This is a genomic window from Pseudomonas pohangensis, assembly GCF_900105995.1.
GTDB lineage: Bacteria > Pseudomonadota > Gammaproteobacteria > Pseudomonadales > Pseudomonadaceae > Aquipseudomonas > Aquipseudomonas pohangensis.
Window position 1 is genome coordinate 1,706,363 of record NZ_LT629785.1, and the last position, 453,888, is coordinate 2,160,250.

The following is a 453,888-nucleotide window of genomic DNA, read 5'->3' on the forward strand; positions in this document are numbered from 1 at the left end:
CTCGGCAATCTGTTGCGCATCCTGCATCGAGTGCCCACCCACCCAGCAGGAGAAGATATTCTGCGTGGAGACTTGCCCGGCGCGGCCAATTTCCGCGGCCACCTCGCTGCTGGAAGCGAAAGGTGACGGTGAATAGACCGTCATCAGGGCATTGGTGTTGGGGTCGGCAAGGATCACCGCGAGAACCTCTGCCCATTGCGCAACGCTGATGGCTGGCGGCAGCTCAACCGGGTTGTTCAGGGGGATGCGGCTTTGCAACACCTCGGCCAGCTTCAGCAGGGTTGCACTATCCAGACTGGCCAGCCTGCCACCGTGGTCTCTGAGGATATCGGCCGTGATGCTGCCCAGGCCGTAGCCGTTGGCCAGTATGGTCAGACCATCGCCGTCCATCGGCCGTAGCCGCGCCATGGCCTGCGCCGCTTCAAAAGCCTCACCCAGGGTTCCCACCTCGACCCAGCCGGCGCGGCTCAATGCTGCTGCGTAAACATCGTCCAGACAAAACGGCAATTTGCTGTTGCGGCCAGTGCCGGCCTGCTTGCTGCGAATTGCAACCACTGGCTTGTTGCGCGCGCTGGCTCTGGCTGCAGACATGAACTTGCGGCCAGCCGCAACGTTGTCGAACTGCACCAGAATCCGCTCGGTATCGGGGTCTTCGGCAAACCAGTCGAGTACGTCGGCCAGATCGATATCCGCACTCTCGCCCAGGTGCAGCACCGCTGAAAAACCGATGCCCTTACTCGTGGCGTGATCGACAATCGCACTGGCAATCGCGGTGGACTGGGTGATCAGGGCGATTTTCCCCGGCTGGATGGCAACCGGAGCAACGCTGGCATTCAGCCCGATGCCGGGTATCAACAGCCCGCCACTACCGGGCCCGACTATGCGCAAGGTGTGCAGGCGTGCGGTCTCGAGGATAGTCTTGAGCAGTAGCTGTGACTCCTCTGCGGTCAACCGGTCGCGGATCGACGGCGCAATAATCACCGCACGCGTGCCCAGCTCACCCAGCTGGCTGATGATATCGGCCACCAGATCCAGTCGCGCGCAGATCACCGCCAGATCGGGAACAGTCGGCATCTTGTCCAGACGCACCCGCGGCCCGATCTTGAAGCGTGAACGCTTTTTCGCCATAACCTGCATCAGCGTTCCTTCGAATGGGCTGACGTGCAGATTGCGTTGCAGAACCTCGGCGTAATGCCCCGGGAACTCGCTGTCGATAATGGTGGCCACTGACCGGGGACGAAACAGGTAGTCAAGATTGCGGATGGTCATTGTCAATGTCCGGCTCAGGCTGACGCTGTCTCAACAGTAACCTGCGCTGATGACAAAGCAAGTTTTACCAGCGGCCAGACAACAAGATTGTCAGGTTGCAGGTGCGAGACTGCTGCCCAGCGACTTTCTCTTGGTCGGCAAAGCCTGATGCGCTACGAAACCTCACAGAAAACAGCGGTATCAAGTTGATTTATATCAGTCAGACCGGTTATAAAAATGCTAGCGTCACCTCGCAAGCAGATGGATCTGTTTACTACAGTCTTTTCACATCTGCTGATGAACAATCAGTACTACCTTTCCAGGCCCCCGGAGTAACCCGTCACATGAAAATTTCGCGCAAGTTCTTCACTGGTGCCGTTCTGAGCAGCCTTGTGCTGGCCGGATGTACATCACAAATTACCGAAAAAGATCAGTACTCCGGCTTTCTGCCGAACTATGACGGTCTGGTTGAGGTAACCACCCCAAGTGGCGACAAGGCTCTGCGCTGGGTGGCCCCGGGGTTCAATCCCAATGCTTACAACACCGTGGTATTCAACGAACTGCAAATGTATCCGGCGCCCAAACCTGATGAGCGGGTAAACATGCAAACCCTGGATCAATTGCAGACCTTCACTACTACCAGCGTCAAGAACACCCTGGCGCAGAAGTACACCGTGGTAGCCAACGAGCAGTCTGTCCCGGCAGGTGGTAAGGCACTGATTCTGCACGCTGCCATTACCGGCGTAACCGCCGCCAATGAAGGCATGAAGTGGTATGAAGTGATTCCAATTGCCGCCGTGGTAGGCGCAACCTCGGCCGCAACCGGCCATCGCGACCAGAATACCGAGCTGTATATTGAAGCCGATCTGGTCGATGCCAAAAGCGGTCTGCCCGTGGTGAAAACCGTGCGCAAGGTCTTCGGCAAGACACTGGAGAATGACAGCCAGGCGATCACTGCCGATGACTTCAAGGAAGCCATCAAGCATGTCACCAACGACATGCAGGCCCTGCTCAAGTAAGCGTCAGCCGGCTGCTAGCCTGCAGTGCCGCAATGGCCTGCAGGCACGCCCGGAACACTTTCCAGGACTAGTTCCGTTTCCCCAGCAACCACCCTGCCCTGGCACTTCAAGCCCCAAAGCATTCCTGTTGACTGGTTCAACTTCCTGTACCCTCGCCAGCCATGACCGGATTCTTCCGGCAGCTGACTTTCCACTGTGACATTATTCAGACAACCGCCACCTTGTCCGGCGTTGTAACTGGACCCGTGCAAGCCAGCCTTGCCCGCTACAATCGATGCGCCTGTTGCCTGAGAAAGTGATCGTGTGCAGCCACTACGAAGCCCCTACCCCGTCCAGGCTGAAACTCAGCTTCGGCGTTGAGTTGCATGAGCCGTTCCAGTCGGATCTCTGGCCTGGCCATACGGGGGCTTTCATTCGTCGCCCGGCTGATGCCGAACAGGGGCAAGTGGAAGCGCTACCCGGCATTTTCGGACTGCTACCGTTCTGGGCCAAAGACCGCAAGCTCTCACGACATACCTACAACGCTCGCTCGGAAACCGTGGCCGAAAAGCCCTCGTTTCGCGATGCCTGGAAGCGCGGCAGACACTGCATCATTCCCGCCAGCGCAATCTACGAACCGGACTGGCGGAGCGGCAAAGCCGTCCCCGTGCGCATAAGCCGCGCCGACGGTGACGTGATGGGTATAGCCGGGCTCTGGGAAAGCTGGCAAGACGCTACTGGTCAAATTGTCCACAGTTATACGATGCTCACACTCAATGCCGATGCGCATCCCCTGATGCGCAACTTTCATCGTCCGGATGACGAGAAGCGCATGGTGGTCATACTGCCAAAGGGGCTTTATCCGGACTGGCTCAATGCCTCCCCGGCCAACAGTCGGCAATTCATCAGACAGTTCCCGGCTGAACATCTGCGGATCGGCTGATCAACAGCAAACAGATCCGGATCAGAAAATCTCCACTGACCTGACCACCCTCGCCGGGTTTGCGCACCTGCTTGGGGTATTCCGGCAGCCAGCGCGTTATTGCATCAGGCCACAGGACGAATCTGGCTGGAGCACAGGCACGCCAAGTCCTGCATCTGCAGTCCCTAGGCAAAAGACCGATGCAGCAGTAGACTGAAAAGATAAGAATCAAGGCAGGAATGCAGAGTGTCGAAATTCAGAAGCATCAGCAAGGTAGCCAGCTTGCAGCTGGTACTGATGCTAGGCTGGATACTCATATATCAAACTGCCAGGTTGCTGGAATACAGCCCCCATGCAAGTCTGTGGTATCCACCGGCAGCGTTGAGTTTTGCTGCCATGACGCTGTTAGGCGCACGGGCATTTCCGGCGATATTTCTGGCGAGCCTGCTGACCAGTTTCATACATTATCAGCAGTACGGTGCAGCCGAAGCCGTTCCCTATTTTGCCGTTACATTACCTTCTCTTGCCCATGCCGGCAGTTATTTGCTTGGCGCCCTGTTGCTGCGCATATTAATCAGAACCGGGCAAGTCAATTACTCCGCGATGCTTGTCGCCTATTTGCTGCTGGCTGCTGCGGCTGCATTTCTGGCAGCCTTTTCCGGTTCTTGGTCATTACAGTACGAAGGGGTACTGGACAACGCCCAGCGTCAGTCTATCTGGCTGGGCTGGTGGATTGGTGATCTGGTTGCGATCCTTTCATTGAGTCCGTTTATTGTCTTGCTTATCGATAAGCTGACGGCAAATAACCTTGCAACACACTTGCCCTGGTTATTGAGGCACGGCAATGGTCCCCTGCCGGATTACTTGCTCAAGCTCTTCGTCTGTCTGATGCTGCTCATCGTGAGCATGCTGATTGCCCATCAGGTGCAAGCGCAGGAAATTACCTTTCTGATCCTCTCGCTAAGTCTGCCGACCATGTGGCTGGTCTACACCGAATCGGTCTGGCGCAGCTTCTGTGGACTGGCCATTATCAGCCTGACCATTGCCATGCTGATGGCGCAGCTGGATCTGGAGGCTTTTGCGGTGATTTACCAGTTCACTATTGCAATGATCTCCGTCTCGATGCTGTTTGGCACCGTGGTGCCTGTATTGCAGAGCACCAATCAACAGTTGCTGCATAGTCTGCATACCGATCCGTTGACCGGCGTGTTAAGCAGGCAAGGATTTTTCGAACAGGCGGAAATGTTGCTGGCCTGGGCCGCGCAGCATAAAGACAAAATCTGTCTGGCGGTGATTGATCTGGACCATTTCAAACAGGTCAATGATGTTCTTGGCCATCAGGCTGGCGACAGGGTCTTACAGGAAGTCTGTCAGACATTAAGCAAGCAATTACGCCAGCAGGATCTGATTGGCCGTTTCGGTGGCGACGAGTTGATGTTGTTATTACCGGATACCGCAGAAAATGAAGCCATGCAGCTTTGCGAAAGATTACGCAATAGTATTGAACAGCTGCAGATTCAGGTATTACAGCGGCATGTCACGGTAACTGTTGGTGTATGCGAACATCACCCTGATGAAAATTTCAGTCAGTTATTTCTCCGCGCTGATAAAACCTTGTTGAACGCGAAAAAACTTGGGCGCAACAGAGTAGAGCTTGATATTAATTCTGCAGTTGTTGGCAGCTGAAAGCAGCTCAAACATTGTGTAGAACAAGCAGACAAGTGCCGGGCAGATCAGATAACCCTTCAACTGCACACTCTCAACGCAAAGCCGCAAGGCGGCCTGCGATACAGTCCGGATAACCTGAAGTAATCCTGAAGTGGCGGACCTGTCCAGACAACCCAGCTGGCCCGTGCACGGCGCAGGTCAATCGCGCGCTCTATCAGCAAATCGGCGGGTGTATGCGGGCAGTGAAGAGCGGTCTCGTCTTCCTCGCGAAAGCGCTTGAGCCATTTGCAGGCGGTTCGCACGCTCACCCCGACAGCCTGAGCGGCCTCCTCGACTCTCAAGCCATGTTGAATGTGCCGAACCAAAAGGGCTCGACCGAGTGAGGTAAGACGGGCATGTTTATGCCAGTTCATTCGGGGCTCCCCGAAGGCTTGGTGGGGCGCACTTCCAGAATTCCGGGAAAGCCCCGGATGAACAACCTATTGAGAGATCACAGTTAGTTGTGCCGGGTCGCATCGGCTTCGATGATCCTGGCGTCGGCTTGTTGCCAGACGTCGTACTGCGCATGCATCTCGCTGGCAGTGTGGGCCACTCCACTGGCTTGCCCGCTTTTACGCGCCAATACCTGCACATTGAACACCTGCTGCCTGAGCAACTCATCGACACAGACACTGCCGGCCACACCAGTGGCGCCAAATACGGTTACGGTCTTGCGCATGATTTTGCTTCTGATTTTTGTGGGTGATGTTTCAGTTGCTGGTTAGCTAACCCCGAGTGGGCGCAGGCTGGGCGTAGGGTGGGCGTAGGGTGGGCTTCAGCCCACCACAACTCCGCTGCAATTGTCTTGGTGGGCTGAAGCCCACCCTGCGAATTCAGCTAATCAGCTGATCATGTGGGCGCGCAGCAGGCGGACAAACAGTATGGCGAACAGCAAATCACCGAGGCTCAACAGCGCCACCAACAGGCCGGCATGGCCACAGGCGAAATAGCCGATAACCAGCGCTACCACACCCAACTTGCCGAGCGCGCCCATGGCAATAAACGGCCAGAAGCGCTGCAAGTCGTAACCGCCCAGCGCATAGCCCAGGCCAAAACAGGTCACCAGCCAGGCCACCAGATCCACATACATCAACTGGCTGGCATCGCTGATTTGTAGCCCCACCAATGCTGGCGCCTGATGAACAAACAGCAACACCAGTAGGCCAGCTAGCAGATTGAAGGCTGCCGCGAGATACAGCAGCTTTTTGCTGGCCGGATCTGCCGCCGCCATCTTCCAGGATGAATTGAACATCGTTAAACCACCTTGTGAGCCATTCAAACAGGTTCCCATCTACGCGAGCCGAGGGCGACGCGCCCACAGACAACTCTGCCGGCCGCCTTGCCCGCCTATCCATTCAGGTAGCCGTAGCGCCACCATCCGTGACCAGTTCGGCACCGGTTACCCAGCCGGCTGGCTTGCGAATAATCCATATTCATCCCCTGTTAATTAGGCAGTGCGCTGCAATAACCCAGCGCGTTGAAGGTACGGATCAATTGGCGATGGTCGAAACCGGTGGCTGCCGACTGGAAGCCGGCGCGCTTGAGCTGGCCGTCGAGAATCAGCCTGGCGCACTCGGCCTGGATTTCACCGGTGAACATGTAGGGCGCCGACAGGTTCATCGCGTAGGTGGTGGTTTTCACGCGGCCCTGACCGGAAACCACGATGACGCTGCGCTGCACGTCCGGATGATCCTTGGGCGGCTCACCAGTGTTGATCTGGTCGCCGATGGCGTTGGTCAGCGCTTCCCTGCCGGCCTGGTCGAGGCCGGCAGACTGGGCATTGAACGCCTGGATCGCCTGCATTACACCATCAATCAGATGCTCGCCCATGGCCGTCAGCACCTTGCAGTTGCGCACCCGGCCTTTCAGCCATACCGGCTCGCAAGCACCGCCCCAAGGCAGAGCCAGGGTCTTGGCCGCACGGTATGGCACGAACACTTCGTAGGCCTTGTCGTTGGGCCAGGATTTGAACTCGTTCTGCTCGATGTAGTACTGCGTGGAGTCGTTGCAGACCATGCGCAGGAAGGACTTGGTGGATGCCTCCGAAGGCAGGCCGTTGTCGATCTGGTAGAGGATATCCAGCGAGTCGATTTCCGGGTCTTCCAGTACCACTTCGGCTGCCAGCGCACCGGCGGCCCACATGTAGGACGTCGCGGGGGCCAGCAACAGGCCCTTGCCTGCGAAGGCCTGGCCGAACTTCTCGGCAATCGCCAGGGTCCAGTCCTGCTCACCGGTAGTGTCCATGTAGTGGCAGCCGGCATTCAGTGCGGCTTCAACCACCGGCCAGGCTACCTGCATGAACGGGCCGACCACGTTGATGACAATTTTGCACTGCTGGAACACCGGGGTCAGCGCTGCCACGCTGTTGTCCACGGCAACGATCTGCGCATCCAGTTTCCAGGCATTCTCACCCAGGCGCTCACGCACGATCTGCAGACCTTTCTCCAGCTTGTCCTGGTTGCGCCCGGCGAAGTAGAACGGAATCTGCCGTTGCGCCAGCGATTCGGCAATCAGTTTGCCGGTGTAACCGTTGCCACCGAAGATGATGACGTCGCGTTGTTGAGCCATGGTGCGTCTCCTGCAAAATTGGATCAGGGCCCGGAGCGCCTGCCGGCAAACCTCAGAGCAGTTCCGGATTGATCAGGTCGCTGCCACCCTTGATCGCCAGCATTTCGTTGGCGCCATCGGCAATCAGCATTGCGCGGGCGTCGCGAAACAGCTTCTCCATCGGGTATTCCCTGGTCAGGCCGTTGCCACCGAACATCTGCAAGGCGTCGGAGGCAACCTCGAAGGCAGTCTGCGTAGCGGTAACCTTGGCCGAGGTCGAGCCGAGCAAAGATGGGTAAGCCGCGGTGGCGTTGTAATCCATCACCCGGCGTACCAGTGCCCGCGCCGCCTCGACCTTGCGAAACATCTCGAACAGACGGAAGCGCACATGCTGGTGGCGGATCAGCGGTTGCCCGCCCTGCTTGCGCTCATGGGCATAGGCCAGAGCGTGTTCGTAGGCGGCGCGCGCCATGCCCACCGCCATCATGCCAACATGCGGATTGGCTTCGCAGAGCATGCGGTAGGCCAGGTCCTGATACTGATCGGGGCCGGCCAGCAGATTGGCCAGCGGCACTTCGACATTGTCGAAATACAGCTCGCCCTGGTTCATGCCACGCACGCCGAGCTTGTCCAGCGGCTTGCCGCGGCTCACACCTGGCAGATCCAGCGGCACGATTACCGCCACGCCAGGACGGGTGTTGCCCTGCTCGTCGGCGTAATGACAGAACAGCGCGCAGACTTCAGCCGTCATGGCGCCGGAAACCCAGGCCGCCTTCTGTCCATTGATGATGACCTTGTCACCGACAATCCGCGCCAGGCAGTTTGGCCGGCCGTAGGGCATGCCCGGCGCAGCAACCGCGGCGCTGGGGTCAACCATGTCACTGCCGTGATCCGGTTCGGTGATGCCCCAGCAACCGCGCTTGCCTTCGCAGAATTCGGCCATCGCCAGATTGCCGGCGAGCAGCGAATACATCACCGGGAAGTAGTTGACCAGAATCGAACCAGCCAGCCCGCCATCGCCCCAGGCCAACTCCTCGGTAGCCAGGCCGAACAGCTTGACGCGTTCCAGCGGAGGAAGCTCGGCGAGCGCGGTGAGGTTGAGACCGAGGCCTTCAGCTTTCTGCAGCACATCCCAGAGAACCGAGTCCGGCGCGATGGCCTGCTCGGGGCTCAGTTGATCCAGAGTCACACCAGCTTCACGCATGACGCTCTGGGCAAAATGATGGACGTTGTCCTGAATCATCTGCTCCATTTCGTTGAGGGGCGCTTCAAGGCCGCTGAGCGGCAGTTGCTGGTAGTCCATGGTGTTCTCCGGTGGATTGGTGATGTCATCACTTTGCCAACCAACCGGTAGCAATACAGCCTGTCAAAAGTTAGGTTTTTTGCAGAATCCGCAAGGGTCAAAACACCATCCTGCCGGTCGTCGCTGCACAGTGTTGGTGGCTGATCCCTGGCAGCCGGCAACAAAAAACGCTGCACAGCTAAAGTGCTGTGCAGCGTTGCTTTTACCTGAGCTGCCGGGTTAAACGCAGCGATCAGGACGCCGTCAGCCCACCGTCTACCAGCATGTCCGCGCCAGTGATGTAACTGGCTTCATCGGAGGCCAGGAACAGCACCATATTGGCGATCTCCCGCGGCTGGGCCAGACGCCCCATCGGCGTGCGCGAGATGACCTTGTTATAGAAGGCTTCGGCATGCTCCTTGGGCAGCTTGCTCAAGGCATTGACCACCAGCGGGGTCTCGACAAAACCGGGACACACGCAGTTGATGCGGATGCCGTAGCCTTCGCGCGCGCAGTGCACCGCAGCGGATTTGGACAGGATGCGCACCGCGCCCTTGCTGGCGTTGTAGGCAAATGCCAGTGGCTCACCGAGAAAACCCTCGATGGAAGCCAGATTGATGATCGAACCACCCTTGCCCTGCATCGCTGCTATGCCCAGCTGCGTGCCATGGAACACGCCATCGACGTTGATCGCCTGGGTGCGCCGCCACTCGTCGGCGGTGCAGGTTTCGATACTGCCGGTCAGGCCGATACCGGCGTTATTCACCAGCACATCCAGTGCGCTGCCAAAGGCTACTGTGGCCTGGATGGCCGCTTCCCACTGTTCGCGACTGGTCACGTCGTGCTGGATAAAGCTGACCTGCAAACCCGCCTCACGCAATTGCGCTGCAGCAGCCTGCCCCTGCTCGGCACTGATATCACTGAGCATGACCTGGCCACCTTCTTCGGCCAGACGTCGTGCGGTTTCCAGCCCGATGCCGTTGGCGGCGCCGGTAACCAGACAGGATTTATTCTGCAAACGCTTCATGGATTGTTCCTCTTGTCCGTAATAGGCCGTGCCGCAACGTTATCGGAGAACGGCTGCACGGGATATGCGAGTGTGGACTTTGCAGACTGACGAGTGATTAGGCAGCCTGTCAAAAGTCAGGTTTTCCCAACCGCTTGCCGCATCCTTCAACCGCCCGGGGCTTCGTTGCGCCGGTACGATGCGCTAACCTGCCGTCTGGTGCAATTCATCTGTTCAGCGCCATTACCCAAGGATTTGACCTCTTGCCCGCTTCCAGCCGCTCGCCGCAACTCGACAGCAAGTTTGTCCCGCAGGTCAGTGCGCGCAAGCCTTTGCCACGCCCCCGCCTGGCATTGCCGGCAGCGCTGCTGGAAGGCCCGTGCCGGGTAGTCAGCGTGGTGGCACCCGCCGGCTATGGCAAAACCACCTTGTTGGCTGACTGGTATTCCCACTGCCCTGTCGACCGTCGGGCATGGCTGAACCTGACGGATACCGACGACGAACCCGCACGCCTGTTGCGTCTGCTGATCGGGGCCATCCAGACCGCACAACCCGGCCTTGGCCAGCAGGCGCTGACCCTGCTCGACGGGCAGTCACAGGCCAATCCGATGAGCGTGCTGGAGTTGCTGGTTAGCGACCTGCAACAACTGGCTGAGGTGTTGCTGCTGTTTATCGACGACGTGCATCTGCTCGGCGATGCGCAAAGCCTGCAGATTCTTGACTGGCTGCTGCAATACGCGCCGCAACAGTTGCGCCTGATCATTGGTAGCCGGCATACGCCGCCAGTAACGCTGGCCACGTTGCGCCTGCACGGACAACTGGCCGAACTGGACCAGAACCAGTTGGCCCTGACCGCCGACGAAGCAGCGGCCCTGTGCAGTCAGCGTATCAAAACACCGCTATCGGAACTGGCTCTGAGCCGGCTGATGGAAAAGACCGAAGGCTGGCCAGCTGCGGTCGAACTGCTGGCGTTGGCCTTGCAGGATGCCAGCGACCCGGCACTATTACTGGATGACTTCTGGGGCTCGGAGCGCGCCGTGGTCGATTACCTCGGCGAGGTGGTGTTTGGCCGCTTGAGCCAGACACAGCGGGAACTGCTCTATCAATTCGCCCAGTTCGATCTGTTCTGTGCCGCGCTGTTGTGCGAGGCCAGTGGCGACCCGCAGGCCGGCGAGCTGATGGTCGAACTCAATCAGCGTCAGCTGTTTCTGCTGGCCATGGATCGCAGCGGTACCTGGTTCCGCTTTCATCATCTGGTACAGGACTACCTGCGCAGCAATCCACCCGCTGGCCAGGCTGGCCATGAGGCTCGCACTCTCAAGGCCGGCGCCACCTGGCTGTACGCCCAGGGCCTGATCGATGAAGCCATTGAGTGCAGCATTCGCGCCCGCGACTGGGAGCAGGCCTGCAACTGGCTGGCAGAATCGGTGGAAGACTCGGCGCAGCGTCAGGGCACCACCAGTACCCTGTTGCGCTGGGCCAAGATGATTCCGCGGCAATGGCTTGATCGCTATCCGCTGATACGCATCAGTGTGGGCTTTTCGCTGGTGCTCTCCTCCCGCCGCAATGAAGCCGAAGCCGAACTGTATGACATCGAGCAGTGCATCGATGCCTGGGCGCTGTGTAATCCCGACAAGCCCGATGCCACGCGGCAATTTCGCTGTGCCCTGGAGTTGCAACGACTGTTTCTGCTGGGGGTCAATGATGCCGGCAGCAAACTGCTGCAGCCGGTCAGGCAGTGGCTGGAACACTGGCCGGACGCACGCCTGCGTTATCTGGGCGATGTCTTCAATCTGGCCGCCTACGCCTGCAAGTCCAACGGCGACATTGCCGAAGGTCTGGCTTATGCCGAGCACGGCCGGGGTATCCAGCGCCGCGATCGCGGCAACTACGGGTTGTCGTGGAATCTCCTGCTGGATGCCTTGTTGCACCTCAAGGCCGGCAACCTGCATGCCGCACGCAACTCCAGCCAGCAAGGACTGCAACTGCTCCGCGAGCATCTCAATGGCTTCCCCGAACATGCTGCATTCCAGCATGTGATCCAGGCCGCCATCGCCTATGAGTTTGACCAGCTCGATAGCGCCGAGCAGCTACTGGAGATCGGCACCGAAGCCATAGACGCACTGGGCATCGCGGATATCCTGATCCTCACTTACCTGACCCGCGCGCGCCTGCAATGCTGCCGTGGCAATCTCGACGCAGGTCTGCAGGCCCTGCGCCTGGGCCGTCAGACCGCTCGCAAACAGAATCTGGAGCGCGTCAGCGTGACGCTGGCAGCGGAAGAATGCATCTGGTTGCTGCGCCGTGGCGAGCACAGCGCGGCACTCACGCTGGCTCACCAGTTCGGCTTTGATCTGGCGATTTTCCCGCAGCACAATCTGGCTGCCGACAAGGCCTCCCGCGTCGGCCCGCGCCTGCTGCTCGACCAGGCCCCGGAAATGGCTGTGGCGCAGTTGAGCTCGCCGCTGCTACGCAGCAAGGAAAAGGGCTTCCAGCTGCGCCGCACCGAACTGCTGGTGTTGCAGGCGGCGGCGCTGCTGCGCTGCGGCAGGGATCAGGAAGCACTGGCGGCCTGGGGACAGGCCATCACCGCCTGCAACGAATTTGGCTACCGCCGCGTCCTGCTCAATGACCTGGCATTGATTGAACCCATCCGCAAAGCTGCCAGAAGCACAGGCAATCTGGCCGAACCTGACTGGCTGGCTGCCGCCGACAGTCAGGAGCACGACGACCAGCGGGTTGCCGAAGCCCTGACCAGAAAGGAGTTGCGGATTCTCACGCTGCTCGAATCGGGCCTGTCCAATCGCGAACTCGCCGAGTCGATCTTCATTTCCGAAGGCACCCTGAAATGGCACCTGCACAACATCTACCGCAAGCTGGAGTGCAAGAGCCGCACCAGCGCGCTTTCGGCGGCGCGCAGGAACGGGTTGTTGAAACGGGCTTGATCGTCGGGCGACTGCTGTGGAAGCGGCGACATATGTGGGAGTGGCGACTCGCCGCGATATGGCCAACCCCAGCCCAACCATCAAAAGCAAAAGCTCGCGCCAGGTCGGCGCTCCCACTAAACACAATACCTACCTGAAATACCGAACCCGCAGGAGCAGCGAGATCTGTAGGAGCGGCGACTCGCCGCGATATGGCCAGCGTCAACCCCAACCATCAAAAGCAAAAGCTCGCGCCGGGTCGGCGCTTCCACTAAACACAATACCTGCCTGTAGTAATCCGTCTTAAGCAAGCGTGGTGGCCAGGGCTATTCTCCTGCTACAGGGTTGTGTTTCGGGCGTACTTGGCACTATGGTACGGAAAGCTTTATTGCAGAGAATAATAATGATCGACTGCCCACGCGTAACCCGGTCGGCGCCGGCAAAGTCCCTCGGCTTACTACTGCTGTGCCTGTTGCCCGTTACCCTGCTGGCCGACCCGGCAGCCGTTCCCACCCAGCGCCAACTCGAACTGTTCAGCAGCAATTGCGTGCAATGCCATGCACGACCGGGCATCGGTGCGCCGCTGATGGGCAATGCCGGCGACTGGAAAAGCCGGCAGGCCCAGGGCGAAGAGGTCATGCTGGTGAACGTGGTCGAAGGTATTCGCGGCATGCCGCCACTGGGTTACTGCAGCGCCTGCAACGAAGATGATTTCCGCGTACTGATCCGCCTGCTGCTGCCGGCGACGGAGCAACAACCATGAGCGCTCCCGATCTCACACGGCGCCGGTTGATCAAGGTGGGGGCCGCCGGTGCCATGCTCGGTATGCTGCCCGGCTGTTCCCCGCACGGCGGCGACATACCGCAGGCGCAAAGCCCGTTGCCGTTCAAGCCGGGCCAGCCGGTGCCGTGGATCAACTGGGCCGGCAATCAGGCCTGTCAGCCACTGCAACGCTTTGCCCCGGACTCCGAAGCCGCCGTGGTCGATGCCCTGCGCCAGTCCAAAGGCATCATCCGCGCTGTCGGCGCCGGGCACTCGTTCAGCCCGCTGGTGCCGACCGACGACAGCCTGATCAGCACCGACCTGCTGGCCGGGCTGATCAGCCATGACCCGGCCACCCTGCAAGCCGAAGTCTGGGCCGGCACCCGCGTGCAGCAACTCGGCCCGCTGCTGGCCGGCATCGGTCAGGCGCTGCCGAATCAGCCGGATCTGGACTACCTGTCCATGGGCGGCGCGCTGGCCACTTCGGTACATGCCACCGGGCCGCGCTTCGGGCCGATGACCGACTACGTCACCGGGCTGACCCTGGCCACGCCGACCGGCGAACTGATCGAATGCAGCGCCAGCCAGCAGCCGGAAATCTTCCAGGCCGCACGCACCTCGGTCGGCGCGCTGGGGCTGATCACCCGCATGCGCTTACAGAATCAGGCGGCCTTTGATCTGGTCGAGGTCAATCGCTTCGAAAACACCGAAGACGTGCTGGATGACATCGACAACCGCATGGCCATGCACCGCAACTTCGAGATATTGCCGCTGCTGCATTCACCACTGTGCCTGAGTGTGGCTACCGATCTGGCCGGTCCGGACGATGTGCCCAGTGGCGAAGATGATCCGCAGGCGGTGAATACCCTGCGCGCTGCCTACGAAGCCGTCGGCTGGCTGCCCGGCATTGGCTCGGCCACCTACGCCAGACTGCTCGACATGCTCAGTCTGGCCATGGGCGACAGTGCCAGCAGCGTGCGCGTGGGGCCGTCCTACCGGATATTCCCGCACGTGCGCATAGTGCGTTTCCGCGAGATGGAATACACCGTGCCGGTCGAGGCCGGTCCGGCCTGCCTGCGCGAAATCCTCAGCACCGTGCGCAAGAAGAACCTGCCGGTGTGTTTCCCGCTGGAGTACCGCTACGTCAAGGGCAGCGATGTCTGGCTGTCGATGTTTCAGGGCATGGGTGAGCGCGGCGGTTGCTCGATCTCGGTACACCAGTACGGCGATATCGATTACCGGCCCTACTTCGCCGAGATCGAACCGATCTTCTGGAAATACCAGGGCCGACCACACTGGGGCAAGCTGCATACACTGGACGCCAAACGCCTGGCTGCGCTGTATCCGGCGCACTGGCAGGACTTCCAGGAAGTGCGCCGCAGCCTCGATCCGCAAGGCCGCATGCTCAACCCACACCTGCGCCATATTCTTGGAGTCTGACCATGGTTTCACGACGTTCATTTTTACTTGGCGGCGCTGCCCTGGCCACCACTGCAGTGATCGCCAGACCGGACGACCAGGGCGGCCAGTATGACGCCTACTTTGCCCGGCTGAACCAGACCCTGCGCGATAACGGCATCGACCATCCGGTGTTGCTGATCGACCTCGACCGACTGGATCGCAACATCGACCGCGTGGTCAAGTCGGCCGCTATCGCACCGGCCAAAACCTACCGTGTGGTGGTCAAGTCGGTGCCCAGCCCGGCGCTGGTTGACTACATCGCCGAGCGCGCCAATACCCGGGCGCTGATGTGCTTTCACCGGCCGTTTATCGAGGCCATGGCCGCCCTGCGCCCGCAGTCCGACATCCTGCTCGGCAAGCCGATGCCAATCAGCGCCGCGCGCCACTTCTACGCCAACCATCAAGGTCCGTTCGACCCGGCTACGCAGCTGCAGTGGCTGATCGATACTGAGGCGCGGCTGGCCCAGTACCTGGCGCTGGCCAGGGAACTGGGCATCAGACTGCGCATCAATCTGGAAATTGACGTTGGCCTGCGCCGTGGCGGTTTTGGCAGCCCCGAGGCGTTGCAGGGCGTGCTGACCACCATCAGTGCGCACCCCGAGCATCTGCAGTTTGCCGGTTTCATGGGCTACGACGCGCACCTGATGGGTTTGCCGGGCTTTCTCGCCAAGCGCGAACTGCCACAGGTCAAGGCGCGCTACGCCGCCTGCAAGGACTATCTGCAGCAGCGGTTTCCGCAACTGCTGAACGACAAGCTGTGCTTCAACGGCGCCGGCAGTCCAACCTTCCGCTATTACGATGGCGACCCGCTGATCAACGATATTTCCGCCGGTTCCTGCCTGATGAAACCGACCCACTATGACCTGCCGATTCTCGAGGATTTCGAGCCCAGCGCCTTCATCGCCTCGCCGGTACTCAAGCGCCTGCAAGGCGGGCGTGTGCCGGCGCTGGGCTGGGCCGCGCCGCTGATTCGCGCCTGGGACCCGAACCAGGCGCAGATCTACTTCGCCTACAGCGGCAACTGGCTGGCCGAAACCGATTCGCCACCTGGTCTGCAACCCAACGGCATGTACATCAGCTCCAACCAGCAGGGCTACAACGCTTCGGACTCGGTCACCATCGGCGTCGACGACTTCATCTTCCTCCGGCCGACCCAGAGCGAGGCGGTATTGCTGCAGTTCGGTGATCTGGTCGCCGTGCGTGGTGACCAGATCGTTGCACGCTGGCCGGTGCTGCCGGCCAGCACCTGAGTGATTTTTCTGGCCAGGCCAGTGCACAGCCATTTGACAAGGCGATCGTGATGAATGCTGCAGCACCCAAGCCCATCAGGGGCATCACGCTGATCATCGGGCTACTGGCCCTTTTGTCCGTGGGCATCGCGGCCTACTGGACCTCGTTCTTTCTCGATGGTGCCGTACAGGCCTCGCAGGAGCAGTGGTATCTGGTCTTTCAGCGCACCTTTCCGGTTCCCGACGGAGCGGTCGCGCTCTGTGCCGCGATCAGCGCCATTGGCCTCTACCGGCGCCGGCAATGGGCCGTGGCCTGGGGCCTGCTCGCCGCTGGCGGGTTGCTGTTTCTCGGCCTGATCGACACTTCGTTCAATCTGCAGAACAACATCTATGCCAGGGCCAGCGGTCAGGTGGGCGCGGAGATCGTCATCAATGTCTTCTGCCTGAGCCTGGCACCGATACTGGCGCTGTTCCTGTGGCGCAACCGCAACCATCTGGAGAGTTAAGACAGCATGATCAAGGCCCTGCTGCTCGGCACAGCCCTCGGTGTGATTGCCGAGATCATCGCTTACAGCGCCAACCTGTGGAAATACCACAAGACGGTCAGCCCGCTGATCAACAGCCTGTGCATGTTCGGCCTGATCATGGGCTCGGTGTCGCTATTGCAACCCGCAATCGGGCCGGGCGCCGTGTTCCTGATTGGCTTTGTAATTGGCTATGCCTACGAGTGGGCCAACTTCCTGCTACTGGACTGGTGGGTGTTTCCCGATGAGCGCCTGCTGATCTTTCGTGGCCGGCAGGCCTGCGCCCTCGCGCTGGCGGTCACCTGGGGTCTGGTGCCAGTGATCGTGGCGCAGCTATCCAGCCGGTTGCCTATCTGAGCGGGCTGGCTGCCCCACAAGCAGGAGTACCTTGCCGTGAACACTGACGACAGCCGCACACGCTTCCTCGACATCAGCCCCTACGTCAGCGTGCCCGGCGACCTGCAGCCGGAACTGCAAGGCGACATCCTCGCCGATGTGGTGATTGTCGGTGGCGGCTTCACCGGCCTGTCCACCGCACTGGCGCTGCACAAGGCCGGGGTGTCGGCGGTGATTCTGGAGCGACACTTCTGCGGCTATGGTGCCAGCGGGCGCAATGCCGGTCATCTGACCCCGACCATCTGCAAGGACTTGCCCACCGCGGTGATGCTGTTCGGCAATGAGACGGCCGGCAAGCTGGCCAGCTTCGCCGACCACTGTGTGGAAAGCGCCGAGCAGCTGATGCTCGAGTACGGCATCGACTGCGATTACCAGCAGAGCGGCAACATCATGGCAGTGGTGCACCCTTCCCAGGAGGCACGCCTGCGCAAGGCAGCGGCTGCGGCCATGGCGGTCGGCGCGCGTATGCATTTTGTCGAGCCCGGCGAGATGCGCGAACGCGGCCTGCCCAGGGCGTTTCTCTGCGGCGCCATGGAAGAAGCCGGCGGCACCCTGCACCCCGGCAAATTCATCCTGGGTCTGCGCCAGGCCGCTCTGGCCAGGGGCATCCGCATCTATGAACAGACCTGCGTCACCAGCGTCAGCCAGGACAAACCGCTGCGTGTACTGACCAGCAACGGCTCGGTCAGCGCCGACAAGCTGCTGATGGCCAGCAACGCCTATACCCCGGAGATCGGTCGGCCCGGCGAGCGCATCGTGCCACTCTACGTCACCCTGTTCGAGACCGAACCGCTGAGCGACGAGCAATTGGCCGCCATCGGTGGCTGGAACGGTCGCGAGGGCATCTACACCGCCCACGAAAGCATGGAGAGTTACCGCCTGACCGCGCAGCGCACCATCATCGGCGGCTCGAAGAACGTGCAGTACTTCTACGACTGCCAGCCGCACCACCACGGCGGTGAAGCCGATGCCAGCAAGATGAGTGTGATCAATGCGTTTCGCCAGTGCTTCCCGGCCCTCTCACAGCTGCGTATCGCCCATTCCTGGGCCGGCTGGATCGGCATGACCCTGAACTTCCTGCCCATTGTCGGTAACGCTGGCCACAGCGATTCCTATTTCTATGGCGTTGGCTACAACGGTCACGGCGTGGCGCAGGCCTCGAGCATGGGCAGCCTGCTGGCCGACAAAATCCTCGGTAAAGCCAACCCCTGGCACGAGATCATCTGCCGCAAACCGGCCTACCTGCCGCCCAACCCCTGGCGCTGGGCGGCGGTGCGCGGGTTACTCGGCGTGGTCAACGGCATCGACCGGCGCATCGACCGGCAAATTGTGCAGCAGGCTATCGGCCGCCAGGACTGCGACTAGGCGCTCAAGCCTTGCGCCCGGCGGTTGGGGAAAAAGTGGAAAAAGGGGACAGATTTATTTTTCAGCAGTGGCCGCTTCGGGTCGACTGCCGCCCCTGAAAGGTGGCTGAAAGGTGTCAAAAACGGACAGTGACCCCAATAAATAAATCTGTCCCCTTGAGAAAAAGGGGACAGATTTATTTTTCAGCAGTGGCCGCTTCGGGTCGACTGCCGCTCCTGAAAGGTGGCTGAAAGGTGTCAAAAACGGACAGTGACCCCAATAAATAAATCTGCCCCCTTATTGTGTCCCCTTATTGCTAGGAACGAAGAGATTAATGGGAAGTCTAAGTGAGGTAGAGATTTGCTAAAACTTTATAAAGACCTCCATATCGAGGTCTTTTTTCCAACAGGGTCAACCAGCTACGATGTAAGATTCAGGATTGGATTCATTATTATTTTATTCATAATATTGCCATTAGCGATCTATCAAAGAATTAATGGCGCTGATTTAATTTTGTACATTCCAATTTCTGTTCTTGTTGGGTTTTGCGTGTATGGTCAGGCTCGTTTTTATATTTGAGAATGTATATTTATTTTTTCAAATAAATAGAATGGCAGAGGCTTTAAGTTCGCTTCGAGTAACAGGGGCAGACCACGGTTTTCGGGAGAATTAATCGTAGTCTGTCACCTATTATTCTTTCGAGAGCCGATTGAGACGTTTATAGCGTGTTCTTATAGAACACGCCGTCCTTCATGATTACCCGGATTGTCTCCGGGCTTGCGGGACGCAAGGGCGAGTCGAGCCACTTGTCTGACGCGCCGACTACAGAGAAGTCTTCGAGCGGATTCCCGTCGAGGAGCAACAGATCAGCGTAAGCGCCTTGTTCGATGACGCCAAGCTTGCCTTCGCGATACGGGTTCATGAAATCGCCAGACAGGGCGACAATTTCTCCACCCACCGATGTCATAGCCACCAGCGCAGCGTAGGGTCCGAAATATTTGTCGTTCAAATGTTTCTCGTAGGCAACTTGGATGTTGCACCGTTCAACTGTATCGATACAGTCCGTATTAAAGCCACGCTTAACAGGATATTTTTTCATGTTCGAAATGTAGTTCTTAAACTCCTCCTTTGCCGATAACGCTTTGGCCAGGCTTGATGGCACGTCGCGCACTGGGGGGATTTCCAGTATGGACGGATCGAAGCTGGTCAGGTTGGTAGTGGTGTAGGCCCCTTTCTCTTTCATTAAATCTGCGATTTCCTTGTCGAACCCTAAATTATGTTCGATGGACTTAACGCCAGCATTCAATGCGTTTAGCGCAGCTTGCTTTCGATAGGCATGTACCATGACGTAACTGCCGTATTCGTTGGCGACCTGAACCGCCGCCTCAAGCTCCTCTTTTGATCCAGCCAGCAATTGGTATGGGTCAAATGCCGAAACGATGCCACCCGATTGCATGAATTTAATCTGGGTGGCACCCATGCGGAAGTTGTTGCGCGCGAATTTCCGCACGTCGTCAGGGCCGTTGGCCTGTTGCGAGATGTTCAATCGACCTACGTTTGTCTCTGCATCAGGCGGGGACGTGAAGTTGGCGAAATCGGCATGCCCCCCTCTCGTGCCGATAAACGCAGCGGAAGGATAGAAGCGCGGACCGACGATCAACCCGCTATCGATTGCCCTGCGAATACCACCGTTAGCGCCGCCAGCGTCGCGTACGGTGGTGAAGCCCTGCATCAAGTACATCTCGGCCATCTTGGTGGCGTGGATGCCGAAATCCTCCCAGGTCTTTTGGGCTTCCATGGCTGGCACCGATGGCCCCATGAGCATGAAGTGGGCATGAGCCTCGACGAATCCCGGCGTCAGCGTCCGCCCGCCACCGTCGATCACTGTTGTCCCACTGTTTGTCTGAATTTCGCCAGCCGAGATCTCCTTGATCAGGTTAGCCTCCACCAACACTTGCTGGTTCTTGTAGATCTTGTTCTCGGTGCCGTTGAAGATGTTGACGTTCTTGAAAAGCACCTGCTGTGGCGGTGGGTTTTCTGCTGCAATTACAGAAGTAGTCACCAGGAAGGCAAGCGGTAAAATTAAATTTTTTAGTTTATGCTTCATTTTCCCATCCTATTCGTGCAGGGCTGTCAACCGAACTATACCTTGAAAAAGGGGACAGATTTATTTTCAGCAGTGGCCGCTTCGGGTCGACTGCCGCCCCTGAAAGGTGGCTGAAAGGTGTCAAAAACGGACAGTGACCCCAATAAATAAATCTGTCCCCTTATTGCTCCTGGGGTTCTCCTCGCTGTATCTGACGTTCATTGTGGGCGGCAAGTTTATGGCCGAGCACCGAGTAGAAGCTGAACTGGCGCGCCAAGGCATTCAAGCTCAGAAAATGTTCAGCACGCCAACTCCCTTCAACAGCCTTCTGTGGCGGGTGATTGTGCTCGATGGCGATGATTACCATGAAGCCCTGATTAGCTGGTTCGACAGCACCGTGCCGCAACTGACTCGAATTCCCCGAGGCATCCACCTGGCTGAAGCCCTGGCTGACTCACCGGCCCACACGCGTCTGAATTGGTTTACCGGCGGCGTGTTGCGCTATGACCAATTGGGCGAGGAGCTGGTGGTTACCGATATCCGCTTGGGCATGACAGGATTTCACCCTTTCCGCTTCAATTTTGCCCAGCGTGAAAATGAACAATGGCGCGTGCACCAGAGCATTGAGCGTTTACCGTCAGAGCGGGGCGACCTCTCACGTTTGCAGCTGTTGTGGGCGCGTATCTGGCAGCCGGAATTGCAGATACCACTTTTGGCCTGGGCCGATGAGTTGCGTAAAGCACCCGCCGCGCCGCGTGTGCTGCAATAGCGCACGGTCAATAACCATATCACCCGCTCCAGTTCGGCAAGTCGTTACCAGGTGACATCTGTCCAGCTGCGCTTTTGCTGTACCTTAACCTGAGCGTTATCCCGCTCAGTGAAATCATGAGTGAACCGCATGCTTCGATGGATTGTCTTGTTTATTGGCGCAACAGTTTTTTTGACTGTGAACGCCTCAACCAACCTGACTGAATTGAGTAAGAACGGTATTCAAAAATGGGAGCCTAAAGTCTTTTCTGGTGAATCGATTTACACCATAAATCAGTTCAAAGGGCGCTTGGCGCTACGAGATATCAGCAATAATTCTGCGTCGGGAATGGTGTTGAAAAAGCAAATCTATCTCGCCGCAACGGCTTACCTGAACTGGAGCTGGTCAGTAGAAAAGACCCTGACCCAGTTAGATCAGCGCAGTAAAAGCGGGGATGATTTCGTCGCTCGAATTCATGTGGTTATCGATGAAGGCTTGCTGGTTTAGAACACCGGGGCACTCAATTACGTCTGGTCGAGTAACCAGAATAAAGGGCTGGTTTGGGATAATACATTCGCTGGCTCAAGTGCGTAATTGCATAGCAGTTGACCGCCAATTTGCATTGCAACTGACTAGCCAATTTCATTCGCATTGACCAGCACTGGCCAGATTGGCGAACGCCTGCAAGGTGCTGTGTATTCAACCGGTCGTTACTTCGGCGTTTGCTGTTCAGCAAGTAGCCCGGACATTTGCAGGGTGGTCAACACCGGAGGTTTGGCCACCATCAAGGCCGGCAACTATGCAAGCATCGACAACGCATGGTGGCCAATCGCTGCGCGAGTTGACCACCCTACGGAGTTGCACCTGCTAAACGGATATTCACTTTGCACAACGCTCAGCTTGTCCAGCAAGTAGCCCTGAAAAAAGGGCTTTATTTTCTAAAGCCTGGACGTCCGCTCCGGGTCGGAAGTAGCCGGTCGTTAATTCCTCAGCCGGTCAATCCCGATTCCTGCGGGTGGTTGACATGCAGCTCCCGGCTGCTTGGAAACACCGGAAATGCCAGACGCTTTCCGCGTTCCGGTGGCGGCCACGGGAGCAGATACTTGGCTGAATAGCACTTAAACGTTTATCTTTGAGTGCACCGGACGACTTGAGACTTGGTCATCCGCTCTTTGCCATGGACATGCAAAAAAAAGTTCATGCAACCCCAGGGCCTGCTCACGCCGGCCTGTCCCAGGTTCAAATCATGCTGGAAGCCGTTTGGCCCTTTTTGCAGTCACTTCAGGGAGCACCTGCCTACGCGCTGGTGTTTGTCCTGTTGTTCATCTGCGGCATCGGCCTGCCGATCAATGAAGACATAGTCCTGCTCGGTGCCAGCGCCCTCACCCTCAAAGGCGTGATGGAGCCCGTCCCGCTGATGGTGGTGTCCTGGTTCGGCCTGTTATGCGGCGATGGCCTGCTGTTCCACTGGGGTCACCGCTTTGGCACCAGAGTCCTGCGCATGGGCTTCCTTGGTCGCCTGATAAGCGAACAACGCCTGGAAACCATGCAGGCCACCATGCGCCGTTACGGGCCTGCCTACATCTTCGTGGTGCGCTTCATGCCGGGCGTGCGCTCGGTGCTGTTTCTGGCGGCCGGCTCACTGAAGATGCCCTACCGGCATCTGTTCATTTTTGACGGGCTGGCGGCACTCATCCAGCTACCGCTGCTGGTTTACGGGGTGCGTTATGTCGGTGGGCGCTGGGAAGAAATCCTCGAACTCATGCAACGTTTTCAGGGCGTGATTATTCCCGCCATCATCGTATTGCTGCTGGCTGTATGGCTGGTCAGGCGGCGAAATTCCAGGGAGCGACAAGTATGAAAACTGCACTGCCAACCAGAGGCCGCGCCACTGCGGCGGTACTGGCCGATCTCAAGGAGTTTGGCGCGCAAGACCCCAACTACAAGGAGGGCCGCCTGTGGAGCCTGGTGTATTACCTGGACGAAGACTACGCCGACTTCATGGGCGACGCGTACCGCGAATTCTCCAGCGCCAACGGGCTGAATCCGACCGCGTTCAAAAGCCTCAAGCGCTTCGAGAACGAGATCATCGCAGCGGTCGCGGAGATGTTTCACGGCACGCCGGAAGTCTGTGGCGTGGTCACCTCGGGCGGCACCGAGAGCTGTCTGCTGGCGGTCAAGACCTATCGTGACCTGGCCCGCGCCCGCGGCGTGAGCAAACCCGAGATGGTGTTGCCGACCACTGCCCATGTGGCCTGGTTCAAGGCCTCCGAGTACTTCGGCGTGAAGGTACGCCTGCTGCCGCTGGACAAGGACCTGCGCGCCGATGTGAAGAAACTGCCGCGCCTGTGCAACCGCAACACGGTGATGATTCTCGGCTCGGCACCGGACTATCCGCACGGCAACATCGACCCGATCGAAGAGTTCAGCGCCATTGCCCTCAAGCGCAAGATTCCGCTGCACGTGGATGCCTGCGTGGGTGGCTTCATCCTGCCGTTCATGGAAATGAACGGGCGCAAACTGCCGTTGTGGGACTACCGCGTAGCCGGTGTTACCAGCATTTCGGCAGACGTGCACAAATACGGCTTTGCCGCCAAAGGCGCCTCCACCATCACCTACCGCAATCTGGATTACCTCAAGCACCAGATGTTCGTCTATCAGGACTGGCCCGGCGGCGTGTTCGCCTCACCGGCCCTGCTCGGCACCCGCCCCGGTGGTGCCTATGCGGCTGCCTGGGCGGCCATGCAGCACTTTGGCAAGTCCGGCTACAGGAACCTGGCCAAGCGCACCACGCAGGCGTTTGACAAGATGCGCAAGGGCATCGAGAAAATGCCCGAACTCTATGTCATGGGCCAACCCCACGGGCCGCTGCTGGGCTATGGCTCCTGCGACCCGGAGGTAAACATCTTCGCCGTGGGCGACCAGATGGATGCCAAAGGCTGGAAGATCAACCGTCTGCAAGCGCCGGACGGCCTGCATGCGATGATCACTGCCAGCCACCTGGAGGTCATGGACGATTACCTGCGCGACCTCAAGGAAGCCGTGGCTACGGTCAAAGCCAACCCCGAACTGGCAAAAACCGGCAGCGCGGCGACCTACGGCATGATGAGTCATATCCCCTTGCGCGGCATGGTGCGGCAGAAGGTGCTGGATATGTTTGCGCAGATGTACAAAGCCGGTGGCGAGGCTATCGACCTGAATGAGCAACCCCCAGCCGAACCGGGTATCAAAGGGCAGATAAACGCAGTCGTAGATACCGTGGCCCAGTGGTATGTCACTCGCCAGCAACAGAAAGTGCGGCGCAAGTAAGCGCTGTAGCCACTCGCCGCAGCCAACACTAGCGGCGAGTGAATTCCTCGAAGTGACCCGTTTCCAGTTGTTCCCGCAGAACGGCATCGTAGGTCGGCACCAGCCCTTGCCTGTCGATGTGCTCCACATAGCGGGCCATGGCGCGCTGGGACGCTTCCACGCCGATGTTGCTCAACACCGCGGCCTGCTCCATCTGCAGGCCTTTGCCCAGTGGCAGACAGCCACCCTCCAGCGTCACCCGTTTGATCGCGCTGATGGCCTGCGGTAAAAAACGCGAGAGCCTTTGCGCAATCGCCAGGGTTTGTTCCAGCAGTTGCTCATGGGCAAACACCTGCGTCACCAGACCTATTCGCTGCGCCTCTTCGGCCGATATGGCGCGGCCGGTGAGCATCATTTCCAGCGCCCGGGCCCGGCCGATAAGCCGCGTCAACCGCTGCGTGCCACCCGCCCCCGGCGGAAAGCCAAGCAGCACCTCGACCTGGGACAGGTCAGCAGCACTGGACATGTAGCGCAGGTCACAGGCCATGGCCAGTTCGATCCCGCCACCGGCGGTCTGGCCATTGATCGCGGCGATAAAAATGGTGCCGCTGCGACCCATCTTCAACAGCATGTCGTGGAAGCGCAACAGAAACAGCGCGCCGCTGGCGGGGGTTTTGCCAAGCACACCGCGCATGCCCGGAATGCGCAGGAGTATGCGCAGCAATGCCAGCAGCCATTGCAGTTGCCACTCCCTCAGCGGCGGATAACTGCGGGCTTTGTGCAGTATCTCGGCCACATCGAAATGCGCGATAAAGCGATCGGGGCGCTCGCCGGTCAACACCACCACGCCGATGTCCGGGTCCTGATCGGCACGCTCAACCAGCGCTTCCAGATCCAGCACCATGGCTTCATTGAGGAAGCCGTGCGGCGGATTGCTCAGTCGCGCCAGCAACACACGACCGCTCTGCGTGGTTTTGATCGTGCGGTACATGGGGCGGCTCTCCAGTCTGTTCGGTGAAGCGGCAGGCTGCGGGCAAGGTGCCTGTTGCCGGATGGTCACGGCCATAGTAGGTTGCCGGACGCGTACGGATTTACCATTGTGCGCAGAAAAACCAACAAATCGCGCAAAGCAGGTGGCTATGCCAAGTGTCTCCCGCAGCAGTGATCTGCAGGGCGTTGCCGAACTGATCCGCAGCTACGGGCAGGATCCGGACGCGCTGGCACGCAAGATTGGCCTGGATCCGCTGGCCCTGTATGAAACCGGCATCAACATTCCATCCAGTCTGGTCATCAACCTCTATGAAGAGGCCGCGCGCGCCTGCAAGGATCGCTTCTTTGCCCTGAAGCTGGCGCAGATCCAGGGCTGGGATATTCTCGGGCCGATCTGGCTGATGATCCGCAGTGCAGAAACCGTCAGGGCCGCACTGCAAGCCATCGCCGATCATCTGGAGCTGCACTCCGAGGGCATCTCTGCGTACCTGGTCGAGGAAGACCAGCGCACCGCCTTCTGCTATGAAGTCAGGAAGCAGGCCCGGGGCAGCGAGGCGCTGGACCACAGTGAAATCCAGGTAATCGAACTCGGTCTGGCCATGTCCTGCTACGAACTGCAAGCCATCCTGGGCAATGACTGGCGCCCGCGCTTCACCCAGTTTCGTCACGCCGCCCCCTACAACACCGAGCCGTTGCAGCAGGTGTTTGGCGAACACATCAGCTTCAACCAGGATCGCAACGCGATTCACCTGTCGGCCCGGGACAGCAGCTATCCGCTGGCCAATTCGCGACCGGCTTACCGCCAGATATTGCAGCGGGAAATCCGCGCCCGTCTGGGCGATTCGATTCCGTCGGCGTTAAAAGCCGACCGCACGATCCGCCTGCTGCTTGACGAGAGCAGGTGCTCCATCGACAAGGTCGCAGCAATCCTCGGCGTCAGCGCCCGGACCTTGCAGTTGCGCCTCAAGGAGGAAGGCAAAACCTATCAGCAACTGTATGACCGGGCGCGCCTGGAGATCGCCATCCAGTATCTGGAAAACTCCAACCTGCCGATAACCGCGATTGCCGAGCGCCTGCAGTTTTCCCATACCGGCGCCTTCTCGCGCTTCTTCAAACAGCAAATGGGCTGCCCGCCACGGAGTCTGCTGAAAGGCCGGCGTTCTCCTTCGCCCTGACACCCGCTCCCAGCGGCCCTGGGGCAATCAACCTTGCGTGATCGGATAATTTTCTAGCGCGATCCGGTAACTGTCTGCCCGCCGGGAGAATAGGCTGAAGCACTGTCCCGATCCGGGGCAGGCACAGAGGCCCTACCAATTTCATTGCCAGCCGGACACCTTTTCAACCGTGGATACCCGGTTGCTGTATCTGCTGCCCCGGCTTTTGCAATCACGGCTACAAGGGAGACAGGACTGTTATGCCTATTGCTGAAATTAAAAAGATCTGCCTGATCGGCGCCGGCTCGATTGGCTGCTGGAACTCCCTTTTATTTGCCAGCGCCGGTTACCAATGTGTGGTTTATGATCTCTCGGCAGCTGCCCTGGCATCGGCACCGGAACGGCAGAAGTGGCACATCGCCATGGCCCAGGGCATGTTCAGCCCCGAGCAGGTGGCGGCGGCGCTGCAGCGCATCAGCTACACCTCGTCGCTGGAAACCGCTCTGCAGGGCGCTGACCTGATCAGCGAGTCGGTGCTGGAGAAACTTGAGCTGAAACGCCAGGTGCATCAGCAAATCGAGGCACTGTGTTCACCCGATGCGATTCTGACCACCAACTCGTCTTCCCTGCTGGTCTCCGAGATCGAGGACGCCGTAGTGCGCCGCAACCGCTTTGCCGCCCTGCATACCAATATGCTCGGCCGCCTGATGGAGGTTGTCCCCGGCCCGCAAACAGATCCGCAAGTGATCGATATCCTGACCCGATTTATTGTCAGTTGCGACCAGGCCCCGGTGGTCATGCTGAAAGAAAAGGACGGCTATCTGGCCAACAGCATGCTGTTCTCCTGGTTGAAAACCGCGGTGCTGCTGGTCGCTGACGGCTATGGCACTTTTACCGATGTCGACCGTTCCTGGTGTGCCGGGCAGAACGCCCCGATCGGCCCGATGGCGCTGGTCGATGGCGTTGGTCTCGATCTGATCATTGATATCTTCGATGCCCAGTTCAGCAAAAGTGCTGACAAAGACTTCAAACGGGCTGCCGACTTTTTAAGAACCTACCAGGCCCGCGGCTTGCTCGGCATGAAGTCGGGCGAAGGCTTTTACAGCTACCCAGATCCGGCCTGGCAACAGCCGGGCTTCATCATGGGCCGCTAAAACTTCCCGTTATCCGTCAAGCGCAACGCACGACACGCAAAGGAACATGACCATGCAATCGCAAACACGCAGAACAGCTACAAGTCTGGCACTGGCCATTGCCGCCGCGCTGCTCACCGGCAGCCTGGCATCCCTGGCCAACGCCGCGTCAAACACCGGCGTACCGGCGTCCGTCATCACCCCGGACAAGGTCGAAAGCCGCATCGGCACGCTGGAGTTTGCTGACGGCCAGCCAAGCAAGGCAACCCTGGAAAAGGTCTATGACAACCTGGACTTCATCCACGCGTTTCGCGCATTTTCCGACACCCTGCAAGGCGTCAGTGTGCATGCCGTGCGCAAGGGCATCGCCAACGTTGGCGCCAAGGACAACGAAGTCCTCGTATTCTCCGAGCTGATGGATTCCAAGTCACTGTTCCTCACGGCCAATGCGGACACCCTGTATGTCATCGGCAGCCTCGACCTTTCCAACGGCCCGATGGTCATCGAGGTGCCGCCGCAGGTGCTCGGCACGGTGCAGGATGCCTGGTTCCACTGGGTCATCGACATGGGCATGCCGGGGCCGGATCGCGGCGAAGGCGGCAAGTACCTGATCGTGCCGCCGGACTATGAGGGCATCCTGCCGGAGGGCGGGTTCAATATCGCGCACTCGAAAACCCTCCATGCGGTCTGGTTTGCCCGCGCCTTTCTGGAGAATGGCAATGATCCCAAGCCGGTAGTGGCGAGGATCAAGCAGTTCACCAGGGTCTACCCCTACACGCCGGGCGGCCTGGGCACCCCGATTGCCGAGTTTCTGGCCGGCAAGGCCCCGCTGGCCCCGCTCAAGCCGCCACCGGCAACCGTGTTCCATGAAGGCAGCGGCAAGGCGATGAATACCCTGCCGCCCAACGACTGGACCTACTTCGAGATGCTCAACGAAATCGTGCAGGCCGAGCCGGCCAGCGCCCTCGACCCGGAGCTTATGGGGCCGATTGCGGCCATCGGCATCGTCAAGGGCAAGCCCTTCAAGCCCGATGCACGGATGAAGAAAATACTCAGCGAAGCATTGCAGGTAGCCAACGCGACCTCGCGCAGCCTGTTCATCAACGGCCGTGATCGCGCCTGGTATTACTACGGTGATGGCAACTGGCAGAACCTGCTGTTTGACACTGGCTACGAGTTCGAGACACCGATACCGATGATTACCAAAGAGGGGGTAAAACCCTTCCCGGCAACCGGCTACCGGAAACTCGACGCCCGTGAAGCCTACTTCTATGGCGTGACCGGAATCACCCCGGCAATGTCCATGCGCCTGCCCGGCAGCGGCTCGCAATATGTGTGGGCCATGCTCGATGCCGACGGCAATTATTTCGACGGCGCCAGGACCTACAGGGTGAAACTGCCCAGGGATATTCCGGCGGCGAAATTCTGGTCATTCACCCTCTACGACACCATGACCCGTTCAATGCTCGACACGCCGCAGCGCTTTCCGCGGGTCGGCAGCCAGAGCTACCCGTTCCCGGCGGCACAAGCGGATGCCGATGGCTCTACCACGGTGTATTTCGCGCCCACGCAACCGGACGGCGTCAAGCGCGGCAACTGGATCCAGACCATACCCGGCAAGGGCTTCTTCCCCATGCTGCGGCTGTACAGCCCGCTTGAGCCCTTCTTCAGCAAGCAATGGCGGCCGAGTGAGGTTGAACTGGTGAAGTAAACCGACGTTTGCGCCAGTGCAACTGGCCAGCTGCCTTTCTCCGCGCAAAAGGCAGCAGCAGGGCTCATGACCTGCACGCTGACAGTCGTGCACAGGCTAGAATCAGCAGATAGCACATCCCTGAAGGTGCGGGGCAACCTGCACCGGACAGCGGATCCGCATCTGCTCTATTGCCTGCCGAGGAACTGCATGACTGCCCCAGCCGTTTATTGCCCCGTTGCGCGGTGCCTGCCATGAGCAAGGTCATTCTGGTCACCGGCGCTTCCTATGGATTCGGACAGAAAATCGCCGCGCATCTGGCCGCACGCGGTCACCTTGTTTTCGGTACCAGCCGCCGGCAGCTGCTCGATCAGGACAAGGTGCGCATGCTGCAGCTGGATGTGACTGACGACGCCTCAGTCAGCAACGCCGTGGCGCAGGTGATCAACGCAGCCGGCCGCCTCGACGTGCTGATCAACAACGCCGGGGTCGGCCTGTGTGGCGCCGTCGAGGACACCAGTCTGGAAGAAGCGCAGTGGCAGCTGAACACCAACTTCTTCGGTCCGGTGCGCATGATCCGTGCGGTACTGCCGCAGATGCGCAGCCAGGGCAGCGGTCGCATCATCACCGTCAGTTCGCTGGCCGGCCTGGCCGGCATGCCCTTCCAGCCGTTCTACAGTGCCAGCAAGTACGCCATCGAAGGACTCAACGAAGCCCTGCGCCTGGAGCTTTCCGGCAGTGGTATCGATGCGACCACGATCAATCCCGGCGATTTCAAAACCGGCTTCACCGATGCCCGGGTGTTCGCCAGACAGGCCCGCGCCGGCCACAACGCTCATCAGCTGGAGAAGACCCTAGCGATCTATGTGCGTGATGAACAGCAAGGTTCCGGCGCCGATCAGGTGGCGCAACTGGCGGTGCGTCTGGTCGAGCAGGCAAAACTGGATGTGCGCTACCCGGTGGGGGCATGGGGCCAGCGCGCCGGCATTTTCGCCAAGCGCCTGATGCCGGCGCGGCTGTTCGAGCGCCTGATGAAATCCACCTATTCGCTCAAGTAGTCGCCGATGAAAATGCCTGACCTGCGCCACGCCCCCGCCCTGCCCGCCGCACACTGGCCGCTGTTCGATGTCTACCCGCAACTGGCAGCGCTGCTGCAGCCGCTGGCGCTGTGCCAGCTGCCTTCACCGGTCGAGGCATTACCCGCACTTGGCGAGTACGCGTGGGTCAAGCGCGACGATGGGATTCATCCGCACTACGGCGGCAACAAGATGCGCAAGCTGGAGTTCGTCGCCAGCGAGTTGCTGCGCAAAGGCGTGCGCCACGTCTACAGCCTGGGCGGCACCGGCACCAACTTCGGGGTAGCTGCAGCCATACTGCTGCAGGAACTGGGGATCGAGCTGACGCTGTTTTTATTCAGGCAACCGCCCTCGGAACATGTCGAGCACAACCAGCAACTGATGCGGCAACACGGCGCGCACCTGCATACCTTCGACAGTCTGGGCGCCGCCGCGCTGAGCTGGCAGCTGCACCCGCGCCGGCTCGATCCGCGCTGTTATTTCCTGGCTGCCGGCGCATCCAGCCCGGTGGCGACCTTTGCCTACATCAACGCGGCCTTTGAACTGCGCGAGCAGATCCAGGCCGGCAATTGCCCGCTGCCGGCACAGATCATCCTGCCGGTAGGCAGTTCCGCAACCCTGGCCGGGCTGACGCTCGGCTGTGCGCTGGCCGGCCTTGAGACACAGGTGATCGGCGTGCGCGTGGCCCCGGAAAAACTCGGTTTCATTGACATCTGCACCCCGGCGGTCAGTCGCAAGATGATGCTCAGCGCCGCGCGCCTGCTGGAAAAGCACGGCCACCCGGGGGGCAGCATCAAGGTGCCCGAGCCGATCCTGGTTTCCGACTGGTTTGCGCCCGGTTACGGCTGTTCAACAGCAGCCACCGAAGCCGCCATCCGCCGCGGCATGGCGGCCGGTCTGACGCTGGACGCCACTTACAGCGGCAAGGCATTCGGCGAGTATCTCAAGCGCTTGCAATCCGGCGCAGCGCCTTTGCTGTTCTGGGCCACGCTGAATTCGCAGCCGGCACAGGGCTAGTGGCTTTGCGACTGCTGGCGCAAGCGGTTCGCCGAGTTGCCCGCCACAGTAACCCTGGGGGCACTGCGCCTGCTCTGGCGTCGGCTGAGGATCTTGCCCGCAGCTTCACGTACCGCCCGCACCCCTTCCAGCAGACTCAGGCTCTCTTCGGTATCGCGTTTGAGACTGGCAAGCTGCTGCCAGGTTTGCGCCCGGCGTTCTTTCAGGGAGTAAAGCCGCTGCTCCAGCTCGTCAACCCGCTGGCGTGAGCGGGCGCGGCTTCTGTTTTTGCCCTTGACCGTCGCTTCCTGCAGATGCTGACGACTGCTGAGCAGTTTCTCCTGGACCTTTTCGCATTCTTTATCCAGCTTGCCGGCCATGCTCTCGGTCTCGGCAATCGCCTTGCTGCACGCGCGCTCCAGCCGGGCCACCACATCCAGCGAAAGCGCATGCAGCAGATGGATAGGGGTTGGCAGCACCTTTTTTCTCTCCGACATAATCAAGCCCCGCTCGCTGGCCTCGTCTCAATAAACCGCAGGCACGATAATTTCGTCCGGCACCGGAGAGCGCAGGTAATCCGCATTGAATACGCGGGCCGGCAGCACTATCGGTTCCGGTTCGGTTTCGGCGTAGGGAATCTGCGTCAGCAGATGATGAATGCAATTCAGTCGTGCGCGTTTTTTGTCATCCGCCTCGACTATCCACCATGGCGCTTCGGCAATATGCGTACGCGCGAGCATTTCTTCCTTGGCCCGGGTGTAATCCTCCCAGCGCCGGCGTGATTCCAGATCCATCGGCGAGAGTTTCCACTGCTTGAGCGGGTCATTGATGCGCATCAGGAAGCGCTGGTACTGCTCGTTGTCGGTAATCGAGAACCAGTACTTGATGAGGATAATGCCCGAGCGCACCAGCATCTTTTCAAATTCGGGTACGGTTCGGAAAAACTCTTCGTACTCGCTGCCGGTGCAAAAGCCCATGACCTTTTCGACACCGGCACGGTTGTACCAGCTGCGGTCAAACAGAACCATTTCACCGGCCGCCGGCAGGTGCGGCACATAACGCTGGAAGTACCACTGCGTGCGCTCACGCTCACTGGGTGCGGGCAGTGCGGCGACACGACAGACGCGCGGATTCAGGCGCTGGGTAATGCGCTTGATGGCACCGCCCTTGCCGGCCGCATCGCGGCCCTCGAAGAGCACCACGACCTTGAGCTTGTTCTCGACGACCCAGCCCTGCAGCTTGACCAGTTCACCCTGCAGGCGCAGCAACTCACGAAAATACACGCGGCGGTCCATGCCCTTCGAGGGCGCCGGCCCCCACTCTCCCGCCAGCGCGTCCAGTCGCTCGTCGTCCAGCTCCATTTCCAGCTCTTCATCGAAGCTGTCGAGAATGTCGTCATACATGTGACGGGCCTGTTCGGAGTAATCCGCAATCATCTGCTCGCTCATGGTGGCTCCTGAAGCTGGCGGGTGGGGTTCGAAAAACCTTTGTGTTGTCTGTACCGCACCGCTGCCGGCAGCCTTACAGGCGGATCGCCGCGCGCTGCATGCCCTGACTGGCAATATCGTCACGGGCCTGGCGCAACCGGTCGGCATCCAGGCTCATGCGGTGGATGACATTGAGCAGTTGCTGCCTGAGCAACTCGTCACCCACCCGCTCGGTAGCACGCATCACCGCTAGCGCACTGGCTTCATGATTGCCGGCCACCTGATCGAGGGTTTTGCAGATAGTGCGGATTGTCTGGCTCACCGGAAGACTCCTTCTGAATAACGCCAGCGCATTCTAAAGCGGTGATATTGCCGTTTTATTGCAGTTGCCAATTCAGCGGCCGCGACGCCAGCCCGCTGCAATCAGAGGCAAGGCAGCGGGTGCAGCAGGCACAGCTGCGCCATCTGTTCTGTCGGGGGTTGCAGGCAATGGCCGAGCACGGGGCCAGCTCAGGAAGAGAACACTTCGCTACGCTGGTCTGCCAGTAACCGGTTCGCCGGCAGGCCATGCCGGCTGAGTTGCGCCTGAACTTCGTCCACAGCGGCCAATACCCGCTGCGCCCAATGCTCATCATCGGGGCGGACCACAACCACGCGAAAGCCGTGGTCATAACCTTCCGCACGCACGCCTTCGGAATCATCCACATGCAGGTCAATGCCGAAGGCCGGAGGAAACTTCGAGGGCGAATGCGTGAAACCGTGAACCTTCAGCGCATGGCCGTGGCGTACGCTGTTGACCACGCCATCAATGTGCACGCCGTAGAGCAGCAGCCAGCGCCGGATGTAGGCCGGCGTCCGCCCGGACGAGGTGTAGATCCAGATGCTGCAGCCGCGACGCCGCAACTCGCGGGCCAGTTCGCGCGTACCGCTGCGCAACGGCTCACCCAGCCAGCGGTGGACAATACCCGGCAGACGGCTTTGCTCGGCTTCAGTCTGGCGAAAATGACAGGCCAGCGTGTCATCGATATCAAAGGATATGCGAATGTGCTGGCGCCTGAAGAAATGCAGCGGCAGCAGTTTTTTCATTACCGTCCATGCCTGATTGCCGCTCGCGGTGCGGGTATTGCGTATACCGTAGCGTTTCATCGCATGGCTTCCTTGTGCAGAGGCAACTGTTTACCCGTAAGGAAAAAATCCTTGCTGGCAGGTGTCTGATTTTCCAGGAAAGCGGCGTACTTCTTCTTGATCTTGGGCAGCTCATACAGCGCTTTCAGACCATGCTTGGCGGAATTCCGGATCAACGAAGAAGGATTGAAATAGCCTTCGGCATTTTCCACCGTCAGGACGAACGGCGGGCGCCCTGCGCGCATCAGCAAATAGCTGACAATCAGCGATCCGCTGCGATTATTGCCTTCGATGAACAGCTGCGGCTTGCTCAGAATGCGCACATAAACACCGGCCGCGCGCTTCCACACCGACTCGTTGCGGTGGGCGCTGTACCAGTTGTACAGGTCCTTGATGCCACCTTCGGCTTCGTGGAAAAAGTGTTTCTCGGTAGCCTCAAGGTGTTCGGCAAACTCCAGGCGGCGCCCGGGATCACTACCGCAGAGCACCGTGGCATTGATCTCCAGCAGCAGATTGACCTGCTGCAGATCAAACAGATCAACCCCGCGTGCAACGTAGTCGTCAACCAGGGCATAGCCCTCCAGCATGTTCTGCAGCACTTCGTCACTGAAGGGTTCACGCTGCTCGATAAAGTGCTGGCTGAGTTCGTCAAAGCGCGACTGCACCTCGCGCAGGGCACGTTCAATGGCGGTCAGGTCAAGACGACGCTTTGCTGGCATTGACGATCCGGAGTAGTAGCTGGAAAAAAAGCTGCAACCAACGGCACGCCGGCCCTGGCTGCAGCAGTGTGGCTCTGGCAGTGGCCTAGCTGAACTTGCCGCTGATGTAATCACTGGTCAGCTGTTCGCGCGGATTGTTGAAAATCTGCGCCGTCGGGCCCATTTCGACCAGATAGCCGGTACGCGTGCCCTCGGAAATATCCACCGAGAAGAACGCCGTGGTATCCGCCACCCGGATGGCCTGCTGCATGTTGTGGGTCACCAGCGCGATGGTGTAATCCTTCTTCAGTTCGACCATCAGTTCCTCCACCCGGCGCGTGGCAATCGGGTCGAGCGCCGAACACGGCTCGTCCAGCAGCAGTACTTCCGGCTCGGTGGCGATGGCGCGGGCGATACACAAGCGCTGTTGCTGGCCACCGGACAGCGACAGACCGCTGACCTTGAGCTTGTCCTTGACTTCGTCCCACAGCGCGGCGCCCTGCAAGGCATGTTTGACGCGATCACCGATATCGCCCTTGTAGCGGTTCAGGCGCAGGCCGAAGGCGACATTGTCGAAAATACTCATCGAAAACGGATTCGGCTGCTGGAACACCATGCCGATGTAGCGACGCACGACCACCGGATCAACGCCCTTGCCGTATACGTCCTGGCCGAGAAAATGCACATGGCCTTCGAAACGGAAGCCTTTCACCAGATCGTTCATCCGGTTCAGGCTGCGCAGCACGGTACTTTTGCCGCAGCCGGAAGGGCCGATAAATCCGGTGATCTTGTTCTTTTCAATCGGCACATGGCTGTCGCGTACCGCCATGAAGTTGCCGTAGAAAATCTTGTCCAGCTTGCAGTCCATCACCACCGGAGCATGGGCTTCAAACAGTTCGGCTTTTTGCGCAGTTGATGCGTTCACGATTCAGATGCTCCCGTTCTCAATACTTTGGTTTGCCGAAAATGCGGCTGACGACATTCACGACAAGCACAATCATTACCAGCACCAGCGAGGCGGCCCAGGCAAGTTCGAGCTGGTTGTCGAAGGGCATGCCGGAGAAGTTGTAAATCAGTACGGCCAGCGATGCCGTCGGGTTCATCACTTCCAGGCTGCCCTCGTGATAGATCCAGTAGTTGCTGAACAGTGCGGTAAACAGCAGCGGCGCGGTTTCACCCGCAGCGCGGGCGACGGCCAGCATGACGCCGGTGAGAATCGCCGGCAGACCGGTCGGCAGGATGATCTTCCAGATCACCTGTGAACGGGTGCAGCCCATGCCGTAAGCGGCATCCTTCATGATCTTGGGCACCATTTTCATCGACTCTTCGGCAGTCAGCACGACGATCGGCAGCATCAGCACGGCCAGCGCCACGCCGCCCGCCGGTGCCGAGTAGGTGCCGGTGGTCAGGACGACCATGGCGTACGCGAACACGCCGGCAAGGATCGAAGGCAGTCCGGTGAGCATCTTGGCGGCAAAGCGTGCGCTGTTGGCCAGCTTGCTGTCCGGCCCCAGTTCTGCCAGAAAAATCGCCGCCAGAATGCCGACCGGTACCGCGATCGCGGCGGCAATACCGACCATGACGAAGGTACCGGCCAGCGCATTGCCGAAACCACCACCGGTCTCGAAACCGGTCGGCGGCAGCTCGGTGAACAGTTCCATGCTCAGCCGCGCACCGCCGCGGGTGATCAACATGTAGAGCACCGAAAACAGTGGCACGCTGGCCAGCAAGGCACCCAGCCAGAGCAGACTGGTCAGCACGATACTGCGCAGGGCGCGGCCTTCGAAGCGGCGTTGCAGGCTGGGTACAGCGGTAATCCCGGAGGTCAGCTCGTTCATCCTTTGGCACCCCTTTGGGCATAGGCCATGATCATGGAGCCGATGACATTCACTATCAGCGTGATCAGCATCAGAATCAGCGCGGCATACATCAGTACTTCGATCTCGTTCGGGCCGGCCTCGGGGAAGTTCAGCGCGAGCAAGGCCGCCAGCGTGTTGGCCGGTGCAAAGAGCGACAGGCTGATCTGGTTCGAGTTGCCGACCAGCATGGCCAGCGCCATCGTTTCACCCAGTGCGCGGCCCAGCCCCAGTACCAGGGAACCGAAAATACCGGTGAGTGCAGACGGCACCATCACCTTGAGAATCGCTTCCCAGTGGGTGGTACCCATGCCATACGCGGCCTGTTTGGTTTTCATCGGTACCGCCGTCAGGGCATCCTGGGAGACGGCGGCGATGGTTGGCAGAATCATGATGGCCAGCACCAGCGCGGCAGGCAGCAGGCCCGGCCCGCTCAGTGAAGTGCCGAAAAACGGTAGCCAGCCGAGCTCGGTGTGAAACCAGTCGGTCAGGGGGCGAATCGTCGGGATCACCACGTAAATACCCCACAGGCCGTAAACCACACTGGGAATGGCGGCGAGCAATTCGACGATGGTGCGGAAGATCGCGGCCAGACGCGGCGGCAGAAAATCCTGGGTGAGGAAAATCGCCATGCTGACCCCGAAAAAACCGGCGATCAGCAGCGCAATCAGGGCGCTGTAGAGGGTGCCCCAGATAGCCGGCAGAATGCCGTACTGGTTTTGGTTGACGTCCCAGACAGTCCCGGTAATAACGTCCAGACCATGTTTCTCAATGCCTGGAACTGCCTTGCGGCCTACCTCGAAAATCAGCGCGAATACCAGCGCCAGGATCAGTATGACGCCCACCCGCGCTAGGCCGCGGAAGATGCGATCAACCAGAAAGTCCCTGGTGGAAGGCGGCTGGCAGGCAGAGTCCGGGTTAACCGGCACGTCAAAAGGTTTGTTCATTGGCTAAATCCAGAGCATGGACAGGAGTCCCGTGGCTTTAGCCCCGTCCGGCACAGGTGTAGCGCCTGCGCCGGACGAGGTCTGGCGGGGTTTACTGGATGTTGGCCGAAGCCTTGCGGACCTGTTCCACCACAACCTGCGGCAGCGGGATGTAACCCATCGAGTCGGCAATTTTCTGCCCTTCGGTCAGGCCGTACTCGACCATCTCGCGCATGGCCTTGGCTTTGGCCGGACTTTCATTGTGCTTGCGGAAGATCATCCAGGTGTAGGAAGTGATCGGGTAGGACTTGGCGCCATCCGGATCAGGCAGCCAGGCCACCAGATTTTCCGGCATCTTCACCGCTGCCAGTGCCTCGGCACCGCTTTCCGCGTTAGGCACCACGTAGTTGCCGGCCTTGTTCTGCAACTGGGCAAAGTCGACCCTGGCCAGTTTGGCGAAGCCGTATTCGATATAACCGATGGCACCCGGTGTCTGGCGTACGGTCGCGGTTACACCGTCATTTTTCGGCGATTTGATGAACTTGTCGGTGGCTGGCCAGTTGACCGTGTTGCCTTCACCCAGCGTGCTATTGAACGCAGGGTTGATGGCTGCCAGGTGCTTGGTGAAGACCGCGGTGGTGCCACTCGAGTCTGCACGCACGACAACCGTGATCGGCAGGTCGGGGAGCTGGATTTGCGGGTTGGCAGCAACCAGCGCCGGGTCGTTCCACTGGGTAATCTTGCCCAGAAAGATGTTGGAATAGACTTCACGCGGCAGTTTCAGCTCTTTCGGTTCGCCCGGCAGGTTGAACGCCAGCACGATCTCGCCGGCAGTCATCGGCAACAGCTGCACGCCTTCGGCCACCTTGGCCATGTCTTCTTCCTTCATCGCCGAGTCGCTGGCGGCAAAGTCGACGGTGTTATTGAGGAAATCCTGTACACCAGCACCGCTCCCCTTGGACTGGTAATCCACCGTCACACCGGCGGTCTGCTTGCTGAAATCCTTGAACCAGGTCAGGTAGATGGGCGCCGGAAAGCTTGCGCCGGAACCGGTCAGGCGCACGCTTTCCTCGGCGAATGCCATTGAACTTGCACAAAGGGAAAGCGTAGCGGCGAGCGCGGCAGACTTCATCAAACGTTTCATCGGGCAAACTCCTTGAATTGGAGCCGCGAACTTTGCCGCAACATTGTTACAGGCCGGTTAAGGCAAAATGACAAATAGACTCTGTGACGAACTGCCCTGCCCGATCCCGATGGCCGCAGGCGCTGCTTATCAGTAATCCGGCTTTTGCAAAACACCCGGCGCCCTGCCAGCATGATGAAGATCGGGGCCAGCGCCGGCTCGTGGCCTGGCGCTGGCAGTTACCCCCGCAATGCAGTTCGCAGGCATAGCCGGAAGGCAGCATGCCAGACGGATCTGACCGTTTTATGACGGTTTGAAACGGCTTGACCCGCTGATTTGTGACACGCAAATTGTGCGCAACAGTGCTTCGGCGGCTGCCTGTTGCAGCCTGTCTGGCTACCGTGGATTGTCTGGAGCAGACCCCGGTGCGCCGTGTACCATCGACCGGCACTGTCACCAGAAACTGCACCGTCCATTGGTGCAGCAACCCACCCGACTGCTGCAACGGTCTGTTGTTTATGGTCCACCAGCATCACTTGCATGGAACCTGCAATGCCCCCAAGAAATGTAATCAACGCCCGGGTCAGCCCCAAGGGCAGCCTCGAAACCCTCTCCCACCGTGAAGTACAGCAACTCAGCGAAGCCGGCTCGGACAGCCTGTACAAGCTGTTTCGTCAATGCGCCCTGGCGATCCTCAATACCGGTTCGCACATCGACAATGCCAAGACCGTCATGGATGCCTTTCTGGACTTTGATGTGCGCATCCATCAACAGGATCGCGGCGTCTATCTGGAGCTGCTCAACGCCCCGGCAGATGCTTTCGTTGACGGCGAGATGATTACCAGTACCCGCGAGATGCTGTTCAGCGCCCTGCGCGACATCGTCTACACCGAGAACGAGCTGCAAAGCCGGCGCATCGATCTCAGCGACTCCCAGGGCATCACCGACTACGTCTTCCATCTGCTGCGCAACGCCCGCACCCTGCGCCCGGATGTCGAGCCGAAGATCGTGGTCTGCTGGGGCGGCCATTCGGTCAGCGGCGAAGAGTACAAATACAGCAAGACCGTCGGCCATGAACTGGGCCTGCGCAAACTGGATATCTGCACCGGTTGCGGGCCGGGCGTGATGAAGGGACCAATGAAAGGCGCCACCATCAGCCATGCCAAGCAACGCCTCACCGGCAGCCGCTATCTGGGGCTGACCGAGCCCGGCATCATCGCTGCCGAAGCACCCAATCCGATCGTCAACGAACTGGTGATTCTGCCGGACATCGAGAAACGTCTGGAAGCCTTCGTGCGCGTCGGCCACGGCATCATCGTGTTCCCCGGCGGCGTCGGCACTGCCGAGGAGTTTCTCTATCTGCTGGGCATTCTGCTGCACCCAAACAACCGCGACATCCCCTTCCCGGTCATCCTCACCGGGCCAAAGAGCGCCGCCCCCTACATCGAACAGTTGCACGCCTTTGTCGGCGCGACACTGGGCCAGGCCGCCCAGCGCCTCTATCAGGTCATCATCGACGACCCGGTGCAGGTAGCCACGCAGATGGCCCGGGGCCTGAAGGAGGTCAAGCAATTCCGCCGCGAGCGCAACGACGCCTACCATTTCAACTGGTTGCTGAAAATCGACGAAAGCTTTCAACGGCCCTTCGACCCGAACCACGCCAACATGGCCAGCCTGCAACTCAGCCGCGACCTGCCACCCCACGAACTGGCGTCCAACCTGCGCCGCGCCTTTTCCGGCATCGTCGCCGGCAATGTGAAAGACAAGGGCATCCGCCTGATCGAACAACACGGCTGTTACGAAATCCACGGCGAAGCCGCCGTGATGCGGCCGCTGGACCAGCTGTTGCAGTCCTTCGTCGCGCAGAACCGCATGAAGCTGCCGGGTGGCGTGGCCTACGAACCGTGCTACCGGATGGTAAGCAGCGAGCTGGCCTGCTGACAGCAGCTTCCGCCAACACCGTTACCGCTGCAAATGCGCAGATAAAAAAAGGCCGGGCAGCAAGTGTGCTGCCCGGCCTTTTGTCACCCGGATTGCGGCGGGTTGCCCCGCCGTTGCAGTCAGGCCAGATCGAAGCGGTCGGCGTTCATCACCTTGGTCCATGCCGCCACGAAGTCCTCGACGAACTTGGCCTGGTTGTCGTCCTGCGCATAGACCTCGGCATAGGCACGCAGGATCGAGTTCGAGCCGAACACCAGATCGACACGGGTAGCGGTCCATTTCACCGCACCGCTCTGGCGCTCACGGATTTCATACAGATTCCTGCCAGCAGGTTTCCATGTGTAGGCCATGTCCGTCAGATTGGTAAAGAAGTCGTTGCTCAGCACGCCTTCCCGGTCAGTGAATACGCCATGCCTGGAGCCTGCATGGTTGGTGCCCAGTACGCGCATCCCGCCCACCAGCACGGTCATTTCGCAGGCGCTGAGCCCCAGCAGCTGGGCACGGTCGAGCAGCAGCTCCTCGGCGCTGACCACAAAGTCCTTCTTCAGCCAGTTACGGAATCCGTCAGCCAGCGGCTCCAGCACATCGAAGGATTCGGCATCGGTCATCTGCGCAGTGGCATCGCCACGACCCGCTGCAAACGGCACGGCCACGTCGAATCCCGCCGCCTTGGCCGCCTGCTCAACACCGAGGTTACCCGCCAGCACGATGACATCGGCCAGACTGGCTGAGGACTCATCGGCAATTTTCTGCAGAACCGCGAGCACCTTGGCCAGACGTGCCGGCTCATTGCCTTCCCAGTCCTTCTGCGGGGCCAGACGGATGCGTGCACCGTTGGCGCCGCCGCGCTTGTCCGAACCACGGAAAGTGCGCGCACTGTCCCAGGCGGTGGACACCATTTCTGCGATGCTCAGGCCGCTGGCGGCGATTTTTGCCTTGACTGCGGCTACGTCGTAGTCCGTGCTGCCAGCCGGCACCGGGTCTTGCCAGATCAGGTCTTCCTGCGGAACGTCCGGACCGATGTAACGCGCCTTCGGCCCCATGTCGCGGTGGGTCAGCTTGAACCAGGCGCGGGCAAAGGTTTCCGAGAAGTAGGCCTGATCCTGGGCGAAGCGTTCGGAAATTTTCCGGTACGCCGGGTCCATCTTCATGGCCATGTCGGCATCGGTCATGATCGGGTTGTAGCGGATAGAAGGGTCCTCGACATCCACCGGCTTGTCTTCTTCCCGGATATTGATCGGTTCCCACTGCCACGCACCCGCCGGGCTCTTCTTCAGCTCCCAGTCATAGCCGAGCAGCAGCTTGAAGTAGCCGTTGTCCCATTGGGTCGGGTGCGTGGTCCACGCACCTTCCAGGCCGCTGCTCACGGTGTCGCGGCCAATGCCACGGCTGCTGTGGTTGTTCCAGCCCAGGCCCTGCTCGTCGAGTTCGGCACCTTCAGGCGCAGGACCCAGCTTGGCCGCATCGCCATTGCCGTGACACTTGCCGACAGTGTGGCCGCCGGCGGTCAGTGCCACGGTTTCTTCGTCGTTCATGGCCATGCGCTCGAAAGTCACGCGCACATCCCGGGCCGTCTTGAGCGGGTCAGGTTTGCCATCCACGCCTTCCGGGTTGACGTAAATCAGCCCCATCATCACCGCAGCCAGCGGGTTTTCCAGATCACGCTCGCCCGAATAGCGGCTGTTGGCGCTGCCACTGGGTGCCAGCCATTCTTTCTCGGCGCCCCAATAGGTATCTTTCTCGGGGTGCCAGATGTCTTCACGGCCAAAGGCGAAGCCATAGGCTTTCAGGCCCATCGACTCATAGGCCATGGTGCCCGCCAGAATCATCAGGTCAGCCCAGCTCAGCTTGTTGCCGTACTTCTTCTTGATCGGCCACAGCAACCGCCGGGCCTTGTCCAGGTTCACGTTGTCAGGCCAGGAATTGATCGGCGCGAAACGCTGGTTGCCTGAGCCGCCACCGCCACGGCCATCGGCGATGCGATAGGTACCCGCCGAGTGCCAGGCCATGCGAATCATCAGGCCGCCATAATGGCCCCAGTCCGCAGGCCACCACTCCTGACTGTCGGTCATCAGGGCCTTGAGGTCTTTTTTCAGCGCTTCAACGTCGAGTTTCCTGACTTCTTCCCGGTAATTGAAGGCCGCACCCAAAGGGTTGGTCTTGCTGTCGTGCTGGTGCAGGATGTCCAGACTCAGGGCCTTGGGCCACCACTCCATGTTGGACATGCTCGTCGAGGTGGCACCGCCGTGCATGACCGGGCATTTGCCAGCAGAACTTGCATCTTTGTTATCCATCTCATTCTCCTTTCTTTACGTTGTCAGCCTTGGTGGCTGAATAAGCGGCATTCGAATGCCGCTCCAGACATCTAGAAATCAATCGTTCCAGCTACTGCAGTGCCTAAAACTGTGCGCCAATCCGGTGCGAGAAGAAAGTGCATTGCGGTCTAAACAATTCAATCTCCATGATAGGAAAAAGTCATCGCCGGTAATTAATCCGGATCAATAGAAATGGATATCGGCCAGTGCCGTGCGGGCAAACAGACCCGGTGCCTTGAGCATGCTCACCTCAATTGCCGAACCGGGCGATCCAGTCCGCATGGGCCGGATGCTGGATGGCTTTGGGCCGCAGCGCCTGCACCAGACTGATGGCCTCAGGGCGAGCAATTCCCAGCTCGATCAGGATGCGTGCGGCTATCAGCCCGGTGCGCCCGGAACCGCCCTTGCAGTGAATGGCGATGGCTTGGTCGGCGGCCAGCAACCCGGCAATCTGTGCCATGGCGGCCGGCCAGGCTGCGTCGAAATCCGCCTGCGGCACCTGCTCGTCGGCCACCGGCAAGTGCAGCCAGAGCAACCCTTGCGCGGCGCAGCGGGCAGGCAAGTCACTGGCGGCGTTTTGCGCCAGTTCGGCGGCTGGCATCAGCGTCAGCACGGCGCTGGCACCCGCCTGTTTCAGGCTGCTCAGGGCGCTGTCGATGCTGCTGTCCCTGGTGCCGGGGCAAGGCGTAAAGATCAACCGGCCGGGACGGTTGGGGATACTGAGGAGGTCAAAAGGGTGAGACATGTTGATTGATCCTTGAAGTTAGATGGAAGCCTGATTGACCCGCTGACTCAGCTGCTCGGCGGACTCCTTGCGCTCGGAATAGCGGTCCACCAGATAGCCGGCATGGCCGCGCAGCAGCAGGGTGAACTTGACCAGCTCCTCCATCACGTCCACCACGCGGTCGTAATAGGCCGAGGGCTTCATCCGCCCGGCGTCGTCAAACTCGAGAAAGGCCTTGGCCACGGAAGACTGGTTGGGGATGGTGAACATGCGCATCCAGCGCCCGAGTACGCGCATCTGGTTCAACGCATTGAAGGATTGCGAACCGCCGCAGACCTGCATCAGTGCCAGGGTCTTGCCCTGACTCGGCCGCACCGCGCCCATGCTCAGGGGAATCCAGTCGACCTGCGCCTTGAACACCGCGCTCATCGCACCGTGGCGCTCCGGCGAACACCAGACCATGCCCTCGCTCCACAGCACCAGCTCGCGCAACTCCTGCACCTTGGGGTGATCCTCGGGGGCATCGTCGGGCAATGGCAGGCCAGCGGGGTTGAAGATGCGCGTCTCGGCACCGAACTGCTCGAGCAAGCGGGCTGCCTCTTCGCTCAGCAGGCGGCTGTAGGAGCGCGCCCGGTTGGAGCCGTACAGCAGCAGAATCCGTGGCTTGTGTTGCGCCACCGGCCTGGCCAGCTGCTCAAGCCCCTGCAGATCAAGCAACGCGCTTTCGATATTTGGCAGTTCGGGGTGCATAAAATCTCCTGACCTCAGAGGCTGCCGATCCGGCGCACTTCGGCCTGTAGTGCCTCGCGGTCGAGGGTGCCCGGCTGGCTGGCGAAGAAAGCCGCAAGGCGATTGCGGATTCTCTCCAGGGTGGCATCGAAGGCAGCGTCGATCTGCGCGGGCGTGCCGGCCAGTTCGGAAGGATCGGCCAGGCCCCAGTGCGCCTTCAGGGCGGGCCCGAAGAACACCGGACATGCATCCCCGGCGGCCTTGTCGCACACGGTAATCACCAGCTCCGGGGCCAGCCCGGCGTGGGCCTCGACAGCCTTGCTGCTGAGGCCGTCAGTGGCCACGCCGGCACGGCGCAAGGCTGCCAGCGCCTGCGCATTTACCTCGCCCCGCGGCTGGCTGCCGGCGCTGCAGGCTTGCATGCCTGGCGGCGCCAGGTGATTGAACAGTGCCTCGCAAAGGATGCTGCGGCAACTGTTGGCGGTGCAGAGAAACAGGACGTTCATAGCGGATTCCGTTCGTTGAGTTCAGCTGCAGATATTCTGCCGCTCGGGACGATTGCGCATGTTCTGCAGCTTTTCGCTGTTGTCCGCCAACCAGGCCTGATTGGCCTGCACGATCAATTGCAGCAGTTGTTGCACCCATTCGGGCAGCTGCGGGTGCAGACGGTAGTACACCCACTGTCCGCACCGCCGATCTTCCAGCAGGCCGCAACTGCGCAATTGCGCCAGATGCCGGGAAATCTTCGGCTGGCTGTCTGCCAGCGCCGTGCTCAGCTCGCAAACGCACAGCTCGCCTTCGGCGGCGATCAACAGGGTCATGCGCGCACGGGTGTCATCGGCCAGGCATTTGAAAACAGTGGTGGGGCTTAGTGGTTCTGGCATGCGAACCTCAGCGTTTGCTCTTCACCAGGACGAACATCTTGATGCGTTCGTGAATCTCGTGAAGGGTCTGCGAATAGGCATTGGCGTTCTGGCTGGCGGCAGGGTCTTCGAAGTTCCAGGCGATGTACTCGCCGGCCCCCGGCAGGGTGCTGCATTCAAACGAAGATTTATCGCACAGGGTAATGATGTAATCGAAACGCTGGTGGGCAAACTCTTCCAGGGGTTTGCTGCGCAGACCATCGCAGGCCACGCCCAACTGCTGCAGCGAGTGAATTGCGCGCTGGTCAACTTCATCGGGCTGGGTGCCGGCACTAAAAACCTCATAGCGCTGCGCTGCCGTGTGGCGCAATAGGGCTTCGGCCATTTGCGAGCGGGCTGAATTGGCCACGCAGAGAAACAGTACCCGGGTTTTCGACGTCATTTCAGCAGCTCCCGATAAATTCGATTTGGTGAATATATTGCCAATCGTATATATTGTAAATCGAATATCTTATCGACCCTGCAGCAGCAACCAGCGAGCAGACAAGGAGCGATTGCATGAGCGCACATCAGCCTGTGGATGTGCTGATTATCGGTGGCGGCCAGGCCGCGCTGAGCACAGCCTACTTTCTGCGGCGCACGCAATTGTCGTATCTGCTGCTGGATGACCAGCTCCAGCCCGGTGGTGCCTGGCAGCATGGCTGGGATTCACTGCGCTTATTCTCCCCCGCCACCTGGAGTTCCATCGCCGGCTGGCAGATGCCCAACTCCGAGCCCGGCTACCCGCATCGTGATGCGGTGATCGACTATCTCACCCGCTACGAGGCGCGCTATCAACTACCCATTCTGCGTCCGCAGCATGTCGATTCGGTGACACGCCAGAATGGCCTCTTTGTCGTACAGGCCGGCGACCGCCAATGGCGCTGCCGTGCCCTGGTCAGCGCCACCGGCACCTGGAGCAAGCCGTTTATCCCTGCCTACCCCGGCAGCGCGCAGTTTGCCGGGCAGCAGTTGCATTCGGCGCAGTACCGCAACCCGCAGGCATTTGCCGGTAAACGGGTGCTGGTGGTAGGCGGCGGTAACTCGGGGGCACAGATTCTCGCCGAAGTCTCGAAAGTGGCTGAGACCCTGTGGATCACGCCGGAGCCGCCGGCCTTTCTGCCCGACGAGGTTGATGGCCGGGTGCTGTTCAAGCGCGCCACCGAACGCTGGAAGGCCCAGCAGGAAGGCCGCGTGATCGAGCAACCGGTGGGCGGCCTGGGCGATATCGTGATGGTCGAGCCGGTACGTGAAGCCCGCGAACGCGGGGTGCTGGTGACCGAGCGGCCGTTTCAGCGCTTCACGGCAAACGGTGTGGAGTGGGCCGATGGCCGCCGCGAAGCCGTGGATGTGGTGATCTGGTGCACGGGTTTTCGCCCGGCGCTGGATCACCTGCAAGACCTCGGTGTGCTGGAAGCCGATGGCCGGATCGCCGTCGCTGGCACCCGCGCCTGCAAGCAGCCCGGGTTGTGGCTGGTCGGTTATGGCGAATGGACCGGGGCCGCCTCGGCCACCCTGATCGGCGTAACCCGCACCGCGCGCAGCACCGTCAGTGAAATAACCGCTGCCCTGCAGGGCGATACAGATCAATAACAGAGCCATCGAGCGCCGCTAGACTTGGCGTTCAGGAGCAAGGAAACCGCAATGTCCAGCCAGTGTGAAGTGATCGGCAAGCAAGCCGCAGGTGCCCCCTTGGGATTTTTCGAGCGTTTTCTGACGCTCTGGGTATTTCTCTGCATTATCGGCGGCACCCTGCTCGGCCTGTTCGCCCCCGAGGCGGCGCAAAGCGTGGGTGCGCTGGAAATTGCCCAGGTGAATATCCCGGTGGGGCTGCTGATCTGGGTGATGATCATCCCGATGCTGATGAAGATCGACTTCAGCGCCATCGGTGAGGTCTATCAGCAGCGCGCGGGGCTGGGCGTGACCCTGAGCGTCAACTGGCTGATCAAGCCCTTCACCATGGCCTTCATGGCCTGGCTGTTTCTGCGCCACGTGTTCGCCGGCTGGCTGCCGGCCGAACAGATCGACAGTTACGTGGCCGGACTGATTCTGCTCGGTGCCGCGCCCTGCACCGCCATGGTGTTCGTCTGGAGCAACCTGTGTAAGGGCAATGCCAACTTCACCCTGACCCAGGTGGCGATCAACGATCTGGTGATGGTGTTTGCCTTTGCCCCGATCGTCGCCCTGCTGCTGGGCGTGTCATCGATCCCGGTGCCCTGGGACACCCTGTTGTTGTCGGTGGTGATGTATATCGTCATCCCGCTGGGCATTGCCCAGTTTATCCGCTCCCGCCTGCTGCGCCGGGGCGAGGCCGCGTTGCAGACACAACTGGCACGTATCGGCCCGTTCTCCATCCTCGCCCTGCTGGCCACACTGGTACTGCTGTTCTCCTTCCAGGGGCAGACCATCGTTGCCCAGCCCTTGATCATCGCCATGCTGGCGGTGCCGATTTTGCTGCAGACCCTGTTGATTGCCGCGCTCGGTTACTGGATGTGCCGCCAGCTCAGGGTGCGCCATGACATTGCCGGACCGGCAGCGATGATTGGCGCCTCGAACTTCTTCGAACTGGCGGTGGCAGTGGCCATCGCGCTCTACGGCTTCGACTCCGGTGCCGCGTTGGCCACCGTGGTCGGCGTACTGATCGAGGTCCCGGTAATGCTCTGGCTGGTACGCATGGTCAATAACAGCAAGGGCTGGTACGAACGCAACCAGCTGCAGAATTAGGGACAGCCCATGGAATTATTCAAATGGTTGAACGACCAGCTGCTGCGCATGGACTGGCTGGCGTGGCTGGTGCGGGTGCTGCTGGAAGACGGACTGGGCATGGACATGAGCAGCCGCACAGGGGCCAGCCTGCACTTCTTCATCTTTGACGTGATCAAGATTTTCATCCTGTTGAGCGTACTGATCTTCAGTATTTCCTGGGTGCAGAGCTATTTTCCGCCGGAGCGCACGCGGCGCATTCTGGGCGATATGAGCGGTATGAAAGCCAGGCTCAGCGCTGCGTTGCTGGGCACCATCACGCCGTTCTGCTCCTGCTCGTCCATTCCACTGTTTATCGGTTTCACCAGCTCCGGCTTGCCGCTGGGAGTCACCTTTGCCTTTCTGATCTCCTCGCCGCTGGTGGATCTGGCCTCGGTCATTCTGCTGGCGAGCATCTTCAACTGGACGATTTCCATCGCCTATGTGCTGATCGGGCTGGTTCTGGCGGTGCTGGGCGGCACGCTGATCAGCCGGGCAAAAATGGAGCGTTACGTCGAGGCGTTTGTCCTGCACAGCCCGGTGCTCGACATCGCGCAGGCAGAACTGACCCGCGGTGACCGGGCCCGGTTCGCCTGGACCCAGGTCAGCGATATTTTCCGCAGGGTCTGGCTGTATGTACTGATCGGTGTCGGCATTGGTGCAGCCATTCACAACTGGATTCCGGCGGCCTGGATCGAGGCATTGCTCGGGCAGAACAACTGGTGGTCGGTGCCCCTGGCCACTCTGGTCGGCGTACCCATGTATGCCGATATCTTTGGCACCCTGCCGATTGCCGAAGCACTGGTCGGTCAGGGTGTCGGCCTGGGCACTGCCCTGGCCTTCATGATGGCGGTAACCGCACTGTCCCTGCCCTCCCTGATCATGCTCAAGAAGGTGGTCAAGGCACCCCTGCTGGCGCTGTTCTTCGGCATCGTGACCGTTGGCATTGTGCTGATCGGCTATCTTTTCAACGCGTTCAGCTACCTGTTCATCTGACTTTTGGAGAATGAAATGATCATCAAGATTCTTGGTTCCGGCTGCAAGAAATGCATGACCCTGACTGAAAACACACAGGCTGCACTGGCCAACCTTGGGCGCGAAGCGCAAGTGGTCAAGGTGACCGACTTCGCCGAAATTGCTGCCCACGGCGTGATGTCGACACCCGCCCTGGCGATAGATGACAAGGTGGTTTCAGTCGGCAAGGTGCTGAGCAGCGAAGAGATTGAAAAGCTGCTTGCAACCCACTGAAGCGACGTTCACTTGATGTGAACGCTGCCGATCACGCCTGCCCGCTTCTGGCTCGTTTCAGCCCCTTGCCAGGGGCGGCAGCCGACCCTTAGCTCCCGTTGACGCCGGCAGTTCGCAGCCAAAGCGGAGGGGGCTGTCCCCGGCTGAGTTGGCCACCCTCTGAGGTTTGGAGGTCTCCAGAAAAGCCGGGGCTACTCACCAAACTGATTTGGCTGGCTATCTAAGCTGTAACCCAGCTTTTCACAGCCGCGCCCAAAATCCTGCACGTGTTTGCGTGCCCACTCTTCGGCAGCTACAGGATCTTTTTGCTTAATTGCGGCCACAATATTTTCGTGTGCTTTTAACATGCGCAGATTGGCATCCTCTAAATTTGCCAACAACGTGCTCTCGGCGGGGTAAAACAACTCACTCATGCCAAGGCGGCTCCATTGCAGAACCCGGTTATTAGAGGCTTCGGCTAGCAGGCTGTGAAACTCATGGTCCAAGGTTTCAAGCCGCTTGTAGTCGTCCAGAGCCGCATGCATTTGCGCTAGATTTTCCTCCAGTCGCTCCACCAGTTCAGTCGTCACCCGTTGTGCCGCCAGGCCTGCCAGAATAGGCTCAAGTATCAGGATTGACTCATACACCTGCCCCAAAGTGACCTGATCAATCAGCATGGATGTTGAAATACGGCGGGAAAACTTCTCGTATTTAGGCGCGGTCACCTCCAGCTTTTTCTTGCCTGGAGCGCGGCCAACCAGATCATTTTCCTCCAGCAGCCGCAGCGCCTCACGTACCGAGGAGCGGTTAACGCCGTAGCTTTCTGCCAGCTCGGTTTCCGAGGCCAGCGTATCTCCAACCTGTAACTGGCCGCTCACTATCTGTGATTCCAGCTGGTTGTAAATCTGACGGTATAGCGGTTCACGCTGTAGTGATTGAGCCATAGCTCCTCGGTTTTCCTGAACTTGTATGCAATTTACCTGCTGTGGGTATCAATTTCGTACCCGAGCCAAGGATGCCTAGCCTATTGACCCACCTTGGTTATGTCTATAGATTAACAACTGTCGGACAGTCCGACAATAATCTATCACTATCAGGCGCTTGAAGGGTTGAGAGGCAGACTATGAATTTTGAGCATACGGACAAGGTAAAGGGGCTGATGGCTCGCATTGAAGCCTTTATGCAGGAACATATTTATCCTATTGAAGCGGCTTACGAAGAGTTTGTTACCGACCCGGCCAATCTGTGGGTTGTCCCGCCTGTCATGGAAGAGCTCAAAGCCAAGGCGAAAGCTGCAGGCCTGTGGAACTTCTTCCTGCCTGAAGAGTATGGGGAATTCAGCCCGGGTTTGACTAACCTGGAGTACGCCCCTCTGGCAGAACTGATGGGCCGCGTGGACTTTGCCAGTGAAGTGTTCAACTGTAGCGCACCAGACACCGGCAACATGGAAGTCTTGGCTCGCTACGGCACCCCTGCCCAGCAAGAACGCTGGTTGCGTCCATTGCTGGACGGCAAAATTCGCTCTGCCTACCTGATGACCGAGCCACAAAAAGCCTGTTCCGATGCCACCAATGTTGAGTGCTCCATTGTTCGTGATGGCGATGAGTACGTGATTAACGGTCGCAAGTGGTGGGCTTCGAGTGTTTATGACCCTCGCTGTGAACTGCTGTTGGTCATGGGTAAAACCGATTTTGATGCACCCAAGTACACACAACAATCGACCATTATCGTGCCCAAAGACACCCCGGGGATTACCTTGGTTCGTCCATTAAAAGTGATGAATCACTATCACTCGCCGCATGGCCACGGTGAGGTGCTGCTGGAAAATGTACGTGTACCGGTAGAGAACATCATTCTGGGTGAAGGTCGTGGTTTTGAAATTGCCCAAGGCCGCCTTGGCCCAGGCCGCATTCACCACTGCATGCGTCAAATCGGTGCTGCCCAGCGCAGCCTGGATCTGATGTGTCACCGCATCGAAGAACGTGCACCCTTTGGCAAAAAATTGTCTGCTCAAGGCAGTATCCGTCAAGACGTTGCCAAGTCTCGCTGTGAGATTGAACAGGCTCGCCTGCTGACGCTGGCCGCAGCCGACAAGCTGGACAAAGTGGGCAACAAGGCAGCGAAAGACTTTATCGCCATGATTAAGATCGTTGCACCGCAAATGTGTCAGAACGTGGCGGACCGCGCCATGCAGGCGCACGGTGGCATGGGCATTTGTCAGGACACCCCAATTGCCAACATCTTCGCCCACGCCCGCATGATTCGTTTTACCGACGGTCCTTGTGAAGTCCATATGTCTCAGCTGGCTAAACAAACCATTGCTGAAACAGTAGGTAACAAACCATTCCTGAAACAGTAGGTAAAAAATAGGCCGTTCAGGCAGCGGACAACGGAGATTAAGTTGTGAAAGCACTCGTCTTTCATGGTCCCAAAGACCTGCGTTACGAATCCTTTGCTGACCCTAAAATATCTCAGGATCGCAGCCTGATTATTCAGGTGCAGAAGTGCAGCATCTGTGGTTCCGATTTACATATGTATCACGGTGACCGCATTGCATTGTTTGATTACAGCAAGCCCATGGCTCACTTTTGCACCGGGCACGAAACCATTGGTGAAGTGGTTGAGGTGGGTAAGGCCGTCACTACCCACAAAGTCGGCGACCGTATTCTGGTTGCCGGTGGTTCAGGTTGTGGTCTGTGCAAGCGCTGTCTGAAAGGTGAAATCAACCTTTGCGAAGGTAACACTCGAGGTCAACCCAGCACAGCCTATGGCATTTCACCTGGGCTGAACGGTGGCCACGCGCAGTACATGGAAGTACCTTTTGCCGACACAGGTGCAGCAAAAATTCCTGACGGTGTCACCGACGAACAAGCCATTCTGTTAACCGATGCACTGGCTACAGGCTATTACGGTGTGAAAATGGCCAATGTAAAACCCGGTGACAGCGTCGCGGTAATTGGCCAGGGCCCTGTGGGTTTAATGGCCGCTGAAGCGGCTTTGGCAGTAGGCGCAGCTCGTGTTTACTGTATCGACATGCAGGCAAGTCGCCTCAAGCTGGCGGCCAAATTTGGTGGTATTCCTCTCACACCGGATCAAGCCCGCGAGCGCATCATGCACGACACCAACGGTATCGGTGTTGATGCGGTGATTGAGGCTGTCGGAGTTGGCCCCACACTCAAGCAAGCCGCCATGATGCTGCGCTTTGGTGGCTCCATGTCCATTCTCGGTATTTTGCAAAAAGGTACCGAGCTGCCCTTGCAAATAATGCAGGCCAAATCTCTGCGTGTACACGCGGGCATTGCCGGTATTGCCAATTTGTGGGAAGAGCTAATCCCCTTGGTTCAGGGCGGCCGTATTAAAGGCGAAGGCATATTTACCCACCACCTCTCCCTGTCCGAAGGTGCAGAAGCCTTCCGCTTATTTGATGCCCGTGAAGATGGCGTGATCAAAACGCTGATCACGCCCTAACCGATTTTTTGAGAGCTAATTATGAATATTAAAAACGTATTAGATTATTCCGGCAAAACGGTCCTGGTATGTGGTGCCTCCGACGGCATTGGTTATGGTGTGGCGAGCATGTACAAAGCGTTGGGCGCGACCGTACATATCACCGGTACCCGTACTGCTGATGCCTACGACAATGATTTTACCGGCATGGAATTCCACAGCCTTAATCTGCAAAGCGCCGACGACATATCTGCCTTTGCGAAAAAGTTCGATCATCTGGATGCACTGGTTAACTGTATAGGTACTGTGCTGTGGGGCAAGAAAGAGTTCGAACGTGAAGGTTTCGAATTCATTATTAACATTAACCTGACCGGCGCCATGCAGTTGTGCACTGAATTCTTCCCGCTTCTGGAAGCCAGTGGCGGCAGCATGGTCAACCTGGATTCGGTGGTGTCCATTCGCCCTGCCCCCGCTAATCCTGCCTACAGCGCCAGTAAAGCCGGCTTGGTCCAGTTGACCAAATCCCTGGCCATGAAATGGGGTCGTAAAGGCGTACGTATTAACACTGTCGCCCCGGGTATGGTGCCCACCAAACTGACCACCAACCAATCCGGCCCAGAGGCTGAGAAGGAATGGATTAAGCAAATTCCATTAAGCCGTGTTGGTAAGCCTGAAGACATCGGTGGAGCTGTAGTATTCCTGACCTCACCACTGGCTGCCTACATAACCGGCCAGCAAATTGTTGTCGATGGCGGCATGACTCTGTAGGCAGGTATTCGGCATGATGAATCAAGAACAATGGCAAGCGGTCGCCAACTATGTGGGAGGTCTGGGTCATACGCTCGACCTTTCCTTTAAACCGAAGAAACTTTCTGGTGGTGCCGCCAACTTTAACTACGTGGTGAAGTTAAACGGCAAAAAAGCCGTACTGCGTCGCCCACCGGATGGCCCGCTGCCTCCGGGTGCAAACGATGTCGCCCGTGAATACCGTGTACTTTCAAGTTTGAAAGAGCATTACCCACCAGCACCGATAGGTTTGGTATTTTGTGATGACGAGTCTGTTATCGGCGTGCCCTTTTGTATCAGCGAATTCCGTGAAGGTATTTGCATCGGGCGCGACTTGCCGGAGTCACTCGTTAACCGCCCGCAAATCGGTGACACTCTGAGCCAATTGCTTGTCGAGTCTCTAGTCAAATTGCACAAGGTTGACTTGCAAGCGACCGGCTTGTCGTCTTTGGGGAGTGTTGACGGGTTCCTCGAGCGTCAAATCAGTGGCTGGTACAAACGCGGTTCTCGTGTTCTCAACGAACAGCAACTGGAAAAGCTAGGCACTATTCGCGACTGGCTGCAGGATAACTTGCCGGAAAAACGTTTGGGCGCTTTGGTCCACAACGATTTTAAACTGGACAATATGCTGCTTGACGAGGAGTCACTGACGGTCAACGGCGTTGTTGACTGGGATATGTGTACTGTCGGTGATCCTATTTATGAGCTGACCATCTTGTTAGCTTACTGGGGCGAGCCAAACGATAAGCCTGCCTACGAATTCCAGTGCCGTATGCCAAAAGAAGCCGAAGGCTGGTGGCCACGAAGCAAAGTTATTGAGGAATATTTCAGGCTCTCCGGCTTTGATAAGCAAGCACTGGATTTCTACTGGTGGCTAACCCAATACCGCAATATTGTGGTTTATGCGCAGCTTAATGCGTTATTTACCCGCACAGGGGAATTTCCGGCGGCACTTACTCAAGAAGAATGTGAGTTGATGCCTGGGCGGGTTGATCAGTTATTGGAAACAGTCACTGCGGCCCTTGGGTCTCCAGATTTTCGCTATCTCTCGCGCTAGTGAATGACGATATGCAACCAGCACCAACGCCAGGATTTAGCGCACTGAATGCTCTGTGCCCACTGCGCCGTCCTCAGCAGGTGACGACAGCTTGTAATTGATGATATCTAAAAAATTACGCACGAGTTAGAAAACCGTGTACCGACAATAACGTTAAACCGCCGGAGCCGCGCCTTATGAACATTAACTTTTCAGCCGAAGACCTCGCCTTCCGCGAACAAGCCAGAGTTTTTTTTCAGAGCCATTTCACAGCCGAGCTTGCTGCAAGAATAGCTTCTCCCAAGACCTTTAAAAGCGCCATGATCGAGTGGCAGAAAATACTCGCGAAAAAAGGTTGGATTGCTCCCGACTGGCCCGTTGAATACGGTGGCACCGGGTGGAGTATTACCGAGAATTACTTGTACGAACGCGAGCGCTCAGCAGCAGGTGCGCCAGACGTTGTGCCTTTTGGCTTAAAAATGGTTGCGCAGGTGATCATTGCTTATGGCACCGAGGCTCAAAAGCAACAGTTCTTGCCGCGCATTTTTAACAGCGATGATTGGTGGTGTCAGGGTTATTCAGAACCCGGTGCCGGCTCCGACCTGGCCGCACTAAAAACCCGTGCAGAACAAGACGGTGATAACTACATCGTTAATGGTGCCAAAATATGGACCACCTACGCCCAATATGCTGACTGGATATTTTGTCTAGTGCGCACGGATCCGGAAAGTGCCAAACAACGTGGCATTAGCTTTCTGCTCATCGATATGAAGACCCCCGGTATAACCGTCAATAAAATTGACTCTATAGATAACAAGCACACGTTAAACGAGGTGGTATTCGACAACGTCAAAGTGCCTGTCGCCAACCGCATCGGCGAAGAAAACCAAGGCTGGACCTATGCCAAAGTTTTACTCGCCCATGAGCGTACCGCCATCGCAGAAGTGTCTAAATCAGCGCATTGTTTAAGCGCGCTTAAAAGTATTGCCAGACAAGAAATCAGTGGCGGTAAACCACTACTCGAAGACCCTATGATCCAGCAGCGTTTTGCAGATATAGAAATAGAACTAATGGCGCTGGAGTTTACCGAGCTACGAGTGCTATCCAGTTTCTCAGAGGGCAAAGGGCCAGGGCCAGAGTCTTCGCTACTTAAAATCAAAGGCACTGAAATACAGCAGGCCATTCAGCAGTTGCGGCTGGACCTTGCCGGTTACTACGGCGGTGTATTGAAAGGAGATCTAAGCAATTCCCAGATAGGCCACGAATTCGGTGACCAGGCGAGAATAGATTTCATGTACGGCCGAGCCGCCACAATCTACGGTGGCTCTAACGAAGTTCAGAAAAACATTACCGCCAAAGTAGTACTGGGCCTATAAGGACAAAACGACATGAATTTTAATCTATCTGAAGAACAGGCCATGATCAAAGACAGCATCGCGCGCTTTGTGGCCGACAATTACAACTTCGAAAAACGCCGTAAAAATGTCGCTATGGAGCAGGGCTTTAACCCGGCTTACTGGCAAACCTTTGCCGAGTTAGGCTGGTTGTCCATCCCATTCCCCGAGTCATTAGGTGGCTTTGGTGGTGGCGCTGTCGACACAATGGTAATTATGGAGGAGCTGGGCAAGGGCCTTGTCGCTGAACCCTACATCGCCACCGTTCTATTATTTGGTGGCCTGTTAGCCCAAAGTGGTGAAGGCGAGCTGCAACAAAAATTAATTTCCCAAATTATTGATGGCAGCCTCCAGGGCGGCTTTGCCTATCTGGAGCGCCAGAGCCGCTTTGAACTGAGTGATATAAAAACCAGCGCAAGCGCCCAAGGTGATCACTACTGCCTTAACGGCGAGAAAACTGTCGTATTTAACGGCCCTGTTGCAGACCAATTAATCGTTTCAGTTCGCACCAGCGGAGAACAATGTGACGAAAAAGGCATCAGCCTGTTTTTAATTGATCCGGCTGCAGAGGGTGTCAGCCTGACTGATTACCGCTTAATGGACGGACAACGTGTCGCCAATATTTCATTAGTTAATGTTTTAGTTAGCAAAGAGCATTTGATCGGTGAACTCGATCAGGGCTATAGCCTGATCGAAGCAGTCGTCAGCAAGACGATGCTTGCGATTAGCGCTGAAGCCCTGGGTATTATGCAGAAGCTAACAAGTACGACGGTTGAGTACAGTAAAACCCGCGAACAGTTCGGTACCGCAATTGGTCGCTTCCAGGTCCTGCAGCATCGTATGGTGGATATGTTTATCGCCACCGAACAAGTCCGCTCGCTATTGTATCGCGCCGTATGCTCGGCCGACGCAAACAATGACGATGCCGAAAAAGACCTGCGCGCGCTGAAAGTTTTAGTCGGCCGATCTGGCAAGTTGATCGGCGGCGAAGCTATTCAGATCCACGGCGGAATGGGGATGACTGACGAGCTAGATGTTGGCCACTACGTCAAACGGCTGATGATGATTAACACCACCTTTGGCGACGCCGATTACAACCAGCAAAAGTTTTCGGCGTTAGCAAATAGCTAATCCAGCCCAATATGCCAGGCCGGGCGCCGGATGGAATGAAGTCCCGCCCGCTTGAGGCTAATAGGAAACCGTTGGGTGTTGGACCCAAGCCAAAAGAGAGAATTCAAAATGCGTAGATGGATAGTCAAATCGTTTGGTGAGCCGAAAGATGTTTGGACGCTCCAGGACAATGCTGCAAGTCTTGAGCCCGGCCCTGGTCAAGTCAAAGTCAAAGTCGAAGCCTGCGGCTTAGGCTTACCTGATGTCTTGATGTGCCGCGACAATTACCCAATGACGCCACCACTTCCGTTTACGCCTTCTCAAGAGGCAGCGGGCGAGATCATCGCTACCGGTGAAGGTGTCGACGAAGCGCTGATTGGTACCCGCGTTGTTGGTCCGACTCTTTTTCTGGAACAGGCTGGCGGTTTGGCCGATGAATGCTTGATGGCGGTACCCGGCCTCGATGACGGCGTTTCATCTGGTCTATTGCTGATCCCCGATGAAATGACCGGGATTGAGGCAGCTGGTCTTTATATACCCTATCAAACGGCATGGGTCGCACTCGTCCGGCGCGCGAAAATCACGAAATACGATGTCGTGCTGGTACTTGGTGCATCCGGCAGCTCGGGTAATGCAGCGGTTCAATTGGCTAAAGCCAGGGGCGCTCGCGTTATCGCTGTCGCCGGTGGGCCGGAAAAAGCCGCTTTCTGCAAAAGTATCGGCGCGGATGAAGTCATCGACAGAAAGCAGCAAGACATTACCGAGGCTGCGCTGCAACTTACCGATGGCAAAGGCGTGTCAATTGTCTTTGATCCCGTTGGAGGCAAAGCCGCACGCGCTGCTTTTGAGGCGACCGCCTTCGAAGGACGATTTATTTTCATCGGTTATGCGAGCGGTGAGTGGCCGAGCATTGCTCCACAAGAAGCCGTGATGAGAAACATTTCATTAGTGGGCGCAATGCCAATGGGATTTTCCGCAAATGATGTGCTCGCTATCCATCAAAATTTGGTCAAGCACTGGCAGGAAGGCGCAATTGATGTCTCGAACAACCAGGTCTTTGATTTCGCTGATGCACCAACAGCGGCAACGCATATCGCGGATGGAAAAGTTGAAGGCAAAGTCATTGTCCAGATAAACGTGAAGCAATCGTAGGGCAACCTCGGAAAGGTTTCTGCATGAAGCTCTGAAACCGCCTGGAATGAAGCCCGGCATCTAGCATAAGTGACAGTCGGTCAGTGCAAAGTCTTACTGTCGAATCCCGATAAATGGAGCCCAGAGATACCCATGTCCTTAATACTATTTCACACACCAAGTTCTCGCTCACTCCGTCCTCTTTGGTTGCTCGAAGAGATGGGTCTCGATTTCGAATTGAAAACGATGACCTACGATCCAGAGTATTTTGCATCTGACGCCTACAGGGAGATCAATCCCATGGGCAAGGTGCCAGCCTTGTATGATGGTGATCACCTGATTCTAGAATCGACGGTTATTCTGCAGTACATACTGGCGAAACACGATCCATCGCCTTTAAGCGTAGAACCTGAAGAGCCCGACTTTGGATTCTATTTGACCTGGTTGCACATGGCCGAGAGTGGCCTATCGCACTATCTCGCTGTGGTTCTTGGTCAGCTGAGTGGCCTTGAAAGATATGCAGTCTCCGAAGGTTTCGAAGCCTATGTGAAGTATCAAGCCGAGAAGGCTTTCGAGATGCTGGATAACCATCTTGTCGGCAGGTCATTCATTGCCGCAGACCGCTTCACGGCTGCTGATATTTCCGTTGGATACAGCCTGTTTCTGGCAACCCAGCTTTGTAGACTGCCCTTGCCAGATCGTGTGCAAGCTTATTTTGAGAGATTGCAGGATCGCCCAGCCTGGAAAAAGGTCGTTTCGATCAAATAGGCTTGGTGAACTGACCCTAGCAGCGTAGGCACATCTGAGTGTCCGCAGTCGGCACATTTCAGCCCCTTGCCAGCAGCATCAGGCGACCTGTAGCTGGTCGTAGACAGCCAGCGAACCCGCGTCGATCGGCCTGGAAAGTGGCGCGGATGGGAAACCTCAACCTGGATCCTGCTCGCGTCTGCCTATGCAGAACGCGAGCACGGGTGCTATGGGCGGTGCTGAATCAGGGCTGCAACTCTATATCGCCCGGCCGCCAGCTCTGGTTGAACCAGGGTTCCAGTGGCCCGTAGAGGCGCAGCGCCACGTTGTAGCCCTTGCCGGGCATGCTTTGTACCCAGTTGTGTTCCTGACCTGGCGGCGCCTTGGGGCCGAACCAGACGGTAACACCGCCATCCGCGTTCAGGCGCACGCCCGGCAAGGTGCTGTCGAGGCCTGCCAGTTTCTGGTCGCTGGGCAACAGCGAACGGGTCTGGTTGTCATAGGCGGTGAATGACCAGAAGTCCTTCGCCGGGATCGGCCCGGGCAACGTGACCTTGTACGTCTTGTCCGGGTCCAGATAGTGCCCGTCAGCATCACGCACGGTGATCGCATAGGCCGAGCCGGTGCCCGGCTTCGATTCGGTCATGGCTGGCGTGATGCCGGTGGCGTAGTAGAAGAATCTCATCCGTGCATCAAGCAGCCGTTCGGCACCGTTGAGGAACTGGTAGCTGCCACCGATGAAAGGTGTCCACCATTGGCGGTCGTTGTAGATACGCGTTTTCGTATCCCGCGAGGCATACAGATTGGTCCGGGCAATGGCATTGGCCACTGCCACCGACTCGCTGAGGATGCCCTTCATGCGTGCATCGGGAGCAAACGGCTGACCCTTGCGGATACCGATTGCGGCATACAGGCCCACGGTATCGGGGTCGACCCAGTCCGCCGGCTCGTTCTGCACCACAGCGTTCAGTTCCTCGTAGAAGCTGAAGTCATTGGCGCTGATGGTGTTGAACTTGACGCCCGAGACGTTGACCACCTGGGTAGCTACAGGCTTGGAGGCCTGTGCCAGCGGAAACACCGCCGCCTTGGCCCTGACTCCCGCCACCGCCGCCGCGATATCACCTTTCTCGACGAAGGCGCGGTAGAAGATCAGCAGCTGGTTGGTACGCGGATTGGCCAGGTGATAGCCCTTGGCCGGCAGCTCGCCCTTGTAGCCGGGCGGTACGAACAAGTAATCGCCACCGGCGCCCTTGTCCGGGCCGGTGAAACCGACATCGGTTACCCAGCGGAAGTCGGCGTCATCCACCGGACCGAGTACCCTTGGCGGCACGCGCACGACCATCGGCCCGGCGTTCAGGTCGACGCACAACACCACATACACGGTAGTGGTGTTGGCAGTCAGGAACAGCGAGCGCGCATCAAGCAAGTCTTCGCTGATGCCGATGTCGCGGTTTTCCCTGATGCCGGCCTGTTCGAAGCCTTTGCACAGTGCATGCACCGAGGTGGCTGACATGCCCTTCAGGAAAGCGTCGATGCCACGACCGAAGTCCAGCTGGTCATAAGCCAGTTTTTCCGTTGCGGCATCGGGCACGCCATTGTTGAAGCGCAGCGTTCCTATGCGGGTTTCCTGGGTATCCGGCGTGGTGATTTTCGCTGGCACGTCGGGCGCGTACCTCGCCGTCTGCGCCAGGGCCAGCGACGTAGTGATGGCCGTTGTCGCGGCCAGTGCGATGAAAAGCAGGCAGTGCTTGAGTCGTTTCATTGTGCGTATCCTTCTCGCATCCGTTTGGCAAAGTGTGCGACCTGGACCTGCAGTTGCTGCGCCACAGTTGTGGCGCAGCAACCGATCAGGCTGATCAAGGTTGCAGTTCTATCTCGCCCGGCCGCCAGCTCTGGTCAAACCAGGGTTCCAGCGCGCCGTACATGCGCAGTACCACGTTCCAGCCCTGGCCCGGCAGTGTCTGTACCCAGTTGCCTTGCTTGCCCGCCGGCGGCTTGGGGCCGAAGTAGATATCTACCGAACCGTCTGCATTGTATTGCAGGCCCTTCTTCTGACTGCCGGCACTGGGAAAACGCTGGTCAGTCTGGATCATCGAACGGGTCTGGTTGCTGTACAGGATCAGCGACCAGAAGTCCTTCACCGGGGCGTTGGCCGGCATGTGCAGGCGGTAGCTCTTGCCGCCATCGAAGGGATTGCCGGCTGCGTCGCGCGCGGTCCAGGCATATTGCGAACCCTTGCCGATCATCTTGGCTTCCATCGCCGGCGTTACCAGAATCGCCAGATAGTAGTAGAAGGTCGCGGCGTCAAAGTTCTGTACGCCCGGCTCGGTCTGGAACTGGTAGCCGCCGATAAAGCCTTTTTGCCAGTTGCTGTCCGGGTAGTAGTAGGCGCTCTTGTCGCGGGTGTGGAAGAGCACGGTGCGGGCCGTGGCTGCACCGACCTTGGCCGCATCGGCAAGGATTTTCTGCATCCGCGCATCCGGGGCAAACGGCTTGCCCTTCTGGATGCCGATGGCCTGGAAGAAGCCCAAAGTGACCGGGTCAAGCGAGGCGGTCGGTTCTTCCTGTACCACCTGATTCAGCAGCTGCCAGTAGTTGTAGTCAGTGGGAAATACGGTGTTGAACGGCTTGCCCGACATATCAACAAACGTGGGGGCAGGATGGGCTTTGCCGGCATCCGCCAGCGGATAGATTCTGGTGAATTTCTTGACCAGCTCGACGCCCGGCTTGGGGTCACCTTTGTCCAGGAAGCTGCGCCATGGAATCCACAGGCCGTAGGTAGGCGACTTCACGGTGAAATACCCGTCCGGCACCGTGCCCTGGTAGCCCGGCGGCAACAACAGGTACTTGCCACCTTCGCCCTTGTCCGCGCCGGTGATGCCGACATCCACAACCCAGCGCTGCCACATGTCGTTGGCTGTGCCGAGCACCTTGGGCGGCACTTCCAGCACAATCGGCCCATTCTTCAGGTCGATCCAGGTCCAGCTGTACACGGTATCGTCATTGCCGGTGAGCACAATGCCGCGGGAGTCGAGCAACTGCTCGAAAATCGGCACCACCGTATTCGGCGCTCCCATGCCGGCGAAGGCCTGGCGGTTGGCTATCTGGCTGACAGCAGGTATGCCCAGCAGATAGGCCTGCACAGCACGCTGGAAGTCCAGGTTGTCATAAAGTTTGCTCGCGGTTTGCTGGTCAGGAAAGCCATCGGTGAACTTGAGCGTGCCCAGGCTTGTCTCGACCTGTGCCGGCGTACCCACACCATCCGGCGCGGGGGTCGAATACTTGACCTGCGGGTTAGCCGGTGGGCCATTGAGCATGCCAGTGCCGGCCAGGGCCGGCGCTGAGAGGTACAGGGTTGTGCCCAGTGCTATCCCGAGATTGCGCCAGGTTGTCGGGTATCTTTTCATGGTTGTCTCCCTCGCTGAGATAGCGGCAAAACGCAGTCGCCGCCGATAACTATTGCCACTTCAACCGGTTTTCAGGCGTCGGCCAACGGGCCCCAGATATCCGTGAAGCAGAGCTTCTCCATTGCTGGTGTCTGCATGCCCATGCCCATCGCTGCAGCCATGCGGCGCTTGGCGGGTTCGCTGTGTACGGTTTTGAGGAAGGCTATCTCCTCGTGATTCAGCTCTTCCTCGATGCTGCCGCTGAAGCGCACCGAAGCCTTGGCTGCGGCAAGTGCCTCCAGCGGGAAGCTGGCAATACGCCGGGCCAGGTTATCGACGAACTGGTCGATCTCGGCCGCCGGCAGTGCACGGTTGAAGTAGCCGTAACGCTCGGCGAGTTCGGCATCGATATCGCCACAGCCGAGGATGATTTCCAGCGCCCGGCCCTGGCCGATCAGACGCGGCAGGCGCACGGTGCCACCGGCGCCGGGGATGATGCCGACACCGACTTCGGGCTGGCCGAGTACCGCCTGGCCGATGGCGCCAAAGCGCATGTCGCAGGCCAGTGCCAGTTCGCTGCCGCCGCCGCGGGCACGGCCCTGGATCTTGGCGATGCTGACCTTCGGGCTGGTACGCAAGCGGTCGAACACCTGGTTGATCCAGCCCAGCACCTCCTCGCGTGGTGCCGGCTCGCTGGGCAAGGTGGCGATGGTGCCGAGATCGGCATGGGCGACAAAGAAGTCCGGATTGGCGCTCTGCAGCACCATCACCTTGACCGCCTCGTCCACCTCGATCTCGCGGCTGAGGCGGTCCAGGTCAATCAACATGTCCATATCGAGCAGGTTGAGCTCGCCGTGGCTGAGGGTGACGAAGGCCACTCCGTTGTCGATGCTCACCGTCAGTGTCTTGAAATTCGCGTCGTTCATGCTGTTGCTCCTGATTCTCTGTAGGTGCCGGGCGTCGGCCAGCTTTACTTGATGCCCATGGCGGACTTGGTCAGACGGTCGAGCAGGCTGTCGCCGAAGAGGCGCGAGACACGCCACAGCGGCGTCAGCGGATAACGGCTCTTCGCCCGTGGCGCCTGCAGGGCGCGCAGGATGGTCTTGCTGACCAGCTCCGGCGGCGCACCTTCACGGCCCATCTTCGCCAGCAATGCCGGCATTTTCGCCATGTAGGGAGCATATGCGGTATTGGCAAAACGGGTGTCGGCCTCGGGGGATTTTTCCCAGATCGGCGTGCGGATGTTGCCTGGCTCGATGGCCGAAACCTGGATACCGAAGATGCCCAGCTCGCGGCGCAAGGCATCGGAGAAAGCTTCCACCGCATGTTTGCTGCCGCCATAGGCGCCGACGAAGGGGAACACCAGACCGCCGCTGATCGAGCTGATATTGATGATCCGGCCCGGCGCATGGGGGCAATTGCTGCGCGCACCGAGCAGCGGCAGGAAGGCCTGGGTCACCTGCAGCAGGCCGAACACGTTGACCTCGAACATCTGCCGCACTTCCTCCATCGGCACGTGCATCAAGGGTGCGGCGCCGGAAACCCCGGAGTTGTTGACCAGCGCGCAGAGGCCGGCATCGCCGAGCGCCTGCTGTACTTGCTCAACCGCAGCGGCAATCGCCGGGGCGTCGGTCACATCGAACAGCAACGGGCTGAACTGCTCGCCCAGTTCTTGCTGCACCCGCTCGGCATCGGCCGCTTTGCGCACGCTGCCGAATACCCGGTAGCCGTTGGCAATCAGGTGGCGTGAGGCATCCAGGCCGATGCCGGTGGAAACGCCGGTGATCAATACGCAGGGACGTTGGGACATGCTGGTGAACTCCTGTTAGAGAACCCGCGCCAGCAGGCGCGGATAGCTTTCCGGCAACAGCCGGGCGAGCCAGTCGATGGTGGAAGAACGGTAACCGGTAATGACCCGGCGCCGGCCTTGCTGGATGCCGCGCAGAATGTCGGCAGCGCAACGCTCAGGTGGTGTGATCAGGGTGCGCTGGTTGGCTGCGTCCATGCGGTCTTCGATCGCGCCGCTAGTGGCGCAACGCCGGCTGGCACGATCGATATTGGTTTTGATTCCGCCGGGGTGAACACACACAGCGCTGACACCGCTGCCAGCGAGCTCCGACCAGAGGCTCTCGGTCAGGCCGCGTACGGCAAATTTCACCAGATTGTAGGTGTTCAGCCCCGGCAGCCCGACCAGTCCGGCGATGCTGGAAATGTTGATGATGCAGCCTTCCTTCTGCGCCAGCATGTAGGGCAGGAAAGCCTTGCTGCAGTAAATGACGCTCCACAAGTCGAGGTCGACCAGCCAGTGTGCTTCTTCCAGCGTCTGGTTGGCAAAGGTGCCGAGCAAGGCGCTGCCGGCGTTATTGAACAGCATGTGGACTGTGCCGAAGTCGGCGATCACCTGAGCCGCGTGTGCATCCACTGCGGCGCGGTCGGTCACGTCCAGGCGGTACAGACGCACCTCGGTTTGGCTCGGCAATTGGCTGCGGGTACGGGCCAGACCAGCTTCGTCTATATCCGACAGGGCCAGCCGGGCACCCTGTCGGGCCAAGGCAATGGCCAGCGCCTGACCGATACCGGAACCGGCACCGGTGATCACCGCGACCTTGTTGTTGAAGTGGCGCATGCTTGCGTTCCTCTGGCTCAGGGTGTCAGCGACTTGATCAGTCGCGGATAGCTCTCGGGGAACAATCGCGGCAGCCAGTAGAGCAAACGGGAATGTTGCCCGGTGACGATACGCCGCTTGCCGCGACGCACGCCCGCGAGGATTTCCCTGGCACATTGGGCAGGGCTGGTATGCATCAGGCTGGCAGCTTTCTTCTGCATGTTCTGTTCACGGACGCCGACCTTCTGCGACACCCGCAGGCGCTGCTCAAAGCCGGTCTTGATCCCGCCGGGATGCACGCAGATGGCTTCCACCCCGCTGCCGTCCAGCTCCGACCAGAGACTCTCGGTCAGGCCGCGTACAGCGAACTTGGTGATGTTGTAGGCGCTGTGGGTGGGATAACCGATCAGGCCGAACACGCTGGACAGGTTGACGATGCAACCTTCGCGCTGTTCCAGCATCATCGGCAGGAAAGCCTTGCAGCCGTACACCACACCCCACAGGTTGATGTTCACCAGCCACTCCATCTCTTCGACGGTCTGGTTTTCAAAGGTGCCGATCAGCGTGGTGCCGGCGTTGTTGAACAGCAGGTGCGCGGTGCCGAAGTCGGCTTTGACTTGTGCTGCGTGGGCAAACACCGCCTCGCAATCGGAAACATCCAGAAGGTAGCTACGGACCCGGGTGCCGGCGGGTAGCTGCGCGACAGTTTCTTCCAGCCCGGCCTGATTCAGATCGGACAGTGCCAGCTGCGCGCCTTGCCCGGCCAGGGCGATGGCCAGTGCCCGGCCGATGCCGGAACCGGCTCCGGTGATAACGGCAACCTTGTTGTGAAAATCTTTCATCAATGTGCTCCGTGGAGTCTGGTCAGATAAAGCTGTGCGGTTTACTGGTCGCCGGCCTGATAGGCGCTGGCCGGGAACTCCAGCAGCTCGAATTCCTCGCTCTGGTTGAAGCCGGGGCGTGGTGTGCCAATGTCTTCGCGGTAATCGCCGATGCGTGCCTTGAGCAGGAACGGCATGGGCATGCGGCGCTCTTCGACCGTATCGCCGGTGCGGCCGATGCCCAGGTAGCGGCCATCGGGCAGGCGGCGCACTTCGTCGAGCATGTGAATGTCACCGGCATAATGGTCATAGGCGCGATAGACCAGACGGAACGAGGGCTGGCCATCAAAGTAGGACGGCCCGATGCTGGTCTGCATTGGCCACAGATCGGTCTTGCCGCCGGCCAGACGCCACACCGTGTTGTAGCCGCGACCGCTGTCGGGGCCAGTCTGGGTGAACGACTTGCCCTCCCAGATACCCGGGTAGAACGGGTTGTGGCTGGCGACCGTCCAGAACACCGTCTTCCACAGTGTCGGGAAGGTGGTCATTTCGCCGGAGAATTCACCGTTCATCTCTTCCATGGTCGGCGCGGGCAGGTGCTTGAACAGCTCGACGGCCTGCTCCGGGGTCAGCTCCTCGACCCGGGCTGCCATCTGCATGACCTCAGGGGACAATACGGGCGCACTTTCTTCAGCCACAACCGGCTGGGCGACGACAACCAGAGCCAGAGTGGTGGCGGCGAACAGCTGGCGCAATAAATCGGCAGCAATCTTCATGCGGGTCTCCATGCAGGGGATTTCGTGAGGCTATTGGGCCTGAACCGAAGGCATGCAATTAACCATTCGGGGCCAATATTTTGTCTTTATGGGCCAAATCATCTAGCCTGAACCAGCGAAGTTTCCCCGGAGTCACCCCATGCAAATTGTCCAGCTACGCACCGCCGGCCAGGAAACCCCGGTGCCCATCACCATCATCGGTGCGTTGCCGCGACTGCTGAAAGCATCCGGGCTGGATCCGCGCAGCATTGCCCTGAGCGTGGGGCTGAATCCTTCACGGCTGGACGACTCCACCTACCTGGTGTCCTTCGAACAGATCGCCCGTTTCCTCACCGCCGGCGTACGCCAGACCGGCGATGAGCTGTTCGGCCTGAAGGTCGGCCTGGCCGAGGGGCCGGGTGCACTGGATGCGCTGGGTTATCTGGCCATGAATACGGCCGATGTGCAGGGTGCACTAGGCACCCTGGCGCGCTACCTGCACCACTTCGGTGGCACCCTGACGCTAAGTCAGGAAGGCGGTGTGGCGCTGTTTGACTATGCCTTTGTCGCGCCGCAGATCGAGGGCGCCGGGCTGATCGTCGAGGCCAGTATGGGCCTGGCGGTTGCCTTGCTCAGGGAGCTGTGCGGCAAGACCTGGACGCCGCTACAAGTGCAATTTACCCGGCCGTTACCGGGCCGACCGGCAGCCTGGCAACAGGCCGTGCAGGCGCCGGTGTATTTTGGCGCCGAGCGAGATGTGCTGGCGTTCTCGGCCAAATGGCTAAGCCAGCGCATTGACCGCGCCGACCCCGAACTGCATCGCATCCTGCAGGAGCGGGTAGCGGAACTGGATGCCCAGCAGAGTGCTGACCTGGTCATCCGTGTGTGTACGCTGATTCGTGGCGGATTCCTTTCCGGGCATGTTTCCCAGGAACAGGTTGCCGCCCGCCTCGCCATGAGCCCGCGCACGCTTAAACGCCGGCTGCAAACAGAAGGCACCAGCCACTCGGCGCTGCTCGAACGCACCCGCATGGAAATGGCTTGCCACCTGCTGCAAAACTCCAGAGCCAGCATGACGCAAATTACCGGACTGCTGGGTTATGCCAACTCAAGTGCCTTCAGCCGCGCCTTCAGCCGCTGGAGCGGCATGCCCCCGCGCGACTGGCGGGCACAGCAGCAGACTGAAAAGCACAAGTGACCGAAGGATATTCAGCCGCAAGCCTCGATACGATTGACTGTACCTGGCACGGTTCTTCCCCATGCCGAGGGGCCGCAGGATCTCGACGCCGCCAACGCCATGCAGGGCAAGCTCTCCGTGCGGCAGAAGAACGCGGGAAGGTTCGAAATTCCGGATCAGGATGAAGCGTCGCTGAAAAAGGTCCGGGATGCGATCAACCTTCTGGTGGCGACCCGAACCGGTACCAGGGACATGTTCGGCGACAAAGCCAAACTCGACCCGATCAGCCACTTTTTGGGCACGGCCATGGGCTGGAGCGGAAACCCCGAACAAGCCGCCAGGTATGACAGCGCTGTGCCGGAAATGTATGGCGGCAAGACACTCTACCGGCTCACCGTAAAGGACGTCCCGGTCGCCGGTTTCTGGTCCATTACTGTCTACAATGAATCGGGATATATGGAGAAGAACGACCAGAACAGCTATACGTACAACCATGTGACCGCGAGAAAGAACGCGGACGCAAGCATCACGATCAATTTTGGCGGCGGCCCCGACGTCATCAACAATCTTCGCCGCCGGATGAAATTACACCTTGCGGATGTATGATCCGAAGCAGGAGATCATCACCAGGTCATGAAGCTTTCCCCGGGCACAGCCGGCAAAGCAGATGGCGATGATCGCAATCGAGAAGACGGGCACACGAATTACCGTCACCAGGCGGTAAACACAAGGAGATGAGCATGAAGATAAAAACAATCATGGCCGTGAAAGCAACCGCACTGGCGCTTGCGCTGCTGGGTGGCATGACGCCGGCCTTGGCCGAACAGGAAGTTGGTCTGAAGGATCCCTGCCCGATCACGATCGAGAACTGGCGCGGCAAGGCCTTCTACGAAATTCTGTTCATGAACCGCCTGCCCAACGGCAGCGGGGTCGGCTATTACTACAACTCTCTCGGCAACGACCTTGAGGCGCCTAACGACGTAATGGACGCCCGCTTCCGCGCTCTGAATGGGGATGCCTTGAAAAAGGAATACGGGAGCGATGGCGTTCTCTTCAATGGTCCGCGCCGACTCGTGGCGAACGGCATAACCGGGATGGCCTGGGATGGCTGCAAGGAAAGAGTGATCGCCACGATCCCCTTGCGCGTGCTCGGCATCTTCGAAACCCCTGACCTCAGTAAGGCAGTTGCCGGATCGCTGCCTTCTTACAAGGTGCTGGTCTCTAAACGTAGCAATACCTTTACCTTCAATGCAGGCGAAACGGTGTATGAGTTGGTCACCGACGAGGGCGCCGTATACACGATGTTCAGTCTGTCTCTGAAGATCGACCCCAATAACACCATCGAAAACCTCCCCACCCTTGGCGAGCGCCTGACTTTACCGAAGGGCTGGAGCTTAAGATCACGCAAATTGGACCAGGACATGACTCTCACGTCCGTCGCCGATTCCAACCCGCCTAACACCATCGTTCTCGACCAGTTTGAGGGCAACTATCAGTACAACGCAGCTGCCAGCGCCAAAAAGTAGCCTGTGTGCCGCCTGCGAAGACAGCAGTCTTCGCAGGCGGTGATGCGTTCGCAAAGAGCAGTTTCTGATCGGCACGCGTCCCCAATGAGGGGCTCGGTTACACGGCAATGCGCTCGCTTCTGGGTTTAATTGAACAACGCCGCGAACTGGTCGGTGCCAGAGCGCGCTTTACCAAGCGCTTATGACACGAGCTTAAGCCGTTAACTTAGATGACCGTGAATGCTCAACACGGCTTGAATAAGCATGTAATTCCGCACTTTGAGCAGGAAATACAGAAACCAAAGAGTCTGGAAAAAACCCTACCCGCCCCCCGCAGAGGTGCCTCTGCGGTGTTTACTTTCCTAGCCAGGCTGCTAGCAGAACCGCCCCATTCGATGTGCCTGACTGCTTCTGGCACGCTTCAGCACCTTGCCAGGGGGCAGCAGTCGACCGATTCTGTTGAAAAAGTCGGTTTTCCCGAACGACACATATCGTGATCTGTGAAAATGCCATTTTTTCACGCTGCTACGTGAAATCGAAGTTCGGAAGCCTCCGCCGAAAGTAGGGATGTCAATCTCAAGCGCGTACTTTTCTGTCTGGAAAATCACGACGGACTTTTTCAACAGAATCTGCCATAAACGGACAGTGACCCAATAAATCTGTCCCCTTTTTCCCCAGCAGAGCTTTAAAGACTTTGAGCAACGCCATGTTCCTACACTCCCCAATAAGTTAAACAATCCTGATCCCACAGGTATGCCATCGAAAAGTACAATGAACGCTGATCTATGTTCAGTCCGGTGCGGCGGCCAGGTCCCGGCGCAGCGTTTTCGCCGCCAGGTAGAAATGGCAGACCGACCAGAACATGACGACCGGTAGGATATACAGCATTGCGTAGCGCAGCGACCCGGCGCCCAGGTCCGGTTCCAGCAGATCGCTGGTGACACCGATAATCCATGGCCCCAAACCGAGTCCGATGATATTCAGGATCAGGAATAATATCGCGGAGGCCATGGCGCGCATACGCACTCCCACCAGGGCGTGGGTGGTGGCGATGGTATTGCCCAGGTAGGCATTGCCCAGGATCCCCGGTACGATCGCGAAGCACAGGGCAAGGTACGGGTCCGGCGCCATGTAGATACCCACTATGAACGGGATGCTGAAGAGGCTGGTGATGACCGGCAGCCAGACATACCACCGCCTGTCCCGCAACCCCAGGTGATCAGCCAGGAGACCACCACCAAACACGCCGATGGCACCACCGACGCCCAGAATCAGGGCGAGCCAGGTACCCAGTTCTCCCGTGCCCATGCCGTGAGTCCGGATCATGAATGACGCCATCCAGTTCGCCGCACTGTAACCGCAGAATGCATTGAGTCCCGCCGCCAGCGCCAGGTGGCGGAAAGACCGCCGGCTCCAGAGCACCCGCAGGACTTCGCGGAAGGGCACTGCAACCTGGCTGGCCTGCCGGTTCTCGGAGCCCCCCCGGGTGGGTTCCGCGACCGTCATGCGCACCAGCACGGTCAGCAGGATGCCGGGAATCCCCACTACCAGAAACGCAACCCGCCAGCCGAAAAACTCGTTGAGCCAGCCCCCCGCCAGGAAGCCGAAGAGTATGCCCACATTCACACCGATGGAATAGAACCCGATGGCACCGGCGCGGCGGTGCGGGGGGAAAATATCGGAGATCATTGCGGTCGATGGCGGGCTGCCTCCGGCTTCGCCGATTCCAACCCCGATTCGGGCCAGCAGGAGTTGCAGGTAATTCTGAACAAAACCACTGAGGGCGGTCATGAAACTCCAGATAAACAGGGACAGGGCAATGATATCCCGCCGGTTGCCGCGGTCGGCCCAGCGGGCGATGGGTATCCCGGCGGTAACATAGAACGCGGCGAAGGCAAAGCCGGTCAACAGGCCCAGTTGGCTGTCGGACAGCGCGAGTTCCGCCTTGACCGACTCCTGCAGTATGGCCAGCAGTTGCCGGTCGATGAAATTGAAGCTGTAGACAGCGGTCAGAACGGCCAGTGTGTAGTACGCCTTGCGACGGGAAGTGTAGGGATTACCTGCTGAAGCCTCACTGTGCCTGGACATGGTGTGCTCGCTCTTTTCGGGTGAATGTGTGGGTCATGGGGCTTTAACTCCTGGCATGATTGCCATAGCGGTCGATGACGAGCCGCGGCAGTTCTGCCGGAAAGGCTTCTAGTGGAACTGTTGCGCAAGCAAAACGAAGGTGACCAGAAACAACGCCTCGATGCCGAGCAGTAGTGCCGCGCGCCGGCCCACTTTCCTGATTTCCAGTAACGAAGTTTTTAGGCCCACCGCCGCGATGGCGACGACCAGACAGACGCGGGAAAAATCGTTCATTGCCCCGGCCACCGGTCCCGGGATCCAGCCCAGGCTACCGGCGGCAACCAGCGCGACGAAACCCAGCAGAAAGGGGGGGAGCAACGGGTCCCGGACCGCCTGTGGAGAGCCGCGGCCACGTTGTCGCACCAGCAATGAGAGCGTGACGACCACGGGCAGCAGCATGGCGACGCGCAGCATTTTGGTCAGCACCGAGTAGTCCCCGACCTCGTGGGAAACACTGTACCCGGCCCCGACGACCTGGGCGACATCGTGTATGGTTCCCCCGAGAAAGATGCCGGCCTCGCCCGGTGTCAGGTCGAGCACCTGGACGATGGTCGGGTACAGAACCATGGCCAGCGTCGATAGCACGGTGACCCCGGCGATGGTGAAAATTAACTCGCGCTCAGAGTGCTCGTCCCGTGGCAGCACCGTGGCAATTGCGATGGCGGCTGACGCGCCACAAATAGCGGTGGCACCTCCGGTCAGCACCCCGAGGCGGCGATCCAGTCCGAGCAGGCGGCTCAAGCCGATGCCGAACAGGATCGTCGCCAACACACCTGCGATAATGACTGCCCCATTGAACCACCCCAGCTCGCCGATCTGCTCCAGCGTGATGCGTGCCCCGAGCAGCGCGACGCCCAGACGAAGCACGCGCCGCGCAGCGAAATCGATGCCCGCCCGGGCATTGCTGTCGACCGTTACCGAGTTCAACGCCATGCCCAGCAACAGTGCATACAGCAAGGTGGGGCCGCCCCGTGTGTCGGCAATAAAGGCTGCCGCCGTCGCGATCACGATGCACAACAGCATGCCGGGCCAGACACTGTGCATCGCTTGCAGGTAGAAACTGCGGGATCGGCGAGTAGGCGCGCCAGGGCTCATGTGGCATTACCCCGATTTTGCGCGGCCGCAAGGGCGCTTTCCCAGTAGCGCTGGACCCGCCCCCTGAGGCCCGGCTCGACCAGGGAGCGCGCCAGAACACCCATGTCGCGTTCACAGTGTTCCTCGTCCCGGCCTACCAGCGCCACCCGTTTTACGGCGTGCCCGGGCAGTGCGCCGATGCGGGAGCCAATGTCTTCGACCAGCGCAGCCCACGCCTCGGCCTCGATGATATCTGTGATCAAGCCGGTGTTCAGCGCATCTTCCGCGTTCAGCATCTCCTGTTCCAGGATGATCCGGTATCCGCGCGCACCCACCAGTTCTACAAGACGCCGCGTCCCCAGCACCACACCGAAGCGGATACCCGGAAAACGAAAGCGCGTGCGTTCGGCAGCGACGCGCCGGATGCAAGCGGCGGCCAGATCGGCCCCGGCGCCAGAGATCGTGCCATGGGTCAGCGCCACCGTGTAGCACGGCGCGCGATAAACCTTTTGCAAAAGCACCTCGATGCGCAGCAGACGGTGGGCCAGGTCGGCATCGCTCTCCTCTGCCAACCGGGACAGGTCCAACCCCCCGCAAAAGGACTTGCCCTCGCCCGCCAGCACCAGAGTGTGCACGTTCTCCGCGACGGCCTCGTCAATACCGTCGATCAGCGCCTCGACCAGTGCGGGGCCAAGCGCGTTGGCCCGGTCGGGTTGGTTAAGCGTGATCCTCGCCACGCCGTCCTGAATGTCTGATTTGATCATTGCCGGCTCTCCTGCGGGTTCGCGCTTACGCGCTTTGCTTCACTGACGGCGCGCACCACTCGGTGAACACTTCGTCGTTGTGCTCTCCCAACAAGGGGGGGTGGCGCCGTATGCTGAACTCAAACCCTTCAATTCCGACCGGAAAGCCCGTGGTCCGGGTTTTTACCCCGTTGGGAAGCTCCAGATCGGAAACGATCCCCATGGCCTTCACATGTGGATCTTCCAGCATGTCCTCGAAGCTGTTGATCGGGCTGACCGGCACACCATGCTCTTCCATCAGCGCAATCCAGTGTGCCGCGCTCTCGGTCACGAAGGTCTTCTCAAGAATGGCGGCCAGTTCCTTCTGGTTGGCGGCGCGATCCAGCTGGTTGGCAAAGCGTGGCTGATCCGCCAATTCGGGTTGGCCCACGATGTCGCACACCGAGCGCCACAACTTGTCATTGCCCGCAGCGATAACAAAATAATCGTCCCGCGCCCGGAATGCCTGATAGGGCGCATTGCGCGGATGGCACGAACCGATCCGCCCCGCCGACTGCCCGGTCCCGAAGAATTCGCTGGTCTGCAGCGCCGAGATGCCAATCAGGCTGCCCAGCATGGATACGTCGATGAAGCGACCTTTACCGCTGCGGTCACGATCGAGCAGCGCAGCGGCGATAGAGTAAGCCGCATACAGTCCGGCACAGAAATCACCCACGGGCACTCCGCATTTCACCGGTCCACTATCCGACTCACCGGTGACGCTCATCAGCCCGCTCATTGCCTGGATGGTGACGTCGAAAGCGCCCCGCGTTGCGTAGGGACCGGTCTGGCCGTAGCCGCTGATCGAGCAAAACACCAGACGCGGATTTTCCTTTGTCAGTGCTTCGTATCCAACGCCCAGCCGGTCCATCACGCCGGGGCGGAAATTCTCGACCACCACATCAGCCTGTTGACACAAGGCCTTCAGCCGGGCCACATGGTCCGGGTCCTTCAGATCCAGCGCGATGCTGCGCTTGTTCCGGTTCAATGAGGCGAAGTTTTCGCTATAGAGTTCCTGCTCATCATTGGGTGTCAGCGGCGGCCAGCTACGCATCCCGTCCCCGCTGCCGATACGTTCTACCTTGACCACGTCCGCGCCAAGGTCGGCCAGCAAAGACCCCGTGAAGGGACCAGCGGCCACCTGTCCGAATTCCAGGACGCGAATGCCTGTCATGGGACCCCGAGTATGTATCTCGTCGCTCATTTCATTCTCCTCGCAGCGGTAAGTTCATCTAACCGGTCCCGCGACCGGCTAATGACAAAATCTGAAGCGTTGCATATACATCTGACTTTCTACGTCGAACCTTTGGTTCCAGGATATGATACCAAGTATCAATATATGATGCTTTGCTGTAAATAAGGCTGTCAAGCGGCAAAAGGCCATATACAAGCTTTCCGGCTATCGCCTTGCCTTGCATCTCGGTAGGATGCGGCCTCGTTATCACGGCAGCCGAACAGCGCCAAAACTACATGCATGGACAGGGGTAAGCGGGAATGGACAAGACCTTGTTGAAAGGACTGGAGGTTCTTGAGTATGTCGTTCTGACAGGCGGGCCGGTGCGCTCGATCGATATTGCGAACGATCTCCAGCTTCAGAAAAGCAACGCGCACCGGGTGCTCAAGACCCTGAAAGCCGCAGGCTACCTGCAACAGGATGAGCGCACCCGGGAATACACACCGACACTGAAGCTCTGGGAGCTGGGAGCGGCCGCAGTCGCCGACCTGGGTCTGCGCCAGTATGCCGCGGGGGCGATGCGCGAACTGTCGCAGGCATCGGGAGAAACCGTTCACCTGTCCGTACTGGACGGCAGGGATGTGATCTATATCGACAAGATCGACAGTCCGCAACCTGTGGCTGCCTACACCCGCATGGGAGGACACGCGCCTGCCTATTGCGTGGCAACCGGTAAGGCATTGTTATCTGCCCTGAGCCCGGCGCAGCTGGAACCATTGATTGAGACTCTGGACAGCCACTCCCCAGTGACGATTACCGACCGGTCCACGTTGCTGGCGGACCTGCAACAAGTGCGCGAGCGGGGCTATTCAATCAATCGGGGCGAATGGCGCGAGGATGTCTGGGGAATTGCTGCCAATATCCGGGACGCTTCGGGCTTCGTTGTCGCAGCCATCGGCATCTCCGGTCCGAAATTCCGTCTGGACGAGGAGCATCGACTGGAAGAACTGGGCGCCCAGGTGAAGGCTGCCGCGCGCCAGATAGAGAACCTGCTGGGTTCTCAATAAAAAACCGCCATCGAGTCCGATGAGACTCGATGGCGGCGCTATATGAACTTCCACCCAGTAAACAGTTCTGGACGCAGCGTTGTCAGTAGTACGGACGGTCGCCCCGCACCTCGACGCGGCGCATCCGGCGCAAGCCCTTATAGCCTGGTACGGCATAGTGCTGCAGGCTGCGATTGTCCCAGACAACCAGCGTGCCGGCATCCCATATGTGACGGCACTGAAAATCAGGACGCGTCGCGACCAGGTTGAACAGGTAGTTCAGAATCGCATCGCTCTCACCCAGGCTCAAGCCGACGATCTGGGTGGTAAAAGCCGGATTCACATACAGCAGCTTCTTGCCGGTGACCGGGTGAGTGCGGATCACTGGATGCTCGACAGCGTCGGGCGTTTCCTTACCCTTGTCTGTGTAGTTCTTGTTTAACTTGGCACTGTAGGAAGTCCGCGTATTATCGTTTAGCGCCGTCTTGCCTTCCAGGAACTCCTGCATGGGCTTCGAAAGCGCGTTGTAGGCGGAATACATGCAGGAAAACAGGGTGTCACCACCGACACCTGGCGACACTTCCTGATACATCACCAGTGATGCGTAAGGGTTTTCGTAATCCATGTTATCCGAGTGCCACGCTTCACCGACAATAAAATCCTCGGAACCGTCCTGCTCGATCAGGCCCACCAGAGGGTGGTTCTTCTCATCGTAGAGACGGAATTTGCGAGGCGCATCGGGGGTACCGAACATGCGCGCCACCTCAACCTGAGCCCCGGGGGAGATGTCCTGCCCCGGGAAGCTCAGTACCGAATATTTGGCATAGGCATCAAAAATTTCTTCTTTTGCCTTATCTGACAACGGCTTTGACATGTCAATGCCGGTAATGCGTGCACCCACTACGCGGGTGAATGGTTCAAGGGTAAAGCTTTGGTAATCGCTCATGTGACTGCCTCTCTTTGTCGTCATCGTCAGTTCGGTCCATCGCCACTTGGTATCAATATTTGATATTGACTTCCAATATATAAACCTTACGATCACAGCTGCCGGCTGTCAATCCTTAACCGCTACCGGCCAGCGGCGAAGGGGGCCGTGCTCGACCTGACATTGTCTCGCCAGTGGTAGATATTTGTACCTGTAAAGTGACGGGCTTCGAGAGCGACCAGTCCGAGGAATACCGGGAACAGCCCTCGAAATCACCCAACTGGATGCCGATCGTCTGGACACGCTCCTGGGGAGCCTTTCCGAGCAGCAGTTCCCCGGCAAGGAGCGCCTGGAAGCAGAACTCGCACGCGCCACCATTGTGGATTCCCGGGATGTCCCGCCCAACACCGTGACCATGAACTCTGTAGTAGTCTTCAGAACTGGCGATGGCAAAGAGTTCTCGTTGCAGAGCAACCGGAACGTAACGGTAATTACGCACTCTGAGGACGTTGTGGAAACGTTCTTTCAGACAATTGCCCAACTGCATTCAGTACAGAGAGGAGAACTCCGTGCGCCAATTTGATCGTATCCTCGCCGCCACGGACCTTTCCGCGCCGGCTCGCCATGCAGCAGAACGTGCGGCCCTGGTGAGCAAGGAAGTGGGTGCAACGCTCGATCTGCTGCACGTCGCCAATTTCGAACCGCTGGAACGGCTGCGCCTGCTTATGGGTGCTGCGCCGGATGACCTGCAGACGCAGGTGCTGGATACCGCACGGGAACGCATCGGCGAGCTGGCCCTCGCGCTCAACCAGCGCTATGGCGTCTCGGCGAAGTGCAAGGTTGTGGCCGGCGCGCTGCTGCCGGAGCTGACAAAAGAGTGTGATGCACTGATGGCCAGCTTGCTGGTATGCGGCGAACAGGGTGAAAGTGCGCTGCGGCATTTTCGCCTGGGGACAACGGCAAAGCGCATCCTGAACACGGCGAAGTGCCCGGTTCTGGTGGTCAAGCAGACACCCCGCGAGCCCTATCAACGTTTGCTGCTACCGGTCGACTTCTCGCCTTCGTCGCTGCGGGCGATCCGCCATGCGCGCAGCATCGCACCCCATGCAGAGATCTTCCTGCTACATGCGTTCGAGGTCCCGTTCGAGGGGAAAATGCGTTATGCCAACGTAGACGCCATGACCATCAACAATTACCGGGTAGCGGCGCAACAGGAAGCATTGCACAAGCTCACGGCCCTGCGTGACGAAGCCGGATTATCGCCCGATAACACCTGCCTGATTGCACTTCACGGTGATCCGCGCTGGCGCATCATCGAGCAGGAACAGGAATGTGACTGCGACCTGATAGTCATGGGCAAACATGGCAAGAGCGTATTCGAGGAACTGCTTTTGGGAAGTGTTACCGAGCACGTTCTGAGTGAAGCGCAAAACGACGTCTTGGTGTCTGTCTGAACATCATGCTCCGGCATGTCGCTGAAGCTTTCACCGCGCCCGACGCCTGGCTGGCAGGCTGCTCAGCGCTGCAGAAATTCCAATTCCCTTGATCAAATCCGCGCTGTGCTGTGGGCTGTATTCAATCAGCAGCCTGCACGAGCCGGGCCGTCCGGGATAACCGCGGTCGGTTCCGTCTGCTGCGTCACAGCGATCGGCTACTCGAAAGACTGCTCGGCCGGTTTCAGCAGGCTCCAGCCTGATCTGCCCAGCTGATAAACCGGCGCACCCCGGCTCAGCATGATCGGCTGGATCCGCTTGAACAGCGCGGGATAGCGGTAGAACGGCACCCGCGGAAACAGATGGTGCACCGAGTGGTAGTTCTGATAACCCCAGGCAAACGTCACCCACTTGCCCGGCCAGCCGGGCACCAGGTAGGTAGCGGTATTTTCGTAGCGCCCCACTGCCTCATGGGGAAGATGCACCAGATAGCTGAACAGGTATTGCGTGATGACCGAGCCGAGCAAGGGGCCACCGATCAGCAGCCATAGTCCAATGTCCCAACCGAGCCAGGCGATGAAGGCCAGACGCAATGTCCAGCTGAGCAACACTTCCAGCCAGAAACGCCGCTCCTGCTCTGCCGGCGCCGTATCCCGGCGATAGCGGTGGAAGAAACTTAATTGGTTGTAAGTAAACAGGGCACTGGAACGCAGGCCATGCCATGGCGAGCGGCACATCTCACTGATTACGTAGTCCGGGTCGCCGGCGGGATCATTGGTACTGCGATGGTGCGTGAGGTGTTCGTGCCGGTGCCCGGTGAGGGGCATTCCCAGAATACAGGCGGCACAGTAACCCACGGCTTCGTTCACCCAGCGCAAACCAGTATGTCTGCCGCTGATGGTGCCATGCACGGCCTCGTGCAGCGCCGTGTAGGCGCCATAGGTGTTCAACGCCATGATCAGTACACCGAGCCACAGCGGCAGTATTGCTGCCTTGACCAGCAATGGCGTGACAACACAGACCAGCGAGACGCACAAGACCAGCAATACCGTTGGCCAGGCGAACTCGCCGATGAACTGTTTCGACTCACGGGTGGCGATCATGTCCAGCTGGTTCATCTGTTCCATTTCCGACTTCCGCCCTGTACCTGCTTCGAGCAGCAATAATGCCCTGCAGAGCCTGGGCAGCCTCAGTGCGTTGCGCGCCAAATGGGTGTCATAATCCGCCATCTGAGCAGCTCAAGAGCAGATTATGTTCAGCATTACCCCGTTCTACAGCCACATAGTGATGACTGCCGCCCTGCAACGCGGCATCGCCCTGGCGCGCTTGCTGGAGAACACCGGGCTTACCCGGGAAAGCATCCAGAGCGGCAGTGATATCGAGCACAAGGACTTTGTGCGCCTGCTGGAAAACGCCTGCCGCGAGATGGGCGACGAACGTCTCGGCCTGCTTATCGGGCAGCGGATGAACATCAGTGTGCTGGGGCCGGTTGGCGCGGCAGCAGCGGTGGCACCAACGATCAGGGACGGCCTGCGGGCAATGGCGAGCTTTTCACAACTGCACGCGAGTTTCGTCGACATCGAACTGTTCGCCGCACCCGAAGGACTACGGGTCGAGACCAACTATCTCTCACCACTGGGTTCCACCGGTCGCTTTCATACCGAATCGCAGATGTTGTTGATCCAGCATTACATCGAGTCGATGAGCGGAACCCGGCTGAGTCAGGCACGTTATAGCCTGGACTACGCCAGGCCAGCCTATGCCGAGGAATATGCCCGGTTGATTCATGGGCATATCGAGTTCGACTGCAAGCGCCCCGGCGTACTGCTACCCCTCGACATCCTTGACGTGCCCTCGCCCTATTACCACGCGCAGATGTGGAATCAGGCGCAGTACCTGCTGGCGCTGAGGCTAAAAGAGCTGGGCCAGCATGACCGGCAATCCTATAGCCAGCACGTACTCGGCCTGCTGCGCTCGAGTGCCCCGCCACTGCCCGAAGTCGCGACTATTGCGGCACATCTGCATGTCTCGGAACGCACCCTGAACCGGCGCCTGCAGGACGAAGGTTGCAGCTACCGGGAGATGCGCATGGGCGTACTGGCGGAATGGGCACAACGTTACCTCAAGGACAGCAACGACAGTATCGAGTCGATTGCTGCAGCACTTGGCTACCGCGATACAGCCAATTTCAGACGGGCCTTTCGTAATCGCTTCGGCTGCGCCCCGGCGCAGTACCGGGAGCGCGCCAAAAGCCAGGGCTAGCAGTCAGAGCATGGCAGCCACTGGCTGCAACGCTTCAAGGCAGTCAACTCGCGCCGTGATTGGCCACCTCTGGTTGCTGATATTTGCATGCCTGCCTGTCTTGCCGGGTGGCCAGGCCTGTGGCGTTGACCACCCTACGAATGTCGGGGTTCCTTGATTGGCCAGTCGTGAAGCATGGTAAAGGCCAGCAGAAAACCCGCAGAGGCGGATAGTCCGATTTTCAGGAAAAGAGGAGCGTTTCACTCAACCGCCGCACATTTATGGGGTAGGTTGATTTCCTTGAGGTTTTCCGCTCGCCAAGGCGACAGCCTGATTTTTTCACTACAAAACAGAAAAAAACAAAATTGTTCTGGAGGTAAAAATGAGCGCTGTATTTAGCAAAACCCCGAAGGGACATGAGGAAATAACCACCAAGGCCGGGGGGTTGAACGCACGTACACGTCGTGTGCTGATTTTTATCGATGGCAATCGCAGCGTTGCCGAACTCACAGAATTGCATCTGGGCAGTGAGTTGCAATCCACCCTGGACATGCTTCAGGCAGAGGGATATATCGAGCTGGCAAATAGCGCCGGCAAAACAGGCCACGCTAAACCCGTCCCCGCTGAGGCCTTACCCGCAGCCGCTGCGTTTCGGCCCGCGCCCGACCCGGTAAATCGTGAGGAACTGGAAATGGCGCGAAACTTTATCCAGAACACGCTGAAAACTTTCTGCGGCCCTTACGCTCATCTGGAAATTGTCGAAGCTGCCTTTGCTGCCCAAACGCATGAAGAAATTCGCCTGCAATTCGAACCCTGGCACCACGCTATTGAGCAAACAGCGCCGGGAAAAAAACGCTCCGACCAGCTATGCAGCCAATTACTGAAGGTTATATAAGCTAAAGGCCCGTACGGGCTTGATTGCACTTCATGGTTCCGGTGTTCCGGTTTGATCCGGGCTGGCTCCATGCGCCTCGTCAAGGGCAGCGCTATGGCTGAGAGCCCGCATGCCGACACTGACCGAGAGCGCGTCTTTCCGTGCCTGCTCGCCGGGCTGTTATTGATCACTGGCCTGCCGACCATGGGTCAAGCAAATTTCTTCTCATGACAGCGCAAGGTCTTCTCCACGTTCTGCAGGGCCGCCAGAATTCGCCTGGCAATCGGCTGTGCGTGGTTTTCATTGCCCAGCAAGGCCGCCGAATGCGCTGCACAAAGGTTTTCAGCAGCGCCCCATTGCCTGGCCAGTTGCCTGGCCCAGCTGCGGAATTCTGCAGCCGCATCGGGTCGCCGTTGCAGGGTCTTGGCCAGGGTCATGTGAAACGCGACTTCAGGCGGCTTGATCTTGCCCAGCAGGCCGGGCAAGCGCAGGTACATCAGTGTGTCGTCGGCATGGATGGTCTTTGACGCCTTGTGATAGGCCAGTACCGATGAGAAATGCAGATGCTCGTTAGTGGAAATGAAATCCACCCCGGCCGGCACAGAGAATTCGAAATCGTCGGCGAACAGGGCCGCACATTCTGCTGACTCGGTGAGCTCGGGCTCCCATGGCAGTTCGGGAAACCTGCTCACATGGCGCTGCGTCCCGTACAGCCTGGCGTTTGGATACTGCTGATAAACCCTGGTCACGTGCACGGTATGGAACGGGTGCAGATTGATGATGGCTTCCAGCAAAGCGCCATTATTGGTGAGGGCATCAACCTGCTCCTTCACCTCGCCTTGCAGGGTGTAGGCGTCCAGCAATACAAACTGGCCATTCGCGCGCTTCACCAGTGAGGCATGGGTGCCGATGTTCAGCACTCCGCCGATTTTGAATTCACCGCGAATGTTCCAGAAGTCGTCAGCAATTTGCAGGATGCGGTCAGTCATGGGGTTTGATGGCTCATCTGTGAAGTTCACCCAGAGGATAGGTGAAGCACCTGAAAAGACCCAGCAGCTTGTAGCGCCATTGCTGCATCGACCCGCGCCGCTGCAGTTTCAGGCCTGACCAAAGCGCTCCAGCTGCATTTCCTGCAGGCGGCTGAGGGTGCGGCGAAAATCGAAGGACAGGTAGCCCTCGGTATACAGCTCCTGCAACGCCACAGCGGCCTCCAGATACAGCGGCACGCGGCGGTCGTAGCACTCATCGACCAGGGCGATGAAACGCCGCACGCTGTCATCGTGTACCGACAGGTCCGGCAACTGGCGGTCACCGGCAAGTACCCGGGCGGCGCCATCCTCGGTACCGCGGGCAATCCGGCCGGGGCGCTGGCTGGCGCTCAGGCAGGGTATGTCACTGATGAAGATGGCACTGAAACGGTCGCACAGCTCGATGAAGTCGATGGCTGCCAATGGCACCTGGCACAACTGCGCATAACGGCACCAGAGCAGTTGCTCGCTGTGCTGTACCACCTGAATCAGCCGATGTTCCAGCTGCAAGGGCGCGCTGTCGGTTAACTGGTCGCCAGCCAGTTGGCGGAACGCCTCGGCCAGGGCACTGCTGCCCTCCTCGCGCAGCCAGTAGCGTTTGACTGCCGTGCCCGGATGCAGGCGATGGTCTTCACCGCCATCGACGCTGACGACCTGCATGTGCTGTTGCAGCGCACCAATGGCCGGAGCAAAGCGCTCCCGGTTGAAGCCATCGGCATACAGCTTGGTGGGCGGCTGGTTGGAGGTGCAGACCAGCACCACGCCCGCCTCGAACATCACCTGAAACAGGCTGCCGAGGATGATGGCATCACCGATGTCGTTGACGAACAGTTCGTCAAAACACAGCACCCTCACCTCCTCTGCCAGTTCGCGGGCCAGCGCGCGCAACGGATCGGGGGTGCCGGTCAGCTCGAACAGCCGAATGTGCACCCAGCGCATGAAGTGATGAAAGTGCTGGCGGCGCGCCGGCACCTGCAGGCTTTCGTAAAAGCGGTCCATCAGCCAGGTCTTGCCACGTCCCACCGGCCCCCACAGGTACACCCCCGGCGGTGGCGTGAACACCACGTACTGGTGCAAGGCGTCGTAGCAGTTTTGCAGGCATTGCGCGGCCCGCTGCTGGGCTGCATCGGCGACAAACAGCTGGGTGGCGACGGCCTGTTGGTAGGCTGCTAACGGGGTGACGGCAGTCATGCAGTGGCGACACTCTGGTGCGTAATCAGGGGTGTCGCATTGTAGGTGGGCTCGCTACATAGGCAAAACCTGTCAGCGGTGAACCGGCGCAGATTAATCGCCCACAAGCAGAGGTTCACCAAAGCATCGCGGGCAAGCCCGCTCCTACAAACAACTCCCTGGCCGTTTACAGCACATAGCGCCAGATGGCGACGAAATGCAGCAGGCTGCCGGCCATGACAAACAGGTGCCAGATACCGTGCCAGTGGAAGCGGCTGTCATTGGCGAAAAAATAGATACCCACGGTGTACAGCACCCCGCCAGCGGCCAGCCAGGCAAAGCCGGCGTAGCCGAGATTGGCCAGCAACGGCTTGAGCGCCACCAGCACGATCCAGCCCATCAGCGCGTAGATCACCAGCGACAGCACCCGCGCCTCGGAGCGCGGCTTGATTTCCTGCAGCATGCCGATCACCGCCAGCCCCCACACCGTACCGAACAACGACCAGCCCCAGGGACCGCGCAGGGTGACCAGACAGAACGGTGTATAGCTGCCGGCAATCAGCAGGTAGATCGACAGGTGATCAACCTTGCGCATGATCCTTTTCGGCCGCCCGCGCACGCTGTGATAGAGCGTCGAGGCGCTGTAGAGCAAAACCAGGGTGACGCCATAGATGGCCATGCTGACGATCTTCCAGATATCCCCGCTGGCACTGGCCAGCAGCAATAACCAGAGCGCGCCGAGCACTGACAGCACGGCGCCTACCAGATGCGTCCAGGCGTTGAACCTTTCACCGTAATACATGGGATAACGCCTTTGCAGAACCAACCGGAATGGGTAAACAGGTCATGAACGGAAAGCCCGATGCGGGTCACCCAGTCTAATGAATACAGCGCTCGGGCGCAGGGTGGACTTCAGCCCACCGCAGGTCGGCGTTTATGTTTCGCTGGGCTGAAGATAATAGAGCTCGTCTCAAGCCTTGTTGTGCTTATGTCGCCAGGCGGCCGGGGCCATGCCGAACTGGCTGGTGAACCAGCGGGTGAAGGAACTCGGCACCGAGTAGCCAAGCAACTCGGCAATCCGTCCGATGGAGTAACGCGGGTTGGCCATATAGCGGCGCACCAGATCGCGGCGCACTTCGTTGATCAGCTCGGAGAAAGTCACCCCTTCGTCTTCCAGACGTCGCTGCAAGGTACGCAGGTTGACCCCCTGCGACTGGGCCACCTGCTCGATGGTCGCCCGCCCCATGGGCAACAACAGGTAGATGCTCTTGCGTACATCCAGTACATGGGAATGTGCCCGGTCATCCAGCAGGGAATCGACGAAACGCTCGGCATAACCGGCCATCACCGGGTCGGCCAGCGGATTGGGCGCATCCAGATCGGCGGCAGCGAAGATGAAACCATTGAACTCGCTGCCGAACTCCAGCTTGCAGCCGAACATCCGCCGGTAGACCAGCTGGTCCTCGGGTGGCGTATAGGTGAAGTTGACACTCAGCGGATGCCAGTGCTGGCCAAGCAGACTGCTGCACAGACGAAACAGCGCCCCGAGTGCCAGCTCGGTGGCCTGGCGTCCATACATCGGCTGATCGGTCACCACCTCCTCGCGCAAAATCACCGTCTTGCCCACTTCCTCGATGAACAAGGCCAGGGCCTCGTTGAGCAGGTGGCGGTATTGCACGGTGGTTCGCAGTGCATCACGCAACGTGCGCTGATGGCTGAGCAACAGACTGACCGGGCCAAAGTCGGCCATGGTGCGTGCCTCGGCCATACGCAGCCCGAAGGATGGACAACCACTCTGCTCGGCGGACATCTCCAGCAAGGCCACCGCCGTGTCGGCCGGAATCTGCTGGTCGGGATTTTCCAGCATGCTCTGGGTCAGGCCGAAGTGACGCAGCAACGCCTGCGGATTCAGCCCGACATTCTGGGCGACCACAAAGTACTTGGTGAGGGCGGCGGCGCGGATCAAGGTGGTCATGGCAATCACTCATCCAACCAGAAAGAACAACCACCGCTACAGCTCTGCGGCAGGTGCATTGGAGCCGGGTGAAACAACACTATAGCTGCGCCTGTCATGTAATGAAAAGTCCATGTCGTGTGATGTGAAGCACGCGAGTCAATGCTGCACTAGATTTGCTTCACACCGATGGTAGCCCACTGGCCGCCACCCGATTGAACAGCAAACTGGAGAACAGACATGGCCAAAGTCGTACGCTTTTATGAAACCGGCGCCCCGGAGGTCCTGCGTATCGAGGACGCCGAAGTCGGCCAGCCCGGCCCAGGCCAGGTACGCCTGCGGCATGAGGCCGTCGGCCTGAACTTTGCCGATACCTATTTCCGCAACGGCACCTATCCGATCCCTTTGCCCAACGGCATGGGTGTGGAAGCTGCCGGCGTGGTCGAGGCCATTGGCGAAGGCGTGACCAATGTTGCCGTCGGTGACAAGGTTTCCTACACCGGTTTCGTCAACACTCTCGGCGCCTACTGCACCGAGCGCCTGATTGATGCTGCACCGCTGATCAAGCTGCCGGAAGGCATCGATTGTGCCACCGCCGCCGCCATGACCATGCGCGGTCTGACCTCGGCCTACCTGATGCGCCGCATCTATGACTTCAAGGCCGGTGACACCCTGCTGCTGCACGCCGCTGCCGGCGGTGTCGGTCTGATCGTTGCGCAATGGGCCAAGCTGCTCGGCGTCACCGTGATCGGTACCGTGTCCAGCGAGGCAAAAGCCGAAGTGGCGCGCGCCCATGGTTGCACCCATACCATCAACTACAGTCACGAAGACGTCGCCCAGCGCGTCCGTGAACTGACCAACGGCTTCGGCGTCAACGTGGTGTTCGACAGTGTCGGCAAGGATACCTTCATGGCCTCACTGGATTCGCTCAAGCGGCGTGGCCTGATGGTCTGTGTGGGTACCGCTTCCGGCCCGATAGACGGCTTCAACCCGCAACTGCTGGCGATGAAAGGCTCGCTGTACCTGACCCGCCCGGCACTGGCTGACTACATCGCCGACCCCGCCGAGAAGGCTGCTCTGGCCGATGAAATCTTCGGTCACATCGCCGCCGGTCGCATCAAGATCGAGATCAACCAGCGCTATGCACTGGAAGACGCCGTACAGGCCCATCGCGACCTCGAAGCTCGTAAAACCACTGGTTCATCCATCTTCGTTATCTGAGGAGGTTCGCCATGCGTATTGAACAACTTACCTGCAACATAGGCGCGCAACTGAGCGGCATCAATATCGCCGATGCGATTGATGATGACGGCCTGTTTGAGGAAATCCGCAGTCTGCTGGTCCGGCACAAGGTGCTGTTCCTGCGCGATCAGGACATCACCCGCGCCGAGCACGTGGCCTTCGCCGAGCGCTTTGGCCAGCTGGAATCGCACCCGGTAGCCGGCAGCCATCCGGATTACCCCGGCCTGGTGCAGATCTACAAGGATCCGCAAAGCCCGATCGACCGCTACGAAAACGCCTGGCACTCCGACGCCAGCTGGCGTGACGTGCCACCCTTCGGTTGCGTATTGCGCTGCGTGGAATGCCCGCCGGTCGGCGGCGACACCATGTGGGCCAACATGGCGGTGGCCTATGATCGCCTGCCTGAGCATATCAAGCAGCAGATCGAAGGCCTGCGTGCACGGCACAGCATCGAAGCCAGCTTCGGTGCTGCCATGCCTATCGAAAAGCGTCTGGCGCTCAAGGCACAGTTCCCCGACTCCGAGCACCCGGTGGTGCGTACCCATCCGGATACCGGCGAAAAGATCCTTTATGTCAACGCATTCACCACGCACTTCAGCAACTTCCACACCCCCGAGCGGGTGCGTTTCGGTCAGGACGCCAACCCTGGCGCCGCCGACCTGCTGCGCTACCTGATCACCCAGGCGTACATCCCCGAGTACCAGGTGCGCTGGCGCTGGCAGCCCAACAGCATCGCCATCTGGGACAACCGCAGTACCCAGCATTACGCGGTGATGGATTACCCGCCTTGCCATCGCAAGATGGAGCGCGCCGGCATCATTGGCAGCAAACCCTACTGAAGCGAATCACCCTGAATCCACTTACATTCAATTATTCGAGGCACAGATATGAACTTTCTTGATGGTTCCCTCTTCCCTGAAAACCAGGACAAACTCGTCATCACCGCTGCTCCTTATGGCCCGGAGTGGTTCCCCTCCGACTATCCGGAAGACATTGCGGTAACCATGGATGAGCAAATCCAGAAAGCCGTGGACTGCTACGAAGCCGGCGCCTCGGTACTCCACCTGCACGTCCGCGAACTGGACGGCAAGGGCTCCAAGCGCCTGTCGAAGTTCAACGAACTGATCGCCGGCGTACGCAAGGCAGTACCGGACATGATCATCCAGGTCGGTGGCTCCATTTCCTTCGCCCCGCCGGAAGACGGCGCGGCTGCCAAGTGGCTGCATGACGACACCCGGCACATGCTCGCCGACCTCGATCCCAAGCCCGACCAGGTGACGGTAACGGTCAACACCACGCAGATGAACGTCATCGAGCAGATGGATGTGCGCGACTACGCCGGCACTTCCATGGGTGGCGAAACCTACGAAGCCTACCGCGAGATGATCGTTCCCTCGGGCCCGGGTTTCATCGAAGAGCACGTCAAGCGTCTCTCCGCTGCCGGCATCCAGAGTGCCTTCCAGTTCTACAACATCAACAGCTACGAGTCGGTGGAGCGCCTGATCCGTCGCGGCGTCTACAAGGGCCCGCTGGTGTGCAACTGGGTAGCGATTGGTGGTGGCATGGACCAGCCGCACATCTACAGCATGGCCAACTTCCTGCGTGCCGTTCCCGACGGAACCATGCTGACGGTAGAAAGCACCATGCTCAACACATTGCCGATCAACATGATGGGCATGGCCATGGGTCTGCACGTGCGTTGCGGTATCGAGGACAACATCTGGTCCCAGGATCGTTCAGCCAAGGTGACCACTGTCGAGCAGATCCAGCAACTGGTGCGCATCGCCAAGGAGTTCGGTCGTCCGGTCGCCAACGGCAAGGAAGCCCGCGAGATCCTCAAGATAGGCGTTTTCTACGATACCGTCGAAGAAACTCTGGCTGCCAACGGCTTCGCCCCGAATCCAAAAGGCGGTCAGCAGGGTTTCCTGCGCAAATGACTCACTCGCAGTACCGCAGGGGATGACTCACCCCCTGCGTTGAAGTTGGGGCTGGTTAGCCTCGCGGCGTGGAAGGCGCCCAGCGCTTTCCACCTGAAAGGTGTGGTGGCGGAAACAGCCTTTGGCCGGTTCCCCCCACACCCCACTTTTACCGGCGATCCGGGGAGACACCGTGGCTCATTTCCATGTTGATGATAATAATACTGAAGATGACGCGCCCAGCGTGTCACGCACCTATGCATGGATCGTGTTCGCCCTGACCTTTGGTCTGCTGATTTCCGATTACATGTCGCGGCAGGTATTGAATGCCGTATTCCCCCTGCTCAAGGGCGAATGGGCACTGACCGATACCCAGCTCGGACTGCTCAGCGGCATCGTTGCCTTGATGGTCGGCTTGCTGACCTTCCCTCTTTCGTTACTTGCCGACCGCTTCGGCCGGGTGCGCAGCCTGACCATCATGGCCGTGCTCTGGAGTCTGGCGACGCTGGGCTGCGCCGTGGCAGAAAACTACGAGCAGATGTTCATCGCGCGTTTTCTGGTTGGCGTCGGTGAAGCCGCCTACGGCAGTGTCGGTATCGCCGTGGTGGTTTCCGTCTTCCCGCGCAGCATGCGCGCCACGCTGTCGGCAGCATTTATTTCCGGCGGCATGTTCGGCTCGGTGCTGGGTATGGCTACCGGCGGCATCCTGGCAGAGCATTTCGGCTGGCGCTGGGCGTTTGCCGGCATGGCGACGTTCGGCCTGATGCTGGCAATTCTCTACCCGATCATAGTGCGCGAGTCGCGCATTGCCCCCAAGCGTGTCGTTACTGCGGCAAGCAAGGCCGCCGACAAGGTTAGCCGCCCGCTGCGTACCCTGTACTCCAGCCGCTCGGTGCTCAGCGCCTATGTCGGTAGCGGTCTGCAGCTGTTTGTCGGTGGCACCGTGATCGTCTGGATGCCCAGCTTCCTCAACCGTTATTACGGCATGGCAACCGACAGGGCCGGTGCAGTGGCATCGATCATCGTGCTCTGTAGCGGCATCGGCATGGTCCTGTGCGGCATCCTCAGTGACCGCATGTGCCGCAACCGCCCGGATCGCAAGATCAGTCTGTGCATCGCTTACTGCCTGGGTAGCTGTGCGTTGCTGTCGCTGGCCTTTGCCCTGCCCTTTGGCATCCCGCAACTGGTGCTGATCTGCGTGGGCATGCTGATTGCCGCCGGCACCTCGGGACCGGCCGGGGCGATGGTCGCCAACCTGACCCACTACAAGGTGCACGGCACCGCCTTTGCCACCCTGACCCTGGCCAACAACCTGCTCGGCCTGGCCACCGGCCCGCTGATCACCGGCAAGGTGTCCGACATGATCGGACTGGATAAAGCCTTCCAGCTGGTACCGCTGATCAGTATTGCCTCGGCGGCAGTGTTCTTGTATGCCAAGCGTCACTATCACAACGACATGGACCGCCTGAAAAACAACGGCGTCGATGAGACTGCCACTGAAGCCCTGGTGGAGATACAACCATGAACCGGCCTCTGCGCATCAGCGTGTTCTTCGACTTCATTTGCCCCTGGTGCCTGATCGGCAAGCGCAACCTGACTCAGGCTCTGCAGTTGTTTGCTGCCGAGCAGCCACAGACACCTGTAGAACTGGACTGGATCGGCGTGCAACTGTTGCCCGACCTGCCGGCTACCGGCGTGCCTTTTGCCGAGTTCTACCTGAACCGACTGGGCAGCGCCGAAGCAGTACGCCAGCGGCAGGCACAGGTACAGGCGGCCGCTGCCAGTGCCGATCTGGATATCGATCTGCAGCGCATCCCGCGCATGCCCAATACCGCCGACGCCCATCGTCTGCTGTCGCACGCCAGTGCCCTGGGTACTGCGACACAGCTTGAAGAGCTGCTCGAAAGACTGTTCGCCGCCTACTTCATGCACGGCCAGAATATCGGCGACAGCGCCACCCTGCTGGAGATTGCCGAGGCCTGTGGCTATCCGCGGGCACCCCTGGTCAACTCCTTGCGCGGCGACGGCGCACCCTTCTATGGCCCGGGCGTAACCAGCAGAGGCGGCGTGCCCACCTTTGTCTTCAACCAGCGCCTGGTGCTGTCCGGCGCCCAGCCTGCGCAGGTTCTGCTTGGCGGAATGTTGAACGCCATCGAACAACACAGGCAAGCGAGCCCGGTATGAGCCAGCATATTGCCCTCTCAGCAGCACAGCTACCCGCCAGTGGTGCACGTGCTGGCCTGCAGATAGACGGCAGAAATCTGGCGCTATTCAATGTCGACGGCACGCTCTACGCCATCGACGACAGTTGTCCGCACCAGGGCGCTTCGCTGCTCGGCGGCGACTTGCAGGGGCGCATGATCCAGTGCCGCGCCCATGGCCTGCGCTTCGATCTGGCCAGCGGCTGCCTGGCCAACGTCAGCAAGTTCGATCTCGCCGCCTATCCGGTGGAAGTCTGCGACGGCAAGACCTTTCTGTTATTCCCCGCCGACCCCTCCCAGGAGTCTGGACAGTGAGTAGCAGTGCTTGCCGCCTGCCGAACACCCCAAGCCACGCGCCAATGCCGGGCTTGGTCCTGTGCATGCGCACCCCGCTACGGCGCGGGCAACACATCCATCAACTGAACACTTGTGTTCAATATTGATCGTGATAGTATATTTACCGAATCGATGCCCTGATGGCTTTCCCCCCGATCCCATCAGTACATCCCAGGAGTCTGCCCAATGAGTGCCAGTGCATTCACCGCGCTGAACACCCGCGGCCGTGAACTGCTGCCCGGCTTCATCGTCAGCGTGATCGTCGCTGCGGCCGCCACCTTCCTTTCCGAGCATTACGGCGCCCCGGTAATGCTGTTCGCCCTGCTGCTGGGCATGGCGCTGAACTTCCTTTCCGGCGACAGCAAGTGCAAGCCGGGCATCGAATTCACCGCCCGCGAAGTGCTGCGCATCGGCGTGGCCCTGCTGGGCATGCGTATTACCCTCGGGCAGATCGCCGAACTGGGCTGGCAGCCGGTGGCACTGATCGTCTTCTCCGTAGCCGCGACCATCCTGCTGTCCATGCTGGTAGCGCGCCTGATGGGTTTCCAGAGCCTGTTCGGCCTGCTCAGCGGTGGCGCCACGGCAATCTGCGGGGCTTCCGCAGCCATGGCCATTTCCGCCGCCCTGCCCAGTCATGAGGGCAAGGAAAAAGCCACGCTGTTCACCGTCATCGGTGTCTCCGCGCTGTCCACCCTGGCGATGATCAGTTATCCGATGATTGCCGGCTGGTTCGAGCTGTCACCTACCGAAGCCGGGATTTTTCTGGGCGCTACCATTCACGATGTGGCGCAGGTAGTCGGTGCCGGTTACAGCATGTCCCACGAGACCGGCGACGTCGCCACCGTGGTCAAACTGATGCGCGTGGGCATGCTGCTACCGGTGATTCTGTGTGCCGCCATGATTACCCGGGCACGCACCAAAGGCAGCGATTTCCATGGCAAACGCCCGCCCTTGCTGCCCTGGTTTGCCGTCGGCTTCATCGTGCTGGCCAGTATCAACAGCACCGGTTTCGTGCCGACCATCGTCCAGAGCTTCGGCAACGAACTGTCACGCTGGATGCTGGTTATCGCCATCAGCGCGCTGGGGATGAAAACGCAGATCAAGGAACTCACATCCGTCGGCATCAAGCCAATTCTGCTGATGTTCGGAGAAACCATTTTCCTGGTGGTGCTGGTGCTTGCAGCCTTGCACTGGTGGCTATGACGCGGACCACACAGTAGACGCCGCTACACCAGAATTTCAGGAATATTTACGGGCTGGCCGCAAGCCAATGGCTTCATGCACCCGCAATTTATCAGCGGACGCCCAGGACGGCCGTAACAACAGGAGTACACCAGCATGACCCAACCGGACCCGCAGCCACGTATGTCGCCGGGCGCAAGAAAGCCGCCTGCCATCAAGGGTTTTCTGTTTGAGATGGTCAAGGTCGGCAACCAGCGCCTGCGCGTGGGCATCCGCCACAGCCGCAAGGGTGGCATTCCGTTGCTGCTGTTCAACGGCATCGGTGGCAACGCCGAGCTGCTGCAACCCTTTGTCGATGCATTGCCGGATCGCACCGTAATCACCTTCGACATTCCCGGCGTCGGTCACTCGCCCATGCCTTCGCGGCCCTACCGCCTGTCCGGTATCGCCCGCCTGGCGCACTTGCTGCTGCAACAGCTGGGCTATTTGCAGGTGGATGTGCTGGGTATTTCCTGGGGTGGCACCGTGGCCCAGCAGTTTGCCCGTGACTACCGGCGCCAGTGCCGCAAGCTGATACTGGCCGCCACCACCCCCGGGGTGATCATGTTCCCCGGCAAGCTGAGCACCATTCTGAAAATGTCATCGCCGCGGCGTTATCTGGATGTGGATTACGCACGCCGTATCGTCGGTGACATCTACGGCGGTGTCTTCCGCCGTAACCCGGAGCTTGGCCGCGAGCACTTCCAGCATGTGCGCTGGCAGTCGCGCCTGGGCTACTACCTGCAGCTGTTCGCCATTTCCGGCTGGAGCAGCCTGCCCTGGCTGCACAAGTTGCAGCAGCCGACGCTGATCATGGTTGGCCAGGATGATCCGATCACCCCGCCCGCCAATGGCCGCCTGATGCACGTAATGATGCCCAACGCCGAACTCTGGCACAGCCAGTGCGGCCACCTGTTTCTGGTTACCGAAGCCGAAGCCTCGGCGGCAGCGGTACATACCTTCCTGCAACAACCTTGAGCGTCCCGGAGAACATCATGCAACAGACCAATTCCAGCAGCGCCAAGCTGATTGCCGACCTCAATTTGCGCGTTGGCGAAGAACTCGGCAAATCCAACTGGACCAGTATCGAGCAGGGACGCATTGATGACTTTGCCAAAGCCACCGACGACCATCAGTGGATCCATGTCGACCCGCAGCGTGCCGCCAGCGAAGGCCCTTTTGGCGGCACCATCGGCCATGGCTTCCTCAGCCTGTCGCTGCTCGCACCAACCCTGTTCGAAGTACTGATCGATCCGCTGCAGGTAAAGCAGGCGGTCAACTATGGCCTCGACAAGGTGCGTTTCATTGCCCCGGTGCGGGCCGGCAAGCGGGTGCGCAACTGCATCCGTCTGCTCGCCGTTGAAGACAAGGGTCGTGGCCGCTGGCTGGTGACCACCGAGAACACTATTGAAATCGAAGGCGAGGACAAGCCGGCGTTGATCGCGCAAAACCTCGTATTGCTCAGCGCCTGAAGAGGAACTCCCCATGGCCAAGATCACTGCAATAAGCAAAAACATTGAACAGCCGGTTGCTGAAACGGCTGCCCCTGCACCCGTAAAGAGCACCAGGACGCCTGCCGCGAAAACGCGCAAAGCGCCAGCCACGCGCGCCAGAAAAGCACCGGCCACGCCGGCCAAAGCGGTCCGCAAGCCAACGGCCACGGGTAAAAACCTGCCCGCCGAAGGCCGCGGCATGGCCCGCACGGCACAAGCTGTCGACATGCTCTCCGACGTAGCCAACCACACGCTGGCAGCCAATCCGCTGATCGGGCTGCGCACTGCCGATCTGGCCAGCGCTGCCGGCAGCCTGCTGCAGGCCGCCCGCAGTGCCCCGAGCAGGACCGGCAAGCATCTGCTCAACTACGGCAAATCGCTGCTCAAGGTGGCCAGCGGCAAATCCGACATCACCGCGAACCCGCGTGACAAGCGCTTTGCCGATCCGGCCTGGCAGAACAACTTCCTGCTCAATCGCATCATGCAGGGCTACATCCTCAGCAACAGCGAGTTGAGCCGGTTCATCGACGAATCCAATCTCGACAAACTGGCCAAAGGCCGTGCGCAATTCATGGCCAGCCTGGTGATGGACGCCCTGTCACCGAGCAACCGCATGCTGCTCAACCCGCAGGCTCTGCGCAAGATTGTCGATACCGGCGGCAAGAACCTGGTTACCGGTATCCAGCAGTTCGCCCATGACCTGCGCCACAACAAAGGCATGCCCAGCCAGGTCGACAGCTCCGGCTTCAAGCTCGGCGAGAACATAGCCAGTGCCAAGGGTGACGTGGTGTTCCGCAACGAGATGTTCGAACTGCTGCAGTTCGCGCCGACCACCGAAAAAGTCTACAGCCGGCCACTGGTGATGTCGCCGCCACAGATCAACAAGTACTACGCCGTCGATTTGTCGCCGGAGAAGAGCCTGATCAAATGGATGCAGGACAGCGGCGTGCAAACGTTCGTCATCAGCTGGCGCAATCCGACTGCCGACAATCGTCACTGGGGCCTGTCCGAATATGCCCTGTGCCTCGATCAGGCGGTGGAAGTCGCCCGCGAAATCACCGGCAGCCCGGACGTGAACATGTGGGGCTCCTGCTCCGGCGGCATGACCCTGGCGGCCTACCTCGGCTGGCTGGCGGCCCGCAACGAGATCAGCAAGGTGGCCAATACCAGCTGGGCCGTCTGCGTACTGAACACCAGTGCTTCGCTCGACGGCACCACCCTCGGCCTGTTCACCAATGCCCAGACGCTGCAGGCCGCCAAGGCGCAGTCACGGCGCAATGGCGTACTCAGCGGTGAGGAAATGGCGCGCATGTTCGCCTGGATGCGCCCCAATGACCTGATCTGGAACTACTGGATCAACAATTACCTGCTCGGCAACAAGCCGCCAGCGTTCGACATCCTTGCCTGGAATGCCGACACCACCAACCTGCCAGCGCAGCTGCATTCAGACTATCTGGATCTGGTCGCACTCAACCCGTTCATGAAGCCCAACACCATGCAGATAGCCGGTGAATGGATCGACATGAGCAAGGTCAAGGTCGGTGCCTATGTGATCGGTGGCACCACCGACCACATCACCCCGTGGAAGGGCTGCTACGGCACGGCACGCACGCTTGGCGAAGACACCACCTTCGTGCTGTCCAACGCCGGTCACCTGCAGTGCTTTATCAACCCGCCGAGCTCGAAGAAGTCGTTCTTTTACGCCGGCCAGGCGAAGCAGAGCGATGCCCGCAAGTGGCTGGAAAACGCCGGCGAGCAGCAGCAGGGCAGTTGGTGGCCGCACTGGCGCGTGTGGATCCAGCAGCGCTCGGGTGCAGAAGTGCCCGCTCCCAAGAAAGCCGGCTCAAAACTCTATCCAGCCCTGTGTGCCGCACCGGGTACTTATGTGCTGGAGTAGCAACAGGCCGTACTGACAGGCAGCAGCAGGGACGCTGCAACCGCTCATGATTTGTCATGCAAAGAAAAGTCAGTGTCACCTGATGAAAAGCATCAGCTTCTGTTCTGCCTTAGAGTCACTCCAGGTTGAAAGTGCACCCCGCACTACAGCAAAGACTCAGCAGACAGGAGACATTTGATGGCCAAACTTTACCCCGATGCCGCCAGCGCCCTGAACGGTCTGGTCGATGACGGCATGACCCTGGCGGTCGGCGGTTTCGGCCTGTGCGGTATTCCCGAAGCGCTGATCGACGCGCTGAAGGGCACCGGCAAATCCGCCCTCACCATCATCAGCAACAACTGTGGCGTGGACGATTTCGGCCTGGGCCAGCTGCTGCATACCCGCCAGATCAGCAAGATGATTTCCTCCTACGTGGGTGGCAACAAGGAATTCGAGCGCCAGTACCTGTCCGGCGAACTGCAACTGGAATTCACCCCGCAAGGCACCCTGGCCGAGAAGCTGCGTGCCGGTGGCGCCGGGATTCCCGCGTTCTACACCCGCACCGGTTACGGCACCCTGGTTGCCGAGGGCAAGGAAACCCGCGAGTTCGACGGCGAGTGGTACGTGATGGAACGTTCGCTGACTGCCGATGTGGCGCTGATCAAGGGTGCCAGGGCCGACAAGGCCGGCAACCTGATGTTCAACAAGACCGCGCGCAACTTCAATCCGGCGGCAGCCAAGGCTGGCCGCGTCTGCGTTGCCGAAGTCGAAGAGATCGTCGAGATCGGCGAACTCTCAGCCGATGAAATTCATTTGCCAGGCATCTACGTGCAGCGCCTGGTACTCAATAGCAACCCTGAAAAGCGCATCGAAGTGCGTACTGTGAGGAACTGATCATGCATACCTACTTTCAAGCCAATACCCATGTAAACCTCGACGTTGGCCAGTCAGACCTGGTGGCCAGTTTCGTTCCTGATGGCATGAGCGCCTGGTACGAGCGCAGCAATCAGCTGTCCGGCAGTGACACGGACAACGGCGTCCGCAGCCTGGGCATCATCCCGCTGCGCGATGGCCAGATGTTCACCGGCACCCTCGGCCTGGCGCTGTGCAACCCGCTGACCGATGGCATTCAGGCATTGAGCAACCGCGAAGCCGCCGAAGCTGCCAACGTGCACCGTCCGGGTATCTACACCCGGCGTCTGGTGGTTGATACGGCCGACAGCGAGGGCAACTGAACATGGCCTGGACCCGCGATGAAATGGCGCAACGCGCCGCCGGGGAGTTGCAGGACGGTTTTTACGTCAACCTCGGCATCGGCCTGCCGACCCTGGTGGCCAACTACATTCCCGATGGCATGGACGTCTGGCTGCAGAGCGAGAACGGCCTGCTCGGCATCGGTCCGTTTCCGACTGAAGATGAGATCGACCCGGATCTGATCAACGCCGGCAAGCAGACCATCACCACCCTGCCCGGCAGCAGCTTTTTCGACAGCTCGGAAAGCTTTGCAATGATCCGTGGCGGCCACATCAACCTGGCCCTGCTCGGTGCCATGCAGGTTTCCGAGAATGGCGATCTGGCCAACTGGATGATCCCCGGCAAGCTGGTCAAGGGCATGGGCGGCGCGATGGACCTGGTGGCCGGTGTGCGTCGCGTGGTGGTGCTGATGGAGCACACGGCCAAGGGCGGCGCGCACAAGATCCTGAAAAAGTGCGACCTGCCACTGACCGGTGTCGGCGTGGTCAATCGCATCATCAGCGACCTCGCCGTAATGGATGTCAGCCAGGCAGGCCTGCAGCTGGTCGAACTGGCACCCGGTGTCAGCTTCGAGGAATTGCAGGCCAGCACCGGCTGCACCATCAACCGCTAATCTTCCGCCCGCCAGAGGCCTGCCCGGCGGGCCCGAATCTGCAAGGAGTCCTGTTATGAGCAATACGTCATTTCTGATCGTTCCCGGTCTGCGTGATCACGTAGACAATCATTGGCAAACCCTGCTGGCGGCTAAACTGCCCAATGCCCATACGGTTGCGCCACTGGAAGCCGACAAACTCAGCTGTGCTGCCCGTGTCGAAGCGCTGCAGGCCGCCCTGGAGAAAATCGACGGGCCGGTCATCCTGGTCGCCCACAGCGCCGGTGTGATGATGGTGGCGCACTGGGCACAGAAGTATTCGCGGCCGATCAAAGGCGCCCTGCTGGCCACCCCGGCCGACGTCGAATCTGCTTTCCCTGAAGGCTATCCGAGCACGGCTACCCTGCGTGAGCACGGCTGGTTGCCGATCCCGCGCAAACCCCTGCCGTTTCCCAGCCTTCTGGCCGCCAGCCGTAACGACCCGCTGGCCAGCTTCAGCCGTCTGCAGCAACTGGCAGCCGACTGGCAGAGTGAGCTGGTCGATCTGGGCGAAGTCGGCCACCTGAATCCGGCAGCCGGTTTCGGCGAGTGGCCTGAAGCACAGGCACTGTTGAAGCGCCTCGACGTTTAACCATCCAGGGGTGCGTAGGGTGGGCTTCAGCCCACCGTGACATGTCGTCGTGCTGAAACCCACCCGACGAAACAGCAGGTACGCTCAGTCAGCCTGCGGCAAGTCGATGCGAATCAGCAAGCCGCCGGCCGGACGATTCTGTGCTACCACGCTGCCACCGTGGCTGCTGATCACACTGCGGGTAATGGCCAGCCCCAGGCCGTAACCACTGCCGCCATTGGTTGGCGCGCTGCGGAAAAAGGGTTCGAAGATACGCGCCAGATCGGCTTCGGCAACGCCCGGCCCGCTGTCGGCAACGCTCAGCTGCAAGCGCCCGGCACTGCAACTGCCCTGAATATCGATGGGCGCAGCTGCCGGCGAATGACGCAATGCGTTGCGCAGCACGTTTTCCACGGCGCGATGCAGCAGTTCATGATTGCCGCGAACGATCAGCGGCTGGCTGATCGACACGCGTAGGCGGCAATTCCTGGCACTGGCTTCAAGCTGTGCATCCTCGACGATATCGGCCACCACTTCGGCCAGATCGACCAGCTCCTGGCGCTGCTCGGTCATGCCGCTGTCCAGCCGGGCCAGGGTCAGCAACTCACCGACCAGAGCGTCCATCCGGCCGATATCGCGCTGCAAGCGCTCCACCAGCTCGGGCCCGCGCGCCGGTTGTTGCTGCAGCAGCTCGATGGCCGCCTGCAAGCGAGCCAAGGGCGAGCGCATCTCGTGGGAGACATCGTGCATCAGCCGTTGCTGGGCGCCGATCAGCAGCTGCAGGCGATTGGCCATATGGTCAAAGTGCTGGCCCAGATCACCCAGTTCATCGTGGCGCCCACCCAGCGCAGGACCGATGCGACGCTCCAGCTGCCCTTGCGCCACCGCGGCAAAACCACTGCGCAAGACCCGGATCGGCCGGGCAAAGTAGGCGGCCAGCAACGCGGCAAACAGCAGGCTGATCAGCGCGCCGACCATGATCGGCAACAAGGGCAGCAGCGCCCGTGCCGGGCGTGGACCTGGCGGCGGTGGTGGATGATCGCGACCGGCTTCAGGCGGTGGTGGCGGCGGTCGCGATGCCGGGTCGAACTGGAGCGGATGATCGGCTTCAGCGCTTTTCGTTGCCCACTGGGTGACACTGACCAGGCCGACTGTTACCACCTGTGCCAGCCAGAAGCTGATAAAAAACTTCCAGAACAGCCGGCCCATTATTCGACCACCAGTTGATAGCCCTGACGGATCACCGTCTGGATCTGCGAGCGGCCGTCCGGCAGTTTGCCCAGCTTGTTGCGGATACTGCTCATGTGTACGTCGATACTGCGATCGAAGCGGGCCAGCGGCCGGCCCAGCGCCTGCTGCGACAACTCGGCCTTGGACACCACATGCCCGGCATTGCGTACCAGCACTTCAAACAGGTTGTATTCGGTACTGGTCAGCCCCAGTGCCTGCCCGCCCTGCTCGGCCAGACGCTGGGCCGGCCAGACCACCAGTTCGCCGACCCGCAACGCTTGCCCGGCAGGTGCTGGCGCCGCCTGCGACCCGCTGCGTTTGAGAATGGCGCGGATGCGTGCGGCCAGTTCACGCGGGGTACAGGGTTTGGCTACGTAGTCATCGGCACCCAGTTCCAGGCCGAGGATGCGGTCGACATCATCGCCGCGCGCGGTGAGCATCAGCACCGGCAGCACGCTCTGCGCCCGCAGGGCCGCCAGCGTCTGGATACCGCTCATGCCCGGCATCATCACATCCAGAATGACAATCTCCGCCTCGCCTTGCAGTGCCAGCGCCAGGCCGCTGGCGCCATCGCTGGCCACTTGCACACGAAAACCGTCCTGCTGCAGGTAATCACGCAGCAGTTCGAGCAGTTCCTGATCGTCGTCGATCAACAGGACGTTATGACTCATGGGCTATTCCACTGTTCAGACGCCTGCATGATAAACACCAGCGGCCATGACGGTCGCGGCCTTTACCTGTTTTAACCCCTGCGCTAACCGCAGTTTACGCGCAGCCTGCGCAGAATTCGCCCTGCACGCTGACCAGCCATTCCGGTTGGTCCGAAGTTACCGGGAGTTGAATATGACTGACACACGATTCCGCCTGTTCATGGGCTTTTTCCTTTGCGCCGCGATTGGCATGCTGACACTGTCGGAGATCAGCCTTGCCCAGGCGGGCAATGAGCGACCGGCGCCCGAGTGCATTGCCGCACGGGCTGATCTTGGCGGAATGCCGCCGTCAATGGCCGGCAAGCCACCGCGCCCTCCAGCGCCGGGCATGCCCGCTGCATTGCCCCCGGAGCTGCAGCAGCTTGACCTGAGCGAAGCCCAGCAGGACAAGATTTTTGCCTACGGCCATGAGCAGGTGCCGCTGGTTCGCGAGCAACTGAAAGTGGCTGACAAGGCCCGTGATGCACTGCATGAGCTGGCCAAGACTCAGCCGTTCGATAAGCAGCAGGCGCAAAGCCTGGCGCAAACCCGGGCCGACGCCATGGCCAAGGTAAGCGTTATGCGCGCCGAGATGGAAGCCTACGTCCGCAGCCAGCTGACGCCCGAGCAACTGGCAAAGCTCGACAGCAGCAAACCCTGCGCTCGCAAGCCAAAATAAGCCCTGCCCGCCTGGGCTTGTGCATCCGCAGTGGGTTATGCCGCAGGCTGACCCTCTGCGGTTCCAGCGTTAATTGCCGGCCAGAGGCAGATGCCCTGGTTTTCGGGTCCGACAATGGCAGCAGTGACGCCGTGGTTGCGAGCAGCTGATCGTTGCCCTCCCGCGCGAACCCGCAACTGCGCTACACCACGCCAGGCATGCCCTGTTCCAGGCGCAGGCTCTCCAGCACCATCAGACCGGCGCAATCGGTCATAATCCCCGGCTTTGCCACCTCTGGCACAAAGCAACCGTTACCTGTGTACCCGCAAGCAAGTCAGCAAGAGCCAAGCAGAAGCGCCAGCTGATCCGCAGCATCCGGGTCTACAACTGACTGTGATTACCTGATAACCGCGCAGCAAACACCTGCACACCGACCGAGCCGCCCATGATCGACATTCACAACATCACTGCCTATCAGCAACAGACCAAGGTCTTCGACGGCTTCTCCCTGCACATTGGCGCCCATGAGCGCATGGCCATCCTCGGCCCCAACGGCGCCGGCAAAAGCACCCTGCTGAAACTGATCGACCGCGAACTCTATCCGGTGCAGCAGGACGACAGCTGGCTGAAACTGTTTGGCGATGAGCGGGTGAACATCTGGGAGTTGCGCAGCAAGATCGGCTTTGTCTCGCAGGATCTGCAGGAAGACTACACGCCCTACACCAGCGCGCTGGATGTGGTGCTTTCCGGCTTTTTCGGCGCCATCGGCAGCCACGGGCACCTGCAACCGACGCCGGAGCAGATCGCCCTGGCCAGGGAACAGATGGCCACCCTTGGCCTCGCCGGCATCGACACGAGCATGTTCCAGCGCCTGTCCACCGGTCAGAAGCGCCGTCTGTTGCTGGCCCGCGCACTGGTGCACCGGCCGCAGGCACTGTTCCTCGACGAACCGGCCAACGGCCTCGACATGGGCGCCGGTCTGGCGCTGCTGACGCTGTTGCGCCGCTACTGCAGCACTGACCACGCGATGATCATCACCACCCACCATATCGACGAGATCATCCCGGAAATAGAGCGCGTGGTACTGCTCGACCGCGGCCGGATTGTCGCCGACGGGCCCAAGGCCGACATACTCACCAGCGCCAACCTGTCGAAGCTGTACCAGACGCAATTGCGCGTCACCGAACAGGATGGCTGGTACCGCTGCTGGCATGCCTGAGAGCGGTTGCAATTTCAGCCTTCAGAGCAACCGCGTAATTGAACAGCCAATTGCATTGAAACCGGCCAGCGATTGCAGGCTATTTGAGCGGTGGAAACCAGTGAACCGGGCTGCCGGAAATTGCCACGAGCAGCGGCACGGAATTATCGACAAAGCGCTGGCCGGCCTGGCAAGCCTGCATGGCGGAGCTTGGCTTCCTGGCGCTGTTCCTCATCTAAGGGATGCAAAAGCAGTTTCGCTGCCAAACTTATCCGGTCATTCCACCCATTGCCGGGCGAGACTTTGTCGCCTTACCTTGCATGATCACGCCTGGAGCGCGTGATGTTACTCGGAAACCACATGGGCGCTCGCCGGAGCTCGTTTATGAACTTCCGTGCGGGCGCCCTTGTGGCCTATGGCAATGTCAGCGCAGAAACCGCTCCCGCGCCTTTCACGCCACTACTTGACCGGCACAACCTTCGGCAGGATCTTGCCAGAGCTCGGATCCTGCAGTGCCTTCATCGCTTCCTCCGCGGGCGCATAGTTGCGAATTAGCATGTAGAAGGGTCCCTTGGGAGTAGGAAGCCAGTTAGATTCCTTGTCCTTGCCGGGACTGGTCGACTGCAGATAGATGGTGATCGATCCATCGGCACCTTTCTTGAGATCGTCATCGCTGCCCAGCACGTACCGGTTGATCGGGTTCTCGACGGTAAGCTTTGAGTTCAGATCATACATGGTGACAGACCAGAATCCCGGAGGTACCACCTTCGTGTAAGGGAACGTGGCCGGGAAGGTCATGGCGTATTTGTTGTTACCATCCAGTTGCTTCTGGTTTTCATCATATTGAGACCAGATATAGAACGCCTCGTCCGAGTTGTTGGCAGTCAGACCGAGGACGGAGTGGACTGCGGCGGTCAGATAGTCGGGGCCGGGGCTGCCGAAGTTGTAGGGGGTGACGATCCAGCCATTGCCGTTTGGTCCAATCAGGTAGGGAAGATCGGCGATCATGGGACCAATTTCCGCCCCGACTTTCTTCATCTCCTCGAGGAAAATGGAATTCAGTACATTCTCGGACTTCCAGGGCTTGCCGAGTTCGATACCCAGATATTTGTACTGTGGCAGGACTGCGCTGATCATGTCCTTGCGCGGCGGGTTTTCGTTCATGGCATCAACACAGATGGACCAGAACTGCAGCGGGTCATCAAACAGCAGGAGACTGCTGGCCACATTGGGCTTCAATTTGGGTTCCGCATAGTCGTAGGTCGGTGCCTTGGGCGCAGGCTTGCCCTCGTATTCCGCCAACCCCTGAACGGTGATTCCTTCCAGCACCTTTTGCGCACCGGCAAGATCGTCCTGGTTTTTCACATGTACGCGCGGCTGAACCGTTACCCAGCGAGTCGGGGCATCGATGCGCTTGACACCGTTTGGCAGCGTTCCCTTCCAGCCAGGTCCGACCAGTGCGTACGTGCCCCCTTTGTAGCCGACCTCTTTGCCCGCACCATAGGCAAAGGTATCGTCATACATCGATACAAGCTGGACGATGTAATACCGGCCATTCGAATCAGGCGTCTTCAGAATGATCGGCTCTGCCTCCAGATCCATGAATCCGAATCCATAGATCGTATTGACGTTTGGCGTCACATAGCCCGACTCCTTTGCGAGCTTAGGCGTACTGATGTTCGGCATGCGCCAGATATGATTGGGTTTGGCTTTGGGGTTGGCGCCTGTGGCGATCCCTTGCCTGAGGTTGTACATGCCAACCGGCGATGCGCAGAAGGTCCCGGCCTGAACGGCCAGTGAACGTGCCCAGGCCTGGATACCCTTCACTTGATCGGGTGAGTATTGCGTTGTTGCATCTGCTCTGGCGACGTTGGGTTGGGTGACGGCGATGCATGACAGTGCCGCAATGGCAGCACCTAAGACCATGCGATGTGCCAAGGGGGATTTTTTCCTGACTAACATTTGCTGAGCTCCTCGATTTGATGCATCAAATGATTGAACTGGAAATGCCGCTATTGCCGGGTCGTAACACAATCTCCTGAACGTCGGATCACCACTTCACCATAGCGCATCCGGCTTCGGCTTCAAGGTCCAGCAGGGCTCACTTTTGACCGTTACCGCCACGCTCTGGAGCCACCACCGGTGAACTTTCCAGGGGCTTTGTACAGGGTACTCACGGCTGCCCGACATCCGGAAAAACCGCGGCTCAACCGGCCTGCCATAGGCATGCCCGGTTGAGCTTAACGTTAGAGAAATGACCGTATCGGGTCAATAGCACCCTTTGGCAGCGCCTCTGCGAAGGCCGCTTCAGATCGACTGCTGCCCATCGCCAGATGCTGACAAGTGCCAGAAATGGTCACCCAGATTCAGTTACAAGAGTCACGATTCGGCTAGCCATTGATCGCTAACCAGCAAAAAAGCCGCAGCAAGGGCAACCGGCTGCGGCTTTGTTGTGGCGCTAAATCAATCCAACCAGGAGCGCGCTTCAGGGAAAAAGGGGACAGATTTATTTTTCAGCAGTGGCCGCTTCGGGTCGACTGCCGCCCCTGGGAAAAAAAGGGGACAGATTTATTTTTCGGGAAAAAAAGGGGACAGATTTATTTTTCAGCAAGTAACCCGGACATTCGTAGAGTGATCAACGCCGCAGGCTTGGCCACCATAAAGACAGGCAGGGACGCAAACATCGACAAGCAATGGTGGCCAATCGCTGTGCGAGTTGACCACCCTACATTTTTTAAACTCCCTCCGGATCACGCTAACTAATCGCGCAGGGGCGGCACTCTCGCAAAAAAAGTGCCGGTTCGGCAACTGCTTCAGGCTGCAGTGAACCTGAAGCCGCGGTAATCATCGGCCGCTATCTGCGCCAGTTCTTCGGCATATTCCGGCCAGCCGATATAGGCGCTGATTACCCGTGGCTTGCCCGGAATGTTCGAACCCAGGTACCAGGAGTTGCAGGACTTGAACACCGTCTGTGCGGCGATTGCATCGACGTGCAGCGCCCAGGCCTGCTCGGCCTGCTCGTCCGCCTCGATCAGGCGCTGGCCATTGCTGCGCATGCTGTCGAGGCAGTCGGCGATGTAGTCGACATGCTGCTCGATCGACTTCAGCACATTGCTCAGCGCCGACGGGCTGCCCGGGCCGGTAATGGTGAACAGGTTGGGGAAGCCGGCCGGCATCAGGCCCAGGTAGCAGCTCGCCCCGCCCGACCACTTGTCACGCAGCGCCAGACCATTGCGCCCGCGAATATCCATGCGCAGGATCGGCCCGCTGTTGGCGTCGAAGCCGGTGGCAAACACGATGGCATCCACCTTGTATTCCTTGCCCGCCACCACCAGGCCATCAGGGGTGATGCGCTCGATCGGCGTGTGCTTGATGCTGACCAGCTCGACGTTCGGCCGGTTGAAGGTTTCATAGAAATCGGTGCCGACCACCAGCCGCTTGCAGCCCAGCGCGAAGTCCGGCGTGAGCATCTCTGCAGTGAGCGGATTACTGACGATCGAATCCAGCTTGCGGCGAAAGAATGCCTGCGCCGTGGCATTGGCTGCGGGGTCGAGCAGCAGGTCGCTGAACACACCCATGAACATCAGACCGCCGCGCGCCCAGGCGGCCTCATAGATCTGTTCGCGCTGCTCTGGCGTGAATTCGAAGACCGACTTGCCGGTGGTTTCGAAGGAAAAGGCAAAGGGGAACAGTTTGCTGGCCTGGCGCCGCTGCGGGTAGTCGCGTTTGATGGCTGCGACCGCCTCGGGCTGCAGGGTCTCGTTATACGCGGGAATCACGTAATTGGCGGTACGCTGGAAGACCGTCAACTGCTCTGCCTGGGCGGCAATCAGCGGCAGCGACTGGCTGCCGGACGAGCCGGTGCCGACCACGGCAACCCGCTGCCCGCTGAAATCCACCGGTTCGTGGGGCCACTGGCCGGTGTGATAGAAGTCGCCGGTAAAGCTCTCCAGCCCGTCGAAGGGTGGCAGGTTGGGTGCGGAAAGAATGCCGGTGGCGAGGATCACGAACTGCGCCGACACCTGCTCGCCGCTGTCGGTGGCAACCAGCCAGCGCCCACTGGCATCGTTGAAGGTGGCGCTGCTGATGCGGGTATTGAACTGGATGTCCCTGCGCAGATCGAAACGCTCGGCCACATGCTGTGCATAGCGCAACAGCTCGGGCTGGGTGGCGTACTTTTCGCTCCACTGCCATTCCTGCTGCAACTCTTCGGAAAACTCGTAGGAGTACTCCATGCTGACGATATCGACCCGGCAGCCGGGGTAGCGATTCCAGTACCAGGTGCCGCCGACATCGCCACCAGCCTCATAGGCACGCACCTTGAAGCCACGCTGACGCAGCAGATAGACCAGGTACAGTCCGGCAAAACCGGCACCGACAATGGCTACATCGAGTTCACGGACGGCGGATGCTTGTGCGGCTGGCGACATGGATTACCTCGAACGGTTCGCTGCGGATGCAGATAAAGGTGTTTGACTGCACGCGTACAAGGTAGCTGAAAATCGGGTTGGCAATGCGACTGCAATCAGCCCGACAGGTTAAATCCTGGGCGAGAGCAAGTAGTTGGCAGTAACGCCGGTACGCCTGCCGCTGCGGGCGGTTAATCTCAGCACCAGACTGGCCCACCGTCAGCAGCGCCGGGTAGTTTCCGGTGGCCAATTGGCGCGGACTGCCGGATCATGCTTACCCGACAGCGTCTGGCTCGCCAAGTCAGCGCCCCAAGGCACCCGGAGCACGCGATGAAACAATCCGCGCAGGAGCTGACCATGGTCAGTGCAAAGACCCTCGAACATTACAGCGAACGGGCCGCCGAGTTCTGGGCCGGCACACGCCACCATGATGTGCAGCAAAACATCGAGGCGCTGTTGCGCCACCTGCCTGGCCAGCTACCGCTGTGCATTCTCGATTTCGGCTGCGGCCCGGGGCGTGATCTGGCGACGCTGCGCAACCTGGGTCACACGCCGGTCGGCCTCGAAGGCAGCGCCCCTCTGGCCGCCATGGCGCGCGAGCACAGTGGCTGTGAGGTCCTGGAGCAGGATTTTCTCAACCTGGATCTGCCGCCCGCCCGTTTCGACGGCATCTTCGCCAACGCCTCGCTGTTTCATATCCCGAGCCAGGAGCTGCCGCGCGTACTGGGTCAACTGCACGCTGCCCTGAAGCCCGAAGGCGTGCTGTTCGCCTCCAATCCGCGGGGCAATGACCAGGAAGGCTGGAATCACGGGCGTTATGGCGCCTATTACAGCCTCGAAACATGGCGCCGGTTCATGCAGGCGGCGGCCTTCAGCGAGCTGGAACACTACTATCGGCCGGCAGGACTGCCGATCGAGCAGCAAACGTGGCTGGCCAGTGTCTGGCGCAAGTGCACGCCCCCTGCCCCCGGCAAGCCCTGAAGGGTCTGGTTTATCCGGCCGGCTTGCCCCATAACTGCTCCAGCCGGTCATCGCGACCACAACCATGCCGGTAGTAGTTGTAACGGAGCGGGTTTTTCGAGTGGTAGTCCTGATGGTAATCCTCGGCCGGATAGAAGGTGGTGGCCGGGACAATTTCGGTGACCACCGGACCGGGTAGCCGGCCGGATTTTTCCAGCGCGGCTTTCGAGGCCTCGGCCTGGCGCTGCTCTTCGGCATTGCCGTAGAAAATCGCACTGCGGTACTGGCTGCCCTTGTCGCAGAATTGCGCATTGGCGGTCAGCGGGTCGATGGTCGGCCAGAAGGCTTCCAGCAATTGCGCATAAGTGACTTTGCCCGGGTCGTAGCGCACCTGCACGGCTTCGGCATGCCCGGTGGCGCCATAGGACACTTCCTCGTAGGTGGGGTTTTCCACGTGGCCGCCGATGTAGCCCGAAGTGGTGGAAAGTACCCCGGGAATCTTGTCGAAATCCGCTTCGGTGCACCAGAAGCAGCCGCCGGCAAACACTGCGACCGCCGCAGGGGTTTTGCTCGTCGCAGAAGCCGCCGGGGTTGCGCCCTCGCCTGCCACAAGCAGCCCGCTGAACAGCAGACCGGCCAGGCCGAGTAAAGACGTTTGCCAGCAAGTAGTCAGGTTGATCATGTTCAGCTCCGTAGTGCCGGCAGGGATTCGTCCCCGGGAATAAAACGCAAGGCCACGCCGTTGTTGCACCAGCGCTCGCCCCGCGGTTGCGGGCCGTCATCGAACACATGGCCCTGATGCCCGCCACAGCGCGCACAGTGATATTCGGTGCGGGTCATGAACAGGCGATTGTCCTGTTTGAGCCCCATGTGGCCGGCAATCGGCTGGGTAAAACTGGGCCAGCCGGTGCCGCTGTCAAACTTGAACTGGCTGCTGAACAGCGGCAGATAGCAGGCCGCGCAGATATAAGTGCCCTCGCGCTTTTCCTGATTCAGCGGGCTGCTGCCGGCGCGTTCGGTGTCTTCCTCGAACAGCACGGCGTAGGCTTGCGGCGAGACCAGCCCCTGCCAGTGGCTGTGCGGCACATCCAGCGCCACCACCGTAGGTGCGCCGGTTTCACTGGCGGCCAGCGACATTCGCGCCTGGCCGAACAGCGGCAGCGCCGGCAACAGGGAAAATACTTTGAGCATTGCACGTCTTTTCATGACAGTTCTCGTTTGGGTTGTCTGTGCTATAGAGCGATGATGGGCAATGTTGTTACAGCCAGCAGGAAACTATTCCAGCGGGCAGATGTAAGCAAATATGCACTGCCCGCCAGGCAGGACCCACAACGGAGATTCCATGAAAGATCAGCCTTACCGTTTCAGCCTGGGCGCGGATGCCGGGGCCAGGGATGTCGTATTCCGGCAACTGGAGCACTTCAACCTGCAGCAGGTTGGCGACCTGATCTACGAGGACTTCCAGCTGTACGCCCGCAACGCCAGCGACGAAGTAGTTGGCGGGATGTTCGGCCACTCGGGACTGGGCTGGCTGTATATCGACTACTTCTGGGTACAGGATGACCAGCGCAGCAAGGGGCTCGGCCAGCAGCTGCTCAGGCAGGCCGAAGAACTGGCGCTGGCCAGGGGTTGCAGCGGCGTATTCCTGTATACCTACAGCTTCCAGGCGCCGGGCTTTTACCGCAAGCAGGGCTACCAGTTGATGGGCGTACTGGAAGACTGTCCGCCCGGACACCAGCGTTTCTACCTGAAGAAGCGGCTGGAACAGTAGCAGGCCGGATTACTTTCCCGTCAGCCCACCAAAACCCTGACGCCGCGACGGTGGGCTGAAGCCCACCCTGCGGCCACCCCGATCTCGGCCAGCAGTGCTTCCGCAAAAGGTAACTGCTATATGGTCTTTGCCAGCCTGTGCACCCAACTGACCTCGCACTCCCGAGCATGCTAGGCTGCCTGGACTTGTAATCCTTTCCATTTTCATCAGTCGGGGAAGCACTCCATGGCACGCAGCGCATTTGTCACCGGTGGTACCGGATTCGTCGGCCTCAATCTGGTACACAAGCTCAAGAGTGATGGCTGGGACGTGACTGCACTGCATCGCGCCAGTTCGGATCTGAGCTTTCTCAAACGCTTCGAACCCAAGCTGGCCAAGGGTGAAATTACCGATGCCACCTCGCTGCTGGCAGCCCTGCCGGAAGGCGTGGATACCCTGTTCCATGTCGCCGGCAATACCAACATGTGGCACAAGGGTAACGCCCGACAAACCCGCGAGAATGTCGAGGGCACGCGCAATGTGGTCGAGGCAGCACTGGCCAGGGGTGTGCGGCGGCTGATTGTCACTTCGTCGATTTCCGCCTATGGCCCGGTCAGCGGCGTGATTACCGAGGAGACGCCAAGTCTGGCAGCCAGCTCGACGGTCAATTACGAGCTGAGCAAATGGCAGGCCCAGGAGGTTGCCAGAGACGCAATGTCTCGCGGTCTCGAGGTGGTGATCATGCAGCCCGGCGCGATCATGGGCCCCTACGACATCGGCACCTGGTCACGCATGTTTCCGCTGGTACGCGATGGCAAGATGAACAGCGTGCCGCAGGCCGGTCTGACTTTCGCCCATGTCCGTGAAGTGGTCGCCGCCCATGTCGCCGCCGCCGACAAGGCACCCAATGGCAGCCAGTACCTGCTCGGCGGGGAAAACCGCAGCATGCTCGAGCTGATCCAGCTGATCGAAAAGACCCTGGGCAAGCCGGCCAAAGCCAAAACCGTACCTACCCCGCTGCTCAAGGTGGTTGCCGCGGTCAGCGACCTGATCAGCAACTTCACCAACAAGGAGCCGGCACTGACCCCGGAGATGGTCAAGTGTTTCGGCAGTCTCACCATCACTGCGGAAAAGGCGCAGCGCGAGCTGGGCTTCAAGGTCGTCAGCCTGGAAGAGATGGTCAAGGACTGTTACGACTGGATGCGTGCCGAAGGGCGTATCTGAGCCGCGTCATCCAGCCAGGGCCAACCGCCAGCGCCTGCCGCTAGCGAAGTTGTGTCCGGTATTGCGCCGGCGTGGCGGCATGTGCAGCGCGGAAGCAGGCGGTGAAATGGCTCTGGCTGCTGAAGCCGCAATCTTCGGCAATCCGCGATATCGGCTGACTGGTGGTAGCGAGAAACTTGCGCGCCTGCTCCAGGCGTGCCGCCATCACGTAGCTATGCACCGGCACGCCGAGGGCTTCATGAAACAGCCGGCGGAAATGCGCAATGCTGACCCCGGCCAAACCGGCCAGCTGTTGTGCCGAGAGATCCTCGGCCAGATGCTCGCGGATATACGGCAGGACTTTCTGCAAGCGCTGAAAGTGCACATGCCGGGGCAGCAGCGCCGTGGTTGCCGGCGTCGTCAATGCGCGGTACGTCTGCTCCAGCATCACATCGGCGAGTTTCTCCATGAAACGCTCATCGGCCGCACTGCCCTTCTGCAACTCGTTGAGCAATTGCAGAGCTATCGAACCGACCAGCGTGTCGCTGAACTGAAGCGGCTGCGTTGACTTCGCGGTGAGGCTGGTGAACCGCTCGATCGGCAATCCCGGCTGAGTAGAGAAATAAAACACCGCAAAGTCGGTAACCCCGTTGTAGTGCCAGTGCGTGGGGCAATTGCGTGGAATCAGCAGTGACTGACTGGGCAGGTTCTCCGAACGCCAGTTGCCCTGCTCACCTTCCTGCACCCGCGCCCCGCCGAACTGGGTGACCAGCCCGATACCGTCCAGCCCGCTGACCGAACGATCAACGCCGTTGAGCAGATAGCGTTCGACTTGCAACGGAATTTCTCCGCCAATCGAGCCCTCGAGAATGGGTAGGCTGCCCAGTTCTTTCCGCGTATTTTGCCAGCTGTCCACGAGTCATCCTCATGATCGGATTTTGATAAATATACGCTCAGCAGATGAAAGTTGCCTGCCTCAGTCCCACCCAGAATGGTGCGGACATTTGCCAGGCCCTGACCAATAACTTTCCGAGGAGCATGCTGCCATGAACCTGTCTCAAGAACTGAAACTGCCTGAAGTCGGTCTGACCGGCTTTGAAACCCCGCTCAATGCAGACGAACAGGCGATTCAGGCCAGTGCACATCGCTTCGCCAGGGAAGTCCTGCGCCCACTGGGCCGTGAACTGGACAAGATGACCGCCGAGCAGGTGATCGCTCCCGGCTCGCCCTATTACAGCGTATTTGCCGAAGCAGCCAAGCTCGGCCTGGACTCCGACCTGCTGGCACAGCTGCCACCGGACATGGCAGTGCGTGTCGAGTCGATGATCGGCGAGGAAATGGGCTGGGGTGATGCCGGTCTGGCGATTTCGCTGGGCGCTGCCGGCTTCCCGCTGGAAATGGCCAAGGCCGTCGGCAACCAGGAGCTGATCGAATTGTGCACCGGCAAGATCGGTTGCTGGATGATCACCCACCCGGACAAGGGCAGTGATGTCACCGTCTACGACATCAAGCGTGACTGGCCGAGCGGCGCCCAGGGCAACAAAGGCAACATGTTGGCCAAGGTCGGCAAGGACGAAATCATCATCAATGGCCAGTGCTCGGCCTGGGTCTCCAACGGTGCCGTGGCACAGGTGGCGCTGGGTTATCTGGGCGCCGACTACGGAAACGGTTTCTTCGACGCCGATGGCCGCCCGCATGGGGTTGCCGTAATCATTCCGCTGGACCTGCCCGGTGTATCCAGGGGCAAGCCGCTGGACAAACTGGGCCAGCGCTCGCTGCCCCAGGGTGAAATCTACTTCGACAATGTCAAGCTGCCAAAGCGCTTCGCCGTGGCCCTGCAGGATGAGTACTACGGCAACCATACCTCGGCCTGGTCGTATGCCGGCACCCATATGGGCCAGACCTTTACCGGTGTCGCCCGCGCCGCCTTCGAGCTGGCCCTGCAGTACTGCCACGAACGCAAACAAGGCGGCCAGCTGCTGATCGACCACCAGCTCACGCGCTTCCGCCTCGGCGACATGCTGCGCCGGGTGGAGCTGTGCCGTGGCGTGGCCCGCCGCTCGCTGGCCTATGCCCGGCAGACGCCCCATGGGCATGCCTACGCCACCGCTTCGGCGAAAGTTACCGTTACCCAGGAATGCATGCAGGTGGTTGATGAGGCCCTGCAACTGTTTGGCGGTGCCGGCCTGTCACGCGAGTACGCCATCGAAAAAATCTACCGCGATGCACGCGCCGCGCTGGTCGAAGACGGTGAAAACCGCGTGCTGACCATGCGTCTGGGCATGCTCGCCCAGCAGCTGTATGCCGAAGGCTGGTCGCAGAACTGATTGACCAGCAACCGATTACCCACCAACCGAACCGAACAATTCGAGGGCAAATAAAATGGCCAAGTACCCCGTAGTTGTATATGGCGCCAGTGGCTACACCGGCATGCTCACCATGGACTGGCTGATTGACCAGAACATCCCCTTCACCTGCGTTGCACGTAACGCCAAGCGCACCGAGGAGATGATGGCGCAGCGCGTGGTGCGCCTGGAAAGTGCCACCTATGAAATCATCGAGTGCGAACATAACGTCGAATCGCTGATCAAGGCCTTCAAGGGCGCGAAAGTGGTGTGCAACACCGTGGGGCCGTTCATCAACTTCGGCGCGGCGACCGTGGAAGCTGCGCTCAAGGCCGGTTGTCACCACCTGGACACCACCGGTGAGCAGCTCTACATGCGCAACGTACGCGCCGAATTCGGCGAAGATTATCGCCAGGCCGGACTGTTGCTCGCACCCTCCACTTCCTACATGTACACCTTTGCCGAAATCGCCGCCGAACTGGCGCTGGAAGTCGAAGGCATCGACGCGCTGGAAACCGCCACCATCGGCCGTGGCCCGCGCACCGGCGCAGCTGGCGTGACTGTCGGCTCGACCGCCTCGATCTTCGAGCTGGCGCGTAGCCAGCAGTGCTACCTGTGGGAAAACCAGCTGGTGGATCACCCGATCACTGCGTCTTTCAATGTGGTGACCCCGGAGTTCATGCAGCCGGTGTTCTCGCTGCCCTGGGGCGGTACTTCGCTGCCGATCTTCTATGAAACCGACCCGCGCGTGCGTTCGTGCATTTCCAGCGTCGGCTTCTACGACAACAACGTGATGCAGATGGTCCACGGCTTCACCCAGAAGTGGGAAGCCGAGTACAAGCATCTGTCCACTGAACAGCAGAACGCCATCATCAAGGGCATAGTCGATTCCACCACACCGTCGATGCCGCCACGCGAGCGCACCACCATCCAGCGTTCGGTGGACTTCGCCATCGGTCGCGGCAACCTGGCTGCCGTGCGCGCCACCGTGCATGGCGTGACGCCGTATATTTCCACCGGCGCGCTGCAGGTTGCCACTGCGATCAAGCTGCTGGATGGCGAGACCAGCAAGGTCGGTTTTGCTTCGGCTTGCAAGGCCATGGGCCATCGCTACCTGCTCGGCTTCCTCGAACAGCGCGGCCTGGCTCGTGCCACGGTTACGCCGCTGTAAGCGGACTTAACTTAGGGTGGGCGTAGGGTGGGCTTCAGCCCACCAAGGTACTTGCGCCGAAATGTGGTGGGCTGAAGCCCACCCTACATCCCTACGCCACTACGCCGCCCTACCAATCACTGAGCGAGTACAACCCGATGGCCATCATTGATTTCTTTGACCGTGGCTGGCGCAGCAACCCCAAGGGCGCCGCATACATTCAGGACGAGCGCGAGTACAGCTTCAACGAAGTGGGTGAGCTTTCCTGCCGGATTGCCAACGCCCTGCTTGCGCAAGGCCTGCCCAAGGAAACCAAAGGTGCCGTCTGGGCGCTGAACGATGTCACCGCCTGGACCTGCACCCTGGGCCTGTGGCGCGCCAATATGTGCTGGCTGCCGGTCGGCGCACGCAACGCTGCCGAAGAGAACCACTACGTACTGGATGCCTTCGACTGCGAAATCCTGTTTTTCCAGAAATACTTCGCCAGCGTGATTGCCGAACTGCAACCACGCCTGCCAAAAATCAAGCACTGGATCTGCATCGATGGTGAAGCACCGGAAGTCGCCGGTGCGGTTTCGCTGCAAGCCTGGAGCAAGGATCAGCCATGCACCTCGCCGATGGTCAGCGTCGACATGGACGACATGGTCATGCTCTCCGCCACCGGCGGCACCACGGGTATGCCGAAGGGTGTGATGAACACCCACCGCAGCGCCCAGACCTTCTGCGCGCACTTCCTGTTCGGCTGCCCTTACGGCTCCGAGGAGCACGTGGTCAATCTGGCCGCTGCCCCCATGACCCACACGGCCGGTTTGCTGTCGCTGCCCTGTACTTCGCGCGGTGGCACCGTGGTGGTGGTCACCAGGCCCGACCCGGCCCTGCTGCTTGCTGCGATTCCGCAATACAAGGTCACCGAGATGTTCCTGCCGCCGACGGTGATCTACCGCCTGCTGGATATTCCGGACTTGAACAGGAAGGTCGACTTCTCCTCGCTCAAGTACTTCATGTACGGCGCCGCGCCGATGTCGGTGGAGAAACTCAAGCAAGCCATCGAAGTGATCGGCCCGGTGATGATGGGCGGCTATGGCCAGACCGAATGCCCGGCATCGATTGCCTACCTGCCACCGGATGCACACTTCGTCGGCGGCAAGGTCGCCAGCGATGCTCGCCTGTCCTCGGTCGGCAAGCCCAACCCGCTGATCCGCGTGGAGATCATGGACGACGACAAGCGGATTCTCGCCCAGGGCGAAACCGGCGAGATCTGCGTGCGTGGCGACCTGCTGATGCGCGGCTACTACAAGGCCCCGGACAAGACCGCCGAAACCATCATCGACGGCTGGCTGCACACCGGCGATATCGGCCATATCGATGCCGAGGGCTATCTGCACATCACCGACCGCAAGAAGGACATGATCATCAGCGGTGGTTTCAACGTCTATCCCAGCGAAGTTGAACAGGTGCTCTGGGCCCACCCGGCGGTACAGGACTGCGCGGTGATCGGCGTGCCCGATGCCCAGTGGGGCGAAGCGGTGAAAGCGGTGGTCGAGCTGAATGCCGGCCAGAGCGTCAGCGCCGCAGCGCTGATCGCCCTGTGCAAAGACAAGCTAGGCTCGGTGAAAGCGCCGAAGAGCGTCGACTTTATCGACACCCTGCCGCGCAGCCCGGTGGGCAAGGTACTGAAAAAGGACCTGCGTCAGCAGTACTGGAACGATGCACAGCGCAAGATCTGATAGCGCAGCAAATCATGACCCATGGGAGTTGCTAAAGGCCTGACAGCTCGCGCCGAGGGCAAAGCTCCCACAAGCCAGTTTTTATGAGGAATCACCATGTTCAACAATAAAGTAGTCGTTATCACCGGTGCCGGTTCGGGCATTGGCCGCGCACTGGCAATCCAGCTGGCCATTGCCGGCGCCAGACTGGCGCTGTCCGACGTCAACCAGGCCGGACTGGATGAAACCCTGCAACTGCTGCCCAGCGGCTGCACGGCCAAGGGCTACAAACTGGACGTGTCGTCCTGGGAGGCCTTTCAGGCACACGCCGAACAAGTCAAAACGGATTTCGGCACGGCCCATTACATCATCAACAATGCCGGTGCCACCGTCATCGGTACCGTTGCCCACACCTCGATTGAAGAATTCGAGTGGCAGCTGGGCATCAACATGTGGGGCGTGCTGTATGGCACCAAAGCCTTCCTGCCGATGATGCTCGAGCAACGCGAAGGCTGCATCGTGAATATCTCCAGCGTGTTTGGCCTGCTGGGGTTTCCGACCCAGGGCGCCTACAACATGTCCAAGTTTGCCGTGCGCGGGCTGACCGAGTGCCTGTGGCAGGAACTCGATGGCACTGGCGTCAGTGCGATCTGCGTACACCCGGGCGGCATCAAGACCAACATCGAAAAGGCCGGGCGCCGGGTCAAGGCTGCCGGTGCAGAAGAGTCAACCTTCTCCTCCCAGGCCGACAAGACGCTGACCACGCTGCCGGAAGATTGCGCTGCAGACATCATCAACGGCATGCGCAAGGGCCACAAACGCATCATCACCGGCAACAAATCCACCACCATGTTCTGGCTGGGCCGACTGTTCCCCAACAGCTATCCGGCCATTCTCAAGCGCTTTTTATAAGGTCCGCCGGCCAGGCTATCGCCTGCAGAAAAGGAACGCCCATGAGCAGCCGCTACAGCAAGCAATTGTTCACCTCTGCAGCCGTGTTCAATTTCCTCGCCTGCGCCATCCTGTATGCCGTGTTGTTCTGGCGCTTTTACCTGCAGCAGGAAATCCCTGCAGGCAACCAAACCACCCACCCCTGAATGCAGCTCTGTGCATCGGGTTTCAGGAGTTCGACCATGAGCAACATCTACATCGCCGGTATCGCCATGACTGTATTCGGCCGCCATCTCGAGCGCAGCCTGGATGATCTGGCGGGCGAAGCCCTGCAAGGCGCTCTCAAGGATGCCAACTGCCAGATCAGCGACCTCGGCGCAGCCTTTTACGCCGGCATGACCAACGGTCCGCTGCAGGGCCAGATATCCATTCCCGGTCAGGTGGTGATGAGCAAGATCGGCATTTCCGGGATTCCGGTCTACAACGTCGAGAATGCCTGCGCCTCCGGCAGCACCGCTTTCAACCTGGCGGTGCAGTGCCTCAAGGCCGGCACCACCGATGTGGCGCTGGCCATCGGCGCGGAAAAGATGAACATCGCGGACAAGGCCAAGGCCTTCTCGATTTTTGAAGGTGGCTGGGATGTTTCGCGCGCCGAAGAAAACTACCAGACCCTGGTCAAGATGGGCGAAGGCATCACGCCACCACCCGGCACCCAGTCGGACAAGCCGTTCAGCAAGTTCATGGAAATCTACGCGGCGCTGTGCCGTTTCCACATGAAGACCTACGGCACCACCCAGCGGCAGATCGCGGCGGTCTGCGCGAAGAACCACACCCACTCGGTGCACAACCCGTTCTCGCAGTTCCGCAAGCCGTTCAGCATCGATGAAGTGCTGGCTGCGCCGCCGATCACCTACCCGATCACCCTGCCGATGTGCGCGCCGCTGTCCGATGGTTCGGCGGCGGCCATTCTCTGCACCGAAGAAGGTCTCAAGCGCATCGGCGCCGACCAGCGCCGCTGCATCAAGGTCGCCGCCAGCGTGATCCGCAGTTTCAGTCATCGTGGCCTCGACCAGCCCGAGTTGAACATCGGTCGTCTGGCGGCCAATCAGGCCTATGAAATCGCCGGCCTTGGACCCGACGACATGCACGTGGCCGAAGTGCACGATGCCTCGGCCATGGGCGAAATCATCCAGGCGGAAAACCTCGGCCTGGTCGAGCTAGGCATGGGCGGCCCGGCGGCCGAGCGTGGCGAGTTCACCCTCGGCGGGCGCATGCCGATCAACACCTCCGGCGGCCTGGAGTCCAAGGGCCATCCACTGGGTGCCACCGGTATCGGTCAGCTGTTCGAGCTGGTCACCCAGCTGCGTGGTGAAGCCGGGCCGCGTCAGGTCGAGGGCGCCCGGCATGCCATTCAGGAAAACGGTGGTGGTCTGCAGGGCATCGAAGAGGCAGCGCTGGCAATTCACATTCTCAGCAAATGAGTGGCTGTGTGCTCTGGCCGCAACAATAGCTGCGGCCAGAGCCATGAACTCCTGACCATTTGCTGCAGATCAACACGGTGTTCCCGCAGGTAAATTCAGATGTCATGAGGGACAGGTTGTGCAACTCGGGGCATCAGCAACTCTGGAGGTACTGCCGTCGGAGATGTCTGGTCAGCAGCGCACCTGAAAAATGTCCCGACTCCGATGCAGCCACTTTCGTTCAACGCAAAAAGGAGAAACCCATGCTTCGTAAAGCAATCACGCTGATCACTCTGGCAAGTGCCTGTCTCGGCGCCGGCAATGTCGTCGCGGCCGAGCGCAAGCCGATACCGATTCCCGGCGAACCCGAGATGATGACCTTTGACAACCTGCGCGCGGTGCAGTACTGCGAAATGTGGCTGTTCAAGGGCACTCCGGAAACCGGTATTGCCGGTGTCTACTTCAACACCAGTAACCTGAACAACAGCGCGGACAAGCTGGACACCTGCCCGCCGGCCCTGTTCGACAAGATCACCGTCGAGTCTCTGGTCGCAAGCTATGACGTGATCGCGGCCTACAAGAACGGCCTGCGCGGCTGGACGTTTGACTCGGCGACCATTCCGGTTGGCCCGGTCGTGAGCTTTGAAGGGCTCGAGACCCGCTGGTGGGGTCAGGGTAAGCTGCCCAAGGGCGTGGGTCTGAAGGCCGCGCACCTGCAGCCCTATCAGGAGGTCAAGTCCCACCGGAAATCGACCTTCACCTATCACAAAGGCAAGCCGGTGTTCATTCTGCAAGATCCCGAGGGTACGCCCTGGGTGATGCAGGCTTTCGGCAAGATGGTCGATCCCGATCTGACCTACGAGTCTCTCGCCGAGCTCGGCGGCAAGCTGAAGCCGCCTGCCGGCTGGAAGTACCGGGTTGCCGTTCTCGACAAGGAGTTGATCATATCGACGCCGCAAGGCTACAACTGGATCGTGCAGGACGAGTTGCAGAACACCTATGACGCCTGCAAGGAAGAGGCCTGCAACTTCAATCCTTGAGGCCACGGACCAGCAGCAATGAAAAACCCGCTTCGGCGGGTTTTTCGTTAGCGTGGTTGCAAGCCGCAGTTGCCGTGAGCCTGACCCGCTGCCCGGCCTCAGGCGTCAATCAGGCGCTCGACACCGCGCCTCAGCAGCGCAGCCAGCTCTTCCCGGGAACGCTGCACACACGCCGGTCTGGCGCTGCCCGCCGTAAACCAGCTGCCCAGTACCAGCGTCAGCGCTTGCAGGCTGGTGTCGTGGCATTGCTGCACGTCCCATTGCGGGTGCATCTCCCCGAGCAGCTGCTGGATAAACTGCAGCAGCGTCTGGAACCACTCCTCGCGCGCTGCACCCAAAGCGGCATTGCGCTGGGAAAACGCCGATATTTCAAAGTAGAACACCGCGTCCACCCTGCGCAGGTTGTCGAAATGGATCTCGGTCCATTCGAGCAGACGCTCACGCGGATCTCTGTCTGTTTCAGCCAGCTTGTCGTTCAGCACGACCTTCCAGCGCTCGATGGCGGTGATAAAAAATGCCTCGAGCAAGTCCTCTTTGGTCTTGAAGTAATGCCGCACAGCACTCTGCGTGACTTTGGCACGATCGGCGATAGCCTGCTGCGACGCTGCGGTTGGCCCATCGCTGATGATCAGTTCATAGGTTGCATCGAGTATCGCCTGCAGGGTTTTGCGCCCTTTTGCATAGCGTGCCCGATCCAGAAAGCTGTTCTTTACATCTGCCATGTCTGTATCCGGAAAATTATTGAAGCAGGTACGGTTATTCTAGCGAGAAATCCTGCCTGACAGGCTGTTTCCGGCAAAGCATTTTACCTGCCGGCCAACCCGCAGCAGCAGGCTTGCCGGGCCAGGTCTGCGGGGCGTTGAGGCGGGTCTCGAGCTTATGCACCTGGCTGGTGGCAGCCTGGTTTTTTGCAATGCATGCAGCGACTGCCGCTGCGAGCAATCCATGACGGCGCTGCAGCCTCAGCAGCAGGCCAAAGTTCAATCTTCCTGTCGCAAGCCTCCTCCCGCCTGGATGTTTCAAGCAGGTTACAACCGGGACAAAGTCAGAGCGGATAAGACCAAGGGAGGGTGCACGGCAATCAACCCGTGTTAGCGTTAGACTGCTCATTCAACTATGGATCGGGGGGAGTCATGCGGCGTGTCGTGTTCAATCAGAAGGGCGGAGTAGGCAAATCCAGTATTGTCTGCAATCTGGCTGCCATCAGCGCCGCCTCCGGCTTCCGTACCCTGGTGGTCGATCTGGACGCGCAGGCCAATGCCACCCAGTATCTGACCGGCCTGACCGGTGCCGATGTACCGCTGGGGATTGCCGACTTTTTCAAACTCACGCTGGATCCGGGTCCGGCAGATAAAAAGCCGCGGGCGAATATCCATCACACCCCGTTCCAGAATCTGCACCTGATTGCCGCCTCGGCCGAACTGCGCGACCTGCAGCCCAAGCTGGAAGTGCGTTACAAGGTGCAGAAGCTCGGCAAACTGCTCAAGCGCCTGGCCGGCGACTACGACCGCATCTACCTGGACACCCCGCCGGGGCTGAATTTCTACAGCCTGTCGGCGCTGATTGCTGCCGATCGCTGCCTGATCCCGTTCGACTGCGACAGCTTCTCGCGGCAAACCCTGTATGCCGTACTGCGCGAAATCGAGGAGATTCAGGAAGACCACAACGAGAAGCTGATACTCGAAGGCATCATCGTCAACCAGCTGCAATCGGGCACCTCCTTGCCGCTCAAGCTGCTGGAAGAATTGCGCAGCGAAGGTTTGCCACTGTTGCCGACCTATCTGATGAGTTCGGTGAAAATGCGCGAGTCGCATTCGGCCTGCCTGCCGCTGATCCATCTGGACCCGAATCACAAGCTGACCCGGCAATTCCAGGCACTCTTCGATCTGCTCGAATGTTGAGTCTGCTGAACCGGCAGGGACATTAAAGTGCTATGACCTCGTTAACTGTTGGGCAAAACACGTAGGGTGGGCTTCAGCCCACCAAAGCAGTTGCACGGAGGTTCGGTGGGCTGAAGCCCACCCTGCCGGAACATGGTTTTACAGCAGCCCGCGGCCCGCACTCTTCACTGGTAATCAACAAAACAATAAAAAAGGCAGCCAAGCATGAACGACCACGCCACCCTCTCCCGCCGCACCCCTCGCCGCTTCTGGGGCTGGGGCAACGTCGACAGCCAGCTCGATGCCCGCGAACAGGCCACGGTAAAAGCCCTGACCGGCATGCTCGGTGCGCGCTTCGAAGAGCGCCCGACGCCGCAAGTCAGCGAGTTCGATCTGCCGGCGCCGCGTATTGCGCCACCGCCAGCACTGGCTGCGCAGTTTTCCGCCAGCCCGCTGGACCGCCTCAATCACAGCGCCGGCAAGAGTTACGCCGATCTGGCCCGCATGTGGTTGCGCCAGGCGCCGGCCGCGCCGGACTGGGTGGCTTTCCCCGAGGATGAGCAGGCGGTGATCGACATCCTCGACTGGGCCCAGACCAGCAATGTCGCGGTGATTCCCTACGGCGGCGGCAGCAGTGTCTGCGGCGGTGTCGAGGCGGCGGTCGGCGAAGGCTATGCCGGTGCGATTTCGCTGGACATGGAGCGCCTGAACCGGGTGCTTGAAGTCGATCCCGTCAGCCGTGCCGCACGCATCCAGGCCGGCGCCCTCGGCCCGGAACTGGAAGCCCAGCTCAAGCCGCATCAACTGACCTTGCGCCACTTCCCGCAGAGCTTCGAGTTCTCCACCCTCGGCGGCTGGATCGTTACCCGCGCCGGCGGCCACTACGCCACCCAGCACACGCATATCGACGACTTCGTCGAAGCCACGCGCATGGTTACCCCCAGCGGTGTACTGCAGACCCGCCGTCTGCCCGGCTCGGGTGCCGGGCCGGCACCGGACCGGCTGGTGCTCGGCTCCGAAGGCACCCTCGGCGTGCTCACCGAAGCCTGGATGCGCCTGCAGTCACCGCCGCGTTTTCGCGCCTCGGCCTCGCTGCAGTTCGATGACTACCTGAAGGCTGCCGAGTGCGTGCGGGTACTCGCGCAATCCGGCCTCAATCCGAGTAACTGCCGGCTGCTCGATCCGCTGGAAACCCTGTTCTCCGGCGTCGGTGACGGACTCAAGGCGGTGCTGGTGCTGGCCTTCGAGTCTGCCGACCACCCGCTGCAGGCGTGGATGGCGCGGGCACTGGAGCTGGCAAGGGATTATGGTGGCAGCTACGACGCGGCCGCCGTCGAGCGTTCGATGGCCGCGCAGGACAGCAGCGAGCACCGCAGCGGCGCCGCCGGGGCCTGGCGCGATGCCTTTCTGCGCATGCCTTACTGGCGTGATCCGGCGGTGGGTCTGGGGGTGATCATGGACACCTTCGAAACCGCGATCACCTGGGAGCGCTTCGCCGACTTCTACCGCAGTGTCAAAACCGACATGGCGCGCGCCATCAAGCAGGCCACCGGTCAGGAGATTCAGGTTTCCTGCCGCCTGACCCATGTCTACCCCGATGGCCCGGCGCCCTACTTCACCCTCGCCACCCGCTCTGCCGATGGCACGGTTGCCAGTGCGCTGGCTGCCTGGCGAGAGATCAAGCAGGCCGCCAACGAATCGGTGATCAGCCACGGCGGCACCATCACCCACCACCATGCGGTCGGCCGTGATCACCGCAGCGGCTATGAGCGTGAAGTCGATCCGCTGTTCCGCCGCATGCTGGCCGCCGCCAAGCAGACAGTCGACCCGCAGGGCATTCTCAACCCCGGCGTGCTCTACGATCCGCTGCACCGGCCGATCGGCATTACCGGCGCACTGACGCGCTGAATGCTCGACGCAGGGTGAACTAATCAGTGGGAGCATCGCCCCCGGCGCGAGTTTTTTGACATGCTTGAAAGCTCCTGCGCGGCGAGTCGCCACTGCCACAAAAACACCCGGCACAACCGGCTATTGCGCCGACCGCTTGGCCCGGACTAATCAGTTGGAGCGTCGCCCTCGGCGCGAGTTTTTGACTTGCTTGAAAGCTCCTGCGCGGCGAGTCGCCACTCCCACAAAAACACCCGGCACAACCGGCTATTGCGCCGACCGCTTGGCCGGCGGACTAATCAGTGGGAGCGTCGCCCTCGGCGCGAGTTTTTTGACATGCTTGAAAGCTCCTTCGCGGCGAGTCGCCTCTGCCACAAAAACACCCGGCACATCCGGCTATTGCACGGGGCAATTAAACAGGGTTCGCCCTACGGCGAGACAAACCGCTGGAGAAACTCGAGCTGATCGGTGATCACTGCCGCGAAGCCCTGGCCGGCATAGATATCAAAATGGCCGAGCTGATAGAGCTTCACTTCGCCTTTGGCGATCTTCGCCGCGTGTTTCAGGCTGGCCCCGGCCGGAGCCACCGAATCCGTTGCACAGATGCATAGCAGGCTGGGTACGCTGGAAGCCCGGGCAATGCGTCCGGGTGCATGCAGGAAAATGCCCAGCACCACCCGCGCTGCCACCTCGTTGCGAAACGCCAGCCCCTTGGGTACCAGGCCCAGATAACCGCTTTTGGCATCGGGTGTATTCATCATCGCCAGCTCACCCGGTGCGGCGGCCAACGGCACATAGATTGGCTGACGGCCGCACAGCGCACCCAGTGCATCCGCCATGGCCAATGCACTGAGCTGCAACGAGGTCTTGATATCGATGGCCAGCGCCGAAGCCACACCATCGGTAAACGGACATTGGGCAATCACCGCCTTGACCTGCGGATTACGCGTACCAGCCACCAGCACATGACCGCCACCGAAGGAGCTGCCCCACAGTGCCATGCGGCTGCCATCCACCGCCGGCAGGTTGCGGGCATGGTCAATCGCTGCCTGCCAGTCGGCCAGTTGCTTGCCGATATCGAGCAGTTGCCGCGGCTCGCCGTCACTGGCACCAAAGTGCCGGTAATCGAACACCAGACAGGCATAGCCTGCGGCAACAAAGCGCTGCGCATAGGCTTCCAGGCCCATTTCCTTGATGGCGCCGAGACCGTGGGCCATGACGATCACCGGCGGCTTGCCGGTGCCGCTGGCTGCCGGCAGAAACAGCCAGCCGCGGCAGGTCTGGCCGGATGATTCGAAAGCAATATCCTGACGCTTGAGCATGGATCGAACCTCGATGACCGCATGGGATTTTCATACTGACAGGCATGAGGCTTTTTTACACTTGCCATAATCCGCCAGCCCCGCCTCCACTGCAGCCCTGGCGTCTGCAACCTGGACCAAAAGCAGGCCATGTGCCTGACAAGCATCTAGACTTCAGGCTGGCAGTCGCCGCCTCCCGGCCCGGGAGTTCTGCAATTCATCAATAACCGAACCAAGGTATACCCCCATGGACGCACAAAACTTTGACTACGACTGGCTGGTTATCGGATCCGGCTTTGGCGGCAGCGTTTCCGCCCTGCGCCTTGCCGAGAAAGGTTATCAGGTGGCGGTACTGGAACGTGGCCGGCGCTTTAAGGATGAAGACTTTGCCGAGAGCTCCTGGCAGCTCGGACGCTTCCTCTGGGCGCCGCTGCTTGGTCTCAAAGGCATCTTCCGCCTGACCCCATTCCGCGATGTATTCATTGCCAGCGGCTCCGGAGTGGGCGGTGGCAGTCTGGTGTATGCCAACACCCTGTATCGCGCCAAAGCGGAATTCTTCGAGAACGCGCAATGGAATGACATCGACCAATGGTCTGAACTGTTGCAGCCGCACTATACGACCGCCGAGAAGATGCTCGGGGTGCAGACCGTCCCGTTCGATTCACCCAATCAGCAGCTGATCAAGGAAGTCGCCAGACACTTCGGCCATGAGGACAGCTTCAGCCGCACCCCCTGTGCGGTGTTTTTCGGCGAGCCGGGCAAGACCGTCGCCGACCCCTACTTTGATGGCGAGGGCCCCGAGCGTACCGGCTGCACCCGCTGCGGTGCGTGCATGGTCGGCTGCCGCGTCGGTGCCAAGAACATCCTGGTGAAGAACTACCTGTGGTTTGCGGAAAAGCGCGGGGTCAGCATCCTGCCCGAGCGCCAGGTGGTCGATGTCCGACCACTTGGCGCGGTGGATGGCAGTGACGGTTACGAAGTGTTCACCGAGCGCCCCGGGGCCTGGTTCGACAAACAGCCGCAACGCTTCACCGCCCGTGGCGTGGTGTTTTCCGCCGGCGCACTGGGCACCAACAGCCTGCTGGCCAACTGCAAGCATGGCGGTTCGCTGCCGCGCATCAGCAACCAGCTGGGTGAACTGGTGCGCACCAACAGTGAATCGATCCTCGCGGTCAAGCTGCCGGATGATCGCCAGACCTGGAACGACGTGGCCATCAGCAGCAGCATCCATGTGGATGCCGACACCCATATCGAGTTTGTCACCTATGGCCGCAAGGGTGACTTCATGTCGCTGATCTACACCATTCTGGTTGGCGAGGGCACACGCCTGACACGGCCGCTGATGTGGCTTGGCGGTTTGCTGCGGCACCCGCTGCGCGCTCTGAAGACGCTCTGGCCGGTCGGTTGGGGCAGCCGTACGGTGATCTTTCTGGTGATGCAGGCACTCGACAATGCGATCGCCTTCAAGGCCAAAAAGCGTCTGTTTGGTCGCGGCTACCGCCTGACCACCGCGCAGAATCTGGACAAACCCAACCCGACCTTTATTGCCGCCGGCAATGCGGCAGCCGCCTGGCTGGCCGAACATACCGGCGGCATTGCCCAGAGCAGTACCCTGGAAGCGATCGCCGACATCCCGACTACCGCCCACCTGCTGGGTGGTGCCGTGATCGCCAGGAATGCCAAGGAAGGTGTGATCGACCGCAACCTGCAGGTATTCGGTTACCAGAACCTGCTGGTCTGCGACGGCTCGGCGATACCGGCCAACCCGGGGGTAAACCCTTCGCTGACCATCACCGCGCTGGCCGAGCATGCCATGGCGCAGATACCGCCAGCGCCGAAAGCCGGTTGAGGCCGGAGCCGGAGCCGGGGCGGCAGGCTCAGAACATCTGCGGCCATTCGCGCAGATCGGCCTTGCCATCGTCCATCAGCAGCGTGGCCACAGCACCCGCACAGGAGAATTGCAGCAGACCGTCCATTCCCGATGCTCCGGAAAATTGTTTGAGCAGTTGACCGTAGGGTGGGCTTCAGCCCACCGAAAGTGGCATCTGGGGGTGGTGGGCTGAAGCCCACCCTACGCCCACCCTACGTCAATCCTACGTCAATCCTACGTCAATCCTACGCCCACCCTACTCCGGGCCCGCAACGCCTCAGCCAACCTGTCGCGTCCTGCCGCGCCAATGGGGTTCGCGCAAGGCGGTTTTCAATACTTTGCCGGCGCCGGACAACGGCAGGGCGTCGATGAACTCGATGCTCTTGGGGCATTTGTAACCGGCGATACGTTCCCGGCAATGGGCGATCAGTACCTCTGCATCCGGCGTGCAATCGGGCTTGCGCACCACTACCGCATGCACCGCTTCGCCCCACTCCGCGCTGGGTATGCCGATCACCGCGCACATGGCCACCTCGGCATGGCTGGCCAGGGCATTCTCCACTTCGACCGAGAACACGTTCTCACCGCCGGTGACGATCATGTCCTTGACCCGGTCGACGATGTAGATGAACCCGTTCTCATCCATCCGTGCCCCGTCACCGGTGTGCAGCCAGCCGTCGGCGCTGATCGCTGCGCGGGTCAGTTCCGGCTGTTTCCAGTAGCCCTGCATCATGTTTGCACCACGCACGGCGATTTCACCGACCGTACCGCAGGGCACTTGCTGCCCCCCGGCATCGACAATCTTCACCTCGACCACCGCCGTAGGCCTGCCACAGGAACGCAGCAAGCCTTTTGCCGCGCCCTCGGCACCGTGTTGCGCCGGCCCCAGCAGACTGACGATGGGCGCCATTTCGGTCTGCCCGTAGGCCTGATACAGCTGCAGGTCCGGTAGTAGCCTGAGCACATCCAGCAGCACCTGCTCCTGTATCGGTGAAGCACCGTAGATCAGGATTTTCAGCGAGCTGATGTCGTGTTTGCGCACATCTGGGTGGTACACCAGCAGCTGGATCATGGTCGGCACCAGCAACATCGAATCCACCTGATACTGCTCGATGGCTTCCAGCGCGTGTTTCGGCTGAAACGCCGGCAGGATCACATGGGTGGTGCACTTCAGCGTCGCTATATAGCCAAACGCCAGATCAGCCATATGAAACATCGGTGCCGAGCGCAGCATGGTGCCCTGCTCGTTCAGCGTACCCAGCGCGGCCAGCTGGCTGCTGCAAAAGGCGTTGTGGCTGATCATCACACCCTTGGGAAAGCCGGTGGTACCGCCGGTATAGAAGATGCCGAGCAGGGACTCGCCACCTCGCCGGGCATCCTCGACCGGTTCTGCGCCGGCCAGCAGCGCTTCGTAATCGAGCATGCCCGCCGGGGTTTCCTCGTCGCCGGTATAGATCAGCTGCTGCAGGCACGGCACCTGCTCGAGCAAGGCCTGGCCCATATTCTTGAAGTGGTCATCGACCAGCAGGATCACGGTTTCCGAATCATTCAGCGCGTAGGCAATTTCCCTGACAGTCCAGCGGCTATTGCACGGATTGAGCACGGCATCGGCCCAGGGCACGCCATTCAGGTATTCCATATAACGGTCGGAGTTCAGGCTGAGCATGGCTACCCGGTCGCCACTGCCGACTCCCAGCTGGCGCAAGGCAGCGGCCAGACGCGAGACACGCTCGACAAACTGGCGCACGCTGAACTGACGTCCGCCGCAGATGGTCATCACCTGTTCCGGGCTGCTCTGCAGATTGCGGTGCAAGGCTTGCGTCAGGTACATGGTTTTCAGCTCCCGTTAAAGTTTGCTTTGCGTTTTTCCATAAAGGCCGCCATCCCTTCTGCCTGATCGCGGCTGGCAAAACAGCGGCGCACCGCTTCACGCTCGGCATCCAGAGCGGCTTCCAGCGGCAGGTCGCCAGCCCCGACTACGCTGCGCAACACACCGGCTACCGCAATCGGCGGTTTTTCCGCCAGCTCATGGGCAAGTGCCAGGGCAGCAGCCTTGAGTTCCGCCAGGGGATGCAGCCATTGCACCAGGCCGATGCGCAATGCCTCCGGGCCATCAATCTTGCGTGCGCGCAGAATCATCTCCAGCGCACGCTCACGCCCGATGCAGCGAGTCAGCCGCACCGAACCACCCCAGGCCGGCACCGTACCCAGCTCCAGTTCGGGCAGACCGATCTGCGCGCCCTGCTCCGCTGCCAGGCGGAAATGACAGGCCAGCGGCAACTCCAGACCTCCACCCAGACAGTTACCGTAAAGCGTAGCAATGGATGGTTTGTCCAGCGCCTCGATCATGCCCAGAACGCGCCGGCGCTGATCGAGAATCGCCTCGAAACCACCACGGTCAGCACCCTCACGCACCAGTTGCTTGAGGTCCATGCCCACCGAGAAATTGTCCAGACCATCGCTGGTGAACAGCAGCACGCGCACGTCCGGGTCGGCAGCAGCTTGCTGCACCGCCTGCTCCAGCGCATCCATATAGGCAAAACTCATGCGGTTCCACGGTGCATCGGTGTTGCTCAGGATCAGTACCGCACCGTCACGTTCGAGACGCAGGGGACCGGGTTTGTTCATCGGGACTCCTTGGCATTGAGGTTGTACCCATTGAGCAAAGCACAACTGCAGCCGGCTGCGCTGCCAGACTCCGATGATGGATAAGCTTTGCTGGGCTGAAGCCCAGGCTACAGCTGGTTATACAGTCGTTAGCTGTTGCGGCAAACGCACGGACTGGCGACCCGCCAGCACTACGAAGCATGGTTAAAGGCCGTTGCCGAAGCTGCTTTGCAGACGATCGCGCAGATTCAATAGGCGCGGCCCCAGTTCGCCCAGCAGGCGCGCTTCAGTCATGTTGAAGACCGGCCCGGACAGACTCAGTGCCAGGGTGCCGGAACCATCGGCTGCCACCAGCGGCACACCCACTGCATAGACCTCGGGATTCCAGCGGCCCAGCGAGTAACAGAAGCCGTGCTGCTGATAGTCACTGACCGCTTGCAGAATGCTCGCCTCGGTTTCCGGCCAGCTGGCTGCTTCACTCTCGGCGCCATAACGCTGCATCCACGCGTTGCGCGGAGCGGCGTCGAGTCCGCACAGATGCGCACGGCCCAGCGCGGTCAGACCGTGCGGTACACGCACGCCGAGATCCAGATTAAGGCGGAACAGCGGATGACCCTGGCTGATTTCCAGACAGACCATATGCAATTGCTCGCGCGCACCGAGCACCACACTGGATTCGGTTTCGGCAGCCAGTTGCGCCAGCAGCGGGCGCGCCGCATCACGGATCGACAGCCCCGACAGGTAGGCATAACCCAGGGCCAGCACCCCGGCACCCAGGCAGTACTTGCCCAGCTCGGCCTGATACTCCAGGTAGCCCAGCCGGGTCAGGGTGTAGGTCAGCCGGTTGACCGTGGCCTTGGGCAAACCGGTGCGGCTGGCGAACTCGCCATTGCCCAGGTAACGCTCGCCACGCCGAAAAGCGCGCAACAGCTCCAGCCCGCGAGACAAGGCGGTGACGAACTGGCGATCGGTTTCAGCTTCGCTCATGGTTTTTCCATCACAAGACTCGACAGGTGGATCAACGGATCTGCTTTTCGAGGGAGCCCCGCCCCGGCGCGAGCTCTTGCTGTTGCCAGAAAGCCCGTATCGCGGCGAGGGCGCCGCTCCCACATGGTGAATTGATCGTTCCCACGCTCCCGCGTGGGAACGCAGCCCTCGACGCGTCAGCGTCAACCCTGCCGCCCGGTAAAGCTCAGAAGCACCCGGCGGATTCTGCTTTTCGTGGGAGAGCCGCCCCGGCGCGAGCTCTTGCTGTTGCCAGAAAGCCCGTATCGCGGCGAGGGCGCCGCTCCCACATGGTGAATGATCGTACCCACGCCGGAGCGTGGGAACCATCAACCAAGCCCAGCCTACCGCCGGCAACCCTGACCTTTACTGGTAACGCGCCAGTTCCTGCTTGGCGATGGCATTGCGATGTACTTCATCCGGGCCGTCGGCAAAGCGCAGGGTGCGGGCCTGGGCGTAGTGGAAGGCCAGATTGAAGTCATCGGAAATACCGGCCGCACCGTGCACCTGGATCGCCCAGTCGAGCACTTGCAGCGCCATGTTCGGCGCAGCCACCTTGATCATGGCGATTTCCTTGGCCGCAACCTTGTTGCCCACGGTGTCCATCTTGAACGCCGCATTCAGGGTCAGCAGCCGCGCCTGGTCGATCAGGATGCGCGCCTCGGCAATCCGCTCGCGGGTCACGCCCTGCTCGGCAACCGGTTTGCCGAAAGCCACCCGACTGAGGCTGCGCTTGCACATGGCTTCCAGCGCACGCTCGGCCATGCCGATCAGCCGCATGCAGTGGTGAATGCGTCCCGGGCCAAGCCGGCCCTGGGCAATCTCGAAGCCACGCCCTTCACCGAGCAGGATATTGCTCACCGGCACCCGCACGTTTTCAAAGGTGAATTCACCGTGACCATGCGGTGCATCGTCATAACCGAACACCGGCAGGAAGCGCGTCATGGTCACGCCGGGGGTATCCAGCGGAATCAGGATCATCGACTGCTGCTGGTGCCGGTTCGGATTAGTCGGATCGGTCTTACCCATGAAGATCAGGATCTTGCAGCGCGGGTCCGGGGCGCCGGTAGTCCACCACTTCTTGCCATTGATCACGTACTCGTCGCCATCGCGAACGATTTCGGCCTGGATATTGGTGGCATCGGAGGACGCCACATCCGGCTCGGTCATGGCGAAAGCCGAACGGATCTCGCCGGCCAGCAGCGGCTTGAGCCACTGTTCTTTCTGTGCTTCGCTGCCGTAGCGCTCGAACACTTCCATGTTGCCGGTATCCGGCGCGTTGCAGTTGAACGCCTCGGGGGCAATCCACGAGCGGCCCATGATTTCGCACAGCGGTGCGTATTCCAGATTGCTCAGACCGGCACCGCGTTCGGATTCCGGCAGGAACAGGTTCCACAGCCCGGCCGCCCGCGCCTTGACCTTGAGCTGCTCCATGATATTGGTCGCCACCCAGGCATTGCCGGCCTTGCGGTTGGCTTCGACTTCCGCGTGATAGACCGCTTCGGCCGGATAGATGTGCTCTTCCATGAAGGCCGTCAGCCGCGCTTGCAGATCCTGCACCTTTGGCGAGTAATCAAAATCCATCAGTTGTCTCCTTGCTGGCGGGCAAATGCCCAGGCCATATCGGCGATTTGTCCGGCCTTGCGGCCCATGATCAGTGCGTTGTCACTCGAGGCGTTGCCCTGCAGGCCACGCAACCAGACCCCATGCAGAATCGCGGCGATACGGAACATGTTGAAAATCAGGTAGTACTCGTAACCGGGAATATTTTCCCGGTTGGTGCGCCGGCAGTAATCGGCAATGAATTCGGCCTCGGTGGGAATGCCCAGCGCGGTGAAATCCTCACCGCCCATGCCGCGAAACACATCGGCCGGCAGGCGCCAGGCCATCATCAGATAGGCGAAATCGGACAACGGATGGCCGAGGGTCGACAGCTCCCAATCAAGTACCGCCAGCACCCGTGGCTCTGTCGGATGCCACATCAGATTGTCCAGCCGGAAGTCGCCGTGGGCGATGCTGGTTTCGTCGCCCGGCGGCAGGTGTTTGGGCAGCCATTCGATCAGTTGATCCATGGCCGGAATACGTGGTGCCTCGCTGGCCGCCTGATAGTTCTTGGCCCAGCGGGCTACCTGACGCTCGACGAACTGACCGCTTTTGCCAAAATCACCGAGGCCCACGGCCTGGTAATCGACACTGTGCAACGCGGCGATTACCCGGTTGATTTCAGCGTAATGCGCCTTGCGCTCGGCCAGCGACATGCCCGGCAGTGCCGGGTCCCAGAGGATGCGGCCGCTGATGTATTCCATCAGGTAGAACGCCGTACCGATCACCTCGGGGTCATCACACAAGCCGTACATCTTCGGCACCGGCACAGCGCTGCCGCTCAGGGCCAGCATCAGCCGGTATTCGCGGTCGATGGCATGCGCCGACGGCAGCAGTTTGCCCGGCGGCTTGCGCCGCAGGATGTAGCACTTGCCGTCAGCACAGCTGACCCGGTAAGTGGGGTTGGATTGGCCGCCCTGGAACTGCTCGACCGTCAAGGAACTCGCCGTACCGCTGAAATCCGGCAGATGTTCGGACATCCAGCCGGCCAGCCCTGCGACATCGAATTCATGCACCACGCCGACCAGCTTGGCGCCCGGATTTGCCTGGGTGGTATCGGTCATGGTTATACCGCCGTGCAGCCGCCATCAACGGCGATGGCCTGGCCGGTGATGTAGTCGGAGGCCTGCGAGGCCAGCAGCAACGCGATGCCCTTGAGGTCATCCTCGTTGCCCAGGCGACCAGCCGGATTGAGGGCGATGTATTGCTGCTCGATTTTATCCAGCAAGCCGGCGGAGATTTTGGTGAGGAAGAAGCCCGGGCAGATCGCATTGACCTGGATGTTGTATTTGCCCCACTCCGCCGCCAATGCCTTGGTGAAATTGACCATGGCGCCCTTGGCGGTGTTGTAGCCGATGGTGCCCATACCCCAACCCGGCGGATTGCCGCCCAGGCCAGCGATGGAGGCAATATTGATGATCTTGCCGCCACCGTTGGGGATCATGCTGCGCTTGCCCAACTCGCGGCTGAGGAAGAACTGCGCATTGATGTCCAGATCCATCACCTTGTGCCAGGCCTCGTCCGTCATATCCTCGGCCGGTGCACCCCAGCTGCAGCCGGCGTTATTGACCAGGATATCGACCTTGCCGTAGTGACCGAGGATGCTGTCTGCCAGAGCCGGGATGCTGGCGAAGTCGGAAAGGTCGTTTTGTACGGTGAAACAGGGAATACCCAACTTGTCAAAGTGCGCCTGCGCCGCATCCAGTTCGTGTTGCTTGCGTGCCGACAGGGCAATGCTGGCACCCTGCTCACCCAGCGCCTCGGCCATCTGCAGGCCGATACCACGCGAACCACCGGTGATGACTGCGACCTTGCCGGTCAGATCAAACAGTTGCTGGGTTTTCATAACTTTGCCCTCGTCTGGCTATTGGTTCCGCTGTGCGGAATTTAATTTTGATTAGCGAAACATCCTACCGTGAAACTTCGCCCCCTGTAAAAGACCGCCGGTCAAACGAGCTGCAGGCGCACACCATAAAAAGGCTCTATCAGGGCCATGCCTCCTGCGCAGCGGCCTGATCGGGTAACATGCGCGCCTGTCCGTTTACCTATAGCCGAGAACCCTGATGTCGCAATCCTGGAGTCCCGAAAGCTGGAGAACCAAGCCGGTTCAGCAGCAACCCGAATACCCTGATTCCGCCCGCCTGCAACGGGTCGAGCAGACTCTGGCCGGCTTCCCGCCGCTGGTGTTTGCCGGCGAGGCGCGCGAGTTGCGCAGGCAGTTCGCCGAAGTCAGTGAAGGCCGCGCCTTCCTGCTGCAGGGGGGTGACTGTGCCGAGAGCTTTGCCGAGTTCTCCACCTTCAAGATTCGCGACACCTTCAAGGTGCTGCTGCAGATGGCCATCGTCATGACCTTCGCGGCCGGTTGCCCGGTGGTGAAAGTCGGGCGCATGGCCGGCCAGTTCGCCAAACCGCGCTCGGCCGGCGACGAGACCATCGGCGATGTGACCCTGCCCTCCTACCGTGGCGACATCGTCAACGGCATCGGCTTCGACGGCCAAAGCCGCGTGCCCGATCCCGAGCGTCTGTTGCAGGCCTACCACCAGTCCACCGCCAGCCTTAATCTGCTGCGCGCGTTTGCCAGCGGCGGCTTTGCCGACCTGCATCAGGTACACCAGTGGAACCTCGACTTCATCGCCAGCTCGGCCATCGCCGAGCGCTACAGCCAGCTGGCTGATCGCATCGACGAAACCCTGGCGTTCATGCGCGCCTGTGGACTGGACAGCGCACCGCAATTGCGCGAGGCGAGCTTCTTCACCGCCCACGAAGCGCTGCTGCTGAACTACGAACAGGCCTTCGTCAGGCAGGACAGTCTGACCGGCGGTTTCTATGACTGCTCGGCGCACATGCTGTGGATCGGCGACCGCACCCGTCAGCCGGACGGCGCCCATGTGGAATTCCTGCGCGGCGTGGGTAACCCGATCGGCGTCAAGGTCGGCCCGACCACCAGTAGCGAAGACCTGATTCGCCTGCTCGACATCCTCAACCCGGACAACGACCCGGGCCGCCTCAACCTGATCGTGCGCATGGGCGCCGGCAAGGTCGGTGATCATCTGCCACGCCTGGTGCAGACCGTCGAGCGCGAAGGACGCAAGGTGCTGTGGAGCTCCGATCCGATGCACGGCAACACCATCAAGGCCTCCAGCGGCTACAAGACCCGCGACTTCGCGCAGATCCTCGCCGAGGTACGCGAGTTCTTCCAGGTGCATAAAGCCGAAGGCACCTACGCCGGCGGCATCCACATCGAGATGACCGGGCAGAACGTCACCGAATGCATCGGCGGCGCCCGCCCGATCAGCGAAGCCGGCCTGGCCGACCGCTACCACACCCACTGCGACCCGCGGCTGAACGCCGACCAGTCACTGGAACTGGCCTTCCTGATTGCCGAGACGTTGAAAGAAGCCAAGCGTTAACCATACCTGATGGTTCCCACGCTCCAGCGTGGGAACCGATCCCGGGAAGCTCTGCGTCCCACAAGCGCATAACTCCCGAGACGGCATCCCCACGCAGTGCGTGGGAACCATCAAACCAAATTCATTACCCACACAGGCTTGCCTTATGCTTATCAAACTGCTCAGAAACATCCTCGGTCAGCTGATCATCTTTATCGACTTCATCACCCGCCCGCGCAAACTCAAGCGCTCCGCCGAGGCCCAGGCCGCAGTCACCCAACAGGCCGGCAATCTGGCGCTGTACCAGTTCCACGCCTGCCCGTTCTGTGTGAAAACCCGGCGCACCCTGCATCGCCTGAATGTGCCGGTGGCGCTGCGTGATGCCAAGAATGACGCCCAGGCCCGCAAAGACCTGGAACAGCAAGGCGGCAAGATCAAGGTACCGTGCCTGCGTATCGAAGAGAACGGCCAGAGCACCTGGCTGTACGAATCCAAGGCGATCATCGCCTACCTCGACCAGCGCTTCGCCGCAGCCTGAGCGGCGCCGAACCAAGCAAAACTGTAGGAGCGCCGACTCGCCGCGAAATGCCGTTCAAGCAGCGCAAAAGCTCGCGCCGGGGGCGGCCCTCCCACAGGGCCACACTGGTAGCCTGCACTCTTTGCTAGTACCAACGCCCCAGCCCGCAAGCTTCCGGAAACCATTCAAGTCCTTGCCCAACGAGCAAAACTGTAGGAGCGGCGACTCGCCGCGAAATGCCGTTCAAGCAGCGCAAAAGCTCGCGCCGGAGGCGGCGCTCCCACAGGGCCACACTGTTAACCTGCACTCTTTGCTAGCGCCAACGCCCCAGCCCGCGAGCTTCCGGAAACCATTCAAGTCCTTGCCCAACGAGCAAGTCTTCCCGCAGTATCCAAGGCTCCCCACATCAACAAGAGGAATGACCATGGGAATGTTCAGTAACATTCTGGCCAAACTGGGCTTTGGCAGCGACAAGGTCGAGGCTGCCGAGCAAGCGGCAGCACCCGCAGCAGCGCCTGCCGCAGTCGCACCCGAAGTAACCGCCATCAGCCAAGTGGATGTGGTTGCCCAACTCGAAGCGCTGGCCAAGGCCAATGCGGAAAAACTCAACTGGAAAGTCTCCATCGTCGACCTGATGAAGCTGCTCGGGCTGGACAGCAGCCTCGGCGCGCGCAAGGAACTGGCGACCGAACTGGGCTGCCCGGCCGAGAAGATGGCCGACTCGGCGCAGATGAACATGTGGCTGCACAAAACCGTACTGCAGAAGCTGGCCGCCAACGGCGGCAATATTCCGGCTGACCTGCTGTAATAGCGCAGGGGCGTAGATTCGCTACGCCCCTTTTCAGCTTCAGGCCTGGCACTGGCCCCATGACTATTACCCACCCCGTTCGCAACCCCTGCCCGCCCGGCACCTGCATCTGCGGGCGCGATGAGCTGCTCGACTCGCCCAACGCCGACCTGCGCAGCCTGCGCCTGACCCTGATGGAAGAGAAACGCCTGCTGGAGCGTCTGGAAAATATCCAGAACCTTGCAGACCTGGAACATCTGCAGCAGCGACTCTACGAGCAGCTCGGCATCCGCCTCGAAGTCGCGCCGAAGACCAGCGAAGTACGCAGCCTGCGCGGCATCGGCATTCAGGTCGAGGAACGCCCCGGACTCTGTCGCAAGATTCGCCAGTCGATACCCGCAGCCGTGCGCAAAAGTCTGGAGCAGCGCCCGGAGATCGTGCACCGGCTGCTGGATGCCAACGACCTGTTTCGCGATATCTGAAAAGAACACGCAATCAGCCGCAACCGGCTAATCCCCTGCGGGAAACGCCCCGTGCACTCTACGAAGCAATCCCGCCAGGGCAGCAAGCAACCCATCGCCTCCGGTCAGTTGCAGAGCTGGCAGACAAGTAAGCGTCATCCACCAGCTCCACTGGCGCGAGCGCAAGCCGCGCCGGTGATGCTTCAGGGCAACAGTTCAACGTCCGGCATCACAAAACTCTTGTCCCAGAGCGTGGGTTTCGCTGCGTAGTAACGCATGGTCGGATAGGGCCGCTTGCCCTGCGTTGGCAACCAGTTGCTTTCCAACCCTGCAGGCGCTTTCGGGCCGAAGTAGAGATCGACACTGCCATCCTTGTTCATCTTCAGTTTCGCAGTTTCGAATGACGAAATGCTCGGCCGCATTTCCGGCGAATAGATAAAGGCCCAGGTCGCCTGGTCGTAAATCGTAAGAGACCAGAATTGCGCTACCGGCATGTCCGCCGGCACATGCATGCGATAGTTTTTGCCTGCTTCCAGCGGTGCACCGTCTTTATCGGCAAACGGCGCCAGGTAGATGTTCGCCGCATGCTGCTGGTCATAAATCTTGGGGTAATAGGTGCCCAGGAAAAACTGCACGCCGCGCTCATCAAGCAAAAGAGTGGTGTCGGTGACGAAACTGAAACCATGATCCGGACCCGGGATGATCAAGCTCGACCAGTGCCGGTTCGGCCAGAACGGTTTACTTTGCGCGCGGGCATAGGTCTGTTGCTGCATATAGAAATAGGCATCGACTACCGCCTTGTCCATTGCCGCTTTGACAGCAGGCGTTGGCGCGTAGGGCTTACCGGGCTCGATGCCGATCGAAGCGAGCATGCCCATCATGACCTTGTCGCGTGCCTGTACGGGTTCAACGCTGACGATGTCGTAGATATCCTGGAAGTAGCGCGCATCGTAGAACGGCAAGCTCGGATAGCGCATATCGCTAGGATCGACAAATTTTTGCGGCGGAGGATTGGCCGCCTCGCTGAGGTAATACATCCTGAGCTTTTGCGCATAGTCGAAGGCATCGGCGTTGCTTGCACCTGCCAGTTTGACCGAGCGGAATGCAAAGGCAATGCGGTAGCCCGGTGAGTGGACAACCAGATAACCGTCAGGAATTGCTTCCTTATAGCCGGGCGGAACCAGCAGGTACTTACCGCCTGCGCCCTTGTCGGCCCCCAATGGGCCTACATCGGCAACCGAGGCCTGCCAGGCATCGACGATCTGGCCGTATAGCACACCCTTATCGGTCTTGGCGGGCACCTCCAGCACCACGGGCCCTTTGCGCAGATCTGTATAGGCTCCGACGTAAGGAGTGTTGGCATTCGCGGTAAGAAATTCACAGTTCGGTTTGCACGTATTCGAATAGGCGAGGATGCCATTGTCGGAGATGCCGAGGTGTTCGAACGCGCCCATGCGCAAACGGTAGATGGCGACCGCAGGCGTCGCCCAGATCACCGCCTCGAACGCGCGCTGGTAAGCGACTTGAGCATCGAGATTACTGACCGAAGGCCTGGAGCCAGGAGCGGGCTGGCCACCCAGTGGCTCGGTGACCTGCGCGTATGACTGCGTGCCGCCGAGAAGTGCCGCACATGCAAGTGAGGCAACCAACAACCGGTGAAAACGTACAGGTCTCATATTTGGGGTACTCCGTGGGAGTTGGCGTAAACCAACAGTGCAATGACGCTGATGAAATGCCGTTTGCGTGAGACTAGCTCCTGTAATCGAAAGCCATTCAGAAAAGCTGCTGAATTTTCTGCTTATCTGCATTTTTTTAATGGCCGCCTGGCACGTTTGAGTCGCTAGCCAGATCTGGGGGCGACAGACGACCGATTGCTGTGGGCTACCCCCGGAACGATAGCGGTTCCCGGCCTATGAATGAATCGGCCCTACCAGCGAAGAAAAATATGAGCGTCTGCGTCTGGCACTTTGCTATCGCTGGCGGGCAGAACATTCAGGTGGCGGGATAGCGCTGAGTACGCTGGGCAACAGCAGCCGTCAGCGGGATCCGGTAACTACGACCCCAAGCCAGCGGCTCGCAGCCGCTGTGATTCCGGCCGCTGGCAGTTGAGCTGGACCTTTTCCAGACCGAGCCAATTGGCCAGTTGGCGTAGTTGCGCAGCCAGCTCGGTGAATGCCGCCTCGCTCATGCCGGCAGCCTCTTCATGCACTGCATGAACCGCCAGAAGCCCGTTGGCCCGTTCCGCGCGCAGATCAACCCGCCCCAGCAGTTGCCCTTCAAACAAGAACGGCAACACGTAGTAGCCGTACACCCTTTTATGCGCCGGGGTGTAGATCTCCAGCCGGTAGCGGAAGTCGAACAGCCGTTCGGTGCGCTCACGGGCCCAGATCAGCGAATCAAAGGGTGACAACAGCGCGCTGGGCTTCAGCCCGCGCGGCAGGCGTGGCTCACCGCGACACCAGCCTGGCTGGCGCCAGCCTTCTACCTGCACTGGTTGCAATTCTCCGGCCTCGGCCAGCTCGGCCAGACGCTGGCGGGTATCTGCCAGATCCAGACGAAAGTAGTCGCGCAGGTCTTTTTCCGTTGCCACGCCCAGTGCTGTCGCAGCATGCAACAGCAACTGGCGCTGCGCCTCGGCCTCATCCAGCTCGGGCTGATCGAGGATCGCAGCTGGAAATACCCGCTCCGGCAGGTCATACAGGCGCTCGAACCCACGGCGGCCGGCCACCGTCACTGCACCAGCAGCAAACAGCCATTCCAGCGCATGCTTTTCCGCGCTCCAGTCCCACCAGGGTCCGGCTTTTTGCGGGCGCTTGCCCAGACTGCCGGCACCCAGCGCGCCCTCCTCGCGGACGGTCTGCAATACCCGGCGGATCAGCGGTTGCTGGGCGCGGCCAAATTCGGCCAGCTGGCGGTAGATGCCCTGCCCGGCTGCAGCGCGGCGCATCCGCCAGCGCAACAACGGATAGAGCTGCATCGGTAGCAGCGACGCTTCGTGGCCCCAGTATTCGAACAGGCTGCGCTGGCGACCGCTGCTCCAGGCCTGCTGGTCCAGCCAGTCCATCGGGTAATCACCCAGACGCGAAAACAGCGGCAGGTAGTGCGCGCGCACCAGTGCATTCACCGAATCGATCTGCAACACACCCAGACGCGCGATCAGCTTCTTCACCGTCGCCGGCTTGGGCGCCCCGCTCCCCGTGGTAAAGCCCTGGGCTGCGAGCGCCAGATGGCGCGCTTCAGACTGTGAAAGACTCAACGGCATAGCGTGCTCAGGATAACGCCGGCACTGAAGCACTCAGGCAACGGCTAGTTAGCGTCTGCCGGCAACTCCCCTGAAGCAATCAGGCCTTCGCGCATGGCGGCGACAAAGGGCTCGACGGTGTTGCTCAAAAGCTCATCGAGCGGGGTTCCCTTGAACTCGTGAATGAAGGTCTTGTTCCAGTTGCCGAACAAGAACAGGCCTGCCGGAGTATCGGCAATCGCCACACCAATTGCCAGCAGGGTCTGGATCGCGCCCGGACCTTGCCGGGCATCAGCAGCTCGCCATTGTTCGGTTGTCAGCTGTCGGTATTCGACCTCGCATCCAGAAACAGCAGATGGTGGCCGCAAGCGGGCAGATAGCGCGGCGCGCCCGTCAGCAAGGCCCTAGCAATGGATGCTGGCTCTCTTGATACCGAGCTCCTTCAGCTCGTCAATCAGGTCGTCCAGGTGTGCGAAGGACTCAATTTCCTCATTCTCGTCAACCAGAAAGTAGCTTCGTCCTTCCTGCTTTTTGAAGAACACAATCCACTGTTTAACGTTTGCCGGGTTTGCGATCACATGCGTATCAAAGTGCGCACCTTCGGCGTGCCTGGCTTTTACAACTTCACGTTTCATTTCACTACACCATGGTTCGGGATGGGCGGCAGAGCTGTTCTGGCAAACGAATCCTCTGCAACCTGAAAGCTCCAATGCGGGTCAACTTTTATTATAACGCCATGTTAATATAATGCACACATAGTCACAGGTGAGTCAGCCATGATTGCGATACGTGAAGCGTACAAGGCCGGTTTACTGGGTCGCGCCAACTGGTTGGGCAATCTGGTATCCGGCACGGTTGTCGGGGTGGTGGCGTTGCCACTGGCAATGGCATTTGCTATCGCATCTGGGGCCAAACCCGAGCAAGGCATCTACACCGCGATAATCGCGGCGCTGGTGGTTTCACTCTTTGGTGGCAGCCGGTTGCAGATTGCCGGGCCGACCGGCGCGTTTGTCGTGATTCTTGCCGGCGTGACGGCGAACTACGGCATCGATGGCCTGCAAATCGCCACCATGATGGCCGGCGGCATCCTGCTTCTACTCGGCGTATCGCGACTGGGAGCGATCATCAAGTTCATCCCCGACCCGGTGATCGTTGGATTCACCGCCGGTATCGGGGTGCTGATCTGGGTTGGTCAATGGCATGACTTCTTCGGCTTGCCCGCGATCCATGGACTGCATTTCCATGAAAAATTCTGGCACTTGCTGCAGGCACTTCCGCAGCTGCACGTAGCCACCACACTCATGGCGGTACTGAGCCTGGTGCTGGTTATTGGCACCCCCAGGATTACCTGGTTAAAGCGCATACCCGGACCGCTGGTAGCCATGGTTATCGTCACCCTGCTCCAGTCGGTCTTTCAATTCAGCGGCGTGGCCACCATCGGCAGTGCATTCGGTGGCATACCCCGTGGGCTGCCAACACCGGGATTACCCGAAGTAACCCTGGCCCGGGTTATCGAATTGATTGGTCCGGCGTTTGCCATCGCGATGCTGGGTGCCATCGAGTCGCTGCTTTCTGCGGTGGTGGTGGACGGCATGGCCGACACCAAACACGATTCCAATCAGGAGTTGATCGGCCAGGGCATAGCGAATCTGCTCACACCATTATTTGGTGGCTTTGCCGCCACCGGCGCCATCGCACGGACGGCCACCAATTACCGCAACGGCGGCACCAGCCCGCTGGCTGGTGTCATGCATTCGCTGACGCTGCTGCTGATCATCCTGTTTCTGGCCCCTCTGGCCTCGAACATTCCCCTGTGCGCGCTGTCGGCCATTCTGTTTGTCGTTGCCTACAACATGAGCGAACTCAAGCACTTCAGGCAGATGATACGGCGCGCTCCGCGTGCCGATGTGGCCATCCTGCTGATTACCTTCGGCTTGACCGTTTTCAGCGATCTGGCCATCGCGGTGAATATCGGCGTGATTCTGGCCATGCTGCAGTTCATGCGGCGCATGGCCGCCTCGGTCGAGGTGCAGCAGGTTGCCGAGTCGGAACTGGAGGGCGAACTGCGCAATACAGGCCACACGCACCTGCCTGCCGGAGTTCTGGTATTCACCATTGAAGGCCCTTTGTTCTTCGGCGCGGCAGAAACCTTCGAGCGTGTTCTGGCACAAACCCACAGCGATCCGCAGATGTTGCTGATTCGCCTGAAGCGCGTGCCCTTTATGGACATTACCGGGCTGCAAACCCTGCAAGAGGTGATCAGGCAGTTACATAAACGCCAGGTTGTAGTGAAGCTCTGCGAAGCAAATAAAAAGGTGCTGGGCAAGCTCTATAAAGTGGGGATTCTGCAAGAGATCGGTGCAGAAAATTATCATGCCGACTTCCATGCAGCACTGGCTTCCCTGGGTGTGCAGGATGCAACGCCAGCGAACAGCCAGCGCGCCGGAAGCAGCACTGACTGAAGACCGGCACTGACCTCAGGACTTGTTGTTCGAGGTCAGTGCCGGCTTGGTGGCATAGGTGGCGCCGTGGCTTTCCAGATAGTCCCTGATCAACTGGCGAACAACCTGTGATGGCGTTATATCCTGCGCGGCGCAAAGTTCCTCGAAAGCTTTCTTCTTGGTCGGATCAATGAGAACGGTGAGTCGCGCCGTTTTGTTTTCCATGGGTTACCCGCTCACTTGAGTTGCTTGATGTTAATCAAATTGTAAGCCCCCCGGTCCGGGCTGTCACCGCATGCGCAGCGGCTAGCTGACGTCTGCCGGCAACTCCCCTGAAGCAATCAGGCCTTCGCGCATGGCGGCGACAAAGGGCTCGACGGTGTTGATAAACAGCTCATCAAGCGGGGTTCCCTTGAACTCGGGAATGAAGGTCTTGTTCCAGTTGCCGAACAGGGACATGCCAGCCGGTGTATCGGCAATCGCCACGCCAATGGCCAACAGGGTCTGGATCGCGCCCGAACCTTGCTGGGCATAGGCGGCCCGCCATTGTTCGGCACTCAGCTGTTGACGCGCGACCTGGCGACCCAGGACCTGCTCGCGCACCTGCAGCAATTCGTTCCAGGAGCACCAGGCGGTGGCGGCAACCGGGCAGATGGCGTTGCGCGATGCCGGATGGGCCAGTACATGGGGAATGATCCGCCCCACATCGGCACCGGTAGACCAGGCAATCGGGGTGTCGGGATCGCCCATGACCATCACCGGTTCGAGCATGTAGTACTCGATCCAGGCGCCGGCGGGAATGATGGTGTAGTCCATCCCGGTCATTTCGATCAGGCGCCGGATAAAGGCTTTCTGCCGTGCCATCAGGCGGTGGGTGGTATCGGTCTGCGAGAACTGCTCGAACTCGTAGATCGCGCCGAACTCAGACGGCACGAAGCGTTCCACCCCGGCTTCCTTGGCTGCCCAGATCAGCGGGTACTGCGACTCGGTGGCAAACAGCGGCACGCAGGAAACCACGTAATCCGTGCCGCGCAGCGCCGGTACCAGTGCCTCGGCAATGGTCACATCGACGTGCTGGATGGTCACGCCCAGGGCTTCCCACTCGGCGTACTGTGCCTGTTTCTGCGCCTCGCTCTTGGTCAGCCCTGAGGAGGAACGCTCGGTCTGGCCTGACTGGCGCGCCAGCACCCGGACGTTGAACAAGCCCTGGCGGATGAATTCATTGACGCAGGCAACGCCGGCAGAACCGGTCGCACCATAGACGGTAACGGTTTTCTTGCTCATGAGGATTTCCCCGCTGTAATGACTCGCAAAGAACAATGGGCCTGGCAGTTGCCGTGCCCGGCAGACGGAACCAATACTGGTTCAAAAAAACCGCCGGGGCTTTCCGAAAGTGCGGGTATATTTATCAAAAAATGCGGTTCACGGAGCAATGCGATGCACCATCTGGACTGGAAAAAGGTGCGCAACGAAATTGGCACAGCGCCGATTGTCGAAGGCCTGATCGAAGGGCCGGTAACGCTCTATGTCGAGCGTTACCTGTTCCAGTCGGTCGAGTGCAGTGTTTCCGGAGGGGCTTTGCCGGTCCTGTGTACCCAGTTTGGCGGCAATGCCATCAATGAGGGCAATTTCGAGCAGGCCATGCATCGCTACCTGCCGACCCAGTCCGGCCTGATCCCGCCGGGGGTGGAAACCCACTGGCACTACTCGAGCACCGTCGACTTCGCCCTTTTTTATATCCTTGGCGGCACCGAGCCATTGCTGCAGCACCTCAGCGGGTTCCTGCGCAAGCACACCGCGCAGCTTACCTTCAGCGATGCGCTGGTCGGTACGCTGGCCCACGGCATTGTCGACGAGCTGCAGAAAGGTGCCGGCGCCGATGAGCCGTTCCTCGGCAGGATGGCGCACTTGCTGGTGGAGCGGACTTTCCGCGCGCTGACCACACCGGACACCGGCGTGATCAATCCACGGCATGCCCATTACGCCCGCCTGCAAGCGGCGCTCAATCATATCCACGGCAATTTGCAGGAAGCGCTGTCACTGGAAACGCTCGCCGCCCTCTCCGGTGTAAGCACTGCCTATTTTCGCGAAATCTTTCAGGAGGCCATCGGCACAACCCCCCATCGCTACGTGCTGGCCCAGCGCATCGAAAGGGCGCGCAAGCTGCTCACGCAATCGAGCTGGCCGATCAGCCGCATCGCCCAGAGCTGCGGCTTCAGTTCCCAGAGTCACCTGACCGCCAGCTTTCGCAGCATGCACGGCACCACGCCGGGACGCTTCCGCGCCGCAATAACACGGGCGGCTGTCGAGCCAACCAGCAAACCCTGAGCGGCACATCAGCCAGCCTGCATAGACGATGGCAGATACTGACAACCCGGCAGACAAACAAAAACTCCCGGCGACGGAGGTCGACCGGGAGTTTTTGTAGAGCAATCAGCGCTCGCAGCGCTGCAGGGCTTCAGCCCCTCACAGGTAGCGCACTTACTGGTTCTGGTTCAGCGCCGGGTCGTGGAAGATGCCGTGGTTATCCACGCCGAGCAGGTACTTGGCTACGGCCAGACGCTCTTCCGGGGTCAGATAATCCTGCGCCGGCATCGCCGGGTAATCGTCACGCTTCTTCTCCGGCTTGGCGATGTACTCGGCAATACCTTCCGGGTTCTCCATGTACAGGGCCTGGATGGTTTCCACCGGTGGGCCGATCATGCGCATGTTGTAGGCATGGCAGCCGGTGCAGACGCCGAAGTAGGTCAGCTTGCCCTTGTCCAGTTCACCCAGCGGGCGCGGCTCGACCGGCTCCGGCAGCAGATAGGTAACCAGGTCCGCGGTGGTCGAGAAGCCGCAGGTGCCATAACCACTCAGGCCGGCAGTCTGGTACTGGTCGCGGTTGAGAATACAGCTGCCACGGCTCTCGCCGGCATTCACGATATCCACATTGCCCGTGATAAAGGTGGCAACTTTCAGCGCCTTGATTTCAGGGATCGGATCGGTGCCATTGTTGTACATCACGTTGTTGAGAATGGCGATCTTGTCCGATTTGGGATCGGTTTCCGGGTCACGGGTGATGTTCGGGAAGCTGTCGTGATCGGTAATCGCGATGGCAGCGTTCTTGTTGCCGGAAATGATGTTGTTTTCCATGGTCACTTCGTCAGCCGCCATGATCACGATACCGGTACCCGACGGCACGCCGGAAACCATGGAACCCGGCGCGCCGAAGTTCACGTGATTGTTGTTGGTGATGAAGTTGTTGCGGATGATCAGGTCAAAGGTGGTCTTGATCGGCAGACCGGGAGTGATGAAGGTCAGGATGCCGCCGGCGTTGTCATACACCAGGTTGTTTTCGATCACGCCATGCCGCGAGTTCTCGAACTCGATACCGGCCACGCTGGCGAAGACTTCGTTGTTGTTCACATGAATGTTGTCACTCATGCCGACGTAGATCGCCGCATCCTCGATACCGCTGACGATGTTGTTGCTGATCAGGCCGTTCTTGCCGAGCTGCGGGAAGATGCCGTAGACGCCGGTATCCACAATGCGGTTGTTGCGGATCAGGAAGTTGTTGCCGGCCTGACCCATGATGCCGTTACCCTTGTAGTGGGTAATCAGCAGGTTTTCCACGGTGATGTTGTTGCCCGAATAGAGGATCGCATCGTTCAGCTTGCGCTCGCCTTCCAGGGTCGGCCACTGGCCCTGCTCGATCACACCGGTAATCAGGATGTCATCCTTGTCGATGTACACGGTTTCCTTGTAGGTACCCGGAAAGATGCGGATCACGTCGCCCGGCACAGCGGCACGCACGGCGGCCTGGATCGATTCACCGGCCTTCACGTCGTGCACCTTGCCCTTGCCGCTGGCACCAACCGATTTGGCCAGCGAGCCGACGGCAGCACTGGTGCTGGCGGTCTTGGCGTAACGATCGGCACCGCCGACGATGGTGGCACTGTTGTTGCTACCCAGCTGGCTGCCCAGATAGACACCCCCGCCGAGCAGTGCCAGCCCGATCGCCACGCTTAAGAGTTTCTTGCCCATTTTTATTCTCCGTTTGGTTCAGCAACGCTGAGAGTGGTTGTAGCAGATTTGGCACTATCGTGCAGAGGTAACGGCAGTCGGCCTATCGGCTGAAGGCCCGAAGGTACGCGGTCAGGTATGGCGGGGGTAAAGGATTCATCGGTCAGTGCCTGCATGAAATCGACCAGACGATCCAGTTCGGCATCGGTCAGCTTGGGTTCCCAGATATGCCAGTGCAGCTGGACCCGCGCCTTCTCTTCCTCCGGCAAGGCATGGCCGCGGCCCTTGGTATAGAACTCGGCGGCATCGCGCAGGTTGTCGAAGGTGCCTGAATGCATGTATGGCGCCGTCCGGGCGATGTTGCGCAATGACGGCACCTTGAAGCCGCCGCGCCAGTCCTTGTTGTGATACGGCACCTCGGCACCCGGATCGAACGGCCGGCCATCCGGTTCATTGACGCCGATTACCGCCACCTGCTGGTTGGTGAACAATGGCGGCGTATGGCATTCGGAACAACGCGCAACAAACGAGCGATAGATATTGAAGCCTTCCAGTTCCTTGGCCGTCAGGGCATCCGGGGCACCGTGGGCATAACGGTCGTAGGGGCTGTTCAGGGAGATCAGCGAGGTCTGGAACGCGGCCAGCGCCAGGTACAGCTGATCCAGCGTGACGTCCTGCTGTTGCTGCTCGGGAAAGGCCTCGGCAAACAGCCGGCGGTAGTCCGCGCTGGCATTCAGGCGTTCCTGCAACAACTGCGGCGTACTGGCCATTTCCACCGGCGAAAACAGCGGTCCGGTCATCTGTTCTTCCAGCGAGGTGGCCTTGGCGTCCCAGAAGAAATGCGTCAGGAAAGCCATGTTCCACAGGCTGGGCGCGGCACGCTGGGTTTCCTGGCCATTGGCACCGATGCTGCGCTTGAGACCGTCGGCAAAGCCCAGCTTGGGGTGGTGGCAACTGGCGCAGGAGAGTGTCTGGTCGCCGGACAGGACCGGATCGAAGAACAGGTTGCGGCCCAGATCGATCTGCTGCGGACTGAAGCCTTCACGGTGCGGTGGCAATGAGGTCTGCAGCCCGCCAACACCCTTGTCGTACAGCGAATCGTACTGGTCGTAGCGCGTATGCAGCTTGCAGGTGTTCTGCGCCGTGGTTTCAAACCCGGCCGGGCACACATCGGCCAGAGTTATCGGCGCGTCTGCCGCAAAAGCGGCAGTACAGCTGGCGCTGAACAGCAGGGCGAGGCCGAGTTGTGGCGGATTCAGGAATCGCACAGACAAACCCTTACCTGGCACCCAGCGTATTCAGATAAGCCAGTACATCGAGGAATTCCGTGTCGTTGATGGTATTGGCCATCAGCTTCATCTGCCGGCCGTAGCGGTCCGTCTTGTCGTAACCGCGCTTGCCCTGCTTGAAATTGTTGAACTGGGTCTGCAGATAGGTGTCGCTCTGCCCGGCCAGGGCCGGTGCGCTGAAGGCCGGATTACCTTCGGCCTTGCCGCCATGGCAGGAACCACACTTGGACTGATAGAGCTTGGCACCCTGGGCAGCATCACCACCGCTCAGGTCAGGCTTGGCTGCAACAGCCGGCAGGCTGGCCAGATAGTCCGCGACTGCCGTGACTGCCGCATCATCGGGCAGGCTCTTGGCCATCGGCACCATTGACGCCGCGCCGCTATCGCCATCGGCCGCACCACGCAGACCGCTGCGGAAATTCAGCAACTGGCGCTGCAGATACACGGCCTGCTGGCCTGCCAGTGCCGGCGCCGACAAAGCCGGATTACCCTGCCCTTGCGCGCCATGGCAGGCCACGCAGGTAGCCTCAAACAGGGCTTTGCCTGGTGCTGTGTCGGCCGCTTGCACCATCGTCGTGGCCGAGAGGCCAATCATCAACAAAGCCGGGAACAACTGCTTCATGGGTTTGCCACCGTAAGTAAAGCGCGAGCAGGAACCCGCAGGATCAACGCAGAATACATGGGACTATCGTACCAATCAAGCCGGAGAATGCCCGTGGAGATGACCGGAGCGCATCAGGTCTGCGCAGCCAGCAGAACCGCACAGAACAGCAAAAACCCGCTGAACAGCAACCGCAGGCGCTTTTCCGGTAGTGCATGCGCCAGCTTTACGCCCCAACTGATGCTGATAAGCCCGCCCATGGCCAACGGCACGCCGACAGACCAGTCAACCTCGCCATGGGCCGCGTAGGTCAACAGGGTGACCGAGGTGGCAGGCAGTGCCAGGGCCAGCGACAAACCCTGGGCAACCACCTGGCTGGCGCCGAAGATGGCTACCAGACTCGGTGTCGCCAGTACCGCACTGCCCACCGCAAACAGGCCACCAAGCAAGCCGGAAACCGCACCCAGCGGCACCAGCCAGGGCCAGGCAAAGCGCAACTGCTGGCCACCCGCCGGTAATTGGCCAAACAGACGCCAGATATTGAAGACCGCCAGCACCAGCAGGAAGCCGACAAATGCCAGACGCATGCTGCGCGCATCCAGTTGCACAGCCAGTAGTGAAGCCAGCCAGGCAGTCAGCAACCCGGAAAGCCCGAGGGCCAGTGCGTGGCGCAGATCAACCGGATTGCGCTGGTGATAGCGCCACAGGGCGAGCACCACATTGGGCACCACCATGACCAGCGCGGTACCTTGCGCCATCTGCTGATCGAGGCCGAACAGCACGCCGAGTACCGGTATCGCAATCAATCCGCCGCCGATGCCGAATAGTCCACCGAGGGAACCCAGCGCTGCGCCAAGCAACAGATTGAGCAGCAGCGTGACAATATCCATGGTCCCTCCGGATGTGCAGAAATGGGTACCCGACAGTGGCTTGCGCCGCCAGGGCATCCCGGAAGCCTGCAGATTAAGCATTGTGCTTGCCAGCGGTAAATCATTTGCATAGGGTGAGGCCTATGTTGAGCATTATTTCCCCGATTCGCTCCCTGCTCGCCGGCGTTGCCCTGCTATTGATCGGCAATGGCCTGCTCAATACCCTGCTGACCCTGCGTGGCGCCGCCGAAGGCTTTTCCAGCAGCCTGCTCGGCCTGCTGATGTCCGGTTACTTTCTCGGTTTCCTGCTGGGTACCTGGCTGGCCGTTCCGCTTATCCTGCGCATTGGTCACATCCGTACCTTTGCCTTCTGCGCGGCGGTATGTGCTTGCGCGGTACTCCTGCACGTACTGATCATTGATCCCTGGGTCTGGTTTGCTCTGCGCCTGGTTTACGGCATGGCGCTGATTACCCTGTATCTGGTCATCGAAAACTGGCTCAACGCACAAACGTCCAGCGAGCAGCGTGGCCAGGTGTTTGCCACTTATATGGTGGTCAACCTGGCCGCCCTGGCGCTGGGCCAGCAGTTGCTCAATCTGGCCAGCCCGCAAGTCTTCAGCCTGTTTGCCCTGACCTCGATTCTCATTTGCTGCGCCCTGATGCCGGTTACCCTGACCCGTCAGGCGCAACCCAACCTGCCGGAAAAGCCCAAGACCAATCTGCGCATGCTGTTTCACATAGCCCCGCTGCCGGTAGCGGCTGCCGGCTTTTCCGGGCTGGTACTCAGCGCCTTCTGGGGTATGGCGCCGGTCTACGCCAGCCTCAGTGGCTTCGACAACGATGGCATTGCCATGCTGATGAGCGTGACCATTGTTGGCGGCGCCCTGCTGCAATGGCCGATCGGGCGTTTCTCCGACAAGCATGACCGGCGCAAGGTGCTGCTATGGATCACCCTGATCGCCGCCCTGCTGGCACTGGCCATGAGCCTGCTGAGTGCCGGCCCGCTGCTGCTGGGTTTGCTGTTTTTCTGGGGCGGACTGGTGTTCTGCCTGTATCCACTGGCCGTGGTGCAGATGGTTGACCAGATGCACCCGGATGAAATTCTCGCCGGCTCCACCGGCTTGCTGCTGGTCAACGGCTTCGGTTCGGCTCTTGGCCCGGTGATAGCCGGCAGCCTGATGGAGCAATTCGGCGCACCGGCCCTGACGCTGTTCTTTACCGGCAGCCTGCTGATACTGGCCGGCTTCATTGTCTACCGGCAACAGCATGTCAGTGATCTGCAGCAGGGTGAACAAGGTCACTTCGCACCCATGCTGCGCACCAGCCAGGCGGTACTCGAGCTGTTGCCCGATGCGCCGGAGCAGGAAACACCGGCAGAAGCCGACCCTGCCGCCGGACCCGCCTGAAAGCGTTTTCTCCCGCCCAGAAAAGCAAAAGCCCGGCATCAGCCGGGCTTTTTGTCAGCACACGCAAACTCAGGCAGTCGGTGCCTGGGTACGGCCCTTGTAGGAGCCGTCGCGGGTGTCGATTTCGATCCAGTCTTCGATGTTGCAGAAATCGGCAACCTTGACTTCGGTACCGTTGGACAGCTTGGCCGGCTTCATCACCTTGCCGGAAGTATCGCCACGGGCGGAGTTCTCGGTGTAGGTGATCTGGCGCACGATGGTGGTTGGCAGGTCAACCGAGATCACTTTGCCTTCGAAGAACACGGCTTCGCAGACGTCAGTCATGCCTTCTTCGATGAACGGCAGCACGCTTTCCAGGTCTTCGGCACGCAACTCGTAGGAGTTGAACTCGGGATCCATGAACACGTAGTCGTCGCCGCTGATGTAGGACAGGGTCACTTCCTTGCGCTCAAGGATCACTGGCTCCATCTTGTCATCGGCCTTGTATACGGTCTCGGTCTTGGAGCCGTTGATCAGGTTCTTCAGCTTCATCTTGACGATGGCGCTGTTACGGCCGGACTTGGTGAACTCGGCTTTCTGGATCAGCCACGGATGGCCGTCGATCAGGGCCACGCTGTTGGGCTTCATTTCTTGTGCGGTTTTCATACGCTAATCCATCTGGAAGGAGGGGGAGACAAAAATCAGGCCGCGTATCATAGCCAATTTGCACAAAACTTCGCCAGCCCTGCCGCCAGATCTTGCTGTGCAGCCTGTCGGATCGACCAGTCCCTTGCGTGTTCGCACAACTCCGCCCAGTTTTCCTGCAGCGCCGCCCAGCCGGCAGCCGTGCACTGGCCGTTATTCCAGGCCAGCCAGAAATCAGCCAGGGCCAGGGCCGCGGGCGCTGACAAGTCAGCCGAATACAGATCGATAAAAGCCTGCAGCTTGTGCAGATGCGCCGCATCGGCCTGCTGGTAGATATGCCAGAGCAGCGGCCGGCCGGCCCACAGGGCGCGCACGAAGGAGTCCTCGCCGCGCACTGCATTGAAAGCGCAGCACCACAGCAGCCGGTCGTAATCCTCCTGACTGATAAAGGGCAGCACCTGCACCCGCAAATTGCCGCGCACCGCTGGCGCCTCAAGCACTGGCGAGTCGTCGCCCAGCCAGGCCTGCACCCCGGCCAGTACCCGCCCCTCCGGCACCAGCAGCAAGACCGGCTGACTACCGTCGGCAAGCAGTTGCAGCCAGCCCGGCACGCTGGCGCACTCATAGGTAAACAGCGAATACAGTCCCTCCCCGGCCAGCGGTTGCACCCCCAGGCGATGCAGAAAGGCCGTCCGGGCCGCAGCATCCCGGGCAAAGGCAGCGCGGCGCTGGAGCAAATCCCCTTCGCGCAACAGGCCGCCGGTATCGGCGCGAAAGCCGGGAAAGAAGAAGAACTTCTGCAAGCCGCCGGATTGCAGCGACGGCAGGGCATGGCAGCCACCGACCCAGTCTTCGGCGCTGAGGTATTCCAGATTCAGCCATAACGGCTTGACCGGGCGCGCCTGCATCGCGGCCAGATAAGCCGCGGGCAATGCACAGGCAAAGGCCTCGATCACCACATCGGCCACCTCTGTCGCAGCCCAGTCTCGCCTCCAGTGACAAACTTCGACACCCGCTTGCCACTGGCGTGCCAGCGTCACATCGGCTGCAGGACACAGCCGCGCGAAAGCACCCGGATCATCCACCCACAGCCGCACGGCAAACCCCTGCTCGGCAACCAGCTGCCGGGCCAGACGCCAGGTCACGCCGATGTCGCCGAAGTTGTCCACCACCGTGCAGAAGATGTCCCAGCGTTTGCGCATGCAGAGTGTTCCGGTTGAATACTTGCGACATTATGCCCTGCTGCGCTGAAATAGCCGCGCCGCTGTGACTGCTGATGCTCTTGTCGTGGGAGCGGCGACTCGCCGCGAAAGCTGTTCAAGCAGATTAAACGCTCGCGCCGAGGGCGACGCACAGCTGTGGCAGGTCGCCATGGCGGATTGTTCGCTGCGCTGCTGAACCCGGCCTGCTTCAGTGATTAGTCATGCTTAAAGGAATTACCCTGCAACAATAGCTTACAGCGCTGGGTACTGCGGTTTGCTCTTTATCCGCGCTTTTGCCACCCTGAATGAAAATCGAAGTCGCTCCGCAAAGAGCACCCAGCCGAAGGATCAGAACATGAGCGTTCGCAGCAATATCATCGACCTGCAGAGCAGCATCAACCAGGCCGTACTCGGTCAGGACGCGGTGGTAAGGCAAATCCTCCTGGCCCTGCTGGCTGACGGCCACGTGCTGCTGGAAAGCCTCCCCGGGCTGGCCAAGACCCGCACCGTACGGGCGCTGGCCAGGCACCTGCAGGCCGACATGAGCCGCATCCAGTTCACCCCCGACCTGCTGCCTTCGGACATCACCGGTACCGAAGTGCTGCACAGCGAAGGTGGCAACCATGTCATCCAGTTCCAGCAGGGACCGCTGTTCGGCAACGTAATCCTCGCCGACGAGATCAACCGTGCGCCGGCCAAGGTGCAGGCCGCACTGCTCGAAGCCATGGAAGAACGGCAGATCACTGTGGCCGGCAAAAGTCACGCGCTGCCCGAACTGTTCATGGTGCTGGCCACACAGAACCCGATCGAGCAGGAAGGCACTTATCCGTTGCCCGAAGCACAGATGGACCGCTTCCTGATGAAAATCCTCATGGACTACCCCAAACCCGGCGACGAAGCCGAGGTGCTGCGGCTGTTGCGTGGCGAGGAAACGGCCAGGGTGAATCATTCGACAGCGACCACTGAGCTGGTTCTGGCGCAGCAGGTGCTGTTCGATGCCCGCCGCGAACTGAGCACTGTGCATGTATCGGCCAGCATCGACAGCCACATCATCGATCTGGTCAACGCCACCCGCCACCCGAATGATTACGACGCCGATCTGGCCCAGTGGATCCGCATCGGCACCAGCCCGCGCGGCGCCATCAGTCTGGATCGTGCCGCCCGCGCCAATGCCTGGCTGGAAGGCCGCGAGTTCGTTACCCCGGACGACCTGCGGCAGATCATCCATCCGGTATTACGCCATCGCCTGCAACTGTCCTACGACGCGGTCGCCGATGGCATCAGCGCCGATCAGGTACTCGACCGCCTGCTGGATAAAGTGGCCATCCCGGCCTGAGTGAGCGGTCATGTCCGAAGTCAGCGCCCGTGAAGCCGATGGTCTGGTATACGCCTCTCTGGCGCAGTTGCTGCGTCTGGAGCAGCCGGCCCAGCACCTCGGTTTCAGCAGCCGGCAGCCGCTGGGCAGTATCCTGGCCGGCCAGCACAATTCGCGCTTGCGCGGGCGCGGCCTGAATTTCGAGGAACTGCGTCGCTACCAGCCCGGTGACGACCTGCGGCATATCGACTGGCGCGTCAGCCTGCGTCAGGGCAAACCCTTCGTGCGTAGCTTCAGCGAGGAGCGCGACCGCCCGGCGCTGATCCTGGTCGACCAGCGCATGGACATGTTCTTCGGCTCCAAACGCAGCCTGAAATCCTGCACCGCCGCAGAGCTGGCCGCGCTGGCCGCCTGGATGGTCTTTCACAGTGGCGACCGGGTCGGCGGGCTGGTGTTCAATGACCAGCAGATCGAGCGCATTGCGCCGCTGCGCAGCCGCCAGCGCATCGAGCAGCTATGCGCCGTGATCATTCGCCAGAACCATGCGCTGGCCGCCGACAACCCGGACATCGACAGCCGTGGCCAGCTCGACAAGGTGCTGCATGAGTGTCTGGCGCTGGCCAATCACGACCACCTGATCTGCATCATCAGCGACTTTGCCGGCACCACCCCGCAGACCCTCAAACTGCTGCGCCAGCTGGCCGCGCATAACGATGTGATCGCCCTGCAGGTGTATGACCCGATAGCCCTGAGCATTCCGCAGAACGGCCATCTGCTGATCACCCAGGGCGAACTGCAGGTCGAGCTGGCGGTCGGCCGCAAGCAGGTACACAAGCCGCTCAGCGCCTTCAGCAGCGGGCGTCTGCGCGAGGTGGCCGAACTGTTGCGGCGCAGCCGGATTCCCTTGCTGATGATCAGCACCGGCGAAGAAACGCTGCCGCAACTGCGCTTCGAACTGGGCAAATACAGCGGGCCAAGCCGATGAGCGAAGCCGCGAATATTTCCCAGCTGCAGAATCTGCCGTTGCCGCCGCCGGTCAGTTACTGGCCACAGACCTGGGGCTGGCTGGCGCTATTGCTGATCCTGCTCGGCGTTGCACTGTTCTATGCTGGCCGTGCCCTGTGGCGCTGGCGACAGAACCGCTACCGCCGCGCGGCGCTGGCCGAGCTGCAGTTGATCGAAAGCACCCTGGGCAGTAGCGGCAGCCGCCACGCCCTGCGTCAGTTACCCGATCTGCTAAAGCGCACGGCGCTGTCAATGCCCGGCCGGCCGGAGGTCAGCAGTCTGCACGCCGGCGCCTGGCAGGACTTTCTGCAACGCTGCAGTGCCAGCCAGCTGCCGGCGGATTTCAGCCGGCAGCTGGCCGACCTCAGCTATGCCCCGGATGCGCACCTGCAGGCACTGGGCGAGCCACAGGTGCAGGAACTGCTCGGCGTCTGCCGGCACTGGCTGGAGCAGCACCATGTGGCAGTTTGACTACCCCTGGCTGTTCATCCTGCTGCCGTTGCCGCTGCTCGGCTGGCGCTATCTGCCCGCCTACCGGGAAGCCCGTCAGGCCCTGCGCACACCGTTTTTCGGTGCCATGAGCCAGGCCCTGGGGATTGCCCCGCAGCAATCCGGGGTACGCCAGAACCGCCGGCAACTGGCACTCAACCTGCTGGTCTGGGGCCTGCTGCTGATCGCTCTGGCACGCCCGGTATGGGTCGAGCCGCCATTGCAGCAGACCAAACCGGCGCGCGATCTATTGCTGGCCATCGATATCTCACAATCCATGGAAGCCAAAGATTACCTGGGCAAGGACGGCAGCACGGTGGACCGTCTGACTGCGGTCAAACAGGTAGTGCAGGACTTCATCGACAAACGCCCGGATGACCGCCTGGGGCTGATCCTGTTCGGCGGCGGCGCCTTTGCCCAGGCACCACTGACCCTCGACCACGGCAGCCTGAAAATCCTCCTCGATCAGGCCGGCATCGGCATGGCCGGGCCGAACACGGCAATCGGCGATGCCATCGGTCTGGGCATCAAGATGCTCGACAACAGTGAACAGCCGGACAAGACCCTGATCCTGCTCACCGATGGCAACGATAATCACAGCGTGATCCCGCCGGACCAGGCAGCCAAGCTGGCAGCGGAAAAGCACATCCGCATCCATGCCATCGGTATCGGCGACCCGCAAACCACCGGAGAAAACCGCGTCGACAGCAAGGCGCTGCAGATGATTGCCGACACCACAGACGGCCGCAGCTTCATGGCCAGCGACAGTTCGGCGCTGGCCGCGGTGTACCAGACGCTGGACGACATCACCCCGCACGAAGTGCAGCACCTGAGCTTCCAGCCCAAGCGCGAGCTGTATTTCTGGCCGCTCGGGCTGGCCCTGCTGTTGCTGACGGCCTATCACGGCATGGCTGCCATGTGGGCGATCCGGCCGCAAGCCACAACCAGCAACGAGAGTGAGGTCGAATAATGGAAATCGACCTGAATAACCTGCACTTTATCCGCCCGCTGTGGCTGCTGCTGATTCTGCCGGCGCTCCTGCTGCCCTGGTTCTGGCACCGTCAGCACAACACCAGCCAGCGCCTGCGCGCGGTATTCGCCCCACACCTGCTCAAACACCTGGTGATCAAGCCGCAGGATCAGCAGCGCCTGCGACCGGTTTGGCTGCTCGGTGCCGTATTGGCGCTAGGTGCGCTGGCCGTTGCCGGACCGACCTGGGAACTGGATCGGCCACCATTTCTGCAGGACAAGGCGCCACTGATACTCGCCGTCGACCTGTCACCCTCGATGGATGCCAGCGACATCGCACCCACCCGCCTGGAAGCGGTAAAGAACAAGCTGCGCGACTTGCTCAAGCGCCGCAGTGGTGCGCCTACCGCGCTGATCGCCTATGCCGGCAGTGCCCATCTGGTATTGCCGCCCACCGATGACCCGGAATTGCTGGAATCCTATATCGCGGCGTTGTCCACCGACCTGCTCGACACGCCCGGGAAAAACGCCCTGGCTGTCACCGAAGAGGCAGTGCGCCTGCTCGCTGCAGAGAAAAGCCCCGGCAGCCTGGTGCTGATCAGCGATGGCGCCGACACCAGCCAGCTGCCGGCACTCAGCCAGCAGCTCAAGGATTCACCCGAAGATCTGCAAGTGCTGGTGCTGGCGGTCGGTCATCAGAGCGGTGGCCTGATCACCGACAGCAACGGCGCACCCCGTCTGGACAGCAGCGGCAAGCCGATCATCAGCGAATTCGACAAGGATGCGCTGGAGCAACTGGCCGATGCCCTGGACGCCCCGCTGGGCAGCCTGACGCAGAATGACGACGATCTGGACTGGATCCAGTTGCACGCCCAGCAGCACTTCAATGCGGCCAACCCGGACAATGACCAGCTGCACTGGAAAGACATGGGCTACTGGCTGTGCTGGCTGTTGCTGCCGCTGACATGGCTGGGCATCCGCAAGGGCTGGAGCGTCAGCTGGCTGCCGGCCGTGCTGCTGACCATCGGTTTGTGCCTGCCCGCCGGCCAGGCCCGGGCCGGCTGGCTGGCCGATGCCTTTCTTACCCCGGACCAGCAGGGCCGCTGGTACTTCGAACACGACAAATTGCCTGCCGCTGCGCAGCACTTCAACGATCTCTACTGGAAGGGACTGGCCGCCTACCAGGCTGCCGAGTTCAATGATGCGCTGGCCAGCTTCGCACGCATGGCCAATGGCCCGGAGCCACAAAGACCGGCCGCCTACTTCTATATCGGCAATAGCCAGGCGCGTCTGCATCGCTATCCGGAAGCCATCACCGCCTATCAGGAAGCCTTGCGCCTGCAACCCGACTTTCCCCAGGCCAGCTTCAACCTCAAGCTGGTCACCGAACTGCAACGGCAGTTCGAGATCGACCAGCAGTTTGCCCCCAAGGATGACGAAGGCACCGAGCAATACGACGACAAGGGCAAACCCGGCAAAGGCAAGGACGCGCTGATCATGAATGCCCCCAAACAGACGTCCGCCGAGGTCTGGTTGCGCAACCTGAGCACTTCACCAGCGGCGTTCCTGCGCCGCAAGTTCAAGCTGCAACAGGCCGACACAGCGGCAGCCGGGGTGACACCATGAGGGGCTGGTTGCTGATCGCCACCCTGCTCGCCTGCATGGGTCAGGCGCTGGCCGATCCACAGGTGCGCGTGGAAACCCGCCTGCAACCTGCAGCGCCGTACCAGGTCGGCAGCACCCTGCGTCTGGAAGTCGATCTGCTGACCACCAGCTGGTTTACCCAGGCACCGCAACCCGCCGTGCTGGACCTGCCCGGCACACTGATCACACCGCCCAATGGTCAGGCCGACAAGCTCACCGAAAACATCGACGGCACACCCTACTTCGGCCTGCGCCTGACCTACCTGATCAGCCCGACTGCGGCCGGCGAGTACAACATTCCGGCCCTGCCCTTCAGTCTGCGTCTGGGTCAGGCCAATGCCGCAATCGACGTCAGCACCCAAGCGCTGCGTTTCAGCGTAACCGCCCCGGCGGCAGGCACTACAGCCACCAGCCAACTGGTTGCCAGTGGCGTGCGTATCGAACAGCGGCTGGATAAATCCGCGACAGCGCTGAAAGTCGGCGACCGCATCACGCGGCGCATCCAGATCCAGGCCGATGATGCCCAGGCGATGCTCATACCACCCGTCGAGTTCAGCGAAATTCCCGGCCTCAAGCGTTACCTGCAGCCAGCCGAAGTCAGCGTCTTGAGCAACGGCCGCGGCAGCACCGATGGCGGCCAGCGTGTCGACAGCGTCAGCTATACGGTCGAGGAAGCGGGTGACTACACACTGCCGGCGATCGAACTGCCCTGGTGGGACAGCCACTCGCAGCAGGCACGCAGCAGCAGCGTGCCGGCCGTTGAATTCAGCGCCAGTGCTGGCAGCAGTTACCAGCTGCCCTTCTCCCTTGAGGCCGACCTGGAAAAGCTTGGTCGCGGTCGCCTGATCAGGGTTTCGCGGCCGTTCATGCTGCTCACAGGTGCGTTGATCCTGCTTGGCTTCTGCGCTTATCTGACGCGCCAGCATACCCGCGCAGCATTGCAACAGCTGCAGAACTGGCGCAATCGCCGGCACGCGCAGTGGCTGGCATCTGAAGCCTTTGCCTGGCGTGAGCTGCAACGTGCGCTGGGCAAACAGGCGCTGCCGCTGAGCGAGCTGTATCGCTGGCTGTCACGCAGTCAGGGGCATACCGATTTGCAAGCCCTCGCCGCGCAGCTGCCGGCCAACGCAGCCAGCAGCCTGCAGCAATACCTGGGCAGCCATTACGCCAGCCAGCAGCCGCCACAGGGCGACACGTCGGCATTGCGTCCGGGCCTGCAGCAGCTGCGCAAGCAAATCAGGGCACAAGCGCGTAGCCAGGCCAGGCAGTTCCGCCTGCAACCACTGCGCCCCTGGGCAGCGGCTGACAGCGACGATTGCGCCATAAGCGATGGCCATCCGGCAAAGAGCCGCTGATCAATGGCCGCCACGCCGTCCACAGGGCAAATTGCATTTGCGCTTTGCGCCGATGATTGCCACTCTCGGCGTTCAACCACCGCAACAAAAACAATAAAGCGGGCGCCTGCAGGCACCCGGTAACTCGCAGCAATGGAGAACCTCCCGATGCCCCTGAAACGAAAATTACTCCCCGGCCTGGCGCTGGCGGCAGCGGCCTGTCTGTCACTGGCGCAATCCGTCCATGCCGCTGACAAACCGAACATTCTGGTGATCTGGGGTGATGATATCGGCGTGCACAACATCAGCCTGTACAACCACGGCATTCAGGGCTTCCGCACACCGAACATCGACCGTATCGGCCAGCAGGGCGCACTGTTTACCGATGCCTATGGCGAGCAGTCCTGCACTGCCGGGCGCTCGGCCTTTATCCTCGGCGAACACCCGTTCCGTACCGGCCTGCTGACTGTCGGCTTTCCCGGCAGTGACCAGGGCATTCCGGACTGGGCGCCAACCATGGCCGATGCGCTCAAGGACCAGGGCTACACCACCGGCCAGTTCGGCAAGAACCACCTGGGCGACCAGGACAAGCATCTGCCGACTGCCCATGGTTTCGATGAGTTCTTCGGCAACCTCTACCACCTGAATGCCGAGGAAGAACCGGAGACCTACTACTATCCGAAGGATCCGGAATTCCGCAAGAAATTCGGCCCGCGCGGCGTGATCCACTCCTATGCCGACGGCAAGATCGAGGACACCGGCCCGCTGACCCGCGAGCGCATGGAAACCATCGATGAAGAGATCCTGGTCAACACCAAGAACTTCATCGACAAGGCGGTCAAGGCTGACAAACCGTTCTTCGTCTGGTTCAGCACCACCCGCATGCACGTCTGGACTCACCTGTCGAAAAAATGGCAGGGCAAGACCGGCAAAGGCCTGTACCCGGACGGCATGGCCGAACACGATGCAATGGTCGGCGAACTGCTCGATCAACTGGATGAGCTGAAGATCGCCGACAACACCATCATCATGTACAGCACCGACAACGGTGCGCAGAAGGTCACCTGGCCCGATGGCGGTACCAGCCCCTTCCATGGCGAGAAAGGCACCTCCTTCGAGGGTGGCCACCGTGTGCCGTTGCTGGTCAAGTGGCCTGGCGTGATCAAGCCCGGCACCTTCTACAACGACATGATTGCGCACAACGACTGGATGCCGACCTTCCTCGCCGCCGCCGGCAATGACACGCTGGTCAAGGATCTGGCCAAAGGCACCAAGATCAACGGCAAGGAATACCGCGTACATCTGGACGGCTACAACTACCTGCCCTACTTCAAGGGTGAAGTGCCGAATGTGCCGCGCGAAAGCTACTTCTACTTCGGTCAGGGTGGCGAATTGAATGCCATGCGCTGGAATGACTTCAAGATCAGCTTCGCCACGGTCGACGGCAATATCGCCATGGGTACCCGTACCGTAACCAACTGGCCAACTGTCACCAACCTCAAGGAAGACCCCTACGAGACCGCACCCTACGAATCCCTTACCTACATGAGATGGGCGGCCGACATGATGTGGATCGGCGAGCCGGTAGGCAGGGAACTGCAGAAGTTCATTGCCACTTTCCCTGAATACCCGTTCCAGGAAGGCAATAACCGTAACCCTGCCGGTTTCAACTACAACTCCTACAAGGCCATGCAGATGGTCAATCAGCTAGAGGGCGTCAAGCCGCTGCTGGAGAAACTCAAGGGTCTGCAAAAGCTGACCAGCTGGGGTTCCAGTAACGAGTAACAGTCGATACAGAAGCAAAAAAGCGGGGGCGATAATCGCCCCCGCTTTTTTATCCCTTAGCCCCGGCGACTTGCGCTGCGTAGCGGTTTGCTGTGGTTCTTCTCCAGCAGGTACTGCTCGACCTTGTGCACCGCCTCATCCAGGCAACGGCGCATGACCCGCGAGTCCGGCAACATGCTGCTGTCCGACACGAAAGTGATGCCCACCCGGTCGCAGTAGAAGCTGGTGGTGAACATCAGCCCGCAGCCACTGAACAGCGGCGGTATGCCGGTAAAGCCGATCAGGCGTGCGCCCATCAGATACAGCGGCTTCTCCGACCCTGTCATTTCGGACACGCCACAGTTGCCTGCCGAGAGCACTTCCCGCGTCACGCTGTTCTTGCTGTTGGCCGTTCGCCCCAGCCAGGCCATCAGCGGCGCCGGCAGGTTCTCGTAGAGCGAGCGCAAGCGGAAACTGGTCAGCTCCTCGTTCTCGATACTTTGCAGTTCCGGATGGGTGGCAAAAATCGCCTGCAGACGCGACACCGGATAATCCAGATCGGTATGCATGGCTACCTGGGTGACGGCGATGTTGTTGCCAATCAGGGCATGCGCGCCGGCATTGCGCACATTCACCGCCAGCATGGCCTGTAACGGTTCAGCACCAAGCTCGTTCAGCCCCTGCAGGTAGCTGCGCATCGCCTCGCCACAAATCGCCAGTAACGCATGACTGACCGTGGCCCCGGGCACTTCGGCGGCATACTTTTCCAGAAGCGCGCGGGGATAAAAACCGCCGTCGAATACCCGTGATGAACTCAACGGGGCGGCAAATCTGGTAGAGGGGGTACCGGAAACACTTTCGCCATCGATCGCACGCCGCGCCAACCGCAGGGCCAGCCCCGTCGCTATGCGCCCCAGGGTGCTCCAGTTGGACGCCAGTTGCAGCGCAAGGCGCGAACTGCGCAAGGTATTGTTGAGCAGACCGAAGGCCAGCATCTGGGTGGTCGATGGGGCCTTTGCCACCAGATGCGCGACTTTCTGCTGCGAGTGTTCGTGCTGCTGGGGATCGGCTGTATACAGGTGCAACGACTGCATCAACTCCAGCGCGGTGAACTCATCCATGGCGCCGTGATGGACCTTGAGATACAGGGCAAAGGAGTTCGCCGGGCAACCCTCGACATTGTCCAGCCCCTCGATCACATACAACTCCCAGAGTGGGCGGCTGAGGTCCAGTGGCCGTGAGTGCAGGCGGGCAATCTGGATACAGAACTGTCGCCAGTCACCGGGCTTGGGCAGGCCCAGATGGCGGATATGAAAATCCAGATCGAAGCGCTGATCATTTTCCCAGTAGGGAAAGTCGATATTGCCCGGGGTCTGGCGGATCTTCTGGCGGAATACCGGCGCTGAATTCAGGCGATTGGCGATGTGCTGGCGAATCTGGGTAAAGCGCACGAAATCGCCGCCCAGCGCCGACTGGTCATAGAGATACAGCAGACTGATATGGGTGGGGCTTTCGGTCTTTTCCAGAAACAGGAAATTGGCGTCTTCACTATCGACCTGGTAAATCGCCACTAGGCGGCCTCCGCAGCATTTGCTTTGTGTTTTCTGCTTTCCGGGATTTTTTCACGGATAAAAGCCGCAGCCTTTTTCAACGCGTCACGGCTTTCCGGCAGAAAGGCAAAGGCCTGCCAGACATGCGGCACCTTGCGCCAGATATCCACTTTGACCTCAACCTGGTAGCTATGCCCGCGACGGGCCATGCGCAGGCTGTCATCCAGCAGCATTTCCGAATCACTCACCTGCACATAGAGCGGCGGCAAGCCGTGATAATCGCCAAACAGCGGTGAAACCCGCGGGTCATCAATGGCAAATTCGCCGACATACAGCAAGCGCGGATTGATCGCGCGCTGGTGTGCCGCCGGCAAGGCCTTGTCACTGGCGGCGTTTTTCCAGCGCGAAGCCGCGCTGTCGCTGACATCCAGCAGCGGTGACAGCATGTAGGCGCAGGCCGGCGCGGGCAGGCCCGCATCGCGAATCGCCAGCAGCGTGGACAAGGTCAGGCCGCCGCCGGCCGAGTCGCCGGCAATCACTATCTGTTCAGGCGCGTAGCCTTTTTTCAGCAGCCAGCGGTAAGCCAGCAGCGCATCGTCCAGACAGGCCGGAAACGGGTGCTCCGGTGCCAGCCGGTAATACGCCATCAGCGCCTTGGCATCGGCCAGGCGGCACAAGCGGCTGACCATCCCGGTATGGGTGTTGGGCATCCGCAGGATGTAGGCACCACCGGGCAAATACAGGATCACCCGCTTCTTCGGCTTGTCATCGTGACAGACCCACTCGGCATCGAAGGGTGCGCCGGTGATTCTTACGGCCTTGCGCGAGGTATGCCGGGGAATACCCAGCTGACCTACGGTCAGATCCATCACCTTGACCAGCGTGCGCACCCGGTCAACCGAACCGAGGAAGCGGAACAACGGTTTCATGCTCAGACTCAACTGCAGGTTGAGCATGTCCGTCTGCCAGCTTTGCATCATCTTCAGGCACCCTTGATGTATTGATCGCGCAACACACGCTTGAGAATCTTGCCTGACGGGTTGCGCGGAATGGCTTCGACAAACAGCACCTTCTTCGGCAACTTGTAGCGTGCGAGTTTTTCCCCACAGAAATCGATGATGCTCTCCGCGCTGACCTTGGTCTGATCGGCCACGACGATGGCGCAGGCAATTTCGCCCCACTTCTCGTCTGGCAGGCCGATCACCGCCACTTCGCCGATACCCGGAATACCGATGATCACGCTCTCGACTTCGGCCGGATAGATGTTCTCGCCGCCGGAGATGATCATGTCCTTGATACGGTCCTTGATGTACAGGTAGCCCTCGTCATCGATCTCGCCGATATCACCGGTGCGGAACCAGCCATTCTCGAAAGCGTCACGGGTAGCATCGGGACGGTTCCAGTATTCCTTGAGCAGGAAATCCGAACGAAGCACCACTTCACCTTCGCCGCGCTCGCTGATCGTGCCCTCGGCATCCCGTACCGCGAGGTCGGTAAACATGCAGGCACGTCCGGCCGAACCGACCTTGCGCAGGGCATCTTCATTGAGCAGCAAGGTGCCGCCACCACAGGACTCGGTCAGTGCATAACCCTGCACCACCTGCATGTTCTTGGCCGCGTAAATCTTGATCAGGGCCTCGGGCATCGGCGCGCCGCCGGTGATGAAGTAACGGAAGTTCGGCGCATCCAGCTCGGCAAACTGCGGCACCTGGCGCATGAAGTTGAGGATCGCCGGTACTGCACCGCCAATCGACACGCGCTCGTCGACAATCAGTGACCAGACTGTCATCGGATCGAACTGCGGCATGGAAATCAGGGTGATCCCGCGCATGGCACAGAAAATCACCGTGGTCAGTGCCGCCACATGGAACATCGGCAACGGCAACAGAACCCGGTCTTCATAACGTACATCGACGGTCAGCGCCCAGGCACTGGCTGCCGTGGTCACCGAATCATGGGTATGCACCACGCCCTTGGGATTGCCGGTGGTTCCCGAGGTATACATGATGAACACATTGTCGGAACCGCCACAGACCACTTCCGGCTCTGCAGCATCAGCACTCTTGACCCGCGCAACCAGGGAAGTCTTGCCGGCCGTGGCCGGAACCCACTCCCTGACGGTACACGGATGGCTGGTACCGGCCTTGACCGCCTCGACGGTTTCGGCAAAGACATCGCCGTAGAACAGTACCGAACTGCCGCTGTCGGAGAGGATGAATTCCAGTTCGGCTGCTGCCAGGCGCGTATTGAGCGGCACCGCTATCGCACCGATCTTGGCCGCCGCATAAAACAGGCAGCAGAATTCCATGCTGTTGGGCATCAGCAGCGCCACCCGGTCACCCTTGCACACATCCAGAGTGCGCAACACATCTGCACACTGGTTGATGCGTTCATTCATTTGCCGATAATTCACGCGGACTCCGCTGGATGGCTCGACATAAGCCTCCAGCTCGGGAGAAACCACAGCCCGCTGTTTGAACATAGCGCCGATATTTTTCATGAAAAATCTCCGATATTTATAAAGTTGTAGTTACGCCTTGGCCTTTGGCGAACGGCGTGGAGAAGCTGGCTTGGACTTGGGCTTGGGCTTGGTGCCGGCAACCTCGGCTTGCAGATTGCTGAATGCCTGCTGGATCAATGTGGCCAAGCGGTAAGGTTCATGCACCGCCTCGGGTGCCGCTGCAATGGCCAGACAGATATCCTTGTTGACGCTGGCAAAGGTGACATTCAAGCCGGCGCCGGGCGGCAGGATCGGCAGGCCGTGAAAGGCCACCATGGGCGCCCCGGCCAGATAAAGCTGCTCGGCAGGCCCCTTCATGTTCGAGATCACCAGATTGGCACTGGGAATCTTGCCGAATACCGGCAGGGTATCGGTCAGCGCCAGACTGCCGGCCAGCAGCAGGGTGTACACCTGACGGGTCGCCTTCTGCATGCCGCGGCCCTTGTCCTTGGCCGACTGCGTGGCAGCATTGATCTGCTGCAAGCGCTCGCTGATCGAGGCCCTGGGCTTGCCCATGGCAATCAGTTCGACCGCCACCTGATTGCCTTCCTGATCACCGGACTCTGCACGCAGGGACATCGGCATGAAAGCCACCAGCGGCTTGCTGACAGAGGCTTTGTGCTCATGCAGGTAGTCGTGCAGGGCCTGATCGATAAAGGTCATGACCACATCGTTGACCGAAGTCCCGGTGGCTTTGGCCAGTTCCTTGACCTCATCCAGCGGCAATTCGATGTTGGCGTAGGCACGTGCTGCCGACTGGGCGGTGTTGTTGTACAGGCACCGTGGCGCGGTAAAGGGCAGCGAGGTCCCTCTGGACTTCAGGTTGAGCGACTGTGCCCCGATACTGACTGCTTCGCTGCCCATGCCGATCAGGTCACCGGGCAATTTGCTCAGGCGCTGGAACAGGCCCTGGATTTTTTCCATTTGCGAAGGGCTCGGCCGGCGCGCGCGGGGCTTGGGCGCCTTGACGTTGGCCATCCACGGGGCGGTGAAGGCTTTGCTGCGCGACGACTCACTGAGACTCTCGCGCATTACCCGCAAACCGCCTTCACCATCAATCAGGGCATGGTGCACCTTGGTCAGCAACGCCACCCGGTCCCCCTCGATGCCGTCTATCACATAGCATTCCCAGAGCGGGTGGCCACGGTCCAGCAGGCTGGTATTGAGAAAGGAAATGGTCTCGTAGAACTGCTCCATCGAACCGGGGCTTGGCAGTGAGATCGAGCGCACGTGATAGGTCATGTCCGGCTTGACCGTTTCCCAGGCCGCCAGACCCTGCTCCAGCCACTTCAGCTTGCGATTGAACGGCGCGACAGGCTGGCTGTTGCGATAAGCCTCGACCATGCGGGGAACAAAGGTTGCCTCCTGCCCGGCCGGCTTCTTGAACATCATGAAGGCGGTCATGTGCAAACGGCGTGTGGCGTTTTCCATCAGCAGGAAAACCATATCCATCGGGCTAATCTTGGTCATTCTGTCACCTCCGGTGACTGCTCGGTTTTGTCGATCAATGCTTCAAGTACATCAATTTCCTTGACGAAGTAGTTGAACAGAATCCAGCCATCGGCGAGCACGGCACGGTCGGTCAGAATGCACAGGTTTGCTTTACCGGCATAACTCCACAGCGTCATGTTGAGCGCGGTTCCGTCAAAGATCTGCCCGGTGGAAAACCAGTTTTCGACTTTCCACTTGTCGAGGAACAGGTCCTCCTTGGGGCCGGGCACATTGGAAAGCGCCAGATTGCCGAAGAAGCCGACACCGCCCTTCTTGCGCTTGATCAGATAGGTCAGCAGCCTGATCGCCCAGTTTGGCAGGATGTTGATCAGGGCACTGATGTCGGCACCTGCTTCCTTGACTTCGGCCATGTGCTGCTTCATCTCGATATTCGCTTCACGGGTCGCCATCAGGCGCTGGAGCGGATCGGCAATCTCGCTGTGAAACCAGCAGAAATCCGCAGAAGCAAAATTGCCCAGGCCTTCCATACCCTCGGGGCGTACGCCGGCAAATGGCGTACCGGCAATCAGCGGGTGAGCATCGGCGTTGAAATCCATCGACAGCAGCAGGTTGCGTACCGCACCCGCAGCGCAGGCACCGAACACATCATTGATGGTGACCTTGAAATGCTTGCTGATGCGGATCAGGCGACCCAGCGGCACCGTGTCACAGACGAAGGTACGCCCGGCACTCAGCACCACATTGATCGGGGTTTTTTTCATCTGCGAGAAGTCGGGATGCACCGGCTTGCCGGAAAGCTTCTCACGCTGGTCCATGGCGCGCTTTTTCCGCAGGCCACTGACTACCTTGGGCAGGTTGTTGATAAGGAAGCCCGGCAGGTCACGCAACGAGGTTGCAAAGCGGCGGAACCAGGAAGGATAAGGTTCGGGATTCCACGCCGGAAAGTTCTCCCGGTGATCTTCCGGCAGGGGTTGGTAAAAGCGTTTCATCAACCAGCCGGCGCCGACACCATCGACATAGGCATGGTGCACAATCATCACCAGAGCCACCTTGCCGCCTTCCAGACCTTCGATCACCCACTGCGTCCATAGCGGCCGGTCGCGATCGAGCTTGTAGGCATACAGCTGCGACATGAGTTCGCAGAGTGCCTTGTGGTCACCGGGGGCCGGGCAGGCAATCCGGCGCAAATGGTAGGCCAGGTTGAAATCGGGATCATCGACCCAGTACGGATGGCCGAGCCCCAACGGCGCGGGGGCAACCTTCCAGCGAAACGGCGGGATCAGATGCAGTCGACTTTCGATATCGCGATAGTACTTGTCGAATGACCATCCTTCCGGGTCCGTGCTCGGATCGATGATGGCAATCTTGAAGGTGTGTTGATAAGCACGGGATGTTTCCGTGCTGAGCATAAAGGCATCTGCCCCGCCCATTCGTTTCATGCTGCACCTCGCTCTGGGTGTTCAATGCATATCCGCTCAACGGGGTTTTGCAATATCCCGCTGCTGATCGACAAGCGACCTCGCCCGGAAGTAGCGACTGCATCTACTGCCCCCCTCCGCGCAACACAACTAACAGTAGACTCATTCAACCGGTCCGGCATTTATATTCAGGCCAGCTCATCACCCATCCAAGCACTGCCAGCAGAAAGTGCTTTCCTCATGCCTCAACCGCCTGGCACACCCAGAACAAGCCATTCGCCACGCTGGAATTTCGATAACCAGCACCCTAAAACCTCTCAGGCAAAGCCAAGCCACAGGCAGCGTTTCAACTTATGCCAAAGCTGTAACCAATTCAAATAATATCCATTTGTAGCGCACAAACTCGCGCCCATGTGCATTCTTCTCTACGACTTTAGTCTTGCTCTCCTCCATGCATACCCATTTAATTTCAATGAGATAGCCGCATTAATGACTTGTCGGGCATGGTTGAAATCCTTATATGCAAAAAAGTACTAAGCATAGAACCAAAAAACAGGTAGGCTAACTCTTAACTGAATACCCTGCAGGGTATGGACGAGAGGAGATAGATCATGCGCCCACAGGTTGATGCCTTTTTTGACCCCGCCACCTACACCTACAGCTACGTAGTCAGCGACCCTGACAGCAAACACTGCGCCATTATCGACTCGGTACTCGATTACGACCCGGCAGCCGGGCGCACGTCCACGGCCAGCGCCGACCGCCTGATAGCCCATGTGCGCGAAAACGGTTTGACCGTCGACTGGTTGCTGGAAACCCACGTACATGCCGATCACCTGTCCGCCGCGCCCTATCTGAAGCGCGAACTGGGTGGCCAGCTGGCCATCGGTGAAAACATCACCGTGGTGCAGGACACCTTCGGCAAACTGTTCAATGCCGGCAGCGAATTTGCCACCGACGGACGCCAGTTCGATCGCCTGTTCAAGGATGGCGATACCTTCCGGATCGGCGGCCTGCAGGCGCGTGCCCTGCACACCCCGGGGCACACCCCGGCCTGCATGACCTACGTGATCGAAGATGCCGGTTTTGTCGGCGACACCCTGTTCATGCCGGATTACGGCACCGCCCGCTGTGACTTCCCCGGCGGCGACGCACGCGTCCTGTTTGCCTCGATTCGCAAGCTGTTCGCCCTGCCGGATGCCACCCGCCTGTTCATGTGCCACGACTACAAGGCACCCGGCCGCGACGACTACCGCTACGAAACCACGGTAGCCGAGGAGCGCGCCAGAAATGTACATGTGCATGAAGGCGTCAGTGAAGATGACTTCGTCGCCATGCGCAGTGCCCGCGATGCCACGCTCGGCATGCCGACCCTGATCCTGCCTTCGGTGCAGCTGAACATGCGTGCCGGACAGATGCCGCCTGCCGAAGACAATGGCGTGCGCTATCTGAAAATCCCCCTCGACGTACTCTGAGGAACAGTCCATGGACTCGCTCAAGCGCCTGACACCGTTCATTGCCGTATCGGCACAGCTGCAACCTGCCGACATGGGCACACTTGCTGCGGCCGGTTTTCGCAGCGTGATCAACAACCGCCCGGATGGTGAAAGCGAAGGCCAGCCAAGTTCGGCGCAGATCGAAGCTGCCGCCCGTGCCAGCGGTCTGGACTACCACCATCTGCCGGTTGTCTCCGGACAAATCAGTGACGAGAACATCGAGGACTTCAGCAACCTGCTGAAAAAGGTTCGCGGTCCGTTGCTGGCCTTTTGCCGTACCGGTACCCGCTCCACCTGCCTGTGGGCGCTGAGCGAGGCACACCACCTGGACCCCGATGCATTGCTTGGCACGGCCAAAGAGGCCGGTTATGACCTCAGCAACTTCCAGGCCCGGCTGCAGCAACGCTGGCAGCACGAACCGCAGACGGCCTCGGCTACCGCCACGGCCCTGACGCCGACGCAACGCTACGATGTGCTGATCATCGGCGGCGGCGCTGCCGGCTGTGCAGTCAGCGCCAGTCTGATGCGCCGTGACCCGCAGCTGCGCATCGCCATCGTCGAGCCCCGCGAACAACACTACTACCAGCCGGGCTGGACGCTGGTCGGCGCGGGCATCTTCGATCGCGAACGCACCGAGCGGCCGATGGCGCGCTGCATCCCCCACGGCGTTCAATGGATTCATGCGGCCGCCTCCAGCTTCGAACCCGGGCAACAGCGCGTGGTGCTGGAAGACGGCAGCCGGGTCGGTTACCGCACACTGGTAGTGTGCCCGGGCCTGAGCCTGAACTGGGATGGCATCGAGGGCCTGAAAGAAACCCTCGGCAAGAACGGTGTGACATCCAACTACCAGTTCGAAATGGCTCCCTATACCTGGCAACTGGTACAGAACCTGCGCGGCGGACGGGCCATCTTTACCCAGCCACCGATGCCGATCAAATGCGCCGGCGCGCCGCAGAAAGCCATGTACCTGTCCTGCGACTGGTGGCAGAAACAAGGCGTACTGCACAACATCAAGGTCGATTTCTGCTCGTCCGGTGCCGTGCTGTTTGGCGTGCCGACCTTCGTTCCGCCGCTGATGAAATACGTCGAGCGCTATGGCGCACAGCTGAATTTCAACAGCACCCTGATCAAGGTCGATGGCCCGGCGCACAAGGCCTGGTTCAAACAGGTGGATGGCGAAGGCAACAGCCAGATCGTTGAGAAAGAGTTCGACTTCCTGCACGTGGTGCCACCGCAACACTCGCCGGAATTCATCCGCAACAGCCCGCTGGCCAATGCCGATGGCTGGGTCGATGCTGACCATGAAACCCTGCGTCACCCGCGCTTCGGCAATATTTTCAGCCTCGGCGATGTCTGCGCCGCGCCCAATGCCAAGACCGCTGCTGCGGTGCGCAAACAGGCACCGGTGGTGGCCGAGAACGTCCTTTCGGTGCTCGCCGGGCGTGGCCCGCGGGCGCTCTACGATGGCTATGGTTCCTGCCCGCTGACAGTCGAGCGCGGCAAGGTGGTGCTGGCCGAGTTCGGTTACGGCGGCAAGCTGCTGCCAACCTTCCCGCTCGACCCCGCGATTCCGCGGCGCATGGCCTGGGCGCTGAAAGTGAATCTGATGCCGGGCATCTACTTCGACATGATGCTGCGCGGACGAGAATGGCTGGCCTTGCCCAAGCGCCTGAGCCATGAACCGCTGGCGGTCGATGCGCCGGCTGCCTGCGACTTCGACAAAGCACCGGATAAATGAGCCTGCGCCACTGGCTGCCCTGCCTGGAGTGGGGGCGGCAGTACGACCGGCATGCAGCAGCCCAGGATGGTCTGGCGGCACTGATCGTCACCATGATGCTGATCCCGCAGAGTCTGGCCTACGCCATGCTCGCCGGTCTGCCGCCGGTGACCGGACTCTACGCCAGTATCCTGCCCCTGCTGGCCTATGCGCTGTTCGGCTCCAGCCGCACACTGGCCGTCGGCCCGGTTGCCGTAGTGTCACTGATGACCGCAGCCGCCTTGCAGTCGGTGGCGCCCGCCGGTAGCCCGGAATACGTGGGGGCAGCCATGCTGCTGGCCTTGCTGTCCGGATTGATCCTTGCCGCCATGGCCATGTTGCGGCTGGGGTTTGTCGCCAACTTCCTCAGCCATCCGGTGATCTCCGGCTTTATCAGCGCCTCGGGGATTCTTATCGCCTTCAGCCAGCTCAAGCACATTCTGGGCATCCCGGCTGCGGGCGAAACCATGCTGCAACTGGTGCCGGCGGTGCTGGGCCACCTGCAGGCAGTCAACTGGCCGACCCTGATCATCGGCGTCTCCAGTCTGGCGTTTCTCTGGTGGACGCGCAGCGGCCTCAAACCCTTGCTGACCCGTCTCGGTCTGGGTGCAACCCTGGCCGGCAACCTGACCAAGGCCGGGCCGGTGCTGGCGATCATCCTCTCGATACTGGCGGTCAAGGGACTGCATCTCGAGCAAGCGGGGGTACGCGTGGTCGGCGCGATACCCCAGGGCTTGCCGGGGCTGATGCTGCCTACCATGGACCTGCAGCTGACCCTGCAGCTACTGCCGGCGGCGTTGTTGATCAGCCTGGTGGGCTTCGTCGAGTCGATCTCGGTCGGCCAGACACTGGCAGCCAAGCGCCGTCAGCGCATCCAGCCGGATAGTGAGTTGCTTGGCCTGGGCACAGCGAATATCGCTGCGGCTCTGAGCGGTGGCTTCCCGGTGACCGGCGGCTTTTCGCGCTCGGTGGTCAACTATGATGCCGGCGCGCAGACACCGCTGGCCGGTGTGCTTACCGCCGCCGGTATCGCCATCAGCGTATTGCTGCTGACCCCGCTGCTGCACGACCTGCCGCAGGCGGTGCTGGCCGCCACCATCATCGTGGCCGTGCTCAGCCTGGTCGACCTCGGCGCACTGAAACACACCTGGCGCTATTCACGGCAGGATGGCATTGCGCAACTGGCGACCATTGCCGGCGTATTGCTGATTGGTGTTGAAACCGGTGTCATGCTCGGTGTCGGCCTGTCGCTACTGCTGTTTCTCTGGCGCACCAGCCGGCCGCACATGGCCGTCGTAGGGCAATTGCCGGGCAGCGAACACTTTCGCAACATCGACCGCTTCGATGTGGTGGAGAGTCCCGAGGTGCTGTCCTTGCGTGTCGATGAAAGCCTGTACTTCCCCAACGCGCGCTTTCTCGAGGAACGCATCAGCGAGCTGATTGCCAACCGTCCGCAGATTCGCCATCTGGTGCTGATGTGCCCCGGCGTCAATCTGATCGATGCCAGCGCCCTGGAGAGTCTGGAAAGCATTGTCGAACGGCTGCATACCGCCGGCGTGCAACTGCACCTGTCGGAAGTCAAGGGGCCGGTGATGGACCAGCTCAAGCGCTCGGATTTCCTGCAACATTTCGGCGGCAAGGTATTTGTCAGCCAGTTTGAAGCGCTGCGCAATCTGGCCCCCGAGGTAACCCGCCGCACCCTGCAACGACAGGCCTGAGCCAGCACCATTTCCCATCTGTCATTTCATCAGGAGACTACCCATGCGAACCCTGCCAATGCTGCTCTGTCTGGGCCTGAGCCTGGGCGCACAAGCCGAGGATCTGCAAAAGCTGACCGCCGAGGGCAAGGCGCTGATTCCGCCCTTCCAGCAACAACTGATGGCAACGGTGAAAAACGCCATGCAGTCCGGAGGTCCGGTCGTCGCGGTGGAATCCTGCCAGCTGCTTGCCCCGCAGATCGCCTCGCAACACAGCCAGCAACCCTGGAGCGTTGGCCGCACGTCACTGCAGGTACGCAATCCGGCCAATGCCGCGGATGCCTGGGAACAGCAGGTTCTGCAGGAGTTTGCCCAACAGCAGGCCAGTGGCCAGCCGCTGGCCGGCATGCAGAAAGTGGCCGTGGTCGACAATGAATTGCGCATCATGCAGGCCATAGCGGTGGGCGAGCCATGCCTGGCCTGTCACGGCAAGAACCTGAAGCCTGAAGTGGCTGCAAAAATTGACCAGCTCTACCCAAAGGATCAGGCACGCGGGTATGATCCGGGGCAGTTGCGTGGAGCCTTCACTCTGCGCCGAACCCTGGACAATCCGCTTGAGTGATACCCCGTTAAACCCGCACCAGGATGCCATGCTCAAACGCCTGGCCCGCATCGAAGGACAAATGCGCGGCCTGCAGGCGATGATCCGCCGCGGCGAGGAATGCGAAGATATTGCCGTGCAGTTCAGCGCGGCCCGCAAGGCGCTGGACAAGGCTTATCAGGAGTTATTGGCCTGCCTGCTTGAAGAGGCCCTGGTCGACAAGCAAACCGATAGCTCGGCAACCATGGCCAAGGTGCGCAAGATCTTCACCAAGTACACCTGAGACTGGCAGAACAGCCAGCCCAAGCCCTGGCGCCGGACAAGCAAAACAAAAAAGCCCTGAATATTCAGGGCTTTTTTGTGAAAGATGGCGGTGAAGAAGGGATTCGAACCCTTGATACGATTTCTCGTATACACGCTTTCCAGGCGTGCTCCTTCAACCGCTCGGACACTTCACCGGTACTCGGCAGACCGTAGTCCGTCGAGGCGCGCTAATTTAGCCGAAAGGTCTTCCCAAGGCAAAAGGTTTTTCAGCAGATTCATACTCTTATACGGCTTATTGAACAGAATTCCGGACTGCGCGGGCAAACCGCTACACTTTGGCGTCATAAGGCTTTACCCATTGGTTGCCCGTGGGTATGGTCGTCACCCTCTTCAACTCAAGGAACACTGTCATGACTGATCTGGTCGCTTATCAACTCGAAGACGGCATCGCCACCCTGACCCTGAGCAACGGCAAGGTCAACGCCCTTTCCCCGGATCTGATTGCTGCTTTCAATGCCGCACTGGACCGTGCCGAGCAGGATCGCGCCATTGTCATCTTTACCGGCTCACCGGGCATTCTGTCTGGCGGTTACGACCTGAAGGTGATGACCACCGGCCCGGCCAATGCCATTGCGCTGGTGACCGCCGGCTCGAAACTGACCCGGCGCATGCTTGCCCACCCCTTCCCGATCATCGCCGCCTGCCCGGGCCACGCTATCGCCAAGGGTGCCTTCCTGTTGCTCGCCGCCGATTACCGCATCGGCGTTGATGGCCCGTTCAACATTTACCTGAACGAAGTACAGATCGGCATGACCATGCACCATGCAGGTATCGCACTGGCCCGTGATCGCCTGAGCAATGCCGCTTTCCAGCGCTCGGTAATCAATGCCGAAGCCTTTTCACCGCAAGAGGCGGTGGCGGCCGGCTTCCTCGACAAGGTGGTAGCGGCTGATGAACTTGCAGCCAGCGCCCTGGCCATTGCGCAGCAGATGAAGAAACTCAACATGACCGCGCACCGCAACACCAAGCTGAAAGTGCGCAAGGCCCTGCTGGAAAGTCTGGATCAGGCCATCGAGGCCGACAGCAAGGGCAGCCTTTGATTTCGGCAGTCCATTGCAGCAGCGTAACGATCAGGCCCTGCATTAGCAGGGCCTGATCGTTTTTGCCGAGTCTTGTCTAGCTGTGATCTCTCAGTAGGTTGTTCATCCGGGGCTTTCCCGGAATTCTGGAAGTGCGACCCACCATGCCTTCCAGGAGCCCCGAATGAACTTGCATAAACATGCCCGTCTTACTCCCCGCGGTCGAGCCCTTTTGGTTCAGCGCATTCAACATGGTTTGAGAGTCGAGGAAGCCGCTCAGGCTGCCGGGGTGAGCGTGCGAACCGCCTACAAATGGCTCAAGCGCTTTCGCGAGGAAGGCGAGACCGGTCTACAAGACCGCTCGTCACGACCTCGGCACTGCCCGCATGCAACCGCCGATACGCTGATAGAGCGCGCGATTGAGCTACGCCGTGCACGCAAAACCTACCGCCAGATCGCCGGGGAAGTGGCCGTGGCCGTCAGCACCATTGCACGCCGCCTGCGACAAGCCGGCTTTCATCGTCTGGCGGAACTGGAGCCCGCGCCACCGGTAGTGCGCTACGAATATCCGACCCCCGGTGATCTACTGCATCTGGATATCAAGAAACTGGGGCGTTTCTGGCGACCAGGCCATAGGGCCACGGGCGATCGCCAGCAGAACTCCAACGGCGCGGGCTGGGAGTACGTCCATGTCGCCATCGATGATGCCAGCCGCATCGCTTTCAGCAGTCTGCACCCCGATGAGCGGGGGCGCAGTGCTTGCCAGGCCTTGCTCCGAGCGCTGCGCTACTATCGCGCGCTGGGTATTCGCTTCACCCGCATCATGACCGACAACGGCAGCTGCTATGGCTCACGCAAGTTCCGCCGCCTGGTCAAGCGGCTGGGGTTACGCCATCTGCGCACCAAGCCATATACGCCAAGGACCAACGGCAAGGCTGAGCGCTTCATCCAGACCAGTCTGCGCGAGTGGGCCTATGCCCGTAGCTACGAAAGTTCAGCGCAACGCGCACAGCACCTGATGCCTTGGCTGCATCAATATAATTGGCACCGGCCGCACGCCAGTCTCGGTTACCATCCGCCCATCAGTCGCGCACCACTTTCACTGAACAACGTACTGGGTTTACACATCTAGCGGTCTGCCTGACGCTTTGACCTCAGGCGCGCAGGCGCCGGGTCTTCCAGGTACCGATGCCGTTACCCACCAGATTGGCGAGAAACGCCCATAGTCCGGATTCCTCCGGTTTGGGCGGTTTGCCATTGGCCATGCGCCGGAGTTGGCGTGAGTACCAGACCACTTCCATCAGTGCCATGCGATCAATCGCACCGATACCGGTGCGGATCGTTTCTACGCTGTAACGCGGTTCCTGTCCGGCCAGCAGGCGGTTGGGCAGATCCGGCTCGATAGCCAGACTGCGCCCAATGCCGACCAGATCCAGCGCGCCGCTTTCCAGCGCCGCCGCCATGCCACCCAGGCTGCGGAAACCGCCGGTAACCATCAGCGGTACCTTGACCACGCCACGCACCTTTTCGGCGAACTCGAGGAAATACGCTTCGCGTTTGAGCGTGCTTGCGCTATGGCGCTGCTTGTCACTCATGGCCGGGGCCTCGTAGGTCCCGCCGGACAATTCGATCAGGTCGATGCCCTCCGCCTCGAGGGCGCGAATCACTTCAAGGGATTCCTCTTCGGTAAAACCACCACGCTGGAAATCTGCCGAATTCAGCTTGATACCTACCGGAAAACCGGGACCTACCGCAGCACGTATGGCCCGATACACTTCCAGTACGAAGCGCCGGCGATTTTCTGCCGAGCCGCCCCACTGGTCGGTACGCTGATTGGTCAGTGGCGAGAGGAACTGGCTGACCAGATAGCCGTGCGCAGCGTGAATCTGCACACCGCTGAAACCGGCCTGCTTGACCAGCGCCGCCGAACGCGCAAAGCGCTGTACCAGCGCCTCGATCTCGTCAGCCAGAAGCTCACGCGGCGGGCCGAAGAAGGCTTGCAGCGCCGGTAGAAAAGGCACCGCCGAAGGCGCAACACCTTCAGCGTTCAGGCCTTTGGGTACCTGCCGCCCCGGATGGTTTAGCTGTACCCAGCACTGGGTGCCATTGCTGTTGCCGGCGTCGGCCCAGCGCTTGAGCAGCGGCATGTCGCTGTCATCTTCCAGCACCACATTGTTCGGTTCACCCAGCGCACGCCGGTCAATCATCACGTTGCCGGTAATCAGCAGGCCGGTACCGCCCTGCGCCCAGCAGCGGTAGAGATTGACCAGGCCTTCGGTCACATGGTTGTCGGTGGTGCCCAGCGCTTCACTCATGGCGGATTTGGCCAGGCGGTTCTTGATCACCTGACCAGAAGGCAATGTCAGGGTCCGGGCCAGCAGGTCTTGGGGGCGGTTCATGCGAATTGGTTCCCTGGAGAAAATCAGTTGCGCAACACTAGGGGTCAGGCAGAAGGATTGCAAAGACACCCCACGGCTGAATATGCGCTGATAACCGCGATTGATCCCGCCACAAAGCCGATTTGTACAAGGCAGTGAACGACCGTACACTGCGCGCCCGCCTCCCCCGAGCACCCCTCCATGTTATTCATTTTGCGCATGCTTCTGATGAGCCTGCTGTTTGTTGTTGCCGGCCTGCTCGGTCTGATTCTGGGGCTCTGCCGCCCGTTCAACCCGGACAACAGCCGCCTGTGTGCGCTGATGTATTCCGCGCCGGCTCTGTTGATCCTGCGGCTGAAGATGAACGCCGAGGTCAAGGGTCTGCTGGAGCACCAGCGTTCCTGCGTGATCATCGCCAATCACCAGTCCAACTATGACCTGTTCGTGGTCGGCCGCGTGGTACCACCGCGCACCGTGTGCATTGGCAAGCAAAGCCTGAAGTGGGTGCCGTTCTTTGGCCAGCTGTTCTGGCTGGCCGGCAATGTCATGATCAATCGTGGCGATGCCGCCCACGCCAAGCAGGCGATGCTCACCACCACCGACACCCTGCAACACAAGGACACCTCGATCTGGATGTTCGCCGAAGGCACGCGCAACCTGGGCAAGGGTCTGCTGCCGTTCAAGAAAGGCGCATTCCAGATGGCGATTGCCGCCGGCGTACCGATCATCCCGGTGTGCGTGAGCAGCTATGCGCGTGACATGCGCCTGAACAGCTGGAATGCCGGCGACGTGATGATCCGCTCGCTGGCGGAAATCCCCACCGCCGGGCTGACGCTGGACGACATGCCGCAACTGATCGAAACCTGTCACGCGCAGATGAAAGCCTGTATCGAGCAGATGGATCAGCAGCTGGCTGCAGCCTGAAGTTCCGGCCATCGGCTGCCATTGTTGCGGCAGCCGATGGCAGTGGTAGCATGCGCGCCCCATGCGTATCTCAGACATCCACAACCAGCTCGCCGTACTCGGCGCCAAACCCATGCATATCGGGCGCATCGAGCGTGCCTGGCTGCGCGGTTTGCCGCTGGATACCGGCACCCGTTACCAGCAGGCGGAAAATTTCCTGCCACTGAGCGTGCGCAACGGTTTGCCGGCCCTCAGTGAACAACTGGACGGCCTGCTGCGCCTGCGCTCGGAGCACCCGGCCGGTGACGGTTCCGCGCGTCTGCTGGTGGAACTGGGCGACAGCCAGATGGTGGAAAGCGTGCTGCTGCCACGCGGCGGGCTGTGCGTGTCGTCGCAGGTTGGCTGTGCGGTCGGCTGCGTGTTCTGCATGACCGGCAAGAGCGGCCTGCTGCGCCAGCTCGGCAGTGCCGAAATTCTCGCCCAGGTTGCGCTGGCGAGGCGCTTGCGGCCGGTAAAGAAAGTCGTGTTCATGGGCATGGGCGAGCCGGCGCACAACCTCGACAACGTGCTGGAGGCCATCGACCGCCTCGGCAGCGAGGGCGGCATCGGCCAGAAGAACCTGGTGTTCTCCACCGTGGGTGATCCACGGGTGTTCGAACAACTTCCCAGGCAAAGAATCAAACCGGCGCTGGCTCTGTCACTGCACACCACCAATGCCGAACTGCGCCAGCAACTGTTGCCGCGCGCACCACGGATCGACCCCGAAGAATTGCTGGAACTCGGCGAAGCCTATGCCCGCGCGGTGGATTACCCGATCCAGTACCAGTGGACGCTGCTGGCCGGGATCAACGACAGCCAGGAAGAAATGGACGGCATCCTGCGCCTGTTCAAGGGCAAGTATGCGGTGCTCAACCTGATCCCCTACAACAGTCTGGAAGACGATGCGTTTTCCCGCCCCGGCGGTGAGCGCATCGTGCAGATGGTGCGCTACCTGCACAGCCGTGGCGTGCTGACCAAGGTGCGCAATTCGGCCGGTCAGGACATTGACGGCGGTTGCGGGCAGCTACGCGCCCGCGCCGTGGAGCTGGTCAATACCAGCCGGCTGCAGCGCCAGTCCCATTAATCGATGACCCTCTCCCATAAACGGAGAGGGAGAAAAACCATCAGGCCGGCCGGCCGATGTAATCCATCTTGCCGATCTCCAGACCGTTATGGCGCAGGATGGTATAGGCCGTGGTCACATGGAAATAGAAATTCGGCTGGACGAACTGGAACAGATAGTCGCGGCCGCTGAATTTCAGCTCCATGCTGGGAAAATTCAGCACGATCTGTCGGTCTTCGCTGCCATCGATCTGCGCCGGCGTGAAACTGCCGATGAAATCGAGGGTTTTCTGCAGCCGCGCCTGCAGCTCGGCAAAGGTTTCTTCGCTGTCCGGGTAGCTGGGCACCTCGACCCCGGCCAGCCGCGCCGCACAGCCCTTGGCCGAATCGGTAGCGATCTGCACCTGCCGCTTGAGCGGAAACATGTCCGGCGCCAGACGCAGGTTGAGCAGCACCGCAGGGTCAATCTTCTTCGCCTCGGCCCAGCGTTCAGCCGTCTCGAGAATGTTTGCCAGATTGCCCAGCATGCGCTGGAGCTGGGGGATGGAAGCCTGGTACATGGACAGTGACATGGAGTGTTCCTCGTGGTTGCAGAACTGCTATTGCAGACTAGCCGATCAGCTGTTGCATGAAGCGGCTGCTGAAGATCCGGCCAAGATACAGATAGTCGATCCAGAACACCTGATGCAACAGCACTATGCACCAGAACAGCAGCTGAAAACCGGGTTTGCGCGTCTTGTGCCGGAACACCTGCTGCGCCAGCAATGCGCCCGGCCAGCCACCTACCAGTTCGCACAGATGCAGGGTCTTCTCCGGCGTGCGCCAGCGGCCCTGTTGCGCACTCTGTTTGTCATACCAGTACAGGCCGAAGGCCAGCACGCTCGCCAGCCCGTAGGCGATCAACGGCACCAGGCTGTGCCGCGCCTGCATAAATTGCAGGCTGCCCCATAACGGCAGAACGCAGAAACCCGAGAGGATGATCCATTTGAGCGGCACCCGGCGAACTCGACGCTGACGACTGCCTTCAGGACGGGCTGTTGCGCGTGAGACAGAACCAGGGCGGTGGCGTATCTCCGGCCGATCAAGCGTGATGGGCGCATCCTGCCGGACATGCTCGGCACGCAGGCGCCCCTGCGCATCCCTGCCGGCGACGAACAGAACCGTATCGCCGGCTTTGGGGCGGGCCTCACCACGCAGCGCCGAAATGTGCGCAAACACATCCGGACCACCTTGTTCGGCGGCAATAAAACCAAAGCCTTTCTGCTCATTCCAGCTTTTCAGCCTGCCACGCTGTTCCATGGCCCGCTCAAACCTGCTGCGCTGGATAGTGATCGGCCAGAAACGCCAGCAGCAAGGCATTGACCTGTTCCGGCTGCTCGCACTGCAACCAGTGGCCGCAATTTTCCAGTACATGACTGTGCAACTGCGGCACTGCTCTGGGCATCTGCTGGATGGTGTAGGCCTCGAGCACGCCTACCGGGTCTTCATCACCGATCAGGAACAACGCCGGCTGCTCGATGCGGGCATCCTGCAGTACGGCGGTGCGCTGCCAGTTGCGCTCGAAATTGCGGTACCAGTTCAGCGGGCCACGGAAGCCATGCGCTGCATAAGTGGCCACGTAACCGGCGAAGGCCTGCGGTTCGCACCAGGCCGGCGGCTGGTCAATCTCGCGCAAGCCATCGAGCAGCCCGGCAGTCGCCGGTTTGTCCTGCCAGAACAGCTCCTTGCCTACCGCCGCCGACCAGTTGTGCATCATCAGGCGCAAGGTGCGCGGGATATCGGTATCCAGTTCACGTTCGGCGACGCCGGGTTGCTGGAAATACAGGATGTAGTTGAAACGCCCGGCATAGACCTGCCTGAGCGTCTCGACAATCGGCTTCTTCGGCCGCCCGCCAAAGGGCACCGACATGCCGACCACCGCCTTGATCCGTTTTGGCTCGAGCAAGGCCAGATGCCATGCCACCAGTGCGCCCCAATCGTGGCCGACCATGCACACCTGGTGCTGGCCGAGGGCATCCATCGCCGCCTGGATGTCGCCGCACAGGGTCAGCAGATCGTAGTCAGCTACAGCGGCAGGGGCGCTGCTGCGGCCATAACCGCGCATTTCCGGGGCAAATACCCGATACCCGGCGGCAGCCAGCGCCGGCATCTGTTTGCGCCAGCTCAGCCAGCACTCGGGAAAACCGTGCAGCAGCCAGACCACCGGACCATCGGCCGGGCCACAACTATGGATGCACAACTGGATAGCGTTGACGTCAAGCAGTTGTTCTTCGATCACGTGCATGGCAGCTCCCGCCCAATTGAATCAGCCTTTTGCCGTCGCCCAGTCGATCAGATCGAGCTGCCAGGTGAGCAGAATCAGCAGACCAAAGCCGATGCGATACCAGGCAAACACCGCATAACTGTGATTGCCGATGAATTTCAGCAGGCCGCGCACGGCAATCATGGCGAAAATGAACGAGGTGACAAAGCCGATGGCGAACACCGGCAGGTCGTCAGGCTGGAACACCTCGCGATACTGCCACGCCGAGTACGCCGAAGCGGCGACCATGGTCGGCATCGCCAGAAAGAAGGAAAACTCGGTGGCCGCCTTGCGCGACAGGCCGAACAACAAGCCGCCGATGATGGTCGAGGCAGAGCGCGAGGTGCCCGGTATCAGTGCCAGACACTGCGCACAGCCGATCTTCAGGGCATGCCGCCAGCCCATTTCATCCACCGTCTCGGCATCGATCACATGCTGGCGGCGCTCGGCCCAGAGAATCGCCACACCACCAAGCACCAGCGCCATGGCCACGGTAATCGGATTGAACAGGTAATGATGAATCTGATTGGAGAACAGCAGGCCGATGATGGCTGCCGGGATAACCGCCACCAGCAGATTCAGGGTAAAGCGCCGGGCGGACGGCTGCGTGGGCAGGCCCACGACCACTTCGAGGATTTTCCGCCGGTATTGCCACATCACCGCCAGAATGGCGGCCAGCTGGATGATGATATTGAAGGCAATCGCGCGTTCGCCGCGAAAATCGATCAGATCCGCCACGATAATCTGGTGACCGGTACTGCTGACCGGCAAAAACTCGGTCAAACCTTCCACTATGCCGAGAAGGAACGCCTGGAAGGCTGTCCAGATATCCATTTACATCCTTTAAATACACAAAATGCCGGTCAGGCTGCGGGGCGCATGCTACCAGAGTGGGCGAACGGCTGGCCAAGCGACTTGCAGTGCGTGGCAACGAATGCCACGCTTGGGCCCTGCAAAGCCTGCCAACAGGGATTGAAAGCAGCATGAGCGGAATGGAACATCAGGAAGTCAACTTCAGCCAGCCGATCAACCAGGATCTGGTCTGGGATATGGACAGCATGGCTCGTCGCGGGCTGGCCGAGCGCTTCATGAAGCTGTTTGAAAACCGCCTGTGTATCTATTCCGAGTCCACCAACCAGATCTACACCAACTACAGCCTGCACTTCCCCCTCGAAGAGGGCCGCAAGATGATCGTGCTGCCCAACCCGTATGCCTTCCACGACACGCTGCACCGCATTGATCCCGAGGCAATCATCAAGACCGGCCTTTGCGTGATCCCCGGCGTAGCCCTGGGCAAACCGGGGTTGTTGCTGGCCAACCGGATCGGCGAGGACGGCCCGCCTCCCAGAACCATGCCTTTCAAGCGGGCGCTGGCGCAGATCATCAGTCAGCAGATCAAGACCGGCGATGTGTTCCTGCCGATCCTGTGCAAGGGCGACCTGCGTGAATTCGACCAGCAGATGCCCTACATCCACCTGCACCGTCTGGTGGTGGCGCGTCTTAGCCGTTTGTCCGACTACGAACGCGAAAGCATCCAGAAAACCATCACCCTCAAATTGATGGCACTCTATCGCGCCGCCGACAGCCTTTCCTGCTGAAACCGCTCTGCTGGCGCAAGACTAAAAACCCCCTGATGGAGTCGCCATGTCCCTGTCCGAACTCAGCCAGGCCCTGCAGGCCGGCCTGCAGGCCATGTCCGCGCTGGAAATCATCGCCGTGCTGCTCAGCGCCACAGCCGTCTGGCTGACGGTAAAGCAGAACCTGCTGTGCTGGCCGCTGGGGCTGGTTTCGGTGCTGATGTATGCCTGGGTATTTTTTGATGTGAAGCTGTATTCGGACATGCTGCTGCAACTGGTCTACGCCGTGCTGCAACTCTATGGCTGGTGGCAGTGGACCCGAGGCGGGGTGCAGCATGCCGGCCGCCAGGTCAGCCGCCTGCCCGGCAACCAGCTGCTGCTGAGCCTGGCCATCGGCACCGCCGGCAGCCTGTTGCTGGGTTATCTGATGGCCACCCACACCGATGCCGCAGCGCCCTGGCTGGACGCGGCGCTGACCTCGTTCAGTCTGGTGGCCCAGGTATGGATGGCGCAGAAGCGTCTGGAATGCTGGCCATTGTGGATTGCCCTGGATGTCATCTATGTCGGCCTGTTCCTGTCCAAGGACCTTTACCTGACTGCCGTGCTCTACGCCGTATTTACCGCCCTGGCAGTAGCCGGCTGGCGCGCCTGGCAGCGTCCACAGGCGGCCTGCGCCGGATGAAAGTGCTGGTACTGACCGGCCCCGAATCCAGCGGCAAGAGCTGGCTGGCCGGGGAAATTCAGGCTGCCTATGGCGGGTTGATCGTCGCTGAGTATGTGCGGCACTTCATCGACAGCGAGCAACGCGACACCTGCTACGCGGATATCGAGCCGATTGCCCGTGGCCAGCTGGCCCGGGAAGACGCCGCCCGTGCCCGCCAGCCGGAACTGCTGATACTCGACACCCACCTGCTGAGCAACCTGCTGTGGAGCCGGCTGCTGTTCAACGACTGTCCGGCCTGGCTGGAGCCGGCACTGCTGGCACGCCATTACGACCTGCACCTGCTGCTCGACCCCGCCGGGGTGCCCTGGGTCGATGATGGCCAGCGCTGCCAGCCGCAACTGGAGCAACGTCAGGCCTTTCACCGGCAATGCCGGGACTGGCTGGAACGCCACGCGCAGCCTTACCGCAACCTCACCGGCGACTGGCAGCAGCGCCGGCAAAGTGCATTCGATCTGCTCACGCCCTGGCTGGACGCAGACAGTAAAACGGCGCCATGACAGGCGCCGTTTCCGTGCAGCTTGCCGCCAATCAGGCCGGTTTGTAGCCCATGATGGCCTTCACCTCGAGGAATTCCTCGATGCCGTGTGCGCCCCACTCGCGGCCCACGCCGGACTGTTTGTAACCACCGAAGGGCGCGGCCATGTCGCCGTCATCGCCATTCAGGTGCACCATGCCGGTACGCAGACGCCGGGCCACCTCGCAAGCGTGATCCAGAGTGCCACCGTAGACATAGCCGGACAGTCCGTAGATGCAGTCATTGGCAATGCGGATGGCGTCTTCCTCATCCTGGTAAGGGATCATGGTCAGTACCGGACCGAAGATTTCCTCGCGGGCAATGCACATGTCATTGTTCACATCGCTGAACACCGTCGGCTTGGCGTAGAAGCCGCGCTGCAGACCATCCGGCCGGCCAACGCCGCCACACACCAGCTTGGCGCCTTCGTCAATGCCGGTCTGGATCAGGTTCTGCACGCGCAGGTACTGCCGGCGATGGGCAATCGGGCCGATGGTGGTTTTCGCATCCTGCGGATCACCGACGACAATTTTTGCCGCGGCGGCAGCGGCGATTTTTTCCGCTTCGGCCAGCTTGGCCGCCGGTACCAGCATGCGCGACGGCGCGTTACAGCTCTGGCCACTGTTGCCCATCATCTGCCTGACGCCGTTGCTGACCGCTTCTTCCAGCGGCGCGTCGTCGAGAATGATGTTGGCCGACTTGCCGCCCAGTTCCAGCGACATGATCTTGATCGTATCGGCACCGGCCTTGGACACGGCAGCACCGGCTGCGGTCGAGCCGGTCAGGGAAACCATGTCGACCAGCGGGTGCGAGGACATGATCGGCCCCAGCTCCGGACCCGAACCATGGATCATGTTGAAGACACCGGCCGGCACACCCGCCTCATGCAGGATTTCGGCAAACAGCTGGGCTGCCGCCGGACCGTTTTCACTGGGCTTGAGCACCATGGTGCAACCGGCCACCAGCGCCGGCGCGACCTTGCACGCCACCTGGTTCATCGGCCAGTTCCACGGCGTGATCATCGATACCACACCGACCGGCTCGCGGCGGATGATGGTACTGCCATGCTGCTTCTCAAAGGCAAAGGTCTTGGCCAGCTCCAGCGTGGTGGCCAGGTGCCAGAGGCCGATCGGCGCCTGCACATTGATCGACAGGCCCTTGCGCGGCGCCCCCATGTCCGAGGTGATGGCATCGGCCATGTCTTCCATGCGCTTCTCGTAGCCGGCGCAGATGGCCTGCAGCAGGTCGAGACGCTCGCTCAGCGAGGTACGCGAGAAACTGTCGAAGGCCGCATGGGCCGCTTCGATGGCACGAATCGCATCGGCCTCGTCACACAGGCTGATGGTGCCGGTGACTTCTTCGGTCGCCGGATTGACCACTTCGAACGGCTTGCCGCCGTTGATCGGGGCGACCCACTGGCCGTTGATATAGGAATGTTCGTAGTTACGCATGGGAAGGTCCTTGCTCATGGATGGCCGGCACCGCCGGATAAATCAGACGCCAACAGATAGCACGAATCGGCAGCTTTTGCTGCCCCGCACCGTATCGATCAGGTAACCGAATGCAACCCGATGCGCTTTACCCATCAGGCTTTGCGCCAGCATAGCAACTGCGCGCTGTGCCGCGTATCAGCAGCTGAGCGGCGCCACCCCGGCGGAGAACTGGGGCCGGTGCGCCAGCAGCTTGAGGTATTGATCATAGCGATAGGTCGGCCCATCCACACAGGCGTAGCTGGAGCCCACGTAACAGTGGCCGCACAGGCCGACACCGCAATGCATGCGCCGCTCCACCGAGAGCCAGATCGATTCGGCAGCCATGCCGCGGCGCAGGCATTCTTCTGCCGCCGCCAGCATCAGCGCCTCCGGCCCGCAACAGAGCAATACATCCGGCACTCCTGCGGCAAACAGCTCGTCGAAATGCTGCAGCGGTGAGCCTTCACGCTCGCCGGCGCGGGCCTGGTCGAAGGTTTCGATTACCGCCATCTGCTGCTGCCAGCGGTTACGTTCGCGCGCCAACACCTGGGTTCCTGCATGCCGCGCGCCATACACCAGACTGATCTGCGTGGGCTCGGGTTGCCGGGTCGCCGCCTCGATCACCCCGGCCAGCGGTGCCAGCCCGCAGCCACCGGCAACCGCCAGCACCCGCTGGGCCTTGAAGAACAGCGGCCAGCCAGTACCGAAGGGCCCGCGATAACCCAGCACCGCGCCGTTTTCCAGCGCGAACAACGCCGTGGTCAGGGCGCCCATGCGCCGTATCAGCGCGCTGAATACACCCTGTTCATCCGGTGTGCTGACATAGGTAAAGGGGGCCTCGCCATAGCCCGGCAGCACCAGCATGAAAAACTGCCCGGGAGTTGCCGCCAGATCGGCTGCCTGTGGCTGCTCGATGCGCAAGGTGAAATGCCGCGCGTCCTCGCCATCGGCATAGTGATCAAGCAGCAATAAACGGCGTGGTGTGAGATCGATCATGCGTTGGCCACCCTGTGCATCACCCCGTGCACGCCAATCCCGCCGGGACAGACGCGGTCGCAACGGCCACAACCGACACAGCCGTAATGTTCGAAGGGTGCATTGATTTCGTCACCGAACTTGTGAAACCAGAAGCGCTGTACCCGCGAGCCCGCTGTGGCACCGGGGTTGTGTCCGCTGGTTTCCTTCTGGAAGCCCTGATACAGGCAGGAATCCCAGACCCGTTCGCGCTGCATGCCGCCGCTGTCGCTTGGCTGGTCGAGCGGCGCAAAGCAGGAACAGGTCGGGCACACGCTGGTGCAACCGGAACAGGCCAGACACTGCAGGCCCAGACGCTCCCAGGTGTCCTGGGCAACCTTGCCGGCATTCAGCAGTGCCACGCCGTGCACGATATCGGCCTGGTCACCCTGTTGTTGCGCCACCCGCAGCTTGTTGGCATGTCGTTCTGCCTCCCAGTCGGCACTGGCAGGCAGCAGTTGCATGGCCTCGATAGCCTGCTCGCCAGCATGACTGCCAACCAGCAATAACCAGGGTGCCGCCGCGTCCTGACGCGGCAACAGGATCAGGTCGGCACTGCCGGTGCGCACCTGCGGGCCGCTGTGCACGGTGCTGCAAAACCCGCCCGCGCAGCTTTCCAGACAATCCACCCCGACCAGCAAGGTGGCCTGGCGGCGTGCCTGGTAGTGCGGATCGTGGGCAAAGAAGCGATCCTGATAGGCCACCGCCTGCAGGTCGCAGGCATGCACGCCGAACAGCACCTGCGGCGCCACTTCCGGCAGCGCCGAGAGAAACTGCCCGCCCTCGAAACGGAACAGCACTTCGCGCTCGGCAAAGAAGAAACTTTTGGCGGAGAAACTCGCGGTAGAAGCCTCGGCACGGAACTCGCGGTTATCGGTTGGCGTCACCATCTGCCAGTGCTCGCCGCCCTGCCCGTCAGGACGCACCTCATAAACACTGCAGTACTGCGCCAGATGCGCCCGCAGGCGCTCCGGTCGATCCAGCTCAAAGGCTTGCATAGACGGGAACCTCTCGGGCATCACGCGGATTATGGGGGACCACGCCAGCGGCCAGGGGTTCGATCGCCACGGCACAGGCCTTGAGTTCCGGCATCTTGCTGATCGGGTCCATGGCGTCATTGGTCAGGCGATTACAGGGCGCTTCGAGGAAGTGATAAGGCATGGCCACCGTGCCGGGTGGCAGGTCGTCGGTGAGTTGCAGGCGCACTTCGAGAGAACCGCGCCGCGAGCGCACGCATACCGCCTGCAAATCATGCCAGCCGTGTTTGGCGGCATCTTGCGGATTGATCAGCAACAGCCCGGCCGGTGTCTCGCGCTCCAGCAAGGGCGATTTGCGCGTCATCGAGCCGCAGTTGTAGTGAAAGTGAAAACGGTGGGTAGTGAAAACGAAGGGATACCCGGCATCCGGCCCCTCGGCCGGCTCAACCTGGGTCAGCGGAAACAGCCGCGCGCGGCCCAGCGGGAAGCTCTGCGCGTGCAACACCGGTGAACCCTGCGGGTGTTCCGCATTGCACGGCCATTGCAAACCGTGCGCTTTATCCAGCCCGGCATAACTCATCGCCGAGAACAGCGGGGTCAGCGCCGCCATCTCGTCGAATACCGCCTCGGCACTGTCCCAGGCCATGCCGGCATAGCCCATACGCGCCGCCAGCTCGCCGAGAATCTGCCAGTCGATACGCGCTGAGCCCGGTGCCGCTACCGCCTTGCGGATGCGCTGCACGCGCCGTTCGCAGTTGGTGAAGGTGCCATCCTTCTCGACAAACGCCGCTGCCGGCAACACCACATCGGCCAGTTTGGCGGTTTCGGTCAGAGTCAGCTCGAACGCCACGAGAAAATCCAGTGCCGCGTAGGCGCGCGCCACCTGATGCTGATCCGGATCGGTCACCACCGGATCTTCGCCGATGATCATCAGCGCGCGCAGATCACCCTGCAGCGCGGCCTGGGTCATGCCCATTGAAGTCAGCCCCGGCGTGACCGGCATCGGCGTATGCCAAGCCGCGGCAAACTTTTCCTGCACCGCCGGCTCGTCGGCTTTCTGGTAGCCGGGATAGACATTCGGCAGGCAGCCCATATCGCAGGCACCCTGCACATTGTTCTGCCCGCGCAACGGATTGACCCCGGTACCGGGGCGACCGATCTGGCCGCAGGCCAGCACCAGATTGGATACCGCCATGACGTTATTGGTGCCGCTCTGGAACTGGGTGATGCCCATGCCGTAGGCGGTAAAGGCCGCCGGCGAATGGCTGAACAGCTCGGCCACGCGAATCAGCTCGGCCACCGGGATACCGGTGGCGGCGCTGGTCTGTTCCGGCGTGATGGCGGCCAGATGCTGACGCAGCGGCGTGATGTCCTCGCAGCGCTCGGCGAGAAAGGCAGCATTCTCCCAACCATTCTTGAAGATGATCTGCAGCAAGCCATTGAGCAGCGCGATATTGCTGCCCAGGCGCAATTGCAGGTGGATATCGGCCAGCCGCGCCAGGCGGGTCTTGCGCGGGTCAATGACGATCAGTCTGGCGCCGCGTGCCTGGGCCCGCAGCATGCGTGCACCGATCATCGCGTGGTTCTCGGTGACATCGGCGCCGATCACCAGAATCAGCTCGGCCTGATCGATATCCGCCACGCTGTTGCTCATCGCCCCGGAACCCAGGGTGCGGGCCAGGCCAGTTACCGAGGGGCTGTGGCAGATACGCGCACAGTGATCGACGTTGTTGGTCTTGAGCACCGCGCGGGCGAATTTCTGCGCTGCGTAATTGTCTTCGTTGGTGGCGCGCGCGCAGCTGATCACGCCGACCGCATCAGCCCCGCCGGCTTGCTGGGCCGCGCGAAACTCACTGGCGATGCGCTGCAACGCTTCTTCCCAGCTGGCCTTGCGGAACTTTCCGTGCTCCTTGATCAGCGGCTCGGTAAGGCGATTGCCCGGATCAATGGCAAAGCTGGTCGACCAGCCCTTGGCGCACAGCTGGCCCTGACTGACCGGATGCCCGGATTGCGGTTCGACACCGATGACCCGGCCCCGCTCGACGCGTAGCCCGAGGCCGCAACCAACGCCACAGAATGTGCATATGCTCGGTATTACCTGCATCGCAACAACTCCTTCGATGGACCAATCCTTTCAGGCTAGGCCGCATCCCCGCGGTTGATTTTGACCCTGATCAAGAAATAGCCAATCGACTGCTGCGGGCCGGGCATAGCCAATTCACGAGGTCCCGAACTGACTAATCTATATACTCACAGCCCCACACACCCGGAGCCCGTCATGGCCATTACCCTGTATGCCGCATCAGTACCCGTGTTCAAGCAAATGCTTGGCAGCCTGAGAGATATCCTGCACAAGACCGAAGTACACCGTGCGGAAAACAATATCGAGGCCAGCGCCCTGCTCCAGGCGCGACTGTTTCCGGACATGTTCGCCCTGACCCGCCAGGTGCAGATTGCCTGCGATTTCGCCCGTGGCATCACCTCGCGGCTGGCCGGCGTCGAAGTGCCCAAGTATGACGACAACGAGCAGACTTTCGCCGACCTCCACGAGTTGCTGGACAAAACCCTGGCCTACCTCGACAGCTTCACTCCCGAGCAGATCAACGGCCAGGAACAGCGCGAAATCATCACCCGCCCCGGCACGCCGAAAGAACGCCGCTTCAACGGCCAGGACTACCTGCTCAGCTACGGCATCCCGCAGTTCTTTTTCCACGTCAGCACCAGCTACGCGATCCTGCGCCACAGCGGCATCGCCGTCGGCAAGCGCGACTACATGGGCAATTATTGAGACTGCACCCGGCTTGTGCCTGGCCGGCAGAATCTGCCGGCCTGATGCAGGTGGCAGGCCGGGCTGCGCAGTACAGCGAGGAACACGGCATTGCGCAAATACCGTCAGCCACTACTGGTGCTGTTGTTTCTGGGACTGATGCTGGCGGCATTTCAGCTGTCGGGCTTGCGCGCTCATTTTGATCTGGCGTTCCTGCGCCAGCATTTGCTGGAAAACTGGTTCAGCGGCCTGCTGTTATTCATCGCGCTGTTCGCCCTGGGCAATCTGATCCATATACCCGGCTGGATCTTTCTCGCCGCAGCAGTGCTCGCCCTCGGGCGCACCTGGGGTGGGCTGGCCACCTATCTGGCAGCGGCCATTTCCTGCTGCCTGACCTTTTTCACCATTCGCTGGCTCGGTGGTGATGCCTTGCGCCTGTTGAAAAACCGCTTCGCCATCCGCCTGCTCAGTCATCTGGATGAACGTCCGGTGCGCAGCATCTTCCTGTTGCGCTGCCTGCTGCAGACGGCGCCGCCGCTCAACTACGCACTGGCGATGTCCGGGGTGAAGTTTCGCCAGTATCTGCTCGGCACCCTGCTCGGTCTGCCAGTGCCGATAACGCTGTACTGCGTATTTTTCGATTACCTGGTCAAGGCCCTGAAACTGGCCGCTTGAGCGCTACAGCTCGACTATAGGGAACAGCATCAGGCCAGCACCGACTCCAGGCACGGCACACCAGGCTGGTCGGTCGAACTGGCCACTGCTGCAAGCACGATACGCACGATGACTGCACGATTACGCGCCAGTACTTCATCAGCGGGCGGCTCCGGCCAGAAGCTCACGCTGCCAACGTATTCGACCGCCCGGATCAGGGTTTCCATCATCAGTGGATGCAATGGCTGGCTACCGCGTTCTTCTGCCTTTTCCCTGACCAGCCGGGCCATGTCATCCACAATTTTCTTCTGATGGATGCTTGCCGGCGACTCGGGATCATGTACTTCGCGGTAAATCGAACCGACGATGGCCGCATGCGAACGACACCAGTCAAAATACGCATCGATTGTGGCCGAGAGCATCGGCAGCAGTTGTTTCTGCGGCAGGATTGCCTGCATCACCGCCTCGCGCAGATCATCGTTGGCCCGGGCCACCACCACGTCAATGACCTCGCGGCGATCCTTGAACAAACGATAAAACAGCGGCCGCGAAATACCTGCTTCCCGTGCAATCAGTTCGACTGATGCTCCACGAAAGCCGTGGTTGCCATAAACCCGCGCTGCCGCCTCGATCACACCCTCGCGCAGGCCTTCGCCCTGCAACTCGTCGGCCCGTGGCCGCCCCGGTTTCCTGCGACGGGGCGCAGCAACCGGACCAGTACCTGCAACCTTCACGGCAAGCGGCTTCGCTGGTTTCGACTCTTTCACTTTCAGGTTCTCGATCAACGGTTGTCTGGTATTAGAACTTTAATGTTACATTACTCCCATGTAACATAATTGCAAGCGCTACCATTTCGCGGTATACGTGCTTCAATAAACGAATTACCTGCCTGCAGGTGTAACGGTTCTTACGACCTTCGGTCATCCTGGAGAAAAACAATGAACACCCTCACCAGCGCCATCGAACTCAGCATGCCCGAGGAATTCCAGAGCGTATTCAACGCCCAGCAGGAAGCCTACAAAAAACATATGAACCCGACCCTCGAAGAGCGTCAGGCTGACTTGCGTACCCTGCACCGGATGATTGTGGAAAACGCCGACGCGATCATCGAGGCCATCAACAAGGACTACGGCTGCCGCTGCACCTTCGAAACCAAGTTCACCGAAATCTTCATGGCTCAGGATGCGGCGCTGGATGCGGTGAAGAAAGTCAAGAAGTGGATCAAACCGCAGCGACGCCATCTGGACCCCACCCAGTTCCCGCTGGCCAAGGCCTGGACCTTCCCGCAGCCGGTCGGCGTGATCGGCATCGTGGTGCCGTGGAACTTCCCGCTGGCCATGGCCATCCAGCCGCTGATCTGCGCCTTTGCCGCCGGCAACCGGGCCATGATCAAGATGTCGGAAAACTCCAACAATCTGGCCCTGCTGCTGAAAAAGGTTTCGGTCAATTACTTCCCGCTCGACAAGCTGGCGTTCTTTGAAGATGGCGATGGCCGTGGCCCGGTGTTCACCACCCTGGCTTTCGACCATATCTTCTTCACCGGCTCACCGCAGACCGGCAAGGCCGTCATGGCCAATGCCGCGAAGAACCTGACTCCGGTCACCCTGGAACTGGGCGGCAAGTCTCCGGCCATTGTCGCCCAGGACTATTCGGCCAAGACCGCCGCCGAGCGGGTGATGTGGGCCAAGATGCTGAATGCCGGACAGATCTGCACCAACGTCGACTACCTGTTGCTGCCGGAGAACAAGCTCGAGGAATTCGTCAGTGAAGCCCGCGTCCTGTTCAACAAGCGCATTGCCGACATCAACAGCGGTGACTACACCGCCGTCATCGACCAGCGTTCTTATGATCGTCTGGAAGAAACCCTGGCCGACGCCGTGGCCAAGGGTGCCAAGGTTATCGATCTTTATCAGGGCCCGGCGCCAAAAGAAGGTATGCGCCTGATGCCGACCCGTCTGGTGCTGAATGTCACCGATGACATGCTGATCATGCAGCGCGAAATCTTCGGCCCGCTGCTGCCGATCCGCACCTACCAGACCAAGGAAGAAGCCACCCAGTACATCAATGACCGCCCGCGTCCGCTGGCGCTGTACGTCTACAGCAACGACAAGGCGCTGCAGGACTACTACCTGAACAACACCATCTCCGGTGGCGTCGGCATCAACGAGTCGGTGATTCAGGCCGGCCTGCACGACCTGCCCTTCGGCGGTTCGGGCAACAGCGGCATGGGCCACTACCACAGCAAGGAAGGTTTCCTGACCTTCTCCAAGCTGCGCCCGGTATTCAAGCAGGGCGGCATACGCGGCCTTGACCTGTTCCTGCCACCCTATGCCGGCTGGTCGACCCGTATCCTCAACTTCATGATGAAACTGAAGAGCTGACCTTCCGCCAGCGGGTGCACTTGTACCCGCTGGCGAATACCCAGCACATGTCCTGCATCTGGCCCGGCTTGCCCGGGCTTTTTGCGCAATGGCTGCCGCTAAATTGCCGATCAGGCCCTGGTCGGAAATCACCCGGACGTTTTAGGCCCATGTTCGATTACGACTACCTGATTATCGGCTCCGGCTTCGGCGGTTCCGTCTCGGCGTTACGTCTGGCGGAAAAAGGCTGGCAGGTCGCCGTGGTCGAACAGGGCCGGCGTATCGGCCGCCCGGAAATCGAGGCCGGCAAGCGCAGCCTGCGCCAGCTGATGTGGCTGCCCAAGCTGGGGTTGCGCGGTTACTTCGTGCAGCACCTGTTCCGCCATGTGGCGATTGTCGGCGGCGTGGGTGTCGGTGGCGGCAGCATTGTCTGGGCGGCAGTGATGCTGGAGCCCAAGGAATCGTTCTACAACGATCCCCGCCTGCAGGCGCTGGGCCTCGACCTGAAAAGCGAACTGGCAGCACACCTGAAAACCGCCCGACGCATGCTCGGCGTCACCCTCAATCCGCGCCAGAGCGAACAGGATGAGTTCCTGCGCCAGACTGCCCAACGCATGGGTGTGGCCGGGACCTTCGGCGCAGTACCCAATGCCGTGTATTTCGGTGAACCCGGCGTCACCGCATCCGACCCTTTCTTCGGCGGCGAAGGCCCGGCCCGTGAAGGCTGCACTTTCTGCGGCGGCTGTCTGACCGGCTGCCCGACCGGCGCGAAAAACAGCTTGTACTGGAACTACCTGTACCTGGCCGAGAAGCGCGGAGTGAATATCCTCAGCGAAAGCAAGGCCGAGCGCATCGAACCGCTGGCCGGAGGCGGCTATCGCGTCAGCCTGATCGATGCAGTGAGTGGTCGTCTGCTGCGCAGCCTGACCACCCGCAACCTGGTGCTCTCGGCCGGCGTGGTCGGCACCCTGGAGCTGCTCTACAAGAACCGCGACACCTACCGCAGCCTGCCCGGGGTCTCCGCCACCCTCGGTCAGGTGGTACGGACCAACTCCGAAGCGGTGACCGCCGTACTGCACCCGCCCGGCAGCGACATGACCAACGGAACAGCCATTTCCACCGACTTCCATCCCGACCCGTTCACCCACGCTACGCAGAACCGCTTCGACCGTGGCTACCGCTTCATGCGCGGTTATATGGGCCCGCTGGTGGATGATCCGCTGCCCTGGCGACGGGCGCTGAAAACCATCGGCGCCATCCTCAGCTCACCGCGCCTGCTGCTGAGCAACCTGTTGGCCAGGGACTGGGAGAAGCGCATCACCACCTTCACCATCATGCAGGATCTGGACAATCACATCGGCCTGCAGTATCGCCGCCCCTGGTACTGGCCATTCAGCCGGAAACTGGTCAGCGTCGCCAACCCCGGCCACGCAGCGCCGAGCTACCTGCCGATTGCCAACCGGCTGACCCGTGAGTACGCAGCCATCAGCGGTGGCACACCAATGAATATCACCCTGGAGTCCATTGGTGGCCTGTCCACCACCGCGCACATTCTCAGTGGCTGCCCGATGGGGCAGTCAGCTGCGGACGGCGTGATCGGCACCGACCATCAGGTGCATGGCCATCCGGGCCTGTTCGTGGTCGATGGTGCAAGCATTCCCGGCAATATCGGCGTCAACCCGAGCCTGACCATCACCGCCATGGCCGAACGCTTTGCCGCGTTGCAGCCGTCCAGAGAGGAACCCCATGTTTAACGCCAAACACATCGTCATCACCGGCGGCTCGTCCGGCCTTGGTCTGGAGCTGGCGCAACGGCTGGCCGCCGAAGGTGCACGCCTGACCCTACTCGCCCGCGACCCGCAAAAGCTGGAACAGGCCGCCAGCGATATACGTCGGCAGGCGCCCACCGCACAGGTCAAGGTGCAGGCCGTGGATGTCTGCGACGAGGAGGCAACGCTGGCCGCCATGCAACAGATTGCCGAGCAGAATGATGGCATCGACATGCTGATCAACAGTGCCGGTATTCTGCGCGAGGGCAGCTTCGGGCAATCGTCGCCCAAAGATTTCCGCGACGTCATGGAGATCAACTACTTCGGCCTGCTCAACAGCAGCCGCGCTGCCCTGCCCTATCTGCTGCAAAGCCGCGGCCGGCTGGTCAACATCGCCTCCATGGCCGGCTTTACCGGCGCCTATGGCTACAGCGCGTACTGCGCATCCAAGCATGCCGTGGTCGGTTTCAGCGAAGTGCTGCGCTTCGAACTCAAACCGCAAGGCGTGCAGGTGCATCTGGTGTGTCCCGGCGAGTTCGATTCACCGATGGTGGATGACATCGACACCTACCGCTCTGCGGAGAATCGCGCCCATACCCAGACCATCCCCAAAGCCAGTGTCGAGTCGATTGCCGCAGACACGCTGGCCGGCATCCGCGCCAATCGCTACCTGATCATTCCCGGCCGCACGGCGCGCATGGCCGGCTTTGTAGTCCGGCACTTCCCCGGGCTGATGCGCCTGCTCGGCGACCGCACCATCACCCGCGTGCAGCGTTCCCGCCAGACACCCGGCGGGGCCGCCTGACTGCCTGCAATGCAGGCTGGACAGCCCATCGGCAAAGCATTAGCTTGGCGACGCGGCACAGACTGCCGAAGCTCACCGAACCGGTCAGGCAAGGCTTGACAACACCATTGGAGTTTCCATGAATTACGTCCACCTCATAGCAGTTCTGGCAATCGTCCAGTTCATGTATTTCGCCATTCTCGTGGGCAAGGCACGCGAACAGTACGGCGTGAAGGCACCCGCTATCAGCGGCAACGAGATGTTCGAACGGGCCTTCCGCGTGCAGATGAACACACTGGAGCAACTGGTCTGTTTCCTGCCGGCCCTGCTGATAGCTGCCGTCTACTGGCCGCAGCCGTATGTTGCCGCGCTGGGGGTTGTCTACCTGGTCGGCCGCGCCCTCTACCGCCGTGCCTACGTGGCTGATCCGGCAAAGCGCGGCACCGGCTTCATGCTCACCTTCATTCCGACCCTGCTGCTGCTGATTGCCAGCCTTGTCGGCGCATTGATCGGCTAAGCAGCACGCTCCATCCGGCGCACCGGCCCGTCTCCCGGGCCGGTTTCCTTGCAGTTTTTACTGCAGTTACCCCTCCCAGCCCCCCGGCAGGTGCCCATAACCCGGACTTAGCAGTTATCCTTGAGGCAACTGCCAGCGAGCCGAGTCCTGCGTGAGTCCAGCCATCCCCGCAACCAGCACCCTTACCCCTCTCGACCGCTACTGGTTGTGCGAAGCCATTCGCCTGCGCGAAGCCCGTGGTGAGCGGCTGGAAGACCGCGCGGCCATTCGTCTGGCGCGCGCCGGCGGCGGTGATCTGCAGCAGCGCATCCTGCAACGTGCCCTGAGTCTGGCTGAACGTGACGGGCAACTGATCGCCCTGCAGCATTACCGCCACGGTGCCGGCCTGGCCATGCTGCTGCTGGCCCTGCTGGCGCTGCTCACCGGCGCCGGCCTGGCGTTTGCCGCACTCGGTGATGGCGTGCGCCCGGTCAATGTGTTCTGGGCGCTGGGCAGCCTGCTCGGGGTGAACCTGATCATGCTGCTGATCTCCGGCCTGAGCCTGTTGCTGGGTAACGACAACGGCCTGCTGACGCGCCTGTGGCGCTGGCTCAGCGACCTGCTGGCCCGCGATGCCCGGGCCGCCCAACTGGCTCCGGCGCTGCTGCTGCTGTTGCAAAGACAGCGCCTGAGTCGCTGGGCCATCGGTCTGGTGAGCAACGGCCTGTGGCTGCTGACCCTGCTCGGCGCGCTGGCGTTGTTGCTGCTGCTGATGAGTACACATCGCTACGGCTTTGTCTGGGAAACCACCCTGCTTGGCAGCAACAGTTTTGTCGGCCTGATCCAGGCCCTCGGCGCACTGCCGGCGCTGGCCGGCTTCAGCCAGCCCGATGCGCAGATGATCCGGGCCAGCGGTGATCTCGCGCTGAATGACCCACTGGCACGGCAGGTCTGGGCCAGCTGGCTGCTTGGCGTGTTTATTGTGTTCGGCGTGCTGCCGCGGCTGCTGCTGAGCCTGCTCTGCCTGTGGGGCTGGCGCCACGGCCTGAAGAGCCTGGCACTGGATCTGTCACTGCCGGCCTATCAGCTGTTGCGCAGCGAATTGCTGCCGGACAGCGAACGGTTGGGCATCGTCAGCGCAGCGCCTGAACTGCCGGCCATTCTGCCCGGCGGTCACACCCTGGAACAGAGTAGCGGCGCCCTGCTGGTAGCCATCGAACTCGACGGCAAGCGAGCCTGGCCACCGGCCTTGCCCGCGGGCATCGCCGATGCCGGCAATCTCGACAGCCGCGAGCAACGGCAGCACCTGCTCGACCAGCTCAGCCGTTTTCCGCCGGCACGCCTGCTGATCGCTTGCGACCCACGGCGCTCGCCGGATCGCGGTAGCCTGGCCCTGATTGCCGAGCTGGCACAAAGCGCCGCAGCCACACGGGTCTGGCTACTTCCTGCCGAGCCCGGCGAGGCCTTGGACGCCGATCGATTGAGTGACTGGCATCAGGCACTGGGCCAACTGCAGTTGCCGTATGCCGACAGTGCCAGCCTGACCTGGCTGGAGAGCGGCCATGACTAAACCGCTGAAGCTGGCCGTGGTCGGCCACACCAACGTCGGCAAGACCTCGCTGCTGCGCACCCTGCTGCGCGATGTCGACTTCGGCGAGGTCTCCCATCGGCCGAGCACCACCCGGCATGTCGAGGGCGCGCGTCTCAGCGTGAATGGCAATGCGCTGCTGGAACTGTACGACACCCCCGGACTGGAAGACGCCATCGCCCTGCTCGACTACCTGGAACGGCTCGAGCGCCCCGGCGAACGCCTCGACGGCCCGGCACGCATCAGCCGTTTCCTTGAAAGCAGCGAAGCCCGCCAGCGCTTCGAACAGGAAGCCAAGGTGTTGCGCCAGTTGCTGCAATGCGATGCCGGGCTGTACCTGATCGATGCGCGCGAGCCGGTACTGGCCAAATACCGCGACGAACTGGAAGTGCTGGCCGGCTGCGCCAAACCGCTGCTGCCGGTGCTGAATTTCGCCAGCGCCAGTCACGGTCAGGAAGAAGCCTGGCGCGAGGCGCTGGGCCGCCTCGGCCTGCATGCGCTGGTGCGCTTCGACACGGTGGCACCGCCGCAGGATGGCGAGCGCCGTCTGTATGAAAGCCTGGCCCTGCTGCTGGAAAAATCCCGCCCGTCGTTGCAGCAACTGATCGATGACCATAGTGCCCAGGCCATCGCCAGACAGCAAAGCGCCCGGCTCTTGATCGCCGAACTGCTGATCGACTGCGCCGCCTGCCGCCAGCAGGTAGTCGCCAGGCCGGAGGCTGAACGCGCCGCCATCGAACAATTGCACCAGAGCGTAAGGCAGCGCGAGCAGCGCTGTGTCGAAGCGCTACTGCGGCTGTATGCCTTCCGCAAGGATGATGCCCTGCCCGACGCTCTGCCGTTACTGGATGGCCGTTGGGGCGATGACCTGTTCAACCCGGAAACCCTGAAACAACTGGGCATCAAACTCGGCAGCGGTGTGGCCGCCGGTGCGGCAGCCGGTGCCGGCGTGGATCTGCTGGTGGGCGGCCTGACCCTGGGCGCGGCCGCACTGCTCGGCGCAGTGGCCGGTGGCGGCGTGCAGACGGCGCGCGGCTACGGCAAACGCCTGCTCGGCAAGTTCAAGGGACAACATGAACTGAGCATCGATGACAGCGTGCTGCGCCTGCTCGCCATGCGCCAGTTGCAACTGCTGCAGGCACTCAACCTGCGCGGCCACGCGGCCGTACACAAGCTGCAACTGCCGGCGGCTGAAGCAACCCTGTGGAGTCAGGGCAAGCTGCCGCTGCCGTTGCGCAAGTCACGCGCCCATCCAGAATGGTCGACACTCAACCCCGGCAGCCCGGCCAGCAGCCCCGAGCGCCAGGCACAGATCGCCGAACTGGCCGCGGCGCTGATCACCAGTTCCTGAGCAGCTACGCCAGCACAGGATGGTCGCATCAGGCGTTGCTTACGGCCGTGAACAACTGCTAGTTTTAGCGCCAGTGCCGGTGTAGCTCAGTCGGTAGAGCAGCGCACTCGTAACGCGAAGGTCGCAGGTTCGATTCCTGTCTCCGGCACCAGTCACAGCAAGGCTTGCAGCGATGCAGGCGGTATTGCCCGCCTGCCACAGCAGGGGCGCACCGATGCAGTGACGCCCATGCCGAGTTGCCGCTGCTGTTACTCGGTTTTCAAGCGATCATCCCATACCCCAGGCTCGATCCGGGTCTGCACTTCCGGGAACTGTCCGGCATCGAAAACCGGATCCTTGCCGGCCTTGCGCTGGCTGTTGTAATCCTTGGCCAGTTTGAACGCCAGTTTCGACAACAGCAGAATCGCGATCAGGTTGGTGATGGCCATCAGGCCCATCGACAGGTCTGCCAGATTCCACACGAACGGCATCGACGCGACGGCACCAAACATCACCATGCCCAACACCGCCAGCCGGAACCAGAGCAAGCCGGCCGGATGGCTGTGCTCAAGGAACACGAAGCAGTTTTCCGAGTAGAAATAGTTGGCGACGATCGAGGTGAAAGCGAAGAACAGCAGGATCACGGTCAGGAAATACTTGGCCCAGGAACCCACTTCGCTACTCAGGGCGTTCTGTACCAGCATGATGCCTTCGCCTTCCTGGGGACCGGCCAGCAGAATGATGGCTGCCGACGCCGTACAGATCAGCAAGGTGTCGATAAACACCCCGGCCATCTGTACGTAACCCTGGGAGGCCGGATGATTAGGATGGGGTGTAGCCGATGCCGCCGCGTTGGGTGCCGAACCCATACCCGCTTCGTTGGAGAACAGACCGCGTTTGAAGCCGTTCATGATCGCCGCACCGATGCCGCCGGCTGCCGCCTCCTCCAGACCGAAAGCGCTCTTGAAGATCATCGCGAAAACGCCGGGAATCTCGCCGAGGTTGGTCAGAATGACAAACACCGCCACCAGCAGATAGAGCACTGCCATCAGTGGCACGGCAATCTCCGAGAAGCGTGCAATGGCACGCAGGCCGCCAAAGATGATCATCCCGGTCAGCACCACAATGCCCAGTCCGGTCATCCAGGTACTGATCCCGAACGCACCTTCCATTGCGGCAGAAATGGTGTTGGCCTGCACGGCACTGAAGACAAAGCCGAAGGCAATGATCAGGAAAATCGAAAACAGCACGCCCATCCAGCGCACGCCCAGGCCACGCTCCATGTAGTAAGCCGGGCCGCCACGGAACTGACCGTTGTCATCGCGCACCTTGTACAGCTGCGCCAGTGTCGCCTCGACAAAGCCGGTGGCCATGCCCAGCAGGGCTATTACCCACATCCAGAAGATCGCGCCGGGGCCTCCCAGCGTGATGGCAACCGCGACGCCGGCAATGTTGCCGGTACCAACCCGCGCTGCCAGCGAGGTACACAGGGCCTGGAACGAGGAAATGCCCGAGGCATCGGAGTGCCGGCTGCCTTTGAGCACCGAGAAGATGTGGCCGAAATGCAGAAACTGGATAAACCCCAGACGCAAGGTGAAATACACCCCGCTGCCGGCCAGTAACCAGATGAGGATCTTGCCCCAGATCAGACCGTTCAGGGTGTCGACAACCAGATTGGCCAGATTGGCTACCTGCTCCATGGCGTATTCCTTTTGTTGTTTTGTGGATCTGCGGAGTTGGCCCCTCCCGGACGGGAGAGCACGCAGGAATGATCAAGGCAATCAGCAGCCCGGAAGGCTGAGCATAGGTGCCCGTTTATGGCTCGGCCAATTATGCCTGCAGGAATGCAAATAATCCGCGCTGAAATATCAGATCAGCCCCCCTACAGCCGGATCTGGCGTGATAGCGCCGGGCGCCGAACAAGCTACTTGCCGGTCGGGAGACGGGCCAGAACAAAGTAGAGAATTGCCCCCAACAGTCCGCTGCCCAGGCATACCCACTGCAGCGCATTGATGGAAATCAGCCCGAGCAGTGCATTGTGCGCACCCAGCGGCCAGAACGGTACGACATCGGCGTGCATCACGCTGTCCAGCAACACATGGCTGAACGTGCCGATGGCTGCCGATATACCGGCCACCAGCCAGCTGATCGGCAGGAACTCGCGATGGCCGATCAGGCGCAACCCGAACGTCGCCAGGTACTTGCCGCTGACCGCCGAAAACACCGCCAGCAGTGCCGCACCGATATAGGTATGGGTGAAACCGTGCAGATGGCCCGCGCCGCTGAGGATCACCAGCAGCGGCTGGATATCCATGACGATCTGCGCCCAGCCGAACACCAGCAAGGAAAAACTGCCCTGCAGCAGTGCCTTGATCAGCAGGCCGGGGCCCATGTGCAGCGGAGTGAATGGCATATGGGTTCCTGAGTCTATTGATGGCGCTCCGCCCGCAGCGAGCACACCCGGTCACGGGCAAGCCTGTCCGCGCAGGGCAAGAAGCGTTTCGGATAACGCATACCTGATCAGGGTTAATTCTGCGGGTCGCAAAGTATGGGAAACTCCCAGGCTCTCCACAACACGCAGAAATCCTGCTTAGTTGCTGATTTATAAGCTGAACAAGGCGATATATGGAAATGCCAATTGTGATCGTGGGCGGTGGGATCATGGGCGCGCTGAGTGCCTGGATGCTGGCGTCTGCACAAAAACCGGTGGTTTTGCTTGAGCAGGGCGCGCTTGGCCAGGAATCTTCCTGGGCCGGTGGCGGCATAGTTTCGCCACTCTATCCGTGGCGCTACAGCCCGGCGGTGACAGCGCTGGCGCACTGGTCACAGCACTTTTATCCCGCTCTTGCCGGACAGTTGCTGAAGCAGACCGGAATCGACCCCGAGGTTCATGCCACGGGGCTCTACTGGCTGGATCTCGAAGACGAAGCACTCGCGCTGGACTGGGCGCGCAGGCTGGATTATCCGCTGCAACAGGTAGACATAGCGCAAGCGCGTGCGGCGGTACCGGCCCTGGCTGCCGGGTTTGAGCACGCGCTGCATATGCCGGGACTGGCCAGCGTACGCAACCCGCGACTGCTCAAAGCGCTGCATGCGGCGTTGCTGCAACTGCCGAATGTCAGCCTGCGGGAAAACTGCGTGGTCAGCGGTTTCATCATCGAGGACGGACGCGTTGCCGGCGTGCAAACCGCGCAGGGCGACCTACGTGCCGAACAGGTGGTCCTGGCAGCCGGTGCCTGGAGCGGCGAATTGCTCAAGACCCTTGGTCTCACGCTGCCCGTGCAGCCGGTCAAGGGGCAGATGATTCTCTACCAGTGTGCGCGGGACTTTCTGCCGGCAATGGTGCTTGGCAAAGGCCGTTACGCCATTCCACGACGCGATGGTCTGGTGCTGATTGGCAGCACGCTGGAGCATGCCGGTTTTGACAAGACGCCCACAGCAGAGGCACTGAGCAGCCTGAAGGCATCTGCCGAGGAGTTGCTGCCAGCCCTGGCAGAAGCCGAAGTAGTCGGTCATTGGGCCGGCTTGCGTCCGGGTTCGCCCGAAGGCATTCCGTTTATCGGCGAACTGGCAGAGTTTCCCGGACTCTGGCTGAACTGCGGTCACTATCGCAACGGTCTGGTGCTGGCACCGGCCTCCTGCGAACTGTTGAAGAACCTGCTGCTGGACGAAGCGCCGGTGATAGATGCCAACCCCTATGCCCCTTCCGGACGCATGCATGAGGCGTTACCAAGCTAACAGCTCGACAGATATTCAGCCCGACCCTGTTATCCAGCCCGACCCTGTGGGAGCGCCGACCCGGCGCGAGATTGCACATTTTTCGCGCCGGGTCGGCGCTCCCACAGCCGGGCATTGGCTTGAAATATCCGCCCGGACATAAGGTCAAAATTTCACCGCTGCACCGACAAATCGTGCATTTGTTGCGCTGCGCTCTTCCTTCTGCACCCACCAACGCCCGCCCAGCGTCTGGCCGAGGTGCTAGCAAGCTAACAGCTCGGCAGATATCCAGCCCGACCCTGTTATCCAGCCCGACCCTGTGGGAGCGCCGACCCGGCGCGAGACTGCACAATTTTCGCGGCGAGGCGCCGCTCCCACAGCCGGGCATTGGCTTGAAATATCCGCCCGGACATAAGGTCAAAATTTCACCGCTGCACCGACAAATCGTGCATTTGTTGCGCTGCGCTCTTCCTTCGGCACCCACCAACGCCCGCCCAGCGTCTGGCTTTTGTGTGGTTGCGCTCAACGCGGTCACGGTATAACAGTCAGCTTTTCAGCGACCTGCTAGCCTGAAGCGGCTCATCAAGAGGATTCATCGATGCAATTCGACAACAAAGTAATCTGGATTACCGGCGCCTCTTCAGGCATCGGCGAGGCACTGGCGCGGGCACTGCTGCAGCAAGGCGCCCGGGTGATTCTCTCGGGGCGGCGCGCCCAGGCCCTGCAGGCGGTTGCCGCGCAGGCTCCCGAACGCAGTCTGGTACTGCCTTTCGAGAGCACCGATTACCCCGCGCTGGCAGAGGTGGTGGCACAGGCCTGGAACTGGCAAGGGCACATCGACTGCCTGATCAACAACGCCGGCATCAGCCAGCGCAGCCTGGCGCTGGATACCAATATGGAGGTTTACCGCACGATCATGGAGGTCGACTATCTGGCACCCGTAGCGCTAACCCAGCTGCTACTGCCACGCATGGTCGAGCGCGGCAGCGGCCAGCTTGCCGTGGTCAGCTCGGTGGCCGGCAAGGTTGGCGCCCCGCTACGCACCGCCTACTGCGGCGCCAAACATGCGGTCATCGGCTACTTCGAGGCGCTGCGTGCCGAGGTCGAGCAGGCCCATGGCATCGCTGTCAGCGTGATTCTGCCCGGCTCGGTTAAAACCGGCGTGGCCACCAATGCGCTGGGCGGTGATGGCCAGCGGCGCGGCCGCTCGGATGTCAACATCGACAATGGCATGTCGGCCGCCGAAGCGGCACAACAGATCATCGCCGGCCTGGCTGCCGGGCAGCGCACCATTGAAGTGGTCGAAGGCATGGAAAAGATGGCGCTGCAATTGCGCACCGCCGATCCCGAGCGCTTGTTTAGCATCACCGCTGCCGAAGGCGCGCGGCTGGCCCAGGAGCGGGCAGCCCATGGCAGTGCCGACATCGATCCGGGTAACGTACAGCGGCTGGATAGCTGAGGCCGGGACATTCAGCGGATGCCCTGGCGGGCACCTGCCCAACCAAGCGTCACTCATCGGACGACAAGGCTGAGATCAAATGTCTGGAAACTGGCTGGATAAAAACATCAGGAATTTGCACCCGGTGTATTTCTCTCTGGTGATGGCAACCGGGATTGTTTCGATTGCCGCCAAACTCGAGGGCTTTGTTTTCTTCAGTCAAATTCTGCTCTGGCTGAATGTCGCCTTTTATCTGGGCCTCTGGCTTGCCTATGGCACCCGGCTGTTCAAGTTCTTTGACGAGTTCAAGGCCGACTGTTTTTGCTTCAACCGCTCGGTTGGCTTTTTTACCGTGATTGCCGGCTCCTGTGTGCTCGGTTCACAGTTCAATATTGTTGCAAACGACATCCGGATTGCGACCTATCTATGGTGCTTCGCGCTTGTACTCTTTCCTTTGATTTTTTACGGAATATTTACCTGCCTGACCATTTCAACGGCCAAGCCCGGCCTGGAAGAAGGCATCAACGGCGGCTGGCTGGTTGCAGTGGTTGCCTGCCAGGGCCTGTCGTTGCTGGGTAGCCAGATAGCGAGCCAGTTCGCCCATCCGGACATCGTCATTTTCATCGCAACCACCACCTGGATGGCCGGCGGAATTTTGTATGTCTCATTGATCTCACTGATTTTTTATCGAAGTGTCTTCCTGCCGATGACCCCGCAGGAGTACACCTCACCCTACTGGATCAACATGGGTGCGGTAGCCATTTCCACCCTGGCCGGCACACAACTTGTCCTGCACGGCTCTCACGTCGAGTTCGTGGCTGACCTGCTGCCTTTCATCAAAGGATTAACGCTGTTGTTCTGGGCAACCGCATTCGCCTGGCTGCCACAACTGATAGCGCTTAACTGCTGGCGCTTCCTGTATAAAAAGCACCCTTTCCGATACAGCCCGATGGATTGGGGGATGGTCTTCCCGCTAGGCATGTTTACGGTATGCACCATCATGCTGGCCAAGGTTCTGGATTTAAGCTGGCTGCTGCGAATCCCTGAATACTTTATCTATATCGCCATATTGGCCTGGTGCTTCACCCTCTTCCGGTTCATTCATTCTTCAATGGTCACCCGTAAGCAAGTGCCCGCTGAGGATGGCAAATAAACCGCTGCTGAATTTATCCCCTGCAAAATTTCGATCAAAAATCACGGAGTGAGCAACATGCAAAGCCTTTGGGTAAACAAGACCGATCTGGCCAACGCAAAATGGCAGCAGAGCGACACCCCGCAACCGGGCGCAGGGCAGATTCTGCTGCAAATCGAAAAGTACGCACTGACCGCCAACAACATCACCTATGCGGTGATCGGCGATGGCTTCGGCTACTGGAACTTCTTCCCCACCGCTGAAGCCGGCTGGGGCATCGTGCCGGTGTGGGGCTTTGCCCGTGTGGTGGCCTCGCAGCATGCCGATATCAAGGTGGGCGAACGGGTCTACGGCTATCTGCCGATGGCCAGCCACTTGCTGGTCACGCCGGGGCATGTCAGCGCGGCCGGGTTTGTCGACAGCACCGAACACCGCAAGGCACTGGCGATCATTTACAACCAGTACAACCGGCTGGGCACCGCTGCTGGTAAGGGCGAGGACGAACGTGCGCTGTATCAGCCGCTGTTCACCACCAGCTTCCTGATTGAAGACGTCATGCACCAGGCCGACTGGCATGGCGCGCAGGCGATGCTGCTGACCAGCGCCTCCTCCAAGACCGCCCTCGCCCTGGCGCTGGTAACCAAGAACCTCAGCCCGCAGATCAAACGCATCGGCCTGACCTCAGCCGGCAACATCGACTTCGTGCGCGAAACCGGCCTGTACGACCAGGTGCTGACCTATGACCAGCTGGCCGACGCCGATGCCACGCTGCCCACCGTGTCAGTGGACTTTGCCGGCAACGGCAAGCTGCTCGCGGCGATTCATGGTCATTGGCAGGACAACCTGAAATTCAGCTCGCTGGTCGGCGCCACCCATATCGATGCACGCAAAGGCGCCCGCGACCTGCCCGGCCCGAAACCCATCCTGTTCTTCGCGCCAAGCGCAGCGGAAGCCCTGCTCAAGCAGATCGGCCCGGCAGAATTCCGCACGCGGGTGGATGCCCAGTTCAACGCCTTCGTCGCCGCCGTTGCCGGCCACCTGGGCGTAGAGCACCTGACAGGCGAGCAGGCGCTGAAGAGTGCCTATCTGGAGATGCTCGGCAACCAGGTAGCGCCCAATCGCGGGCTGATCTGTCAGATCGGGTAAGGCTGGGGGAGGCTTGGTTCTGTTGCGTTGTAGCCACAGCACCAGAAGCAGATCGTTAGGCGGATCGTTCCCACGCTCTGCGTGGGAATGCAGTGGCAGGCGTTCTACGCCTGAGGACGTGGAACGTCCCGGGGCGCGGGTTCCCACGCAGAGCATGGGAACCATCAAAAATAAATCTGCCCCATTTTCCGAGTGAGGCTTGTGAGATGCTTGACCCTGTTTCGTTGTACCCACAGTACCGGAAACAGATCGTTTCCACGCTCTGCGTGGGAATGCAGTGGCAGGCGTTCTACGCCTGAGGACATGGAACGTCCCGGGGCGCGGGCTCCCACGCAGAGCATGGGAACCATCAAACGCGATGCCCCCTGCGCTTTGCTGCACTTGAGAGCAGAGCTCAGGCCAGAACAGAACTGTAACAAAACACAGGCAGAGTCAGCCGTTGAAGCAAAAGATCCACAAACCAGACTTCAGCAGCACTGCAAATACATCACACGCACTCAGTCTGGAGCACGCATTGAACGACTTATCAACGACTCAAGACAGCAACAGGCGCGGCATTTTCAGCTGGATGCTATTCGACTGGGCCGCTCAGCCCTTTTTCACCGTGGTACTGACCTTCATCTTTGGCCCCTATTTCGTTTCTCGCCTGGTCGATGACCCGGTATCCGGGCAGGCCGCCTGGGGTTACACCGTGACCATTTCCGGTTTTCTGATTGCTCTGCTCTCGCCTGTTCTGGGTTCGATTGCAGACGCTTCCGGCGCGCGAAAAAAATGGATCGGCTTTTTCGCCATCATTCAGATTTCAGCACTGGGCCTGCTCTGGTTTGCCGTCCCCGGCGCGTCGCTTGTCCTGCCAATGCTGTGCATTGTCATGGCCACCATCGCCGCCGAATTTTCGATTGTCTTCAATGACTCCATGCTGCCGCGTCTGGTCAGCCAACGAGAAATCGGGCGGGTTTCCAACATGGCATGGGGCCTGGGTTACATCGGCGGATTGCTGGTGTTATTCATCGTCTTGCTGTTTCTGGCGGGTAGCCCGGGCACCGGCAAAACCCTGATCGGTGTTGCGCCATGGTTCGGCCTGGACCCCGCTCTCGGTGAAGACGCCCGCGCGACCGGCCCGCTCTCGGCCATCTGGTATCTGCTTTTCATTATCCCCATGTTCCTGTTCACGCCGGATACGCAAAGCAACTTGCCCCTGAAGAGCGCGGTAAAGGCCGGACTCCATGAACTGGCCAGCACGCTCAGGCAATTCAGGCAGCGCAGCGCGGTATTCAAGTTTCTGCTGGCACGCATGGTCTACCAGGACGGCGTGAACGGCTTGCTGGCATTGGGCGGGGTATTCGCGGCTGGCCTGTTTGGCTGGGAAACGATAGAAATGGGCGTCTACGGCATCCTGCTGCTGGTCGCATCGATCTTTGGTTGCTACTTTGCCGGGAAAATCGACAGCCGACTGGGCTCGAAAACAGTGGTGATCATCAGTCTGGTTGTGCTGATTTTTGCCACCTTGGGCATCGTTTCAACCGGCCAGGGTTTCACCCTGTTTGGTGCCATGAACCTTCCCGTCCAGGACAACGGCGGCCTGTTCGGCACGGCCTCGGAAAAGGTGTACATCCTCTTCGGCTTGTTCATCGGCCTGGTGTTCGGCCCGGTGCAGGCCTCATCCCGATCGTATCTGGCGCGCAGCGTGAGCACAGAGGAAGCCGGTCGTTTCTTTGGTTTGTATGCGCTCTCCGGCCGGGCGACATCCTTCCTGGCGCCGATGACGGTGGCCAGCCTCACCATATTGACCGATTCGGCGCGCATCGGTATGTGTGCGCTGATTGTGTTCCTGGTGGTGGGATTTCTGATTCTGCTGGTTGCACCCTATCCGGCTATTGATAAGGCGGAACAGGCAGTCTGAATACCTGCAAGGTGGTCAACGCCAAAGGCCTGGCCACCATCGAAACCCATCCTGCTCTTTGCGCCAGCCGCTGCTGAAGAACAAGGTTGCGCCGAATCATGGGCTGATCAGACTTATCGGGTAAGGCTGGAGAGGCCTGGCCCTGTTGCGTTGTAGCCACAGTGCTGGAGGCGGATCGTTCCCACGCTCTGCGTGGGAACGATCAAAAATTAATCTGTCCCCTTTTTGCTCGGCCTGAAAGGTCCGCAGGTTGGGAAACTGCGGAGCAGTTTCCACAGTAATGAAATCCGGACTACCTACTTAACCTACTCCCCAAAATAGTTATTATTGGCACGGTCGGTTATTTGGCTTCTCATTTTCCCATCAATCAGCTTACGTTCCTTCTTTACAAGACCAATATCACTAAGTTTGGACGTTCTTTTTCCAACCAATTGATAGGTTACGTCAATAAGCGCAGAAATTTCGCTTGCCCTCATTTCTTCGTCTTCATCATGTAATGCTGTAAGGATGTCTAGCTCAACCGGATCCAGCGCCTTCTGATTTGAAAGTTTGCTTACCTCTTGAGCGAAATCATCAGCAAGATCAACAATCGAACAGTGACCATCTGAACACTCCGGACACCGCCATTTATATAGTTCAATACTCGGCTTTTGGTCTAAAGGGAAGCAAGTAAAACAACTACCACATCTAATGGTTTGCTTCTGCGATAGAAATTCGTGAATCGCTGAAGAAAAGTCGAAACACCTTTGTACAAAGTAATTCCGATACTCACGCCCTGATGGGTAACCCCAAGCTATTCTCTCGGCCTCCGAAAGTCCGTAAAACATCGCATAAACAACTACTGGCTTACCATTTTTATCACGTGTTTCCTTGTAACGTGACAGCAAAAAGTTAGCTTCCAATGATTGAAAAATAACGGAAAGTTCTGGTGAAACGATGAAGTGACTTATCGGAGGATTGGAAACGCCCTTAAAATATGTCCCGCCAACTGTCCCAGAGGAAATTCCACTTCTGACTCTCTTGGCCTCTTGGGTTATGGTCTTTATAAGCTCGCTTTGATTATGCCTGTCAAGTTTATTTTCAAACGGCTCAAGTGCATATCTATTTAAGCGATCAAAGTATTTTACAATTGTGTTTTCATAATGCTTTCGAGCGGCCAACCGTAACGATGCAGCTGTAATTTTCTGCCCCTTAGAAACCCTATCCAAATAACAAACATGCAATAGTATTCCCATAAGACGAGGGACATTGAATGTTGTCTCGAAAAGGAGACGCATATGTTGTTCGATTGAAATCGAATCATCAAAATAATCGTTTACATCTTCACCAAATGCCTCAAAACGCGAACGCATCAAACGACTAGCGTAATCAGTTGCAGCGTGTTCCATTGTTTGGACTTCTGACGCTTCGTATAGGGATGAAAAATCTAGAGATACAGTATCAACCTTACCTGGGTCAATTTTTCCGAAATATACACGACCCGGATATCCTGCAATCTTTAATTTGATTGATTCGTTACTAGAATTATTAAGAGGTGCCAGAACAATATCCACGAAAAGGCGCTGATCAACTAAGCTCAACTCTGAAAAATCATCGAAGAAAATTACAAGCCGCGCTAAACCACACTCTTCGACAAGTTCCTTTATCTCCGAAATGATGGAATCAAACGGGAAGGATCTCAGAACAACATCTGAATATTCGTTGTATACCTCGTTATCGTCTAACGATTTATCAAAATCACTTAAGGAAGCATGTCCAGAAAAATTAACTCCAACGTTGGCCGGCATGCCCCCAGCTTCAACCTTCACGCCGGCACTCTGTGTTTTACCAGTCTCTTTTTGAGCCCTTGCTTTCCACTTAGTAGTGATTTGCTGGAGGACAGGCAATTCTTGACTATCCAGTTTCACGTCCTTCAATCGGGATTGAAGTGCCTCGATATTTTTCCGCAATTCAGAATATGGCTTTCTGTGTCCACGCCACTTATCCCAGAGCGACATTGCTTCTGAAGTCTTGTCAATTTCTTTGAGTATTTCGGCCAACGACGACCCAAGGAATGATTTTCTTAGCAAATGAGCACGGAAAATACCCGGGTCTATCGTCACATCCCCAACCACACCAGATACAACATCCGAGGCCTGCATGGTGTCATAGAGGCTCTTCACATCAACATAGATGGAAATGATGTTCTGCTTTTTTCTCAACTCACTCTGAGCGCGAGCAAATACCGTGCTTTTCCCTGTGCCTTTCCTTCCGAGTAAAAATGTGGTGTTGCTCGAAAGAACGGATGTCAGTACCGCATCACCTGGCAAGGGATCGACATACAAGGTATCAACCGCGTTTTCGCCAATCTCGTCCATAAAATCGCGAAGCTCTGCTCGCCGATACTGCCGAAGTGATTCCGCTATGCGGGAGAATTTTTTTGGATTCATGCGGACTTCCATCATGGTTTCATTTTTGACGCCGAACTGTAATTAGATCGAATTCGGCAATAAAAAAATAGCAAGTAACCCGGATATCCGTAGGGTGGTCAACGCCGAAGGCTTGGCCACCATCGAAGCCGGTGAATTACCCATGATGCACACACCATTGGTGGCCAATCGCTGCGCGAGTTGACCACCCTACGGTATGCGGGGCGTGGCTCAAACCAAACTCTTGCTCACCACCTCATACACATCACTCGACAACTCGCCGCTGGCGAGAATCCGCTCCAGCTCGTTGCGCATCATCTGGCGCCGCTCCGGGGCGTATTTGCTCCAGCGCGTCAGTGGGGACAGCTGGCGTGAGGCGATTTGCGGGTTGAGGGCGTTGAGCTGGATCACCAGGTCGGCGAGGAAGCGGTAGCCGCTGCCGTCGGCGCGGTGGAAGTTGATCAGGTTCTGCCCGGCGAAGGCGCCGATCAGGGCACGCACCTTGTTCGGGTTCTTCAGGGTGAAGGCCGGGTGCTGCATGAGGGCCTGCACGCGCTCCAGCCCGCCCGGCAAGGTGCTGGCGGCCTGTACGCTGAACCACTGGTCCATGACCAGCGGGTTGTCCTTGAAGCGTTCGGCAAAGTTGGCCAGGGTGGCGGCCTTCTCGGCCTCGAACGGCGAGTTGACCAGCACGGCCAGCGCGGTCAGGCGCTCGGTCATGTTGTCGCAGGCTTCGTACTGTTCCAGGCAGGCGGTCAGCACCTTGGGCTTTTCCGTGAGCATCAGGTAGGACAGCGCCATGTTCTGCAGGGCGCGGCGGGCGAAGTGGCTGGCTTCGGCGACATAGGCCTGCTTGCGCGACTGCACGCGGGCATCCTGATAGCGCTGCCAGAGCGGCTCGAACAGGTCATCGGCCAGACGCTTGCGGGCAAACTCGCGGGCAGCGTGGATCGCCTCGACATCAGCCTCCTCGCTGATCTCGGTGAGGTAGGCTTCGCTGGGCAGGCTGAGCATTTCGGCAACCATGGCCGGATCGAGCTGCTCGTTGTTGAGTACGCTGCACAGCGCCTTGACCAACCGCTCGTCCATCGCCATGGCCACGCCGCGTTGCTGCTGCCCGACCAGCTCCTGCAACACCTGCACGGCCAGCTGCTGGCCGGCTTCCCAGCGGTTGAAGCCGTCGCTGTCGTGCTGCATGAGGAACATCAGCTGGTCGCGGCTGTAGGGGAAGCTGAGTTTTACCGGCGCGGAGAACCCGCGCAGCAGCGACGGCAGCGGCTTTTCGGCAACATCAACGAAGGTGAACGACTGCTCGGCCTCGGTGACCGACAGCACGCGGTTGTCGCCAGTCGCCTGTGCTTCGCCCTGCAGGCGCAGCGCCAGTGGCTGGCCCTTGCTGTCGAGCAGGCCCAGTTCGACCGGAATCACGAACGGCAGTTTCTCGCTCTGCCCCGGCGTGGCCGGGCAGCTTTGCTTGAAGGTCAGGGTATAGGTGCCGGCCTGGGCATCGTGGCTGTCGCTGACACTCAGGCGCGGTGTGCCGGCCTGGCTGTACCAGCGCTTGAACTGGGTCAGGTCGCTGCCGCTGGCGTCTTCCATGGCCTTGACGAAATCGTCGCAGGTCACGGCCTGGCCGTCGTGGCGTTCGAAGTACAGGTCGCTGCCCTGGCGGAAGGCTTCGGCGCCGAGCAGGGTGTGGATCATGCGCAGTACTTCCGAGCCCTTCTCGTAGATGGTCAGGGTGTAGAAGTTGGAAATCTCGATGAACGAATCCGGGCGAACCGGATGGGCCATGGGGCCGGCGTCTTCGGCGAACTGGTGGGTGCGCAGGTAGGCCACGTCCTCGATGCGCTTGACCGTGGCCGAGTTCATGTCGGCGCTGAACTGGGAATCACGGAATACCGTGAAGCCTTCCTTGAGCGACAGCTGGAACCAGTCGCGGCAAGTCACGCGGTTGCCCGACCAGTTGTGGAAATACTCATGCGCCACCACCGCCTCGACGCGCTGGTGAGCGGCATCGGTGGCGGTTTCGGCATGGGCCAGCACGCAGCTGGAGTTGAAGATGTTCAGGCCCTTGTTTTCCATGGCACCCATGTTGAAGTCGTTGACCGCGACGATCATGAAGATGTCCAGGTCGTATTCGCGGCCGTAGACCTCCTCGTCCCACTTCATCGACTTCTTCAGGCTGTCCATGGCGTGCTGCACCTTGTCGATGTTTTCCGGCTCGACATAAATGCGCAGCGCCACCTCGCGCTGGTGCATGGTGGTGAAGCTGTCCTCGACGCACCACAGGTCACCGGCAACCAGCGCGAACAGGTAGGCCGGTTTCATGAACGGATCTTCCCAGGTCGCCCAGTGGCGGCCCTGGTCGTCTGCACCGCTGGCCAGCGGGTTGCCGTTGGACAGCAGGATCGGGTAGCGCTGCTGCTCGGCCATCACCGTGGTGGTGAACTTGCTCATCACATCGGGACGGTCGAGGTAGTAGGTGATCTTGCGGAAGCCTTCGGCCTCGCACTGGGTGCAGAACATGCTGCCGGACTTGTACAGGCCTTCCAGCGCGGTATTGCTTTCCGGATGGATGCGCACGCTGCTGTCGATGACGAACTCGCTGTGCGGCGGCTGCAGGGTAAGCTGGCTGTCGTCGAGCTGATACTCGGCCGGCGTCAGCAGATGGTCATCCAGGCTCAGCGAGAGCAGCTCCAGCTGCTGACCATCGAGTACCAGCGGCGGCAAATCCATGCCCAGTTGCGGGTTGCGGCGCATCACCAGCTGGGCATGCACCAAGGTGTGATCCTCGAACAACTCAAAGGTCAGATGCGTCTCGTCAATCAGGTAGTCAGGGGCCTGGTAGTCCTTGAGGTGAATGACTTTGGGTTGTTCGGTACGCATGATGATTTCCTTCGGCAGAGCGGTAATTAAAGACGATGTAGCCGTTATGTGTTGCGGGTCCCGCTGTGCCAGATCGGCGTAGGGTGGGCTTCAGCCCACCATCAGGGACCAGGGTTCTGGTGGGCTGAAGCCCACCCTACGCTTAGTTATTCAGGCGCAAATGGCCACCTGATATGCAGTGTATTTGCGCAGGTTGATCACGCCAGTGTCGAGCAGCAGGTACTGGCCCTTGATCCCCAGCAGCGTACCCTCGACCAGCGGGGTCTTGTCCAGATCATGGCTGACGACTTTGGTCGGATAGCAGCTGACCGGATAGGTAATTTCGACCGGCTGCATGTCGCCGAGTAATTGCAGGGCCTGCAGACCAAAGCGTTGCTGCAGCTCGCCGATGCCATCGGCAAAGGTGGCAAACAGCTGGTCGCGCACGGCCGGCAGATCCAGCGGCGCGGCCTCGCCCTTGAGCATGGCGCGCCAGTTGGTGCGGTCACTCAGTTGCCCGCGCAGCAGGTCTTCGACAAAGCCGGATTGCTGACGGGTGGCGACGCGCAGAATCGGCAGCGCCTGGCTGGCGCCCTGGTCGATCCAGCGTGTCGGCACCTGCGAGGCACGGGTGATGCCGACCTTGATCCCGGAAGAATTGGCCAGATAGACGATGTGGTCGGTCATGCAGAACTGCTCGCCCCAGGCCGGCTCGCGGCAGGTGCCGGCGGCGTAGTGGCAGCGTTCGGGGCTCATGATGCAGCTGTCGCACTGCGCCAGTTTGGTGAAGCAGGGATAGCAATAACCCTGGCTGAAACTCTTCTTGGTCTTGCGCCCGCAATGGCTGCAATGGATGGCACCGAGGAATTCGATGCTCAGGCGCTGGCCGAGCAGCGGATTGACCGGCAGCTCCTGCTCATCCAGACAGAACGCATAGCTGACGGGCGAGTCCAGCCTGGCGCTCATCTTGCGCAAGGCGCCCTGCCCGAGCAACGCCATCAGTGCAGGGTGTCCGCTTTACTGCTGAACAGGATATTCGGCACTTCCATGGATTGCGATTCGCAGGCCTGCGGGCCCATGTAGCCGGTGTGCTGGTCTGCGGGCAGATGCTTGAGTTCGTAGGCGATCATCGCCTGCAGGCACAGCTCTTTCTGTTCGGCACTGAGCTTGCGCCCATCCGGCCACTTGCCGATCTCCACCGCCAGCTTGAAGCTCGCGTAGACCTCGGCGTTGATGGTGCTGGCAATTTGAGCAAAATTCGACATGGGTAACTCCGTAATAAACATTTCAACATTTGCTGCGTTGCGGCATTTTCCGCAGGAGCGGGCTTGCCCGCGAATCCGTTTCGCGGTCAAGCCCGCTCCTACAAGGCAAGCCTTCGCGGACAAGGCAATACCGGCATTCTACTGACGCTGCCGCGCCAGTGCACCGCCCAGCAGGCCGGTCAGACAGCCGGCCAGCAGGCCGCCGACATGGGCCGCATTGGCGATCGCCGCCAGCTGCACCAGTTCGAAAATACCGGTCATGCAGATCAGCAGCCAGATCAGCATCATGCCGACTACCCCCGGCGGCAGCCGATAGATGCGGTCGGGGGCCAGCTTCTGGTAGATCCAGCAATGCCCGAGCAGGCCGTAGAGCACCCCGGAAAGGCCGCCAAACAGCCCCGGACCACTCCAGTAGAACTGTGCCAGGTCACTCACCAGACTGTAAAACAGCAGCAGAACGAACAGCGTCAGCGCACCCTGGCGCAATTCGATACGCCGCCCGAGTTCCCAGCACCAGAGGCTGTTCATCGCCAGATGCAGCAGGCCGAAATGCAGCAACACCGGTGACACCAGACGCCACCACTGGCCTTGCGCCATGCTCTGCGACCAGGGCACGAAGTACAGGTAATCACCCTGCACGCTGAAATCGAGGAAACTCAGCCAGCGTACCGCCTGCAGGTTGCTGCCACCCCAGGTCACCAGTGCGACCAGCAGGGTAATCAGCAACAGTGCGCTGGTCATCGGTGTCGCCCGCAGCTTCTGCAGCACACTGCCGGAAGGATTTACCGGCGTGGCGGCCACCAGTTCAACGCCATCACCCTGCGGGTACTGCGCATACAGCTGGCGTACCTGCTCGGCTATCGGCTCGGCGCCAACCCACAGCACCTGTTCGCCGGCGACTTCGGTGACGCGGTGCGGCACCTGCAAGCGCCGCAACAGGGCGATGAAGCCGCCCAGATCGACACTTACCGGCAAACGCATGGCGGCTACGGCCTTCACTGGGGTGCCTCCGGCAGCTCTACCTCGACCCAGACGAACTTGCCCGGATCGAGCTGTGCTTCATCATCCAGGCGATAGGCCACCAGCTTGCCGCGCATCACCGCGCTGTAATCCAGACAGGCCAGATTCGGTCGCAACGGCGCCGGTTTGCCGCGCCGCCAGTAATGGCCGACAAACAGCAGCGGTTCTTCCGCCGGATAGCTGAGCAGGCTGGCTTTCTCGGCGGCCGGCAGTGGCTGGGCAGCCACCTGCTCGGGCAGGGCATCGGGCTGAAACACGATGTCGCCGTAGGTTTGCGGGTCTACCGCCCAGAACTTGCTGCGAAAGAACGAACGGGTCAGGCCGTCATCACCAGTCATCGCCAGGCCGTTGGGCAGGCGCATGTTCAGCCCGCGCAGCAGCCGATCGAACACCCGGTGGGGCAAGCTGCCCTGCACTGCCGCCGCCTCGACGAAACCCTGATCAACCCGGGCATCGGCAAAGCGTGCGCGCAACTGGCTGATCAGGGCGCCATCCCAGCAGGCATGCACCACGCGGAAACGCCCGCCATCGAGCAGCAACGGCAGCTGGCAGAACCAGCCGAGGAAGTCCTGCCAGTCAGCCGGATGCTGCTCGAACTGCCGATGGGTTTCGCGCAGCTGGCGGGCATGCCGGGCCGTGTGTTCACAGACAAATTCACGCCCGCTGTCTGCCGGCGCCGGAATGCTCCAGCCCAGCGCATTGAATTCGTGATTACCCATGATGCAGTGCGCCTGCCCGGCCTCGACCATGTCATGCACCAGGTGTAGCGCCTCACGGATACGCGGGCCGCGATCGATGATGTCACCGAGGAACAGCACCTGGCGCCACGGATGCCGCCAGACGCCGCCGTGCTGGCGGTAACCGAGGCTGTCGAGCAGACGCTCCAGCGTGTGCGTGCAACCGTGCACGTCGCCGATCAGGTCATAGCCGCGTTGCGGATCGAGATACATTACTTGCCTCCGCCCAGCCGGCTCCCCCAACCCAGCTTGGTTCGGCAAACCTCGTAGAAGTTATGTTCCAGCGGGTGGATCAGCTTCAGCTTGTGCGGCTTCTTGCGGACGATGATGTGATCGCCCGGCGAACAGGTGACGTGATTCTGTCCGTCGCAGGAAACCAGCGGATAAATCTGCATATCCGGCGATACGACGATTTTCAGCTCGCTGTTGCCGTCCACCACGATCGGCCGGCCGGACAGCGTATGCGGGTACATCGGCACGATGACCATGGCATCCAGCTTGGGATGCATGATCGGCCCGCCGGCAGACAGTGCGTAGGCGGTCGAGCCGGTCGGTGTGGCGACGATCAGGCCGTCGGCCTTCTGGCTGCAGACGAAATGCCCGTCGATATACAGTTCGAACTCGATCATCCGCGTCGACTTGCCGGGGTGCAGCACCACATCGTTCAGCGCATCGGCGGTGCCGATCACCTCGCCCTGGCGGCGCACTTCGGTGTCCAGCAGAAAGCGCGTTTCGACCATGTACTTGCCGTCCAGCACCTCGCTGACCCTGAGTTCCAGCTCGTCCGGACTGATATCGGTGAGAAAGCCCAGGCTGCCACGGTTGATGCCCAGCACCGGCACTTTCGACTGCGCCAGCGAGCGCGCCGCACCGAGCATGCTGCCGTCACCGCCGACGACGATCACCAGATCGCAGATTTCGCCCATCAGCTTGCGCGAGGAGACCTGCAGGCCATGGCCGGGCAGCACTTCGGCAATGCTTTCCTCGAGCACCACATGCATATGGCGATCCTGCAGAAAGCGCTTCAGACGGCGGATGGTATCGAGCACCCGGGCACTGCCCAGACGACCGATGATGCCGATATTGCGAAATTGCTCCATGGGATTGCTCTGCGCCGGACGTGAGCAGTGGATTATGGGTGAAAGGCAGGCGCAGCGGCAAACCGGCATCGACTATGCTCCGCCTATGCTGACTCCCGACCTGCTCGACCAATGGCTGCCCCGCCTGCAGCACCCTGCCGTGCGCGACCTCGCCTGGACGCTGCTGGCGGCGCCGCTGCTGGCGGCGCCCGGCTGCCCGCAGCGCCACCCGCTGAGTGCCAGTGGCTGGTGGCACAATCCGCAATGGCTGGCTGACTGGCTGCAGGAACAGCAGCAGCATCCGGAGCCGCTGCTCGACTGGCTGCAAGGGGCACGCAGCCAGCGCCTGGGCATCCATTACGAACGGCTCTGGCAATTCGCCCTGCAGCAGGCACCGGATATCGAACTGCTGGCGGCCAATCTGCCGGTGCGCCAGGGCGGCCAGACCCTTGGCGAGCTCGATATGTTGCTGCGCGATGCCGAAGGCGATCATCACCTGGAACTGGCGATCAAGCTGTATCTCGGCCCGGCCAGCGGCGACGGGCAATTGCCGGCCAACTGGCGTGGCGCCGGACGGGCCGACAATCTGCAACGCAAGCTGCAGCACCTGGGCAGCCAGCAACTGCTGTTGTGCGGCAGCCCGGCCGCACAGGACATCCTTGCCGCTCACGGCGTGCAGCAACCCCGGCCCGGACTCTGGCTGAGCGGCTACCTGTTTTATCCCTGGCCCGGCGGCTGCGCATCCCCCGCCGGAAGCCACCCGCAGCATGCCCGCGGCCAGTGGTTGCAGCACCACGACTGGCCCGCCTTTCAGGCCGCCAGCAGCGCGCAGCACTGGCAACCGGTAGCCCGCGATTGCCGGCTGGCGCCCAGCACCCTGCAACCTGCAAGCAGCTGGCCTGCCGCCCGGCTGGAGGACTGGCGGCACAGACTGGCGGCGGATGCTCCGCCCATCCTGCTGGCAGGTTTCAGCCAACAGGCGGATGGCAGCTGGACGGAAAGCGCACGGGTGATGCTGCTCAATGACCAGTGGCCGGGTGATGGCGCAGATCAGCGCTAATCAGGCAGCGGTTGCGAGTATGCAAGGCTTCGCGGGCAAGCCCGCTCCTACAGCTGCCGGCTCGAACCCAGGAGCGGGCTTGCCGGCGAAAATCAGTGCCTGGAGCGCTGTTGAAACAGCTAGCGACTGGGCTCGGTACGCCCACCGGAGCGCACCAGATTTCCCGCACCCAGTTCACAGAGAAAACCCTCACGCAACAGCAGCGACAACCCGTCCACGCCTCCGTGCAGGGCGTAGGCCTGGAAGCCCAGTTGCTTGAGCAGATAGACGGCGTTGACGCTGCGCTTACCGTTGTCGCAGTAACACAGATAGGTACGTTGCGGGTCCAGCAGGCGCACTTTCAGACGCAACAGGTCCAGCGGCATATGCAGGGATTGCAGGGCATGGCCAGCCTCGTATTCGTCCTGCCGGCGCACATCCAGCCATTGCGCGCCCTTGCCGGTCATACGCACCGCTTCACCGAAGCTGACCTCGGCCACCACCGGCTCCTTGAGCAGTTCAAGGAAGTTCTGCCGATCCAGGCGCAGCATCTGGCCGTCCTCGAGCATGGTCACGCTGGCATTGCGCGGGCTATCCGACAGCAGCGCCTCTTCACCAAAGCAAGCACCCACCTCCAGCTCGGCCAAAACTTGCTGATCGCTGCCGGCAGCGCGCATCACTTCGGCACGGCCGCGCTTGAGGAAATAGCAGCAATCGCCTGCTTCGCCTTCGCGCAAGATGCTCTGGCCGGCGGCCACGTCGAGTGGCTGCAACTGCTCGATCATGCTGCGCACATGGGCCGGCGGCACCTTGGCAAACAGTGGATTTTCCAGCAGGCATTCCAGCCATTGCAGATCACCACCCTGCAGCTGCATTTCCAGCAGCAGGTCCTGATAGGCCGCCTGCCAGGCCAGCATGCCGGCAATGGTCTCGCCGTCGAGGATCAGCACACTGGCATCGCTGGCTGCCTGGGCATCATGCCGACGCGGCAGCGACGGTGAGAGTGCGAACAGGCTGGCCGGCGAGCCGGCACTGACCAGCAACGGCTGGCCATCATCGCCCTGCAACAGCACATCACCACTGAGCAGGAAGCAGGCCTGAAAGGCCTGATCGCCGCGCCGAAACAGCAGCTGCCCGGGCAGCAGCGGTTGCGCTACCAGTTGCGGGCGCAATTCGCGCCACTGCTGATCGGACAGCACATTCAGCGGCGTGAAGCAGCGCAGCTGGTCCGGGTGGAGCGGTTCACTCATGGCTGATTGCCTGCAACGAAGATTGCGCGGCATGGCGCCGCAGCAAGGATTGCTGGGCCCGTCGCCCCTGCATACCACCGGTATGCAGGAACACCAGACGGGTTCCTCTGGCAAACATTCCCTGTTCCACCTGCTGGCGCAACGCCAGCAGGGCTTTGCCGGTATAGCAGGCCTCCAGCGGCAGTTGCCCGGCCTGCTCGACTTCGGCTATGAAAACAGCCAGTTCGCGATCGATGCGCGCATAGCCACCACGGCTGGCATCGAGCAGTCGATAGCCGGCATCGGCGTGCCCCGCCTGTTGCAGAATCTGCCTGACCTGCTGCTCAACGCCATAGCCTGCCGGCACGACACTTGCGCCATACAGCGGATGCCTGCCCGCCTCGGCCAGCACCAGCCCTGCCAGCGTGGTACCGGTGCCGGCCGCCAGCCAGCAGCCGTCGTAATCGCTCCAGCCCAGCTGCGCCAGTTGCTGCGTGATCAGTTGCGGAATATCGGCAAAGCCGGAAGCACCGAGTGCACCACTGCCACCCTCGGCAACCAGCTGAAAGTGCGGATAGCGCTGCAGCCAATCCCGGGCAAAATCCGCCTGATGGCGGGCGCGGTAACCGCCAAAACCGAGCCAGTGCAGTTGCATGCCAAAGGCCTGCAGATCGCTCACGGTGGGCGTGTCTTGTGGCTCTCCACGCAGCAAGCCGACGCTGGCAAAGCCGAAACGCTGGGCGGCAGCTGCCAGTGCATGCAGATGATTGGAATGGGCACCGCCGAGACTGATCAATCCGTGCGCTCCGGCACGCTGCGCCTGCCGCAGGTGGGGCTGCAACTTGAACCACTTGTTGCCACCGAGCAGCGGATCCAGCAGGTCCATGCGCAGCACCGCCAGCTCCAGACCAGCCCTGGCCGACCAGTCGAAGCTCAGCGGCTGCAGGGGCACTGCGGCAGGCCAGTCGGGAATGTTCAGCAGCACGCAGTTCAGCCTGTTCAGTGGAGGGTTGGCCGGCTCAGCGCTTGCGCTTGCTCGCCTTATGCCGGGCACAGCAGTTGGACTCGTCGGCAACGAAGCGGCTCGGTGTATCGACCCGGTCAATCGGCATCGCACAGCGCTCGCCATTCGGTAACAATGCCTCGCAGCTGGGCTGTTGATAATGTGCCAGCCAGCTGCTGTATTGCTCCTCGGAAACAAAGCATTTGGCCGCCACATAGGACATCGGGCCATCCTGATAACGCCCGACATCCTGCAGCGGGATAGTCAGGTGGCCGGCTCCGGGGTGATACACCACGAACACCACGCCGAGCTTGGACAGCCGCTGCAGAATCTGGTCGCCACCCTGGCTGACCAGCTGCTCGCGCTCGGCCTTGAGCCGGGTAATTTCCTGCTGCAGCTGACCATCGGTTTCACTGTGGTAGGCCAGCTCGACATCGCGGATGGCAATCTGCTCCTTGTAGTCGACCACGGCAGCCGCAACCTGGGCCTGCATCTCCATCTCGTACTGGGTGCGCAGCAGTTCAGCCGACGCCTTGGCGTGCTGCTCGGCCGCCTTCAGCTGGCGGGTCATTTCTTCGCGGACATTGCTCAGGCTGGCCGCCTGGCCGCTCAGATCCGCCTTCAGATTGAGGTTGAGCTTGTCCTTCTGCTGCAACGCCTGCTGCAACTCCTGGATGCTGGCCTTGAGCTGCTTGCTCTGTTGCTCGGCCGCCAGTTTCAGCTTGGCCACTTCGTCATCGTGCTGCTGGGTCATGCTGACAATGCGCAGGCGCAACTGTTTGATCAGCTGCGCGGTTTTCACCCGGTGCTCATGCTCTTCCTTTTCCGCCTGCAGCCTGCTCAGTTCAGCACCCGGATCGGGAGGCGCATGCCATTTCTCCTCACGGGCCATCTGCAGGCGATCAAGTTCGACCGGGGGCCGGTCTTCCTCGACCAGAATACCCAGCCGGTTGGCCTTGACCGCCTCACGCAAGATCGTCAGTTCGTTATGCCCGGGAGCCAGATCAGGATCCCACATGTGCATCTGGTGCCAGGACACCGGGCACTGGCTGCGGCAAGCCAGGCGAATCGGCCCCGCTCCCAGATCCGGACCGCGCCCGGCACGTTCGGCAAGATGGCGCAACGGCATGTTCCAGCCGGTGTCGGCATTGCCCTGCTCGTCGAAGTCGATATAGAAAAACACCGCCGAGCGAATCAGCAGACGCGGATTGATCAGCAGATAAGCCGCCTTGACCTGCTGGTCGGCAAACTCCGGCAAGCCGACCAGACCATCGAGCAGGGCCTCGAACTCAGGAAAAAACATTGCCTTGTTGACTTCGCCGCCAGTGAAAAACATCACGGCTTCGACCATCTGCGGCTTGTTCTGCATGCTCATGCGCAACTCCTGACTTCAACAAACTGCCGAGCGGTCAACAACATTCCTTGAATTTCAGATAGTTAGCGCTTCCGGAAAGATTATTCGCCTGAATCTGAACAGTGCGCCCAGCCAGCCTGCATGTTCATCCAGCAGCCAGCAAGGACATATTCAGCCCAGTTTAGGGGAAAACGCCCGGTCAGCAATGTGATCCGGTTGGCACTCGATCGGCCAGCGTCAGAAAGACGTCGCGCCACAGCCGAGAACTGTGACGCGATCGTAGGCTGGTGGCCTGCAGGGTTAGCTGGTTAACTCGAGTCCGGGATCGGCTGGCCGAGGCGCCGGGACCAGGCCATACCGGGCCATGACCAGCAGCGGCAACGCCGTTCCGGCGCCCGGGACGCCGAAACAGACTGACTTGCACCAAGCTAGCGCGGCACTAATTGACCTGTTTGGCAGCCAGCAAGGGGGCAAGCCGCCGGCCCATTTCCTCGCCCAGCGCCTGCAAACCGCTCATGGGGCGGATCATCACCTCGAATTCGACAATCTTGCCCGATTCGTCGAAGCGGATCATGTCGATCCCCTTGAGTTCGCGCCCGGAAACCGTGGCACTGAACTCCAGCACCACATTCAGGCCATCGGCAGTCGCCAGTTCGCGGTGATAGGTGAAGTCCTCGAACACCTTGAGCACGGTATTCAGGATCAGTGAAACCAGTGGCGCACCGTTGTAGGGCTTGTAGGCCATGGGAGAGCGGAATACCGCCTGCGGATGCAGCAAGTCCGGCAAGCTGTCCAGATTCTGCTGGGTGACCAGCGCATGCCACTGGGCAAGGGTTGCCGCGGCTGCGGGTTGAAGTGCTGGAGTGGTCATTTGCAATGGCTGTGTCCTGGATGCGTGATGCTGTTGTGGCTGGCGGGCCAGGGGTCCGTAGGGTGGGCTTCAGCCCACCACCACCTAAACAATGTCATGGTGGGCTGAAGCCCACCCTACCCAAGCGGTCTTTACAGCGCCGCCGCCAGGCGCGAACCCTGATCGATGGCACGCTTGGCATCCAGTTCGCTGGCGACATCCGCACCACCGATCAGATGCACCTTCTGCCCAGCTGCTTCCAGCCCGTCCTGCAATTCGCGCAACGGGTCCTGGCCGGCACAGAGGATCACGGTATTCACCGCCAGTACCTGTGGCTCGCCTTCGCCGATGCGGATATGCAGGCCGGCATCATCAATGTTCAGATACTCGACACTGTTGAGCATCTGCACATTCTTGTTTTTCAGGCCGGTACGGTGAATCCAGCCGGTAGTCTTGCCCAGGCCGTCACCGACCTTGCTCTTCTTGCGCTGCAGCAGGAATACCTGACGCGCGGCCGGATGCACTTCGGCCTTGACCCCGGCGACACCACCGCGGGCATTCAACGCCGTGTCGATGCCCCATTCCTTCCAGAAGGCTTCACGGTTGAGGCTGGTGGCTTCGCCCTGATGGGTGATGAACTCCGATACATCGAAGCCGATACCACCGGCGCCGATCACTGCCACCGTCTGGCCGACCGGCTTGCGCTGCAGTATGGCATCCAGATAGCCGATCACCTTGGGATGTTCCACCCCGGGAATGCCGGGCGTGCGCGGCACAATGCCGGTGGCCAGGATGACTTCATCAAAGCCGCCCTTGACCAGCTCCTCGGCGTTCACGCGGGTGCTCAGGCGCAACTCGACTCCGGTGCTTTCCAGCTTGTGCTTGAAATAACGCAGGGTTTCGAAAAACTCTTCCTTGCCCGGTATGCGTTTGGCCACATTGAACTGGCCACCGATTTCACTGGCCGAATCGAACAGGGTCACGCTGTGGCCACGCTCGGCTGCCACGGTGGCCGCCGACAGGCCCGCCGGACCGGCGCCGACCACGGCGATCTTCTTCACCCGGGTAGTGGGGATGTAGTTCAGCTCGGTCTCGTGGCAGGCCCGCGGGTTGACCAGACAGCTGGTCAGCTTGCCGCCGAAGGTGTGATCGAGGCAGGCCTGGTTGCAGCCGATGCAGGTATTGATCTCGTCAGCGCGGCCGGCTTCGGCCTTGTTGACGAACTCCGGATCGGCGAGGAACGGCCGCGCCATGGAGACCATGTCGGCGTCGCCCTCGGCCAGCACCTGTTCGGCAACTTCCGGGGTATTGATGCGGTTGGTGGTGATCAGCGGAATCTTCACCTCGCCTTTCAGCTTGGCGGTGACCTTGGTGAAGGCCGCACGCGGCACCTTGGTGGCGATGGTCGGGATACGTGCTTCGTGCCAGCCGATACCGGTATTGATCAGGGTCGCACCGGCTTTCTCGATGGCCTTGGCCAGCAGCACGATCTCGTCCCAGTTGCTGCCGCCCTCGATCAGGTCGAGCATCGACAGGCGGTAGATGATGATGAAATTCGGGCCGACCGCCTGACGTACACGGCTGACGATCTCGATGGCCAGACGCATGCGGTTTTCGTAGCTGCCGCCCCAGCGGTCGGTACGCTGGTTGGTGTGCGCGGCAAGGAACTGGTTGATGAAGTAACCTTCAGAACCCATGATCTCGACGCCGTCATAGCCGGCCTGCTGGGCCAGCGTCGAACAGGTGACGAAGTCCTGGATCTGCTTCTCGATGCCCTCTTCGTCCAGCTCGTGGGGCTTGAACGGATTGATTGGTGCCTGAATGGCACTCGGTGCCACCGATTTGGGGCTATACGCATAACGACCGGCATGCAGGATCTGCATGCAGATCTTGCCACCGGCCTCGTGCACGGCCTGCGTCACGATCTTGTGCTTTTCCGCCTCTTCCGGCGTAGTCAGCTTGGCAGCGCCGGAGTACACCCCGCCTTCGGCATTCGGGCCGATGCCGCCGGTGACGATCAGGCCGACACCGCCGCGTGCCCGTTCGGCAAAATAGGCCGCCATGCGCTCGAAGCCCTGCGGCTTTTCTTCCAGACCGGTGTGCATGGAACCCATCAGGGTACGGTTACGCAGGGTAGTGAAACCCAGATCAAGCGGGGCAAGCAGGTGCGGATAGAGTGCGTGGGTCATCAGTAGGCTCCATGGCAAGGTGCTAAAGCAGCTGGACAGAAAATCGGGTGCAGCTTGAGGCAACAGACAATAAGCAGCAAAACAAGCAGCCTCAATGCCTCAAAGTTACAAGTTATTGATCATAATTGACAGCAAGGCTTGGCAAGCCCGGCACACTCCCCTAACCTGACCACAGGTTTCCGGGAATCACTCGTCATGCGCAAAGCCCTGAAGTATCTGCTGGCCATTCTGCTTGCCGGAATAGTGGCGGGTTATGCCGCCTGGACCCAATATCGTCCCGCAGGAATGTTTCTTTCCGACCTGCGCAGCGAAATCGCACTGAACCAGGGCACTCCGGGTGAGCATGGCAATCTGCTGGGCATCCAGCCGGAACTGTTCCCCAATGATTACCGCAGCCCGCTACTGCTGCGCCGCAAGCTCGCCGCCTATCTGGAGCAGGCACGCCGCGACGGCCTGCTCAACGACAAGACCATAGTGGTTTTTCCCGAGCATATCGGCACCTGGCTGGTTGCCAGCGGCGAGAAGAACCAGGTCTACACGGCATCCAGTGTCAGCGAAGCCATGGCCTGGCTGGCTGCCAGCAACCCGCTGCAGGTACTCAAGGCCCTGTTCGCGGCCAAGGGGCAGGATCGCCTGGCCGATGCCCTGTTCCGCATGAAAGCCGAACAGATGGCCCATGACTACCAGACGCTGTTCGGCGGCCTGGCCAGCGAATATGGCATTACCCTGGTGGCCGGCTCGATCGTGCTACCCGAGCCGCGGGTCGAGGATGGCCGGCTGCTGGCTGGCGATGGCCCGCTGTTTAACGTCAGCCAGGTCTTTGGCAGCGATGGCCAGCCAATCGGCCAACCGCAACGCAAGGTGGTGCCGATCATCGACGAGCAGGGTTTCACCGCTGCCGCCGGCGCCGAGCAACTGAGCGTGGTCAACACCCCGGCAGGTCGGCTGGGGGTACTGGTCTGCGCCGACAGCTGGTTCCCGCAGAATTATCAGGCCCTCGCTGATGGCCAGGTCGATCTGCTCGCAGTGCCGGCCTTTCTTACCGGCAATGGCAGCTGGGACAAGCCCTGGGGCGGCTACAACGGCGCTGCAACACCGGCCGATGTACAAATCAAGGCCGGCGAACTGAGTGAAGGTGAGGCCTGGCAGCGTCTGGCGATGGCCGGAAGAATCGGGCAGAGCGGCGCCCGTGCCGGAATTACCGTGTTCATGCGCGGACAGTTATGGGACATGGGCAGCGATGGACACAGTCTGGTCGCGAACCCGGCTGGCCACGCCCTTGCGCCGGATGACCGGGGCGCCCGCCTGATCAATCTGTGGCTTGAGTAAGCGCCGATGAAACCGCAACGGATTCGTCTGGGTGACCTGACGGTCGGCTCGATTCACAGCCTGGCCGCTGCAGTGCGCAGCCATGATCAGGACCCGCAGCCACTGCTGCAACATTACGGGCTGGACAGCGAACGTCTGGCCGAACCCCGCGGACGGTTATCCATTCCGCGCTACATGCGCCTCGGGCATGCGGCCATCCAGCTGACCGGCGATCCTGCACTCGGCCTGCAGATGGGCCGCCAGGCACGTTTCGCGGACTTCGGCCTTACCGGCATAACCGCAGCCCAGGCACCCAACGTACGCGAAGCGGCTCGTGCCGTGACCCGCTTCGAGCTGCTCTATGCCCGCAACTATCGCGGCCAGTCGAGTTTTCATGAAGACGCCAGGGGTGCCTGGCTGCGCTTCTACTCGATCAGCCCCTACAACGCCTACAACCGCTTTGTGGTGGACTCGGTGCTGGCCGGCTGGCATGCCCAGCTCGGTCACCTGTGCGGGCAAACACTGGTGCTGGAGAAGGTCGAAATCGAGTTCCCGGCTCCGGCTTATGCCGAGCGCTACAGCGAGTTGTTCGGCTGTCCGGTGGAGTTCTCGGCCGCTTGCAATCAACTGCGGCTGTCGAATGCCACACTCGCGCTGAAGGGTGCCGAACACGTTCCGCATAGCTGGCGAGAACTGCTGCAGGTGTGCGAGCGTGAGCTGGAGCAACTGACGCGCACCCACAGCCTGAAGGAGCGCATCATCCTGATGCTCGGCCCGTTACTGCATGGCCGGGAACCGGATCTCGAAGACATTGCCCGGCGTCTGCAACTGCCGACCTGGACCCTGCGCCGCAAGCTGGCTGAAGAAGGCACGCAATACCGGGCGATACTCAACGATACGCGCCACGATCTGGCCATGGCCTATATCCGCGACACCGAACTCAGTTTCGGCGAGATCGCCTACCTGCTCGGGTTTGCCTCCGCCGAAGCCTTCCAGCGTGCATTCAAGCGCTGGAGCGGCAGCACGCCGGGGGAATTCCGCCGCAGCCGGCGCCAGGCCGTTTAGAAAACGCAGACAGTTTTCTGCGCGCTTACAGCTCGGCGGCATCATCCTGCAACTCGGGTGCATCCAGCTCCCCGGCACGCGCTTCCAGCAACTCTTCCTGATACTCATCCATAACTCTGTCTCTCTGAATTGGTGCATTTCATGCACTGACCCGAACAATCTAGAAAGGTTGCATGACAAACATGTGAATGAGCTGAAAACCGGCAGCAGCCTGCCGTATTTTGCAGTTTTACCACTCGACAGCCGTGGCAGCCGGGGATTATCTTGCCGACATGGCCGCTGCCGTGGCCAGCGTCGCTCGGACGGTTCCGGGCGCTTACGTTTGCGAGATAACAATGACTGACTCCCGTCCGCCGCGCCGCTTTGCGCGCATCGATCGCCTGCCCCCTTACGTTTTCAACATCACCGCCGAGCTGAAGATGGCCGCCCGCCGTCGCGGCGAGGACATCATCGACCTGAGCATGGGCAACCCCGACGGCCCGACGCCGCCGCACATCGTGGAAAAACTGTGCACCGTCGCCCGGCGTGAAGATACCCACGGCTATTCGACATCCAGAGGCATTCCACGCCTGCGCCGGGCGATCGCCAACTGGTACCACGAGCGCTATGCCGTGGATATCGATCCCGAGCGCGAAGCGATAGTCACCATCGGCTCCAAGGAAGGCCTGGCGCACCTGATGCTGGCCACCCTGGACCAGGGCGATACGGTGCTGGTGCCCAACCCCAGTTACCCGATCCATATCTACGGCGCGGTGATTGCCGGTGCCCAGGTGCGCTCGGTACCACTGGTGCCCGGCGTGGACTTCTTTGCCGAACTGGAGCGGGCGATTCGTGAAAGCATTCCCAAGCCGAAGATGATGATTCTCGGCTTCCCGTCCAACCCGACCGCACAGTGTGTCGAACTGGATTTCTTTGCCCGGGTGGTGGCTCTGGCCAAGCAATACGATGTACTGGTGGTGCACGACCTGGCCTATGCCGACATCGTCTACGACGGCTGGAAGGCACCCTCGATCATGCAGATCGAAGGCGCCAAGGATATTGCGGTGGAGTTTTTCACCCTGTCGAAAAGCTACAACATGGCTGGCTGGCGCATTGGCTTCATGGTCGGTAACGCCGAGCTGGTCAATGCTCTGGGGCGCATCAAGAGCTACCACGACTACGGCACCTTTACCCCGCTGCAGGTCGCGGCAATTGCCGCGCTGGAAGGCGACCAACAGTGCGTCCGCGATATCGCCCAGCAATACCGGCAACGGCGCAATGTGCTGGTCAAAGGCCTGCACGAACTCGGCTGGATGGTGGAAAACCCCAAGGCCTCCATGTACATCTGGGCCAAGATTCCGCCGGCTTATGCGGCACTCGGCTCGCTGGAATTCGCCAAGAAGCTGCTGGCCGAAGCCAGAGTCTGTGTTTCACCGGGCGTGGGCTTTGGTGACTACGGCGATGACCACGTACGCTTTGCCCTGATCGAAAATCAGGACCGCATCCGTCAGGCAATCCGCGGCATCAAGCAGATGTTTCGGGCCGACGGCCTGTTGCAGGCCGCGGCCATCCCGCGAGCACCAGACAGCCTGTAATTGCAGGCTTCAGTCCGGCATGAGCCATGTGTCCAGCTCGGCCGGACTCAGCGAACGGGAGAAGTTGTAGCCCTGCATGTGCGAGCAGCCCTTCTCCAGCAAAATGCGCACGTGATCCGGCGTTTCCACGCCCTCTGCCAGCACTTCCAGCTTCATGCTGCGGCCCAGCGCGATCACTGCTTCGGTGATCGCCAGATCGCCGGGGCTGGTATTGATGCCCTGCACAAACGAGCGGTCAATCTTCAGCACATCGAACGGGAACGACTTCAGATAGGAAAGGCTCGAGTAACCGGTACCGAAGTCATCCAGCGCCAATCGCACGCCAAGGGTGCGCAGTGCTTCGAGGGTATCGATCAGCTCGGCCGAGTCACCCATGATCACCCGCTCGGTAATCTCCAGTTCGAGAAAGTGCGCTTGCAGGCCCGTCTCGCGCAGAACCGAACTGACCAACGCCACCATATCGACACGCTGCAATTGCACGGCGGATATGTTCACCGCCATCACCACCGGCTTATAGCCCTTGTCCTGCCAGGTCTTGGCCTGCATGCAGGCTTCGCGCAGGACCCACTCGCCCAGCTCGAGAATCTGTCCGGTCTCTTCTGCCACAGGTATAAAAGTGTCCGGGGGAATCAACCCGTCTTTACCCTTCAGCCGTACCAGCGCCTCGACACCGAATATCTTCCGGTCATTACCACTGACCTGCGGCTGATACTCAAGAAAGAACTTCTTGTGATCCAGGCCATTACGTATGGTGGATTCGAGCTGCAGCCGTTCCTTGGTAGTCGCATCCATGCTGGCGTCATAGAACGAATAGCCATTGCGACCACTGGTCTTGACCGAATACATGGCGGTATCCGCATGCCGCAACAGGTCATGGATACTCAGGCTGTCCTTGGGATACATGCTGATGCCGATGCTCGGGGTAACCTGCAACTGGTGACCCGAGAGGAAATATGGCTGCGAGAGTGTCTGCTGGATCTTGATCACCAGCGGCAGCATATGTTCCTGACTTTGCAGGCCGGAGAGCACCAGGACAAACTCGTCGCCCCCCAGGCGGGCGACCATGTCGCCGGAGCGCAGATTGTGCTGCAGACGCTGGGAAACCGCCTGCAACAGCCAGTCACCGACCTGATGGCCGAGGGTATCGTTGATGTTCTTGAAGCGGTCAAGGTCAATAAAGAGTACCGCGACCAGCGTGCCGTTGAAGTGCGCGTCAAAGATCGCGCGGGACAAGCGCTCGGTCAGCTGGGCGCGATTGGGCAGTTCGGTTAGGGCATCGTAGTGGGCCATGAACTTGACCTTGGCCTCCATCTGCTTGCGCTCGCTGATATCCACGCCGATTCCGGCGTAGCCGATCATCTGCTGGTCCTGAGAGAACATCGGCGATGCGCGCAGGAGTATCCAGCGGAACTCGCCATCGTGCCGGCGAATGCGCAACTCCAGCTGGAAACCTTTTTGCGAATCACGGGCGCGCTCAACCACTTTCTCGTAAAGAGCCGTGTCCTGGGAGGCAATCAGCTGCGCCACATGGAATATCTCGAACTCGTCACGCTCCAGCCCGACAAAGCGCAGCATTTCGTCATTGAACCAGGTGAAATCACCGTCCATGTTGGTCATCCAGATGAACACCGGCGCGGTGTTGGTCAACTGGAGAAAACGTTCCTCGCTGGCGCCCAGCTCAAGGGCCATTTCGCGGCGGGTATCAAGAAAGCGGTTGACCGACTCGGCCAGGTCGACAATTTCGTCATTGCCCTGGGGCAATTCGATGCGCAGCGACAAGTCATGACTGCGGCTGATGGTATCCACCCGGCTGGTGACCTGCAGCAATCGGGAAAGTACCCGTGACTGGGACATGCTGATAATCAGCAACAGTACCAGCATGGCCAGCAGCGTCAGCACCAGGAAAAACTGGAAGGCTTCCAGGCCCTGCTGCAAAAAGAAAGAGCCACCGACCAGCTCGATTACCGCTATCGGTTCAGCACTCATATTTTTCAGGACCAGATAACCCTGGACGTTGCCCTCATCAACCTGCCTGACCAATACTCCGCGCGGGTCTTGCAGTGCATCAGCAGCAATGCTCAACAGCTCCGCAGAGGCATCCTTAGCGATGACCCGCAGTTGCAACTTCAACTGGGTGGAAGCCTCGAGCGCCTGCATGAACTTGTCATCGACCAGCCGCATCATGGCCAGTACGCCATGGCTCGGCCCGTTACCGTTGGAGTCAAGAATCGGGTAGGCCGCCACCTGCAGCAATTGATTGCTCGGCGCCTTGAGAAAACCGGAAAAATGCGCTGCAGCATCGCTGCTGAAGGCTTGCTGTTCGGAAGCAATCTGTTGCCGCGCCCATTCAACCGGTTGCCAGGACTGGTCTACCTGAAACTCGAAACCGCTGACAATCAGGGGCTTGGCTTGCAGATCGGTGACCAGCAGTCCGTTGACCTGCAGTCGCTCCAGGGAAACCACGGGATTCTTGCCGAGGAATTGCTGGGCAGACTCGACTTGCGGGTCACTGACAAAAGCTGCCAGCTCATCCCAGGCAGCCCAGTCGGAAACGATCCGTGCCAGGTTGCCTTCTTTGGCAACCAGGCCCTGCTGCACACGCACCAGTTCCTGCTCGACCCGCTTGGTTTCCAGACTTTCTACCTGGGGCATGACCAGCTGACTGAACAGCAACCACTGCAGGACCAGCAATAGCAGAAAACCCACAGCCACCAGCGTGAGCATCTTTGCTCTGATACCAAGCCGGACCACAGGCGCGGAAGGCTTCAGCAGTAGTTTCGATTCAGATCGGGACAATAGTAAATGCCAGAAGTTGGGAGACAGGAAACTCTCGAATATTCGCAGCAAGAGTATAGCAACGCCCGATCGGGCAAACGCCAACTGTTTACCAGAATACGCCTAAAGGCCGGGTTTCAGCGACAGGCAAGGCAACCCGCCAGGTAGCGGGTGCGGCAACAACTCAAACCGCCAAGAAGTCTGAGCGCCTCCCCCCGCTTACTGTGCTTTCTGCTACAGCAGAAACAGCGTCGCCATTCCCAGGAAAATGAAGAATCCGCCACTATCGGTTACTGCGGTAATCATCACGCTGGCGCCCATCGCCGGATCCCGCCCCAGACGCATCAGCGTCATCGGAATCAATACCCCCATCAGCGCCGCCAGCAACAGATTCAGCGTCATGGCCAGGGTCATGACCAGCCCCAGCGCCGGATTGTCATAGAGCCAGAAGGCCACGCCACCGATCACCCCGCCCCAGACCAGGCCATTGATCAGCGCCACACCGAGTTCTTTGCGAATCAGCCGTGAGGTATTGGCGGTCACCACCTGATCCAGCGCCATGGCCCGCACAATCATGGTAATGGTCTGGTTACCGGAATTGCCGCCAATGCCCGCAACAATCGGCATCAGGGCGGCCAGCGCGACCAGTTTTTCTATCGAGTCATCGAACAGACCAATCACCCTGGACGCGAGAAAGGCGGTAATCAGGTTGATGGCCAGCCAGGACCAGCGGTTGCGCAGGGATTTCCAGACCGAGGCAAAAATATCCTCTTCTTCTTTCAGACCGGCCATGTTGAGTACTTCGGTTTCGGTCTCTTCGCGAATCAGGTCTACCATTTCATCAATGGTCAGGCGCCCGATCAGCTTGCCATTAGCATCAACTACCGGGGCCGAAACCAGGTCGTAGCGCTCGAAAGCCTGCGCAGCCTCATTGGCTTCCTCATCAGGGTGAAAAATGACCGGATCGGTCACCATAACCTCGGCTACCTGTTTGTCCGGATCACTTACCAGCAGCCGCTTGATCGGCAAAATACCCTTGAGCACCCCGTCGTAATCGACCACGAACAACTTGTCGGTATGCCCTGGCAACTCCTTGAGCCGGCGCAAATAGCGCAAAACCACTTCAAGACTGACGTCCTCACGGATGGTCACCATCTCGAAGTCCATCAGTGCGCCGACTTGCTCCTCGTCATAGGAAAGCGCCGAACGCAAGCGTTCCCGATATTGAACATCGAGGCCTTCGATCAGCTCATGAACCACATCTCTGGGTAATTCCTGGGCAAGATCCGCCAGCTCATCGGCATCCATTTCCCTGGCTGCGGCAAAGATCTCCTCATCATCCATGTCGGCCAGCAGTGTTTCGCGCACCGCATCGGACACTTCGAGCAGGATGTCGCCATCCTGTTCCGCCTTGACCAGCTTCCAGACCGTAAGGCGATCGTCCAGAGGCAAGGCCTCCAGAATGTGGGCAATATCTGCCGGATGCAGCTCGTCCAGCTTGCGTTGCAATTCGGAGATGTTTTGCCGGTGCACCAGGTTCTCGACCAGTTCCTGGTGTGGCCCTTCCTGACGGTGCGTCAGGTTTTCCACCAGACGATGACGATCTAGCAGGTCAATCACCTGCGCGAGGCGATCCTGCAAACTTTCTTGCGGCTTTTTTGCTTCTGTTTCAGTCATGGCGTGCTCCACCCCGGTTGCGGCGCACGCAGCGAGGGTCAATCAGTCAGAACGCGATTGCACAAAGGTTTGAAATTTCTACTGGGTAAGTCCATGGGCGGGGTCCATGAGCCCCGAAGGGGCGGATTGCTGAATAATAACACTGCAGCAAGGCCGGGTGCTGTACAAAATTACCGCAGAACAATCAGTTGCAAGTCAATCCTGAGTGGCTGTCTAGAGCATTACGCTATCTGGTCCAACGGCGTGAAATACGCATCTTGCATTGATCACCCTGCCGTCTAAGCTGGAAATCAGACGTCAGGGAGGACGCCAGAATGCACCCAATCAATGGACTAACCTGTTGCACCCTTTTGTTGCTGTCAGTCGCTGCCCCGCTGCAAGCCGCCAGCGTTTTCCGTTGCGAGGACAGCCGCGGGCACATCACTTACACCCAACAGGGCTGCCCTGCAGACCAGCAGCTGGACATCCAGTCTGCAGACAACCTGCCACCCGGTGCGGACACACCCGTAACAATGGCCCCGGGCATTACAGGCGCACTAAAGAAAGCCAGAAAATCCACACCCGCCAAGGACTTGACCATAGTCGCCGAGCAACAGGACGGCTGCGGCAACCGCGTGACCGGCGCGCAACGCCGCACAGCAATCATCCGCCAGCAAATCCGTGCCGGCATGACCCGGGAGGATGTCGAGAGCGCACTGGGCAAGCCTGATGAAAAATCCACGGCCAACGGTGACACCCAATACATCTATACAACGAATGACGGTACCCGCCGAAAGATAAACTTCGACCAGAATGGCTGCGTGAAAAACAAACACTGATGCAGCAAGCAAAAAAGGGGCGTCCCTTGCGGAGACGCCCCTTTGCAATTGTGGTGCACTCAGGAGGATTCGAACCTCCGACCGCCCGGTTCGTAGCCGGGTACTCTATCCAGCTGAGCTATGAGTGCACAGGGTGGTTTTAGACCAGATCACCACTGGCTACAACAAACAAACTGCACGGGGCAGTTCATTCAAGATGGTGCACTCAGGAGGATTCGAACCTCCGACCGCCCGGTTCGTAGCCGGGTACTCTATCCAGCTGAGCTATGAGTGCAGTACTTGCTCTTTGACCTGCGTGAAGCTGATATCGCAAATGGCGGAGAGGGGGGGATTCGAACCCCCGACACCCTTTTGAGGTGTACTCCCTTAGCAGGGGAGCGCCTTCGGCCACTCGGCCACCTCTCCGCAACACGGGGCGCATAATACCCATGTTCGCCCTGCTTGGAAAGCCAAAACAGGATATAAATTAGGGAGTTGGTTCCGGATCTTTTTCTTTCTGGATGCGCTGGTATATCTCTTCCCGATGCACTGCTACATCCTTGGGAGCGTTAACACCAATGCGCACCTGATTGCCCTTGACGCCCAGCACTGTGATGGTGACCTCATCGCCTACCATCAGGGTCTCTCCGACCCTGCGAGTCAGAATTAGCATTCCCTAGTCCTCAAGTTTTCCAGTTCAATGTAACTGCACCCTTGAATAAGACGGTTGTTCGCACAACTTGTCCAGCAAAGAACCCTTACCTCAAGTTTCCGCAAAACCGCCAGGCCAGTTGCTTGCAACCATGCCGCCGGCGGTTTGAAGCACGGCGTCCCAATGTTCAGCTTAGTCGCCCTGACGGTCCGGCGCATCGAGTTCAAAGGCTGTGTGCAGAGCGCGCACCGCAAGTTCCAGATACTTCTCCTCGATCACCACCGAAACCTTGATTTCCGAGGTGGAGATCATCTGGATATTGATGTTTTCCTTTGCCAGCGCCTCGAACATCCGGCTGGCAACACCCGCATGCGAACGCATGCCGACACCCACGATCGAGACCTTGGCAATATTGAAGTCGCCGCCAGCTTCGCGGGCACCGATGTTTTCGGCCGTTGCGCGCAGGATTTCCAGGGCATTGGCGTAATCATTGCGGTGAACGGTAAAGGTGAAATCCGTGGTGTTATCGTGCGAAACGTTCTGCACGATCATATCCACTTCGATATTCGCCGCACTGACCGGACCGAGAATCTTGAATGCCACGCCAGGCGTATCCGGCACACCGCGAATCGTCAGCTTGGCCTCATCACGATTAAAGGCTATACCGGAAATGATTGGCTGCTCCATGGACTCTTCCTCGTCAAGGGTAATGAGGGTGCCCGGCCCCTCCTGAAAGCTGTGCAGTACACGCAGCGGGACATTGTATTTGCCGGCGAATTCCACCGAACGGATCTGTAGCACCTTGGAGCCCAGGCTGGCCATTTCCAGCATCTCCTCGAAGGTGATTTTTTCCAGACGACGGGCCTGCGGAACTACCCGCGGATCCGTGGTGTACACGCCATCCACATCGGTATAGATCTGGCACTCGTCGGCCTTGAGTGCGGCAGCCAGCGCCACACCGGTAGTATCCGAACCGCCGCGGCCCAGCGTGGTGATGTTGCCGTGCTCGTCGACACCCTGAAATCCTGCAACCACCACGACCCGCCCGGCCTTGAGGTCGGCGCGCAGTTTCTGGTCATCTATCTGCAGAATCCGCGCCTTGGTGTGCGCACTGTCCGTCAGAATCCGCACCTGGCTGCCGGTGTAGGAAACCGTCGGCACACCCAGCTTGATCAACGCCATGGAAAGCAGGGCGATGGTCACCTGCTCGCCGGTGGATAGCATCACATCCAGTTCACGACCCACCGGCTGACCATCGGTCACCTGGTTGGCCAGATCGATCAGGCGATTGGTCTCGCCACTCATGGCCGAAACCACGACCACGATGTCATCACCGTTCTCGCGAAACTTCTTCACTTTCGCTGCAACTTGCTGGATCCGCTCGACGGTACCCACTGAAGTGCCGCCAAATTTCTGTACGATCAAAGCCATATAAAAAGCCGCCTGATGCCTCGGAGGGCGCCCATTAGACCCACATCGGGCCAGACTGCCAAGGCCTGGCGGACGCGCTGCAGGCCTTGACGTTGATTAATTTACAGCGTGCTTTCGACGAAAGTGACAGCCAGGGCCAGCGCCGCGTCGAGCTTGCCGGTATCCGAGCCGCCGCCTTGCGCCATATCCGGACGACCGCCACCCTTGCCACCGACTGCTGCAGCGGCCTGACGCATCAGGTCCCCGGCCTTGAGCTTGCCGGTCAACGACTGGGTGACGCCCGCCACCAGCACAACCTTGTCTTCCTGCACGCCGCCCAGAAGAATCAGTGCATCGCCCAGCTTGTTCTTCAGCTGATCCACCATCGCCAGCAGCGCCTTGCCATCCAGTCCGTCAACACGGCTGGCCAGCACTTTGACCCCCTTGATCTCGATGGCAGCAGCGGCCAGATCATTACCCGCTGCGCTCGCAGCCTTGGCTTTGGCCTGCTCCAGTTCCTTTTCCAGCTGGCGGTTGCGTTCCAGCAATGCGCTCAACTTGTCCAGGACGTTGTCACGACTACCCTTGACAAGCGCTGCAGCTTCCTTCAACTGATCATCGGCAGCATTCAGCCACTCCAGTGCACCCGCCGCACTGACGCCTTCGATCCGCCGAACGCCCGCTGCCACACCGCTCTCGCTGATAATCTTGAACAGACCGATATCGCCGGTGCGCGAGGCATGGGTGCCGCCACACAACTCGACAGAAAAGCCATCGCCCATCGTCAAAACGCGCACCTGGTCACCATACTTCTCGCCGAACAGCGCCATGGCACCCTTGTTACGCGCGGTTTCGATGTCCGTCTCTTCGGTGACCACCGGTGAATTACTGCGGATCTGTGCATTGACCAGCGTTTCGATCAGCTTGAGCTGTTCCGCTTTCACCGCCTCGAAGTGACTGAAGTCAAACCGCAGGCGCTGACTGTCAACCAGCGAGCCTTTCTGCTGCACGTGCTCGCCCAGCACCTTGCGCAAGGCTGCGTGCAGCAGGTGCGTGGCCGAATGGTTCAGTGCAGTCGCCTGGCGCTGTGCCGCTTCGACCTGGGCCTGCAGCGTATCGCCAGGGCGAATCGTGCCAGTCGTCACGCTGCCATGATGCAGAAAAGCCCCGCCCGCCTTGGTCGTATCGCTTACATCGAAACGTACGCCGGCACCATAAAGATAACCGCAATCACCTACCTGACCGCCTGACTCGGCGTAGAACGGCGTGCGATCCAGCACGATCACACCGTCCTCACCGGCATTCAGACTCTCGACCGCAACGCCGGCCTTGAACAGCGCAAGCACCCTGCCCTCGCCTGCAGTGCCTGCATAACCGGTAAAAACAGTATCCGCATCCACCTTGACCAGGCTGTTGTAGTCCATGGCAAAAGTGCTGGCCGAGCGGGCACGCTCGCGCTGGGCCTGCATCTCGCGCTCGAAGCCCTCTTCATCCAGAGTCAGGTTCCGCTCGCGGGCAATATCTGCGGTCAGGTCAACCGGAAAGCCAAAGGTGTCATACAGCTTGAACACCACATCCCCGGGGATCACCGTACCTTCGAGCTCGGTCAGATCCTGTTCGAGAATCCGCAAGCCCTGCTCCAGGGTCTTGGCAAACTGTTCTTCCTCGGTTTTCAGCACGCGTTCGATCTGTGCCTGCTGCTGGCGCAACTCGGGAAAAGCCTCACCCATCTCGGCGACTAGTGCAGCGACAATCTGATAGAAGAAACTGCCCCTGGCACCCAGTTTGTTGCCGTGACGGCAGGCCCGGCGGACGATGCGCCGCAACACGTAACCGCGACCTTCATTGGACGGTGTCACGCCATCGGCAATCAGGAAGCCACAGGAACGGATGTGGTCCGCCACCACTTTCAGTGAGGCCTGGCCCTCATTGGCACAACCGATGGCACTGGCAGCCGCATTGAGCAGGCTCTGGAACAGGTCGATTTCATAGTTCGAGTTGACGTGCTGCAACACCGCGCTGATTCGCTCAAGGCCCATGCCGGTGTCCACACTCGGCGCCGGCAGCGGGTGCATGACCCCATCGGCCGTACGGTTGAACTGCATGAACACGTTGTTCCAGATCTCGATGTAACGGTCACCATCCTCTTCGGCAGAGCCCGGCGGGCCGCCCCAGATATGCTCGCCATGGTCGAAGAAGATTTCCGTGCAAGGGCCGCAAGGCCCGGTATCGCCCATCGCCCAGAAGTTGTCCGAAGCGTAAGGCGCACCCTTGTTGTCACCGATGCGGATCATGCGCTCGGCCGGAACCCCGACTTCCTTGTGCCAGATATCGTAGGCCTCATCATCACTGGCATAGACCGTGACCCAGAGCTTTTCCCTGGGCAGATTCAGCCACTGCTCCGAAGTCAGAAACTCCCATGCGTAATGAATGGCTTCACGCTTGAAATAATCGCCGAAGCTGAAGTTGCCGAGCATTTCAAAAAAGGTGTGATGGCGCGCGGTATAGCCGACATTTTCCAGATCGTTATGCTTGCCGCCTGCACGTACACACTTCTGGCTCGACACCGCACGCGTGTAGGCACGCTTTTCCAGACCAAGAAAACAGTCCTTGAACTGGTTCATCCCGGCGTTGGTGAACAGCAGGGTCGGATCATTCGCCGGAATCAGCGAACTTGAAGGCACACGGGCATGCCCCTTTTGCTCAAAGAACTGCAGGAAGGCTTCACGAATTTCAGCGCTTTTCATGGGAACTCTCGGGGCTTGTACGGACGTGGATTGCCGGCAAAGGGCCGTATTATATAGGCCTCGGCCAAAGCGTGTAGTGCTTTCTATGCCAGACACAGCTGAACTGCCTGTGCAGACTTGATCAACAGGACGCGAATGCACCTTTCGACTTCAAATTTTGCCGGCTATCCGGTCATTACATTCACAACTGAACTGACCGGTCATTTGCAGACCGGCGTTCGATAAAATTCTCGCCAGACCCTCGCCCCCGACCACAAGGGCTGGATATAATGCCCAGCCGTTAATTGCTTCGGCGTCAGCCTGACCTGCTCACGCCAGCTGCCCTTCTTCTATATTTTCGAGTTCCTGCATCATGAGCCTGTTTTCTGCTGTCGAAATGGCCCCTCGCGATCCGATCCTTGGCCTTAACGAAGCCTTCAATGCAGATCAGCGCACAACCAAGGTCAACCTTGGCGTAGGCGTCTATTACAACGAGCAGGGCCGGATCCCCTTGCTGCGCGCTGTTGCAGCTGCAGAAAAAGCCCGCGCCGAGGCACAGACACCCCGCAGTTACTTGCCAATCGAAGGTCTTGCCAGCTACGACCAGTGCGTACAGAAACTGCTTTTCGGCAACGACGCAGCGGTCCTGAGCGAAGGCCGCGTGGTGACCGCACAGGCCCTCGGCGGCACCGGCGCACTCAAGGTAGGTGCCGACTTTCTCAAGCGCCTGCTGCCCAACGCCGTGGTTGCAATCAGCGATCCCAGCTGGGAAAACCACCGCGCCCTGTTTGAAGCGGCCGGATTCCCGGTGCAGAACTATCGTTATTACGATGAAGCAAGTCATGGTCTGAATCGTCAGGGCATGCTTGATGACCTCAAAAACCTGCCGGCACAGTCGATCATCGTATTGCATGCCTGCTGCCACAATCCGACCGGCGTGGATCTCGAAGCAAGCGACTGGCAGGACGTCCTCGACGTGGTACGCGAGCGCAACCATGTCGCGTTTCTGGATATCGCCTATCAGGGCTTTGGTGACGGCATCGAGGAAGACGCCACGGCAGTGCGGCTGTTTGCCGAGTCCGGACTGAGCTTCTTTGTCTCCAGCTCATTTTCCAAGTCGTTCAGCCTCTACGGCGAACGGGTCGGTGCGCTGTCCATCGTTACCGAAACGCGCGAGATGGCTGCGCGAGTACTTTCGCAGGTCAAGCGCGTCATTCGCACCAACTACTCCAACCCCCCTACCCACGGCGCCAGTATCGTCGGCGCGGTGCTGGGCAATCCCGAACTAAACAGCCTGTGGCAAGAAGAACTGGCACAAATGCGCGAGCGCATTCGCGGCATGCGTCAGGCCTTTGTCGAGAAACTCGCGGCAAAAGGCGCATCCCGGGATTTCAGCTTTGTCACCAGACAACGCGGCATGTTTTCTTACTCCGGGCTATCCGCCGGGCAGGTTGAACGCCTGAAAAACGATTATGGTATCTATGCGGTCAACACCGGACGCATCTGCGTTGCAGCACTCAACGAGCAGAATCTGGACGCAGTGACCCAGGCGATCGTCGAAGTCCTCTGAGGCGTGAAAACTGGCGTGTTGCATGCGCACCGAGGTTGACTTCTTTTTTCAATTTATTAGGATTTGCAGCGTCATTCCGCGATAGCTCAGTCGGTAGAGCAAATGACTGTTAATCATTGGGTCCCTGGTTCGAGTCCAGGTCGCGGAGCCAAACACAAAGCCCCCGGCATCTGCCGGGGGCTTTTTTTGTAGTGGGTTTTACGTGAGTTGCCAGAAGCGGCAACAACACTGAAATCCCTGCTGCAGATGAAACTCAGTTGACGCTGAGCTTGGCGCGGTTCTTTTCCAGTGTAGCTGCACCGATGCCCTTCACTTCCAGCAGCTCATCCACAGATGTGAAATCACCATTGGCCTGACGGTGCGCAACGATAGCCTTGGCCTTGACCGCACCAACTCCCACCAGTTCGCGCTCGAGCGTCAGTTCATCGGCCGTATTCAGATTGACCACGACCACCTGAGCTGGTGCCTGAACAGCTTGAACCGCAGCAGATTTGGCAACTTGAGGGGCGGCGCTCTCGGCAGCAGAAGCTGCAACAGAAACACCAATCAGAAGGGGAAACAACAGACCAGCAAATACAGATTTACGCATGATGAAGACTCCATGTCATAGGGAAAGCACAGCAGTTCCTTGGCTGTGCAGACTTCAAAATAGCTTGGGTTCCTCGTCTGTCAAATTGACCTGATAAATTTTTCTCGTTCGAGTCAGGCCATGCGCTGCAGGTAAACCCAGTCGACGATTTCGCTTTCCGGAGCATAGCCGTTGACCAGGCTACACAGCTGTTTACGCACATGCCCGTAGTCGTCAGCTTCAAGTGCTGCAAAAAGCATCTGCAGAGCCTCGGCAAGCTCAGGCCAGGATACAAACTCTTCGTTGGCGCGCATGATCATCGGGTGTTCTGTCGGAGTCACATTGTCGCCAATCAGCAACTCCTCATAGAGCTTCTCACCAGGCCTCAAGCCGGTGAACTCAATGGCAATATCCCCTTCCTGATTACTCTCAGAGCGGACACTCAAGCCCGACAGCCTGACCATCTTCTGGGCCAGTTCAAATATCTTCACCGGCTCGCCCATATCCAGAACAAACACATCTCCACCCTGCCCCATCGCACCTGCCTGAATCACCAGCTGGGCTGCCTCGGGAATGGTCATGAAGTAGCGGGTGATCTCCGGATGGGTAACAGTTACCGGTCCACCCTGTTCAATCTGCTGGCGGAATAACGGAATCACCGATCCGGATGAACCCAGAACGTTGCCGAAACGCACCATGGTAAAGCGGGTCTGGTTTATCGTTGACTCACTGTTCCCGTCGAGCAGTAGCGGCTTAGCCTCACGACTCAACGCCTGCAACAGCATTTCAGCCAGACGCTTGCTGCAACCCATGACATTGGTTGGACGTACAGCCTTGTCAGTAGAAATCAGCACAAAATTGGCCACGCCAGCCCGGACGGCAGCCTGAGCAACCATCAGCGTGCCCTGGACGTTGTTCAGTACACCCTCGGCGATATTGTGCTCCACAATGGGCACATGCTTGTACGCTGCAGCGTGGTAGATAGTGTCCACCTGCCAGCTGCTCATCAGGTCCTGCAGACGTCGCTGGTTACGCACTGTGCCGAGAATCGATATCAGTTTGATGGGCAAGGACTCAATACGGATTCTATTTTCCAGCTCCGTTTGAATGCTGTAGAGGTTGAACTCACTGTGCTCAAAAAGAATCAGACAGGAAGGTGAAGTTGCCAGTATCTGCCAACACAACTCAGAACCGATTGAACCTCCCGCACCGGTAACCATGACTACCTTTTCCCTGATGCAGCGCTCAAAAAGCTCCTGCTGTGGAGGCACAGCATCCCGGCCCAACAAGTCAGCAATCTCCACTTCCTGAAGATCGCTGACGCTGACCCGTCCCGCCGCCAGATCCATGAAGCCCGGGATACTGCGAACCCGCAGCGGAAAATGACCTAATGAGTCCAGAATTTCTTTTCGACGTGAGCGGCTGGCAGAAGGAATTGCCAGCAGCACTTCTTCAGCCCCCGTGTCACTTAGCATTTGCTCAACCCGGGAAGGCTCATAGACTTGCAGCCCGGATATCACTCGACTGACGATGCCCTCGTCATCATCGATAAAAGCTACAGGCAGCATTCCTTTGCCCATTCTTAACGCTGTAACCAACTGGTTACCTGCGGCGCCGGCACCGTAAATGGCAACCTTCACCTGCTGGTCATTTCGTTGAAAAGGCTTTTGCCTGCTGAACAAGCTGCCGACGAAATATTGCCGCATGAGAAGACGGACGCCGCCCACCAGCAGCAATGTCAGGCACCAATATATGAAAACCACCGAGCGCGGCATCAGCGCATCAGGCCGAACCACGTAAATGGCCACCGCAAGAAGCAGTGTTGAAAGAGTGACCGCATTGAAGATAGTCAGCAGTGCATTGCCATCAAAGTACCGCAGAACTGCACGGTACAAACCAAATCGAATAAACAATGGAATGGCCGTCAATGGCGCCACTAAGAACAGCCACAAATACTCACCGAACGGGTCTATCAACTGATCAACACCCAAACGGATCGTAAAGGACAGCCAGACAGCCAGCCAGACCAGGCAAATATCTACAATGACCTGCAACGCACGCTTAAAACTACGCGGCCTTTGAACCAGCCAATGGCGCAGACTTCTGGCACTTATACTCAAATCTTACTCCCCGTATCGAGATCCGAATTAAGCTCGAGTCCCGCGCCAAAACGACGTGCCAATAAAACCAATGGCATATAGGCAATTGCCACACCTACCAGGCCATCCAGGAGGTGCAATGCAACTAGCATGGCCAAGGGCAGCAACCAACACAGATTGATTAGCGCCACCGCCAGCGTCACCGGCAAATGACGACCATAGCGCTGGGTCGCATGCTGATACGCGTGACTGCGATGCGCCTCATAAACCTTGACGCCACGCAATAAGCGCTGAAGCAGAGTCAGAGTCGCATCGACAATAAAAACGCCGAGCAAAATCAGCCAAACCCACAAAAAAGCCGGATCAAGAGCGGACGACTGAATCGAAAACACACCCAACAACATGCCCAGAAAACCACTGCCCGCATCCCCCATAAATATCTTGGCGGGTGGAAAGTTCCAAAATAGAAATCCGAGCACTGCGGACGCAAGCAACCCCAGAGGCCATACCCCTTGAAAATGCCCCGTCAGCCAAAGCAGGAATGCCCCTCCGAGACAGCAACTGAGCGCCTCAATACTGGCAATACCGTCAATACCGTCCATGAAGTTGTAAAGATTAAGCAACCACACCAGGTACAACGTAGCCAGCACATTCCCGATCCAGCCCAGGTCAATAACAAAGCCAAACATATCCAAAGCGGGGAGGCCGTTGAGCCAATAGAGAGCCCAGATTGCAGCACTGAAATGCCCCAGCAAGCGCCAACGTGCAGCAATATGACCGTGATCATCGGCAAAACCCAGTATCGCAACGCCTCCGCCAGCCCCGACAAGTGCCAAGGTGGCTGACCAGTCAATTATTCCCAGAAAGTACAGCACCGGCACCGCAAGAAGAAAGCTGACCACAATGGCAACCCCGCCGCCTCTGGGTGTAGGCACCGAGTGAGAGCTGCGTGCATTGGGAATATCGATAATGCTTCTAGCCAGCGCATAGCGGCGCAGAGCGCCTGTCAGAACGCTCGAAAGAAAGGCAACTCCCAGCAGCAACCAGGCAATCATTTGCTCCGATGCTCCAGAAAATACTCTGCAGTCTTGCGCAACCCCTCATCCACAGAAACGGGCGGCGTCCAACCTAATAGCTCACGGGTTTTGCTGATATCCACCTGCAGCGATCCGCATAAGCGTTGGGCTAAGTCCTGCTTGCCCAACAGACGCGCGCCAAACTCCAGAAGCCAGGCCGGCACAGGGAGCAAGCGCGCAGGTTTACCTAATGCGCTGGCCATTCTGCGCAACAAATCCGTGGTGGAAAGGTCTTCACCATCACTGACCAGAAACACCTGGTTGGCTGCCGCCGGATGATCAATGCACGTCACTATCAGATCGACCAGATTATCCAGAGCGACCAGACTGCGCTTATTGTGAATAGCACCAAAAGGTAAAGGTATGCCCCTGCTTAACCAGCTCATCATGCTTAAGAAATTAGCTTTAACGCCAGGGCCATAAACAAGCACCGGTCGAATGATCACCACCTCCATACCTGTCTCGGCTGCCAACGCTTGCAGACCCTGTTCGGCTTCACATTTTGAAATCCCGTAAGCATCTTGAGGCCCCATCACCCCATTGGGACAGAACGGTATACCCTGCGAAGTGTCCTCGCCATTGACTTTGATTGAGCTAATAAAGATAAAGCGCCGCACTCCAGCAGCTGCAGCTTGCCGAGCGAGCTGTAGAGTACCCTCAACATTAACCCGTCGAAATTCACTATAGGGATCAGCTGCCTGCTCCTGCATGACATGCACACGAGCTGCACAATGAATAACCACATTTACTGAGTTCAACGCTCGCAAGCAGTTCGTTTCAGAAAATAACTCTTGACCGACGAACTGCTCTAATTCTGGAAGCAGCCCCGTTAATTTACTCCGACCTATAACGCACACCCGCATGTCAGGACGCGCCAATAATTGGCGTAAGACAGCACCTCCTACAAACCCGCTAGCCCCCGTAAGCAGAATTTTGAGGGAGGACACTTATATTTCTCCGAAACTACTAAAAGGAACCTTGGGTAAGCGCCACCAATGCTTAAAGAAATATCGAAACATGCTTGTTAAGTGCCAGCAAAAATGCCTTAAATTACGATGACTTTCCCGCCGCGCATCGTGTATAACGCCTACTGTTTGGCAAACTACCACAGGCAATCCGGCTTTCCAGGCCCGCACACATATATCAACATCTTCGTAGTAGAGGAAAAACCCCTCATCAAAACCTCCAAGCTGCGCGAAAGCTTCACTGCGAAATAACATGAACATGCCTCCCACCCATTCGGGATACATGAATTTATTTCGCCTATCGAAGGTATAACGTTCCACCCTTCCTGTTAACACCTTTAGCAACAGCATTCTCACCCGCGGAAAATGGCGCACACTGTCGTCAATTTCTTTATTCGGCGAGAAAATCAACGGCGCAGCCAATGCAGAACCAGTGTCTCGAATAGTTGAAAGCAATTGAGGAAAGGGAGATTGCCCTATACGTATATCCGGATTCAACGGACAAAAAAATGGCTGAGTACACAGTCTGAACGCACTATTATGGTTAGCGGAAAACCCTTTAGAGCGACCATTACGAATTACTAGCAAACGAGGGTCACTCGACAACTCTAACCGCTCAGGAATATTCAATGTCAGAATCACCTGACTGATGCCAGAACAAGCCAAGACCGATTCAAGTAATCGACTCACCATCAAGCCATGACCATGGCTAATAATAGAAATTGCAATCAATTGATTAACCTCTCATTTTCTAAAAAGTCCCTTATCCAAAACATTGAAAAGACTAATCAACGAGCAACTACGCTTTCCTTGAACAATTCGACGTTTTTTAAAAGCTCTTGATACACCCTTTAATGCATCAAACTTAGCACGCAATATTACAGACCTACGACCTTTTATAGAAAAGTAACAAATAGTCATAGTATTAACTAAAATATGCAAAGGAAGAAAAATCCAAAATAAAAATCCAGGCATGTTTTTTATATATGCCCAAACCATATTTCTATGCCCATGATACAAAACAAAATCGCTTTGCGCGCCACCACTGGTTGCCGAACCAACATGCCGAACGACTGCCTCCGGCACATAATAAGATCCGTATCCGAGCAAGCGTAATCTGAACCCTAAATCAACATCCTCAATATAGCAAAAATAGTCCTCATCAAACCCGTCCACAGCCAAGATAGCATCACGTCGATATAGCGCAGCAGCCGCGCACGGTGAAAATATCTCCCGAGGCAACAAATCCACTTCACGCTGCTCACAACCGTGCCGCTCCCGCCAAGGCACTCCGCTAATATGGTACTTATCACCCACGCCATCAAGCATACTCGGAAACTCAGCAATCAACTGCCTAGAGCCGAAGCTGGCACACTCTGGACGAGCCTCCGCTGCATGAAGCAATGCGGACAACCATTCAGGCTCAGCCATTGCATCTGGATTAAGCAACGCAACATAATCTGTAGTGCACTCTCGTAACGCTAAATTATTTGCTGCAGCAAAACCCAAATTAGCACCTGAGCAAATAAGGCGAAAATCCGGGAAATCCGAAACGCAATTTTCAGACCCATCGGAGCTCGCATTATCAACAATCAAAACAGCATCAGGATAACGTGCCTGCTGAATTAGTGACCGCAAACACTCTCGCAAGTACGCCCCACTATTCCAGTTAACAATAATCACTGTTACACTAGCCACCGGACACCTGCCGCACTAAAATATAAATTATAAAATAAAAACACAATCGCACCACATCTGAAACCACTATAAATTTCTGCGCGAATTTACAACAGAAGAAATAACCAGTAATATTTCTTTTAAAATATTTTTAATAACCGTAAAAAAGCCACAGTTCACAGATAGTAATTTACGCCATTCACGCTGATAAAAAAAATTAATTAGCTCCTTAATAATCAACTCCTTAACAAGAGCATCCCTAATATAATAAAGATCAAGCCCTGAGCGATCAAAGTCCATAATCCTCTGACGCACAACATCTAAATGAACTTTGACCAATCTCTTTCTATTAGAAATTTCTCCCTTTAACGTTCCAGCCCTTCCCCTACTAATACCAACCCCAACACGATAATAAAGTAAATCATCATCAATAAAAAATATCTTATCCTCTATTATAGCCCTGAAACCAAAAATCAAATCTTCATAAGCGCCTAAAAAAGATATAATCCCATATTTATTAAACATCTCTCTGGAGCACGCTCCACTCGCTCCAAGATATACTGAATAGCTTGAGGCAATATTTTTATAATTGATTTTTTTAAAAATACTGTAATCGATTGTTTTGTCAATTAACACCTTATCACTTCTATCAATCTCAATCGCTCTCGAGTGAATAAGCATTGGCTTTTTATTACCAACATAACACTCAACAATCCTATTAACTCTATTACTAAGAGAAATATCATCTCCCGCCGCCAAAACAATCAACTCTCCGCTTGAACAGCCAATAACTTTATTCACGTGAGAAATTAATCCAATATTAACATTATTTCTTAATAATTTTATATTATGTCTTCCAGAATAACTAAAAAAAAGATCTTCCATTATATTAAATGTATTATCTGAAGAGCAATCATCTGACAAAATTATCTCTAGCGAATCATATGATTGTGCAAACGCACCCAAAACAGCATCACGTATGAATTCTTCTTGGTTATAGGCAAACAAAGCAAAGGTTACCAATGGCTTTTCGGTATCACTCATGCATCACACCTAAGTTGAATAAATAATATCGAGTTATTGCTGCCACCCTGTCTAATGCCCCGTTAAAATCGATTACTCTAACCCGACGGCTTTTTGTAACAAACTCAAAATGCTTGCCGTCAATAGACCCTTGACAGCACTCAGCCAGTTGATAGACGGCGCCATGTCCCAGAGAGGGAGACAACCCAGCGCAAGGCACCTGAATATCGCGTGCCGCGAAGTCTCTATGCCCTGTTGAACTGCCCGTCCGATAGCAACGGCAATTTGTTGAGTGCCAATCGTGCCAAAGCAGATCGTGGCATTGGTTGAGACGGTAGCCAACAAGTTTTGCAGGGGGCCTAACAAACCGATGCCAGCAGAGCCGAGCAGAACGGCAACCACCTTTATCCTAAGCAAGCCAATCAGAATATTAATGGCCGTTGCTCCTCCGATTTTCGAGGAGTTACACAGAATTTGACGATCGGAGGATTTCTCGGTCACCGGTAGTGCCTGCAAATGCTGAGCCGGGACGAGTTAAACGTGAGCACGCTGCATCTGTAGGAGCGAGCTTGCTCGCGATACAGACTACGCCACAACTTCGCGAGCAAGCACGCTCCTACGAAGTGTGCACTTGACTGAGCTGGTACTGGCTGGATATGCATCAACCTGCCCATTGATTACATGCCCGAACAACAGCTTGGGCATCATCGGCACTCATGGTCGGCCCCATCGGCAGGCTGAGCACTTGCTGGTGCATGGCCTCGGTCAACGGATAATTTCTGCCATTCCATTGCGCGTAAGCCTGCTGCAGATGGGGCGGTATCGGGTAGTGGATGAGTGTCTGTACTCCCGCTTCGGTCAGGTGCTGCTGCAAGGCATCGCGCTGCTGACTGCGGACGACAAACAGGTGCCAGACGTGTTGTTCCGGGTTGGGGCAACAGGGCAGCTGGATGGCGGAGTTGCTAATGCCTTCAAGGTAGAGGTTGGCAATCTGCCGGCGCTGCGCGGTTTGTTTATCCAGATATTTGAGTTTGACACCAAGCATGGCTGCCTGAATTTCATCGAGACGGCTGTTCACTCCCTGATAGAGGTTCTGGTACTTCTCGTGGGAGCCGTAGTTGCGCAGGGCACGCAAGGTTTGCGCAAGGTCGTCGTCGCTGGTGGTGATGGCACCCGCATCACCCAGGGCACCAAGGTTCTTGCCGGGGTAGAAGCTGAAGCCTGCGGCATCGCCCCAGTTACCGGCCTTACGGCCATCCAGGCTGGCACCGTGGGCTTGTGCTGCGTCTTCCAGTACCAGCAGGTTGTGACGTTCGGCAACCTCCAGCAAGGCTGGCATGTCGGCCAGCTGACCGTAAAGATGCACAGCCAGAATGACGCGGGTTTTTGGCGTGATTGCAGCTTCTGCCTTGAGAGGGCACAGGTTGTAGCTGGCCTCATCGGGCTCAACCAGTACCGGTATCAGACGGTTCTCGGTGATGGCAAGGATGCTGGCGATATAGGTATTGGCGGGGACGATGACTTCATCGCCCTCCTTGAGCCTGCCCAGCTCTTTCCAGGCGCGCAGGGTAAGCGTCAGGGCATCCAGTCCATTGGCCACACCGATGCAATGACTGGTACCGCAGTATCTGGCGAAGTCATTTTCGAAGCAGGCCAGTTCGTTGCCGGTGATATACCAGCCGGAGTCGATCACGCGGGTGCAGGCTTCGATCAGTTCGTCACGATTGACTGCATTGATGGCTTTGAGATTGAGGAAGGAGATCATTGCAACACCTTGCTCGCCAACTCATTTTTACAAACCTCAACACTCTCTTGAGTAATCTCAAAATAGAGATTTTGTTCATCCTCGCCTGTTACCTTTGCTCCCATTTTTTTATGAAAGCTGATAACCCGTTCATTCCCCTTCATCACTTCAAAATGCGACTTTGAAAATTTGAGGACATTGAATCCAAACTCATAGATCAGAAAAGCACTCTCGAGCGCAGAAAACCTAGTCTTGCTGTCGTTGAGAATCCAACTGCCCCAACAGAACGAATCATCTCTCAAGTCATACACTCGAATAGTGCCGCAAGGAGCGCCGTCATTTCTTTCGATGATGAAATAAAACTGTGACCCGTCTGCCTCTGCCCTCTTGTATCTGTCTATCCATTCGCGCTGAGCGGCAACATCTGGGGCAACAGCAGAAAGGAACTGATTATATCGCGCATCCATTCTCAAACTTAATACAAACTCTGCATCGGATGGTTCGATCAATCTCAATCGGACTGTTCTAGATTGTAAAATCAAGCGCGAATCCCCTCGAGGAACTCTGAATAACTGCGGATGTAATCCGCTTCGTCATAGTGCTCGCTGGCCAATACCAGCAGCACGCAGTCATCACTGAAGTCGTGCATTTCACGCCAGACCATAGTCTCGATCAGCAAGCCTCTGGTAGGCGAACTCATCCAGGTCTCTTCACGTTTAACGCCATCATCCAGCACCATACGGCACTTGCCAGCCACACAAATGGCAACCTGTCGCAGGTTGTGATGGGCATGAAAGCCCCGGCTGACACCTTCTGCTGTGTGATAGATGTAATAGACACGTTTGATATCGAAGGGCACCGCCTTTTCCATACCAATTTCAAGTGCCACGAGACTTCCCCGGTGGTCGCCTAGTGTTTGAAAATCAACCCACTTGATCAAGCTCATTATTTGCTCGTCTTCAATTGACGCAAGTGTGCCGCTTCCAGGTCTTTCTGATTAATAATAAATGTCAACCCTTGCGGCCACTGAATTGCAAGATCTGCATCATCCCAGCGAATTGCCGCCTCACACTCTCTAGCGTAGTAATCGGTGGTTTTGTAAAGAAAGTGGGTGTCGTCTTCCAGAGCAACAAAGCCGTGGGCAAAGCCATCAGGAATCCACAGCATCCTGTGGTTTTCTGCACTTAGCTCAACGCCTACATACCTACCAAAGGTTGCCGAGCCCTGTCGTATATCCACCGCCACATCAAAAGCTGCGCCTTGTGTGACACGCACCAGCTTGCCTTGGGCATGTGGCGGCAACTGATAGTGCAACCCTCGGAGTACACCCTTTTTTGAGCAGGAATGGTTGTCCTGCACAAAAGGGCGCGGAATTGGTAATCCCAACCTTGCCAGTTCAGTATGAAATCGTTGTTCATTGAAGCTTTCCATGAACCAGCCACGCTCGTCTGCAAAAACCTGAGGCTCGATTAGCACGACATCGGGTATATCGGTCTGAATCAGCTTCATTGACCTGACTCCTTGAGTAGTCCCAGCAGATACTGACCATATCCGGTTTTCTTCAGTCCTCGTGCCTGTTCCTTGACCTGCGCTGCACTGAGCCAGCCATTGTGAAAGGCAATTTCTTCCAGACAGGCGACCTTGAAGCCCTGGCGCTTCTCGATGGTGTGCACGAAGTGGCTGGCCTCCAGCAGGGACTCATGGGTGCCGGTGTCCAGCCAGGCAAAACCGCGGCCAAGCATTTCCACGCTGAGTGACTGGCTTTCAAGGTAAACACGGTTCACATCGGTGATTTCCAGCTCGCCGCGCTCGGAGGGCTTGATCGACTTGGCAATCTCGACCACCCGATTGTCGTAGAAATACAGCCCTGTCACGGCGTAGCTGGACTTTGGTTTCAGTGGCTTTTCTTCGATGCTGATGGCGCGGCCGTTGTTATCAAACTCGACCACCCCGAAGCGCTCGGGGTCGGAAACGTGATAGCCGAATACCGTGGCACCCTGCTCCCGCTGATTGGCGGCTTTCAGATTCTCGGAGAAATGATGGCCATAGAAAATATTGTCGCCAAGGATCAGGCAGCAATTGTCATCGCCAATAAATTCCTCGCCGATGATGAAGGCCTGGGCCAGACCATCGGGTGAAGGTTGCTCGGCGTAACTGAGGCGGATGCCGAACTGGCTGCCATCACCCAGCAGTTTGCGGAAATTCGGCAGATCTTCCGGTGTCGAGATGATCAGCACGTCGCGAATGCCCGCCAGCATCAGCACTGACAGCGGGTAGTAGATCATCGGCTTGTCGTAAATCGGCAGCAGTTGCTTGGATACGCCAAGGGTGATCGGGTGAAGCCGGGTGCCGGAGCCGCCGGCGAGGATGATGCCTTTGCGCTGCATATCAGTGTCCTTGAATTTCGTTGAGCATGCGCGATACGCCTGATTGCCATTCCGGCAGAGTCAGACCAAAAGTATCACGCAACTTGCTGCAGTCCAGTCGCGAGTTGTGCGGGCGACGGGCCGGTGTCGGGTACTCGCTGCCGGGAATCGCGTTTATCTGCTGCACCGCCAACTGTTTGCCGGCAGCCCGGGCCTGTTCGATCACATAGCTCGCATAACCATGCCATGAAACCTCACCCGCCGCTGCGAGGTGGTACACACCGCTCAGGTCTGGCTTTGACAAGGCGCAGCGCAGCGCGTGGGCAGTGACATCCGCGATCAGCTCTGCACCGGTAGGCGCGCCCAGCTGATCGGCAATCACCTTGAGCTGCTCGCGCTCGGCCGCCAACCTCAACATGGTTCTGGCGAAATTGCCGCCACGCGCGGCATATACCCAGCTGGTACGCAAAATCAGGTGACGGCAGCCTGAAGCCTGAATAGCCTGCTCGCCCAGTAACTTGCTCAAGCCATAGCAGTTGAGTGGCGCCGGATGCGCGGTTTCAGTCCAGGGCAGTTCGCCACTGCCGTCAAACACATAGTCGGTCGAGTAATGCACCAGCCAGCCTTCAAGCTTGTGCATCTCCCCGGCCATGACTTGCGGAGCCTGCGCATTGATCAGGCCGGCCAGCTGCGGTTCGCTTTCGGCCTTGTCTACGGCCGTATAGGCCGCTGCATTGACCAGTACATCCGGCTGCAGGCTGCGGATGGTTTTGCGCAAACCTTCAAGGTCGGTCAGATCACCGCAAAGACCATTTTCGCCCTGGCGATCCAGTGCGACCAGCTCACCCAAGGGTGCCAGCGCCCGTTGCAACTCCCAGCCGACCTGGCCGTTCTTGCCCAGCAGCAGAATCTTCATGGTTTCACACTGCGCCCGGCGTAGTTGGTCTCCAGCCATTGCTGGTAGGCACCGCTTTTTACATGCGCTACCCACTCTGTATTGTGCAGGTACCACTCGACGGTCTTGCGAATGCCGGATTCGAAGGTCTCCAGCGGCACCCAGCCCAGTTCGCGCTGGATTTTCGAGGCATCGATGGCGTAGCGCAGGTCATGCCCGGGGCGATCCTGCACATGGGTGATTTGCGTCCGGTAGGACTGGCCGTCGGCGCGGGGCCGCAACTCATCGAGCAGGTCGCACAGGGTATGCACCACCTCGATGTTCTGCTTCTCGTTATGTCCGCCGATGTTGTAGGTCTCGCCTACTTCGCCCTCGGTGACCACCTTGTACAGCGCGCGGGCATGGTCCTCGACGTACAGCCAGTCGCGCACCTGATTACCCTTGCCGTAGATGGGCAATGGCTTGCCATCCAGCGCATTGAGGATCACCAGCGGAATCAGTTTTTCCGGGAAATGACAGGGGCCGTAGTTGTTCGAGCAATTGGTCACCAGGGTCGGCAGGCCATAGGTACGCAACCAGGCCCGCACCAGGTGATCGGAACTGGCCTTGCTCGCCGAATAGGGCGAACTGGGTGCATAGGGTGTGGTTTCGAGGAACAGGTCCTGCGGCCCTTCCAGGTCGCCATATACCTCGTCGGTGGAAATATGGTGGAAACGGAAGGCTGCCTTGCGCGTTCCGTCCAGAGCCAGCCAGTACTGGCGCGCCGCTTCCAGCAGCATGTAGGTGCCGACGATGTTGGTTTCGATGAAAGCCGCCGGGCCATCGATGGAGCGATCGACATGGGACTCGGCCGCCAGATGCATGACCCGATCCGGCTGATGCTCGGCAAACACCCGGTCCAGTTCGGCACGATTGCAGATATCCACCTGTTCGAAGGCGTAGCGCTGACTGCCGCTGACCTCTGCCAGCGACTCCAGATTGCCGGCATAGGTCAGTTTGTCCAGATTCACCACGCTGTCAGCGGTATTGCCGATGATGTGCCGAATAACTGCAGAGCCGATAAAGCCGGCGCCGCCAGTGACAAGAATTTTCATCCCAGGATCCTGATTACACTGAATTTTATGGCTATCTTAAGGCAATCACTCTACTGCAGGCAGCTTGCGTTTGAGCGGTGCCAGGCCGTCCTGACTGATCAGTCCGGATGGTTGCTTGCGTTTGGACGGACTTTTGGCCGAAGGCTTCGGCTTCTGGGTCGCGTTTTTCTTCGCAGCGGTCTTTTTCTTCTTTACCCCGACTGCCTTGCCGGAGGCCTTCAAATTTTTCGGCCCCTGATAGCTGCCCTTGAGGTCCTTGATCACTCGCCGTTCGAAGCGTTGCTTCAGATAGCGCTCGATACTCGACATCAGGTTCCAGTCGTTGTGACAGATCAGCGAAATGGCCAGCCCTTCCCCGCCGGCACGCCCGGTGCGGCCAATGCGGTGTACATACTCATCACCGGAGCGCGGCATATCGAAGTTGATCACCAGGTCCAGCCCGTCCACATCCAGACCGCGTGCGGCCACATCGGTGGCCACCAGCACCCTGGTGCCGCCCTGACGCAGCCGATCGATCGCCAGCTTGCGGTCTTTCTGATCCTTGTCGCCGTGCAGCACGAAGGCTTTCACCTCAGCGGCGACCAGCCGGCCATACAGACGGTCGGCCTGCACCCGGGTGTTGGTGAAAATAATCGCCTTCTGATAGGTCTCGTTGGCCAGCAGCCATTGCACCAGCCGCTCCTTGTGCGCCATGTCGTCGGCGGTAATGATTTGCTGGCGGGTGCCTTCGTTGAGCTCGCCGACCAGGTTCAGCTTGAGGTGCAATGGATCGCGCAACACCTTGCCCACTATGTCGCGCAAACCATTGCCGCCACTGGTCGCGGAGAACAGCAGGGTTTGCTGGCGATTGACGCACTCGCTGGTGAGGCGCTCGAGATCCTCGGCAAAGCCCATGTCGAGCATGCGATCGGCTTCATCGAGGATCAGCATCTCGACCTGTTTGAGGTCCAGAGTACCTGCGTTGAGATGTTCGATCAGCCGTCCCGGTGTGCCGATCAGCACATCCGGCACCTTGCGCAGCATGGCGCCCTGCACCTTGAAGTCTTCACCACCGGTAATCAGCCCGGACTTGATGAAGGTGAACTGGGAAAACCGCTCCACCTCGCGCAGGGTCTGCTGTGCCAGTTCGCGGGTCGGCAACAGGATCAGTACGCGGATGCGCACCCGCGGCTGGGCCCGACCCATCAAGCGATTGAGCATTGGCAGCACAAAGGCTGCGGTCTTGCCACTGCCGGTCTGCGCGGTAACCCGCAGGTCCCGGCCTTCTACGGCCGGCGGGATAGCCGCCAACTGAACGGGCGTCGGCTCGGTAAAATTCAGCTCGGCCACCGCCTTGAGCAGACGTTCGTGCAGGGCAAATTGGGAAAACACGGGACTACCTCGGAAAATTAAGCCAGACAGCTGCATAGGTTACCGGTTGACGGCTGTACCTGCCGAGATTCTTCGGCATTTGCCGAGAAAAATGCCGTCAGTGCCTGCTGGCAGCAGTAATTGATCCATGACAGGGGTGCGCCCCATGTCCCCTTGCATAATCGGGGTATAGGCCACCGAGGACAGTTCATGACATCCGTGATCAGCAATCGCCGCGAACTACTGAATTTCCTGAAACATCATCGACCGCTGAGTGACTGCAATCACAGCCTCGGCATGCTGTTGCTGGAAAGCGGTGCACTCAATTTCGAACAATTGCAGCAGGCCCTGACCTATCAGCACCAGCACCCGGACAAGGGACGCCTCGGGCAGATTCTCATCGACCTTGGCATGCTCACCCAGGAGCGCCTGAGCCAGACCCTGGCCGAGCAACTGGGCATTCCGCATGTCAATCTTGAACAATTCGAACTGGATACCGAGTGCAGTCGCAGCCTGCCCGAAAGTCTGGCCAGGCACTATCAGGTGGTGCCTCTGCTGATGGATGGCGAGCGTCTGGTTGTCGCCACCCCCGACCCGACCAACCAGGACCTGCAGCACCTGCTGGGTTTTGCCAGCGGCAAAACCATCGAAACCCTGCAAGCCGGCAGGAGCGAAGTCGAACAGGCGATCAACCGGGTATTTGCCAGTGCCACGGTGGAAGACCTGCCGGAAAACGAAACCGGCGATGTGCTGCTGAGCGTGCACCAGATGAAGGTGCTGGCCGAAGACAAGCCGACCGTGCGCTTTGTCGACAGCCTGCTCGACGAAGCCATCAGCCGCCGCGCCTCGGACATTCACCTGCGCCCCGGCGAGCATGAGGTGGGCGTTCTGCTGCGGGTCGATGGCCGCCTGCAGGAAATCCGCCGCATCAAACGCAGCCACCTGCCGGCGATTGTCAGTCGGATCAAGATCATCGGCGGCATGAATATCGCCGAGCACCGCTTGCCCCAGGATGGCCGGCACATGGTGCGTGGCGCCGAACGCAACATCGACCTGCGCCTGTCGATCATGCCCACCGTGCATGGCGAAAGCGTGGTGATCCGGGTCCTGGATACCGGCCAGAGCCTCAAGGGCCTCGACCAGATCGGCTTCAATGCCGAAGACGTGACGCGCTTTCGCAACCTGATCAGCCACAACCAGGGCATCATTCTGGTCACCGGCCCCACCGGCTCGGGCAAAAGCACCACGCTCTACGCCGCGCTGAACGCCATCAAGGCCACGGGGGTGAACATCATCACCGTGGAAGACCCGGTGGAGTACCAGATTGAAGGCATTCGCCAGATCCAGGTGAAGCCGCAGATCGGCTATACCTTCGCCCGCGCCTTGCGCCATATCCTGCGCCACGACCCGGACGTGATCATGGTCGGTGAAATACGCGATCAGGAAACCGCCATGATGGCCACCGAAAGCGCCCTCACCGGCCACCTGGTGCTCTCGACCCTGCACACCAACAGCGCGGCCACCACCGTGACCCGCCTGCTGGAAATCGGCATCGCCCCCTACCTGCTCAACGCCAGCCTGCTCGGCGTACTGGCGCAGCGGCTGGTGCGGCGCAACTGTCCCGAGTGCCTGCAGGAGGAACAGGTGCCGGATCACGTTCGCGCAGCCCTGGGGCTGGCTGCCACGGAGCGCTTCTATGTCGGTAGCGGTTGTCCGCACTGCCACAACAGCGGGGTTTCCGGCCGGGTTGCCGCCTATGAACTGCTGGAGGTCACACCGGCCATGCGCGCCCTGATCCAGCCTTCGGTGTCGTCACAAAACATCGAACAGCAGGCCATTGCCGACGGTATGCGCCCACTGACCCAAAGCGCCCTGCAACTTGCGCGGGAAAAGACGGTCTCATTAGCCGAGGTTTATCGCGTGCGACTTGAGTAAAAGCGCACCAGACCACTGGAAAGTTTCAATCCTTTGTCATCCAGCTGGATTTACAGGAGAGTCAATATGAAAAAAACAGTTTTGCTGGTTATTGGCGCCACTGCACTGACCCTGTGCCTTGCCGCACAAGCGGACTCAAAACAGAAGAACAATTCATCCGGCTATGACAACTCCGACCAGAGCAGCTCCCAGCAAAAGCAGTCGGGCAAGCAACAGCAGAATAAAAATCAACACCAGAACCAAAAAACCAACCAGAACCAGCAGAAAAACAAGAACAGTCATCAGGATGGTGACAATCACAAGAAGAAGAAAAACAACAACGATGACGATGACGGCGGCAAGAACAAGAACAAGAACAAGAACAAGAAACACAACTACCAGCAGGACTATCAGCGCGACTACTCCGATATTCACCGCTCGTTCGAGCAATACAAGGGCAAGCATGGCGGCTTCCAGAGCCTGCCGCCGGGTATCAGCAAGAACCTGCAGCGCGGCAAGCCCATGCCTCCGGGTATAGCGAAGAAGTTCGATCCGGATATGGCCAGTCAGCTACCTCACTATCCGGGTTATGAGTGGCAACGCGCAGGCACGGATGCGGTGCTGGTCAACACTACCAATCAGGTGGTTCAGGAAGTCATGAGGGGTGTACTGGAATAGCCCGGACTGAGGATGGCGGGCAGCAACGCTGACCGCCATCAGTAGCCGTCAAAGATGGCCGACCTTCACATAGATCAGACACCCGGTTTCGCTAAATGGCTTATGCGCCGAGCCGTGCGGGCTGCGGATCCAGGTGCCGGCCGGGTAAACGCCGAGTTCATCCTGAAACACCCCTTCAAGCACGAGGATTTCCTCGCCGCCCATGTGCCGGTGCGGCGCGAAGTGCGTGCCCGGCGCCCAGCGCACCAGCGAGGTGTGGGTGCTGCCGACACTGTCCAGCGGTAACACCGACAGCCCTTCAACCTGCCCCGGCAACCATTGCCCCTGCAGCGTGTCGATGCATTCGCTATTGGTATCCGCGTCAGTCATATGGCACAGCTTGACGAACAGCAGGCAACCGTCCGGACTGGACGGTGCATGCCGGCTGCCCGGCGGATTTTTCAGCCAGGTGCCTGCCGGATAAACACCGTGCTCATCAGCAAAGGTGCCCTGCAGCACGAAAATCTCCTCGCCCAGCGGATGCTCATGGGCCTTGAACGACGAGCCTGCGGCATAGCGCACGATGGAGGTGGCACGGCCACTCTCCGCCGCCATGCGCTCCAGCGGCCGGCGCTCCACGCCGGGCAGCGGCGAAGGCTGCCAGGCCACGCTGTGGCTGTCGATGACTACCCGCTGGTGCAGATCGGCATTGATTTGCATGATTGCCTCCGTAACCCGCAGCTAGAACGACGAACCCGGCTGCTGCAGGAACAGCCGTTCTTCAGCGGTTGATTCCCGCCCCAGCACGGCATTGCGATGCGGGTAACGGCCGAAGCGTTCGAGGATGGCTTTGTGTTTCATTTCAAACTCGAGATTGTTCGAGAAGCCGTTGCGCCGGAACAACTCGACTGCCTGTTGATGAATCAGCAACGACTCGCTGTGCATGTAGGGCATGTACAAAAAGCTGCGCTGTTCGGCATCCAGCTGTTGGTCCGCACCCAGCGCCACCGCTTCCTGGGCCAGCGCCAACGCCAGCGCATCATGGGCAAAGGCCTGTGCAGAGTCGCGAAACATATTGCGGGAAAACTGGTCGAGCAGCAGGATTTCAGCCAGTCGCCCGCGCGCAGAAATCCGCCAGGCAAACAGCTCGCAGCGCGTTGCACGTTCATGCAGCGCCGCGAAGCGCCGGGTAATCAGCGCATCAAAAGCGGCATCCTTCTTCCAGCGCCGGGCGGCGGGTGTCTCTGCAAACCAGAACCGCAGTATTTCCTCGCAACTGTCAGCCATAACCTTCTGCGCCTTCAGAGCAGCCGTCGTGATTGCTTGTGCAGCATGCGGCCACTGTCGATACCGATCAGAATTACCGCCAGCCAGATCGGCAGGTAAGTCCACAACTGTGCCAGATCGAACCTTTCACCGAGAAACAGCACCGCCACGGCAAACAGCAACATCGGCTCCAGATAGCTGAGAATGCCAAACAGGCCCATGGGCAACAGCCGGCTGGCCGCCATATAGGCGCCGAACGCCAGGGCGCTCAGCACCCCGAGCCCGGGCAATAACCACCACAGTTGTGGCGCCCGGGTATACACGTCTGCCAGACCGAAGCTGGCAATCAGCCAGATCGCCAGCGGCAGCATCAGCAGCACCTCGAAGGTGAAGCCGGAGAAGGCATTCATCTGCATCCAGCGCCGCAGCATGAAGTACGGCGGATAACCCAGCGCCGGTACCAGCGTCACCCAGGAAAACGCCCGGGTCAACCACAACTCATGGGCCACGCCCAGCAGCGCGCAGGCTACCGCCAGTGCCTGCAACGGGCGCAACCGTTCGCCATAAAACAGCCGCCCGGTCAGCACCATGACCAGCGGCAGCAGAAAGTAGCCCAGTGACATATCCAGCACCTTGCCACTCAACGGCGCCCACATGAACAAGGCCCACTGCACGCCCACCAGCGCCGCCGCAACCGGTAACGCCAGGGCCAGCAACGGTTCACGCCGGAGTCGCTGCAGACTCTTGAGCAGCACCGCGCTTTGTCCGGAGAGCACCACCAGCAACAGCACGGCCGGGATCGACCAGACCACACGCTGGGCAAAAATCTGCATGCCATCCAGAGGTGCCAGCAGCAGCACATAGCCGGGAAACACCGCGAACAGCGCAGAAGCGATGACCGACAGGAAAATCCCGCGCCCAGACAGGTTCATTGCTGAAAATCCTCGGGTTGCTTCACGGCGTATGGTCATCCGGCTTACGGGGTCGTTCAGCTTAACAGCACATCCGGGCCAGATGAGCGAAAGCTCGCTGCCGGAATACAGCACCAGCGAATCGGGTCGGGCGGGTTACCCGGGTGGATGTTCCAGGCTGGCAACCCGCAATTTCCTCAGGCAACCCGGGCCAGCTGCTCCCGCGCCTTGCCCAGGCCCTTCTCCATCGAATCAGCACCGAGATTCAGCCCCTCGGCATGCACGAAGTCCACCTGATGGATGCCGATAAACCCCAGCGCCTGACGCAGGTAAGGTTCCTGATGATCCAGCGAGCCGCCGGCATAGATGCCACCGCGCGCGGTCAGCACAAAAGCGCGCTTGCCGGTCAGCAGGCCCTGTGGGCCGGTTTCGCTGTATTTGAAGGTTTTGCCGGCACGCAGCACGTGATCGAGCCAGGCTTTCAGGGTACTGGGGATGGCGAAGTTGTACATTGGCGCGGCCAGCACCAGCACATCGGCAGCCAAAAGCTCTTCGGTCAGCAGATCGGAGCGCTGCAACGCCTGCTGCTCTGCCGGGGTCTGCTCCGCAGCGGGTTTCATCCAGCCACCGAGCAGATCGGCATCCAGATGCGGTACCGGCTCACTGGCCAGGTCGCGCACCTGCACTTCATCCGCTGGATGGGCGTGGCGCCATTGTGCAATGAACTGTTCGGTGAGTTGACGGGAAACGGAACCCTGTTGGCGGGCGCTGCTTTCGATAACCAGAATGCGTGACATGGCGTTGCTCCATCTACTGTTGTGGTTGAGAGAGCTACAGGTTATTGATTGACAAATCGATAAAAAAGCGCAAATTTCAGCACCTAACAATCGAATAAACCGATTTGAAAGAGGAGCTCATGAAAGCCCCACGCGTAACCCTTGACCAATGGCGCACGCTGCAGGCGGTTGTCGATCAGGGCGGCTATGCCCAGGCGGCCGAGACCCTGCACCGTTCGCAATCCTCCGTCAGTTATGCGGTAGCACGGCTGCAGGAGCAGCTGGGTATGCAACTGTTGCGCATCGACGGGCGCAAGGCCGTGCTCACCGAGGCCGGCAGTGTTTTGCTGCGGCGGTCACGGCAGCTGGTCAATCAGGCCAGCCAGCTGGAAGATCTGGCCCAGCATCTGGATCAGGGCTGGGAGGCCGAAGTGCGCCTGGTGGTCGATGCGGCGTACCCGAACACCCGTCTGATCCGCGCCCTGAGCGCCTTTATTCCGCAAAGTCGTGGTTGCCGGGTGCGCTTGCGTGAGGAGGTGCTATCTGGCGTTGAGGAAGTACTGCTGAGCGGCGATGCCGATCTGGCGATCACCAGCCTGAACCTGCAAGGCTATCTTGGCACCGAGCTCGGCGAGGTGGAGTTCATTGCCGTGGCGCATCCGCAACATGCGCTGCACCAGCTGCAACGGGCCTTGAGTTATGAGGACCTGCAAAGCCAGCTGCAGGTAGTCATCCGTGACTCCGGTCGCCTGCAACCGCGCGATGTTGGCTGGCTCGGCGCGGAACAGCGCTGGACTGTCGGCAGCCTGTCCACCGCAGCGAACTTTGTCAGCAGCGGCCTGGGCTTCGCCTGGCTGCCCAGCCACCTGATCGAAAAGGAACTCGGTCAGGGCCTGCTCAAACCCCTGCCGTTAATCGTCGGCGGCCAGCGCAGACCGCGCTTCATGCTGTATACCAGCAAGGATAAAGCCCTTGGCCCGGCCAGCCAGATACTCATCGAGCTGATCAAGACCTATGATGCAATCGTGCTTGATGCAGCTTTCGCTGCGCCGGCCCCAACCTGCGGAGAATCCTGAAGATGTCGCACTTTCGCCACGGCAACTGCAACCTGCATTACGAAGAGTACGGTCAGGGCAGCCCGGTCGTGCTGCTGCACGGTCTCGGCTCGAGCATGCAGGACTGGGAACACCAGAAAGAGGCGCTGGCCGCAGGGCACAAGCTGATCCTGCTCGACCTGCGCGGACATGGCCGCTCAGACCGGCCGAAGGGCAAGTACAGCATCGCCGGATTCGCCGATGACGTGCTCGCCCTGCTCGATCACCTGCAGCTGGACAAGGTGCATCTGGTCGGCATTTCCATGGGCGGCATGATCGCCTTCCAGATTGCCGTCGACCAGCCGCAGCGGCTGCTCAGCCTGACCATCGTCAACAGCAGCCCGGAGGTGCGGGTAAACAGCCTGGACAGTGCCTTGCAACTGGGCAAGCGCTGGCTGTTTTCCCGGCTGCTGAGCATGCACAGCATCGGCAACATGATCAGCCAGCTGTTGTTTCCCAAGCCGGAACAGGCGGCATTGCGCGAGCAGGTTGTCGAGCGCTGGCGCCTCAACGACAAACAGGCCTATCTGGCCAGTCTGGACGCCATCATCGGCTGGGGTGTACGTGACCGCCTGGACCGCATAACCTGCCGGACGCTGGTCATCAGCGCCGACCAGGACTACACACCGGTGGCCCAGAAACAGGCCTATGTCGACGAAATAAGCCGTGCGCAACTGCTGGTGATTGCCGACTCCCATCACGCCACGCCGATTGACCAGCCGCAGCAGTTCAATCAGGCGCTGCTGGCCTTTATCGACAAGCCAACCGGCAAACCCGACCAACCAACCACCAAGGAGCAATGAAATGCTGAAAAAACTACTGATCGCCGCCGCAAGCCTGCTGCTGGCCGGCAACCTGCTGGCAGCCGACGCTACCGACAAGCGCCCGCACGTACTGCTGAGCACCAGCATGGGCGACATCGAACTGGAACTGAAAGCCGACAAGGCGCCGATCAGCGTGGCGAACTTTCTGGCCTACGTTGACAGCGGCTATTACACAGACACGATTTTCCACCGGGTTATCCCCGGCTTCATGATCCAGGGCGGTGGCTTTACCGCCGACATGGACAAGAAGGACACCCTCGCACCGATCAAGAACGAAGCCGACAACGGCCTGTTGAATCTGCGCGGCTCGGTGGCCATGGCTCGCACCGGCGTCGTCGATTCGGCCACCAGCCAGTTCTTCATCAACAGCAAGGACAACGACTTCCTCAACAACGGCTCGCGTGACTTCGGCTATGCGGTGTTTGCCACCGTGGTCAAGGGCATGGACGTGGTCGACCGGATTTCCGATGTCAGTACCGGCAGCAAGAACGGCATGGGTGACGTCCCGCTCAAGCCGGTAATCATCCTCAGCGCCAAGCGCCTGTAACCCTGGCAGCGGCAGACTTCCTATAGCCTGCCGCTAGCCGGCTGCGTCTGTGCTTAGGGCGCAGATGCAGCGGATTGGCGGACCATGATCAGCTGCTCCGTGTTAAATCCAAGCTTTGTGGCTTCCGCCTTGAAGCGCTCGATCAGTGCCGGGCTAACCGTCGGCGTGCGCGCCAGCAGCCACAGGTAATCGGTGCTGTAACCGGAAACGAAGGCGTACTGGTAGTCCTGCTGGTCCAGTCCGAAGATGCCATAGGCACCGTAGAACGGGCCGAAGAATGACACTTTCAGGTAACCCTCATTGGCAGGCCCGATCAGATAGGCCTTGCCTTCGGCTTGCTGCCATTCGCCGTCCGCAGCCGAATAACCCTTGTTCAGCACGCGAATGCCACCGTCTTCACGCAGGCTGTAGTTGGCACTGACCTGCTCCAGTCCGCGCTCGAAAGAGTGATCCAGCCGCGCTATTTCATACCAGGTGCCCAGATAGCGGTTGGCATCGAAGGGGCGCACCGGTTCCACACCTGCCGGCAAACCGGTGCAGGCGGCGAGCAGCCAGCTCAGCAGTAACAGGGTGAATACACGCACTCAAAGGTACTCCGTTGACGGTCTGACTGAACGGCGCTGATCACACACCGGGACGCAGGATCTTTTCCGCCAGACGCGGTGCCAGACGATTGATCCAGAACAGCAGTTTGGCCTTGCCGATGAGCATTTCCATGCGGTCATTTTTGAAACCTTCCCAGAATTCGTCGGCCAGCTGCGCCGGAGTGATCTTGCCCTTGCCGCGTCCGGCGGTCATTGCCGTCTCCACCAGTGGCGGCAACACTTCGAAAACCCGGATCGATGTGGCCTCGAGCTGCCAGCGCAGGGTCTTGGAAAAACTGTGCAGTGCAGCCTTGGAGGCACAGTAAATCGCCGCATCCTCCTTGGGCACCAGCGCCAGCCCGGAGGAAACATTGATGATTGCCGCTGCCGGGTGCTGGCTCAAGCCGGGGATAAAGGCCTTGGCCAGCAGCACCGGGGCAAGGAAGTTGACGTTCAGCTCGCGTTCGATATCCGCCTCGCTGGCCTGTGCAATGGCATCGTTGAACTGAATTCCGGCGTTATTCACCAGTATCGTCACCTGCGGATAAAGACTCACCAGCCGCGCCCGGTCGGCGCCACTGCTGACATCCGCCACACAGCTTTGCGCGCCCGGCAGCAACTTGCAGGCGGCCGCCAGTGCCGTTTCGGAGCGGCCAACCAGAATCACCTGATTCCCCGCCTGATGAAATTTACCGGCAATGGCCAAGCCGATACCGCTGGCGCCGCCGGTGATGAGTACGCTGTGCCGGGTAGTCTGCATCGGGCTTTACCTGTCTGGTTTTGCAATGACTGAATAGGGCCGCAGCCCATCGCTGCGGGGGCCGGCCTGAGCGGCAGCAGGCGGCTGTTGCCGGCAGAAGCATCCGCCTGTACTTGCGCATTTGATTGCCAGCAAAATACGCTGACAACCTGCATTGTGCGAAGACTAGCTGTGTAAACCTAGCGCGCAATTCAACAGGTTTGCCCGCCTGGATCAATATAACAGGCGCTTTTTCCATCTAGGCTAGGCGCAATAAAAAACTGCAACGAGGTGGCATGGTGATTCTGGCAGCAGACCTTGGTGGTACCCAGTCACGCCTGTTGCTCGCCGAGCCTGCCGGCGGCGGCTGGCAAACCCTGCGCCAGACCAGCCTGCCCAGTCAGGCCTATGCCAGCCTGTCCGCATTGCTGGAAGATTTTCTGCAACCCGGAGAACGGCCCGGCAGTGTCTGCATCGCGGCCGCCGGCCCGCTCAGGGACGGACAACTGCAACTGACCAACCTGCCCTGGCAGCTGGATGCTGCGTCCATCGCCCGGCAATTCGGTATTGCCCGGGTGCGCCTGCTGAATGATTTCGCGGCCCAGACCTATGCCCTGCCACAACTGCAGCCTCACCAGCTGTGCACCCTGCAGGCCGGCAATATGCAAAACAACGCCGTGCGGGCGCTGATCGGCGCCGGTACCGGACTGGGCATGGCACTGCTGGCCGGCGACGCACGACAACCGATAGTCCTGCCCAGCCAGGGCGGCCATGCCGATTTCGCGCCCTGCGATCAGCAGCAGGTCGAGTTGCTGCGCTTTCTTCTGCCCAGCCATGGTCGGGTCAGCCTCGAGCTGCTGCTCAGTGGCCGTGGCCTGACCCGGCTGTACGCCTTTGTTGGCGGAACAGCGCTGACCGACCCCGATCTGCCGGATGCGCGCGCCATCAGCCAGGCGGCAGCAGCCGGCCAAGCCCGGGCCATTGAAACCCTGCAACTGTTTGCCCGCCTGTTTGCCGCGGCCGCCGGTAACCTGGCCCTGACCTGCCTGCCATTCGGCGGCCTCTACCTTTCCGGCGGCATCGCCCCGAAGATGCTGACCTACCTGCAGCACGCCGAATTTCTTCAAGCCTTCTGCAACAAACCTCCGATGCAGGCCACCCTGGAAAGCATCCCGCTGCATGTCGTGCTAGACGAATACCTTGGCCTGCATGGCGCCCTGCAGGTCGCCGCGCGAATGCAACACGCCGGATTCACGCAACCATGAGCCACCAGCAGAGCAGCGGACCGCGCCTGTCCTGGCTGTTCGCCAATCTGGTCATGCCCTACTGGCGCAGCGGGCAGCGCTTGAAAGTTCGCGGCTGCATTGGTCTGATCGTTGCGCTGACCCTGTGTCAGGTCGGCCTGGCCATCTGGGCCAGTTACTGGAACCGCGCCCTGTTCGATGCCCTCGAAGCACGCTCGCTGGATGACCTGCTGCGGGAAATCGCCACTTTCGCACTGATCCTTGGCCTGACCATGCTGGTCACCGCCCTGCACCTGCACTTCAAGCGCTGGCTGCAACTGGACTGGCGCCGCTGGCTGACCGAACTGTTACTGGATAACTGGCTGCAACGCGGTCATCACTACCAGTTGCAATACACCAGTGGCGAGCATGACAACCCGGACGGCCGGATTGCCGAGGACATCCGCATTGCCACCGAATCCGCCATCGGCCTGGCCCATTCCCTGCTCTACTCGATACTCATTCTGGGTAGTTTCATCGACATCCTGCACAGCGTTTCGGGCAGCCTGAACATTCCCGGAACCAGCATCGTGGTACCCGGCTATCTGGTCATCCTGGCCTTCCTCTACGCCGGTGCCGGCACCGTGTTCGGGCTGCTGCTCGGGCGCCCGCTGACCCGTGCGACCAACTGGCTGCAGACGGTCGAAGCCAACCTGCGTTTCGGCCTGGCGCGGGCCCGGGAAAAATCCGAAGCGATTGCCCTGATGCGCGGCGAAAGCAGCGAACATGCCCACGCCTCCCGCCTGTTCGGCGATGTCGGGCGCGGCTGGTACCGGCAAACCCTCGGCTATATGGGCATCGTTACCTTCTCCGCCGGTTACGGGGTGTTGCTGCCGGTATTTCCGATTCTGGTTGCTGCGCCGCAATACATTGCCGGCGCCATGACCCTGGGGGTGCTGATGCAGGCGGCACAAGCCTTCCAGCGCCTCACCTCGGCGCTGTCCTGGCCGATCGACAATCTGGGCGAAATGGCCAAGTGCCGCGCTTCGGCGGACCGCGTCGCGACCCTTTACTGCGATATGCAAAAGCTCACGGAGCTGGCCAGCCAGCCGGTCGAGCATCGCATCAATCTGCTGCACGGCCGCACCTGCGAACTGGTGCTCAAGGATCTGCGGCTGGCGTCGCCGGATGGCGAGGTGCTGGTAGAAAACCTGAATGTGACCATCCGCCGTGGCGAGCGCATCCTGATCACCGGTGATCCGGCGGTAACCATCAGCCTGTTCAAGGCCGTTGCCGGCTTGTGGCCATGGGGCAACGGCGAGATCCTGCTGCCCGACGATGCCAGCATCATGTTTCTGCCGCAGCGCCCGTTCCTGCCGGACGGCACCCTGCAGACGGCCCTGAGCTACCCCTACGCCGGCGACCACTTCAGCGCAGAAGCCATTCACCGCGCCCTGGAATGCGCCGGCATGGCCTGGCTGGCGCCACGCCTGCAGGAAGTCGACAGCTGGGACCGCAACCTGCCGCTGCGCGCCCAGCAACGCCTGGGCATCGCCCGCCTGTTCCTGCACAACCCGCCGTGGGTCTTCATCGAGGAAGCCACCGATGCCTTCGACCCCAAGGGCGAAGCAGCCATGCTGGAGATGATTCACCGCGAACTGCCCAATACCACCCAGATCACCATCAGCTTCCACAGCGAGCTGGACCATCACTACACGCGCAAGCTGATTCTCAACCGCCTGAGCGAACCACGCCTGCTGGTCTGCTCCACCGAGCAGTGCCAGCTACGCAAACACTGACGGCAACCAGCCACGCTCGACACACTCGCGGAAACACCAGGCCGGTGTCGTCTCGGTCTTGTAGTTCCAGAAGAACCAGCCCTGGTATTTCTCGAAGGTTGCCAGCTGCGCCGCCGCATAACCACGGTAGGCCACATTTTTCTGGAACTCGTCCATGTGCTCCATGGCATGGTTGAACGGCCCCTCGGCCCACAGCGAAACCACTTTCAGATCCAGCCCCAGGCTCCACTCGCCGCAGAGGGTCGGCAGCCCCAGCTCATTGATAATCGCGTCTGCCTCGCCTTTCCAGGCCCCGGCCGCCTTGTGCAGGTGGCCGTAGATATCCAGATCGATATCACTGCGCTCGAAGCACTGGTAGCGATGGATATCGAACAGCACGTTGCGGTACTGCGGTGCCTGCATGAAGCCCAGGTACTCGCGGAAATCGCGGAAGCCATCGTGAAACACCACCGCCACGCTTTGCGCCGGGCAATGCTTGCGAATGCGCGCATAGGCCTGCAGGTTGTAGGCCTTCAGGTAATCGGTCGGCACGTCCCAGCGCGGCTCATTGAGCACTTCGATGGCGTGCAGCGCCGGGTGTCCGGCATAACGTTCGGCCAGGCGTTCCAGCACATTCAGCGAATGCTCAAGGTACTCGGGGCTGGTGTGCCATTCGCAGACGTCCTTGATCCCGCCGTTGTCGAAACCGTTCTGGCAGCCCGGTGCCGCATGCAGATCGAGCACCACATGCAGGCCGAACTCCTGCGCCCAGGCCATGGCCTGATCGAGCACCTGGATACCGCCCTCGACGAACGGATAACGCGCCGCACCGTAGCTGCGGTGATAAGGATAATCCGCCCCGAAGATCCAGTGCCCCAGCGGAATGCGCACGGCGTTGAGGCCACGCCCGGCCAGCCAGGCGAAATCGTCACGGGTGATCCAGCGCTGCCAGTGTGCCCGCAGCCGCTCACCAGCCTGCTCGCCCAGTTCGGCACACCAGGTGGTTTCGTCGGTAGCAGCCAGGCCCTCGAACAGGCTGGGCACCATCCATTTCTCCAGCACCAGCCAGCTACCCAGATTGACGCCACGCAGTTTTGTACTTGCTTCGGCCATGACAGTACGCTCCCTCAGAAGTCATTCAACGAATGCTCAGAAGCATAGTGCCACTCCGCCGGCTTGTATTGACCCATGGCAAGCCCGCAGCAACAGTGCCGCACCCGCTTGCCCCGGTATCCGACCCTGCGCTGTGCTCCGGATTGATTCGTCTGCTTGTTTGGCTTTTCTGGCACTAAGGTCAGCCTCAATCTGATACCGTTAACCGGTAATGCGTAGTCATCTGCACTTGAATCCTTTGCTGTGAAAGCCTGGTTTCTACTGATGGCTGGCTCTCTGCCTATCGATTCAAGCGTTGCACTCAATTATATAAATCCAAGAAGAGAAAAGATGAAACGCACTTTCTTATATATAATTATTATAACGATTATGACGGTCAGCACCTCTATGCTAACCGCAAAAGAAACACCGCAGAAAGACAGCAATCCGATTTTGCGCTCGGAAAACCTGGCAGATCCCCATATGATTCGCTATCAGGGCAAGTACTACCTATATGGAACGTATCTTGACGGAAGCATGAGTGCGGGCTCAGATCATTACGATGTATATGTATCCGATGACATGTACACGTGGAAAAAGATTAATAACATATTTAAAAAAGACTCAGTAACCCTTTGGGCACCGGATGTTTTTTACGATCCGCTGTCGAACATGTTTTATCTGTACTATTCCAATCAGATGAACATCGGCGTTGCAACCGCGAGCAGTCCCACCGGCCCGTTTAAGGACCAGGGGATATTGATTGAGAACGCCATTGACGCGCATATGTACTTCGAAGACGGCAAGTACTTTATGTACTATTCGTCGGCAGACTATAAATCGGGGCTGCTCAACATAGTGACCGCCCGAGTTACCGGAAACAAAGGTAAAGAAAACATCCTTGTGCAAAGAATGAGCTCTCCGCTAACCAAAGTTGGTGAGCCGAAGCTGCTACTGGAACCAACAGATGATTGGGAACAAGGTTTTTTTCTGGATATCACTGAAGGTGTGTGGATGTACAAGCACGCCGATACGTACTACTTGATGTATTCGGGAGGCGAGACAATGTTCGGGGAGTATGCAATAGGTTACGCAACATCAAGCAGTCCAATGGGGCCGTTTACCAAATACCCGAATAACCCGATCCTGAGCACCACACCGGCTGAAGATGGCAAACCCGGTATCTACAGCCCCGGGCACCACAGCATTGTCCGTGACGAAGAGGGTACTGACTGGGTCATCTATCATCAGAAAAAATCGTATTGGGATGTATCACTGAGTCGACGCTACACCAGCCGGGACCGACTGCTGGTTGATGATCAGGGCCAATTGTTCATCCAGGCAACGGGCATGACCGGGGACTAAAACACAAAAACAAAATGTGATGCATCGATTAACCGGTTACATCCACGCGTTTCATCCCGATATGCGCAAAATGAAAACGGGGTGACTGATCACCCCGTTTCTTTCAGCTCACACACTAATCAGCGCAGTTTTTCCAGCAAGCCGTAGTACCACATGCCCACCGCCAGCATCGGGTTGCCGAACACATCACCCATCGGCACCTTGATGTGTTTGCAGGCGGCGAAAGTGTCGAATTTCTCCAGGCTGCCGGTCATCGCGCTGGCCATGATCTCGCCCATGATGTGGGTGGTCGCCACGCCATGACCGGAATAGCCCTGGCAATACCAGACGTTGTCCGAGAGCTTGCCCAGCTGCGGAATGCGGTTCATCACGATGCCCATTGCGCAGCTCCACTGGTGCTCGATTTCAACGCCCTTGAGTGCCGGGAAGGTGCGCTCGATGCATGGACGCAGTTCGCCGGCGATATCCCGCGAGTCACGCCCGGAATAGTTGGCGCCGCCACCGAACAGCAAACGCCCGTCAGCGGTCAGGCGGTAGTAATCGAGCACGAAACGGCAGTCATAGACCGCCAGATCCTGCGGGTTGATCTGCTTCGCCAGATCACCCAGCGGTTTGGTGGTGACGATGCCACCCATGGCCGGAAAGATCAGGCCCTTGAGTTTTTTGCGCTCGAGCTTGTGATAGACATCGCCGGCCAGCATTACCTGTTTGGCATCGATGCGGCCGTGCGCCGTGACTACGGCCGGCTTGTCGCCATGCACGATTTCCAACACCTCGGAGTTCTCGAAGATCAGCGCGCCCAGACTCTCGGCCGCCCGAGCTTCGCCGATGCACAGGTTCAGCGGATGCAGGTGCATGCTGCGGGTGTTTTTCAGCGCACCGCAGTACAGGTCGCTTTCCAGATGATCGCGCACGCCACGGGCATCCAGCAGGGTCACTTCATCGCCCATGCCGCGGCGCACGGCTTCATCGTAGGACGCCTGCAGTTCCTGCATATGCACCGGCTTCATCGCCGTATGCAGGTGGCCGTGTTTCAGATCGCACTGGATGCCGTATCTGGCTACCCGGCTCTTGATGATTTCATGGCCGCGCCAGCGCAGGTTCCAGATGAAATCATCGACATCCTTGCCCAGCGTCTTCGCCATCTGCTTTTCCATCGCGCTGTCGCCGGAGAGGCTGCCGGTCACCTGGCCACCGTTGCGGCCGCTGGCACCCCAGCCGATCTTGTTGGTCTCGACGATCGCCACCTTGAGCCCGCGCTCGGACAACTCGACTGCCGTCGCCACACCGGTAAAGCCGCCACCGATGATCACCACATCGACGCTGACCTGGCCCTGCAGGGTCGGATAACCGGTTTCTTCATTGAGGCTGGCACTGTAGTAGGACGGGCTACGGACTGCGGCGGGAACAACAGGCTGCTGAGCGATGGTCATGATTTCTCTCTTGTTCTGACAAAGGTGCCGGGCACAATCCGGCATGCTGTGTACAAGCGTTGCACACTGGCATTGGATGAATAAATTGGTATTTAACGATTTTCAGATTGAGATTTACAAAACTTTAAAGCGCCCGCGCAGGCTTCCGCGTGTGCGAGTTCCCGGTTACCCGAAAACCAACGGCCAACCTGTAGGAGCGGGCTTGCCCGCGAAGCCAGGCATGGCCTTTTCGCGGGCAAGCCCGCTCCTACAAAAGCAGCTGCACAACCGGCAACACAATGAAGCCGGGGCAGCCCAACCTAGGTGAGCTGGCGATAGGGTAAAGCCGTCCGCGCCTGCTCGGCATAGGCCTGCACTGCCGGCCGTTCCTGCGCCAGAAAACCGTCCACCGCAGTACGCAAGCCGGGATGGCAGAGGTAATGCCAGGAATGCGTAAGCACCGGCTCGAAGCCACGAATCAGCTTGTGCTCACCCTGGGCGCCGGCATCAAAGCGCTGCAACTTGTTGGCGATGGCGTACTCCATGCCCTGATAGAAACAGGTTTCAAAATGCAGGCCGGCGTACTCGCCGATACAGCCCCAGAAACGCCCATACAGGGTGTCGCCGGCCTGCAGGGAGAAGGCCATGGCCACCGGCCGGCCATCCTTACTGGCGATGACCACGCGGATCAGCTGCGGCAGGCGCTGCGCCAGCAAACTGAAGAACAGCCGGGTCAGATAGGGTGCCTGACCACGCACATGGTAGGTATTGGCGTAGCAGTGATAGACAAAATCCCACTGCGACTCGCTCAGTTCATGGCCTGCGTGCCAGGCGAAGGTAAAACCCTGCCCGTTCAGCTGTTCGCGTTCCTTGCGCATCTGCTTGCGTTTGCGCGAATTGAGCGTATCGAGAAAATCCTGAAAATCGCGGTAGTCGCGATTGAACCAGTGGAACTGGCAGTCATTGCGCTGCAGCCAGCCGCTTCGCTGTTGCAGCACGGCATCGTCGTCCGTGCAGGTGAAGTTCACATGCAGGCTGGACAGGCCTTGTTCGGGTAAGCCGGCGACCAGTGCATCCAGCAACTCCCCGGCGGAATCCGCTGCGCCGAGCAAGCGCTGCCCGCTCACCGGCGTAAACGGTATGGCCGTCAGCAGTTTGGGGTAGTAGGCAATCCCGGCACGCTGGCAGGCCTGCGCCCAGCCATGGTCGAACACGTATTCGCCGTAGGAATGCTGTTTCACATAGGCCGGCATGGCGGCCAGCAGCTCGCCCCGTGCGCCGCGTAATAGCTGATGTGCCGGCAGCCAGCCACTGTTCCGGCCGACACTGCCACTGTCTTCCAGGGTGGCCAGAAAAGCATGCTGCACAAAGGGCTGCGCGCCGACCAGCAAGGCATCCCAGGCGGCAGCGTCGATCTCGTTCAGCGAGGACAGGGTAATAACAGGCATGGCCCAGTCTGTACGTTTGCGCCGATAAAAAGAACCCCGCAGATCAGCGCCAAAAGCAGTCGCGATGCCACAGGGCAGCGCTTCGCCTGCAGTTCAGCCGAAGTTAGGGACTGCGGCAAACGCTGGATGAACTACGCTTGGCTAGGTTCCTGGAAAAATTGAACCACCGCCATGAACAGTCTAAATATGCCGGATGCACCGGGAACACCCCCATGCTGAAATGCATCAACCGTTACTGCAGCATCCTGCTGCTCTGCTTTGCCGGCACCCTGAGTGCTGCCGAAGAGGTGGTGATTTTTGGCGATAACAATTACCAGCCAGTGATTTTCAGTGATGCCCAGGGGCACAGCGCAGGCATTCTGCCTCAGCTGTTGCGGCAGTTCGCCAGGGACAGCGGAGCTGCCATAACCATAAAGCTGTATCCCTGGAAGCGCGCCTATTTCAGTGCCGAGAAAGGCCTGGGCGGTGTCATAGGCTTATCCAGAACAAACCAGCGCATGGCGATTTTCGACTATTCAGCGCCCATCTACGACGACAGCATCAGCGTGATCGTGATCAAGGGCCATGCGTTCCCGTTCAACACGCTGGCCGACCTTGCAGGTAAAAAGATCGGCGTACAGTCAGGTGCCAGCTACGGCTCGGAAGTCGATGCGGCGATTAAAGCCGGCCACTTGACCGTCGAGGCAGACCAGAGCCATACCTCCCGACTGAAGAAGCTGCTGCATGGCCGCATCGATGCAGCCTTCATCGGCAATGGCGAGCGCGGGCTGCAGAACTTGCTGGATTCTGATGAGCAGCTGGCGGCAAACCGGGAGCAGTTCGTCATCCTGCCCCGGCCGCTGACCAATGATCTGCTCTATCTGGGCTTTGCCAAGTCGATGCACATGCAGGCGTTTCTGCAGCGCTTCAACGCATGGCTGGCCGAGGCACAAAAAAACCGCAGCATCGAAGGCATCAGCAGCATGCCGGCGGTTGAATCTGCGGATTAACCGCTCAGGCTGTTCCGACCAGAACGGCAGACAACCAACGAGAACCGGATCAACGGCGCGACTGCTGCTGCCTGGCGAGCTTTTCCGCCAGTGCATCGAGCTCCGCAATCGGCGCCTCCGGCATGCGCTGAATCACCGCCTGGCTGAGTTTCATCTGCCTTATGAAGCGCCGGCATCTGAAGCACATGGCCAGGTGCAGGCGCACTGACAGGCGCCCGCGCAGCGAGAGCCGGGCGTCCAGATAGTCACTGGAGTTTTCCACCAGTTGTTTGCAGGTCAGCATTGGCCGGTCTCCTGATAATGCTCAAGGGTGGCAAATACCTTGAGCCGTGCGCGATGCAACAGCACCCGGACATTGGAGAGCGAAACATCCAGTAAATTACAGATGTCCTCCAATTCCAGTCCCTGACGCTCGCGCAAGGTCAGCACACTGGACTGCAATTCGGAGAGACTGGCCAGGGTTCGTTCCAGACACTCGCGCAAATCCTCCTGCTCGAGCAGGGCATCCGGAGAGTCCTCGTGCCATGCCGGTGGCGCGCTCAGCCAGTGCCCGTCGGCTGCAAAGCGCTCGCCACCGACACTGCCATGGGGCCCCGGCAGATCATCCAGCAGGACTTCGCGACGACTGCCCTTGCGGCGGCTTTTGGCACTGTTGGCGGTAATGGTCAGCAGCCAGGTTTTCAGGCTGGAGCGCTGCTCGAAGCCCGGCAGACTGCGCACCACGGACAGCCAGGCATCCTGCACCACCTCGTCGGCAAAGCGGCTGCCGGCGATGGCAATGGCCACCGCGCGCATCGCGCCCTGATAGGTGCTGACCAGTTCGCGAAAAGCCTGCTGCTCACCCGCCCGCAGGCGGGTCAGCAATGCCGAATCGGCGGGATATTCCACCTGGGCTCGGCGCCCTTAGTGCTTGCGCAGGATCACGCTGCCGATCGAGTAACCGGCGCCAAACGAGCTGAGTACGCCCAGCGCACCACTGGGCAGGTCTTGCGAGTGCTTGTGAAAGGCAATCACCGAACCGGCCGAACTGGTGTTGGCATAATCATCCAGCACTACCGGCGCCTCGTCCGGCTCGGCGTCACGCCCAAGCAGGCGGCGGGTGATCAGCAGGTTCATGTTGAGGTTGGCCTGGTGCAGCCAGAAGCGCTTGACGTCGGCGACATTCAGCTGGTTTTCCTCGAGGTGCTTGGCGATCAGGTCGGCCACCATCGGGCAGACTTCGCGGAACACCTTGCGCCCTTCCTGGATGAACAGCTTGTCCGGAGCACCAATGCCTTCTTCCGCGCAGCGATTGAGGAAGCCGAAATTGTTGCGGATATTGTTGGAGAACTGCGTCACCAGCTTGGTACCGACGATATCCCACTGGGTGGGCGCGGTTGCCAGGTCGGCCCGCTCGACAATCACCGCAGTGGCAACATCGCCGAAAATGAAGTGGCTGTCACGGTCACGGAAATTCAGGTGGCCGGTGCAGATTTCCGGATTGACCATCAGCAGGCATTTGGCCTGACCGGTCTGCACCGCGCTGTTGGCTGCCTGCAGGCCGAAGGTAGCCGAAGAACAGGCCACGTTCATGTCATAGCCCCAGCCCTCGATGCCCAGTGCGCCCTGCACTTCCACCGCCATCGCCGGATAGGCACGCTGCATGTTCGAGCAGGCGCAGATCACCCCGTCGATATCGGCTGCGGTCTTGCCGGCAGCCTCCATGGCCTGGCGCGCTGCGGCAACGGCCATCTCGGCGAGGATGCTGAGCTCTTCATTGGGCCGCTCGGGGATGCGCGGGGCCATGCGCCGCGGGTCGAGGATGCCTTCCTTGTTCATGACATAACGGGATTTGATCCCCGAGGCCTTCTCGATAAAGCCGACACTGGACTCGCCAAGTGCTTCGATTTCACCGCGCTCGATAGCCGCACTGTTATCCGCGTTGAACTGCTGGACATAGGCGTTGAAGGACTCCACCAGCTCTTCGTTGGAGATGCTCTGGGCCGGGGTATACAGGCCGGTACCGCTGATCACGACTTTGTGCACGGTCATTCCTCTTCTTTTAATGGTCGCTCGCAGCGGCCTGAGTAAGCGCAAACCCTTGCCCGGATGGGACAAAGGCCTGAATTCGGTGTGACAGATCGAGCGCCAGATAGCACACATACTGTAACAAAGAGCAGAGTGTGCCACAGCCAAAGGCCGGCGTTCGCCTGCAGCCGCTGAAATAACTGCAGAAATCTACAGATGTCGCCAAAACAGCATAGGGCACAGGGTTTCTGCGCCGCTCAATTGCTGCGCAAACGCTGGCGCCAGCTGGCTGATTGCCGCAACAGCAGCTTTTCCAGTTCAACCAGCGCGCACACCGCCAGTGCAATCAGCCCACAGGCCGCCCACGCCAGCAGGGGCAGATCGGCCGTGCCGAACAGTTGCTGCAACCCTGACCACTGGCTGAAAGCCAGCTGCAACAAGGCCAACAGCAACACCATGGCCCAGACCAGCGGGTTATCCCGCCAGCCGAAGCGCGCGCGGCCCTCGAGGCTGCGGCAGCTGAACAGATAGCCCATTTCGCAGGCCACCATGGCATTTACCGCCAGAGTGCGACTGGCCTCGACCGACCAGCCCAGGCTCTGAGTGAGACTGAACAGGCCGAGACAGAGCACCGCCATCAGCAGCGAAATGAACAACACCCGCCACAGCAATGCCGCACTCAGCAGCGGCTGCTTCGGATCGCGCGGCGGACGCTGCATCTGCCCGCCCTCGGCCGGCTCGAAGGCCAACGAAAGGGCCAGGGTCACTGCGGTGATCATGTTGACCCAGAGAATCTGCAACGGCGTAATCGGCAGGGTCATGCCGAGAATGATCGCGGCCAGCAGGGTGATCGCCTCACCGCCATTGGTCGGCAGAATGAACAGGATCGACTTGCGCAGGTTCGCGTAAACCGTGCGCCCTTCCTCTACGGCGTGCACGATGCTGGCAAAATTATCGTCCGCCAGCACGATCTGCGCGGCCTCCTTGGCCACCTCGGTGCCCTTGATGCCCATGGCGATGCCGATATCGGCGCGCTTCAGCGCCGGCGCATCGTTAACCCCGTCACCGGTCATGGCGACCCGTTCGCCTGCCGCCTGCAAACGTTCAACCAGACGCAATTTGTGTGTCGGACTGGTACGGGCAAACACCCGGGTATCGCTCAAGCGCGCATCCAGCGCAGCATCATCGAGCTGGTCCAGTTCTGCACCACTGAGCACGGCCGCCTCACCCAGCCCGAGACGGGCCGCGATGGTGCCGGCGGTGGCCACATGATCGCCGGTAATCATCTTTACCCGGATGCCCGCCGCATGGCATTGGGCAATCGCCCGGATCGCCTCGTCCCTGGGCGGGTCGAGCATGCCAACCAGACCGAGCATGACGAAGTCACCCTGCAGATCGGCATAGTTCAGCTCGTGTTGCACCTGTGGCAGGCTGCGCAAGGCCAGACCGAGCATGCGCAAACCCTGGCTTGCGCCCTGCTGCAGGGCCGTGTGCCAGCGGTGCAGATCCAGCGGTTCATCACTCCCGGCACGCCACTGACGGTTGCACAGTTCAAGCAGGCGCTCCGGCGCGCCGATCATATAAATCAGGCCATGCCCTGCGTGATCATGGTGCAGGCTGGCACAGCAGCGCTGCTCGGCGCTGAACGGAATCGCATCCACCCGCGGCAGAAACTGCAGTTCACGCTCATGTTCCAGGCCCAGCTTGCCGGCCAGGGTCAACAACGCCGCCTCGGTCGGATCACCGCTGATGCTCCACACCTGCTCGCTGCAGGTCAGGCTGGCATTGTTGGCAAGCAGCCCGGCACGGGCCAGTTCACGCAGATCATGGGAACCCTCCAGCGAACACAACTGGCCGTCATCGCAATGGATGCTGCCCTGCGGGGCGTAACCCACGCCGTCGACCTGATACAGGTGCTCGGCGGTAAACACCTGCTGCACGGTCATCTCGTTGCGTGTCAGGGTGCCGGTCTTGTCCGAACAGATCACCGTCACTGCTCCCAGGCTTTCCACTGCCGGCAGGCGGCGCACGATGGCCTGACGCTGGGCCATGCGCTGCACACCCAGCGCAAGGATGATCGTCAGCACTGCCGGCAGCCCTTCCGGAATCGCCGCCACCGCCAGACCCACGGCCGCCATGAGCATCTCGCTGTAACTGTAATCCCGTAGCCACACGCCAAACACAAAGGTCAGCACGGCCAGCAGCAGGATGATCAGCGTCAGTTGCCGGGCAAAGCGCGCCATATCGGCCAACAACGGTGTTTGCAGACTGTCGACGCTACCGAGCAGGTGGCTGATCTGGCCCAGCTCGGTAGTCCCGGCAGTGGCGACCACCAGACCACAGCCACTACCGGCAGTAACCAGCGTGCCGGAATAGGCCATGCTCAGGCGATCGCCCAGACTGCTCTGCGCTGCCACCGCGTCTACCTGCTTGCTCACCGGCAACGACTCGCCGGTCAGTGCCGCCTCTTCAATGCGCAGATCGCGCACCTCCAGCAGACGCAGATCCGCCGAGACCCGCTCGCCGGCCTCGAGCAATACCAGATCGCCAGGTACCAGCTGCTCGGCCGGCACACTGAGCAACACACCGCCACGCCGCACCCGCGCCTCGACACTGAGCATCTGCTGGATGGCTCGCATGGCCTGCTCGGCCTTGCCTTCCTGGATAAAGCCGATAATCGCGTTGATCAGCACCACGCCGAAAATCACCGCACTGTCCAGCCAGGCCCCCAGCGCCAGGGTCATCACACAGGCGCCCAGCAGTACATAGATCAGCAGGTTGTGGAACTGCAGCACGAAGCGCCACAGCGGCCCCCGCGCACGGCTCTGCGGCAGCCGGTTGGCACCATGCTGCTGCAGGCGCAGTGCCGCTTCCTCCTGACCCAGACCGGCGCCGTCGGTGTGCAGAGACTGCAGGCACTGCGCAGGTGGCAGCGCATGCCAGAGCGGATGTTCAAGATCAGCCATGTCGTGCGCATCCTGAAAAAATCAACCAGCAGTCTAACTGTCACCCTGCCGGCAAAGACTGCGCTGGATCAAACTCGCAAGCCCGCAGGCTTACCAGTCGAGCTGCAGCTCGCTGCGAAAATGGCGCTGCGCACCGCTGAGCGGATCAGTAAAGGCCAGTTCCTGAGCCAGCAGCTTGAGCGGCCGGCTGTAGTCATCCACGGCGTCGCTGGCCGCCGTCAGTTCGGGGTAGAACGGGTCATTGCAGATGCCCGCCCCCAGCGCCGCCAGATGTACGCGCAGCTGGTGCTTCTTGCCAGTCAGCGGATACAGGCCATAGCGGCACAGAGCGCCCTGCACCTCGCGCACTTCGATGCGCGTCTCGCTGTTGGGCGGCCCTTCGGCTTCCTGCATGCGAAAGAACGGTTTGGCCTCGACCATTCGCGTTCTGCGCACCAGGGGAAATTCCGGTTCCGCCAGCGCCGGGGCAATCGCTTCGTAGCCCTTGCGGATGTCGCGCTGGCGAAACAGTTGCTGGTAATGGTTGCGGCTCTGCGGATTGACCGAGAACAGCACCAGCCCGGCGGTCAGCCGGTCGATGCGATGGATCGGCACCAGTTGCGGGTTGTCCAGACGCTTGACCAGCCGCGCCAGCAAGGTCTGTTCGACATAACCGCCGGACGGCACCACCGGCAGGAAGTGCGGCTTGTCGACCACCAGCAGATGTTCGTCGCAATGCAGTATCCGCTCGACAAAGGGGATCGGCGTTTCGGTCGGCACTTCACGAAAGTAATGCACCCGCATGCCTTCGCGATAGGCCTGCTGCGGCCCCAGCGGCAGGCCGTCGGCACCCAGCACGCGACCGCGGGCCATGCGCTCGAGCCAGACTTCCCGGCTGATTGCAGGAAAATGCGCGCACAGGCAATCGAGCACCGTGGCCCAGTCGCCGCGCGGCAGATGCAGGGTGCTGGGGCGAACGCCCGCGTGATGGGTAGAAGACAGAGACATGACGACAGACCTGGCCGGATCAGCGCGCAGAATACCGCAGCGGTTGCCCGTAGGGTGGGCTTCAGCCCACAGATAGCGTGCTCGAGCCTCAATGGTGGGCTGAAGCCCACCCTACGAGCACTCTGGTACGCCCACCCTGCTAGGGCGCCTGACTGACGAAGCGGGTCGGCAAGTTGCTGCGTACCACGCCTGCATCGATCTGCAGATCCAGCGCCAGCCCCTGCTCATCGGCGAGAAACAGGCCGGTTTGCAACAGCGGCTGGCTGACCATCGCATAGAGTTTCAGCGCCTGCTGGCGCGCAATGCCCTGTCCCTGCTGCTGCAAGGCGGTGTTGCGCTCCAGGGCAGTCAGGAACATGGCTTTGGACAGGTTTGCCTGCACCTTCAGCGGCCCGGCGCCAACCGCTTTGTCCAGCTGCAGGCCACTGCTGCCATCGGCATTGACCAGTGACAGCAACGAACCCTGCACGCGGCTGTCTGGTGGCAATGCACTGAGCCAGGCCTGCGGCTGACCAGCCAGGGCCTGCGAAACCGCCGCCAGACTGACGCCAGTAGCACTGAATTGCTGACTGAACTGCCCCAGCGGCTGCCCCCAGAGTGCCAGTTCATCGACCGAACCCTGCAACGCCAGCGCGGTATCCCCCGCCAGCTGCACCTGCTGTGCAACGCCCGTCAGCCGCAGCAAGGGCGCGCCACCCTGCAGCAGTGCCAGTTGCCCGGCCTCGAGCTGCAGATCCAGCGAGTCCGTCGAGGCATCAACACGCAGCTGCAGTCCCGGACTGGACAGTTGCCAGACCCCCAGTGGCAGCTTTGGCGTAGCCGCCTGCAGGTCCGCCTGCAGATGGCCAAGCAAGCTCAGCCGCAGGTCAGCGGAGAGCTGCGCAGGCAACGCCTGCGCCTGATCACCGCGCTGTTCTTGCAGATCAAGCAATTGCACACGGTCGGAAAGCAGTGCCGGGCGCAGGTCGAAATTCGCCAGCCGGTCCCGCGGAAACGGCCCGTGACTGATGTCATTGGCCAGCCGCACACGCAGCTGCCGCCCGGTATCCAGCGGCCAGTCCAGACGCAGGACCACCTGGGTATCGAACCAACCAGCTTGAAGCTCCTCCACCTGAACGCGGGCAGCGTTTTCCAGAACCAGCGGCTCACTCTGCAGCGGCGCCAGCTGTTGACGCAGCAGCCATCCGCCGAGGCCGGCAATGCCCACCGCCAGCAGTACGCAGATTGCGATCAGCCAGGCCCAGGTTCGTGGTTTGCGCAGCCGGGAAATCATCCTTGGTGCCCCCTTCAGTGACAGGCCGGATCCGGCTGCATGGCCCAGCGCGTGGCCTGCTCCAGCACACGGGCATAGCGCGGATCGCTATAGGTCGAAGCCACATGCCCCGGCGCGCCGTAAAACACCCGGCCCTTGCCCTGGCAGTGTTTCCAGGCGATCGGATGCTCGGCACCCATGCCGATGTCCTGGGTCAGCACCTTCGGTGAGTAGGTCTTTTCATCCAGGCTGAGCAGCACTTCGACATCCTGCGGCGGCGCACTGAAGGAATACCACTCATCGGTCATGTCGAAGCGCTCCGGCAAGTGGCTGACAATCGCATCCTGCGGGCTTTCGACTTCCAGCGTCGCCTGCTGGAACTGCGGGAACAGCGGATGGGCAGTGAACTGCGCACGCAACAACGACTGCGGGTACCAGGCCCAGTCGTAGGACGGATCACCGCCGCTGCCGTGTATGCCGACGAAGCCGCCGCCATTTTCCAGATAATCCTTAAGTGCCGTGCGCTGCTCGCTGGTGAGCACATCGCCGGACACGTTGTTCCACACCAGCGCATCGAAACGCTGCAGATCCTGCGGGTTGTGCACCGCGGCGTTGTCGGTCAGGTAGACATTCCAGCCGTTGGCTTCACCGAGCTGCTGGAACAGCGCCTGTGCTGCCGGAATGGCTTCCTTGTGGATGAAGCCGTTGGTCTTGCTGAAGACCAGAATCGCCGGGTGCTGGAGATCAGCCGGCAGGTCGGGGGCGCTGGTCTCGTAGACCGGCGCGCGGAACAAGCCGTCCATGCGCAACTTGATCGTCACGGCAGCGACCAGCAGCGCCAGCACACCCAGCAGGATCAACGCATAGCGGCCGATACGGGCCAGAGGGGAAGCAGAACGCGGCATGGACGGGAAACTCCTGAGTTTTAGATCTGGCCGGCACGCAACTGCTGCACGGCATAGTCGGCGGCGCGCACGGTCAGCGCCATGTAAGTCAGTGACGGGTTGACGCAAGAGGCCGACGGCATGCACGAGCCGTCGGTGACGAACAGGTTGGGCACTGCGTGGCTCTGGTTCCAGCGATTGAGAAACGAGGTATGCGGGTCGTCGCCCATGCGCGCCGTGCCCATCTCGTGAATGCTGCGCCCGGGCTCATTATTGACGAAGGTCTCTATGCCAATCGCCCCGGCCAGCTGCAACATGGTTGTGGCCTCGCGCAAGATATCGGCACGCATGGCCTCCTCGTTGGCCCCGTAGCGGAAGTCGAAGGCCACCAGCGGTATGCCGAAGCGATCCTTGCGCGTTGGATGCAGATACATGCGGTTGTCGTAGTGCGGCAGCACTTCGCCGAATCCGTCGAGATACAGCACCCAGGGGCCGGGGCCATGCATGGCCTGCTTGAACGCTTTGCCGAAACCGGGGATCAGCTTGTAGTTGATATCCCAGCCCGGGCGCAGGGCCGCACCCTGGAAGTTGTAGCCACGCAGAAAACCCTGTTCCTGCTCGGCGCCCTGCAGATTGCGGAAGCGCGGGATATACAGGCCGTTGGGGCGGTAGCCGTAGGGGTATTTGTCCAGATAGCCCGGCACCAGTCCGTAGGCGCCGTTGCCGGTGGTGTGTTCGATCAGATAGCGACCCAGCACGCCGCTGCTGTTGCCCAGACCATTGGGGAAGGTTTCACTGGTGGAGTTGAGCAGGATCTGCGTACTGCCCACGGTGGAGCCGCAGAGGAAAATCAATCGCGCACTGAAACGCCGCCGCTCGCCACTGTTCGCATCGATCACCCGTACCGCCGTGGCGCGGGCGCTTTGCGGATCGTAGTCGATACCCTCGACCACGCTGTCGCCGCGCAGGGTCAGGTTGCCGGTGGCACGGGCGGCCGGCAGGGTGGCATTCAGGCTGCTGAAGGCGGCATTGAAGGTGCAGCCGCGTTCGCACTTGAAGCAATAGGTACAGGCACCACGGCCATTGCGCGGCTCGGTCTGGATCGCTACGCGGCCGATGGTCAGGTGGCGGTTGCTGTAATTCTCCTGCAGCGACTGCCGCAGTACCTTCTCCACATGGTTGAGCTCCATCGGCGGCTGGAACTCGCTGTCGGGCAGCTGCGGCAGCCCCAGGGCTTCGCCGCTGACGCCGACAAAGCGCTCGACATAGCTGTACCAGTCCTCGATATCACCATAACGGATCGGCCAGTCGTTGCCGTGGCCGTCGCGCTGGTTGGCGGCGAAATCCAGATCGCTGAAACGGTAGACCTGGCGGTTCCACAGCAGCGACTTGCCACCGACCACATCGGCCCGCGTCCAGATAAACGGCTTTTGCTCGTCGTAGACGTAGGGGTTGGTCTTGTCGTTGTTGAAGAAATGCCGGGTGGTTTCGTCGAAGGCGTAGCTCTGGCTCTGGATCGGATAGTCCGCCTCCCACAGTTCACGGTCAGGCAACCCGCGCAAGGGGTCCTGCCACGGCGGATGCAGGGCGGTGGTGAAATCTTTTTCCGGGGTAATCGGCTTGCCGCGATCCAGCACCAGCACCTTCAGGCCCTTCTCGCACAGTTCCTTGGCCGCCCAGCCGCCGGTAACCCCGGAGCCAATCACGATGGCATCAAATTCAGGCATTTGCGGTTCCCTCACCAGATGTACTGCTTGCCAGCGCTGTCGACCAGCGTGGCTTCGCCGCGATAGGCATTGGGTACCGGCAGATAAACCATCTCGCTCAGCGCCGCGACCTCGGAGGTGTAGTAGCCGACCACCACCAGCTCCTTGAGTTTGTTGAAGAACGGCGCGTGCTCGTCGATCAGCGGTTTTTCCGCCGCACTGCGCTGCCTGGGCGGATGCAGGCGCAGCTGGTCACGGGCATGTATTTCCTGCTCGGCCAGCAGGCTGGTCTGCCGGGCTTCATCCAGATTGACGAAGGGTTTGCCGAAACGCTGCTGCGCCTCACGCTCGAGCGTTTGCAGACCCTCGCTGAATATCCGGTACTCGGTATCGGTGTACCAGGCAGACAGGATGTGTTCGATAAACGCCGGCACACCGGCATCGACTGCGCCGGGCGTGTCGGTGCGCGGGATGACCAGCTCGGCCAGCACCGCAATCTGCTGGCGCTGAAGCGGCGTGATGTGCCGCAACGCCGCAGGCGCCTCGCCGGCACTGCTGGCCAGCGCACGGGCCAGACCGGAAGCGGTGATGCCGCCGAGCATGACGGCAATCTGCAGGAAGTCGCGGCGCTGCATGGTTCACCCCCGGAAGTCTGGCATGATGCGGATGCGGTTTTATTCTTTGCTGCGCTGCTGCAGAGTAGCCCGACTGGCCACACCCGAACTACCCACGCGTGGACAATTGCCCCAAGCCCATGAACCAGCCTGAAGCCCTGCCCGTTGCCCGTTTTATCGCTGACCTGCCGGCAGCCAGCCAGACCGCCATCATGGGTCTGGCCGAAGCCTGGCAGGCCGCTCCCGGCGAGCGCATCTTCCGACACCAGGGACCGGTGCCGGCACTATGGATGCTTGACCGGGGCCAGGTGCGTTTCCAGTACGATACGCCGGCTGGCCGCACCATAGTCACCGGCCTCGCCGGCCCCGGGCACTGCTTTGGTGATATAGAGATAACCGAAGGTTTTCCTGCGTTATCCGATGCGCTGGCGAGCACTGCCTGTCAGGGCTGGCGCCTGCCGAGAGCGGCGGTGCTTGAAGCGATGGAACAGGTGCCCGGCTTCTCGCGCCTGCTCATCACCGGGCTGGCACGCAGCCTGCGCCTGCGCCATCAGATGTACCTGCACACGCTGCTGCAACCGGCCGACCAGCGCCTGGCACTGGCCCTGCTCAATCTGGCCGAGCCTTGCGCGGATGATCCGGCCAGGCTGGTGGTAGCCGTGACCCAGGACGCGCTGACCGAATTCACCGGCACCAGCCGGCAGTTTGTCAGCAAGCACATCAGTCTGTGGGCAGAACGCGGCTGGATCACCACCGGCTACCGCAGTCTGGAAATCCTCGCCCCCGGGCGCCTGCGCGAACTGCTCGATGCCGCCACCGACCCGATCCTGCTGGCGATGATGGCCAACCGCTGAACACTTCAAAACTTGGTTGATTCAGCACGCAATCAGACAGCTGTTACCGCTGGTTTGCGGGTGGACGTACAAGGGTCGCGTAGGGTGGGCTTCAGCCCACCATTGAGCCTCGAACACGGTATCGGTGGGCTGAAGCCCACCCTACGCCCACCTTACGCGCACCCTGCGCCCATCCCGCCAAGGGGGTTTCCAGCCTGCTGCTGTCAGCTTTCTACCAGCGCCCATTGCTTGTTCAGGCGCTTGTCCGACACGGCCATTTTTGTGCCCAGCTGCTGGGCGAACAGCGACACCCGGTACTCTTCGAGCATCCAGCGATACAGCTGCAACTGCGGATCGCGCTTGCCCTCCTTGGCATGCTTGGCCGTGCGGGCCAGGTACTGCTCCCAGCAGGCATTCAGCTCGCCGGTCCACACGCGGTCGCGTTGCAGCTGGGCTGCGATCTTGTCGAAACGCTGCTCGATGGCCTTGAGGTAACGCGGCAGTTCCTTCAGCCACTCGGCCGGGGTTTCCCGCACGAAGCCGGGATAGACCAGATTGGCCAGCTGCTGCTTGATATCGTTGAGCGCCATGGCCTGGGCCAGATCGATCTTGCCCTTGAAGCGTTTTTGCAGGGCATGCCAGAGCTTGAGAATATCCAGCGTCAGGCGCGCCAGCCGTTCGGCATGCCCGGTCCAGGCAGAACGCTTCTTCTCTGCCAGTGCCGCCAGGCCGGCGCCATCACGCGGCAAACTGGCCTCGCCGTCAAGCACGCAGCTGTCCAGGCTGGCCAGCAGGATATCCTCGACCAGCGCATCCACCTTGCCCAGCTCGCGATACAGCAGCCCCAGCTCGGTCAGGCCGGGCAACTTGCCGCGCAGGAACTTCGCCGGCTCGGCCAGCTGCTGCAGCAACAGGCGCTGCAGGGCGCGGCGGTGCTGAAATTCGGCTTCGGCCCTAGTCGGGAAACGCCCTTCATTGACCACGCCCGCCTCTTCCACCAGCGCCGGGAATACGGTCATGGACAGGCCGGCGATCTGCTGCTGGGTTTGCTCCGCAACCTGGGCAAAAGCCTTGGCTTCCAGCGGTGCCGCGGGCTTGTCGCGCCGGGCCGGAATCGCCAGCGCGGTCTGGCTGGCTTCGGCAAAGCGTGCGGTGAGCGCCGCCAGATCACGCCCCTCACCGAGAAACTTGCCGCTGGCATCGACCACTTGCAGGTTCATCTGCAGATGGCTTTCCAGTTGTGCCTCCGCCTCCTGCCACGCCTCCTCCGGCACCCGCGCGCCGGTCATGCGCGTCAGTTCACGGCCCAGACTCAGCGGCAGGCTGCCCTCGGCAAAGTTCAGCTTGGCCAATGCCGCGCCGACAAAATCCGGCACCGGCACGAAGTTCTTGCGCAAGGCCTTCGGCAGTGCCCGCACCAGCGCCACGCTCTTGGCCTCCAGCAGGCCGGGTACCAGCCACTGCAAGCGCTCGACTGGCAGCTGCGGCAACAGCGGTGCCGGCACGCGCAAGGTCACGCCATCGCGCGGATGGTTGGGCTCGAAGTGATAGCTCAGCGGCAACTGCAACTCGCCTATCTGCAGGTAGTCAGGATACTGCCCGGCCGTGACCTCATTGGCTTCGCGCGCCAGCGCATCGGCCTTGGTCATCAGCAGCAGCTGCGCATCCTTAGTACTGCCCTTCTTGTACCAGCTGTCGAAACTGGCGGCCTGGTAGATATCCGCCGGGATGCGCGCGGCGTAGTAGGCAAACAGGGTTTCTTCATCGGCCAGAATGTCGCGCCGGCGCGCTTTGGCTTCCAGCTCATCAAGCTGCTCCAGCAGCTGGCGGTTGGCTGCCAGGCAACGGGCGCGGGACTGGATATCACCGCGTACCAGCCCTTCGCGGATAAACAGCTCACGGGCCAGCGGCGGATCGATCGGCCCGTAATGTACGGCGCGGCGACCAACCACGATCAGGCCGTAGAGGCTGATCTGCTCATACGCCACCACCTGGCCGCGCTTCTTCTCCCAGTGCGGTTCCAGATAGTTTTTCTTGAGCAGATGGCCGGCCAGCGCCTCGATCCAGTCCGGCTCGATCTTCGCCACCGTGCGCGCAAACAACTTGCTGGTTTCCACCAGCTCGGCAGTCATCAGCCACTGCGGACGCTTTTTCGCCAGCCCCGTGGCCGGGTGAATCCAGAAGCGCCGCTGGCGTGCGCCGAGGTAATCGCCATCTTCGGTTTTCTGCCCGATCTGGCTGAGCAGGCCGCTGAGAATCGCCTTGTGTACTTTTGCGTAATCGACGCTGCGCTGCTGCCCCTCGTCCAACAGCCGGGACTGTTCTTTGTGGGAGCGAGCTTGCTCGCGAGCTTTCTGCGTGTTCGTCTCCCCTGCAGCCTGCCGGCCCGGTTCGCCGGCCAGCCCGCTCCTGCTGGTGGCAAGCTGCAGCTCACGGGTAATCAGTACCAGCTGGCGATGGGCATCACGCCATTCACGCAGGCGCATGTAATTGAGAAAGTTCTTCCGGCACCAGCTGCGCAAGGCAGCGGAACCCAATGCCTGGCGTTGTGCCTCGAAGCCGCGCCAGAGGTTGACCAGTGCGGCGAAATCCGAATCGACATCCTTCCACTGCGCATGGGCCTGATCGGCCGCCTGCTGGCGATCCATCGGCCGCTCGCGCGGGTCCTGCACCGACAGCGCGCTGGTGACGATCAACACCTCATCCAGACTGCCCTGCCTGGCGCCTTCCAGCACCATCCGTCCCAGCCGCGGGTCCACCGGCAAACGGGCCAGCTGGCGACCCAGTGCGGTCAACTGACCCTCGCGGCTGACCGCCGAGAGTTCCTGCAACAGGTTGAAACCGTCACTGATGGCCTTGCCATCCGGCGGCTCGATAAAGGGGAAGTCCTCGATCGCGCCCAGGCGCAGGCTGAGCATCTGCAGAATCACTGCCGCCAGGTTGGTGCGCAGGATTTCCGGATCGGTAAAGGCCGGGCGGCCGAGAAAGTCGGCCTCGCTGTACAGGCGGATGCAGATGCCCGGCTCGACCCGTCCGCAGCGGCCCTGACGCTGGTTGGCGCTGGCCTGGGAGATGGCCTCGACAGGCAAACGCTGGACCTTGGCGCGGTAGCTGTAACGACTGATACGGGCGGTGCCGCTGTCGATCACGTAGCGAATACCCGGCACCGTCAGCGAGGTCTCGGCGACGTTGGTCGCCAGCACGATCTTGCGCCCGGGCATGGGTGAAAAAATCTTCTGCTGCTCGCCCGGCGTCAGCCGTGCATACAGCGGCAGCACCTCGGTAAAGCGCAGTTGCGCCTTGCGCAGCACTTCGGCGGCTTCACGAATCTCGCGCTCGCCGGGGAGAAACACCAGCACATCGCCGGGACGCTGGCCCGCGCGCTTTTCATGGGCATCGATGTCATCCAGGGCCGCCAGAATCGCCTGATCCACAGTCAGGTCATCGAGCAGACGCTCACCCTCTTCATCGACTTCAGCAGCCAGCGGCCGGTACCAGGTGTCTACCGGATAGGTGCGCCCGGACACCTCGATAATCGGTGCCTGGTTGAAGTGTTCGGAGAAGCGCTGCAGGTCGATGGTCGCCGAGGTGATGATGACTTTCAGGTCGGGACGACGCGGCAGCAGGGTTTTCAGGTAGCCGAGCAGAAAGTCGATATTCAGGCTGCGCTCGTGGGCTTCATCGACGATGATCGTGTCGTACTTGTCGAGAAAGCGGTCGTGCTGGGTTTCCGCCAGCAGGATACCGTCGGTCATCAGCTTGATCAGGCTGCTGTCCTTGCTCTGGTCCTCGAAGCGCACCTGATAACCGACCAGTTCGCCCAGCGGACAGCCGATTTCCTCGGCCACCCGTGTCGCCACGCTGCGTGCCGCCAACCGCCGCGGCTGGGTATGGCCGATCAGGCCGTGCAGGCCGCGACCGAGCTCCAGACACATCTTCGGCAGCTGGGTGGTTTTGCCCGAGCCGGTTTCGCCGGCAATGATCAGCACCTGATGTTTGTCTAACGCAGCCTTGATTTCATCGCGCTTGGCGGCAATCGGCAGATTGTCGTCATAGCGCATGGCCGGCACGCTCAGCCGGCGTGCTTCAACCCTGGCGCAGGATTGCTGGAAACGCTGCAGCCACTGCGCCTGTTTGTCCGCATCGGGTTGCTTGCGCAATTCCAGCAGTTGCCGGCGCAGGCGATGCTGATCGGCGCGCATGGCGTGGTCGAGGTTGGCGAGCAGGTTGTTGAAGTCAGGCAGGGCGTCAGGCATCGGGCGCTTGGGCAATCACGGCAGGGCCGGCAATTGTCGCAGACTTGGCGGCAGCGCGCCCACTGCACGAGGACTATCGAGCGATTCGAAGTGGCACGGGGGGCTAAAAGCTCAGGACAAAATCGCGGATGCCGTTGAGCAGCATCTGTGTGGCAAGGATCACCAGGATCATGCCCATCAACCGCTCCAGCGCCCGCGAACCGCGGGTGCCGATCAGCTTGAGCAGCGGGCGCGAAGCCAGCAGCAGGCAGGTGGTAGCGAACCAGGCCAGCAGCAGGGCCACCGCCCAGCCCGACAGCTGCTCCGGCTGGCTGGAACTCAACAGCAGCAACACCGCGATGGTCGACGGCCCGGCAATCAGCGGTACTGCCAGCGGCACGATGAAGGGGTCGGCAGTTTGCTGGTCATCGCCCGGCTCCTGCTGGCTGGGGAAGATCATCCGTAGCGAAATAATGAACAGCAGAATGCCGCCGGCAATGTTCAGTGACGGCTGGCTGAGGCCAAGGAACGCCAGAATCGCGTTACCGGCAAACAGGAAGCCAAGCAGGATAAACAGCGCAATCAGCAGTTCACGGGCGATCACCCGGGTGCGGCGCTGCGGCTCGACCTGCGCCAGCACGGCATTGAATACCGGCATGTTGCCCAGTGGATCCATGATCAGGAACAGGGTTACTGCGGCGGATGCGATGGCGCTCCAGTTCAACTGGTGTCTCCCCTGGTTTCTGCGGTGTGCACAGCACGACAAAGCCACAGTGTAGGCTGCGCCGACGGCAAAGGCTAAGGCGCAGCCGAATGCGGCAACTATGCTTTGCTTGTTGAAGCGGCCCCGGTTACCGCTGAGGTTGGCGGATCTAGATACATCGGTATGCCGCCTGACAAGGCACTCTTCTGTAGGAGCGTCGACCCCGGCGCGCGTTTGAACGCTTTTCGCGGCGAGGCGCCGCTCCCACTAAAGCGCTCAGCACAACTTGCGCTTGATCCGACCTGATTAGACATGGGAGGTAGCAATGATCCGTTGCAAGCGCGTGTATGACCCAGTGGCAGCAGACGATGGCCAGCGGGTCCTGGTCGACCGCCTGTGGCCACGCGGCTGTCGCAAGGAGGCGCTGGAACTGACGGCCTGGCTGCGCGATGCCGCCCCTTCCAGCGAGTTGCGCCAGCAGTTGCACCAGCATCCGGAAAACTTCGATGAATTTCGCCGGCTCTACCGCCGGCAACTGGCAGGCCATCCGGAATACTGGCAGGCCCTGCTGGCGCCGGCCCGCGATGGCTGCCTGACGCTGCTGTTCGCCGCCCGCGACCAGCAACAGAACAACGCCATCGTGCTGGCCGAGTTTCTCGAGGAAGAGCTGGATCGCCGCGGGCCGCCCAGTTCACCGGTGTGTTACGCCGGCGAGCTGTAATTGCACTGCAGAAACAACAACGCCACCCGCAGGTGGCGCTGTATCCGGCAGTTTTGAGTGTTACTTCTTGCCGAGTTTCTTCAGCTCTTCATCACGCAGTTCGCGACGCAGGATCTTGCCGACGTTGGTCGCCGGCAGCGTATCGCGGAACTCGATGGCGCGCGGCACCTTGTAGCCAGTGACATTCTCGCGCATGTGTGCCATGACCTGTTCCTTGGTCAGCTTCTCGCCCGGCTTGACCACCACAAACATCTTCACGGCCTCACCGGACTTCTCGTCGGGGATGCCGATAGCCGCACACATCATCACGCCCGGCAGGGTCGCCAGCGCGTCTTCCAGTTCGTTCGGATAGACATTGAAACCGGACACCAGAATCATGTCCTTCTTGCGGTCAACGATACGGATGAAACCGTCTTCGTCGATGATGCCGATGTCACCGGTCTTCAGCCAGCCTTCGCTGTCGAGGATCTCGTCAGTGGCCTCCTGGCGCTTCCAGTAGCCCTTCATCACCTGCGGGCCCTTGACGCACAGCTCGCCGCGCTCGCCCAGTGGCAATTCCTTGCCGTCATCGTCGATGACCTTGAACAGGGTCGAGGGCACCGGAATACCGATGGTGCCCAGCTTGATGTTGCCGATCGGGTTGATCGAGGCCAGCGGACTGGTTTCAGTCATGCCGAAGCCTTCGCAGATATCGCAGCCGGTAACTTCCTTCCAGCGTTCGGCAGTGGCTTTCTGCAAGGCCATGCCACCGGAAAAGGTCAGCTTCAGTTTGGAGAAGTCCAGCTGGCGGAACTCGGCGTTGTTGCACAGGGCGACGAACAGGGTGTTCAGGCCGACAAAGCCGCTGAACTGCCACTTGGACATGTCCTTGATCATCCCCGGCAGATCGCGCGGGTTGGCAATCAGCAGGTTGTGGTTGCCGACAAACATCATCGCCATGCAGTGCATGGTGAACGCGTAGATGTGATACAGCGGCAACGGTGCAACGATGGTTTCGCCGGCTTCTTCCAGGGAATCGCCCATCAGGCCCCGCGCCTGCAGCATATTGGCGATCAGGTTGCGGTGGGTCAGCATGGCGCCCTTGGCCACGCCAGTGGTACCACCGGTGTATTGCAGTACCGCAATATCGCCGCTGTCCGGACTGGCTTCCTTGACCGGCCGCCCCTGACCCAGGGCCATGGCCCTGGTGAATTTCACCGCATTGGGCAGGTTGTAGGGTGGCACCATCTTCTTGACGTTTTTCACCACGTAGTTGACCAGCAGGCGCTTGAACAGCGGCAGCGTGTCACCCAGTTCGGTGACGATCACATGCTTGACGCCGGTCTTGGGCAGCACTTCCTCGGCCAGATGGGCCATATTGGCCAGACACACCAGCGCCTTGGCGCCGGAATCGTTGAACTGGTGTTCCATTTCGCGGGTGGTGTACAGCGGGTTGGTATTGACGATCACCATGCCGGCACGCATCGCGCCGAATACCACAATCGGGTATTGCAGGATATTCGGCATCTGCACCGCTATGCGGTCGCCCGGTTGCAGGTCGGTATGCTCCTGCAGGTAGGCAGCGAAGGCTCCCGAGAGGCTATACAACTCACCCCAGGTGATGGTCTTGCCCAGACAGGTAAACGCCGGTTTGTCGGCATAGCGACTGCAGGACTGGTGCATGACTGCCTGGATGTTCGGAAACAAATCCGGATCGATCTCGAACGGAACATCTGCCGAGTATTTGTCCTTCCAGAAATTCTCAAGCATGAAAGCGCTCTCCTGAGCAGTTGCTGACCACCAGACCGGAAGCAGCAGATTTTGGATTTTAGAGTTATGCAATCGCCCGGAGACGGGCAACAGTACGGCCAAGACTAGCAGTTTCAGTAGGGCTCAACCAGTCGACCAGCCCTCGGACAAAGGCCTACCGCCGGCCTGAAATGCAGAAGGCCGGCTTTTCCGGCCGGCCTTCTGCAACAACCCGCTGATGGCTATCAGGTCACGTCACGCAACTCGCGCCGCAGGATCTTGCCTACCGGTGACATCGGCAGGCTTTCGCGCAACACGATGTGCCGGGGCACCTTGTAGCCGGTGAACTGCTCGCGACAGAATGCCTTGAGCTCCTCGACCGTCAGTTCCGGATCACTTGGCACCACGAACAGCTTGACCGCTTCGCCGGACTTCTCGTCCGGCACACCGATCACCGCGCAGCTTTCCACCTTGGGATGGGTCATCAGTACGTCTTCGATTTCGTTCGGATAGACATTGAAGCCGGAGACGATAACCAGGTCTTTCTTGCGATCGACAATCCGCACGAAACCATCCGCCTCGATGATCGCCACATCACCGGTTTTCAGCCAGCCCTCGGCATCCAGCACTTCGGCCGTAGCCTCGGCGCGCTGCCAGTAGCCCTTCATGACTTGCGGGCCCTTGACGCACAGCTCGCCGCGCTCGCCCAGTGGCAACTCGTTGCCTTCATCGTCGATCACCTTCATCAAGGTGCCCGGCACCGGCAAACCGACAGTACCCAGCCGCGCGCCCTCGCCATAGGGGTTGGTTGAAGCCACCGGCGAGGTCTCGGTCAGACCATAACCTTCGACCACCGCACAACCGGTGATCTGCTTCCAGCGCTCGGCAGTCGCCTTGACCAGTGCCGTGCCGCCCGAGTTGGTGATCTTCAGGCCGGAAAAATCCAGATTCTTGAATTCCGGATGATTCATCAGCGCGACAAACAGGGTGTTCAGCCCGAGCAGTGCGGTAAACCGCCATTTTTTCATTTCGTTGATGAAGGCGGGGATATCGCGCGGGTTGCTGATCAACACGTTGTGATTGCCGGTCACCATCATGCACATGCAGTTCGCGGTAAAGGCATAGATATGATAGAGCGGCAGCGGCGCAATCATGATCTCCTGACCTTCCTTGATCAGCGGCTGGCCATCGGCAGAAGTCTGCAGCATGCAGGCATGCACCTGTTGCATGTTGGCCACCAGGTTGCCGTGGGTCAGCATCGCGCCCTTGGCCACCCCGGTAGTACCGCCGGTGTATTGCAGCACGGCAATGTCATCCAGGGTTTTCTTGACCATCTTCAGCGAGTGCGAACGGCCTTTGTTCAACACCTCGCGAAAGGAAACCGCGCGTGGCAGGTGGTAATTCGGGACCAGTTTCTTCAGGTACTTGACCGCCGCATTGATCAGCGCGCCCTTGAGCGCCGAAGGCTGCAGATCGCCCATACGGGCCTCGATCAGGTACTCGATACCGGTATCGGGCAGCACCTCTTCCACCAGCTTGCCGAACAGGTTGACGTAGACCAGCGCCCGCGCACCGGAGTCATTGAACTGGTGGCGCATTTCACGGGCGGTATACAGCGGATTGGTATTGACCACCACCAGCCCGGCGCGCAAGGCACCGAACACGGCAATCGGGTACTGCAGCAGGTTGGGCATCTGTACCGCAATACGGTCACCGGGCTTGAGATCGGTGCTGCTCTGCAGCCAGGCGGCAAAGGCCGCGGATAGACGATCCAGGTCACGATACCTGAGCGTCACGCCCATATTGGTGAAAGCCGGTCGATCGGCGAACTTCTTGCAGGAGCGCTCGAACACTTCGACTACCGAGCGATACTCATTCTGATCAATGCTGTTGGGAACCCCGGCAGGGCGTTTGTCGTCCCAGAAATCAGGTTGCATTATTATTTTCCCTCTTACCTGAAAGTAACCTGCAGGCTTGCAGTACCAACGGAACTTAACAGCTACACAGCCTGCCGCAAATAGCTGCGGCGCAACATTGATCAACTGAATCGGGCCGCTACGGCCTTCAGCTATCCAGCCGCTGTGAAATCCGCTGCAGCTACCCCTACAATGCACTGACTGCCTCCGTCCGGAATCCGCAATGCCGTATTCAACCTTTTGTCTGAGTGCCAGCGACGGCTTTCAGTTGCACATTCATCGCTGGAACGCTGACCAGCCGCCCAGGGCCGTGGTCATGCTCGCCCACGGTCTTGCCGAACATGCCGCGCGCTATGCGCGGCTGGGTGAAGCGCTGGCAGCCAACGGCTATGAACTGTTTGCCCTGGACCAGCGCGGCCACGGCCTGAGCGCACAGCACGGCGTGCTCGGACACTTTGCCGATCAGGATGGCTGGAACAAGGTGGTCAGTGATCTGGCCTGCCTGAATCACCATATCCGCCAGCAATACCCCAGCGTGCCGATTTTCCTGCTCGGCCACAGCATGGGCAGCTACATCGGCCAGGCTTACCTGATGCAGCACAGCTGCAGTCTGCAGGGGGCAATACTTTCCGGCTCGAATTTCCAGCCGGCCAGAATTTACCGGGCCGCCGGGCTGGTCGCCCGCTTCGAACGCTGGCGGCTGGGCAGTACCGGACGCAGCCGGCTGATCAACTTCCTGTCCTTCGGCTCTTTCAACAAGGCGATCAAGCAGGCGCGCACCGAATTCGACTGGCTCAGCCGTGACCCGGCAGAGGTGGATCGCTATGTCAGCGACCCCTACTGTGGCTTCATCGCCACCACCCAGCTGTGGATCGACCTGCTCGGCGGGCTGGAAAGCATCAGCAGCGTCAAGCAACTGGCGCAAATCGATCCGGATCTGCCGCTGCTGGTACTGGGCGGCGACTGCGATCCGGTCAGCGCCGGCCGGCGCCTCAACGATCTGGCCGGTGCACTGCGGGTTGCCGGACTGCAGAATATCGAATTGAAAATCTACCCGGGTGCCCGTCACGAACTGCTCAACGAGAGCAACCGCGACGAAGTCACCCGCTACCTGATCGACTGGCTGGAGCAGACGCTCGCCTACAGCCGTCACTGCCCACCAAACACCAAGGAGAACCCATGACCCAGGTTACCAATATCCCCTACGCCGAATTGCAGCTAGGACAAAAAGCCTCGTTCAGCAGCAGCGTGGAAGAGCGCGATGTGCAGCTGTTTGCCGCAGTATCGCGCGACCACAATCCGGTGCATCTGGATGCCGAATTCGCGGCACAGAGCATGTTCAAGGAACGTATTGCCCACGGCATGTTCAGCGGCGCACTGATCAGCGCGGCGATTGCCTGCGAGTTGCCCGGCCCGGGCACCATCTACCTGGGCCAGCAGATGCGCTTCACCCGCCCGGTCAAACTCGGCGACACCCTGACCGTGGAACTGGAAGTGCTGGAACTGCTGCCCAAAGGCCGTGTGCGCATCGCCACCCGGGTGTTCAACCAGAACGCCGAGCAGGTGGTCGATGGCGAGGCCGAAGTGCTCGCCCCGCGCGAAAAGCAGACCCTGACCCTGCCCGAACTGCCGCCGATCACCATCGGCTGAACCAGCGTAACGCTGTGTCGTCACTACGACACAGCGGCGCCCGCCCCGCTCTGCCAATCTGTCCATGTAGCGCTTATCCCGCCAGCTGACAGCGACCGGCTAACCGTTCTCCCCCTGCGCCGAGGAAAGCCTTGCAGCCTGCTGTTGCACAACAATTGCAGCTTTGACTTGATAATTAATTAAACGTGCATTTAAATAAAGTGACTAGCCATTACAGTGGATATTCCCGTGGCACGACCCCGCTCTCCCGGACGCCCGAGCGGCGATGCACAGGCCCAGCGCGAACGCCTGCTGGATGCCGCCCTTGCCAGCTTTGCCGAAGTCGGTATCAGCGCCAGCAGTCTGCGCACCATCGCCGAGCAGGCCGGCGGCACCCCGGCGCTGGTCAATTACTACTTCGGCAGCAAGCAGAAGCTGGTCGAGGCGCTGTTCGAGGAGCGCCTGCAGCCGCTGTTCAGCCAGGTCGCCGTCGAACTGCAGCAGGCCGCTGGCAATCCGCTGCAGCTGATCACCATCATGGTCAGCAATCTCAATCGGGTGCTGATACAGAATCCCGCCCTGCCGCCGTTATGGGTGCGTGAAATTCTCTGTGAAGGCGGCCAGTTGCGTGACCTGTGGGTCCGGCGTATCGGCCCGATATTGCCGGCGCGCCTGGCCCAGTACTTTACTGCCGCGCAAAAGCAGGGCGCGCTAAACCCCGATCTGAATCCGGGGCTGCTGGTGGTTTCACTGTTCGGCATGGTGATGCTGCCGCATGCCGCCGCTTCCCTGCTCAAAGGCGTCTTTCCGGATGTCGGCCTGGATGAGGCGGCACTGACCAAACACACACTGGCACTGCTCGAACGCGGTCTGGAGTCACCCCATGCGCACTAAATCGCTTGACCTGAGCGGGCTGTCCCTGCTGCTGGTACTGCTGGCCGGCTGCAATGCCAGCGAGCAGCCGCAGCTGCTCGGCACCCTCGAATGGGACCGCATCGGCATACCCGCCGAAGCATCCGAGACCGTCCTGAACTGGCAGGTAGCCGAAGGCGATCAGGTTGCAGCCGGACAGTTGCTGCTGCAGCTCGACCCGCGCCGGCTCGATGCACAGGTCGCCCAGGCTGCAGCCGAGGTGGCGCAGAGTCAGGCACGCCTGGATGAACTGGGAAACGGCGCGCGCAGTGAAGTTATCGAGGCCGCCCAGGCTGCGCTGCTGAGCGCACGCGCCGATGCCACTGCTGCCACACAGAACTTCCAGCGCATCGAAGCGCTTTATCAACGCAAACAGGTCGCCATCGCCGAACTGGATCGCGCGCGCGCCAGTCGGGATGAGTCGGCTGCAGCCGTAAAGAGTGCCGATGCCCAATTGCGCGAGCTGACCAATGGCACCCGTCCGGAACAACTGGCCCAGGCCACGGCAGCCTTGCAGGCCGCCAGTGCGCGACTGCAACAACTGCAGCTCAATCGCCAGCATCTGGACGTCCGCGCCCCCCGCGCTGGCCGTGTGGATGCGCTGCCCTTCCGGGTCGGTGACCAGCCGCCACTGCATGCCGAAGTGGTCAGCCTGCTGGTGGGTGAAGCCCCTTATGCCCGTTTGTTCGTGCCCGCCTCGTTACGTAACCGCCTGGCCATTGGCGATCGCTTGAAGATCACGGTCGAGAACAGTGCCACGCCGTTCACCGGCAAGCTGCGCAGTATCTCCAGCGAACCCAGCTTTACCCCTTACTACGCGCTGACCGGCGATGATGCCAGCCGTCTGGTCTACCGTGCCGAAGTGCTCCTTGAGGGGCCGGATGCCGCGCGCTTGGCAGCCGGGCTGCCTCTGACTGCAGAGTTCATGCAGCCATGAACAACCAGGCCCCGGTCATTCGTGCACGCGGCCTGAGCAAGCGCTTCGGCGAGCTGACTGCCGTGGACGGGCTGGACCTGACCGTCAACAAGGCCGAGGTATTCGGCTTTCTCGGCCCCAACGGCTGCGGCAAATCCACCACCATCCGCATGCTCTGCGGCCTGTTGCTGCCTTCGTCCGGCGAGATTGAAGTGCTCGGCTACCAGATTCCGCGGGATGCCGAGGAGCTGAAACGACGTATCGGCTACATGACGCAGAAGTTCTCGCTGTATGAGGACCTGACGGTTGCGGAAAACCTCGAATTTCTCGCCGCCATCCAGGGCTTGCGTGGCAAGCCGGCACGCACGCGCATCAACGAACTGCTGGAGCGCTACTGGCTCGGCGACCGACGCAAGCAAATGGCCGGCACCCTGAGCGGAGGACAGCGGCAGCGTCTGGCGCTGGCTGGTGCCGTGCTGCACAAACCTGACCTGCTGTTGCTCGACGAGCCGACCAGCGCTGTCGACCCGCAATCACGCCGGGAATTCTGGGAATCCCTGTTCGAACTGGCCGATGCCGGCACCACGCTGCTGGTCTCCACCCACTACATGGATGAAGCCGAACGCTGCACCCGCCTGGGCATTCTCGACGCCGGCCGCCTGGTCGCCGATGGCAGCCCGGCCGAACTGATGAGCGCCCTGCCCGGTCGCCCGCTACTGATCGAATGCAGCCAGCCGCGCCAGGTGCAGCGAGCACTGCAAAACCAGCCGGATATCATTTCCACCGCGCAGATCGGCGCCACATTGCGCGTACTCAGCGCAGCCACAGATGCCGCCAACCCGATTCGCCAGCGCCTCAGCGACCTGGGCATCGAGGCCAGGGTGAGCGAAACCGAAGCCAATCTGGAAGACGTCTTCGTCAGCGTCACCCACAAACCGGTTACCGCCGCACAGGTGAGCCCATGAGCCTGCAGCGACTCGGCGCCATCGTGGTCAAGGAGCTGCGTCAGCTACGCCGCGACCGCCTGACCTTTGCCATGATTGTCGGCATACCGGTCATGCAGCTGGTGCTGTTCGGCTTTGCCATCAACATGGATGTGCGCGGACTGAATGCCGCCGTGCTTGATCAGGCCCAGACCGCCCACTCCCGCGAGGTGATCGCCGAACTGGGTTCCAGCCAGGTGCTCAACATCCGCTATCAGCTGAGCGAACCGCAGCAAATCAACAGTCTGCTGCGCGAAGGCCGCATCAGCGCCGCGCTGGTGATTCCGGCGGATTTCGAAACGCGCCTGCAACGCAAGAATGCCGCGCCGCTGCAACTGATCGTCGATGGCTCCGACCAGGTCGTGCAATCCGCCGCCCGCCAGCTGGCCAACTACCCGCTGCCCGGCTGGAACCAGCCACCCGGCATGACTCTGGTCAACTACTACAACCCCGAGCGGCTGGCTCCGGTGAATACCGTACCCGGACTGATCGGCGTGATTCTGGCCATGACCATGGTGCTGTTCACCGCCATTGCCCTGGTGCGCGAACATGAGCGGGGCAACATGGAAATGCTCATCACCACGCCGGTTTCACCCTGGGAACTGACCATCGGCAAGGTATTGCCCTTTGCCGGCATCGGGCTGGTGCAGGTCACGGTGATCCTGATCGTCGGCCGGCTGATTTTCGAGGTGCCGGTACGCGGCTCGCTGCTCGACCTGTATGCCGCTTCCCTGCTGTTTATTGTCGCCAGCCTGGCCCTCGGTATCTTTGTTTCCACTCTGGCGAAAAGCCAGTTTCAGGCCATGCAACTGGCGTTCTTCACCTTCCTGCCGCAAATCCTGCTATCCGGCTTCATGTTCCCCTTCGCCGGCATGCCCAAGGCCGCACAATGGTTTGCCGAAATCCTGCCGCTCACCCACTTCGTGCGCCTGGCCCGCGGCATCATGCTGCGCGCTGCCAACCTGCACGAGTTGTGGCTGGAAATGGCCGCGCTGGGGCTGTTCACCCTGATCATGATGAGCATTGCCGTGGCGCGGGTACGCAAGCGTCTGGATTGACCGCAACCAGCTGTGGATAACGTCTTGTGCGAGTGTCGCCCCGGCGCGCGCTTTTGACTAGCTTGCGCGATTTTCCGCGACGAGACAGCGCGCCCACAAAGGCCTCCAACAACCGTTTACACCGCCACAAAAAGGGCGACCTGAGTCGCCCTGAGTACTTCCTACGATGAATCCTTTATGTCACTTGCCCTTGCGCTTGTGCGCATCCTTCCAGATAAAGGCGCCGAAACCGGCAACAAACACCACGCACAAACCAACAATCAGAATTCCGGAAAGAACAACTTCATCAAAAAACATGGGAGCCCCCTAGGGTCGACGCTATAAGCCTGCCCCCAGTAGGCCATAGTGCCCGAACCGGCTATTGATCCCGGTCAATTGCCCCGGGCATCCAGCGCCGGCATGTGCCAAACGCTTGATCCAGATCAAGCAAAGCTGCTCAGCGCTTCTTCGGCTTGCCCTTTGCCTTGGGTTTTTTCGCCTTGGGCAAAGGCAGCACCTGCTCGAATGCCTTGCGCATCTCGTCCAGGCGCTTGTCATGCAGGTCATGAATGCGCTTGTCGCGCTCGCGGCCAAAATCGATCAGTTTGTCGTCGCTCATTTCTTCCGGGCTCATGCTATCCAGCGAAAAGTCAGGTTTATCCGGGGCTCGCAATGGCGACGGGTTTTCGCCACCTGATGTTGCCAATAATGCTGGGTAGTGCCGCGCATGACCAGCAGTGATCCGTGTTCGAGATCCAGTGAGTGGGCAATCCGCCCCTGCCCCTTGCGGCGCAGATCGAAGCGGCGTGTGCCGCCGAGGCTGAGTGAGGCGATCAGCGGATTGCGCCCCAGCTCGGCTTCATCATCACTGTGCCAGCCCATCGAATCCTGACCGTCACGATACAGATTGAGCAGCACGGCATTCAGCGGCGCCGCAACCTGTGCCTCCACCTGCTGGCGGATACTGGCCAGCAGCGGCGTCCACGCCAGTGGCTGATGCTGCAGGCCGGAATAGCCGTAACTGGCCTGCGGATCACCGTACCAGGCCACCAGGCGCGGCACCGGATAGTTGCGCCCATGCAGATGCACCTGCGGCTGCTCCCAGGGCGTTTCGGCCAGCAAACCTCCCAGCCACTGATCGGCTGTCTGAGCCGGCAGCCAGTGCGGCAGGTACTGCAGGTCGCCATCCTCCAGCTGCAATGGCATGTCATCGAACAAAGGCATGTTAAATCCCGGTGCAAGCCCGCCCCGCAGACGGCTCAAGGTTGATCGGATGGCCACGGAATCTGGCATTTGAGGGTAGCAACTACACTTGTACAACCGGTAAATCAGGCTACTGAAGTCGCCCCGAGCCGGGCGTTCCGTTACCATAACCGGCTTTTTCGCCAGCTGGAGACACGCATGACGCAAGAATACCAACCGGGACAGCGCTGGATCAGTGACAGCGAAGCGGAACTTGGGCTGGGTACCATCCTGATGACCGAAGGACGGCTATTGACCGTGCTTTACCCGGCGACCGGCGAAACCCGCCAGTATTCATTGCGCAACGCCCCGCTGACCCGCGTGCGTTTTGCGCCGGGCGATGAAATCACCCATTTCGAGGGCTGGAAGCTCACCGTGCAGACGGTCGAGGATATCGATGGCCTGCTGATCTATCAGGGCTTCAATGAGCAGCACGAGCCGTGCATCCTGCCGGAAACCCAGCTGTCGAACTTCATCCAGTTCCGCCTGGCCAGCGACCGCCTGTTCGCCGGGCAGATCGATCCGCTGAACTGGTTCACCCTGCGCTATCACACCCTCGAGCATCTCAGTCGCCAGCAGCAATCGCCACTCTGGGGCCTGGGCGGCGCACGGGCGCAACCGATTGCCCACCAGCTGCACATTGCCCGCGAAGTGGCTGACCGCATCGCCCCGCGCGTATTGCTGGCCGACGAAGTCGGGCTGGGCAAGACCATCGAGGCCGGTCTGGTGATCCACCGGCAGCTGCTCAACGGACGCGCCAACCGTGTGCTGATCCTGGTACCGGAAACCCTGCAGCATCAGTGGCTGGTGGAAATGCGCCGGCGCTTCAACCTGCAAGTGGCCTTGTTCGACGCCGAACGCTTTGCCGAAAGCGATGCAGCCAACCCCTTCGAAGACTGCCAGCTGGCGCTGGTTTCGCTGGACTGGCTGAAGGCCGATGCAGCGGCGCAGGAAGCCGCGCTGGCGGCAGGCTGGGATCTGCTGGTGGTCGACGAAGCGCACCATCTGGTCTGGCACCCGGAAAAGGCCAGCGCCGAGTACCTGCTGGTCGAACAGCTTGCGGCAGAAATTGCCGGTGTGCTGCTGCTGACCGCCACCCCCGAACAGCTCGGCCTGGACAGTCACTTCGCGCGCCTGCGCCTGCTCGACCCCAACCGTTTCCACGATCTGCAGGCGTTCCGTGCCGAAAGCGCCAACTACAAACCGGTCGCCGAGGCGGTGCAGGAACTGCTCGAGCACGGCAAGCTGGGCAAGGCCGCACGCCAGGCCATTGAAGGCTTTCTCGGCGCCGAGGGACATGAGCTGCTGGAAAGCCTGGATGCCGGCGACGAGAGCGCGCGTGCCCGTCTGGTGCGCGAACTGCTCGATCGCCACGGCACCGGCCGCCTGCTGTTCCGCAATACGCGTGCCGCCGTGCGTGGCTTTCCCGAGCGCGAGCTGCATGCCTATCCGCTGGAGAACCCCGACCAGTACCTGTTCCTGGCGCCCGGCGAACACGCCGACCTGTATCCGGAAGTCAGCTTTCAGGCCAGCCCGGATAGTGGCAGTGAACACTGGTGCCGATTTGATCCGCGCGTCGACTGGCTGATCGATACGCTGAAGATGCTCAAGCGTTTCAAGGTGCTGGTGATCTGCGCCCACGCGGAAACCGCCCTCGACCTGGAAGATGCCCTGCGCCTGCGCTCCGGCATTCCGGCAGCGGTGTTCCATGAAGGCATGAGCATCCTCGAACGCGACCGCGCCGCCGCTTTCTTCGCCGATGAAGAGTTCGGCGCCCAGGTGCTGATCTGCTCCGAAATCGGCAGTGAAGGCCGCAACTTCCAGTTTGCCCACCACCTGGTACTGTTCGATCTGCCAGCCCACCCGGATCTGCTCGAACAGCGCATCGGCCGCCTCGACCGCATTGGCCAGCAGCAGCGTATCCAGCTGCACGTGCCGTACCTGCAGGACAGCGCCCAGGACCGGCTGTTCCAGTGGTACCACCAGGCGCTGAATGCCTTTCTCTCCACCTGTCCGACCGGCAACGCCCTGCAACACCAGTTCGGCCCGCGCCTGCTGCCGCTGCTCGAAGACAACCAGCCGGCACCCTGGCAGGCCTTGCTCGGTGAAGCCGTGGCCGAGCGCGAGCGCCTCGAAGCCGAGCTGCACAGTGGCCGTGACCGCCTGCTGGAGCTCAACTCCGGCGGAGCCGGCGAAGGCGAAGCACTGGTTGCCGACATTCTTGAGCAGGACGACCAGTTTGCCCTGTCGATCTATATGGAAGAGCTGTTCAACGCCTTCGGCATCGACAGTGAAGACCATTCGGAAAACGCCCTGGTACTCAAGCCCGGCGAGAAGATGCTGGATGCCAGTTTCCCGCTGGGTGACGACGAAGGCGTGACCATCACCTACGACCGCGACCAGGCACTGACCCGTGAAGACATGCAGTTCCTCACCTGGGAACACCCGATGGTGCAAGGCGGCATGGATCTGGTGCTGTCCGGCTCGATGGGCAATACCGCGCTGGCAATGATCAAGAACAAGGCGCTCAAACCCGGCACCGTGCTGCTCGAACTGCTCTATGTCAGTGAAGTGGTTGCCCCGCGCGGGCTGCAACTGGGGCGTTTCCTGCCCCCGCTGGCGCTGCGCTGCCTGCTCGATGGCAACGGTAACGATCTGGCAGCCAAGGTCTCGCTGAATACGCTGAACGACCAGCTGGAAAGCGTGCCACGCGGCAGCGCCAGCAAGTTCGTGCAGGCCCAGCGCGAGCCGCTGACCCGGCAGATCAATGCCGCCGAAGGGCATATTGTCCCCAGGCACAAAGAGCGGGTGGCACAAGCGCGCCAGCAACTGATCGCCGAACTGGACGAGGAACTGGCCCGCCTGACGGCACTGCAGCAGGTCAACCCGAGCGTTCGCGACAGCGAAATCCAGGCACTGCGCCAGCAGCGCGAGGATGGACTGGCCTTTCTGGAAAAAGCTGCCTTGCGCCTGGAGGCGGTTCGGGTACTGGTGGCCGGTTAACCGGGCATGGAAAAACTGCCCGCCAGGCACTAGCCGCAGACAGCAAAACGGCGCAACCACCTGCAGGTGATTGCGCCGTCAGCGTAACTGAATCAGCTGGCCGGACGGCAGCTGCTGAACATGTCCAATCCTGACTGATAGACCGTGCTCTGCACGTCGAACAAGCCCAGCAGGGAATGGAAAATGTTGTCGTGGCTGAGCTCCGGATCGCCCTGCTTGGCCTGCATGCAATCCTTGCTGATGCCCCAGTCCTGATAAGCGCCCGGCGAGAACCACATGACCATCGGCACGTGGGTCTGCGCTTCCGGCGCGATCGAATAAGGCGCTGCGTGCAGATACAGGCCGTTCTCGCCGAGCGACTCGCCATGGTCGGAGACATAGATCATCGCCGTATCGCGCTCGGCCTCGTTGCGTTTGAGCAACTCGATCACCTGGCTGAGAAAATAATCGGTGTAAAGAATGGTGTTGTCGTAGACGTTGACCAGCTCCTCAGTGCTGCAACTGCTCAGCTGGTTGGTGCGACACACCGGCTTGAAGCGCTCCATGGACTCCGGATAACGGTCGAAATACTCCGGACCATGGCTGCCATCGGAGTGCAGCACGATCAGCGCGTTATCCTCCAGACCGTCAATGTAGGCCTGCAGGTCTTCCAGCATCACTTCATCCAGGCAGCGCCGGTCGTTGCAGAACGGGCTGTTCTTGCGCTTGGAGACATCGTCATTGGCAATGCGCAGGCAGGTACCTTTGCAATCGCTGTTGTTGTCACGCCAGAACACGCTGATACCGGCACGCTGCAGCACATCCAGCACGCCTTCATAAGTCTTGCCCTTCTTGTTGCTGAAATCCTCACGCGGGAACACCGCGAACATGCACGGCACAGACACCGCAGTAGACGTGCCGCAGGCATGCACACCGGTAAAGTTGAGGATGTCCTGTTTTTTCAGTTCAGGATTGGTTTCACGCTCGTAGCCATTCAGGGAAAAATGGTCGGCCCGTGCGGTTTCGCCGACCACGAAAATCACCAGTGACTTTTTCTTCCGTTTGGCCAGCTCCGGCCCGGTCTTGCTGTCCAGGCCGATCTGCTGCAAGGCCTCGACTTTCTCGATGACCAGCGACTGCTTGGTGAACTTGCCTACGGCATAGAGGTAATTGGTCGGGTTGATGAAGTGGGTGAGTTTGTCCTCTTCACGGAAGATCGGCGCGTAGGTCGAATAGAACGCACCCACCATTACCAACACGGTCGCCACGCAGGCAGCACTGACCAGCAACTTGTTCAGCAAACCGCGGAAAAACGGCTTGTACTCCACCGGCAGGCGCCAGATCAGCAGCGCCGGCAACAGCCCGAGAAAAAACAGATAGCCAAGCATGCGCGCACTGATCAGCGCACCGGCCTCGGCCGGATTGGTTTCGAAGATGTTCTGCACCATCACCGTATCGATGGTGATGCCGTAACTGTTCATGAAGTAGGCCGCCGCCGCCGAACTGAGCAGCAGCAGAGACAGCACCGGCTTGAGCAGATACTTGAAGGAAACCAGCGTCAGCAGCAGGACGAAAAATGCCAGCAGGAAAAAAGCGAAAGACAGATAAAACGCGCCGTTTTTTACCCCATCCAGCGGCACCAGACGATGCAACGCCTGCCAGGTCGCCGTGTTGTAAACAACCACCAGTGCCAGCGCCACATAAAACACCAGACGCGCGGAACTGATTGGCGAATTCAATCGCCACTTGCCGACAGCCATGCATTGCACTCCAGAGGACAGGAACAGGTAACTGATTACCGGGCGCGCATACTAAGTCAGGTTCTGTCAAAAATTCATCAAAACAGACGGTCTGCCCGGTTTTCATTGCAAACTTGCGCTTCATCTTCACCGGTATCTGGGCGAAAATGCCCCCGCTGTTGCGGCATGCCACAGCAACCCACAACAAAAAGCCCGACGCTGGCGATCCCGTTGCCCTCACGGATACCGAAACCGATGACTTCAAACTGTCCTGAATTACTCCGCACCCAGGCTGCCTGGCGCCTGCCGGCCCTGCTCTGGCTGCACCTGTGCGCACTGCTATTGCTGGCCAGCTGGTTATGGCCCACCGGACGGGGACTCTGGGACCTGCTGGACAAGCAGGCTTTTCATCTGCTCAACGGCAGCCTGGACCTGCATCCTGTCTGGGCCGGCTTCTGGGCCATTACCAGTGTGCGCACCTTCGACCTGCTGGCTGCCGGCCTGATGCTGTTGCTGATCCTGCGCAAGGACTGGCTGTTCAGCCAGGGCGAACGCTTCCACGCGCTGTTTACCTTCATTGGCTTGCTGGGCGCCCTGCTGATCCTGCGTGTGCTGTTTGCCAGACTGGTGGAAGCCTATGACTGGCAGCACAGCAGCCCGTCGCTGATGATCGACGGCAGCCTGCGCCTGAGCGAGCAATTCCCCTGGCTGGCTGAGCACATGGACCTCAAAGATGCCTCGAAACGCAGCTTCCCCGGCGATCATGCATCGGTATTGATGTTGTGGGGCGCATTCCTGGCCCTGTTCGCTCGCGGCGGCAAGCTCGCTCTGATTTTGCTACTGACCCTGTTCCTGATGTTGCCCAGGCTGGTCGCCGGTGCGCACTGGCTGAGTGACGATCTGGTCGGCGGAGTGATTCTGACCTTGCTGGCATTCGCCTGGGGCTATTGCACACCGTTTGCCGAGTTGTTTGCCAGCAGCATGTTGCGCCTGGCCAACCCCATACTGAAACGCCTGCCCAGCTGGGTTTGAGTGGAAGCGCAGCGCCTCGCCGCGACAAAACCTTGAAGCTCGCGCCGGGGTCGGCACTCCCACAGGTACTTCCATTACCCCAAGAAGTGCACCTCAGGCTCAACCCTGCGCACCAGCGCGCCAGCCAAACCAGAAGTCCGTGGGAGCGGCGCCTCGCCGCGAAAAAATCTTGAAGCTTGCGCCGGGGCCGGCGCTCCCACAGGCACTTCCATTACCCCAAGAAGTGCACCTCAGGCTCAACCCTGCGCGCGCCAGCGCGCCAGCCAGGCCAGAAATCCGTGGGAGCGGCGCATCGCCGCGAAAAAATCTTGAAGCTCGCGCCGGGGTCGGCACTCCCACAGGTACTTCCATTACCCCAAGAAGTGCACCTCAGGCTCAACCCTGCGCACCAGCGCGCCAGCCAAACCAGAAGTCCGTGGGAGCGGCGCCTCGCCGCGAAAAAATCTTGAAGCTTGCGCCGGGGCCGGCGCTCCCACAGGCACTTCCATTACCCCAAGAAGTGCACCTCAGGCTCAACCCTGCGCGCGCCAGCGCGCCAGCCAGGCCAGATGCCCGGCAGTCGAGGGCCGGTATTCGGCGCCCAGCCAGCCCTGGTAGCCAACCGCTTGCAGCGCAGCCAAAGCCGCGCTGAAATCCAGCTGCCCGCTGTCCGGTTCACCACGCCCCGGGCAATCGGCAAACTGCACATGGCCGATATGGCCTGCCAGCTGCCGGATAACCGCCGGCAAATCCAGCCCCTGCCGGGCCATGTGGTACAGATCGAGCTGCAGCGCCAGATTCGGATGATCCACCGCCGCCAGCAGCTCCAGCATCTGCTGCGGGGTATTGAGCAGAAATCCCGGCATATCCAGCGGATTGATCGCTTCGCACAGTACCTGGATACCCAACGCGCTGAACGCTTGTGCGGCATCGCGAAGATTACCGACCAGACATTGCCAGGCCTGCTCCGCCTTCATCCCGTCAGTCAGTCTGCCAGCCAGCACATTGACCTTGTGTGGACGGGTCATGGCCGCGTAGCTCAGGGCTTCCTGCAACGCTGCGGCAAAACCGGCCTGACGTGCCGGCACACAGGCCAGCCCGGCACCACCGCTCATCAGGTCACCGGCAGGCAGATTGATCAGCACCAGCGGCAGGCCGGCACGCTGCAACGCCTCGGCCAGCTGAATGGCAGGCACTTCATAAGGAAACTGGATTTCCACGCCGTCGAAACCGGCCACTGCGGCCACCCGCACCCGCTGCAACAGGGGCATTTCGCTGAACAACAGCGACAGGTTGGCAGCGATCTTCATTCGCGTGGCTCAAACATCCCGATCAGCGTGGCGGGGTCCTTGTCCAGCGCCCCCTGCTGACCATGCAGTCGCATCAGTTGGGCGGCCAGCCCGCTCATGGGTGTGGCCGAGCCGCTTGTGCCTGACTGTTTGACGGCACTGTCTAGGTCCTTGAGCAGCGTACGCACATGCCACTTGACCGGTTCGAAGCTGCGCGCGGCCATCTGCGGCGCCAGTATCTGCAACGGCCTGGAGTCGGCAAAACCGCCGGCCAGCGCATCCGCCAGCAAGCTTGCATCGACACCCGATCGCTCGGCCAGTGCCACTGCTTCGGCAATCACCAGCGCGTTGCAGGCCACGATCATCTGGTTGCACAGCTTGGTGATCTGCCCGCTGCCTGTGCCACCCATGTGCGTGACCCGCTGCCCCAGGTGGGCAAGGATCGGCCGCACACGCTCGACATCGTCATAGGCGCCACCGGCCATTATCGCCAGAGTCCCCGCTTGTGCTCCAGGCACGCCACCGGATACCGGCGCATCGACCCAGCGCATGCCGCAACGGGCTTCGAGCTCAACCGCCATGCTTTTTGTACGTTGCGGATCGAGGCTGGAGAAATCCACCAGCAATTGCCCCGGCCGGCCATGGACGGCTAGACCTTCAGCACCGAACACCACCTCGTGTACAGCTGCGGTATCGGCCAGGCAGAGCAGGACAATTTCTGCGCCGGCACACAGCTCGCCAGGCGTCTCAACCCGATGTGCACCCTGCTCCAGCAGCGGCAGGCACTTGTCTGCCGTGCGATTCCACACGGTAAGCGGGTAGCCGGCAGCCAGAAGACGCCCGGCCATGGGCCGGCCCATCAGGCCCAGCCCGGCAAATGCCAGAGAAGGAAAGGATTCAAGCATGGAGGGGCCCTGCAAATTGAAGCGCCAGGTCAACCGCCGCAGGCGGTCGAGCACTTCTCGGGCGCTTGCGGCAACTACTCAGAGACCGTCTTTTTCCAGATTGGTCAGATTCACTGCCTCACCGGACTTGGCATCGAGCTTTTTGCGAATGTCTTCGAACATGGCATCGTATTCCTTGTGATTGCGCATGATCGGACTCACTGCCGAGGGCAATCCCTGCTTCACCACTGCCTTGGCAATCAGGCTGGCAAAATTGAAGGCCGTATCCCGGTGCATGTCGAATTCTTCGGTGAAGTCCTTGCCATCAAGATTGCCGGTGACCTTGAAGTGCATCAGGGTGCCTTCGGCTGCATCGTGGTGAACTTCGTAAAACACATCGACATGCCCTGTGGGGGTACCGGGTACGCCACTAAAGGCACGATGCAAATGACCTGGTTCAAACATGGCGCAACCCTCACAGTAGATAATTTCCTGCGAGCATTAAGGATAATGCCCGTCACGTCCAGTCCTGACGCACAATTGCGCAATAACCGATGCCCTAGTGCAATTGCGGCTTGCCGCTGCGCTCCTGGATTACCACCCAGGGTGCCACCACCACTGCCCACAGCTCGGGATCCCGCAGCAACAGATCCTCTGCCTGCAGCGCGGTAACTTCGGCCAGCAGACCTGCCTCCAGCCAGCCAGCGACGCGCCCGCGGTCATCCTCTGCCAGCGCAACCGCCACCGCCACCAGATCCAGCTCACCCGCCACCTGCAGCAAGGCTCCGCGGGCGAAAAAAGGCTGCAATTCCGTCCAGCTGATCCGGGCGGTTTCACCCAGCAGGCTCAGATAGAGGGGGCTTGGCTGTGCAGTCATGACAATCTCCGGCGAAAAGGCGCGCGAAGATAGTAACGTCACGGCCAAAGTCGGGCCAGCGCGGCAAAACTGCGCGCAGCGCTTTTATGTACGTTTATGTCATTTATGCGACAGATAAATGCGCCCGATGAAATTTACGTCTTTTCAATCGGTAAAACAGCAAACTACACTGCGCAAGTATCGTCGCCGCTTCCGGAATCGCGTTCTGCAGCGTTCCGGAGACTGGCCACTACGTCCAAAAACCAAAAAACACCAGAGTGGATACCCTATGAACCAAGCAACCAAACAGCTTTCAAAACTGTTCACCGCACTCGTTCTGGCCGGCATGACCAGCTATGCCCCAGCAGCGGACACCATCAAGATCGCCCTCGCCGGCCCGAAAACCGGCCCGGTTGCCCAGTACGGTGAAATGCAGTTCATCGGCGCCGAAATGGCCATCGAGCAGATCAACAAGGCCGGTGGTGTTGACGGCATGATGCTCGAAGGCGTGGCGTACGATGACGCCTGCGATCCGAAGCAGGCTGTGGCCGTGGCCAACAAAATCGTCAACGACGAGATCAAGTTCGTGGTTGGCCACCTCTGCTCCAGCTCTACCCAGCCGGCTTCCGACGTCTATGAAGACGAAGGCATCCTGATGATTACCGCCGCCTCCACCAGCCCGGACATTACTACCCGCGGCCACCAGCTGACCTTCCGTACCATCGGTCTGGACAGCATGCAGGGTCCGACCGCTGCCAAATACATCGTCGAGCAGGTCAAGCCGAAGACTGTCGCCGTGATCCATGACAAGCAGCAATACGGCGAAGGCCTGGCCACCTCGGTCAAGGGTGCTCTGGAAAGCAGCGGCGTCAATGTGGCGGTGTTTGAAGGCATCAATGCCGGCGACAAGGACTACTCCTCGCTGATCGCCAAACTCAAGCAAGCCAATGTCGATTTCGTTTACTACGGCGGCTACCACCCCGAGCTGGGTCTGATCCTGCGTCAGTCCGCCGAAAAAGGCCTGAAGGCCAAGTTCATGGGTCCGGAAGGCGTGGGTAACAAGGAAATTTCCGCCATTGCCGGCCCGGCCTCCGAAGGCATGCTGGTAACCCTGCCGAAATCCTTCGATCAGGATCCGAAAAACCAGGCACTGGTCGAAGCCTTCAAGGCCAAGAACCAGGATGCCAGCGGCCCGTTCGTATTCCCGGCTTACGCAGCAGTCCAGGTGATTGCCGAGAGTATCGACAAGGCTGACAGCACCGACACCGCCAAGGTCGCAGCTACCCTGCGCGCCAACAGCTTTGATACCCCGACCGGCACCCTGGCCTTCGACGACAAGGGCGACCTGAAAGACTTCAGCTTCGTCGTCTACGAGTGGCATCAGGACGGTTCCAAGACCGAAGCTCCGCTTAAATAAGCAGGGCTGCCCCGCGTCAACCAGAGCCCACTGCCTTACCGCAGTGGGCTTTGTCTATTAAAGTGACAACCCCGTTTTATGGCATCCGCAGAGCGTTCCGCGCGATGCATCAGGAGTTAGGCAATGCCTGATCTTTATCATTATCTGCAGCAGCTGGTTAACGGCCTGACTGTGGGCAGTACCTATGCGCTGATTGCCATTGGTTACACCATGGTTTACGGCATCATCGGCATGATCAACTTCGCCCACGGCGAGGTGTACATGATCGGCTCCTACGCGGCATTTATCGCCATTATCGGCCTGGGCATGCTCGGTATCGACAGCCTGCCGCTGATCATCGTCGCCGCCTTTGCCGCCAGCATCATCGTCACCAGTGCTTACGGCTACAGCATCGAACGCATTGCCTACCGGCCGCTGCGCGGCAGCAACCGGCTGATTCCGCTGATTTCGGCGATCGGCATGTCGATCTTCCTGCAGAACGAAGTACTGCTGGCGCAGGACTCCAAGGACAAGGCGATTCCCAACCTGATCCCGGGGAATTTCGTTTTCGGTGAAAGCACCATGAACGGCGTGGTGATTTCCTATATGCAGGTGCTGATCTTCATCATCACCTTTGTGGTCATGCTCGGCCTCACCCTGTTCATCTCGCGTTCGCGCCTGGGCCGTGCCTGCCGGGCCTGCGCCGAAGACATCCGGATGGCCAACCTGCTGGGCATCAACACCAACAACATCATCGCCCTGACCTTCGTCATCGGCGCCACGCTGGCGGCCGTTGCCGCCGTGCTGCTGGGCCTGCAATACGGCGTGATCAACCCCAATATCGGTTTCCTCGCCGGCATCAAGGCGTTTACCGCCGCCGTGCTCGGCGGCATCGGCAGCATTCCCGGCGCCATGCTCGGTGGCCTGGTGCTTGGTGTTGCCGAAGCCTTCGGCGCCGACATCTTCGGTGACCAGTACAAGGACGTGGTGGCCTTCAGCCTGCTGGTACTGGTGCTGCTGTTCCGCCCGACCGGCATTCTCGGCCGCCCGGAGGTGGAAAAAGTATGAGCAACGCCTCCTCCCTGAAAACCGCCTTTTTCAGCGCCCTGCTGGTGCTGGCCGTGGCCTACCCGGTACTGGGCCTGAAACTCACCACCGTCGGCATCAAGCTGGAAGTGCATGGCGCCAGCCCGGCCGTGCTGTGGACCATTGCCGGCGCGGCCGTGCTGATGTTCATCTGGCAACTGTTGCGCAGCCGCCTGAGCGCACTCTGGTCGCGGGTGCCCGAGATGCCGAAAGTGCCCGGCGCTGCCAGCGACTTCCTCACCCGCCCCTCGACCCAGCGCTGGATCATTCTCGCACTGGTGATGGTCGGCCTGGTCTGGCCGTTCATGGTCAGCCGCGGCTCGGTGGACATTGTCACGCTGATCCTGATCTACATAATGCTCGGCCTCGGCCTGAACATCGTGGTCGGTCTGGCCGGCCTGCTTGATCTGGGTTACGTCGGCTTCTACGCCGTCGGCGCCTACACCTACGCCCTGCTCTCGCACTACTACGGCCTGGGCTTCTGGACCTGTCTGCCGCTGGCCGGACTGATGGCAGCATTCTTCGGCTTTATCCTCGGCTTCCCGGTGTTGCGCCTGCGCGGCGATTACCTGGCCATCGTTACCCTCGGTTTCGGCGAAATCATCCGCCTGCTGCTGCGCAACATGACCTGGCTGACCGGCGGCCCCAACGGCGTCAGCAATATCGAGAAGCCAACGCTGTTCGGCCTGACCTTCGAGCGCAAGGCCGCCGAAGGCATGCAGACCTTCCATGAGTACTTCGGCATTGCCTACAACAGCATCAACAAGGTGATCTTCCTCTATCTGGTCGCCCTGTTGCTGGTGCTGATCACCCTGTTCGTGATCAACCGCCTGCTGCGCATGCCGATCGGCCGCGCCTGGGAAGCCTTGCGTGAAGACGAAATCGCCTGCCGCGCACTGGGCATGAACCCCACCGTGATCAAGCTCTCGGCGTTCACCCTGGGGGCCACCTTCGCCGGTTTTGCCGGCAGCTTCTTCGCCGCCCGCCAGGGTCTGGTCACACCGGAGTCGTTCACCTTCATCGAATCGGCGATCATCCTCGCCATCGTCGTGCTCGGCGGTATGGGCTCGCAGCTGGGCATCATCCTCGCTGCCGTGGTGATGATCCTGCTGCCGGAACTGATGCGCGAATTCAGCGACTACCGCATGCTGATGTTCGGCGCACTGATGGTGCTGATGATGATCTGGCGCCCACAGGGCCTGCTGCCGATGCAGCGGCCGCACCTGGAGTTGAAACCATGAGCCGCCCGATTCTCGAGGTCAGCGGACTGACCATGCGTTTTGGCGGCCTGCTGGCGGTCGATCAGGTTGCCCTGAAGGTGCAGGAAAAGCAGGTGGTGTCGATGATCGGCCCGAACGGTGCCGGCAAGACCACCGTGTTCAACTGCCTGACCGGCTTCTACGAGCCCACCGATGGCGTGATCCTGCTCAACGACGAGCCGATCCAGAACCTGCCCGGGCACAAGATCGCCCGCAAGGGTGTGGTGCGGACCTTCCAGAACGTGCGCCTGTTCAAGGACATGACGGCGGTAGAGAACCTGCTGGTGGCCCAGCACCGCCATCTCAACACCAACTTCCTCTCCGGCCTGTTCAGCACCAAGGGCTTCCGCCGCAGCGAGCACACCGCCATGGAGTTTGCCGCGCACTGGCTGGAGCAGGTCAACCTGACCGAGTTCGCCAACCGCCCGGCCGGCACCCTCGCCTATGGCCAGCAACGCCGTCTGGAAATCGCCCGCTGCATGATGACGCGGCCGAGCATCCTCATGCTCGACGAACCGGCCGCCGGCCTCAATCCGCGCGAAACCGAAGACCTCAAGGCGCTGATCGGCATGTTGCGCGACAAGCACAATGTCACCGTGTTGCTGATCGAGCACGACATGAAGCTGGTCATGAGCATTTCCGACTACATCTACGTGATCAACCAGGGCACGCCGCTGGCTGACGGGACGCCGGAGCAGATCCGCAACAACCCGGAAGTGATCAAAGCCTATCTGGGGGAAGCGTAAGCCATGCTGAATTTCAAGGACGTTTGCACTTTCTACGGCAAGATCCAGGCCCTGCACAACATCAGCATCGATGTAGAGCAAGGCGAGATCGTCACCCTGATCGGCGCCAACGGCGCCGGCAAATCCACCCTGCTGATGACCCTCTGCGGCTCGCCACAGGCCAGCAGCGGCAGCATCCGCTTTATGGGCGATGAGCTGGTCGGTCTGGATACCCCGGACATCATGCGCAGGAGCATTGCCGTGGTGCCCGAAGGACGCCGGGTATTTGCCCGCCTGACGGTCGAGGAAAACCTCGCCATGGGCGGCTTCTTCACCGCAAAGGGCGCCTATCAGGAGCAGATGGACAAGGTCCTGCACCTGTTCCCGCGGCTCAAGGAGCGCTTCGCCCAGCGTGCCGGCACCATGTCCGGCGGCGAACAGCAGATGCTCGCCATCGGCCGGGCGCTGATGAGCAAACCGACCCTGCTGCTGCTCGACGAACCCTCGCTGGGGCTGGCACCAATCATCATCCAGCAGATCTTCGACATCATCGAACAGCTGCGCGAGGACGGCGTCACCGTGTTCCTCGTCGAGCAGAACGCCAACCAGGCGTTGAAGCTGGCCGACCGTGCCTATGTGCTGGAAAACGGCCACATCGTCATGCAGGGCACCGGCGCCGAACTGCTGGTCGACCCGAAAGTACGCGACGCCTATCTGGGTGGTTGAGCCTGCTGCGTTGACCGGCCTACAGGCGGTCAACGCAGCCGCGCTTTAGCGGGAAATGTTATCGACTGCCAGACGATCCTCGTCACGGAAAGCGATCAGCAGCAGACTTGCCGCCATGATGATCAGCGAAGGGTAGAACAGCGCATTGCTTCCGCTGAACACCCAGCCCCAGGGGTCAATCACCGACTGCGCTACGGCCAGCAACGATGCGCCGTTAAGCAGCAACTGCAGCGGGTAAGCCCAGCGGCGCATAGCCCCGAACACCACCAGCAGACCGAGCAGAACCTGCAAGATGCCGGCAATTTGCAGCGCACTTTCCGCCGCCAGAAAGCCGAAGTAGAACTTGTTGGCCACGGCCATCCCGTGTTCAACGTTAAACACCTTGTCAGCGCCCCAGATCACCAGCAGCCAGCCTAGCGATATGCGCAGTAGTAACAGCGTCCAGATCTTCATTGTGTTGCTCCTTCCAAGACAAGTTTGTCACCGGCCCCTGTCGTAGCTGGCCAGCGGTTTTTTAATGCATTGCCAGCTGTCAGCTCTCGGCGCCGTGCAGTGCCATGAAGCGGCGATCCAGCCGGTCCTTCCAGCGGCCCAGCCATTTGCCTTCGGCGGTCAGGCCGGCCCAGCTGAGCAGCGCCCCGCCCTGCCCGTCGGCCAGCAATGCCAGAGCCTGTCGCTGTGGTTGATATTTCTGTAGTGGCTGGCTAGCCAGGGCTGCTGCCAGATTGGCCGCCAGCAGCGGCCCCTGACGCACGGCATACACCCCGCTGCGCGGGGTAGCCGGCAGGCTGGCGCAATCACCCACGGCAAACACATGGGGATGGGAGAGGCTCTGCAAGGTCGGGCCGATCCGCACGAAACCGCGCGCGTCGGTGTCCAGGCCGGACTCGCGCAACCAGGGCAAGGCACTGGCACCGGTAGCAAGGATTACCCGCCCGCCGCGCCAGACGCTGTGTCCGTCAGCCAACAGGCTGTCGCCCTGTATGGCATCCACGGCCACGCCTTCCATGACCTGCACACCGGCAGCCGCCAGATGGCGCAACGCCCGCCGGCGCAAGGCTGGCGGGTGGCCGTTGAGTAGCGGGCTGTTGCTGAGCAAGGTCAGTTGCGGCACCTGCCGGCCAAGCGCCAGCGCCAGCTCCACACCCGCCGCACCGCCGCCGAGAATGGCCAGCGCCTGTGGTGCTTGTTGCCACTCACTCCAGCCCTGCAGGAAGGCCGCGAACGGTTTGACCGGCAACAGCGCCAGTGAGATGTCCGTAGTGGCCGGCGCCTGCGGCTGCGAACCCAGATTGAGCGACAACCAGCGGGCGGCATAACGCTGGGCATTTTCGAGGCTGACGCTGTTGCTGGCTGCATCCAGACCGAGCAGACGACCTTGCAGAAACTCGACACCGGCTGCGGCACACAAGGGTGCCAGGGCGATGCGGCATTGCTGCGGCCGATAGCGACCGGCCAGCAAGCCCGGCAGCATGCCCGAGTACCAGGCATAAGGCCCTTCGCTGACCAGCGCGATGCGGCCTGCCGGCCGTTGCCCGGCGCGCCACAGGCGCAGCACGCCCAGATGGGCATGGCCGGCGCCGGCCAATAGCAGATCGAATGGCGCGTTCGCCGTCATTCCGCAACCACGGCCTGATCCGCCTGCTTGCCGCCGCGACGCCACTGATGGAATCTGGCCACCCAGCGCAAGACCGTCTGCGGGGCATGGGCGCGTTTCCATTCGCCGGCCACGGCCTTGTTGGCTTCGGCCAGGGTCGGGTAGATATGGATGGTGCCGAGCACCTTGTTCAGACCATGACCGTGCTTCATCGCCGCCACGTATTCGGCGATCAGGTCACCGGCATGCTCGCCGACGATGGTCACGCCGAGAATGCGATCCTTGCCCGGCACGGTCAGCAACTTGATATAGCCACTGGCGGCGTCATCGGCGATAGCCCGGTCGAGATCGTCAATCCCGAAACGGGTCACCTCACAGGCAATTCCCTGTGCCCTGGCATCCTGCTCGTTGAGTCCGACACGGGCGACTTCCGGATCGGTAAAGGTCGCCCAGGGGATCACCCGGTAATCCACCTTGAAGCGCTTGAAGCCGCCGAACAGGCCGTTGACCGCTGCGTACCAGGCCTGGTGCGACGAGGTATGGGTGAACTGATAGGGGCCGGTGACATCACCCACGGCGAAGATATTCGGGAAACGCGTGGCCAGGTATTCGTCGACTTCCAGGGTGCCATTGGAGCGCAGCGCCAGTTGCAGCTGCTCCGCGCCAAAGCCCTTGACGTTGGCCACCCGTCCCAGGGCGAACAGCACCTGATCGAAGGCAATCGCTACTTCACTGTCATCGGCCAGATTCAGGCACACCAGATGCTGCTGCCCCTCGATGATCTCGAAGCGCACGGCCTTGTGCTGCAAGCACAGGTCTACACCATCCTGGCGCAGGCTGGCCATCACCGCCTGGCTGGCTTCGGGGTCCTCACGGATCAGCAGGCGTTCGGTCATTTCCACCTGGGTCACACTGCTGCCCAGACGCTGGAAGGCTTGCGCCAGTTCGCAGCCAATCGGCCCGCCACCGAGCACCAGCAGGCGTTGGGGCTGCTCACGCAGGTCCCAGACATTGTCCGAAGTCAGCGGCGTCACCAGCTCGATACCCGCAATCTTTGGCACTAGCGGACGCGCACCGGTGGCAATCACAATGGCCCGCGTACTCAGGGTCTGGCCATTGACCTCCACCGTCCACGGCGAGGTGATCTTCGCCTCGCCCTGCAGCACTTCCACGCCCAGGCCGCTGTAGCGCTCGACCGAATCATGCGGTTCGATAGCGGCCACCACCCGCTGCACGCGCTGCATCACCGCAGCAAAATCCACCTCGGGTTTTACTGCCCTGAACCCCAGCTGCTCGGCCTTGCCCATTTCATGGGCCAGCTTGGCCGAACGGATCAGCGCCTTCGACGGCACGCAGCCGGTATTCAGGCAGTCGCCACCCATCTGGTGCTTCTCGATCAGCGTCACTTTGGCTTTCACCGCTGCGGCGATATAGGCCGAAACCAGGCCGCCGGAGCCGGCACCGATGACGATCATGTTGCGATCAAACGCCTTCGGTTTGACCCAGCCGGCGTAGACCTTGCGTGCCTTGACCAGCTCCAGCAGCTTGCGCGACACCAGCGGCAACACACCAAGCAGGACAAAGGCACCCAGCAGTCCCGGCGAGAGAATGCCGGCCAGCGAATCGAGCTGGCCCAGTTCACGTCCGGCGTTCACATACACCAGGGTGCCGGGCAGCATGCCGATCTGGCTGACCCACCAGTAGGTACGCGCCGGCAAACGGGTCAGGCCCATGCCCAGATTGATCAGAAAGAACGGGAATACCGGCACCAGCCGCAGGGCAAACAGAAAGGCCGCGCCTTCACGCTCGATACCCTGATCGAAGCTGGCCAGACGCTGGCCGAAGCGCGCTTCTACCCAGTCGCGCAGCAGAAAACGGCTGATCAGCATGGCCAGGGTGGCCCCCAGCGTCGAGGCAAAGGACACCAGCACAGTACCGCCCAACAGGCCGAACAAGGCCCCCGCCACCAGGGTCATGATGGCCGCACCGGGCAGCGACAAGCCGGTGACCAGCACATAGAGCACAAAGAACAGCCCTGCGGCCAGCATCGGCCCCTCGGCAACCCGCTGGTTGAGCGCGCCCTGTTGCTCCTTCAGCGCAGCCAGATTGAGGTATTGGCCCAGATCGAAGGCAAAGAACCCGGCGATCAGCAGCGCGATCAGTGTGAGTAGAACCAGCTTGCGAGTATTCATCAGTAATCCGTTGATTGCACAGAGGGTGTAGTGCACTGCCTGAAACCAGCCGGCAGTAGCGGGTCCCGCGCGTCGTCTGGACCGTGCAGCAGGCGCTGACGGTAGGACTGCGCGGCGGCACTGGCCGCCGGCCACTGGCGGTCAAAATCGGCCATGAACGCAGCCTGGTCATAGGCCAGTGGCAGCGCTTCAATCCACAGCCCGGCCTGCTCGATGCCGTACAGCGCAGCGGCATGGGATGTGCGGCCAATGCGACTGATCAGGCCATGGGTGGTGCCGGCAAAATTCGGCATACCGGCCGCGCCGTTGTTGATCAGCACGCCTGCCGGCAAGCCCAGCAGCACCGGCGCACAGGTATGGCTGGTGGCGAACACCTGCACGCCCTGCTGCTGCAGCCAGGTATCCAGCGCTAGCTGGCGCTGCGGTTGTTGCAGGGCCTCACGGGAACATTGCCAGCCGGCCAGCGAGGCCTCGTCGCCATGGCTGATGGCTACCCGCTGCCCCGCGACTGTCACCACGGCGCAAGCAGCACGCTGCGCCAGTGGTGCGCGCAACTCGGGTAATGCAGCCAGCGTCTGCACCAGTTCCTGATGAATGCGGTTCGACCAGTCCACCGTCTGTTCCGCCACGCTGTCGGGATAGGCACAGCCGCAGCCGGCACCCAGATCCTGTGCTCTGGCCAGCTCGGTCTCGACATTGCCGCGCAACACACAATGGCCGGCGGCACGCTGTTCCATTTCGGCAAACAGCCCGGGGTCACGGTCAAACCAGTGCAGGTCGCCGTTGAACACCACCAGTGCTTGCGGCTCGTCCGCCAGCAGGCGGTCAAGGGCATCCAGCGCCTGACGGTTGCCATACAGTCCGCCGACCACATACAGGCTGTCACAGGCAAACAGCGGCTCGCCCTGAAAGGCCGTTACCGGCAGGCGGTAATCCAGCGGGCAGTCGCGACCCGGACGCAGGGCCGTCACCTGGCCACCTCATGCGACAGCCCCAGGCAAGCACAAGCAAAGCGCCCGGCTGCCCGGAGCCAGCAGCAGGAGCGGGCTTGCCCACGATCCGGGCCAGACCAGCGCTTCGCGGGCAAGCCCGCTCCTACGGCCTCAACGCAGCTGTAACGCTTCATGCAGACTCCGCCGGATAACGCCTGGCGGCCAGCCAGCCGGGCAGCAGATAGCCCAGCACACACAGTCCCAGTCCATACAGGTTGGTGCCCAGCAGCAGGGCGTACTTGCCATCGCCGATGGCCCAGCCTGGCGGAATCCAGCCGAGCACCAGTGCCGTGCCCAGACCCAGGCCGGTCCAGAAACTCAGGTGAAAGCCGAGGCGGGTCGGCCGCACCACACCGTGCAGCACGAACACCGGCGCCAGGCCGATGACCATGGTGCCGCTGATGGTGGTGGCCTTGAGTATGTCGGTGCCGGCCAGCATCGGCAGATTGCCGAGCACGGCGAACATCACCATGGCAGCTACGCCGACGCCGATGGACTTCTGCCCCAGATCGCGCCCGGCCAGCGCCGGCAGTTCACGCCCGGCCAGCTTGGCCAGACTGGAGAAGGTTGAATCCAGCGTCGAGCCGGCGGCCGAGACCATCACCACGGTCATCACCAGCAGGGCTACCACACCCATCGACTTGGCCAGTGCGGCCGGCACGTTATCCGAGGCGGCAATCCCGCTGAGGGTTGCATGCACGCCAATCAGGCTGAAGGCGAGAATCGCCAGAAAACCGAGAATGCCGGCGAGCACGAAGGACCGAAGCATGGTTTTCTCTTCGCTGATAAAACCACGATCGGTCAGTACCGGATCATGAAACGGATAGCTGAACAGCTGCAGCCCGGCCACCAGCAACAAGTCCACGCCGGCGTTCAGCGCCCAGTGGCTGGTACTGCCCAGCTCGGACAGGCTGTGACGCGGCAAAACCAGACCGAGCACCCAGAGCAGCGCGATGAGAAAGATTGCCGCCTGCGCCGCATCGGTGAGGATCGAGCTGCGCAGGCCGCCACGCAGGCTGTAGGCCAGGGTAACCGCAGTAAACAGCAGCGCCGCGCCGATGAACGCGGCACTGCCGGAATCACCGTAGTAGCCGCCGACCACCGCCGTGTTGCTCCACACCTCGTTGAACAGACGAATCAGGATTGCCGCGGTAAACGCCAGTGCCGCGGCTCGCCCGTAATGGGTGGTCAGAAAACTGACCAGTCCGGTGGCGCCGAAGCGCCGGCGCAGGCGGAAGATGACCAGCCCGGCCAGCGGAATCGACAGCCAGTAGGTGGCATACGCGAGGCCGCCAACCAGCCCGTAACTGGCCCCCAGATTGGCGGCATTGGTTACCGATTTGGCGAAAATCCAGCTGATGAAAATGCTTGAGGTCAGCAGCCAGGGGGCGGCGCTGCGGCCCTGGGCATCTTCGCCCTGAAAGAAGCCGCCGAGCGTCACTGCACGCGGCGACAGGGCATACATCAGCACACCGTAGAGCAGCAGAAAGCCCCAGAAAAACACCCCGAGCAGCGCGTTGTTATCCATCGGGTTATTCCTGCGCCTTGAGCGCGCCGGAGCAGCTTGAGCCTTGCCCTGCGGTGCAGGCAAAGCAGTGGTCACGGGTAATGATCGGGTTGCCGGCAAGGCTTTGCGCCTGCAGCAGATCGCGCAAATGGGCGCGCTCACGGCCGATCAGCGGCAACTCCAGCGGAAGATCGAGCATCTGGTTGAAATCGCAGTCGTACAGATAACCCTGCCAGTCGACACTCAGCAGATCCCGGCACATCACCTGTTCCAGGTTCTCCGCACGGTAGCTGTCACGCAACAGCTGCATGTAGCTGTTGAACTGGCCCTTGCTCACCAGGGTGCTGCCAAAGCGCGCAATCGGCAGATTGGTAATGGTCAGCAGGTGATTGAAGGCAATGCCAAAATCTTCCTGCAGATGCACTTTGTAGTCGGCCTCCAGCTGTGCCTGCGCTGGCGGCAGGCTCGGCCCTTGCGGGTTGTACACCAGATTGAGGATCAGCCCGCTGCCTTCCACGCCATAGCCCAGCGCATTGAGCTTCTGCAGGCCGATGATGCTGGCATCGAAGACGCCATCGCCACGCTGCTTGTCGACGTTATCCCGCGAGTAGCACGGTAACGAGGCGCTGATTTCCACGCCCTGCCCGGCAAGAAATCCGGCCAGATCTTCGTATCCCGGTTCACTGAGGATGGTCAGGTTGCAGCGGTCGATAACGCGCAAGCCTTCCGCCCGCGCATGACTGACCAGTTCACGAAAGCGCGGATGCATCTCCGGCGCACCACCGGTCAGATCCAGCGTGCCAACCGAGTGGCTATCGATCACCTGCAGCAACAGCGCCAGACTCTCGTCCGTCATCGCTTCGGTACGCGTCGGCCCGGCATTCACATGACAATGCAGGCAGCGCTGATTGCAACGGTAGGTAAGATTGACCTGCAACGCCTGCAGTTGCCCGCGTGCAATCTCGGGAAAGCGCAGTGTGTCGAGGAGTGGCAGCATTGCATGCATGTACGGGATTACCTTTGTGGAATGCCTTATGGAGCGTTGAAACAGGCTGGCGTTACAGATTTCCGGTAAAAATTCTGAATGCTGCCGTTGTGCGACGATTATATGGGCAGGCCCGGGCGACTGAGCCACAGGCTGCGCCCGCACATGCTGCCGGATGTAACAAAGCCGGCCTGGTGCTGTCTGTTACACCAGAAAGAACGTGAATAACCAACAACTGGAGTCAGGGTTTGACGGCAATACATGCACACCAGCACAACAGCAGCCAGGGAGCCGCACTGGTTCTGTTGTGCAAGCGTCCCGCACCCGGCCATTCCAAGCAGCGCCTGGCCGCGCAGATTGGCCAGCAACCGGCACTGCAGATTGCCGGACTGCTGCTCGACTGCGCACTGGAAGATCTGCAGCAATGGCCCGCTGCCAGAGTGCTGGCGCCTGATCACGCGCAACATCTGGCCTGGGCGCAGGCGCTCTGCCCGCAGGCGCGGGTGCTGGCACAAGGCGCAGGCAATCTCGGCCAACGCCTGAACGATCTGGACCAGCGCCTGCGCGCACTTGGCCACCGGCAACTGCTGTTCATCGGCAGCGATGCGCCGGCCCTGCAGGTCAGCGACTTGGCGCGGGTGACAGCCGCGCTGGAAAACGCCGACACGGTGCTGCTGGCTGCCCGCGATGGTGGCGTGGTGCTGATGGCGTCGAATCTTGCCTGGCCCGATCTCAGCCAGCTGCCCTGGAGTACCGCGCAACTGGGCCAGGCACTGGCCGACTGTTGCCGGGACGCCGGCCACAGCGTACAGATCGCGGGCGAGCTGTTTGATATTGATCATCAGCAAGACCTGTTGCTGCTGGCCGACGCACTGCACGCCGAGCAGCGGCCGGCGCGGGTGAAGTTGCGCAACCACCTGGCGGCAGCGGGAATGGCCCGGCATGACTGAAGCCGCGATCAGCCTGATCATTCCCTGCTACCGCGACGAAGCCTGTCTCGCCGCCCTGCTGGCCAGCCTGCGCCAGCTGCCGTCTGCGACGGTGGCCGACCTGCAGATCATCGTCGTCGACGGGGCAAGCAACCCGGCCTGCCGCGAACTGTGCCAGCAGTACGATGCCCTGTGGCTGGCCGCTGCACCCTGCCGCGGTGAACAGCTGCGGCTCGGTGCGGCTCAGGCTGCCAATCCCCTGTTGTGGTTTCTGCACGCCGATGCGCAGCTAGAAGGCGATCCGCTGCCGGCGCTCCGCGCAGCGCTCAACAGCGGCGCAACGGGCGCTTACTTTGCCTTCCGCTTTGCCGGCCCCGGCTGCTGGCAGGGCCGTCTGATCGAACGCCTGACCAACTGGCGCACGCGTTGCGGCATTCCCTACGGCGATCAGGGATTGTTCGTCCGCGCTGCTGCCTATCAGCAGGCCGGACAGCACAGTCCGTGGCCATTGTTCGAAGAAGTCGAGTTGATCAGAGGGTTGCGCAGACAGGGGGCGCTGGTTCAGCTCAAGCAGGGCCTGCGGGTGGATCCAAGGCGCTGGCAGCGTGATGGCTGGTGGTGGCGCTCCCTGCGCAACCGCCTGTTTGCCCTGGCGCACCGGCTCGGCGTGCCGGCCAGCGTACTGGCCCGGCGCTATGCATCGGCGGCATCGGGCCGGAAGCACAAATAAAAACACCGGCTTGCTGCTGCAAGCCGGTGCTGATAGCTGGTTCAAGCCTTGCGGCGAGTAACTGCGTTACTCGTAGGCGAAGATCTTGTTCCAGTCGTTCTTCATGCTGATAACAGTCCAGCCTCTTTGCTTGGCTTCCTGCATCAGTGCATCACTGAAAGTACCTATCTTCGAGTCCGGACCGTAGCTGTATTCACGCACTGCGTCGTCGTGATGCACCAGCATCATCAGGCTCGCTCCGTCACCGGCCTGGGTCCACTCGAGCATCTGCTGGTCACCGGTGGAGTTACCGAACGCAGCCACCGGGCGGCGGCCAATGTGTTCGTTGATACCGATCGGCTTGCCGGTCTTGTCGTCGATGAAGTTGATTTCCGGCAGCCTGACCAGTGCCGGTTTGCCGTTGCGAGTCTCGAATTTGGTCTTGATGCTGCTGCCGACCACTTGCTCAGGCGGGATGCCGTAGACCTTCTCGGTCCAGGGACGCATGAACTCGATACCGCCGCCGGATACGATGAAAGTCTTGTAGCCGTTGGCACGCATATAGGCCAGCAACTCAACCATGGGCTGGTAGACCATTTCGGTGAAAAGCTTGCCGGTCTTCGGATGCTTGGCGGTAGCCAGCCAGTCCTTGACGGTTTTCTCGAACTCCGCGGTGGTCATGTCGGCGTGGGTTGCCATGACGACTTCAAGAATCGCCTTGTCACCACCGGCCAGGGCACCTTTCAGGTCGCCCTTGAGCAATGAAGCGAAGGGTTCCTGGCCTTTCCACTCGGGATGCTGCGGTGCCAGGGTCTTCACCCGATCCAGTGCAAACAGCAGCTGGACGTACATTGGCTGTTCAACCCACAAGGTACCGTCGTTATCAAAAGTCGCGATGCGCTCGGAGGGCTCTACATATTTTGCGCTGTTCTTGTCCGTGGTTTCCTGCACGAACTTGACGATGGCCTGCTTGGTCGGGCCTTCGTTCCAGGAAGGCAACGGATCGCTTGCATGGGCAAACGCGCTCAGGGCACACAGGGCACCCAGCGCAAGGCCGCGCAGGGTGTTGGGTAGGGTTATCATCATGCTTGCTCCTTGCTTGAAAAAGGCGCCTCCGTTTGCACAGGGGCGCCATACTGCAAAGCTTGTGACCTTGTCTGGCCGCAGCCAGGCAAGGTCACAGCGGGTTAGTTACCGGTTGGCAATGGCAGGTTCACGCCATCCTGAGCCAACTGCTCACGCACCCACTTGAACTTCTGGTAGTTGGTAATCGTGATCGGTCCGGTGTAAGTCTCGCTCTGCAGCTTGCGCGGCGGATACTCGACATAGGTCTTCATCAGCTTTTTGATGGCTGCGCTGATGGTAACCAGGGTCCAGGTGCGCTCGGTGTAGTTGTTCATGAAGATGTCGTAGCGCTCCTGCGGGTCCTGCCACAGGTCGAACACCTGCGGCACGGTAGCGGCATACTTCTCCGCGCCTTTCCAGCCGAGGTTGCTGTCGACAGCCAGACCACCGGTCTGCGCACCATCATCACCACGCAGGTTGAATACGGCCTTGTAGTTACCCACACGGGCTGCGCCGGGGCTCAGCTCGTTTTCGGTAAAGTAGAACCATTCGTTGCGCGGGTTCTTGCCGGTGCCCAACAGGACCGGGGTGATATCGTAGCTGTCAAAGATGATCGGCTGGCCTTCACGATCCTTGGTTGGCAGTTTTACCCCGGCAACCGAGGCAAAGGTTGCCATCAGATCAAGACCACCGACGATGTCGTGGTTCTTCGAGTTGGGCTTGATTTTGCCTGGCCATACCGCGATGGCAGGAACGCGGTTGCCGCCTTCACGGTCAGTACCCTTGGTGCCACGGAACGGGGTGTAGCCGGCGTCCGGATAGACGTCCTGCCATGCGCCGTTGTCAGTGGTGTAGACCACCAGGGTGTTCTTATCCAGGCCCAGCTCCTTCAGCTTGTCCATCACCCGGCCGATGCGGGTATCGAGCTCCACCACCGAGTCGGCGTATTTGCTCTTGGACAGTGACTTGTGCTCGAACTCCGGTGCCGGCAGGTTCGGCTGGTGCACCTTCATGAAGTTGACGTTGATGAAGAACGGGGTATCCGGCTGCTTGGCGGCATCTTCAAGAAACTCCAGTGCGGCCTTTTCGACATACTCGTCGAAGTAGGGAATGCCCACCACACCCTTCGGATAGTTGACGCCATGCAGGGTGACGTTCTTGCCCGGCTCGTTGACGTACTGACCGTTGATCTTGAAGTCCTCGACCGGCTTCTCGCCAGCCTTGCCCGACAGCGAACCCTTGGTCACTTTCTGGAACATGGCACGCAGGTCTTCCGGCATGTCCGGGAACCAGGTCGGGTCCGCATAGGTATAGGCGTTGAGGTGATAGAGGCCGACGTACTTCATTTCGTCGTAACCCTGAGCATTGGGCAGTGCATAGTCTGCCTCACCCAGGTGCCACTTGCCGGTGAAGTAGGTGTGGTAACCACCCTGCTTGAGCACCGAGGCCAGGGTCCACTCGGCAGCCGGCAGACCGCCACCCTGGCCCTGGAAGGCCACCGTGGTCATACCGCTGCGGTTGGGGATGCGCCCGGTCTGCATGGCTGCACGGCCAGGCGTACAGCTCGGCTGGGCATAGAACGAGAACATGGTCATGCCCTCGTTGGCCATCTTGTCAATGCTCGGGGTAGGCATGCCGCGGCCTTCACCACCGCCATAAGGACCCAGATCGCCGTAGCCGGTATCGTCAGAGACGATGAACAGAATGTTGGGCTTTTCGGCTGCCAGGGCAACGCCCGGGGCAATGCCGATCATCAATGCGGCCAAGGCCGCTGAAATCAGGTTTCGTTTTTTACTCATGTCATCCTCCAGTTTTCCGATCCCCGCTGAAGCTGTTTCCAGCTACTTTTTTGCTTTGACTCAACGGATCAGGGCTTAAATTGTTCCTTCAAAATTTCCGACTTGCTGATGAGCACTCCACGTTACGCTGCTTGTGTGACACTTCGACTTCCAGCAGACCCCTGCGATGCTTGGCTTTTCAGCGGCATGAAGCAGGCCACTGAAAAACCTGAAGGCGGCTGACAACCCGCCATTAAGCAGTTTGTCAGTAAGAGTTTTCATGGCTAATCCCTTGCGGATTTCATGCCGATTGGTGTCATTCTTGTTTTACACTGGCGTTAACAGCACGATAGAAGTAGCAGCTCAGCTACGATATTTCAAATAGCCAAAATAAAACTTTTTGATAACCATTCAGTTATGCTTTTTAATAAAGTTCGCCTGCAACATCTGCTCAGTATTGCCGAACATGCGCATTTTGGCCGGGCCGCTGCGGCTCTGAATATTTCCCAGCCGGCACTGAGCAAAAGCATTAAAAGCCTGGAGACCGACCTGGGTTTCCAGCTGCTCGAGCGCAGCCGAAAAGGCACCGCTCTGACGGTATTCGGTGAGCTGGTTGTGCGTCATGGCGCGCTATTGATTCAAGCGCAAAGCGAACTACTGCGCGAACTGCACTTGTTGTCCGATCTTGAAATCGGGTCGTTAAGGGTGGCGCTTGGCCCTTACCCCAGCGTGATTTCCGGTTATGAGGCTGCGGGCAAGGTATTGGCGCTGTATCCCAAGCTGAAAGTTTCCCTGCGGGTGGGTTGCTGGAAAGAAGTCGCCCGACTGGTTCTCGATCGGGAGGCCGATATCGGCGTGGCAGAACTGAGCCTGGTTAGCGATGACAGCCGCTTTGTCACCGAGCTGGTTGGTCAGCACCAGGGGCGTTTTCTCTGCCGCCCCGGGCACCCGTTGCTTGGCAAGGGTGCCGTGCCGATGTCGGCGCTGTTTGATTTTCCCTGGATCAATACCCGCCTGCCCAAACGCTGCACAGCGGACTTTCCGCGCGAGCCGACTGCTGCAGGTTCATTCGATCCGCGCACGGGCGAGTTCGTGCCATCGACCGAATTTGATACGCCGATCCAGTTGGCTAAATTGATATCAAACACCGACGCTGTGACTTTTTCGAGCTTGGGGCTGGTGGAGGCAGAATTGAAGGCAGGGTTATTAGTACCTATTCCGGGAATTGCTCTGACTGGCAATTACGGCTTCATTTACTTGCAGAATCGACCGTTATCTCCAGCTACCCTGACCTATATGAAAGCAATACGCTGTGTCGAGAAGGCTTATTGCCTGCGTGAACAACGGCTGGAGAAAAAGTACCAGGCGCTGCTCCAGGTGCCTGATGGCAATCAGCAATAAATCTGCAGTTCCACGAGTTCTGCTCGATCCCCACTAACGCTATTGCCAGCTGCTCTTGCCTTCAGCTTTTCAACCGCTTCACCAGCACCACGCATCCGCCGCGAGTTTCCTGCACCCGGAAGCGACCTTACGGAGTAGCCATGCGATCCCTGTTGCTAGCGTTCATCCTGTGCCTTGGCAGCAGCACCCTGCATGCCGGAAGCCGTTTCGATGACAGCCACGGTCAGTGGACGGCGTTACTGCAAAAGCATGTGCAGTGGTTTGACCAGGGCACGGCCAGCGCCGTCGACTATCCGGGCTTTCAGGCCGATCAGGCGCAGCTGCAGGCTTATCTGGACGGTCTGTCGGCGGTGACTGCGGCGCAATACCGGCAGTGGTCACGCGCGCAGCAACTGGCTTTCCTGATCAATGCCTACAACGCCTTTACCGTGCAACTGATCCTCGCGCATTACCCGCTTGAATCGATCAAGCAGATTGGCGGACTGTTCAGCAATGCCTGGCGGCAATCCTTCATCCCGCTGCTGGGCCAGACCCTGACCCTGGACGACATCGAACACGGCATGATCCGCCAGACCGGCGTATTCGATGATCCGCGCATCCACTTCGCGGTGAACTGCGCCTCCATCGGCTGCCCTGCCCTGCGCAACGAGGCGTTTGTTGCCAGCCGGCTCGACGCCCAGCTGCAAGACAGCCAGCAACGCTTTCTCCGCGATCGCAGCCGCAACCGCTATGACCCGCAACGCAAACGCTTTGTCGTCTCGAAGATTTTCCAGTGGTATGGCGAGGACTTCGACAAACGCTGGGGCTCGCTGGAACGCTACCTGCAACAGCACGCAGACAGCCTGGCCAACCCGGCAGAACTGGAGCGCGCCAGGCAGACCGATGAAGTTGCCTTTGGCTTCTACGACTGGAATCTCAATCAGCGCACAAGCGCAACACAGCAGTAGCTATCAGGCACCCAGCAACAGCCGCAGCAGCAGAAAGGACAGCAGCCCGAGCGGGCCGAACATCAGGGTCAGTACGTAGCACGGCAGCAGCCAGCCATGACTGATCCCCGCCAGAGCGCCTTCCTGGCGGATATACAGGCCGACCATCAGATCGAACACCAGAATATGTACCCAGCAAGCCAGCGCAGCCGTCGGGTTGCGCATCAGTGCCAGCACACCGTTGAGCGTGAAAAAACCCGGACGGCCAGTACCCGGCTCGCCTTTTTGCGTCAATGCTGCCTTCAACACCCAGGCATAGATACCGATTAGCAACAGCACGCTGGTGGCCAGCACCAGGCTTTCCGTGTGCGCCCAGCCGGGTAATAAAACCAGCAGCAGCCAGCCACCGAGGGCGGCGAGGCTGGCAATCCTGAATAGCGCGGCAAGGGCAGGCATGGCGGTAACTCCAGACGGGTTCAGCGCACAGTAATCCCGCTGTGCTGCGTTTGATAGCTGACAAAACCGCCTGAATAGGCAACCATCAGGCAACAAGCTACCCGGCAACGGTTTCGCCCACGGCTTTACTTGTCCGGGATTGAGGCAGCTGACTGGCCCCGGGATTTTCCGCTGGTTGTTGCCAGCCCGTTTAGCCGGGTAGGCGTAGGCTGGGCTTCAGCCCACCACCTACCCGCACTGCAGTATTTGCCGGGCTGCAGCCCAGCCTGCCGGAGCAAAGCGTAGACTGACACTTGCGCTCCCAGACCAACCGCATATTTTTCGAGTTTTCCGTATGACTGATCCAGCAATCCAGACGCCACCGCCCGCAAGCCCTGCCGCCCAGACCCGCAGCTGGCTGCACTGGCTGCCCGGCCTGCTGATGCTCAAAAACTACCGCCTCGACTGGTTGCCGCGGGATCTGGCCGCCGGACTGGTGCTGACCACCATGCTGGTACCGGTCGGTATTGCCTACGCAGAAGCCTCCGGCGTACCGGGTATTTACGGCCTCTACGCGACCATCGTGCCGCTGCTGGCTTACGCGCTGTTCGGCCCCAGCCGGATTCTCGTGCTTGGCCCGGATTCCGCCCTGGCTGCAGTGATTCTGGCGGTAGTGCTGCCGCTCTCGGGCGGCGATCCGGCCCGGGCGATTCTGCTCGCCAGCATGATGGCGCTGGTGTCCGGCCTGTTCTGTGTACTGGCCGGCTTGCTCAAGCTGGGTTTTATCACCGAACTGCTGTCCAAACCGATCCGCTATGGCTACATGAACGGCATTGCCCTGACCGTGCTGATCAGCCAGCTGCCGAAGATGTTCGGCATCAGCATCGACAGCGATGGCCCCTTGAACAACCTGTGGAGCCTCGGTCAGGCAATTCTTGCCGGCCAGACCCACTGGTACAGTTTCCTGGTGGGCGCCGGCTGTCTGCTGGTGATCCTGCGTCTGGCGCGCTATGAACGCGTGCCGGGCATCCTGATTGCGATCATCCTGGTTACCCTGGCAGTCAGTTTCTTCAGTCTGGACAGCGCCGGCGTCAAGGTCCTGGGTCAGGTACCGCAAGGCCTGCCGTCCTTTGTCCTGCCGTGGCTGAGTGGCGTGGATCTGCTGCAGGTTCTGCTCGGTGGGATTGCCGTGGCGCTGGTGTCGTTTGCCGATACCAGCGTGCTTTCGCGCACCTATGCCGCGCGCACCCGCAGCCCGGTCGATCCCAATCAGGAAATGATCGGTCTGGGTGCCGCCAACCTGGCCACCGCGTTCTTTCAGGGTTTCCCGATCAGCAGCAGCTCCTCGCGCACCCCGGTGGCCGAAGCGGCCGGCTCCAAGACCCAGATGACCGGCGTGTTCGGTGCGCTGGCCGTGGCCGCCTTGCTGGTGTTTGCACCAAACCTGATGGAATACGTACCCAACAGCGCGCTGGCGGCGGTGGTGATTGCTGCCGCCATCGGCCTGTTCGAGTTCACCGACCTGCGGCGCATCTACCGCATCCAGCAATGGGAGTTCTGGCTGTCGATGGCCTGCTGCGTCGGCGTTGCCGTATTCGGGGCCGTTCCCGGCATCGCGCTGGCCGTCGGTCTGGCCGTGATCGAGTTTCTCTGGGACGGCTGGCGCCCGCACTTTGCCGTGCTCGGCCGGGCCACCGGTATCCGTGGCTTCCACGACATCCAGCGCTATCCGGATGCGCGACTGGTGCCCGGTCTGTTGCTGTTCCGCTGGGACGCCCCGCTGTTCTTCGCCAATGCCGAACTGTTCCAGCAGATCCTGCTGCAGGCCATCGAAAATTCGCCGCAGCCGGTCAAACGTGTGGTGGTGGCCGCCGAACCGGTGACCAGTATCGACGTGACCTCCGGCGACATGCTCGCCGAGCTGGCACAGACGCTGCACGCGCGCCAGATCGAGCTGCACTTTGCCGAAATGAAAGACCCGGTGAAGGACAAGCTGGTGCAATTCGAGCTGGTGGAAACCCTCGGTGCCAACATCCTGCATCCCACCGTCGGTGCTGCGGTGGATCAGTATCTGACCGATCACAAGGTGGAGTGGACGCCGTAAACGGTCGACAGACCGGCACCCGCTGCGCAAAATCAGCACCCCGCGACTGCAACCACACCAAGGCCAGCCCATGTCTGCTGCACCCGATTCAGCCTCCTCCGCGCCAGTCGATGACCGCGCGCGCTTTCTGGCGCAGCTGGACACCTGCCTGACCCAGAACACCCTGGTCAAGCTGGTGCTGTCGAAATACCGTGGCGAAGAGGCCGAACTGCAACGCGTGGTGGCCCGCCCGGTGAGCGTCAAGGGTCAGCCCTGCCTGACCTTCGTCTACAGCTACAAGACCCGCGACATCACCAAAAACCTGCCGCTGGCAGAGGCTTTCGAACAGGTCAGCGCGTGGCTGCCGGCAGCCTTCAAGAATGCCCATCTGCTCTCGCTCACCGAAGAGCTGCAACTGACCTTCAGCAAGAAGGACAAAGCGCAGCTGTTCACCGGCAAGACCGTGCAGCGCGAAGCGCCCAGCGCCGAACACAACCGCGAGAAAAAGCGCTATCTGGAACTGAGCCGACCGTTTCTGACTGACCTTGGCGTGACCAACAGCCAGCAGCAACTGATCCCGGCCATGGCGCGCAAATGGAAGCAGATCAACAAGTTCATCGAAGTGTTCTCCCATGCCCTGAACAGTTCTGTGCTGCGTGAAGACCAGCCGCTGCACGCGGTCGACTTCGGTTCGGGCAAGGGTTACCTGACCTTCGCCCTGCATGACTACCTGCGCAACAGCCTCGGCCTCGACGCACAGGTTCGCGGGGTGGAACTGCGCGAAGACATGGTGAGCCTGTGCAACGCGGCGGCGGCCAAACTCGAGCAGCCCGGACTGCTGTTCCAGCACGGTGATGTGCGCACCTACACGCCCGAGCGGATCGACATCATGATCGCCCTGCACGCCTGCGATGTGGCCACCGATTACGCGATCCACCTGGGCATCCGCAGCAATGCGGCGATCATCATGTGCTCGCCCTGCTGTCACAAACAGATCCGCCCGCAGATGCACACCCCGGCCATCCTCAAGCCGATGCTCAGCTACGGCGTTCACCTCGGCCAGGAAGCCGAGATGGTCACCGACAGCCTGCGCGCCCTGCTGCTGGAAGCCTGCGGCTACCAGACCAAGGTGTTCGAATTCGTCTCGCTGGAGCACACCAACAAGAACAAGATGATCCTCGCGGTGAAGCGCGCCGAACCGGTCGACCCCGCCGAACTGCTGGAGAAGATCGGTGCGATCAAGGCATTTTATGGCATTCAGGAACAGTGCCTGGAAAGCCTGCTGCAGGCGGATGGAAGGATTTGAGATTATGGCTGGGCGGATTGGTAATCCGTTTTGATCGTTCCCACGCTCCCGCGTGGGAATGCCTCCCTCGACGCTCCAACGTCTGCGAGCCAGGCTCCCGCGCAGGAGCATGGGAACCATCGGAACGGCGTGCTTGAGTTCAGCGCTTTCCTCAGCTTCGGGCTACAGGTTGCGCCCCGCCGGGCGCCTTACTTTTCTTTGCTTGTGCAAAGCAAAGTAAGCAAAAGAAACACACCCCGGCATCCGGGTCGCGCTGCGCGCGACTTCCCTCGCTGCGGCACCGTTCCGAGGGTCGTCTCGAAGGGCCATCCATGGCCCATCGTTCCTCATTTGGCATCCATGCCAAATGCCCCTCTGCACGGCACCTGCGTTCGGCCTCCTGATGGGGACTGATCGCCAGCCGAACTATCGTGTGGGGCGTACTCGCCACTGGCAGTACGCCGCCAGCAAGCGGGTGCGGCTGAAATGGTGGGCTGCTCGCTTTGCTCGCGAGGCCGCCCTAAGAGTCATCGGCTGGCACGAACCAACTATCCCGTCAGAAGGGTGAGTGGAATCGGTGTGCAAGGGGTTGAGCGGCAGGGATGCCGCGAGAGCTGCGATGGGCCAGGGACGGCCCTTCGCAGCGGGCCCCTGGAATGGCGATGGAGCGAACGTACCCGGAACGTAGCGAAGCGAAGTGATGGGCCGTATGTCGGGTGCGTTTCTTCTTGGTTACTTCTTCTTGCCGCATAGCAAGAAGAAGTAACTCGCCGTGCAAAGCGAAACCTGTAGCCGTGTGCCGAGGAAGGCGCCAAGGGCTGGCTCAAAGTTCGTGCCAGTCTCAAAAACCACAACGGATTACCAATCCGCCGCTATTCCACCCGCTCCTTCAATGCCTGCAACGCCGCATTGAATTTGCCCTCGATCACTTTGTGAAAAACGCCCCCCAGCCCGGGGACTTTCGAGCGGTAGCGGATGATCCAGTCAACACGGGTCAGATCCTTTTCGGCAGTCAGTTGCACATGTCCCCAGTAACCGACAAAAGGCGAGCCCTCGAGGATGCGATAACGGTAGCCCTGCCCCGGAATCCACTCGGTGATCTGCTCGCGGATGGTGCCTACCGGGGAGCTGACCACGCGCTCGGCGAAGCGCCCGTTGGGTTCTTTCAGGCCGGGTTTATCCAGACGCACCTGGCCCAGACCGGACCACTCGCTGAGCCCCTCATGGTCACCGAGCTCGGCAAACAGCCGTTCCGGAGTGGCGGCGATCTTGATCGAGCATTCCACGCGCTGGTTATCCAGCTCCGGGCGTTCATCCATGCGCGTCGGCACAAAGCCGAAGGCCTTGTGTGCCCAGCCCGGTTTGGCCCACATAAATTCGTAGGAGAAGCCCAGCGGGTCATCCACATAGACACAGCCAACCAGCTTCATATCCAGCACCTTGGGCGTGGTGGCCACAGCGCCATGCTCTTGCGCCTGGGCAAGCTGGGCGTAGACGCCCTTGCCGCTTTGCGGATCGCCAAAGCAGATGTTCAGGATGCCCTGGTCACACAAGCGGTAATCCTCCGGCAGGGGTTTGCCCCTGGGTTTCAGGTACTGCACGATTTCCAGCAAGATGGTTTCGTTATCGCTGCCACCGATAAACAGCTTGCGCTGGCAGCGCGCCCCCTCCAGCCCCCACAGCGCCTCATGCTCGTCGCTGTGCAGCTGCTCCGGCAGCTCGTACATGCCCAGCGCCTTGGTAACGAACTCCACCGACTTGTGCATGTCCGGCGTGGACATGGTCGCGGTACGGATCGCCACCGGGCAATCCAGACGGCCGACGCCTGATTTATCGGGCAGCGGGTCGTCCTCCATCAACTCGACGTAAACACCATCCGGGTTGCGCACACAAACCCGGCGCTTGCCCTCTTCGCCAATCGGCGGTGTGAGTGGCCGGGTGCCGATCAGCTCAAGCTGCGCCAGCGCGGCATCGAAATCCTCCACCCAGATGCCGCAGCGGGTGTAGCCGATATTGTTGGGCAGGTAGTCATCGGCCATCAGTTTGGAATTGGGTTTTTCATACTGGAACATTTCCAGCTGTGCCCAGTCGTTACGGCCGACCATGCACCAGCAGGTCATTGCCAGGCCGGGTATCTTTTGCACCAGGCCATCCGAAAGTGGCGGGCGAAACAGCAGACGGTTGCCGCCAGCCGGCAGAAACCCGAGACCTTCGCGCCACCAGGCCTCGGTGCGACGCAGATCGATCACGGCAAAGGCTATCTGGTTGAACGGTATGCTGACGATGGACATGCTGGCGATCTCTCACGCTGAAATTTTGAACGGGTTACACATTAACAGTAGCAAAGGGTTGAAACTACCGGTTCAACGCGGCTTTCAAGCCGCTAGACTGAGGCGCTGGCAGCAACGCCGGCCACGCCCTCGAACAGGACAGTGCATGCGCAACACATACGATTACATCATCATAGGCGCCGGTACCGCCGGCTGCCTGCTGGCCAACCGTTTGAGTGCCGATCCGTCCAGACGCGTGCTGCTGCTGGAAGCCGGCGCAGCCGACAACTACCACTGGATCCATATTCCGGTGGGCTACCTGCATTGCATCGGCAACCCGCGCACCGACTGGCTGTACCAGACCGAGCCGGATGCCGGCCTGAATGGCCGCAGCCTGCGCTACCCGCGCGGCAAGACGCTGGGTGGCTGCAGCAGCATCAACGGCATGATCTACATGCGCGGCCAGTCGCGCGACTATGACCGCTGGGCCGAGCTGACCGGCGACAGCAGCTGGAGCTGGCAACAGTCGCTGCCATTCTTCATGCAGCACGAGGATCACTACAAGGGCGCCAGCGCGCTGCACGGTGCCGGTGGCGAATGGCGCATCGAGAAACAGCGGTTGCGCTGGGATGTGCTGGATGCCTTTGCCGAGGCGGCCACCCAGGCCGGCATTCCGGCCACGGACGACTTCAACCGTGGCAACAACGAAGGCGTCGGCTACTTCGAGGTCAACCAGAAGGCCGGCTGGCGCTGGAATACCGCCAAGGCCTTTCTGCGCCCGACCTGCATGCAGCGACCCAATTTCACCCTGATGACCAACGTCCAGGTCAGCAAATTGCTCTTCGAAAACACGTCTGAGGGTGCTACCCGCTGCAGCGGTGTGCAGCTGTGCAAGGACGGTCAGATGATCAGCATGAATGCCGCGCGCGAAGTGCTGCTCAGCGCCGGCTCGATCGGCTCGCCACAGCTGCTGGAACTCTCCGGCGTTGGCGCCGCAGAGCGCCTGCAGGCCCTTGGCATCCCGCTGGTAAAAGACCTGCCCGGCGTCGGCGAAAACCTGCAGGACCACCTGCAGATCCGCGCCGTGTTCCGCGTAAAAAACACCCGCACGCTGAATACCCGTGCCAGCTCGCTGTGGGGCAAGGCGCTGATCGGCCTGGAGTACCTGCTCAAGCGCAGCGGTCCGATGAGCATGGCGCCCAGCCAGCTCGGCGCCTTTACCCGCAGCGATCCGAGCCAGCCGTGGCCGAACCTGGAGTACCACGTACAGCCATTGAGTCTGGAAGCCTTCGGCCAGCCGCTGCACGACTTCGATGCGATCACCGCCAGCGTGTGCAACCTCAACCCGAGCAGCCGTGGCAGCGTGCATATCCGCAGCGTCGATTACCGCGTAGCCCCGGCAATTGCGCCGAACTACCTGAGCACCGCCGAAGACCGCAAGATCGCCGCCGACTCGCTGCGCGTGACCCGGCAGATCATCGCCCAGCCGGCGCTGCAGAAATTCCAGCCGGAAGAATTCAGACCCGGCGTGCAGTTCCAGTCAGACGAGGAACTGGCACAACTGGCCGGCGACATTGCCACGACCATCTTCCACCCGGTCGGCACCACGAAGATGGGCCGCCGCGATGATCCGCTGGCCGTGGTTGACTCGCGGCTGAAGGTCATCGGCATCCACGGCCTGCGCGTGGTGGATGCCGGGGTGATGCCGCTGATCACCAGCGGCAACACCAACTCGCCAACCCTGATGATCGCCGAGCGTGCGGCCAGCTGGATTATCCAGGACGCGCTGGTCTAGCAATCTGCCCGACGACGGCTTACTGGTCTACGCTGAAGTTAGGTAGCCAGAACTTGCGCGCGCCTGCCAACGGGCTGCCGTGGAGTCGCCCGTGACCTGCTCAGCGATTCGCCACATGCTCTTTGCATTGAGCCAGCTGCTCTGCGCGGCGGCTCTGGCTGCGGCCCCGGCCCCGGTGGTGCAACTGCAGATTGACGGCGCGATCGGCCCCGCCAGTGCCGACTATGCAATACGCGGTCTGGGCCACGCGCAGGAACTGGGCGCGCAGCTGGTGGTTATCACCATCGATACCCCGGGCGGTCTGGACAGCTCGATGCGCGACATCATCAAGGCCATTCTCGCCAGCCCGCTGCCGGTGGCCAGTTATGTGGCGCCAAGCGGGGCCCGGGCGGCCAGTGCCGGCACCTATATCCTCTACGCCAGCCACATCGCGGCAATGGCACCTGGCACCAACCTGGGTGCGGCCACCCCGGTGGAGCTTGGTGGCCCGCCCGGCACCCCTGCCCCACCCGGTGATGAACCCAGCCAGCCCGGTCCGGAAGAATCAGGTAAACCGGCGCCGGCCGCCAGCGACAGCCTGAGCAAAAAACAGGTCAACGATGCCGCCGCTTACATCCGCAGCCTGGCACAGTTACGCGGGCGCAATGCCGAATGGGCCGAGCAAGCCGTGCGTGAGGCGGTCAGCCTGGCCGCCGGAGAAGCACTCAAGCTCAACGTGATCAACTATGTCGCCAGTGATCTGCACGACCTGCTCAAGCAACTCGACGGCAAGCGGATCGCGACCGCCAGCGGCGAAATCCGCTTACAGCCGAGCACGGCCATGCTGATCAACCTTGAGCCGGATTGGCGCACACGGTTGCTGACTGTGATCACCAACCCCAGCGTGGCGTTGTTGCTGATGACCATCGGCATCTACGGGCTGATCCTCGAATTCGCCAACCCGGGCAGTCTGGTCGGCGGTGTGCTGGGCGGTATCTGCCTGCTGGTCGGGCTTTATGCCCTGCAATTACTGCCACTGAACTACGCCGGCATGGTGCTGATCATGCTGGGGTTTGCCTTTATTGCCGCCGAAGCCTTTCTACCCAGTTTCGGCATCCTCGGCATTGGTGGTGTCCTGAGTTTCGGCATCGGCGCCCTGATTCTGATTGATACCGAGGTGCCCAACTTCGGCATACCGCTGCCCTTGATTATCAGCCTGGCGACCTTTAGCGGGTTGCTGGTGTTCGCCATCGTCAGCATGGCGCTGCGTGCCCGACGACAGCAGCTGGTCGGCGGCGATCAGGAGCTGATCGGCAGCCTGGCACGCATCGAAGCAGTGCAGACCGACGACCCCCTGCGTGGCTGGCTATCGCTGCAAGGCGAACGCTGGCAAGTGATCAGCCAGGCTCCATTGCAACCTGGCGCTGCGGTGCGGGTGCTGGCACGTCAGGGTTTACTGTTGGAAGTTGCAGTTTCACAGACTGCAGTAACCAGGGAGAACGATCATGAGCATTGAACTGAATTTCATCATCATCGCGGTACTGCTGCTCACTCTGCTGATCTCCACCTTTCGCATCCTGCGCGAGTACCAGCGCGGCGTAGTCTTCCAGCTCGGGCGCTTCTGGAAGGTCAAGGGACCCGGGCTGATCCTGGTCATCCCCGGTCTGCAACAAATGGTCCGCGTCGACCTGCGCACCGTCGTGCTGGATGTACCGACCCAGGACGTGATTTCCCGCGACAATGTTTCGGTCAAGGTCAATGCGGTGATTTACTTTCGCGTGCTCGATCCGCAGAAGGCGATCATTCAGGTCGAGGACTTCCTTGCCGCCACCAGCCAGTTATCCCAGACCACCTTGCGTGCCGTGCTTGGCAAGCATGAACTGGATGAGATTCTGGCCGAGCGCGAACGGCTGAACACCGATATCCAGCAGGTGCTGGATGCACAGACCGACGCCTGGGGCATCAAGGTGGCGAATGTCGAGATCAAGCATGTCGATCTCGATGAATCGATGATCCGCGCCATTGCCAAACAGGCCGAGGCCGAGCGCGAGCGGCGGGCCAAGGTGATCCATGCCGAAGGCGAACTGCAGGCCTCGGAAAAGCTCATGCAGGCCGCCGAGATGCTCAGCCGGCAACCGGGCGCCATGCAACTGCGCTACATGCAGACGCTGAGCAATATTGCCGGCGACAAAGCCTCGACCATTGTCTTCCCGTTGCCGATCGAGCTGTTGCAGGGGCTCATTGAACCAAAGCGCTAGCCTCACGGGTGGTTAGCATGCGCGCTCAAGTTCAGATGCCCCAAGCTTGGGGACAAATTGCTGAAGGCAGCGGCCCGGTTTGGTGGCCGGCTGTTGCTGGCCGATTCCATTCGAGCCTCGCCGCGTCCACTTTGCAGATGCCTGCTTGCCCTGGAATCAAGTTGCTGTGGGCAACGGCTCAGCTGCAGAGTTGCAAAATGGCCGGAAATGCAAGATTTCTCCATGCCGGCGAGTGCTAGATTGCCAGTATTGGAGGAAGCATTGCGGTGTGGGTGATGCGACCTGTCCATGCACGAGTCTGGCCTGCTGAAACACGCCTGCACCAGACCTGACGGCCAGACGAAATTGAGCTGGCTGCGTAGAACGACACAGCAATACATCGAGGACCGCAAACAATGAAAAAGCCCAATCCGAATTTCAAACTTGCCGCATTGCTCGGCAGCCTCCTGCTGGCGCTGGCCGTGCAACCGGCCGTGGCCGAGGAAACCGGCGCTGTCGTTCCTTCGGTCCTGACCGACGGCGTCAACGCCAAATCAGGGCGTGTCGATAACATGCACATGACACGCTATGTCGAGTTCTTCCTCGCAGCTCCCGACCCCAAGAGCAAAAAACTGGTGGCCGCCTGCTTCAACACCATGTTCACGCCCAAGGGCATCCCCCCTTCGAGAGATACCGCTCCGCAAAAGCTGGTAGAAGGCCTTGATTTCAGCAAGATCAAGAGCGAATTCGGCGTCATCGGCGCCTCCCTCAACGGCCCGAAACTGTGGTCGCCCGACTGGACCGATATCGAAATCGGCAAGGTACAGACCTTCAATGGCATCGAAGCCGCATGGGTGGCCCAGCTCAACATGGAGGAAGGCAATCGCGATGTGGACAAGAGCATCCCCTACAAGCCGGTAACCATCGCCCGCAAGAGCGCGCTGGGCTGGAACAAGGGCACCAAAGTCCTGCTGCTCGATGATGCCGATGGCAACACCTGGATCCTCAAGGGATTCCAGTTGGGCATCCATCCCAAACATACCTACGAGGAATTTGTCGCTGCCGGCCAGAGCAACTTCAAGCAACTCCCGCCAGGCTGGAAGTTCCGCGTCAAGGTGCTGGAAAAGGATCTGATCGAGAAGCCCGAAAACGGCGTGGCCTGGATCATGCCGGACGAGTTTTTCAACGTCTATGACAAGACCGGTCCGGGCATGATGAACTACAAGCCCTGAGGTTTGCCGCCGCTGAACTGCCACCGTTCCAGGGCAATGCACTTTTGCCTTCAGGATTTGGCAGAGCAGCACTCAGGCTTCAGACAGGCCATCCTGGATAATCCAGCTGGCCGCACGCTCGGCGATCATCAGGGTTGGCGAGTTGGTGTTGCCGCTGGTGATCAGCGGCATCACCCCGGCATCCACCACGCGCAGGTCGTGGATGCCGATGACCTTCAGCCGCGAGTCAACCACCGCTGACCGGCAATGTCCAAAGATTCCCGGTAAAACCCGGCTTTCAGCAATCTCTCCTTCAGACACTGGCAAATTCAGGCTCCTTGCCGATGGAAGCTGACTAGACTTACTTCGCGAAACCAACATTCACGAGGAGCCTGTCATGCGTATCGGCGTTCCCAAGGAAATCAAGGTTCATGAGTACCGTGTCGGCCTGACGCCACAGTCGGTGGCCGAGTTGTGCGGTCTGGGTCATCAACTGCTGATCGAAACCCGGGCCGGTGTCGGCATCGGTTTCAGCGATGCCGACTATGTGGCCGCCGGAGCGCAGATTGCCGCCTCGGCCGAGCAGGTGTTCAGCGAGTCGCAGTTGATCGTCAAGGTCAAGGAACCGCAGGCGGTCGAGCGTGCCCGGCTGAAGCCCGAGCACTGCCTGTTCACCTATCTGCATCTGGCGCCGGATCGCCCGCAGACCACTGAGTTGATGGCCAGCGGTGCCACCTGCATCGCCTATGAAACCGTCACCGACCGTAATGGCGGCCTGCCGCTGCTGGCGCCGATGTCGCAGGTGGCCGGACGCATGTCGATCCAGGCCGGGGCCAGCTGCCTGGAAAAAGCCCGCGGCGGGCGCGGCGTGCTGCTCGGCGGCGTGCCCGGGGTGGCTGCCGGCAAAGTGGTGATTCTCGGCGGCGGCGTGGTCGGCAGCCATGCACTGGCGATGGCGGTCGGGCTGGGTGCGGAAGTCTGCGTGCTGGACAAGAGTCTCGAGGCCCTGCAACGGCTGGATGCACGCTACGGCAACCGCATCACCACGCTCTACTCGACGCGCACCAGCGTGCGCGAACAGGTGCTCAGTGCCGACCTGGTGATCGGCGGCGTATTGATCCCCGGGGCGGCGGCGCCCAAGCTGATCACGGCGGAAATGGTCAGCCAGATGCTGCCCGGTTCGGTGCTGGTGGACGTGGCCATCGATCAGGGTGGCTGCGCGGAGACCTCAAAAGCCACCACCCACTCGGAGCCGACCTATATCGTCGACGGCGTGGTGCATTACTGTGTGGCCAACATGCCCGGCGCGGTGGCGCGTACCTCGACCCTGGCGCTGAACAACGCCACCCTGCCCTTCGTCATTGCGCTGGCGGGAAAGGGCCCGAAGCAGGCCATGCAGGACGATGCGCATCTGCTCAACGGGCTTAACGTGGCCCAAGGCATGATCACCTGCGCGCATGTTGCCGAGGCGCAGGATCTGCCGTATGAAGCTGCCGCCACCATGCTGCAGCGGCTGTAACAGCGGCTGGTGACCCGCCCCCTCTGCCACTGGCAGCAGAGGGGGCAAATCCTGCAACAGTCAGGGATACGGCAGCCAACTACTGCTGCTTGGCCTGGGCCTCTTCCATATCGTTTTTCAGGTCATGCGCACGCTTGATCAGGTAGGCATGGATTTTCTCGATATCACCGGGTTGCAGGCGTCCGCCGATAGGCGGCATGCCCAGGTGCGCACGTGAGCCATAGACGATGGCGGAGAACTGCTCGTGCTTCTCCGGCGTCAGGTAACGCAGATCCGGAATCGCATTGGCACTGTATGCACCAAAGCCGTGGCAGGCGCCGCAGTTATCCGCATACAGACGGGCACCCGCTTCCACCGATGCGGCACTGGCAGTCATGGGTGGCGGTGCGGGTACCGTCATCACGCGCCTGATCAATTCCGGCATGGGTTCCTTGCCGCCCAGCTTGAAGACAAACAGGCGTGCATCGGGAACTACCGGAGATTGTTCGCCAACCACCCCGAAGCCCAGCCCGAAAGAGCCGCCCATGCCGACGTTGAAGGCCACGTACTGCTCGCCATTGATTTCATAGGTAATCGGCCCGGCTATCACAGCACTGGATACCTGCTGCTGCCACAGGCGTTTGCCGGTATCAGCAGAGTAGGCATACAGGTAGCCGAAGGACGTACCCTGGAATACCAGATTGCCGGCGGTAGTCAGGGTGCCGCCGTTGTTGGTCATCGGGTATTCCACCGACCAGGCTTCCTTCTGTTTTACCGGATCCCAGGCCTGCAACTTGCCGCTGAACAACTTGGCCAGTTCTGCCAGCTCCTCCTTGCTCTCCTGCAGCTCGGGCAGCTTTACCCCGACATTCCACTTGCCAAGCTCCGGTGTCGCGGCTTTCTTGTCCGGATTGAAATACTCTGCGTTGGATTGCTGCGGAATGTAGACCAGACCGGTTTGCGGGTTGAAGCTCATCGGCTGCCAGTTATGCGCACCCAGCGGGCCGGGGAAAACCAGCTTGCCTTCACCTTTGGTCCAGTAGTCGGCGGCTTCGCGGTCAAAGATCGGCCGTCCGGTTTTCGGGTCGATACCTTTGGCCCAGTTAACCCTGGAAGCAAACTGGCCGGCGGAAATGAACTCTCCGCTGGCCGCATCCAGCACATAGAAGAAACCGTTCTTCGGCGCCTGCATCACCACCTTGCGCGGCTTGCCGTCGATCGGCAGGGTTGCGACGATGATGTCCTGGGTCGCGGTGTAGTCCCAGGAATCGCCGGGCGTGGTCTGGTAGTGCCAGACGTATTTGCCGGTATCCGGCTTGACCGCGACGATCGAGGAAAGGAACAGGTTGTCGCCCTTGCCTTCGCTGCGCAGCCCGTAGTTCCAGTAGGAGCCGTTGCCAACGCCGATGTACAGCAGATCCAGTTCCGGATCGTAGGACATGCCGTTCCACACGGTGCCGCCACCACCCTGTATCCAGTACTGGTCACCGAACCAGGTCTTGCGGATCATCTTGATGGTGTCGCTTTCATCGCCCTTGGCCGGATCACCGGGCACGGTGAAGAAGCGCCAGGCCTGCTTGCCGGTCGCTGCATCATAGGCAGTGATATAGCCGCGCACGCCGAGTTCGGCACCACCGTTGCCGATGATCACCTTGTCTTTGACGATGCGCGGCACACCGGTGATGGTGTAGTTGCGGTTCAGATCAATGACGGTATCGACCGACCAGATCTTCTCGCCGGTCTTGGCATCCAGCGCTTCCAGACGGCCGTCATACACGCCGACATAGACCTTGCCCTTCCATACCGCCACGCCGCGGTTGGCGGCGTCACAGCAACCCTTGTACTGCATGCCGCGGAATACCTTGGGATCATATTTCCACAGCAACTTGCCGCTCACCGCGTCCAGCGCATAGACCATGCTGTAGGCACCGGTGGTATAGAGCACACCGTCCACCACTACCGGGGTGGCCTCGACCACCCGATCCAGGTCGTACTTGAACTGCCAGGCCAGACCGAGCTGGTCGACGTTCTTGTCGTTGACCTGGGTCAGCGGCGAAAAACGCTGCTCGCCATAGGTACGTCCGGTGGTCATCCAGTTACCGGGCTCCTGATCGGCATTGATCAGCCGCTGGGCATCCACTGCCCCGCTGGCAGCACTGGCCAGCGGGGCAACGGCGAGCAGTGCGCAGAATTGCAGGGCATTGAAAATGGCGTGCCTCATCGCGTTTTCCTTGTAATTATCAGCTTTGAGTGAGGAGCAGCCGCTACGGGGCAGTCCCTCAATGGTTAACCACAATTGATAAGAGCCTTTTGCAACGTATTTCGCAAGTATGCTGCAGTATTCGCCGCCCTGATCCAGCCGGGTCAGGCAATTGCTTGCAGGGCAAAACCATCGGCAAGAATAGCGTAAGCGGCAGTCAAGCCCGCCTGCCGGCCCGGCGCGCGGCCATGCGTGCCGCCCAGGGATTGGCGCTTATGCCGTGCAGCAGGACACTCAGCAAGACCGTACAAATAGCCGTAGCCAGCACGCTGCTGGCGGCTTGCAGATTGCTGTCCATGATCATCACCGCAAACACTATGCTGGCCAGCCCGCGCGGGCCGAACCAGCCGATGAACAGCCGGGTTTCGCTATCCAGGCTGGTCCCCAGCAGGCTGATGAATACCGGCAACATGCGGATCAGCGTCAGGCTGAGCACTGCATACAGCCACACCTGCGGGGTAAAGCTGCTCCAGTAAGCCGGCACCACCAGGGCGCCAAACACCAGCCAGGTGATGACCGACAGCAGGCTGGCGAACTCTTCACTGGCCAGTAGCAGAGTGTGCTTCTGCCTGTTCAGCAGGTAGCCACTGAGCAGCCCGCCAACAAAGGCCGCTATAAAGCCGCTGCCGCCCAGCCGCTGGGCCAGGGCAAAGCACAGCAGCGCCAGACCGGGCAAGGTCAGCTGCGACCACATCGGCATTTGCCAATGGTGCCGGTGCGAGAAACGCAACAACTGCCAGGCAATCAGCGCCAGACCAATGCCGACCAGGGCACCGATGCCCAGTTCTTCGCTGATCAGCTCCAGCGCCAGTTGCAGCGGTTCGTGGGTCTGCACCTCGACCAGCAACCCCAGCAGCAACAGCAGCAAAGGCACACAGATACCGTCATTCAGGCCGCTTTCCACATTCAGCCCTTCGCGCACCGGTGCCGGCACCGCAGGGTTGCTCACCACCGCCTTGCCCAGCGCGGCATCGGTCGGCGCCAGAATGGTCGCCAGGATCGCCAGTTCCAGCACCGGCACTTGCGGAAACAGCCAGTAACCGACCAGCCAGCCGGCAACTACGGTGAGCGGCAAGCCGACCAGCAACAGGCGCATGGGCAGCGATTCGTGCTGGCGCAACACGCGCAGGTTGGCATTGGCCGCATCACTGAACAGCACGATCGCCAGTGTCAGCTCGGCCAGAAGCCTGATTCCCTGGGTGTTGATATGCGGTTGCAGTACGCCGATGGCAGCCGGCCCCAGCAGCAGGCCCGCCAGCATGAACATCAGCGGGCCATTGAACAGGCGTGACTCGAAGCGGCCGGCAAAGATGCTGTAGAGCAGCAGAAAGGCGGCAAGCACGGCGAGATTCTGATATAGCAAGGTGCGGTCTCCCGGAGGTACACAATCCAGAGCGCAGGGTAACCCCGGTCAGCTGTCCGCCTGAATAGCCAGCACGCGGCTGGAGGCCACACTGGGATGGGACAACTGTACTGTGCCACTGCGCTGCAGTTCATCCAGAGCCGCAGCCGACACCGGTGCATGCAGCTGCAGGCGCAACAGCAGACAGGGCTCGTCATGCCACTGGGCCACCTGTGGTTCGGCCACATCACACACCAGCGGATGGCTGAAGTCATAGCCACACTGGGAGGCAACCTCGGCCAGCGCAACGTCGTCGTCCGAGACTTCAACTGCCAGGTACAGATCGGCAAACCCCGGCGGTGCAGCTAGCGCGCCCGTCACCGGCTGAGCAACCAGAACGCAACAGCAAAAACCACCAGCAGCACGGCGCCTGTCAGCCCCAGCGGGATGCCCCTGGCTGGCGCGGGCTGCACAGGTGCAGTTGCCGCTGTCTGGGCCCGCGCCGGGTTCGCCGCCGCCACCTGGCTGACTTGTGGTTTGGCTACCGGCCGGGGCAATTTCACCGCCTGCATGAATACCGTGGCATCTTCATTGACAGCCTGTTCGGCCACCTGCACCTTGGGGCCGATCACCAGCAGGCTGACCGAGCCCATCTTCAGCTGATCACCTGCCTGCAACCGGGCTGTAGCCACCTTGGCCTGATTGACCAGCACACCATTGGCCGAGCCGAGATCCTTCATGTGCAGCAAGCCATCCTTGAGGAAGAACTCGCAGTGCCGGCGGGATAATTCGTGATCATTGGCAAAGCACAATTCGCACTGGGTTGAACGGCCGAAGGTCAGCGAAGCCGTGACCGGATACTTGCTGCCCTCATGCTCGCCCTGCAGGACAAACAGGAACCATTGCGCGGCACCCGGCTGCAGCGCCTGGTTGCCGACCTTGATCGGATCGAACACTTCCAGCTGCAGGCTGCCCAGACGAATGACATCCCCCGAGCGCAACTGGTAACGCGAGCTGACGCGTTCCTCGTTGACATAGGTGCCGGTCTGACTGCCGCAGTCACTGATCAGGCACAAGCCTTTTTCCTGGCGGATTTCGGCGTGAAAGGCGCTGATCCCGGCATCCGCCAATGGCAGCGTATTACGCGGGTCCTGACCCAGCGTGAGGCGTTCTTCAGTCAGCCAGATAGGGGCCTGACGAGCATCCTTGAAGTGCAGCTTGAGCATATCCTTTCATCCTCGTGTTCCACCCAGCAAACCGGGCAATCAGGGTCAGTTTCCCCAAATGCTGTTCCAGCCATTCGTCACCTTGTCCAGCAAACTTTCTTCGGCCTTGGGCGCAGGCGCTGCTGCTTTCTGTTGCGCCGCCTGGCGCTTCCTGCTGTCTGTAACCGCAGCTTTGGTCGAGGCCTTCAGTTGCAGATGCTCGCGACGCATCTGCAGCAACTCCGGATTGTCCGGCTGCACCTGCAACCCTGCATCGATCATTTCCAGTGCAACCGGAAAAGCCAGCCGCTGGTAAGCCTGTTTCGCCTTGTCCCGATACAGTTCGGCAATCTGCTGCAAGCCTGTCTGTGCCCGGGCATTATCCGGTTCGAGGAGCAGGACCTGGCGGAAATAGAACACCGCACTGTCATCCTCGGGCAGCAACAGCCGCTGCTCCTGGATGGCGCTTTCGGCACTGCCGATGAAGTTGGCGATGCGCTGGTTTTGCACACGCTGCAAGCCTTCCAGAGCCCGGGCATTGCCGGCATCAAGCTGCAACACCTGCTGGAAATAGTAATCGGCACTATCCTGCTGCGGTTCGACCAACTGGCCTGCCTGCAAACGCTGCTCGGCGTCACCGAGCAACTGGCGAACCTGCAGCTGCTGCTTGAGATACAGCCCGCCCACAGCCACACCAAGCACCAGCAACAAGCCCCAGAGCAATACCCACATCAACCGCCGCAGTGGTCGCTTGGTCGTAGCAGGCCTTTGCGCAGCAGGTGCTGGGTCGGCAGTGACACCAACCCCGGGCACAGCAGCCACCAGCACTGCAGGTTGAATCTGCGTGGCATCCGAGTCGCCAGGTTCGATCTGTGCCAGCGCCGCCAGCAAGGCATTGCAGTCCGGCATCCGCTGCGCAGGGTCCTTGGTCAGCATGCGCTCGAGCAATGACTGGAACATCGCCAGCCGTGGTGGCAATACCGGCACCGGCATCTGTACCTGGTTGAGTACCGTTTGCGTGTAGTTGCTGCCGCGATAGGAATTATGGCCGATGAGCATTTCCAGCAGGATCAGGCCCAGACTGTAGATATCACTGCGCGCATCCAGCCGCTGGCACTGGGTCTGCTCCGGGCTGCTGTAGGCCGGGCTGCCCACTGCCACACCGAAATGCGTCAACTCACTGTCTATCTGGGTGTCTTTGGCAATGCCGAAATCGGTCAGCACTGCAGTGCCATCATTGCGGAAAAGGATGTTCGCCGGTTTGATGTCACGATGAATCAGCCCCTTGGCATGCACCACTGCCAGTGCCCCGGCAATCTGCCGCACGATCGCCAGCGCCCGCTGCGGTTCGAACACCTCGCCCTTGTGCTGCGCCAGATCGCCACCCGGAACAAATTCCATGGCCATGTAGTAACGCCCGTCGGCCAGCCGGTTGATGTCGAAAATGGTGATGATCGACGGATTGTGCAGCGAGGCGACAATGTGGCCTTCCTGAATGAACCGGGTGTTGAAATCCTGATCACCGCTATCGAGCAACACCTTGACCGCCACTTTGCGCTGCAGCGACTGCTGGGTGGCCAGATAGACTTCGGCCATGCCGCCCTTGCCGAGGCGGCCATGCACCGTATAGCCGGGAATTTCGATAAGGTTTTCGGTCATGTTGAAGAATTGCGCCTGTTGCGTTGACGTCGTGGAAAAAGATAGCCGAGCAAGCCGCGTCGGCCAGCCTCGACACTAGGCGGGGGCGCTTCGCAGGCCAGCACGATACAACTGACATTATCCTTGCCGCCACTCTGGTTGGCAGCCCGGATCAGCTGCGAGACCAGGCCATCCAGGGTTTCTGCCGCTGCGCAGCAGGCAAGTATCTGTTCATCACTCAATTCGCCGGTCAGGCCATCGCTGCACAGCAACAGAATCTCGCCTGGCTGCAACTGGCCGGCCAGTACACCGGGCTGCGGTTCATGTCCGGCCTGGCCCAGACACTGGGTAATCACGTTGCGCCGCGGATGCTGACGCGCTTCGGCGCTGGTCATTTCACCGGCATCGACCATCTCCTGCACCCAGCTGTGATCACGACTGAGCGGCTCGATCCGGTCCATGCTGATGCGGTAGGCGCGACTGTCGCCAACCCAGGCCAATGTGAACTGATCACCGGCCAACTGCACCGCCACCAGGGTGGTGCCCATGCCCTGACCAGCAGGATCGCCGTCTGCCGCCGCAAGAATCGCCGCATGCGCCTGCACCACGGCTTCGGGCAAAGCTGTGCCGACCTCGACCTGCTCGCGCAGAACTTCCAGTGCCAGCGCACTGGCTACCTCGCCGCGCTGATGCCCGCCCATGCCATCGGCCACCGCCCACAGGTTCAGCCCTGCACAGCACAGCAGGCTGTCCTCGTTGTGTGCACGGGTCAGACCCGGGTCACTCAGGGCGGCAAAGTGGATATTCGGCGTGGGGGAAATCGACATAAGACAGAAAACAACCAGTTGACCTGTACAGCACCGGAACAGGCGCCTTGGCCTGCATGATGCGATTGTCGTGAAGTATTGACCACATCTGCAGCAAGCTCGCGGGAAATTTTGTTAACCCGTCGAGCAATGCACACACTTTACCCGCCGCCATTCGCCGCCAGCCTGGCTGACAGCCCTGGTATTGCGCCGGGCACACTTGTCGGCGTCGGTGCGACTGGGTAACGTGCCGACTTCATTTGCGGAGTCCAGCCATGTCCACCGTTCGTCCCCTGTTGTTCGCCCTGCTGCCGCTGTTTGGCGGCTGCCAGCTCCTCACCAGCTTCACCGAACAGCCCACACCCGCCGAGCCACGCTTTCAAGGCCAGTTGAGCCAGAGCGGTGACCAGTTGCTGTTCCAGCCCTGCCAGGCAAAGACCCGCTATCAGTTGACCGGTGCGCAGACCGAGCAGTTTGCCGAACAGACAAAGGCACTGCTGGCCGACAATGGCAAACCACTGTTTGCTGACCTGCGCGGCACACCCGAAGCCCTCGACCTGAGCAAGGGTGAAGGGCGCCTGGTAGTCAGCAAGATTTACCGGATTCAGGCTGAAGGCCCGGACTGTAACGACCCGAACTTCAAACGACTGCAGATCCGTGCCCACGGCAACGAGCCGGCCTGGAATCTCAATACCAGCCAACGGGGTATGGTGCTTGAACGCATGGGCCAACCCTCGCTGGCCCTGCCCTACCTGGAAGAGCAGTTGCCCGATGGCAGCACCAGCATCAGCACCGATGCCGACGGCCTCAAGCTGGAACTCTGGCTGACGCCGCAAAGTTGCACCGACAGCATGACCGGCAGCATCGAACACCTGACTGCCGAATTGCGCCTGAATGACGAAGTACTGCACGGCTGTGCCGCCTTCGGCGCCAGGCGCAGCGACTAAAGCAGGTGCTGTTCAACTAGCCCGCTCCGCCTAGCAGCGTCAGCCCGCACCCACAGCGAGCTGGCCTGCATGGGGTCAGGGGTTACTGCTGCATCTGTTCGATGATCAGCTTCTGCGCCGGCATCGGTGCCGGGAACTCCACCGCACCCAGCTCATCCTTCAGCAACCGGTTGGTGTCGAAATACACCTGCCAATAGTCGTCGGTATGACAGTAGGGGCGCACCGCCAGCACCGGACCCACCAGGTTGAATTCGAGGATTTCGACATCCACCGCAGGTTCGGCCATGACGTTGGGTATCGCTGCAATTTTCTCCTTGAGCACGGCAATTGCGGCTTTGTAATCCGCAGCGCCGGAGATCTGCGCGGTCAGATCCACCCGCCGGAAGCTGTTATGGCTGAAGTTCTGGATATTGTCGGAAAACAGCTTGTTGTTGCCGACCAGCGTCAGCACGTTGTCCGGGGTATTGATTGCGGTGGCAAACAGGCCGATCTCCATCACCGTACCGGTGACACCACCGGCACAGATGAAATCGCCGACCTTGAACGGCCGCAACACGATGATGAAACCGCCGGCTGCCAGGTTCGCCAGCAAGCCGGACCAGGCCATGCCGATCGCCAGGCCAACCGCTGCAAGCAGCGCGGCAAAGGTGGTGGTCTGTACGCCGAGGTACCCGAGAATGCCGATCACCAGCAGAATGTTCAGCGTGACGGTGATCACCGAACCGATATAACGCAGCACCGTAGGATCGACACTCTGCTTGCTCAACCCGCTTTGCACCATGCGTACCGCAGCACCAATCAGCCAGCGCCCGACCACCCAGAAAGCCAGCGCGGCAAGAATCTTCACGCCGAAGGTCGTCGCGTACTCCATGACCTTGTTCATCACTAGATTCATATTGTCGACAGAGACGACATTGAGGGTGCTTTCGTCCATGGTGTAATTCCTACGAGTGATTTGAAAGAAAAACTATAGACCAAGGCCACACAGATGAAGGCCCGGCAAGCCTTGTCAGGCCTGGCCGCCCACAACTGCCGTAACTGCAGGGCTACAATCACTGCAGGGCATCCGCATATCCATAAAACTGAGGCAGCGCATCCAGATGAGAAAAACACTGTTTATTTTCCTCGGCATCCTGATCGGCGCTCTGTTGCTGACCCAGTTCGGCGTGCTGAAGGGAACCCCGCCGGATGATCTCGGCGTACACGCACAGCGGCTCAAACCACCCTCGCAGACGCGCAACAGTGTCTCCAGCCAGGCCAGGCTGTACCCCGGACATCCCCAGCTCGACTATGCCGAAATCCAGCCACTGCCACTGAAGAACGGCTCGGCCAGCACCTCCATGACCGCGCTGCTCACTGCTCTGCAGGGCCTGCCCGGCATCAGTGTGGTGGAGCAACAGCCGGACTATATCTACGCGCAGGCACAGACACCCTGGCTGAAGTTCGTCGACGACCTGGAATTCTGGGTCAACCCGCAACTCGGCGTGATTGATGTGCGCAGCGCCAGCCGGCTCGGCCGCGAGGACTTCGGCGTGAACCGGCAACGCATCGAGGCCATTCGCGCTGCCTATCTGGCGCAGCCATGAAGCATGGCCGCTACTGCGAGTAAACTCCAGCGGTAGCGGCAGATTTCACCGCTGAAAAAACCGCGGCTATTGTCCTGCATGCGGGCAACCAACGTTGCCCTGGCAAAGTGCTCAGAACCCTTCCAGGACCAGCTTGCCGCGGGCCTTGCCGCTCTCCACCACCGCGTGGGCGCGGCGCAGGTTTTGCGCATTGATTCGGCCAAAGTGCTCGCCCAGGGTGGTTTTCAATACCCCTTGATCGATCAGCGCTGAAACGCGGTTGAGCAGTTCGTGCTGGGCAAGCATGTCCGGGGTTTCGAACATCGACCGGGCAAACATGAACTCCCAATGCAATGACAGCGACTTGCGCTTCATCGGCTTGACGTCGAGGCTTTGCGGGTCGTCGATCAGGGCCAATTTACCTTGCGGCCGCAGCGCTTCAATCAGCTGCGGATAGTAACTGTCGGTATGCGTCAGGCTGGCGACGTGACTGACCTGGCCCACACCGATCTGTTGCAGTTGTTCAACCAGCGGCTGGCTGTGATCAATCACATGATGGGCACCGAGACCCAGCACCCAGTGACGGGTTTCCGGCCGCGAAGCGCTGCCGATGATGGTCAGCCTGGTCAGTTGCCGTGCCAGTTGCACCAGAATCGAACCAACGCCGCCTGCGGCGCCAATGATCAGCAGACTGTCACCCTCACCACCGCCTTCCACTACTCCCAGCCGATCGAACAGCAGTTCCCAGGCGGTGATCGAGGTCAGCGGCAAGGCCGCGGCGTGGGCCGCGTCGATGGTTTTCGGCTTGTGACCGGCGATACGCTCATCGACCAGATGAAATTCGCTGTAGTTGCCGGGGCGCGTGATGGAGCCGGCGTAGAACACTTCATCACCCGGCTGGAACAGGGTCACCGCACTGCCGGTTTCACGCACGATGCCAACCGCGTCCCAACCCAACACCTTTGGCTCGGTGCTGGCAGTGCCGGCACGGACCTTGGTATCCACCGGATTGACCGCAACAGCAAGCACCTCCACCAGTAAATCGCGAGGGCCCGGCGTGGGTTTGGGCAGTTCCATATCCATCAGCGCACGCGGGTCGTCAATGGGCAGGCCGTGCTGGGTAAAGGCAATCGCTTTCATGGGTAAATCTCCTGGAAATCATCGGGTTAGCTGATCGGGGGCATTTCATTGAGGATGTATCCGGCAAAGCCACCGAGGGTGCCGGATGGCTGTTGTCGCAGTGCTCCTATTGAAGGCAGCCGGCTTCGACGCGGGCAATGGGCATCAGCCTTTCCAGCTCAGTCCTGACCAGATCAATCTGCTCGGGGTTGGCGTGGATGTGGGCGACGATGGTCAGCTTGCTCATGGCTTCGACTCCCTGACTGGGAATGGGAGAACAATAGACCCTTGCGCTAAGCGGATAAACAGACAGAATAAGGAAACACAATCCGGATTTACCGAATAATGCTGCTCAGCAATATCGCCCTGTTCCAACAGATAGTCGAGAAAGGCAGCCTGGCAGCGGCCGGGCGTGAAGCCGGCCTGTCTTCGACCAGTGTGTCCGAACGTCTGGCTGCACTCGAGGCACACTATGGCGTCGTCCTGCTGAACCGCACGACCCGCTCGATCAGCCTGACCGAAGAAGGACGCACCCTGCTCGAGGGTGGCAAACGGGTGTTGGGTGAGATCGAAGACCTCGAATCACGCATCCGTTTTGGCGCAGAAACCCTCTCGGGACCGATCCGCATCAGCGCTCCCAGTGACATCGGGCGCACTGTGGTAGCGGAAGAAACCAACCGCTTTCTGGCAGCTCACCCTGCCATCACTGTCGAGCTGCTGCTTTCGGACGGTTATGTTGATGTGGTGGGCCAGGGTTTTGACCTGGCCGTACGTTTCGGCTCGATTACCGACAGCTCTTTGCGCATCAGAAGTTTGGGACTCAAGCGTCGCGTGGTCTGTGCCGCGCCTGCCTATCTTGCCAGCCACGGCACACCGCAAAAACCTGACGACCTGCATGGGCACAACTGTCTGCTCATGCGCTTCGGCGGCAATCTGGACAATCTCTGGCGCTTCGGCCCGGACCAGCAGCCGCAGTTCGTCACCGTGCGCGGCAACAGGGTGGCCAACGATGGCGCACTGGTACGCCAGTGGTGCCTGGCGGGTTACGGCATCATGCTCAAGTCAGAACTGGATGTCGGCGCGGATCTGCAGAGGGGCAAACTGGTCGAGTTGCTTGCCGAGCATGCACAGCCCGCCACCCCGGTACAAATGCTGTTCCCCCCTGGCCGCGCCCAGCCACGGCGAGTACGCGCACTGGCTGATCGGCTGGCGCTAGCGCTGCAGGGAAATGAGCATTCCAGCGGGCTCGCTGGGCAGACTTGAGGCTTTGGCAGATTTCCGGCGACACCTAGACAACTGGCCGAACCGGAACGAAAAAGCCCCGTAACCTGTTGAGTTACGGGGCTTTTCAAATAATGGCGGGAAGATAGGGATTTGAACCCCTGTATCGTATACACCAGTACGCTGGAGCCCGCTGTATTCCTAGGCTTACTCTGGCGTCTAGGTCCAGAACGGACTGAATAGGCCTCTGTTTCGTCCTAATTTCGTCCTAAAGACTAACATCACGCCCGTCCTAGGTTAGAAGAAGTGCAGTGCACAACTTATGGACTAGGAAGTACCTTTATTGGAGGGGTACCAGCGACAACGTTATGCCTGAGTAATCACATCGTGCTTAGGACAGTGAGTTCTTAAGATGGGCAGCCGCTTTTGGCACGTAGCAACCTTTGGCGACAGGCTGCTACGTGCCAAAATCGGTCGGCGGATACGCTGCCTGATTTCTCCAATCAGGACAAACAAAGGCACACTCAGAAATGGCCTGATCTGGGTGCCGAAATGGCACAGAGATCATCCGCGCTTGAACCCAGAGTGTGTCCTTCAGTGACTATTCTTTGACCTATTATCTAAAACACTGCGATTATTGTATAAGTCTAGGAAGAGTGCTCGCCTGAGTTTAAAATCGGTGTATCGCGCAGCAACTCCCTCTCCATCAGGGCCTTAACATTCAGCCTGGCGAGGTCGAGCCAGGACTGATAACCGGCTGCATAAAGGCACAGTTTGCGCGGCAACTGCCTTGCAAGACGCGAATATACTCATGTATATCTGTCAATCAGGTTAGCCGCTTGCGCTGACTCACCTAACCGAAACGGACGCACTAGGCTTCTTGGTAAACGGACTTGGCCAAATTATTTCCTATAAGTTTCAGCACCCATTACCCCCCTCAATATCCCAAGCCCCTCTCATAGAGAATGAGGGTGCTGTGCTGCAAAAAACATTCCATCGATGAAGAACTCCATTACATCCGTCGCTACAAATTTTAGGCAAAAATTTTAATAACAAGGAAAGTCATGAAGAAAGTAATTACTCTCGGTGCTCTAGTTATAGCCGTATCAGGCTGCGGCAAGAGCGAATTTGCTCTGGACGGTGTAGCTGTATCTGACGGCACGCTCGGCAAGCCTGACGCTACCTACGTTGAGCGTGAAAGCCGAAAGCCGATCACGGGTACTGTTCGTAAAGTCCAGGGCGAAGTTGAATTGCTCAGCTTTAGCGTGGTCGAGGGCGTGGTTGATGGCGAATGGGTCCAGCGAGACGCTAAGGGAAACTTGTATAAAATCGGGACACTATCTGGCGGTAAATTCGTCGGTTCCGAGAAAACCTATTGCACTGGCAGTGACAAGCTCGCAATTGAAGTCGATCACCAATCTGATGTCGTTTCCACTACCGAATATGACTGCGGCACTGGACTTGTTAGGAGGGAGTTTGCAAAGGTTCCAAGTACCAATAAACCCACTGGCACCTTCAAGCAGTATTGCGCTGGCAGCGATCAGCTATCCCAAAAAATCGACTACAAGCCCGACCTAGTTTCAACCGACAAATATGACTGCGCGACAGGCTTAGCTTTGGCTGAGTCCCGCGTGTCGGCTGAGACTGGCAAATTTGTCGGCACTGAAAAAGAATGGGCCGTTGTTGCTGGCAAGCAGGTTCCTACAAAACTGGTCACCTACAGCACTGACGGCAAAGGAACCATCGACGGCGTTGCGGATGAGTTTTATCCAGACGGCTCACTCAAGTCTCATGTGATGTACGTGAATGGCGCAAAGACAGGTGATGAGACTACTTACTCGCTTTACGAAGACGGTACGCACCGCATCAAATCTAAAACTGTTTACGAAGACGGCTTAACTGTCAGCGTAACCAATTACAAAGACACCCTATGGCCTGAAGGCACCATTGAATCATTCGCTCATTATGACGGGCTACACGACTACGGCAGCCCGTATCAAGACTATGTAATCTACTACAACGACAACGAAGTACGTCTCGGCTCTTATCAACCTCGTAAAAAGACTTCGGCCGCTGAAATGGGGGTTTGGACGCGCCTTCAGCAACGCGAGCGAACCGAGCCTTCCGCGCAGTCTCTTGAAGAAATTAAGTTTCTAATCAAATCAAGCAGCGTAGACATCAACTCAATGCGCGGACCACTCGACGTGCCTTTGCTGCGTAATAGTACCTGGCGTTACCGTGATGTTTTGCTTGAGCTTGGCGCTGATCCAAACGATCAAGATGTTCTTGGCCAGACGTACCTGTCCTACTGCATGCGTGAGGGGCTGAATAAGTGCAACATCGAGTTAATGGCACGACTAGTCAATGAAGAAAAGCCAAGCGTTGATAGGTTTGGCAATACGCCTCTAATCCTCTTCTGCCGCAGGGCTGATGATTTTTCGAATGGCTATAGCGGTCGCTACAAGAACCAAGCTCACGCCATGTTTGACGAATTGCTGAAGAAGTCTGATGTTAATGCCGCTAACATGCGCGGTAGAACAGCCTTGCATGAGTGCATGGAAACCGGTTACAGCCGCAACCTCGACATCTATTACGCTAAAGCTCTAATTGCCGCAGGCGCTGACACTACTAAGACGGATGTATCCGGCCTTTTGCCTGTCCAAATGCTATTTGTTAAGAGCTACAGCAGTCTGAATAGCTCTCTTAGCCTTACCGCCAGCCATGAACTTGTCCAGACAGCGGTAGATTTCGGCTACGACTTGAATACGCCCTTTCCGATTTATGACAAAAAATTAAAAGAGATTTTCATGGAATCCGGTAGTGCCGGCCTAGCCATGCAAATCGAAAATCTCGGCGGATAATTCGCCTTCTCATCGACCATGGCGGCATGCCCGCCTGATTAAAAAATGGAGCAGTAAATATGAAAGGTAAAATTCTTGAGTTTAAAGACCAAAGCCGTTCTGGTATTATTTCTGGCGATGATGGAAATAGATATAATTTTGAAATAAAAGAATGGAAATCCGCAGCACTTCCTAAGGCCGGGAATAAGGTCGACTTTTCAGTTAGTGGAGAGTGTGCAGAGGCTATTTATGCTGAACCACTTGTCGCTGGCGGGGCATCTAAAAAGATAGCCGCCGCATTGCTTGCATTTTTCCTTGGCGCCTTTGGCGCGCATAAGTTTTATTTAGGTTACACCAAGCAGGGCGTAATCATGTTGTTGGTATTTTTGTTTGGCTTTATATTGCTAGGTTTACCGTCAATTATTATCGGAATAATAGCATTTATAGAGTTTATTCTTTACCTGGTTAAATCAGATGAGGAGTTTGAGCTAACTTACGTAGTAGGCCGTAAACCTTGGTTCTAGAAAAACTTTAAAATTAACATAGCGGGAAAGCGCTGACTGGCCATCGTTTCGCGATTATGGACTATTCAGCGTTTTGGATTAATTTGTCGATTCTTGTTCTTAACTTTTTCTATTAGCCTAGATTAGGTAGCGCTAAACAACGATACCAAGCACATCTGATTATGTAATAGTTATATATCATGTTGAGCTCACCAGCTTCAGATGACTACGATGATATTTCGGCCCTGCCGGGTTGTTTTTAATAGCAGAAAGTAGGCTACACGATTAACCCTAGTAATCACTATCGCTGGTAAACCGTCAAGCTCCGCGATATAGGCGTCACCTTCGCTACCCAGTGACGAAGATAAAGACCGAATTCCGGAGCAAGCCTTCTCCACAAAGGGCTTCTACATTGACATGCTTGGCACTATCCGCCGGATTAACGAACCCAATCGCCTTGGCTGCAACGAGTTTGAGGTTCAGGCCCGACGTGGTTGCAGCTTGTTCCCCTAAAACTCCCTTAGCGCGGTGATGGCCGGCTTTTCGGCCAAGTACAACGGCATCGAAGCTGCGTGATGATACGTGGGTGCTTAATTACGACGGACAGCACTACTAGGACAATCCTGAACCGCTCAGGAGCTACGGCACTGCGGAGCATAGTCAGAGAGATGGGCGCGGGACGTCCTGCGCAATCGCAACGGCGCCCATAGCCCCCATAATTAGTGCTCACCAGAAGTAGGGGTTAGGCCGCTAGGGCCAGCTTCTGATTGGGGGGGGCATGCCTTATCTTTAATTGCTTGCTCTGCGTTATCGATAGCCACCGTCTTTTCATAGAGAATTTTTAGCACAGTAATATATTACAAATAATTACGTTACCCTTGAATAACCCAGCCATCACTGCCTTTAACAAAATCTAATTTATGAACGCTTTTTTGAACGGTGCCGCGAGACTTCATCTCGATCTCCACATCACACACGTACCCACTTGGCTTGCGCTCAGCACAGCCGAGATTGTTAACGTCAACCAGTTCTGGCGGCGCAACCCCAGTCATTTTAGAAAGAGCCGCTAACGGCTTCATTTCGCGCTCAAAGCCAGCCTTAAATGCTTCGCTGACTTCACTATCTGATGGGCCACCAGAACAGCCGGTAAGCATAAGTGCGGATCCAGTAACTGAGGCCATAATAAAAGCACTTATCAAAGTTTTGCGCATAGACATGTTTCCGACATCCTTTCGTTGTGGGTTTTTTTCGATAACAGTGGGGCCAATTGAAATGGCTCCGATTAATAACTTTGCATAGAAAAAAATGGCAGGAATTTTGCACTTAATTTAACTCGGCTCCGCCTATTAATTAAACGAAGCCGACTTTTCGGCTACCGATGTATTCAATTGGGAAACAGTGCGCTAGATGTCCATCCTTTGTTTATTATTGGGGCTGAATGCAAAGCGCAGGTTAATTCTATCCACTTAGAAGTTCAACCGTATCATCCTGTGTGGCTGAAGCCAATCCGTAAGCTGTGCAGCTGTCGGCATTTTTCAAGGAAGTCTACCTCTCAGCACCGGATACAGTGAGCGCCAGCAGCATATTGAAGCTGTGCATCAAGGTGCACAGCTAAAATTAGTGGTTTTAACCGCAGTAAACCCAGAACAAAGCCCGCGAAAAATTATAAACTAGAACCCTGACCAATTGGTTTTCGGTAGCAAACTTGATTTCCGGTCGACGGCAACATCTGGGTAGTTCCAGCATTGCCGGGAGAGATACCGGATTCCCTGACGCTAACCGCTGCAGTTGTTGCATGCATGGTTGGCATGTTCTCACTTGTATCGCAACCGTCTCGATGAGCGTTTTGACAATGCGCGCGGCCTCAGACTTAGGCCCGGTAATGGTAAACACCGTATTGTCCTGGAGCGTCACTGCATTAAGGCTAATGCCATGGTGACCAAGATTGCTCAGAAGGTCGGTGAGGGTTTTCCCACCCGTTGTGTCTGCAAGCACAAGATGCTCTACGAGATGCGGTATCTGACGCGCTTGGCAGCTATTGGATGTGCCGTAATTTATCTCCGCGCGCAGCACAATGCTTTCGGCGCCGGGAACCTCGACTTCCCTGACAACAATGGCCTGAGAATACTGGGATATAAAACATCCGAAAGCAAGAAACCATCGACCACATACCTACGATTCATGCCTTCACGCCGCCCACAATGCGCAGCAAAAAACACCGCGGCCTATCTTCATCTGACACAAAAGCAAAGGCAGTGTCCTGGCATCGGCACGCGCGAGGCTCGTACAAATAGCGCAATTTACCTTCCCCACCCTATTGACCATCGACACGGCATAGTTGCTGCCGTGCCCATGTATACCACTGAGAAATTAACACCAAGGTTTTGTTCGTGCTGGTTCCTGGCAGACTTGAAGCTCAGCCTGACACGACCGCTGCCAGCATCACTGGCAATGAATCCAGAACAGGTTTGGTCCCGTAACGCTGACGGATATCTCCTGCGCTCCGTTATGAGCAGACCATTGAAGAGCAAACTCAAAAAAGCCTGCGTTATCTGCCTGAACAGGCGCTAATGCTGCGTACTGCATATCGATGACAGAAAACGAAATCAACGCGGTGTCAGCCAGCGCATCCAGGGACACGAGGAAAGTAAGACAATCTTGCGGTCTTGCATTGGCAAAAGCGTGGATCATAGACATGAAGTCTTTGATGCCCATCCTTGCAGTGAAACCGATCGCAAGCTGGCTGGCCATGCGGGGGACAAACCTGTTTTCAGTCGTAGACCAAGCCTTAACGTAAGTGTTACTCGCAAAAGCCAAGTCTTCTTCAAGGTAGCGGGTATCTGTCTCAATATCGTGGATCATAGGCTTTCGGCACCATCTATTGCTGTAACGATTCCAGGCATGCAATACCCACGTTCTATTTATTCGCAGAATCTCTACGCCAAAACCTCAACCACCCTGCGCGCATTGCCTTCCACTGCGTGCGCCCTCCCTGGCGCTGACCTCAGCGTCTCCATCTGAGCCAAAACATGCTGGTGCAAGCAATTAACTTCCTTCCTCAGTTACCTCGAAGAAATCCCAGCCCCCATTCGCTACCTGGCGGTAACGTAAAACCACATTCAAAGGATGATTATTCAACTCATCTGACTTCTTTAAGCTGAGCTCAGCTGCAACACTTCGACGCACTGTCTCCATCGGGTTACCAAACGCCAGAGGCATCGCTTTGGTTTTCTCGACGTAAGCGGAAACCTTGGCGTGCTGCTCGGCGTTAATCGAATACTTACAGGGTGCATGAATAAGCAGGTCGCCGTTAGACACTATCTCGCGCCTGAAGGCATCGCACTCAAGCTGGTTGAGACCTGCCGTTGACTCGAGAATGCTAGCGTTCATGAGCGAATAGACTTCTGCGTCTTTTGGGCCAACCTGCTCTCCACAGGCTGCAACAAGCGCAAATGCCGGCAGACAAATACACTTCAATAAGGTTGTTCTAACTTCCATTTCATCTTCCTTTTCTATGCGTTAACCACTTTGACTAATCACGAAGCACATTGAGAGTACAACGGCATTTGGCCGTGTCAGTACCAAGCAACGGCTCAACTTGCACACCGAATTTACTAGCCCTCTATCTCAGCACTACGCTCAGCCATCCACCGCTTTCCAGTTTTTCGGCAGCTTGCTTAGCCAGCCACAGGTATCGCTGATGCATTGCAGGCCACGCTCATCAACCGCTCGAACAAACACATAGGTGCGCTGACCTTCGCCGGTCAAAATCAGCTTGCCCGGCCGCTCATCCACCTCATAAGGTGTTGAACGAAGCAGCTGCCGATTAGCCAGATTAAAAGTCTGTATAACCGCCTCACCGTCCTCAACCGTCAGCAGCTCCCCGGTTAGCAATCCGCTTCCGGCCGCATAGGACCCATCAAACGCCCCGCCACCGCAGCCCGCCAGCACCGCTGCACTGACCAGTGGTAGAACGTACCGCGCTAATTTCAATCGCATCGCCATATCCCCATTATTAAAAGGTCTGGTGCTCACGGCACCCCGCACGCCTCAGCCAGCAACTGCGGCTGAGTAAGTACGGCAATGATCCGGGGTTATTCGGAAATTATTGGCAAGACAAGCTTGTCCAGCCGGACAGAGTAAAAAACCCAGGCAACCTGATGCTCTTAATTGCACTCAGGACCGGTCAAATGAAGCCAGTATCTGTAATTCGCCTTCAGCCCTTTGGGCAGCAGGGGCAGCCATGAGCCGCCTGTTGATTGGCTACGACATCCATGACAATCGCCGACGCCGGGCCACGCTAAAAGCGTTGCGCGCCCTGACTCCATGCTTTCAGGAGTCCTTCTTTGACTGCGAGCTTGACCGCCATAGGGCAATCGAACTGTGGTTGCGCCTGACGGCTAACCTGCACCCAGAAGAAGACGGCCTGATCTTTGCCTGGCTCGACCCCAGCGTCCAACACGCCCTTGGCCAGCGCTGGACTCTGGGTGGCGACAGCCTGTTACTGGTTATATAGCGAGAACCCATGAGCACCTTGATACTCGACCACCGCGACCTCAGCCTGGACTACGAAAACCATTGCTTGCTGGTACGCCACCCGGACCAACCGCCACGCAGCGTGCCGCTGGCCTCACTTGAACGCATCCTGTGCATGCACAGCGTACAACTGACCAGCCGCCTGCTCGGTCACTGCCAGCAACAGGGCATCGATTTTATCTACCTGAACACCCGCCATAGCGAGTACAGCTTTGCCCTGCATAGCCAGCACCAGCATCAGGCCATACGGCGGACTGCGCAGTACTGTTTAAGCAGTAATGCCTGCCATGCACTACCGCTGGCGCGCCTGCTGATCTGCAGCAAACTGCGGCAAACCCGGCGCCTGCTCAAAACCCAACCCGTCAGCCCCGAGCAAATCAGTTTGACGGCAACACTGGGGCAGCGCTTGCACAGCGCCAGACACGCCGCCGATATGGCCACCCTGCGCGGTGTCGAAGGCCGCGCACAACGCGAGCTGTTCGGTTATTGGCGCCATCAACTCCCTGCAACACTGGGCTTCAGCGGACGTGCCCGGCGGCCACCGCCCGACCCGGTGAATGCCTTGCTCTCACTGACCTACACGCTGGTCTATCACGAAGCCATCCGCCAAAGCCTGGCCCATGGGCTGGATCCGTGGTTGGGGTTCTACCACCAACTGGTGCATGGCCGGCAATCATTGGCCTGCGACCTGATGGAACCATTACGTCCCGCCGTTGAGGGCTGGGTAGTTGAACGCTTTTGCAGCGGTGACTTTGATCTGCGTCACTTCAGCCAGCGCGGCGCGGCCTGCCTGTTTGGCAAAGCCGGACGTGAGCGTTATTACGCGCTGTGGTACCAGCAACAGCCGCAGTGGGCCAAGCTGATTGCGCGGCATGCACGCTGGCTAGCCCGCTACCTGAGTCTGGGCGCTCTGCCCGCAACCGAGGAAGTCGCATGAACAACAGCGCCTGGTACGTCATCAGCTACGACATTCATAACGTACGCCGCTTGACGCGCACCTATCGCCTGCTGCGCCAGCAGGCGCACCCCTTACTGGAATCACTGTTTGTCTTTCAAGGCTCGCCGCAGCAACTGCAACAGTTGCGCCAGCAACTGGCCGAGCGGTTGAATACCCATGAAGATGACTTGTTGATTTACCGTTTGCGTCACGACCGCCCCGTACATCGCTGGGGTACTGCCTGTTTACCCTCAGGCCTGTATGATTTCACCCTTCCGGCACTGATCGAACACCGCGACGAGCGCCTACCCGACGCGCATAACTGGTCAAATTTCACTCAACTCTATGATCAAAAAACGATCAGCCTTTTCGAGCTTTCAATTGGCTGATTTACAAAGGGTTTTTTTCGCACTAGAGTCCAAACGTCTGCCCCGCCTCATAGGGGATTAAGACATGGGGCGTCGTGTGAGAACGCTAATTTTTAAGTCCAAACGTCTGCCCCGCCTCACAGGGGATTAACAACACTGGCACCCGACGACAACAGATGGATCAACTACCGTCGACTTAAGGCAATCCCGGGTTAGTTTAGTGACGCGCCCTCAACCTCTATGTGGTTACACCCATGAACCTGCATATCTGCATCGTCACCGGCCAACCGCTGGCTAACCTTCTCCCGCTGCTGCAGGAGCGCCCAGAGCAAGTCGTGCTGCTGGTATCGAGTGCCATGACCGAGGAGGCCGAGCAATTTCAGGCGACGCTAAAGCAAGCCAAATGGCCGGAACAGGCCATCACCGTTATCCATAATCTGCCCAACAGTGGCTATGAGAACCTGCGGCTATTTGCATTAGAACTTGAAGAGCAGTTGCAAACCCAACATCCTGGTACCCAGCTGCACTTCAACGCTACTGGCGGTAACAAGCTGATGGCGCTGGCGTTCTTTTCCGTGTTCAGCAACCCGCCCCATCGCATTTATTACACCGACACCAACAACCAGTGCCTTGAACAATTGTTCCCCTCCGGCAACGAAACGGTACCGATGCAAAGCGTGCTTGGTCTGGAGCTGATGCTGAAGGCCGCCGGCAAGACAGTGCGCAATCGCCGGGATATTAACGACTCCTGGCGCAGCCAGGCCCAGCAACGCAAACCCCTTAGCCGTTTGCTTGGCGAAAATGCCGAAGCGCTTAACGAACTCATCGGCCGATTCAACTGGCAATTAGGATCCAAGCCCAAGAACCACCATCCGCTGGTACTTAGCCGCAGGCCTGCCGGCTTATGGCAGCAAGCTCTGCAGATGGCCTGTGAGCTCAACCTACTGGACGCCGACGCCACCGACCCCTGCCGTTTTCAACCAAAGAGTGAGCAGGCCTATAGCTACCTGACTGGCGGCTGGCTGGAGGAGTTTGTCTGGCATTGCGCACGAGACCAAGGCGCCGAAGAGGTCGCCATCAGCCTTGAGTTTACCGATGACAGCAACAATGCCGCTGATATCCGCAACGAAATGGATGTCGCCATCTTGCACCACAATCGCTTGCTACTGATTGAGTGCAAGGCTGGACAACTCGGCTCTGATGACCAGAGCGATGCCGACATCATTTACAAGCTCGACAGCCTTGCGGCTCAGGCCGGCGGTGCGCTGGGGCAACGCCTGTTGGTATCGGCACAAGCGCTCAAACATGAAACCAAAAAGGGACGCAAAGTAGATACCAAAGCCCGCGCCGGCGCTCATGACATCATCACCTGTGAAATGAATGAGTTACGCGAACTTAAACATTGGCTACGCCAATGGCTAACCACCGGGCAGCTGAAGCAGCACTGATTATTGCTTTAGAAATGCATCACCCTCTGACTCGCCCCCGGCCTTAAATCCCCCTATTCACATTATCTCTCCAGACACTACCAAGCGCCGGCTACGGCCTTGGTAGTGTCCCTCTGAGCTTGCGCTGACGCGACTCTCAATGGCCGCTGGCCAGACAAGCTTGCGAACGCCTTCTGTTACGCCATCTACCCAGAAAATGGCGCCACTGACAGAGGAGTTCCATTGTGACCTGCATGACCCCCGCCCGCCGTTTTGCCCTCCAGAGCATGTCTATCTGGCTGTTGCTGCAAGTGCTCATGGCTAGCGGTCTGGGCTTGGCCTTCAGCAATTCCAGCTGGCCGCAGCTGCTCTGGTGGCTAGCCAGTTGCGCCAGCGCCCGCCTGCTGTTTGTGCATCTGCAAACACACCACTACCTGCGCCTGGCCGAACTGTTTGGCCTCAGTTACTGCGCCTTTGCCGGTGCGTTTCTGGGTAGCCACCTGCAGAGCTGGGCTTGCCTGCTGCTCAACCTCTTTGGTTGAGCAACACACAGCGATGGCAGAGCAAACTATTTTTCTAAGGGAGTTGTTTTCATGATCCGCAGTTTTCGCGAACGCCTGCTGCAATGTCTTTGTTATGAAGCCATTGGCGTGTGTGCATTCATGCCTCTGGTCTCATTGCTGCTAGACAAACAGGCCGGCGCAGCTTTGTTGTTGCTGCTGCCCCTGTCACTCGCAGCGGTCAGTACAACCGTCCTGTTCAATAGCCTGTTCGATCATCTGGAATACAAGCACTGTGGCCGACTGGCCAGCAATCGACCGCACCGGGTGCGGTTGTTTCATGCCCTGCTTCTGGAGGTGTGCGTTGCCCTGGCTACCGTGCCGCTGATCAAATACCAACTGCACTTGAGCTGGTTGCAGGCTTTGGCAGCCGACGCCGTGTTGATGGTGCTTTATGCGCTGTACGGCTACCTGTTTTTCTGGGCCTACGACCGACTCCGCCCGGCTAGCGGCGCATGAACATTTCACAGCCCGGCAGTGGCGCGGTGCCACAACAGTTTGAAGCGATAGCAACCCGTAATCCCCAGGCAGTTGCCGCAAGCAGGCATTTAATGCACTCTCGCATGCTGATTAGCTGCAGGCCACCGACCCAACGGCTAGCGGCGAATCCACCCTCAGGATGCCTCTCAGCCACAGGACGTGCGATGACACTTGCTGCACTTGCCCCCATGCAGCAACCGCCCATTGAACGCTGGTTGTTGCAGGTCACCCCGCAGACCCCCATTCCCCAATGCGAACAGGCCGGCTCAATGCTGCGCGGCGCCTTTGGCCATGCGTTGAAAGCACTAGCCTGCAAATGCCCGGCCGAACAGCACGCGGCTGATTGTATTTATCAGCAAATCTTCGAGCCCTTGGCACCAGCAGACTGGCCGGTGCGCTATCAGGATTGCCCACCCGCCTTTGTGTTGACACCACCAGCCGCGAAAAACGCGGCGCAGTCGCCACTGAGCATAGCGTTCACCTTACTCGGCCCCAGCCTGCAGCACGCCGAACTGATCTGGTCAGCCTGGCAGTTAGCAGCACATCTAGGCTTGGGTAATGAGCGCATCAGCGCCAGCATCGAACGCCAGCAAATACTCAGCCAGCCGCCAGAAGCGCCGGCCCATGGCCCGCTCACGCTGAACTTTTGCAGCCCACTGCTGATCAAGCGCAAGTTGCCCGGCGCAATGACCAGCAGCCCACTGCAAGCCGATCAATTGGGTGCAGCAGACCTTTTCATCGCCTTGCACCGCCGTTTGCAACTGACCCATCATTTGTACGGCGTACACCTTACGCCACCGCCAGCGCTGCAACACTGGCTAGAGATAGCTGAAGCCTGCGAGGTCGTCACACGCTTAAAACCCGTGCATTTCGCCCGTCGCTCCAACCGCCAACAGCAACGCATGCCACTGTTCGGACTGTGCGGCACGTTGCAGCTGCGTGGACCGCTGGACGCTGATCTGCGCGCGTCACTGGCACTCGCTCAGTGGCTGCATATTGGCGGCAAAACGGCGCTAGGGCTGGGAGCGTTCACGCTGCACGGCACCGACGATTTAACTTTCGTACCAGGAAACCACAGAGCATGAAGTTCAACCTGCCGGTCGAAATCACGGCCGAGTACCTGATTGTCACGCCGATGTTTCTCGGCGGCGCTGACCAGCAAGCCGATGATCAGGTCTTTCGCAATGCCTCGCTCAAGGGCGCCTTGCGTTTTTGGTGGCGCGCCATCAACTGGGGACCCATTCTCTCAGCCGAAAGCGGCAACACCAAAGCCGCGTTGCAAGCGCTTAATAAACGAGAGGGCGAGCTGTTCGGCACGGCTACAGACGCTAGCTGCTCAGGTCAGAGCAAGGTGCAATTGCACACCACGCTGCAAGATTGCTCAGTGCAGCAAGAGGGCCTGAACAAATTAAATTACTTACTAGGCCAGGGTCTTTACCATTTTCGTGATGGCTTACTACGCCCATTCTTATCGGGCGGCCGATTAGAACTAACTGCACGCTTCAAGCCCGGCACTCCACAAACAGATATAGATTCAGTTAGCCAAGCTCTAACCGCGCTAGGTCTATTTGGTGGCCTGGGTAGTCGGGCACGCAAAGGCTTTGGCTCACTGGCCATCCAATGGTTGAACAGTCCTGGCGGCCGTCAAGCATTTACTGGCCTGCCTGCTATCGCGGCATTTATCGCCACTCTGGATTTCACTGCCCCAACCGACGCGCCACTCTCCGCCTTGACTACCGCCAGTCGGCTCGATGCCTCCCTGAGCGGTGCACCCGCACTGAACCTTCTAAGCAAAATCGGCACGGAACTGCAGGAGTACCGTAGCTACGGCAAGAACGGCAAAGTCAACGGCAAGCCAGCGCGCAGGAACTTCATAGAAGATCACGATAATGCCCTTGCAGCTGCGCAGGGCAAGCCGATTGCGCAACTGCCAAAACGCGCTGTATTTGGCCTTCCGCATAACTACCGCTTTTCATCGGGACCGTCCCTGCAGATCAATCCGCAAAATAATGGCCGCCGCGCCTCACCGCTGTTCATCCACATTCATCAGTTCCCTGATGGTCAGTGCGTTGCCATACAAATATTGCTGCCTGGTAACTTCCTGCCTGCAAATACAGCAGTGGAACTCAAAGGCAAAGGGCACCGCCCGAATTTGCTGCGCACCCCGCAGGTTGATTATCAGGTGATACACGAATATCTCGACAACTTTAAGCAAAAGAAAGGACTGCGTGATGGACAGTAAGCAGTACTTCCAGTTCACCCTTGGCCCCGTACAAGGTTTCGTTGCCCAGGCGCGCAGAACACGTGACTTCTGGGCGGGCTCATTCATTCTCTCCTGGCTGTCGGCTACAGCAATGGCCTGTATCGAAAAGCAAGGCGGCAAAGTCGAATTTCCTCAGCCTGATGAAGGCTACATGCGCTGGCTCTATGGCCGCCCGGAAGCAGACGATCTCGCGCCAGCGCAAGGTTGTATCCCTAACCGTTTCAAAGCTCTCACCGCCGAGGTGCCGGCTGCATTCAACCCGCAACTGGTCCAGACGACCATTGACGCAGCCTGGCGCGCCATGGCGGAAAAAGTCTGGCAAGCCGATCTGGCAGCCATTGCCTCGCCCTTGACCCGTGAGATATGGGACCGCCAAATCAACCGCTTCTGGGAGGTAAGCTGGGTAATGTCTGCTGAAGGCCCATCCAACCTGCTGGACCGGCGCAAGAACTGGCGAAGCCAAGTTAGCCCACAAGAGCCGGGCCACAAGTGCATGATGATGGATGGATGGCAGGAGCTTTCCGGCATTACCCGCACCGACCTGGGTGCAGTCAACCGTTTCTGGCAACAGGTGCGTAGACAAGGTAAAAACGGCATGCAAACCGACCTGCGCGAAGGCGAGCACCTGTGTGCGCTGGCCTTTATAAAGCGTCGCTTTGCCAGATACTTCGATCAAGTGCACTTTGCTATGCCAGGCGAACTCGGAACGCTAAGCGGCTGGCCAGTACCGACCGCCGTGCCATCGGTAGCGTTTCTGGCAGCAGCGCCTTGGCTTAGCCAAGTCATCGACAAGGCATCCATTGCGGCTTTCGATGCCTTTCATGCACAGGCGCAGGCACTCAGCCCGGGTTATGCCGAAGCAGCCCATATCTACGGTACTGTGTCTGATATTCGCAGCGTCAAATGCGCGGCTGAAGAACGCGCCGCGGACGGATTCAAACGCCGCTGGGCAGGCATCGATGGGCAACTGTACTTTCCTTCATCGTTGCAGAACCCCAACCTGTTCCCCGATCAGGCTCAGGCCGGAAAAGTACTGAGCGAGCTGAATAAGCTCAAGCAGTCTGCTGGCTTGGCTGCACTGCCCTCCCCCTATTACGCCATCCTACTAATGGACGGTGATCAGCTTGGCAAGCACATGGGCATCGTTGAGCACCAACAATCCATCAGTCAGGCGTTGAACCTGTTTACCAACCAGGCCGGCGATATTGTGCGTGAGCACGATGGCTTTCTCGTCTATGCCGGCGGGGATGATGTCCTGGCCCTGCTGCCGATGGAGCAGGCGCTGCCGGCCGCGGCGGCGCTGCAAGCAAGCTATCGAAAAGCCTTTGCCATCCATGCATCAATGGTCGCCTCGAGCCTTTCCGGTGCTATCGAGTATGTTCACATTCGCACGCCTCTGACCCGGGTATTGCAGGATGCTCACAAGTTGCTTGATGAGGTCGCCAAGGAGGAAACCGGCCGTGATGCCATCGCAGTACGCGTCTGGAAACCTTCCGGCTTGGCCCTGCAGTGGAGCATGCCCTGGAGCAAGGCGCTTGATGCGGATGGTTCCGTGAAAATGGTAGGTCTGGCATCCGCTTTTGCCACTCAGGATGAAGAGGGTTCATTTTCCAACAAGTTCTTCTTTCGCATTGAGCAGATCATCGAGCGCTTTCCCTGCATGCCCGCCGTGCAATTAGGCAAGGTGCTGCTCACTGAATACCTGCATTCCTTTGGCGCCAGAGGCCCACATCTGCCAACCGCAGAACTGGCTGGATTACTCGATCAATGCCAGCGTTGGAAACGCAACCCATCAGGTGTGGTCGAGCCAGCACAAGGCAACAGCATGAATCCTGACGGAGCCTTATTAATGCGCTTCTTGGCAAACAAAGGCCTAGAGAGAGAATCCGCATGAGCCATATAACCTGTCGTTTCGAGCCCTTCGATACCTGGTTCTTCAGGGAGTCGCGCCCACAAGGCAGCATGGGCGCCAGTGAGCTTGGCAGTGTATTTCCGCCACCGGTGGGCACTCTGCTTGGCGCTGTGCGCACGCTGATTGGTGATGCCTGGCATGCCCAAAACGGCACGACCTGGCGGCAACTTGGAGACCTTGATGAGTTGCGCGCGCTTATTGGCGACTCCGATGATCTGGGCGCACTAACTTGTCAGGGCCCCTATCTAAGCCTGGATGGCCAACGCCTGTTTCCGGCACCCGCCAACTTGATGGTCAAAGATGAGGTGTACTTCCTTTTGGGGCTGGGCGAGCCGGTCAACTGCGACCTGGGAACCATTCACTTACCCTCATTTCCGCAAGCCATTGAAGGGCTGGACGATCTTGCCGGCGCTAAACCTGCAGATAATTGCTGGCTGACCAGCGCCGGCTGGAACGCGATTCTCGCCGGGCAAGCCCCTGCGGCGATCCATGTGGTCAAACGCCAGCAACTGGTGAGCGATGAGCCACGTCTGGGTATCGGTCGCGATAATAGTCGCAGTGCTGTTAGCCACGGCATGCTCTACCAGACCAGGCATTTGCGAATGCACGCAGGGGTTGCCATAGAACTTGATCTGATGGGATTGCCAGATGATCTAGCCTTGCCCGGTTCGCAGGTTATCCGTCTGGGCGGCGAAGGTCGCCAGGCCTCTCTGAGCCTTTGTAAAGCCAACCAAAATCTTCCGCCGTCGCCAACCATCAATTCAACACGAATGGCGCTCTATACCCTGTCCCCAACACGTTGTGCTGAAGAACTGCCGGCGGGCATCCCGGCCGGGTTTATCAGGACGAAGGCGAATGGGGTGGATGTATGGGAGGGGGATGTCTGCGGATTAAAACTAAGAATTCTGACCGTAGTCTGCTCCCGTGCCTTGCGTGAAGGGGGCTGGGACATGGCCCGGCATGAGGCACGCCCGGTTACAAGCCTGCTACCGGCAGGCAGCATCCTGTTTGTCGAACTATTGCCTGAGCAAACGGTAAACCCAGACCAACTGTACAGCCTGGCCAACGGAAGCTGTGTGGCCCGAGGGCGCGGACAACTTCTGATCGGGCACATGCCCGCCAGCCTTTTCTAAACAAGGACTATTTCATGAGCAATCAATCTGCCTTGCTGATACTGACCACTGAAACGTCTCTGCATGCAGGCACGGGCCAATCGATCGCGGGTATCGACTTGCCGATCCAGCGCGAAGTACATACCAACTGGCCCTGCGTTTTTGGTTCGGCCGTCAAAGGCGCTCTGCGTGCCAAAGCCTTTCACGACAAGATGCCAACTGCCGATGTTACCGACCTGTTTGGCCCTGAACATGCCGCTGCGGCAGGCGAGCGCGACACCAGCCATGCCGGCGCCCTGCTGGTAGGTGACGCCCACCTGCTGCTACTGCCGGTACGCTCCCTGCAAAGCTGCTTCAAATGGGTAACCTGCCCCGCCGTCTTGCGCCGTGTCGGCCGCGATGCAAAGCGCTTGGGACTCACCACCCGCTTACCAGGTCTTCCGCCCTTAGAGCCACTTCAAGCGCTGGGTTCCAAGGACGAAACCGTGTTTCTCGAGGAGTTCCGTCTGGAGCAACAAAACAATCCTCGGGTAGAACAACTGGCAGGCCTGCTGGCACCCCTGACCGGCGGCGCACTGGACAAAGAAGAACTGCTCCAGCGACTGGTCGTCGTACATGACGACATCTTCAGCTTCCTGGCCAAAAATGCCACCTCCGTAAACGCCCATATCGCCATTGACGCCGCCACCAAAACGGTCAGGAACAGCGCCCTCTGGTACGAAGAAAGCCTGCCACCGGAAAGCGTGCTTTATGTGCCGCTGACGGCAACTGCCTCACGGCGCAAGGGCAGCAATCTTAGCGCAACAGAGGTGCTGGGAGTGTTTGCCCAGCAATTCCCCGAGGGCCGCAACTGGCTGCAACTAGGCGGCAATGAAACCACGGGTATGGGCTGGTGCCGGGTAGGCATCAACCAGGGAACTGTCTAAGGAGACGCGCATGAACACGGCAACAGTATTGCAGACCATGGACCAGCAGCGCGCCTGCTACGCACTGGACGAAATCGAAAAGCTGACTCAGCAAAAACCTGACTTTCAAGCCGAAATTCGCCGTCATGCAAACGGACTACCGGCGCTGATTCACATGAATGGCCTGGGGCAAGCGTTGGCTTTCTATCGTATGAAAGGACTGGATAGCAGCCACGGCAAGATTTACCAAATCGTGGGTAACTGGTTGTGTGGTGAAACAGCAGGCCGGGTCTTTGTAATGCAGAACGATGCACTCAAGGCCATCACAACAGCCGATATGTTCGCCTATATGGCCGCACAGAATGAAGCACTGGCATTGCTGGAATGGCTAAAGAAATTTTCCCTGGCCTTGCTGCAAAAAGCCGACTGAGGAGCACCATGCCACTACCACTCTACAAAGGGCTACACGCCTTGGACAAACCCCAAGGCCAGGAAAATATGGGCCTGTGGTTCGAGCGCTTTTATTCGGCCTATCCAGATGACTTTTCCAAAGTAGACGACCGTGCCAGAACCGCCTGGCTGAAGGATTGTGCGCGCAAGCAAATAGGTGACAGCGCGCGCCTTAAATCAAAGGCCTTGCAACTGCGCCTGTTGGCAAAAAGCCAAGGAGGCGATGCCCGCGTTTATTCCAGCACCGGGCAGTTTGTCAGCGGCTTGGGCAACCCGCATCCGCTGGAGAACGGCTTTCACTGGCATCCCACATTGGGCATGCCTTACATCCCGGGCAGCGCAGTCAAAGGACTACTGCGCGGGCTGATCGAAACCGCATATGCAGGTGATGACAAAGCGAACATTCTGCTGCGCTGGTTCGGCAGCGAAGACAAAAAGGACACGCCCGAACGTGCTGGACAATTCATCTTCATGGATGCCTTGCCTATCGAACCCTGTGACCTGCATACGGAAGTCATGACGCCACACATGGGCCAGTGGTATGCCAAAGGCCAGAAAACCCCACTGGCAGCCGACACCCAACCCGGTGACTGGCACGCCCCTGTGCCGATCGCTTACCTGGTCGCGCGCAAGCTCAAGTTGCAGTTCGTGATTATGCCGCGCTCCGGCAGCGACTCCACCGAACTGACGCAATTGTGGGAAGCACTTAGTGCAGCACTTCTCTGGCTGGGCGCCGGGGCCAAAACAGCCATTGGTTTTGGGCAGTTCAAACTGGATGAGGATGAAGAGCAGGCGCTGGCAGCAGCGGCCAGCATTCAAGAGCCGGCCAATATCCGCATTTTTGATTTGGATCGACTGTTGCGCGAGCTAGCAGAACAACTTTCAACATGCTCGGTGTCAGAGATTAAAGGTAAGGATAAAAGCAACCTGGCGTGGAAGTTAAAACTCACCGGGCACAAATTAAATGACATGACCCCACTGCAGAGGGCAGAAGCCAAACGCTTGGCTGGCCTGTGCATGGCCATCGAGGACAAGAAGATTCAAGCGCATATACGTGACTTTTTCAGCGAACTGCACGGCACTCACAACTAACCAACTGGTTGCGGTTTTGACATAACGCCACAGTGAGTGAACCAGCGGGCTGACCAAGCCGGTGCGTTACGTGCAAACATACTAGGCGAAAAATCAAACCGGACTAAAAAGCTCTGATGAGTAATGACCGAAAATTATTCTTCACTTCCGGCTCAGGCACCCACAAACCACCAAACAAAACTGTGCAAATTTCACTCAACATTATGTTCAAAAAACGATCAGCCTTTTTCACCTTTCAATCGACTGATTTACAAAGAGTTTTTTTCACACTAGAGTCCAAATGTCTGCCCCGCCTCATAGGGGATTAAGACGGCACAAATAGCAAAAATAGCAACGTAGTTAAGGTCCAAATGTCTGCCCCGCCTCATAGGGGATTAAGACTGACAGACCGATCATCAAAGCGATTGCATATTTCGTCCAAATGTCTGCCCCGCCTCATAGGGGATTAAGACAAAGCTGAGTACCGCTCGATTAGCTGGTTGATGGTCCAAACGTCTGCCGCACCACTTAGGCAAAGGCCTGCTTTTCACTTGTGTGACTCATCGTGCTAAAGACTGAGGCGATAGCCCACGGCTTCGCCGAGGGGCACGATTGGGCGGAAGGGCTTTGTTTGGTGACTGCGACAGGCCTTTAGCGAAAGGCTGCCCGAGAGTGGCGATGCACGTTGTTCGTGCAGTGGCGTTGGCTGGCTTAACGGTTAAGCCGGGACGCCCGGCGATACAAATCAGCTATCGGTCTTGACTGGCTTAACTTCGTAACTGAACTCCAGGACGCTGGGGTTCTGGCCTTCAAACTTGACGTATTGCAAGGCATACTCATTGTGCAGCGTGGCATAGGCCGCTGCCATGCTGTAGAGCTTGGGGCCACCGGTTGAGTCGATCATCACATCGTGCTCGGAATAACCATCCTTCTTAATCTGCCCCTCCAGCACACGGATGGTTTCGTAGTACTTAAACAAATTATTCAGGTCAGCTGCCTTGATCGATGTGCTGATAACCTGCACCCCCGGCATAAGCAGTTTCACCAAATCGCGAACATAAGCAAAGCGTTCCGCCGAGCCGCCGACACCGTCCGTCACCAGCAGGTAGCAGCGTTCAAGTTTTTGCCGGTGAGCCAGCAGGCCATGCAGCAAAGGAATACCGTTCCAGCGACTGGCACCCGCAAAAGCTGCCAGAATTTGCGCCTCCGACTGGCCGTCCAGGTCCGCAATGGCAGGCAGTTTGACCCCGACCCCCGCTACCGCATTTCCCTCTTTTTGATCTGCCCATTGCGACAACATGGCAATCAGCACATTGCGCGGGTTATCCACCAACTGCGGCTCCATCACCTGACCAATCTTTGGCCGCTGATAGTGGTACAACGCCAAGGTCGAACCTGCCAGCAGCAACACACCCAACCCGGCCGCCTTCAGGATTTCGTAATCAGGCAAGAAGGATGAGAACAGCAGGATCGGCGTCCCGTTCAGGCCATCGGTTACCCAGCCGGCAACGATCACCGCCAGCAGCGCACCAAATGCTGTAGCAAGATTGTTAAAAAAGCGTTTCACTGCAAAACCTCCTGCACTTCAAAACAAACCAGCCGTGCACCGTAGCGCCGCATGTCTTCGGCGGTGAGTTCCTGACCACGTGCCGATGCCGGCAACTCCAGGATCAGGTGCATGTAGCGCACACCGCGCAGGCCCAGTTCAGCCACCATGTGTACCGGCAAACTGCCATAGACCGTATCGCCAGCCTGTAATTGAGCTAGTTCAAGATGAGCCACCAAGCGATCCACCATATGCCCCTGTTCCGCCAACCAGTTGCACGCGCCCTGATGGCGACTGACAAACCATGTAGTCATCTTTGCTCTCCCTGTAGACGGCAGCGATTCTGCCGAAGTCGACTGCAGTCCGCCATCAAAACACGGCCAGGTAGCGGCCGCAGCGTAAACAAGCTTGTCATTCCTGTAACTCATGCCACTCGCTGTAAGCTCTACCTGAAGAATCACCTCCCACGCTGGTTTCAGGCCGACCAGCAGCTCGGCATAATGCCGCCAGTTGATATGCAAGGAGGGAATACTCGCCTGTAAATATTTCGTGGCTCGCATTCAAACCTTTCAGTACCACTCAGTATCAAGGATGACTATGAAACACGTTCTGCTCGCCACCACCGGTGAATCACCTCAGGTTGTAACCGAGACCCTGTTTGCTCTGCATCAGGAACATCAGCCTTGGCCGGACGCGCTCTATTTGATCACCACCTCCCGCGGGCAGAGCAAAGCACGCGAAGGATTGCTTGAGCGGGGGCATCTTGCGCGCTTGTGCGATGAGCTTGGTGTAAAGCAGCCGCTTTTCGACAACAGCCATATTCTGGTGGTGCCCGATGCCAATGGCGTGCCCGTGGATGACGCCCGCAGCCTGGAAGATCACGAAGCACTGGCCAACTTCATCATGACGCAGGTGCGCAACCTGACTGCGGACCCTCAACAAAGCGTGCATGCGTCACTGGCGGGCGGTCGCAAGACCATGACGTTTTATCTGGGCTACGCCATGAGCCTGCTGGGACGCCAGCAGGATCGGCTCAGCCACGTACTGGTCAGCAAGGGCTACGAAAGCCTGGCGGATTTCTGGTATCCCAGCCAGCAACAAGGGCAACTGCATGACCGGCAGGGAGCGCCTTTGTTGACTGCCGAAGGCAAGCCGCTGATCGCCAGTGCCGCCACTGTGACACTGGCTCCGATTCCCTTTGTGCGCCACCGCCAAAGCTTGCCGGCGATCCTGCCGCAAACCGGTGAGTCCGTGCACTTTCGCGACGTGGTGCGGTTGATCAACCTGGGCGAACAACCCGAAGCGTTACGGCTTCAGATTGACCTGGCCCAACAGTTGATCACGGTGAGCGACGAGGAAAGCGATCAGCGCTTCGAGTTCAAGCCCAGCCTCATTGGTTTAGCCTTCTACGCGATGATGGCCCGGGCTACCTGCGCCGAAGAGTCGGATCTCACACGCCCCTCAAAAAAACGGGCCGACACCGCCCTGCTGAAAGTCTTTCTCGATGAGCTAATGCCTTTGTGTGGTCTTCAATCATGCGCTGACTGGCAAACTGGATTGAAGCAGTTACTCGACTGGAGCGAACTGAAAGGGCAAGTGAAGGACAACACGATCGACGCGCTCAACGGCGGTATCCCGGACTACTGGTTTGATCAGCGCAAGAGCGAATTGCGCAAGCTGTTTGAGCAAAAGCTACCGCTAACAGTAAGCCGCTGGCTTTCACCGGAAATTATCTGGGCGGAAGACGGCGCCTTGCTGGAACAACCGGGCAGCACCAAGGGCGGTGGATATGGCATCCCCCTCGCCCGCAAGAATATCGAAATTATTAATTGTTAAAGCCACGAGGTCTTAATGTCAGTAACTGGCATTTAATGCGCTGGCGTTTTCAGTTGGCCTGCGGCTAAATACGCGTATAAGAAAAAATACAGAAAGGACTCTGCATGTATAGCGTCAGGATTGCGTTGGCAATTGCTGTTTTCACGATCTTTGCCGCCAACGCAACATGGGCTTTGCCTGGCCTGCCGGGAGATGCTTTGGAAGACAGAGCGCCTGAGCAGGCGGCACTGTCCGCACGTGGTTACTACCTCGGCCGCTTCGGCGTTATCCGCCGTCTTAATCAGCCACAAGCCCTTGGCTGCTTAAATGGCTTTGAAATCCAATCCCATCGCGGTTATCCAACCTTGCCCGAGAACGCTTTCAGCTCGGTGGTTGTCGCATTTGCTGCCAAGTTCAATGCGGTCGAGGTTGACGCAAGACAGCTCAGGGATGGGACCTGGGTGCTCAACCATGATGAGAGCACCCAGCGAACCATGCTGACCCGATCCAACAAAACCAAACTACGCAATATGGATCGCAGTGACTGGACGCAATCGACCCTGCGCAACCGCCTCGGCCAACAGGTCAACGAGCAGGCCGAAGATTTGGCAACCATCGCGTCCGGTGCTTTCCAGGCCCAATCGCCGGGTCAAACACTGAACATCGAGCTGAAGGACAATCGCGGCATTAACTGCCAGGATCTCGGCCAACTGAATGAAACAGCAACGCTATTTTTGAGCGCTGGCCAGGTGAGCTACTCCAGCATGAACGGGGTAAAACCCCTCGCGTGCATGCGCGAGCATAACCCCGAGGCTTACCTGGCGCTTATTCAGGGACCAAGCCGCAAAGCACTGGAAAAATGGGCAGCCGCCAATCACGGTGAAGAGCTCAGCAAACTCAATGGCAACCGCCGGCTCAGGGCTGCGGCGCAGATGGCTACCGAGGCCTTTGGCAGTTACAAGTACCCGAGTTGGAGTTCGACGGCAAAGCTTCAAGAACTGCGCCGGACTCTCGGAGGCAAAGTGGGGCTGCACGTTGAAATTAGCGATCTCAAGGCTGACCCTGGCCTTGTCGCTCGAGCCCATAGCGCGGGCGTAAAACTCATGACCTATACCCTGACCGACAACGACAGCCATCTGAACGACTTGCTGGCACTCAAATCCCGCGGGGCTATGCCAGATGGTGCCATTGTCGACTCGACCCCGATCAAAACCTGCAAGATGCTGGGACTGGAGTGATAGCCATGACGAAACCCTATCTGGCAGTCCTCGCCATCGCACTTGCAGCATATTCTCTGGGTGCGTGCTCAACCAATCCCTACTCACAACAATCCCTGCCCACGCAAAAGCCGGATGCAGAAGCAGTCCAAGCGCAGCTACAGGCGAGCGAAGCCGATGCGGCCATCATTCGGCAGCTTCCAGCAGATGCAGACATCGAGAATATGTCTGAACAGAGACGCCTGTTCCCACAACGCCTGTACCTGACCTGGAATGGTCAGCGCCGCGACCTGGAGGCGAAGCCTGTGACTGCAGCTAACTCGCAACCTGCAAGTAGCCAAGCGCCAACTTCGCCTGTACGCAAGCGGGCAACTACGACACAAGAGTCCATCACTCTGGACGAACTCCCACCTCCTATCGTTATCGAATAACTTCGGAAGTTGTTTTCATGGATAAGAAAACCAGCACTCTTTGGGCATGGATCTTTGGCGCGATCAGTCTCGTATACGTTGGTTATGAGTTCGCCTTCAACGCCGCCCTTCTCGACCTCGCCTCGTCCATAAATCAGGACGCCGGAGATATGGACAGCCTGGCTTTAACCGGCGAAACGCTCTCCGGTATCGGGCTGGCACTGGCCTTCATGGCCCTGCTCATGCGCTTTGGCCCTTTCGCAAGGCGGGGAGCCTTGTTTTCAACGATGCTGTTGGTATTAATTGCCACTCTGGCAACCGTTCCATTCATGCGCTGGGCTCAGCCAGCCTTGATTGACCATCTCATCGATGGCACCAACGCTGAACAACGTAGTCAGGCACTAGGCCTGAACCTGTTCAAGTTCGGTGTAGCAAATGGTGCTGTGCAGTTCGGAACTACAACACTTGGCGAGTCCCCTGCGGACAAGACCCTGTTGGCGTTGATCGGACCCATGGCGCAGGGTAACGAGAAAATTGACAGGATTCTCAAGGACAGCAGCCAGCAGATATTTGACCGGGTCGCCAAACAAGGCGGGAATGCAGCAGCTGAAAGACGCTGGAAGCAATACCAGCAAGTTCGTAATGACGTGGCCAGTCGCTACAACCAGTACCTCGATCAGGCCGAGCAATACGAGAGTGCGCTGCGTAAGGCCTCCGGCAAATCAGGAGAAATCCTCGACCAAATACGCAGAGGTGTGAATGCTGACTACACCACCCACCAAAATATGGTCACCAAATTCGAGTCGGACTATATGGCTCAAGAGGAAAAAGTGGCAAAACGGGTTCGGGACTTCAATGCCAATCCGAAGTACAACCGGGATATCTACGAGCGAGATCTAACGCGGATTTACGGCTTTGTTCCTGATTTCGAAGTGTTCGTCGGCACCAGGGCAGCTACCTTCTCTGACCCCGGAGTCAGGAAGGGCAACACCGTTCACTACAATCTGGGTGACCTCTTTGATCTCGTTGAAACAGCGGTCAGCGACAAGCAGATTCGCGAAATCACAGATCAATCCATTCACAATGGCCACATGCGTTTAATGGACCAAGCCTATACCAAGGTGTCCAACGGCATGCCGCGCGACATGAGCCTGAACGGCTTCATGCGTCAGCCACAGGTGTGTTCAAAGGCTCGTGCCAAGCTAGTTGCCAATAACATCAATGTGCCCGCTGGTTGGTGTCCGGATGACGAAAGAGCAGTTATGCAGTCAGTCGATAATAGCGCGCGAAACAAGGTTGAAAGAGAGTGGGAAGCAGGGACTAAGAAACGCTTTGGCCAGGTTGTTGGGCCAAACCTCACTGAGCAGCAGTTCAAGAACCTTAAGTCGGTCAAAGACTCCATCGGCCGAGCGCTTGTCGATGCGCCATGCACGAAAGGCAATGCCTACCACTCACCTGAGGTGTTCAAAGCTAATTGCATAACCCCTGAGTTAAACAAACGCCGGAACGAGATCCGCGATGCCTTCACCGCGCCAACGGAAGATCTGGCCGATGGTGGCCGTCTGGAGGACAAGGGGCGTCAAGCCGTTCGCTCCTTGGCAGTGCCCCCAGTTGCCATGGCCTTAAGCCTGTTCTTCTCGCTGTTGGCGTTGTTGAACTTAGGACTCAAGCTGATTTCAGGGTCTAAGATTGGCCGCCACTGGGTAATCAAGGCCATTTGCGTTGCCGCCCTGATCATTGCCCCCGCATTCATGTCGGTCGATAAATACGGCGCGATTGCAGATTTGATCTTTCCCAAAGACAGCAGCGTGGGCTCCGCCTTCAAGTGGGTGATCACCATGGAACCTGCTATTTACGGCGTAGGAATACAGCTCCCCGTTAACCTAAACAACGAGTTCCTACACATGGACTTCCAACAGACCCGAGACCTAGTCGAAAAGTCAGTTGATGCTGCGAAAGAACTCAACGGATCGGAAAGTTAAGGTGGCGATAAGTTAACCTCCCCCACATAGCCCTTGACTGAATTGCAACTCGAAATACCAAGAAAGCTGCTACATGCAGCAAACCAAAGCAGAGGTAAAACATGATTCGAAACGCACTATTAGCTGCAACAGCGGTATCACTTCTGATGGGATGCTCAGCCATGGATAGCATTCAAAGCGTTGCTATGACTGACTTGGGCGGGGAGTGGAAAGGTGATTACCAATGCCAACCACCGCGCTGGTTGCCACATCCATCTAAGGCCACTGTAACGTTCATTCCGGGAGCACTCCCCATGACATTCACTGGCCACGCTGAATACGTACTCACTGACTACAGAACGGGCAAAGAGCTAGGTGGGAATACGACATTCACCGGCAAGACTCAACTGGTCGGCAGCTTTGCACTTCAAAGTGAAACCTTCGTGAAGCGGTGGGGACCAAATTCGGATCCGAGCCGTCTCTCTGCGCCGTTAATGAAGGGCAGAATGGTGGACAAAAATACGATCGTTGTGGATATGTGCGATACGAAAATGACCCTGCACCGCACAGTTAATCCAACTGCAACTTTGTCATCGCAGGCGGCTAAATCTCCGTCAGCATACAACTGACAAAGTAGATCAAAGTGCAATACTTCGGTCGGGGGCTCGGCTGTGAAATAATCTGCGCCAAGGACGGCGCATTAGGGGTGCTAGATGCCAGACTCCGGGCGTAAGCGTCCGGCAACCACACCTCGCGCGATTACTGCGCAACCCACCTGTGCGGTAGTAGCGACGTCTCCCCGATTATGGTTACAGCAAGAGTGGGCCGAGCCATTGGCAAGGCGGATGAAATTCTTAAGATTCGTGGCGAGCATCCCCGACAAGACCAGAATCGGCTGTTGCATAATCAGTTGATCATGTAGATTTGATTGGCCTTCGCATGCTGTTCAAGGGAGCTGACGCGGAGGCATACAAATATAAGGGACTATTTATGAGCATTATGGGTTTCCAGCGCTCGCGCTTAATGCGGGCAACCTCGGTTATAACTCTGGCAGGATTCCTAGCCGGGTGTCTGCCAGGGACAGTTAAGCAAGACGGCACCAGCGCTGGTGGTTTGTCGGATGCTTTTAAAAGCGCTTTGGATGTAGCCAACTCTGCCACCGCATCAATTGGTGCTGCAGCTTCTTCCGTCGGTCTTGGCAACTATGTTGGCAAGAAAGGAATGGACAACCGGCAGTGGACTGCGCAAGACCAAGCTAGCGCGAATAAAGCCAAATCAATTTTTGATAACCTCTCAGCAATTACCGCAACGGTGGAGGTATACGATCCGCTAAAGCCCGGCGAGGAAGCTCGATACAAGAAAAAGATTTCTGAAGTCATGGCCAAGTACGGAAGCCAAAAAACTCTGACTCCAGAGCAATTGCTTGAAGTGACGGAAACCGTTCTTCCTGTACTGCGATTCATCGCAAAAAGTCGGATGTATCGAGAAGGTAAGGTGATAGCCGACAATCAAAACAAGCGCTCCACGAAAGGTACTACTGAGCAGGTTTGGGTGCCTGCTGGCGGCTCAGTCGAGTTGCTTGTTCAGACGTTCTGTAACGACCATAACTTACCGGGCCGTTCTCCCGGTGACACGTACACCATTCGGTCAATTGAAGCTTACCTGCCAGAGCAACTTATTCCGGCCTATACGGACGTTACTAGGTACTCAGCTGCGCACCCTGACAACTACTACAACACGCAATCCCTTGTTTGGTATTTCCGACACAACCCTTGTGAAGAAGCACGGCTAACAGGAGGCATGCGGACACTATTCAATAACGCTGTTCGGCCTGTCTCGTTGGCGGCAATGAATAGTTATTGCCAGATGGAAAACATTAAGAGCACTGGTGGCTCTATGGCGACGAACATCGCCAGCCAGTATGCCCCGATCGACCCATCGACGATGGCTAACTACCGGTCCATGTTTGCCCAAGCAAAGTCGCTTTCTGACAAGGCAACAATGCTGGCAAATGCAGATTATTCCAATTCAACCGATCTTCTGCAGCTGGCTGATATGGCAGGAATCGTCCCTCAATCAGCAAGTAGTGTTTTGAATAACCCATACTTGCGCGAGGCACGAAAATATACTGACTTGATCACGCCGAAAAACCCAAGCACGCCTGAAGAAAAAACTGTTGCGCAAGCGCTGAGTGTGCTTAACCAGATTGGTGATGACCTACCCAAAGCCGATGGCGGTATCCAGCCAAATGGTAATTACTCAATGCTGCCAAACGGGCTAGCGGCACAATCATCACTTTATGGCCCAGGATCAGGGAAGATTGTTATCAAAAACCCAACTGGCTCACCGCAGCCAGTCGATCCTTCTGGATGGATAGCAACAACCACATCTAGCGGAAACGGGAACTCTTACCACCCTACCCAGCGCCTCTCTGTCGGACCATACACGCCAGTTAGGACAACTGCACCCTCAGGCAGCAGCGCTTACACAAAAGCGCAAGAGGACCGAGCGAAGGACATGATTGCGTCTGAATTTGGTAAAACTGAGTGGTCGCTTGGTATACCTACCGACTCGACTAGTGATGAGCCCTGCACAGAGATCGGGAATGTAGAAGTTCCTTATCTGGAGATGGCAGTTATTCATGACGTACTTGAAGCAGTTCCAGTTTTGGGAAATGGACTTAGCCTTTACAACGCGGTTACTGGTCACGACTGGCTTACAGGGAAAAGCATTGATGCTGAAGAGCAGCTTGGGGCTGCAATTTCTGCAATTTCCCCGAGTGGAGGATTAGTAAAATTAATTGCCAAAATGGGTGGGCGACTCGGCGGAACTGCCGGCGCTTACAAAAAATACAACCAAGTTAAGGAAGCTAAGGAAACCTATGATGAAACGAAGGAGTTTCTTGATGCGGTTAGTCAGGAAGATCCATGCAAAAAACTCAGAGGCTTAGCTGGATTTGCAGGAACAATGGCTTGCAGTCATGGTTCAAAACGCCAGTGCGCAGGTGGGGCTGCACTCAAAGAAGCAATAAATGGGGGCATGGGCCAATCTAAAGTTGATCCTTCAAACAGCTTATTTATGCAGTTTAACAGTCTGCTTGATTGACGTTGCGAACAGGCAACCTTAATGCTAGCCGGCATGTTACGCAGTCATCTCCCATGCGGACATGCGAAGCAAGTTCGCCAGCGTGAAATGCCCTGCTTGCGCCGCTGCGGTGACTGGCGATTTTTGCCCGTCCTGCGGAGAGGCTGTCCTGGACGCATTGATTTTGCATGAGGACTCCTGAGCTGAACTGCTAAGAATTCCTTAGCAGTTGCATCCTGAAAAAAGTGTAAGAAAACCGAGCCTATTTCCCGAGGTCGAATAGCTAGGTGATGTGCGTGTATGCCTTGGTATTGCTAGATATAGCGACCATTTTTAGGCGCACTAAATGAGCAATCCCTGCACAACTCAGAGGCCGTCATGGCCAAGCTCACAGTTAAAGACAGAATGGCCCGATCTATCGCCTTGCGCAAAGGCGAGGCCGTCATGCGTGCAGACTTTGAGGCGCTGGGCAGTGCCAGCCAGATCAGCCGTGCCCTGAAGGAGCTGACCCTGGAGGGCAAGATCGTTCGCTTCAGTCGAGGCGCTTATGCCAAGGCGCGGCCGAGCATCCATTCGGGCAAGCCTTCTACCAGGGTATGCCTGGAAGAGCTTACCGTTGAGCTTTTCGAGAGGCTCGGCGAGCAGATCCGGGTTGGTCGCGCGGCGGCGGAATACGCCTCTGCCCGAACGACGCAAATCCCGGCCCGGTCTACGTTTAACACGGGCAAAAGGCGGATCTCCCGATCAATTGGCTTCGGCCGGAGGGATATTCGGTTTGATAACGACTACGGAAAAAATCGGTGCGAAGACGTGGGGCTCAGAATCGCCAGTTTGGAGATCAGGCCGCCGAGCAAAACTGCCATCAAGATCTGTCGTTGCCTCTACGAAATGCCCTATGGAGAGCGCTTTAGCCTTGATGATTTCCGAGGGCTCGGGCCGCAAGAACTGGTCGAGGAAACGCTGTCCAAGCTCGTCAAGGTTGACGCTATTCGGCGGGTTGGGCGTGGGGGTTTTTTGCGCTGATTTGGCGCATTGATCCAGCTGAAGTTTGTCAGAAAAACGTGTATCTTTTCTAACATGGGCAAGCCGACTAAAACCGCTGAACTGATCCGCAAGCGTATCCAGGAAATCCCGCCAGGAGAGCCTTTTACCCCTGATGAATTTTTGTCATTAGGCACGCGCGCGGCTGTCGATCAGACTCTATCGAGGCTCATCCAAACCCAGCAGATCATGCGCGTAGCGCGCGGGATCTATTGCCTTCCAGTCGATGGTCGGATTGGCCGATATGGATCGTCGGAAAAGAAGGTCGTCGATCTGATAGCTAAAGGCGAAACCCTTCAGGTTCACGGGGCGAGAGCTGCAAATATCATGGGGTTGAGCACTCAGGTTCCGATGAGTTCGATCTACTTGACGTCTGGGCGGTCGCGCACACTGTTGATCAGAAATAAAACGGTCGAATTCAGGCATGCCAGTTCGCGCAAACTGCTTCTTGCAGGGCGGCGGGCCGGGGTCGCCCTGACTGCCATGTGGTACTTAGGCAAGGCCGAAGTCACGCCAAGGCTCGTCGGTAAAATTCGGCGCAAGCTAGGCGCTGAAGAGTTTGAAGCACTGAAATCAGTGATCAACGACATGCCAGCCTGGATGCGGGCGGCCATGCTTGTAGATGAGCAGATTCACAAGAATGAACAGCGGCGGAAATTGCGAGAGTCCGGGTCAGAGTCGGGGAGCACGGTTGCGCCTATTCCACCGACCTCACTGTCGCCGCTTGTGTATATCGGGGGCCTTGCGGCGCTCAACTTGCCGTCGCCAACGGGAACCGGAGACTGGCATCTGGAAGAGACTTTTTTCAGCCAGAAGCCCCCTGCATCGCGCTCGTTCCTCTTTGGGGTTGGGTGCGAAACGGATACGACTTCGTTTTTCGAGGAGGAGGGTATTTGCGATGATTTCTACGACTGCACGGAAATTCTCGACAAGCTCTGCATCCCGCATGAAGGCGCGGTTGCTTACGCGGCGACCCATGCAAGGGCTGTCGCCGACCTCATTCTTGGTGCTGTATTGAGGGGGGAGTCTCCGGACTATGTGGTGCTCGACGACTGGATGCCGGGAACTTGGGATAAGGAGTGCGTGTACTTCTTGCTAGAAGAGGCCAGACCGCTTTTGACCGGCGCGCAAAAAGAGAAGCTTTGGGCGTGGGAGTGCAAAAACCCGTTCGACTACGGCAACGTATGACAAGATTCGTCGAACTCCTCCATTGCCGTCTTGTCAATTGCGCCGATTTCCAGCAGTGCCGTGGCCGATTAGTGGACCGATTCTAAAGCCGCACTTTTGAATTTCTTCGTATCCCGAATCTTCATAACTGTTGTCGTCGAACATTTTGCATGTCGCGCTGTAGCGCGAACGCCAAGGCCAGCGCCCAGCAGCTCACGCACCCGATTGTATAGATCCTCATCGACGGGTCGGCCTTTATATGCACCTTCAGCTTTTGCCTTCTTTATCCCTTGCGCCTGGCGCTCACGACGCTGTTCATAATCCTTGCGGGCAATGGCTGCCATCATTTCAACCAGCATCGAGTTGATCGCCGCCAGCATCCGGCCAGCGAACTCATCGCCCTTGGTACCGTTCATGCCCTGGTAACTGGTCGGCAGATCCAGCGCGACGATTCGCAGCCCCTTCGAGTCGATGGCCGCCTTGAGCTTTTGCCAGTCATCAGCGGGAAGTCGCGAAAGCCGGTCGATACTTTCGACCAGGAGAACGTCGCCCTTGCGGGCATCTTTCAGCAGGCGCAGCAGCTCGGGGCGATCGGCCCGCGCGCCGCTCTCGTTCTCGATGTAATCAGCAGCGATCTTGTGGCCATGCTCGACCGCGAACCGCTCCAGTGCGTCACTCGCCCTGGTAGCGTCTTGTTCTGCGGTACTGGCCCGCAGGTAAGCTCGTATGAACATCGGTATTGTTGCCCTGTATCAATTTGGGTGTGTTTCTATCAGCGTATCAGTTTAAGTATTTTTCATGCTGACGAGACGGGATTCAGAGGGCTCGTCGCTTTGTAACACTTTAGGTATACTTATATTGAAACGCTAAGCAAAAGAGCGCAAGATGGGGGTACGCTTTAAGAATTCCTCCGCGAGCCACAAAAAGTGCGTATCCACCTTCTTTCAGATCTGCACAACGAATTCAGCGCCTTCACTCCCGAGGTACTGGATGCTGACGTGGTTATCCTGGCGGGCGATATCGATCTGAAATCGCGTGGCGTTGTGTGGGCCGAGAAAGCGTTTTCGTGCCCGGTGCTCTACGTGCCTGGGAATCACGAGTTTTACGGTGGTCACCTGACGCGCACGCTTGAAGATCTTCGCAAAGCTCAGACCGATCGCGTCCGAGTGCTGGACCGAGAAGAGATCGCCATCGGTGGCGTCAGATTCCTCGGCGCGACGATGTGGACAGACTTCGCTGCGACAGGCAGTCCGCCAATCGCGGCCTTCACAGCCCAAGAAGGGCTCAACGACTTCAAGCTGATTCGCACTGATGGTCACCGGAAAATCAGGCCGGCAGACTTAGTAAAAGAATCCAGGAAGACCAGAGACTGGTTGCGCGCAAAGCTCGACGAGCCTTTTGACGGCCAGACGGTGGTTATTACTCATCATGCGCCCTCGCTGCGATCGCTTATCGATAGCCCTTATGACCGTAGCCACATGGACGCGGCGTTCGCGAATGCGTGGGACGACATGATGGGCGATCACGTCGCGTTGTGGGTGCATGGTCATTCGCACACTGCTGCTGATTTTGAGATCGAGGGAACTCGTGTGGTATGCAACCCACGCGGATATCCGGATGAAGAAACCGGATTCGATCCCCGCTGCGTGATCGAGGTGTAATGATGATCGACCAACAGAGAGGATCGATAAAGATGGCCAGATCAAACACCGACCAGGACGAATTCGCTGCTTTCGCGCTGGCTTATGAAGATGCGTATGAACGCAGCCGCGACCATCGGGAGGCGTTCGCCGCGACCTGTGCCTGGGCGATCAATCGCTGGAAAATGCCGGTGGCGTGCTGGGTATCGCACACAATGCTGGCTGAAAAGCGCCCGACCCATGCGCTATTGTTTCCACTGCCGTCAGGCTTGGGTTACGTCGGGCTTATCGTTGGCGGTCTAAGTCTGTTGTATGAGATGGACGTGATGTTTGATCCGGCAGTTCGTCGCCCTGGCTGGCGATTGATCAAGGGCGACGCAGTAGATGTCTATATCGATTGGGCCAAGCGGAGGCGGACACAATGACAACCCCGCTTGAGCGCACGCGCTCCGTGATTCAAACCAAAGATTTCTTGATGGCGCTGATCATGGATCTCGACTTGCCAAAAAAAGTGCGCGAAGACGCAAAGCATCTTTTGAGGCACTTCCCGGACAAGCACAATTTCGGCGACGATAACGAGGATTTTGCGTCCTACCGAACCCTTAAAAAAGAGCAGCCAGAACTATGAGATCCGCTAAAAAGCTCTGGGGCGAAGCCGCCCTAGACGACCTGATGCGAGAGGTCGCCATCGACGTTAAAGCGCGTGCTGCGGCTGCTAAGGATCGGCTGGCGAGCGATCCAGTCGAGCGCGCGCGCGTGCTGGATCTGTTGAGCCGGGACGGTTTTGGGCTGGACGAGAATCAAGAACTGCTGACGCCAGGCGATCTGATGCGATCGTATGAGCACTAGCTGAAATTCGGTAGTCCTGTATAAATATCCATGTGCAGAAATCCTCGAAAACGAGGAAACCCGTACATACCCCTTATCGGCGTTCGACGTACCTTATCGGGGATTTAGTGGCCCGGCTCAAATCCATCCGGCTTTTGATCCCAGTCCGCATTTTCTGGATTTTCAATATTGACCTTTTTGTACGGCTTACGCGGCCCGATCGGGGTTTCTAAAAGGCTCGCTTTCATGCGCTCCATCGCGGCGTCCCGTTCCGCGGGCGACATGGCTTCGATTTCTTCGATATGCCGCTGCTGATTTTCTTTTTTGAGCGCCTTCAGCTCTGCGAAAGTGGGTTCCGACATCGCGTTTTTCCGTTCCCACCAACGAACATTCTCTTGCTGATCTGCGGTTAGATACGGCATGGCCCTGGCTAATAGGTCGAACACCTGTTGCTTGTCACTGTCTCGCGGCATCCAGTCATCCAGGGTCACGAAACAGGGAGATAGCCCCCTCAATACTGCGTCAAGCACAAGGTCTGCCGTCGCTCTTGCGTGGCTCGCCGCGTAAGCAGTGGAGCTTTCGCTTAGGATGCCGAGGTCATCAAGCGTAGCGGTGCAATCGTAGATCCCCTCATCACCAAGAATCGATGTTGTGTCTGTTGGGTATCCAGCGCCAGAGATAAACGAACGCGATCGCCTTCCGCTTGGTCGCGGAATAAAGAATGTTTGTTCCATGTGCCAATCGCCTGTCCCTGTCGGTGACGGCAAATTGAGCGCAGCCATGCCGCCGATATAGACCAATGGAGACAACGACGTCGGCGGGATTGGTGTCGGCGCGCTCATCGTGACCCCAGCTCCGGCGGGTCTATTTGCGCGCCCCAGCGGGCCTTGGTTTCTTCTAGCGCCTGCTCAAGTGTGATCTCGCCAGCGATATACCGCCGCGCCTGATCTGCGCTCTCTGCGGACTGCCGGAGGCCTTCAAGCGCATTGGTCGCCCTGGCGTACTTCACCGCCTCTTCCCGTCGAGCCTTTCCGCATTCGCGTATCGCCGCCCTGGTGTCGTCATAGTCCAACCCGGCAAGGCCGGTTTGCGGGTCGCAATGCAGCAGGCGATGGCGCTGATCATCCGGCCAGCCGGCGTCGTCATCGTCCACGGCGATCCAGTCTTGGGTTTTGTTGCGCACAAGATAGGTTGCGATCTGCTGCCAGCGTGTGCGCTGCATCCATGGGATTGCGTCCGGGCCGGCCTCCATCGATGAGTGGTACGTCGCACCGATCACACGCGCCTGGACAGCTTCGGGAAGGCGTTTTTTGGCTCGTTTGAAATCCAGTTGCCGCACCCAGCTCGTACTCAAAACAATCTGGGGCTGCGGGCATTCAGCGAGCAGTTTTTCGAGGATCGGCGACCACATGAACAGCTCGCCCTCCCCGCGCAGTTCGATGCCGCGACGGGTTTTAAAGGCAGCATCAGGGTGCAACACGCCGTCGAAATCCAGAAACAGGATCATTTACGAACTCTCCCCAGCTTTTTCGGCGCCCAACTTCGATAGCGTTATTGTGCCGTTCGCCAGAACATTGAAGTCGAGGGTGTCGCCCGCTTGCCACCCCATTTCCGCCAGAAGATCCGGGGGTAGATACACTAAAAGATCGCCGTTTCCATCACCAGCATCCTGGCAAACCGCCAGCCACGATTTGGCCTTGATTTTCCCTCTGAGGTCATCAGTTCGCGTATCTACATGCTCGTCGCAACGAGTCCGGTGCCAACCCGCTGGCTGGCCGTTTTTCAGCCCTTCAAAGCGCAAAGAGCCCTGCTCGCCGCAAATTTCACATACCTGGGCAGAGCGCTTCTGGATCTCCTTGATCGTTTCGCTTTGCTCGGGCGTTGGTCTGCCCAACTCAATGCGCAGCAGGCCGGCATCTTCACGAATGGCGTGGATCGGTGAGCTGCCGATGACCACCATCGCTTCGCGCACGAGCGAGAGCCAGCCCTGGCCGGCATAGAGCCGGGCATCGAGCGCAAAACTCGCTGTTGGGAGGTCTTCTTTCTGGATATAGATCATTGCGATTACTCATATTTGATCAGGTCGAGCAGTTGTTCCATCGCGTCTTCGAGCCGTGATTTTTCGCGGCAATCACTGCCGCTTGACCAAAGGAACGAGGCCACTGCTTCGCGGGATTCGCATAGACGGATCAGGGCTTCGCGCTCACTTGTACTGAAGTGGTTGCCAATAGTTTGATCAGACATTTCTGACTCCTTGGATTTTTCTTTCTTTGTCCCACATGTCCAGAAACGTGATCCAGTCATGCGCGTAGGACGTGTCTTGTGACTGCTTTGTGGAGCCGATCGAGGCCGCCTGGAAACGCGCGCGCCACGGCTCAGGGATTTCGGTCTCGATGACGTGGGCGATCGTTGTGCCGCTCGCCGGGACGATTCTCACGCTTTCGCGTAGGTGCTTAGTGGTCAGCTCTGCCCCTTCCCCGATGGGTGATCTGCGGTCTTGGCCTTTGATCAGCGCGAGGGTTTTTAATGCTTCTTCACGCCGCCCTAGCATTGGGTCTTGCAGCGAACATAGCGCTTCGCGGCGCGCTCTTTCACGAGCCCATAGGTTCTCGCAAAGCTGAATATAGGTGGCGATGTAGGGCATCAGTTTCGCTGCATAGATCGCGTCAGGCAGTGCTCGATGCCTTGCGCCTTCTCGCTCGATTTCCGCGATTTCTAGCCCCTTTTTCAAACCGCAGGGCTTGCTGCCGTTAGCTAACGAAAACTCGTTTTTGAGGTTGCGGTGCGTCCAATCGCTAAGTGGGTTTTCGACCCTATGCTTGGCGCAGTCGATCTCAAGCGAGTGGAGGTCGGACACTCCCCAGCTCGCCCAAACAGTGCTTGGATACTTGGACGCGAATTCAGCCAGCTCTTGCATGGCTTGCGCGTATGTCAGGCCGGCGTCTACGTCGGACTGGCTGATGCCCGTGAGCCCAGTACAGAAGACGGAGATCGGGGTTTCGGTTTGCACTACCACTCTAAACGTGTCGAGCGCTTCGCCTTCCGGCGTTGCCCACGCAGCCCCGATTTCGATGATGTCGTCCGGATAGCCGGGCGGCCGGTCTTTTTCGCAGGTGTTCTCAAGATCGATGACGAGAATCATGTGTTGCTCCGTATCTCTACGCGAACCGCATGAAAACCTGCAGTTCGCGTCTACTTGATAATTCAGTGAGCCGATTAGTTGGTTTATTCGGCTCATTCGGTGAGCCGAATGATCGGCGTTCGACGTACCTTTTCGGTTTGTTGCAAATGGCATGGGAGTACCCATTACAAATGCAACAACGCTGTTTCAACGAAGGTATCCAAGCCGGCCGCGTATTAAAATGCAGGGCTTTCCACCCTTTTTGCTCTCTTGGTACTGGCCATCCCAGTCTTGGGCATGGCGGTAACGCTCCACGTTTTTTTGCTCGACGTGTTTGATGTGGTCATAACCGGTTTCGTAACCCTCCACCAAAACTTGCAGGTCGGACGGGTAGGCGCTTAACAGCTCGATTAGCTCGGCAGCGGTCATTGTGGAACCTCCAGTTTCAGGCCGTCGGCGCAGGCGCGGGCCAATGGCTCGGGGTTTTTCTCGATCGGTCCGATCAGTTCAACACGACCGGCGATTGTTTTAGATCCGTGGTCCCTAAGCCTATTGCGGATCTCGATGTGGGTGTCGGCGGGCAGCTCGTCGGTGGTGAAAACCGCCAAATGCCAGTCGGCTGCGCCCTCCCATGCTTTCTCGTCGGTGATCGGGCTAGGCACGACGTAGGCTGACTCGATCCTGATTACCTGGGCGACGATGGCTAAAGCCAACACGAAAGGCCCGGCCAGATCGTCGCCGAGGCTTGCTTTCGCTTCGGCCAGCTCACGCTCAAGGCGCTCGATTTTCGAGGCGCGCATTTGGTTTGAGAGGTGCTGGATTAGAGGTAAAGCGGTCGCTTCATTCACATGGATCTCCCTCGCGACTGCGTTGGCTCGTCTGGATCAGGTTCGGCTGCTGAATCCGCCGCCTTCCCTTTAGCCGGATTTTGATCTTGCTCTTCAGGCTTTTGAGCGTCTTGGGTTGGCTCGGCCTTTTTCTCGGCGTGGGCCGGCTCAGGCGCAGCCTGGGCGGCGAGCTGTTGGGATTTTTCGAGTTCGAGGGCTTCGCGGTTGAGGCGATTCAGCAAAAGGTTCATGTCTTCACCTTTTTGCAGGCCCACTTCGTCACGCAGATCGGTGATCTGTGCATCCGGGAACTGCTGCGCAAGGCGCTCATGCCGCTGAGCGGTGAGGTTGTCACCCGCTTGGTCTTGGTTGTAGAGCGTCGAGAATTTCTGAATGTTGTTGCGCTGAGCCAACGCGATAATGGCTTTCTCTGTGTTCTCGCCAGTTTGGACGGCAGTGCCGACGAACAGGATGGTTTGGCGCTCTTCTGGAGTGGCTAGCTGGTAGGCGCTGAGGGTGTCTACACCACCCTCACAGAAACGAATTTCAGTCGGGTTGGTGATGGTTTTGTTGGCGACGTAGACGCCTTTTTCGGTGTCTTTGGAGAAGCCCTTGGCCGACTCGCCACGGTACTCGTAACCGCATGCCTTTCCGTCAGCCCCTACATGCGAGAAAGTGGCTGAACCGTACCGGTTCGATTTCCATCGAGTTTCATCAAGCGTTTCAGCACTCAAGCCACGAGAGCGCAGATAGGCGTCGTTGCGCCCCATAAATTCAAGATCCCGCTTTGCTTTGGCAGTGCCTTGCTCGATACGCTCGGCCTTCTCTTTGGGCTGCTCAACCGATGGAGCCACCGTTTTCTGAAGCGCTACCGGAGTGGGTGCCGCCAAGTATTCACGCACGTCATCCTTGGCCACTTTGAAATCGCCCCCGTCGGTGAACTGCTTGAGCTTGAAGATGTCGCCGCCCTTGCCGGACTTGCGATCGCTCCACGCCCAATTCCCGTCTTTACCGGCATAGATATCGATCTTCGCCTCACCATGTCCACGCACAACGGTATGGCCTTTATATGAAGCCGTTTTATCAACCTCATACCCGAGATGCTGCGCATAGCCGACCAAATCGACGTTGCGTTTCATGCCGTCCGTTTCGCGCTGCGCACCGGCCTTGTCGATCGGGTACTTGCGTGGCTTATCGCTCACAGGCTTCTCCTGCTTCACTGCATCTGGATGAATCGACCGTCGCACTCCAGCAGAAGGCTGTCGATCAGCGAGTGCATTACCCGGCAATAAACCCTCACGTCCCATTCCTGAGTCTGGTGCCAGACTCCGTTCGGACAACCGTCGCATACCGTCTTGGGGCGGGAACCCAACAGGCCTTCCAAGGTTGGCGACGGTTTGGAACCGGGCTTCAGAGACGCGCGGGGTAATGTCGCGCTCGTAGGTGCCGAGACTTCCGGAAACTCTGGAATCTCCTGATCCGGCGGCAGCAGATCGTTCAGTTCGTCGGTTAACTCGCTCGCTTCGGGTGAGTGAGCCAGCGTGTCTGGTTTTCTCATGGTTGGCCTCCATCGGCTCTGGCATAAAGTATTTGGTGCGATTCACTAGCGGCGCGGCGCTTTGCATGCGATCAAGCAGGTTCGCTGAATGGCCGCGATTTTCAGGAGTGGGCAAGTAGGTGACCGTTGCCTTTTTAAGCTCAGTGTCCTGCACCGCCGGAATCGGCGGGGCTGGATTCAGCGCAACTGCAACGGCTCTGCCGTCGTCAGGCAGCTCAAATTTCGGGTCGCACAACTGATCTTCGGTGACGATGGTTTTGCCAAGAGCTTTGGCACGCTCAATATCGTCAGGGGCATTGGGGATTACCTGAATTTTGCGATCTGGACTCTCAGGCTCAGGGGTTTGCCCTGGCATCTGGAAGCGCTCTCCACCTTTACTCAGGCGACCTTCCACGGTCACGGCTTGAGCGGTGAGCACCAATTTTTGATTGGTTTGCGCGGCAGCTTCGATGCTTTGGCGCATGGCCGGCATGAGAGAGAGGGCTGTTTCCTTCTCACTGAATCGCTCGACCCCTTTTTTAATCTCTGCCCAGCGGGTTTCGTTGGCGTAGACAAAGCCGCCCTCCCGGCCTCGCGTGTAGGCAACATAGAGCGCCCGCATGTGGGTCATATCGGAGGGTAGGTAGTAGCTTCGATCTACCGTCATGCCCTGGCATTTAGTTGTGGTCATGGCCCAGCCGTGCTGGATCGCCTGGTATTCGCTATTACGAATCCGGGCCGTCTCGCCGTCGTCGCGGCGGATCATCAACTCAATGTCGCGCACTTCCTTTTCGTCGATGATTTCGACGATTTCACGCACACTCAATACAGTGCCAAGGTCGCCGTTGCTGACGGGCAACTTCTCGGCATCCTTGGCGTTTTTACGCAGCAGCAGCCGATCACCTGGGGTAACACTGAGCGCGCGCGCGTAACCCTGCAGGTCAACGGTTTCGATCTCGATCTGCTTTTCAGGGTCAAGCGAGCCGTCAGCGATAAGCTTATCTCGAAACTTATCGTTGAGACTGCCCACCTGGGCGTTGGTGTCAGCCAGAATCAGTAGGTCTTCCCAACCCTTGCGGGCCGTCTGTGCATCAGCAAGGGCTGCTTTAACCAGCTCGTCGGCTTCGTTTACGTCCTCGCGAAAAATCCGGATCTGGTCTTTGCTCTCCATAGCCTTTAGCGCTTGGGGGATTTTCCCTTCATAAAGCGCCTGGGCGACGGGCTTGAATTCTTCTTTCTGGCGAGCGATCGACTCGATGCGTGCCAAGTTGCCGCCCATGGCGTCGGACAAAAGGCCGAACATGGGCGCGGTGCCCACCGATTCCATCTGGCGGCGGTCGCCAACCATCACCAGCTTGGCCTGGCGGTCCTGGCAGACGCTTACGAGCGCATGGAGGGTAAAGGTGTCCAAGGTGCCAGCTTCGTCGCAAACGATTACGTCACATGGCTGAACCAGATTTTGAGGGTTGAAGCGCTCGCCCTTGGCTTGCGCCTCGGCGGCTTTCTCGTGATTCATTAGCAGGCTGTGAACGGTGCGCGACTTAATGCCCGTGGATTTCTCAAGCTCGCTGGCCTGCTTGTTTTGAGGCGCTACGCCGATGCAGCGGTGCCCTTTGGCAGCAAAGGCTTCGCCAAATGCCCGGAATACCGGTGCTAGCGTTGCGGACTTACCTACGCCCGCCGCGCCTTGCAGGAAGTTGTACTGACCGTTACCAGTGAGTTTGAAAGCCGCCTCGCGCTGCTCGTCGGTCAACCGGAAACGTCGATCCTCCGGCTTCTGTGTCGCCTGCTTTTCCAGCTCATAGCGTTGGATGATGCTTTCGACTAGCTCAGGGTTGATCGCCCAGCGCTCGTTCTCCATGCCGGCAACTGCGGCTTTTAAGCAGTCGGATTCGATGCGGATCATTTCGCCGGTCGTGTACTTCTTCCCGCCACGCACCAGTTCGCCGTTTTCGTCGAAACGTGGCGGGATCTCGACAATGCAAAGTTGCTTGATAAGGGCTTCGCGGGTTAAAGCGATCTGCTCGATGCCGCCTTTTCCAATGGTGAGCTGAGCGGCCACGAAATCAAGGTGATGGTCGCTGATAACGCTGCTGCCCTTAAACAGCATTTCCTGGACTTGCAGGATGGTTGGCATGGTCAGCTCTTGGGTGCTGCTTTGAACCAACTCGATCTCGCCGATTTCATCTCGCCAATGGTCGAAGATGTCTTCACCAACTTCTTCCTGCTTTGAGCTTCGCCCGCGAACTGCGATGGCTTCGGTGGCGGCGGCGCCGTCCATCCCAAGCTCGACCGCTTTTGCCGTGATCCCTTGGCCGCGCTTTGAGGAGCCAAGAACTCGCTCTCGACTGATCGTGCCTTCGTTTAGCTTCAGGCCATGCCCGGCATGATCTACCTCAAGCGCTGCTGCAAGGTGTGGTAGACGCTGCTGAAGCTTGGATGCCAGCGCCACATCTACGACTGCGCCAAACTCTTTCTGCCGCTTGTATAGCTCGCCGCCATCCAGCGTTCGCATCGCTCCACCGGGCAAGCGAACCACGTTGGGCCGCTCTCGGTGGACGTGAAGCTGTGGATCTGGCCTTTCATGGCCTTTTTCAACGCGAGAGGTGCAGTGCAGGTACTCAAGCACCATGCCCTCGCCTGCCACGAACTCGCTACCGCCAGCGCCTAATCGCCCGCCAACATAGCCGCGTGCTTGCTCGTAATTACCAGCGTCTGTTACGGCCTGCAGCAATGCTTCTTGGATGATGACCCGCTCTTGCTCAGGCGCTGTGGCCCAGTACATGCTCAAGCTTTTCTGGAGCGATACGCAGCTTGAGTGGCCAAGTACCTGCTCCTTTTTATCTCCAACATCAGCTTCAGCCAATGTCAGACGAATTGACTCAACACCCTCCCCCGAATTTTTAGCTTCTCGTTTTGCCGCCTTTTCGATTTCTGCTTTCGCAATATCGTTCTCAATGGCATCAGAGCGCGTTTTTTCTAGGTAAATCTCTGAGGTGCGCGGGTTAATGCCGCGATACAGCGCCATATAGTCGCCGGGCTGAGGCTCACTTCCCAAGCCAAGGCGTTCGGCCAGTGGGCCGCTGATCTGGCTATCCAGGGTGTCAGCACCCATTTTGAAAAAGTAATCCTCCCGGCCCGACTTCGCCTCATCCTCCAAATCGCCCAGGGCAACTGCAAGCAAGGCGTCCGCTTGGGCGATTTCCTCGGTCAATACGGACACATCTTCGCCCAGCGCAATGCGCTGCTCTTGCAGCGCACGCATCTCGCCCAGCTTCTTCTCATAGTAAGAAGCTCGCTCAGCAAAGTTGCGGGCAGTGGTCTTAGATCCCGCGAATCCGTAATGGCTCACTACTTACCCCTCTTGCTCGGCAATCATTCGGTCGATGACCGAATTCACAACGCCCTGCAAAATTTGCGGGCGGCTTTCAAACGCCTGTGGAATTGCCACTTGAAGAACATCGATCAAAAGCGGTCCCAGAAGGCGGGAAAAACTGGTTGCGAGCTGGCCCGAGATCGCGGCAACAACCGCACCATCAAGCAGCACAGGAACCGGTTTATTAGCGTCCCGGCGCCACGCCTGCGCCTGGGCAAAGGCAGCCAGTTCCTCCGGCGCGCGCAGCTCAAGAAGGGTGTCCAGCACCCGCCCTGGGGCCACGCCAAAGCCCTCAGCAAGAGCGTCTAAATCCGCAACGCGGCGGTCAGTCGTTATTACCTGGGAGGACGTTTTGCCTCGTTTTTTAGGTGCGGTCACCTTCTACACCTCTGCGAATAATTCTCAATTGGAGCGGATCTGATCAACCACTCCACCCTTCTTAAAACCGACTATGAAATTTTTCATAGTCAAACAAAACAGCTACAGACCAAGTGCTTCAAGGCTTCTGCGTAACGCGACAGCACCCGAAGAGTGCAGGAGTGTTAGCTATCTTTACTGGAAAGATACAATCATTTATTTTTTGTTTATGCAAGTTCAAATCAAAAACACTTGTTTGCAACTAATTTAGAGCGCAAGGACTGAGTGCTTCTTTTGGACGGTTTTGCTGCAAATAGCCAAGAAAAGGCGAAACATTTGGTAGATTTAGAAACCAGTTTCCAACCAAACACACAAATCAAGGTAATGGCCATGTACGATCGACGCACTGACGCAGAGCGTGCCCAGGATGAGAAAGAAGAGCTGGAGTGGCTCCGCATGCAACAGGAGCAGGCCAACCGCAAGACCGCGGCGTTACGGGCCGAGCTGGAACGCATGAAAGCGATCGCACAATCGGGCAGCGGCCCCAAAAATGTAAGAGGGAGTGTTACGAAAGCACTGCTCCCACGAATTGACATCCTGCGCGAGGCGACGCGCTTGGGGACGCCAATTACTCAGCAGAAGGAAATGCTGGAAAGAGCCGGGATCATCGTCAGCTACAACAGCCTGCGGAAATTCATTCAGAAATTTCTAGCCCGTGAATATCGCGATTATCTGGCGAATGCACGAACTACGGGGGCCGACCCTGACTTCGGGCGGGAGCTAGATCCTGACGTGATACTGAAGAACAGCCCTCCTGGATAGACGGAGACAACTGCAGCAACTCAATCAAAGTGGCATTTCAATGAATTGTTGGGCATAACAATGCGTAGAAATGCACAGCAATGCTCAAGAATTCGCGGAAATGCGTAGTAATTAAAATCAATTCGAAGCAATTCGAAGCAATCGGCAGGAATGCGTTCAGATCCAGCTCGAGAACACACAACTAAACACAACGCTCCACCCGACGCAGGAGCTGCCGCTCCTTCTCTGCCGAACTGGGTGTTAGTCACTGCTAGCCTTGCTCAACTCAAAACTGCTTCACGGCCCGGCAGATAAAAACACTACCTCCTGCTCCAGCGCCATTGCGCTGGACTGCAATGCGTGGCACAAGTCTGCCAACTCCGGCTGCATGCCCAAGGCTGTGAGCCGCGCTACGGCATCCTGAAAATTTGCCAGGTTGTCTTGCCAGATCTTCCGATTGCCGTAGCGCTGTATTAAGTCTCGCCAACCGGGAATCATCCAAAATTCGCATGCATCTCCAACCCTTTCACGCAGACGGGCAAAATTCTGCAGGCCAATTCCGTCGCAATCGGGAAACAAAATAATCTGAGAGGCTCTTGGTTTTGCCTGCAACCAGTCGAGCACCACACCACTGAGTTGCCCCGCGTAATAGCAAAGGGTGCCGCAGGCCCCTGTAGGTAGCCATCTCAGGTCGTCAAACAGCGCCTGATTCTCCACCAGCCATAATGGCGAAGCACTGCTCCAGTCATCCGCTGGCCGTATCGCCAGTGTTGCCGCGCCACACAACTGTGTAATCGCCGGAAGATCCACTTCTTGACCCTGCCCATCGTGCCAGCGAACCGATTGATCAATGGATTTCAAAATCAGGTATTGGCAGGCGTGACCGGCAGCACTACCTTTTGAGCTGCGAAACATGCCTACATTGGCTGCACGTATTGGCAGATCATCATGAACAGCATCACCCTGCAGCGGCCGTAACTGACGCAAGTGTGCTTCTGCCAACGGCCGGTCAATCACCCGAAACAGACTTCCACGACCCTGACTCTGCAGGCGGACTGCACCTGTTTTGCGCGCGAAGTCGTCAAGCGCCCCACGCTGTGCCAGGGTGAACTGGCTGTGGGCAAGCCCATTCTCGCTGGCCAGTAACTTGCCTAAAGCATCGGCCAGGGCGCCACTCATGGACGCATCACCGATTGCTTGGGTTCCAGAACCTGCCAGCTTTTCTGACTGATCTGATTGAAGCCATTGTGCCGGCTGATCGGCACGCAGTAGCGCGCGGTTGCCAGGGGCGCCGGAGACGCAAAAATCAACGCAAAGCCAAACTCCGCGGCCGTCTCGATCAGGCTGGTCTGGTTTGGCCCGTCCAGGGCCAGCGCCTCATCCAGATAGCACGCTGCGCGCACCGTCTGACGCTTGTCCTGCATCTGGTGCAGCAGTGCCAATCCAGTAACCAGCTTGGCCATCAACACCGTTCCGTTGGATGCAGCCCCATCAATATCAGCGAAAGCCTCGGGCTTTTGTCCATCCTTGCCAACGATGAAGCTGAGGTAAAACAAATGCTCCACCCGCAGACCACCGCGCGCCTCCCCTTCGCGAATCAGCAAGGTCTTGGCGCGATTCAGCGTGTCATCATCCAAAACACTGCCATGATTGAACAGCTCGAACGTTTCACCCGAACCCACCTGCTCGGCCGTGCTGATCAACTTCTCGATAGCATCAACCAGCTCGCGCTGATCTTCCGGTTCGATTTTGAACACAGCAAGGTCCGATAAACGCCGGCGACCGATCAGCTGGTTGAACTGACGCATCTTGCTATTGAATGTCTGCAATCCATCCCGCAATTGACGCAGGCATGCGGTGACGTTAACCACGGCAGTGCGTGCGGCACGTTCAATAGCCTCGCTCTCCTGTGGCAGAAGCCTGGCAAATTCGAGCATGCGCCCGGTCTCACTGTCTCTGTCTTCGCTCTGCTGGTACTTGGTCAGACCGCCAGCATGCAACTCGCCAAGCACGCCGCGAATCTTGTCCTCAAGACGCAACAGCTGTTGGCAGTCCTTCTGATAGGCTTTAAGCGCTCCCGCCAAGGATCCCAGCGACAGCTCTTCAGCGGCCAGCCACTCATGGCGGGGTAGCTCATGCAGATAATTGAACAGCGCCGGGCTGTCACTGCGGGATTCACGCAGCTGACAGATGCTTTGATGCTGTTCATCCAGCTCTTTCAGCTTGTCCAATGCTGCGCTCAAAGCTGCTCGAAGGCGATCTTCCTCTTCCCGCATGTTCGCCAGGTACAGACCGATATGCTGCAGTTTGTGCTGTAACTGTGCCTCCTGCTCCTCGCGCGCCTCGCAATTGGCACGCAAGGCTTCCAGCTCGTCGAATTCAGCCAGCTCGCGCTCGATTTGTTTGCGCTTGCGATCCAGCTCGTCCTTGCGCTGTTTGGCAGTCTGCATTTCTTCAGCTACCTGCAGTTGCAACTGCAGGGCGCTAAGTCGTTGCTGCTGTTCCGTCAGTTCCTGCTGTAGCTGGGCCGCACTGCGCTGGCTGTGTTGCTGCGGCAAACCATCTATCTGCAACGCCAAACCTGGCAAGACCAGGCTGTCAGCGTTCTGCAACCATTGCTGCAGCGTGACCTTGAACGCAGGCCCATCCAGTTGGAAGTCACCCTCCCCCAAGGTCATGGTGCTGCGACTGAACAGCCGGTTGATTGCCTGCAGTTGTTCGGCACTCAGCGCCTGTTGCAGGTGCTGATATAGATTGCCCGACAGCGTCTGTAATTCGCGCTCAATCTCTTGCAGCTTGCCACGCACTTGCTGTTGCTCTCGGCGGATCTGCTCAACCGTGCGGCTGCCCGCCTCTCGAACGAGGCTGACTTGCTGCTCATAGTCTTCAGTGGCTTGAGCAAGGCTTTGTTGCAAAATCCGCCGCCCGCTGATCAGCGCAAACCGCTGCTCCAGCGCCTTCTGTCGCCCTGACTGGCTCGCTAACGCTTTTGAATCCTGCTCAAGCTGAAACTTTTGTTGCAGCTTCTCATCACGTTCATGTCTGAGTCTTATGCCGGCATCTTCAGCCTGCTGCTGCTCTGCCAGACTGTCCAGGCGTCGCTGCTGATACCAGCTTTGCCATTGCATCAGACACTGATCAATCTGCGGGCGGAAATAACAGACCTTGCCGCGCAAGGTCAGCTGTTCCTCATGCAAGGTTTCAAGCTCAACCAAGCGCTCACGTTGAGTGAAAGCCGCCTGATACTGCGCTCGATCAGCGTTAACCTCTGCAAACGCTTTGTCCCATTCCAGCTTGAAGTCGATCTTGGAATCTGGAAGGTCGCGGCCAAAGATCAGCAACAGGTATTCTTTAACCTCGTTCGACTGCAGCTGATCCAGGCGCAAAGTCCGCGTGAGAACCCGCTGAAACACCTCAGCCTGACTCGCCTGTTCCAGACGAAATACGCAAAAGTCACCCTGCTCACTACGCTTTCGCTTCCCACTTCCGTACACCATGCCGGCGAACTCAGTGCTGCTGTATCGCTCCACCAGACGACCACGACGGGCCAGATGGCTAACCAGTTGGGGTTGAGCTACCAGGCTGTTATCTTCAAAGCGAAAATCATCAACGACCAACGGCCCGCGATAAGCAAAGTATTCATAGTCATAGCTGACGCCTTTGCCCACGCAGCCAAGCACCACTGTGCCGGTTTCCGGCAGCAGCACTTCAAGCAGGATATAGGCGCTATTGTTCGGGAAATAAAAGCGCCGACTGCGCTCCACATCGTACGAGCCAAAGTCCATGCGCCGCTTGTCGATGATCAGCAGAAACTGCAATGCATTGATCAGGCTGGTTTTGCCGGTGTTATTCGGTGCCACCAGTGAAACGGCTGAATCCAGGGGCAGCTCTGCACGTTGATAGCCTGCGCTATTGAGCAGAACCAGGCGTTGAAAACCATACTCGATCATGGCTCTTCACCTTCATCATCAGTTTGCTCAGTCAGCACCACCTCGGACTCTGCGTCATCGGCATCGTGCGGCTTGGCAGCCAGTGACTCGAAATGATCGAGGTAACGCCATACAGCTGGCAGAAGGCGCCAACCGCCACTGGCCACTTCGGCAAGACAGTAATTGCAGGCACGATCAAGCAGGCCCGCCAAATTCTGCTCATCCAGGCCTTCAGCCTGTAGCAAGTCATGACTGCGCTCCATGAGTGCAACAAGCAGGTCTCGATCCAGTATCCAGTCACCAAAACGCCCCAGATGCAGCCCCTGATCAGACATGTGTTCAAAGATCAGCATAAGCAGCAAGGCCAGTTGGCGAGTGGTGACGTTGACCGCGCTATTGGCGTTGTCAAAGTGAAACCAGGCAAAACCGCGTGCATCTACGCGCAACTGATAACCAAGGCTGCTGAAAAGAGCCTGGTATTGTTCTTGCTCCTGCTCCAGTTCAGCCCAAAGTGCAGGCTCAGCAACTCGATTCAAGTGCCTGCCGGCATTGAACAGTTTAAAAAGCTCACCCAAGCGCGGCATTCGCCCCACATACAAGGTGGCCGGTTGATTGGTCATGGGTAAATTCCGTGGGGATAATGGATCACGTTGAGCGTGTTCAATTCGGTGCTATGGCGCTGGTCCGACTGTGCAACTTGCCAATCCACCTCACCGATCAGCTCATGGTAAAGGCGCAGCAAAGTAGCATCGTTGAGGTGGGGATACTCGGCGCGCAACCAGTCCAGCAGGCTGGTTACCGGCAGGCATCCTGCCAATCTCAGGCGTAATTCAGTGCTATCGACCAGTTGCAATTCATCCACGGAAACTGCGGGAGCTTCTTCTGGAAAAGCGGTGCTGCTCGCCTCAAAGCGCTGCGCTTGAGCCATGATGGTTCTTATTTCATCGCCTGCCGAGATCCGTCTTGGTCGATCCGCTCGCCACACAGGCAGGTCATTCGGGCGGAAGGTCCGCTGCAAACCGCGTTTGCGAACCAGGCCAAGCAGGTAACTGATATTGGCTGACAAGGTATTGTGCTGACGTAGCTCTTCGCGAAGCGGTAGCAAGGTATCGCTGCACTGCTTGAGTACCTCGCGCCCGAGCTTGCGCAACTCTTTGGCCTGGAAAGCAGCCTGGCGCACCAGTTGGCGCAGGGTGTATAGCGCACCCTGAGCGGTCAGAATGTCGTGACTGAAATCGAGGGACCGTTCCGCCTCTTCAAGGTAGCGATAGAAAGTTCCGCTGGGGCCGCTATCCATCATGGCGGCCATGGGTTCTACATAGTCGTCGTAAGCCTGCAAAACCTCACGATAGCGACGGCTCGCAGACATCTGGCTGTCATTCGACTTGGCTTTCTCGGCAATTTCCAGAATCGCATGACGGTCCTGATCCAATTGCAGACTGATCTGTCGAAACAAATCGGCCAGCATTGCGCAGGCCTGCCTGAGTGCGTCCAGATCACGTTGCTCCAATGCGGCATTCAGGCGCCCCGTCGCCTCGCGAACACCTTGCACCCTGACTTGTAAAACAGCGGACAAACCCAGCTCATGCTCGCGGGTCAGGCCTTTTACAAACTCCAGAACATGGCCATTGAGTTGCAGCAAAATGTCCCTCGGCAACACCAGCAGAATCTCGGCGTTGATCAGCGCACGCAACGCTGCCTCGCGCTCATCAAGCGTCTTGCTGGCATCCACCTTGCCCATCATTGCCAACACCTGTGATGGCTCAAACACGGGCACTTCACGCGAGCGTTGCGTCAACCACTCGACAATTTGCCAGTGGAGATACAAGGCTTGGACAAGTGAGCGCGGGTTAACCAAATGAGCCTCCTTGCTGCTAACTCAGTGAATTGGGGATGGCCGTCCACAGCTGATCCATAGGAACGGCAAAAGCATTCGGAATGAGAGACAGGGGCAACGTACTGGTACCGGTATAGAGTAAAATTCCGCCCTGCCAACTGTGGCCAGCCTGTTCGGCCAGACGGGCCAGACCACGGCCATCCTTGCCCTGCACGGAAGCGGCCTTCTTGATCTCCACGCCCCACAAGCGGTCGTCCTGCTCGATGACCAGATCGACTTCGAGCTGGTCCTTGTCGCGGTAATGGGAGAAGCGCAGTTCGTTGTCGACCCAACCGGCCTGGCAGATCAATTGCTGTACGACGAAGCTCTCCAGCATGCCGCCAAAGGCATTGTCGGGGCGGTGCCAATCGGCGGTTTTCAGGTTGGCCAGCGCGCAGCCCAGACCGGAGTCGACGATGTGGATCTTCGGTGCCTTAATCAGGCGCTTGGCGGCATTGCGGTGCCAGGCGGGCAGTGTTCGTATCAGGAACAGACGCTCAAGTACCGAGAGGTAGCGGCCGATGGTGTCGCGCTGCAGGCCTGTGTCCTGGGCCAGGTTGCTGATGTTGATCAGGCTGCCGGTGCGCAAGGCGATGAGCTGAAGCAGGCGCAGCAGTTCATCGCCATCGCGGATATTGGCGATATCCTGCACATCGCGCTGGATGATGGCATTCAGATACTGACGGAACCATTGCCGGGCACGCGGTTCGGTTCGCGTGTTGGGCTCCGGATAACCGCCCCACACCACGGCCTCGGCAACGCCGGAAACCGGCGATTGCAGGCCGCTGATGGCCGGCCTTATCTGACCGGACAGCAGGCTTTCGATCAGGGAATGTTGGCTGTGCTGTTTTTCCTGCTCGGACAGCGGGTTGAGGTAGATCACTTCCATGCGACCGGCCAGTGATTCTTGCACGCCGGGCAGCAACAACAGGTTGGCCGAACCGGTGAGGACGAAGCGCCCAGGGCGTCGGTCGTTATCCACGGACAGTTTGATGGCGGACAGCAGCTCAGGCACCCGCTGCACTTCATCGAGGATGACCTGCTGCGGCAGACCGGCTACGAAGCCAATCGGGTCATAGCGGGCGGCAGCGAGCAGCGTGGCGTCGTCGAAAGAGACATACGAACGCTCTGGTTGCAGCTGGCGGGCCAATGTGGTTTTTCCAACCTGGCGCGGCCCAAGAATGCAGACGACTGGAGTGTCGCTCAGTGCGTCCAGTACCTGCTGCTGCAGATATCTCGGGTGGTGTGTGACGGTCACGGGGCTACCTGATGAGGGCAAAGAACTGGCTGAGCACAGTGTAAGAGCGCTGGCGGATTCCGTCCAATTGCATGATCAAGTAGCGTCCAATTGCATAATAGATATCCGTCTATTTGCGATATTAAAAATCAGGAATCTTCGGCGCATCCGCGCGTTATTGCCTGTCTCCTTTCATATGCTAGAATGCAAGCACACTTGTATTTACTGCGCAGGCATAGTCACAGAGACTGCTTGTCGGTTGGCGGACATGAACATAACAGACCGAATGACAGAATTATTGCAGGCGCGCGGCGTAAAGCCGCGAGAAGTTCGGCGCACGTTGTCGAATGCTTGCGGAATCACCTATGAAGCGGTGCGCCAATGGTTCGCTGGGGATACTGCAAACATAAAGAATGAGCACCTCATGAGTATTGCTTTGGCGTTCAGAACTTCAGTTGACTGGCTCTTAACTGGAAATGGCCAGCGGGATTTTTCGACGTTCAAGGGCAGTGCTGCCGCGGAGCCATTACATGAAGATGCACCTAGAGACACCACCGGGGATGAATACTTCCACCGCGATGACGGATTGATACCTATATTTGGTACTGCAAAGCTAGAGGAAAATGGCTATTTCGAGTCTGTTGACTTTCCAGCAACCCCTGAAAATGGATTTGTTCGAATAACCAGCGTCGACAGTGGCGCTTACGCCCTTAAAGTTATTGGAGATGCACTTCAGCCGCGCATCCGAAGTGGTGAATTTGTGCTGATTGAGCCAAATAATCCCTACATAACAGCAGGTGAAGAGGTGCTCGTCCAAGTTGACGATGGATCACTTGCAAAGTCTATGATCAAAATTTTCAAGGACAAGCAAGACGGCTTATTCCACTTTTTTTGCATCAATGGTGCGCACCCTCCTCTGACTATCGATGAATCGTCAGTTATAAAAATGCACTTAATCAGCGCCATCATAAATCCATCCCGCTATTTGCCTGCGTGACCCGGTAATGTGATATTGGACCAACAAGGTCTCAGCCCCTTTTAGCTTCTGCATAGCTATGTTAGCTGGCTTGTGGGTTGTCCAGCAGTATCTGGAACCACTGGTAACCTGCCTATCGAAGTAACACTCCCGCTTAATCAAGGCCCGCCATGTTCGGGTTTTGTGTCTGAACAAAAGCACGATGCAAGTATGCTTGCATTATAAATACAAGCATGCTTTTATACTGCAAGTCGACCTTGGTACGGGTCGGCGCTCCACACAATCATCATCCAGCGAAAGTTGCTGCCGATGCTGATCCGAGAACTGAAGCATCTTGAAGGTGATATGCCATGACAACCGCAGAGAAACTAGATTTTCGCATCACCCCCGCCGAGTGGTTTCGCGGGAATTTGCTTGCCCCTATTTTTGGCATCAGCAGCGAAGCAGCGCGGAAGTACCGCGAACGAGGGGTGTGGCTGGATGGCAAGCACTACAGAAAAGACCCAATGGGCAAGTACGTCTTCAACCGCCAGGCAATCTCCAATTGGATGCAGGAAAGGGCCACGTGAGCAAAGTGCTGCCAAGGGGCGTCGCTAAACTACCCCGGGGTGTCGAGCTAAACGGCAATCAGATCCGAGTCTCATTCCAGCTGCATGGGCAGCGGTGTCGGGAGACCGTACCCGGGGTCATCACAATCGACAAGGCGTCAATCGCCTATGCCGACAACAAGCGCCGAGCGATCCTTACCGAGATCAAAGAAGGCCGCTTCGACTACGCCCAGCACTTCCCAGAATCAGCAAAGGCTGCGGCGCTCTCAGGCACTGACGGGCCAGGCACAAGGCGGACCGTTGAGGAAGGGGTGCACAGATGGTTGCAGGTTCAGCTGGCCAAAAAGGCCACCAGCACCTACGTCAACTATGCCAGCAAGGCGAAGCACGTTATTGCCTGGGCAGGACCACGGCGCATCGCCGATATTGGAAAGTCAGACCTAGAGTTGTTCCAAGCAAAACTATTGAAGGCAGGTTTTGCCCCAAAGACCGTCAACGACATATTCACTGTGGTTCGGGGAGTGTGGGGCGATGCCTTTCAGGACGGTATTCTGCGTACCAACCCGCTAGATCGCATAAGTAACATCGAACGCGACGATGAAATCGAGTTTGCCAACCCATTCACCAGGGACGAGATGGAGAACATTGCTGTTGGAGATCTGGGGCGCATGCCAGATGTGAGGATGCTCTTGTTCAATTGCTGGGCAGGCCTTTCGCTTTCGGAAATCATCGCGCTGGCCGTCGAAGATGTTGATCTTGAAACTGGAGGTGTACACGTCCGCCGCGCTCGCGTGGGTGTTGAGTACAAGGTACCAAAGGAACGATCGCGTATTCGCTTTGTCGAGATGATCACTCCGGCCATGGAGCTTATGCGTCAGATACTGCTCGACGCAGCGTCCTACCCTGCCGGCACGCTTGAGATCATCCAGCGGGACAACATCAGCCGAAAGCAGGAGCGGGTCACCCTGCTCTTCCGAAATTCGGTGAGCGGAATACCCTGGAGCGGCCAGAACGTCAGCGAGTGGTTCACCGCCCACTTGAAGCGCAGCAAGGTAGCGCACCGCGGCCCGAACCAATGCCGGCACACCTTCGCCAGCCAGGCTATTTCAAGTTATGTGCCACTGGAGTGGGTAGCGCGCCAGCTCGGGCACGCTGACACCACCATGGTGAAGAAGCACTACGCCAGGTGGATGCCCGGTAATACGAAAAGCATGGCAAAGATGGTGTCTGAAATGATGGGCTTCGAAACGGTCTAGGGCGGTCAGATGCGGCCTGGAAGGTGCCAATTTCGTCCTAAATTTGTCCTAAACGATATTTCTGAAAAGAAAAAGCCCCTGGAATTATTAATGATTTCAGGGGCTTAGACTTAATTTGTAGTGGCGGGAAGATAGGGATTTGAACCCTAGGTGCTATTGCTAACACAACGGATTTCGAATCCGTCCCGTTCGGCCACTCCGGCATCTTCCCAGCGGCGCGCATGATAGCAGCCGAAACGGGCGAGGCGAACCCCGGGAGGGATTATTTTTACGCTTTTCGGGGCCTGGCCGCCTTTCTACTCAGCTGGTCAGACGTGTCAGCGCTTCGCGATACTTGTTAGCGGTTTTCTGTGCCACCTCGACTGGCACCGCCGGGGCTGGTGCCTGCTTGTTCCAGCCGGTCGACTCCAGCCAGTCACGCACGAACTGTTTGTCAAAGCTGGGCGGATTGCTGCCTTCAGCGTAGCTGTCGGCCGGCCAGAAACGACTGGAATCCGGGGTCAGCACTTCATCCATCAGCGTCAGGGTGCCGTTTTCATCCAGTCCGAACTCGAACTTGGTGTCGGCGATGATGATGCCGCGGGTTGCCGCATATTCGACGGCGGCGCTGTACAGGGCAATCGAGGTATCACGCACCCTGGCCGCCAGTTCGGCACCGATGATCGCTTCACACTGGGCAAACGAGATGTTCTCGTCATGATCACCTACGGCCGCCTTGGTCGAGGGAGTGAAGATCGGCTGCGGCAACTTGGCCGCCTCTTTCAGCCCGGCAGGCAGGCGGATACCGCATACCGTGCCGTTCTTCTGGTATTCCTTCCAGCCCGAGCCAACGATGTAGCCACGCACAATCGCTTCCACAGCCACCGGCTTGAGGCGCTTGGCAACCACGGCACGCCCCTCGACCAGCGGCAATTCGGCCGCCGACACCACGTCCTCGACCCGGTCGCCGGTGAAATGGTTGGGTACCAGACCACGCAGTTTGTCGAACCAGAAATTGGAAATCGCGGTGAGAATCTTGCCCTTCTCGGGGATCGGCTCGTTGAGGATCACGTCGAATGCCGACAGGCGATCGGTGGCCACCATCAGCATGCGCTTGTCGTCGATCTCGTACAGATCACGGACTTTGCCCGAGTAGATTTTTTTCAGACCGAGGGAAGCCGGTGTAGTCATTGTGTATTTCCGTCTTGAAAAAATACGGGCGAAAACCGCGTGGTTTTCGCCCATGAAAGTTCATCAGTCAGGCTTGGCGTCTCAGGGGCGCCCCTGCCCTCCGGGACCTCCCGGACCTCCGTGCATGTTCGGATCGGGGGCCAGGATGCCGGTGCGTATCTCGCTGAGTAACTGCTTGGCCTCTTCGTAAGGTGCCGCGGTGTTCTGGCTGGTCTGCACCGTTACCTGCACGCTGCTGCCAACCTGGAGCAAATGCACGGTATAGCGCTGCGACTGGCTCACACCATCTTCCGCCTCAACCTCGTCATCCGGACCGCCGGTGATCCAGTCGAAGAAGCCCGGCTCTTCACGAGTCGGTGCACTGGCTGGCTTGGACATGTCGATGTAATACACCCCGGTAGTACGATCCAGGTCGTCTACGCGGATATCGACCACTTCGAGCGCTCGCCCGATGCTTGACCAGGCGCGGTCGTAATCCGTACCAAGGGTCAGCAGGGGATTGCCGCTGGCATCATCGCTCAGAACCGCCCGTGAAGGGGAGTCGAAGTCGCGCTCGGCCAACAGGGAAACCTGCTGGGTCTCCTGATCATTGGTTGCCATACTGGTCATCATGCCGTCGAGCAGGCTGGTTTCCACGCCGGTATCGGTCAACCACTCCAGATCCTCATCGCCGCTGTCCTTGTCGCGCAAGGCAGTCGCCACGAATACTTCGGTGGTGTTTTTCTGTACGCCGGGCTCTACACGCACGCGAATACGGATATCGCTATTGGCATTTTCGTCTTCGTCATCTTCGGAGCCTGGGCCCAAAGCAGCCGAAAGGTCCTGACGTGGTTGCCAGGCAGTGAGGAACTCACCGGTAGTCTGGTTCTGCGAAGCAATCTGGAAACCGCTGGCTTCGAAGAATTGCAGAGCCATCGGCCAGACTTCCGCCGGTGTGCGCTTGGCCACCAGCCAGCGAATGTCATCTTTCTTCTGCAAGGTGAAGTCGCTGTATATGCCGGTAGTTGGCAGCAGCAGCGGTGGCCGTGGCACTTCATATTCGGTGACGCGGGTGTTGGCCACATTGGTTGGAATCTGCAGCAACGGGTCCAGAGGTTTGCTCTGTACCCCTTGCGGCAATTGCATGGGCGCGGTTTGCCGCGATTCGAGGTAATCGTCAGAACGGTCACGGAAGTAACCGTCCTTCCCGGTGAGACCCAGCCAGCTGCAGGCGCTGGTACTGGAGATAATCAGGGCGAGCGCGGACAACCCGGCAATTCGCTTCATGCGCAGTAATTCCTTGAATTAGGCCAATATGCCGGACTGGCGCATGGCCTGCCGCAGAGGTTCATGACAGTTCTGGCTCAGCCAGGTCAGCGGCAAACGTATGCCTTCGGGAATCAGGCCCATCTCGTGCAGCGCCCACTTCACCGGAATCGGGTTGGACTCGATAAACAGCGCCTTGTGCAACGGCATCAGCTGTTCATTGATGGCGCGCGCTGCAGCTGCTTCACCGCGCATGGCGGCAGCACACAGATCACTGACGGCACGCGGTGCGACATTGGCGGTAACCGAAATATTGCCCTTGCCGCCAAGCAGAATCAGCTCGACCGCCGTGGCATCATCACCGGAATAGACCAGGAAGTCCTTGCTCACCAGATCGAGCACCTGCCTGGCGCGCTGCAGGTCGCCGGTGGCTTCCTTGATGCCGATGATGTTATCCACCGTAGACAGGCGTGCCACGGTTTCCGGCAGCATGTCGCAGGCGGTACGTCCGGGCACGTTGTAGAGAATCTGTGGAATCGCCACCGACTCAGCGATATGCCGGAAGTGCAGATACAAACCTTCCTGGGTGGGCTTGTTGTAATAAGGTGTAACCAGCAGACAGGCATCGGCGCCGGCTTGCTTGGCCGCCGTAGTCAGTTCAACCGACTCACGGGTTGAATTGCCACCGGTGCCGGCAATTACCGGAATCCGCCCGTTAACCTGGTCGACCACACGCCGGATCACTTCGACATGTTCGGCCACGTCGAGTGTCGCCGACTCACCGGTGGTGCCGACAGCGACTATGGCATTGGTGCCTTCCTGCAGGTGGAAATCCACCAGCCGCGTCAGGCTCTCCCAATCCAGACCACCCTGTGCATTCATGGGCGTGACAAGTGCCACCATACTGCCCGCAATCATGCAACCGCTCCTGCTGTAAATTAAGAGCGTTATGGTACTGGCGCCACCTGCCTTGCACAAGCAATGGACATGCCCGGCATTCCCCTCAGCCCGCCTTTTCGATAACCTGCCGGCCTGTGTTACAGGTTTGCACCTTGCCAACCTCTCTTTCTTAGGAATGCTGCATGTCCACCCCTCCCGTTCGTGAACAATTCCTCGTCATCTGCGCGCTGGGCTCCAATTCCATGGAGTTGACCAATGTGCTGTGCCGGGTAAGCCAGGAAAACCGCTGCGCCATTACCAGTACACGCCTTAGCCGGCACGGCGAACACAGCGCACTGGTGCTGCAGATCGCCGGCAGCTGGGATGCGCTGGCACGCCTGGAAGCCAGCCTGCCGGGGCTGGCGAAGAAACACCACTTCACCCTCAGCGTAACCCGTAGCGGCGTACAGGAACCACGTCCGCAAGCCTTGCCTTACGTGGCTTACGTCAGTTCAGTGTATCGTCCGGACATCCTCAACGAGCTTTGCCAGTTCTTCTCCGATCACAAGGTCGAGCTGGAAAACCTGACCTGCGACACCTACCTCGCGCCACAGACCGGCGGCACCATGATGAATGCCACCCTGACGGTGACATTGCCCGCCGGTACCCAGATCAGCTGGCTGCGTGACCAGTTCCTCGATTTCGCCGACTCCCTGAACCTGGACGCACTGATCGAGCCCTGGCGTCCACAACAGGCATAAAGGATTACTCCATGAGCACTGCCATTGACCAACAGGTACCCGATTTCACTGCCCAGGCGACCAGCGGCCAGCAGGTAACGCTATCTGCACTCAAGGGCAATCAGCTGGTGATCTACTTTTATCCGAAAGACAGCACCCCGGGCTGCACGACCGAAGGGCAGGATTTCCGCGACCTGTACGCGTCTTTCCAGGATGCCGGGACACTGATCTTCGGCGTATCCAGGGACGGCCTGAAGTCCCATGAAAACTTCCGCAGCAAACAGGCCTTTCCCTTCGAACTGATCAGCGACAAGGAAGAAGCGCTCTGCCAGCTATTCGACGTCATCAAGCAGAAGAAGCTGTATGGCAAGGAGTACCTGGGGATTGAGCGCAGCACCTTTCTGCTTGACAGTGAGGGTGTGCTGCGCCGCGAGTGGCGCAAGGTCAAGGTTGCCGGACATGCCGCCGAAGTACTGCAAGCGGCTCAGGCCTTGCGCAACCAGTAACCGTAAATGCCATCGACCTGCATTTCATGCTCCATGCGGTGCCCGGCCAGCCGTGTAAAGGAATGAAAATCCCGTTGCGAACCGGCGTCGGTTGCCAATACCTTGAGCACCGCACCGGAAGGCAGCCGATTGAGTTCCAGCTTGGCCCGCAGCAAGGGCAACGGACAGCTCAGTCCACGGGCGTCCAGCTCGGCATCAAAGGGGTAATCGGGACAGGCCTTATCAGTCATTTGAACTCCTGGGGAACCTCTGAAAAACTACTGTTCGTGCAAAAGCACTGCATTCGCAAAGAATTCACAAAGCACCACGCAGAACCTGCTTTAGCGCCGCGCACAAGGAACAGCCAGCGAATCAGATGCTCATTAAAAGCGCGTAAATTGTACTCACCATGAATTTCCGCCTGAGCCTTGTATTGCTCGCCAGTCTTTGCAGATATCCCTGAACGGGCGAACCAGTCTACTCAAGGCCAGCAACTGCTGGCCAGCCGCACCTTCACACAGCTACAGTATGAATCACCTGAACAAGAGCCTTTGAGCATGCATCACTTGCGCCACTCCCTGCTGACCCTTGCCTGCCTGATGACTGCACCCGTTGGCGCCAGCGATCTTCCGTCCTTTGGTGACTCCAGCTCGGGAATCGTCTCCCTGCGCCAGGAGCGCGAGCTGGGTCATGCCTATCTGAGCATCATTCGCGGCCAGACCGAACAGATCCCCGACCCGCTGCTCAAGGACTATCTGGAAAGCAACGTTTACCGCCTCGCCGAATCCAGCGAGGTGCAGGATCGCCGGTTCAATTTCATCCTGCTCAAAAGCAACCAACTCAACGCCTTTGCCGCGCCCGGCGGCATCATTGGCGTAAACGGCGGTTTGTTCCTGTATGCGCAAACCGAAGGCGAATTCAGTTCGGTGCTGGCGCACGAATTGGCTCACCTGTCACAACGCCACTTTGCCCGCGGCATCGAGGCCCAGCAGCAGATGCAGCTGCCGGCCATGGCGGGCATTCTCGCCGGTATCGTTGCCATGGCAGCCGGCGCAGGCAATGCCGGCATGGCGGCAATCGCCTCCACCCAGGCCGCAGCCATGCAGGAAAGTCAGCGTTTTTCCAGACAGAATGAACAGGAAGCGGACCGCATCGGCATGCAAACCCTGGAAAACTCCGGCTACGACCCGCGCAGCATGCCTGACATGTTCGGTCGCCTGCTGAGCCAGTACCGCTATAACAGCAGGCCACCTGAATTCCTCTTGAGCCACCCGGTTACCGAATCGCGGATTGCTGACACCCGCAACCGCGCGGAGCAATACCCTGCCGGGGGCGTCAAGGACACCACGCGCTACCAGCTGATGCGCGCACGCACCCAGCTGGTCTTTGAAGAAACCCCAGGCTTAGCCGCCAAGCGTTTTCAGGCCATGCTGAACGACAACCCGAAGTTTGATCCTGCACGTTACGGGCTGGCGATAGCACAAATACAGGCTGAGCAGATCAAGCCGGCAGGTGAAAACCTCAAACAACTACTGGCCAAGGCCCCCAACGAAATCGTCTACAACCTGGCCCAGATCGAGCTGGACATGAGCGCCAAGCGTTACGGTGATGTCCGCAGCCGGCTCGACACGCTGCTCAAGACCTTCCCTGACAACTACCCGGTGCTGCAGGCGCAAGTAAACCTGCAAGTCAAGCAAGGGCAGAAGGTGCAAGCAGAGGAAACCCTGGACCAGCTGGTCAAGATGCGCCCCTATGACCCGGAAATCTGGTATCAGGTCGCCGAAATTCGCGGCCAGAACGGTAACATCATCGGCCTGCATCAGGCTCGCGCCGAGTACTTCGCGCTGGTTGGCGACTACCGCCAAGCGATTGAGCAATTGAATTATGCCAAGCGCCGTGCGGCCTCGAACTTCCCTTTGGCAGCACGCATAGACGCTCGCCAGAAGCAACTCATCGAGGAACAGGAAATCCTTCAGTCCATGATGCGCTGAGCCCGGACAGGCTGCTCAGGCATTACCTGTGACCCGCAGGTGCGCCGCCCGATTGAAGTCCAGCATGCGCTTGAGTGGCAGTACCGCACGCGGAATCAGCGCCGCATCGACCAGCACTTCTCCGCTGCCATTGCGCAGGCAATCAAGGGTGCGCTGCAAGGTGTTCATCGCCATCCACGGGCAGTGCGCGCAACTGCGGCAAGCCGCGCCATTGCCAGCCGTTGGCGCCTCAACGAAGGTCTTGCCCGGACACAACTGCTGCATCTTGTAAAAAATGCCGCGATCAGTGGCGACGATGAACATCTGCTGGGGCAACGTCTGCGCGGCCTTGATCAACTGACTGGTTGAGCCAACGGCATCTGCCAGTTCGATTACCGCCTCCGGCGACTCCGGATGCACCAGAACGGCAGCCTGCGGATACAAGGCCTTCATTTCCAGCAACTGGCGCGCCTTGAACTCTTCATGGACGATGCAGGCCCCATCCCAGAGCAACATGTCGGCACCGGTTTCGCGCTGGATGTAGCGGCCCAGATGCTGATCCGGCGCCCACAGGATCTTCTCGCCGTTGTCCATCAGGCTTTCAACAATTTCCAGCGCGCAGCTGGAGGTCACCACCCAATCCGCGCGGGCTTTCACCGCTGCCGAGGTGTTGGCGTACACCACCACCGTACGTTCCGGATGCTGGTCACAGAATGCCGAAAACTCATCCACCGGACAGCCCAGATCCAGCGAACAGGTGGCTTCCAGCGTTGGCATCAGTACGCGCTTTTCCGGATTGAGAATCTTCGCCGTTTCGCCCATGAATTTGACGCCGGCCACCAGCACGGTCTGCGCCGCGTGCTGATTACCGAATCGGGCCATTTCCAGTGAATCGGAAACGCAGCCACCGGTTTCCTCGGCCAGCGCCTGAATCACCGGATCGCAATAGTAATGCGCCACCAGTACCGCATTCTGGCGCTTGAGCTCAGCGGCAATCTGCTCACGCAGCTCAGCTTGCTGTTCTGCAGACAGGATAACTGGCTGTTTGGCATCCAGATGGGCCTGAACCAGCAGGCGTTCGGAAATGTGCGTCATGATCGCGGACCTTTGAGAGCGAGCAGGCTTGTGTACAGCCGAAATATACCATTCGAAGTGCAGTTCCCGGAGTCGCCTGAAACCGGAAAAACACAGGCAAGCTATTGATAATGCGTAGGATCAGCCAGCTCAGCCGCGGCAAAGCCTGCAGCACGCAAACGGCAGCTATCACAGCGACCACAGGCCCGCCCCAAGGCATCGGCCTGATAACAGGAAACCGTCAGCCCGTAATCAACCCCGAGACGGGTTCCGGCCTGAATGATTTCAGCCTTGCTCAGGTACTGCAGTGGTGCCTGGATACGAAAGCCCGGACCCTCTACCCCGGCCCTGGTAGCCAGATTGGCCATGCTTTCGAAGGCGCTGATGAACTCGGGGCGACAGTCCGGATAGCCGGAATAATCCACCGCATTCACCCCTATGAAAATGTCCTGCGCCTGCAGCACTTCGGCCCAGCCCAATGCCAGCGCCAGAAACACCGTATTGCGTGCCGGCACATAAGTCAGCGGAATGCCTTCACCCGGTGTTTCGGGTACCGCGATACTTTCATCGGTCAAGGCCGAGCCGCCAATGCCGTTGAGGTTCAGACCTATCACCTTGTGCTCGATCACGCCCAGTTGCCGGGCAATCTGCTCGGCTGCGGCCAACTCGGCACGGTGACGCTGGCCATAATCAAAACTCATGCTGTAGCAGCTGAAACCGTCTGCCCGGGCCATCGCCACGACGGTCGCCGAGTCGAGGCCACCAGACAACAGGATGACTGCACGCTTTTCGTTCATATCAATGTCCCGGCACGTCATTCCAGAGAATCTTGTGTAGCTGCAACTGCAGGCGCACCGGCAGATTGTCAGCAATGATCCAGTCCGCCAGCTGCCGCGCCGGCAGCTCATGCTGGCTGGGCGAGAACAGTACTTCGCCAGCACGTTGCTCCAGGCGATACTCGATCAGCTTGGAAACCGCCCAGTCGTAGTCCTTGCGCGAACAGATAACGAATTTCACCTGATCATGTGCGGTCAGCAACGCGATATTTTCATAGCGGTTGCGCGCGACCTCCTGCGAATCCGGTGTTTTAAGGTCAAGCACACGACTGACACGCGGATCAACAGCCGCTATATCCAGTGCACCGCTGGTTTCCAGCGAGACCTGGTAACCGGCATCGCACAACTGCTGCAGCAGCGGGATGCAATTGGGCTGTGCCAACGGCTCGCCACCGGTCACGCAGACATACCGCGGCTGGTAAGTCGCCACCTGGGCAAGAATCTCCTGCAGGGTGCAGAGCTCACCGCCACTGAAGGCATAGGCGGTATCGCAATACTGGCAGCGCAACGGACAGCCGGTCAGGCGAACAAACACCGTCGGCAAGCCGGCAGTACGTGTCTCGCCCTGCAGGGAGTAGAAAATTTCGGTAATACGCAGTGTTTCTGACATGGGACCACGGGCGTGACAGCTAAACAGGCCATCCGCCTCCGTTGTGTCGTGATGACGAAAATAGGGATGGCGATTCTAACGAAAAAACCCGCGACTGGCGCGGGTTTAGTCCAGCCAAAGCTGTCTGACTACAAGCCTTTGAGGTCGCGCTGGGCCAATTGGGCAGCGGAACTGCCCGGATACTGACTGACAACCTGCTGCAAAATCGACTTGGCCTGAGCGGTGTTGCCCTGTCGCAATTCGACATCGGCCAGCTTGTACAGCGAATCCGGCACTTTCTGATGATCAGGATAGGACTTGCTGACCTGGGCAAAGGCCTGAGCGGCTGCGGGCAAATCGCCTTGCGCCAGGCTTACTTCACCCAGCCAGTACTGCGCATTGCCCGCGTACTGACTATTGGGATACTTGCGCAAAAAGCCGCTAAATGCCTGACTGGCCTTGGCAAAGTCGCGGGTCTTGATCAGATCGAAAGCCGCATCGTAGTAGAGCTTTTCTTTTTCCGGGTCAGCCGGTCCAGCGCTGGCCGCAGACGGATTCTGTACAGGAGCAACAGGCATCACCGGAGCATTACCGGCATTCATCGCAGTACCAGGCTGACTCTGATTCAGCGGAGCACCGGCAGCGCCAGTACCCAGACGCCGATCAAGATCCTGATAGCGATCCAGACTTTCCTGCTTCAAGTTACGAATTTCGTTTTGCTGCTCTTCCAGCAGACCACGCAGTTGCTGCACTTCCTGCTGGAGTTGCTGCAACTGCATGAATACCTGTCCTTGTGCCGAAACCGGGGCAGCTGCCCCGGATCCAGCATAGGAAGCCGCACTCCCATAACCTGCCGACGAATAGCCGCCACCTGCAGCATTGTTACCTTCGACGACAGGTACTTCGGCCAGTGCTGCCAGAGGCAGGCCAAAGGCCAATAACGCGAGAATGCGATTGAGCTTGGTCATGACTGCTTACTTGGTCATCTCTACGCGGCGGTTCTGCGCCCACGCCTGCTCGTCGTTACCCAGCGCAACCGGACGCTCTTCACCATAGGAAATGGCTTCCAGCTGTGCCGGGGAAACGCCCTGCAGTACCAGATAACGCTGTACGGTCTGAGCGCGACGCTCACCCAGTGCCATGTTGTACTCGCGGGTACCGCGCTCGTCGGTGTTACCTGCCAGCACTACGCGCTGACCATTGGCTTTCAGGTCACGTGCATGCACGTCGAGGGCACGCATGGCCTCAGGCTGCAGCTCGGCGCTGTCGTAGGCAAAGTAGAATACGGTGATAGCGCGCAGTGCAGCTTCATCGCTCATGCTGCTGTCCAGACCGGAGGCACCATTGGCGCTAGCGTCATAACCGGCATTCGGATCAACAGCGCCTTCACCGGCGGCATCGCCCTTCTTCGAGGAACAACCCACAACAACGGCCAGGGCCAGGGCAACGGCGGCAATTTTGCCGAATTTCAGCATTTCCATTTTGTAACTCCTAGTAAATCGAGGTGTTGGATCATGTTTGGCTTGGTAGCCGCTTTTAGTTCAGATAGGGCGACCAGGAAGGTTCCTGAACTTGGCCTTGGGCAGTGGGAAGCGGCGTTCTCACTCGACCGTTGGTCGAAGCCAGCATCAGAACGCCCCGACCCTGCTGGCGGGTAGCGTAGATTACCATGGTCCCGTTGGGCGCAACAGTGGGCGACTCATCCAGACTGGTTTCCGAAATTATCCGCAAACTGCCGCGCTGCAAGTCCTGCGCAGCGACGCGAAACACTGCATAGCCGTCCTGGCGATGCACCATGACCAGCGTTTTCTCATCTGCCGACAGCTTCGGATTGGCATTGTAGTTGCCGACGAAGGTGACTCTCTGGGTCGCGCCAGTATTGATGTTGACCTTGTAGATTTGCGGCTTGCCGGCACGATCCGAGGTGAAGTAGATGGTCTGGCCATCCTTGCCCCAGAACGGTTCGGTATCGATACCCAGCTGATTGGTTACGCGCTTGAGCTGGCGTGTAGCCACATCCATCACATAGATTTCCGGATTACCGTCCTTGGACAGCACCAGGGCCAGGCGGTTGCCATCCGGCGACCAGGCCGGGGCGCCATTCAGGCCGGAGAAATCGGTCATCTGCTCACGCCGGCCGGTGTCCACATACTGGATGAAGATGCGTGGCCGCTTCTGTTCGAAGGAGACATAGGCGATGCGCTTGCCGTCAGGCGCATAGCTGGGTGACAGAATCGGCTCCCGCGACTGCAGCAGGGTCACCGCACGGGCACCATCATAGTCAGAGCGCTGCAGGGTGTAACGGGCATTGTTGGGGGCAAAACGTTCGACTGTCACGTAGAGCAGCTTGGTGGAGAACGCGCCGCGAATACCGGTCAGCTTGTCGAAGGCCTGATCCGAAATGTGATGTGCCATATCGCGCAACTGATCCATCCCGCCACTCACCGTACCGGCCATGACCTGCTGCTCGGTGGTCACGTTGTACAGGGAAAAATTCACCTGCAGCCGCCCGGCAGCCGGCGTGACATTGCCGATCAGCAGGTATTGCGCACCGACCGCTTTCCAGTCGCGGTAGATGATCTCTGCCGGCTGGGCTGGTTGGCTAATCATGTTCTGCTTGGCAATCGGCTCGAAAAAGCCCGAGTTGCGCAGATCATTGCCGATAATACCGGACATATCCTCCGGCAATACCACACCACCCTGCATGCCAAACGGCACTACGGCAATCGGTACCGCGCGATCAGTACCACGCGAAATCACCAGCGGCTCGGCCGCCTGGACACTACCGAGCAACAGACTCAGGCTCAGCAGCAGGATACGGGTAAGGGTGTTCACAGGGACAAGTCCTCCGGTTTGAAAATGACGCGACGCTGACGATACAGCTTGTCAAAGGTCGCACGATCGAGCTGCTGCATTTCCTGAATCCGGCCAACGTTGCGGACTGCCGCCACGGCCGAATTATCAAAGGGACGATCACCACTGGAGCGCGTCACGCTGGCATTGGTAATGGTGCCATCCGGCAACATCTCGATCATCACCTCGACGCTCATGCCGTTGCGCGCTGACGGTGGACGCTGCCACTGCTCGCTGACCAGCTTGATCAGCAGATCATCCAGATTGCCGGCCACCTGACTGCCAACGGTATCGGCCATGGCCTGCTGATACTGGGTGTCTTCGGCCAACAACTCGGCCAGCGCCTGGGCTTTTTTGTCCTCAGCGGATTTGCGCGCAGCGTCTTGAGCCGCTTTCTTCCTGGCGGCTTCGGCAGCAGCCTTTTTCTTGGCATCTTCTGCAGCTTTCTTTTTGGCATCATCCGCAGCCTTCTTCTTTTTGGCCTCTTCTGCGGCTTTCTTCTTCTCTTCCTCGGATTTCTTCCTGGCTATTTCAGCCTGCTTCTTCTGCTCGGCAGCCTTCTGTACTTCTTGTGCTTTCTTCTGTTCGGCGGCCTTCTTCTGTTCAGCCGCCTTGACTGCAGCAGCCTGCTTCTGCTGTTCGATCTTCTTGGTTTCCAGTTGTTCGACCTGATTGCTCGGTGCCGCGGTTTTCTTCGCCTCTCCGGCTATCTTCTGCGGGGTCTGGGTGGTTGCCTGACTCTGCGACTTGAGCTGATACAAGGTGGTCTGGATGATCGGGCGCGCCGGAGGCAGCTCGGGAGTGAACTGGAAACTGACAAACAGCATGGTAAAAATCAGCAGGTGCAGCACAACCGCCCAGACCACAGGCCAGAAATAGCTTTCCGAGGATGAACGCTCGATCAGTTGACGCATCAGGGGGCCTCGGTAATCAGCCCGACATTGCTGACGCCAGCCTGCTGCAGACCACCCATGACTTTCATCACCGCCTCATAGGGCACGCGTTTGTCACCACGGACGAACACCTGCACCGCCTTGCCCTGCCCGCTGTTGGCGCCAAGAATACTGCTCACCGCCTCAATCAGTTTCGGCAGCTCGGTGGATGTCTCGCTACCCTTGCCCTGATCGGGATCGACCTCTTCGCCCATGTTCCAGTAATAGCTCTGGTCCGCCTTGATCGAGATGGTCAGCACCCGCGAGTTGTTGTCCTGCGGCAGCGCCTGGCTGGATACCTTGGGCAGGTCGACCTTGACGCCCTGATTGAGCATCGGCGCAGTGACCATGAAAATGACCAGCAGTACCAGCATCACGTCGATGTAGGGCACCACATTCATTTCCGAGACGGGTTTGCGTCTGTTGCGGATTCTTGCCATGACGTCAGCCCTCACTCATCGGAGCTGTGGACTTTACGGTGCAGGATCGCCTGAAACTCATCTGCGAAGGTGTAATAGCGGCCAATCAGCATCTCGCCGCGGGCGGCAAAGCGGTTATAGGCAATCACCGCCGGAATCGCGGCAAACAGGCCGATTGCCGTGGCAATCAGCGCCTCGGCAATCCCCGGCGCTACCGTGGCCAGAGTTGCCTGCTGCACCTGGGCCAGGCCGCGGAACGAGTTCATGATGCCCCACACCGTGCCAAACAAACCGACGTAGGGGCTGGTAGAGCCAACGGTCGCGAGAAACGGCAAGCTCTGCTCGAGCTTCTCTTCCTCGCGCGAAATGGCCACGCGCATGGCGCGGTTGACACCGTCCATCACCGCATCCGGATCAAAGCTGGATTGCTGGCGCAGCCGCGAAAATTCCTTGAAACCGGCGCGGAAAATCTGCTCCAGTCCCGAGTCCGGGTCCGGACTGCTGCCGACCTGACGGTACAGCTTGGACAGATCGATACCCGACCAGAAACGCTCCTCGAAGTTGTCGAGACTGCGCTTGGCGTGACGCAGCAGGCTGCTGCGCTGGAAAATCATCACCCAGGAAGTGACCGAAGCGGCCAACAGCGCCAGCATCACCAACTGCACGACAAAGCTGGCATTACTGATAAGATTCCACATGGACATGTGGTCGACGGCGTTAGCTTCCACGCTGCATCTCCTGCTAAAAACTTACTGGGAAAGCCCCGAATCCATGGCGAAGGCTGCATGCAACGCTTCGGGAATGGCCCGTGGCTTCAAATTGTCGGCGCGCACACAGGCCACCAGAAACTGTCCTTCACATAGCAGCTGACCGTCTGCAACACGTCTGACCTGCTGCCGGAAACGCAGACTCGCACGCTTGAGCTCAACCACTTCAGCCGTCACCTGCAAGGCATCATCCAGTCTTGCCGGCGCCAGATAGCGCGCTTCTATGGAATGCACCACAAACAGCAGGCCCTCTTCCGCCAATTGCGACTGGGCGTAACCCAGACTGCGCAAACGCTCGGTACGGGCCCGCTCCATGAATTTCAGGTAATTGACGTAATAAACGATGCCGCCGGCGTCGGTGTCTTCGAAATACACGCGACAAGTCAGGCTGAAGGGCTGGGCATCTTTCTGAACGCGCATACTCTAGTGCTTACTCCCGGCCTTGCCAATCGGCCAACTGCTTGTTTTTAAACTAATCGTCACCCAGATCGAACAATTCAGCCGATGGCAGCGAGGCCAGCCGGCCCGGCAGGTTCAAGCCAAAATGCAGATAGGCATGGCGGGTGACCACCCGGCCTCTGGGAGTGCGCATGATATACCCTTGCTGGATCAGATAGGGCTCCAGTACATCCTCAATCGTATGCCGTTCCTCGCTGATGGCGGCGGCCAGACTGTCGATACCCACCGGACCACCATCGAACTTCTCGATCATCGCCAGCAACAGGCGGCGATCCTGGTGATCGAAGCCCTGTTCGTCGACATCCAGCAGATTCAGGGCCAGGTCGGCGATCGGTCGGGTGATCTGGCCCTGACCACGCACTTCGGCATAGTCACGCACCCGGCGCAGCAGCCGGTTGGCGATGCGCGGGGTGCCACGGGCGCGGCGGGCGATCTCGAAAGCGCCGTCCGGTTCCACATGCAAGCCGAGAATGCCGCCCGAGCGGCTGACGATGGTCGACAGATCTGCCGAACTGTAGAACTCCAGCCGCTGCACGATGCCAAAACGATCCCGCAGCGGGTTGGTCAGCATGCCGGCGCGGGTGGTGGCACCGACCAGAGTAAAGGGTGGCAGATCCAGTTTGATCGAACGCGCGCCGGGACCTTCGCCGATCATGATGTCCAGCTGGAAGTCTTCCATGGCCGGATAGAGTACTTCCTCGACAATCGGCGGCAGGCGATGAATCTCGTCGATAAACAGCACATCGCCCGGCTCCAGATTGGTCAGCAAGGCTGCCAGATCGCCGGGGCGTTCCAGTACCGGGCCGGAAGTGCTCTTGATCGATACGCCCATCTCCTGGGCGATGATATGCGCCAGGGTAGTCTTGCCCAGGCCGGGCGGGCCGAAGATCAAGGTGTGATCCAGCGGCTCACTGCGTCCGCGAGCCGCCTGAATGAACAACTCCATCTGGTCCCGCACCACCGGCTGGCCGATGTAGTCGGCCAGACTCAGCGGGCGAATGGCCCGGTCCAGTTGCTCGTCGCGGTCACGCCCGCCGGTTGTTACCAGTCGATCTGCGTCGATCATTGCGGCTTACACCATCCCCTTGAGAGCACGACGAATCAGTTCTTCGCTGGACAGACCCTCTTCCAGCACGGCAGCAACCGCACGACTGGCCTCCTGCGGCTTGTAGCCCAGCGAGATCAGCGCACCCAGTGCATCGGTTTCGGCACTTGAGACCGCGACACCGGGCCGTGGTTCAATCACCAGTGTCGACATGCCGGGCAACGTCTCCCAGGCCTTGAAGCGGTCCTTGAGTTCAACCAGCAGGCGCTCGGCGGTTTTCTTGCCGACACCGGGAACCTTGACCAGCACCGAACTATCCTGTGCCTGTACGCAGCGTACCAGCTCATCCACGTCCAGACCCGACATCAGCGCCAGTGCCAGTTTCGGCCCCACGCCATTCAGGCGGATCAGTTCGCGAAACAGCTCGCGCTCGCGCTTCTCGAAGAAACCGTAAAGCAGCTGAGCATCCTCGCGCACCACCAGATGGGTATGCAGGATCAATGGCTCGCCCACCGCCGGCAGACGATAAAGCGTGGACATCGGCACTTCCAGCTCATAGCCGATACCGCCGACATCCAGTATCAGGTGCGGTGGATGCTTCTCCACCAGGGTGCCACGCAGGCGTCCGATCACAGAGTCAATTCCTTGTTCAAAGTCGCAGGCGGCCGGCACGCTGTTTGGCGCCGGAAAGGCCGTGGGGAATCAGGCTTTGCCGATGATGGGCGTGGCAGATGGCTATCGCCAGTGCATCCGAGGCGTCGATTTGCGGTTTCTGCACCAGCTTGAGCATGTGCATGACCATCAGCTGCACCTGCTCCTTGTCGGCCCGGCCGGAGCCGACCAGCGCCTGCTTGACCTGGGTGGCGGTGTACTCCGCCACCTCCAGCCCCTGCTCGACACCCGCGACAATCGCCGCACCACGCGCCTGACCCAGCTTGAGTGCGGAGTCGGCATTGCGCGCCATAAACACCTGCTCAATGCCCATGGTCGTTGGCTTATACGTCTGGATCACCTCACAGACACCGCGATAGACCTTCTGCAGCCGCTCCGGCAATGCGCCCTCACCGGTGCGGATACAGCCCGAAGCGATGTACTCGCAGCCACGCCCGGTGTCACGCACCACGCCATAGCCGGTGATGCGCGAGCCGGGGTCAATTCCCAGAATCAGCGTCATGTCTTGATACTGTCTATATATCCAGTCTGCGAGTATAGGGAGTCTCTCCCGGCACGTCACCCACCAGTGCACAGAAAAAAACCGGAAGCGCCACGGGCAGCTTCCGGTCTTTTGCAGCACTGCTACGGACAGCTTCTAGTCCAGCTGCTCCATCAACTCATCGGCAATGTCGGCGTTGTGGTAGACCTCCTGCACATCATCCAGGTCCTCCAGCATGTCGATCAGCTTGAGGACCTTCTGTGCAGTTTCCAGATCCGTAACCGGCGCACTGATCGTGGGGATCATGGCGATTTCCGCCTCCTCACCCTTGAAACCGGCGGCCGCCAGGGCCTCGTTGACGCTGAGAAAGTCGGCGAAACTGGTCGACACCAGCGCCGAACCGTCCTCGGCCATTTCCACATCATCGGCTCCGGCTTCCAGTGCCGCTTCCAGCAATGCGTCTTCATCGACACCCGCAGCGAAGCTGATCTGGCCTTTGCGCTCGAACATATAGGCCACCGAACCATCGGTACCCAGATTACCGCCGCACTTGGTGAAGGCATGGCGCACCGCGGCTGCCGTGCGGTTGCGGTTATCGGTCATCGCCTCGACGATGATCGCCACGCCACTGACGGCATAACCTTCGTAGCTCAGCTCGGTCATGTTGTCGGCTTCGCTGGCACCGGCACCGCGGGCTATGGCCCGGTCGATGGTGTCGCGGGTCATGTTGGCGGTCAGCGCCTTGTCCACCGCCAGACGCAGGCGCGGATTCTCGGATGGCAAGGCGCCACCTTTGGCGGCAACGGTCAGCTCACGAATCAGCTTGGTGAAGATCTTGCCGCGCTTGGCGTCCTGACGTCCCTTGCGGTGTTTGATGTTGGCCCATTTGGAATGACCAGCCATATTTCACTCCGGTTGCTACAAATTGATGATCGCTCCCATGCTCTGTGTGGGAGCGCAGCCGAGCTGGTTCTGCGAGTGCGGGACGCTGAGCACCCGGGGATGAGGTTCCCACGCGGAGCATGGGAACCATCACGCAAACAGCATCACTCGGCTTTGGCTTGCTCGCGCAAACGAATGTGCAGATCGCGCAGGGCGTTGTTATCCACCACACCCGGCGCCTGGGTCATGACGCAAGCGGCGCTCTGGGTTTTCGGGAAGGCAATCACTTCACGAATCGAGCTGGCACCGGTCATCAGCATCACCAGACGATCCAGACCAAAGGCCAGTCCGCCATGCGGTGGTGCACCGTATTTCAGCGCATCCAGCAGGAAGCCGAACTTCTCCTGCTGCTCTGCGGCGCTGATGCCCAGCACATCGAACACGGTCTGCTGCATGGCCTTGTCGTGGATACGGATCGAACCGCCGCCCAGCTCGGTGCCGTTGAGCACCATGTCGTAGGCGCGCGACAATGCCGCCGCCGGGTTGGCACGCAGCTCGTCCGGAGTGCACTTGGGTGCAGTGAACGGGTGGTGCAGCGAATTCAGGCTGCCGTCGTCGGCTTCTTCAAACATCGGGAAGTCGATTACCCACATCGGCGCCCATGCGCAAGTCAGCAGATCGAGGTCATGACCGAGCTTGATACGCAGCGCGCCCAGGGCTTCGCTGACGATCTTGGCCTTGTCCGCACCAAAGAACACCAGATCGCCGTCCACCGCACCGACGCGATCAAGAATCACGTTGATATTGTCCAGCGGAATGTTCTTGACGATCGGCGACTGCAGACCCTCAACCCCGGCCGCACGCTCGTTGACCTTGATATAGGCCAGCCCGCGGGCTCCGTAGATGCCGACGAACTTGGTGTAATCGTCGATCTGCTTGCGCGGCATGCTCGCCCCGCCCGGCACGCGCAAGGCAGCGACGCGGCACTTGGGATCGTTGGCAGGGCCGGCGAACACCTTGAAATCGACGTCCTTGAGCTGGTCTTCCACATCCACCAGTTCCAGCGGGTTACGCAGGTCCGGCTTGTCCGAGCCGTAGCGGCGCATGGCTTCGGCGAAGGTCATATGCGGGAACTCGCCGAACTCCAGATCCAGTACTTCTTTGAACAGCTGGCGAATCATCTTCTCGGTGATGGCCATGATGTCGTCTTCATCGAGGAAGCTGGTCTCGATGTCGATCTGGGTGAACTCAGGCTGACGATCGGCACGCAGGTCCTCGTCGCGGAAGCATTTGGCGATCTGGTAATAGCGATCGAAGCCGGCCACCATCAGCAGCTGCTTGAACAGTTGCGGCGACTGCGGCAACGCAAAGAAGCTGCCGGCATGGGTGCGGCTCGGCACCAGATAGTCGCGCGCACCCTCCGGTGTGGCACGGGTCAGGATCGGCGTTTCCACATCGAGGAAGCCGTTGTCGTCGAGGTAGCGACGAATACTCGAGGTGATGCGCGAGCGCAGCTTGAGCTTCTCGGCCATTTCCGGACGACGCAGGTCGATAAAGCGATAGCGCAGGCGCGTTTCCTCACCCACGTCGGTGTATTCGTTGAGCGGGAACGGTGGTGTTTCCGCTTCGTTCAGCACTTCCAGTTCGTAGCCGAGCACCTCGATGGCACCGGAAGCCATGTTCGGATTGACTGCGCCGGCCGGACGCAAACGCACCTTGCCGGTTACCTTGACCACGAACTCGCTGCGCACCCGGTCCGCCTTGGCAAAGGTTTCGCCACGATCCGGATCGAACACCACCTGGGCCAGACCTTCGCGGTCACGAATGTCGAGGAAAATCACACCGCCATGGTCGCGGCGCCGGTGAACCCAACCGCAAAGAGTGATTTCCTGGCCGTCCAGCGCTTCGTTCAGCTGGCCGCAATAGTGAGTGCGCATCATGATCTTTGTTCGCTTCCGTTAAGTGCTTGAATTCGTTGTGCCGGAATTTACCGCCAATTGCCCTGCCAGCACGGCAGTCGGCAATGGCCCGGCGACAAACCGATACCCTGCGGCAAAGGGCGCGATTATATACAGTTAATCCGCAAGACACAGCCGCCAGGTATCCGGCACAACTCTTGCGTGAACCACAAAAAGGGCAAATCCGGCCTGCCGCAGCTGGATAGCAACAGGCTATTTTACTGCGACAACTTCAGCAGAAAGCCCTGCGAATCGTGTCCGGGCAAGCTAACTCCCCGACTCTACGCAGCCTCTGACAGATGCCCCGACGCCACGGGCGCAACCTTGCCGGCAGAATTGAGTAGTCACCGGCTTTACGGTTAAATACCCGACTGCTGCTTTCGAGTCGCTCGAAAAACCAGCAACCCAAGCAGTTAGCCGCGGACTTCTTTCAACCGCCCGGGCTGCAAAGCAATTTTTCTGATAGCCACCTTTTCGTCAAAGCGAGTTAATTCCGTTATGTTCAAAATTGTTCATCTGTTGACGGGCGTTGCCGCCCTGCTGTTGTCATTTATCCCCACCCTCGGTGCTGAAGCGCCGAACCTGCTGCAACAACCTGACGTGGTTTATCTGCTGTTCTGCGGCCTGATCAACCTGCTCGCCGCTGGCCTTAGCGGACGCGGCAGCCGCAGCGCACTGCAATCAACTGCATCCACGCTGATCGTACTGGCAGCCGCCCTGCAGGCTGTCGTGGTGCTGGCACCACTGCCCCAGGTTGCCGGACAACCGGCCGTGTTACTGGCGTTGACCGCAGTGATCGGCGCCGTGATTGCGCTCCTGGCTGGCAACCTGCCAGCACGCAGCAAAGCAGCGACCACCTTCAGCGGCGAGCAGGGCAATCGTGAGGCCGGCACCGTCAAATGGTTCAATACATCCAAGGGTTTCGGCTTCATTTCGCGCGACTCCGGCGATGATATTTTTGTGCACTTCCGTGCCATTCGCGGCGAAGGTCATCGTGTGCTGGTCGAAGGCCAGCGTGTCGAGTTCGTGGTAATGAATCGTGAAAAAGGCCTGCAGGCCGAAGATGTCACCGCCGCCGCGCCGGGCGGACGCTGACTCCAGGCATAAAAAAACCACCGCAAGGTGGTTTTTTTATGCCTTCAATAATGCGGCGGCGGTGCTTCATCTTCGGAAATGCCAAACTGCCCCTGCAACTCTTCCTGGCGCCGGACAAGTGCAGCAATCTGCTGTTGCAGCAAGTCTATGGCGCGTTGCTGGGCTACCACCACATCGTTCAGGGCCAGCAAGTTGTCTTCCTGAAAGGCCTGGCGGGTTTCCAGCTCGATAATGCGCAGATCGTCACTCATCAAGCCGTCTCCGAAAAGCAAAAATCATCCGTCAGCACCATAGCCAGCTTCTGCCGGATGGCCGCCACTTCCTCGACTGTATAAGCAACTGGCGGATGCCGGCCCCAGACTGGCGCTGGCCATGCCGGGTCACTCTTGCGCCGCACGATGACGTGCATGTGCAACTGACTGACCATGTTGCCCAGCGTCGCTACATTCATCTTGTCGGCACTGAATGTATCCTTGAGCACCTCGGCCAGAGCCGTGGTTTCCTGCCAGAGTAACTGTTGATCCGCACTATCGAGCTGAAACAGTTCGCTGACCGCTTCACGCCGTGGCACCAGAATGAACCACGGGTACTGGCGGTCATTCATCAGCAGCAGGCGGCACAAAGTGAAGTCACCCATGAGCAGGGTGTCATTGGCTAGACGGGAATCCAGATTGAACATCGCAGGCTCCTCGATCCGGGATCACAGGTAAAACTGCCTGCCAACGGCTGTCGGCAGGCAGCGGCAGAACATTACTCCGGCAGAGCGTTCAGCTGATACATCACAACCAGCGCCATTGGTGGCTTGCCGAACTTGCCAAACCAGGTGTTGTAGACGCTCATCACTTCGCCGGTGCGGTACAACTGCGCGAGTACCCGGTTGACCGCCTGCTTGAAGTCCGCGTCATTGCGCGGCACGACCAGCGCGTAGGGCTCATAGGAGAACGTATGCGGTGCAATGTTGAACTTGGCGCCTTTGGGTGCCGATGCAACCATGCCAATCAGCACTGTCTGATCCGCCGCGTAGCCGTCTATCTCGCCGTTATTGAGCTTTTGCATGCCATCGATATGTGTCTTCACCGGCACCAGCTCGAAGGTCACCATGTTCTTTTCGGCCCAGGCCTTGAGCGCTGTTTCCGTGGTATTGCCTGCAACTACACCGATCTTCTTGCCGGCCATATCCGTAAGGCTCTTGACCGGCTTGTCGCCCTTGACCAGGAAATTACCGCCATCCACCCAGGTCATCAGGCTGAAATCGACGATTTTCTGCCGGGAAATGGTGTCGCTGCTGTTGCCGCATTCGATGTCCACGTCACCACTGGCGACCTTCTCGAAGCGATTTTCCGCCGTCAGCGGGATGAATTTTATGTCCAGCTTGGGCAGCTTCAATTGCTGCTGGATGCCTGCGGCAACCCGCTTGCACAGGTCTATCGAGTAGCCCATGGGCTCACCGTTGGTGTCGACAAAGGAAAACGGAATCGATTCGGTACGGTGGCCGATCAGAATGGTTTTGGTCTCGGCAATCGACTTCAGCTTGCCGGTCAACTCGGCGCCCATTACCGGGCTAGCCAACAGGCTGGCCAGCAGGGCTACACTCAGTACTCGCTTCATGTGCAGGTTTTCCTCTTCATTTTCATTATTATCAGGCCCGGCAATGACCGGACTCAGGCCAGCATAGCCGGATTGACAAGGCGCTGGCCAGCCAATTTACAGCCTGATCAAGCGGGATTATCTCGGCAACACAACACTGACCTGCAGCCCGCCGGACACAGCATCGTCCAGCCGGATTTCACCGTTATGCAACTCGACGATGCGTTGTGCGATCGACAGCCCAAGCCCGGCACCCTGCCCCGCGCCCTGTCGATAGAATCGTTCAAATAACTGCTGACGCTGCGCTTGCGGCACTCCCGGACCATTGTCTTCGACCAGCAGACGCAGGCACTGCGGCTCCGCCTGCAAGCTGACCCTGATCTGACCGTGGGCCGGCGTGTGCTGTACGGCATTGCTCACCAGATTCTGCAGCAAGGTAGCCAGACTCGGGGCATCGGCGCACAGGTGATAGTCGCCTGCCTCATCCAGCTCGAACAGCAGCTCCTGCTGGCGAGCGAGCGCCAGTGGCGTCAGCTCGGCCAGCTCATGGCGCAGCAGCGGTGCCAGATCGACATCGGTCATGGCCATCTGCATCGCCCTGGGCTCCAGCCGCGCCATGGTCAGTAACTGTGCCACCACCCGGGTTGCCCGCTCGACACCCAGTTCCAGCTGATTCAAAGCGGCCTTGCGGTCTTCGCCATCCGGTGCTTGCAGGGCATTTTGCGCATGGATGCGCAGCACCGCCAACGGCGTGCGCAATTCGTGCGCAGCATCGGCAATAAAGCGCTTTTCCCGGCTCAATAACTGATTCACCTGCAACAGCAAGCGATTCAGCGCGGCAGTCATCGGCTCCAGCTCAGCCGGCAACGGTGCCAGAGTCAGCGGGGCGAGGCTTTCCGGGGCACGCTGCTTGAGCAGTTCAGCCATTTGCCGTAGCGGTTTGAGCCCGACACCTACTGCAAACCAGACCAGCAGGCCAATCAGCGGCAGCCCGAGAATTTCGCTCATCAGGCTGCGCAAGACGATTTTCTGCACCAATTCGCCGCGCACATCATCGCGCTCACCAACCAGAATCCAGAAACCTTTGGCTGGTTCATGCAGCAGGAACACCCGCCATTCATAAGCACCCAGCCGTAGATCGTGAAACCCCGGCAACTCTGCTGCCAGAGCCTGAATCGCTGGTATTGAGCCGTGCGCCTTTGCGCTTGGGGCGGAATCCGCCAATTGCGCCAGCAATCTGGGCAGCGCCTCGTGCGGCGCCTGTGCCGACTCCAGTTGTACTTTGCCGGCCTGATCCAGCAACTGGAATGACAGCTTGCTTTCATAGGGATGCGCGCCCTTTTCATCCCCTGCGGCCAAACTGTCTGCGCCCTGGTCAAGCGCCAACTGCATGGCCTGACGGGTCGATTCCGGCTCGGAGCCATGCAACAGTCCTTCGAGCAGGCGTGCCGACTGCGCCAGGCGGGCATCGAACAGCTCTTCGATTTCATGCCTGGCGTCACGGTAGCTTTTATAGGTCAACAGGCTGGTGGTCACGGTCAGCAGCAACAAGACCAGCAGCAGTGTGCGGCTGCGGATCGAGCCTGTCATGGCGCCTGCCGGTCAACCAGATAACCGACCCCGCGCACCGTGCGGATCAGTTCAGGAAAGACTTTCTTGCGCAGGTTGTGCACATGCACCTCCAGGGCATTGCTTTCGATTTCCTCATCCCAGCCGTAAAGCACCTGCTGCAGCCTGTCACGGGTCAGTACCCGCCCGGGCTGGGCGATAAGCTCATGCAACAGCAGAAACTCCTTGCGCGACAGGACTAACGGCTTGCCGCTGAATGTAACTTCCATGCTCGAGGGGTCGAGCGTGATACCACGGTACTCCAGCAAGGATTGCGCGCGACCCATGCTGCGCCTGAGCAGGGCCCGTAGCCGCGCCTTGAGCTCAGCCAGGTCGAATGGCTTGACCAGATAATCATCCGCGCCGGCATCCAGTCCGGCAATGCGGTCAGACGTGGCGTCGCGGGCAGTCAGCACCAGCACCGGCAGCGGGTTGGCCGCCGCTCGCAGCTGCTTGAGCACCTGCAAACCGTCCATGCGCGGCAAACCCAGATCAAGCACCAGCAGATCAAAACTTTCCTGCTGCAGCGCATGCAGGGCGCTCACGCCATCCTGCAGCCAGTCCACGGTATAACCTTCCGGCTTCAGGGCCATGCGAATGCCTTCCGCCAGAGCCACATCGTCCTCGACCAGCAACACCCGCATAGCCGCTCCTTGTTAACCGCCAAACATTCAGTCGAGTTCGCTCTGGACCTTGATCAGCAATGCCTTTACTTCGGCGCGGCGCCCGGCATCGGCCACTTCCCGCCCGGGTCGATCCGGCGCCTTCAGGGCCTTTTCCAGAGCCGCTTTGGCCTCTGCATAACGCTTTTCGCGGAACAGGAAATCCCCATAGAAATAGTTCGGATCAATCCCGTCCGGGTTCATTGTCAGGGCTTTCTTGAGCAGCACATCAGCCTGCTCGTCATCGCCAAAACCGATCGGCCAGCCGGGTACCTGATAGTACAGCGCCCCGAGGCTGGTGTAAGCCGAACCATCCAGCGCTGCCGGATCGGTCTTGATGGCTTGCTCCAGACTGGCCCTGGCCTGCTTGACCAGATCCAGCGCACCGAGTCCGCCCTTGGCTCCAGCATAGGTGCTGAGGATGATGCCGCGCCAGATCAGCAGCTCGGCAGCCGGGTCATTACGCACCATGGTCGCAGCTTCGGCGGACAATCTGGCAAAGTCTTTTTCACGCTCGGCTGCAGGTGTCTGGTAGTTGATCTGGGCCCAGCGGGTTTGCAGTAGCTTGAGATTTTCCTGAGTACTTTCGCTCAAGGCAAAAGCCGGCAAGCTGAGCAAGCAGGCGCAGAAAACCAACAGGTAACGCAACATGGCAGACCTCCTTTCAGTTTTTCGATTTGGCGAAGCGTTGAATGGTCGGCAATTGCTTGCGCAACGACTGGTCGACCAGCCTTGGCAACAGGCCGTTGAGCTTCACGAAGAACTTTTCCGGCCAGCCCAGATACAGCTCTTCACGCTCGGCCCGGATAGCTCCGAGCACCTGCGCTGCGACCGCCAGCGGCTCATCCATGCTGACTTTCAGTTCGTCATTCATTGCCAGCACATTTTCCGCATTCATGCCGGTGCGGGTTGCCCGTGGCGCGATGTATAAAACCCTGACCTGGGTGTCCGCCAACTCGCGGCGCAGCGCCTCGGAAAACCCGCGCAGGGCAAACTTGCTCGCGCAATAGGTGGCAAACCCCGGATAGCCGATCGAGCCGAATGTCGAACCGATATTTACCACCATCGCTCGACCTTGCTGCATCAGCAGCGGCAACAGGCGCTGGGTCAGCTGCAGGGTGGCCGTGACGTTGAGATTGATCAGCGCCGCCATCGCGTCCTCATCATGCTGTTCCAGCAGACTGAAACGGTTCTGCCCGGCGGCGTTGATCAGCAGATTCACCCCGCCAAAGCTTCGTGCCGCCGCCTGTACGGCATCCCGGCCCGAACGCTCGACAATATCCGCCACTACCACACTGACCTTGCCCGGATAGCTGCTGGCCAGTTTCTCCAGAGCATCCGCATGGCGTCCCACCAGCAAAAGTTGCGCACCGCTGGCGCAGAGGGTCTCAACCAGTGCCTGACCGATGCCGCCACTGGCACCGGTTAGCACAATTCTGCAGTCTGACAGTTGCATGCTGCTCTCCTTGAGCCCGCTCAGACCGATAACGGCAGGCTGCGGAACATATCGCCATACAGGCGATAAACGACTCTGGCGGTGTGCACCACCGCCGCCTTGTCTGCCTGGTTATCCAGCCGGTTCATCAGTTTCTTGAAAAACTCGACATGGCCGATATCCAGGCTGCCGTGGGACGTCAGGTAACTGAACGCCTGGGCTGGCAAGCCCAGGCCGCCCTTGATGATGCCGGCCATCTGGGTAGCCAGGGCGATACTGGTACCTTCCAGCACATGCACCATGCCGAAGAAACTCACCGGGTTATGCCGCTGGATGCGGTCGTAGACGTAGCTGACCATCAGCTCGGTAGGCAGATTGGGGGTAGCCTCACGCACTGCTTCAGCATCCGCACCGCAGGCGCGAATATCGTTGAGTACCCACTCCTGATGACCCAGTTCTTCCTCTATGTACTCGGCAACCGCTTCGCGCAGCCACTCCAGACGCTCCGGCAAGCGCGCGCCGCACGCCATCAACAGCGGCGTGGTGTGCTTGACGTGGTGGTAGGCCTGACCGAGAAACGCCACATAGCTGGGCAGGCTGACCTTGCCGGCACTGGCCTGGGTGATGATCGGCGCGCCCAGCAGATAGTCCCGCTCTGCGCTGGTCAGCTGGTTCAGCTCATCAAAAAAATCCATAATTAACTCCTCAGACAGTCCCGGCCGCCAGGCTCGCGGCGATGGCGGATTGATAATGTTGATTAAGGGCCGCCCGGCGCAGGCGACCATTGGCCGTAGCCAGACCGTTAGTCGCATTGAAAGGCTCGGCGGCGCGCAGCCAGTGATGCACCCGCGCATAATCCGGCAGATGCCGGTTGACCCCGGCGATGGCAGCGGCGATCTCGGCATCGGTGGTCGCAGCAAAACGCGCCACGATAATGGCTACATTTGCCGGCATGGCCTCACCCTGCAGCCAGGCCTGGGCGATGGGTAGTTGCTGCACCAACTCCGACTCGACCCACTCAGGATTCACATTGCGCCCGAACGCCGTGATGAACTGGTGCTTCTTGCGCCCGTGCAGTACCAGGTACTCGCCTTCGAAATGGCCCAGATCACCGGTCGCCAGCCATTCGCCAGCCAGCGGCGGTTCACCGACATAGCCGAGCATCTGCGCGCCCTTGACCAGCACTTCGCCATCGGCTGCCAATTGCACCTGCAGGTGCCCGAGCGGCTGACCAACCGCTCCCGGCTGACGCTGATCCGGCGCGTTCAGACAGACCACCGAGGCGCACTCGGACAAGCCATACCCCTCATACACCGGCAGCCCCAGTGCATCGGCGCGCGCCAGCAATTGCGGCGCCACCCGCCCGCCACCCACAGCGATAAAGCGCAACGATTTCGGCACTGGCAAACCGCGCTCGGCAGCCGTCACCACGGCCAGCAACAATTGCGGCAACAAAATCAGACTGTGCGGCTGCACCCGGTTCAACGTGCCAAGAAAGCGCGGCAGATCGAAGCCGCTGGCACCCTGCAGACCGATCTGCGCCATCGGTGCCAGCTCGATACTCGCTCCCGCCAATAACGGCGCGTACACCCCGGCAATATTTTCCAGCAGGGTTGCCAGCGGCAGCACACACAGATGCTTGTCTACTGCACACGGCAAGGTGGTTTGCCAGAGACTTTGCGCAACACGCAATTGCAGGTCCGCGTCCAGGCAAACGCCTTTGGGTTGACCGGTGGTTCCCGATGTATAAGTGATTTTCAGCGTGCCTGACGGCAGCTCGGGCACCTGTGATGGAACCCGCTGCATCAGTTGCCGCGAGGTCTCGACAAAGCCCCACTGCCTATATAAGGAAGGCTCAGCCACAATCAGGCAGTCGACACCGGCACTATCCAGTACATGCTTTTGCTGATCGGCAGAAAAGAAACCCGGAAGCGGCACACAGACCACACCAGCCTTGAGCGCAGCCAGATCCCACAACACCCAGTCGATACCGTTATCCAGTGCCAGTGCCAGACGTTTTGCCCCAGCCTGACGCAGCACCTGCGCACGTGCACCGATTTCGCCCACCAACGCCGCATAACTCACACGCCGGCCCGCCTCAATCAATGCCGTACGCCCGGCATACTGTTGCCAGCGCTGAAAAAAATTCTCAAGCACAGGCGACATGGCTCATCCCGTCAACCGTATAAAGCCCTTCAAAGCCGAGGCGCTGATACAAACCGCTGCGAAGCAGGCACTGGTGGCCACCCATGATGTCGCCGACCATTACCTGCGGGTTGGTGACGTAATAACTGCCCCAGTCGGACAGTTCGCCGCCCATGCATTCGCCACGGGCCTCACCCACCGCCAGAGGATTCAGACCCAGACGCTGGAAACTGTTGATCAGCAAGGGCGTACCGGTGAAGCTGATCCAGCGAAACCCCTGGGCTACCAGCAGATCGGTCAGGGCCACGATCAGCAAACGCGCACTACCTGGTGCCAGCGTGCCCAGATTGCCGACTTCGACAATTTCGTTACGATCAAGCACACGCACGTTACACTGCGCCTGTTGCTGCCCGATCAACTGCTCGATCGGCTGCACAAGGTAACGCTCCAGAAACAACGGCCCGGAAGCCGCACTGCGTAAGCCGACCGCGCCGCGCAAGATGCCGGCGCTATCCACAAGCGCCAGCAAACAAGGCATAAAGTGCTGAATATGCGCCCCGTAGCGCTCGAAAAAACGCTCGCGAATAAAGTTTTCAACCAGCATCCGGCATTTCTGGCCCGAATTCTGCTTAACCATATGCAACGCAAGCTCAGGCTCCCGACCAATACGGGCAAGCGTCTCAGTCTGCTGTAACCACAACTGCTTCATGGACATGCCACACCGTTCAGAAAAAGCTGGTGGACAATGTGGGCCAGCAAACTTAAGGGCAGCTTAAGGCTGAAAAATGAATGGCCTGAAGCCGGTAAAAAAGACAAAATGGCTACGCAATCACGGCATTCCCCGTGTAAAAATTGTAAAAATTGAAAGGTAATCCTCGCGTTAAGGCAAAACCTGCTATAAAGTTTCGCCGATACAATTTGTAATAGTGCTGACCATTCAACAACATAAGTTGAAACAGCAGTCCGTTCAAAACCAAAGGAGTAATCCCATGCAAGTGATGAAGTGGAGCGTAATGGCTCTGGCAGTCGCCGCCGCAACCTCGCAAATGGCTTATGCCACCGAGCAGGACGATTCAACCACCAACGTAATGCCTGTTGAAGAAGTCTCCAGCCAGGCAGCATCGAATGGCTTCTTGGAAGACGCTGATCTTCAGCTGAAAAACCGCAACTTTGCTTTTTACCGCAATAACAAAGGCAACGCTCCTGACGAGCAAAATTACAGGAACGAGTGGGCTCACGGCTTCATGACCACCTTTACCTCGGGCTTCACCCAGGGCATCGTTGGTTTTGGCGTTGACGCCTTTGGCCAAGTTGGCCTGCAACTGAACAGTGGCCAAGGTCAGGGCGGAACTGGCTTGCTTCCGGTAAATAACAGCAAGTCAAATGAAGGCCAGAGCGAATATGGCTTGGCTGGCGGCGCTGTTAAAGCTCGCGTATCTGAATCTGTTCTAGCCTTTGGTCAGCAGCGCCCGGCAAGCCCAGTGTTTGCAACTCCAGATAGCCGTTTGTTGCCTGCTTGGGCTACCGGTACCTCATTTGCCAGTGACGAAATTACTGATCTGCACATCCAGGGCGGTCATTTCTATTCAGGTAGCGCCTCGAATGGAACCAATCAGGATGGTGAGCTGCAGACAACCTATGGTGAAACACCTTTCAATACCGCTGACTACATCGGTGGGGATTACACCTTCAACGACAACTTGGGCATAGGTCTGCACGCTGCCAAGTATGACGACCTGTGGAATCAGTATTACGCCGACCTGTATCACACTTGGGATATGGGAGACGAAATGTCCCTCAGCACCAGCCTGAACTATTACCACACCCAAGACACTGGCAATGCTAACGCCGGTGATATCAGCACCAACGCCTACAGCGGCTCTTTGGCATTCGCGATTGGCGCTCAGACTTTCACCATTGCCCATCAGGGCGTAAATGGTGATACGCCTTTCGACTATGTCAGCATTGACGGATCAGCTGGCGACTCCATTTGGCTGGCTAACTCCCTGCAGTACTCCGACTTCAACGGTCCTGGTGAAAAGTCCTACCAAGCTCGTTACGACCTTGATATGACTACCCTTGGTGTTCCAGGCTTGAGCTTCATGGCGCGTTACGTAACCGGCGGCCAGGCTAATGGTACTGGCGCTGATTGCAGCTCGAAAGGCGCTTATTGCGGTGCAATGGGCCACAGTGGTGACGAGTGGGAACGCGACCTGGAAGTCAAGTACGTAATCCAGGAAGGCGCCGCCAAAGACCTGTCATTCCGTGTGCGTCAAGCAACATGGCGCTCCAACCAAGACTTTGACTCTGGTTACTTTGGCTCGAACGGTGCTAACGCAGTCGACGAAATCCGCATCATCACCGAGTACCCGCTGGACATTCTGTAAGTCCTGCTTAAGTACTTGGCTCCATGAAAAAACCCGGCTTTTGCCGGGTTTTTTCATTTCTGCAGCCTGAAAGTGCCAATCAAAGCGGCAAGGCATAGGTGCCGGTCACGTGCGCCACCAGCTCATCCTCCGCGCCTGCCGAAAAAATTCCCACCTCGCAGACTGCCTGCCGCCGGGACAGACGCAGGATGCGCGCTTCCGCCAGCAAATCCAGCGCTGCCGGCTTGCTGAGAAAGTTGATATTCAGATTGGCCGTCACCGCCATCTCGACCCGCCCCAGCCGCCCCAGCACCACCGCATACATGGCCGCATCGGCCAGCGCCATGATGGTCGGCCCGGACAAGGTGCCGCCTGGTCGCACCAGCTTGCCCTGATACGGCACCCGCGCCCTGGCACCCTGCACATCCAGGCGATCGATCCGCAGATCAATATCCTCCGCCATCGGTACTCCGCTGCGAATCAGCCCTTGAACTTGCTCTGCCGTTAATTCACTCAATGTACTGAACCTCCTTGAATTGGCTATGCCCCGCTACCTGCTGGAACAATCACCCGGGGCGGGCTTCGCCCACCAAAAGCATGCTGACGCGGCGCTGGGCTGAAGCCCACCCTTGTATCTCGACAATCACTCAGTTACTGGGTGATTGTATCCGACAGATCATCGGAAGCAGGGTCAGAAAGACGAGCCCACCCTCAGGCCTTGAGTCTGTGACGTAGATAGTTCTTCGACCCTGCGCACTCACTCGTGAAGTTCGAACGGTATCTTGAGCCAGCTTTGCGCGAGAGCTCGCATTGACAAGGTTGAACAGAGTGTCGTGATGATCAAACGGATCAACTTGAGGAGATCGACCATGTCCAGCGTAGTTGGTATCGACATTGCCAAAGGCAGCTTTGATATTGCCACCCTTCAGATCAACGACAAGTACCGCACCAAAGCCCGTCTGCCGAATAATCCCAAGGGGTTTGATGCCCTGCAGGCATGGCTGGGCAAACATGCCACGGCCGATGCCTGGCTGGTGATGGAGGCAACCGGTATTTATCACCTGGCGTTGGCTGAACACATGTACAACCTGGGCTATCAGGTTGCAGTGATCAACCCTGCGTGCATTTCCAGCTATGCCAAGAGCCAGTTGCAGCGGGTCAAAACCGACAAGGTCGATGCCAAATTGATCGCACTTTATGGCCAGCGCCATAAAGATGAGCTTGTCGCCTGGCAGCCCGAACCCCTTGCGCAGCGCCGCCTGCGTGCCTTGGTACGGCGTCTGGAAGACCTCAAGGGGCTTGAGCAGATGGAGCAAAATCGATTGGATGTCTCTGATGCCAGCGTGCAAGGCTCTATCCGCTCGGTCATCCAGCATTTGGAGCAAGAGATTACGGCGACCCTGAAAGCCATCAAAGAACATATTGATGATGATCCTGACTTGCGTGGCCAGCGTGAACTGCTGGTCAGCATTGACGGGATCAGCGATAAAACTGCAGCGTTGATAATGGCCGAGCTGGCGAATCCGTTACGCTTCAAGAGCTCCCGCGCCGTTGTCGCATTCGCCGGGCTGAACCCTCGACTGCAAGAGTCCGGCAAGCACAAAGGGCATGTGCGTATATCGCGCACGGGGTCCGCAAGTCTACGTGCAGGTTTGTACATGCCGGCACTCGTGGCCATGACGCACAATCCGGCAGTAAAAGCCCTGAGTGAGCGGCTAAAAGCCAAAGGCAAGCCGGGTAAACAGATCGTCTGCGCAGCGATGCGTAAACTTCTACACATTGCTTACGGCGTATTGAAGTCAGGCAAGCCTTTTGATGCTCAACTGGCTATTGCGCACTGACCGGCAAGACGGTATCTACGAGGCGGGAATGGGGATTATGCGTAACTCCCCCACCTTTCTGACACCCTCCCGAAAACGCGACAAGAGCGCAACGGCTGTACCCGCTTACGGAGCATCTGGTGCCTGTACGCGCATTGACCAGCACCGTACAATGCGCAGCCTACCCCTGCCTCCGCAAACGACATAACGGCCAACCATGCGTACCAGTCAGTATCTGCTTGCAACCCTCAAAGAAACCCCCTCCGATGCAGTGGTGATCAGCCATCAGCTGATGCTGCGCGCCGGCCTGATCCGCAAGCTCGCCTCCGGGCTTTACACCTGGCTGCCGATGGGCTTGCGCGTACTACGTAAAGTCGAAGCCATTGTCCGCGAGGAAATGAACGCTGCCGGCGCGCTGGAAGTACTCATGCCCGGCATCCAGCCGGCTGAGTTATGGCAGGAGTCCGGACGCTGGGAGCAGTATGGCCCCGAGCTGCTGCGCATGAAAGATCGTCACCAGCGCGACTTCTGTGCCGGCCCGACCCACGAAGAAGTGGTTACCGATCTCGCCCGCAACGAGCTGAACAGCTACAAGCAGTTGCCACTCAGTCTCTACCAGATCCAGACCAAGTTCCGCGACGAAATCCGCCCGCGCTTCGGCGTCATGCGCGGTCGCGAGTTCATCATGAAGGACGCCTACTCCTTCCACGCGGACCAGGCATCCCTGCAGCAGACCTACGAGCGCATGCATCAGGCCTACTGCAATATCTTTACCCGCCTGGGTCTGAACTTCCGGCCGGTACAGGCCGATACCGGCTCCATCGGCGGCACCGGCTCCCATGAGTTTCATGTACTGGCCGAGTCCGGCGAAGACGACATCGCTTTCAGCGACAGCTCCGACTACGCCGCCAATATCGAAAAAGCCGAAGCTGTTCCCCGTGAAACCACACGCGCAGCAGCCACCGAGGAATTGCGTCTGATCGCTACGCCCGACGCCAAAACCATTGATCAACTGGTCAGCCAGTTCAATCTGGCCATCGAGAAAACCATCAAGACGCTGGTGGTGCATGGCGCGGAAAAGGGCAAGCTGGTAGCCCTGATCGTTCGCGGTGACCACGAACTGAATGAAATCAAGGCCGCCAATCACGAACTGGTCGCCAGCCCGCTGGTGTTTGCCAGCGAAGCGGAAATCCGCGCTGCCCTCGGCGCCGGTCCTGGCTCGCTGGGCCCGCTGAACCTGCCAATTGCCTGTGTGATTGACCGTTCGGTGGCTTTGATCAGTGATTTCGGCGCTGGCGCCAATATCGACGGTCAACACTATTTCGGCATCAACTGGGATCGCGACTTGCCGCTACCACCGGTTGCCGACCTGCGTAACGTGGTGGCCGGCGATCCGAGTCCCGATGGCCAGGGCACACTGGTGATCAAGCGCGGCATCGAGGTCGGACATATCTTCCAGCTGGGCACCAAATACAGCGAAGCCATGAACTGTCAGGTGCTCGGCGAGAACGGCAAACCGGTGATCCTCACCATGGGTTGCTACGGCATCGGCGTCACCCGTGTGGTGGCGGCAGCCATCGAGCAGAACAATGACGAGCGCGGCATTCGCTGGCCAGCCGCCCTGGCACCCTTCCAGATTGCTCTGGTACCCCTGAAGTACGAAACCGAAGCTGTGCGGGCTGCCACCGACACCCTGTATGCGCAACTGACTGCTGCCGGCTACGACGTGCTGCTGGATGATCGCGACAAGAAAACCAGCCCCGGCGTGAAGTTTGCCGATATGGAACTGATCGGCATTCCGCACCGCATCGTGGTCAGCGATCGCGGCCTGAATGAAGGCAATCTGGAGTACAAGGGTCGCGATCAAAGCGAAGCACAGGTCCTGCCGGCAGCGGAGATCCTGTCGTTCATCGCGCAGCGCATCCAGGGCTGAGACAGAGCATGCGAACCTCCTCCGCACTGTTCCGTCTGGGTCCGCTGCTGTGCATTACGCTGTTGAGCGCCTGCGCCAACCATTTGCCGCAGCGTAGCGACCACGAGGCCCGCGCAGAACGCAAATTGCTGGATCACAGCTTGCGTATAGATGCGGAAGCGGACAAGCCCATGGAGCTACCGCAACGGCGTATCAGTATTTACGATCAGCAGACCTTCGATGTCACCGACTTCGAGGTTACCCGCACCTACGACCGCTATACGCCCTATCAGGCCTGGCGTGAAATCTATGAAATCCCCGCTGGCGCCGTAGCCGTGGTTGCCGGTGTCGGGGCCAACGTGGTTAACGTCATCGCACTGGGCAATGTGCCGCAAAGCGCCACCCGCGGCTGGATCGAATACGGCATGGCCGGCCTGAATCCGGCGATGAATGTGCAGTCCAACGGTCGTGCCGAGCAGAGTCTGGCCTCCCTGAATGAAGTGCAGACGGTGCAGCGCAAGGAACAGATCAGCCTGCCCTGGGCCGAAAGACCGGTGCAGGTCAAAGCCGGCAAGCAAACCCATGAGCTGATGACGGACCGCCGCGGCTTGCTGTTTCTCAATCTGCTGGATGGCCCCTTGGCCGATCAGGACCTGACGCACGTCAACAAGCTGATTGTCAGCGTCGAAGACCCGAAAGACGGTACCCGTCAGGAAGTCACGCTGACCGTCAGCAAGGCCTTGCGCAACAAACTGCAGGAAGCTCACGAGCTGATTTTCACCAACCTCGAGGACGATGATGCGAGCCAGTGGGCTTACCGCGTCAATCGTCTGGCGCAACTCGGGATGGAAGATGAAGCCAGCGAGCTGGAGCAGAGCCTGCTGGAACTGACGCGCAACGATCCCGAATTGCAGAGCGAATTCCTGCACGCCCTGAAACAGAAGACTGGCCGCCAGCCGGCAAGAGCCGATACTACGCCCTGAGCTAAGGCTCCTGCTGCAAGGTCTTCAGCCTGGCGGCAAGCCCGGCGGCGGTCTGCTCGCCCATCAATTGCTCGCGCAATCTGCCTTGCGGGTCGATGATGAAGGTCACCGGCAGCCCGCCGCTGCGCGGCAACTGCAGGCGCGCAGCAGGATCCTCCGTCAGCACCGTAAAAGTGAAGTCGAACTCGCGGATAGCCTTCTGCAAGTCCTCGCCCTGCAGGCCGTCATAGTTGACTGCAAACACGCTGACCCCCTGATTTTTCAGCTGTTCGGCCAGCAGATTGAGCTCCGGGATCTCTTTCCGACAAGGGGGACACCAATCCGCCCAATAATTGACGATCAACCACTGGCCTTCGACGCGCGTAGCCGGTACCTTTTGTCCATGCTGATCAGTGCCGTAATCCGCGCTGCAACCACTCAGCAGTATTAATGCCAGAGAAACCAAAATGACCGCAGGAAATTGCATGCGCATGTCTGTAATCCTTGATAGTGCAGCCTTTATATGAGCCTTGATGCGCTGCGCCTTGAGGTACCCGACCTGATCGAGGATCGGCCTGAAAGCATTCTGGCAGAGCTTGCAGAAAGACTGGCCGAAGCTCGCAAGGTTTCTGCCGAAACCGGTCTGCGTGACATTCTGGCGCTGCTGTTCCGTCTTAACCGCTGCAACCTGACCTTACTGGAAAGACAACGCACGCTGCAAAGCTTCAGTGTTGAATATCAGTTCTATTCCAAAGCATTCCAGAGCAACAAAACACCCACAGCGCTGTTTATCCGTCTGAACCATGAAATGGCCACCGGCTTCAAACGCCTGCTATTGCAGATTCTTCAGGGCCGCAACCCTTCCCGCCCGCACCTGGCCTGGTGCCTGTATATGGCCGTGCATTTTCTGGCACACAGCATGTTGCGGCATTACCAGATTTATCAGGAGCCGCCGCCCAGCATGTGGCGCGACAGTCACCTGCTGTACTGGATCGGCGAGCACCAGAACTGCCTTGACGAGCTGATTGCGGCAGCCTTCATCCCCACGCCGGCGAATACCCTGCGCGGCCTTTACCAGCAAATGCTGTTGCTGGCGTTGAGCAACCCGTTTCATCTGGCCGATGGTGAAGCCTTCGAGCTGTTTGGCGCACTGGCTCCGATTGCCGCCCTGGGGCGTCTGTTACCCTGGGATAGTGAGGATGAAAGCGATGGGCCAGTGGTTGATCTTGGCGAATCCGAACCCTGCCTGAGCCCCAACCAGAAGGTCACCAGCTCCGCCGAGCATTTGCGCCGCTTCGAGCTCGGCGCACTGCTGGTAGCCCTGCATGAACCGGCACCCTTGCAGAGCAAAGCGCAGCACGCTTTGCTCGAGAATGTCAGGCCGCACTGGCTGGGGCGTATGCAGCGTCAGCACGAACGCTCCGAAACCAATGGCAGTTGCAACCTGATCATCGGCCTCGGCGATGTGCACAAACACCTGATGGGCAACCCGGTCGAGCAGTCCAGCGTCCAGATGCTCGACTCCAGCGCTGGCGGCACCTGTGTGCTGTGTAACGGTGATCAGGGCAGCGAGCTGCTGGTTGGCCAGCTGCTGCTCCTGCTGGGCGGCAACGGCACCTCGACACTGGCCATGGTGCGCTGGCGCCACCTCAACAGTGAGGGGCTGCATCTGGGACTGCGTTACCTGAAGGGTTTGCCGCGACCGATCTGGCTGCGGCGTGCACCCGGCACCCAGGCGCGCCCTGCTGTGCTGCAAAGCACCCCTGAAGCAGGTAATACCTGGCAGCATGGTCTGTGGCTGCCAGTGGACCAGTTCGGCGAGGGTGAAAGCCTCTGGTTGCAGCTGATAAGTGTCAACAGCCAGACCGTCATCAAGTTACCGGCCGCCAGTCTGACCACACCCTGTGTGAGCCGACATCCACTGACACTGGCCTGAGCCATAAACCCAGCTCAGCCTTGTGACTCCGGTGTCGCTTCCAGCCATTGCGCAAGACTGCCGGCAAACAGCGCAGCCTGATCCTCGCGCTGCTGCGCCAGCGCCGAGCGCACGGCCGGATACCAGGGTTCATCCAGCTCTGCAGGCATGCTCTGCGGCGCGGGCAATGGCCAAGGGCAACGCTGCAACAGGGTAGCCAGGCTGTAATGGTTAAGGTCACGACTGATCACCCACTGGTCGGAGCCGGAACGACAGACCAGTTTTTCCTCCTCCAGAAACTCCAGCAGATCCAGCCATTCCTCATTCGCCAGCGGCCAGCCGGACTTTGTCAGTCCCGCAAGGCTCAGCCCGGCTCCGGATTGCTGCTTGTCATGCAATACCCGCAAAACCCCCAGCAGGCTCAGCAGTCTGGGCAATTTGCGTTGCTGTGCGGGGCTGGAGTACGACAGGCTGCACACCAGCTCCGCACCGAACAGTATGATCAGCCAGCACAGATAGACCCACAGCAGGAACAGCGGCACGGCGGCAAAGGCACCGTAGATGAGCTCATAGCTGGGGAACAGGCCGACATACACGCGAAACAACTGCTTGGCCGCCTCGAACAGGCCTGCGGCGAACAGCCCCCCCACCAGCGCATGTTTCACCGGTACCCGTGTGTTGGGCACCGTGGCATAGATGAGCGTAAAGGCAGCGATACTGCAGATCAGCGGCAGCATGCCGAGCAAGGTAGCGGCACCCGGCAACGGGTGAGGTCCGGAAAGCAGCGTCAGGGAGGCAATGTAGGTGCTGATGACAAAGCCGACGCCGAGTAATAACGGCCCGAGACTGAGGATCGCCCAGTACAGCAGAAAACTCGAGACACCCCGCCGCGGCTGCCGGATGTGCCAGATGACGTTGAAGGCCGCCTCGATGTTGAGCAGCATCAGGTAGGCGGTGACGGCCAGCGCCAGGATCCCGACCCAGGTCAACTGCCGCGCCTGCAGACTGAAGCCCTGCAGGTACTCCTGCACCGTGGCCCCTGTGGAAGGCACGAAATTGCTGAAGATGAAGGTCTGGATCTGCCCGCCCATGCCGTGAAAGAACGGAATCGCCGAGAGTATCGAAAAGGTTACCGTCATCAGCGGCACCACGGCGAACAGCGTGGTGTAGGTCAAGGCTGCAGCGCTGCTGGCACCGCGATGGGCCAGAAACCGCCCGACCAGCGCGCTCCAGAAGCGCAGATGCTGTTTCACCCGATGCACCATCAAAACTCCTTGTCGAAAAGCACATTCAACGACGATTTGCCTGCGTTAGCACGATCAAGCAGCAGCGCTGCGGTTAGAATAGCCGCCTGAATGCATAACCTGTGACCTGCCATGACCGAGCTTACCTTCTATCACAATCCGCGCTGTTCCAAATCCCGCAATGCCCTGCAGCTCCTCGAAGCGCGCGGCGTGCATCCCGATGTTGTTCTCTATCTGGACACACCACCCACGGCCAGTGAACTGTCCGCATTGCTGGTGAAACTGGGCATCAGTGCGCGACAACTGCTGCGCACGGGCGAGGAAGCATACAAAAACCTGCAACTGGCCGATGCCGGCCTCAGTGAGCAGACCCTGATAGAGGCTATGCTCAGCCACCCGAAACTGATCGAGCGGCCGATACTGGTGGTCGGCGACCGCGCCGTTATCGGTCGCCCGCCGGAAAAAGTGCTGGAGCTACTGCCATGAGCACGCCGTTCATTCTGGTGCTGTATTACAGCCGCCACGGCGCAACCGCTGAAATGGCCCGGCAGATTGCCCGCGGCGTGGAACTGGGCGGGCTGGAGGCGCGACTGCGCACCGTCCCGGCGGTTTCCAGCGAATGCGAGCAGGTCGCTGCGGAGATTCCGCAGGAAGGCGCCCTGTATGCCACCCAGGAGGATCTGAAAAACTGTGCCGGTCTGGCTCTGGGCAGCCCGACCCGTTTCGGCAATATGGCTGCACCGCTGAAATACTTTCTCGACGGCACCAGCAGCCTGTGGCTGAGCGGAGCTCTGGTCGGCAAGCCCGCCGGTGTGTTCACCTCCACCGCCAGCCTGCATGGCGGCCAGGAAAGCACCCTGTTATCCATGTTGCTGCCCCTGCTGCACCACGGCATGCTGGTTGCCGGCCTGCCCTATAGCGAATCAGCCCTGCTGGAAACCCGCGGTGGCGGCACACCGTACGGCGCCAGCCATCACGCCGGCGCCGATGGCAAACGTGCGCTGGATACCCATGAGGCCCACCTGTGCCGGGCGCTGGGTCAACGCCTGGCCAAACTGGCCCTCGCGCTGGAGAAAGCCCGTGTCTAAATCCGCCAAGCCCTTGCCTGCCATTGAGTGGCTGGAGCCACGGGTGAAACTCACCCACGCAATCAGTCTCGCCTGCTTTGCCAGCCTGGCGGTTGTACTGCTGGCATGGAACCTGTTGCTGGCCGATCTGCATGGCGCACGCACCTGGGTGGTGCTGGCAATCGAGCTGCTGCCCCTCGCCCTGCTTGCACCCGGCATGCTGGCAGGCAACGCGCGCACCCATGCCTGGTGCTGTTTTGTCGTCAATCTGTACTTCATTCAGGGCGTACTGGCAGCTTTCGACCCCAACCGCATGGCCTATGGCTGGCTGCAATCGATCCTCAGTTTCGTGCTGTTCTGTGCCGCGCTGATGTACACCCGCTATCGCTTCCAGTACGAGCGCAAGCTGGCCGGCGAGTGAGAAACCACGAGGTAATTACCAGCCCAGGGTTTCCTTGAGAAACGGGATGGTCAGTTTGCGCTGAGCCTGTAGCGAGGCCTGATCCAGCTGTTCCAGCAGCTCGAACAGGCCGTTCATGCTGCGCGAACCGCGATTGAGAATGAAGGCTGCCACCTCGTCCGGCAGTTGCAGCCCGCGGCGCGAGGCACGCAACTGCAGGGCATGCAGTTTGTCATCCGCAGCCAGCTCGCGCAGCTGGAACACCAGCGCCTGGCTCAGGCGTGACTGCAAATCCGCCAGCTGCAATTGCAGTTCCCGAGGCGCTGCGCTGGCACTGAGCAACAAGCGCTGACCGGCATCGCGCAAGCGGTTGAACAGATGGAACAGCGCTTCTTCCCAGTCAGCCCGCCCTGCTACAGCATCAAGATCATCCAGACAGACCAGCGCACAATGCTCCAGTCCTTCGAGCAGGGCCGGCCCATGCTCGACCAAGCCGGCCAGAGGCAGATAAACCGCCTGCTGGTCTAGCTGTTCCAGTTGCAGGCAGGCCGCCTGCAGCAAATGACTGCGGCCAACACCGGCACCACCCCACAGGTAGATCAGGCTTTCGGTCCAGCCGGCATCCGCCTGGCACAGCCGTTCGACATAACCCAACGCAACCGCATTGCTGCCCGGATAGAAATTCTTGAAAGTGGCGTCATCGCGCAGACGCACACCAAGGGGTAACTGGATCGGTTTCATTCAGGCTCGCGGGTGTCTTCAGGTACTTCTGCCGGTACCTGATACAAATCGGAAAGTTTATATAAATCATTGGCATGCCTGAGCATGACCATTATCACTGCGGCCGCCGGCAGGGCCAGCAGAATACCGACGAAATCGAACAGCTGGCCACCGGCCAGAATGGCAAAAATCACTGCCACCGGATGCAGGCCGATGCGATCACCGACCAGCAGCGGCGTCAGCAGCATGCCTTCAGTCAGCTGCCCGACGGCAAATACCAGCGCCACGCCGAGCAGCGGATAGAGTTCCATGCCGCCATGCTGAAACAGCGAGGCAATGACGGCTGCCGCGCTGCCGATGACGAAACCCATGTACGGCACTATGCTGGCCAGCCCGGCGAGCAGGCCGACCAGCAAGCCCAGATCCAGACCGATGATGCTCAAGCCGACCGCATAGATCAGGCCAAGCCCCAGCATCACCAGCAACTGGCCACGGATAAAAGCCCCCAGCACGTCATGACATTCACCCGCCAGGCGTACCAGCACCGGCTCGATGCGCCGCGGCAACAGCGTCCGCAAGCGGATCATCAGCTGGTCCCAGTCACGCAGCAGGTAGAAGCCCACCACCGGCACCAGCACCACATCGGTCAACCAGCCCAGCAGCGCGCGACCGGAGGCCGTGGCCTTGCCCAGAACCATGCCGAGAATATCGCCGGTCTGGCCGACATGTCCGGACAGCGCCTGTTTGACATGATCCAGCCGCCAGAAGCCGTCCGGCAGCCCGAGCTGCACCTGTATCCAGGGCAAGGCGTGCTGCTGCAGCCAGTCGAGCAGTTGCGGCGCCACTTCATACAGGCGCACCAGCTGGCGGCCCAGCAAGGGCACCAGCACCACAAACAGGGCCAGCAGAATCAGGCTGAACGCCGCAAACACCAGCACCACCGCCATCGTGCGGGACAGCTTGAAGCGCTGCAGACGGTCAACCAGTGGATCGCCCATGTAAGCCAGCAACATGGCTACCAGAAAGGGCGCGAGAATCGGTGTCAGCAGGTACAGCAGCCAGACCAGCAGCGCCACACCCGGCAACCAGAGCCAGCGAAAGTTTGCGGTCATCTAACCGGCTCCCTGCGTGCAGAAATGAATTTTCCCAGCCAGACCCTGCAGTAATCCGCCCCGCTGGCCAGGGTTACCAGTAACACCAGCCACTCGAGCACCCCGTGCACCTCGACAAACGCCGGCTGGATACTCAGTTCAAGCAGCAAGGCGAGCACCAGCACGATCTGTAACAGGGTAGACAGCTTGCCCAGCAGGCTGGGGCGAACGCCGAACGGGCCGATCACTGTGCGATAGACAATAGCACCGACAACCAGCAACAGGTCCCGGCCGAGTACCACCAGGGTTAGCCAGACCGGCAATTCGCCGACGATGCTCAGGCAGATGTAGCTGGTAACCAGCAATAATTTGTCGGCCAGCGGATCGACTAGCGAGCCGAAGCGGCTGACCCAGCCGTAGCGCCGTGCCAGAAAGCCGTCCAGCCCATCGGATGCGCCCGCCAGGGCAAACCAGATCAAGGCCTGGGCATGCTGCTGTTCCAGCAGCAACCAGGCAATGGGCACCGTCATGCCCAGACGCAGCAGGGTCAGCAGATTGGGCAATTGACGCAGTATCTGCATAGACGGCCTCAGGGCCTGAGGCTTACCAGCTGAAGGTCAGCACATTGGCCGCAGGTGCAACAGCTGCCGGCGCCACGGCTTGCGCACCGGCCTGCTCCACCGCCGTAGTCAACGGGCTCAGCTGCGGTACCGGTTCGGCCGCTACTGCAGTCACTTCGCGCAACTGACCCAGCGCCAGCTGGGCACGCAGCTGCTCGGGACTGGCATTGACCTGATACGTCAGGCTGTTGCCCTCGGCCTTGTGCAAACGCGCATTAAACGGCTTGAGCAGGCGATCCAGCTCCGCCATGCGCGGCAGATCGACCCCTTGCACAACCAGCGTAATGCTCTGCGCAGCGCCCGGTGCAGCGATAAAGCGCGGTGCAAGCCGCTGGCTCACCGCCAGCATCACCGCATCAGCCAATGCAGCCTGATCAGCCGCTTCGAGCGTACCCTGTTCCCGACTGTCGCCCAGCCACAGGCGCCACTGAGCCTGCCACTGGTCACCGGCCGGTTGCGCGACCACCCCCAACAGGGCATCGGCTGCATAGCGCTGCGAGGCTGGCAACAAAGCATCCGGCTGGGCGGCGCTCAGGCTCTCGCTGGTAGCCACCAACTGCTCCTGCAAGTCCGCCAGCGGCAGCCTGATCGGCAAGCCGCGGTTCTGTGCGGCAGCCTGCACCGGGGCAGCCTGCTCCTGACTGTCACCGACCAGTGTGCTGCTGCCGTCCTGCTCATTCAGCCACCAGACCAGCAGCAGTGGTCGATTGGCACCCCACAAGGCAAGACCGGCATCACGCAGGCGACTCTCGGTGGTCAGGGGATCAAAATTCACCACCAGCGTACTGCCCTCCACGCCATACTGACTGACCAACTGCTGGGGATCCTTGCGCAACTCGGCCAGCCCCGGCGCCTGCAACGCTGCGCTATCGCCGGTGAGCCTCACCACCAGGATATCCAGTGCCCGATTCAAACCTGCCACACGATCCTCCGGTTGCTGGCTGGAGACAGCTGTACGTACCTGATACAGGCCGCTGGTAGGTGCCGCCAAAGCTGGCAAACTGATGGCGGACAGGGCTAAAACAAACAGGCGGGTAATCAGGCGCATCGGATTCTCGGGGGGAATGGGGCGAAGGACAGGCGTATACCTTAAACAGGCGCCCTGCGCCCGGCAACCATTGTTGTAACCGGGGGATTTTGCCGGCCCGCGAAAAACCCCCGTGAAGCACAGCAATCACCCGTGACGAACAGCCTTCAGTGCTCCGCCTGCCATGCGCCGATGGTCGCCCACGCCCAAGCCTGCTAAAATCGCCGGCCTTCGCAGAATGGCCAATACGGCCCGGCTGCTTCCCCCTTTTTTACTTACAAGGCCTTGGCCCATGAGCAAGCAACCCTCCATCAGCTACAAAGACGCCGGTGTGGACATCGACGCCGGCGAGGCACTGGTTGAACGTATCAAGAGCGTTGCCAGGCGCACCGCTCGCCCGGAAGTCATGGGCGGTCTGGGCGGCTTCGGTGCCCTGTGCGAAATCCCCGCCGGCTACCGGCAGCCGGTACTGGTCTCCGGCACCGATGGTGTCGGCACCAAGCTGCGTCTGGCGCTGAACCTGAACAAGCACGACAGCATCGGCCAGGATCTGGTCGCCATGTGCGTCAATGATCTGGTGGTCTGCGGCGCCGAGCCGTTGTTCTTCCTCGACTATTACGCTACCGGCAAGCTCAACGTCGATGTGGCTGCCACCGTGGTTACCGGCATCGGTGCCGGCTGCGAACTGGCCGGCTGCTCGCTGGTCGGCGGCGAAACCGCAGAAATGCCCGGCATGTATGAAGGCGAAGACTACGATCTGGCCGGTTTCTGCGTCGGTGTGGTGGAGAAAAGTGAAATCATCGATGGCTCGAAAGTGGCCAGCGGCGATGCACTGATTGCCCTGCCTTCCTCCGGCCCGCACTCCAACGGCTATTCGCTGATCCGCAAGATCATCGAAGTGGCCGGTGCCGATATCGAAAACGTGCAACTGGATGGCAAGCCGCTGGCAGACCTGCTGATGGCGCCCACCCGCATTTACGTCAAGGCGCTGCTCAAGCTGATCAAGGACACCGGCGCGGCCAAGGCCATGGCACACATCACCGGTGGCGGTCTGCTGGACAACATTCCGCGCGTGCTGCCCGAGGGCGCCCAGGCCATCGTCGACGTTGCCAGCTGGCAGCGCCCGGCGGTGTTCGACTGGCTGCAGCAACAGGGCAATGTCGACGAGCATGAAATGCACCGGGTACTCAATTGCGGTGTCGGCATGGTCATTTGCGTGGCCAGGGAGCAACTGGATGTCGCTCTGGACAACCTGCGCGCCTCGGGTGAGCAACCCTGGGTGATCGGCCATATCGCCGACGCCGCAGCCGGCGCAGCGCAAGTCCAGCTGAACAACCTGAAAGCGCACTGATGCCTGCAACCTGCAATGTCGTGGTGCTGATCTCGGGCTCCGGAAGCAACCTGCAGGCCCTGATCGACAGTACCGGCACAGACAACCCGGCCCGTATCCGCGCGGTCATTTCCAACCGTGCGGACGCCTACGGGCTGCAACGCGCAGAAGCGGCCGGCATTCCGACCCGCACCCTTGACCACAAACAATATGCCGACCGCGAAAGCTTTGATCAGGCCCTGATCGAGATCATCGACAGCTATGACGCCGAACTGGTGATACTGGCCGGGTTCATGCGCATCCTCAGCCCCGCTTTTGTCCGCCATTACCATGGCCGCCTGCTGAACATCCATCCGTCGCTGCTACCCAAGTACAAGGGCTTGCACACCCACCAGCGGGCGCTGCAGGCCAACGAGAAAGAACACGGCTGCAGCGTGCACTTCGTCACCGAGGAACTGGATGGCGGGCCGGTAGTGCTGCAGGCGGTCATCGCGATCCATAGCAGCGATACCCCTGAAAATCTTGCCCAACGCATTCATACTCAGGAACACCGGATTTACCCGCTGGCCATGCGCTGGTTTGCCGAGGGACGGCTGCAACTTGGTCAAGCCGGCGTCGAGCTGGATGGCCAGCCGCTCCCCGCCAACGGCCAGCAACTACCCAACTAGGAGAGACCCATGCGTCGCGCGCTACTGCTCTGCCTCACCCTGTTCAGTTTTCCGGCCCTGGCTTTCGAGCTGGAGCCTTTCACCGCCAGTTACACCGCTGACTGGAAACAATTACCGATCAGCGGCAGTGCCGAGCGCAGCCTCAAGGCGCTGGACAACGGCCGCTGGGAGCTCGACTTCGAGGCCTCGATGCTGATCGCCAGCCTCAACGAAAGCAGTATTTTCACCCTCGACAAGGGTACTTTCCTGCCACTCTCCTACCGCTATAGTCGCGGCGGCATTGGCAAGAGCAAGGAAATCAATCTGGATTTCGACTGGCAGCAGAAACAGGTCATGGGCACTTACCGTGACGAATCGGTGCACCTGCCCCTCAACCGCGGCCTGCTCGACAAATCCACCTATCAGCTGGCGCTGCAACAGGACGTTGCAGACGGCAAAACCAGCATGACCTATCAGGTAGTGGATGGTGATGAGGTCGAAACCTACGATTTCCGCGTGCTGGGTGAAGAGCGGGTAAGAACCAAAGCCGGCCTGATCGATGCCATCAAGGTCGAACGTGTACGTGATCCGACCAAAAGCTCACGCAAAACCATGTTCTGGCTGGCCAAGGACTGGAACTTCCTGCTGGTGCGTCTGCATCAGGTCGAGAAGGACGGCAAGGAATACCAGATCATGCTCAAGCAGGGCGAAGTGGCCGGTCGCCAGGTCAAGGGCAAAGCCGAATAAGCCCAGCCAGCGGCTCGGAAAAAACCGGTACAACGAAAAAGGCGCTGCACAACCAAGTTGTGCAGCGCCTTTTTCGTTG

424 protein-coding genes, 7 tRNA genes and 3 pseudogenes (1 of these 434 running past the window's edge) are annotated in these 453,888 nt (G+C 59.5%); 201 read left to right on the top strand and 233 right to left on the bottom strand.

Going from position 1 to position 453,888, the window contains the following annotated elements; translation table 11 throughout:
• On the bottom strand, positions 1-1,269 hold the beginning of the coding sequence (locus tag BLT89_RS07985; protein WP_090194043.1) for a bifunctional acetate--CoA ligase family protein/GNAT family N-acetyltransferase. The gene continues 1,395 nt to the left of window position 1, outside the view; 1,269 of the gene's 2,664 nt are visible here — the first part of the coding sequence; its start codon is at positions 1,267-1,269; the stop codon falls past the left edge of the window.
• Between the two features lie 323 nt (positions 1,270-1,592).
• On the opposite strand from BLT89_RS07985, the gene BLT89_RS07990 reads away from it, so the two are divergent.
• The 3 genes from BLT89_RS07990 (at position 1,593) to BLT89_RS08000 (ending at position 4,854) form a co-directional block, all read left to right on the top strand.
• Positions 1,593-2,267 (top strand): DUF3313 domain-containing protein, encoded by a 675-nt coding sequence (locus BLT89_RS07990; RefSeq protein WP_090194045.1) that lies wholly within the window; start codon positions 1,593-1,595, stop codon positions 2,265-2,267.
• 301 nt (positions 2,268-2,568) lie between these two features.
• Positions 2,569-3,189 (top strand): SOS response-associated peptidase, encoded by a 621-nt coding sequence (locus BLT89_RS07995; protein WP_090198829.1) that lies wholly within the window; start codon positions 2,569-2,571, stop codon positions 3,187-3,189.
• Between the two features lie 261 nt (positions 3,190-3,450).
• The gene (locus tag BLT89_RS08000; protein WP_197673543.1) at positions 3,451-4,854 is read left to right on the top strand and encodes a GGDEF domain-containing protein; all 1,404 of its coding nucleotides are present in this window, start codon (positions 3,451-3,453) and stop codon (positions 4,852-4,854) included.
• Positions 4,855-5,009: 155 nt separating this feature from the next.
• Here the strand turns inward: BLT89_RS08000 and BLT89_RS17990 are convergent.
• The 6 genes and pseudogenes from BLT89_RS17990 to BLT89_RS08030 form a co-directional block, all read right to left on the bottom strand.
• Positions 5,010-5,249 (bottom strand): annotated as a pseudogene (locus tag BLT89_RS17990) (leucine zipper domain-containing protein); the annotation flags it as partial.
• A gap of 83 nt (positions 5,250-5,332) precedes the next feature.
• Positions 5,333-5,554 carry an SDR family oxidoreductase gene (locus BLT89_RS08010; RefSeq protein ID WP_090194046.1) on the bottom strand — a complete coding sequence of 74 codons (222 nt, stop codon included), beginning with the start codon at positions 5,552-5,554 and terminating at the stop codon, positions 5,333-5,335.
• Positions 5,555-5,716: 162 nt separating this feature from the next.
• The gene (locus BLT89_RS08015) at positions 5,717-6,127 is read right to left on the bottom strand and encodes a hypothetical protein (protein WP_090194048.1); all 411 of its coding nucleotides are present in this window, start codon (positions 6,125-6,127) and stop codon (positions 5,717-5,719) included.
• A gap of 191 nt (positions 6,128-6,318) precedes the next feature.
• On the bottom strand, positions 6,319-7,443 hold the full coding sequence (locus tag BLT89_RS08020; RefSeq protein ID WP_090194050.1) for a saccharopine dehydrogenase family protein: 1,125 nt from the start codon (positions 7,441-7,443) through the stop codon (positions 6,319-6,321).
• A 52-nt stretch (positions 7,444-7,495) separates the two neighbouring features.
• Positions 7,496-8,725 carry an acyl-CoA dehydrogenase family protein gene (locus BLT89_RS08025; protein ID WP_090194051.1) on the bottom strand — a complete coding sequence of 410 codons (1,230 nt, stop codon included), beginning with the start codon at positions 8,723-8,725 and terminating at the stop codon, positions 7,496-7,498.
• A gap of 232 nt (positions 8,726-8,957) precedes the next feature.
• A complete protein-coding gene (locus BLT89_RS08030; RefSeq protein ID WP_090194053.1) occupies positions 8,958-9,731 on the bottom strand; it encodes a glucose 1-dehydrogenase in 774 nt (257 codons plus the stop codon).
• A gap of 242 nt (positions 9,732-9,973) precedes the next feature.
• Here BLT89_RS08030 and BLT89_RS08035 point away from each other — a divergent pair, with 242 nt between their 5' ends.
• From BLT89_RS08035 to BLT89_RS08065, 7 genes are all read left to right on the top strand, one after another.
• Positions 9,974-12,655, top strand: a complete 2,682-nt coding sequence (locus tag BLT89_RS08035) for a LuxR C-terminal-related transcriptional regulator (protein ID WP_090194055.1) — start codon at positions 9,974-9,976, stop codon at positions 12,653-12,655.
• A 382-nt stretch (positions 12,656-13,037) separates the two neighbouring features.
• The gene (locus tag BLT89_RS08040) at positions 13,038-13,397 is read left to right on the top strand and encodes a c-type cytochrome (RefSeq protein ID WP_157718818.1); all 360 of its coding nucleotides are present in this window, start codon (positions 13,038-13,040) and stop codon (positions 13,395-13,397) included.
• A complete protein-coding gene (locus BLT89_RS08045) occupies positions 13,394-14,836 on the top strand; it encodes a D-arabinono-1,4-lactone oxidase (RefSeq protein ID WP_231975073.1) in 1,443 nt (480 codons plus the stop codon). The genes BLT89_RS08040 and BLT89_RS08045 overlap by 4 nt, the downstream gene beginning before the upstream one ends.
• A gap of 2 nt (positions 14,837-14,838) precedes the next feature.
• Positions 14,839-16,107 (top strand): alanine racemase, encoded by a 1,269-nt coding sequence (locus tag BLT89_RS08050; protein ID WP_090194059.1) that lies wholly within the window; start codon positions 14,839-14,841, stop codon positions 16,105-16,107.
• Between the two features lie 50 nt (positions 16,108-16,157).
• Positions 16,158-16,592 carry a hypothetical protein gene (locus tag BLT89_RS08055; protein ID WP_090194061.1) on the top strand — a complete coding sequence of 145 codons (435 nt, stop codon included), beginning with the start codon at positions 16,158-16,160 and terminating at the stop codon, positions 16,590-16,592.
• 6 nt (positions 16,593-16,598) lie between these two features.
• A complete protein-coding gene (locus tag BLT89_RS08060; protein WP_090194063.1) occupies positions 16,599-16,967 on the top strand; it encodes a hypothetical protein in 369 nt (122 codons plus the stop codon).
• A 36-nt stretch (positions 16,968-17,003) separates the two neighbouring features.
• On the top strand, positions 17,004-18,371 hold the full coding sequence (locus BLT89_RS08065; RefSeq protein ID WP_157718819.1) for an NAD(P)/FAD-dependent oxidoreductase: 1,368 nt from the start codon (positions 17,004-17,006) through the stop codon (positions 18,369-18,371).
• Positions 18,372-19,068: 697 nt separating this feature from the next.
• Here BLT89_RS08065 and BLT89_RS08070 read toward each other — a convergent pair.
• Positions 19,069-20,457 (bottom strand): metal-dependent hydrolase family protein, encoded by a 1,389-nt coding sequence (locus BLT89_RS08070; RefSeq protein ID WP_090194066.1) that lies wholly within the window; start codon positions 20,455-20,457, stop codon positions 19,069-19,071.
• A gap of 154 nt (positions 20,458-20,611) precedes the next feature.
• Here BLT89_RS08070 and BLT89_RS08075 point away from each other — a divergent pair.
• The 4 genes and pseudogenes from BLT89_RS08075 to BLT89_RS08090 form a co-directional block, all read left to right on the top strand.
• Positions 20,612-21,205: pseudogene (locus BLT89_RS08075) on the top strand (metal-dependent hydrolase); the annotation flags it as partial.
• 129 nt (positions 21,206-21,334) lie between these two features.
• Complete coding sequence (locus tag BLT89_RS08080) at positions 21,335-21,691, top strand: DUF3047 domain-containing protein (protein WP_090194070.1); 357 nt, start codon at positions 21,335-21,337, stop codon at positions 21,689-21,691.
• A 739-nt stretch (positions 21,692-22,430) separates the two neighbouring features.
• Positions 22,431-23,045 carry a DedA family protein gene (locus tag BLT89_RS08085; RefSeq protein ID WP_157718821.1) on the top strand — a complete coding sequence of 205 codons (615 nt, stop codon included), beginning with the start codon at positions 22,431-22,433 and terminating at the stop codon, positions 23,043-23,045.
• Positions 23,042-24,493 carry a pyridoxal phosphate-dependent decarboxylase family protein gene (locus BLT89_RS08090; protein WP_090194074.1) on the top strand — a complete coding sequence of 484 codons (1,452 nt, stop codon included), beginning with the start codon at positions 23,042-23,044 and terminating at the stop codon, positions 24,491-24,493. Before BLT89_RS08085 ends, BLT89_RS08090 begins: the two co-directional genes overlap by 4 nt.
• A 28-nt stretch (positions 24,494-24,521) precedes the next feature.
• Here BLT89_RS08090 and BLT89_RS08095 read toward each other — a convergent pair whose 3' ends face one another.
• Entirely contained in the window at positions 24,522-25,463 is a 942-nt protein-coding gene (locus BLT89_RS08095) for an enoyl-CoA hydratase/isomerase family protein (RefSeq protein WP_157718822.1), read from the bottom strand.
• A gap of 148 nt (positions 25,464-25,611) precedes the next feature.
• Here BLT89_RS08095 and BLT89_RS17625 point away from each other — a divergent pair, with 148 nt between their 5' ends.
• The 5 genes from BLT89_RS17625 to BLT89_RS08125 all read left to right on the top strand — a co-directional run bounded on the left by BLT89_RS17625 (position 25,612) and on the right by BLT89_RS08125 (position 31,532).
• The gene (locus BLT89_RS17625; RefSeq protein WP_172829120.1) at positions 25,612-26,637 is read left to right on the top strand and encodes an AraC family transcriptional regulator; all 1,026 of its coding nucleotides are present in this window, start codon (positions 25,612-25,614) and stop codon (positions 26,635-26,637) included.
• Positions 26,638-26,876: 239 nt separating this feature from the next.
• Positions 26,877-27,770, top strand: coding sequence for a 3-hydroxyacyl-CoA dehydrogenase family protein (locus BLT89_RS08110; protein WP_090194079.1), 894 nt, complete (start codon positions 26,877-26,879; stop codon positions 27,768-27,770).
• Positions 27,771-27,822: 52 nt separating this feature from the next.
• Positions 27,823-29,460 carry a DUF1254 domain-containing protein gene (locus tag BLT89_RS08115; RefSeq protein ID WP_197673544.1) on the top strand — a complete coding sequence of 546 codons (1,638 nt, stop codon included), beginning with the start codon at positions 27,823-27,825 and terminating at the stop codon, positions 29,458-29,460.
• 233 nt (positions 29,461-29,693) lie between these two features.
• Positions 29,694-30,497 (top strand): SDR family oxidoreductase, encoded by an 804-nt coding sequence (locus tag BLT89_RS08120; RefSeq protein WP_090194082.1) that lies wholly within the window; start codon positions 29,694-29,696, stop codon positions 30,495-30,497.
• 6 nt (positions 30,498-30,503) lie between these two features.
• Positions 30,504-31,532, top strand: coding sequence for a 1-aminocyclopropane-1-carboxylate deaminase/D-cysteine desulfhydrase (locus tag BLT89_RS08125; RefSeq protein WP_090194084.1), 1,029 nt, complete (start codon positions 30,504-30,506; stop codon positions 31,530-31,532).
• On the opposite strand, the gene BLT89_RS08130 is transcribed toward BLT89_RS08125, so the two are convergent.
• From BLT89_RS08130 to pstS, 9 genes are all read right to left on the bottom strand, one after another.
• Positions 31,529-32,008, bottom strand: coding sequence for an AlgP family protein (locus tag BLT89_RS08130; protein WP_090194086.1), 480 nt, complete (start codon positions 32,006-32,008; stop codon positions 31,529-31,531). The genes BLT89_RS08125 and BLT89_RS08130 overlap by 4 nt on opposite strands.
• Positions 32,009-32,035: 27 nt before the next feature.
• Positions 32,036-32,914, bottom strand: a complete 879-nt coding sequence (gene ppk2 / locus BLT89_RS08135; RefSeq protein WP_408003070.1) for a polyphosphate kinase 2 — start codon at positions 32,912-32,914, stop codon at positions 32,036-32,038.
• A gap of 118 nt (positions 32,915-33,032) precedes the next feature.
• Entirely contained in the window at positions 33,033-33,260 is a 228-nt protein-coding gene (locus BLT89_RS08140) for a hypothetical protein (protein ID WP_090194089.1), read from the bottom strand.
• 188 nt (positions 33,261-33,448) lie between these two features.
• Complete coding sequence (locus BLT89_RS08145) at positions 33,449-34,024, bottom strand: hypothetical protein (protein ID WP_090198841.1); 576 nt, start codon at positions 34,022-34,024, stop codon at positions 33,449-33,451.
• A 56-nt stretch (positions 34,025-34,080) separates the two neighbouring features.
• Positions 34,081-34,782 carry a hypothetical protein gene (locus BLT89_RS08150; RefSeq protein WP_090194090.1) on the bottom strand — a complete coding sequence of 234 codons (702 nt, stop codon included), beginning with the start codon at positions 34,780-34,782 and terminating at the stop codon, positions 34,081-34,083.
• A gap of 85 nt (positions 34,783-34,867) precedes the next feature.
• Complete coding sequence (gene pstB, locus BLT89_RS08155) at positions 34,868-35,629, bottom strand: phosphate ABC transporter ATP-binding protein PstB (protein WP_231975095.1); 762 nt, start codon at positions 35,627-35,629, stop codon at positions 34,868-34,870.
• Positions 35,630-35,705: 76 nt separating this feature from the next.
• Entirely contained in the window at positions 35,706-36,599 is an 894-nt protein-coding gene (gene pstA, locus BLT89_RS08160) for a phosphate ABC transporter permease PstA (protein WP_090194094.1), read from the bottom strand.
• The gene (pstC, locus tag BLT89_RS08165; protein ID WP_090194095.1) at positions 36,596-37,564 is read right to left on the bottom strand and encodes a phosphate ABC transporter permease subunit PstC; all 969 of its coding nucleotides are present in this window, start codon (positions 37,562-37,564) and stop codon (positions 36,596-36,598) included. Before pstC ends, pstA begins: the two co-directional genes overlap by 4 nt.
• A 91-nt stretch (positions 37,565-37,655) precedes the next feature.
• Positions 37,656-38,687 (bottom strand): phosphate ABC transporter substrate-binding protein PstS, encoded by a 1,032-nt coding sequence (pstS, locus tag BLT89_RS08170; protein WP_090194097.1) that lies wholly within the window; start codon positions 38,685-38,687, stop codon positions 37,656-37,658.
• Between the two features lie 531 nt (positions 38,688-39,218).
• Here pstS and ppnN point away from each other — a divergent pair.
• Positions 39,219-40,607 carry a nucleotide 5'-monophosphate nucleosidase PpnN gene (gene ppnN / locus BLT89_RS08175; RefSeq protein ID WP_090194099.1) on the top strand — a complete coding sequence of 463 codons (1,389 nt, stop codon included), beginning with the start codon at positions 39,219-39,221 and terminating at the stop codon, positions 40,605-40,607.
• Between the two features lie 119 nt (positions 40,608-40,726).
• On the opposite strand, the gene katG is transcribed toward ppnN, so the two are convergent.
• The 6 genes from katG to BLT89_RS08205 form a co-directional block, all read right to left on the bottom strand.
• Positions 40,727-42,901 (bottom strand): catalase/peroxidase HPI, encoded by a 2,175-nt coding sequence (katG, locus tag BLT89_RS08180; protein ID WP_090194101.1) that lies wholly within the window; start codon positions 42,899-42,901, stop codon positions 40,727-40,729.
• Between the two features lie 271 nt (positions 42,902-43,172).
• On the bottom strand, positions 43,173-43,667 hold the full coding sequence (locus BLT89_RS08185) for a phosphatase domain-containing putative toxin (RefSeq protein WP_090194103.1): 495 nt from the start codon (positions 43,665-43,667) through the stop codon (positions 43,173-43,175).
• Between the two features lie 18 nt (positions 43,668-43,685).
• Positions 43,686-44,396, bottom strand: a complete 711-nt coding sequence (gene arsH / locus BLT89_RS08190) for an arsenical resistance protein ArsH (RefSeq protein WP_090194105.1) — start codon at positions 44,394-44,396, stop codon at positions 43,686-43,688.
• Between the two features lie 14 nt (positions 44,397-44,410).
• Positions 44,411-44,881, bottom strand: coding sequence for an arsenate reductase ArsC (locus BLT89_RS08195; RefSeq protein WP_090194107.1), 471 nt, complete (start codon positions 44,879-44,881; stop codon positions 44,411-44,413).
• A 21-nt stretch (positions 44,882-44,902) separates the two neighbouring features.
• Entirely contained in the window at positions 44,903-45,259 is a 357-nt protein-coding gene (locus tag BLT89_RS08200) for a metalloregulator ArsR/SmtB family transcription factor (RefSeq protein WP_090194109.1), read from the bottom strand.
• Between the two features lie 7 nt (positions 45,260-45,266).
• On the bottom strand, positions 45,267-45,680 hold the full coding sequence (locus tag BLT89_RS08205) for an arsenate reductase ArsC (RefSeq protein WP_090194110.1): 414 nt from the start codon (positions 45,678-45,680) through the stop codon (positions 45,267-45,269).
• Positions 45,681-45,796: 116 nt separating this feature from the next.
• Here BLT89_RS08205 and BLT89_RS08210 point away from each other — a divergent pair, with 116 nt between their 5' ends.
• The 4 genes from BLT89_RS08210 to BLT89_RS08225 are packed head-to-tail and all read left to right on the top strand — an operon-like array spanning position 45,797 to position 49,267.
• Entirely contained in the window at positions 45,797-46,870 is a 1,074-nt protein-coding gene (locus BLT89_RS08210) for an ArsO family NAD(P)H-dependent flavin-containing monooxygenase (RefSeq protein WP_090194112.1), read from the top strand.
• A gap of 51 nt (positions 46,871-46,921) precedes the next feature.
• The gene (gene arsB / locus BLT89_RS08215; protein WP_090194114.1) at positions 46,922-48,001 is read left to right on the top strand and encodes an ACR3 family arsenite efflux transporter; all 1,080 of its coding nucleotides are present in this window, start codon (positions 46,922-46,924) and stop codon (positions 47,999-48,001) included.
• A 9-nt stretch (positions 48,002-48,010) separates the two neighbouring features.
• Positions 48,011-49,015 (top strand): permease, encoded by a 1,005-nt coding sequence (locus BLT89_RS08220; protein WP_090194115.1) that lies wholly within the window; start codon positions 48,011-48,013, stop codon positions 49,013-49,015.
• Positions 49,016-49,030: 15 nt separating this feature from the next.
• The gene (locus tag BLT89_RS08225; RefSeq protein ID WP_090194116.1) at positions 49,031-49,267 is read left to right on the top strand and encodes a thioredoxin family protein; all 237 of its coding nucleotides are present in this window, start codon (positions 49,031-49,033) and stop codon (positions 49,265-49,267) included.
• Between the two features lie 191 nt (positions 49,268-49,458).
• Here the strand turns inward: BLT89_RS08225 and BLT89_RS08230 are convergent, their stop codons facing one another.
• Complete coding sequence (locus BLT89_RS08230; RefSeq protein ID WP_090194118.1) at positions 49,459-50,190, bottom strand: FadR/GntR family transcriptional regulator; 732 nt, start codon at positions 50,188-50,190, stop codon at positions 49,459-49,461.
• Positions 50,191-50,369: 179 nt separating this feature from the next.
• Here BLT89_RS08230 and BLT89_RS08235 point away from each other — a divergent pair, with 179 nt between their 5' ends.
• The 8 genes from BLT89_RS08235 to BLT89_RS08270 all read left to right on the top strand — a co-directional run bounded on the left by BLT89_RS08235 (position 50,370) and on the right by BLT89_RS08270 (position 58,918).
• Positions 50,370-51,605, top strand: a complete 1,236-nt coding sequence (locus BLT89_RS08235) for an acyl-CoA dehydrogenase family protein (protein WP_090194119.1) — start codon at positions 50,370-50,372, stop codon at positions 51,603-51,605.
• Between the two features lie 44 nt (positions 51,606-51,649).
• Positions 51,650-52,714: an alcohol dehydrogenase catalytic domain-containing protein gene (locus BLT89_RS08240; protein WP_090194121.1), complete on the top strand. Its 1,065-nt coding sequence runs from the start codon at positions 51,650-51,652 to the stop codon at positions 52,712-52,714.
• Between the two features lie 21 nt (positions 52,715-52,735).
• Positions 52,736-53,461, top strand: a complete 726-nt coding sequence (locus BLT89_RS08245) for an SDR family NAD(P)-dependent oxidoreductase (RefSeq protein WP_090194122.1) — start codon at positions 52,736-52,738, stop codon at positions 53,459-53,461.
• A 13-nt stretch (positions 53,462-53,474) separates the two neighbouring features.
• A complete protein-coding gene (locus BLT89_RS08250; RefSeq protein ID WP_090194123.1) occupies positions 53,475-54,536 on the top strand; it encodes a phosphotransferase family protein in 1,062 nt (353 codons plus the stop codon).
• A gap of 176 nt (positions 54,537-54,712) precedes the next feature.
• A complete protein-coding gene (locus tag BLT89_RS08255; RefSeq protein WP_090194125.1) occupies positions 54,713-55,891 on the top strand; it encodes an acyl-CoA dehydrogenase family protein in 1,179 nt (392 codons plus the stop codon).
• A 12-nt stretch (positions 55,892-55,903) separates the two neighbouring features.
• Positions 55,904-57,040, top strand: a complete 1,137-nt coding sequence (locus tag BLT89_RS08260) for an acyl-CoA dehydrogenase family protein (protein ID WP_090194126.1) — start codon at positions 55,904-55,906, stop codon at positions 57,038-57,040.
• Positions 57,041-57,148: 108 nt separating this feature from the next.
• Positions 57,149-58,171: an NADPH:quinone oxidoreductase family protein gene (locus BLT89_RS08265; RefSeq protein WP_090194128.1), complete on the top strand. Its 1,023-nt coding sequence runs from the start codon at positions 57,149-57,151 to the stop codon at positions 58,169-58,171.
• A gap of 132 nt (positions 58,172-58,303) precedes the next feature.
• Entirely contained in the window at positions 58,304-58,918 is a 615-nt protein-coding gene (locus tag BLT89_RS08270) for a glutathione S-transferase family protein (protein ID WP_090194129.1), read from the top strand.
• Positions 58,919-59,141: 223 nt separating this feature from the next.
• Here BLT89_RS08270 and BLT89_RS08275 read toward each other — a convergent pair whose 3' ends face one another.
• From BLT89_RS08275 to BLT89_RS08305, 7 genes are all read right to left on the bottom strand, one after another.
• Positions 59,142-60,659 (bottom strand): DUF1254 domain-containing protein, encoded by a 1,518-nt coding sequence (locus BLT89_RS08275; protein WP_090194131.1) that lies wholly within the window; start codon positions 60,657-60,659, stop codon positions 59,142-59,144.
• A 94-nt stretch (positions 60,660-60,753) separates the two neighbouring features.
• Positions 60,754-62,304 carry a DUF1254 domain-containing protein gene (locus BLT89_RS08280; protein WP_197673545.1) on the bottom strand — a complete coding sequence of 517 codons (1,551 nt, stop codon included), beginning with the start codon at positions 62,302-62,304 and terminating at the stop codon, positions 60,754-60,756.
• 71 nt (positions 62,305-62,375) lie between these two features.
• On the bottom strand, positions 62,376-63,209 hold the full coding sequence (locus BLT89_RS08285; RefSeq protein WP_090194132.1) for an enoyl-CoA hydratase/isomerase family protein: 834 nt from the start codon (positions 63,207-63,209) through the stop codon (positions 62,376-62,378).
• Between the two features lie 44 nt (positions 63,210-63,253).
• On the bottom strand, positions 63,254-64,093 hold the full coding sequence (locus tag BLT89_RS08290; protein ID WP_090194134.1) for an SDR family oxidoreductase: 840 nt from the start codon (positions 64,091-64,093) through the stop codon (positions 63,254-63,256).
• 15 nt (positions 64,094-64,108) lie between these two features.
• Entirely contained in the window at positions 64,109-64,909 is an 801-nt protein-coding gene (locus tag BLT89_RS08295; RefSeq protein ID WP_090194135.1) for an SDR family NAD(P)-dependent oxidoreductase, read from the bottom strand.
• A 17-nt stretch (positions 64,910-64,926) separates the two neighbouring features.
• On the bottom strand, positions 64,927-65,730 hold the full coding sequence (locus tag BLT89_RS08300; protein ID WP_090194137.1) for an SDR family NAD(P)-dependent oxidoreductase: 804 nt from the start codon (positions 65,728-65,730) through the stop codon (positions 64,927-64,929).
• A 41-nt stretch (positions 65,731-65,771) separates the two neighbouring features.
• Positions 65,772-66,485: a hypothetical protein gene (locus BLT89_RS08305; RefSeq protein WP_090194138.1), complete on the bottom strand. Its 714-nt coding sequence runs from the start codon at positions 66,483-66,485 to the stop codon at positions 65,772-65,774.
• A gap of 139 nt (positions 66,486-66,624) precedes the next feature.
• Here BLT89_RS08305 and BLT89_RS08310 point away from each other — a divergent pair, with 139 nt between their 5' ends.
• The 3 genes from BLT89_RS08310 to BLT89_RS08320 all read left to right on the top strand — a co-directional run bounded on the left by BLT89_RS08310 (position 66,625) and on the right by BLT89_RS08320 (position 69,167).
• Entirely contained in the window at positions 66,625-67,662 is a 1,038-nt protein-coding gene (locus tag BLT89_RS08310) for an AraC family transcriptional regulator (protein WP_090194140.1), read from the top strand.
• Between the two features lie 33 nt (positions 67,663-67,695).
• Positions 67,696-68,247 (top strand): DUF1214 domain-containing protein, encoded by a 552-nt coding sequence (locus BLT89_RS08315; RefSeq protein WP_197673546.1) that lies wholly within the window; start codon positions 67,696-67,698, stop codon positions 68,245-68,247.
• 134 nt (positions 68,248-68,381) lie between these two features.
• Positions 68,382-69,167 carry a hypothetical protein gene (locus BLT89_RS08320; protein ID WP_197673547.1) on the top strand — a complete coding sequence of 262 codons (786 nt, stop codon included), beginning with the start codon at positions 68,382-68,384 and terminating at the stop codon, positions 69,165-69,167.
• A 555-nt stretch (positions 69,168-69,722) separates the two neighbouring features.
• Here BLT89_RS08320 and BLT89_RS17995 read toward each other — a convergent pair.
• The 5 genes from BLT89_RS17995 to BLT89_RS08345 all read right to left on the bottom strand — a co-directional run bounded on the left by BLT89_RS17995 (position 69,723) and on the right by BLT89_RS08345 (position 74,333).
• Positions 69,723-69,854: a hypothetical protein gene (locus tag BLT89_RS17995; protein ID WP_269457173.1), complete on the bottom strand. Its 132-nt coding sequence runs from the start codon at positions 69,852-69,854 to the stop codon at positions 69,723-69,725.
• A gap of 81 nt (positions 69,855-69,935) precedes the next feature.
• Entirely contained in the window at positions 69,936-71,234 is a 1,299-nt protein-coding gene (locus BLT89_RS08330) for a spinster family MFS transporter (RefSeq protein WP_090194144.1), read from the bottom strand.
• 108 nt (positions 71,235-71,342) lie between these two features.
• Positions 71,343-72,317: a YeiH family protein gene (locus BLT89_RS08335; RefSeq protein ID WP_408003071.1), complete on the bottom strand. Its 975-nt coding sequence runs from the start codon at positions 72,315-72,317 to the stop codon at positions 71,343-71,345.
• A gap of 47 nt (positions 72,318-72,364) precedes the next feature.
• On the bottom strand, positions 72,365-73,111 hold the full coding sequence (locus tag BLT89_RS08340) for an enoyl-CoA hydratase/isomerase family protein (RefSeq protein ID WP_090194147.1): 747 nt from the start codon (positions 73,109-73,111) through the stop codon (positions 72,365-72,367).
• 25 nt (positions 73,112-73,136) lie between these two features.
• The gene (locus BLT89_RS08345) at positions 73,137-74,333 is read right to left on the bottom strand and encodes a CaiB/BaiF CoA transferase family protein (protein ID WP_090194148.1); all 1,197 of its coding nucleotides are present in this window, start codon (positions 74,331-74,333) and stop codon (positions 73,137-73,139) included.
• Between the two features lie 290 nt (positions 74,334-74,623).
• On the opposite strand from BLT89_RS08345, the gene BLT89_RS08350 reads away from it, so the two are divergent.
• A complete protein-coding gene (locus BLT89_RS08350) occupies positions 74,624-75,370 on the top strand; it encodes an IclR family transcriptional regulator (protein ID WP_090194150.1) in 747 nt (248 codons plus the stop codon).
• 82 nt (positions 75,371-75,452) lie between these two features.
• On the opposite strand, the gene BLT89_RS08355 is transcribed toward BLT89_RS08350, so the two are convergent.
• Positions 75,453-76,295, bottom strand: a complete 843-nt coding sequence (locus BLT89_RS08355; protein ID WP_157718824.1) for a TauD/TfdA dioxygenase family protein — start codon at positions 76,293-76,295, stop codon at positions 75,453-75,455.
• 259 nt (positions 76,296-76,554) lie between these two features.
• On the opposite strand from BLT89_RS08355, the gene BLT89_RS18070 reads away from it, so the two are divergent.
• On the top strand, positions 76,555-76,857 hold the full coding sequence (locus BLT89_RS18070) for a hypothetical protein (RefSeq protein ID WP_408003072.1): 303 nt from the start codon (positions 76,555-76,557) through the stop codon (positions 76,855-76,857).
• Complete coding sequence (locus tag BLT89_RS08365; protein ID WP_090194154.1) at positions 76,844-77,728, top strand: universal stress protein; 885 nt, start codon at positions 76,844-76,846, stop codon at positions 77,726-77,728. Before BLT89_RS18070 ends, BLT89_RS08365 begins: the two co-directional genes overlap by 14 nt.
• 197 nt (positions 77,729-77,925) lie before the next feature.
• Here BLT89_RS08365 and BLT89_RS08370 read toward each other — a convergent pair whose 3' ends face one another.
• The gene (locus BLT89_RS08370) at positions 77,926-78,834 is read right to left on the bottom strand and encodes a fatty acid desaturase family protein (protein WP_157718825.1); all 909 of its coding nucleotides are present in this window, start codon (positions 78,832-78,834) and stop codon (positions 77,926-77,928) included.
• A gap of 124 nt (positions 78,835-78,958) precedes the next feature.
• On the opposite strand from BLT89_RS08370, the gene BLT89_RS08375 reads away from it, so the two are divergent.
• Entirely contained in the window at positions 78,959-79,969 is a 1,011-nt protein-coding gene (locus tag BLT89_RS08375) for an AraC family transcriptional regulator (protein WP_090194158.1), read from the top strand.
• A 361-nt stretch (positions 79,970-80,330) separates the two neighbouring features.
• Positions 80,331-80,843, top strand: coding sequence for a hypothetical protein (locus BLT89_RS08380; protein WP_090194160.1), 513 nt, complete (start codon positions 80,331-80,333; stop codon positions 80,841-80,843).
• A gap of 188 nt (positions 80,844-81,031) precedes the next feature.
• Here the strand turns inward: BLT89_RS08380 and BLT89_RS08385 are convergent, their stop codons facing one another.
• The 4 genes from BLT89_RS08385 to BLT89_RS08400 form a co-directional block, all read right to left on the bottom strand.
• Positions 81,032-81,811: a hypothetical protein gene (locus tag BLT89_RS08385; RefSeq protein ID WP_090194161.1), complete on the bottom strand. Its 780-nt coding sequence runs from the start codon at positions 81,809-81,811 to the stop codon at positions 81,032-81,034.
• Between the two features lie 108 nt (positions 81,812-81,919).
• Entirely contained in the window at positions 81,920-83,041 is a 1,122-nt protein-coding gene (gene zapE / locus BLT89_RS08390; protein ID WP_090194163.1) for a cell division protein ZapE, read from the bottom strand.
• Between the two features lie 166 nt (positions 83,042-83,207).
• Positions 83,208-83,822 (bottom strand): PAQR family membrane homeostasis protein TrhA, encoded by a 615-nt coding sequence (trhA, locus tag BLT89_RS08395; RefSeq protein WP_090194164.1) that lies wholly within the window; start codon positions 83,820-83,822, stop codon positions 83,208-83,210.
• A 168-nt stretch (positions 83,823-83,990) separates the two neighbouring features.
• Positions 83,991-84,995 carry an AraC family transcriptional regulator gene (locus tag BLT89_RS08400; RefSeq protein WP_090194166.1) on the bottom strand — a complete coding sequence of 335 codons (1,005 nt, stop codon included), beginning with the start codon at positions 84,993-84,995 and terminating at the stop codon, positions 83,991-83,993.
• A gap of 219 nt (positions 84,996-85,214) precedes the next feature.
• On the opposite strand from BLT89_RS08400, the gene BLT89_RS08405 reads away from it, so the two are divergent.
• The 14 genes from BLT89_RS08405 to BLT89_RS08470 all read left to right on the top strand — a co-directional run bounded on the left by BLT89_RS08405 (position 85,215) and on the right by BLT89_RS08470 (position 97,736).
• On the top strand, positions 85,215-86,195 hold the full coding sequence (locus BLT89_RS08405; protein WP_090194167.1) for a quinone oxidoreductase family protein: 981 nt from the start codon (positions 85,215-85,217) through the stop codon (positions 86,193-86,195).
• Positions 86,196-86,206: 11 nt separating this feature from the next.
• Positions 86,207-87,055: a TauD/TfdA dioxygenase family protein gene (locus BLT89_RS08410; protein ID WP_090194169.1), complete on the top strand. Its 849-nt coding sequence runs from the start codon at positions 86,207-86,209 to the stop codon at positions 87,053-87,055.
• A 48-nt stretch (positions 87,056-87,103) separates the two neighbouring features.
• Positions 87,104-88,153: a BKACE family enzyme gene (locus BLT89_RS08415; RefSeq protein ID WP_090194170.1), complete on the top strand. Its 1,050-nt coding sequence runs from the start codon at positions 87,104-87,106 to the stop codon at positions 88,151-88,153.
• 172 nt (positions 88,154-88,325) lie between these two features.
• Positions 88,326-89,657 carry an MFS transporter gene (locus tag BLT89_RS08420; RefSeq protein WP_090194172.1) on the top strand — a complete coding sequence of 444 codons (1,332 nt, stop codon included), beginning with the start codon at positions 88,326-88,328 and terminating at the stop codon, positions 89,655-89,657.
• On the top strand, positions 89,654-90,316 hold the full coding sequence (locus BLT89_RS08425; protein ID WP_090194173.1) for a DsbA family oxidoreductase: 663 nt from the start codon (positions 89,654-89,656) through the stop codon (positions 90,314-90,316). The genes BLT89_RS08420 and BLT89_RS08425 overlap by 4 nt, the downstream gene beginning before the upstream one ends.
• Entirely contained in the window at positions 90,313-90,648 is a 336-nt protein-coding gene (locus BLT89_RS08430) for a Rieske (2Fe-2S) protein (protein ID WP_090194174.1), read from the top strand. Before BLT89_RS08425 ends, BLT89_RS08430 begins: the two co-directional genes overlap by 4 nt.
• Before the next feature lie 207 nt (positions 90,649-90,855).
• Positions 90,856-91,872 carry a YeiH family protein gene (locus BLT89_RS08435; protein WP_090194176.1) on the top strand — a complete coding sequence of 339 codons (1,017 nt, stop codon included), beginning with the start codon at positions 90,856-90,858 and terminating at the stop codon, positions 91,870-91,872.
• 162 nt (positions 91,873-92,034) lie between these two features.
• Positions 92,035-92,868 carry a poly(3-hydroxyalkanoate) depolymerase gene (gene phaZ / locus BLT89_RS08440; protein WP_090198846.1) on the top strand — a complete coding sequence of 278 codons (834 nt, stop codon included), beginning with the start codon at positions 92,035-92,037 and terminating at the stop codon, positions 92,866-92,868.
• Positions 92,869-92,885: 17 nt separating this feature from the next.
• A complete protein-coding gene (locus BLT89_RS08445; RefSeq protein WP_090194177.1) occupies positions 92,886-93,362 on the top strand; it encodes a MaoC family dehydratase in 477 nt (158 codons plus the stop codon).
• A gap of 13 nt (positions 93,363-93,375) precedes the next feature.
• On the top strand, positions 93,376-95,280 hold the full coding sequence (locus BLT89_RS08450; RefSeq protein ID WP_090194179.1) for an alpha/beta fold hydrolase: 1,905 nt from the start codon (positions 93,376-93,378) through the stop codon (positions 95,278-95,280).
• A 177-nt stretch (positions 95,281-95,457) separates the two neighbouring features.
• On the top strand, positions 95,458-96,153 hold the full coding sequence (locus BLT89_RS08455; protein WP_090194180.1) for a CoA transferase subunit A: 696 nt from the start codon (positions 95,458-95,460) through the stop codon (positions 96,151-96,153).
• Between the two features lie 2 nt (positions 96,154-96,155).
• Positions 96,156-96,494, top strand: a complete 339-nt coding sequence (locus tag BLT89_RS08460; protein ID WP_090194182.1) for a hypothetical protein — start codon at positions 96,156-96,158, stop codon at positions 96,492-96,494.
• Positions 96,495-96,496: 2 nt separating this feature from the next.
• Complete coding sequence (locus tag BLT89_RS08465) at positions 96,497-97,126, top strand: 3-oxoacid CoA-transferase subunit B (protein ID WP_090194183.1); 630 nt, start codon at positions 96,497-96,499, stop codon at positions 97,124-97,126.
• 55 nt (positions 97,127-97,181) lie between these two features.
• The gene (locus BLT89_RS08470) at positions 97,182-97,736 is read left to right on the top strand and encodes an RBBP9/YdeN family alpha/beta hydrolase (RefSeq protein WP_090194185.1); all 555 of its coding nucleotides are present in this window, start codon (positions 97,182-97,184) and stop codon (positions 97,734-97,736) included.
• Between the two features lie 84 nt (positions 97,737-97,820).
• Here BLT89_RS08470 and BLT89_RS08475 read toward each other — a convergent pair whose 3' ends face one another.
• Positions 97,821-98,924, bottom strand: a complete 1,104-nt coding sequence (locus tag BLT89_RS08475; protein WP_090194186.1) for a sensor histidine kinase — start codon at positions 98,922-98,924, stop codon at positions 97,821-97,823.
• A complete protein-coding gene (locus BLT89_RS08480; RefSeq protein ID WP_090194188.1) occupies positions 98,924-99,616 on the bottom strand; it encodes a response regulator transcription factor in 693 nt (230 codons plus the stop codon). Before BLT89_RS08480 ends, BLT89_RS08475 begins: the two co-directional genes overlap by 1 nt.
• Before the next feature lie 172 nt (positions 99,617-99,788).
• On the opposite strand from BLT89_RS08480, the gene BLT89_RS08485 reads away from it, so the two are divergent.
• Positions 99,789-100,313 carry a Spy/CpxP family protein refolding chaperone gene (locus tag BLT89_RS08485; RefSeq protein ID WP_157718826.1) on the top strand — a complete coding sequence of 175 codons (525 nt, stop codon included), beginning with the start codon at positions 99,789-99,791 and terminating at the stop codon, positions 100,311-100,313.
• A gap of 424 nt (positions 100,314-100,737) precedes the next feature.
• Complete coding sequence (locus BLT89_RS08490; RefSeq protein WP_090194191.1) at positions 100,738-101,511, top strand: ABC transporter ATP-binding protein; 774 nt, start codon at positions 100,738-100,740, stop codon at positions 101,509-101,511.
• Positions 101,512-101,949: 438 nt separating this feature from the next.
• Here the strand turns inward: BLT89_RS08490 and BLT89_RS08495 are convergent, their stop codons facing one another.
• The gene (locus tag BLT89_RS08495) at positions 101,950-103,452 is read right to left on the bottom strand and encodes a DUF1254 domain-containing protein (protein ID WP_090194193.1); all 1,503 of its coding nucleotides are present in this window, start codon (positions 103,450-103,452) and stop codon (positions 101,950-101,952) included.
• An 851-nt stretch (positions 103,453-104,303) separates the two neighbouring features.
• A complete protein-coding gene (locus BLT89_RS08500; RefSeq protein ID WP_090194195.1) occupies positions 104,304-105,920 on the bottom strand; it encodes a flavin-containing monooxygenase in 1,617 nt (538 codons plus the stop codon).
• A 309-nt stretch (positions 105,921-106,229) separates the two neighbouring features.
• On the opposite strand from BLT89_RS08500, the gene BLT89_RS08505 reads away from it, so the two are divergent.
• Positions 106,230-106,880 carry a class I SAM-dependent DNA methyltransferase gene (locus tag BLT89_RS08505; RefSeq protein WP_090194196.1) on the top strand — a complete coding sequence of 217 codons (651 nt, stop codon included), beginning with the start codon at positions 106,230-106,232 and terminating at the stop codon, positions 106,878-106,880.
• Positions 106,881-106,890: 10 nt separating this feature from the next.
• Here the strand turns inward: BLT89_RS08505 and msrA are convergent, their stop codons facing one another.
• Together msrA and msrB are read right to left on the bottom strand one after the other, a co-directional pair.
• Positions 106,891-107,541: a peptide-methionine (S)-S-oxide reductase MsrA gene (msrA, locus tag BLT89_RS08510; RefSeq protein WP_090194198.1), complete on the bottom strand. Its 651-nt coding sequence runs from the start codon at positions 107,539-107,541 to the stop codon at positions 106,891-106,893.
• A gap of 2 nt (positions 107,542-107,543) precedes the next feature.
• Positions 107,544-108,065 carry a peptide-methionine (R)-S-oxide reductase MsrB gene (gene msrB, locus BLT89_RS08515; RefSeq protein ID WP_090194200.1) on the bottom strand — a complete coding sequence of 174 codons (522 nt, stop codon included), beginning with the start codon at positions 108,063-108,065 and terminating at the stop codon, positions 107,544-107,546.
• Positions 108,066-108,201: 136 nt separating this feature from the next.
• Between msrB and BLT89_RS08520 the strand changes: the two genes are divergently transcribed.
• Complete coding sequence (locus BLT89_RS08520) at positions 108,202-108,630, top strand: GNAT family N-acetyltransferase (RefSeq protein ID WP_090194201.1); 429 nt, start codon at positions 108,202-108,204, stop codon at positions 108,628-108,630.
• A gap of 225 nt (positions 108,631-108,855) precedes the next feature.
• Positions 108,856-109,833 (top strand): NAD-dependent epimerase/dehydratase family protein, encoded by a 978-nt coding sequence (locus BLT89_RS08525; RefSeq protein WP_090194203.1) that lies wholly within the window; start codon positions 108,856-108,858, stop codon positions 109,831-109,833.
• Positions 109,834-109,873: 40 nt separating this feature from the next.
• Here BLT89_RS08525 and BLT89_RS08530 read toward each other — a convergent pair whose 3' ends face one another.
• Positions 109,874-110,728: a helix-turn-helix domain-containing protein gene (locus BLT89_RS08530; RefSeq protein ID WP_090194205.1), complete on the bottom strand. Its 855-nt coding sequence runs from the start codon at positions 110,726-110,728 to the stop codon at positions 109,874-109,876.
• 130 nt (positions 110,729-110,858) lie between these two features.
• On the opposite strand from BLT89_RS08530, the gene BLT89_RS08535 reads away from it, so the two are divergent.
• From BLT89_RS08535 to BLT89_RS08560, 7 genes are all read left to right on the top strand, one after another.
• On the top strand, positions 110,859-112,139 hold the full coding sequence (locus BLT89_RS08535) for an acyl-CoA dehydrogenase family protein (RefSeq protein WP_090194206.1): 1,281 nt from the start codon (positions 110,859-110,861) through the stop codon (positions 112,137-112,139).
• Between the two features lie 55 nt (positions 112,140-112,194).
• Positions 112,195-113,328 carry a saccharopine dehydrogenase family protein gene (locus BLT89_RS08540; protein WP_090194208.1) on the top strand — a complete coding sequence of 378 codons (1,134 nt, stop codon included), beginning with the start codon at positions 112,195-112,197 and terminating at the stop codon, positions 113,326-113,328.
• A 137-nt stretch (positions 113,329-113,465) separates the two neighbouring features.
• Positions 113,466-115,034 (top strand): class I adenylate-forming enzyme family protein, encoded by a 1,569-nt coding sequence (locus BLT89_RS08545; RefSeq protein ID WP_090194209.1) that lies wholly within the window; start codon positions 113,466-113,468, stop codon positions 115,032-115,034.
• A 96-nt stretch (positions 115,035-115,130) separates the two neighbouring features.
• A complete protein-coding gene (locus tag BLT89_RS08550) occupies positions 115,131-115,925 on the top strand; it encodes an SDR family NAD(P)-dependent oxidoreductase (RefSeq protein WP_090194211.1) in 795 nt (264 codons plus the stop codon).
• 41 nt (positions 115,926-115,966) lie between these two features.
• A complete protein-coding gene (locus tag BLT89_RS17630) occupies positions 115,967-116,110 on the top strand; it encodes a hypothetical protein (RefSeq protein WP_157718827.1) in 144 nt (47 codons plus the stop codon).
• A gap of 36 nt (positions 116,111-116,146) precedes the next feature.
• Positions 116,147-117,385 carry a thiolase family protein gene (locus BLT89_RS08555; RefSeq protein WP_090194212.1) on the top strand — a complete coding sequence of 413 codons (1,239 nt, stop codon included), beginning with the start codon at positions 116,147-116,149 and terminating at the stop codon, positions 117,383-117,385.
• 242 nt (positions 117,386-117,627) lie between these two features.
• The gene (locus tag BLT89_RS08560; RefSeq protein ID WP_090194214.1) at positions 117,628-118,404 is read left to right on the top strand and encodes a hypothetical protein; all 777 of its coding nucleotides are present in this window, start codon (positions 117,628-117,630) and stop codon (positions 118,402-118,404) included.
• 98 nt (positions 118,405-118,502) lie between these two features.
• Here the strand turns inward: BLT89_RS08560 and BLT89_RS08565 are convergent, their stop codons facing one another.
• Entirely contained in the window at positions 118,503-119,126 is a 624-nt protein-coding gene (locus BLT89_RS08565) for a TetR/AcrR family transcriptional regulator (RefSeq protein ID WP_090194216.1), read from the bottom strand.
• A 411-nt stretch (positions 119,127-119,537) separates the two neighbouring features.
• Between BLT89_RS08565 and BLT89_RS08575 the strand changes: the two genes are divergently transcribed.
• Positions 119,538-120,305: a ParA family protein gene (locus BLT89_RS08575; protein ID WP_090194220.1), complete on the top strand. Its 768-nt coding sequence runs from the start codon at positions 119,538-119,540 to the stop codon at positions 120,303-120,305.
• Positions 120,306-120,509: 204 nt separating this feature from the next.
• Positions 120,510-122,192 carry an FAD-binding oxidoreductase gene (locus BLT89_RS08580; RefSeq protein ID WP_090194222.1) on the top strand — a complete coding sequence of 561 codons (1,683 nt, stop codon included), beginning with the start codon at positions 120,510-120,512 and terminating at the stop codon, positions 122,190-122,192.
• Between the two features lie 407 nt (positions 122,193-122,599).
• On the opposite strand, the gene BLT89_RS08585 is transcribed toward BLT89_RS08580, so the two are convergent.
• Complete coding sequence (locus BLT89_RS08585; RefSeq protein WP_090194223.1) at positions 122,600-123,493, bottom strand: alpha/beta hydrolase; 894 nt, start codon at positions 123,491-123,493, stop codon at positions 122,600-122,602.
• 226 nt (positions 123,494-123,719) lie between these two features.
• On the opposite strand from BLT89_RS08585, the gene BLT89_RS08590 reads away from it, so the two are divergent.
• Positions 123,720-125,321: a GMC family oxidoreductase gene (locus BLT89_RS08590; RefSeq protein ID WP_090194224.1), complete on the top strand. Its 1,602-nt coding sequence runs from the start codon at positions 123,720-123,722 to the stop codon at positions 125,319-125,321.
• 298 nt (positions 125,322-125,619) lie between these two features.
• Here the strand turns inward: BLT89_RS08590 and BLT89_RS08595 are convergent, their stop codons facing one another.
• The 6 genes from BLT89_RS08595 to BLT89_RS08620 form a co-directional block, all read right to left on the bottom strand.
• Positions 125,620-127,173, bottom strand: coding sequence for a long-chain-fatty-acid--CoA ligase (locus BLT89_RS08595; RefSeq protein ID WP_090194226.1), 1,554 nt, complete (start codon positions 127,171-127,173; stop codon positions 125,620-125,622).
• 5 nt (positions 127,174-127,178) lie between these two features.
• Positions 127,179-127,970 carry an enoyl-CoA hydratase/isomerase family protein gene (locus tag BLT89_RS08600; protein WP_090194228.1) on the bottom strand — a complete coding sequence of 264 codons (792 nt, stop codon included), beginning with the start codon at positions 127,968-127,970 and terminating at the stop codon, positions 127,179-127,181.
• 183 nt (positions 127,971-128,153) lie between these two features.
• Entirely contained in the window at positions 128,154-128,936 is a 783-nt protein-coding gene (locus BLT89_RS08605; RefSeq protein ID WP_090194230.1) for an IclR family transcriptional regulator, read from the bottom strand.
• Between the two features lie 384 nt (positions 128,937-129,320).
• Complete coding sequence (locus tag BLT89_RS08610; protein WP_090194232.1) at positions 129,321-130,538, bottom strand: acyl-CoA dehydrogenase family protein; 1,218 nt, start codon at positions 130,536-130,538, stop codon at positions 129,321-129,323.
• A complete protein-coding gene (locus tag BLT89_RS08615; RefSeq protein WP_090194234.1) occupies positions 130,538-131,620 on the bottom strand; it encodes a phosphotransferase in 1,083 nt (360 codons plus the stop codon). Before BLT89_RS08615 ends, BLT89_RS08610 begins: the two co-directional genes overlap by 1 nt.
• A 2-nt stretch (positions 131,621-131,622) precedes the next feature.
• Positions 131,623-132,402, bottom strand: coding sequence for an SDR family oxidoreductase (locus tag BLT89_RS08620; protein ID WP_090194236.1), 780 nt, complete (start codon positions 132,400-132,402; stop codon positions 131,623-131,625).
• 217 nt (positions 132,403-132,619) lie between these two features.
• Between BLT89_RS08620 and BLT89_RS08625 the strand changes: the two genes are divergently transcribed.
• From BLT89_RS08625 to BLT89_RS08640, 4 genes are all read left to right on the top strand, one after another.
• Entirely contained in the window at positions 132,620-133,966 is a 1,347-nt protein-coding gene (locus tag BLT89_RS08625) for a class II 3-deoxy-7-phosphoheptulonate synthase (RefSeq protein WP_090194237.1), read from the top strand.
• A gap of 145 nt (positions 133,967-134,111) precedes the next feature.
• Positions 134,112-134,483, top strand: coding sequence for a glutaredoxin family protein (locus tag BLT89_RS08630; protein WP_090194239.1), 372 nt, complete (start codon positions 134,112-134,114; stop codon positions 134,481-134,483).
• 403 nt (positions 134,484-134,886) lie between these two features.
• A complete protein-coding gene (locus BLT89_RS08635; RefSeq protein WP_090194241.1) occupies positions 134,887-135,270 on the top strand; it encodes a DUF3597 domain-containing protein in 384 nt (127 codons plus the stop codon).
• 59 nt (positions 135,271-135,329) lie between these two features.
• Positions 135,330-135,731, top strand: a complete 402-nt coding sequence (locus BLT89_RS08640) for a hypothetical protein (RefSeq protein ID WP_090194243.1) — start codon at positions 135,330-135,332, stop codon at positions 135,729-135,731.
• A 182-nt stretch (positions 135,732-135,913) separates the two neighbouring features.
• On the opposite strand, the gene BLT89_RS08645 is transcribed toward BLT89_RS08640, so the two are convergent.
• The 4 genes from BLT89_RS08645 to BLT89_RS08660 all read right to left on the bottom strand — a co-directional run bounded on the left by BLT89_RS08645 (position 135,914) and on the right by BLT89_RS08660 (position 139,586).
• Positions 135,914-137,386 carry a DUF1254 domain-containing protein gene (locus BLT89_RS08645; RefSeq protein WP_090194245.1) on the bottom strand — a complete coding sequence of 491 codons (1,473 nt, stop codon included), beginning with the start codon at positions 137,384-137,386 and terminating at the stop codon, positions 135,914-135,916.
• A 377-nt stretch (positions 137,387-137,763) separates the two neighbouring features.
• Positions 137,764-138,972, bottom strand: a complete 1,209-nt coding sequence (locus BLT89_RS08650; protein ID WP_090194246.1) for a winged helix-turn-helix domain-containing protein — start codon at positions 138,970-138,972, stop codon at positions 137,764-137,766.
• Positions 138,973-139,016: 44 nt separating this feature from the next.
• A complete protein-coding gene (locus BLT89_RS17635; protein WP_157718828.1) occupies positions 139,017-139,319 on the bottom strand; it encodes a hypothetical protein in 303 nt (100 codons plus the stop codon).
• 36 nt (positions 139,320-139,355) lie between these two features.
• On the bottom strand, positions 139,356-139,586 hold the full coding sequence (locus tag BLT89_RS08660; RefSeq protein ID WP_090194252.1) for a hypothetical protein: 231 nt from the start codon (positions 139,584-139,586) through the stop codon (positions 139,356-139,358).
• A gap of 141 nt (positions 139,587-139,727) precedes the next feature.
• Between BLT89_RS08660 and BLT89_RS08665 the strand changes: the two genes are divergently transcribed.
• A complete protein-coding gene (locus tag BLT89_RS08665) occupies positions 139,728-141,413 on the top strand; it encodes a SulP family inorganic anion transporter (protein ID WP_090194253.1) in 1,686 nt (561 codons plus the stop codon).
• Between the two features lie 15 nt (positions 141,414-141,428).
• Here the strand turns inward: BLT89_RS08665 and BLT89_RS08670 are convergent, their stop codons facing one another.
• Both BLT89_RS08670 and BLT89_RS08675 read right to left on the bottom strand, forming a co-directional pair.
• Positions 141,429-141,617: a ribbon-helix-helix protein, CopG family gene (locus BLT89_RS08670; RefSeq protein WP_090194255.1), complete on the bottom strand. Its 189-nt coding sequence runs from the start codon at positions 141,615-141,617 to the stop codon at positions 141,429-141,431.
• 81 nt (positions 141,618-141,698) lie between these two features.
• Positions 141,699-142,676 (bottom strand): NmrA family NAD(P)-binding protein, encoded by a 978-nt coding sequence (locus BLT89_RS08675; RefSeq protein ID WP_090194257.1) that lies wholly within the window; start codon positions 142,674-142,676, stop codon positions 141,699-141,701.
• Between the two features lie 153 nt (positions 142,677-142,829).
• Between BLT89_RS08675 and BLT89_RS08680 the strand changes: the two genes are divergently transcribed.
• Positions 142,830-143,720: a helix-turn-helix domain-containing protein gene (locus BLT89_RS08680; protein ID WP_157718829.1), complete on the top strand. Its 891-nt coding sequence runs from the start codon at positions 142,830-142,832 to the stop codon at positions 143,718-143,720.
• 153 nt (positions 143,721-143,873) lie between these two features.
• Here the strand turns inward: BLT89_RS08680 and BLT89_RS08685 are convergent, their stop codons facing one another.
• The 4 genes from BLT89_RS08685 to BLT89_RS08700 form a co-directional block, all read right to left on the bottom strand.
• Positions 143,874-145,418, bottom strand: coding sequence for a parallel beta-helix domain-containing protein (locus tag BLT89_RS08685; protein ID WP_090194261.1), 1,545 nt, complete (start codon positions 145,416-145,418; stop codon positions 143,874-143,876).
• 2 nt (positions 145,419-145,420) lie between these two features.
• Positions 145,421-146,665 carry a cytochrome-c peroxidase gene (locus BLT89_RS08690; RefSeq protein WP_197673549.1) on the bottom strand — a complete coding sequence of 415 codons (1,245 nt, stop codon included), beginning with the start codon at positions 146,663-146,665 and terminating at the stop codon, positions 145,421-145,423.
• A gap of 10 nt (positions 146,666-146,675) precedes the next feature.
• The gene (locus BLT89_RS08695) at positions 146,676-147,308 is read right to left on the bottom strand and encodes a c-type cytochrome (RefSeq protein WP_090194263.1); all 633 of its coding nucleotides are present in this window, start codon (positions 147,306-147,308) and stop codon (positions 146,676-146,678) included.
• A gap of 113 nt (positions 147,309-147,421) precedes the next feature.
• On the bottom strand, positions 147,422-148,177 hold the full coding sequence (locus tag BLT89_RS08700; RefSeq protein ID WP_090194264.1) for a sulfite exporter TauE/SafE family protein: 756 nt from the start codon (positions 148,175-148,177) through the stop codon (positions 147,422-147,424).
• A gap of 122 nt (positions 148,178-148,299) precedes the next feature.
• On the opposite strand from BLT89_RS08700, the gene BLT89_RS08705 reads away from it, so the two are divergent.
• Entirely contained in the window at positions 148,300-149,562 is a 1,263-nt protein-coding gene (locus tag BLT89_RS08705; protein ID WP_090194266.1) for an MFS transporter, read from the top strand.
• A 69-nt stretch (positions 149,563-149,631) separates the two neighbouring features.
• On the opposite strand, the gene efp is transcribed toward BLT89_RS08705, so the two are convergent.
• Complete coding sequence (gene efp / locus BLT89_RS08710; protein ID WP_090194268.1) at positions 149,632-150,207, bottom strand: elongation factor P; 576 nt, start codon at positions 150,205-150,207, stop codon at positions 149,632-149,634.
• Between the two features lie 47 nt (positions 150,208-150,254).
• A complete protein-coding gene (gene earP / locus BLT89_RS08715; protein WP_090194270.1) occupies positions 150,255-151,388 on the bottom strand; it encodes an elongation factor P maturation arginine rhamnosyltransferase EarP in 1,134 nt (377 codons plus the stop codon).
• A gap of 355 nt (positions 151,389-151,743) precedes the next feature.
• On the opposite strand from earP, the gene BLT89_RS08720 reads away from it, so the two are divergent.
• From BLT89_RS08720 to BLT89_RS08750, 7 genes are all read left to right on the top strand, one after another.
• Complete coding sequence (locus BLT89_RS08720) at positions 151,744-152,724, top strand: AAA family ATPase (protein ID WP_090194272.1); 981 nt, start codon at positions 151,744-151,746, stop codon at positions 152,722-152,724.
• 10 nt (positions 152,725-152,734) lie between these two features.
• Complete coding sequence (locus BLT89_RS08725; RefSeq protein ID WP_090194273.1) at positions 152,735-153,688, top strand: DUF58 domain-containing protein; 954 nt, start codon at positions 152,735-152,737, stop codon at positions 153,686-153,688.
• The gene (locus tag BLT89_RS08730) at positions 153,685-154,179 is read left to right on the top strand and encodes a DUF4381 domain-containing protein (RefSeq protein ID WP_090194275.1); all 495 of its coding nucleotides are present in this window, start codon (positions 153,685-153,687) and stop codon (positions 154,177-154,179) included. Before BLT89_RS08725 ends, BLT89_RS08730 begins: the two co-directional genes overlap by 4 nt.
• Positions 154,166-155,167 carry a vWA domain-containing protein gene (locus BLT89_RS08735; protein WP_090194277.1) on the top strand — a complete coding sequence of 334 codons (1,002 nt, stop codon included), beginning with the start codon at positions 154,166-154,168 and terminating at the stop codon, positions 155,165-155,167. The genes BLT89_RS08730 and BLT89_RS08735 overlap by 14 nt, the downstream gene beginning before the upstream one ends.
• Positions 155,167-156,792: a vWA domain-containing protein gene (locus BLT89_RS08740; protein WP_090194278.1), complete on the top strand. Its 1,626-nt coding sequence runs from the start codon at positions 155,167-155,169 to the stop codon at positions 156,790-156,792. The genes BLT89_RS08735 and BLT89_RS08740 overlap by 1 nt, the downstream gene beginning before the upstream one ends.
• Positions 156,789-158,165, top strand: coding sequence for a BatD family protein (locus BLT89_RS08745; RefSeq protein WP_090194279.1), 1,377 nt, complete (start codon positions 156,789-156,791; stop codon positions 158,163-158,165). Before BLT89_RS08740 ends, BLT89_RS08745 begins: the two co-directional genes overlap by 4 nt.
• A gap of 147 nt (positions 158,166-158,312) precedes the next feature.
• Entirely contained in the window at positions 158,313-159,929 is a 1,617-nt protein-coding gene (locus BLT89_RS08750; protein ID WP_090194281.1) for an arylsulfatase, read from the top strand.
• Positions 159,930-159,985: 56 nt separating this feature from the next.
• Here the strand turns inward: BLT89_RS08750 and BLT89_RS08755 are convergent, their stop codons facing one another.
• The 5 genes from BLT89_RS08755 to BLT89_RS08775 are packed head-to-tail and all read right to left on the bottom strand — an operon-like array spanning position 159,986 to position 166,849.
• The gene (locus BLT89_RS08755; protein WP_090194282.1) at positions 159,986-161,479 is read right to left on the bottom strand and encodes a wax ester/triacylglycerol synthase domain-containing protein; all 1,494 of its coding nucleotides are present in this window, start codon (positions 161,477-161,479) and stop codon (positions 159,986-159,988) included.
• Positions 161,479-162,438 (bottom strand): alpha/beta hydrolase, encoded by a 960-nt coding sequence (locus BLT89_RS08760; protein ID WP_090194284.1) that lies wholly within the window; start codon positions 162,436-162,438, stop codon positions 161,479-161,481. Before BLT89_RS08760 ends, BLT89_RS08755 begins: the two co-directional genes overlap by 1 nt.
• 2 nt (positions 162,439-162,440) lie before the next feature.
• Complete coding sequence (locus tag BLT89_RS08765) at positions 162,441-163,958, bottom strand: acyl-CoA synthetase (RefSeq protein ID WP_090194286.1); 1,518 nt, start codon at positions 163,956-163,958, stop codon at positions 162,441-162,443.
• A gap of 30 nt (positions 163,959-163,988) precedes the next feature.
• Complete coding sequence (locus BLT89_RS08770) at positions 163,989-165,428, bottom strand: wax ester/triacylglycerol synthase family O-acyltransferase (protein ID WP_090194288.1); 1,440 nt, start codon at positions 165,426-165,428, stop codon at positions 163,989-163,991.
• Complete coding sequence (locus tag BLT89_RS08775; protein WP_090194290.1) at positions 165,425-166,849, bottom strand: wax ester/triacylglycerol synthase family O-acyltransferase; 1,425 nt, start codon at positions 166,847-166,849, stop codon at positions 165,425-165,427. Before BLT89_RS08775 ends, BLT89_RS08770 begins: the two co-directional genes overlap by 4 nt.
• Positions 166,850-167,439: 590 nt before the next feature.
• Between BLT89_RS08775 and BLT89_RS08780 the strand changes: the two genes are divergently transcribed.
• From BLT89_RS08780 to BLT89_RS08800, 5 genes are read left to right on the top strand one after another with little or no spacing between them, the layout of a single operon-like run.
• Positions 167,440-168,303 carry an MBL fold metallo-hydrolase gene (locus BLT89_RS08780; RefSeq protein WP_090194291.1) on the top strand — a complete coding sequence of 288 codons (864 nt, stop codon included), beginning with the start codon at positions 167,440-167,442 and terminating at the stop codon, positions 168,301-168,303.
• Between the two features lie 10 nt (positions 168,304-168,313).
• Positions 168,314-170,062 carry a bifunctional protein tyrosine phosphatase family protein/NAD(P)/FAD-dependent oxidoreductase gene (locus tag BLT89_RS08785; RefSeq protein ID WP_090194293.1) on the top strand — a complete coding sequence of 583 codons (1,749 nt, stop codon included), beginning with the start codon at positions 168,314-168,316 and terminating at the stop codon, positions 170,060-170,062.
• On the top strand, positions 170,059-171,798 hold the full coding sequence (locus tag BLT89_RS08790) for a SulP family inorganic anion transporter (RefSeq protein ID WP_090194295.1): 1,740 nt from the start codon (positions 170,059-170,061) through the stop codon (positions 171,796-171,798). The genes BLT89_RS08785 and BLT89_RS08790 overlap by 4 nt, the downstream gene beginning before the upstream one ends.
• Positions 171,799-171,841: 43 nt before the next feature.
• Positions 171,842-172,399 (top strand): Tll0287-like domain-containing protein, encoded by a 558-nt coding sequence (locus tag BLT89_RS08795; protein WP_090194296.1) that lies wholly within the window; start codon positions 171,842-171,844, stop codon positions 172,397-172,399.
• A gap of 28 nt (positions 172,400-172,427) precedes the next feature.
• Positions 172,428-172,661: a metal-sensing transcriptional repressor gene (locus BLT89_RS08800; RefSeq protein WP_090194297.1), complete on the top strand. Its 234-nt coding sequence runs from the start codon at positions 172,428-172,430 to the stop codon at positions 172,659-172,661.
• An 85-nt stretch (positions 172,662-172,746) separates the two neighbouring features.
• Here BLT89_RS08800 and BLT89_RS08805 read toward each other — a convergent pair.
• Positions 172,747-172,836: transfer RNA gene (locus BLT89_RS08805), tRNA-Ser, on the bottom strand.
• 216 nt (positions 172,837-173,052) lie between these two features.
• Here BLT89_RS08805 and BLT89_RS08810 point away from each other — a divergent pair.
• Both BLT89_RS08810 and BLT89_RS08815 read left to right on the top strand, forming a co-directional pair.
• The gene (locus tag BLT89_RS08810) at positions 173,053-173,742 is read left to right on the top strand and encodes a crotonase/enoyl-CoA hydratase family protein (protein ID WP_090194299.1); all 690 of its coding nucleotides are present in this window, start codon (positions 173,053-173,055) and stop codon (positions 173,740-173,742) included.
• 163 nt (positions 173,743-173,905) lie between these two features.
• On the top strand, positions 173,906-174,853 hold the full coding sequence (locus BLT89_RS08815) for an IS481 family transposase (protein WP_090194300.1): 948 nt from the start codon (positions 173,906-173,908) through the stop codon (positions 174,851-174,853).
• Between the two features lie 22 nt (positions 174,854-174,875).
• Here BLT89_RS08815 and BLT89_RS08820 read toward each other — a convergent pair whose 3' ends face one another.
• Complete coding sequence (locus tag BLT89_RS08820) at positions 174,876-176,120, bottom strand: NADH:flavin oxidoreductase/NADH oxidase family protein (RefSeq protein WP_090194301.1); 1,245 nt, start codon at positions 176,118-176,120, stop codon at positions 174,876-174,878.
• Positions 176,121-176,300: 180 nt separating this feature from the next.
• Here BLT89_RS08820 and BLT89_RS08825 point away from each other — a divergent pair, with 180 nt between their 5' ends.
• Both BLT89_RS08825 and BLT89_RS08830 read left to right on the top strand, forming a co-directional pair.
• Complete coding sequence (locus tag BLT89_RS08825) at positions 176,301-177,023, top strand: 1-acylglycerol-3-phosphate O-acyltransferase (RefSeq protein ID WP_090194302.1); 723 nt, start codon at positions 176,301-176,303, stop codon at positions 177,021-177,023.
• A 61-nt stretch (positions 177,024-177,084) separates the two neighbouring features.
• Entirely contained in the window at positions 177,085-178,125 is a 1,041-nt protein-coding gene (locus tag BLT89_RS08830; protein ID WP_090194304.1) for an RNA methyltransferase, read from the top strand.
• 40 nt (positions 178,126-178,165) lie between these two features.
• Here BLT89_RS08830 and BLT89_RS08835 read toward each other — a convergent pair whose 3' ends face one another.
• The 4 genes from BLT89_RS08835 to BLT89_RS08850 are packed head-to-tail and all read right to left on the bottom strand — an operon-like array spanning position 178,166 to position 181,239.
• The gene (locus BLT89_RS08835; RefSeq protein ID WP_090194306.1) at positions 178,166-178,675 is read right to left on the bottom strand and encodes a DUF1993 domain-containing protein; all 510 of its coding nucleotides are present in this window, start codon (positions 178,673-178,675) and stop codon (positions 178,166-178,168) included.
• Positions 178,676-178,712: 37 nt separating this feature from the next.
• Positions 178,713-179,402 (bottom strand): DUF1294 domain-containing protein, encoded by a 690-nt coding sequence (locus BLT89_RS08840; protein WP_090194307.1) that lies wholly within the window; start codon positions 179,400-179,402, stop codon positions 178,713-178,715.
• Positions 179,403-179,409: 7 nt separating this feature from the next.
• Positions 179,410-180,387: an alpha/beta fold hydrolase gene (locus BLT89_RS08845; RefSeq protein ID WP_090194309.1), complete on the bottom strand. Its 978-nt coding sequence runs from the start codon at positions 180,385-180,387 to the stop codon at positions 179,410-179,412.
• Between the two features lie 21 nt (positions 180,388-180,408).
• Positions 180,409-181,239 carry an undecaprenyl-diphosphate phosphatase gene (locus BLT89_RS08850; protein WP_090194310.1) on the bottom strand — a complete coding sequence of 277 codons (831 nt, stop codon included), beginning with the start codon at positions 181,237-181,239 and terminating at the stop codon, positions 180,409-180,411.
• A gap of 149 nt (positions 181,240-181,388) precedes the next feature.
• Between BLT89_RS08850 and BLT89_RS08855 the strand changes: the two genes are divergently transcribed.
• From BLT89_RS08855 to BLT89_RS08865, 3 genes are all read left to right on the top strand, one after another.
• Positions 181,389-182,003, top strand: a complete 615-nt coding sequence (locus tag BLT89_RS08855; RefSeq protein ID WP_090194311.1) for a hypothetical protein — start codon at positions 181,389-181,391, stop codon at positions 182,001-182,003.
• A 94-nt stretch (positions 182,004-182,097) separates the two neighbouring features.
• Entirely contained in the window at positions 182,098-182,664 is a 567-nt protein-coding gene (gene pnuC, locus BLT89_RS08860) for a nicotinamide riboside transporter PnuC (protein WP_090198852.1), read from the top strand.
• Positions 182,661-183,203 (top strand): AAA family ATPase, encoded by a 543-nt coding sequence (locus BLT89_RS08865; RefSeq protein WP_090194313.1) that lies wholly within the window; start codon positions 182,661-182,663, stop codon positions 183,201-183,203. Before pnuC ends, BLT89_RS08865 begins: the two co-directional genes overlap by 4 nt.
• Positions 183,204-183,234: 31 nt before the next feature.
• Here the strand turns inward: BLT89_RS08865 and BLT89_RS08870 are convergent, their stop codons facing one another.
• The 4 genes from BLT89_RS08870 to fdhF form a co-directional block, all read right to left on the bottom strand.
• Positions 183,235-184,671 (bottom strand): aldehyde dehydrogenase family protein, encoded by a 1,437-nt coding sequence (locus tag BLT89_RS08870; RefSeq protein WP_090194314.1) that lies wholly within the window; start codon positions 184,669-184,671, stop codon positions 183,235-183,237.
• A gap of 177 nt (positions 184,672-184,848) precedes the next feature.
• Complete coding sequence (locus tag BLT89_RS08875; RefSeq protein WP_090194317.1) at positions 184,849-185,688, bottom strand: FAD/NAD(P)-binding protein; 840 nt, start codon at positions 185,686-185,688, stop codon at positions 184,849-184,851.
• Positions 185,685-186,704 carry a 4Fe-4S dicluster domain-containing protein gene (locus BLT89_RS08880; protein WP_090194319.1) on the bottom strand — a complete coding sequence of 340 codons (1,020 nt, stop codon included), beginning with the start codon at positions 186,702-186,704 and terminating at the stop codon, positions 185,685-185,687. The genes BLT89_RS08875 and BLT89_RS08880 overlap by 4 nt, the downstream gene beginning before the upstream one ends.
• On the bottom strand, positions 186,691-188,787 hold the full coding sequence (fdhF, locus tag BLT89_RS08885; RefSeq protein WP_090194321.1) for a formate dehydrogenase subunit alpha: 2,097 nt from the start codon (positions 188,785-188,787) through the stop codon (positions 186,691-186,693). Before fdhF ends, BLT89_RS08880 begins: the two co-directional genes overlap by 14 nt.
• 174 nt (positions 188,788-188,961) lie before the next feature.
• Here fdhF and BLT89_RS08890 point away from each other — a divergent pair, with 174 nt between their 5' ends.
• Both BLT89_RS08890 and BLT89_RS08895 read left to right on the top strand, forming a co-directional pair.
• Positions 188,962-189,471 carry a DUF1993 domain-containing protein gene (locus BLT89_RS08890; RefSeq protein ID WP_090194323.1) on the top strand — a complete coding sequence of 170 codons (510 nt, stop codon included), beginning with the start codon at positions 188,962-188,964 and terminating at the stop codon, positions 189,469-189,471.
• Between the two features lie 90 nt (positions 189,472-189,561).
• On the top strand, positions 189,562-190,125 hold the full coding sequence (locus tag BLT89_RS08895) for a VTT domain-containing protein (RefSeq protein WP_197673491.1): 564 nt from the start codon (positions 189,562-189,564) through the stop codon (positions 190,123-190,125).
• Positions 190,126-190,154: 29 nt separating this feature from the next.
• Here BLT89_RS08895 and BLT89_RS08900 read toward each other — a convergent pair whose 3' ends face one another.
• Positions 190,155-190,838, bottom strand: coding sequence for a TetR/AcrR family transcriptional regulator (locus tag BLT89_RS08900; protein WP_157718830.1), 684 nt, complete (start codon positions 190,836-190,838; stop codon positions 190,155-190,157).
• A 204-nt stretch (positions 190,839-191,042) separates the two neighbouring features.
• On the opposite strand from BLT89_RS08900, the gene BLT89_RS08905 reads away from it, so the two are divergent.
• The 7 genes from BLT89_RS08905 (at position 191,043) to BLT89_RS08935 (ending at position 198,603) form a co-directional block, all read left to right on the top strand.
• Positions 191,043-192,485 (top strand): coniferyl aldehyde dehydrogenase, encoded by a 1,443-nt coding sequence (locus BLT89_RS08905; protein WP_090194326.1) that lies wholly within the window; start codon positions 191,043-191,045, stop codon positions 192,483-192,485.
• 149 nt (positions 192,486-192,634) lie between these two features.
• A complete protein-coding gene (locus BLT89_RS08910; RefSeq protein ID WP_090194328.1) occupies positions 192,635-194,218 on the top strand; it encodes a GMC family oxidoreductase in 1,584 nt (527 codons plus the stop codon).
• A complete protein-coding gene (locus BLT89_RS08915; RefSeq protein ID WP_090194329.1) occupies positions 194,211-195,038 on the top strand; it encodes an SDR family NAD(P)-dependent oxidoreductase in 828 nt (275 codons plus the stop codon). Before BLT89_RS08910 ends, BLT89_RS08915 begins: the two co-directional genes overlap by 8 nt.
• Positions 195,039-195,156: 118 nt before the next feature.
• The gene (locus BLT89_RS08920; RefSeq protein ID WP_090194331.1) at positions 195,157-195,534 is read left to right on the top strand and encodes an MAPEG family protein; all 378 of its coding nucleotides are present in this window, start codon (positions 195,157-195,159) and stop codon (positions 195,532-195,534) included.
• Between the two features lie 151 nt (positions 195,535-195,685).
• The gene (locus tag BLT89_RS08925) at positions 195,686-197,083 is read left to right on the top strand and encodes a DUF2868 domain-containing protein (RefSeq protein WP_090194333.1); all 1,398 of its coding nucleotides are present in this window, start codon (positions 195,686-195,688) and stop codon (positions 197,081-197,083) included.
• Positions 197,076-198,452, top strand: a complete 1,377-nt coding sequence (locus BLT89_RS08930; RefSeq protein ID WP_090194335.1) for a GTPase/DUF3482 domain-containing protein — start codon at positions 197,076-197,078, stop codon at positions 198,450-198,452. Before BLT89_RS08925 ends, BLT89_RS08930 begins: the two co-directional genes overlap by 8 nt.
• Before the next feature lie 75 nt (positions 198,453-198,527).
• A tRNA-Thr gene (locus tag BLT89_RS08935) sits at positions 198,528-198,603 on the top strand.
• Positions 198,604-198,700: 97 nt separating this feature from the next.
• Here BLT89_RS08935 and BLT89_RS08940 read toward each other — a convergent pair.
• Complete coding sequence (locus BLT89_RS08940) at positions 198,701-200,131, bottom strand: alanine/glycine:cation symporter family protein (RefSeq protein WP_090194336.1); 1,431 nt, start codon at positions 200,129-200,131, stop codon at positions 198,701-198,703.
• 224 nt (positions 200,132-200,355) lie between these two features.
• On the bottom strand, positions 200,356-200,844 hold the full coding sequence (locus BLT89_RS08945; RefSeq protein WP_090194338.1) for a metal-dependent hydrolase: 489 nt from the start codon (positions 200,842-200,844) through the stop codon (positions 200,356-200,358).
• Positions 200,845-201,056: 212 nt separating this feature from the next.
• On the opposite strand from BLT89_RS08945, the gene thiO reads away from it, so the two are divergent.
• From thiO to BLT89_RS08970, 5 genes are all read left to right on the top strand, one after another.
• The gene (thiO, locus tag BLT89_RS08950; RefSeq protein ID WP_090194340.1) at positions 201,057-202,169 is read left to right on the top strand and encodes a glycine oxidase ThiO; all 1,113 of its coding nucleotides are present in this window, start codon (positions 201,057-201,059) and stop codon (positions 202,167-202,169) included.
• Positions 202,170-202,746: 577 nt separating this feature from the next.
• Entirely contained in the window at positions 202,747-203,607 is an 861-nt protein-coding gene (locus BLT89_RS08955) for an SDR family NAD(P)-dependent oxidoreductase (RefSeq protein WP_090194342.1), read from the top strand.
• A 79-nt stretch (positions 203,608-203,686) separates the two neighbouring features.
• Positions 203,687-204,739: a tellurite resistance/C4-dicarboxylate transporter family protein gene (locus tag BLT89_RS08960; protein WP_090194344.1), complete on the top strand. Its 1,053-nt coding sequence runs from the start codon at positions 203,687-203,689 to the stop codon at positions 204,737-204,739.
• 57 nt (positions 204,740-204,796) lie between these two features.
• Entirely contained in the window at positions 204,797-205,864 is a 1,068-nt protein-coding gene (locus tag BLT89_RS08965; protein ID WP_090194346.1) for a DUF2855 family protein, read from the top strand.
• A 514-nt stretch (positions 205,865-206,378) separates the two neighbouring features.
• Complete coding sequence (locus tag BLT89_RS08970) at positions 206,379-207,767, top strand: MFS transporter (RefSeq protein ID WP_197673492.1); 1,389 nt, start codon at positions 206,379-206,381, stop codon at positions 207,765-207,767.
• A 305-nt stretch (positions 207,768-208,072) separates the two neighbouring features.
• On the opposite strand, the gene BLT89_RS08975 is transcribed toward BLT89_RS08970, so the two are convergent.
• The 7 genes from BLT89_RS08975 to BLT89_RS09005 form a co-directional block, all read right to left on the bottom strand.
• Complete coding sequence (locus BLT89_RS08975; protein WP_090198860.1) at positions 208,073-210,196, bottom strand: transcriptional regulator; 2,124 nt, start codon at positions 210,194-210,196, stop codon at positions 208,073-208,075.
• Positions 210,197-210,406: 210 nt separating this feature from the next.
• Positions 210,407-213,064 (bottom strand): aminopeptidase N, encoded by a 2,658-nt coding sequence (gene pepN / locus BLT89_RS08980; protein ID WP_090194348.1) that lies wholly within the window; start codon positions 213,062-213,064, stop codon positions 210,407-210,409.
• Positions 213,065-213,214: 150 nt separating this feature from the next.
• The gene (locus BLT89_RS08985; protein ID WP_090194350.1) at positions 213,215-214,042 is read right to left on the bottom strand and encodes a DUF2797 domain-containing protein; all 828 of its coding nucleotides are present in this window, start codon (positions 214,040-214,042) and stop codon (positions 213,215-213,217) included.
• The gene (locus BLT89_RS08990; protein WP_090194351.1) at positions 214,042-214,308 is read right to left on the bottom strand and encodes a YeaC family protein; all 267 of its coding nucleotides are present in this window, start codon (positions 214,306-214,308) and stop codon (positions 214,042-214,044) included. The genes BLT89_RS08985 and BLT89_RS08990 overlap by 1 nt, the downstream gene beginning before the upstream one ends.
• Before the next feature lie 138 nt (positions 214,309-214,446).
• The gene (locus BLT89_RS08995) at positions 214,447-215,307 is read right to left on the bottom strand and encodes a rhomboid family intramembrane serine protease (RefSeq protein ID WP_172829123.1); all 861 of its coding nucleotides are present in this window, start codon (positions 215,305-215,307) and stop codon (positions 214,447-214,449) included.
• Positions 215,304-216,278 (bottom strand): metallophosphoesterase, encoded by a 975-nt coding sequence (locus tag BLT89_RS09000; protein ID WP_090194353.1) that lies wholly within the window; start codon positions 216,276-216,278, stop codon positions 215,304-215,306. Before BLT89_RS09000 ends, BLT89_RS08995 begins: the two co-directional genes overlap by 4 nt.
• Entirely contained in the window at positions 216,278-217,165 is an 888-nt protein-coding gene (locus tag BLT89_RS09005; RefSeq protein WP_090194355.1) for an NAD(+) kinase, read from the bottom strand. The genes BLT89_RS09000 and BLT89_RS09005 overlap by 1 nt, the downstream gene beginning before the upstream one ends.
• A 34-nt stretch (positions 217,166-217,199) precedes the next feature.
• Here BLT89_RS09005 and BLT89_RS09010 point away from each other — a divergent pair, with 34 nt between their 5' ends.
• Positions 217,200-218,204 carry a DUF1853 family protein gene (locus BLT89_RS09010; protein ID WP_408003073.1) on the top strand — a complete coding sequence of 335 codons (1,005 nt, stop codon included), beginning with the start codon at positions 217,200-217,202 and terminating at the stop codon, positions 218,202-218,204.
• Between the two features lie 119 nt (positions 218,205-218,323).
• On the opposite strand, the gene BLT89_RS09015 is transcribed toward BLT89_RS09010, so the two are convergent.
• From BLT89_RS09015 to BLT89_RS09035, 5 genes are all read right to left on the bottom strand, one after another.
• Positions 218,324-219,433 carry a cyclic nucleotide-binding domain-containing protein gene (locus BLT89_RS09015; protein ID WP_090194358.1) on the bottom strand — a complete coding sequence of 370 codons (1,110 nt, stop codon included), beginning with the start codon at positions 219,431-219,433 and terminating at the stop codon, positions 218,324-218,326.
• A complete protein-coding gene (locus tag BLT89_RS09020) occupies positions 219,426-220,397 on the bottom strand; it encodes a 1-aminocyclopropane-1-carboxylate deaminase/D-cysteine desulfhydrase (protein WP_408003039.1) in 972 nt (323 codons plus the stop codon). Before BLT89_RS09020 ends, BLT89_RS09015 begins: the two co-directional genes overlap by 8 nt.
• Positions 220,398-220,431: 34 nt before the next feature.
• Positions 220,432-221,790: a coiled-coil domain-containing protein gene (locus BLT89_RS09025; RefSeq protein WP_090194359.1), complete on the bottom strand. Its 1,359-nt coding sequence runs from the start codon at positions 221,788-221,790 to the stop codon at positions 220,432-220,434.
• A gap of 418 nt (positions 221,791-222,208) precedes the next feature.
• On the bottom strand, positions 222,209-222,640 hold the full coding sequence (locus BLT89_RS09030) for a nuclear transport factor 2 family protein (protein WP_090194361.1): 432 nt from the start codon (positions 222,638-222,640) through the stop codon (positions 222,209-222,211).
• 131 nt (positions 222,641-222,771) lie between these two features.
• Positions 222,772-224,808, bottom strand: coding sequence for an NADPH-dependent 2,4-dienoyl-CoA reductase (locus BLT89_RS09035; RefSeq protein ID WP_090194363.1), 2,037 nt, complete (start codon positions 224,806-224,808; stop codon positions 222,772-222,774).
• 195 nt (positions 224,809-225,003) lie between these two features.
• Between BLT89_RS09035 and BLT89_RS09040 the strand changes: the two genes are divergently transcribed.
• The 3 genes from BLT89_RS09040 (at position 225,004) to alaC (ending at position 228,755) form a co-directional block, all read left to right on the top strand.
• Positions 225,004-226,137 (top strand): nitrilase-related carbon-nitrogen hydrolase, encoded by a 1,134-nt coding sequence (locus BLT89_RS09040; RefSeq protein ID WP_090194365.1) that lies wholly within the window; start codon positions 225,004-225,006, stop codon positions 226,135-226,137.
• Positions 226,138-226,143: 6 nt separating this feature from the next.
• On the top strand, positions 226,144-227,181 hold the full coding sequence (locus tag BLT89_RS09045) for an AraC family transcriptional regulator (RefSeq protein ID WP_090194367.1): 1,038 nt from the start codon (positions 226,144-226,146) through the stop codon (positions 227,179-227,181).
• Positions 227,182-227,516: 335 nt separating this feature from the next.
• Complete coding sequence (alaC, locus tag BLT89_RS09050; protein WP_090194370.1) at positions 227,517-228,755, top strand: alanine transaminase; 1,239 nt, start codon at positions 227,517-227,519, stop codon at positions 228,753-228,755.
• A gap of 9 nt (positions 228,756-228,764) precedes the next feature.
• Here alaC and BLT89_RS09055 read toward each other — a convergent pair whose 3' ends face one another.
• Together BLT89_RS09055 and mgtE are read right to left on the bottom strand one after the other, a co-directional pair.
• On the bottom strand, positions 228,765-231,479 hold the full coding sequence (locus BLT89_RS09055) for a bifunctional diguanylate cyclase/phosphodiesterase (RefSeq protein WP_090194372.1): 2,715 nt from the start codon (positions 231,477-231,479) through the stop codon (positions 228,765-228,767).
• 285 nt (positions 231,480-231,764) lie between these two features.
• A complete protein-coding gene (mgtE, locus tag BLT89_RS09060) occupies positions 231,765-233,207 on the bottom strand; it encodes a magnesium transporter (RefSeq protein ID WP_090194374.1) in 1,443 nt (480 codons plus the stop codon).
• Positions 233,208-233,521: 314 nt separating this feature from the next.
• Between mgtE and BLT89_RS09065 the strand changes: the two genes are divergently transcribed.
• The gene (locus tag BLT89_RS09065) at positions 233,522-234,025 is read left to right on the top strand and encodes a DUF4124 domain-containing protein (protein WP_090194376.1); all 504 of its coding nucleotides are present in this window, start codon (positions 233,522-233,524) and stop codon (positions 234,023-234,025) included.
• A 51-nt stretch (positions 234,026-234,076) separates the two neighbouring features.
• Here the strand turns inward: BLT89_RS09065 and BLT89_RS09070 are convergent.
• The 6 genes from BLT89_RS09070 to alaS form a co-directional block, all read right to left on the bottom strand.
• Positions 234,077-234,153: transfer RNA gene (locus BLT89_RS09070), tRNA-Arg, on the bottom strand.
• A gap of 69 nt (positions 234,154-234,222) precedes the next feature.
• Positions 234,223-234,299: transfer RNA gene (locus tag BLT89_RS09075), tRNA-Arg, on the bottom strand.
• A 40-nt stretch (positions 234,300-234,339) separates the two neighbouring features.
• Positions 234,340-234,430, bottom strand: a tRNA-Ser gene (locus BLT89_RS09080).
• 61 nt (positions 234,431-234,491) lie between these two features.
• Positions 234,492-234,677 carry a carbon storage regulator CsrA gene (csrA, locus tag BLT89_RS09085; RefSeq protein WP_090194379.1) on the bottom strand — a complete coding sequence of 62 codons (186 nt, stop codon included), beginning with the start codon at positions 234,675-234,677 and terminating at the stop codon, positions 234,492-234,494.
• A 171-nt stretch (positions 234,678-234,848) separates the two neighbouring features.
• Positions 234,849-236,087, bottom strand: coding sequence for an aspartate kinase (locus BLT89_RS09090; RefSeq protein ID WP_090194380.1), 1,239 nt, complete (start codon positions 236,085-236,087; stop codon positions 234,849-234,851).
• A 101-nt stretch (positions 236,088-236,188) separates the two neighbouring features.
• Positions 236,189-238,813, bottom strand: coding sequence for an alanine--tRNA ligase (alaS, locus tag BLT89_RS09095; RefSeq protein ID WP_090194382.1), 2,625 nt, complete (start codon positions 238,811-238,813; stop codon positions 236,189-236,191).
• A gap of 352 nt (positions 238,814-239,165) precedes the next feature.
• On the opposite strand from alaS, the gene BLT89_RS09100 reads away from it, so the two are divergent.
• Positions 239,166-240,362 carry an amino acid aminotransferase gene (locus BLT89_RS09100; RefSeq protein ID WP_090194383.1) on the top strand — a complete coding sequence of 399 codons (1,197 nt, stop codon included), beginning with the start codon at positions 239,166-239,168 and terminating at the stop codon, positions 240,360-240,362.
• Positions 240,363-240,437: 75 nt separating this feature from the next.
• Positions 240,438-240,513: transfer RNA gene (locus BLT89_RS09105), tRNA-Asn, on the top strand.
• 102 nt (positions 240,514-240,615) lie between these two features.
• Here BLT89_RS09105 and BLT89_RS09110 read toward each other — a convergent pair.
• The 16 genes from BLT89_RS09110 to BLT89_RS09185 form a co-directional block, all read right to left on the bottom strand.
• Positions 240,616-240,951, bottom strand: coding sequence for a ComEA family DNA-binding protein (locus BLT89_RS09110; protein WP_090194385.1), 336 nt, complete (start codon positions 240,949-240,951; stop codon positions 240,616-240,618).
• Positions 240,952-241,064: 113 nt separating this feature from the next.
• Positions 241,065-243,050, bottom strand: a complete 1,986-nt coding sequence (locus BLT89_RS09115; RefSeq protein ID WP_231974995.1) for a polysaccharide biosynthesis protein — start codon at positions 243,048-243,050, stop codon at positions 241,065-241,067.
• Positions 243,047-244,084: an MraY family glycosyltransferase gene (locus tag BLT89_RS09120; RefSeq protein WP_090194386.1), complete on the bottom strand. Its 1,038-nt coding sequence runs from the start codon at positions 244,082-244,084 to the stop codon at positions 243,047-243,049. The genes BLT89_RS09115 and BLT89_RS09120 overlap by 4 nt, the downstream gene beginning before the upstream one ends.
• Positions 244,081-245,052: a UDP-glucose 4-epimerase family protein gene (locus BLT89_RS09125; protein ID WP_197673493.1), complete on the bottom strand. Its 972-nt coding sequence runs from the start codon at positions 245,050-245,052 to the stop codon at positions 244,081-244,083. Before BLT89_RS09125 ends, BLT89_RS09120 begins: the two co-directional genes overlap by 4 nt.
• Positions 245,053-245,802, bottom strand: coding sequence for a glycosyltransferase family 2 protein (locus BLT89_RS09130; RefSeq protein WP_197673494.1), 750 nt, complete (start codon positions 245,800-245,802; stop codon positions 245,053-245,055).
• A gap of 12 nt (positions 245,803-245,814) precedes the next feature.
• A complete protein-coding gene (locus BLT89_RS09135; RefSeq protein ID WP_090194391.1) occupies positions 245,815-246,768 on the bottom strand; it encodes a glycosyltransferase family 2 protein in 954 nt (317 codons plus the stop codon).
• Between the two features lie 66 nt (positions 246,769-246,834).
• On the bottom strand, positions 246,835-247,791 hold the full coding sequence (locus BLT89_RS09140) for a glycosyltransferase (RefSeq protein WP_090194393.1): 957 nt from the start codon (positions 247,789-247,791) through the stop codon (positions 246,835-246,837).
• Between the two features lie 72 nt (positions 247,792-247,863).
• The gene (locus tag BLT89_RS09145; RefSeq protein WP_090194395.1) at positions 247,864-248,271 is read right to left on the bottom strand and encodes a hypothetical protein; all 408 of its coding nucleotides are present in this window, start codon (positions 248,269-248,271) and stop codon (positions 247,864-247,866) included.
• A gap of 160 nt (positions 248,272-248,431) precedes the next feature.
• A complete protein-coding gene (locus tag BLT89_RS09150; protein ID WP_090194397.1) occupies positions 248,432-249,535 on the bottom strand; it encodes a DegT/DnrJ/EryC1/StrS family aminotransferase in 1,104 nt (367 codons plus the stop codon).
• On the bottom strand, positions 249,532-250,029 hold the full coding sequence (locus BLT89_RS09155) for a GNAT family N-acetyltransferase (protein ID WP_231974996.1): 498 nt from the start codon (positions 250,027-250,029) through the stop codon (positions 249,532-249,534). Before BLT89_RS09155 ends, BLT89_RS09150 begins: the two co-directional genes overlap by 4 nt.
• Positions 250,030-250,052: 23 nt before the next feature.
• Positions 250,053-250,460, bottom strand: coding sequence for a sugar 3,4-ketoisomerase (locus BLT89_RS09160; protein WP_090194400.1), 408 nt, complete (start codon positions 250,458-250,460; stop codon positions 250,053-250,055).
• A complete protein-coding gene (rfbC, locus tag BLT89_RS09165) occupies positions 250,460-251,023 on the bottom strand; it encodes a dTDP-4-dehydrorhamnose 3,5-epimerase (RefSeq protein WP_090194402.1) in 564 nt (187 codons plus the stop codon). Before rfbC ends, BLT89_RS09160 begins: the two co-directional genes overlap by 1 nt.
• On the bottom strand, positions 251,020-251,901 hold the full coding sequence (gene rfbA, locus BLT89_RS09170) for a glucose-1-phosphate thymidylyltransferase RfbA (RefSeq protein WP_090194404.1): 882 nt from the start codon (positions 251,899-251,901) through the stop codon (positions 251,020-251,022). Before rfbA ends, rfbC begins: the two co-directional genes overlap by 4 nt.
• A 1-nt stretch (position 251,902) precedes the next feature.
• Positions 251,903-252,796, bottom strand: a complete 894-nt coding sequence (gene rfbD / locus BLT89_RS09175) for a dTDP-4-dehydrorhamnose reductase (RefSeq protein ID WP_090194406.1) — start codon at positions 252,794-252,796, stop codon at positions 251,903-251,905.
• Positions 252,793-253,869, bottom strand: coding sequence for a dTDP-glucose 4,6-dehydratase (gene rfbB, locus BLT89_RS09180; RefSeq protein WP_090194408.1), 1,077 nt, complete (start codon positions 253,867-253,869; stop codon positions 252,793-252,795). Before rfbB ends, rfbD begins: the two co-directional genes overlap by 4 nt.
• 45 nt (positions 253,870-253,914) lie before the next feature.
• On the bottom strand, positions 253,915-255,240 hold the full coding sequence (locus tag BLT89_RS09185; protein WP_090194410.1) for a DEAD/DEAH box helicase: 1,326 nt from the start codon (positions 255,238-255,240) through the stop codon (positions 253,915-253,917).
• A 189-nt stretch (positions 255,241-255,429) separates the two neighbouring features.
• Between BLT89_RS09185 and BLT89_RS09190 the strand changes: the two genes are divergently transcribed.
• Complete coding sequence (locus tag BLT89_RS09190; RefSeq protein WP_090194412.1) at positions 255,430-257,154, top strand: GspE/PulE family protein; 1,725 nt, start codon at positions 255,430-255,432, stop codon at positions 257,152-257,154.
• Between the two features lie 66 nt (positions 257,155-257,220).
• Positions 257,221-257,811: an anti-virulence regulator CigR family protein gene (locus BLT89_RS17920; RefSeq protein WP_090194414.1), complete on the top strand. Its 591-nt coding sequence runs from the start codon at positions 257,221-257,223 to the stop codon at positions 257,809-257,811.
• 48 nt (positions 257,812-257,859) lie between these two features.
• On the opposite strand, the gene BLT89_RS09200 is transcribed toward BLT89_RS17920, so the two are convergent.
• The 4 genes from BLT89_RS09200 to BLT89_RS09215 all read right to left on the bottom strand — a co-directional run bounded on the left by BLT89_RS09200 (position 257,860) and on the right by BLT89_RS09215 (position 260,764).
• The gene (locus BLT89_RS09200; protein ID WP_090194415.1) at positions 257,860-258,510 is read right to left on the bottom strand and encodes a cupin domain-containing protein; all 651 of its coding nucleotides are present in this window, start codon (positions 258,508-258,510) and stop codon (positions 257,860-257,862) included.
• Between the two features lie 21 nt (positions 258,511-258,531).
• Complete coding sequence (locus BLT89_RS09205; protein WP_090194417.1) at positions 258,532-259,077, bottom strand: DUF924 family protein; 546 nt, start codon at positions 259,075-259,077, stop codon at positions 258,532-258,534.
• Between the two features lie 14 nt (positions 259,078-259,091).
• A complete protein-coding gene (gene rarD / locus BLT89_RS09210) occupies positions 259,092-259,988 on the bottom strand; it encodes an EamA family transporter RarD (RefSeq protein WP_090194419.1) in 897 nt (298 codons plus the stop codon).
• A gap of 176 nt (positions 259,989-260,164) precedes the next feature.
• Positions 260,165-260,764, bottom strand: coding sequence for an FMN-dependent NADH-azoreductase (locus BLT89_RS09215; protein WP_090194421.1), 600 nt, complete (start codon positions 260,762-260,764; stop codon positions 260,165-260,167).
• Between the two features lie 119 nt (positions 260,765-260,883).
• On the opposite strand from BLT89_RS09215, the gene BLT89_RS09220 reads away from it, so the two are divergent.
• Genes BLT89_RS09220 through BLT89_RS09230 form a run of 3 tightly spaced genes read left to right on the top strand, consistent with a single transcriptional unit; the run spans position 260,884 to position 263,208 of the window.
• Positions 260,884-261,819, top strand: a complete 936-nt coding sequence (locus BLT89_RS09220; protein WP_090194423.1) for a LysR family transcriptional regulator — start codon at positions 260,884-260,886, stop codon at positions 261,817-261,819.
• Positions 261,820-261,821: 2 nt separating this feature from the next.
• Positions 261,822-262,640, top strand: coding sequence for an alpha/beta fold hydrolase (locus BLT89_RS09225; protein WP_090194425.1), 819 nt, complete (start codon positions 261,822-261,824; stop codon positions 262,638-262,640).
• A 1-nt stretch (position 262,641) separates the two neighbouring features.
• Entirely contained in the window at positions 262,642-263,208 is a 567-nt protein-coding gene (locus BLT89_RS09230) for a peptidylprolyl isomerase (protein WP_090194427.1), read from the top strand.
• A gap of 53 nt (positions 263,209-263,261) precedes the next feature.
• Here BLT89_RS09230 and BLT89_RS09235 read toward each other — a convergent pair whose 3' ends face one another.
• Both BLT89_RS09235 and BLT89_RS09240 read right to left on the bottom strand, forming a co-directional pair.
• Positions 263,262-263,792: a lipocalin family protein gene (locus BLT89_RS09235; protein ID WP_090194430.1), complete on the bottom strand. Its 531-nt coding sequence runs from the start codon at positions 263,790-263,792 to the stop codon at positions 263,262-263,264.
• 40 nt (positions 263,793-263,832) lie between these two features.
• A complete protein-coding gene (locus BLT89_RS09240) occupies positions 263,833-264,552 on the bottom strand; it encodes an SDR family oxidoreductase (RefSeq protein WP_090194432.1) in 720 nt (239 codons plus the stop codon).
• A gap of 275 nt (positions 264,553-264,827) precedes the next feature.
• Here BLT89_RS09240 and glk point away from each other — a divergent pair, with 275 nt between their 5' ends.
• On the top strand, positions 264,828-265,796 hold the full coding sequence (gene glk, locus BLT89_RS09245; protein WP_090194434.1) for a glucokinase: 969 nt from the start codon (positions 264,828-264,830) through the stop codon (positions 265,794-265,796).
• A complete protein-coding gene (locus tag BLT89_RS09250) occupies positions 265,793-267,553 on the top strand; it encodes an ABC transporter ATP-binding protein/permease (protein ID WP_090194435.1) in 1,761 nt (586 codons plus the stop codon). Before glk ends, BLT89_RS09250 begins: the two co-directional genes overlap by 4 nt.
• Here the strand turns inward: BLT89_RS09250 and BLT89_RS09255 are convergent.
• Positions 267,539-268,645: a glycoside hydrolase family 5 protein gene (locus BLT89_RS09255; protein ID WP_090194437.1), complete on the bottom strand. Its 1,107-nt coding sequence runs from the start codon at positions 268,643-268,645 to the stop codon at positions 267,539-267,541. The genes BLT89_RS09250 and BLT89_RS09255 overlap by 15 nt on opposite strands.
• A gap of 330 nt (positions 268,646-268,975) precedes the next feature.
• Between BLT89_RS09255 and BLT89_RS09260 the strand changes: the two genes are divergently transcribed.
• Positions 268,976-269,989: a glycoside hydrolase family 43 protein gene (locus BLT89_RS09260; RefSeq protein ID WP_157718832.1), complete on the top strand. Its 1,014-nt coding sequence runs from the start codon at positions 268,976-268,978 to the stop codon at positions 269,987-269,989.
• A 119-nt stretch (positions 269,990-270,108) separates the two neighbouring features.
• On the opposite strand, the gene BLT89_RS09265 is transcribed toward BLT89_RS09260, so the two are convergent.
• On the bottom strand, positions 270,109-271,422 hold the full coding sequence (locus BLT89_RS09265) for an NAD(P)/FAD-dependent oxidoreductase (protein WP_090194439.1): 1,314 nt from the start codon (positions 271,420-271,422) through the stop codon (positions 270,109-270,111).
• Positions 271,423-271,721: 299 nt separating this feature from the next.
• Entirely contained in the window at positions 271,722-272,849 is a 1,128-nt protein-coding gene (locus tag BLT89_RS09270) for a GNAT family N-acetyltransferase (protein WP_090194441.1), read from the bottom strand.
• 212 nt (positions 272,850-273,061) lie between these two features.
• On the opposite strand from BLT89_RS09270, the gene BLT89_RS09275 reads away from it, so the two are divergent.
• Positions 273,062-273,838: a substrate-binding periplasmic protein gene (locus BLT89_RS09275; protein WP_090194442.1), complete on the top strand. Its 777-nt coding sequence runs from the start codon at positions 273,062-273,064 to the stop codon at positions 273,836-273,838.
• Between the two features lie 49 nt (positions 273,839-273,887).
• Here the strand turns inward: BLT89_RS09275 and BLT89_RS09280 are convergent, their stop codons facing one another.
• The 9 genes from BLT89_RS09280 to BLT89_RS09320 form a co-directional block, all read right to left on the bottom strand.
• Positions 273,888-274,121 (bottom strand): anti-sigma factor family protein, encoded by a 234-nt coding sequence (locus tag BLT89_RS09280; protein WP_090194443.1) that lies wholly within the window; start codon positions 274,119-274,121, stop codon positions 273,888-273,890.
• Positions 274,115-274,726, bottom strand: a complete 612-nt coding sequence (locus tag BLT89_RS09285) for an RNA polymerase sigma factor (RefSeq protein WP_090194445.1) — start codon at positions 274,724-274,726, stop codon at positions 274,115-274,117. Before BLT89_RS09285 ends, BLT89_RS09280 begins: the two co-directional genes overlap by 7 nt.
• A gap of 15 nt (positions 274,727-274,741) precedes the next feature.
• Entirely contained in the window at positions 274,742-275,863 is a 1,122-nt protein-coding gene (locus BLT89_RS09290; RefSeq protein ID WP_090198875.1) for a beta-ketoacyl-ACP synthase III, read from the bottom strand.
• A gap of 239 nt (positions 275,864-276,102) precedes the next feature.
• Positions 276,103-278,811 carry a cation-translocating P-type ATPase gene (locus tag BLT89_RS09295; protein ID WP_090194446.1) on the bottom strand — a complete coding sequence of 903 codons (2,709 nt, stop codon included), beginning with the start codon at positions 278,809-278,811 and terminating at the stop codon, positions 276,103-276,105.
• Positions 278,812-278,901: 90 nt separating this feature from the next.
• The gene (locus BLT89_RS09300; RefSeq protein WP_090194448.1) at positions 278,902-279,798 is read right to left on the bottom strand and encodes a pseudouridine synthase; all 897 of its coding nucleotides are present in this window, start codon (positions 279,796-279,798) and stop codon (positions 278,902-278,904) included.
• A gap of 139 nt (positions 279,799-279,937) precedes the next feature.
• Positions 279,938-281,071 carry a DUF945 family protein gene (locus BLT89_RS09305; RefSeq protein WP_090194450.1) on the bottom strand — a complete coding sequence of 378 codons (1,134 nt, stop codon included), beginning with the start codon at positions 281,069-281,071 and terminating at the stop codon, positions 279,938-279,940.
• A gap of 14 nt (positions 281,072-281,085) precedes the next feature.
• On the bottom strand, positions 281,086-281,955 hold the full coding sequence (locus BLT89_RS09310) for a ThuA domain-containing protein (protein ID WP_090194452.1): 870 nt from the start codon (positions 281,953-281,955) through the stop codon (positions 281,086-281,088).
• A 20-nt stretch (positions 281,956-281,975) separates the two neighbouring features.
• Positions 281,976-283,661 (bottom strand): GMC oxidoreductase, encoded by a 1,686-nt coding sequence (locus tag BLT89_RS09315; RefSeq protein WP_090194453.1) that lies wholly within the window; start codon positions 283,659-283,661, stop codon positions 281,976-281,978.
• Positions 283,662-283,672: 11 nt separating this feature from the next.
• The gene (locus BLT89_RS09320) at positions 283,673-284,275 is read right to left on the bottom strand and encodes a gluconate 2-dehydrogenase subunit 3 family protein (protein WP_090194456.1); all 603 of its coding nucleotides are present in this window, start codon (positions 284,273-284,275) and stop codon (positions 283,673-283,675) included.
• Positions 284,276-284,394: 119 nt separating this feature from the next.
• Between BLT89_RS09320 and BLT89_RS09325 the strand changes: the two genes are divergently transcribed.
• Positions 284,395-285,108, top strand: a complete 714-nt coding sequence (locus BLT89_RS09325; protein WP_090194457.1) for a Crp/Fnr family transcriptional regulator — start codon at positions 284,395-284,397, stop codon at positions 285,106-285,108.
• A gap of 203 nt (positions 285,109-285,311) precedes the next feature.
• On the opposite strand, the gene hrpA is transcribed toward BLT89_RS09325, so the two are convergent.
• Together hrpA and BLT89_RS09335 are read right to left on the bottom strand one after the other, a co-directional pair.
• Complete coding sequence (gene hrpA, locus BLT89_RS09330) at positions 285,312-289,343, bottom strand: ATP-dependent RNA helicase HrpA (RefSeq protein WP_090194459.1); 4,032 nt, start codon at positions 289,341-289,343, stop codon at positions 285,312-285,314.
• Between the two features lie 103 nt (positions 289,344-289,446).
• Entirely contained in the window at positions 289,447-290,046 is a 600-nt protein-coding gene (locus BLT89_RS09335; RefSeq protein ID WP_231974997.1) for a YhgN family NAAT transporter, read from the bottom strand.
• Between the two features lie 304 nt (positions 290,047-290,350).
• Between BLT89_RS09335 and BLT89_RS09340 the strand changes: the two genes are divergently transcribed.
• Positions 290,351-290,746 (top strand): DUF488 domain-containing protein, encoded by a 396-nt coding sequence (locus BLT89_RS09340; RefSeq protein ID WP_090194460.1) that lies wholly within the window; start codon positions 290,351-290,353, stop codon positions 290,744-290,746.
• A 60-nt stretch (positions 290,747-290,806) separates the two neighbouring features.
• Here the strand turns inward: BLT89_RS09340 and fadD1 are convergent, their stop codons facing one another.
• Positions 290,807-292,495 carry a long-chain-fatty-acid--CoA ligase FadD1 gene (fadD1, locus tag BLT89_RS09345; RefSeq protein WP_090194462.1) on the bottom strand — a complete coding sequence of 563 codons (1,689 nt, stop codon included), beginning with the start codon at positions 292,493-292,495 and terminating at the stop codon, positions 290,807-290,809.
• A gap of 224 nt (positions 292,496-292,719) precedes the next feature.
• Positions 292,720-294,411: a long-chain-fatty-acid--CoA ligase FadD2 gene (gene fadD2 / locus BLT89_RS09350; RefSeq protein ID WP_090194464.1), complete on the bottom strand. Its 1,692-nt coding sequence runs from the start codon at positions 294,409-294,411 to the stop codon at positions 292,720-292,722.
• 202 nt (positions 294,412-294,613) lie between these two features.
• On the opposite strand from fadD2, the gene BLT89_RS09355 reads away from it, so the two are divergent.
• From BLT89_RS09355 to BLT89_RS09380, 6 genes are all read left to right on the top strand, one after another.
• Complete coding sequence (locus BLT89_RS09355) at positions 294,614-295,573, top strand: alpha/beta hydrolase (protein ID WP_090194466.1); 960 nt, start codon at positions 294,614-294,616, stop codon at positions 295,571-295,573.
• Positions 295,570-296,040, top strand: a complete 471-nt coding sequence (locus BLT89_RS09360; RefSeq protein WP_090194467.1) for a MaoC family dehydratase — start codon at positions 295,570-295,572, stop codon at positions 296,038-296,040. The genes BLT89_RS09355 and BLT89_RS09360 overlap by 4 nt, the downstream gene beginning before the upstream one ends.
• A 228-nt stretch (positions 296,041-296,268) precedes the next feature.
• Positions 296,269-296,913 (top strand): TetR/AcrR family transcriptional regulator, encoded by a 645-nt coding sequence (locus BLT89_RS09365; protein WP_090194469.1) that lies wholly within the window; start codon positions 296,269-296,271, stop codon positions 296,911-296,913.
• Positions 296,903-297,868, top strand: coding sequence for an HlyD family secretion protein (locus BLT89_RS09370; protein ID WP_090194470.1), 966 nt, complete (start codon positions 296,903-296,905; stop codon positions 297,866-297,868). The genes BLT89_RS09365 and BLT89_RS09370 overlap by 11 nt, the downstream gene beginning before the upstream one ends.
• Complete coding sequence (locus BLT89_RS09375; RefSeq protein WP_172829125.1) at positions 297,865-298,812, top strand: ABC transporter ATP-binding protein; 948 nt, start codon at positions 297,865-297,867, stop codon at positions 298,810-298,812. The genes BLT89_RS09370 and BLT89_RS09375 overlap by 4 nt, the downstream gene beginning before the upstream one ends.
• A complete protein-coding gene (locus BLT89_RS09380) occupies positions 298,809-299,888 on the top strand; it encodes an ABC transporter permease (protein WP_090194472.1) in 1,080 nt (359 codons plus the stop codon). Before BLT89_RS09375 ends, BLT89_RS09380 begins: the two co-directional genes overlap by 4 nt.
• A gap of 180 nt (positions 299,889-300,068) precedes the next feature.
• Here BLT89_RS09380 and ccoM read toward each other — a convergent pair whose 3' ends face one another.
• From ccoM to BLT89_RS09390, 3 genes are all read right to left on the bottom strand, one after another.
• Entirely contained in the window at positions 300,069-300,185 is a 117-nt protein-coding gene (gene ccoM / locus BLT89_RS18035) for a cytochrome c oxidase subunit CcoM (RefSeq protein WP_331712546.1), read from the bottom strand.
• Between the two features lie 139 nt (positions 300,186-300,324).
• A complete protein-coding gene (locus BLT89_RS17805) occupies positions 300,325-300,486 on the bottom strand; it encodes a hypothetical protein (RefSeq protein ID WP_090198882.1) in 162 nt (53 codons plus the stop codon).
• An 11-nt stretch (positions 300,487-300,497) separates the two neighbouring features.
• Entirely contained in the window at positions 300,498-301,091 is a 594-nt protein-coding gene (locus BLT89_RS09390) for an alpha-ketoglutarate-dependent dioxygenase AlkB family protein (RefSeq protein WP_090194474.1), read from the bottom strand.
• Positions 301,092-301,268: 177 nt separating this feature from the next.
• On the opposite strand from BLT89_RS09390, the gene rapA reads away from it, so the two are divergent.
• Positions 301,269-304,112: an RNA polymerase-associated protein RapA gene (gene rapA, locus BLT89_RS09395; protein ID WP_090194475.1), complete on the top strand. Its 2,844-nt coding sequence runs from the start codon at positions 301,269-301,271 to the stop codon at positions 304,110-304,112.
• Between the two features lie 92 nt (positions 304,113-304,204).
• Here the strand turns inward: rapA and BLT89_RS09400 are convergent, their stop codons facing one another.
• Entirely contained in the window at positions 304,205-305,851 is a 1,647-nt protein-coding gene (locus tag BLT89_RS09400) for a phosphoethanolamine transferase (protein WP_090194477.1), read from the bottom strand.
• A gap of 234 nt (positions 305,852-306,085) precedes the next feature.
• Between BLT89_RS09400 and BLT89_RS09405 the strand changes: the two genes are divergently transcribed.
• Positions 306,086-306,862: a phosphatase PAP2 family protein gene (locus BLT89_RS09405; protein WP_157718833.1), complete on the top strand. Its 777-nt coding sequence runs from the start codon at positions 306,086-306,088 to the stop codon at positions 306,860-306,862.
• Between the two features lie 512 nt (positions 306,863-307,374).
• Here the strand turns inward: BLT89_RS09405 and BLT89_RS09410 are convergent.
• From BLT89_RS09410 to BLT89_RS09425, 4 genes are all read right to left on the bottom strand, one after another.
• The gene (locus BLT89_RS09410; protein WP_090194479.1) at positions 307,375-308,151 is read right to left on the bottom strand and encodes a hydroxypyruvate isomerase family protein; all 777 of its coding nucleotides are present in this window, start codon (positions 308,149-308,151) and stop codon (positions 307,375-307,377) included.
• Positions 308,148-309,035: an NAD(P)-dependent oxidoreductase gene (locus BLT89_RS09415; RefSeq protein WP_090198888.1), complete on the bottom strand. Its 888-nt coding sequence runs from the start codon at positions 309,033-309,035 to the stop codon at positions 308,148-308,150. Before BLT89_RS09415 ends, BLT89_RS09410 begins: the two co-directional genes overlap by 4 nt.
• 78 nt (positions 309,036-309,113) lie before the next feature.
• The gene (locus BLT89_RS09420) at positions 309,114-309,479 is read right to left on the bottom strand and encodes a DUF5064 family protein (protein ID WP_090194481.1); all 366 of its coding nucleotides are present in this window, start codon (positions 309,477-309,479) and stop codon (positions 309,114-309,116) included.
• 94 nt (positions 309,480-309,573) lie between these two features.
• Positions 309,574-309,891 (bottom strand): DUF2288 domain-containing protein, encoded by a 318-nt coding sequence (locus tag BLT89_RS09425; protein WP_090194482.1) that lies wholly within the window; start codon positions 309,889-309,891, stop codon positions 309,574-309,576.
• Between the two features lie 268 nt (positions 309,892-310,159).
• Between BLT89_RS09425 and BLT89_RS09430 the strand changes: the two genes are divergently transcribed.
• The 5 genes from BLT89_RS09430 to BLT89_RS09450 all read left to right on the top strand — a co-directional run bounded on the left by BLT89_RS09430 (position 310,160) and on the right by BLT89_RS09450 (position 315,062).
• A complete protein-coding gene (locus tag BLT89_RS09430; RefSeq protein WP_090194483.1) occupies positions 310,160-311,287 on the top strand; it encodes a branched-chain amino acid ABC transporter substrate-binding protein in 1,128 nt (375 codons plus the stop codon).
• Positions 311,288-311,410: 123 nt separating this feature from the next.
• Complete coding sequence (gene livH, locus BLT89_RS09435) at positions 311,411-312,334, top strand: high-affinity branched-chain amino acid ABC transporter permease LivH (RefSeq protein ID WP_090194485.1); 924 nt, start codon at positions 311,411-311,413, stop codon at positions 312,332-312,334.
• Positions 312,331-313,593, top strand: a complete 1,263-nt coding sequence (locus BLT89_RS09440) for a high-affinity branched-chain amino acid ABC transporter permease LivM (RefSeq protein WP_090194486.1) — start codon at positions 312,331-312,333, stop codon at positions 313,591-313,593. The genes livH and BLT89_RS09440 overlap by 4 nt, the downstream gene beginning before the upstream one ends.
• Entirely contained in the window at positions 313,590-314,357 is a 768-nt protein-coding gene (livG, locus tag BLT89_RS09445; RefSeq protein WP_090194488.1) for a high-affinity branched-chain amino acid ABC transporter ATP-binding protein LivG, read from the top strand. The genes BLT89_RS09440 and livG overlap by 4 nt, the downstream gene beginning before the upstream one ends.
• Positions 314,358-314,360: 3 nt before the next feature.
• Complete coding sequence (locus BLT89_RS09450) at positions 314,361-315,062, top strand: ABC transporter ATP-binding protein (RefSeq protein ID WP_090194489.1); 702 nt, start codon at positions 314,361-314,363, stop codon at positions 315,060-315,062.
• A 45-nt stretch (positions 315,063-315,107) separates the two neighbouring features.
• Here BLT89_RS09450 and BLT89_RS09455 read toward each other — a convergent pair whose 3' ends face one another.
• The 6 genes from BLT89_RS09455 to arsS form a co-directional block, all read right to left on the bottom strand.
• Positions 315,108-315,515: a DoxX family membrane protein gene (locus tag BLT89_RS09455; protein ID WP_090194490.1), complete on the bottom strand. Its 408-nt coding sequence runs from the start codon at positions 315,513-315,515 to the stop codon at positions 315,108-315,110.
• Between the two features lie 79 nt (positions 315,516-315,594).
• Positions 315,595-316,680 carry an FAD-dependent oxidoreductase gene (locus tag BLT89_RS09460; protein ID WP_090194492.1) on the bottom strand — a complete coding sequence of 362 codons (1,086 nt, stop codon included), beginning with the start codon at positions 316,678-316,680 and terminating at the stop codon, positions 315,595-315,597.
• Complete coding sequence (locus BLT89_RS09465; protein WP_090194493.1) at positions 316,677-318,851, bottom strand: FAD-dependent oxidoreductase; 2,175 nt, start codon at positions 318,849-318,851, stop codon at positions 316,677-316,679. The genes BLT89_RS09460 and BLT89_RS09465 overlap by 4 nt, the downstream gene beginning before the upstream one ends.
• A complete protein-coding gene (locus BLT89_RS09470) occupies positions 318,851-319,822 on the bottom strand; it encodes a metallophosphoesterase family protein (protein WP_197673495.1) in 972 nt (323 codons plus the stop codon). Before BLT89_RS09470 ends, BLT89_RS09465 begins: the two co-directional genes overlap by 1 nt.
• A 151-nt stretch (positions 319,823-319,973) precedes the next feature.
• Positions 319,974-321,371, bottom strand: coding sequence for an SLC5/6 family protein (locus BLT89_RS09475; protein ID WP_090194495.1), 1,398 nt, complete (start codon positions 321,369-321,371; stop codon positions 319,974-319,976).
• Between the two features lie 4 nt (positions 321,372-321,375).
• Positions 321,376-322,356, bottom strand: a complete 981-nt coding sequence (arsS, locus tag BLT89_RS09480; protein WP_090194497.1) for an arsenosugar biosynthesis radical SAM (seleno)protein ArsS — start codon at positions 322,354-322,356, stop codon at positions 321,376-321,378.
• A 227-nt stretch (positions 322,357-322,583) separates the two neighbouring features.
• On the opposite strand from arsS, the gene BLT89_RS09485 reads away from it, so the two are divergent.
• Both BLT89_RS09485 and BLT89_RS09490 read left to right on the top strand, forming a co-directional pair.
• The gene (locus BLT89_RS09485; protein ID WP_197673496.1) at positions 322,584-323,285 is read left to right on the top strand and encodes a DUF2064 domain-containing protein; all 702 of its coding nucleotides are present in this window, start codon (positions 322,584-322,586) and stop codon (positions 323,283-323,285) included.
• Complete coding sequence (locus BLT89_RS09490) at positions 323,278-323,994, top strand: TIGR04283 family arsenosugar biosynthesis glycosyltransferase (protein ID WP_090194499.1); 717 nt, start codon at positions 323,278-323,280, stop codon at positions 323,992-323,994. The genes BLT89_RS09485 and BLT89_RS09490 overlap by 8 nt, the downstream gene beginning before the upstream one ends.
• Positions 323,995-324,060: 66 nt before the next feature.
• Here the strand turns inward: BLT89_RS09490 and BLT89_RS09495 are convergent, their stop codons facing one another.
• Together BLT89_RS09495 and BLT89_RS09500 are read right to left on the bottom strand one after the other, a co-directional pair.
• A complete protein-coding gene (locus tag BLT89_RS09495) occupies positions 324,061-325,059 on the bottom strand; it encodes an HAD family hydrolase (RefSeq protein ID WP_231974998.1) in 999 nt (332 codons plus the stop codon).
• Positions 325,060-325,160: 101 nt separating this feature from the next.
• Complete coding sequence (locus BLT89_RS09500; protein ID WP_408003074.1) at positions 325,161-326,792, bottom strand: arylsulfatase; 1,632 nt, start codon at positions 326,790-326,792, stop codon at positions 325,161-325,163.
• Between the two features lie 441 nt (positions 326,793-327,233).
• Between BLT89_RS09500 and BLT89_RS18075 the strand changes: the two are divergent.
• From BLT89_RS18075 to BLT89_RS09510, 3 genes and pseudogenes are all read left to right on the top strand, one after another.
• Positions 327,234-327,365 (top strand): annotated as a pseudogene (locus tag BLT89_RS18075) (LysR family transcriptional regulator); the annotation flags it as partial.
• 66 nt (positions 327,366-327,431) lie between these two features.
• On the top strand, positions 327,432-328,217 hold the full coding sequence (locus BLT89_RS09505; RefSeq protein ID WP_231975000.1) for a substrate-binding domain-containing protein: 786 nt from the start codon (positions 327,432-327,434) through the stop codon (positions 328,215-328,217).
• Between the two features lie 140 nt (positions 328,218-328,357).
• Positions 328,358-329,164: a DUF547 domain-containing protein gene (locus BLT89_RS09510; protein ID WP_090194503.1), complete on the top strand. Its 807-nt coding sequence runs from the start codon at positions 328,358-328,360 to the stop codon at positions 329,162-329,164.
• Positions 329,165-329,167: 3 nt separating this feature from the next.
• On the opposite strand, the gene BLT89_RS09515 is transcribed toward BLT89_RS09510, so the two are convergent.
• The gene (locus tag BLT89_RS09515) at positions 329,168-329,599 is read right to left on the bottom strand and encodes an abscisic acid-deficient protein Aba4 family protein (protein WP_090194505.1); all 432 of its coding nucleotides are present in this window, start codon (positions 329,597-329,599) and stop codon (positions 329,168-329,170) included.
• Positions 329,600-329,933: 334 nt separating this feature from the next.
• On the opposite strand from BLT89_RS09515, the gene BLT89_RS09520 reads away from it, so the two are divergent.
• Together BLT89_RS09520 and BLT89_RS09525 are read left to right on the top strand one after the other, a co-directional pair.
• Entirely contained in the window at positions 329,934-331,682 is a 1,749-nt protein-coding gene (locus BLT89_RS09520) for a SulP family inorganic anion transporter (protein ID WP_090194507.1), read from the top strand.
• A gap of 70 nt (positions 331,683-331,752) precedes the next feature.
• Positions 331,753-332,967 carry a class I SAM-dependent methyltransferase gene (locus BLT89_RS09525; RefSeq protein WP_090194509.1) on the top strand — a complete coding sequence of 405 codons (1,215 nt, stop codon included), beginning with the start codon at positions 331,753-331,755 and terminating at the stop codon, positions 332,965-332,967.
• A gap of 851 nt (positions 332,968-333,818) precedes the next feature.
• Here BLT89_RS09525 and BLT89_RS09530 read toward each other — a convergent pair.
• The gene (locus BLT89_RS09530) at positions 333,819-335,237 is read right to left on the bottom strand and encodes an SRPBCC family protein (protein WP_090194510.1); all 1,419 of its coding nucleotides are present in this window, start codon (positions 335,235-335,237) and stop codon (positions 333,819-333,821) included.
• A gap of 145 nt (positions 335,238-335,382) precedes the next feature.
• Between BLT89_RS09530 and BLT89_RS09535 the strand changes: the two genes are divergently transcribed.
• From BLT89_RS09535 to BLT89_RS09550, 4 genes are all read left to right on the top strand, one after another.
• Positions 335,383-337,011 (top strand): GMC family oxidoreductase, encoded by a 1,629-nt coding sequence (locus tag BLT89_RS09535; RefSeq protein ID WP_090194512.1) that lies wholly within the window; start codon positions 335,383-335,385, stop codon positions 337,009-337,011.
• A gap of 115 nt (positions 337,012-337,126) precedes the next feature.
• On the top strand, positions 337,127-338,506 hold the full coding sequence (locus BLT89_RS09540; RefSeq protein WP_090194514.1) for an NfeD family protein: 1,380 nt from the start codon (positions 337,127-337,129) through the stop codon (positions 338,504-338,506).
• Positions 338,496-339,248 carry a slipin family protein gene (locus BLT89_RS09545; protein WP_090194515.1) on the top strand — a complete coding sequence of 251 codons (753 nt, stop codon included), beginning with the start codon at positions 338,496-338,498 and terminating at the stop codon, positions 339,246-339,248. The genes BLT89_RS09540 and BLT89_RS09545 overlap by 11 nt, the downstream gene beginning before the upstream one ends.
• 395 nt (positions 339,249-339,643) lie before the next feature.
• Entirely contained in the window at positions 339,644-340,459 is an 816-nt protein-coding gene (locus BLT89_RS09550; protein WP_090194517.1) for a hypothetical protein, read from the top strand.
• Between the two features lie 72 nt (positions 340,460-340,531).
• On the opposite strand, the gene BLT89_RS17930 is transcribed toward BLT89_RS09550, so the two are convergent.
• On the bottom strand, positions 340,532-340,759 hold the full coding sequence (locus BLT89_RS17930) for a GMC oxidoreductase (RefSeq protein WP_331712570.1): 228 nt from the start codon (positions 340,757-340,759) through the stop codon (positions 340,532-340,534).
• A 76-nt stretch (positions 340,760-340,835) separates the two neighbouring features.
• Here BLT89_RS17930 and ald point away from each other — a divergent pair, with 76 nt between their 5' ends.
• A complete protein-coding gene (gene ald / locus BLT89_RS09560; protein WP_090194519.1) occupies positions 340,836-341,957 on the top strand; it encodes an alanine dehydrogenase in 1,122 nt (373 codons plus the stop codon).
• 79 nt (positions 341,958-342,036) lie between these two features.
• Here ald and BLT89_RS09565 read toward each other — a convergent pair whose 3' ends face one another.
• The 6 genes from BLT89_RS09565 to BLT89_RS09590 form a co-directional block, all read right to left on the bottom strand.
• Positions 342,037-344,157: a PQQ-dependent dehydrogenase, methanol/ethanol family gene (locus BLT89_RS09565; RefSeq protein WP_090194521.1), complete on the bottom strand. Its 2,121-nt coding sequence runs from the start codon at positions 344,155-344,157 to the stop codon at positions 342,037-342,039.
• A 196-nt stretch (positions 344,158-344,353) separates the two neighbouring features.
• On the bottom strand, positions 344,354-345,559 hold the full coding sequence (locus BLT89_RS09570) for a cation:proton antiporter (RefSeq protein WP_197673498.1): 1,206 nt from the start codon (positions 345,557-345,559) through the stop codon (positions 344,354-344,356).
• Between the two features lie 48 nt (positions 345,560-345,607).
• The gene (locus BLT89_RS09575) at positions 345,608-345,919 is read right to left on the bottom strand and encodes a hypothetical protein (protein WP_090194525.1); all 312 of its coding nucleotides are present in this window, start codon (positions 345,917-345,919) and stop codon (positions 345,608-345,610) included.
• Entirely contained in the window at positions 345,916-346,764 is an 849-nt protein-coding gene (locus tag BLT89_RS09580; RefSeq protein ID WP_090194527.1) for an FHA domain-containing protein, read from the bottom strand. The genes BLT89_RS09575 and BLT89_RS09580 overlap by 4 nt, the downstream gene beginning before the upstream one ends.
• Before the next feature lie 45 nt (positions 346,765-346,809).
• A complete protein-coding gene (locus tag BLT89_RS09585; RefSeq protein ID WP_090194529.1) occupies positions 346,810-348,402 on the bottom strand; it encodes a serine/threonine-protein kinase in 1,593 nt (530 codons plus the stop codon).
• Positions 348,399-349,208 carry a PP2C family protein-serine/threonine phosphatase gene (locus BLT89_RS09590; protein ID WP_090194530.1) on the bottom strand — a complete coding sequence of 270 codons (810 nt, stop codon included), beginning with the start codon at positions 349,206-349,208 and terminating at the stop codon, positions 348,399-348,401. The genes BLT89_RS09585 and BLT89_RS09590 overlap by 4 nt, the downstream gene beginning before the upstream one ends.
• A gap of 254 nt (positions 349,209-349,462) precedes the next feature.
• Here BLT89_RS09590 and BLT89_RS09595 point away from each other — a divergent pair, with 254 nt between their 5' ends.
• Entirely contained in the window at positions 349,463-350,134 is a 672-nt protein-coding gene (locus BLT89_RS09595; RefSeq protein ID WP_090194532.1) for a COG3650 family protein, read from the top strand.
• Between the two features lie 82 nt (positions 350,135-350,216).
• Here BLT89_RS09595 and BLT89_RS09600 read toward each other — a convergent pair whose 3' ends face one another.
• On the bottom strand, positions 350,217-351,068 hold the full coding sequence (locus tag BLT89_RS09600; protein WP_090194534.1) for a mechanosensitive ion channel family protein: 852 nt from the start codon (positions 351,066-351,068) through the stop codon (positions 350,217-350,219).
• 166 nt (positions 351,069-351,234) lie between these two features.
• On the opposite strand from BLT89_RS09600, the gene BLT89_RS09605 reads away from it, so the two are divergent.
• Positions 351,235-351,720, top strand: a complete 486-nt coding sequence (locus tag BLT89_RS09605; RefSeq protein WP_090194536.1) for a DUF1499 domain-containing protein — start codon at positions 351,235-351,237, stop codon at positions 351,718-351,720.
• A 111-nt stretch (positions 351,721-351,831) separates the two neighbouring features.
• Here BLT89_RS09605 and BLT89_RS09610 read toward each other — a convergent pair whose 3' ends face one another.
• The gene (locus BLT89_RS09610) at positions 351,832-352,839 is read right to left on the bottom strand and encodes a zinc-binding alcohol dehydrogenase family protein (RefSeq protein WP_090194537.1); all 1,008 of its coding nucleotides are present in this window, start codon (positions 352,837-352,839) and stop codon (positions 351,832-351,834) included.
• A gap of 106 nt (positions 352,840-352,945) precedes the next feature.
• Positions 352,946-353,065, bottom strand: coding sequence for a putative quinol monooxygenase (locus BLT89_RS18080; protein WP_408003040.1), 120 nt, complete (start codon positions 353,063-353,065; stop codon positions 352,946-352,948).
• A gap of 98 nt (positions 353,066-353,163) precedes the next feature.
• Between BLT89_RS18080 and BLT89_RS09615 the strand changes: the two genes are divergently transcribed.
• The 3 genes from BLT89_RS09615 (at position 353,164) to BLT89_RS09625 (ending at position 357,403) form a co-directional block, all read left to right on the top strand.
• Complete coding sequence (locus tag BLT89_RS09615; protein ID WP_090194539.1) at positions 353,164-354,081, top strand: LysR family transcriptional regulator; 918 nt, start codon at positions 353,164-353,166, stop codon at positions 354,079-354,081.
• A 1,022-nt stretch (positions 354,082-355,103) separates the two neighbouring features.
• Complete coding sequence (locus BLT89_RS09620; RefSeq protein ID WP_090194541.1) at positions 355,104-356,900, top strand: hypothetical protein; 1,797 nt, start codon at positions 355,104-355,106, stop codon at positions 356,898-356,900.
• Positions 356,901-356,959: 59 nt separating this feature from the next.
• A complete protein-coding gene (locus BLT89_RS09625) occupies positions 356,960-357,403 on the top strand; it encodes a TM2 domain-containing protein (protein ID WP_090194543.1) in 444 nt (147 codons plus the stop codon).
• Positions 357,404-358,254: 851 nt separating this feature from the next.
• Here BLT89_RS09625 and BLT89_RS09630 read toward each other — a convergent pair.
• The 5 genes from BLT89_RS09630 to BLT89_RS17640 all read right to left on the bottom strand — a co-directional run bounded on the left by BLT89_RS09630 (position 358,255) and on the right by BLT89_RS17640 (position 361,417).
• Positions 358,255-358,599, bottom strand: coding sequence for a hypothetical protein (locus tag BLT89_RS09630; RefSeq protein WP_090194544.1), 345 nt, complete (start codon positions 358,597-358,599; stop codon positions 358,255-358,257).
• A 409-nt stretch (positions 358,600-359,008) separates the two neighbouring features.
• Positions 359,009-359,455 (bottom strand): insulinase family protein, encoded by a 447-nt coding sequence (locus tag BLT89_RS18085; RefSeq protein ID WP_408003041.1) that lies wholly within the window; start codon positions 359,453-359,455, stop codon positions 359,009-359,011.
• Positions 359,456-359,824: 369 nt separating this feature from the next.
• Positions 359,825-360,244, bottom strand: a complete 420-nt coding sequence (locus tag BLT89_RS09640; RefSeq protein ID WP_090194547.1) for a hypothetical protein — start codon at positions 360,242-360,244, stop codon at positions 359,825-359,827.
• Positions 360,245-360,427: 183 nt separating this feature from the next.
• Positions 360,428-360,880: a hypothetical protein gene (locus tag BLT89_RS09645; protein WP_090194549.1), complete on the bottom strand. Its 453-nt coding sequence runs from the start codon at positions 360,878-360,880 to the stop codon at positions 360,428-360,430.
• A 141-nt stretch (positions 360,881-361,021) separates the two neighbouring features.
• The gene (locus BLT89_RS17640) at positions 361,022-361,417 is read right to left on the bottom strand and encodes a hypothetical protein (RefSeq protein ID WP_157718835.1); all 396 of its coding nucleotides are present in this window, start codon (positions 361,415-361,417) and stop codon (positions 361,022-361,024) included.
• Between the two features lie 208 nt (positions 361,418-361,625).
• Between BLT89_RS17640 and BLT89_RS09655 the strand changes: the two genes are divergently transcribed.
• The 13 genes from BLT89_RS09655 to cmr6 all read left to right on the top strand — a co-directional run bounded on the left by BLT89_RS09655 (position 361,626) and on the right by cmr6 (position 373,424).
• A complete protein-coding gene (locus BLT89_RS09655; RefSeq protein WP_090194553.1) occupies positions 361,626-361,898 on the top strand; it encodes a CRISPR-associated endonuclease Cas2 in 273 nt (90 codons plus the stop codon).
• Between the two features lie 9 nt (positions 361,899-361,907).
• The gene (gene cas1, locus BLT89_RS09660) at positions 361,908-362,855 is read left to right on the top strand and encodes a CRISPR-associated endonuclease Cas1 (RefSeq protein ID WP_090194554.1); all 948 of its coding nucleotides are present in this window, start codon (positions 361,908-361,910) and stop codon (positions 362,853-362,855) included.
• Positions 362,852-363,244 (top strand): CRISPR-associated endonuclease Cas2, encoded by a 393-nt coding sequence (locus tag BLT89_RS09665; protein ID WP_090194557.1) that lies wholly within the window; start codon positions 362,852-362,854, stop codon positions 363,242-363,244. Before cas1 ends, BLT89_RS09665 begins: the two co-directional genes overlap by 4 nt.
• A 233-nt stretch (positions 363,245-363,477) precedes the next feature.
• Complete coding sequence (locus BLT89_RS09670; RefSeq protein ID WP_090194558.1) at positions 363,478-364,671, top strand: Card1-like endonuclease domain-containing protein; 1,194 nt, start codon at positions 363,478-363,480, stop codon at positions 364,669-364,671.
• A gap of 224 nt (positions 364,672-364,895) precedes the next feature.
• A complete protein-coding gene (locus BLT89_RS09675; RefSeq protein ID WP_157718836.1) occupies positions 364,896-365,192 on the top strand; it encodes a hypothetical protein in 297 nt (98 codons plus the stop codon).
• 51 nt (positions 365,193-365,243) lie between these two features.
• Positions 365,244-365,669 carry a PACE efflux transporter gene (locus tag BLT89_RS09680; RefSeq protein WP_090194561.1) on the top strand — a complete coding sequence of 142 codons (426 nt, stop codon included), beginning with the start codon at positions 365,244-365,246 and terminating at the stop codon, positions 365,667-365,669.
• Positions 365,670-365,854: 185 nt separating this feature from the next.
• The gene (gene cas6 / locus BLT89_RS09685) at positions 365,855-366,775 is read left to right on the top strand and encodes a CRISPR system precrRNA processing endoribonuclease RAMP protein Cas6 (RefSeq protein ID WP_157718837.1); all 921 of its coding nucleotides are present in this window, start codon (positions 365,855-365,857) and stop codon (positions 366,773-366,775) included.
• Entirely contained in the window at positions 366,772-367,932 is a 1,161-nt protein-coding gene (cmr1, locus tag BLT89_RS09690) for a type III-B CRISPR module RAMP protein Cmr1 (protein WP_090194565.1), read from the top strand. The genes cas6 and cmr1 overlap by 4 nt, the downstream gene beginning before the upstream one ends.
• Positions 367,922-369,847 carry a type III-B CRISPR-associated protein Cas10/Cmr2 gene (gene cas10, locus BLT89_RS09695; protein ID WP_090194567.1) on the top strand — a complete coding sequence of 642 codons (1,926 nt, stop codon included), beginning with the start codon at positions 367,922-367,924 and terminating at the stop codon, positions 369,845-369,847. The genes cmr1 and cas10 overlap by 11 nt, the downstream gene beginning before the upstream one ends.
• Positions 369,844-370,998 (top strand): type III-B CRISPR module-associated Cmr3 family protein, encoded by a 1,155-nt coding sequence (locus BLT89_RS09700; RefSeq protein WP_090194568.1) that lies wholly within the window; start codon positions 369,844-369,846, stop codon positions 370,996-370,998. The genes cas10 and BLT89_RS09700 overlap by 4 nt, the downstream gene beginning before the upstream one ends.
• A gap of 14 nt (positions 370,999-371,012) precedes the next feature.
• A complete protein-coding gene (gene cmr4 / locus BLT89_RS09705) occupies positions 371,013-371,903 on the top strand; it encodes a type III-B CRISPR module RAMP protein Cmr4 (RefSeq protein WP_090194570.1) in 891 nt (296 codons plus the stop codon).
• Between the two features lie 37 nt (positions 371,904-371,940).
• Positions 371,941-372,312 (top strand): type III-B CRISPR module-associated protein Cmr5, encoded by a 372-nt coding sequence (cmr5, locus tag BLT89_RS09710; RefSeq protein WP_157718838.1) that lies wholly within the window; start codon positions 371,941-371,943, stop codon positions 372,310-372,312.
• A gap of 8 nt (positions 372,313-372,320) precedes the next feature.
• Positions 372,321-373,424 carry a type III-B CRISPR module RAMP protein Cmr6 gene (gene cmr6, locus BLT89_RS09715; RefSeq protein WP_157718839.1) on the top strand — a complete coding sequence of 368 codons (1,104 nt, stop codon included), beginning with the start codon at positions 372,321-372,323 and terminating at the stop codon, positions 373,422-373,424.
• 724 nt (positions 373,425-374,148) lie between these two features.
• Here the strand turns inward: cmr6 and BLT89_RS09720 are convergent.
• Both BLT89_RS09720 and csx16 read right to left on the bottom strand, forming a co-directional pair.
• A complete protein-coding gene (locus BLT89_RS09720; RefSeq protein WP_090194573.1) occupies positions 374,149-374,970 on the bottom strand; it encodes a hypothetical protein in 822 nt (273 codons plus the stop codon).
• Positions 374,967-375,263 (bottom strand): CRISPR-associated protein Csx16, encoded by a 297-nt coding sequence (csx16, locus tag BLT89_RS09725; RefSeq protein ID WP_090194574.1) that lies wholly within the window; start codon positions 375,261-375,263, stop codon positions 374,967-374,969. The genes BLT89_RS09720 and csx16 overlap by 4 nt, the downstream gene beginning before the upstream one ends.
• A 283-nt stretch (positions 375,264-375,546) precedes the next feature.
• Between csx16 and csm6 the strand changes: the two genes are divergently transcribed.
• The 8 genes from csm6 (at position 375,547) to BLT89_RS17845 (ending at position 385,665) form a co-directional block, all read left to right on the top strand.
• Positions 375,547-376,785 (top strand): CRISPR-associated ring nuclease Csm6, encoded by a 1,239-nt coding sequence (gene csm6, locus BLT89_RS09730; protein WP_157718840.1) that lies wholly within the window; start codon positions 375,547-375,549, stop codon positions 376,783-376,785.
• 104 nt (positions 376,786-376,889) lie between these two features.
• Complete coding sequence (locus BLT89_RS09735; protein WP_090194577.1) at positions 376,890-378,002, top strand: glycerophosphodiester phosphodiesterase; 1,113 nt, start codon at positions 376,890-376,892, stop codon at positions 378,000-378,002.
• Positions 378,003-378,007: 5 nt separating this feature from the next.
• Positions 378,008-378,412 (top strand): hypothetical protein, encoded by a 405-nt coding sequence (locus tag BLT89_RS09740; RefSeq protein ID WP_090194579.1) that lies wholly within the window; start codon positions 378,008-378,010, stop codon positions 378,410-378,412.
• A 17-nt stretch (positions 378,413-378,429) separates the two neighbouring features.
• Positions 378,430-380,373 carry a hypothetical protein gene (locus BLT89_RS09745; protein ID WP_090194581.1) on the top strand — a complete coding sequence of 648 codons (1,944 nt, stop codon included), beginning with the start codon at positions 378,430-378,432 and terminating at the stop codon, positions 380,371-380,373.
• A 101-nt stretch (positions 380,374-380,474) separates the two neighbouring features.
• Entirely contained in the window at positions 380,475-380,981 is a 507-nt protein-coding gene (locus BLT89_RS17645; protein ID WP_172829126.1) for a hypothetical protein, read from the top strand.
• A gap of 361 nt (positions 380,982-381,342) precedes the next feature.
• The gene (locus BLT89_RS09750; protein ID WP_157718842.1) at positions 381,343-383,457 is read left to right on the top strand and encodes a pre-toxin TG domain-containing protein; all 2,115 of its coding nucleotides are present in this window, start codon (positions 381,343-381,345) and stop codon (positions 383,455-383,457) included.
• A gap of 357 nt (positions 383,458-383,814) precedes the next feature.
• Entirely contained in the window at positions 383,815-384,459 is a 645-nt protein-coding gene (locus BLT89_RS17840; protein ID WP_197673499.1) for a hypothetical protein, read from the top strand.
• A 9-nt stretch (positions 384,460-384,468) separates the two neighbouring features.
• Entirely contained in the window at positions 384,469-385,665 is a 1,197-nt protein-coding gene (locus BLT89_RS17845; RefSeq protein WP_197673500.1) for a DUF6088 family protein, read from the top strand.
• 68 nt (positions 385,666-385,733) lie between these two features.
• Here the strand turns inward: BLT89_RS17845 and BLT89_RS09770 are convergent, their stop codons facing one another.
• The gene (locus BLT89_RS09770; protein WP_090194583.1) at positions 385,734-386,378 is read right to left on the bottom strand and encodes a recombinase family protein; all 645 of its coding nucleotides are present in this window, start codon (positions 386,376-386,378) and stop codon (positions 385,734-385,736) included.
• Between the two features lie 192 nt (positions 386,379-386,570).
• Here BLT89_RS09770 and BLT89_RS09775 point away from each other — a divergent pair, with 192 nt between their 5' ends.
• From BLT89_RS09775 to BLT89_RS09790, 4 genes are read left to right on the top strand one after another with little or no spacing between them, the layout of a single operon-like run.
• The gene (locus tag BLT89_RS09775; protein ID WP_090194585.1) at positions 386,571-387,305 is read left to right on the top strand and encodes a metallophosphoesterase; all 735 of its coding nucleotides are present in this window, start codon (positions 386,571-386,573) and stop codon (positions 387,303-387,305) included.
• A complete protein-coding gene (locus tag BLT89_RS09780; protein WP_090194586.1) occupies positions 387,305-387,709 on the top strand; it encodes a hypothetical protein in 405 nt (134 codons plus the stop codon). Before BLT89_RS09775 ends, BLT89_RS09780 begins: the two co-directional genes overlap by 1 nt.
• Positions 387,706-387,912, top strand: coding sequence for a BPSL0761 family protein (locus tag BLT89_RS09785; RefSeq protein WP_090194588.1), 207 nt, complete (start codon positions 387,706-387,708; stop codon positions 387,910-387,912). Before BLT89_RS09780 ends, BLT89_RS09785 begins: the two co-directional genes overlap by 4 nt.
• Positions 387,909-388,133 carry a hypothetical protein gene (locus BLT89_RS09790; RefSeq protein WP_090194590.1) on the top strand — a complete coding sequence of 75 codons (225 nt, stop codon included), beginning with the start codon at positions 387,909-387,911 and terminating at the stop codon, positions 388,131-388,133. The genes BLT89_RS09785 and BLT89_RS09790 overlap by 4 nt, the downstream gene beginning before the upstream one ends.
• A 104-nt stretch (positions 388,134-388,237) precedes the next feature.
• Here the strand turns inward: BLT89_RS09790 and BLT89_RS09795 are convergent, their stop codons facing one another.
• The 9 genes from BLT89_RS09795 to BLT89_RS09835 all read right to left on the bottom strand — a co-directional run bounded on the left by BLT89_RS09795 (position 388,238) and on the right by BLT89_RS09835 (position 397,351).
• Positions 388,238-388,954, bottom strand: a complete 717-nt coding sequence (locus tag BLT89_RS09795; RefSeq protein WP_197673501.1) for a hypothetical protein — start codon at positions 388,952-388,954, stop codon at positions 388,238-388,240.
• A complete protein-coding gene (locus BLT89_RS09800; RefSeq protein WP_090194591.1) occupies positions 388,951-389,619 on the bottom strand; it encodes an HAD domain-containing protein in 669 nt (222 codons plus the stop codon). Before BLT89_RS09800 ends, BLT89_RS09795 begins: the two co-directional genes overlap by 4 nt.
• A complete protein-coding gene (locus BLT89_RS17810) occupies positions 389,620-390,171 on the bottom strand; it encodes a hypothetical protein (RefSeq protein ID WP_172829105.1) in 552 nt (183 codons plus the stop codon).
• A gap of 5 nt (positions 390,172-390,176) precedes the next feature.
• Complete coding sequence (locus BLT89_RS09810; RefSeq protein ID WP_090194593.1) at positions 390,177-390,356, bottom strand: hypothetical protein; 180 nt, start codon at positions 390,354-390,356, stop codon at positions 390,177-390,179.
• Entirely contained in the window at positions 390,349-391,254 is a 906-nt protein-coding gene (locus BLT89_RS09815) for a 3'-5' exonuclease (protein ID WP_157718843.1), read from the bottom strand. The genes BLT89_RS09810 and BLT89_RS09815 overlap by 8 nt, the downstream gene beginning before the upstream one ends.
• A gap of 186 nt (positions 391,255-391,440) precedes the next feature.
• Complete coding sequence (locus BLT89_RS09820) at positions 391,441-391,662, bottom strand: hypothetical protein (RefSeq protein ID WP_090194596.1); 222 nt, start codon at positions 391,660-391,662, stop codon at positions 391,441-391,443.
• Complete coding sequence (locus BLT89_RS09825) at positions 391,659-392,081, bottom strand: hypothetical protein (protein WP_090194597.1); 423 nt, start codon at positions 392,079-392,081, stop codon at positions 391,659-391,661. Before BLT89_RS09825 ends, BLT89_RS09820 begins: the two co-directional genes overlap by 4 nt.
• Positions 392,078-396,949 (bottom strand): AAA family ATPase, encoded by a 4,872-nt coding sequence (locus tag BLT89_RS09830; RefSeq protein ID WP_090194599.1) that lies wholly within the window; start codon positions 396,947-396,949, stop codon positions 392,078-392,080. Before BLT89_RS09830 ends, BLT89_RS09825 begins: the two co-directional genes overlap by 4 nt.
• Before the next feature lie 3 nt (positions 396,950-396,952).
• Entirely contained in the window at positions 396,953-397,351 is a 399-nt protein-coding gene (locus tag BLT89_RS09835) for a hypothetical protein (RefSeq protein ID WP_090194601.1), read from the bottom strand.
• A 264-nt stretch (positions 397,352-397,615) separates the two neighbouring features.
• Between BLT89_RS09835 and BLT89_RS09840 the strand changes: the two genes are divergently transcribed.
• Positions 397,616-398,152, top strand: a complete 537-nt coding sequence (locus BLT89_RS09840) for a hypothetical protein (RefSeq protein ID WP_157718844.1) — start codon at positions 397,616-397,618, stop codon at positions 398,150-398,152.
• 276 nt (positions 398,153-398,428) lie between these two features.
• Here BLT89_RS09840 and BLT89_RS09845 read toward each other — a convergent pair whose 3' ends face one another.
• The 5 genes from BLT89_RS09845 to BLT89_RS09865 form a co-directional block, all read right to left on the bottom strand.
• Complete coding sequence (locus BLT89_RS09845; protein WP_231975002.1) at positions 398,429-399,310, bottom strand: hypothetical protein; 882 nt, start codon at positions 399,308-399,310, stop codon at positions 398,429-398,431.
• Positions 399,307-402,081: a hypothetical protein gene (locus BLT89_RS09850; RefSeq protein ID WP_231975003.1), complete on the bottom strand. Its 2,775-nt coding sequence runs from the start codon at positions 402,079-402,081 to the stop codon at positions 399,307-399,309. Before BLT89_RS09850 ends, BLT89_RS09845 begins: the two co-directional genes overlap by 4 nt.
• Complete coding sequence (locus BLT89_RS09855) at positions 402,078-402,680, bottom strand: condensin complex protein MksE (RefSeq protein WP_090194604.1); 603 nt, start codon at positions 402,678-402,680, stop codon at positions 402,078-402,080. Before BLT89_RS09855 ends, BLT89_RS09850 begins: the two co-directional genes overlap by 4 nt.
• Complete coding sequence (locus BLT89_RS09860) at positions 402,677-403,831, bottom strand: hypothetical protein (protein WP_231975004.1); 1,155 nt, start codon at positions 403,829-403,831, stop codon at positions 402,677-402,679. The genes BLT89_RS09855 and BLT89_RS09860 overlap by 4 nt, the downstream gene beginning before the upstream one ends.
• 103 nt (positions 403,832-403,934) lie before the next feature.
• The gene (locus BLT89_RS09865) at positions 403,935-405,194 is read right to left on the bottom strand and encodes an ATP-binding protein (RefSeq protein ID WP_090194608.1); all 1,260 of its coding nucleotides are present in this window, start codon (positions 405,192-405,194) and stop codon (positions 403,935-403,937) included.
• A gap of 247 nt (positions 405,195-405,441) precedes the next feature.
• On the opposite strand from BLT89_RS09865, the gene BLT89_RS09870 reads away from it, so the two are divergent.
• The 3 genes from BLT89_RS09870 to BLT89_RS09880 all read left to right on the top strand — a co-directional run bounded on the left by BLT89_RS09870 (position 405,442) and on the right by BLT89_RS09880 (position 407,953).
• Complete coding sequence (locus BLT89_RS09870) at positions 405,442-406,170, top strand: S24 family peptidase (protein ID WP_157718845.1); 729 nt, start codon at positions 405,442-405,444, stop codon at positions 406,168-406,170.
• 329 nt (positions 406,171-406,499) lie between these two features.
• Positions 406,500-406,718: an excisionase family protein gene (gene xisR / locus BLT89_RS09875; protein WP_090194612.1), complete on the top strand. Its 219-nt coding sequence runs from the start codon at positions 406,500-406,502 to the stop codon at positions 406,716-406,718.
• Positions 406,715-407,953 (top strand): Arm DNA-binding domain-containing protein, encoded by a 1,239-nt coding sequence (locus BLT89_RS09880; protein ID WP_090194613.1) that lies wholly within the window; start codon positions 406,715-406,717, stop codon positions 407,951-407,953. Before xisR ends, BLT89_RS09880 begins: the two co-directional genes overlap by 4 nt.
• Positions 407,954-408,074: 121 nt before the next feature.
• Here BLT89_RS09880 and BLT89_RS09885 read toward each other — a convergent pair.
• From BLT89_RS09885 to dapA, 4 genes are all read right to left on the bottom strand, one after another.
• Positions 408,075-408,164 (bottom strand) — tRNA-Ser (locus BLT89_RS09885).
• A gap of 89 nt (positions 408,165-408,253) precedes the next feature.
• The gene (locus BLT89_RS09890) at positions 408,254-409,123 is read right to left on the bottom strand and encodes a phosphoribosylaminoimidazolesuccinocarboxamide synthase (RefSeq protein ID WP_090194616.1); all 870 of its coding nucleotides are present in this window, start codon (positions 409,121-409,123) and stop codon (positions 408,254-408,256) included.
• Positions 409,124-409,204: 81 nt separating this feature from the next.
• On the bottom strand, positions 409,205-410,389 hold the full coding sequence (bamC, locus tag BLT89_RS09895; protein ID WP_090194618.1) for an outer membrane protein assembly factor BamC: 1,185 nt from the start codon (positions 410,387-410,389) through the stop codon (positions 409,205-409,207).
• An 18-nt stretch (positions 410,390-410,407) separates the two neighbouring features.
• On the bottom strand, positions 410,408-411,286 hold the full coding sequence (dapA, locus tag BLT89_RS09900) for a 4-hydroxy-tetrahydrodipicolinate synthase (protein WP_090194620.1): 879 nt from the start codon (positions 411,284-411,286) through the stop codon (positions 410,408-410,410).
• A gap of 164 nt (positions 411,287-411,450) precedes the next feature.
• On the opposite strand from dapA, the gene BLT89_RS09905 reads away from it, so the two are divergent.
• Positions 411,451-412,008, top strand: coding sequence for a glycine cleavage system protein R (locus BLT89_RS09905; protein WP_090194621.1), 558 nt, complete (start codon positions 411,451-411,453; stop codon positions 412,006-412,008).
• Positions 412,009-412,019: 11 nt separating this feature from the next.
• Complete coding sequence (locus tag BLT89_RS09910) at positions 412,020-412,493, top strand: peroxiredoxin (protein ID WP_090194623.1); 474 nt, start codon at positions 412,020-412,022, stop codon at positions 412,491-412,493.
• Here BLT89_RS09910 and BLT89_RS09915 read toward each other — a convergent pair.
• Positions 412,472-412,723 (bottom strand): sulfurtransferase TusA family protein, encoded by a 252-nt coding sequence (locus tag BLT89_RS09915; protein ID WP_090194624.1) that lies wholly within the window; start codon positions 412,721-412,723, stop codon positions 412,472-412,474. The genes BLT89_RS09910 and BLT89_RS09915 overlap by 22 nt on opposite strands.
• Positions 412,724-413,029: 306 nt before the next feature.
• On the opposite strand from BLT89_RS09915, the gene BLT89_RS09920 reads away from it, so the two are divergent.
• Positions 413,030-414,463, top strand: a complete 1,434-nt coding sequence (locus BLT89_RS09920; protein WP_090194626.1) for a M48 family metalloprotease — start codon at positions 413,030-413,032, stop codon at positions 414,461-414,463.
• Positions 414,464-414,478: 15 nt separating this feature from the next.
• Here the strand turns inward: BLT89_RS09920 and nadA are convergent, their stop codons facing one another.
• The 15 genes from nadA to aspS form a co-directional block, all read right to left on the bottom strand.
• On the bottom strand, positions 414,479-415,537 hold the full coding sequence (gene nadA, locus BLT89_RS09925) for a quinolinate synthase NadA (protein ID WP_090194628.1): 1,059 nt from the start codon (positions 415,535-415,537) through the stop codon (positions 414,479-414,481).
• Between the two features lie 101 nt (positions 415,538-415,638).
• Positions 415,639-416,313, bottom strand: coding sequence for a 7-cyano-7-deazaguanine synthase QueC (gene queC, locus BLT89_RS09930; protein ID WP_090194630.1), 675 nt, complete (start codon positions 416,311-416,313; stop codon positions 415,639-415,641).
• 1 nt (position 416,314) lies between these two features.
• Positions 416,315-416,962: a 7-carboxy-7-deazaguanine synthase QueE gene (gene queE, locus BLT89_RS09935; protein ID WP_090194631.1), complete on the bottom strand. Its 648-nt coding sequence runs from the start codon at positions 416,960-416,962 to the stop codon at positions 416,315-416,317.
• Positions 416,963-417,090: 128 nt separating this feature from the next.
• A complete protein-coding gene (ybgF, locus tag BLT89_RS09940) occupies positions 417,091-417,909 on the bottom strand; it encodes a tol-pal system protein YbgF (protein ID WP_090194633.1) in 819 nt (272 codons plus the stop codon).
• Positions 417,910-417,915: 6 nt separating this feature from the next.
• Positions 417,916-418,422: a peptidoglycan-associated lipoprotein Pal gene (pal, locus tag BLT89_RS09945; protein WP_090194635.1), complete on the bottom strand. Its 507-nt coding sequence runs from the start codon at positions 418,420-418,422 to the stop codon at positions 417,916-417,918.
• Positions 418,423-418,477: 55 nt separating this feature from the next.
• Positions 418,478-419,776, bottom strand: coding sequence for a Tol-Pal system beta propeller repeat protein TolB (gene tolB, locus BLT89_RS09950; RefSeq protein WP_090194637.1), 1,299 nt, complete (start codon positions 419,774-419,776; stop codon positions 418,478-418,480).
• A complete protein-coding gene (gene tolA / locus BLT89_RS09955; RefSeq protein WP_090194638.1) occupies positions 419,773-420,708 on the bottom strand; it encodes a cell envelope integrity protein TolA in 936 nt (311 codons plus the stop codon). The genes tolB and tolA overlap by 4 nt, the downstream gene beginning before the upstream one ends.
• Positions 420,708-421,166 (bottom strand): protein TolR, encoded by a 459-nt coding sequence (gene tolR / locus BLT89_RS09960; protein WP_090194641.1) that lies wholly within the window; start codon positions 421,164-421,166, stop codon positions 420,708-420,710. The genes tolA and tolR overlap by 1 nt, the downstream gene beginning before the upstream one ends.
• Before the next feature lie 11 nt (positions 421,167-421,177).
• Positions 421,178-421,873 carry a protein TolQ gene (tolQ, locus tag BLT89_RS09965; RefSeq protein WP_090194643.1) on the bottom strand — a complete coding sequence of 232 codons (696 nt, stop codon included), beginning with the start codon at positions 421,871-421,873 and terminating at the stop codon, positions 421,178-421,180.
• A gap of 21 nt (positions 421,874-421,894) precedes the next feature.
• Positions 421,895-422,332 (bottom strand): tol-pal system-associated acyl-CoA thioesterase, encoded by a 438-nt coding sequence (gene ybgC, locus BLT89_RS09970; protein WP_090194645.1) that lies wholly within the window; start codon positions 422,330-422,332, stop codon positions 421,895-421,897.
• Positions 422,333-422,384: 52 nt separating this feature from the next.
• On the bottom strand, positions 422,385-423,437 hold the full coding sequence (gene ruvB, locus BLT89_RS09975; protein WP_090194646.1) for a Holliday junction branch migration DNA helicase RuvB: 1,053 nt from the start codon (positions 423,435-423,437) through the stop codon (positions 422,385-422,387).
• Between the two features lie 6 nt (positions 423,438-423,443).
• Positions 423,444-424,049 carry a Holliday junction branch migration protein RuvA gene (ruvA, locus tag BLT89_RS09980; protein ID WP_090194648.1) on the bottom strand — a complete coding sequence of 202 codons (606 nt, stop codon included), beginning with the start codon at positions 424,047-424,049 and terminating at the stop codon, positions 423,444-423,446.
• 16 nt (positions 424,050-424,065) lie between these two features.
• Entirely contained in the window at positions 424,066-424,590 is a 525-nt protein-coding gene (gene ruvC, locus BLT89_RS09985) for a crossover junction endodeoxyribonuclease RuvC (protein ID WP_090194649.1), read from the bottom strand.
• Between the two features lie 135 nt (positions 424,591-424,725).
• Positions 424,726-425,472, bottom strand: a complete 747-nt coding sequence (locus tag BLT89_RS09990; protein ID WP_090194651.1) for a YebC/PmpR family DNA-binding transcriptional regulator — start codon at positions 425,470-425,472, stop codon at positions 424,726-424,728.
• Positions 425,473-425,615: 143 nt separating this feature from the next.
• Positions 425,616-427,391: an aspartate--tRNA ligase gene (gene aspS, locus BLT89_RS09995; RefSeq protein WP_090194653.1), complete on the bottom strand. Its 1,776-nt coding sequence runs from the start codon at positions 427,389-427,391 to the stop codon at positions 425,616-425,618.
• Positions 427,392-427,907: 516 nt separating this feature from the next.
• Between aspS and BLT89_RS18000 the strand changes: the two genes are divergently transcribed.
• Positions 427,908-428,504, top strand: coding sequence for a cold-shock protein (locus tag BLT89_RS18000; protein WP_090194654.1), 597 nt, complete (start codon positions 427,908-427,910; stop codon positions 428,502-428,504).
• Positions 428,505-428,548: 44 nt separating this feature from the next.
• Here BLT89_RS18000 and BLT89_RS10005 read toward each other — a convergent pair whose 3' ends face one another.
• The 10 genes from BLT89_RS10005 to BLT89_RS10050 form a co-directional block, all read right to left on the bottom strand.
• Complete coding sequence (locus tag BLT89_RS10005; protein WP_090194656.1) at positions 428,549-428,755, bottom strand: SlyX family protein; 207 nt, start codon at positions 428,753-428,755, stop codon at positions 428,549-428,551.
• Positions 428,755-429,183 carry an HIT family protein gene (locus BLT89_RS10010; RefSeq protein ID WP_090194658.1) on the bottom strand — a complete coding sequence of 143 codons (429 nt, stop codon included), beginning with the start codon at positions 429,181-429,183 and terminating at the stop codon, positions 428,755-428,757. The genes BLT89_RS10005 and BLT89_RS10010 overlap by 1 nt, the downstream gene beginning before the upstream one ends.
• A 71-nt stretch (positions 429,184-429,254) precedes the next feature.
• Positions 429,255-430,112 carry an amino acid ABC transporter substrate-binding protein gene (locus BLT89_RS10015; protein ID WP_090194659.1) on the bottom strand — a complete coding sequence of 286 codons (858 nt, stop codon included), beginning with the start codon at positions 430,110-430,112 and terminating at the stop codon, positions 429,255-429,257.
• Positions 430,113-430,229: 117 nt separating this feature from the next.
• A complete protein-coding gene (locus BLT89_RS10020; RefSeq protein WP_090194661.1) occupies positions 430,230-431,681 on the bottom strand; it encodes a sensor histidine kinase in 1,452 nt (483 codons plus the stop codon).
• Positions 431,678-432,343, bottom strand: coding sequence for a response regulator (locus tag BLT89_RS10025; protein WP_090194663.1), 666 nt, complete (start codon positions 432,341-432,343; stop codon positions 431,678-431,680). Before BLT89_RS10025 ends, BLT89_RS10020 begins: the two co-directional genes overlap by 4 nt.
• Positions 432,344-432,370: 27 nt before the next feature.
• The gene (locus BLT89_RS10030) at positions 432,371-433,009 is read right to left on the bottom strand and encodes a tetratricopeptide repeat protein (RefSeq protein ID WP_090198912.1); all 639 of its coding nucleotides are present in this window, start codon (positions 433,007-433,009) and stop codon (positions 432,371-432,373) included.
• A gap of 16 nt (positions 433,010-433,025) precedes the next feature.
• Positions 433,026-433,817: an SDR family oxidoreductase gene (locus tag BLT89_RS10035; protein WP_090194665.1), complete on the bottom strand. Its 792-nt coding sequence runs from the start codon at positions 433,815-433,817 to the stop codon at positions 433,026-433,028.
• Between the two features lie 20 nt (positions 433,818-433,837).
• Positions 433,838-434,491, bottom strand: a complete 654-nt coding sequence (locus tag BLT89_RS10040) for a TenA family transcriptional regulator (RefSeq protein ID WP_090194667.1) — start codon at positions 434,489-434,491, stop codon at positions 433,838-433,840.
• Positions 434,492-434,501: 10 nt separating this feature from the next.
• On the bottom strand, positions 434,502-435,962 hold the full coding sequence (locus tag BLT89_RS10045; protein WP_090194668.1) for an AMP-binding protein: 1,461 nt from the start codon (positions 435,960-435,962) through the stop codon (positions 434,502-434,504).
• A complete protein-coding gene (locus tag BLT89_RS10050) occupies positions 435,946-436,650 on the bottom strand; it encodes a thermostable hemolysin (RefSeq protein ID WP_090194670.1) in 705 nt (234 codons plus the stop codon). The genes BLT89_RS10045 and BLT89_RS10050 overlap by 17 nt, the downstream gene beginning before the upstream one ends.
• Positions 436,651-436,930: 280 nt before the next feature.
• Between BLT89_RS10050 and BLT89_RS10055 the strand changes: the two genes are divergently transcribed.
• Positions 436,931-438,328, top strand: a complete 1,398-nt coding sequence (locus tag BLT89_RS10055; RefSeq protein ID WP_090194671.1) for an OprD family porin — start codon at positions 436,931-436,933, stop codon at positions 438,326-438,328.
• Positions 438,329-438,407: 79 nt separating this feature from the next.
• On the opposite strand, the gene BLT89_RS10060 is transcribed toward BLT89_RS10055, so the two are convergent.
• Positions 438,408-438,770 carry a PaaI family thioesterase gene (locus BLT89_RS10060; protein ID WP_090194673.1) on the bottom strand — a complete coding sequence of 121 codons (363 nt, stop codon included), beginning with the start codon at positions 438,768-438,770 and terminating at the stop codon, positions 438,408-438,410.
• A gap of 406 nt (positions 438,771-439,176) precedes the next feature.
• Between BLT89_RS10060 and BLT89_RS10065 the strand changes: the two genes are divergently transcribed.
• The 3 genes from BLT89_RS10065 (at position 439,177) to BLT89_RS10075 (ending at position 443,022) form a co-directional block, all read left to right on the top strand.
• On the top strand, positions 439,177-440,148 hold the full coding sequence (locus tag BLT89_RS10065; RefSeq protein ID WP_090193324.1) for an IS110 family RNA-guided transposase: 972 nt from the start codon (positions 439,177-439,179) through the stop codon (positions 440,146-440,148).
• A gap of 196 nt (positions 440,149-440,344) precedes the next feature.
• Positions 440,345-442,060 carry a proline--tRNA ligase gene (locus BLT89_RS10070; RefSeq protein WP_090194675.1) on the top strand — a complete coding sequence of 572 codons (1,716 nt, stop codon included), beginning with the start codon at positions 440,345-440,347 and terminating at the stop codon, positions 442,058-442,060.
• 8 nt (positions 442,061-442,068) lie between these two features.
• Positions 442,069-443,022, top strand: a complete 954-nt coding sequence (locus BLT89_RS10075) for a hypothetical protein (protein WP_090194677.1) — start codon at positions 442,069-442,071, stop codon at positions 443,020-443,022.
• Between the two features lies 1 nt (position 443,023).
• Here the strand turns inward: BLT89_RS10075 and BLT89_RS10080 are convergent, their stop codons facing one another.
• Positions 443,024-443,494, bottom strand: coding sequence for a TlpA disulfide reductase family protein (locus BLT89_RS10080; RefSeq protein ID WP_090194679.1), 471 nt, complete (start codon positions 443,492-443,494; stop codon positions 443,024-443,026).
• A gap of 30 nt (positions 443,495-443,524) precedes the next feature.
• On the opposite strand from BLT89_RS10080, the gene BLT89_RS10085 reads away from it, so the two are divergent.
• Entirely contained in the window at positions 443,525-444,937 is a 1,413-nt protein-coding gene (locus BLT89_RS10085) for a pilus assembly protein PilZ (RefSeq protein ID WP_090194681.1), read from the top strand.
• Between the two features lie 14 nt (positions 444,938-444,951).
• On the opposite strand, the gene BLT89_RS10090 is transcribed toward BLT89_RS10085, so the two are convergent.
• Complete coding sequence (locus BLT89_RS10090; RefSeq protein ID WP_090194684.1) at positions 444,952-446,181, bottom strand: YihY family inner membrane protein; 1,230 nt, start codon at positions 446,179-446,181, stop codon at positions 444,952-444,954.
• 111 nt (positions 446,182-446,292) lie between these two features.
• Between BLT89_RS10090 and arsC the strand changes: the two genes are divergently transcribed.
• From arsC to BLT89_RS10105, 3 genes are read left to right on the top strand one after another with little or no spacing between them, the layout of a single operon-like run.
• On the top strand, positions 446,293-446,646 hold the full coding sequence (gene arsC, locus BLT89_RS10095; RefSeq protein WP_090194685.1) for an arsenate reductase (glutaredoxin): 354 nt from the start codon (positions 446,293-446,295) through the stop codon (positions 446,644-446,646).
• Positions 446,643-447,248, top strand: a complete 606-nt coding sequence (gene wrbA, locus BLT89_RS10100) for an NAD(P)H:quinone oxidoreductase (RefSeq protein WP_090194687.1) — start codon at positions 446,643-446,645, stop codon at positions 447,246-447,248. Before arsC ends, wrbA begins: the two co-directional genes overlap by 4 nt.
• Positions 447,241-447,648 carry a DUF2069 domain-containing protein gene (locus BLT89_RS10105; protein WP_090194689.1) on the top strand — a complete coding sequence of 136 codons (408 nt, stop codon included), beginning with the start codon at positions 447,241-447,243 and terminating at the stop codon, positions 447,646-447,648. The genes wrbA and BLT89_RS10105 overlap by 8 nt, the downstream gene beginning before the upstream one ends.
• A gap of 15 nt (positions 447,649-447,663) precedes the next feature.
• Here BLT89_RS10105 and hda read toward each other — a convergent pair whose 3' ends face one another.
• The 4 genes from hda to BLT89_RS10125 are packed head-to-tail and all read right to left on the bottom strand — an operon-like array spanning position 447,664 to position 451,106.
• Positions 447,664-448,368 (bottom strand): DnaA regulatory inactivator Hda, encoded by a 705-nt coding sequence (gene hda, locus BLT89_RS10110; RefSeq protein WP_090194690.1) that lies wholly within the window; start codon positions 448,366-448,368, stop codon positions 447,664-447,666.
• Positions 448,365-449,459 (bottom strand): AI-2E family transporter, encoded by a 1,095-nt coding sequence (locus BLT89_RS10115; protein WP_090194692.1) that lies wholly within the window; start codon positions 449,457-449,459, stop codon positions 448,365-448,367. Before BLT89_RS10115 ends, hda begins: the two co-directional genes overlap by 4 nt.
• Positions 449,456-450,019 carry a CDP-alcohol phosphatidyltransferase family protein gene (locus tag BLT89_RS10120; protein WP_231975007.1) on the bottom strand — a complete coding sequence of 188 codons (564 nt, stop codon included), beginning with the start codon at positions 450,017-450,019 and terminating at the stop codon, positions 449,456-449,458. The genes BLT89_RS10115 and BLT89_RS10120 overlap by 4 nt, the downstream gene beginning before the upstream one ends.
• Positions 450,020-450,041: 22 nt before the next feature.
• Positions 450,042-451,106 carry a DUF2066 domain-containing protein gene (locus BLT89_RS10125; protein ID WP_090194693.1) on the bottom strand — a complete coding sequence of 355 codons (1,065 nt, stop codon included), beginning with the start codon at positions 451,104-451,106 and terminating at the stop codon, positions 450,042-450,044.
• Positions 451,107-451,377: 271 nt separating this feature from the next.
• On the opposite strand from BLT89_RS10125, the gene purM reads away from it, so the two are divergent.
• The 3 genes from purM to BLT89_RS10140 are packed head-to-tail and all read left to right on the top strand — an operon-like array spanning position 451,378 to position 453,809.
• On the top strand, positions 451,378-452,436 hold the full coding sequence (gene purM, locus BLT89_RS10130) for a phosphoribosylformylglycinamidine cyclo-ligase (protein WP_090194695.1): 1,059 nt from the start codon (positions 451,378-451,380) through the stop codon (positions 452,434-452,436).
• Positions 452,436-453,083, top strand: coding sequence for a phosphoribosylglycinamide formyltransferase (gene purN, locus BLT89_RS10135; RefSeq protein WP_090194697.1), 648 nt, complete (start codon positions 452,436-452,438; stop codon positions 453,081-453,083). The genes purM and purN overlap by 1 nt, the downstream gene beginning before the upstream one ends.
• A 9-nt stretch (positions 453,084-453,092) precedes the next feature.
• A complete protein-coding gene (locus BLT89_RS10140) occupies positions 453,093-453,809 on the top strand; it encodes a DUF3108 domain-containing protein (protein WP_090194698.1) in 717 nt (238 codons plus the stop codon).
• Positions 453,810-453,888: the final 79 nt, after the last annotated feature.

Excerpts from the sequence above, each read along its gene's own strand:
- BLT89_RS09025 (WP_090194359.1), bottom strand. The coding sequence starts at position 221,790 with ATGAGCATGCAGAACAAGCCGCAGATGGTCGAAGCCGTGATGTTTTTC.
- BLT89_RS17625 (WP_172829120.1), top strand. The coding sequence starts at position 25,612 with ATGCCAAGTGTCTCCCGCAGCAGTGATCTGCAGGGCGTTGCCGAACTG.
- BLT89_RS08540 (WP_090194208.1), top strand. The coding sequence starts at position 112,195 with ATGGCCAAGTACCCCGTAGTTGTATATGGCGCCAGTGGCTACACCGGC.
- BLT89_RS09680 (WP_090194561.1), top strand. The coding sequence starts at position 365,244 with ATGATCCGCAGTTTTCGCGAACGCCTGCTGCAATGTCTTTGTTATGAA.
- fadD1 (WP_090194462.1), bottom strand. The coding sequence starts at position 292,495 with ATGCTTGAGAATTTCTGGAAGGACAAATACTCGGCAGATGTTCCGTTC.
- BLT89_RS09820 (WP_090194596.1), bottom strand. The coding sequence starts at position 391,662 with ATGACCGCTGCCGAGCTAATCGAGCTGTTAAGCGCCTACCCGTCCGAC.
- BLT89_RS08615 (WP_090194234.1), bottom strand. The coding sequence starts at position 131,620 with ATGACCGATACCACCCAGGCAAATCCGGGCGCCAAGCTGGTCGGCGTG.
- BLT89_RS09275 (WP_090194442.1), top strand. The coding sequence starts at position 273,062 with ATGCTGAAATGCATCAACCGTTACTGCAGCATCCTGCTGCTCTGCTTT.
- livH (WP_090194485.1), top strand. The coding sequence starts at position 311,411 with ATGCCTGATCTTTATCATTATCTGCAGCAGCTGGTTAACGGCCTGACT.
- BLT89_RS09015 (WP_090194358.1), bottom strand. The coding sequence starts at position 219,433 with ATGAGTGAACCGCTCCACCCGGACCAGCTGCGCTGCTTCACGCCGCTG.
- BLT89_RS09535 (WP_090194512.1), top strand. The coding sequence starts at position 335,383 with ATGCGCAACACATACGATTACATCATCATAGGCGCCGGTACCGCCGGC.
- BLT89_RS09670 (WP_090194558.1), top strand. The coding sequence starts at position 363,478 with ATGAACCTGCATATCTGCATCGTCACCGGCCAACCGCTGGCTAACCTT.
- cas10 (WP_090194567.1), top strand. The coding sequence starts at position 367,922 with ATGGACAGTAAGCAGTACTTCCAGTTCACCCTTGGCCCCGTACAAGGT.
- BLT89_RS09260 (WP_157718832.1), top strand. The coding sequence starts at position 268,976 with ATGAAACGCACTTTCTTATATATAATTATTATAACGATTATGACGGTC.
- BLT89_RS09065 (WP_090194376.1), top strand. The coding sequence starts at position 233,522 with ATGCACCCAATCAATGGACTAACCTGTTGCACCCTTTTGTTGCTGTCA.
- BLT89_RS08405 (WP_090194167.1), top strand. The coding sequence starts at position 85,215 with ATGGCCAAAGTCGTACGCTTTTATGAAACCGGCGCCCCGGAGGTCCTG.
- ybgF (WP_090194633.1), bottom strand. The coding sequence starts at position 417,909 with ATGACCAAGCTCAATCGCATTCTCGCGTTATTGGCCTTTGGCCTGCCT.
- BLT89_RS09040 (WP_090194365.1), top strand. The coding sequence starts at position 225,004 with ATGCGCAAAGCCCTGAAGTATCTGCTGGCCATTCTGCTTGCCGGAATA.
- BLT89_RS08870 (WP_090194314.1), bottom strand. The coding sequence starts at position 184,671 with ATGCGTAACTACGAACATTCCTATATCAACGGCCAGTGGGTCGCCCCG.
- cmr5 (WP_157718838.1), top strand. The coding sequence starts at position 371,941 with ATGGACCAGCAGCGCGCCTGCTACGCACTGGACGAAATCGAAAAGCTG.
- xisR (WP_090194612.1), top strand. The coding sequence starts at position 406,500 with ATGACAACCGCAGAGAAACTAGATTTTCGCATCACCCCCGCCGAGTGG.
- BLT89_RS09910 (WP_090194623.1), top strand. The coding sequence starts at position 412,020 with ATGAGCACTGCCATTGACCAACAGGTACCCGATTTCACTGCCCAGGCG.
- BLT89_RS09320 (WP_090194456.1), bottom strand. The coding sequence starts at position 284,275 with ATGCAGCGCCGCGACTTCCTGCAGATTGCCGTCATGCTCGGCGGCATC.
- BLT89_RS08675 (WP_090194257.1), bottom strand. The coding sequence starts at position 142,676 with ATGAGCAAGAAAACCGTTACCGTCTATGGTGCGACCGGTTCTGCCGGC.
- BLT89_RS09600 (WP_090194534.1), bottom strand. The coding sequence starts at position 351,068 with ATGGACGAAAGCACCCTCAATGTCGTCTCTGTCGACAATATGAATCTA.
- BLT89_RS08525 (WP_090194203.1), top strand. The coding sequence starts at position 108,856 with ATGGCACGCAGCGCATTTGTCACCGGTGGTACCGGATTCGTCGGCCTC.
- BLT89_RS10055 (WP_090194671.1), top strand. The coding sequence starts at position 436,931 with ATGCAAGTGATGAAGTGGAGCGTAATGGCTCTGGCAGTCGCCGCCGCA.
- BLT89_RS09590 (WP_090194530.1), bottom strand. The coding sequence starts at position 349,208 with ATGTCGATTTCCCCCACGCCGAATATCCACTTTGCCGCCCTGAGTGAC.
- BLT89_RS08810 (WP_090194299.1), top strand. The coding sequence starts at position 173,053 with ATGACTGATCTGGTCGCTTATCAACTCGAAGACGGCATCGCCACCCTG.
- BLT89_RS09500 (WP_408003074.1), bottom strand. The coding sequence starts at position 326,792 with ATGATCGGCATTGCCCCGGGCGTTGCCCTGGCAGCCGAAAAGCCCAAC.
- BLT89_RS10070 (WP_090194675.1), top strand. The coding sequence starts at position 440,345 with ATGCGTACCAGTCAGTATCTGCTTGCAACCCTCAAAGAAACCCCCTCC.
- BLT89_RS09915 (WP_090194624.1), bottom strand. The coding sequence starts at position 412,723 with ATGACTGATAAGGCCTGTCCCGATTACCCCTTTGATGCCGAGCTGGAC.
- BLT89_RS17645 (WP_172829126.1), top strand. The coding sequence starts at position 380,475 with ATGATTCGAAACGCACTATTAGCTGCAACAGCGGTATCACTTCTGATG.
- BLT89_RS09270 (WP_090194441.1), bottom strand. The coding sequence starts at position 272,849 with ATGCCTGTTATTACCCTGTCCTCGCTGAACGAGATCGACGCTGCCGCC.
- BLT89_RS09120 (WP_090194386.1), bottom strand. The coding sequence starts at position 244,084 with ATGATTGCCTGGTTGCTGCTGGGAGTTGCCTTTCTTTCGAGCGTTCTG.
- BLT89_RS08465 (WP_090194183.1), top strand. The coding sequence starts at position 96,497 with ATGGCCTGGACCCGCGATGAAATGGCGCAACGCGCCGCCGGGGAGTTG.
- BLT89_RS17840 (WP_197673499.1), top strand. The coding sequence starts at position 383,815 with ATGGCCAAGCTCACAGTTAAAGACAGAATGGCCCGATCTATCGCCTTG.
- BLT89_RS10085 (WP_090194681.1), top strand. The coding sequence starts at position 443,525 with ATGAGCCTTGATGCGCTGCGCCTTGAGGTACCCGACCTGATCGAGGAT.
- BLT89_RS08965 (WP_090194346.1), top strand. The coding sequence starts at position 204,797 with ATGCAAAGCCTTTGGGTAAACAAGACCGATCTGGCCAACGCAAAATGG.
- BLT89_RS10075 (WP_090194677.1), top strand. The coding sequence starts at position 442,069 with ATGCGAACCTCCTCCGCACTGTTCCGTCTGGGTCCGCTGCTGTGCATT.
- BLT89_RS09700 (WP_090194568.1), top strand. The coding sequence starts at position 369,844 with ATGAGCCATATAACCTGTCGTTTCGAGCCCTTCGATACCTGGTTCTTC.
- queC (WP_090194630.1), bottom strand. The coding sequence starts at position 416,313 with ATGAACGAAAAGCGTGCAGTCATCCTGTTGTCTGGTGGCCTCGACTCG.
- ruvC (WP_090194649.1), bottom strand. The coding sequence starts at position 424,590 with ATGACGCTGATTCTGGGAATTGACCCCGGCTCGCGCATCACCGGCTAT.
- BLT89_RS08565 (WP_090194216.1), bottom strand. The coding sequence starts at position 119,126 with ATGGCAGATGTAAAGAACAGCTTTCTGGATCGGGCACGCTATGCAAAA.
- BLT89_RS08015 (WP_090194048.1), bottom strand. The coding sequence starts at position 6,127 with ATGTTCAATTCATCCTGGAAGATGGCGGCGGCAGATCCGGCCAGCAAA.
- BLT89_RS08260 (WP_090194126.1), top strand. The coding sequence starts at position 55,904 with ATGAATTTTAATCTATCTGAAGAACAGGCCATGATCAAAGACAGCATC.
- BLT89_RS09510 (WP_090194503.1), top strand. The coding sequence starts at position 328,358 with ATGCGATCCCTGTTGCTAGCGTTCATCCTGTGCCTTGGCAGCAGCACC.
- BLT89_RS08775 (WP_090194290.1), bottom strand. The coding sequence starts at position 166,849 with ATGAAACGAATGGGCGGGGCAGATGCCTTTATGCTCAGCACGGAAACA.
- tolR (WP_090194641.1), bottom strand. The coding sequence starts at position 421,166 with ATGGCAAGAATCCGCAACAGACGCAAACCCGTCTCGGAAATGAATGTG.
- BLT89_RS08745 (WP_090194279.1), top strand. The coding sequence starts at position 156,789 with ATGAGGGGCTGGTTGCTGATCGCCACCCTGCTCGCCTGCATGGGTCAG.
- BLT89_RS10025 (WP_090194663.1), bottom strand. The coding sequence starts at position 432,343 with ATGCGGGTGTTGCTGGTCGAGGACGATGTGGCTCTGGCGGAAGGCATT.
- BLT89_RS08875 (WP_090194317.1), bottom strand. The coding sequence starts at position 185,688 with ATGATCGATCTCACACCACGCCGTTTATTGCTGCTTGATCACTATGCC.
- BLT89_RS09045 (WP_090194367.1), top strand. The coding sequence starts at position 226,144 with ATGAAACCGCAACGGATTCGTCTGGGTGACCTGACGGTCGGCTCGATT.
- BLT89_RS09990 (WP_090194651.1), bottom strand. The coding sequence starts at position 425,472 with ATGGCTGGTCATTCCAAATGGGCCAACATCAAACACCGCAAGGGACGT.
- BLT89_RS08245 (WP_090194122.1), top strand. The coding sequence starts at position 52,736 with ATGAATATTAAAAACGTATTAGATTATTCCGGCAAAACGGTCCTGGTA.
- BLT89_RS08620 (WP_090194236.1), bottom strand. The coding sequence starts at position 132,402 with ATGAAAACCCAGCAACTGTTTGATCTGACCGGCAAGGTCGCAGTCATC.
- BLT89_RS09295 (WP_090194446.1), bottom strand. The coding sequence starts at position 278,811 with ATGGCTGATCTTGAACATCCGCTCTGGCATGCGCTGCCACCTGCGCAG.
- BLT89_RS09035 (WP_090194363.1), bottom strand. The coding sequence starts at position 224,808 with ATGACCCACGCACTCTATCCGCACCTGCTTGCCCCGCTTGATCTGGGT.
- BLT89_RS17805 (WP_090198882.1), bottom strand. The coding sequence starts at position 300,486 with ATGAGCGACGACAAACTGATCGATTTTGGCCGCGAGCGCGACAAGCGC.
- BLT89_RS08485 (WP_157718826.1), top strand. The coding sequence starts at position 99,789 with ATGACTGACACACGATTCCGCCTGTTCATGGGCTTTTTCCTTTGCGCC.
- BLT89_RS08600 (WP_090194228.1), bottom strand. The coding sequence starts at position 127,970 with ATGAACAAACCCGGTCCCCTGCGTCTCGAACGTGACGGTGCGGTACTG.
- glk (WP_090194434.1), top strand. The coding sequence starts at position 264,828 with ATGGTGATTCTGGCAGCAGACCTTGGTGGTACCCAGTCACGCCTGTTG.
- BLT89_RS09380 (WP_090194472.1), top strand. The coding sequence starts at position 298,809 with ATGAGCCTGCAGCGACTCGGCGCCATCGTGGTCAAGGAGCTGCGTCAG.
- BLT89_RS08500 (WP_090194195.1), bottom strand. The coding sequence starts at position 105,920 with ATGTCGCCAGCCGCACAAGCATCCGCCGTCCGTGAACTCGATGTAGCC.
- BLT89_RS08740 (WP_090194278.1), top strand. The coding sequence starts at position 155,167 with ATGGAAATCGACCTGAATAACCTGCACTTTATCCGCCCGCTGTGGCTG.
- BLT89_RS08730 (WP_090194275.1), top strand. The coding sequence starts at position 153,685 with ATGAGCGAAGCCGCGAATATTTCCCAGCTGCAGAATCTGCCGTTGCCG.
- BLT89_RS08080 (WP_090194070.1), top strand. The coding sequence starts at position 21,335 with ATGCTTCGATGGATTGTCTTGTTTATTGGCGCAACAGTTTTTTTGACT.
- csx16 (WP_090194574.1), bottom strand. The coding sequence starts at position 375,263 with ATGACTACATGGTTTGTCAGTCGCCATCAGGGCGCGTGCAACTGGTTG.
- BLT89_RS09750 (WP_157718842.1), top strand. The coding sequence starts at position 381,343 with ATGAGCATTATGGGTTTCCAGCGCTCGCGCTTAATGCGGGCAACCTCG.
- BLT89_RS09160 (WP_090194400.1), bottom strand. The coding sequence starts at position 250,460 with ATGAGCTTGATCAAGTGGGTTGATTTTCAAACACTAGGCGACCACCGG.
- BLT89_RS09240 (WP_090194432.1), bottom strand. The coding sequence starts at position 264,552 with ATGCAGACTACCCGGCACAGCGTACTCATCACCGGCGGCGCCAGCGGT.
- arsB (WP_090194114.1), top strand. The coding sequence starts at position 46,922 with ATGTCCAGCCAGTGTGAAGTGATCGGCAAGCAAGCCGCAGGTGCCCCC.
- BLT89_RS09375 (WP_172829125.1), top strand. The coding sequence starts at position 297,865 with ATGAACAACCAGGCCCCGGTCATTCGTGCACGCGGCCTGAGCAAGCGC.
- BLT89_RS09030 (WP_090194361.1), bottom strand. The coding sequence starts at position 222,640 with ATGACCACTCCAGCACTTCAACCCGCAGCCGCGGCAACCCTTGCCCAG.
- BLT89_RS09055 (WP_090194372.1), bottom strand. The coding sequence starts at position 231,479 with ATGCTCACGCTGGTGGCTGTGGGTTTTCTGCTATTGCTGGTCCTGCAG.
- BLT89_RS17920 (WP_090194414.1), top strand. The coding sequence starts at position 257,221 with ATGAAAAAAACAGTTTTGCTGGTTATTGGCGCCACTGCACTGACCCTG.
- BLT89_RS08185 (WP_090194103.1), bottom strand. The coding sequence starts at position 43,667 with ATGTCTCACCCTTTTGACCTCCTCAGTATCCCCAACCGTCCCGGCCGG.
- BLT89_RS09255 (WP_090194437.1), bottom strand. The coding sequence starts at position 268,645 with ATGGCCGAAGCAAGTACAAAACTGCGTGGCGTCAATCTGGGTAGCTGG.
- BLT89_RS08720 (WP_090194272.1), top strand. The coding sequence starts at position 151,744 with ATGAGCGTTCGCAGCAATATCATCGACCTGCAGAGCAGCATCAACCAG.
- BLT89_RS09515 (WP_090194505.1), bottom strand. The coding sequence starts at position 329,599 with ATGCCTGCCCTTGCCGCGCTATTCAGGATTGCCAGCCTCGCCGCCCTC.
- fdhF (WP_090194321.1), bottom strand. The coding sequence starts at position 188,787 with ATGCAGGTAATACCGAGCATATGCACATTCTGTGGCGTTGGTTGCGGC.
- BLT89_RS08630 (WP_090194239.1), top strand. The coding sequence starts at position 134,112 with ATGCTTATCAAACTGCTCAGAAACATCCTCGGTCAGCTGATCATCTTT.
- cmr1 (WP_090194565.1), top strand. The coding sequence starts at position 366,772 with ATGAAGTTCAACCTGCCGGTCGAAATCACGGCCGAGTACCTGATTGTC.
- BLT89_RS08085 (WP_157718821.1), top strand. The coding sequence starts at position 22,431 with ATGCTGGAAGCCGTTTGGCCCTTTTTGCAGTCACTTCAGGGAGCACCT.
- BLT89_RS08815 (WP_090194300.1), top strand. The coding sequence starts at position 173,906 with ATGAACTTGCATAAACATGCCCGTCTTACTCCCCGCGGTCGAGCCCTT.
- BLT89_RS08340 (WP_090194147.1), bottom strand. The coding sequence starts at position 73,111 with ATGATCAAATCAGACATTCAGGACGGCGTGGCGAGGATCACGCTTAAC.
- BLT89_RS08115 (WP_197673544.1), top strand. The coding sequence starts at position 27,823 with ATGCAATCGCAAACACGCAGAACAGCTACAAGTCTGGCACTGGCCATT.
- tolA (WP_090194638.1), bottom strand. The coding sequence starts at position 420,708 with ATGCGTCAACTGATCGAGCGTTCATCCTCGGAAAGCTATTTCTGGCCT.
- BLT89_RS08350 (WP_090194150.1), top strand. The coding sequence starts at position 74,624 with ATGGACAAGACCTTGTTGAAAGGACTGGAGGTTCTTGAGTATGTCGTT.
- BLT89_RS09540 (WP_090194514.1), top strand. The coding sequence starts at position 337,127 with ATGCTCTTTGCATTGAGCCAGCTGCTCTGCGCGGCGGCTCTGGCTGCG.
- BLT89_RS08490 (WP_090194191.1), top strand. The coding sequence starts at position 100,738 with ATGATCGACATTCACAACATCACTGCCTATCAGCAACAGACCAAGGTC.
- BLT89_RS08880 (WP_090194319.1), bottom strand. The coding sequence starts at position 186,704 with ATGCAAGCCTTTGAGCTGGATCGACCGGAGCGCCTGCGGGCGCATCTG.
- BLT89_RS08985 (WP_090194350.1), bottom strand. The coding sequence starts at position 214,042 with ATGGCGTTGCTCGGGCAGGGCGCCTTGCGCAAGATGAGCGCCAGGCTG.
- BLT89_RS09855 (WP_090194604.1), bottom strand. The coding sequence starts at position 402,680 with ATGACCAATCAACCGGCCACCTTGTATGTGGGGCGAATGCCGCGCTTG.
- BLT89_RS08355 (WP_157718824.1), bottom strand. The coding sequence starts at position 76,295 with ATGAGCGATTACCAAAGCTTTACCCTTGAACCATTCACCCGCGTAGTG.
- BLT89_RS09520 (WP_090194507.1), top strand. The coding sequence starts at position 329,934 with ATGACTGATCCAGCAATCCAGACGCCACCGCCCGCAAGCCCTGCCGCC.
- BLT89_RS08835 (WP_090194306.1), bottom strand. The coding sequence starts at position 178,675 with ATGTCACTGTCCATGTACCAGGCTTCCATCCCCCAGCTCCAGCGCATG.
- BLT89_RS09745 (WP_090194581.1), top strand. The coding sequence starts at position 378,430 with ATGGATAAGAAAACCAGCACTCTTTGGGCATGGATCTTTGGCGCGATC.
- BLT89_RS08130 (WP_090194086.1), bottom strand. The coding sequence starts at position 32,008 with ATGTCGGAGAGAAAAAAGGTGCTGCCAACCCCTATCCATCTGCTGCAT.
- BLT89_RS10140 (WP_090194698.1), top strand. The coding sequence starts at position 453,093 with ATGCGTCGCGCGCTACTGCTCTGCCTCACCCTGTTCAGTTTTCCGGCC.
- rfbA (WP_090194404.1), bottom strand. The coding sequence starts at position 251,901 with ATGCAGCGCAAAGGCATCATCCTCGCCGGCGGCTCCGGCACCCGGCTT.
- BLT89_RS09225 (WP_090194425.1), top strand. The coding sequence starts at position 261,822 with ATGTCGCACTTTCGCCACGGCAACTGCAACCTGCATTACGAAGAGTAC.
- ccoM (WP_331712546.1), bottom strand. The coding sequence starts at position 300,185 with ATGTTTTTTGATGAAGTTGTTCTTTCCGGAATTCTGATTGTTGGTTTG.
- BLT89_RS08055 (WP_090194061.1), top strand. The coding sequence starts at position 16,158 with ATGAATGCTGCAGCACCCAAGCCCATCAGGGGCATCACGCTGATCATC.
- BLT89_RS09740 (WP_090194579.1), top strand. The coding sequence starts at position 378,008 with ATGACGAAACCCTATCTGGCAGTCCTCGCCATCGCACTTGCAGCATAT.
- BLT89_RS08230 (WP_090194118.1), bottom strand. The coding sequence starts at position 50,190 with ATGGCTCAATCACTACAGCGTGAACCGCTATACCGTCAGATTTACAAC.
- BLT89_RS08990 (WP_090194351.1), bottom strand. The coding sequence starts at position 214,308 with ATGTCGAATTTTGCTCAAATTGCCAGCACCATCAACGCCGAGGTCTAC.
- BLT89_RS08345 (WP_090194148.1), bottom strand. The coding sequence starts at position 74,333 with ATGAGCGACGAGATACATACTCGGGGTCCCATGACAGGCATTCGCGTC.
- BLT89_RS09815 (WP_157718843.1), bottom strand. The coding sequence starts at position 391,254 with ATGATTCTCGTCATCGATCTTGAGAACACCTGCGAAAAAGACCGGCCG.
- BLT89_RS18080 (WP_408003040.1), bottom strand. The coding sequence starts at position 353,065 with ATGAGCAAGCTGACCATCGTCGCCCACATCCACGCCAACCCCGAGCAG.
- BLT89_RS09000 (WP_090194353.1), bottom strand. The coding sequence starts at position 216,278 with ATGTATCTCGATCCGCAACGCGGCTATGACCTGATCGGCGACGTGCAC.
- BLT89_RS08450 (WP_090194179.1), top strand. The coding sequence starts at position 93,376 with ATGGCCAAGATCACTGCAATAAGCAAAAACATTGAACAGCCGGTTGCT.
- BLT89_RS08975 (WP_090198860.1), bottom strand. The coding sequence starts at position 210,196 with ATGAATCCAAAAAAATTCTCCCGCATAGCGGAATCACTTCGGCAGTAT.
- cmr6 (WP_157718839.1), top strand. The coding sequence starts at position 372,321 with ATGCCACTACCACTCTACAAAGGGCTACACGCCTTGGACAAACCCCAA.
- BLT89_RS08865 (WP_090194313.1), top strand. The coding sequence starts at position 182,661 with ATGAAAGTGCTGGTACTGACCGGCCCCGAATCCAGCGGCAAGAGCTGG.
- dapA (WP_090194620.1), bottom strand. The coding sequence starts at position 411,286 with ATGATTGCGGGCAGTATGGTGGCACTTGTCACGCCCATGAATGCACAG.
- pstS (WP_090194097.1), bottom strand. The coding sequence starts at position 38,687 with ATGAAACGTTTGATGAAGTCTGCCGCGCTCGCCGCTACGCTTTCCCTT.
- BLT89_RS09010 (WP_408003073.1), top strand. The coding sequence starts at position 217,200 with ATGGGTGAAAGGCAGGCGCAGCGGCAAACCGGCATCGACTATGCTCCG.
- BLT89_RS08610 (WP_090194232.1), bottom strand. The coding sequence starts at position 130,538 with ATGGATTTTGATTACTCGCCAAAGGTGCAGGATCTGCAAGCGCGGCTG.
- ald (WP_090194519.1), top strand. The coding sequence starts at position 340,836 with ATGCGTATCGGCGTTCCCAAGGAAATCAAGGTTCATGAGTACCGTGTC.
- BLT89_RS08275 (WP_090194131.1), bottom strand. The coding sequence starts at position 60,659 with ATGAAACGACTCAAGCACTGCCTGCTTTTCATCGCACTGGCCGCGACA.
- BLT89_RS09230 (WP_090194427.1), top strand. The coding sequence starts at position 262,642 with ATGCTGAAAAAACTACTGATCGCCGCCGCAAGCCTGCTGCTGGCCGGC.
- BLT89_RS09440 (WP_090194486.1), top strand. The coding sequence starts at position 312,331 with ATGAGCAACGCCTCCTCCCTGAAAACCGCCTTTTTCAGCGCCCTGCTG.
- BLT89_RS08045 (WP_231975073.1), top strand. The coding sequence starts at position 13,394 with ATGAGCGCTCCCGATCTCACACGGCGCCGGTTGATCAAGGTGGGGGCC.
- BLT89_RS08665 (WP_090194253.1), top strand. The coding sequence starts at position 139,728 with ATGATTGCGATACGTGAAGCGTACAAGGCCGGTTTACTGGGTCGCGCC.
- BLT89_RS08820 (WP_090194301.1), bottom strand. The coding sequence starts at position 176,120 with ATGAACCGCCCCCAAGACCTGCTGGCCCGGACCCTGACATTGCCTTCT.
- BLT89_RS08580 (WP_090194222.1), top strand. The coding sequence starts at position 120,510 with ATGAACGACCACGCCACCCTCTCCCGCCGCACCCCTCGCCGCTTCTGG.
- BLT89_RS10050 (WP_090194670.1), bottom strand. The coding sequence starts at position 436,650 with ATGAAGCAGTTGTGGTTACAGCAGACTGAGACGCTTGCCCGTATTGGT.
- BLT89_RS08225 (WP_090194116.1), top strand. The coding sequence starts at position 49,031 with ATGATCATCAAGATTCTTGGTTCCGGCTGCAAGAAATGCATGACCCTG.
- BLT89_RS09315 (WP_090194453.1), bottom strand. The coding sequence starts at position 283,661 with ATGCCTGAATTTGATGCCATCGTGATTGGCTCCGGGGTTACCGGCGGC.
- BLT89_RS10010 (WP_090194658.1), bottom strand. The coding sequence starts at position 429,183 with ATGTTCAATCTGGATTCCCGTCTAGCCAATGACACCCTGCTCATGGGT.
- BLT89_RS08505 (WP_090194196.1), top strand. The coding sequence starts at position 106,230 with ATGAAACAATCCGCGCAGGAGCTGACCATGGTCAGTGCAAAGACCCTC.
- BLT89_RS17810 (WP_172829105.1), bottom strand. The coding sequence starts at position 390,171 with ATGATCTATATCCAGAAAGAAGACCTCCCAACAGCGAGTTTTGCGCTC.
- BLT89_RS09340 (WP_090194460.1), top strand. The coding sequence starts at position 290,351 with ATGATCCGTTGCAAGCGCGTGTATGACCCAGTGGCAGCAGACGATGGC.
- BLT89_RS08765 (WP_090194286.1), bottom strand. The coding sequence starts at position 163,958 with ATGAAAAATATCGGCGCTATGTTCAAACAGCGGGCTGTGGTTTCTCCC.
- BLT89_RS09100 (WP_090194383.1), top strand. The coding sequence starts at position 239,166 with ATGAGCCTGTTTTCTGCTGTCGAAATGGCCCCTCGCGATCCGATCCTT.
- BLT89_RS08025 (WP_090194051.1), bottom strand. The coding sequence starts at position 8,725 with ATGGACTACCAGCAACTGCCGCTCAGCGGCCTTGAAGCGCCCCTCAAC.
- BLT89_RS09455 (WP_090194490.1), bottom strand. The coding sequence starts at position 315,515 with ATGAAGATCTGGACGCTGTTACTACTGCGCATATCGCTAGGCTGGCTG.
- BLT89_RS09250 (WP_090194435.1), top strand. The coding sequence starts at position 265,793 with ATGAGCCACCAGCAGAGCAGCGGACCGCGCCTGTCCTGGCTGTTCGCC.
- katG (WP_090194101.1), bottom strand. The coding sequence starts at position 42,901 with ATGGATAACAAAGATGCAAGTTCTGCTGGCAAATGCCCGGTCATGCAC.
- pnuC (WP_090198852.1), top strand. The coding sequence starts at position 182,098 with ATGTCCGCGCTGGAAATCATCGCCGTGCTGCTCAGCGCCACAGCCGTC.
- BLT89_RS10040 (WP_090194667.1), bottom strand. The coding sequence starts at position 434,491 with ATGGATTTTTTTGATGAGCTGAACCAGCTGACCAGCGCAGAGCGGGAC.
- BLT89_RS09205 (WP_090194417.1), bottom strand. The coding sequence starts at position 259,077 with ATGGCTGACAGTTGCGAGGAAATACTGCGGTTCTGGTTTGCAGAGACA.
- BLT89_RS08545 (WP_090194209.1), top strand. The coding sequence starts at position 113,466 with ATGGCCATCATTGATTTCTTTGACCGTGGCTGGCGCAGCAACCCCAAG.
- BLT89_RS08635 (WP_090194241.1), top strand. The coding sequence starts at position 134,887 with ATGGGAATGTTCAGTAACATTCTGGCCAAACTGGGCTTTGGCAGCGAC.
- BLT89_RS08310 (WP_090194140.1), top strand. The coding sequence starts at position 66,625 with ATGCAAATTGTCCAGCTACGCACCGCCGGCCAGGAAACCCCGGTGCCC.
- aspS (WP_090194653.1), bottom strand. The coding sequence starts at position 427,391 with ATGATGCGCACTCACTATTGCGGCCAGCTGAACGAAGCGCTGGACGGC.
- BLT89_RS08290 (WP_090194134.1), bottom strand. The coding sequence starts at position 64,093 with ATGTCCCAACGTCCCTGCGTATTGATCACCGGCGTTTCCACCGGCATC.
- BLT89_RS09605 (WP_090194536.1), top strand. The coding sequence starts at position 351,235 with ATGAGAAAAACACTGTTTATTTTCCTCGGCATCCTGATCGGCGCTCTG.
- BLT89_RS08830 (WP_090194304.1), top strand. The coding sequence starts at position 177,085 with ATGCGTATCTCAGACATCCACAACCAGCTCGCCGTACTCGGCGCCAAA.
- BLT89_RS09595 (WP_090194532.1), top strand. The coding sequence starts at position 349,463 with ATGTCCACCGTTCGTCCCCTGTTGTTCGCCCTGCTGCCGCTGTTTGGC.
- BLT89_RS08285 (WP_090194132.1), bottom strand. The coding sequence starts at position 63,209 with ATGAACGACGCGAATTTCAAGACACTGACGGTGAGCATCGACAACGGA.
- BLT89_RS09460 (WP_090194492.1), bottom strand. The coding sequence starts at position 316,680 with ATGACGGCGAACGCGCCATTCGATCTGCTATTGGCCGGCGCCGGCCAT.
- BLT89_RS08845 (WP_090194309.1), bottom strand. The coding sequence starts at position 180,387 with ATGCACGTGATCGAAGAACAACTGCTTGACGTCAACGCTATCCAGTTG.
- BLT89_RS08380 (WP_090194160.1), top strand. The coding sequence starts at position 80,331 with ATGAGCGCTGTATTTAGCAAAACCCCGAAGGGACATGAGGAAATAACC.
- BLT89_RS08460 (WP_090194182.1), top strand. The coding sequence starts at position 96,156 with ATGCATACCTACTTTCAAGCCAATACCCATGTAAACCTCGACGTTGGC.
- cas6 (WP_157718837.1), top strand. The coding sequence starts at position 365,855 with ATGACACTTGCTGCACTTGCCCCCATGCAGCAACCGCCCATTGAACGC.
- pal (WP_090194635.1), bottom strand. The coding sequence starts at position 418,422 with ATGGAAATGCTGAAATTCGGCAAAATTGCCGCCGTTGCCCTGGCCCTG.
- arsS (WP_090194497.1), bottom strand. The coding sequence starts at position 322,356 with ATGCATGCAATGCTGCCACTCCTCGACACACTGCGCTTTCCCGAGATT.
- BLT89_RS08780 (WP_090194291.1), top strand. The coding sequence starts at position 167,440 with ATGCGCCCACAGGTTGATGCCTTTTTTGACCCCGCCACCTACACCTAC.
- BLT89_RS09565 (WP_090194521.1), bottom strand. The coding sequence starts at position 344,157 with ATGAGGCACGCCATTTTCAATGCCCTGCAATTCTGCGCACTGCTCGCC.
- zapE (WP_090194163.1), bottom strand. The coding sequence starts at position 83,041 with ATGACTGCCGTCACCCCGTTAGCAGCCTACCAACAGGCCGTCGCCACC.
- BLT89_RS10045 (WP_090194668.1), bottom strand. The coding sequence starts at position 435,962 with ATGTCGCCTGTGCTTGAGAATTTTTTTCAGCGCTGGCAACAGTATGCC.
- BLT89_RS08685 (WP_090194261.1), bottom strand. The coding sequence starts at position 145,418 with ATGGGCAAGAAACTCTTAAGCGTGGCGATCGGGCTGGCACTGCTCGGC.
- BLT89_RS09450 (WP_090194489.1), top strand. The coding sequence starts at position 314,361 with ATGCTGAATTTCAAGGACGTTTGCACTTTCTACGGCAAGATCCAGGCC.
- BLT89_RS09870 (WP_157718845.1), top strand. The coding sequence starts at position 405,442 with ATGAACATAACAGACCGAATGACAGAATTATTGCAGGCGCGCGGCGTA.
- BLT89_RS09545 (WP_090194515.1), top strand. The coding sequence starts at position 338,496 with ATGAGCATTGAACTGAATTTCATCATCATCGCGGTACTGCTGCTCACT.
- BLT89_RS08520 (WP_090194201.1), top strand. The coding sequence starts at position 108,202 with ATGAAAGATCAGCCTTACCGTTTCAGCCTGGGCGCGGATGCCGGGGCC.
- BLT89_RS08050 (WP_090194059.1), top strand. The coding sequence starts at position 14,839 with ATGGTTTCACGACGTTCATTTTTACTTGGCGGCGCTGCCCTGGCCACC.
- BLT89_RS09785 (WP_090194588.1), top strand. The coding sequence starts at position 387,706 with ATGACAACCCCGCTTGAGCGCACGCGCTCCGTGATTCAAACCAAAGAT.
- BLT89_RS17995 (WP_269457173.1), bottom strand. The coding sequence starts at position 69,854 with ATGGCGTTGCTCAAAGTCTTTAAAGCTCTGCTGGGGAAAAAGGGGACA.
- nadA (WP_090194628.1), bottom strand. The coding sequence starts at position 415,537 with ATGACGCACATTTCCGAACGCCTGCTGGTTCAGGCCCATCTGGATGCC.
- BLT89_RS08785 (WP_090194293.1), top strand. The coding sequence starts at position 168,314 with ATGGACTCGCTCAAGCGCCTGACACCGTTCATTGCCGTATCGGCACAG.
- BLT89_RS09790 (WP_090194590.1), top strand. The coding sequence starts at position 387,909 with ATGAGATCCGCTAAAAAGCTCTGGGGCGAAGCCGCCCTAGACGACCTG.
- BLT89_RS08415 (WP_090194170.1), top strand. The coding sequence starts at position 87,104 with ATGAACTTTCTTGATGGTTCCCTCTTCCCTGAAAACCAGGACAAACTC.
- BLT89_RS08145 (WP_090198841.1), bottom strand. The coding sequence starts at position 34,024 with ATGAAAAAACTGCTGCCGCTGCATTTCTTCAGGCGCCAGCACATTCGC.
- rfbD (WP_090194406.1), bottom strand. The coding sequence starts at position 252,796 with ATGAAGATTCTGCTGCTGGGCAAGAACGGCCAGGTCGGCTGGGAGTTG.
- BLT89_RS09300 (WP_090194448.1), bottom strand. The coding sequence starts at position 279,798 with ATGTCTCTGTCTTCTACCCATCACGCGGGCGTTCGCCCCAGCACCCTG.
- BLT89_RS09390 (WP_090194474.1), bottom strand. The coding sequence starts at position 301,091 with ATGCCTTTGTTCGATGACATGCCATTGCAGCTGGAGGATGGCGACCTG.
- BLT89_RS08400 (WP_090194166.1), bottom strand. The coding sequence starts at position 84,995 with ATGACCACCTTGATCCGCGCCGCCGCCCTCACCAAGTACTTTGTGGTC.
- BLT89_RS08495 (WP_090194193.1), bottom strand. The coding sequence starts at position 103,452 with ATGTTAGTCAGGAAAAAATCCCCCTTGGCACATCGCATGGTCTTAGGT.
- BLT89_RS08825 (WP_090194302.1), top strand. The coding sequence starts at position 176,301 with ATGTTATTCATTTTGCGCATGCTTCTGATGAGCCTGCTGTTTGTTGTT.
- thiO (WP_090194340.1), top strand. The coding sequence starts at position 201,057 with ATGGAAATGCCAATTGTGATCGTGGGCGGTGGGATCATGGGCGCGCTG.
- BLT89_RS09920 (WP_090194626.1), top strand. The coding sequence starts at position 413,030 with ATGCATCACTTGCGCCACTCCCTGCTGACCCTTGCCTGCCTGATGACT.
- BLT89_RS08250 (WP_090194123.1), top strand. The coding sequence starts at position 53,475 with ATGATGAATCAAGAACAATGGCAAGCGGTCGCCAACTATGTGGGAGGT.
- pepN (WP_090194348.1), bottom strand. The coding sequence starts at position 213,064 with ATGCGTACCGAACAACCCAAAGTCATTCACCTCAAGGACTACCAGGCC.
- BLT89_RS09795 (WP_197673501.1), bottom strand. The coding sequence starts at position 388,954 with ATGAGCGCGCCGACACCAATCCCGCCGACGTCGTTGTCTCCATTGGTC.
- efp (WP_090194268.1), bottom strand. The coding sequence starts at position 150,207 with ATGAAAACCGCACAAGAAATGAAGCCCAACAGCGTGGCCCTGATCGAC.
- BLT89_RS09850 (WP_231975003.1), bottom strand. The coding sequence starts at position 402,081 with ATGATCGAGTATGGTTTTCAACGCCTGGTTCTGCTCAATAGCGCAGGC.
- BLT89_RS08470 (WP_090194185.1), top strand. The coding sequence starts at position 97,182 with ATGAGCAATACGTCATTTCTGATCGTTCCCGGTCTGCGTGATCACGTA.
- wrbA (WP_090194687.1), top strand. The coding sequence starts at position 446,643 with ATGAGCACGCCGTTCATTCTGGTGCTGTATTACAGCCGCCACGGCGCA.
- BLT89_RS08750 (WP_090194281.1), top strand. The coding sequence starts at position 158,313 with ATGCCCCTGAAACGAAAATTACTCCCCGGCCTGGCGCTGGCGGCAGCG.
- BLT89_RS09525 (WP_090194509.1), top strand. The coding sequence starts at position 331,753 with ATGTCTGCTGCACCCGATTCAGCCTCCTCCGCGCCAGTCGATGACCGC.
- BLT89_RS08705 (WP_090194266.1), top strand. The coding sequence starts at position 148,300 with ATGTTGAGCATTATTTCCCCGATTCGCTCCCTGCTCGCCGGCGTTGCC.
- BLT89_RS08850 (WP_090194310.1), bottom strand. The coding sequence starts at position 181,239 with ATGGATATCTGGACAGCCTTCCAGGCGTTCCTTCTCGGCATAGTGGAA.
- rapA (WP_090194475.1), top strand. The coding sequence starts at position 301,269 with ATGACGCAAGAATACCAACCGGGACAGCGCTGGATCAGTGACAGCGAA.
- BLT89_RS08435 (WP_090194176.1), top strand. The coding sequence starts at position 90,856 with ATGAGTGCCAGTGCATTCACCGCGCTGAACACCCGCGGCCGTGAACTG.
- BLT89_RS09005 (WP_090194355.1), bottom strand. The coding sequence starts at position 217,165 with ATGGAGCAATTTCGCAATATCGGCATCATCGGTCGTCTGGGCAGTGCC.
- BLT89_RS10015 (WP_090194659.1), bottom strand. The coding sequence starts at position 430,112 with ATGAAGCGAGTACTGAGTGTAGCCCTGCTGGCCAGCCTGTTGGCTAGC.
- BLT89_RS08370 (WP_157718825.1), bottom strand. The coding sequence starts at position 78,834 with ATGGAACAGATGAACCAGCTGGACATGATCGCCACCCGTGAGTCGAAA.
- BLT89_RS09150 (WP_090194397.1), bottom strand. The coding sequence starts at position 249,535 with ATGATCTCCTTCCTCAATCTCAAAGCCATCAATGCAGTCAATCGTGAC.
- BLT89_RS09430 (WP_090194483.1), top strand. The coding sequence starts at position 310,160 with ATGAACCAAGCAACCAAACAGCTTTCAAAACTGTTCACCGCACTCGTT.
- hda (WP_090194690.1), bottom strand. The coding sequence starts at position 448,368 with ATGAAACCGATCCAGTTACCCCTTGGTGTGCGTCTGCGCGATGACGCC.
- BLT89_RS10080 (WP_090194679.1), bottom strand. The coding sequence starts at position 443,494 with ATGCGCATGCAATTTCCTGCGGTCATTTTGGTTTCTCTGGCATTAATA.
- BLT89_RS08295 (WP_090194135.1), bottom strand. The coding sequence starts at position 64,909 with ATGCGCCACTTCAACAACAAGGTCGCGGTGATCACCGGTGCCGGTTCC.
- BLT89_RS08645 (WP_090194245.1), bottom strand. The coding sequence starts at position 137,386 with ATGAGACCTGTACGTTTTCACCGGTTGTTGGTTGCCTCACTTGCATGT.
- BLT89_RS08735 (WP_090194277.1), top strand. The coding sequence starts at position 154,166 with ATGTGGCAGTTTGACTACCCCTGGCTGTTCATCCTGCTGCCGTTGCCG.
- alaS (WP_090194382.1), bottom strand. The coding sequence starts at position 238,813 with ATGAAAAGCGCTGAAATTCGTGAAGCCTTCCTGCAGTTCTTTGAGCAA.
- arsH (WP_090194105.1), bottom strand. The coding sequence starts at position 44,396 with ATGCACCCCGAACTGCCAAATATCGAAAGCGCGTTGCTTGATCTGCAG.
- rfbC (WP_090194402.1), bottom strand. The coding sequence starts at position 251,023 with ATGAAGCTGATTCAGACCGATATACCCGATGTCGTGCTAATCGAGCCT.
- BLT89_RS09490 (WP_090194499.1), top strand. The coding sequence starts at position 323,278 with ATGACTGAAGCCGCGATCAGCCTGATCATTCCCTGCTACCGCGACGAA.
- BLT89_RS08920 (WP_090194331.1), top strand. The coding sequence starts at position 195,157 with ATGAATTACGTCCACCTCATAGCAGTTCTGGCAATCGTCCAGTTCATG.
- BLT89_RS08010 (WP_090194046.1), bottom strand. The coding sequence starts at position 5,554 with ATGCGCAAGACCGTAACCGTATTTGGCGCCACTGGTGTGGCCGGCAGT.
- BLT89_RS08265 (WP_090194128.1), top strand. The coding sequence starts at position 57,149 with ATGCGTAGATGGATAGTCAAATCGTTTGGTGAGCCGAAAGATGTTTGG.
- BLT89_RS10125 (WP_090194693.1), bottom strand. The coding sequence starts at position 451,106 with ATGCGCCTGATTACCCGCCTGTTTGTTTTAGCCCTGTCCGCCATCAGT.
- BLT89_RS09090 (WP_090194380.1), bottom strand. The coding sequence starts at position 236,087 with ATGGCTTTGATCGTACAGAAATTTGGCGGCACTTCAGTGGGTACCGTC.
- BLT89_RS08940 (WP_090194336.1), bottom strand. The coding sequence starts at position 200,131 with ATGGAGCAGGTAGCCAATCTGGCCAATCTGGTTGTCGACACCCTGAAC.
- BLT89_RS07990 (WP_090194045.1), top strand. The coding sequence starts at position 1,593 with ATGAAAATTTCGCGCAAGTTCTTCACTGGTGCCGTTCTGAGCAGCCTT.
- BLT89_RS08095 (WP_157718822.1), bottom strand. The coding sequence starts at position 25,463 with ATGTACCGCACGATCAAAACCACGCAGAGCGGTCGTGTGTTGCTGGCG.
- BLT89_RS09310 (WP_090194452.1), bottom strand. The coding sequence starts at position 281,955 with ATGCCGCGTTCTGCTTCCCCTCTGGCCCGTATCGGCCGCTATGCGTTG.
- BLT89_RS09425 (WP_090194482.1), bottom strand. The coding sequence starts at position 309,891 with ATGACTGCACAGCCAAGCCCCCTCTATCTGAGCCTGCTGGGTGAAACC.
- BLT89_RS08060 (WP_090194063.1), top strand. The coding sequence starts at position 16,599 with ATGATCAAGGCCCTGCTGCTCGGCACAGCCCTCGGTGTGATTGCCGAG.
- BLT89_RS09305 (WP_090194450.1), bottom strand. The coding sequence starts at position 281,071 with ATGATTTCCCGGCTGCGCAAACCACGAACCTGGGCCTGGCTGATCGCA.
- purM (WP_090194695.1), top strand. The coding sequence starts at position 451,378 with ATGAGCAAGCAACCCTCCATCAGCTACAAAGACGCCGGTGTGGACATC.
- BLT89_RS08640 (WP_090194243.1), top strand. The coding sequence starts at position 135,330 with ATGACTATTACCCACCCCGTTCGCAACCCCTGCCCGCCCGGCACCTGC.
- BLT89_RS08855 (WP_090194311.1), top strand. The coding sequence starts at position 181,389 with ATGAGCGGAATGGAACATCAGGAAGTCAACTTCAGCCAGCCGATCAAC.
- BLT89_RS09110 (WP_090194385.1), bottom strand. The coding sequence starts at position 240,951 with ATGCGTAAATCTGTATTTGCTGGTCTGTTGTTTCCCCTTCTGATTGGT.
- BLT89_RS08280 (WP_197673545.1), bottom strand. The coding sequence starts at position 62,304 with ATGAAAAGATACCCGACAACCTGGCGCAATCTCGGGATAGCACTGGGC.
- BLT89_RS10120 (WP_231975007.1), bottom strand. The coding sequence starts at position 450,019 with ATGCAGATACTGCGTCAATTGCCCAATCTGCTGACCCTGCTGCGTCTG.
- BLT89_RS09620 (WP_090194541.1), top strand. The coding sequence starts at position 355,104 with ATGAAGAAAGTAATTACTCTCGGTGCTCTAGTTATAGCCGTATCAGGC.
- BLT89_RS09615 (WP_090194539.1), top strand. The coding sequence starts at position 353,164 with ATGCTGCTCAGCAATATCGCCCTGTTCCAACAGATAGTCGAGAAAGGC.
- BLT89_RS08660 (WP_090194252.1), bottom strand. The coding sequence starts at position 139,586 with ATGAAACGTGAAGTTGTAAAAGCCAGGCACGCCGAAGGTGCGCACTTT.
- BLT89_RS09415 (WP_090198888.1), bottom strand. The coding sequence starts at position 309,035 with ATGCTTGAATCCTTTCCTTCTCTGGCATTTGCCGGGCTGGGCCTGATG.
- BLT89_RS08120 (WP_090194082.1), top strand. The coding sequence starts at position 29,694 with ATGAGCAAGGTCATTCTGGTCACCGGCGCTTCCTATGGATTCGGACAG.
- BLT89_RS09630 (WP_090194544.1), bottom strand. The coding sequence starts at position 358,599 with ATGTCTATGCGCAAAACTTTGATAAGTGCTTTTATTATGGCCTCAGTT.
- BLT89_RS08330 (WP_090194144.1), bottom strand. The coding sequence starts at position 71,234 with ATGTCCAGGCACAGTGAGGCTTCAGCAGGTAATCCCTACACTTCCCGT.
- cas1 (WP_090194554.1), top strand. The coding sequence starts at position 361,908 with ATGAGCACCTTGATACTCGACCACCGCGACCTCAGCCTGGACTACGAA.
- BLT89_RS09265 (WP_090194439.1), bottom strand. The coding sequence starts at position 271,422 with ATGACCATCGCTCAGCAGCCTGTTGTTCCCGCCGCAGTCCGTAGCCCG.
- BLT89_RS08270 (WP_090194129.1), top strand. The coding sequence starts at position 58,304 with ATGTCCTTAATACTATTTCACACACCAAGTTCTCGCTCACTCCGTCCT.
- BLT89_RS09770 (WP_090194583.1), bottom strand. The coding sequence starts at position 386,378 with ATGTTCATACGAGCTTACCTGCGGGCCAGTACCGCAGAACAAGACGCT.
- BLT89_RS08905 (WP_090194326.1), top strand. The coding sequence starts at position 191,043 with ATGAACACCCTCACCAGCGCCATCGAACTCAGCATGCCCGAGGAATTC.
- BLT89_RS08410 (WP_090194169.1), top strand. The coding sequence starts at position 86,207 with ATGCGTATTGAACAACTTACCTGCAACATAGGCGCGCAACTGAGCGGC.
- BLT89_RS08670 (WP_090194255.1), bottom strand. The coding sequence starts at position 141,617 with ATGGAAAACAAAACGGCGCGACTCACCGTTCTCATTGATCCGACCAAG.
- BLT89_RS08560 (WP_090194214.1), top strand. The coding sequence starts at position 117,628 with ATGCTTCGTAAAGCAATCACGCTGATCACTCTGGCAAGTGCCTGTCTC.
- BLT89_RS08305 (WP_090194138.1), bottom strand. The coding sequence starts at position 66,485 with ATGAAGATTGCTGCCGATTTATTGCGCCAGCTGTTCGCCGCCACCACT.
- csrA (WP_090194379.1), bottom strand. The coding sequence starts at position 234,677 with ATGCTAATTCTGACTCGCAGGGTCGGAGAGACCCTGATGGTAGGCGAT.
- BLT89_RS08700 (WP_090194264.1), bottom strand. The coding sequence starts at position 148,177 with ATGGATATTGTCACGCTGCTGCTCAATCTGTTGCTTGGCGCAGCGCTG.
- BLT89_RS08150 (WP_090194090.1), bottom strand. The coding sequence starts at position 34,782 with ATGCCAGCAAAGCGTCGTCTTGACCTGACCGCCATTGAACGTGCCCTG.
- BLT89_RS09890 (WP_090194616.1), bottom strand. The coding sequence starts at position 409,123 with ATGACTACACCGGCTTCCCTCGGTCTGAAAAAAATCTACTCGGGCAAA.
- BLT89_RS08195 (WP_090194107.1), bottom strand. The coding sequence starts at position 44,881 with ATGAACGTCCTGTTTCTCTGCACCGCCAACAGTTGCCGCAGCATCCTT.
- ruvB (WP_090194646.1), bottom strand. The coding sequence starts at position 423,437 with ATGATCGACGCAGATCGACTGGTAACAACCGGCGGGCGTGACCGCGAC.
- purN (WP_090194697.1), top strand. The coding sequence starts at position 452,436 with ATGCCTGCAACCTGCAATGTCGTGGTGCTGATCTCGGGCTCCGGAAGC.
- BLT89_RS09360 (WP_090194467.1), top strand. The coding sequence starts at position 295,570 with ATGACCCAGGTTACCAATATCCCCTACGCCGAATTGCAGCTAGGACAA.
- BLT89_RS09220 (WP_090194423.1), top strand. The coding sequence starts at position 260,884 with ATGAAAGCCCCACGCGTAACCCTTGACCAATGGCGCACGCTGCAGGCG.
- BLT89_RS09495 (WP_231974998.1), bottom strand. The coding sequence starts at position 325,059 with ATGATGATAACCCTACCCAACACCCTGCGCGGCCTTGCGCTGGGTGCC.
- BLT89_RS08445 (WP_090194177.1), top strand. The coding sequence starts at position 92,886 with ATGCAACAGACCAATTCCAGCAGCGCCAAGCTGATTGCCGACCTCAAT.
- BLT89_RS08335 (WP_408003071.1), bottom strand. The coding sequence starts at position 72,317 with ATGCACAGTGTCTGGCCCGGCATGCTGTTGTGCATCGTGATCGCGACG.
- BLT89_RS09735 (WP_090194577.1), top strand. The coding sequence starts at position 376,890 with ATGTATAGCGTCAGGATTGCGTTGGCAATTGCTGTTTTCACGATCTTT.
- livG (WP_090194488.1), top strand. The coding sequence starts at position 313,590 with ATGAGCCGCCCGATTCTCGAGGTCAGCGGACTGACCATGCGTTTTGGC.
- BLT89_RS08725 (WP_090194273.1), top strand. The coding sequence starts at position 152,735 with ATGTCCGAAGTCAGCGCCCGTGAAGCCGATGGTCTGGTATACGCCTCT.
- BLT89_RS09410 (WP_090194479.1), bottom strand. The coding sequence starts at position 308,151 with ATGAAGATCGCTGCCAACCTGTCGCTGTTGTTCAGCGAAATGCCCCTG.
- BLT89_RS09665 (WP_090194557.1), top strand. The coding sequence starts at position 362,852 with ATGAACAACAGCGCCTGGTACGTCATCAGCTACGACATTCATAACGTA.
- BLT89_RS08800 (WP_090194297.1), top strand. The coding sequence starts at position 172,428 with ATGCTCAAACGCCTGGCCCGCATCGAAGGACAAATGCGCGGCCTGCAG.
- BLT89_RS10115 (WP_090194692.1), bottom strand. The coding sequence starts at position 449,459 with ATGACCGCAAACTTTCGCTGGCTCTGGTTGCCGGGTGTGGCGCTGCTG.
- BLT89_RS08300 (WP_090194137.1), bottom strand. The coding sequence starts at position 65,730 with ATGAAAGATTTTCACAACAAGGTTGCCGTTATCACCGGAGCCGGTTCC.
- BLT89_RS09215 (WP_090194421.1), bottom strand. The coding sequence starts at position 260,764 with ATGTCACGCATTCTGGTTATCGAAAGCAGCGCCCGCCAACAGGGTTCC.
- BLT89_RS08595 (WP_090194226.1), bottom strand. The coding sequence starts at position 127,173 with ATGTACCTGACGCAAGCCTTGCACCGCAATCTGCAGAGCAGCCCGGAA.
- BLT89_RS08555 (WP_090194212.1), top strand. The coding sequence starts at position 116,147 with ATGAGCAACATCTACATCGCCGGTATCGCCATGACTGTATTCGGCCGC.
- alaC (WP_090194370.1), top strand. The coding sequence starts at position 227,517 with ATGACTGACTCCCGTCCGCCGCGCCGCTTTGCGCGCATCGATCGCCTG.
- BLT89_RS08590 (WP_090194224.1), top strand. The coding sequence starts at position 123,720 with ATGGACGCACAAAACTTTGACTACGACTGGCTGGTTATCGGATCCGGC.
- BLT89_RS08425 (WP_090194173.1), top strand. The coding sequence starts at position 89,654 with ATGAACCGGCCTCTGCGCATCAGCGTGTTCTTCGACTTCATTTGCCCC.
- BLT89_RS09465 (WP_090194493.1), bottom strand. The coding sequence starts at position 318,851 with ATGAATACTCGCAAGCTGGTTCTACTCACACTGATCGCGCTGCTGATC.
- BLT89_RS08760 (WP_090194284.1), bottom strand. The coding sequence starts at position 162,438 with ATGATGCAAAGCTGGCAGACGGACATGCTCAACCTGCAGTTGAGTCTG.
- BLT89_RS10060 (WP_090194673.1), bottom strand. The coding sequence starts at position 438,770 with ATGGCGGAGGATATTGATCTGCGGATCGATCGCCTGGATGTGCAGGGT.
- queE (WP_090194631.1), bottom strand. The coding sequence starts at position 416,962 with ATGTCAGAAACACTGCGTATTACCGAAATTTTCTACTCCCTGCAGGGC.
- ppk2 (WP_408003070.1), bottom strand. The coding sequence starts at position 32,914 with ATGTATGACGACATTCTCGACAGCTTCGATGAAGAGCTGGAAATGGAG.
- BLT89_RS09585 (WP_090194529.1), bottom strand. The coding sequence starts at position 348,402 with ATGACCGAAAACCTTATCGAAATTCCCGGCTATACGGTGCATGGCCGC.
- BLT89_RS10020 (WP_090194661.1), bottom strand. The coding sequence starts at position 431,681 with ATGACAGGCTCGATCCGCAGCCGCACACTGCTGCTGGTCTTGTTGCTG.
- BLT89_RS18000 (WP_090194654.1), top strand. The coding sequence starts at position 427,908 with ATGTTCAAAATTGTTCATCTGTTGACGGGCGTTGCCGCCCTGCTGTTG.
- BLT89_RS08475 (WP_090194186.1), bottom strand. The coding sequence starts at position 98,924 with ATGGGCCGGCTGTTCTGGAAGTTTTTTATCAGCTTCTGGCTGGCACAG.
- BLT89_RS17630 (WP_157718827.1), top strand. The coding sequence starts at position 115,967 with ATGAGCAGCCGCTACAGCAAGCAATTGTTCACCTCTGCAGCCGTGTTC.
- BLT89_RS08605 (WP_090194230.1), bottom strand. The coding sequence starts at position 128,936 with ATGAGCGAAGCTGAAACCGATCGCCAGTTCGTCACCGCCTTGTCTCGC.
- BLT89_RS09655 (WP_090194553.1), top strand. The coding sequence starts at position 361,626 with ATGAGCCGCCTGTTGATTGGCTACGACATCCATGACAATCGCCGACGC.
- BLT89_RS08125 (WP_090194084.1), top strand. The coding sequence starts at position 30,504 with ATGAAAATGCCTGACCTGCGCCACGCCCCCGCCCTGCCCGCCGCACAC.
- BLT89_RS08625 (WP_090194237.1), top strand. The coding sequence starts at position 132,620 with ATGTCGCAATCCTGGAGTCCCGAAAGCTGGAGAACCAAGCCGGTTCAG.
- BLT89_RS09200 (WP_090194415.1), bottom strand. The coding sequence starts at position 258,510 with ATGCAAATCAATGCCGATCTGCACCAGCGGGTAGTCATCGACAGCCAC.
- pstA (WP_090194094.1), bottom strand. The coding sequence starts at position 36,599 with ATGAACGAGCTGACCTCCGGGATTACCGCTGTACCCAGCCTGCAACGC.
- BLT89_RS09800 (WP_090194591.1), bottom strand. The coding sequence starts at position 389,619 with ATGATCCTGTTTCTGGATTTCGACGGCGTGTTGCACCCTGATGCTGCC.
- BLT89_RS09140 (WP_090194393.1), bottom strand. The coding sequence starts at position 247,791 with ATGAGTGATACCGAAAAGCCATTGGTAACCTTTGCTTTGTTTGCCTAT.
- BLT89_RS08090 (WP_090194074.1), top strand. The coding sequence starts at position 23,042 with ATGAAAACTGCACTGCCAACCAGAGGCCGCGCCACTGCGGCGGTACTG.
- BLT89_RS08210 (WP_090194112.1), top strand. The coding sequence starts at position 45,797 with ATGAGCGCACATCAGCCTGTGGATGTGCTGATTATCGGTGGCGGCCAG.
- BLT89_RS08070 (WP_090194066.1), bottom strand. The coding sequence starts at position 20,457 with ATGAAGCATAAACTAAAAAATTTAATTTTACCGCTTGCCTTCCTGGTG.
- arsC (WP_090194685.1), top strand. The coding sequence starts at position 446,293 with ATGACCGAGCTTACCTTCTATCACAATCCGCGCTGTTCCAAATCCCGC.
- rfbB (WP_090194408.1), bottom strand. The coding sequence starts at position 253,869 with ATGAAAATTCTTGTCACTGGCGGCGCCGGCTTTATCGGCTCTGCAGTT.
- BLT89_RS09580 (WP_090194527.1), bottom strand. The coding sequence starts at position 346,764 with ATGCTCAAGCTGCACTTCAAGGATGCTCGTCAGGCCCCTATCTGGCTG.
- BLT89_RS08945 (WP_090194338.1), bottom strand. The coding sequence starts at position 200,844 with ATGCCATTCACTCCGCTGCACATGGGCCCCGGCCTGCTGATCAAGGCA.
- BLT89_RS08200 (WP_090194109.1), bottom strand. The coding sequence starts at position 45,259 with ATGCCAGAACCACTAAGCCCCACCACTGTTTTCAAATGCCTGGCCGAT.
- csm6 (WP_157718840.1), top strand. The coding sequence starts at position 375,547 with ATGAAACACGTTCTGCTCGCCACCACCGGTGAATCACCTCAGGTTGTA.
- BLT89_RS08930 (WP_090194335.1), top strand. The coding sequence starts at position 197,076 with ATGACTAAACCGCTGAAGCTGGCCGTGGTCGGCCACACCAACGTCGGC.
- BLT89_RS09325 (WP_090194457.1), top strand. The coding sequence starts at position 284,395 with ATGAACCAGCCTGAAGCCCTGCCCGTTGCCCGTTTTATCGCTGACCTG.
- BLT89_RS09370 (WP_090194470.1), top strand. The coding sequence starts at position 296,903 with ATGCGCACTAAATCGCTTGACCTGAGCGGGCTGTCCCTGCTGCTGGTA.
- BLT89_RS08110 (WP_090194079.1), top strand. The coding sequence starts at position 26,877 with ATGCCTATTGCTGAAATTAAAAAGATCTGCCTGATCGGCGCCGGCTCG.
- BLT89_RS09845 (WP_231975002.1), bottom strand. The coding sequence starts at position 399,310 with ATGAGTGGCGCCCTGGCCGATGCTTTAGGCAAGTTACTGGCCAGCGAG.
- BLT89_RS08455 (WP_090194180.1), top strand. The coding sequence starts at position 95,458 with ATGGCCAAACTTTACCCCGATGCCGCCAGCGCCCTGAACGGTCTGGTC.
- BLT89_RS09625 (WP_090194543.1), top strand. The coding sequence starts at position 356,960 with ATGAAAGGTAAAATTCTTGAGTTTAAAGACCAAAGCCGTTCTGGTATT.
- msrA (WP_090194198.1), bottom strand. The coding sequence starts at position 107,541 with ATGATCAACCTGACTACTTGCTGGCAAACGTCTTTACTCGGCCTGGCC.
- BLT89_RS08030 (WP_090194053.1), bottom strand. The coding sequence starts at position 9,731 with ATGAAGCGTTTGCAGAATAAATCCTGTCTGGTTACCGGCGCCGCCAAC.
- pstC (WP_090194095.1), bottom strand. The coding sequence starts at position 37,564 with ATGAACAAACCTTTTGACGTGCCGGTTAACCCGGACTCTGCCTGCCAG.
- phaZ (WP_090198846.1), top strand. The coding sequence starts at position 92,035 with ATGTCGCCGGGCGCAAGAAAGCCGCCTGCCATCAAGGGTTTTCTGTTT.
- BLT89_RS09810 (WP_090194593.1), bottom strand. The coding sequence starts at position 390,356 with ATGTCTGATCAAACTATTGGCAACCACTTCAGTACAAGTGAGCGCGAA.
- BLT89_RS08550 (WP_090194211.1), top strand. The coding sequence starts at position 115,131 with ATGTTCAACAATAAAGTAGTCGTTATCACCGGTGCCGGTTCGGGCATT.
- BLT89_RS09530 (WP_090194510.1), bottom strand. The coding sequence starts at position 335,237 with ATGTCCATCGTCAGCATACCGTTCAACCAGATAGCCTTTGCCGTGATC.
- BLT89_RS08320 (WP_197673547.1), top strand. The coding sequence starts at position 68,382 with ATGAAGATAAAAACAATCATGGCCGTGAAAGCAACCGCACTGGCGCTT.
- BLT89_RS09280 (WP_090194443.1), bottom strand. The coding sequence starts at position 274,121 with ATGCTGACCTGCAAACAACTGGTGGAAAACTCCAGTGACTATCTGGAC.
- BLT89_RS09780 (WP_090194586.1), top strand. The coding sequence starts at position 387,305 with ATGATGATCGACCAACAGAGAGGATCGATAAAGATGGCCAGATCAAAC.
- BLT89_RS08770 (WP_090194288.1), bottom strand. The coding sequence starts at position 165,428 with ATGACCAAGATTAGCCCGATGGATATGGTTTTCCTGCTGATGGAAAAC.
- BLT89_RS09610 (WP_090194537.1), bottom strand. The coding sequence starts at position 352,839 with ATGAAAGCGATTGCCTTTACCCAGCACGGCCTGCCCATTGACGACCCG.
- pstB (WP_231975095.1), bottom strand. The coding sequence starts at position 35,629 with ATGGACTGCAAGCTGGACAAGATTTTCTACGGCAACTTCATGGCGGTA.
- BLT89_RS08385 (WP_090194161.1), bottom strand. The coding sequence starts at position 81,811 with ATGACTGACCGCATCCTGCAAATTGCTGACGACTTCTGGAACATTCGC.
- msrB (WP_090194200.1), bottom strand. The coding sequence starts at position 108,065 with ATGAAAAGACGTGCAATGCTCAAAGTATTTTCCCTGTTGCCGGCGCTG.
- BLT89_RS09190 (WP_090194412.1), top strand. The coding sequence starts at position 255,430 with ATGACATCCGTGATCAGCAATCGCCGCGAACTACTGAATTTCCTGAAA.
- BLT89_RS08220 (WP_090194115.1), top strand. The coding sequence starts at position 48,011 with ATGGAATTATTCAAATGGTTGAACGACCAGCTGCTGCGCATGGACTGG.
- BLT89_RS08795 (WP_090194296.1), top strand. The coding sequence starts at position 171,842 with ATGCGAACCCTGCCAATGCTGCTCTGTCTGGGCCTGAGCCTGGGCGCA.
- BLT89_RS08695 (WP_090194263.1), bottom strand. The coding sequence starts at position 147,308 with ATGAAGCAGTTGTTCCCGGCTTTGTTGATGATTGGCCTCTCGGCCACG.
- earP (WP_090194270.1), bottom strand. The coding sequence starts at position 151,388 with ATGCGCAAACGCTGGGACATCTTCTGCACGGTGGTGGACAACTTCGGC.
- BLT89_RS08680 (WP_157718829.1), top strand. The coding sequence starts at position 142,830 with ATGCACCATCTGGACTGGAAAAAGGTGCGCAACGAAATTGGCACAGCG.
- BLT89_RS08205 (WP_090194110.1), bottom strand. The coding sequence starts at position 45,680 with ATGACGTCGAAAACCCGGGTACTGTTTCTCTGCGTGGCCAATTCAGCC.
- BLT89_RS08480 (WP_090194188.1), bottom strand. The coding sequence starts at position 99,616 with ATGAGTCATAACGTCCTGTTGATCGACGACGATCAGGAACTGCTCGAA.
- BLT89_RS08840 (WP_090194307.1), bottom strand. The coding sequence starts at position 179,402 with ATGGAACAGCGTGGCAGGCTGAAAAGCTGGAATGAGCAGAAAGGCTTT.
- BLT89_RS08375 (WP_090194158.1), top strand. The coding sequence starts at position 78,959 with ATGTTCAGCATTACCCCGTTCTACAGCCACATAGTGATGACTGCCGCC.
- BLT89_RS08255 (WP_090194125.1), top strand. The coding sequence starts at position 54,713 with ATGAACATTAACTTTTCAGCCGAAGACCTCGCCTTCCGCGAACAAGCC.
- BLT89_RS09405 (WP_157718833.1), top strand. The coding sequence starts at position 306,086 with ATGACTTCAAACTGTCCTGAATTACTCCGCACCCAGGCTGCCTGGCGC.
- BLT89_RS08040 (WP_157718818.1), top strand. The coding sequence starts at position 13,038 with ATGATCGACTGCCCACGCGTAACCCGGTCGGCGCCGGCAAAGTCCCTC.
- BLT89_RS08430 (WP_090194174.1), top strand. The coding sequence starts at position 90,313 with ATGAGCCAGCATATTGCCCTCTCAGCAGCACAGCTACCCGCCAGTGGT.
- BLT89_RS10005 (WP_090194656.1), bottom strand. The coding sequence starts at position 428,755 with ATGAGTGACGATCTGCGCATTATCGAGCTGGAAACCCGCCAGGCCTTT.
- BLT89_RS09645 (WP_090194549.1), bottom strand. The coding sequence starts at position 360,880 with ATGGAAGTTAGAACAACCTTATTGAAGTGTATTTGTCTGCCGGCATTT.
- BLT89_RS08955 (WP_090194342.1), top strand. The coding sequence starts at position 202,747 with ATGCAATTCGACAACAAAGTAATCTGGATTACCGGCGCCTCTTCAGGC.
- ppnN (WP_090194099.1), top strand. The coding sequence starts at position 39,219 with ATGCCCCCAAGAAATGTAATCAACGCCCGGGTCAGCCCCAAGGGCAGC.
- rarD (WP_090194419.1), bottom strand. The coding sequence starts at position 259,988 with ATGAACCTGTCTGGGCGCGGGATTTTCCTGTCGGTCATCGCTTCTGCG.
- mgtE (WP_090194374.1), bottom strand. The coding sequence starts at position 233,207 with ATGACTGAAACAGAAGCAAAAAAGCCGCAAGAAAGTTTGCAGGATCGC.
- BLT89_RS10035 (WP_090194665.1), bottom strand. The coding sequence starts at position 433,817 with ATGCAACTGTCAGACTGCAGAATTGTGCTAACCGGTGCCAGTGGCGGC.
- BLT89_RS08890 (WP_090194323.1), top strand. The coding sequence starts at position 188,962 with ATGGCCATTACCCTGTATGCCGCATCAGTACCCGTGTTCAAGCAAATG.
- BLT89_RS08235 (WP_090194119.1), top strand. The coding sequence starts at position 50,370 with ATGAATTTTGAGCATACGGACAAGGTAAAGGGGCTGATGGCTCGCATT.
- BLT89_RS08910 (WP_090194328.1), top strand. The coding sequence starts at position 192,635 with ATGTTCGATTACGACTACCTGATTATCGGCTCCGGCTTCGGCGGTTCC.
- BLT89_RS08960 (WP_090194344.1), top strand. The coding sequence starts at position 203,687 with ATGTCTGGAAACTGGCTGGATAAAAACATCAGGAATTTGCACCCGGTG.
- trhA (WP_090194164.1), bottom strand. The coding sequence starts at position 83,822 with ATGTATTACGGTGAAAGGTTCAACGCCTGGACGCATCTGGTAGGCGCC.
- bamC (WP_090194618.1), bottom strand. The coding sequence starts at position 410,389 with ATGAAGCGAATTGCCGGGTTGTCCGCGCTCGCCCTGATTATCTCCAGT.
- BLT89_RS08650 (WP_090194246.1), bottom strand. The coding sequence starts at position 138,972 with ATGCCGTTGAGTCTTTCACAGTCTGAAGCGCGCCATCTGGCGCTCGCA.
- hrpA (WP_090194459.1), bottom strand. The coding sequence starts at position 289,343 with ATGCCTGACGCCCTGCCTGACTTCAACAACCTGCTCGCCAACCTCGAC.
- cmr4 (WP_090194570.1), top strand. The coding sequence starts at position 371,013 with ATGAGCAATCAATCTGCCTTGCTGATACTGACCACTGAAACGTCTCTG.
- fadD2 (WP_090194464.1), bottom strand. The coding sequence starts at position 294,411 with ATGCAACCTGATTTCTGGGACGACAAACGCCCTGCCGGGGTTCCCAAC.
- BLT89_RS08575 (WP_090194220.1), top strand. The coding sequence starts at position 119,538 with ATGCGGCGTGTCGTGTTCAATCAGAAGGGCGGAGTAGGCAAATCCAGT.
- BLT89_RS08790 (WP_090194295.1), top strand. The coding sequence starts at position 170,059 with ATGAGCCTGCGCCACTGGCTGCCCTGCCTGGAGTGGGGGCGGCAGTAC.
- ybgC (WP_090194645.1), bottom strand. The coding sequence starts at position 422,332 with ATGCGCGTTCAGAAAGATGCCCAGCCCTTCAGCCTGACTTGTCGCGTG.
- BLT89_RS09905 (WP_090194621.1), top strand. The coding sequence starts at position 411,451 with ATGTCCACCCCTCCCGTTCGTGAACAATTCCTCGTCATCTGCGCGCTG.
- BLT89_RS09355 (WP_090194466.1), top strand. The coding sequence starts at position 294,614 with ATGCCGTATTCAACCTTTTGTCTGAGTGCCAGCGACGGCTTTCAGTTG.
- BLT89_RS08585 (WP_090194223.1), bottom strand. The coding sequence starts at position 123,493 with ATGCTCAAGCGTCAGGATATTGCTTTCGAATCATCCGGCCAGACCTGC.
- BLT89_RS09475 (WP_090194495.1), bottom strand. The coding sequence starts at position 321,371 with ATGGATAACAACGCGCTGCTCGGGGTGTTTTTCTGGGGCTTTCTGCTG.
- BLT89_RS09550 (WP_090194517.1), top strand. The coding sequence starts at position 339,644 with ATGAAAAAGCCCAATCCGAATTTCAAACTTGCCGCATTGCTCGGCAGC.
- BLT89_RS09400 (WP_090194477.1), bottom strand. The coding sequence starts at position 305,851 with ATGGCTGTCGGCAAGTGGCGATTGAATTCGCCAATCAGTTCCGCGCGT.
- BLT89_RS09420 (WP_090194481.1), bottom strand. The coding sequence starts at position 309,479 with ATGTTTGAACCAGGTCATTTGCATCGTGCCTTTAGTGGCGTACCCGGT.
- BLT89_RS09640 (WP_090194547.1), bottom strand. The coding sequence starts at position 360,244 with ATGATCCACGATATTGAGACAGATACCCGCTACCTTGAAGAAGACTTG.
- BLT89_RS08020 (WP_090194050.1), bottom strand. The coding sequence starts at position 7,443 with ATGGCTCAACAACGCGACGTCATCATCTTCGGTGGCAACGGTTACACC.
- BLT89_RS10090 (WP_090194684.1), bottom strand. The coding sequence starts at position 446,181 with ATGGTGCATCGGGTGAAACAGCATCTGCGCTTCTGGAGCGCGCTGGTC.
- BLT89_RS08915 (WP_090194329.1), top strand. The coding sequence starts at position 194,211 with ATGTTTAACGCCAAACACATCGTCATCACCGGCGGCTCGTCCGGCCTT.
- BLT89_RS08535 (WP_090194206.1), top strand. The coding sequence starts at position 110,859 with ATGAACCTGTCTCAAGAACTGAAACTGCCTGAAGTCGGTCTGACCGGC.
- BLT89_RS10065 (WP_090193324.1), top strand. The coding sequence starts at position 439,177 with ATGTCCAGCGTAGTTGGTATCGACATTGCCAAAGGCAGCTTTGATATT.